The organism is Mesorhizobium sp. W016, from assembly GCF_054719485.1.
In genome coordinates this window covers 4,440,539-4,894,886 of sequence record NZ_JBTTIF010000002.1, presented here as the reverse complement: position 1 = coordinate 4,894,886, position 454,348 = coordinate 4,440,539, and the positions used below count along the sequence as shown (strand labels likewise).

At 63.0% G+C, this 454,348-nt stretch carries 415 protein-coding genes, 5 tRNA genes, 1 other RNA gene, 8 pseudogenes and 2 riboswitches (2 of these 431 cut by a window edge); of the genes and pseudogenes, 240 read left to right on the top strand and 189 right to left on the bottom strand.

The window, feature by feature from the left end; genetic code table 11:
- Positions 1–534, bottom strand: the 5' portion of a protein-coding gene (locus ACYG9V_RS24275) for an SDR family NAD(P)-dependent oxidoreductase (protein ID WP_023688040.1). 225 nt of this gene lie to the left of the window's left edge; only the first 534 of its 759 coding nucleotides appear in the window; the start codon lies at positions 532–534; its stop codon lies off the left edge, out of view.
- Positions 535–649: 115 nt separating this feature from the next.
- Here ACYG9V_RS24275 and ACYG9V_RS24270 point away from each other — a divergent pair, with 115 nt between their 5' ends.
- Together ACYG9V_RS24270 and ACYG9V_RS24265 are read left to right on the top strand one after the other, a co-directional pair.
- The gene (locus tag ACYG9V_RS24270; protein WP_023668289.1) at positions 650–1,378 is read left to right on the top strand and encodes an AzlC family ABC transporter permease; all 729 of its coding nucleotides are present in this window, start codon (positions 650–652) and stop codon (positions 1,376–1,378) included.
- Complete coding sequence (locus ACYG9V_RS24265) at positions 1,375–1,671, top strand: AzlD family protein (RefSeq protein ID WP_352765087.1); 297 nt, start codon at positions 1,375–1,377, stop codon at positions 1,669–1,671. The genes ACYG9V_RS24270 and ACYG9V_RS24265 overlap by 4 nt, the downstream gene beginning before the upstream one ends.
- Positions 1,672–1,826: 155 nt before the next feature.
- On the opposite strand, the gene ACYG9V_RS24260 is transcribed toward ACYG9V_RS24265, so the two are convergent.
- From ACYG9V_RS24260 to ACYG9V_RS24250, 3 genes are all read right to left on the bottom strand, one after another.
- A complete protein-coding gene (locus ACYG9V_RS24260) occupies positions 1,827–3,671 on the bottom strand; it encodes an aminopeptidase P family protein (protein WP_023753103.1) in 1,845 nt (614 codons plus the stop codon).
- 105 nt (positions 3,672–3,776) lie between these two features.
- On the bottom strand, positions 3,777–4,649 hold the full coding sequence (locus ACYG9V_RS24255; RefSeq protein WP_023733063.1) for a 50S ribosomal protein L11 methyltransferase: 873 nt from the start codon (positions 4,647–4,649) through the stop codon (positions 3,777–3,779).
- A gap of 82 nt (positions 4,650–4,731) precedes the next feature.
- Positions 4,732–5,307 carry an SCO family protein gene (locus ACYG9V_RS24250; RefSeq protein WP_352765089.1) on the bottom strand — a complete coding sequence of 192 codons (576 nt, stop codon included), beginning with the start codon at positions 5,305–5,307 and terminating at the stop codon, positions 4,732–4,734.
- 181 nt (positions 5,308–5,488) lie between these two features.
- On the opposite strand from ACYG9V_RS24250, the gene ACYG9V_RS24245 reads away from it, so the two are divergent.
- The 3 genes from ACYG9V_RS24245 to ACYG9V_RS24235 all read left to right on the top strand — a co-directional run bounded on the left by ACYG9V_RS24245 (position 5,489) and on the right by ACYG9V_RS24235 (position 7,521).
- Complete coding sequence (locus ACYG9V_RS24245; RefSeq protein WP_023753104.1) at positions 5,489–6,007, top strand: CreA family protein; 519 nt, start codon at positions 5,489–5,491, stop codon at positions 6,005–6,007.
- Positions 6,008–6,068: 61 nt separating this feature from the next.
- Positions 6,069–6,710 (top strand): DapH/DapD/GlmU-related protein, encoded by a 642-nt coding sequence (locus ACYG9V_RS24240; protein ID WP_352765091.1) that lies wholly within the window; start codon positions 6,069–6,071, stop codon positions 6,708–6,710.
- A 379-nt stretch (positions 6,711–7,089) separates the two neighbouring features.
- On the top strand, positions 7,090–7,521 hold the full coding sequence (locus tag ACYG9V_RS24235) for a low affinity iron permease family protein (RefSeq protein ID WP_023750938.1): 432 nt from the start codon (positions 7,090–7,092) through the stop codon (positions 7,519–7,521).
- Positions 7,522–7,547: 26 nt separating this feature from the next.
- Here the strand turns inward: ACYG9V_RS24235 and ACYG9V_RS24230 are convergent, their stop codons facing one another.
- The gene (locus ACYG9V_RS24230; protein WP_352765093.1) at positions 7,548–8,414 is read right to left on the bottom strand and encodes an SDR family NAD(P)-dependent oxidoreductase; all 867 of its coding nucleotides are present in this window, start codon (positions 8,412–8,414) and stop codon (positions 7,548–7,550) included.
- 132 nt (positions 8,415–8,546) lie between these two features.
- Between ACYG9V_RS24230 and ACYG9V_RS24225 the strand changes: the two genes are divergently transcribed.
- Positions 8,547–8,828 (top strand): hypothetical protein, encoded by a 282-nt coding sequence (locus ACYG9V_RS24225; RefSeq protein WP_023668298.1) that lies wholly within the window; start codon positions 8,547–8,549, stop codon positions 8,826–8,828.
- A gap of 12 nt (positions 8,829–8,840) precedes the next feature.
- Here ACYG9V_RS24225 and ACYG9V_RS24220 read toward each other — a convergent pair whose 3' ends face one another.
- Positions 8,841–9,416: a TMEM175 family protein gene (locus ACYG9V_RS24220; RefSeq protein WP_023729337.1), complete on the bottom strand. Its 576-nt coding sequence runs from the start codon at positions 9,414–9,416 to the stop codon at positions 8,841–8,843.
- A 153-nt stretch (positions 9,417–9,569) separates the two neighbouring features.
- Between ACYG9V_RS24220 and ACYG9V_RS24215 the strand changes: the two genes are divergently transcribed.
- Entirely contained in the window at positions 9,570–10,778 is a 1,209-nt protein-coding gene (locus ACYG9V_RS24215; protein WP_352765094.1) for an MFS transporter, read from the top strand.
- Positions 10,779–10,781: 3 nt separating this feature from the next.
- Here the strand turns inward: ACYG9V_RS24215 and ACYG9V_RS24210 are convergent, their stop codons facing one another.
- Positions 10,782–12,254 carry an MATE family efflux transporter gene (locus ACYG9V_RS24210; RefSeq protein ID WP_352765096.1) on the bottom strand — a complete coding sequence of 491 codons (1,473 nt, stop codon included), beginning with the start codon at positions 12,252–12,254 and terminating at the stop codon, positions 10,782–10,784.
- Between the two features lie 198 nt (positions 12,255–12,452).
- Here ACYG9V_RS24210 and ACYG9V_RS24205 point away from each other — a divergent pair, with 198 nt between their 5' ends.
- On the top strand, positions 12,453–13,241 hold the full coding sequence (locus ACYG9V_RS24205) for a L,D-transpeptidase (protein ID WP_023668302.1): 789 nt from the start codon (positions 12,453–12,455) through the stop codon (positions 13,239–13,241).
- Positions 13,242–13,319: 78 nt separating this feature from the next.
- Here ACYG9V_RS24205 and ACYG9V_RS24200 read toward each other — a convergent pair whose 3' ends face one another.
- On the bottom strand, positions 13,320–14,795 hold the full coding sequence (locus tag ACYG9V_RS24200) for an esterase-like activity of phytase family protein (protein ID WP_352765097.1): 1,476 nt from the start codon (positions 14,793–14,795) through the stop codon (positions 13,320–13,322).
- A 223-nt stretch (positions 14,796–15,018) separates the two neighbouring features.
- On the opposite strand from ACYG9V_RS24200, the gene ACYG9V_RS24195 reads away from it, so the two are divergent.
- Positions 15,019–15,333: a ferritin family protein gene (locus ACYG9V_RS24195; protein WP_023668303.1), complete on the top strand. Its 315-nt coding sequence runs from the start codon at positions 15,019–15,021 to the stop codon at positions 15,331–15,333.
- A 27-nt stretch (positions 15,334–15,360) separates the two neighbouring features.
- On the opposite strand, the gene ACYG9V_RS24190 is transcribed toward ACYG9V_RS24195, so the two are convergent.
- The gene (locus ACYG9V_RS24190; protein ID WP_023668304.1) at positions 15,361–16,386 is read right to left on the bottom strand and encodes a LacI family DNA-binding transcriptional regulator; all 1,026 of its coding nucleotides are present in this window, start codon (positions 16,384–16,386) and stop codon (positions 15,361–15,363) included.
- Positions 16,387–16,580: 194 nt separating this feature from the next.
- Here ACYG9V_RS24190 and ACYG9V_RS24185 point away from each other — a divergent pair, with 194 nt between their 5' ends.
- From ACYG9V_RS24185 to ACYG9V_RS24165, 5 genes are all read left to right on the top strand, one after another.
- On the top strand, positions 16,581–17,615 hold the full coding sequence (locus tag ACYG9V_RS24185) for a Gfo/Idh/MocA family protein (RefSeq protein ID WP_023668305.1): 1,035 nt from the start codon (positions 16,581–16,583) through the stop codon (positions 17,613–17,615).
- Positions 17,612–18,520 (top strand): sugar phosphate isomerase/epimerase family protein, encoded by a 909-nt coding sequence (locus tag ACYG9V_RS24180; protein WP_031214657.1) that lies wholly within the window; start codon positions 17,612–17,614, stop codon positions 18,518–18,520. The genes ACYG9V_RS24185 and ACYG9V_RS24180 overlap by 4 nt, the downstream gene beginning before the upstream one ends.
- 115 nt (positions 18,521–18,635) lie before the next feature.
- Positions 18,636–19,649 (top strand): substrate-binding domain-containing protein, encoded by a 1,014-nt coding sequence (locus ACYG9V_RS24175; RefSeq protein WP_023668307.1) that lies wholly within the window; start codon positions 18,636–18,638, stop codon positions 19,647–19,649.
- An 86-nt stretch (positions 19,650–19,735) separates the two neighbouring features.
- The gene (locus ACYG9V_RS24170; RefSeq protein WP_023668308.1) at positions 19,736–20,533 is read left to right on the top strand and encodes an ATP-binding cassette domain-containing protein; all 798 of its coding nucleotides are present in this window, start codon (positions 19,736–19,738) and stop codon (positions 20,531–20,533) included.
- Positions 20,530–21,570 (top strand): ABC transporter permease, encoded by a 1,041-nt coding sequence (locus ACYG9V_RS24165; RefSeq protein WP_023668309.1) that lies wholly within the window; start codon positions 20,530–20,532, stop codon positions 21,568–21,570. The genes ACYG9V_RS24170 and ACYG9V_RS24165 overlap by 4 nt, the downstream gene beginning before the upstream one ends.
- Before the next feature lie 318 nt (positions 21,571–21,888).
- On the opposite strand, the gene ACYG9V_RS24160 is transcribed toward ACYG9V_RS24165, so the two are convergent.
- The gene (locus ACYG9V_RS24160) at positions 21,889–24,630 is read right to left on the bottom strand and encodes an ATP-dependent helicase (protein ID WP_460222024.1); all 2,742 of its coding nucleotides are present in this window, start codon (positions 24,628–24,630) and stop codon (positions 21,889–21,891) included.
- A gap of 284 nt (positions 24,631–24,914) precedes the next feature.
- Here ACYG9V_RS24160 and ACYG9V_RS24155 point away from each other — a divergent pair, with 284 nt between their 5' ends.
- Positions 24,915–27,227, top strand: a complete 2,313-nt coding sequence (locus ACYG9V_RS24155) for a glucose/quinate/shikimate family membrane-bound PQQ-dependent dehydrogenase (RefSeq protein WP_023746905.1) — start codon at positions 24,915–24,917, stop codon at positions 27,225–27,227.
- Between the two features lie 219 nt (positions 27,228–27,446).
- On the opposite strand, the gene ACYG9V_RS24150 is transcribed toward ACYG9V_RS24155, so the two are convergent.
- Positions 27,447–27,587 carry a hypothetical protein gene (locus ACYG9V_RS24150; protein ID WP_023713551.1) on the bottom strand — a complete coding sequence of 47 codons (141 nt, stop codon included), beginning with the start codon at positions 27,585–27,587 and terminating at the stop codon, positions 27,447–27,449.
- A 295-nt stretch (positions 27,588–27,882) separates the two neighbouring features.
- On the opposite strand from ACYG9V_RS24150, the gene ACYG9V_RS24145 reads away from it, so the two are divergent.
- Positions 27,883–28,788, top strand: coding sequence for a dienelactone hydrolase family protein (locus ACYG9V_RS24145; RefSeq protein ID WP_352765639.1), 906 nt, complete (start codon positions 27,883–27,885; stop codon positions 28,786–28,788).
- 3 nt (positions 28,789–28,791) lie between these two features.
- On the opposite strand, the gene ACYG9V_RS24140 is transcribed toward ACYG9V_RS24145, so the two are convergent.
- From ACYG9V_RS24140 to ACYG9V_RS24125, 4 genes are all read right to left on the bottom strand, one after another.
- A complete protein-coding gene (locus ACYG9V_RS24140) occupies positions 28,792–29,241 on the bottom strand; it encodes a response regulator (protein WP_023668313.1) in 450 nt (149 codons plus the stop codon).
- Positions 29,238–30,386: a histidine kinase dimerization/phosphoacceptor domain -containing protein gene (locus ACYG9V_RS24135; RefSeq protein WP_023668314.1), complete on the bottom strand. Its 1,149-nt coding sequence runs from the start codon at positions 30,384–30,386 to the stop codon at positions 29,238–29,240. The genes ACYG9V_RS24140 and ACYG9V_RS24135 overlap by 4 nt, the downstream gene beginning before the upstream one ends.
- A 258-nt stretch (positions 30,387–30,644) precedes the next feature.
- Positions 30,645–30,842, bottom strand: coding sequence for a hypothetical protein (locus ACYG9V_RS24130; RefSeq protein WP_013531006.1), 198 nt, complete (start codon positions 30,840–30,842; stop codon positions 30,645–30,647).
- A 146-nt stretch (positions 30,843–30,988) separates the two neighbouring features.
- A complete protein-coding gene (locus ACYG9V_RS24125; RefSeq protein ID WP_023712460.1) occupies positions 30,989–31,474 on the bottom strand; it encodes a thioesterase family protein in 486 nt (161 codons plus the stop codon).
- 102 nt (positions 31,475–31,576) lie between these two features.
- Here ACYG9V_RS24125 and ACYG9V_RS24120 point away from each other — a divergent pair, with 102 nt between their 5' ends.
- From ACYG9V_RS24120 to ACYG9V_RS24110, 3 genes are all read left to right on the top strand, one after another.
- Positions 31,577–32,986 carry an FAD-binding oxidoreductase gene (locus tag ACYG9V_RS24120; protein ID WP_023690898.1) on the top strand — a complete coding sequence of 470 codons (1,410 nt, stop codon included), beginning with the start codon at positions 31,577–31,579 and terminating at the stop codon, positions 32,984–32,986.
- A 65-nt stretch (positions 32,987–33,051) separates the two neighbouring features.
- On the top strand, positions 33,052–33,486 hold the full coding sequence (locus ACYG9V_RS24115) for a hypothetical protein (protein WP_155927131.1): 435 nt from the start codon (positions 33,052–33,054) through the stop codon (positions 33,484–33,486).
- Positions 33,487–33,643: 157 nt separating this feature from the next.
- A complete protein-coding gene (locus ACYG9V_RS24110; protein WP_352765637.1) occupies positions 33,644–37,597 on the top strand; it encodes an AsmA family protein in 3,954 nt (1,317 codons plus the stop codon).
- 7 nt (positions 37,598–37,604) lie between these two features.
- Here ACYG9V_RS24110 and ACYG9V_RS24105 read toward each other — a convergent pair whose 3' ends face one another.
- From ACYG9V_RS24105 to ACYG9V_RS24090, 4 genes are all read right to left on the bottom strand, one after another.
- Complete coding sequence (locus ACYG9V_RS24105; RefSeq protein WP_023668319.1) at positions 37,605–37,826, bottom strand: ribbon-helix-helix domain-containing protein; 222 nt, start codon at positions 37,824–37,826, stop codon at positions 37,605–37,607.
- Positions 37,827–37,839: 13 nt separating this feature from the next.
- A complete protein-coding gene (locus tag ACYG9V_RS24100) occupies positions 37,840–38,034 on the bottom strand; it encodes a DUF4169 family protein (RefSeq protein ID WP_023667420.1) in 195 nt (64 codons plus the stop codon).
- An 18-nt stretch (positions 38,035–38,052) separates the two neighbouring features.
- The gene (locus ACYG9V_RS24095; protein WP_023746898.1) at positions 38,053–38,598 is read right to left on the bottom strand and encodes an SspB family protein; all 546 of its coding nucleotides are present in this window, start codon (positions 38,596–38,598) and stop codon (positions 38,053–38,055) included.
- A gap of 130 nt (positions 38,599–38,728) precedes the next feature.
- The gene (locus tag ACYG9V_RS24090) at positions 38,729–39,412 is read right to left on the bottom strand and encodes a TetR/AcrR family transcriptional regulator (protein WP_023688063.1); all 684 of its coding nucleotides are present in this window, start codon (positions 39,410–39,412) and stop codon (positions 38,729–38,731) included.
- Positions 39,413–39,599: 187 nt separating this feature from the next.
- On the opposite strand from ACYG9V_RS24090, the gene ACYG9V_RS24085 reads away from it, so the two are divergent.
- Positions 39,600–40,805 (top strand): multidrug effflux MFS transporter, encoded by a 1,206-nt coding sequence (locus tag ACYG9V_RS24085; protein WP_023682099.1) that lies wholly within the window; start codon positions 39,600–39,602, stop codon positions 40,803–40,805.
- Positions 40,806–41,017: 212 nt separating this feature from the next.
- On the opposite strand, the gene ssrA is transcribed toward ACYG9V_RS24085, so the two are convergent.
- Positions 41,018–41,376, bottom strand: a transfer-messenger RNA (tmRNA) gene (ssrA, locus tag ACYG9V_RS24080).
- A gap of 168 nt (positions 41,377–41,544) precedes the next feature.
- Here ssrA and ACYG9V_RS24075 point away from each other — a divergent pair.
- Both ACYG9V_RS24075 and ACYG9V_RS24070 read left to right on the top strand, forming a co-directional pair.
- Positions 41,545–41,856: a DUF2853 family protein gene (locus ACYG9V_RS24075; protein ID WP_023668323.1), complete on the top strand. Its 312-nt coding sequence runs from the start codon at positions 41,545–41,547 to the stop codon at positions 41,854–41,856.
- Between the two features lie 341 nt (positions 41,857–42,197).
- Complete coding sequence (locus ACYG9V_RS24070; RefSeq protein ID WP_023688064.1) at positions 42,198–42,992, top strand: thymidylate synthase; 795 nt, start codon at positions 42,198–42,200, stop codon at positions 42,990–42,992.
- A gap of 28 nt (positions 42,993–43,020) precedes the next feature.
- Here ACYG9V_RS24070 and ACYG9V_RS24065 read toward each other — a convergent pair.
- A pseudogene (locus ACYG9V_RS24065) lies at positions 43,021–43,218 on the bottom strand (TOBE domain-containing protein).
- 159 nt (positions 43,219–43,377) lie between these two features.
- On the opposite strand from ACYG9V_RS24065, the gene modA reads away from it, so the two are divergent.
- From modA to ACYG9V_RS24045, 4 genes are all read left to right on the top strand, one after another.
- Positions 43,378–44,172, top strand: coding sequence for a molybdate ABC transporter substrate-binding protein (gene modA, locus ACYG9V_RS24060; protein ID WP_352765643.1), 795 nt, complete (start codon positions 43,378–43,380; stop codon positions 44,170–44,172).
- 15 nt (positions 44,173–44,187) lie between these two features.
- Positions 44,188–44,892 (top strand): molybdate ABC transporter permease subunit, encoded by a 705-nt coding sequence (gene modB, locus ACYG9V_RS24055; protein ID WP_023668326.1) that lies wholly within the window; start codon positions 44,188–44,190, stop codon positions 44,890–44,892.
- Entirely contained in the window at positions 44,889–46,001 is a 1,113-nt protein-coding gene (gene modC, locus ACYG9V_RS24050; protein ID WP_352765635.1) for a molybdenum ABC transporter ATP-binding protein, read from the top strand. The genes modB and modC overlap by 4 nt, the downstream gene beginning before the upstream one ends.
- Positions 46,002–46,070: 69 nt before the next feature.
- Positions 46,071–46,412 (top strand): winged helix-turn-helix domain-containing protein, encoded by a 342-nt coding sequence (locus ACYG9V_RS24045; protein WP_023667411.1) that lies wholly within the window; start codon positions 46,071–46,073, stop codon positions 46,410–46,412.
- A gap of 58 nt (positions 46,413–46,470) precedes the next feature.
- Here ACYG9V_RS24045 and cobF read toward each other — a convergent pair whose 3' ends face one another.
- The gene (cobF, locus tag ACYG9V_RS24040) at positions 46,471–47,232 is read right to left on the bottom strand and encodes a precorrin-6A synthase (deacetylating) (RefSeq protein WP_023827573.1); all 762 of its coding nucleotides are present in this window, start codon (positions 47,230–47,232) and stop codon (positions 46,471–46,473) included.
- A gap of 147 nt (positions 47,233–47,379) precedes the next feature.
- Here cobF and ACYG9V_RS24035 point away from each other — a divergent pair, with 147 nt between their 5' ends.
- From ACYG9V_RS24035 to ACYG9V_RS24010, 6 genes are all read left to right on the top strand, one after another.
- Positions 47,380–48,396 carry a DUF4424 domain-containing protein gene (locus ACYG9V_RS24035; protein ID WP_023735947.1) on the top strand — a complete coding sequence of 339 codons (1,017 nt, stop codon included), beginning with the start codon at positions 47,380–47,382 and terminating at the stop codon, positions 48,394–48,396.
- Positions 48,396–48,914 carry a dihydrofolate reductase gene (locus tag ACYG9V_RS24030; RefSeq protein WP_023667408.1) on the top strand — a complete coding sequence of 173 codons (519 nt, stop codon included), beginning with the start codon at positions 48,396–48,398 and terminating at the stop codon, positions 48,912–48,914. The genes ACYG9V_RS24035 and ACYG9V_RS24030 overlap by 1 nt, the downstream gene beginning before the upstream one ends.
- 145 nt (positions 48,915–49,059) lie before the next feature.
- A complete protein-coding gene (gene hflK, locus ACYG9V_RS24025) occupies positions 49,060–50,169 on the top strand; it encodes an FtsH protease activity modulator HflK (protein ID WP_023667407.1) in 1,110 nt (369 codons plus the stop codon).
- The gene (gene hflC, locus ACYG9V_RS24020; protein ID WP_023682089.1) at positions 50,169–51,146 is read left to right on the top strand and encodes a protease modulator HflC; all 978 of its coding nucleotides are present in this window, start codon (positions 50,169–50,171) and stop codon (positions 51,144–51,146) included. The genes hflK and hflC overlap by 1 nt, the downstream gene beginning before the upstream one ends.
- A 4-nt stretch (positions 51,147–51,150) precedes the next feature.
- The gene (locus ACYG9V_RS24015) at positions 51,151–51,336 is read left to right on the top strand and encodes a DUF2065 domain-containing protein (protein WP_023668333.1); all 186 of its coding nucleotides are present in this window, start codon (positions 51,151–51,153) and stop codon (positions 51,334–51,336) included.
- Between the two features lie 238 nt (positions 51,337–51,574).
- Positions 51,575–53,092, top strand: coding sequence for a DegQ family serine endoprotease (locus ACYG9V_RS24010; protein ID WP_460222023.1), 1,518 nt, complete (start codon positions 51,575–51,577; stop codon positions 53,090–53,092).
- A gap of 46 nt (positions 53,093–53,138) precedes the next feature.
- On the opposite strand, the gene ACYG9V_RS24005 is transcribed toward ACYG9V_RS24010, so the two are convergent.
- Both ACYG9V_RS24005 and serB read right to left on the bottom strand, forming a co-directional pair.
- The gene (locus ACYG9V_RS24005; RefSeq protein WP_023699045.1) at positions 53,139–53,711 is read right to left on the bottom strand and encodes a GNAT family N-acetyltransferase; all 573 of its coding nucleotides are present in this window, start codon (positions 53,709–53,711) and stop codon (positions 53,139–53,141) included.
- A complete protein-coding gene (serB, locus tag ACYG9V_RS24000) occupies positions 53,708–54,595 on the bottom strand; it encodes a phosphoserine phosphatase SerB (RefSeq protein ID WP_352765632.1) in 888 nt (295 codons plus the stop codon). The genes ACYG9V_RS24005 and serB overlap by 4 nt, the downstream gene beginning before the upstream one ends.
- On the opposite strand from serB, the gene miaA reads away from it, so the two are divergent.
- Both miaA and ACYG9V_RS23990 read left to right on the top strand, forming a co-directional pair.
- Complete coding sequence (miaA, locus tag ACYG9V_RS23995; protein ID WP_352513022.1) at positions 54,585–55,568, top strand: tRNA (adenosine(37)-N6)-dimethylallyltransferase MiaA; 984 nt, start codon at positions 54,585–54,587, stop codon at positions 55,566–55,568. The genes serB and miaA overlap by 11 nt on opposite strands.
- Positions 55,569–55,698: 130 nt before the next feature.
- Complete coding sequence (locus ACYG9V_RS23990; protein WP_023668337.1) at positions 55,699–56,490, top strand: GGDEF domain-containing protein; 792 nt, start codon at positions 55,699–55,701, stop codon at positions 56,488–56,490.
- A 288-nt stretch (positions 56,491–56,778) separates the two neighbouring features.
- Here ACYG9V_RS23990 and ACYG9V_RS23985 read toward each other — a convergent pair whose 3' ends face one another.
- A complete protein-coding gene (locus tag ACYG9V_RS23985) occupies positions 56,779–58,611 on the bottom strand; it encodes an ATP-binding protein (RefSeq protein WP_023668338.1) in 1,833 nt (610 codons plus the stop codon).
- 152 nt (positions 58,612–58,763) lie between these two features.
- Here ACYG9V_RS23985 and ACYG9V_RS23980 point away from each other — a divergent pair, with 152 nt between their 5' ends.
- The 3 genes from ACYG9V_RS23980 to ACYG9V_RS23970 are packed head-to-tail and all read left to right on the top strand — an operon-like array spanning position 58,764 to position 60,180.
- Positions 58,764–59,330, top strand: a complete 567-nt coding sequence (locus tag ACYG9V_RS23980; RefSeq protein ID WP_023668339.1) for a helix-turn-helix domain-containing protein — start codon at positions 58,764–58,766, stop codon at positions 59,328–59,330.
- Between the two features lie 4 nt (positions 59,331–59,334).
- On the top strand, positions 59,335–59,643 hold the full coding sequence (locus tag ACYG9V_RS23975; RefSeq protein ID WP_023682084.1) for a hypothetical protein: 309 nt from the start codon (positions 59,335–59,337) through the stop codon (positions 59,641–59,643).
- A gap of 15 nt (positions 59,644–59,658) precedes the next feature.
- On the top strand, positions 59,659–60,180 hold the full coding sequence (locus ACYG9V_RS23970) for a GNAT family N-acetyltransferase (RefSeq protein WP_023690909.1): 522 nt from the start codon (positions 59,659–59,661) through the stop codon (positions 60,178–60,180).
- Here ACYG9V_RS23970 and ACYG9V_RS23965 read toward each other — a convergent pair.
- Together ACYG9V_RS23965 and ACYG9V_RS23960 are read right to left on the bottom strand one after the other, a co-directional pair.
- On the bottom strand, positions 60,177–61,979 hold the full coding sequence (locus ACYG9V_RS23965) for an NAD(P)/FAD-dependent oxidoreductase (RefSeq protein ID WP_023703001.1): 1,803 nt from the start codon (positions 61,977–61,979) through the stop codon (positions 60,177–60,179). The two genes, ACYG9V_RS23970 and ACYG9V_RS23965, sit on opposite strands and share 4 nt — an antisense overlap.
- 138 nt (positions 61,980–62,117) lie before the next feature.
- Positions 62,118–63,008: a LysR family transcriptional regulator gene (locus ACYG9V_RS23960; protein ID WP_352513025.1), complete on the bottom strand. Its 891-nt coding sequence runs from the start codon at positions 63,006–63,008 to the stop codon at positions 62,118–62,120.
- A gap of 121 nt (positions 63,009–63,129) precedes the next feature.
- On the opposite strand from ACYG9V_RS23960, the gene tmpA reads away from it, so the two are divergent.
- From tmpA to ACYG9V_RS23945, 3 genes are all read left to right on the top strand, one after another.
- Positions 63,130–64,281 (top strand): 2-trimethylaminoethylphosphonate dioxygenase, encoded by a 1,152-nt coding sequence (gene tmpA / locus ACYG9V_RS23955; protein WP_352513026.1) that lies wholly within the window; start codon positions 63,130–63,132, stop codon positions 64,279–64,281.
- Positions 64,278–64,862: a (R)-1-hydroxy-2-trimethylaminoethylphosphonate oxygenase gene (gene tmpB / locus ACYG9V_RS23950; protein ID WP_352513027.1), complete on the top strand. Its 585-nt coding sequence runs from the start codon at positions 64,278–64,280 to the stop codon at positions 64,860–64,862. Before tmpA ends, tmpB begins: the two co-directional genes overlap by 4 nt.
- Before the next feature lie 394 nt (positions 64,863–65,256).
- Positions 65,257–65,685, top strand: a complete 429-nt coding sequence (locus ACYG9V_RS23945; RefSeq protein WP_023750905.1) for a hypothetical protein — start codon at positions 65,257–65,259, stop codon at positions 65,683–65,685.
- 49 nt (positions 65,686–65,734) lie between these two features.
- On the opposite strand, the gene ACYG9V_RS23940 is transcribed toward ACYG9V_RS23945, so the two are convergent.
- From ACYG9V_RS23940 to ACYG9V_RS23930, 3 genes are all read right to left on the bottom strand, one after another.
- Positions 65,735–66,382: a response regulator transcription factor gene (locus ACYG9V_RS23940; protein ID WP_352765629.1), complete on the bottom strand. Its 648-nt coding sequence runs from the start codon at positions 66,380–66,382 to the stop codon at positions 65,735–65,737.
- Complete coding sequence (locus ACYG9V_RS23935; protein ID WP_352515003.1) at positions 66,379–67,770, bottom strand: sensor histidine kinase; 1,392 nt, start codon at positions 67,768–67,770, stop codon at positions 66,379–66,381. Before ACYG9V_RS23935 ends, ACYG9V_RS23940 begins: the two co-directional genes overlap by 4 nt.
- Before the next feature lie 162 nt (positions 67,771–67,932).
- Positions 67,933–68,235 carry a DUF1236 domain-containing protein gene (locus tag ACYG9V_RS23930; protein ID WP_023731684.1) on the bottom strand — a complete coding sequence of 101 codons (303 nt, stop codon included), beginning with the start codon at positions 68,233–68,235 and terminating at the stop codon, positions 67,933–67,935.
- 582 nt (positions 68,236–68,817) lie between these two features.
- Here ACYG9V_RS23930 and ACYG9V_RS23925 point away from each other — a divergent pair.
- From ACYG9V_RS23925 to ilvN, 3 genes are all read left to right on the top strand, one after another.
- Positions 68,818–69,780, top strand: coding sequence for a DUF1236 domain-containing protein (locus tag ACYG9V_RS23925; protein WP_352765628.1), 963 nt, complete (start codon positions 68,818–68,820; stop codon positions 69,778–69,780).
- Between the two features lie 331 nt (positions 69,781–70,111).
- Positions 70,112–71,908 carry an acetolactate synthase 3 large subunit gene (locus ACYG9V_RS23920; RefSeq protein ID WP_023668351.1) on the top strand — a complete coding sequence of 599 codons (1,797 nt, stop codon included), beginning with the start codon at positions 70,112–70,114 and terminating at the stop codon, positions 71,906–71,908.
- An 81-nt stretch (positions 71,909–71,989) separates the two neighbouring features.
- Positions 71,990–72,562, top strand: a complete 573-nt coding sequence (ilvN, locus tag ACYG9V_RS23915) for an acetolactate synthase small subunit (RefSeq protein WP_023668352.1) — start codon at positions 71,990–71,992, stop codon at positions 72,560–72,562.
- An 11-nt stretch (positions 72,563–72,573) separates the two neighbouring features.
- On the opposite strand, the gene ACYG9V_RS23910 is transcribed toward ilvN, so the two are convergent.
- Entirely contained in the window at positions 72,574–72,954 is a 381-nt protein-coding gene (locus tag ACYG9V_RS23910; protein ID WP_023702997.1) for a metalloregulator ArsR/SmtB family transcription factor, read from the bottom strand.
- Positions 72,955–73,110: 156 nt separating this feature from the next.
- On the opposite strand from ACYG9V_RS23910, the gene ACYG9V_RS23905 reads away from it, so the two are divergent.
- The 7 genes from ACYG9V_RS23905 (at position 73,111) to ACYG9V_RS23875 (ending at position 81,171) form a co-directional block, all read left to right on the top strand.
- Positions 73,111–74,067, top strand: a complete 957-nt coding sequence (locus ACYG9V_RS23905; RefSeq protein ID WP_023714739.1) for an acyl-CoA desaturase — start codon at positions 73,111–73,113, stop codon at positions 74,065–74,067.
- A 123-nt stretch (positions 74,068–74,190) separates the two neighbouring features.
- A complete protein-coding gene (locus ACYG9V_RS23900) occupies positions 74,191–74,787 on the top strand; it encodes a LysE family translocator (RefSeq protein WP_023688075.1) in 597 nt (198 codons plus the stop codon).
- A gap of 225 nt (positions 74,788–75,012) precedes the next feature.
- Positions 75,013–76,308, top strand: a complete 1,296-nt coding sequence (locus ACYG9V_RS23895; RefSeq protein WP_352765626.1) for an efflux RND transporter periplasmic adaptor subunit — start codon at positions 75,013–75,015, stop codon at positions 76,306–76,308.
- Positions 76,305–79,466 (top strand): efflux RND transporter permease subunit, encoded by a 3,162-nt coding sequence (locus ACYG9V_RS23890; protein WP_352765624.1) that lies wholly within the window; start codon positions 76,305–76,307, stop codon positions 79,464–79,466. Before ACYG9V_RS23895 ends, ACYG9V_RS23890 begins: the two co-directional genes overlap by 4 nt.
- A 64-nt stretch (positions 79,467–79,530) precedes the next feature.
- On the top strand, positions 79,531–80,154 hold the full coding sequence (gene nthA, locus ACYG9V_RS23885) for a nitrile hydratase subunit alpha (protein WP_352765622.1): 624 nt from the start codon (positions 79,531–79,533) through the stop codon (positions 80,152–80,154).
- On the top strand, positions 80,151–80,810 hold the full coding sequence (gene nthB / locus ACYG9V_RS23880) for a nitrile hydratase subunit beta (protein WP_352765621.1): 660 nt from the start codon (positions 80,151–80,153) through the stop codon (positions 80,808–80,810). The genes nthA and nthB overlap by 4 nt, the downstream gene beginning before the upstream one ends.
- Positions 80,797–81,171, top strand: a complete 375-nt coding sequence (locus tag ACYG9V_RS23875) for a nitrile hydratase accessory protein (RefSeq protein WP_023725319.1) — start codon at positions 80,797–80,799, stop codon at positions 81,169–81,171. Before nthB ends, ACYG9V_RS23875 begins: the two co-directional genes overlap by 14 nt.
- Before the next feature lie 41 nt (positions 81,172–81,212).
- On the opposite strand, the gene ACYG9V_RS23870 is transcribed toward ACYG9V_RS23875, so the two are convergent.
- Positions 81,213–81,515: a hypothetical protein gene (locus ACYG9V_RS23870; RefSeq protein ID WP_023714736.1), complete on the bottom strand. Its 303-nt coding sequence runs from the start codon at positions 81,513–81,515 to the stop codon at positions 81,213–81,215.
- 242 nt (positions 81,516–81,757) lie between these two features.
- Here ACYG9V_RS23870 and ACYG9V_RS23865 point away from each other — a divergent pair, with 242 nt between their 5' ends.
- Positions 81,758–82,885 carry an ATP-dependent DNA helicase gene (locus ACYG9V_RS23865; RefSeq protein ID WP_023682070.1) on the top strand — a complete coding sequence of 376 codons (1,128 nt, stop codon included), beginning with the start codon at positions 81,758–81,760 and terminating at the stop codon, positions 82,883–82,885.
- A gap of 34 nt (positions 82,886–82,919) precedes the next feature.
- Here the strand turns inward: ACYG9V_RS23865 and ACYG9V_RS23860 are convergent, their stop codons facing one another.
- On the bottom strand, positions 82,920–83,339 hold the full coding sequence (locus tag ACYG9V_RS23860) for a SpoIIAA family protein (protein ID WP_023682069.1): 420 nt from the start codon (positions 83,337–83,339) through the stop codon (positions 82,920–82,922).
- 112 nt (positions 83,340–83,451) lie between these two features.
- On the opposite strand from ACYG9V_RS23860, the gene ACYG9V_RS23855 reads away from it, so the two are divergent.
- From ACYG9V_RS23855 to ACYG9V_RS23840, 4 genes are all read left to right on the top strand, one after another.
- Positions 83,452–84,192, top strand: coding sequence for a pyridoxine 5'-phosphate synthase (locus ACYG9V_RS23855; RefSeq protein WP_023668363.1), 741 nt, complete (start codon positions 83,452–83,454; stop codon positions 84,190–84,192).
- 32 nt (positions 84,193–84,224) lie between these two features.
- The gene (locus tag ACYG9V_RS23850) at positions 84,225–86,183 is read left to right on the top strand and encodes a potassium transporter Kup (RefSeq protein ID WP_460222022.1); all 1,959 of its coding nucleotides are present in this window, start codon (positions 84,225–84,227) and stop codon (positions 86,181–86,183) included.
- A gap of 139 nt (positions 86,184–86,322) precedes the next feature.
- Positions 86,323–88,242 carry a potassium transporter Kup gene (locus ACYG9V_RS23845; RefSeq protein WP_460222021.1) on the top strand — a complete coding sequence of 640 codons (1,920 nt, stop codon included), beginning with the start codon at positions 86,323–86,325 and terminating at the stop codon, positions 88,240–88,242.
- Positions 88,243–88,278: 36 nt separating this feature from the next.
- Positions 88,279–89,319, top strand: coding sequence for an SDR family oxidoreductase (locus tag ACYG9V_RS23840; RefSeq protein ID WP_023668370.1), 1,041 nt, complete (start codon positions 88,279–88,281; stop codon positions 89,317–89,319).
- 50 nt (positions 89,320–89,369) lie between these two features.
- On the opposite strand, the gene ACYG9V_RS23835 is transcribed toward ACYG9V_RS23840, so the two are convergent.
- A complete protein-coding gene (locus tag ACYG9V_RS23835; RefSeq protein WP_023685166.1) occupies positions 89,370–90,260 on the bottom strand; it encodes an SDR family oxidoreductase in 891 nt (296 codons plus the stop codon).
- 138 nt (positions 90,261–90,398) lie between these two features.
- Between ACYG9V_RS23835 and ACYG9V_RS23830 the strand changes: the two genes are divergently transcribed.
- Both ACYG9V_RS23830 and ACYG9V_RS23825 read left to right on the top strand, forming a co-directional pair.
- Entirely contained in the window at positions 90,399–90,806 is a 408-nt protein-coding gene (locus tag ACYG9V_RS23830) for a winged helix-turn-helix transcriptional regulator (RefSeq protein WP_023668372.1), read from the top strand.
- Between the two features lie 75 nt (positions 90,807–90,881).
- Positions 90,882–92,117: pseudogene (locus ACYG9V_RS23825) on the top strand (FAD-dependent oxidoreductase); the annotation flags it as partial.
- Here the strand turns inward: ACYG9V_RS23825 and ACYG9V_RS23820 are convergent.
- Positions 92,080–92,820, bottom strand: coding sequence for a glutathione S-transferase family protein (locus ACYG9V_RS23820; RefSeq protein WP_023746878.1), 741 nt, complete (start codon positions 92,818–92,820; stop codon positions 92,080–92,082). The pseudogene ACYG9V_RS23825 and the gene ACYG9V_RS23820 overlap by 38 nt on opposite strands.
- Position 92,821: 1 nt before the next feature.
- A complete protein-coding gene (locus ACYG9V_RS23815; RefSeq protein ID WP_023668375.1) occupies positions 92,822–93,127 on the bottom strand; it encodes a Rieske (2Fe-2S) protein in 306 nt (101 codons plus the stop codon).
- Between the two features lie 95 nt (positions 93,128–93,222).
- Here ACYG9V_RS23815 and ACYG9V_RS23810 point away from each other — a divergent pair, with 95 nt between their 5' ends.
- From ACYG9V_RS23810 to ilvC, 3 genes are all read left to right on the top strand, one after another.
- Positions 93,223–93,681 carry a MarR family winged helix-turn-helix transcriptional regulator gene (locus tag ACYG9V_RS23810; protein ID WP_023685168.1) on the top strand — a complete coding sequence of 153 codons (459 nt, stop codon included), beginning with the start codon at positions 93,223–93,225 and terminating at the stop codon, positions 93,679–93,681.
- 157 nt (positions 93,682–93,838) lie between these two features.
- Positions 93,839–94,489: a TetR/AcrR family transcriptional regulator gene (locus ACYG9V_RS23805; RefSeq protein WP_460222075.1), complete on the top strand. Its 651-nt coding sequence runs from the start codon at positions 93,839–93,841 to the stop codon at positions 94,487–94,489.
- A 23-nt stretch (positions 94,490–94,512) separates the two neighbouring features.
- Positions 94,513–95,532 (top strand): ketol-acid reductoisomerase, encoded by a 1,020-nt coding sequence (gene ilvC, locus ACYG9V_RS23800; RefSeq protein ID WP_013531065.1) that lies wholly within the window; start codon positions 94,513–94,515, stop codon positions 95,530–95,532.
- A gap of 81 nt (positions 95,533–95,613) precedes the next feature.
- Here ilvC and ACYG9V_RS23795 read toward each other — a convergent pair whose 3' ends face one another.
- Together ACYG9V_RS23795 and ACYG9V_RS23790 are read right to left on the bottom strand one after the other, a co-directional pair.
- Positions 95,614–95,898 (bottom strand): PilZ domain-containing protein, encoded by a 285-nt coding sequence (locus ACYG9V_RS23795; protein ID WP_023685169.1) that lies wholly within the window; start codon positions 95,896–95,898, stop codon positions 95,614–95,616.
- A gap of 169 nt (positions 95,899–96,067) precedes the next feature.
- Positions 96,068–96,646, bottom strand: a complete 579-nt coding sequence (locus ACYG9V_RS23790; RefSeq protein ID WP_023685170.1) for a BA14K family protein — start codon at positions 96,644–96,646, stop codon at positions 96,068–96,070.
- 157 nt (positions 96,647–96,803) lie between these two features.
- On the opposite strand from ACYG9V_RS23790, the gene ACYG9V_RS23785 reads away from it, so the two are divergent.
- The gene (locus ACYG9V_RS23785; protein WP_352765618.1) at positions 96,804–97,916 is read left to right on the top strand and encodes an endonuclease/exonuclease/phosphatase family protein; all 1,113 of its coding nucleotides are present in this window, start codon (positions 96,804–96,806) and stop codon (positions 97,914–97,916) included.
- 5 nt (positions 97,917–97,921) lie between these two features.
- Positions 97,922–98,641: an NUDIX hydrolase gene (locus ACYG9V_RS23780; protein WP_352543145.1), complete on the top strand. Its 720-nt coding sequence runs from the start codon at positions 97,922–97,924 to the stop codon at positions 98,639–98,641.
- Here the strand turns inward: ACYG9V_RS23780 and ACYG9V_RS23775 are convergent.
- The 4 genes from ACYG9V_RS23775 to ACYG9V_RS23760 form a co-directional block, all read right to left on the bottom strand.
- Positions 98,638–98,880: a hypothetical protein gene (locus ACYG9V_RS23775; RefSeq protein ID WP_352765617.1), complete on the bottom strand. Its 243-nt coding sequence runs from the start codon at positions 98,878–98,880 to the stop codon at positions 98,638–98,640. The two genes, ACYG9V_RS23780 and ACYG9V_RS23775, sit on opposite strands and share 4 nt — an antisense overlap.
- Before the next feature lie 129 nt (positions 98,881–99,009).
- The gene (locus ACYG9V_RS23770; protein WP_352765615.1) at positions 99,010–100,227 is read right to left on the bottom strand and encodes an ABC transporter permease; all 1,218 of its coding nucleotides are present in this window, start codon (positions 100,225–100,227) and stop codon (positions 99,010–99,012) included.
- Positions 100,224–100,928 (bottom strand): ABC transporter ATP-binding protein, encoded by a 705-nt coding sequence (locus ACYG9V_RS23765; RefSeq protein ID WP_023685174.1) that lies wholly within the window; start codon positions 100,926–100,928, stop codon positions 100,224–100,226. The genes ACYG9V_RS23770 and ACYG9V_RS23765 overlap by 4 nt, the downstream gene beginning before the upstream one ends.
- A gap of 4 nt (positions 100,929–100,932) precedes the next feature.
- On the bottom strand, positions 100,933–102,219 hold the full coding sequence (locus tag ACYG9V_RS23760) for an efflux RND transporter periplasmic adaptor subunit (protein ID WP_023805503.1): 1,287 nt from the start codon (positions 102,217–102,219) through the stop codon (positions 100,933–100,935).
- A gap of 113 nt (positions 102,220–102,332) precedes the next feature.
- Here ACYG9V_RS23760 and ACYG9V_RS23755 point away from each other — a divergent pair, with 113 nt between their 5' ends.
- Both ACYG9V_RS23755 and ACYG9V_RS23750 read left to right on the top strand, forming a co-directional pair.
- Positions 102,333–103,241 carry a PhzF family phenazine biosynthesis protein gene (locus ACYG9V_RS23755; protein ID WP_023805502.1) on the top strand — a complete coding sequence of 303 codons (909 nt, stop codon included), beginning with the start codon at positions 102,333–102,335 and terminating at the stop codon, positions 103,239–103,241.
- A gap of 479 nt (positions 103,242–103,720) precedes the next feature.
- Entirely contained in the window at positions 103,721–104,917 is a 1,197-nt protein-coding gene (locus ACYG9V_RS23750) for an IS256 family transposase (RefSeq protein ID WP_460221900.1), read from the top strand.
- Positions 104,918–104,923: 6 nt separating this feature from the next.
- Here ACYG9V_RS23750 and ACYG9V_RS23745 read toward each other — a convergent pair whose 3' ends face one another.
- The gene (locus ACYG9V_RS23745) at positions 104,924–106,021 is read right to left on the bottom strand and encodes a transposase (RefSeq protein WP_460222020.1); all 1,098 of its coding nucleotides are present in this window, start codon (positions 106,019–106,021) and stop codon (positions 104,924–104,926) included.
- Positions 106,022–106,264: 243 nt separating this feature from the next.
- Here ACYG9V_RS23745 and ACYG9V_RS23740 point away from each other — a divergent pair.
- Positions 106,265–106,340, top strand: a tRNA-Lys gene (locus ACYG9V_RS23740).
- A 198-nt stretch (positions 106,341–106,538) separates the two neighbouring features.
- On the opposite strand, the gene ACYG9V_RS23735 is transcribed toward ACYG9V_RS23740, so the two are convergent.
- The 8 genes from ACYG9V_RS23735 to cbiE form a co-directional block, all read right to left on the bottom strand.
- A complete protein-coding gene (locus ACYG9V_RS23735) occupies positions 106,539–106,808 on the bottom strand; it encodes a hypothetical protein (protein ID WP_023690936.1) in 270 nt (89 codons plus the stop codon).
- A 74-nt stretch (positions 106,809–106,882) separates the two neighbouring features.
- The gene (gene cobT, locus ACYG9V_RS23730) at positions 106,883–107,893 is read right to left on the bottom strand and encodes a nicotinate-nucleotide--dimethylbenzimidazole phosphoribosyltransferase (protein ID WP_027050237.1); all 1,011 of its coding nucleotides are present in this window, start codon (positions 107,891–107,893) and stop codon (positions 106,883–106,885) included.
- A 24-nt stretch (positions 107,894–107,917) separates the two neighbouring features.
- Entirely contained in the window at positions 107,918–108,685 is a 768-nt protein-coding gene (locus ACYG9V_RS23725) for an adenosylcobinamide-GDP ribazoletransferase (protein ID WP_352668940.1), read from the bottom strand.
- Positions 108,682–109,995 (bottom strand): cobyrinate a,c-diamide synthase, encoded by a 1,314-nt coding sequence (locus ACYG9V_RS23720; RefSeq protein ID WP_352765477.1) that lies wholly within the window; start codon positions 109,993–109,995, stop codon positions 108,682–108,684. The genes ACYG9V_RS23725 and ACYG9V_RS23720 overlap by 4 nt, the downstream gene beginning before the upstream one ends.
- A complete protein-coding gene (cobA, locus tag ACYG9V_RS23715) occupies positions 109,992–110,798 on the bottom strand; it encodes a uroporphyrinogen-III C-methyltransferase (RefSeq protein WP_352765476.1) in 807 nt (268 codons plus the stop codon). Before cobA ends, ACYG9V_RS23720 begins: the two co-directional genes overlap by 4 nt.
- Positions 110,788–111,558, bottom strand: coding sequence for a precorrin-4 C(11)-methyltransferase (gene cobM / locus ACYG9V_RS23710; protein WP_352765474.1), 771 nt, complete (start codon positions 111,556–111,558; stop codon positions 110,788–110,790). The genes cobA and cobM overlap by 11 nt, the downstream gene beginning before the upstream one ends.
- Positions 111,555–111,941, bottom strand: a complete 387-nt coding sequence (locus tag ACYG9V_RS23705) for a cobalamin biosynthesis protein (protein ID WP_023690940.1) — start codon at positions 111,939–111,941, stop codon at positions 111,555–111,557. The genes cobM and ACYG9V_RS23705 overlap by 4 nt, the downstream gene beginning before the upstream one ends.
- Complete coding sequence (gene cbiE, locus ACYG9V_RS23700; protein WP_352765472.1) at positions 111,938–113,164, bottom strand: precorrin-6y C5,15-methyltransferase (decarboxylating) subunit CbiE; 1,227 nt, start codon at positions 113,162–113,164, stop codon at positions 111,938–111,940. The genes ACYG9V_RS23705 and cbiE overlap by 4 nt, the downstream gene beginning before the upstream one ends.
- Positions 113,165–113,318: 154 nt before the next feature.
- Between cbiE and ACYG9V_RS23695 the strand changes: the two genes are divergently transcribed.
- Positions 113,319–114,092, top strand: coding sequence for a cobalt-precorrin-6A reductase (locus ACYG9V_RS23695; protein WP_352765470.1), 774 nt, complete (start codon positions 113,319–113,321; stop codon positions 114,090–114,092).
- On the opposite strand, the gene ACYG9V_RS23690 is transcribed toward ACYG9V_RS23695, so the two are convergent.
- The 8 genes from ACYG9V_RS23690 to ACYG9V_RS23655 form a co-directional block, all read right to left on the bottom strand.
- The gene (locus ACYG9V_RS23690) at positions 114,056–114,820 is read right to left on the bottom strand and encodes a precorrin-3B C(17)-methyltransferase (protein ID WP_352765469.1); all 765 of its coding nucleotides are present in this window, start codon (positions 114,818–114,820) and stop codon (positions 114,056–114,058) included. The genes ACYG9V_RS23695 and ACYG9V_RS23690 overlap by 37 nt on opposite strands.
- A complete protein-coding gene (locus tag ACYG9V_RS23685; RefSeq protein ID WP_031197313.1) occupies positions 114,817–115,590 on the bottom strand; it encodes a precorrin-2 C(20)-methyltransferase in 774 nt (257 codons plus the stop codon). Before ACYG9V_RS23685 ends, ACYG9V_RS23690 begins: the two co-directional genes overlap by 4 nt.
- Positions 115,587–116,219, bottom strand: a complete 633-nt coding sequence (locus tag ACYG9V_RS23680; RefSeq protein ID WP_352741372.1) for a precorrin-8X methylmutase — start codon at positions 116,217–116,219, stop codon at positions 115,587–115,589. Before ACYG9V_RS23680 ends, ACYG9V_RS23685 begins: the two co-directional genes overlap by 4 nt.
- 2 nt (positions 116,220–116,221) lie before the next feature.
- Positions 116,222–117,685: a precorrin-3B synthase gene (cobG, locus tag ACYG9V_RS23675; protein WP_352765467.1), complete on the bottom strand. Its 1,464-nt coding sequence runs from the start codon at positions 117,683–117,685 to the stop codon at positions 116,222–116,224.
- Complete coding sequence (gene cobN, locus ACYG9V_RS23670) at positions 117,682–121,362, bottom strand: cobaltochelatase subunit CobN (protein WP_352765465.1); 3,681 nt, start codon at positions 121,360–121,362, stop codon at positions 117,682–117,684. The genes cobG and cobN overlap by 4 nt, the downstream gene beginning before the upstream one ends.
- A gap of 18 nt (positions 121,363–121,380) precedes the next feature.
- On the bottom strand, positions 121,381–122,433 hold the full coding sequence (cobW, locus tag ACYG9V_RS23665; protein ID WP_352522010.1) for a cobalamin biosynthesis protein CobW: 1,053 nt from the start codon (positions 122,431–122,433) through the stop codon (positions 121,381–121,383).
- A gap of 2 nt (positions 122,434–122,435) precedes the next feature.
- Entirely contained in the window at positions 122,436–122,861 is a 426-nt protein-coding gene (locus ACYG9V_RS23660) for a DUF1636 family protein (RefSeq protein WP_023700378.1), read from the bottom strand.
- 38 nt (positions 122,862–122,899) lie between these two features.
- Positions 122,900–123,104, bottom strand: a riboswitch (cobalamin riboswitch).
- A 58-nt stretch (positions 123,105–123,162) separates the two neighbouring features.
- On the bottom strand, positions 123,163–123,618 hold the full coding sequence (locus ACYG9V_RS23655) for a DUF6348 family protein (protein WP_352765480.1): 456 nt from the start codon (positions 123,616–123,618) through the stop codon (positions 123,163–123,165).
- Between the two features lie 77 nt (positions 123,619–123,695).
- On the opposite strand from ACYG9V_RS23655, the gene ACYG9V_RS23650 reads away from it, so the two are divergent.
- Positions 123,696–124,885 (top strand): IS3 family transposase gene (locus ACYG9V_RS23650; protein ID WP_352765464.1). Its coding sequence is split into 2 segments (ribosomal slippage): positions 123,696–123,954 and positions 123,954–124,885, totalling 1,191 coding nucleotides; the frame shifts between segments, so codons are not numbered across the junction.
- Between the two features lie 15 nt (positions 124,886–124,900).
- Here ACYG9V_RS23650 and ACYG9V_RS23645 read toward each other — a convergent pair.
- Positions 124,901–125,131 (bottom strand): hypothetical protein, encoded by a 231-nt coding sequence (locus ACYG9V_RS23645; protein ID WP_352765462.1) that lies wholly within the window; start codon positions 125,129–125,131, stop codon positions 124,901–124,903.
- Positions 125,132–125,160: 29 nt separating this feature from the next.
- A complete protein-coding gene (locus ACYG9V_RS23640) occupies positions 125,161–126,384 on the bottom strand; it encodes a winged helix-turn-helix domain-containing protein (protein ID WP_352629119.1) in 1,224 nt (407 codons plus the stop codon).
- 328 nt (positions 126,385–126,712) lie between these two features.
- On the opposite strand from ACYG9V_RS23640, the gene ACYG9V_RS23635 reads away from it, so the two are divergent.
- From ACYG9V_RS23635 to ACYG9V_RS23500, 28 genes are all read left to right on the top strand, one after another.
- Positions 126,713–127,078, top strand: coding sequence for an NADH-quinone oxidoreductase subunit A (locus tag ACYG9V_RS23635; protein WP_023670825.1), 366 nt, complete (start codon positions 126,713–126,715; stop codon positions 127,076–127,078).
- The gene (locus tag ACYG9V_RS23630) at positions 127,069–127,650 is read left to right on the top strand and encodes a NuoB/complex I 20 kDa subunit family protein (RefSeq protein WP_023670824.1); all 582 of its coding nucleotides are present in this window, start codon (positions 127,069–127,071) and stop codon (positions 127,648–127,650) included. Before ACYG9V_RS23635 ends, ACYG9V_RS23630 begins: the two co-directional genes overlap by 10 nt.
- Positions 127,651–127,654: 4 nt before the next feature.
- A complete protein-coding gene (locus ACYG9V_RS23625; RefSeq protein WP_023685194.1) occupies positions 127,655–128,257 on the top strand; it encodes an NADH-quinone oxidoreductase subunit C in 603 nt (200 codons plus the stop codon).
- A gap of 33 nt (positions 128,258–128,290) precedes the next feature.
- Positions 128,291–128,668, top strand: a complete 378-nt coding sequence (locus ACYG9V_RS23620; protein ID WP_031196361.1) for a four helix bundle protein — start codon at positions 128,291–128,293, stop codon at positions 128,666–128,668.
- A 66-nt stretch (positions 128,669–128,734) separates the two neighbouring features.
- Positions 128,735–129,925, top strand: a complete 1,191-nt coding sequence (locus ACYG9V_RS23615) for an NADH-quinone oxidoreductase subunit D (RefSeq protein ID WP_023685196.1) — start codon at positions 128,735–128,737, stop codon at positions 129,923–129,925.
- Entirely contained in the window at positions 129,925–130,437 is a 513-nt protein-coding gene (locus ACYG9V_RS23610; protein WP_023700376.1) for a DUF7674 family protein, read from the top strand. The genes ACYG9V_RS23615 and ACYG9V_RS23610 overlap by 1 nt, the downstream gene beginning before the upstream one ends.
- Positions 130,438–131,769, top strand: coding sequence for an NADH-quinone oxidoreductase subunit E (locus ACYG9V_RS23605; RefSeq protein ID WP_023670821.1), 1,332 nt, complete (start codon positions 130,438–130,440; stop codon positions 131,767–131,769).
- Entirely contained in the window at positions 131,766–131,972 is a 207-nt protein-coding gene (locus ACYG9V_RS23600; RefSeq protein WP_156935574.1) for a hypothetical protein, read from the top strand. The genes ACYG9V_RS23605 and ACYG9V_RS23600 overlap by 4 nt, the downstream gene beginning before the upstream one ends.
- A gap of 3 nt (positions 131,973–131,975) precedes the next feature.
- Positions 131,976–133,280, top strand: coding sequence for an NADH-quinone oxidoreductase subunit NuoF (gene nuoF / locus ACYG9V_RS23595; RefSeq protein WP_023670819.1), 1,305 nt, complete (start codon positions 131,976–131,978; stop codon positions 133,278–133,280).
- A gap of 72 nt (positions 133,281–133,352) precedes the next feature.
- Positions 133,353–134,045, top strand: a complete 693-nt coding sequence (locus tag ACYG9V_RS23590; RefSeq protein ID WP_352765460.1) for an NADH-ubiquinone dehydrogenase — start codon at positions 133,353–133,355, stop codon at positions 134,043–134,045.
- Positions 134,046–134,056: 11 nt separating this feature from the next.
- Positions 134,057–134,338, top strand: a complete 282-nt coding sequence (locus ACYG9V_RS23585) for a pentapeptide repeat-containing protein (RefSeq protein ID WP_023685200.1) — start codon at positions 134,057–134,059, stop codon at positions 134,336–134,338.
- Positions 134,338–136,419, top strand: coding sequence for an NADH-quinone oxidoreductase subunit NuoG (nuoG, locus tag ACYG9V_RS23580; RefSeq protein ID WP_352765458.1), 2,082 nt, complete (start codon positions 134,338–134,340; stop codon positions 136,417–136,419). The genes ACYG9V_RS23585 and nuoG overlap by 1 nt, the downstream gene beginning before the upstream one ends.
- A gap of 2 nt (positions 136,420–136,421) precedes the next feature.
- Positions 136,422–137,465 carry an NADH-quinone oxidoreductase subunit NuoH gene (nuoH, locus tag ACYG9V_RS23575; protein WP_023670815.1) on the top strand — a complete coding sequence of 348 codons (1,044 nt, stop codon included), beginning with the start codon at positions 136,422–136,424 and terminating at the stop codon, positions 137,463–137,465.
- Positions 137,465–137,722, top strand: coding sequence for a hypothetical protein (locus ACYG9V_RS23570; protein WP_023670814.1), 258 nt, complete (start codon positions 137,465–137,467; stop codon positions 137,720–137,722). The genes nuoH and ACYG9V_RS23570 overlap by 1 nt, the downstream gene beginning before the upstream one ends.
- A complete protein-coding gene (gene nuoI / locus ACYG9V_RS23565) occupies positions 137,719–138,210 on the top strand; it encodes an NADH-quinone oxidoreductase subunit NuoI (RefSeq protein WP_023805493.1) in 492 nt (163 codons plus the stop codon). Before ACYG9V_RS23570 ends, nuoI begins: the two co-directional genes overlap by 4 nt.
- Before the next feature lie 122 nt (positions 138,211–138,332).
- Positions 138,333–138,953, top strand: a complete 621-nt coding sequence (locus ACYG9V_RS23560; RefSeq protein WP_023690957.1) for an NADH-quinone oxidoreductase subunit J — start codon at positions 138,333–138,335, stop codon at positions 138,951–138,953.
- A gap of 1 nt (position 138,954) precedes the next feature.
- Entirely contained in the window at positions 138,955–139,263 is a 309-nt protein-coding gene (gene nuoK, locus ACYG9V_RS23555; protein ID WP_023670810.1) for an NADH-quinone oxidoreductase subunit NuoK, read from the top strand.
- A 10-nt stretch (positions 139,264–139,273) separates the two neighbouring features.
- Positions 139,274–141,247, top strand: coding sequence for an NADH-quinone oxidoreductase subunit L (gene nuoL / locus ACYG9V_RS23550; protein WP_352762419.1), 1,974 nt, complete (start codon positions 139,274–139,276; stop codon positions 141,245–141,247).
- Complete coding sequence (locus ACYG9V_RS23545; RefSeq protein ID WP_023670808.1) at positions 141,247–142,752, top strand: NADH-quinone oxidoreductase subunit M; 1,506 nt, start codon at positions 141,247–141,249, stop codon at positions 142,750–142,752. The genes nuoL and ACYG9V_RS23545 overlap by 1 nt, the downstream gene beginning before the upstream one ends.
- Before the next feature lie 18 nt (positions 142,753–142,770).
- Positions 142,771–144,207 carry an NADH-quinone oxidoreductase subunit NuoN gene (gene nuoN / locus ACYG9V_RS23540; RefSeq protein WP_023706136.1) on the top strand — a complete coding sequence of 479 codons (1,437 nt, stop codon included), beginning with the start codon at positions 142,771–142,773 and terminating at the stop codon, positions 144,205–144,207.
- Positions 144,208–144,211: 4 nt separating this feature from the next.
- Positions 144,212–145,033 (top strand): biotin--[acetyl-CoA-carboxylase] ligase, encoded by an 822-nt coding sequence (locus ACYG9V_RS23535; RefSeq protein WP_023709242.1) that lies wholly within the window; start codon positions 144,212–144,214, stop codon positions 145,031–145,033.
- A 33-nt stretch (positions 145,034–145,066) separates the two neighbouring features.
- Positions 145,067–146,740 (top strand): ribonuclease J, encoded by a 1,674-nt coding sequence (locus ACYG9V_RS23530; protein WP_023670805.1) that lies wholly within the window; start codon positions 145,067–145,069, stop codon positions 146,738–146,740.
- A 97-nt stretch (positions 146,741–146,837) separates the two neighbouring features.
- Positions 146,838–147,242, top strand: a complete 405-nt coding sequence (gene mce, locus ACYG9V_RS23525; protein WP_023727689.1) for a methylmalonyl-CoA epimerase — start codon at positions 146,838–146,840, stop codon at positions 147,240–147,242.
- Complete coding sequence (locus ACYG9V_RS23520) at positions 147,239–147,523, top strand: DUF1467 family protein (protein ID WP_023698332.1); 285 nt, start codon at positions 147,239–147,241, stop codon at positions 147,521–147,523. The genes mce and ACYG9V_RS23520 overlap by 4 nt, the downstream gene beginning before the upstream one ends.
- 730 nt (positions 147,524–148,253) lie before the next feature.
- Positions 148,254–149,582 carry a proline--tRNA ligase gene (proS, locus tag ACYG9V_RS23515; protein WP_023735912.1) on the top strand — a complete coding sequence of 443 codons (1,329 nt, stop codon included), beginning with the start codon at positions 148,254–148,256 and terminating at the stop codon, positions 149,580–149,582.
- A gap of 104 nt (positions 149,583–149,686) precedes the next feature.
- The gene (locus ACYG9V_RS23510; RefSeq protein WP_460222074.1) at positions 149,687–150,925 is read left to right on the top strand and encodes a lipoprotein-releasing ABC transporter permease subunit; all 1,239 of its coding nucleotides are present in this window, start codon (positions 149,687–149,689) and stop codon (positions 150,923–150,925) included.
- A complete protein-coding gene (locus tag ACYG9V_RS23505; protein WP_023685211.1) occupies positions 150,922–151,605 on the top strand; it encodes an ABC transporter ATP-binding protein in 684 nt (227 codons plus the stop codon). The genes ACYG9V_RS23510 and ACYG9V_RS23505 overlap by 4 nt, the downstream gene beginning before the upstream one ends.
- A gap of 459 nt (positions 151,606–152,064) precedes the next feature.
- Positions 152,065–153,315, top strand: coding sequence for a site-2 protease family protein (locus tag ACYG9V_RS23500; protein ID WP_352765450.1), 1,251 nt, complete (start codon positions 152,065–152,067; stop codon positions 153,313–153,315).
- 19 nt (positions 153,316–153,334) lie between these two features.
- Here the strand turns inward: ACYG9V_RS23500 and lipB are convergent, their stop codons facing one another.
- Complete coding sequence (gene lipB / locus ACYG9V_RS23495) at positions 153,335–154,078, bottom strand: lipoyl(octanoyl) transferase LipB (protein WP_352765448.1); 744 nt, start codon at positions 154,076–154,078, stop codon at positions 153,335–153,337.
- 254 nt (positions 154,079–154,332) lie between these two features.
- On the opposite strand from lipB, the gene ACYG9V_RS23490 reads away from it, so the two are divergent.
- A tRNA-Leu gene (locus tag ACYG9V_RS23490) sits at positions 154,333–154,417 on the top strand.
- A gap of 186 nt (positions 154,418–154,603) precedes the next feature.
- Here the strand turns inward: ACYG9V_RS23490 and ACYG9V_RS23485 are convergent.
- Both ACYG9V_RS23485 and ACYG9V_RS23480 read right to left on the bottom strand, forming a co-directional pair.
- A complete protein-coding gene (locus ACYG9V_RS23485) occupies positions 154,604–154,837 on the bottom strand; it encodes a GcrA family cell cycle regulator (protein ID WP_081726779.1) in 234 nt (77 codons plus the stop codon).
- A gap of 235 nt (positions 154,838–155,072) precedes the next feature.
- On the bottom strand, positions 155,073–156,152 hold the full coding sequence (locus ACYG9V_RS23480; protein ID WP_460222019.1) for a sensor histidine kinase: 1,080 nt from the start codon (positions 156,150–156,152) through the stop codon (positions 155,073–155,075).
- Between the two features lie 400 nt (positions 156,153–156,552).
- Here ACYG9V_RS23480 and ACYG9V_RS23475 point away from each other — a divergent pair, with 400 nt between their 5' ends.
- Complete coding sequence (locus ACYG9V_RS23475; RefSeq protein ID WP_352765444.1) at positions 156,553–157,485, top strand: TauD/TfdA dioxygenase family protein; 933 nt, start codon at positions 156,553–156,555, stop codon at positions 157,483–157,485.
- A 27-nt stretch (positions 157,486–157,512) separates the two neighbouring features.
- On the opposite strand, the gene sucD is transcribed toward ACYG9V_RS23475, so the two are convergent.
- The 5 genes from sucD to ACYG9V_RS23450 form a co-directional block, all read right to left on the bottom strand.
- Positions 157,513–158,412 (bottom strand): succinate--CoA ligase subunit alpha, encoded by a 900-nt coding sequence (gene sucD / locus ACYG9V_RS23470; RefSeq protein ID WP_023827344.1) that lies wholly within the window; start codon positions 158,410–158,412, stop codon positions 157,513–157,515.
- Between the two features lie 128 nt (positions 158,413–158,540).
- Entirely contained in the window at positions 158,541–159,725 is a 1,185-nt protein-coding gene (locus ACYG9V_RS23465; RefSeq protein ID WP_352765442.1) for a malate--CoA ligase subunit beta, read from the bottom strand.
- A gap of 18 nt (positions 159,726–159,743) precedes the next feature.
- Complete coding sequence (locus tag ACYG9V_RS23460; protein WP_352765440.1) at positions 159,744–160,718, bottom strand: HpcH/HpaI aldolase/citrate lyase family protein; 975 nt, start codon at positions 160,716–160,718, stop codon at positions 159,744–159,746.
- Between the two features lie 12 nt (positions 160,719–160,730).
- Positions 160,731–161,921, bottom strand: a complete 1,191-nt coding sequence (locus ACYG9V_RS23455; RefSeq protein WP_352765439.1) for an aminotransferase class V-fold PLP-dependent enzyme — start codon at positions 161,919–161,921, stop codon at positions 160,731–160,733.
- Positions 161,922–162,066: 145 nt separating this feature from the next.
- Positions 162,067–162,732 (bottom strand): response regulator transcription factor, encoded by a 666-nt coding sequence (locus tag ACYG9V_RS23450; RefSeq protein ID WP_023690292.1) that lies wholly within the window; start codon positions 162,730–162,732, stop codon positions 162,067–162,069.
- Between the two features lie 267 nt (positions 162,733–162,999).
- Between ACYG9V_RS23450 and mgtE the strand changes: the two genes are divergently transcribed.
- Positions 163,000–164,418, top strand: a complete 1,419-nt coding sequence (gene mgtE / locus ACYG9V_RS23445) for a magnesium transporter (protein WP_352765437.1) — start codon at positions 163,000–163,002, stop codon at positions 164,416–164,418.
- Between the two features lie 158 nt (positions 164,419–164,576).
- Positions 164,577–164,963: a MerR family transcriptional regulator gene (locus ACYG9V_RS23440; RefSeq protein ID WP_006203215.1), complete on the top strand. Its 387-nt coding sequence runs from the start codon at positions 164,577–164,579 to the stop codon at positions 164,961–164,963.
- Between the two features lie 300 nt (positions 164,964–165,263).
- On the opposite strand, the gene ACYG9V_RS23435 is transcribed toward ACYG9V_RS23440, so the two are convergent.
- Together ACYG9V_RS23435 and ACYG9V_RS23430 are read right to left on the bottom strand one after the other, a co-directional pair.
- On the bottom strand, positions 165,264–165,770 hold the full coding sequence (locus ACYG9V_RS23435) for a methyltransferase family protein (RefSeq protein ID WP_352765436.1): 507 nt from the start codon (positions 165,768–165,770) through the stop codon (positions 165,264–165,266).
- A complete protein-coding gene (locus ACYG9V_RS23430; protein ID WP_023670788.1) occupies positions 165,767–166,777 on the bottom strand; it encodes a DUF1624 domain-containing protein in 1,011 nt (336 codons plus the stop codon). Before ACYG9V_RS23430 ends, ACYG9V_RS23435 begins: the two co-directional genes overlap by 4 nt.
- 233 nt (positions 166,778–167,010) lie before the next feature.
- Here ACYG9V_RS23430 and ACYG9V_RS23425 point away from each other — a divergent pair, with 233 nt between their 5' ends.
- The gene (locus tag ACYG9V_RS23425; protein ID WP_460222018.1) at positions 167,011–168,210 is read left to right on the top strand and encodes an MFS transporter; all 1,200 of its coding nucleotides are present in this window, start codon (positions 167,011–167,013) and stop codon (positions 168,208–168,210) included.
- A 7-nt stretch (positions 168,211–168,217) separates the two neighbouring features.
- Here the strand turns inward: ACYG9V_RS23425 and ACYG9V_RS23420 are convergent, their stop codons facing one another.
- Complete coding sequence (locus ACYG9V_RS23420; protein ID WP_352765435.1) at positions 168,218–169,393, bottom strand: aromatic ring-hydroxylating oxygenase subunit alpha; 1,176 nt, start codon at positions 169,391–169,393, stop codon at positions 168,218–168,220.
- A 134-nt stretch (positions 169,394–169,527) separates the two neighbouring features.
- Between ACYG9V_RS23420 and ACYG9V_RS23415 the strand changes: the two genes are divergently transcribed.
- The 6 genes from ACYG9V_RS23415 (at position 169,528) to ACYG9V_RS23390 (ending at position 172,977) form a co-directional block, all read left to right on the top strand.
- On the top strand, positions 169,528–170,220 hold the full coding sequence (locus ACYG9V_RS23415; RefSeq protein ID WP_031199063.1) for a gamma-glutamylcyclotransferase: 693 nt from the start codon (positions 169,528–169,530) through the stop codon (positions 170,218–170,220).
- 67 nt (positions 170,221–170,287) lie between these two features.
- Positions 170,288–170,482: riboswitch (cobalamin riboswitch) on the top strand.
- 36 nt (positions 170,483–170,518) lie between these two features.
- Positions 170,519–170,698 (top strand): CbtB domain-containing protein, encoded by a 180-nt coding sequence (locus ACYG9V_RS23410; RefSeq protein WP_023670784.1) that lies wholly within the window; start codon positions 170,519–170,521, stop codon positions 170,696–170,698.
- Between the two features lie 15 nt (positions 170,699–170,713).
- Complete coding sequence (locus ACYG9V_RS23405; protein WP_352765434.1) at positions 170,714–171,517, top strand: CbtA family protein; 804 nt, start codon at positions 170,714–170,716, stop codon at positions 171,515–171,517.
- Positions 171,510–172,022: a bifunctional adenosylcobinamide kinase/adenosylcobinamide-phosphate guanylyltransferase gene (gene cobU / locus ACYG9V_RS23400; RefSeq protein WP_023710812.1), complete on the top strand. Its 513-nt coding sequence runs from the start codon at positions 171,510–171,512 to the stop codon at positions 172,020–172,022. Before ACYG9V_RS23405 ends, cobU begins: the two co-directional genes overlap by 8 nt.
- A 1-nt stretch (position 172,023) precedes the next feature.
- Positions 172,024–172,638, top strand: a complete 615-nt coding sequence (cobO, locus tag ACYG9V_RS23395; RefSeq protein ID WP_352765432.1) for a cob(I)yrinic acid a,c-diamide adenosyltransferase — start codon at positions 172,024–172,026, stop codon at positions 172,636–172,638.
- Positions 172,639–172,662: 24 nt separating this feature from the next.
- Positions 172,663–172,977: a hypothetical protein gene (locus tag ACYG9V_RS23390; protein WP_023670780.1), complete on the top strand. Its 315-nt coding sequence runs from the start codon at positions 172,663–172,665 to the stop codon at positions 172,975–172,977.
- 14 nt (positions 172,978–172,991) lie between these two features.
- Here the strand turns inward: ACYG9V_RS23390 and cbiB are convergent, their stop codons facing one another.
- The gene (cbiB, locus tag ACYG9V_RS23385; RefSeq protein WP_352765430.1) at positions 172,992–173,981 is read right to left on the bottom strand and encodes an adenosylcobinamide-phosphate synthase CbiB; all 990 of its coding nucleotides are present in this window, start codon (positions 173,979–173,981) and stop codon (positions 172,992–172,994) included.
- Here cbiB and cobD point away from each other — a divergent pair.
- Both cobD and ACYG9V_RS23375 read left to right on the top strand, forming a co-directional pair.
- Positions 173,980–175,035, top strand: coding sequence for a threonine-phosphate decarboxylase CobD (gene cobD, locus ACYG9V_RS23380; protein ID WP_352765429.1), 1,056 nt, complete (start codon positions 173,980–173,982; stop codon positions 175,033–175,035). The genes cbiB and cobD overlap by 2 nt on opposite strands.
- Complete coding sequence (locus ACYG9V_RS23375; protein ID WP_023690280.1) at positions 175,032–175,541, top strand: tyrosine phosphatase family protein; 510 nt, start codon at positions 175,032–175,034, stop codon at positions 175,539–175,541. Before cobD ends, ACYG9V_RS23375 begins: the two co-directional genes overlap by 4 nt.
- A gap of 9 nt (positions 175,542–175,550) precedes the next feature.
- Here ACYG9V_RS23375 and ACYG9V_RS23370 read toward each other — a convergent pair whose 3' ends face one another.
- Together ACYG9V_RS23370 and ACYG9V_RS23365 are read right to left on the bottom strand one after the other, a co-directional pair.
- Positions 175,551–176,354 carry a creatininase family protein gene (locus ACYG9V_RS23370; RefSeq protein ID WP_023670776.1) on the bottom strand — a complete coding sequence of 268 codons (804 nt, stop codon included), beginning with the start codon at positions 176,352–176,354 and terminating at the stop codon, positions 175,551–175,553.
- A gap of 53 nt (positions 176,355–176,407) precedes the next feature.
- Positions 176,408–176,791, bottom strand: coding sequence for a RidA family protein (locus ACYG9V_RS23365; RefSeq protein ID WP_352765427.1), 384 nt, complete (start codon positions 176,789–176,791; stop codon positions 176,408–176,410).
- 254 nt (positions 176,792–177,045) lie between these two features.
- Between ACYG9V_RS23365 and ACYG9V_RS23360 the strand changes: the two genes are divergently transcribed.
- The 7 genes from ACYG9V_RS23360 to ACYG9V_RS23330 all read left to right on the top strand — a co-directional run bounded on the left by ACYG9V_RS23360 (position 177,046) and on the right by ACYG9V_RS23330 (position 184,064).
- Positions 177,046–178,050: an ABC transporter substrate-binding protein gene (locus tag ACYG9V_RS23360; RefSeq protein ID WP_023735898.1), complete on the top strand. Its 1,005-nt coding sequence runs from the start codon at positions 177,046–177,048 to the stop codon at positions 178,048–178,050.
- Between the two features lie 2 nt (positions 178,051–178,052).
- The gene (locus ACYG9V_RS23355; protein ID WP_352765425.1) at positions 178,053–178,877 is read left to right on the top strand and encodes an ABC transporter ATP-binding protein; all 825 of its coding nucleotides are present in this window, start codon (positions 178,053–178,055) and stop codon (positions 178,875–178,877) included.
- A complete protein-coding gene (locus ACYG9V_RS23350; RefSeq protein WP_023670772.1) occupies positions 178,864–179,715 on the top strand; it encodes an ABC transporter permease in 852 nt (283 codons plus the stop codon). The genes ACYG9V_RS23355 and ACYG9V_RS23350 overlap by 14 nt, the downstream gene beginning before the upstream one ends.
- Positions 179,716–179,913: 198 nt before the next feature.
- On the top strand, positions 179,914–181,215 hold the full coding sequence (locus ACYG9V_RS23345; protein ID WP_352765423.1) for a cytosine deaminase: 1,302 nt from the start codon (positions 179,914–179,916) through the stop codon (positions 181,213–181,215).
- Positions 181,215–182,618, top strand: a complete 1,404-nt coding sequence (locus ACYG9V_RS23340) for an FAD-binding oxidoreductase (protein WP_031249166.1) — start codon at positions 181,215–181,217, stop codon at positions 182,616–182,618. Before ACYG9V_RS23345 ends, ACYG9V_RS23340 begins: the two co-directional genes overlap by 1 nt.
- A 283-nt stretch (positions 182,619–182,901) precedes the next feature.
- Positions 182,902–183,483, top strand: a complete 582-nt coding sequence (locus ACYG9V_RS23335) for an NAD(P)H-dependent oxidoreductase (RefSeq protein ID WP_352765421.1) — start codon at positions 182,902–182,904, stop codon at positions 183,481–183,483.
- Positions 183,483–184,064: an NAD(P)H-dependent oxidoreductase gene (locus ACYG9V_RS23330; protein ID WP_352765419.1), complete on the top strand. Its 582-nt coding sequence runs from the start codon at positions 183,483–183,485 to the stop codon at positions 184,062–184,064. Before ACYG9V_RS23335 ends, ACYG9V_RS23330 begins: the two co-directional genes overlap by 1 nt.
- Before the next feature lie 170 nt (positions 184,065–184,234).
- Here ACYG9V_RS23330 and ACYG9V_RS23325 read toward each other — a convergent pair whose 3' ends face one another.
- Genes ACYG9V_RS23325 through ACYG9V_RS23305 form a run of 5 tightly spaced genes read right to left on the bottom strand, consistent with a single transcriptional unit; the run spans position 184,235 to position 191,768 of the window.
- On the bottom strand, positions 184,235–186,682 hold the full coding sequence (locus tag ACYG9V_RS23325) for a GcvT family protein (protein ID WP_352765418.1): 2,448 nt from the start codon (positions 186,680–186,682) through the stop codon (positions 184,235–184,237).
- Positions 186,679–187,860, bottom strand: a complete 1,182-nt coding sequence (locus ACYG9V_RS23320) for a pyridoxal phosphate-dependent aminotransferase (protein WP_352765416.1) — start codon at positions 187,858–187,860, stop codon at positions 186,679–186,681. The genes ACYG9V_RS23325 and ACYG9V_RS23320 overlap by 4 nt, the downstream gene beginning before the upstream one ends.
- Positions 187,860–188,759 carry a homocysteine S-methyltransferase family protein gene (locus ACYG9V_RS23315; protein WP_352765415.1) on the bottom strand — a complete coding sequence of 300 codons (900 nt, stop codon included), beginning with the start codon at positions 188,757–188,759 and terminating at the stop codon, positions 187,860–187,862. The genes ACYG9V_RS23320 and ACYG9V_RS23315 overlap by 1 nt, the downstream gene beginning before the upstream one ends.
- Positions 188,756–191,209 carry a GcvT family protein gene (locus ACYG9V_RS23310; protein WP_352765413.1) on the bottom strand — a complete coding sequence of 818 codons (2,454 nt, stop codon included), beginning with the start codon at positions 191,207–191,209 and terminating at the stop codon, positions 188,756–188,758. The genes ACYG9V_RS23315 and ACYG9V_RS23310 overlap by 4 nt, the downstream gene beginning before the upstream one ends.
- A 16-nt stretch (positions 191,210–191,225) precedes the next feature.
- Positions 191,226–191,768, bottom strand: a complete 543-nt coding sequence (locus ACYG9V_RS23305; protein ID WP_023815506.1) for a helix-turn-helix domain-containing protein — start codon at positions 191,766–191,768, stop codon at positions 191,226–191,228.
- 282 nt (positions 191,769–192,050) lie between these two features.
- On the opposite strand from ACYG9V_RS23305, the gene ACYG9V_RS23300 reads away from it, so the two are divergent.
- A complete protein-coding gene (locus tag ACYG9V_RS23300; protein ID WP_023700347.1) occupies positions 192,051–192,755 on the top strand; it encodes a nitroreductase in 705 nt (234 codons plus the stop codon).
- Positions 192,756–192,773: 18 nt separating this feature from the next.
- Here the strand turns inward: ACYG9V_RS23300 and ACYG9V_RS23295 are convergent, their stop codons facing one another.
- The 5 genes from ACYG9V_RS23295 to ACYG9V_RS23275 all read right to left on the bottom strand — a co-directional run bounded on the left by ACYG9V_RS23295 (position 192,774) and on the right by ACYG9V_RS23275 (position 199,555).
- Positions 192,774–194,216: an MFS transporter gene (locus ACYG9V_RS23295; protein ID WP_352765409.1), complete on the bottom strand. Its 1,443-nt coding sequence runs from the start codon at positions 194,214–194,216 to the stop codon at positions 192,774–192,776.
- 153 nt (positions 194,217–194,369) lie between these two features.
- The gene (locus ACYG9V_RS23290; RefSeq protein WP_352765407.1) at positions 194,370–194,987 is read right to left on the bottom strand and encodes a sarcosine oxidase subunit gamma; all 618 of its coding nucleotides are present in this window, start codon (positions 194,985–194,987) and stop codon (positions 194,370–194,372) included.
- Positions 194,980–197,991: a sarcosine oxidase subunit alpha gene (locus ACYG9V_RS23285; protein WP_352765406.1), complete on the bottom strand. Its 3,012-nt coding sequence runs from the start codon at positions 197,989–197,991 to the stop codon at positions 194,980–194,982. The genes ACYG9V_RS23290 and ACYG9V_RS23285 overlap by 8 nt, the downstream gene beginning before the upstream one ends.
- Complete coding sequence (locus ACYG9V_RS23280) at positions 197,988–198,284, bottom strand: sarcosine oxidase subunit delta (RefSeq protein ID WP_352765405.1); 297 nt, start codon at positions 198,282–198,284, stop codon at positions 197,988–197,990. Before ACYG9V_RS23280 ends, ACYG9V_RS23285 begins: the two co-directional genes overlap by 4 nt.
- 11 nt (positions 198,285–198,295) lie before the next feature.
- Positions 198,296–199,555 (bottom strand): sarcosine oxidase subunit beta family protein, encoded by a 1,260-nt coding sequence (locus tag ACYG9V_RS23275; protein ID WP_023670368.1) that lies wholly within the window; start codon positions 199,553–199,555, stop codon positions 198,296–198,298.
- Between the two features lie 318 nt (positions 199,556–199,873).
- Between ACYG9V_RS23275 and ACYG9V_RS23270 the strand changes: the two genes are divergently transcribed.
- The 16 genes from ACYG9V_RS23270 to ACYG9V_RS23195 all read left to right on the top strand — a co-directional run bounded on the left by ACYG9V_RS23270 (position 199,874) and on the right by ACYG9V_RS23195 (position 219,533).
- The gene (locus ACYG9V_RS23270; RefSeq protein ID WP_023741598.1) at positions 199,874–202,363 is read left to right on the top strand and encodes a mechanosensitive ion channel family protein; all 2,490 of its coding nucleotides are present in this window, start codon (positions 199,874–199,876) and stop codon (positions 202,361–202,363) included.
- A 145-nt stretch (positions 202,364–202,508) separates the two neighbouring features.
- Positions 202,509–202,772 carry a hypothetical protein gene (locus ACYG9V_RS23265; protein WP_023670370.1) on the top strand — a complete coding sequence of 88 codons (264 nt, stop codon included), beginning with the start codon at positions 202,509–202,511 and terminating at the stop codon, positions 202,770–202,772.
- Between the two features lie 206 nt (positions 202,773–202,978).
- The gene (locus ACYG9V_RS23260) at positions 202,979–204,412 is read left to right on the top strand and encodes a UbiA family prenyltransferase (RefSeq protein WP_352765402.1); all 1,434 of its coding nucleotides are present in this window, start codon (positions 202,979–202,981) and stop codon (positions 204,410–204,412) included.
- A gap of 3 nt (positions 204,413–204,415) precedes the next feature.
- Entirely contained in the window at positions 204,416–205,768 is a 1,353-nt protein-coding gene (locus ACYG9V_RS23255; RefSeq protein ID WP_352765400.1) for an FAD-binding oxidoreductase, read from the top strand.
- Between the two features lie 124 nt (positions 205,769–205,892).
- On the top strand, positions 205,893–206,342 hold the full coding sequence (locus ACYG9V_RS23250; RefSeq protein WP_023670373.1) for an EamA family transporter: 450 nt from the start codon (positions 205,893–205,895) through the stop codon (positions 206,340–206,342).
- Positions 206,339–207,346, top strand: a complete 1,008-nt coding sequence (locus tag ACYG9V_RS23245; protein WP_352765398.1) for an NAD-dependent epimerase/dehydratase family protein — start codon at positions 206,339–206,341, stop codon at positions 207,344–207,346. The genes ACYG9V_RS23250 and ACYG9V_RS23245 overlap by 4 nt, the downstream gene beginning before the upstream one ends.
- A gap of 67 nt (positions 207,347–207,413) precedes the next feature.
- Complete coding sequence (locus ACYG9V_RS23240; protein ID WP_352765479.1) at positions 207,414–208,844, top strand: aspartate aminotransferase family protein; 1,431 nt, start codon at positions 207,414–207,416, stop codon at positions 208,842–208,844.
- A gap of 33 nt (positions 208,845–208,877) precedes the next feature.
- Entirely contained in the window at positions 208,878–210,104 is a 1,227-nt protein-coding gene (locus tag ACYG9V_RS23235) for a hypothetical protein (protein WP_352651984.1), read from the top strand.
- Positions 210,101–210,856, top strand: coding sequence for an FkbM family methyltransferase (locus tag ACYG9V_RS23230; RefSeq protein WP_352765396.1), 756 nt, complete (start codon positions 210,101–210,103; stop codon positions 210,854–210,856). Before ACYG9V_RS23235 ends, ACYG9V_RS23230 begins: the two co-directional genes overlap by 4 nt.
- Before the next feature lie 154 nt (positions 210,857–211,010).
- The gene (locus tag ACYG9V_RS23225) at positions 211,011–213,572 is read left to right on the top strand and encodes a GcvT family protein (protein WP_352765395.1); all 2,562 of its coding nucleotides are present in this window, start codon (positions 211,011–211,013) and stop codon (positions 213,570–213,572) included.
- 138 nt (positions 213,573–213,710) lie between these two features.
- Positions 213,711–214,481 carry a M50 family metallopeptidase gene (locus ACYG9V_RS23220; RefSeq protein ID WP_352765393.1) on the top strand — a complete coding sequence of 257 codons (771 nt, stop codon included), beginning with the start codon at positions 213,711–213,713 and terminating at the stop codon, positions 214,479–214,481.
- Positions 214,482–214,574: 93 nt separating this feature from the next.
- Entirely contained in the window at positions 214,575–215,771 is a 1,197-nt protein-coding gene (locus ACYG9V_RS23215; RefSeq protein ID WP_286456782.1) for an IS256 family transposase, read from the top strand.
- A gap of 207 nt (positions 215,772–215,978) precedes the next feature.
- Positions 215,979–216,824: a DUF1194 domain-containing protein gene (locus ACYG9V_RS23210; RefSeq protein WP_023739097.1), complete on the top strand. Its 846-nt coding sequence runs from the start codon at positions 215,979–215,981 to the stop codon at positions 216,822–216,824.
- Between the two features lie 99 nt (positions 216,825–216,923).
- Positions 216,924–217,874, top strand: coding sequence for an ABC transporter substrate-binding protein (locus tag ACYG9V_RS23205; protein WP_023688106.1), 951 nt, complete (start codon positions 216,924–216,926; stop codon positions 217,872–217,874).
- Between the two features lie 91 nt (positions 217,875–217,965).
- Positions 217,966–218,739 (top strand): ABC transporter permease, encoded by a 774-nt coding sequence (locus ACYG9V_RS23200; RefSeq protein ID WP_023688107.1) that lies wholly within the window; start codon positions 217,966–217,968, stop codon positions 218,737–218,739.
- On the top strand, positions 218,736–219,533 hold the full coding sequence (locus ACYG9V_RS23195; RefSeq protein ID WP_352763507.1) for an ABC transporter ATP-binding protein: 798 nt from the start codon (positions 218,736–218,738) through the stop codon (positions 219,531–219,533). Before ACYG9V_RS23200 ends, ACYG9V_RS23195 begins: the two co-directional genes overlap by 4 nt.
- Positions 219,534–219,546: 13 nt before the next feature.
- On the opposite strand, the gene ACYG9V_RS23190 is transcribed toward ACYG9V_RS23195, so the two are convergent.
- The 3 genes from ACYG9V_RS23190 to ACYG9V_RS23180 all read right to left on the bottom strand — a co-directional run bounded on the left by ACYG9V_RS23190 (position 219,547) and on the right by ACYG9V_RS23180 (position 221,518).
- Positions 219,547–220,485 (bottom strand): GlxA family transcriptional regulator, encoded by a 939-nt coding sequence (locus tag ACYG9V_RS23190; protein ID WP_348524244.1) that lies wholly within the window; start codon positions 220,483–220,485, stop codon positions 219,547–219,549.
- Between the two features lie 349 nt (positions 220,486–220,834).
- Positions 220,835–220,969 (bottom strand): hypothetical protein, encoded by a 135-nt coding sequence (locus ACYG9V_RS23185; RefSeq protein ID WP_023681787.1) that lies wholly within the window; start codon positions 220,967–220,969, stop codon positions 220,835–220,837.
- A 363-nt stretch (positions 220,970–221,332) separates the two neighbouring features.
- Positions 221,333–221,518 carry a hypothetical protein gene (locus ACYG9V_RS23180; protein ID WP_023681786.1) on the bottom strand — a complete coding sequence of 62 codons (186 nt, stop codon included), beginning with the start codon at positions 221,516–221,518 and terminating at the stop codon, positions 221,333–221,335.
- A gap of 202 nt (positions 221,519–221,720) precedes the next feature.
- On the opposite strand from ACYG9V_RS23180, the gene ACYG9V_RS23175 reads away from it, so the two are divergent.
- Entirely contained in the window at positions 221,721–222,620 is a 900-nt protein-coding gene (locus ACYG9V_RS23175; protein ID WP_023670389.1) for a LysR substrate-binding domain-containing protein, read from the top strand.
- A gap of 124 nt (positions 222,621–222,744) precedes the next feature.
- Here ACYG9V_RS23175 and ACYG9V_RS23170 read toward each other — a convergent pair whose 3' ends face one another.
- From ACYG9V_RS23170 to ACYG9V_RS23120, 11 genes are all read right to left on the bottom strand, one after another.
- Entirely contained in the window at positions 222,745–223,710 is a 966-nt protein-coding gene (locus ACYG9V_RS23170; RefSeq protein WP_352763509.1) for an alpha/beta hydrolase, read from the bottom strand.
- A gap of 250 nt (positions 223,711–223,960) precedes the next feature.
- Positions 223,961–224,128, bottom strand: a complete 168-nt coding sequence (locus ACYG9V_RS23165; protein ID WP_196813564.1) for a hypothetical protein — start codon at positions 224,126–224,128, stop codon at positions 223,961–223,963.
- Between the two features lie 186 nt (positions 224,129–224,314).
- Positions 224,315–226,384 (bottom strand): ASKHA domain-containing protein, encoded by a 2,070-nt coding sequence (locus ACYG9V_RS23160; protein WP_023744707.1) that lies wholly within the window; start codon positions 226,382–226,384, stop codon positions 224,315–224,317.
- Between the two features lie 7 nt (positions 226,385–226,391).
- Complete coding sequence (locus ACYG9V_RS23155) at positions 226,392–226,742, bottom strand: hypothetical protein (RefSeq protein ID WP_156929758.1); 351 nt, start codon at positions 226,740–226,742, stop codon at positions 226,392–226,394.
- Between the two features lie 22 nt (positions 226,743–226,764).
- Positions 226,765–227,745: a methyltetrahydrofolate cobalamin methyltransferase gene (locus ACYG9V_RS23150; protein WP_023688111.1), complete on the bottom strand. Its 981-nt coding sequence runs from the start codon at positions 227,743–227,745 to the stop codon at positions 226,765–226,767.
- 80 nt (positions 227,746–227,825) lie between these two features.
- Positions 227,826–228,917 (bottom strand): methylenetetrahydrofolate reductase, encoded by a 1,092-nt coding sequence (locus ACYG9V_RS23145; RefSeq protein ID WP_023681780.1) that lies wholly within the window; start codon positions 228,915–228,917, stop codon positions 227,826–227,828.
- Positions 228,914–229,537: a methylenetetrahydrofolate reductase C-terminal domain-containing protein gene (locus ACYG9V_RS23140; RefSeq protein WP_352763511.1), complete on the bottom strand. Its 624-nt coding sequence runs from the start codon at positions 229,535–229,537 to the stop codon at positions 228,914–228,916. Before ACYG9V_RS23140 ends, ACYG9V_RS23145 begins: the two co-directional genes overlap by 4 nt.
- On the bottom strand, positions 229,530–229,832 hold the full coding sequence (locus ACYG9V_RS23135; RefSeq protein WP_023670397.1) for a virulence factor: 303 nt from the start codon (positions 229,830–229,832) through the stop codon (positions 229,530–229,532). The genes ACYG9V_RS23140 and ACYG9V_RS23135 overlap by 8 nt, the downstream gene beginning before the upstream one ends.
- Before the next feature lie 188 nt (positions 229,833–230,020).
- Complete coding sequence (locus tag ACYG9V_RS23130; RefSeq protein ID WP_023739091.1) at positions 230,021–230,803, bottom strand: formyl transferase; 783 nt, start codon at positions 230,801–230,803, stop codon at positions 230,021–230,023.
- Between the two features lie 110 nt (positions 230,804–230,913).
- Positions 230,914–231,489, bottom strand: coding sequence for a DUF4893 domain-containing protein (locus ACYG9V_RS23125; protein WP_023670399.1), 576 nt, complete (start codon positions 231,487–231,489; stop codon positions 230,914–230,916).
- 114 nt (positions 231,490–231,603) lie between these two features.
- The gene (locus tag ACYG9V_RS23120) at positions 231,604–232,233 is read right to left on the bottom strand and encodes a DUF1638 domain-containing protein (RefSeq protein ID WP_023691015.1); all 630 of its coding nucleotides are present in this window, start codon (positions 232,231–232,233) and stop codon (positions 231,604–231,606) included.
- A 65-nt stretch (positions 232,234–232,298) separates the two neighbouring features.
- Between ACYG9V_RS23120 and ACYG9V_RS23115 the strand changes: the two genes are divergently transcribed.
- Positions 232,299–232,439: an entericidin A/B family lipoprotein gene (locus ACYG9V_RS23115; protein WP_023670401.1), complete on the top strand. Its 141-nt coding sequence runs from the start codon at positions 232,299–232,301 to the stop codon at positions 232,437–232,439.
- Between the two features lie 89 nt (positions 232,440–232,528).
- Here ACYG9V_RS23115 and ACYG9V_RS23110 read toward each other — a convergent pair whose 3' ends face one another.
- Positions 232,529–233,227 carry a corrinoid protein gene (locus tag ACYG9V_RS23110; RefSeq protein WP_023670402.1) on the bottom strand — a complete coding sequence of 233 codons (699 nt, stop codon included), beginning with the start codon at positions 233,225–233,227 and terminating at the stop codon, positions 232,529–232,531.
- 261 nt (positions 233,228–233,488) lie between these two features.
- On the opposite strand from ACYG9V_RS23110, the gene ACYG9V_RS23105 reads away from it, so the two are divergent.
- The 7 genes from ACYG9V_RS23105 (at position 233,489) to ACYG9V_RS23075 (ending at position 241,342) form a co-directional block, all read left to right on the top strand.
- The gene (locus tag ACYG9V_RS23105; RefSeq protein ID WP_023670403.1) at positions 233,489–235,063 is read left to right on the top strand and encodes a trimethylamine methyltransferase family protein; all 1,575 of its coding nucleotides are present in this window, start codon (positions 233,489–233,491) and stop codon (positions 235,061–235,063) included.
- A gap of 89 nt (positions 235,064–235,152) precedes the next feature.
- Entirely contained in the window at positions 235,153–235,839 is a 687-nt protein-coding gene (locus ACYG9V_RS23100) for a hypothetical protein (RefSeq protein ID WP_023744712.1), read from the top strand.
- Between the two features lie 102 nt (positions 235,840–235,941).
- Entirely contained in the window at positions 235,942–236,679 is a 738-nt protein-coding gene (locus ACYG9V_RS23095) for a dienelactone hydrolase family protein (protein ID WP_023670405.1), read from the top strand.
- A gap of 95 nt (positions 236,680–236,774) precedes the next feature.
- Positions 236,775–237,953, top strand: coding sequence for a BaiN/RdsA family NAD(P)/FAD-dependent oxidoreductase (locus ACYG9V_RS23090; protein WP_023670406.1), 1,179 nt, complete (start codon positions 236,775–236,777; stop codon positions 237,951–237,953).
- A gap of 215 nt (positions 237,954–238,168) precedes the next feature.
- Positions 238,169–238,729 carry an RNA polymerase sigma factor gene (locus ACYG9V_RS23085; RefSeq protein ID WP_352763515.1) on the top strand — a complete coding sequence of 187 codons (561 nt, stop codon included), beginning with the start codon at positions 238,169–238,171 and terminating at the stop codon, positions 238,727–238,729.
- A gap of 2 nt (positions 238,730–238,731) precedes the next feature.
- The gene (locus ACYG9V_RS23080) at positions 238,732–240,834 is read left to right on the top strand and encodes a vWA domain-containing protein (RefSeq protein WP_023696455.1); all 2,103 of its coding nucleotides are present in this window, start codon (positions 238,732–238,734) and stop codon (positions 240,832–240,834) included.
- Positions 240,835–241,075: 241 nt separating this feature from the next.
- Positions 241,076–241,342 (top strand): hypothetical protein, encoded by a 267-nt coding sequence (locus tag ACYG9V_RS23075; RefSeq protein ID WP_023753429.1) that lies wholly within the window; start codon positions 241,076–241,078, stop codon positions 241,340–241,342.
- 8 nt (positions 241,343–241,350) lie between these two features.
- On the opposite strand, the gene bmt is transcribed toward ACYG9V_RS23075, so the two are convergent.
- Both bmt and ACYG9V_RS23065 read right to left on the bottom strand, forming a co-directional pair.
- Complete coding sequence (gene bmt / locus ACYG9V_RS23070) at positions 241,351–242,373, bottom strand: betaine--homocysteine S-methyltransferase (protein WP_023696457.1); 1,023 nt, start codon at positions 242,371–242,373, stop codon at positions 241,351–241,353.
- Between the two features lie 114 nt (positions 242,374–242,487).
- Positions 242,488–243,345: a helix-turn-helix domain-containing protein gene (locus ACYG9V_RS23065; RefSeq protein WP_023681768.1), complete on the bottom strand. Its 858-nt coding sequence runs from the start codon at positions 243,343–243,345 to the stop codon at positions 242,488–242,490.
- A 223-nt stretch (positions 243,346–243,568) separates the two neighbouring features.
- Here ACYG9V_RS23065 and ACYG9V_RS23060 point away from each other — a divergent pair, with 223 nt between their 5' ends.
- Together ACYG9V_RS23060 and ACYG9V_RS23055 are read left to right on the top strand one after the other, a co-directional pair.
- Complete coding sequence (locus ACYG9V_RS23060; protein WP_352763517.1) at positions 243,569–244,579, top strand: fatty acid desaturase; 1,011 nt, start codon at positions 243,569–243,571, stop codon at positions 244,577–244,579.
- 91 nt (positions 244,580–244,670) lie between these two features.
- A complete protein-coding gene (locus ACYG9V_RS23055; RefSeq protein WP_352668845.1) occupies positions 244,671–245,498 on the top strand; it encodes a phosphate/phosphite/phosphonate ABC transporter substrate-binding protein in 828 nt (275 codons plus the stop codon).
- Here the strand turns inward: ACYG9V_RS23055 and ACYG9V_RS23050 are convergent.
- From ACYG9V_RS23050 to ACYG9V_RS23030, 5 genes are all read right to left on the bottom strand, one after another.
- Positions 245,463–246,770: a M24 family metallopeptidase gene (locus tag ACYG9V_RS23050; protein WP_352763715.1), complete on the bottom strand. Its 1,308-nt coding sequence runs from the start codon at positions 246,768–246,770 to the stop codon at positions 245,463–245,465. The two genes, ACYG9V_RS23055 and ACYG9V_RS23050, sit on opposite strands and share 36 nt — an antisense overlap.
- A 55-nt stretch (positions 246,771–246,825) precedes the next feature.
- Positions 246,826–248,394 carry an ArnT family glycosyltransferase gene (locus ACYG9V_RS23045; protein ID WP_352763518.1) on the bottom strand — a complete coding sequence of 523 codons (1,569 nt, stop codon included), beginning with the start codon at positions 248,392–248,394 and terminating at the stop codon, positions 246,826–246,828.
- A gap of 44 nt (positions 248,395–248,438) precedes the next feature.
- Positions 248,439–251,009 (bottom strand): GcvT family protein, encoded by a 2,571-nt coding sequence (locus ACYG9V_RS23040; protein ID WP_023688129.1) that lies wholly within the window; start codon positions 251,007–251,009, stop codon positions 248,439–248,441.
- Positions 251,006–251,491, bottom strand: a complete 486-nt coding sequence (locus ACYG9V_RS23035; RefSeq protein ID WP_352763520.1) for an endonuclease domain-containing protein — start codon at positions 251,489–251,491, stop codon at positions 251,006–251,008. The genes ACYG9V_RS23040 and ACYG9V_RS23035 overlap by 4 nt, the downstream gene beginning before the upstream one ends.
- A 161-nt stretch (positions 251,492–251,652) precedes the next feature.
- Positions 251,653–253,230, bottom strand: a complete 1,578-nt coding sequence (locus ACYG9V_RS23030) for a trimethylamine methyltransferase family protein (RefSeq protein ID WP_023741571.1) — start codon at positions 253,228–253,230, stop codon at positions 251,653–251,655.
- A 272-nt stretch (positions 253,231–253,502) separates the two neighbouring features.
- Between ACYG9V_RS23030 and ACYG9V_RS23025 the strand changes: the two genes are divergently transcribed.
- From ACYG9V_RS23025 to ACYG9V_RS23005, 5 genes are all read left to right on the top strand, one after another.
- Entirely contained in the window at positions 253,503–254,678 is a 1,176-nt protein-coding gene (locus ACYG9V_RS23025) for an MFS transporter (protein WP_023825767.1), read from the top strand.
- A gap of 128 nt (positions 254,679–254,806) precedes the next feature.
- On the top strand, positions 254,807–255,964 hold the full coding sequence (locus ACYG9V_RS23020; protein ID WP_352763521.1) for an MFS transporter: 1,158 nt from the start codon (positions 254,807–254,809) through the stop codon (positions 255,962–255,964).
- A 97-nt stretch (positions 255,965–256,061) separates the two neighbouring features.
- Entirely contained in the window at positions 256,062–258,131 is a 2,070-nt protein-coding gene (locus ACYG9V_RS23015) for a prolyl oligopeptidase family serine peptidase (protein ID WP_352763522.1), read from the top strand.
- Positions 258,132–258,163: 32 nt separating this feature from the next.
- Complete coding sequence (locus tag ACYG9V_RS23010) at positions 258,164–258,286, top strand: hypothetical protein (RefSeq protein ID WP_023670422.1); 123 nt, start codon at positions 258,164–258,166, stop codon at positions 258,284–258,286.
- Between the two features lie 52 nt (positions 258,287–258,338).
- Positions 258,339–259,718, top strand: coding sequence for an aspartate aminotransferase family protein (locus ACYG9V_RS23005; protein ID WP_352763524.1), 1,380 nt, complete (start codon positions 258,339–258,341; stop codon positions 259,716–259,718).
- Positions 259,719–260,141: 423 nt separating this feature from the next.
- Here ACYG9V_RS23005 and mmsB read toward each other — a convergent pair whose 3' ends face one another.
- Positions 260,142–261,026: a 3-hydroxyisobutyrate dehydrogenase gene (gene mmsB / locus ACYG9V_RS23000; protein ID WP_023691030.1), complete on the bottom strand. Its 885-nt coding sequence runs from the start codon at positions 261,024–261,026 to the stop codon at positions 260,142–260,144.
- Between the two features lie 24 nt (positions 261,027–261,050).
- Positions 261,051–262,217: an isobutyryl-CoA dehydrogenase gene (locus ACYG9V_RS22995; RefSeq protein WP_027050303.1), complete on the bottom strand. Its 1,167-nt coding sequence runs from the start codon at positions 262,215–262,217 to the stop codon at positions 261,051–261,053.
- A gap of 148 nt (positions 262,218–262,365) precedes the next feature.
- Between ACYG9V_RS22995 and ACYG9V_RS22990 the strand changes: the two genes are divergently transcribed.
- Together ACYG9V_RS22990 and ACYG9V_RS22985 are read left to right on the top strand one after the other, a co-directional pair.
- On the top strand, positions 262,366–262,974 hold the full coding sequence (locus tag ACYG9V_RS22990; protein ID WP_023670427.1) for a dimethylsulfonioproprionate lyase family protein: 609 nt from the start codon (positions 262,366–262,368) through the stop codon (positions 262,972–262,974).
- Between the two features lie 2 nt (positions 262,975–262,976).
- Positions 262,977–264,452 carry a cobyric acid synthase gene (locus ACYG9V_RS22985; protein WP_286488138.1) on the top strand — a complete coding sequence of 492 codons (1,476 nt, stop codon included), beginning with the start codon at positions 262,977–262,979 and terminating at the stop codon, positions 264,450–264,452.
- Between the two features lie 107 nt (positions 264,453–264,559).
- Here the strand turns inward: ACYG9V_RS22985 and ACYG9V_RS22980 are convergent.
- From ACYG9V_RS22980 to ACYG9V_RS22970, 3 genes and pseudogenes are all read right to left on the bottom strand, one after another.
- Positions 264,560–264,778: pseudogene (locus ACYG9V_RS22980) on the bottom strand (AraC family transcriptional regulator); the annotation flags it as partial.
- Positions 264,779–264,877: 99 nt separating this feature from the next.
- Entirely contained in the window at positions 264,878–265,048 is a 171-nt protein-coding gene (locus ACYG9V_RS22975; RefSeq protein WP_023670429.1) for a hypothetical protein, read from the bottom strand.
- A gap of 52 nt (positions 265,049–265,100) precedes the next feature.
- Positions 265,101–265,886 carry a TSUP family transporter gene (locus ACYG9V_RS22970; RefSeq protein ID WP_023823063.1) on the bottom strand — a complete coding sequence of 262 codons (786 nt, stop codon included), beginning with the start codon at positions 265,884–265,886 and terminating at the stop codon, positions 265,101–265,103.
- 195 nt (positions 265,887–266,081) lie between these two features.
- Between ACYG9V_RS22970 and ACYG9V_RS22965 the strand changes: the two genes are divergently transcribed.
- Positions 266,082–266,513, top strand: a complete 432-nt coding sequence (locus ACYG9V_RS22965; protein ID WP_023688142.1) for a TerB family tellurite resistance protein — start codon at positions 266,082–266,084, stop codon at positions 266,511–266,513.
- 115 nt (positions 266,514–266,628) lie between these two features.
- Here the strand turns inward: ACYG9V_RS22965 and ACYG9V_RS22960 are convergent, their stop codons facing one another.
- The 5 genes from ACYG9V_RS22960 to ACYG9V_RS22940 all read right to left on the bottom strand — a co-directional run bounded on the left by ACYG9V_RS22960 (position 266,629) and on the right by ACYG9V_RS22940 (position 273,264).
- Positions 266,629–268,251, bottom strand: coding sequence for an ABC transporter ATP-binding protein (locus ACYG9V_RS22960; RefSeq protein ID WP_023829382.1), 1,623 nt, complete (start codon positions 268,249–268,251; stop codon positions 266,629–266,631).
- Positions 268,248–269,117 (bottom strand): ABC transporter permease, encoded by an 870-nt coding sequence (locus ACYG9V_RS22955; RefSeq protein WP_023706066.1) that lies wholly within the window; start codon positions 269,115–269,117, stop codon positions 268,248–268,250. The genes ACYG9V_RS22960 and ACYG9V_RS22955 overlap by 4 nt, the downstream gene beginning before the upstream one ends.
- On the bottom strand, positions 269,114–270,061 hold the full coding sequence (locus ACYG9V_RS22950) for an ABC transporter permease (RefSeq protein WP_023710755.1): 948 nt from the start codon (positions 270,059–270,061) through the stop codon (positions 269,114–269,116). Before ACYG9V_RS22950 ends, ACYG9V_RS22955 begins: the two co-directional genes overlap by 4 nt.
- A 325-nt stretch (positions 270,062–270,386) precedes the next feature.
- On the bottom strand, positions 270,387–271,862 hold the full coding sequence (locus ACYG9V_RS22945; RefSeq protein WP_352763527.1) for an ABC transporter substrate-binding protein: 1,476 nt from the start codon (positions 271,860–271,862) through the stop codon (positions 270,387–270,389).
- 121 nt (positions 271,863–271,983) lie between these two features.
- On the bottom strand, positions 271,984–273,264 hold the full coding sequence (locus tag ACYG9V_RS22940; protein WP_023706064.1) for an acetylornithine deacetylase/succinyl-diaminopimelate desuccinylase family protein: 1,281 nt from the start codon (positions 273,262–273,264) through the stop codon (positions 271,984–271,986).
- A 222-nt stretch (positions 273,265–273,486) separates the two neighbouring features.
- Here ACYG9V_RS22940 and ACYG9V_RS22935 point away from each other — a divergent pair, with 222 nt between their 5' ends.
- Positions 273,487–273,918, top strand: coding sequence for a L,D-transpeptidase (locus ACYG9V_RS22935; protein ID WP_023681747.1), 432 nt, complete (start codon positions 273,487–273,489; stop codon positions 273,916–273,918).
- Positions 273,919–273,931: 13 nt separating this feature from the next.
- Here ACYG9V_RS22935 and ACYG9V_RS22930 read toward each other — a convergent pair whose 3' ends face one another.
- From ACYG9V_RS22930 to ACYG9V_RS22900, 7 genes are all read right to left on the bottom strand, one after another.
- The gene (locus ACYG9V_RS22930; RefSeq protein ID WP_352763529.1) at positions 273,932–274,939 is read right to left on the bottom strand and encodes a lipid A biosynthesis lauroyl acyltransferase; all 1,008 of its coding nucleotides are present in this window, start codon (positions 274,937–274,939) and stop codon (positions 273,932–273,934) included.
- Between the two features lie 4 nt (positions 274,940–274,943).
- A complete protein-coding gene (locus ACYG9V_RS22925) occupies positions 274,944–275,972 on the bottom strand; it encodes a zinc-binding dehydrogenase (protein WP_023815478.1) in 1,029 nt (342 codons plus the stop codon).
- A gap of 36 nt (positions 275,973–276,008) precedes the next feature.
- Positions 276,009–277,280 (bottom strand): beta-ketoacyl-ACP synthase, encoded by a 1,272-nt coding sequence (locus ACYG9V_RS22920; protein ID WP_023744737.1) that lies wholly within the window; start codon positions 277,278–277,280, stop codon positions 276,009–276,011.
- Positions 277,281–277,322: 42 nt separating this feature from the next.
- Positions 277,323–278,513 carry a beta-ketoacyl-ACP synthase gene (locus ACYG9V_RS22915; protein WP_023744738.1) on the bottom strand — a complete coding sequence of 397 codons (1,191 nt, stop codon included), beginning with the start codon at positions 278,511–278,513 and terminating at the stop codon, positions 277,323–277,325.
- A gap of 55 nt (positions 278,514–278,568) precedes the next feature.
- On the bottom strand, positions 278,569–278,850 hold the full coding sequence (locus ACYG9V_RS22910) for an acyl carrier protein (protein WP_010909964.1): 282 nt from the start codon (positions 278,848–278,850) through the stop codon (positions 278,569–278,571).
- Between the two features lie 209 nt (positions 278,851–279,059).
- Complete coding sequence (locus ACYG9V_RS22905) at positions 279,060–279,608, bottom strand: histidine phosphatase family protein (protein ID WP_023670442.1); 549 nt, start codon at positions 279,606–279,608, stop codon at positions 279,060–279,062.
- A gap of 99 nt (positions 279,609–279,707) precedes the next feature.
- Positions 279,708–282,758 (bottom strand): caspase domain-containing protein, encoded by a 3,051-nt coding sequence (locus ACYG9V_RS22900; RefSeq protein ID WP_352763531.1) that lies wholly within the window; start codon positions 282,756–282,758, stop codon positions 279,708–279,710.
- Between the two features lie 145 nt (positions 282,759–282,903).
- On the opposite strand from ACYG9V_RS22900, the gene ACYG9V_RS22895 reads away from it, so the two are divergent.
- The 3 genes from ACYG9V_RS22895 to ACYG9V_RS22885 all read left to right on the top strand — a co-directional run bounded on the left by ACYG9V_RS22895 (position 282,904) and on the right by ACYG9V_RS22885 (position 286,782).
- A complete protein-coding gene (locus ACYG9V_RS22895) occupies positions 282,904–283,854 on the top strand; it encodes an AEC family transporter (RefSeq protein ID WP_023681741.1) in 951 nt (316 codons plus the stop codon).
- Between the two features lie 251 nt (positions 283,855–284,105).
- Positions 284,106–285,563 (top strand): NAD-dependent succinate-semialdehyde dehydrogenase, encoded by a 1,458-nt coding sequence (locus ACYG9V_RS22890; protein WP_023670445.1) that lies wholly within the window; start codon positions 284,106–284,108, stop codon positions 285,561–285,563.
- Positions 285,564–285,756: 193 nt separating this feature from the next.
- Positions 285,757–286,782 carry an aldose epimerase family protein gene (locus ACYG9V_RS22885; RefSeq protein ID WP_023681740.1) on the top strand — a complete coding sequence of 342 codons (1,026 nt, stop codon included), beginning with the start codon at positions 285,757–285,759 and terminating at the stop codon, positions 286,780–286,782.
- A 4-nt stretch (positions 286,783–286,786) separates the two neighbouring features.
- On the opposite strand, the gene ACYG9V_RS22880 is transcribed toward ACYG9V_RS22885, so the two are convergent.
- Positions 286,787–287,707: a sugar kinase gene (locus tag ACYG9V_RS22880; RefSeq protein WP_023696484.1), complete on the bottom strand. Its 921-nt coding sequence runs from the start codon at positions 287,705–287,707 to the stop codon at positions 286,787–286,789.
- 154 nt (positions 287,708–287,861) lie between these two features.
- Here ACYG9V_RS22880 and ACYG9V_RS22875 point away from each other — a divergent pair, with 154 nt between their 5' ends.
- Positions 287,862–288,305 (top strand): FixH family protein, encoded by a 444-nt coding sequence (locus ACYG9V_RS22875; RefSeq protein WP_352459139.1) that lies wholly within the window; start codon positions 287,862–287,864, stop codon positions 288,303–288,305.
- A gap of 4 nt (positions 288,306–288,309) precedes the next feature.
- Entirely contained in the window at positions 288,310–289,509 is a 1,200-nt protein-coding gene (locus ACYG9V_RS22870) for a cytochrome-c peroxidase (protein WP_023823053.1), read from the top strand.
- A gap of 1 nt (position 289,510) precedes the next feature.
- Here ACYG9V_RS22870 and ACYG9V_RS22865 read toward each other — a convergent pair whose 3' ends face one another.
- Positions 289,511–289,963 carry an Lrp/AsnC family transcriptional regulator gene (locus ACYG9V_RS22865; RefSeq protein ID WP_023681737.1) on the bottom strand — a complete coding sequence of 151 codons (453 nt, stop codon included), beginning with the start codon at positions 289,961–289,963 and terminating at the stop codon, positions 289,511–289,513.
- 164 nt (positions 289,964–290,127) lie between these two features.
- Here ACYG9V_RS22865 and putA point away from each other — a divergent pair, with 164 nt between their 5' ends.
- Both putA and ACYG9V_RS22855 read left to right on the top strand, forming a co-directional pair.
- Positions 290,128–293,736 (top strand): bifunctional proline dehydrogenase/L-glutamate gamma-semialdehyde dehydrogenase PutA, encoded by a 3,609-nt coding sequence (gene putA / locus ACYG9V_RS22860; RefSeq protein WP_352763533.1) that lies wholly within the window; start codon positions 290,128–290,130, stop codon positions 293,734–293,736.
- An 87-nt stretch (positions 293,737–293,823) separates the two neighbouring features.
- Positions 293,824–294,888 carry a glycosyltransferase gene (locus ACYG9V_RS22855; RefSeq protein ID WP_352535306.1) on the top strand — a complete coding sequence of 355 codons (1,065 nt, stop codon included), beginning with the start codon at positions 293,824–293,826 and terminating at the stop codon, positions 294,886–294,888.
- Positions 294,889–294,933: 45 nt separating this feature from the next.
- Here the strand turns inward: ACYG9V_RS22855 and ACYG9V_RS22850 are convergent, their stop codons facing one another.
- The 4 genes from ACYG9V_RS22850 to ACYG9V_RS22835 all read right to left on the bottom strand — a co-directional run bounded on the left by ACYG9V_RS22850 (position 294,934) and on the right by ACYG9V_RS22835 (position 298,955).
- On the bottom strand, positions 294,934–295,248 hold the full coding sequence (locus tag ACYG9V_RS22850) for an antibiotic biosynthesis monooxygenase family protein (RefSeq protein ID WP_023688161.1): 315 nt from the start codon (positions 295,246–295,248) through the stop codon (positions 294,934–294,936).
- 50 nt (positions 295,249–295,298) lie between these two features.
- Positions 295,299–296,258 carry an energy transducer TonB family protein gene (locus ACYG9V_RS22845; protein ID WP_023673857.1) on the bottom strand — a complete coding sequence of 320 codons (960 nt, stop codon included), beginning with the start codon at positions 296,256–296,258 and terminating at the stop codon, positions 295,299–295,301.
- Between the two features lie 127 nt (positions 296,259–296,385).
- Positions 296,386–296,820 carry a hypothetical protein gene (locus tag ACYG9V_RS22840; protein ID WP_023673858.1) on the bottom strand — a complete coding sequence of 145 codons (435 nt, stop codon included), beginning with the start codon at positions 296,818–296,820 and terminating at the stop codon, positions 296,386–296,388.
- Positions 296,821–296,825: 5 nt separating this feature from the next.
- Positions 296,826–298,955 carry a TonB-dependent hemoglobin/transferrin/lactoferrin family receptor gene (locus ACYG9V_RS22835; protein ID WP_352763535.1) on the bottom strand — a complete coding sequence of 710 codons (2,130 nt, stop codon included), beginning with the start codon at positions 298,953–298,955 and terminating at the stop codon, positions 296,826–296,828.
- Between the two features lie 271 nt (positions 298,956–299,226).
- Here ACYG9V_RS22835 and hemP point away from each other — a divergent pair, with 271 nt between their 5' ends.
- From hemP to ACYG9V_RS22810, 5 genes and pseudogenes are all read left to right on the top strand, one after another.
- A complete protein-coding gene (gene hemP / locus ACYG9V_RS22830) occupies positions 299,227–299,433 on the top strand; it encodes a hemin uptake protein HemP (protein ID WP_023673860.1) in 207 nt (68 codons plus the stop codon).
- Between the two features lie 49 nt (positions 299,434–299,482).
- On the top strand, positions 299,483–300,541 hold the full coding sequence (locus ACYG9V_RS22825; protein WP_027050318.1) for a hemin-degrading factor: 1,059 nt from the start codon (positions 299,483–299,485) through the stop codon (positions 300,539–300,541).
- A 10-nt stretch (positions 300,542–300,551) separates the two neighbouring features.
- The gene (locus ACYG9V_RS22820) at positions 300,552–301,433 is read left to right on the top strand and encodes a heme/hemin ABC transporter substrate-binding protein (protein ID WP_027050319.1); all 882 of its coding nucleotides are present in this window, start codon (positions 300,552–300,554) and stop codon (positions 301,431–301,433) included.
- 4 nt (positions 301,434–301,437) lie between these two features.
- Positions 301,438–302,531, top strand: a pseudogene (locus tag ACYG9V_RS22815) (FecCD family ABC transporter permease).
- Between the two features lie 6 nt (positions 302,532–302,537).
- Positions 302,538–303,326 carry a heme ABC transporter ATP-binding protein gene (locus ACYG9V_RS22810; RefSeq protein ID WP_023707864.1) on the top strand — a complete coding sequence of 263 codons (789 nt, stop codon included), beginning with the start codon at positions 302,538–302,540 and terminating at the stop codon, positions 303,324–303,326.
- A gap of 108 nt (positions 303,327–303,434) precedes the next feature.
- On the opposite strand, the gene rirA is transcribed toward ACYG9V_RS22810, so the two are convergent.
- Positions 303,435–303,896: an iron-responsive transcriptional regulator RirA gene (gene rirA / locus ACYG9V_RS22805; protein ID WP_023672640.1), complete on the bottom strand. Its 462-nt coding sequence runs from the start codon at positions 303,894–303,896 to the stop codon at positions 303,435–303,437.
- A gap of 295 nt (positions 303,897–304,191) precedes the next feature.
- Here rirA and ACYG9V_RS22800 point away from each other — a divergent pair, with 295 nt between their 5' ends.
- The 3 genes from ACYG9V_RS22800 (at position 304,192) to ACYG9V_RS22790 (ending at position 306,675) form a co-directional block, all read left to right on the top strand.
- Positions 304,192–305,487 (top strand): DUF445 domain-containing protein, encoded by a 1,296-nt coding sequence (locus tag ACYG9V_RS22800; protein ID WP_023691056.1) that lies wholly within the window; start codon positions 304,192–304,194, stop codon positions 305,485–305,487.
- 107 nt (positions 305,488–305,594) lie between these two features.
- Entirely contained in the window at positions 305,595–306,017 is a 423-nt protein-coding gene (locus tag ACYG9V_RS22795; protein WP_023672638.1) for a phasin family protein, read from the top strand.
- A 160-nt stretch (positions 306,018–306,177) separates the two neighbouring features.
- Positions 306,178–306,675, top strand: coding sequence for a MaoC family dehydratase (locus tag ACYG9V_RS22790; RefSeq protein WP_023681725.1), 498 nt, complete (start codon positions 306,178–306,180; stop codon positions 306,673–306,675).
- 15 nt (positions 306,676–306,690) lie between these two features.
- Here ACYG9V_RS22790 and ACYG9V_RS22785 read toward each other — a convergent pair whose 3' ends face one another.
- Positions 306,691–308,160 (bottom strand): MFS transporter, encoded by a 1,470-nt coding sequence (locus tag ACYG9V_RS22785; RefSeq protein WP_352763537.1) that lies wholly within the window; start codon positions 308,158–308,160, stop codon positions 306,691–306,693.
- A 131-nt stretch (positions 308,161–308,291) separates the two neighbouring features.
- On the opposite strand from ACYG9V_RS22785, the gene ACYG9V_RS22780 reads away from it, so the two are divergent.
- A complete protein-coding gene (locus ACYG9V_RS22780; protein ID WP_352763539.1) occupies positions 308,292–309,185 on the top strand; it encodes a LysR family transcriptional regulator in 894 nt (297 codons plus the stop codon).
- A 4-nt stretch (positions 309,186–309,189) separates the two neighbouring features.
- On the opposite strand, the gene ACYG9V_RS22775 is transcribed toward ACYG9V_RS22780, so the two are convergent.
- Positions 309,190–310,608: an aminotransferase-like domain-containing protein gene (locus ACYG9V_RS22775; protein ID WP_023739060.1), complete on the bottom strand. Its 1,419-nt coding sequence runs from the start codon at positions 310,606–310,608 to the stop codon at positions 309,190–309,192.
- Between the two features lie 106 nt (positions 310,609–310,714).
- Between ACYG9V_RS22775 and ACYG9V_RS22770 the strand changes: the two genes are divergently transcribed.
- The gene (locus ACYG9V_RS22770) at positions 310,715–311,578 is read left to right on the top strand and encodes a DMT family transporter (protein WP_352763542.1); all 864 of its coding nucleotides are present in this window, start codon (positions 310,715–310,717) and stop codon (positions 311,576–311,578) included.
- Between the two features lie 28 nt (positions 311,579–311,606).
- Here ACYG9V_RS22770 and ACYG9V_RS22765 read toward each other — a convergent pair whose 3' ends face one another.
- The 3 genes from ACYG9V_RS22765 to ACYG9V_RS22755 are packed head-to-tail and all read right to left on the bottom strand — an operon-like array spanning position 311,607 to position 314,046.
- Positions 311,607–312,647, bottom strand: a complete 1,041-nt coding sequence (locus ACYG9V_RS22765; protein WP_023688171.1) for a zinc-dependent alcohol dehydrogenase family protein — start codon at positions 312,645–312,647, stop codon at positions 311,607–311,609.
- Positions 312,648–312,683: 36 nt separating this feature from the next.
- Positions 312,684–313,334: a maleylacetoacetate isomerase gene (maiA, locus tag ACYG9V_RS22760; protein ID WP_023688172.1), complete on the bottom strand. Its 651-nt coding sequence runs from the start codon at positions 313,332–313,334 to the stop codon at positions 312,684–312,686.
- Positions 313,335–313,338: 4 nt separating this feature from the next.
- The gene (locus tag ACYG9V_RS22755; RefSeq protein ID WP_023688173.1) at positions 313,339–314,046 is read right to left on the bottom strand and encodes a fumarylacetoacetate hydrolase family protein; all 708 of its coding nucleotides are present in this window, start codon (positions 314,044–314,046) and stop codon (positions 313,339–313,341) included.
- A 178-nt stretch (positions 314,047–314,224) separates the two neighbouring features.
- Between ACYG9V_RS22755 and ACYG9V_RS22750 the strand changes: the two genes are divergently transcribed.
- Positions 314,225–314,908, top strand: a complete 684-nt coding sequence (locus ACYG9V_RS22750) for a response regulator (RefSeq protein WP_023672627.1) — start codon at positions 314,225–314,227, stop codon at positions 314,906–314,908.
- A gap of 123 nt (positions 314,909–315,031) precedes the next feature.
- Here the strand turns inward: ACYG9V_RS22750 and ACYG9V_RS22745 are convergent, their stop codons facing one another.
- Positions 315,032–316,375 (bottom strand): hybrid sensor histidine kinase/response regulator, encoded by a 1,344-nt coding sequence (locus tag ACYG9V_RS22745; protein WP_023672626.1) that lies wholly within the window; start codon positions 316,373–316,375, stop codon positions 315,032–315,034.
- 3 nt (positions 316,376–316,378) lie between these two features.
- Positions 316,379–317,515 carry an FIST signal transduction protein gene (locus ACYG9V_RS22740; protein ID WP_352595532.1) on the bottom strand — a complete coding sequence of 379 codons (1,137 nt, stop codon included), beginning with the start codon at positions 317,513–317,515 and terminating at the stop codon, positions 316,379–316,381.
- Between the two features lie 296 nt (positions 317,516–317,811).
- Between ACYG9V_RS22740 and ACYG9V_RS22735 the strand changes: the two genes are divergently transcribed.
- The 4 genes from ACYG9V_RS22735 (at position 317,812) to ACYG9V_RS22720 (ending at position 322,912) form a co-directional block, all read left to right on the top strand.
- Entirely contained in the window at positions 317,812–318,312 is a 501-nt protein-coding gene (locus ACYG9V_RS22735) for a (2Fe-2S)-binding protein (protein WP_023725653.1), read from the top strand.
- Between the two features lie 123 nt (positions 318,313–318,435).
- The gene (locus ACYG9V_RS22730; RefSeq protein WP_023756366.1) at positions 318,436–320,781 is read left to right on the top strand and encodes a xanthine dehydrogenase family protein molybdopterin-binding subunit; all 2,346 of its coding nucleotides are present in this window, start codon (positions 318,436–318,438) and stop codon (positions 320,779–320,781) included.
- Between the two features lie 105 nt (positions 320,782–320,886).
- Positions 320,887–321,684 carry an FAD binding domain-containing protein gene (locus ACYG9V_RS22725; RefSeq protein ID WP_352763548.1) on the top strand — a complete coding sequence of 266 codons (798 nt, stop codon included), beginning with the start codon at positions 320,887–320,889 and terminating at the stop codon, positions 321,682–321,684.
- A gap of 205 nt (positions 321,685–321,889) precedes the next feature.
- The gene (locus tag ACYG9V_RS22720; protein ID WP_023688179.1) at positions 321,890–322,912 is read left to right on the top strand and encodes an acyltransferase family protein; all 1,023 of its coding nucleotides are present in this window, start codon (positions 321,890–321,892) and stop codon (positions 322,910–322,912) included.
- A 66-nt stretch (positions 322,913–322,978) separates the two neighbouring features.
- Here ACYG9V_RS22720 and ACYG9V_RS22715 read toward each other — a convergent pair whose 3' ends face one another.
- The 5 genes from ACYG9V_RS22715 to ACYG9V_RS22695 all read right to left on the bottom strand — a co-directional run bounded on the left by ACYG9V_RS22715 (position 322,979) and on the right by ACYG9V_RS22695 (position 325,911).
- Positions 322,979–323,485: a GNAT family N-acetyltransferase gene (locus ACYG9V_RS22715; protein WP_023701701.1), complete on the bottom strand. Its 507-nt coding sequence runs from the start codon at positions 323,483–323,485 to the stop codon at positions 322,979–322,981.
- Positions 323,485–324,240, bottom strand: a complete 756-nt coding sequence (locus ACYG9V_RS22710) for a copper homeostasis protein CutC (RefSeq protein WP_023697648.1) — start codon at positions 324,238–324,240, stop codon at positions 323,485–323,487. Before ACYG9V_RS22710 ends, ACYG9V_RS22715 begins: the two co-directional genes overlap by 1 nt.
- A 114-nt stretch (positions 324,241–324,354) precedes the next feature.
- The gene (locus ACYG9V_RS22705) at positions 324,355–324,786 is read right to left on the bottom strand and encodes a cupin domain-containing protein (protein ID WP_023681708.1); all 432 of its coding nucleotides are present in this window, start codon (positions 324,784–324,786) and stop codon (positions 324,355–324,357) included.
- Between the two features lie 77 nt (positions 324,787–324,863).
- Positions 324,864–325,250, bottom strand: a complete 387-nt coding sequence (locus tag ACYG9V_RS22700; protein WP_023697647.1) for a hypothetical protein — start codon at positions 325,248–325,250, stop codon at positions 324,864–324,866.
- A gap of 64 nt (positions 325,251–325,314) precedes the next feature.
- Complete coding sequence (locus ACYG9V_RS22695; RefSeq protein WP_023697646.1) at positions 325,315–325,911, bottom strand: alpha-ketoglutarate-dependent dioxygenase AlkB; 597 nt, start codon at positions 325,909–325,911, stop codon at positions 325,315–325,317.
- Positions 325,912–326,065: 154 nt separating this feature from the next.
- Between ACYG9V_RS22695 and ACYG9V_RS22690 the strand changes: the two genes are divergently transcribed.
- The 9 genes from ACYG9V_RS22690 to apnL all read left to right on the top strand — a co-directional run bounded on the left by ACYG9V_RS22690 (position 326,066) and on the right by apnL (position 335,532).
- On the top strand, positions 326,066–326,293 hold the full coding sequence (locus ACYG9V_RS22690; RefSeq protein ID WP_023744756.1) for a KTSC domain-containing protein: 228 nt from the start codon (positions 326,066–326,068) through the stop codon (positions 326,291–326,293).
- Between the two features lie 136 nt (positions 326,294–326,429).
- Entirely contained in the window at positions 326,430–326,810 is a 381-nt protein-coding gene (locus ACYG9V_RS22685) for a hypothetical protein (RefSeq protein WP_023805419.1), read from the top strand.
- A 417-nt stretch (positions 326,811–327,227) separates the two neighbouring features.
- The gene (locus tag ACYG9V_RS22680; RefSeq protein WP_023706030.1) at positions 327,228–328,055 is read left to right on the top strand and encodes a phosphogluconate dehydrogenase C-terminal domain-containing protein; all 828 of its coding nucleotides are present in this window, start codon (positions 327,228–327,230) and stop codon (positions 328,053–328,055) included.
- 318 nt (positions 328,056–328,373) lie between these two features.
- Positions 328,374–329,315 carry a D-ribose ABC transporter substrate-binding protein gene (locus ACYG9V_RS22675; protein WP_352763552.1) on the top strand — a complete coding sequence of 314 codons (942 nt, stop codon included), beginning with the start codon at positions 328,374–328,376 and terminating at the stop codon, positions 329,313–329,315.
- Between the two features lie 95 nt (positions 329,316–329,410).
- Positions 329,411–330,055, top strand: coding sequence for a DUF2291 family protein (locus tag ACYG9V_RS22670; RefSeq protein WP_352763555.1), 645 nt, complete (start codon positions 329,411–329,413; stop codon positions 330,053–330,055).
- A complete protein-coding gene (locus tag ACYG9V_RS22665; RefSeq protein WP_023825735.1) occupies positions 330,052–331,599 on the top strand; it encodes a sugar ABC transporter ATP-binding protein in 1,548 nt (515 codons plus the stop codon). Before ACYG9V_RS22670 ends, ACYG9V_RS22665 begins: the two co-directional genes overlap by 4 nt.
- Entirely contained in the window at positions 331,596–332,660 is a 1,065-nt protein-coding gene (locus ACYG9V_RS22660; RefSeq protein ID WP_023730743.1) for an ABC transporter permease, read from the top strand. The genes ACYG9V_RS22665 and ACYG9V_RS22660 overlap by 4 nt, the downstream gene beginning before the upstream one ends.
- Before the next feature lie 2 nt (positions 332,661–332,662).
- Positions 332,663–333,697 carry a Gfo/Idh/MocA family protein gene (locus ACYG9V_RS22655; protein ID WP_023830589.1) on the top strand — a complete coding sequence of 345 codons (1,035 nt, stop codon included), beginning with the start codon at positions 332,663–332,665 and terminating at the stop codon, positions 333,695–333,697.
- Positions 333,694–335,532: a D-apionate lactonase gene (gene apnL, locus ACYG9V_RS22650; RefSeq protein WP_352763559.1), complete on the top strand. Its 1,839-nt coding sequence runs from the start codon at positions 333,694–333,696 to the stop codon at positions 335,530–335,532. Before ACYG9V_RS22655 ends, apnL begins: the two co-directional genes overlap by 4 nt.
- Before the next feature lie 2 nt (positions 335,533–335,534).
- Here apnL and ACYG9V_RS22645 read toward each other — a convergent pair whose 3' ends face one another.
- On the bottom strand, positions 335,535–336,248 hold the full coding sequence (locus tag ACYG9V_RS22645; RefSeq protein WP_352763561.1) for a transcriptional regulator NanR: 714 nt from the start codon (positions 336,246–336,248) through the stop codon (positions 335,535–335,537).
- 188 nt (positions 336,249–336,436) lie between these two features.
- Here ACYG9V_RS22645 and oiaX point away from each other — a divergent pair, with 188 nt between their 5' ends.
- The 15 genes from oiaX (at position 336,437) to derI (ending at position 354,369) form a co-directional block, all read left to right on the top strand.
- Positions 336,437–337,687, top strand: a complete 1,251-nt coding sequence (gene oiaX / locus ACYG9V_RS22640) for a 3-oxo-isoapionate-4-phosphate decarboxylase OiaX (protein WP_352763563.1) — start codon at positions 336,437–336,439, stop codon at positions 337,685–337,687.
- Between the two features lie 4 nt (positions 337,688–337,691).
- On the top strand, positions 337,692–339,026 hold the full coding sequence (locus ACYG9V_RS22635; protein ID WP_352535316.1) for a four-carbon acid sugar kinase family protein: 1,335 nt from the start codon (positions 337,692–337,694) through the stop codon (positions 339,024–339,026).
- A 217-nt stretch (positions 339,027–339,243) separates the two neighbouring features.
- Positions 339,244–340,761, top strand: a complete 1,518-nt coding sequence (locus ACYG9V_RS22630; RefSeq protein ID WP_352763717.1) for an FGGY-family carbohydrate kinase — start codon at positions 339,244–339,246, stop codon at positions 340,759–340,761.
- A complete protein-coding gene (locus ACYG9V_RS22625; RefSeq protein WP_460222017.1) occupies positions 340,758–341,534 on the top strand; it encodes a DeoR/GlpR family DNA-binding transcription regulator in 777 nt (258 codons plus the stop codon). The genes ACYG9V_RS22630 and ACYG9V_RS22625 overlap by 4 nt, the downstream gene beginning before the upstream one ends.
- Positions 341,531–343,246, top strand: coding sequence for a glycerol-3-phosphate dehydrogenase/oxidase (locus tag ACYG9V_RS22620; RefSeq protein ID WP_352763569.1), 1,716 nt, complete (start codon positions 341,531–341,533; stop codon positions 343,244–343,246). Before ACYG9V_RS22625 ends, ACYG9V_RS22620 begins: the two co-directional genes overlap by 4 nt.
- 323 nt (positions 343,247–343,569) lie before the next feature.
- Entirely contained in the window at positions 343,570–344,583 is a 1,014-nt protein-coding gene (locus ACYG9V_RS22615) for a sugar-binding transcriptional regulator (protein ID WP_352763572.1), read from the top strand.
- Positions 344,584–344,610: 27 nt separating this feature from the next.
- A complete protein-coding gene (locus tag ACYG9V_RS22610; RefSeq protein WP_023714401.1) occupies positions 344,611–345,261 on the top strand; it encodes a DUF2291 family protein in 651 nt (216 codons plus the stop codon).
- Complete coding sequence (locus ACYG9V_RS22605; RefSeq protein WP_023741518.1) at positions 345,258–346,796, top strand: sugar ABC transporter ATP-binding protein; 1,539 nt, start codon at positions 345,258–345,260, stop codon at positions 346,794–346,796. Before ACYG9V_RS22610 ends, ACYG9V_RS22605 begins: the two co-directional genes overlap by 4 nt.
- Positions 346,797–346,821: 25 nt before the next feature.
- A complete protein-coding gene (locus ACYG9V_RS22600) occupies positions 346,822–347,955 on the top strand; it encodes an ABC transporter permease (protein WP_023688198.1) in 1,134 nt (377 codons plus the stop codon).
- Positions 347,956–347,994: 39 nt separating this feature from the next.
- The gene (locus tag ACYG9V_RS22595; RefSeq protein WP_081726801.1) at positions 347,995–348,936 is read left to right on the top strand and encodes a D-ribose ABC transporter substrate-binding protein; all 942 of its coding nucleotides are present in this window, start codon (positions 347,995–347,997) and stop codon (positions 348,934–348,936) included.
- A 111-nt stretch (positions 348,937–349,047) separates the two neighbouring features.
- Complete coding sequence (locus tag ACYG9V_RS22590; protein ID WP_352763575.1) at positions 349,048–350,607, top strand: FGGY-family carbohydrate kinase; 1,560 nt, start codon at positions 349,048–349,050, stop codon at positions 350,605–350,607.
- Positions 350,604–352,121 (top strand): glycerol-3-phosphate dehydrogenase, encoded by a 1,518-nt coding sequence (locus ACYG9V_RS22585; RefSeq protein WP_352511729.1) that lies wholly within the window; start codon positions 350,604–350,606, stop codon positions 352,119–352,121. The genes ACYG9V_RS22590 and ACYG9V_RS22585 overlap by 4 nt, the downstream gene beginning before the upstream one ends.
- A complete protein-coding gene (locus ACYG9V_RS22580) occupies positions 352,121–353,059 on the top strand; it encodes a sugar phosphate isomerase/epimerase family protein (protein WP_352763578.1) in 939 nt (312 codons plus the stop codon). Before ACYG9V_RS22585 ends, ACYG9V_RS22580 begins: the two co-directional genes overlap by 1 nt.
- Positions 353,060–353,137: 78 nt before the next feature.
- Positions 353,138–353,905, top strand: coding sequence for a triose-phosphate isomerase (locus tag ACYG9V_RS22575; protein ID WP_352763580.1), 768 nt, complete (start codon positions 353,138–353,140; stop codon positions 353,903–353,905).
- A gap of 26 nt (positions 353,906–353,931) precedes the next feature.
- Positions 353,932–354,369 (top strand): D-erythrulose-4-phosphate isomerase, encoded by a 438-nt coding sequence (derI, locus tag ACYG9V_RS22570; protein ID WP_023672592.1) that lies wholly within the window; start codon positions 353,932–353,934, stop codon positions 354,367–354,369.
- A gap of 15 nt (positions 354,370–354,384) precedes the next feature.
- Here derI and dhaL read toward each other — a convergent pair whose 3' ends face one another.
- The 3 genes from dhaL to ACYG9V_RS22555 form a co-directional block, all read right to left on the bottom strand.
- Positions 354,385–355,026 carry a dihydroxyacetone kinase subunit DhaL gene (gene dhaL, locus ACYG9V_RS22565; RefSeq protein WP_352652039.1) on the bottom strand — a complete coding sequence of 214 codons (642 nt, stop codon included), beginning with the start codon at positions 355,024–355,026 and terminating at the stop codon, positions 354,385–354,387.
- A gap of 24 nt (positions 355,027–355,050) precedes the next feature.
- Positions 355,051–356,058, bottom strand: a complete 1,008-nt coding sequence (locus ACYG9V_RS22560) for a dihydroxyacetone kinase subunit DhaK (protein ID WP_352652040.1) — start codon at positions 356,056–356,058, stop codon at positions 355,051–355,053.
- Between the two features lie 207 nt (positions 356,059–356,265).
- A tRNA-Asn gene (locus tag ACYG9V_RS22555) sits at positions 356,266–356,340 on the bottom strand.
- A gap of 231 nt (positions 356,341–356,571) precedes the next feature.
- Between ACYG9V_RS22555 and ACYG9V_RS22550 the strand changes: the two genes are divergently transcribed.
- The 9 genes from ACYG9V_RS22550 to ACYG9V_RS22510 all read left to right on the top strand — a co-directional run bounded on the left by ACYG9V_RS22550 (position 356,572) and on the right by ACYG9V_RS22510 (position 368,320).
- Positions 356,572–356,832: a PGPGW domain-containing protein gene (locus ACYG9V_RS22550; protein WP_027050334.1), complete on the top strand. Its 261-nt coding sequence runs from the start codon at positions 356,572–356,574 to the stop codon at positions 356,830–356,832.
- 333 nt (positions 356,833–357,165) lie between these two features.
- Positions 357,166–357,239: transfer RNA gene (locus ACYG9V_RS22545), tRNA-Cys, on the top strand.
- A 108-nt stretch (positions 357,240–357,347) separates the two neighbouring features.
- Positions 357,348–358,022: a protein-L-isoaspartate O-methyltransferase family protein gene (locus ACYG9V_RS22540; protein WP_023667707.1), complete on the top strand. Its 675-nt coding sequence runs from the start codon at positions 357,348–357,350 to the stop codon at positions 358,020–358,022.
- Positions 358,023–358,207: 185 nt separating this feature from the next.
- Positions 358,208–359,593 (top strand): TolC family outer membrane protein, encoded by a 1,386-nt coding sequence (locus tag ACYG9V_RS22535; RefSeq protein WP_023691095.1) that lies wholly within the window; start codon positions 358,208–358,210, stop codon positions 359,591–359,593.
- Between the two features lie 330 nt (positions 359,594–359,923).
- Positions 359,924–360,820: a PopZ family protein gene (locus tag ACYG9V_RS22530; RefSeq protein ID WP_023691096.1), complete on the top strand. Its 897-nt coding sequence runs from the start codon at positions 359,924–359,926 to the stop codon at positions 360,818–360,820.
- Positions 360,821–361,086: 266 nt separating this feature from the next.
- On the top strand, positions 361,087–363,870 hold the full coding sequence (locus ACYG9V_RS22525; protein ID WP_352763583.1) for a valine--tRNA ligase: 2,784 nt from the start codon (positions 361,087–361,089) through the stop codon (positions 363,868–363,870).
- A gap of 358 nt (positions 363,871–364,228) precedes the next feature.
- The gene (locus ACYG9V_RS22520; protein ID WP_352763586.1) at positions 364,229–365,494 is read left to right on the top strand and encodes an OmpP1/FadL family transporter; all 1,266 of its coding nucleotides are present in this window, start codon (positions 364,229–364,231) and stop codon (positions 365,492–365,494) included.
- A 290-nt stretch (positions 365,495–365,784) separates the two neighbouring features.
- Positions 365,785–367,509 (top strand): dihydroxy-acid dehydratase, encoded by a 1,725-nt coding sequence (gene ilvD / locus ACYG9V_RS22515; RefSeq protein WP_023706010.1) that lies wholly within the window; start codon positions 365,785–365,787, stop codon positions 367,507–367,509.
- Positions 367,496–368,320: a tetratricopeptide repeat protein gene (locus ACYG9V_RS22510; protein WP_023714413.1), complete on the top strand. Its 825-nt coding sequence runs from the start codon at positions 367,496–367,498 to the stop codon at positions 368,318–368,320. The genes ilvD and ACYG9V_RS22510 overlap by 14 nt, the downstream gene beginning before the upstream one ends.
- Before the next feature lie 201 nt (positions 368,321–368,521).
- On the opposite strand, the gene ACYG9V_RS22505 is transcribed toward ACYG9V_RS22510, so the two are convergent.
- The 4 genes from ACYG9V_RS22505 to erpA all read right to left on the bottom strand — a co-directional run bounded on the left by ACYG9V_RS22505 (position 368,522) and on the right by erpA (position 370,440).
- Complete coding sequence (locus tag ACYG9V_RS22505; RefSeq protein ID WP_352763589.1) at positions 368,522–368,776, bottom strand: hypothetical protein; 255 nt, start codon at positions 368,774–368,776, stop codon at positions 368,522–368,524.
- Positions 368,777–368,874: 98 nt separating this feature from the next.
- Positions 368,875–369,687 carry an exodeoxyribonuclease III gene (xth, locus tag ACYG9V_RS22500; protein ID WP_352763592.1) on the bottom strand — a complete coding sequence of 271 codons (813 nt, stop codon included), beginning with the start codon at positions 369,685–369,687 and terminating at the stop codon, positions 368,875–368,877.
- 8 nt (positions 369,688–369,695) lie between these two features.
- Positions 369,696–370,088, bottom strand: a complete 393-nt coding sequence (locus ACYG9V_RS22495) for a VOC family protein (protein WP_352763595.1) — start codon at positions 370,086–370,088, stop codon at positions 369,696–369,698.
- 4 nt (positions 370,089–370,092) lie between these two features.
- The gene (gene erpA, locus ACYG9V_RS22490) at positions 370,093–370,440 is read right to left on the bottom strand and encodes an iron-sulfur cluster insertion protein ErpA (protein WP_027050337.1); all 348 of its coding nucleotides are present in this window, start codon (positions 370,438–370,440) and stop codon (positions 370,093–370,095) included.
- A 76-nt stretch (positions 370,441–370,516) separates the two neighbouring features.
- Here erpA and ACYG9V_RS22485 point away from each other — a divergent pair, with 76 nt between their 5' ends.
- The 13 genes from ACYG9V_RS22485 to ACYG9V_RS22425 all read left to right on the top strand — a co-directional run bounded on the left by ACYG9V_RS22485 (position 370,517) and on the right by ACYG9V_RS22425 (position 386,788).
- Complete coding sequence (locus ACYG9V_RS22485) at positions 370,517–371,731, top strand: deoxyguanosinetriphosphate triphosphohydrolase (RefSeq protein ID WP_023729964.1); 1,215 nt, start codon at positions 370,517–370,519, stop codon at positions 371,729–371,731.
- 62 nt (positions 371,732–371,793) lie between these two features.
- Positions 371,794–373,557 carry an arginine--tRNA ligase gene (gene argS / locus ACYG9V_RS22480; protein ID WP_352763597.1) on the top strand — a complete coding sequence of 588 codons (1,764 nt, stop codon included), beginning with the start codon at positions 371,794–371,796 and terminating at the stop codon, positions 373,555–373,557.
- 103 nt (positions 373,558–373,660) lie between these two features.
- Entirely contained in the window at positions 373,661–377,116 is a 3,456-nt protein-coding gene (locus ACYG9V_RS22475; RefSeq protein ID WP_460222016.1) for an SPOR domain-containing protein, read from the top strand.
- Positions 377,117–377,249: 133 nt separating this feature from the next.
- Positions 377,250–378,269 carry a beta-N-acetylhexosaminidase gene (gene nagZ, locus ACYG9V_RS22470; RefSeq protein WP_023688217.1) on the top strand — a complete coding sequence of 340 codons (1,020 nt, stop codon included), beginning with the start codon at positions 377,250–377,252 and terminating at the stop codon, positions 378,267–378,269.
- Between the two features lie 174 nt (positions 378,270–378,443).
- Positions 378,444–379,244: a segregation and condensation protein A gene (locus ACYG9V_RS22465; protein ID WP_460221792.1), complete on the top strand. Its 801-nt coding sequence runs from the start codon at positions 378,444–378,446 to the stop codon at positions 379,242–379,244.
- Positions 379,241–380,008, top strand: coding sequence for an SMC-Scp complex subunit ScpB (gene scpB / locus ACYG9V_RS22460; RefSeq protein WP_023667689.1), 768 nt, complete (start codon positions 379,241–379,243; stop codon positions 380,006–380,008). The genes ACYG9V_RS22465 and scpB overlap by 4 nt, the downstream gene beginning before the upstream one ends.
- Positions 380,009–380,188: 180 nt before the next feature.
- A complete protein-coding gene (locus ACYG9V_RS22455; RefSeq protein ID WP_023681650.1) occupies positions 380,189–380,410 on the top strand; it encodes a twin-arginine translocase TatA/TatE family subunit in 222 nt (73 codons plus the stop codon).
- Between the two features lie 86 nt (positions 380,411–380,496).
- The gene (gene tatB, locus ACYG9V_RS22450; RefSeq protein WP_352763603.1) at positions 380,497–381,237 is read left to right on the top strand and encodes a Sec-independent protein translocase protein TatB; all 741 of its coding nucleotides are present in this window, start codon (positions 380,497–380,499) and stop codon (positions 381,235–381,237) included.
- Positions 381,234–382,109 (top strand): twin-arginine translocase subunit TatC, encoded by an 876-nt coding sequence (gene tatC, locus ACYG9V_RS22445; RefSeq protein WP_023688219.1) that lies wholly within the window; start codon positions 381,234–381,236, stop codon positions 382,107–382,109. Before tatB ends, tatC begins: the two co-directional genes overlap by 4 nt.
- A gap of 109 nt (positions 382,110–382,218) precedes the next feature.
- Positions 382,219–383,523, top strand: coding sequence for a serine--tRNA ligase (serS, locus tag ACYG9V_RS22440; RefSeq protein ID WP_352763606.1), 1,305 nt, complete (start codon positions 382,219–382,221; stop codon positions 383,521–383,523).
- On the top strand, positions 383,523–384,284 hold the full coding sequence (surE, locus tag ACYG9V_RS22435; protein WP_023710683.1) for a 5'/3'-nucleotidase SurE: 762 nt from the start codon (positions 383,523–383,525) through the stop codon (positions 384,282–384,284). The genes serS and surE overlap by 1 nt, the downstream gene beginning before the upstream one ends.
- Positions 384,285–384,310: 26 nt before the next feature.
- Entirely contained in the window at positions 384,311–384,964 is a 654-nt protein-coding gene (locus ACYG9V_RS22430; protein WP_023667683.1) for a protein-L-isoaspartate(D-aspartate) O-methyltransferase, read from the top strand.
- Positions 384,965–385,288: 324 nt separating this feature from the next.
- Positions 385,289–386,788, top strand: coding sequence for a peptidoglycan DD-metalloendopeptidase family protein (locus ACYG9V_RS22425; RefSeq protein ID WP_023753361.1), 1,500 nt, complete (start codon positions 385,289–385,291; stop codon positions 386,786–386,788).
- A gap of 100 nt (positions 386,789–386,888) precedes the next feature.
- On the opposite strand, the gene ACYG9V_RS22420 is transcribed toward ACYG9V_RS22425, so the two are convergent.
- Entirely contained in the window at positions 386,889–387,764 is an 876-nt protein-coding gene (locus ACYG9V_RS22420) for an ATP-binding protein (RefSeq protein ID WP_023688224.1), read from the bottom strand.
- Between the two features lie 271 nt (positions 387,765–388,035).
- On the opposite strand from ACYG9V_RS22420, the gene yajC reads away from it, so the two are divergent.
- The 5 genes from yajC to ACYG9V_RS22395 all read left to right on the top strand — a co-directional run bounded on the left by yajC (position 388,036) and on the right by ACYG9V_RS22395 (position 393,447).
- On the top strand, positions 388,036–388,383 hold the full coding sequence (gene yajC / locus ACYG9V_RS22415; protein WP_023667680.1) for a preprotein translocase subunit YajC: 348 nt from the start codon (positions 388,036–388,038) through the stop codon (positions 388,381–388,383).
- A 53-nt stretch (positions 388,384–388,436) separates the two neighbouring features.
- Positions 388,437–389,432, top strand: coding sequence for a SecDF P1 head subdomain-containing protein (locus ACYG9V_RS22410; RefSeq protein ID WP_023697614.1), 996 nt, complete (start codon positions 388,437–388,439; stop codon positions 389,430–389,432).
- A gap of 217 nt (positions 389,433–389,649) precedes the next feature.
- The gene (secDF, locus tag ACYG9V_RS22405; protein WP_352763609.1) at positions 389,650–392,202 is read left to right on the top strand and encodes a protein translocase subunit SecDF; all 2,553 of its coding nucleotides are present in this window, start codon (positions 389,650–389,652) and stop codon (positions 392,200–392,202) included.
- An 11-nt stretch (positions 392,203–392,213) separates the two neighbouring features.
- Positions 392,214–392,603: an Mth938-like domain-containing protein gene (locus tag ACYG9V_RS22400; protein ID WP_023688226.1), complete on the top strand. Its 390-nt coding sequence runs from the start codon at positions 392,214–392,216 to the stop codon at positions 392,601–392,603.
- Between the two features lie 25 nt (positions 392,604–392,628).
- Positions 392,629–393,447: a phytoene/squalene synthase family protein gene (locus tag ACYG9V_RS22395; RefSeq protein WP_460222073.1), complete on the top strand. Its 819-nt coding sequence runs from the start codon at positions 392,629–392,631 to the stop codon at positions 393,445–393,447.
- Between the two features lie 36 nt (positions 393,448–393,483).
- Here ACYG9V_RS22395 and trmFO read toward each other — a convergent pair whose 3' ends face one another.
- The 3 genes from trmFO to ACYG9V_RS22380 form a co-directional block, all read right to left on the bottom strand.
- On the bottom strand, positions 393,484–394,896 hold the full coding sequence (gene trmFO, locus ACYG9V_RS22390; RefSeq protein ID WP_352763611.1) for a methylenetetrahydrofolate--tRNA-(uracil(54)-C(5))-methyltransferase (FADH(2)-oxidizing) TrmFO: 1,413 nt from the start codon (positions 394,894–394,896) through the stop codon (positions 393,484–393,486).
- A gap of 491 nt (positions 394,897–395,387) precedes the next feature.
- Positions 395,388–395,531, bottom strand: a complete 144-nt coding sequence (locus ACYG9V_RS22385; RefSeq protein WP_023667673.1) for a DUF1127 domain-containing protein — start codon at positions 395,529–395,531, stop codon at positions 395,388–395,390.
- A 51-nt stretch (positions 395,532–395,582) separates the two neighbouring features.
- Positions 395,583–395,723 carry a DUF1127 domain-containing protein gene (locus tag ACYG9V_RS22380; RefSeq protein WP_006335194.1) on the bottom strand — a complete coding sequence of 47 codons (141 nt, stop codon included), beginning with the start codon at positions 395,721–395,723 and terminating at the stop codon, positions 395,583–395,585.
- A gap of 235 nt (positions 395,724–395,958) precedes the next feature.
- Here ACYG9V_RS22380 and ACYG9V_RS22375 point away from each other — a divergent pair, with 235 nt between their 5' ends.
- The 3 genes from ACYG9V_RS22375 to ACYG9V_RS22365 all read left to right on the top strand — a co-directional run bounded on the left by ACYG9V_RS22375 (position 395,959) and on the right by ACYG9V_RS22365 (position 399,173).
- Positions 395,959–397,071, top strand: a complete 1,113-nt coding sequence (locus tag ACYG9V_RS22375; protein ID WP_023667672.1) for a DUF2157 domain-containing protein — start codon at positions 395,959–395,961, stop codon at positions 397,069–397,071.
- Positions 397,068–397,649: a GDYXXLXY domain-containing protein gene (locus ACYG9V_RS22370; RefSeq protein WP_023667671.1), complete on the top strand. Its 582-nt coding sequence runs from the start codon at positions 397,068–397,070 to the stop codon at positions 397,647–397,649. Before ACYG9V_RS22375 ends, ACYG9V_RS22370 begins: the two co-directional genes overlap by 4 nt.
- A gap of 75 nt (positions 397,650–397,724) precedes the next feature.
- Entirely contained in the window at positions 397,725–399,173 is a 1,449-nt protein-coding gene (locus ACYG9V_RS22365) for an aromatic amino acid lyase (RefSeq protein ID WP_352763614.1), read from the top strand.
- 101 nt (positions 399,174–399,274) lie between these two features.
- On the opposite strand, the gene ACYG9V_RS22360 is transcribed toward ACYG9V_RS22365, so the two are convergent.
- A tRNA-Leu gene (locus tag ACYG9V_RS22360) sits at positions 399,275–399,359 on the bottom strand.
- Between the two features lie 352 nt (positions 399,360–399,711).
- Between ACYG9V_RS22360 and tig the strand changes: the two genes are divergently transcribed.
- The 4 genes from tig to ACYG9V_RS22340 all read left to right on the top strand — a co-directional run bounded on the left by tig (position 399,712) and on the right by ACYG9V_RS22340 (position 403,915).
- Entirely contained in the window at positions 399,712–401,187 is a 1,476-nt protein-coding gene (gene tig, locus ACYG9V_RS22355; RefSeq protein WP_023697608.1) for a trigger factor, read from the top strand.
- Positions 401,188–401,447: 260 nt separating this feature from the next.
- Entirely contained in the window at positions 401,448–401,828 is a 381-nt protein-coding gene (locus ACYG9V_RS22350; protein ID WP_023667668.1) for a c-type cytochrome, read from the top strand.
- A 153-nt stretch (positions 401,829–401,981) separates the two neighbouring features.
- The gene (locus ACYG9V_RS22345) at positions 401,982–402,914 is read left to right on the top strand and encodes a heme o synthase (protein WP_023688232.1); all 933 of its coding nucleotides are present in this window, start codon (positions 401,982–401,984) and stop codon (positions 402,912–402,914) included.
- Between the two features lie 179 nt (positions 402,915–403,093).
- On the top strand, positions 403,094–403,915 hold the full coding sequence (locus tag ACYG9V_RS22340) for a DUF2189 domain-containing protein (RefSeq protein WP_023691119.1): 822 nt from the start codon (positions 403,094–403,096) through the stop codon (positions 403,913–403,915).
- A gap of 63 nt (positions 403,916–403,978) precedes the next feature.
- Here ACYG9V_RS22340 and ACYG9V_RS22335 read toward each other — a convergent pair whose 3' ends face one another.
- The 7 genes from ACYG9V_RS22335 to ACYG9V_RS22305 form a co-directional block, all read right to left on the bottom strand.
- A complete protein-coding gene (locus ACYG9V_RS22335; protein ID WP_023667665.1) occupies positions 403,979–404,377 on the bottom strand; it encodes a cytochrome C oxidase subunit IV family protein in 399 nt (132 codons plus the stop codon).
- Positions 404,378–404,386: 9 nt separating this feature from the next.
- Positions 404,387–405,109 carry a heme-copper oxidase subunit III family protein gene (locus ACYG9V_RS22330; protein WP_023667664.1) on the bottom strand — a complete coding sequence of 241 codons (723 nt, stop codon included), beginning with the start codon at positions 405,107–405,109 and terminating at the stop codon, positions 404,387–404,389.
- A 13-nt stretch (positions 405,110–405,122) separates the two neighbouring features.
- The gene (locus ACYG9V_RS22325) at positions 405,123–405,827 is read right to left on the bottom strand and encodes a cytochrome c oxidase subunit 3 (RefSeq protein ID WP_023688233.1); all 705 of its coding nucleotides are present in this window, start codon (positions 405,825–405,827) and stop codon (positions 405,123–405,125) included.
- Positions 405,824–407,593, bottom strand: coding sequence for a cytochrome c oxidase subunit I (ctaD, locus tag ACYG9V_RS22320; protein WP_023681631.1), 1,770 nt, complete (start codon positions 407,591–407,593; stop codon positions 405,824–405,826). Before ctaD ends, ACYG9V_RS22325 begins: the two co-directional genes overlap by 4 nt.
- Before the next feature lie 22 nt (positions 407,594–407,615).
- Positions 407,616–408,500, bottom strand: a complete 885-nt coding sequence (locus ACYG9V_RS22315) for a cytochrome c oxidase subunit II (RefSeq protein WP_352536912.1) — start codon at positions 408,498–408,500, stop codon at positions 407,616–407,618.
- Between the two features lie 226 nt (positions 408,501–408,726).
- Positions 408,727–409,653 carry a DMT family transporter gene (locus ACYG9V_RS22310; RefSeq protein WP_352763617.1) on the bottom strand — a complete coding sequence of 309 codons (927 nt, stop codon included), beginning with the start codon at positions 409,651–409,653 and terminating at the stop codon, positions 408,727–408,729.
- A gap of 132 nt (positions 409,654–409,785) precedes the next feature.
- Positions 409,786–410,427, bottom strand: coding sequence for a glutathione S-transferase family protein (locus tag ACYG9V_RS22305; RefSeq protein ID WP_031196341.1), 642 nt, complete (start codon positions 410,425–410,427; stop codon positions 409,786–409,788).
- 160 nt (positions 410,428–410,587) lie between these two features.
- Between ACYG9V_RS22305 and ACYG9V_RS22300 the strand changes: the two genes are divergently transcribed.
- The gene (locus ACYG9V_RS22300; RefSeq protein WP_023667658.1) at positions 410,588–411,502 is read left to right on the top strand and encodes a LysR family transcriptional regulator; all 915 of its coding nucleotides are present in this window, start codon (positions 410,588–410,590) and stop codon (positions 411,500–411,502) included.
- Positions 411,503–411,527: 25 nt separating this feature from the next.
- On the opposite strand, the gene ACYG9V_RS22295 is transcribed toward ACYG9V_RS22300, so the two are convergent.
- The gene (locus ACYG9V_RS22295) at positions 411,528–412,061 is read right to left on the bottom strand and encodes an isochorismatase family cysteine hydrolase (protein ID WP_352763620.1); all 534 of its coding nucleotides are present in this window, start codon (positions 412,059–412,061) and stop codon (positions 411,528–411,530) included.
- Here ACYG9V_RS22295 and ACYG9V_RS22290 point away from each other — a divergent pair.
- Positions 412,024–412,230, top strand: a complete 207-nt coding sequence (locus ACYG9V_RS22290) for a hypothetical protein (protein WP_023822998.1) — start codon at positions 412,024–412,026, stop codon at positions 412,228–412,230. The genes ACYG9V_RS22295 and ACYG9V_RS22290 overlap by 38 nt on opposite strands.
- A gap of 88 nt (positions 412,231–412,318) precedes the next feature.
- Here ACYG9V_RS22290 and ACYG9V_RS22285 read toward each other — a convergent pair whose 3' ends face one another.
- From ACYG9V_RS22285 to ACYG9V_RS22265, 5 genes and pseudogenes are all read right to left on the bottom strand, one after another.
- On the bottom strand, positions 412,319–412,717 hold the full coding sequence (locus ACYG9V_RS22285) for a RidA family protein (RefSeq protein WP_023681625.1): 399 nt from the start codon (positions 412,715–412,717) through the stop codon (positions 412,319–412,321).
- A gap of 196 nt (positions 412,718–412,913) precedes the next feature.
- A pseudogene (locus ACYG9V_RS22280) lies at positions 412,914–413,078 on the bottom strand (JAB domain-containing protein); the annotation flags it as partial.
- 103 nt (positions 413,079–413,181) lie between these two features.
- On the bottom strand, positions 413,182–413,412 hold the full coding sequence (locus ACYG9V_RS22275; protein ID WP_352763622.1) for a helix-turn-helix domain-containing protein: 231 nt from the start codon (positions 413,410–413,412) through the stop codon (positions 413,182–413,184).
- Between the two features lie 757 nt (positions 413,413–414,169).
- Positions 414,170–414,973, bottom strand: a complete 804-nt coding sequence (locus ACYG9V_RS22270) for a restriction endonuclease (protein ID WP_352763625.1) — start codon at positions 414,971–414,973, stop codon at positions 414,170–414,172.
- 98 nt (positions 414,974–415,071) lie between these two features.
- Complete coding sequence (locus ACYG9V_RS22265) at positions 415,072–415,863, bottom strand: hypothetical protein (RefSeq protein WP_352763627.1); 792 nt, start codon at positions 415,861–415,863, stop codon at positions 415,072–415,074.
- Between the two features lie 243 nt (positions 415,864–416,106).
- Between ACYG9V_RS22265 and ACYG9V_RS22260 the strand changes: the two genes are divergently transcribed.
- Positions 416,107–416,349, top strand: coding sequence for a hypothetical protein (locus tag ACYG9V_RS22260; protein WP_352763630.1), 243 nt, complete (start codon positions 416,107–416,109; stop codon positions 416,347–416,349).
- 8 nt (positions 416,350–416,357) lie between these two features.
- Positions 416,358–416,630: a hypothetical protein gene (locus tag ACYG9V_RS22255; RefSeq protein ID WP_352763633.1), complete on the top strand. Its 273-nt coding sequence runs from the start codon at positions 416,358–416,360 to the stop codon at positions 416,628–416,630.
- Positions 416,631–416,742: 112 nt separating this feature from the next.
- On the opposite strand, the gene ACYG9V_RS22250 is transcribed toward ACYG9V_RS22255, so the two are convergent.
- From ACYG9V_RS22250 to ACYG9V_RS22235, 4 genes are read right to left on the bottom strand one after another with little or no spacing between them, the layout of a single operon-like run.
- Entirely contained in the window at positions 416,743–419,124 is a 2,382-nt protein-coding gene (locus tag ACYG9V_RS22250; RefSeq protein ID WP_352763635.1) for a coiled-coil domain-containing protein, read from the bottom strand.
- A gap of 17 nt (positions 419,125–419,141) precedes the next feature.
- On the bottom strand, positions 419,142–419,876 hold the full coding sequence (locus tag ACYG9V_RS22245) for an AAA family ATPase (RefSeq protein ID WP_352763638.1): 735 nt from the start codon (positions 419,874–419,876) through the stop codon (positions 419,142–419,144).
- Positions 419,873–420,565 carry an ABC-three component system middle component 1 gene (locus tag ACYG9V_RS22240; protein ID WP_352763640.1) on the bottom strand — a complete coding sequence of 231 codons (693 nt, stop codon included), beginning with the start codon at positions 420,563–420,565 and terminating at the stop codon, positions 419,873–419,875. Before ACYG9V_RS22240 ends, ACYG9V_RS22245 begins: the two co-directional genes overlap by 4 nt.
- Positions 420,562–423,054: an ABC-three component system protein gene (locus ACYG9V_RS22235; protein ID WP_460222015.1), complete on the bottom strand. Its 2,493-nt coding sequence runs from the start codon at positions 423,052–423,054 to the stop codon at positions 420,562–420,564. Before ACYG9V_RS22235 ends, ACYG9V_RS22240 begins: the two co-directional genes overlap by 4 nt.
- 272 nt (positions 423,055–423,326) lie before the next feature.
- Here ACYG9V_RS22235 and ACYG9V_RS22230 point away from each other — a divergent pair.
- Positions 423,327–423,581 (top strand): annotated as a pseudogene (locus ACYG9V_RS22230) (aldo/keto reductase); the annotation flags it as partial.
- Between the two features lie 421 nt (positions 423,582–424,002).
- On the opposite strand, the gene ACYG9V_RS22225 reads toward ACYG9V_RS22230, so the two are convergent.
- The 13 genes and pseudogenes from ACYG9V_RS22225 to ACYG9V_RS22165 all read right to left on the bottom strand — a co-directional run bounded on the left by ACYG9V_RS22225 (position 424,003) and on the right by ACYG9V_RS22165 (position 445,950).
- Positions 424,003–424,563 carry a hypothetical protein gene (locus ACYG9V_RS22225; protein WP_460222014.1) on the bottom strand — a complete coding sequence of 187 codons (561 nt, stop codon included), beginning with the start codon at positions 424,561–424,563 and terminating at the stop codon, positions 424,003–424,005.
- Between the two features lie 56 nt (positions 424,564–424,619).
- On the bottom strand, positions 424,620–430,997 hold the full coding sequence (locus ACYG9V_RS22220; RefSeq protein ID WP_352763647.1) for a hypothetical protein: 6,378 nt from the start codon (positions 430,995–430,997) through the stop codon (positions 424,620–424,622).
- Positions 430,994–438,580, bottom strand: a complete 7,587-nt coding sequence (locus tag ACYG9V_RS22215; protein ID WP_352763649.1) for a hypothetical protein — start codon at positions 438,578–438,580, stop codon at positions 430,994–430,996. The genes ACYG9V_RS22220 and ACYG9V_RS22215 overlap by 4 nt, the downstream gene beginning before the upstream one ends.
- Positions 438,581–439,594: 1,014 nt before the next feature.
- A pseudogene (locus ACYG9V_RS22210) lies at positions 439,595–439,918 on the bottom strand (glutaminase); the annotation flags it as partial.
- Between the two features lie 136 nt (positions 439,919–440,054).
- A pseudogene (locus ACYG9V_RS22205) lies at positions 440,055–440,129 on the bottom strand (ATP-binding protein); the annotation flags it as partial.
- Positions 440,130–440,193: 64 nt separating this feature from the next.
- On the bottom strand, positions 440,194–440,517 hold the full coding sequence (locus tag ACYG9V_RS22200; protein WP_352763652.1) for a DUF3223 domain-containing protein: 324 nt from the start codon (positions 440,515–440,517) through the stop codon (positions 440,194–440,196).
- A gap of 38 nt (positions 440,518–440,555) precedes the next feature.
- Positions 440,556–441,803 (bottom strand): DUF3644 domain-containing protein, encoded by a 1,248-nt coding sequence (locus tag ACYG9V_RS22195; protein WP_352763655.1) that lies wholly within the window; start codon positions 441,801–441,803, stop codon positions 440,556–440,558.
- A gap of 85 nt (positions 441,804–441,888) precedes the next feature.
- Positions 441,889–442,269 carry a serine protease family protein gene (locus tag ACYG9V_RS22190; RefSeq protein ID WP_352763658.1) on the bottom strand — a complete coding sequence of 127 codons (381 nt, stop codon included), beginning with the start codon at positions 442,267–442,269 and terminating at the stop codon, positions 441,889–441,891.
- 358 nt (positions 442,270–442,627) lie between these two features.
- Positions 442,628–442,927 (bottom strand): hypothetical protein, encoded by a 300-nt coding sequence (locus tag ACYG9V_RS22185; protein ID WP_352763660.1) that lies wholly within the window; start codon positions 442,925–442,927, stop codon positions 442,628–442,630.
- A 301-nt stretch (positions 442,928–443,228) separates the two neighbouring features.
- Positions 443,229–443,510 (bottom strand): HU family DNA-binding protein, encoded by a 282-nt coding sequence (locus ACYG9V_RS22180; RefSeq protein WP_095089546.1) that lies wholly within the window; start codon positions 443,508–443,510, stop codon positions 443,229–443,231.
- An 806-nt stretch (positions 443,511–444,316) separates the two neighbouring features.
- The gene (locus ACYG9V_RS22175) at positions 444,317–444,847 is read right to left on the bottom strand and encodes a Ros/MucR family transcriptional regulator (protein ID WP_352763662.1); all 531 of its coding nucleotides are present in this window, start codon (positions 444,845–444,847) and stop codon (positions 444,317–444,319) included.
- 529 nt (positions 444,848–445,376) lie between these two features.
- Positions 445,377–445,622: a conjugal transfer protein TraD gene (locus tag ACYG9V_RS22170; RefSeq protein WP_352763665.1), complete on the bottom strand. Its 246-nt coding sequence runs from the start codon at positions 445,620–445,622 to the stop codon at positions 445,377–445,379.
- 1 nt (position 445,623) lies between these two features.
- Complete coding sequence (locus tag ACYG9V_RS22165; RefSeq protein ID WP_352763668.1) at positions 445,624–445,950, bottom strand: conjugal transfer protein TraD; 327 nt, start codon at positions 445,948–445,950, stop codon at positions 445,624–445,626.
- A 172-nt stretch (positions 445,951–446,122) separates the two neighbouring features.
- Between ACYG9V_RS22165 and traA the strand changes: the two genes are divergently transcribed.
- Positions 446,123–449,170 (top strand): Ti-type conjugative transfer relaxase TraA, encoded by a 3,048-nt coding sequence (gene traA / locus ACYG9V_RS22160; RefSeq protein ID WP_352763671.1) that lies wholly within the window; start codon positions 446,123–446,125, stop codon positions 449,168–449,170.
- A gap of 129 nt (positions 449,171–449,299) precedes the next feature.
- Positions 449,300–449,515: a helix-turn-helix transcriptional regulator gene (locus ACYG9V_RS22155; protein ID WP_352763720.1), complete on the top strand. Its 216-nt coding sequence runs from the start codon at positions 449,300–449,302 to the stop codon at positions 449,513–449,515.
- A 201-nt stretch (positions 449,516–449,716) separates the two neighbouring features.
- Here ACYG9V_RS22155 and ACYG9V_RS22150 read toward each other — a convergent pair whose 3' ends face one another.
- Positions 449,717–451,282, bottom strand: a complete 1,566-nt coding sequence (locus ACYG9V_RS22150; RefSeq protein WP_352763674.1) for a hypothetical protein — start codon at positions 451,280–451,282, stop codon at positions 449,717–449,719.
- Positions 451,283–451,475: 193 nt separating this feature from the next.
- Between ACYG9V_RS22150 and ACYG9V_RS22145 the strand changes: the two genes are divergently transcribed.
- A complete protein-coding gene (locus ACYG9V_RS22145) occupies positions 451,476–453,350 on the top strand; it encodes a DUF7380 domain-containing protein (RefSeq protein WP_352763677.1) in 1,875 nt (624 codons plus the stop codon).
- A gap of 36 nt (positions 453,351–453,386) precedes the next feature.
- On the opposite strand, the gene ACYG9V_RS22140 is transcribed toward ACYG9V_RS22145, so the two are convergent.
- Positions 453,387–454,274 (bottom strand): HEPN domain-containing protein, encoded by an 888-nt coding sequence (locus ACYG9V_RS22140; protein WP_352763679.1) that lies wholly within the window; start codon positions 454,272–454,274, stop codon positions 453,387–453,389.
- A gap of 9 nt (positions 454,275–454,283) precedes the next feature.
- Positions 454,284–454,348: the end of a PIN domain-containing protein gene (locus tag ACYG9V_RS22135; protein ID WP_352763681.1), read on the bottom strand. Its footprint extends 619 nt past the window's final position; the window shows 65 of its 684 coding nt (coding positions 620–684); the start codon falls outside the window, past its right edge — the gene reads right to left on this strand; its stop codon occupies positions 454,284–454,286.

Here is a 454,348-nt window from a genome sequence, read left to right as displayed (position 1 = left end):
ATCGCCCGCCAACTGCATGGCGAGCGACTTCGACAGCGCACAGACGCCGGCCTTCGATGCCTGGTAGGCATCCTGCGGGGTCGGATCGCCGCGATACCACTGGATGGTGGAGAAGTGCACCATGGCGCCGCCGCGTCCGCCGGCCCGCATATGGGGAACCACCGCCCGCGCGGTGTGGACGAAGGATTTCAGATTGATGTTGAAGACCTGGTCCCAGACATCGAGGTCCATCTCGAGGGCCGATTTGTCGCGACCGAACCAGAGCACGCCTGCGACATTGGCGAGATAATCGATGCCGCCGCGCTTGCGGCCCGCGGCATTGATGGTCTGCTCGACAAAGGCGGCGTCGGTAAGGTCGCCCTGGGCAAAGGTGAGCCGGTCGTCATAGGCGGCAAGCGACGCCGGACGCGGCTTGACGTCGATGGCGGTGACCGAGGCGCCGGCCTCGAGCAGCGCCAGCGAGATCGCCTCGCCCATGCCGCCACCGGCGCCGGTGACGACTGCGTGCCTGCCGGTGAAATCATAAGCGATCATCCGAACCCCTTACCTGTTTTTACAACATCAGTTTCGCTGATTTGTTGGCTCAAGCGAATTCGTCTGACTTTTCAAACGCCGGCTCCTACATAGCAGCGCGAGATGGGAATGTGACATGTCGGCAGAGACCTTAAGCGAAAATTCCGTGGCCAGCGACTTCTGGGACGGCGTGCGGCTGTCGATGCCGGTGGTTGTCGCCGCGGCGCCATTTGGGCTGCTGTTCGGCGCCATCGCCGTTGACAACGGCTTTTCCGTTCTCGAAGCTTTCTTGATGAGCGCGCTGATCTTCGGCGGCGCCAGCCAGATGGTCGGCATCGAATTGTTCGGCCAGCATGTCGCGCCATGGCTGATCGTGCTGTCGATCTTCGCGGTAAACTTCCGTCACGTGCTTTACTCCGCCAGCATCGGCCGGCGAATCGCGCACTGGCCGGTTATCAGCCAAGCGCTGGGCTATTTCGTGCTCACCGATCCGCAGTTCGCGGTGGCGGAGCGCAAGGCCGAAGCCGGCGAGACCGTTGGCTTTGCCTGGTATATGGGCCTTGGCCTGCCGGTGTATGTGTTCTGGGGGATCGAAAGCGCGCTGGGCGCGGTTTTCGGCAAGCTGATCCCCGACACGCATGCGCTCGGCATCGATTTCCTGCTGCCGATCTATTTCCTCGGGCTGGTCATGGGCTTTCGCAACCGGCCACTGTGGCTGCCGGTGGTGATCGCCAGCGCCGCGGCGTCGATCATTGCCTACAAAACTGTGGGATCGCCATGGCACGTCTCCATCGGCGCCGTTGCAGGCGTGCTTCTGGCCGTCATCCTGCCGCCGCACCATAGCGGTGTGGAGGCAAAACGATGAGCGCGACTTTGTGGATCATCATTGCCGGCGCGCTCGCCACCTATCTCACCCGCGTCGGCGGCCATCTGGTGATCTCGCGCTTCGACCACATCCATCCACGCGTCGAGGCTGGCTTGAACGCCGTGCCGGCGGCGGTGCTGACGACGCTGGTGGCGCCCGCCGCACTCAGTGCCGGACCGGCGGAATGGGCGGCGCTGGTCGTCGCCGCTGTGGTCTCGCTGCGCGGCGGCCTGATGGCGATGTTTCTGGCCGGGGCGGTGGTGCTGGTCCTCGCGCGGCAGTTTGTGGCATAGGGCGCCTGCGCGCGGAACAGTTTCGAACTGTCGGCGCCGCCGCTCATTGCCCTGCCGGGCGTTCGTCACTCGAAAAGCCAAGCAATTGGCTTTTCGTCCGCTTCGCGGACCGCTCCTCACCTCCCCGTATAGTGACGGGAAGAAAGAAGCTCATTTCAGATCTTGGCGTCGTGCGGCAGCGGCGCTGTTGCCTTCTCCAGCCAGGCCAGCGTCTCGCCGTCGAGCATCGGGCCGATCTCGGCCAGCACCCAGGCATGGTAAGTATCCAGCCAGTGCAACTCCTCGCGCGTCAACAGGTCGGTGCGGATCAGCCTGATATCGATCGGCGCCAGCGTCAGCGTCTCGAAACCGTGCATGGCGATGTCGCCGCCTTCGACCTGTTCGGCAGGCGTCACCAGGATCAGGTTCTCGATGCGGATGCCGTAGGAGCCTTCCTTGTAATAGCCGGGCTCGTTGGACAGCATCATGCCGGCGAGCAGCTTTTCGGTGCCGGTGCGGGCGATGCGCTGCGGGCCTTCATGCACGGCCAGATAGGAGCCGACGCCGTGGCCGGTGCCGTGGGCAAAGTCGCAGCCATGCTTCCACAGCGCCATGCGCGCCACTGCGTCGATTTCCGAGCCGCGCGTGCCGGCGGGAAAGCGCAGCGTGGAAATGCCGATCATACCTTTCAGCACCAGTGTGAAGCGCTCGCGCATCTCCTCGGTCGGCTGGCCGATCGGCACCGTGCGGGTGATATCGGTGGTGCCGTCCTGATACTGGGCGCCGGAATCGAGCAGGAACAGCTCGCCCTTTGCCAGCTCGCGGTTGGTGGCGCGCGACACGCGGTAGTGCATGATGGCGCCGTTCGGACCGCTGCCTGAAATGGTGTCGAAGGAGACGTCGCGCAGCGGCATCTGCGTTTCCTCGCCGGTCTGCCGGCGCACCTCCTCCAACTTGGTGACAACGGTTATTTCGTCGAGCGTGCCCGGCTTTTGCCGTTCCAGCCAGCACAGCAGTTTCGCCACGGCCGCCCCGTCTCGGCGGTGCGCGGCGCGGCTGCCGGCGATTTCCGCCTGGTTCTTGGTGGCGCGCGGAATGCGGGCGGGATCGGCCGCTGAAACAAATGCGCCGCCATTGTCCTCGACCAGCATTCTCAGCTTCTCCGCCGCCAGCACCGGGTCGAGCGCGATCTTGGCGCCGCCCTTGGCAAGGGTAACGACCGCCGCCTCGAATTCGCCGGGCTCGTGCAGATCGGCGAGTTGGGTGAGATAGGCGGCGACCGTGCGCGAAAACTTGCGCTGGTCCATGAACAGCTGGTGCTTGCCGTCGGCGGCAGGGATCGCGAAGCCGAGCGCCAGCGGCGTGTGCGGCACGTCACCGCCACGGATGTTGAAGGCCCAGGCGATCGAGGAGGGGTCGGTGAGCACGGCGTGCGTCGCGCCCTCCTTGCCGATTGCCGCCACCAGCCGCGCCAGCTTGTCCTTGGCGAGTTCCCCGGCAAAGCCGATCGGGTGGATTTCGACCGGCGCCACGGGCGGCGCCGGCTGATCCTTCCAGATGATGTCGATCGGGTTCCTGTCGAGCGGCACCAGCGTCGCGCCGGATTGCTCGGCCGAGGTTTTCAGCGCCTTGACCTCAGCGATCGTGTGCAGCCACGGGTCGAAGCCAAGCCTGGCGCCCTTGCCGAGATTGTCCTTGATCCAGGAGGCCGGCGGGTTGTCGACGAGACTCTCGATCGCAAAAATGTCGAGATCGACCTCGTGGCGCACTTGCAAGGTATAGCGGCCATCGACGAACATGAAGGCGCGGTCACGCTGCACAAGTGCTACGCCCGCCGAGCCGCTGAAGCCGGTCAACCATTTCAGCCGCGCCGAGCGATCGGCGACATACTCGCCCTGGTGCTCGTCGGCGCGCGGCACCAGGAAACCGTCGAGGCCATTATCCGCCAGCCATCGCCGCAGCAACGTCACGCGCGGCTTGCCGACGCTGGGGTCGCCTGCGGAATCGAAGGTCTGGAACATGGTATGCCTCCTGTATCGGGCGCGACCGTAGCGCATGACCCGGAAAACCGGAATCGATTTTCGCCAATCGCAACAGGCTCGGATTGGTCCAAAGCGCGTTGCGTCTCAGTGCTTCAGGTGGATCGTCACCCAGCCTTCGCGATGCAAGGTCCTGACATGCCGGAAATTCTGGCCGACATAGGCCGAGATCACCGCATTGCATTGGCGCTCGAGGATGCCGGACAACACGATCGAGCCGCCGAGGCTGATGTGCCTGGCCATCTCAGGCGCCAGCCGCATCAGCGGCCGCGCCAATATGTTGGCGACGATGAGGTCGAAAGGCGCGCGCTTGCCGAAGATCGGGTGGTGGAAGCCGGGCGCCGTCACCGTTTCAACCAGCGCCTTGACGTGGTTGAGGCGGGCATTGGCGGCGGCGACCCTGACGGCGATCGGATCGATGTCGGTCGCCAGCACCGGAATATGCGCCAGTTTGGCGACGGCGATTGCCAGCACCGCGCTGCCGGTGCCGAGGTCGAGGGCATTCCTGGGACGTTCGCGGCGCACGACCCGTTCCAGCATTTCGAGGCAGCCGGCCGTGGTGCCGTGATGGCCGGTGCCGAAGGCAAGGCCGGCCTCGATCTCGATGGCGAGTTCGCCGCTGTGGCGCTTCCGGCGGTCATGCGCGCCATGGACGAAGAAACGTCCGGCGCGCACCGGCTTCAGTCCCTCCAGCGAGCGCGCCACCCAGTCGATGTCGGGCAAAACCTCGCGCTCGATCGGCTTCGACAGGGACAGTCCCACAAGGCTGTCTTTTAGCCGCGCCTCAACCGCGTCGACATTGCCGTCGGTGTAGAGCGAAACCTCATAGATGTCGCGGTCTTCATCGACTTCGAGCACGGCGATCGGCAGGCCTTCATCCTCGAAAGCCGGCTCGAGCGCGGCAAAGATGCGGTCGGCCTCGATCTTCCCAGCGATGAAGTGGAGCCTGGTCTGACCCATCAGTTGGTCTCTTGCTTGAGCATGATCTCTGGACAACACTTTTCTGTCCGAGAAAACCGGATTCCACATTTAGGGATCATGCCTAGCCTGCTGCCAGCCGCTTCAGCTTGGCAATCGCGGTATCGGCGCTTTCGCCATAGGCGATGGTGCCCGAAAACTCGCCCTTGGCATTGAGCAGCAGCGCCGAGGCGGTGTGGTCCATCGTATAATCGCCGTCGCCGGTGTCGACCTTCTTCCAGTAGATGTTGAAGGACTTCGCCATGGCGTGCACCTTGTCGGGATCGCCCGATATGCCGACGATGCGGTCGGAGAAATTGCTGACGTAAGTGTTCATCACAGGCGGCGTGTCGCGCTCTGGATCGACGGTAACGAAGTAGGCGTTGAGGTTCTTGCCGTCGTCGCCCAGCGTCTTCAGCCAGCCGGCCATTTCGAACAAAGTGGTCGGGCAGACTTCCGGGCAATGGGTGAAGCCGAAGAAGACGATGCTGGGTTTTTCCCGGAAGGCGGCTTCGGTGATTGGCGCGCCTTTCTGGTCGACCAGCGTGAATGGCGCACCATACGGCTCGCCACCATAATGGCCGCGATAGAAGTCAAAGGTGAGCCAGCCGATGCCCGCCGCCATCAGAACCAGAATGCCGACCAGAATTGAACGCATCATCAGGAAGTGTCCGTCGCAGAAATCGAGCGCCGGATCGGCGCTCCTGTTGGCGAGCAGTCTTAGCCGGTCGCAGGGAGCAAGGCAAAGATGCCGCGTTGCCGCAACCGGGCTGGACGCTACCTTGCAAACAGCTGGCCCTTATCCCACCTGAGACCGGCAAACCGAACCTGAGGAGGCTCCCTTGCAAAGACGGACTGGGCAGAGACGGATTGGGCAGAAACTGATCGGCGGCGCGCTGGCCGCATGCATTGCCCTTGGCGCCGGTGCCGCGGCGGCAGAGGAGGTCGGCAAGGTCGGCGTCGATTGGGTCGGCAACGACATCATCGTCGAGGCGATCAAGGACCCCAAGATCGACGGCGTGACCTGCCATGTCTCCTATTTCGACCGCAGCGTCATCGACCGCTTGCACAAGGGCAACTGGTTCGAGGATCCGTCTGATTCCTCGATCTCCTGCCGCCAGACCGGGCCGATCACCATCGGCGACATCGACATGAGCGAAGGCGGCGAAGAGGTGTTCAAGCAAGGCATCAGCCTGATCTGGAAGAAGCAGGTGGTGAACCGCATCTACGACAAGAAGAACGAGACGCTGATCTATCTCTCGCATTCGCGCCAGGTGCAGGACGGCTCGGCGAAAATGTCGGTGACGACCGTGCCGCTGTTCGGCCAGAACGTGGTGTGGACCGGCGGCAAGCCGAAATAGCGGATTCTCCGGGCGCAACGCGACAATTGCTTCCGCAATTGTGCGGGGGTAAATCCGCCAGATGGACCGTACCGAAAACCTCGTCCTGAAAGATCCGGAGCCGCGCATCCATCCGACCGCGGAGCTGAAAGCGTGCAAGCTTGGCCGCTATGCCTGGATCGGCGAACGGGTGGTGCTGCGCGAGGTCAATGTCGGCGATTTCTCCTATTTCGAGCGCCACGCCGAGGCGATCTACACGACGATCGGAAAATTCTGCTCGATCGCCGCCAACAGCCGCATCAATGCGCTAGAGCATCCGATCGAGCGGATCACGCAGCACAAGCTCAGCTACCGGCCGAACGAGTATTTCCGCTGGCTGGGCGTCGACGCGGCGTTCCGCGCGCGGCGGCAGGCCAAGGCGGTCAGCATCGGCAACGATGTCTGGATCGGCCATGGCGCCGTCATCATGCCCGGCATCAGCATCGGCAATGGCGCCATCGTCGGCGCCAATGCGGTGGTGACGCGGAATGTACCGGCCTACACAATCGTCGCCGGCGTACCGGCAAAGCCGTTGCGCATGCGCTTTCCCTCCGAGATCGCGGCGCGGATCGAAAGCCTCGCCTGGTGGGACTGGCCGCCGGAGAAACTCGCCAAAGCGGTTCCCGACATGCAGGCCTTGCCGATTGAGGATTTCCTCCATCGCTGGGAGCAAGAGCATTCCTGAGAGCTCGCCGCGCGTGCGCGGTTTCATCGACTGGCTGGCCGAAATCCTGGCGCCAAAATTCTGAACGGCACGTGTCGGGAAGAGTTCCGCCGGCTGCGGCAACGCAACGAACCCCTTCCGCCATGCGGGGGTGGCGCAGCGGAAGGGGCTTGGAGACAAATCCGCGTGAAGCGGAAGGAACAGGTTTTGGCCTGCATGGCGACTATGGCAACAAACCGATAAGGCGGCTTTTCACGGCGCTGCGCCTTTGGCGTGCATACAATTGCATCAGGGATGCCATCTGCGACAGGGAACCGGAAGCGGCTGCCGGTTGTTTATTGTTGGAGCGATGAATGCGGCCTTGGTCAGCTCATCGCGCTTTGACCCGTTGAGGATGTGAATGATCGAAAAGCTGTTTACCAGAATCGCCAACACCGTTTCGCACTTGGCGGGCCTGCCGCCGACTTTCATCGCCTGCTGCGCCATCGTTATCGTCTGGGCGGTAAGCGGGCCATTCTTCGGCTTTTCCGATACGTGGCAGCTCGTCATCAACACGGGAACGACGATCATCACCTTCCTGATGGTGTTCCTGATCCAGAACACCCAGAACCGCGACGGCGCCGCGGTTCAGGCCAAGCTCGACGAACTGATCCGCGTCAGCGAGGGCCACAATCATTTCATCGGCATCGAGCACCTGACCGAATCCGAGGTCGAGGAGATCAGAGACAAATGCGAGCGGGCGGCAAAACGCCATGACCACGAGCTCGCCGAACTGGCGGGCAAGAAGGCCGTCGCGCAAAAGCGCACCGCGAAAAAACGCGCGCCCGCCTGAGTCTCGGCTTTGGCTGAGTTCGACGATCAGTTTCCCATAAAGGCCGCGAAAGCGTCCTTATGGTCGGGGTGCCAGCGCGAGAGAGCAGGCCGGTTCTCGATGATGTCGCCGATCGCCCAGGCCATGCGCTTTTCATCGGTCGGCCGCATCACCTCATTATCGGGGCACAGGATGTAGAAGTCCCCACGCGCCAGCGAAGCCAGCATGAAGTCGACCACCTGCTCGCCGGTCCAGGCGCCAGCCGGTTTTTCGACCGCTCCTTCGGTGAGGCCGGTGAAGGTGAAGCCGGGAATGAGAAGATGCGCCGCGACCTTCGCGCCCGGCTCGTTGCGCAATGCGTGCGCCAGGCCTTCGGTGAACGTCTTCAATGCCGATTTGGAGACGTTGTAGGCGAGATTGCCGGGTGGCGTGGTGATGCCTTGCTTGGAGCCGGTGTTGATGATCAGGCCAGGCTCTCCGGAGGCCAGCATGGCCGGAGCGAAGGCCTCGACGCCATGTACGACACCCCAGAAATTGATGTCGATCAGCCGCTTCCAGGCGTCGCCGTTCTCCCACGGTTTTCCCGGATTGTTGCCGACGCCGGCATTGTTCATCAGCAGCGATACGGCGCCGAAAGCGGCATGCGTCTTTTCCGCCAGCCGGCCGAGTTCGTCGGCCTTCGACACGTCTGTGGCGACGGCAAGCACGGCATTCTCGCCGGTGATCGCGGCGACTGCCTGGCGGGCCGCATCGAGGCGCGCGCCGCCAATGTCGGCCAGCACCAGTCTCATGCCCATAGCCGCCAGCCTTTTGGCGGCGGCAAGCCCGATGCCGCTGGCGCCCCCGGTGACGACGGCGACGTTGCCTCGGCTGAGGGCGGGCAAAGCGGATTGGATTTCGGCGTCGGAGGTCATGTTCTTTTTCCTAGGGTTCGGGTGGCGCCGAACTTAGCGCGGGACGCGCATCGTGCAAGGCCGTCCCGCGTGTTCGGGTTGACCGCATCAACGGCGGCTGTGCATGCTGCTGCCGAACAGGGAGACTGCCGATTGACCGACTGGGTTGCGATCCTGAAGGAGCAGACCGCCACCGGCGACCAGATGGGCCGCGAGGTGCCGCAGATGCTTGCCAATCCGGACATAAGCGAAGCGCAGGTGAAGACCTTGTTTTCGGCACTCGAAAAACAGGCCGAGTTCGTCGAGAAATTGCGCATGGCGCTGGAAAAATTCGGCCATGATTTTTCGATCATCAAGGCGGCCGAGCGGCTGGAGGAGCGCTATGCCGACCTTGCGGCGTCGGTTGCCGAAAAGCTGAAGGCGATGCGCAAGTAGAGGCGTCCTACGCTACTTTTCCAGCACCCGCGAAAAACGCGTGTCCGGCACGAACCAGACGGCGGCCACCAGCACGAAGATCGCAACGCCGATCCATTGGTTGACGAAGGCAAGCGGGACGGCGGCGGCGTAGAGGGCCACCGAGATCTTGCCCTTGCGGTCATTGCCCAGCGCCTTGGCGAAGGCGGTGTCGTTGCCGTGCAAATGGTGCAGCTTGGTGGCGAGAAAGGTGTAGGCGACCGCGCACAGCACCAGCTCGATGCCATAGACGGCGACGGGGACCGGCGCGAAATGGTTCTCGCCCATGAAGGCCGTCGTTGCCGGCATCAGCGACAACCAGAACAGAAGGTTGAGGTTGGCCCACAGCACGCGGCCGTCGACCCTTTGGACGGTGTGGAACATGTTGTGCAGATTGTTCCAGTAGATACCGACATTGATGAACGACAAGACATAGCTGAAAAAGATCGGCCACAGCGGCAGAAGCGCTGAAAAATCCTCGCCATGCGGCACTTTCAGCTCCAGCACCATGATGGTGATGATGATGGCGACGACGCCATCGGTGAATGCCTCGACTCTGCCTTTTCCCATGGATTCTCCCTCTGGATGGAAAGACGTTAAGCGAGGATTTCGGGCAAGACCATCCTGACAAGGTTGTCAGGATGAAGTTCGGCACGTGGAACGGCCGCCATTACATGGACGTTGGGGCGCAATTGGGCGTTGGGCGATTGGCCGGAGGTTGCCATGACCAGCTATGCCGAGACCATAACGCGCGACAACGGATTCGATGGCCGGCCCGCGATGGCCGCGGTTGCCGCCATGATCGCCGCTCTGTTCGCCGGGAGCACGGTGCTGACGCCGCTTTACGTCATCTACAAGCAGGCCTTCGGTTTCTCGCAGATCACGCTGACGCTGGTCTACGCTGTCTATGTCGTCGGCAATCTCGGCGCATTGCTGATGTTCGGGCGCTTGTCCGACGGCATTGGCCGCCGTCCTGCGGCGCTGGCGTCGATGGCCATAGCGGTGGTCAGCGCGCTGGTGTTCCTGCTGGCCGAGAATGTCGCCTGGCTCGATGTCGCCCGCATATTGAGCGGCCTTGGCATCGGCATCGGCGCGGGAACGGGCACAGCCTGGCTTGCCGAATTGATCGAGGGTAAGGACAAATCGCGCGCGGCAATCATCGCCACCAGCACCAACTTCGTTGGCCTTGGCCTCGGCGCGCTGGCATCGGGCCTGCTCGCCGAATATGCGCCCTGGCCGTTGAGACTAACGTTTGCGGTCTATCTTGCCTTGCTCGTGGTGGTGACGCTGTTGATCTGGCGCACCAGGGAAACCGTTTCGCGGCCGGGAAGGCTGGCCGATGTTTCGCTGCGGCCGCGGCTGTCGGTGCCCGCTGATATCCGCGCCGCTTTCGTGGCGCCGGCGGTCACCGGTTTCGGCGCCATGGCGCTGGTCGGCTTCTATGCAGCCCTGGCGCCGAGCATCCTGGCGCAGCAGCTGCATGTGGCCAACCATGCCGAGGCCGGCGCGCTGTTCTTCGAACTGTCGATCGTTGCGGCCGCGACCATTCTGGCCACGACCCGACTGTCCAGTCGCGCCGGCATGCTGGCCGCGCTGGCGCTGATGATCCCTGCGGTGGGGCTGGTGGTTGCGGCGCAGTTTTTCGCCTCGATGTCGCTGATGATTGCCGCCACCGCTCTGTGCGGCGTGGCGGCTGCGCTCGGCTATCGCGGCGGCCTGCAGGTGGTGAACCAGATCGCACCTGCCGAGCGTCGCGCCGAATTGGTGTCGGCGTTCTTTATCTGCTGCTTCTGCGGCAATGCGCTGCCGGTGATCGGCATTGGGCTGCTGTCGAGTTGGGCCACTCCGACGACGGCAAGCCTGGCCTTTGCCGGCATGATCACGCTGTTCTCTGTCGTAGCGCTGGGGTTCGGCGTCAAATACGCGCGCTGAGCCTCACCCGTTTGGCGTCCCGGGCGCCATGTTTGCCCGTCCGCGCGGGATGCCGAGGCCGGTGTCGGGCGGCTCGCCGGCGGCCGGCCGGTCCTCGATCATGTGCATGGTGCGCCAGCGGCCGAAGCGATAATAGGCGGCGGCCAGCACCAGCGAGGTGATCGATCCCGCCGGAAAACTCCACCACAGCGCTTCCTCGCCGATGTAGGTCCTGAAGAAGTAGGCAAAGCCGGTACGCACGACCAGCACGGAAATCACCAGAATGATCAGCGGCGGCATCACGGCACCGGTGGCGCGCACGGTGGCGAACAGCACGATGGTGACGCCGAACAGGATGAACGACCAGGACGCCACCTTGTTGATGTGGGCTGCAATGTCGATTGCGGTGCTGTCGCCGCTGAGGAACAGGCCGAGCACCGGCCTGTCGAAGAAGAACAGCAGCGCCACCAGGGCGCCGGTGAGCACCAGGTTGAAGCCGACGCCGGACGCCGCGATGCGACCGATGCGGTCCCAGCGCCCGGCGCCGACATTCTGGGCCGCCATCGACGAGACTGCGGCTCCGATCGCCAGTGCAGGCATCTGGATATAGGTCCACAGCTGCGCCGCGATGCCGTAGGCGGCGGCGACCTGCGAGCCGTAGGAGTTGACGATGCCCATCACGGTCAGCGCCGCCGCCGAAATGACGATCATCTGCAGGCCCATCGGCACGCCCTTGAAGACGACGATCCTGAGCAGCGCCGGATCCGGCCGCAGCAGAGCGAGGTTCGCGCCGGCGAGCCGCAACGGATGCTTTTTGGCATAAAGCACGACGAGGATGGCGATCACGCTCACCGTCTGGCCGATCAGCGTCGAGGTGGCGGAGCCGGCGATGCCGAGTTCGGGGAAGGGGCCGATGCCGCGAATGAGCAGCGGATTGAGGATGATGTCGAGCACGACCGCGAGCGCCATGAAGAAGAATGGCGTGCGCGAATCACCCGCACCGCGCAGCACCGTCATGACGAAGGACAGAAGGTTCATCATCGGCACGGCGACGAAGATGATACGCAGATAGGAGCGCGCCAGCGGCAGCGCATCGGGCGGGGTGCCCAGTGTGTTGAGGATGGCGTCGACCCAGATCCAGCCGCAGACGGCGAAGATAGCCGAGACGAGGAAGAAGAAGCTGGCGCTGGTGCCGACGATGCGCCGCGCCTCGGGCAGGTCGCGGGCGCCGACCGATTGCGCCACCAGGATGGTGGCGGCCATGCCGATGCCGAATACGGTGCCGAGAATCAGGAACAGCACCAGATTGGCGTTGGAGGTGGCGGTCAGCGCCGATTCACCGAGGAAGCGGCCGACCCAGACGGCGTTGATCGAACCGTTGAGCGATTGCAGCACGTTGGAGCCGAGCACCGGCAGAGCGAACAAAAGCAGCGTGCGCGGAATCGGGCCGCTGGTCAGGTCGCCGGTGCGCCGGCGCGGTGGTATTTTTTCGTCCATGGGCTGTTCGGCGAAGGTTCATCTCAAAGTCCGCCCGGCAATGATCGCCGATTTGACGGACAAGGTCGATGCGGCATTGGAACATGCCACCTGGCGGCTTCACGCTAATCAGTTCTCAAAACATCCGGAATGGGATATGGGTCGCCGCCGCGTGGGGTCGCATATCCTGTTGGATATGATGAATAGGCTGGGGGGATCATGTCCGACAATCCGCTTTTTTCCGAGCGCCTGAACCGGCGCGCGTTTCTTGGAATATCCGCTTTGGGTGCCGCTTCCATGGCGCTTTCAGCCTGCACCACGACCGATGTCGTGGTGCCGCCAACGCCCGCCCCGGCGCCTGAACCGGCTCTGGGCGATGCCGCCACCATGTATTCGGCGCGCGTCGATGAGGGCTTTTCATTGCCGGCAATCCCCGTCGCCAAGCTCGATCCGAAATTCGTGCGCCAGATCGTGGACGATCCGACCGGCGAAAAACCCGGCACGATCGTCGTCGATACATCCGAGCATTTTCTCTATCTGGTGCGCGACGGCGGCAAGGCAATGCGCTATGGCGTCAGCCTCGGCAAGGCCGGGTTTGGCTGGACCGGCAGCGCCGTGATCCAGGCGCGCAAGAAATGGCCGGTGTGGACGCCGCCGCCCGAAATGATCCAGCGCCGGCCGGAACTGGCGAAATACAAGGACGGCATGCCGCCCGGACCGCAGAGCCCGCTCGGTGCGCGCGCGCTCTATCTGTTCCGCGACGGCAAGGACACGATGTACCGGCTGCACGGCACGCCGGAATGGGATTCCATCGGCAAGAACGCGTCGTCAGGCTGCGTGCGCTTCATGAACCAGGACATCATCGACCTCTACAGCCGCGTCAACGGCGTAGCCCAGGTCTATGTGCGCCCGAACCTGTCGGCCGCGGGCAAGATCATGGCTGTGTCGAGCCGGACCGCCGAGCCGATCGATGCCGGCGTGCCAAGGGATGCGGAGATTTTGAAATAGGTGCCTTCACGGCATCGCTGATCGCCGAAAAACGGTTAGAGGCGGACGCGCCGAGCGCGTCCGCCTTTCCGTATATGGCTACTTCTTGGCGAGGCCCGGAAGCGTGACCTGATAGACCAGGAACATGGTATCGACATCGGCGCCGTCTTCGGCCTTGTAGGGCGCGCCGACCTGAAAACCGTCCTGGGTGAGAAAGTCGTTATCGTTGCCGACGAACAGGAAATAGTCGTCGGGCAGCGCCGGATCGAGCACGCTGACCACCGACATCGCTTCCCACTTCTCCGAGAGATTGTTCTTGTCGTTCGGCTTGCCGTCATGCAGGCCGAAACGGCCGAGTTCCTTGTTGTCGTTGATGTCAATGAACGGCGTCAGCTTGGCCGGGGTCACCGAGGGGTCGAGCACGCCCTTGGGCGCCAGCGGCTTGTCGGCGGCATCGAAGGCGCCGCCGGAAATGTCGGTGGCGCCAGAGACGTCGACGACGAAAATCTGGCGCAGCAGCGAAGTATCGCCCTTCACCCCCTGGCCGTTTCCGCTGTCGCGCGCCAGCATCAGGAAGGTCTTGTCGGACAGCGCCATGATCTCGCTCTGCGCGGCGACCTTGGTCTTGTCCTTGGTGACCTTGAACACCGGCAGCGGCACGACATATTCATGCACCAGCTTGAGATGGGCCGGGTCGGAGGCGTTGTAGACCAGGGCGCGGGTGTTCTGGCGCGTCGCGGGCGAATCGCCGCCATCCTGGCGGGGCGCCGACTGCAGCACAGCGATCAGCGACTTGCCGTCCGGCGTCAGCGCCATGCCTTCGAGGCCCTGGTTGTTCTGGCGGCCGGTTTCGGGATCCTTCGGATCGGGTTCGGCTGCACCGGGGCCTGGATTGTCGGAGGCGAAGTTCGGCCCGCCCTTGCGCATCGGCACCAAAGCGGCCGGCGGCTGCGTTGCCGACAACAGATGGCCGTCGGCCGAGAAGCGGTAGATGTTGGGGCCGTATTCGTCAGAGATGAACATGGTGCCGTCGGGCAGCCGCGCGATCGCCTCGTTGTCGAGCGCCAGCTTGCCGTTGGCCTCGGGCAGGATCGGCAGGTCGCCGCTCGCCGCGCGCACGCCGTTGAGCGGATCGAGGCCGGTGGCGTCTGCGCCCTTGTCGTCGGTGAGCAGCAGCGAATCGGCTAGCGTCGCCTTGACGCCTGTTTGTTCCTGGCCGGCAGCGGGCGTGGCGCCCAGTGCGGTCGGCGTGAACTCGATGCGAATAGTGTTGAGCCGCGGCCGGTAGTCGGTGGTGCCGACGACATTGTAGCCGCGATCCGGCAGCAGCCACAGCGAACCCTTGTAGCCATCCGCGCCATGGGTCCAGCTTGCGGCGTCGATCGACATGCCGGAGCCGGAGCCGAAGGTCTCGCCGAACTTGTCCTTCTGATCGGCCGGAATGCGGCCGACGCCGACCAGGCCCTTGTTGACGAAGCCGCCAACGGTGGCGGTGCTGCCGGCAAGGGCAGGGGTCAGGGCGGTAAACAGCGCCAATGCGGCGCCGAGCGACACGGTTCGGTGCAGATTTTTCATGGAGATCCTTCTTGTGACGGAACGGGCCGGAACGGCCGGATGACGAAGCCGCCGCAATCGACGATGCCGCGCCCACCGATGAGCGGTCTAGGACGCGAAGATGATAGTTGCGTGACAGACCTTGTCGCACTCGCTCCGGAACCATTTTCCAGCCTGATCCGTTGCACGCGAGCCCAAGCGTCGCCTGCGATGGCCGGTCGAGCCCCGGGCCTGGGAGGGATAAATGGGTTTCGATCAGTATCACGAGCCGCCGGAAGAACTGACGCAGGAGGTGCGGACCTTTGCCCGCATGATCACCTCGTTGATCGAAGAGGCCGAGGCGATCAGCTGGTACGAACAGCGCATGTCGGTCGAGAAAGACCCTCAGGCCAAGGCGATCATGAAGAACGCGCAAGGCGAGGAGTTCAAGCATTTCGGCATGGATCTGGAATTCCTGCTGCGCCAGAAGAAAGACTGGCGCGCGGAACTGAAGGAAATCCTGTTCACCACCGGCGACATCGTCAAGGCCGGCGAGCGGGGCGAGAAGAAGGTGGATTGAGGCCCGCCGGCCTTCCTCCGCGGCGGATCAATCGCTGTCGCGGGCGATCAGCTCCAGCGGCCAGACTTCGCGGATGATGCGCGGACCTTCCGGGCCGGCAAAGGCGGGAAGCGAGGCCAGCAGCATTTCGGCCAGTCGCCGGCCCATCGGCTCCAGCGACGGACGGAAGGCGGTCAGCGCCGGTGAAAAATAGCGGCAGAGCGGCGTGTCGACGATGACGATCACCGCGATGTCGTGGCCGGGCCTGATGCCCATCTCGGCCAGTGCCTTGCAGCCGCCGAGCGCCATTGCGTCATTGTTGAAGATGATGGCTGTGGGCCGGTCCCTGGAGAGCATCACGCGCGGCGTCACCTGGTAGCCTCCGGCCTCGTTGATGAAGCCGTCGGCGATCAGGCCGGGGTCGACTTCGATACCATGCCGCTTCAGCGCCTTGCGGTAGCCGTCGAGGAACAGGTAGCCGAAGTTGAGATCAAGCGAAGGGCGGATGGCGGCAATGCGGCGGTGGCCGCGCGCGACCAGCCGGTCGACGGCTTCATCACCCGCCCTCTCGAAATCGATATCGAGCGAAGGATAGGTGTCGCCGCCGGATTGACTTCGGCCAAGCGTGGCGAAGGGAAAGCCGGCCTTGCTGAGATAGTCGATCCGATCGTCTTCCCGCCGTGTATTGGCCAACACGACCGCGTCGGCCCGGCGCGTCTCAACAACGCGGCGCAGCCTCTCCTGCTGATATTGACCGGGCTCACCCATGACGACCATCAAATCCAGGCCATACTCGGCAAGCCGGCCCTGCAGACCGATCAGGAACGGGATGAAGAACGGTTCGCCATATTGCTGGTCGCCCGGATGCGGCTGCAGCATGAAGGCGATCGAATGGGTGGTGCCTTGCCGCAGGCTGCGGCCGGACTGGTTGGGCGAATAGTTCAATTGCTTGGCGGCGGCGAGCACGCGCTGGCGGGTGTCGGCATTGACGTCGGCGCGGCCGTTCAACGCCCGCGACACGGTGCCGATCGAAATGTTCAGGTGACGCGCGAGGTCATGGATGCTGGACGCCAAGGACAGTTCTCCCCCTGTCTTGGCTAGCACCGGCTGCCGCCCAGGCCAAGGCTTCGGGATGATTTTCGCCGGCAGCCGATTGACATTCTAGGCCATCGGGTGTGTTCTCGTAAACGTTTACGGAGAAACGTTTACGGTGATGCCGGAAATGCCGTGACATTCGGTCTGGAGGGACCGGACGGGAGGAATGCCGGATGATGAATGCCGTCCTCGTCGGCTGTGGTGCGATGAGCAAGGCCTGGCTCGATGCCGCGAGGCAGATCGACGGGCTGGCCATTGTCGGCCTTGTCGATCTCGACGCCGAACGGGCGAAGGCGAGGGCGCACGAATACGGGCTCGACGGCGCGGTAATCGGCACCAGCCTCGACGCGGTGCTCGACCAGACCAGGCCCGACGCGGTGTTCGATGTCGTGGTTCCAGCCGCCCGGCGTGATGTCGCCTTTGCCGCCTTTGCCCATAATTGCCATCTGCTGACGGAAAAGCCGCTGGCCGATACTCCGGAAAATGCGCGCGCCATCGTCGATGCGGCGCGTAACGCGGGGCGCGTCCATGCGGTCGTGCAGAACCGCCGCTATGTCGCCAATGTCCGGCGCATAAGGCGCTTTCTCGACTCCGGCGCCATCGGCAAGCCAACCAGCATCCATGCCGACTTCTTCGTCGCGCCGCATTTCGGCGGCTTTCGCGAGGAGATGGCGCATGTGCTCTTGCTCGACATGGCGATCCACACATTCGATGCCGCCCGCTACATGGTCGCAGGCGATCCCGCCGGTGTTTTTTGCCAGGAATGGGAGCCGGCCAATTCCTGGTACCGGCAGGGTTCCTCGGCCAGCGCTATCTTCGATCTCGGTGGCGGCAAGCGGTTCACCTATGCAGGCTCTTGGTGCGCGGCGGGCTTCCGCACCAGTTGGGAGAGCACATGGCGCATCGTCGCCGAGCACGGCAGCCTGGTCTGGGACGGCGAGGACGGGCTGAAGGCCGAAGTTGTGTTGTCGGTCCGCGACGGCCTTTTCGACCTGACCCAGCCCATCATCGTGCCGCCGCTCGATCCCGCCGACCGCATCGGCGGTCATCTCGGCGTCATCAAGGATTTCATCCACGCCATCGAGACCGGTAGCGAGCCGGAAACCCGTGGCAGCGACAACATCAAAAGCCTGGCCATGGTTTTCGGCGCCATCGAAAGCGCCGAGACGGGGCGGCGAGTGGCTATCAGGACACAGGAAACACAATGATGCCGAACCCGCTTCTCGACATCCGCATCGGCACCATGGTGCGGGCCAATCTCGAAGACCCGGCAGCCTACATCAAAGAGATTCTGCCTCTCGGCTTCGAGAGCATCCAGCCCTTCTTCTGGCAGACGCTGGGCGGCAAGGATTTGCCGCGGCTCGCCGGCGAGATTCGCGAGGCGATCGGCGATGCCGATGTCGTCGTGTCGTCGATCGGTGTGTTCGGCAATCCGCTGGAGGATGACGAGGTCGATCGCGGCGTGCTCGCGGCCTGGGAGACCGTCATCGACAATGCGCATCTGTTCGGCGCCTCGACGGTCAGCGGCTTCACCGGCCGCCTGCGCGGCAAGAAGCTGACCGACAGCCTGCCGCGCTTCCGTGAGGTCTGGGGGCCGCTGGCCAGGCGCGCCGCCGACAAGGGCGTGCGCATCGCCTTCGAAAATTGCGCCATGGACGGCAACTGGGCCGCCGGTGACTGGAACATCGCCCACAATCCGGACGCCTGGGAGCTGATGTTCAACGAATTGCCCGACGAGAATCTCGGCCTGGAATGGGAGCCCTGCCATCAGCTTGTCTACCTCATCGACCCGATGCCGCAGATCCGCAAATGGGCGCCGCGCATCTTCCATGTCCACGGCAAGGACGCGACGGTGCGCTGGGATGTGATCCGCGAGCACGGCGTGTTCGGCAAGCTGCCCTTCGTGCAGATGCGCACACCCGGTTTTGGCGACAGCGACTGGACGCGGGTGATCAGCGAATTGCGGCTGGCCGGTTACAAGGGCGCTATCGACATCGAAGGGTGGCACGACCCGGTCTATCGCGGCGACCTCGAAATCACAGGTCAGGTGCGCGGGCTGGAATACCTCAAGCAATGCCGGGGAGGAGCGACCTACCTGCCGAACCCGGCGTGACCGAGGGCCGGTGGGAGGAGCCGGCCTGACAGATTGCCAAGCACTGCCGACAAGCACTGCCGAAAAGCGAACGACGAACCCCTCGGCTCACCGAGGACAAAAGGGAGGAACGTGCATGAGCATCGCAATGAGAACGACACTTCTGCGCTCGACCGTCGTGGCCGCCGCCACGGCGCTATGCGCCGCCATCTCCACTCTGCCGGCGCAGGCGCTCGACGCCCAGTGGTGCAAGGACGTCCACATCCGCTTTTTCGTCGGCGGCGCCGAGGGCGACGCTTTCGGCACCATCGTCTACAATGGCGCCAAGCAGGCGGCGTCCGATCTCGGACCCAAGGTCGACTACATCTTCTCGCAGTGGGACGTCGAGAAGATGGTTCAGCAATTGCGCGAGGCCGTCGCCGTGAAGCCCAACGGCATTGCCATGATGGGCCATCCCGGCGACGCCGCGATCATGCCGCTGGCCGAACAGGCGCACAAGGACGGTATCAAGATGATGTACCAGAACGTGCCGGTGCCGACGGTGGTGGCTGCGTTCGGCGGCGGCTATGTCGGCGCCCAGCAGGAGCAGCAGGGCCGCGCGCTCGGCACTGAGGCGTTCAAGCTCGGGAAGCTCAAGTCCGGCGACAAGGCAATCATGATCGGTCCGTTCGAGAACGAGGCCCGCGGCGCGCGCGAGCGCGGCACGGTGGCAGCACTCAAGGAAGCCGGCGTCGAGGTCATCCAGCTGTCGTCGCCGCCGAGCGGCGAATGGGCGTCCGACCCCAATTTGGCGATCCCGGTGATCACCGCGGCCCTGCTCAACAATCCCGATGTCAAGGCGGTCGGCTATCCCGGCGGCCAGATGCTGGGCAACGTCGCCACCTACATGCAGGCGGCGGGGCGCAAGCCGGGCGACATCTTCAACTTCGGCTTCGATACCAGCCCGCAGATCGTCGAGGCGTTCAAGGGCGGCTGGGTGCAGCTGACGGCCGATCAGCAGCCGTTCCTGCAAGGCTATCTGCCGATCCTCAGCCTTTGCCAGCAGGTGGTGCTGGGCCTGGCGCCGATGAACGTCGACACCGGCGCCGGTTTCGTGACGCCGCAAAATTACGAGATCGTCGCCGAGCTCGCCAAGCAGGCGCTGCGCTGACCTCCCAAGCTGCCGGCTGGGCGCAAGCCCGGCCGGCAGGACCGCCGGCACCAGGCCGGGATGATACCACAGGAGCGAGGATCGCCATGGCCGAACGCATCATCGAACTGCGCGACATCAGCAAATCCTATGGCCAGGTCTATGCGCTGGGCGGGGTCAATCTCTCGGTCGACCGCGGCGAGGTGGTTGGCCTGATCGGCGACAATGGCGCCGGCAAATCGACGCTGATCAAGATCCTGTCCGGCGTCGTCAAGCCGACCAGCGGCGAGATCCTGGTGCGCGGCAAGCCGGTGACCGGCTGGAGTGCGGCACGCTCGCGCGACGCCGGCATCGAGACGGTCTTCCAGGATCGGGCGCTGGCCGTGCAGCAGACCATTGTGCGCAACATCTTCATGGGCCGCGAACTCACCGGCTTCATGGGCTTTCTGAAGGTCAATAAAGAGATAGAGGAGGCGAGCCGGCTGATGCGCGAGATCGGCTTCACCTCGAAGGTGTTCACGCCGCACTCGATCGTCGGCCAGCTCTCGGGCGGCGAGCGCCAGGGCGTGGCGATCGCGCGCGCCATCTACAAGCAGGCCGAGCTGATCATCCTCGACGAGCCGACGACGGCGCTGTCGCTGACCGAGACCGCCAAGGTCTTCCATTTCGTGCGCCAGGTGCGGGCGAGCGGCCGTTCGATCCTGTTCATCGGCCACAACATCCACCATGTCTTCGACATCGCCGACCGCTTCGTGGTGATTGACCGCGGCAAGGTGGCGCTGACCGCCGATCGCACCGAGGTCAAGTCGGCCGAAGAGCTGATCAATTTCATGGAAGACGTTGCGCATCCCGGAGGATTGCCGGGGCTGCACGAGGCCGGCGACGCGGAGAGGGCAGCACGATGAGCAAGACCATGGAACCCGATCTGCAGAGCCCGCTCGGCGGCAAGGCAGCCCGGCCTGAGTGGAAGCACCCGTCCGACCATTGGCTGCGCGGTTTCGTCATCGACAACCGCGCAGCGCTCGGCACGCTCGCCGTGTTCATCATCATGATGGCGGCGTTCCTGATCGCCAACCCGACCGTGTTCACCACCTGGTATCTCTACAGATCCGTGCTGACCACGCTGCCGGTTGCCCTGTTCGTGGTGGTGCCGCTGGTCTTCGTCGTCACCTGCGGCGAGATCGACCTGTCGTTTCCCGCAACCATGGGCTTTGCCTCCTGGGTGTTCGCGCTGGTGGTGCAGGCCGGCTACGATCCGTTTCTCGGCATCGCAGCGGCGATTCTCACCGGCACGCTGCTCGGCTTTCTCGTCGGATCCCTGGTCGTTTATGGCGGGCTGTCGTCGCTGATCGCCACGCTCGGCATGAATTTCCTGCTGCGGGGACTGATCCAGATCATCAACGAGGGCAGATCGACGGCATTGACCGGTCTCAGCGACAGCTGGGCGTACACCATCTTCTCCGGTCAGGTGTGGGGTTTTCCGGTACAGGTCTTCTGGGCACTCGCCTTCGTCATTTTGTCGGCAATGCTCTACAACCGGCACCGCTTCGGCGCGCAGGTGAGGGTGGTCGGCGACAACCCCGACAGCGCCCAGCAAATGGGCATCGACGTCAAGCGTGTGCGGGTGAAAGTGTTCATCTTCACCGGCATCGGGGCCGCGATCGCCGGCACGTTTTCGGTGATGATCAACTTCACCTGGTGGCCGACCGCGGGCGACGGCTATCTCTTGCCGGTGCTGGCTTCGGTGTTCGTCGGCGGCACGCCGACCTGGGGCGGCATCGGTACGGTTGCCGGTGGAGCGATCGGCGCGGTCACCGTGTCGTTCATCCAGACCGGCGTCGTGGCGGCGGGCCTGAGCGGCTTCTACGTCCAGTTCTTCAACGGGCTGATCATCATCCTGTCGCTGCTGGGGCACAAGTGGAACCAGGCGCGGTACAGGTGAGGGGCGGGCTAAATTGACGGGGACGCTCATGTTGCGGACCGCATGCCCCGACGACTGGGCAGACGCCCGTCGCTTCGTCATTCTAGGGCGGAGCAGGAGCGAAGCTCCGTCGCGTAGACCCTGGAATCCATTCCGCGACCTTGGAGTGCAGCTGCGCAGGATTCCGCACCGTGGCAACGCGTTGAAGACGCGGGATGGATCCTCGGGTCTACGCTGCGTCGCTACGCTCCTTGCTCCGCCCGTGGATGACGAGGCGGGGAGGGCTCCGCCAGACTACAACAATGTGGTCGCTTGTAGGACAACAGGACAAGCGGGCGCTCACACCGCCGCCACAAACCCGTCCAGCACGCGTTTCTGGCCGGCTTTGTCGAAGTCGATGGTCAGCTTGTTGCCTTCGATGTTGGAGATGTTGCCGTTGCCGAATTTCTGGTGGAAGACGCGGTCGCCGACGCTGAAGGGCGACGGCGTGTCGGCGACGGATTTGGCGACCAGTTCGCCGTCAATGGTGCGGCCTTTGACGCTGGTTCGGCCGGCGCCGTAGCCGGAGTCGGTCTCGCCATAGCCGATGCGCTCGACCTGGTGGCCGGAGCGCGAGCCCCAGTTGCGGTCGGTCGCCTCGGTGCGGTTGGCCTGCGCGCGCTGCCAGCCGGGCGTCGCATAGGTGTTGGAGAAGGCGCCGGATTTTTCCGCGCCGACATTGTCGAAGCGCGAGGCGCCGTAGGGGTTCTGCCGCCCTGCGCCCTGGCCGCCACGGCCCGACGCGAACGAACCGCCGCCATAGGAATTGCCGTAGCCGCCATAGGAGTTGCCGCTTTCGGCGACCTCGACATGGGCTTCCGGCAGTTCGTCCAGAAAGCGCGACGGGATGGTCGACTGCCACAGGCCGTGGATGCGGCGGTTGGAGACGAACCACAGATGCAGGTTCTTCTTGGCCCGGGTCAGGCCGACATAGGCGAGACGGCGCTCTTCCTCCAGGCCGGAGCGGCCGCCTTCGTCCAGCGCGCGCTGGTGCGGAAACAGGCCTTCCTCCCAGCCGGGGAGGAACACGGTCTCGAATTCGAGGCCCTTGGCCGAATGCAGCGTCATGATGTTGACGGCGTCAAGCTCGGCGTTCTGCTCGGCGTCCATGACCAGCGCGACATGCTCGAGGAAGGAGCGCAGCGATTCATACTCCTCCATCGAGCGGATCAGCTCTTTCAGGTTTTCCAGCCGGCCCGGCGCCTCGACCGAACGGTCGTTCTTCCACATGTCGGTGTAGCCGCTCTCCTCCAGAATGGTCTCGGCGAGCTCGGTGTGTGGCGTGGTTTCCAGCGCCTTCTGCCAGCGCTCGAAATTGGCCGCCACTTCGCGCAAGGCCGCGCGCGGCTTGGGCTTCAGCTCATCGCTTTCCGCGAGCTTGGCCGCGGCCTCCAGCATCGGGATGCGCAAGCTCCGCGCCGTGTCGTGGATCTGCCGGATGGTGGCTTCACCCAGGCCGCGCTTGGGGACATTGACAATGCGCTCGAAGGCGAGGTCGTCGGCGCCTTGGGCGACGACGCGGAAAAAGGCCAGTGCATCGCGGATTTCCATGCGCTCGTAGAAGCGCGGGCCGCCGATGACGCGGTAGTTGAGGCCGAGCGTGACGAAGCGGTCTTCGAATTCGCGCATCTGGAAGGAGGCGCGGACCAGGATCGCCATGTCGTTCAGCTTGTGCTTGGCACGCTGGTAGGTCTCGATGGTTTCGCCGACGGCGCGCGCTTCCTCTTCGGAATCCCACGCGGCGTGGACATGCACCTTCTCGTCGTCCTCGGCGACCTTCTCGGTGAACAGCGTCTTGCCGAAGCGACCCTCATTGTGGGCGATGAGGTGCGAGGCGGTGCCGAGGATGTGCGCGGTCGAGCGATAGTTGCGCTCCAGCCGGATGATGGTGGCGCCGGGAAAATCCTTGTCGAAGCGCAGGATGTTGTCGACCTCGGCGCCACGCCAGCCATAGATCGATTGATCGTCGTCGCCGACGCAGCAGATGTTGACTTTGTTTTCGCTCACGGGCCGTTCCGCGCCTGCCGGCGCGGGCCCTCGCAACGGCTCGGACGCCCGGTCGGGCATGCGGCCTTTGGCCGAGCGCGCTTTACCCTCCCCTGGATGGGGAGGGTCGCCGCGAAGCGGCGGGGAGGGGTGACTGGCGCCGGCGCTGCCACCCCCACCCGCGCCGCTACGCGGCGCGACCTCCCCCATCGAGGGGGAGGTAGGTCTTTGCGCCAGCAGCCGCAGCCACATGTATTGCGCGGTGTTGGTGTCCTGGTACTCGTCGACGAGGATGTATTTGAAGCGCTTGTGGTAGTCCTTCAGCACGTCCGTATTGGCGCGGAAGATGCGGATCGGGTGGCAGAGCAGATCGCCGAAGTCGCAGGCGTTCAGCGTCTTCAGCCGCTCCTGATAGGCCTTGTAGAGTTCCCGGCCCTTGCCGTTGGCGAAGCTGCGCGCGTCGCCCTCGGCAATGTCGGCGGGGCCTTGGCCCTTGTTCTTCCAGCCGTCGATCATCTGCGCGAACTGCTTGGCCGGCCAGCGCTTGTCGTCGAGACCTTCGGCCTGGATCAGCTGCTTGATCAGCCGTACGACGTCGTCGGTGTCGAGGATGGTGAAATCGGATTTGAGCCCGGCCAGTTCGGCGTGCCGCCGCAAGAGCTTGACGCCGATGGAGTGGAAGGTGCCGAGCCACGGCATGCCCTCGACGGCTTCGCCGACGAGATGGCCGATGCGCTGCTTCATCTCGCGCGCGGCCTTGTTGGTGAAGGTCACCGCCAGGATCTGGGAGGGGAAAGCCCTGCCGGTGGCCAGGATATGGGCGATGCGGGTGGTCAGCACGCGTGTCTTGCCGGTGCCGGCGCCGGCCAGCACCAGGACCGGGCCTTCGGTGGTTTCCACCGCCAGCCGCTGCTCGGGGTTCAGGCCGCTGAGATAATCGGGCGCGCTGTTGGGTCCGCTGCGGGCCGCCATGGCGCGCGCCGCTATGCCCGACGGGGCCGCGGGCCGCGCGTTGGGTTCGTCAAAAAAGGGCATGTCTTCCGCAAAGCCGGACATCTCCCCCGAATGTAGTGATTCGGGAGCGAAAGACCAGAAGTGTCTACGTTTTGTTCTGGTTTGGAAGTGAGATTCTGGGGCGCAGTGCGAATTTCATCGTCCCGACGCCGGACAATGTCGTGGAGGTGCTGCAGCGTGGGAGCGGAATGAAGTCGAGCGTTTGCTCTCGCCTTATGCTGGCAGGGCCAGCTTGACACACGCGGCCTGGGGGAGAAAGCTGGCGACAGGGCAGGGGCGGCTGCCCGTGAGGCGCTGCAAAGCGCATCAGTCGAAGGAGTATCGTCTTGGCTGTCGTCATCACCTCCCTCATCCTGTTCCTCATCGGCCTCGCACTTGGCGGCGGCGGCGTCTGGCTCGCGATGCTGGGCGGCAGCTGGTACTATGTCATCACCGGTCTCGCCTTCCTGATCGCCGCATGGCTGCTCTTCCGGCGCAAATCGACGGCGCTCTGGCTCTACGCGGCGATCGTGCTCGGCACGCTGGCCTGGGCGGTGTGGGAAATCGGCTTCGACTGGTGGGAACTCGGACCGCGCGGCGGCATCATCGTGCTTCTGGCGCTGTGGCTGCTGACGCCTTGGGCAAGGCGGGGCCTGACCGGCCCCGACGCGCGCGCGCCGCTCATTCTGGCCGTGCTCGCATCGCTCGCCGTCGCCGGTTATTCGATGACGGCCGATCCCAAGGACATCGCCGGCGACCTCAGCGCCGACAAGGTGACGCCGACTGCCGATCTCGGCGGCAATGTGCCTCCCGGTGAATGGCACTTCTACGGCCGCACGCAATTTGGCCAGCGCTATTCGCCGCTCGACCAGATCACGCCCGACAATGTCGCCAAATTGCAGCCGGCCTGGACCTACCAGACCGGCGACGTGAAAGGGCCGGACGATGTCGGCGAAACCACCTACCAGGTGACGCCGCTGAAGGTGGGCGATGCGCTCTATATCTGCACGCCGCACAATTTCGCCATCGCCATCGATGCCGCCACCGGCAAGGAGAAATGGCGTTTCGATCCCAAGATCAAGCTCGACAAGGACCGCCAGCACCAGACCTGCCGCGGCGTGTCCTACTATGCCGATGCCAAGATCGCCGCCGGCCAGCCTTGCGCGACTCGCGTCTACCTGCCGACATCGGATGCGCGGCTGATCGCGCTCGACGCCGCCAACGGCCAGGTCTGCCCGTCCTTCGCCGAAGCCGGCACGCTCAATCTGTTGACCAACATGCCGTATCCGAAGTCGGGCTATTATTACTCGACCTCGGCGCCGCTGATTGCGGGCGGCAAGATCATCATCGGCGGCGCGGTCAACGACAATTATTCGACGCAAGAGCCGTCCGGCGTCATCCGGGCCTTCGACGTCGACACCGGCGCCCTGGTGTGGAACTGGGATTCCGGCAATCCGGACCAGACAACGCCGCTGGCGGCAGGCCAGACCTACACCCACAACTCGCCCAACATGTGGTCGACGGCAAGCGCCGACGAGAAGCTCGGCCTGCTCTATGTGCCGCTCGGCAACCAGACGCCGGACCAGCTCGGGATGGGCCGCAGCGCCAATGTCGAGAAGTTTTCCTCCTCGATCACCGCGCTCGATCTGGCCACCGGACAAGTGCGCTGGGTGCGGCAGACCGTGCATCACGACCTCTGGGACATGGATGTGCCGGCACAGCCGACCCTGGTCGACATCACCACCGCTGCCGGCGTCGTTCCGGGCCTGGTTGGACCGACCAAGCAGGGCGACCTCTACGTGCTCGACCGGCGCAGCGGCGAGCCGATCATCCCGATCAAGGAAGTGCCGGCGCCGGGCGGCGCTGTCGAGGGCGATCACACGTCGCCGACGCAGCCGGTCTCGGATCTCTCCTTCAATCCGAGGCCGCTGACCGGCGCCGACATGTGGGGCATCACCATGTTCGACCAGCTGGCCTGCCGGATCGAATTCCAGGGCCTGCGCTACGAGGGCCGCTATACCCCGCCATCGGTGCAGGGCTCGCTGGTCTATCCCGGCAATTTCGGCACCTTCAACTGGGGCGGCGTCGCCGTCGACCCGGTGCGGCAGGTGATGTTCGGCATGCCGACCTATCTGGCGTTCAAATCGCAGCTCATTCCGCGCGACCAGGTGCCGCCCCCGGATGAGGGGCGCGGCAGCGAACAGGGGCTGAACCGCAATGAGGGCGCGCCCTATGCGGTGGTGATGGGGCCGTTCCTGTCGCCGCTCGGCGTGCCCTGCCAGGCGCCGCCATGGGGCTATGTGGCGGGAGCGGACCTCAGAACCGGCAAGATCGCCTACAAGCACCGCAACGGCACCGTCTATGACATGACGCCGTTGCCCTTACCGCTGAAGGTCGGTGTTCCCGGCATTGGCGGGCCGATGATCACCGCCGGCGGCGTCGTCTTCCTGGGCGCGGCGGTCGACGACTATCTGCGCGCCTATGACCTGACATCGGGCAAGCAGCTTTGGCAGGCCAGGCTGCCGGCCGGTGGGCAGTCGACGCCGATGACCTACACCGTCGCCGACGGCCGCCAGTTCGTGGTCATCGTCGCCGGCGGCCATGGCTCGGTCGGCACCAAGCCCGGCGACTATGTGATGGCCTATACGCTGCCGAAGTAGCAGCGATGTGACTTAGGTAAGTGATCGGCCCGGCAGATATTCTGGCAATGTCGCGCCGCCCCTCATCTGCCTGCCGGCATCTATACGGGAGAAGGGGCCCGGCAGGGCGATGAGGGGCAGCACCAGCCTTGGTCAGCTTGCGTAAGAGATGGCCTTTGAGGCTGGGCATGGAGCCCAGTACTTCATTGGTTAGCTGCGGCCCTGTTTCGGCCTGCTGGATCAGCGTGGTGCCGGCCGACGCCGGTCGACGCGGACCTTCACCATCCGAGCGGCGGCTGCGGCAGCAGCGGAGCGCATTGCCAGCAAGGCAGCAACAGCAAGCACGAGCGCGCTTGCAAGGATCGGAGTAGACAAGGTCATGGCGTTGTTCCTTCTCGTCGGGCTCGCCGCTACGAGCGAGACCATCATCAGCTTCCTTCCATATTGTGGCGGCACCATCGACATTCTCTGAAATGACCAAAATGTGATGGGCGCGTTCGGCGGGGCGGCCGCATCGTTCGATGGCGCAAGCGTCACCCATCCGAGACTGGACCGTGCGAGCTTGCACCCTATCTTGATCCGCGAGTCATCCCGGAGTGACCGCGAGGTCATCCCGGAGTGACCATGAGGTCATCCCGGAGTGACCGTGAGATCATCTCCTAACGAGGAGCACGCCATGACGAAACCCACCGCCGAAGCCGTCAAACCTGCCAAACCTGCCATCACCCAGGCGATGATCGATGCCTATGACGAATACACGCATCTGACGCTCGACCGCCGCCGCTTCATGGAACAGCTGACCAGGCTTGCCGGATCGGGCGCGGCGGCGGCCGCGATCGCGCCGCTGCTTGCGGCGAATTCGGCGCAGGCGGCAATCGTCGCCGACAACGATCCGCGCGTGAAGGCTGAAGATATCACCTATTCCGGCAGCAGCGGTGAGATGAAGGGCTATCTGGTCAGGCCGGCGGACCAGTCCGGCAAGCTCGGCACCGTCATCGTGGTGCATGAGAACAGGGGGCTCAACCCGCATATCAAGGATGTTGCGCGGCGCGTTGCGCTGGAAGGGTTCGTGGGGCTGGCGCCGGATTTCCTGTCGCCGCTCGGCGGCACGCCCGCTGACGAAGACAAGGCGCGCGACATGTTCACAAAGCTCGACGCCAGCCAGGTCACCGCCGATGGCCTGGCGACCATCGCCTATCTCAAGGGCGAGAAGGACGGCAACGGCAAGGTCGGTGCTGTCGGCTTCTGCTGGGGCGGCGGCACGGTCAACAATCTGGCGGTCAACGCGCCCGATCTCGCCGTCGGCGTCGCCTATTACGGCATGCAGCCGAAGGCCGAGGATGTGGCGAAGATCAAGGCGGCGCTGTTGCTGCACTATGCCGGGCTCGACGAGCGCATCGACGCCGGCATCGATGCCTACAAGAAAGCGCTCGACGCCGCCCATGTCGAATACACGCTCTATGTCTATGACGGCGTCAACCATGCCTTCAACAACGACACCTCGGCCGCGCGCTACGACAAGAAGGCAGCCGATCTCGCCTGGGGACGGACGATCGCTTTCCTCAAGGAGAAGCTGGCGTAGGCTTCAGGCCGCCGACGACGCCCATACGCTTTCATAGGCCGGCGACAGCGTAAAACCGGCCGGCAGCACCGAGACCGGGGGCGGGCGCCGCACGCCCTCCTGCAGATAGCGCAACGCCGACACCAGTCCGTTCATCGTGTAGGGCTTGGCGATGACGCCGATCGCGCCGGCGAAATGGTCGGGGATGCGTTTTGGATTGGCGGTCATGAACACCACCATGGAACGGTTACCCTCGCGGATATGCTCGGCAACCTCGACCCCGGTTGGTCCGTCGGCGAGGTGGATATCGACAAAGGCAATATCGGCATCGGCGGTATCAATCATACCTCTTGCTTCGGCCAACGATGTCGCCCAACCCACAACGCTGTGGCCGGCTTCCTCGACGAGGCTTTCCAGTTCCATCGCCAGCAACGCCTCATCCTCGACGATCAGGACCTTGAGCGGTTCGTTCATGACAGCTTCCCTTTCTGCTGCGGTTCGTTCGGCATCGAGATGACGACCTTTGTGCCCGGGCCGGCGTCGCGCCATTCGATGTCGGCATGCAACTGACGGGCAAGCGACTTGATCAGCCGCATGCCGAAAGAAGCATCGCCACTGGCCTCGGCCATGCCGACGCCGTCATCGGAAACCTCGATGTTGAAGTGGCCGTCGGGCTGGCTCATCTTGATGCCGATGCGCCCCGCGGTGGTGCCGTCCGGCTTTTCCTTGAAGGCATGCTTCAGCGCGTTGGTGACAAGCTCATTGACCATCAAGGCAACAGGCGTGGCTTTTTCGGCCGGAATGACGATGGGTTCGAGGTCCAGCGTCGGCTTGATCTCGGCGCGCCCCGATGCGGTCAGCAGGTCGGTGACCAGATCCCTGGCGAAATCCGAGACATCGAAGCGGCTGACATCCTTTGACTGGTAGAGACGGCGATGCACAGTGCTCAGCGCCTCGATGCGCTCCAGCATGGTGGTCAGGGATCGCTTCGTCGCTTCATCCTTGATTGCCCGGCTTTGCATGATGATCAGCGAGGAGATCATCTGCAGGTTGTTTTTCACCCGATGGTCGACCTCGTGCAGCAGCGTGGTCTGCGCCTCAAGGGCGGCCTCAAGCTCGCGCGTGCGTTCCTTGACAGCCTTTTCAAAACGGTTCTTGTCGGCGGTGATGCGATCCTCCGAGCGCTTGCGATCCGAGACGTCGAGCTGTGAGGCAAAGAAGAACAGGAGTTCGCCTTTGTCGTTGGAAACCGGGCTGATGTAGAGCGCATTCCAGAACGTCGAGCCGTCCTTGCGGTAGTTCAACAGATCGATGGCGATATCGGTTCCCGCTGCTATCGCGTCGCGCACGCTAGCCACAGCTGCCTTGTCTGTCTCTGGCCCCTGCAGGAAGCGGCAGTTCTTGCCCATGACCTCGTCGCGCTCGTAGCCGGTCAGGCGCAGGAACGCGTCATTGGCAAAGACGATCGGATTGTCCGCCTGACGGGGATCGGTGATGACCATCGACATGCGGGTGGCGCGGATGGCGGCCGCGAACGGATCGCCCTTGCCGTGCTCGGCATGCAGATTGTCCGTCATGTGCCATGCGTCGGCCGGTTCCCTGGTCCTTTTCCAGTCCATGCTTTCACTCCAAGCCGTTTTTCAGGGGTCACAACGGCTTAGACGTGGAATTGGTTCAATCTTGATCTTCTTGTCGCAGGCAGCCATTTGCGGAACCGAATCGCCGGTTCCACAACGGATTGAAATAAATGGGTTTGAAGGTTGTCGGATGTAGCCGATTCGCTGAAAGCAGGGCTGGCGCCGACCTATAGAAATGATCAGATCGCAATTGTCCGTGGCGGCGCTCGCCAGTGTCGGCTTCTCAGGGCAGGGGAAACGTCAGGCGTGGCCACGCTTCATGCGCGCCTGCTTCAGGATGGCGCGCCAGCGGATCATGTCGAAGGGGATTGGCTCGTTGTTGTTGGCGATGTGGAAGATCTCGTTGTTGACGTTCTTCAACGAGCGCCAGAAATCATAGTCGGTGATGCGCGGATCGGCAGCCAGCCTGTCCACCTCGACCTTGATGTCGGTTTTCATGCACGTTCCTCGAACCGCCTGTTGCCCGCCGCCCGCATCGCAACTCGCATGGCACCGTTCTCAAACGGTCCGCTGAGTCGTTCAATGGCTCAAATGGCTTGTTCACGTTAAAACCTTGGTAAGGTTAACGCGGGCGCAGCAGCGCTTCAAGCGGTCCTGCGGCGAATACCGATCGAACGGCCGGCGCGTTCGGGCATCGGCAGTGCAGAGTGGGCGGCGCGCATCGCTTCCACCTTGGCCTGCACGTCGGCGGGGAAGGGCGCGACTTTCGGCCCGGACATGTCGACATGCAGCGACAGGGTTTCGGAAGTGGCGGCGAGCCAGCCATCGACATGGCGGATTTCCTGGTAGGCCCGCAGCCGCTTGTCGTCGTGATCGATCAGCTGGAAGGATACGACGACCTTGTGTTCGAGGTGCAGTTCCTGGACATAGCAAACATGGACTTCGGCCGTGTAGATGGTCAGGCGCCGCTCTTTGACATAGTCCAGCCCCATGCCCATCGCCTCGAACGCCTCATCCGAGCAGCGGTCGAACAACACGTTGTAATAGGCCATGTTGAGATGGCCGTTGTAGTCGATCCAGTCCTTCTCGATGTCCATCGGTTTGGAAACGAAGGGGGCAGGGATGGGCATGGAAACTTCCTTGTTCTGGTGCTGGACAGAGCGCGGCAGTCGAGACTACGCATCCATAATCGCATAACAAGCGTGGACGCTGGTCCATTCGCGGAGGAATTCATGGCTCTGAGCGACCTCAATCCGGTCGAACGCAACGAGGAAGGCATCGCCGCCGTGCTCGGCATTCTCAAGCAGCAGCTCGGCGAACGCTTCCAGACAGGCGCGGCGATCCGCTCGCAGCATGCGCATACCACCACCTATATTCCGACGCAGGCGCCTGACGGTGTCGCGTTCCCGGAGACGACAGAAGAGGTGCAGGAGATCGTACGTGCCTGCGCCGCGCACCGCGTGCCGGTCATCGCCTTCGGCGTCGGTTCCTCGCTGGAGGGCCACACCAACGCGCCGGGTGGCGGCATCTCGGTCGACACCTCGCGCATGAACCGCATCCTGTCGGTCAACCCCGAGGATCTCGACTGCACGGTCGAGCCTGGCGTAACGCGCGAGGATTTGAATCGGCACCTGCGCGATACCGGCCTGTTCTTCCCCATCGATCCCGGCGCCAATGCTTCGCTCGGCGGCATGGCGGCAACGCGGGCCTCCGGCACCAATGCGGTGCGCTACGGCACGATGCGTGAAAACGTGCTGTCGCTGACGGCCGTCATGGCCGATGGCGAGACGGTGACGACCGGCAAGCGGGCGAAAAAGAGTTCGGCCGGCTACGATCTGACGCGGCTTCTGGTCGGCTCGGAAGGCACGCTCGGCATCATCACCTCGCTGACCTTGAAGCTGCAAGGCATTCCGCAGGCGATCTCCGGCGGCGTCTGCCCGTTTCCAAACCTCGAGGCGGCCTGCAACGCGGTCATCGCGACCATCCAGATGGGCATTCCGGTGGCGCGCATCGAACTGGTGAATGGACTGCAGATGCGGGCGATGAAGAATTACTCGAAGCTCGATTACCCCGAGAGCCCGTGCCTGTTCGTCGAGTTCCACGGCAGCGATGCCGGTGTCGCCGAACAGGCCGAAACCTTCGGTGCCATTGCTGAAGACAATGGCGGCGGGCCATTCCTGTGGACGAGCGTCGCCGAGGAGCGCACGAAACTCTGGAAGGCCAGGCACGATGCTTATTGGGCGTCGCTGACGCTGCGGCCGGGCACCAAGGGCCTGTCGACCGATGTCTGCGTGCCGATCTCGCGGCTGGCCGAATGCGTTGCCGAAACCGAGGCCGACATTGCCGAGATGGGCCTGGTTGCGCCGATCGTCGGCCATGCCGGCGACGGCAATTTCCATGTGCTGGTGCTGATGGATGTCAACGACCCCAAAGAGATCGCGCTGGCGGAGAAATTCGTCTCGCGGCTGAACATGCGGGCGATCGCCATGGACGGCACCTGCACCGGCGAACACGGCATCGGCCAGGGCAAGATCGGCTTCCTGCGCCATGAGCTCGGCCATGGTGTCGACATCATGCGCTCCATAAAAAAAGCGCTCGACCCGCAAGACATCATGAACCCAGGCAAGATATTACCTGCATAGCCGAAATGTGAGGAGCGGCAATGGATACCCTGATTATAAGGGCATCGCTTGGCAAGACACTGTTATTGCTGTCGGCCAGCCTCTTCTTTGTCCTGGCCTGCGCTTTCCTGATTTATGTCTCCGAGGACGGCGACACCGCCGGCCTTTGGTGGTGCGTGGCCTTTTTCGGGCTGGTCGCGTTGGTGTTTGCCTGGCAGCTTGTGCGGCCGCAGATTCTGGTGCTGAACGGACAAGGTTTCAGTCTCGGCGGAGGCCTTGTTCGATCGCCCAACCTGGTCCCCTGGAAGAATATCGAAAGCTTCTTCGTCGTCCATCGCCGGCGCAGGATAGGCGATATGATCGGGTACAATTTCGCACCGGGGGTCAAGAAAAGCTCCGTCATGGGCAGCGTGACCAAAAGCCTCGGCGCCGAAGCCGCATTACCGCAGGGCTGGACATTGTCGCCCGAGGAGATGGTGGTGCTGCTGAACGAATATCGCCGACGGGCCATGGCAGGATAGTCTCTTGCGCACAGGCCGGACCGCGGTCAAAGGCGTCCAAAAATCTCTGCTCTTCCAGATACATCAGAGATCAAGCAACTCTGGATGAATTGCCTCTTTATCGACACGCTGATGCGGGTAGAGTGCGGCTGACTTTCAATCAACCCGTTCGGAGCTGATGCTCGCACGCCTGTTCGTGATCTTCGGTGGCTTGTTTGTGCTGGTGCTGGTTGCGGCGCTGGTGGTGCCGTATTTTGTCGATTGGACCGGGTACCGCGCCCAATTCGAGCGCGAGGCGAGCGCCATTCTCGGCCGCAAGGTGACGGTGCAAGGCGACGCCACGGCGCGGCTGTTGCCGTTCCCCTCGGTGACCTTCTCAAACGTCACGGTCGCCGGCGGCCCCGGCGGCCAGCCGGCAATGACCGTCGAGACCTTTTCGATGGACGCGGAACTGGCGCCGTTCCTGCGCGGCGAAGTGCTGATTTTCGACATGCGGCTGGTGCATCCGAAGGCGACGATCGACATCGCCGATAACGGCACGGTCGACTGGGCGATACGGCCGTCCTCGCCCTTCGATCTCAACCAGATCTCGATCGAGAAGCTCACGGTGACGGAGGGAGAAATTGCGCTCCGCCATGCCGCAGGCGGGCGCAGCCATCTGATTTCCGAGATCAATTCGACCATCTCTGCCAAGTCGCTGGCCGGGCCGTGGCGCATGGACGGAACGTTGCTGCTCGACGGACTGCGTTCGACGGTTGCGGCTTCGACCGGCAAGGCCGAAGGCAGCGGCCAGATGCGGCTGAGGCTCAAGGTCGATCCCGATGCCTATCCACTGGTCATCGAAACCGACGGCAATGCAGGCATCGTCAATGGGGCTGCCGTCTATTCCGGCCAGTTCAAGATTTCCGGCAACGACAAGAATTCGGCTACGCTGCGCGGCAGCGATGGTGAGGTTGTCGAGATCAATACGGGCAAGGTCAGCGCCGGCAAACCCGATCCGGGGTTCAGGCTGAACGGCAAGTTCTCGCTCGACCACCAGAAGCTTGGCGTCGACGAATTCCGCTTCGAGACCGGGCCGCTCGACAATCCCTACACAGCCGACGGCAAGGCTTCGGTCGATCTCGGCCTTAGGCCGAACTTCGCCATCGAGGCCAATGGCGCGCAGGTGCAACTGGACGAGGCGGTGGGCGCTGAGAAGGGCGTCGGCCTGACGCTGGACCAGCGCATTGCCGGAATCGAGCAGGCGCTGCTCGAACTGCCGAAGCCGAGCATCCCCGGCACTGTCGAGGTCAAGCTGCCGGCGGTGGTGGCCGGCGACACCACGGTGCGCGACGTGCATCTCTCGGCCGAGCCGGTCGAGGGCGGCTGGTCGGTGAAATCGCTGGCCGCGACCTTGCCCGGGCGCACGACGCTGGAAGCCAGCGGCATGCTCAGCGTCGAAGATCATTTCGGTTTCAGCGGCTCCATGCTGCTGGCGGTGGCGCAGCCTTCCGGCTTTGCTGCCTGGTTGTCGAAAGATGTCGACGAGGCGATCCGCCGGCTGCCGGCCGCCGGCTTCAAGGCCAAGGTGGAGCTGTCGGAGAAGCGCCAGGCGTTCAGCGATCTCGAACTGATCCTCGGCAAGTCGAAGTTCACCGGCCGCATCGATTCCAACCAGCCCGACGACGCCAAGTCCTCGGTGCTGATGCGGCTCGAGGGCGGCGAACTCGATGTCGACGGGCTGACGGCCTTCGCCTCGATCTTCGTCAGCCACAAGGGCGCCAACCGCTTTTCCGACCGTGACCTCGATTTTCAGATCAAGGCAGGGCCGGTCAATGCCGGCGGGCTCACCGCCGACACGGTCGATACCGCGCTCCGGCTCCGCGACGGGCTGCTCGAAATCGACCGGCTGTCGATTGGCGGCCTTGCCGGCGCCTCGATCAGCGCCACCGGCCGGATCAAGGATTTTCCCGCAAGCCCGACCGGCAAGCTCGATGCCTCGGTGGTCGCCGTCGATCTGAAGCCGCTGATCGACATTGCCGCGCAACACTATCCCGACAATCTGATGCTGAAGGGACTGGCTGGCCGCACGGCCGCCTATCCTGAACTGTTCCAGGACGCGCGCGTCGATCTGGTGGCGAGCGCCGCCGACAATGGCGACGGCACCACCGGGCTGGCGGTGAGCGGACAAGGCAAGGCCGGCGGTTCGGGCTTTTCGGCGTCGCTGTCGGGCAAGGGGGCCGTAGGCCAGTTGCTTGACGCGCCGGTGACGCTGACCTTCAACGCCAAAAATCCCGACGCCACGGCGCTGCTGGCGCTCTACGGCCTGCCGGCGCTGCCGCTCGGCATGCTCGGCCAGGCAAGCACCGATATTTCGGCGAAAGGCACGCTCGGCGGCGGCCTGGCGACGAGCTTCAATTTCGCCGCCGACGACTTCAAGGCGACGTTCGACGGCACCGTTGCTCAGACGCCGCAAGGCGCCACCGCCAAGGGCAAGATCGGCCTCGACGCCTCCGACATCGAGCCTTGGCTGATGACGACCGGCGCCGGCCTGCCGGGCATGGGAACGGGCACCTCGACCTCGCTCAGCGCGGATGCCGATTTCGGCAGTGGCCTGCTGGTGTTGAGCGGTCTCAGCGGATCCATCAACGAGTCGGAGATTTCGGGCGACGTCAACATCGATGCGAAGCAGGGGCTGCCGCATTTTGCCGGTGCGCTGGCGCTCGACGAACTGGACCTCGACCCGATTGCGGTTGCGCTGTTCGGTGACCAGTCGTTCCTCAGCAGCAACGCGAACTGGCCGACGGCGCCATTCAGCCAGAAATCCAGCCTGCCGTTCAGCGCCGATCTCGATCTGACGACGGCGACGCTTGCCGCCGGACCGCTGGCGACAGCCTATGATGCGTCGCTGTCGTTGAAACTGGACCAGGAAGGCATCCGCGTTTCGGACCTGAAGGCAAAACTGCTCGGCGGCGCGCTCACCGGATTGTTCGAGTTGAAGAACACAGACGGCACGGGGCTGTTCTCCGGCCAGATGAGGCTTGCCGGCGCCGACCTGGCGACTGTGCTGCCGGCTGCCGGATTGAGTGGCAGCGGCGATTTCTCGACAGGGCTGTCGACCAGCGGCAAATCGGTCGACGCGATGATTGCCGCACTCTCCGGCTCGGGCACGGCGGCGCTGAAAGGCCTCACCATTGCCGGCGTCAATCCCGATGCCTTCGGCGCGTTGATTGCCAAGGCCGATGCGATCGGGCGCGACATCGACGTGGCCAAGACCGCGGGCTTTGCACCTGAGATCGCTGGCGACGGCAGCTTTGCTGCCGGCGATGCCGACATCGCCTTCACGGTCGCCGGCGGCACGTTGCGGGCACCACCGATCAAATTCGAAAACCAGGCGGCGACGCTGTCTGCCGACATCACGGCCGACCTCAACACCGGCACCGTCGCCACCAAGGGCGCGGTCACCTACAAGCCTGGCGACGAGGCGCTGGTCGGCTCAGATCCGACGGTCAATTTCAGCGTCGATGGGCCGTTCGGGGCGCTGAAGAAGCAGTTCGACAGCGAGCCGCTGGCGCAATTTTTGACCCAGCGTGCCCTGGAAAAGGAGCAGCAGCGGGTCGAGGCGATGCAGGCAGCACTGCTCGAGAAGCAGCGGCTGCGGCGCGAGGTGCGCTACTACTCCGCCCTGCAGACCGAGCGCGACAACGCCGCCGAGGAATTGCGCAAGCAGGAGGAAGCGGCACGGCTCAAAGCTGAGGCCGACGCCAAGGCGAAGGCACAGGCCGACGCAAAGGCACAGGCCGAAGCGGATGCCAAGGCCAAGGCGGATGCCGAAGCAAAGGCCGATGCCGATGCGAAAGCGCAGGCAGAGGCTGACGCAAAGGCCAAGGCAGATGCGGACGCGAAAGCCCAGGCGGAAGAGCAGGCTGCCGAAGACGCCGCCAAGGCCGAGGACGAACGGAAGAAGGCCGAACAGGCTCGGATCGCTTCGCAGGAAAAAGCCAGGCTGGAGGCCGAGCGCAAGGCTCAGGAGCAGGCGCCGAAGGTCGACCGCTCACTTCCCGGCGTCAATGACGGTTCGGCCCCGGCGCCGCCGAAGCCCAGGACAAATCCGTTCTCGGTCGACAATTTGCTGAAGTCGCTGGGCAATTAAAAACCATTCAGACAGCGCCGCGCTTGGCCCAGTCCAGCACATGCAGCCTGAGCGCCGAGGACAGGTTCGCATCGCGCGGTCTTGTCTCGTCGATCTCCGCGACTAGGGCAGCAAGCGTCAGCTTGCGCGCGGCGGCGATGGCGACGAGATCGTCATAAAAGGGTTTTTCGAGGGAATAGCTGGTGCGATGGCCGCGGATGGTCACGGAGCGTTTTTCGACCGGGCTCACCGCAGGCGGTCCATCAATCGCCCTGGTCTTCCGGGCGTTCGCGGCGGTGGCCGGCGACGAATTTTTCGGCCTTGTCCGATGTCAGACGGTCACGAGTTCTTTCGGCTTTGGAACGGCCGTGCAGAGCGCGGTTCTCGCCGGCGAGCTTTTCCTTTTCGGTGCGCGCCTTCTGCTTGCGGACCTGGCGAAGGTTGACGATTTCGCCCATGTCGCGCCGACCGTCCCGCTACTTCTTGCGGAAGGCGTCGAGCGACACGACGTCGGCGCCCTTGCCGGCGGCGGCATCGGCCACGGCGGGCTTTTTCTCCGCCTCAGTGGCAGCTGCCTTCTTCTCGGCCTTCGGCTTTTTCTCGGAGACGATAGTCAAAGGCTCGGCAGCCGGCTGGGCGGCTGCATCGTCTTCCGCCGGGACGTCGGTCTTGACGTCGAATTCGAGTTCGAAATTGACCGATGGGTCGTAGAAGCCGCGTACGGCCGAGAACGGAATTTCCAGCTTCTCCGGCACGTCGGAGAAGGACAGCCCGACCTCGAAGCCGGTATCGGTCACCTTGAGGTCCCAATACTGGAACTGGATGACGATGGTCATCTGTTCGGGATAGCGCTCGCGCAGCCTGGAGGACACCCGCACGCCCGGCGCGCCGGTCAGGAATGTGATGAAGAAATGATGATTGCCGGGAAGGCCGGTGCGCGCGACTTCGGCCAGGACCTTGCGCATGACGCCGCGCAATGCCTCCTGGGCCAGAATGTCGTAGCGGATGTGGTCGTCGGCCATGTGCTGGTCGGGTTCCGTTGAATCGTCCGCATAGCTGTAATCAAGCTTGAGCGCGGCGTAAACCGGATATAGATCGCTGATGCGCCGAAGCGAAGCCCGTAACGGACGATTTGATCGCCTGCTTTGGCGTTCAGGCGCTGGCCAGCTGTTTTTCCATCGCTGCCGCTGATCTGCGCTTGCCGAAGGCGCGCAGGAATGTGCGCACGCCGTGGGTCGCGGATTGCAGCACTTCATCTTCCGACGGCATGCCGCCTAGCATGAAGGTGGTCTGCAGTTCGGCGTTGGCTAGCGCCAGAAACTGGCGTGCGGCGACATCGGGATCGTCGACCGCGAGATGGCCGGCATGGGCGAGGCGGGCAAAACGGGCGGCAAGTGCCGGCCAGGTCCGGCCCGGCCCCTGGTCGCGCCATTCGGCGAAGAGCTCGGGATAGCGCTCGCCTTCGGTCTGGATCAGCTTGCGCAGGAAGCGTCCGTCGCGGTTGCAGATGCAGTTCTGATTCATGCGCACGGCAAAGCCGATCAGGTCGGCTTCCAGATCCTTCGGCTGGTCTGGGAAAGAGGCGAAGGTGGCGAAGATGCCGGCATTGCAGCGCTCCGTCAGATCGCGCACCACAGCCATGAAGAGCTTTTCCTTGTCGCGGTGGTGATTGTAGATGGTCTGGCGCGACACGCCGGCCTCCACCGCGATCAGGTCGATATTGGCGCCGGCAAAGCCTTCCCGGCAGAAGACCGAAGCCGCCGCATCGATGATCGACATACGCTTGGCCTCGTGGCCGCGTGGCGGGAAAATGTCAGGAGAAACGGCAAGCTTCATAGAAATCTATATAGAGGTGATTGACGAATTAGACAAGGCTGTCTAAATTTGTGGACACAATAAATGGGAATTCGCTCCGTAGAGACGAATAATCTCGCTCTGAGCCGTCGGATTTCAACGGGATGGAACGTCCTAGGGTTAGTCGTCGCGTTGGCGGCGCCAACCAGACTTGAAAGAAGCCTTTATCATGAGTCCCAAATTCCTCCGCATCGCGGTCGTGCTCGGCCTGTTGTCCGCTATCGGCCCCTTCGCCATCGACATGTATCTGCCGGCGTTGCCTTCGATCGGCGAGGATCTGCATGCCGGCACCGCCGCCGTTCAGATGAGCCTTTTGATCTTCTTCCTGTCGATGGGCTTCGGCCAGATCGTCGTCGGACCGATCTCCGACATGGTCGGCCGCAAGCTGCCGCTTTACGGCGGCCTTGCGCTGTTCATGGTCGGCGGTATCGGTTCGGCCATGAGCCCGACCATCGAATGGCTGATCGCCTTCCGCTTCCTGCAGGGGCTGGGCGCCAGCGCCGGCATGGCGGTGCCGCGCGCCATCGTGCGCGACCTGCACACCGGCACCGAAGCCGCCAAGCTGATGTCGCTGCTGATGCTGGTGTTTTCGGTGTCGCCGATCCTGGCGCCGCTGACCGGCAGCCAGATCATCGAGAATTTTGGCTGGCGCGCCGTGTTCTGGACGGTGACGGGCGCGGCCCTTCTGGCCACCATTCTGCTGGCGACCTCGCTGAAGGAGACGCGGCCGGCGGAAGAACGCGTCGGTTCGTCCTTCGGAACCGCACTCGCCGGCTATCGCTTCCTCATGGGTGACCGCAATTTCCTCGGCCTGGTGGCGATCGCCGGCTTCGGCATCGCCAGCTTCTTCGTATACCTCTCGAGTTCGTCCTTCATCCTGATCGACCATTACGGGCTGTCGCCTTCCGTCTACAGCGTGTTCTTCTCGATCAATGCGGTGGCCTTCATCGGCATGTCGCAACTGACGGGGATGCTGTCGGAGCGCTTCGGGCTGAAGCGCGTCGTCTGGGTGGCGGTAACCGGCTATGCCACGACGATGGTTGTGCTGTTCGCAGTCATGGCGACCGGCGTCGACCGGCTCGATGTTATGGCGGCACTGCTGTTCGTCGGCTACGGCTTCCTCGGCCTGGTCATCCCGACGACGTCGGTGCTGGCCATGGAAGAGCATGGCGAGATCGCCGGCACGGCCTCGGCGCTGATGGGCACCCTGCACTTCGCCATCGGTGCGCTGGCGATGGGCGTCGCCGGCATCTTCTTCGACGGCACCCCGCTGCCCATGGTGGCCGGCATCACGCTCTGCGCGGTGATCTCGTTCACGCTGGCCAAACTGACGCTTGGCCGCTCGCGCGAAGCCGTTGAAGCGCCGGCCGAGTAAGCTGACCGCAATCGACCGGAAAGGCCGGGTCATCCCGGCCTTTTTCACGTCTGGGGTAATCCGGCCCCGGCCAGAACCACGGCCTTCGACCGACGCCAGCGGCAAATTGCACCAGCTCATGGCTCAATTTGGTGTAGGCTTCGCGGCCCATCGTCATGCGAAATCCGGCCAGCGGCAGCCGGCATTGAGCGTACGATATCGAGGAGGGGAGAAGTGGAGGTTTCTGTTGCCAGGTACCTCCGAACCCCGCCTAGAAGTGCGAACCTCTAGGGCTTGATTTGAAGCTATCGCACCGCTTACGCGGCGAGACGTGCTTCCGCATAGTTGTCATTTGCAACTACAGGTTTAGCCCGATGACGGTGGTACCATGCCGGGCAAAAGTACGATCTTTACACCTTCGTCGATCCTATTTCGCCCCCAGCAACAGCCGCTCTGATCACAGAACGGTTCTTGGTGGAGGCGCCGGGTACCGCCCCCGGGTCCGAACGGCTTATTACATCGCCCATTTATCGCCATAGTCGGTCAAGCCGACAAAACGAATATAGGGGGCGGGCGCACAAAATGAAAGGCCGCAATGACACTTCTTGGCCGCACCAAACTGCGGCGCCGAGGGTTGACTCGCGGGCGGTCTCAACCGAAGCTTTGCGATGGTGAGGAGTATCGACCGAGCGCACAAGTTGCGGCAGCGCGCCACAGCCCTCATCGATCGGATCCCGTGGCGCCGACATGGGGAAATTTGATGGCCGATTATCTCGCAGACGTGAAGAAATACGACGCCGCCGCAAATGCCGATGTGGTTGCCAAGATTGTGAAACATCTGGGCATCGCGCTGCGCAACCGCGATTCCTCGCTGGTATCCTGCACCGACCCCAAGGAATTGGAGCGCGTCAAGACCAACTGGGTTGCCAAGAAACTTGGCGTGACCGACGGGGCGAAAGCCGACTCAGCGATCGAGAAGACCTGCAAGGCGTTGGCCGCCGACAGCTCCAAGAGCCGCGTGACTTTCTACTATCTGGTCGCCAAGGATCTGGGCAAGCTCGGCTCTTTGTAGAGATTATTGCCGATAGGCAGAGCGCGCGTTTGATTTTGCTCCTCACCGGAGGTCAGCACCGCCCCTCATTGCCCTGCCGGGCATTTCTCCCCGTATAGTGACGGGGAGAAAGGGCTGACCGCAGCCTTGGCTCTCTCTCTCGAACGCTTGTGATTGGCGAAACCGCTGATCACAGCGCCCCTCTCCCCGTCCCTATACGGGGAGAGGATGCCGGCAGGCAGGTGAGGGGCAACGCTAACCCTTGAAGAGTGATGGGGCAAGCCGCGTTCTGGTCCTTTTGCTGTGTTCGGCCGGCGGCCAGTCGGTTATGATGGCGGTAACCCCGAATCGAGGCGAAGCCGATGCGCCAGTATCTCGACCTTTTGCAGCATGTGCTGGACAATGGCGCCGACCGTGGCGACCGCACGGGCACCGGCACGCGTGGGGTGTTCGGGTACCAGATGCGCTTCGACCTGTCGCGCGGCTTTCCCGTCACCACCACCAAGAAGCTGCATCTGAAGTCGATCATCCATGAACTCCTGTGGTTCCTGGCCGGCGACACCAACATCAAATACCTTAGAGATCATGGCGTTTCGATCTGGGACGAATGGGCCGACGAGAATGGCGATCTCGGCCCGGTCTATGGCAAGCAGTGGCGCTCTTGGCCGGATGGCCATGGCGGGTCGATCGACCAGATTGCCAATGTTCTGAAGGAGATACGCAGGAATCCGAATTCACGCCGGCTGATCGTTTCGGCGTGGAACCCGGCCGAAGTGGAGGCGATGGCGCTGCCGCCCTGCCACTGCCTGTTCCAGTTCTACGTCTCGGACGGCAAGCTGTCCTGCCAGCTCTACCAGCGCTCGGCCGACATTTTTCTCGGCGTACCCTTCAACATCGCTTCCTACGCGCTGCTGACCCTGATGGTGGCGCAGGTGACCGGGCTGAAGCCCGGCGAGTTCGTCCATACGCTGGGCGATGCGCATCTCTATTCCAACCATTTCGAGCAGGCGCGCGAGCAATTGCGGCGCACACCCAAGGCGCTGCCGACGCTGTGGATCAATCCGGAGGTGAAGGACCTGTTCGCCTTCCGCTTCGAGGATTTCCGGCTGGAAAACTATTTTGCCGACGCGTCGATCAAGGCGCCGATCGCGGTCTGATCCGTCCACCGTCAATCAATTCCGACCCTCAATCGATGTCGACCATGACGTCGGTTGCCTTGATCATGGCATAGGCTGCTTGCCTTTTTCGAGCTTGAGATCGGCAACGGCCTCGTTGGTGATCGAAGCGTGACGACGGAGCCGGCGACATCACCGCGGACAGGCGAGGTGCTTTGACGATCTCGACGATCGTTCCCTTAAGGATGTTGCGGGCGCTGATCTTCATCGGAGTTCCTTTCCGGGTTTCGGTGCACGTCCAAACCAGAACAATCGATGCCGAACATACGCTTTCGCAGGAGGCGGCCTTCCCTTGTTATATTCATCCAGATATATCGGTCGGCAGGAGTCGAGCCAGCAGATTTCAAGCCCAGGGAGAGTTTTCATGTTGGGGCACAAAGGTTTTGGTTTGAGGGCGATCGCGATTGGCGGCTTTGCCGTAGCTCTGATGGCCGTGATGCCGGCGGCTCACGCGGGAGACAAGGTGATCGTGTTTGCCGCAGCCAGCCTCAAGGACGGGCTCGACGCCGTCACCAAGGCCTGCGAAGCCGATGTCGGTGAAGCGGCGACCGTCTCCTACGCCGCGAGCTCGGCGCTGGCCAAGCAGATCGAAAGCGGGGCGCCCGCCGATGTGTTCATCTCGGCCGACCTCGACTGGATGAAATATCTCTCCGACAAGAAACTGACCAAGCCGGACACCGAGGTGAAACTGCTCGGCAACCAGATCGTGCTGGTGGCGCCGAAGGATTCCAAGGTCGAAACCAGGATCGAGAAAGGCTTCGACCTCGCCAAGCTGATCAGCGACGGCAAGCTCTCCATGGGCGACGTCAAGGCGGTGCCGGCCGGCAAGTATGGCAAGGCGGCACTTGAATCGCTCGGCGTCTGGTCGTCGGTCGAAGGCAAGGTGGCGCAGGCCGAGAATGTGCGCGCCGCGCTGAAGCTGGTTTCAACGGGCGAGGCCGCGCTCGGCATCGTCTATGCCACCGACGCGCATGCCGACAAGGGAGTCAAGGTGGTCGGCACCTTCCCGGAGGATTCGCACCCGCCGATCATCTATCCGGTTGCCCAGACCACCGATTCGAAGGACAAGGATACCCCGGCTTTCCTGAAGTGCCTGCAGTCCGCCAAGGCGGTGGAGCTGTTTAGGGATCAGGGTTTCACCGTGCTCACGCCGAGCAATTAAGGTAGCGGCTGACGCATGAACTGGCTGCTGGACCTCACTCCCGACGAATGGAATGCGGTCCGGCTGTCGATCAAGGTGGCGACGGTGGCGATGCTGTTCAGCCTGCCGCCGGGCATCTTGATGGCGCTTTTGCTGGCCCGCGGAAAATTCTGGGGCAAGACGCTGCTCAACGGTGTGGTTCACCTGCCGTTGATCCTGCCGCCGGTGGTGACAGGTTATCTCTTGCTGCTTACCTTCGGCCGGCGCGGGCCGGCGGGAGCTTTCCTGGCCGAGCATTTCGGCATCGTCTTCTCGTTTCGCTGGACCGGCGCCGCACTGGCCTGCGGTATCATGGGCTTTCCCCTGATGGTGCGGGCGATCCGGCTGTCGATCGAGGCGGTCGACCGCAAAATGGAGGCAGCGGCGGGAACCCTCGGCGCCAACCCGGTTTGGGTCTTCGCCACCATCACGCTGCCGCTGATCCTGCCCGGGCTGATCGCCGGCTCGATCCTGTCCTTCGCCAAGGCGATGGGCGAGTTCGGCGCCACCATCACCTTCGTCTCCAACATTCCCAACGAGACGCAGACGCTGCCTTCGGCGATCTACACCTTCACGCAGGTGCCTGGCGGCGATGACGGGGCGCTCAGGCTGACGCTGATCTCCATCGTCATCTCGATGGCCGCATTGGTCGCCTCGGAAGTGCTGGCGCGGCGCGTCGGCCGGCGGATGGACATCGAATGAGCGTGCTGGTGGACATCAGCCATCGGCTCGGCGGTTTCGCCGTCGACGCGCGTTTCGAAAGCGCCGGGCGGCTGACGGCGCTGTTCGGGCCATCGGGCTCCGGCAAGACGACGCTGATCAACGTGATCGCCGGCCTGATCCGGCCGACCAAGGGCCGTATCGCGGTCGACGGCTGTGTGCTGGTCGACACCGATGCCGGCATTTTCGTGCCGAAGCACAAGCGCCGGATCGGCATGGTGTTCCAGGACGCGCGGCTGTTTCCGCATATGAGCGTGGCCGGCAATCTGCGCTATGGCCGCTGGTTCACGCCACCGGCGGAGCGCTATGCGGATATCGACGCGGTCGTCGAACTGCTCGGCATCGGTCCTCTGCTCGACCGGCGACCGGCAAAGCTCTCGGGCGGCGAGAAGCAGCGCGTGGCGATCGGCCGGGCGCTGCTTGCCAGCCCGAAACTGCTGTTGATGGACGAGCCGCTGGCCGCGCTCGACGATGCGCGCAAAGCCGAGATCCTGCCCTATATCGAGCGGCTGCGCGACGAGACCAAGCTGCCCATCGTATATGTCAGCCACTCCGTCGCCGAGGTGGCGCGGCTGGCCAGCGACGTGGTGGTGATGGCGCAAGGCAAGGTCGCTGCCTCAGGCCCGACCGGCGCGATCATGCAACGGCTCGAATTGCTGCCGGCGGAGGAACGCGGCGAGGGCGGCGCGGTTCTCGACACCAAGGTGCTGCGCCATGATGAGATCTTCGGGATGACCGTGCTCGGCTCGGCGGCGGGCGAAATCCGGGTGCCGCAATTGGCGGTCTCGGTCGGCGCGCCTGTGCGCATCCGAATCCGCGCCCGCGACGTGATGATCGCCACCGAACAGCCGAAAGGTCTCAGTGCGCTCAACATCCTGCCGGGCGCCATCGTCGCAATCGGCTCGGGCGAGGGGCCGACGGTCGAAATCGGCATCGACTGCAATGGCGCAACCGTGCTTGCGCGCATTACCGAACAATCCAGGCAGGTACTGAACCTTCAACTCGGCGGCAAGGTGTTCGCGGTGATCAAGACGGTCAGTTTCGACCGCGCCAACACCGGCGCCGGGCTGCCGGCCGAAGCGGATGGCTGATAGCCGCTATATCGTTTTGGAATAGCGCTATGGGTCGAGAGGGGCTAGTGTGACCGTGGAGGACTAGAGATGCCGTCGCTGAGCCTGCGGATAAATCTCGATCCGGACGGGCGCATAGGTCCGGGCAAGATCGAATTGCTGGAGCAGATCGCCACTTTCGGCTCGATCTCGGCTGCGGCACGCGGCATGGAGATGTCCTACAAGCACGCCTGGGATCTGGTGGAAGATATGAACCGTGTGTTCGGCAAGCCGCTGGTCGCGGCGCAGACCGGCGGCAAAAAGGGCGGCGGCGCGCAGCTGACATCAGTTGGCCTTGCAGTCGTCAGCCGTTTTCGCGCTATCGAGCGCGCTGCGGCGGCAGCGGCGGCCACGCATATGGACGCCTTGCAGGCCGAGATTGATGCTGGGTGAGGGGAGGAAATGAAGAACTGAAGAACTGAAGAACTGAAGAACTGAAGAACCTTACTGCCTACTCCCGCTTTCGCAGCAGATACGTATCCATGATCCAGCCCTTTCTTTTCCGGGCTTCTTCTCTCGTCCTCTCAATCTCTTCGCCAACATCACCCAGGCGACCGGAAACGAGGATCTCATCGGGTGTGCCGAGATAGGCGCCCCAGTGGATGATCAGATCCTTGTCTGCCAGCGTGTTGAAGGCGCATTTGCCGTCGAGCATGACCACGGCGCTGCCGGCATTGTGCGGCATGCCTTGTTCGGCGAGGCGGCGGCCGGTGGTGATCAGCACGGGGTCGCCGATGCGGTTCAGCGCCATCTTGTGGCCGGCGGCTAGCGCCTGGACGGCGGTGATGCCGGGAATGACCTCCAGTTCGAATGCGACATTGCCCCTCAGTCGTACGCGCGCGAGGATGCGCAGCGCGCTGTCATAGAGCGAGGGGTCGCCCCAGATCAGGAAGGCGCCGCAGCCGTCCTCGGCAAGTTCGTCGCGGACCAGGCTCTCATAGATCTGGGCGATGGCCTCGTGCCAGTCATCGACGGTCGAGCGATAGGAAGGCGCCGGCTCGGCGCGCACCGGCACGTCGAACTCGACGCGGCGCGATTTCGGATTGCTGACGAAACGGTCGCAGATCTGGCGGCGCAATTCGGCAAGGTCGTTCTTCTTCGCCCCTTTGTCGGGAATAAACAGGACGTCCGCCCGGTTCAGGCCATCAATCGCCTGCACGGTCATATGATCGGGATTGCCGGCGCCGATGCCGATGACGAGAAGCTTGCGCATGACGCGAACTCCTGCCCGATCGAAACCTGTTAGTCCAGACCGCCGATTGGCGTGTCCAGACACTGTGGCGTCCTGTTGGGAGACGGAAGGCTTTGAAACGCCACACTGAAACGGCTAGGGTCGCGGCATTCTTGGCGAGGGGCTTCGATGTTGCAATATGTTCTGACCGTAGCGCTGGCGCTTTCAGCAGCGCCCGCGCTGGCCAATGATACGACCGCCGAACTCGGCACAGGTGGCCTGATCCTGTCGCGTAGCGACGCGGTGTCGATGCAAAGCGAGGACCTCTATATCTCGCCGGAAAAGGTCACGGTCGACTACGTCTTCCACAACAACACGGACAAGGATGTAAATGCCATCGTCGCTTTTCCGCTGCCGGACATCGAAGGCAATCCGGAGGAAATGCCGGCCATCCCGGAAAACCAGAGCGACAATTTCCTTGGCTTCGAGGTGACGATCGACGGAGCGCCGGCAAAGCCGCAGCTCGAGCAGAAAGTGTTCGCTGTCGGCATCGATATCGGCGCCGATCTGAAGGCGCAGAACGTGCCGTTCAATCCGTTCGGCGATGCGGCCAAGGCGGCCCTGGCGAATCTGCCGAAAACGGTCGCCGAGGATTGGGAAAACCGCGGCATCATCATCGAGGATACGGGCAGCGACGGTACCGAGGCGAAAAAGGTCTATACGCCGTGGTGGCAGTTGCGCTCGACCTATTGGTGGCGCGCGACCTTTCCGGCCAACAAGGATGTCCACGTCTCGCACCGCTACAAACCGAGCGTCGGCGGCACGTCATCGGTGAGTTTCTTCTATGACGGCAAGTTCTCCGAGGGCAGCCAGTATACGACCTACAAGACCCGCTACTGCATGGACGACAGCTTCGAGAATGCGGTGCGGCAGGCCGCCAAGGCCGACGGTTATCCGCATTTTTACGAGAACCGCATAGCCTATATCCTGACCACCGGCGGCAACTGGGCCAATGGCAGCATCGGCAAGTTCAAGCTAACCGTCGACAAGGGCAATCCGAAAGCGCTGATCTCGTTTTGCGGCGACAATGTCAAGAAGGTCGGGCCGACGACCTTCGAGACGGCGGCGCAGGATCTCTATCCCGAGCACAACATCGACATATTGCTTTTGGAGCCGTCGGATGACGGCGCCCGGGGAGCCAACTGATGGACGTCGCGATCTATGTCGCCATTGCGCAGAACGGCGTCATCGGGCGCGACGGCGGCTTACCGTGGCGGCTGTCCACCGATCTCAAGCGCTTCAAGGCCGATACGATGGGCAAGCCCGTCATCATGGGCCGCAAGACTTATGAAGGCATCGGCCGGCCGCTGCCGGGCCGATTGAACATCGTGGTGACCCGCGACAAGGCCTGGCGCGCCGAGGGCATAGAGGTGGCGCACTCGCTGGAGGCAGCGATCCAGCTGGCCACGGTGCGCGGGCGTTGCATGGCCGGCGTCGACGAAATCTGCATCATCGGCGGCGGCGAGATCTATGCGCAGGCGCTGCCGCTGGCAGACCGGCTGCACGTCACCCATGTGCTGGCGGCGGTCGATGGCGACGCGCATTTTCCCGACATCGATCCGGATTTGTGGCGCCTTGTCAGCGCTCAGGACGTTCCGGCCGGTGAAAAGGACAGCCATGCGACGCGCTATTCGGTTTACGAGCGACGCCGCGGCGTGCATTGAGACGATAAAAGGGTCGCGAACGTCCAAAACGGACATGCTCGGCAGCGGATCGCGTTGAAAGCGCATCGCTGCGTCCCTATAGAAGAACAACTGGATTTTGCGCCGCAACGTCGGCGCTGAGGGAATCCCAAGCGAAAGGACATTCATGCCCTGGAACGACAAGAGCGGCGGCGGCGGCCCATGGGGCGGCGGCGGCAACAATCAGGGACCCTGGGGGCAGGGACCGAAGGGGCCTAGCGGCCCGCCGGGGTCACCTCCCGATCTCGAAGACATCATCCGCCGCGGCCAGGACCGGCTGCGGCGCGCGCTGCCCGGTGGCGGCGGCGCCAGCCCGGCCGTCTTTGCGCTGATCGCAGCGGCCCTGATCGTGCTGTGGGCGTTCAAGGCGGTCTACACCGTGCAGCCGGACGAGGTTGCGGTCGAGCTGCGCTTCGGCAAGCCGAAGGCGGAGCTGTCGCAGCCGGGTCTGCATTTCCATTGGTGGCCGGTCGAAACCGTCGAGACGGCCAACATCGCCGAACAACTCGTCGATATCGGTGGTGGCGGCGCGACGAGCGGCAACTCGTCGGGGCTGATGCTTACCGGCGACCAGAACATCGTCAACGTCCAGTTTTCGGTGGCCTATCAGGTCTCCGATCCCCGGGCCTATCTGTTCGACGTCTCCGATCCCGAAGGCATGCTGCAGCAGGTCGCAGAGAGCGCCATGCGCGAAGCGGTTGGCCGGCGACCGGCGCAGGACATCTTCCGCGACGACCGTCAGGGCATCGCCGCGTCGGTGCGTGAAATCATCCAGACGACGCTGGACGGCTACAAGGCCGGCCTGAATGTCAACGCGGTTTCGATCGAGGACGCGGCCCCGCCGCGTGAAGTTGCCGATGCCTTCGACGAAGTGCAGCGCGCCGAGCAGGACGAAGACAAGTTCGTCGAGCAGGCCAACCAGTATTCCAACCAGAAGCTCGGCCAGGCGCGTGGCGCCGCGGCGCAGATCCGCGAGGACGCGGCAGCCTACAAGAACCGTGTCGTCCAGGAAGCCGAAGGTGAGGCGCAGCGCTTCATCTCGGTCTATGACGAATACGCCAAGGCGCCCGACGTGACGCGCCGGCGGCTTTATCTGGAAACGATGGAGAAGGTGCTGAAGGATTCCAACAAGGTCATCGTCGAACAGGGCAATGGGCAAGGGGTCGTTCCCTATCTGCCGCTGCCGGCACTGCAGCCGAAGGCGCTGCCGCCTGCGACCACGGGAGGAGCCCAGTGATGGCCAATCGTCTTCCCATCATCGCGGTCATCGCGGCCGTGCTTCTGTTCCTGCTCTACTCCTCGGTCTTCGTGGTCAACGCGCGCCAGCAGGCGCTCGTGCTGCGGTTCGGCGAGATCGTCGACGTGAAGAATGAACCCGGCATCTATTTCAAGGCGCCTTTCGCCTTCTTCGACGCCGACAGCGTGCAATTGATCGAAAACAGGGTGCTGCGCTTCGATCTCGACAACATCCGCGTCCAGGTTTCGGGCGGCAAGTTCTACGAGGTCGACGCTTTCATCGCGTACCGCATCTCGGATCCGCGCGTGTTCCGCTCAGCCGTGTCCGGTCAGATCACACTGGCCGAAGCACGACTGAGGACGCGTCTCGATGCGGCGCTGCGCCGTGTCTACGGTCTGCGCGACTTCGAGGCGGCGCTTTCGGAAGAGCGGGCCGTGATGATGCGCGAAGTGCGCGATCAGCTTCGGCCCGACGCCACCTCGCTCGGCCTGCAGATCGAGGATGTGCGCATCCGCCGAACCGATCTGACGGCTGAGGTTTCGCAGCAGACCTTCGACCGCATGAAGGCCGAACGTTTGGCCGAGGCCGAACGGCTGAGGGCACGCGGCAAAGAGGCCGCGCAGCGCATCACCGCCCGCGCCGACCGCGAAGTGGTGGAAATCGTCGCCGAAGCGCGCAAGGAATCGGAAATCCTGCGTGGTGAAGGTGAAGCCCAGCGCAGCGCGACCTTTGCCGACGCCTACAAACGCGATCCGGCGTTCTTCGACTTCTACCGGTCGATGAATGCCTATGGCACGGCGCTGGACAACTCCGGGACGACGATGGTGCTGTCGCCGAACTCGGAGTTCTTCCGCTTCTTCCGCAATCCGGACGGGACGGACGCGAAGCCGGCGGCGCCTGCGGCTCCGGCGACGGCACCTGCCGCGCCGGCGACGGCACCTGCCGCGCCGGCTGCACAACCTGCACCCGCCCAGTAGGGCGGTGCAGGATTTCCTTGCGGCCATAGGCCTGGTCCTCGTCGTAGAGGGTCTGGTCTATGGCGGCTTTCCCGGCCTTGCCAAACGTCTTGCCGGCGAAGTGCTGTCGACGCCGGAAATTGCGCTGCGCATCGTCGGGCTGGTGGCGATCGCCATCGGCGTCGGCATCGTCTGGTTGGTGCGTGGCTGAGGACCGCTGATCTGCAATTCCAGGAAAGTGTGAGCGGTTTTCCGTCCGGAATTGCGTAAAAGCAAAGGGATCGAACGGTTCGCCGTTTCCGCGAAACGGCGAACCGTTCTAAGGTGTAACGGAGGATTTATCCTCCTGATGTGGCCATAGCCGCAAACGTGCCGTATTTCTTGCCAACATGACGCGACGCGGCGTTTTGCCGAAGCGCTTTTCTTTTCTGCAATCCGGGAGGCTTTCGATGACATCCAACACCCTTCTGCGCGCGGCGCGGCGGACGTTCATCGCAGGTGCTGCGGCACTTCTGGTCGGCGCGCTTGCCGTTCCAGCTTTCGTGACGCCGACGATGGCCGCGGACGGACCGGCTTCGGTTGCCGACCTCGCCGAAGGCCTGCTCGGTGCGGTGGTCAACATCTCGACCTCGCAGACCGTGAAGGGCACGGAAGGTCCGGGCGCGGTGCCGATGCCGCAGCTGCCCGAGGGTTCGCCGTTCCAGGATTTCTTCGACGACTTCTTCAAGAACCGTGGCGGCGACAAGGATGGCGGCGCGCAAAAGGTACAGTCGCTGGGCTCCGGCTTCGTAGTCGACGCCGAGCAAGGCATTGTCGTCACCAACAACCACGTCATCGCCGATGCAGACGACATCGAGGTGAATTTCTCCGACGGCGTGACGCTGAAGGCGACGCTGGTCGGCACCGACACCAAGACCGACGTGGCGGTGCTCAAGGTCGACCCGAAGGGCCACAAGCTGACGGCGGTGAAATTCGGCGATTCCAACAAGATGCGCGTCGGCGACTGGGTGATGGCGATCGGCAATCCGTTCGGCCTTGGCGGCACGGTGACGGTCGGCATCGTCTCGGCCCGCAACCGCGACATCAATTCCGGCCCCTACGACGACTTCATCCAGACCGACGCCGCCATCAACCGCGGCAATTCCGGCGGGCCGCTGTTCAACAGCCTGGGCGAGGTCATCGGTATCAACACGGCGATCATCTCGCCGTCGGGCGGCTCGATCGGCATCGGTTTCTCCATCCCCTCGCAGCTTGCCTCGGGCGTCGTCGACCAGCTGCGCCAGTTCGGCGAGACCCGTCGCGGCTGGCTCGGCGTGCGCATCCAGCCGGTGACCGACGACATCGCCGAGAGCCTCGGCATGGCGACCGCCAAGGGCGCGCTGGTGGCCGGCGTCATCAAGGGCGGACCGGTCGACAACGGCACAATTCTCGCCGGCGACGTCATCATCAAGTTCGATGGCAAGGACATCCATGAAATGCGCGACCTGCCGCGCGTCGTGGCGGAAAGCCCGGTCGGCAAGGCGGTCGACGTGATCATCGTGCGCAAGGGCGTCGAGCAGACGGTGAAGGTGACGCTCGGCCGGCTTGAGGACGGCGAGAAGGTCGCTGCCGGTGAGGACGGCACTACCGATGAGGACAAGGGCGGCGACAAGGCGCCCGCGGTCTCCACGGCCTCGGTGCTCGGCATGACCGTCGGCGAGCTCAATGACGACACACGGAAAAAATTCGGCATCGCGGCCGACGTCTCCGGCGTCGTCATCACCGACGTCACCAAGGATTCGGCCGCCGCCGAGCGCGGCATCCAGGCCGGCGAGGTGATCACCGAAATCGCCCAGGAATTGGTCGCGACCCCGAAGGACGTGATGGACCGGATCGGCGCGCTGAAGGAGCAGGGCCGCAAGAATGCGCTCTTGATGCTGGCGTCCAAGACAGGCGAGTTGCGCTTCGTGACGATCCGGATGGATTGAGTCCGGTCAGGCCTGCAACGATCTGATTTCGAAATGAAAAGGGCGGCTAGTTAGCCGCCCTTTTTCTTGCCTGCCAGTCCTTGCGCGACAGGGTGTAGAGGACATGCCGCTTGAGGTGCGGGTGGCTGTCAGGGATGGATGGGTGGTCGAAATCGCGAGCCGGGTCAGGGCTCATGCCAAGACGCTCCATGACGGCCGTCGAGCGGCGGTTGGCCGCGACGGCGAAGGAGACGATCTCGTCCCGGTCAAGCGTCTCGAAGCCAAAGGCGAGCCAGGCTTCGGAGGCCTCCGTGACATAGCCCTTTCGCCAGAATTCCGGCGCCAACCGCCAGCCGATCTCGATCGTATCGGAAGGCAGGGACGGCACGTGATCGGTCTTTAAGAGGCCGACGAAGCCGATGCATTCCCCAGTCGCGGCGATCTCGGCGGCGGCAAAACCAAAGCCGTCCTCGGCGATCCAGCCCCGAAACTCGTCCATCTTGGCATCCGTCTCGGCGCGGTCGCGGCGGAACGGAAAAAATTCCATCACCCGCTCGTCGGAGTTGATGCGATGGAAGAGTTCGCGGTCGCGCTCTTCCCAGTTGCGCAGGATGAGGCGCTCGGTGCGCATCGGTTTCATTGGGCGAACTCTTCCTGGCGGTAGCCCTGGAGATAAAGCAGTGCGGTGAGATCGCCATGGTCGATGCGGACCTTGGCTTCGGCAGCAACGGCCGGCTTCGCGTGGAGCGCGACACCGGTGCCGGCCAGGCGGATCATGTCGAGGTCGTTGGCGCCGTCGCCGACCGCAATCGCATCGAATGGCGTCAGGCCCAGGCGGGCCGAGATATCGTTCAGCGCATCGGCCTTGGCGGCGCGGCCGAGGATCGGCTCGGCGACCAGGCCGGCAAAGCGCCCGTTCTCCTCGATCAGTCGGTTGGCACGGTTTTCCTCGAAGCCGAGCATGGCGGCGACACGGCTGGTGAAGACGTCGAAGCCGCCGGAGACAAGCGCCGTCCAGGCGCCATTGGCGCGCATCGTCTGCACCAGAGCGCGGCCGCCCGACGCCAGCGTCAGGCGGTTCGCGATGATGCGGTCGACGACGGCCGTATCGAGGCCTTTCAGCAGCGCCACGCGTTCACGCAGCGCCGGCTCGAAAGCGATCTCGCCGTTCATCGAGCGTGCGGTGATGGCGGCGACGCGGTCCTTGACGCCGATCTCGTCGGCGAGTTCGTCGATGCATTCCTGGTCGATCATGGTTGAATCCATATCGGCAAGCAGGATTGTCTTGCGGCGGCTTTCGGCCTGCTGAACGATCACGTCGACCGGCTCTGAACCAAGTGCTGTGCGCAAGGCCGCACTTGCCTCAGCGGCTTCTGCCCCCTCGGGCAACACCAGATCGCAGGCGACGCCATCGCCCAGCCAGCGAACAGCGCTTGCACCGACCGACCGTGAGGCGATATTCGCAAGCGAGGCCGACATCGCGCGGCGGAGGGGGTGGGACACAAGCGTGGCAATGAGCGGCATCGAGACTTCCAAGCAGCTAGGCGAGGGCGGGCAGGCGGGCGAGGGCCGCGTGAAGAACGCGATCCTGATAGCCGGGCCGACAGCCAGCGGCAAGTCGGCGCTGGCGCTCGATCTCGCCGAGCGCAAGGGCGGCGTCATCGTCAACACCGATTCCATGCAGGGCTATTCGGTGCTCGATGTGCTGACGGCGCGGCCGAGCGCCGCCGAACTCGGCCGCGCGCCGCACTTTCTCTATGGCCATGTGCATCCCTCCACCGCCTATTCCACCGGCGCCTGGCTGCGCGACGTGATGAAGCTGATCGATGACGGCACGCTCGCCCGACAGCCCGACGACGCCGCCTTTGAACGTCCGGTGATTTTCGTCGGCGGCACCGGGCTCTATTTTCGCGCACTTGCCGAGGGCATTTCGGAAATGCCCGACATTCCGCAGCAGGTACGCGACCGCTGGCGCTACGAGTTAAAGGAGCAAGGCGCAGCCAAGCTGCACCGCATCCTGATGCATGACGATTCGGCGGTCGCCATGCAGCTGAAGCCGACCGACGGCCAGCGCATCGTGCGGGCGCTGGAGGTGCTCGACGCATCCGGCCGCTCCATCCTAGAATGGCAGGCAGCGCGCGGCCGGCCGCTGATCGACCGCGACAGCGCTCGGTTCTTCGTTATCGAGCCGGACCGCGCCCCCCTTGTCGAGCGGATCGAAACAAGGTTCGACCGCATGCTCGATCTCGGCGCGCTCGATGAGGTCAAACGGCTTGCGGCGCTTGGCCTCGATCCCGGCCTGCCGGCGATGAAGGCGATCGGCGTTCGCGAACTTTCGGCTGCCATGGCGGGTGACATCAGCTTTCCTCAGGCCATCGAGCGCTGCAAGGCAGCGACGCGGCAATATGCCAAACGGCAAACGACGTGGTTTCGCCATCAGCTGGGACCGGAATGGCTGAGATTGCAGCCCGGCGGCCGCTTGCAAACCGCGATTTGATTTTCGTGCTGCCAATACAATTAAAGAAACAGAAGTAGGAATGAACATTCCCGCTCCGGTTGTCTGGATTAACCGTCCGTAAGGCGCCGGCATGCCATAGATCCGGCGGGTACTTTGCAACGGGAAGCAGATGCGTTTCCACAAGGCGGAATCCGCATTTTTCGTCTTTATTTTCGTGATCCTGGCCGCAGGCCTGGTGACGCTTTATGCCTATGGTCAATTGCAGTTCATCGCGGTCGGTCACGATACGACTTCCCGGGTCGAGAGGATCGCCTATCTCAACACGCTGCTGTTTGTCACCGGGGTGCTGCTGGCGACAGCGCTGTTCTTCGGCGTGTTCTTCATCTACCCGCTGATCCGTAGGCAGGCCACGGAAGAGGGCAAGCTGCGCGCCATGACGGTTTCGCTCAGCGCCCGCTCGGAAACGCTGCAGCATGCGGCATTGACCGACGGCCTTACCGGCATGCAGAACCGGCGCTACTTCGATGATGCGCTGAAGGAATATCTCGAGGAATTCCGCCGCATCGAAAAGCCCGTCGGGCTGATGATCCTCGACCTCGATCATTTCAAGCAGGTCAACGACACGCATGGCCACGATGTCGGCGACGAGGTGCTTAGGGCAGTCGCCAATTGCCTCAAAGGCATGACGCGCTACCACGATGTGGTGGCGCGGCTTGGGGGCGAGGAGTTCGCCGTCGTCACGCCCAACATGGATGCGGAGTTGTTGGGGAAGTTCGCCGAACGCATCCGCAAAGCGATTGCCAACATGTCGGTGCTGTCGGGCAATGTCCGCCTCAAGATCACCACCAGCGTCGGACTAGCCGTCTGGGATCGGAAGGAAACCGCCGAGGAATTCTACCGCCGCGCCGACCGCCAGCTCTACGAGGCGAAGAGGCAAGGCCGCAACCGCGTCTGCGCCTGAAATCCCGGCATTTAAATTCGTGAGGCTGGCCGTTTGATGCCGTCTTCTGCGCTTCCGGCCTTCGCCGGCCGAAGCACTCATGAGGTGGTAGCGGCAGCTATGGCTACGGCCGGCGTAGGCCGGTGCTCACGGACTTAATGTCCGCTCCGCTCCGGTTCTCGAAGTCGACACCGACCGACTCAGCCTGACGAATTTTCTGGCGTGATTTACCCAAGCGGCCAACGAAGCCGAGCCCTGGCGCTCCGGCGGCTTCTCAATTGGCCGGCAAAAAAGTCGCTACGCTGAAGGTCAATCGTTCTGCGGGCGCATGCCGAAGGTTGTGGGCTTGAGGCCGTAGCGCAGGTCGAAATCGTCGTCGGGCTGGACGCGCTGGGCGGTGGCCGGCTTGCGGTAATCGGGATCGCCGGCCTGGCGGCCGGAGTCCACGACCTCGGCGAAGGCCATCTGCTGCTGCGGTTTCGGGACGTTGCGCAGCCGCTCGACGATGGCGGCGAGATCGACGTCGTTGCCGTCCTGCGAGAACTCGTCCTGCTCTCGCTTGGCGGTGCCGGGGATCAGGTTCTCCGCCAGTTTTTCGAACTTCAGCCGCATGGTCGTCGCCACGCCTTCACCGAAGGCGATGGCTTCGCGCTGGCCCATGGAGGACAGAAAGGCCAGCGTCGAGGCGGAGGAATCGGCGATCGCCGAGCGGATGATCGCCTGGTCCTGCTCATTGGCCAGCCGCATGGCGAAGAAGGTCGAGCATTGCGACAGGATGGTCGGATCGAGTTCACCCGGGCGCTGGGTGACGACGCCGAGATAGCAGCCATATTTGCGGCCTTCCTTGGCGATGCGCGACAGTGCATGCCTTGTCGGGGCGAAGCCTAGGCGCGGATCGGCCGGCATATAGCGGTGCGCTTCCTCGCACAGCAACAGCAGCTTCAGCCGGCCCTCGCTCCACAGCGCAAGGTCGAAGGCCAGGCGCGCCAGCACCGAACAGACGGAGTTGACCACTTCGGACGGCATGCCGGCCATCTCGAAACAGGTCACCGGGCGGCCATGATGCGGCACACGGAAAATATTGCCGATCGTCTCGTGGATCGTGTCCTCGATCAGCCGCGAATTGAACATGAAGCGATAGCGCGGGTCGGACGCGGCGGACTCGATGCGCGTCTTCAGCGATTTCAGCGTCGGACGGTCGTTCTTGCTTTCCAAGAGGCCCATGCGCTCGTCGATCTGCTTGATGAGATCGACCATGCGGTAGGGCACCGGCGTGTCGGCGGTCAGCGCATCGCTGCCGCGGCGCACGTAAGAGCCTGAATTGGGATTGCGATAGAGGTTCTTGGCGGCGGGGATCAGGTCGCGCAGGACATCGACTTCTTCCGGCACGACCTCTCGGCCGCGAAACAGCACTTCGGCGAATTCTTCGAGCCTGAACATCCAGAACGGCAGATCAAGCGTCTTGGAATCGACCCGGACGCAGAACTCAGGCAGGGATGCCGCGAATTCATTGTGCGGATCGAGAATGAGGATTCGCAGATCGGGCCGGGCGGCGATCGATTTGCGCAGCAGCAGCGAGATGGCGGTGGATTTGCCGACGCCGGTTGTGCCGACAACGGCAAAATGGCGCGCCAGCGTGTCGTCGATGGCGATGTTGGCGTCGATCGACTCATCCTGCGACAGCGTACCGATGGTGATCGAATGACGCCCGGCGAGATCGTAGACCGCCTGCAGATCACGGGTACGGATGCGGTGCGCTATGGCGCCGATATGAGGATAGGTGGTGATGCCGCGGTCGAACACCGGTTTGGCCCCCGGTTCGGCGCCGTCGCGCACTTCGCCGATCAGCTCGACGCTGACCTCGATGGGATTTTGTCCCTCATTGCTCCAGGCGCGATCCGACTTGCCGATTTCGTAGACCAGACCAACGGTGCGCGATGTCCCGAGATTGATGGAGATCATCTTGCCGACGGTCCACAGGCCGGTGACCGCGCCTTCGATGTCGTCGGCATAGGCGCTGATGGTGGCGCGCGCACCGTCGCACTGCACGACGTTGCCGAGAATGCGCTTGTCGCTCTGCTCTGCGCGGCGGCGCTCCTGCGAGGTCGGTTCGCCGACGGAGGCTTCGCGCTCGACAAACATCCGATCCGATCCCCATTCTCGTGGAGCGTCGATCCTACACAGACGGGGTTAAGGTGGCGTGATGCGGGATGGTGTAGCAGGGGTTAACCCGTCAGCGAAAATTCAACCGGCCGGCCTCTTTTCCGAATCCAAATATTCGATATATTGGACGAATGACTGATATAGCGAATGACATGTCGGCCACGATAGGCAGACGAATCCACGCCGAAAGAGCCTTGCGGGACTGGTCGTTGGCCGACCTGGCGAACCGCTCCGGCGTCTCCAAAGCCATGCTCAGCACTATCGAGCGCGGCATGACCAGCCCGACGGCCGCGCTGCTGGTGCGCATCGCCGCTGCTTTCGGCATGACGCTGTCGACGCTGATAGCACGCGCCGAGCAGCAAGGTGGCGGCCTGCTGCGCGAGAGTGAGCAGCCGGTTTGGCGCGACCCCGGTACGGGCTATGTCCGTCGGCATCTGTCGCCGGTTTCCGACACGCCGCTCGAATTGATCCGGGTGCAACTGCCGGCTGGCGCCAGTGTGAGTTTCCCGGCGGCGTCCTATGCCTTCATCAAGCAGCAGATGTGGCTGATCTCCGGGCGACTTGAGTTCACCGAGGGTGATATGGTGCATAGTCTCGAGCCCGGCGACTGCCTGGCGCTCGGCGCGCCGTCGGACTGCACGTTCCATGCCGTCGGACCGCAGCCGGCCGACTATCTGGTTGCGCTGGTCAGGGGCTGAAATCGTGGCAAGACGTCCCAAGCGCTCCGACAATGGCGGACCGCCGCTCGATGATTACAAGGGCCCGCCATGGGGCAAGGGCGATCCCTACATCTTCCTGGCCTGGCAGGCAGCGCATGCCAAGGCGTGGAAGGCGCCAAGCCGTGACGTGATGCTGATGCGCATGGAAAAGGCCGAGCGGCTTGGCCTGACGTATGAGGAATACACGCTCGAAATCCTCGAACGCGGGCTGCATCTGCAGCCGAAAGACACCGATCGCATCGCCGCGATCAAGGCGAGACGAAAGCGGCGCCGCGTCGCGCGTCTGGATTAGCAAGGCAAAGTGCAGGTGAGTCCCATCGAAATCAGGTCGCTGACTGCGGGAACACGCGACATGCTGGCCGACCTCCTGATCGAGACGGTCGCGGCCGGCGGCTCCGTCAGCTTCATGCATCCCTTATCCAGGCAAGCGGCGGAAACTTTCTGGAGCAACTCGTTGATGGCAGCAGAGAGAGGCGAAAGAGCGGTGCTGGGCGCTTGGTATGGCGACGCGTTGGTCGGCACCGTCACCTTGCTGCTCGACTTTCCGGTCAATCAGCCGCACCGGGCCGAGATCGCCAAGCTCATGACCCGCGTCGAACACCGCGGCAAGGGCATAGCGAGCCGGCTGATGCGGGCGGCCGAAACGCTCGCCGTCGAGAAAGGCCGCACGCTTCTGGTGCTGGACACCGCAACCGAGGAGGGCGCTTCCGGCCTTTACGAAAAACTCGGCTTCACGCTCACTGGCGAAATACCGGACTTTGCCCTGAAACCGCATGGCGGGCTGACCGGCACGCTCATCTACTGGAAGCGCATCGGCGGCGCTGCCTAACCCTTGTGGTGAACCTCTTGCAGCGCGTAGACCGGCGTGGCGATGCCTTCCATGCGCGCCTTCAGCTGCAGCGCCAGGAACTGGGAGTAATGGCGCGACTGGTGCAAATTGCCGCCATGGAACCACAGCGCCTCCTGCTGCGTCGGCTTCCACATGTTGCGCAGCTCGCCTTCCCAGGGGCCTGGGTCCTTGGTGGTGTTGGAGCCGAGGCCCCAGCATTTGCCGACCTTGTCCGCGACCTCCCGTGAGATCAAATCGGCCGCCCAGCCATTCATCGAACCGTAGCCGGTGGCGTAGACGATGAGATCGGCCGGCAGTTCCGATCCGTCGGAGAGCAGAACGGAGTGCTCCTTGATCTCCTTCACGTCGACACCGCTTTTCAGCTTGATCGACCCGTCGATGATCAGGTCGGAGGCGCCGACATCGATGTAATAGCCCGAGCCGCGCCGCAGATATTTCATGAACAGGCCGGAGCCGTCATCGCCCCAGTCAAGCATGAAGCCGGCCTTTTCCAGGCCCTTGTAGAATTTGTCGTCCCGCTTCTTCATCTCGGCATAGGCCGGGATCTGGAATTCGTGCAGGATCTTGTAGGGCAGGGAGGCAAAGACGAGGTCGGCCTTGGCTGTGGTCATACCGCTCGCGACCGCCTTTTCCGAATAGAGCGAGCCCAGGCCGATCTCCATCAGCGTGTCCGACTTGACGATGTGCGTGGTCGAGCGCTGCACCATGGTGACGTCGGCGCCGGCCTCCCAAAGGGCTGCTGCAATGTCGTGGGCGGAGTTGTTCGAGCCGATGACGACAGCTTGTCTGCCGACATAGGCATCGGGTCCCGGATGCTTCGAGGAGTGATGCTGGTCGCCCTTGAATGTGTCCATGCCCTTGAAGTTCGGCATGTTGGCCTTGCCGGATTGCCCCGTGGCCAGCACCAATTGTTTCGGCTTCAGCGTGATGTCCTTGCCGTCGCGGCGCACGACAACGGTCCATTCCTTTTTCTTGTCGTCATAAACGGCGCTCTTGGCCTCGGTCGATGACCAGTAATTCAGCTCCATCACCTTGGCGTACATTTCCAGCCAGTCGCCGATCTTGTCCTTGGGCGCGAAGACCGGCCAGTTCTTGGGGAAGTCGATATAGGGCAGATGGTCGTACCAGACCGGGTCGTGCAGGCAGAGCGATTTGTAGCGCTTGCGCCAGCTGTCGCCGGCACGCTCGTTCTTCTCGACGATGATGGTGGGCACGCCGAGTTGCCGCAGCCGGGCGCCGAGCGCGATGCCGCCCTGGCCGCCGCCAATGATGAGCGTATAGGGCTGCGTCTTGAAGCCGAGTTCGGCGGCTTCCTTCTCGCGCTCCTCCTTCCAGGTCGGGCGGTTCTTGCCATGGCCGTGCTTGGCGCCGAGCGGGCGGTCGAAACCGGCCGGCTCCTCATGGCCCTTGAGCTCGACCATAGTGGTGAGCAGCGTCCAGATCTTGCCGTCCTTCAGCCGGATGTGGCCGAAGCCGCGCGCGACAGACGTTTCGAAACTGATCCAGCCGTCGAGCACGCCGTCGCTTTCCGTGGCATCCTCGCCCTTGGCGATCGCCCAGTTCGACGGTTTGGTCCTGGCCAACTGGCTGACCAGCATGTCGCGCACCTGGTCGCGGCCTTCCATTGTCTTGATGTTCCAGGTGAAGGTGACGAGATCGCGCCAGTAACAATCCTCCTGGAAGCAGGCGACGGCCTTGTCGATGTCGCCGGCGGTGAGTGCCGCGCCGAAGCGATCGAGCAGGTCGGAAAGCTTCTTGTTGGGGGCCTTGTCGAGCATTGAATCTCCTCCGCGATTTTTCCTGGCCGCCTGTAGCGAGCGGAACCCTGCCGAAGCTTGACGTCCGGCCTGGCGCAGTATCGCGGCAAATTATGCGTCGCGTCACGTCGTCCAATAGTTTGCCGCGTATTCAGGGGCTTATCGGGAAATCGGGACGCCGAAGACCGTTGCGAACCAGCGGCGGACCGCTTCTTCGGCCGGGCTCAGATGCGCGCCCGAAGGTGCGGTCAGATAGTGGCCGGCACCGCTCGACAGAGCGAAGCCGGAAAGGGTGACAAGCGATCCTTCGCGCAGTGCCGCGTCGGCCAACGGTCGCGATCCCAGCACCATGCCGGCGCCGTGCTTCGCCGCCTCCAACGCGGTAACGAAACTGTCGAATTTGTGCGTCGGCCCCAGCGCCGGCTCCATTCGTGCGACGGCGAACCATTCGCCCCACATTTCCCGCGCGCCGACCACTGTAAGTCTCGGCAATCCTGTCCAATCCTTGGCCTTGGCGAGATGTGGCGACGCCATCGGCGTCAAGGTTTCGCGGGTGAGGCGGTCGGCCTGCCGTCCGGCAAAGGAGCCGGAGCCAATGCCGAATCGGATGTCGAGACCCACAAAGCGCTCGCCATAATCGGCCGGTGTGTGGATGGTCTCGATCTGCAGCTGGACGAAGGGCAGGTCCTTGGCCATTTGCGGCAGCTTTGGCGCGATCATCAGCACGGCAAAGGAAATCGGCGAGCGGATCGTCACGCTCTGGACGGTCTTGGGTTCAAACAGCTCGCGCGTGCTGTTGGCGATCACGGCGAAGGCCGATTGCAGATGCGGCAGGTACGCGGCACCCTCCGGCGTCAATTCGACGCCGCGCGCCAGGCGGATGAACAGCGGCTGCTTCAACCGCTCTTCGAGAGAACGGATGTGCTGGCTGACCGCAGCCTGGGTCAGGCCAAGCTCGGCCGCGGCGGCGGTGAAATTCGACAGCCGCGCGGCGGCCTCGAAACTGCGCAGCCAGTCGAGCGGGGGCAAGGGCAGGGTTGTCAGAGGCATAAACTGTTTATGGCCTTTGGCTGCAAAATGATAATTTGAGTTATGCCTTCGACATCATCACGATGCAACCGGAAACCCTGCGGAGTTGGCTGCGGGGCGCAGCGGACAGGAACGGATCCCCATGCTTACCCAGGCGCTGATCGGCGACGAAGGAAGGACGATCGACCTCGGGTGGAAGGATGGCGCGCGCACTCGCTTTCACGCAGTGTGGTTGCGCGACAATGCGCTCGACGACAAGACGCGCAGCGCCGGCAACGGCCAGCGGCTGATCACCATTCTCGACATTCCCGCGCAGACATGGATCGGCGCAGCCGCGATCAAGGGCGATGCGCTTGAAGTCAGTTTCGAACCGGAGGGAAAGACGGTGCGCTTTCCTGCGGCATGGCTGAGCGCCAATGCCTATGACCGCGATGCCGCCCGACAGCCCGGCTGGACAGGCGAGGGCACCGTGCGATGGACCAGGGCCTCTATGCAGAATTCGGTGCCCCGAGCCGGCTATGTCGCGGCCAGCCGCGACCGCGCCGTCTTGCGGCAATGGCTGTCGGCGGTGAAGACCTACGGCTTCGCGGTGATGGACGATCTGCCGGCCGAATCCGGGGCGCTGTGCAAAGTGTCCGATCTGTTCGGCTATATCAGGGAGACCAATTACGGCCGCTGGTTCGAGGTGCGCGCCGAGGTCAATCCAACCAATCTGGCCTACACCAATCTTGGCCTGCAGGCGCACACCGACAACCCCTATCGTGATCCGGTGCCGACCTTGCAGATCCTGTCCTGCATCGAAAACACGGTGGAGGGTGGCGAATCCAGCGTCGTCGATGGTTTTGCCGTGGCGGCCGCGCTGCAGGCCGAAAACCCCGAAGGCTTCCGGCTGTTCAGTTCATACCCGGCGCGTTTCGAATATGCGGGGTCGTCGGGCGTGCGATTGCAGGCCAAGCGGCCGATGATCGAGCTCGGGCCGGATGGCGAACTCATCGCCATCCGCTTCAACAACCGCTCGTTGGCGCCGACGGTCGATGTGCCGTTCGCGGAGATGGAGGCCTACTACGCCGCCTATCGCCGGTTTGCCGAACTGATCGAGGATCCGTCCTTCGAAGTCACCTTCAGGCTTGAGGCGGGCGAGGCCTTCATCGTCGACAACACCCGCGTCATGCATGCCCGCAAGGCGTTCTCCGGCACCGGCAAGCGCTGGCTGCAGGGCTGCTACGCCGACAAGGATGGCCTTTTGTCGACGCTGTCGGCGATCGAACACAGCTTCAAGGAAGCAGCGGAATGAGCAGCCAAGATTTGAACGCGAGCAACATCGTCGAATTCATCGCCGATATTTTCGAACGCCGAGGGGCGGAATCCTATCTCGGCGAACCCGTCACCATGTCGGAGCACATGTTGCAGGGCGCCTGGTTCGCCGAAAAGGACGGCGCGCCCGATGTGCTGGTGGCGGCGGCACTGCTGCACGATATCGGCCACTACACCAGCGAGTTCGGCACCTATTCGCCCGACGATGTCGAGGACAAGCATCATGACGAAGCCGGCGGCGAGGTGCTGGTGCCGTTCTTTCCACCGGTGATCGTCGAATGCGTCAGGCTGCATGTCGCGGCCAAGCGCTACCTCTGCTCTACCGACCCGACCTATTTCGGCAGGCTGTCGCAGGCCTCGGTCCACACGCTGTCGCTGCAAGGCGGGCCGATGAATGCCGAAGAGGTGGCAGAGTTCCGCAAGAACCCGTTCCACGAGGAAGCGGTGCGGGTTCGCATCTGGGACGAGGCCGGCAAGATCGCCAACATGAAGACCCGGGCATTTCGCGACTACATGCCGCTGCTGCAACGGGTTGTCCGCGACTTCGCCAATCGCGCCTGATCATAATCCGGGGAAGGAACGGCATGTGCTACCGCTTCGACGGCGAGCATGCGCAAACCGTATGCCGGAGCGCCTGCCGCAAACATCTGCGTGCCGCAGGCGCTCGCGCCTCGCTGCCGATCCCTACCGGTGACGAGCCTTGTCACCGCGGATTTTATTGCGACATCCGTCGGCGCGGCCCAAGATCAGTAGGTCAGACTTCGGTGTATATTTGACTCAGACGAAGGTCTGAGAATCGAGCTGCAAGCACGAAAGGAGAGTTTCCTCAGCGTTTGTGAGCCGCAATTTTGGGCTGTTCATTCTTGAATACCGTGACACATCATGATGTGATGGTGGCATGAATGGAGAAAGGCAGCCCCTGTTTTCATCCGTGCGTCGCCGGGCGTACTTTAGCTTGCGCGTATTCGCGGCGGTTGCGGTGGCGATGCCGGTGCTTGGTCTGCGGTTGAGCCATGTCGACGGCTACAAGATCGAATTCGCCGCTGCCAGCGCCAAGAGCGGAAACAATGGCAATGGTAACGGTGGTGGTAACGGTAGTGGTAATGGTAATGGCTCAGGCGGCAACGCCGGGAATGGCAACGCCAACGGAAAGGGAAAAAATGGTGCCGGCGACAACGCCCCCGGTAGCCAAGCTCCGAGTAGCCAAGTCAATGCCGCTGGCGACACGGTGACGGTACAGGGCGCCAAAATCCAGGTCGTGCATCGCGATGGATTCAGCGAAAGCATCGAGGCCGGCCGCTTCACTATGAAGGATCCGCTTGGAAGGACAATTGTCGAACGCGCCGTAAGGGCCTCCGACATTGCTCGTCTGAAAGGGCTGTGACTGTTGGTTCGCCAACCAGCATCCGACCTTCAGACAAGCCCCGATCTCCCTATACAAGACCCGTTTTGGGCGCGTGCATAAGAATGGCTGCTTCGGTGCGGTTTCGCACCTTTAGCTTTTGAAATATCCGAGTCATGTGGTGTTTTACCGTTTTCTCCTGCAGGTTGAGACGTTTGGCGACTTCTTTATTGCTCAGTCCTTCGCCTACCAAAGAGATTATCCCAAGCTCGCGTCCCGAGAGATTGGCAACGAGATCGGTTGTGCGCTTTTCCGGCCGGATCAGTTCAGTCAAAAGCTGCGCTGACAGGGTCGGCGAAACATATTTTTTTCCTGCGGCTATATAAGTCAGCACCTCGGCCAGCGATGCCGCCCCAATCCCTTTCAGCACATATCCGCGTACGCCCAGCCTGAGCGCCGTTGCCAAATCGGCGTTCGCCTCCGAGACGGTGAGCATGACGATCTTGCAGTCAGGCTGAGTTGCAAGAATATTTTCCGCTGCCGCTAGGCCCCCTCCCGGCAAACTGATGTCGAGCAGCAATATGTCGGGATTTGCCAAGGCCGCAAGCTGTTCGGCATCCGCCGCGGTTTCGCCCGCACCAACGACTTCGAAGCCGCCGATTTCGGCGAGGCTGCGAGCCACACCCTCGCGAAACAGCGGATGATCATCAACAATGGCAATCCTTATGGGAGCGGTCATTTCTGGTCCTCGATGTTGAGCGTTATGGTCAGCCGGGTCCCCCTGGGGCTCGAAAAGGTCTCGAAGTGACCTCCGATACTTTCGATACGTTCCCTCATACCGGCGAGTCCAAGTCCTTCACACGATCCCGACTGGAATCCAGGGCCGTGATCAAGCACTTGAATGAGGAGCTTGCCCTGCGTCACTCTCGCCTTGACAGCCTGCCCCTTGCCCAGACCGTGTCGCCAGGCATTGTTTAGCCCCTCCTGCGCGAAGCGAAAGATGCTTATTTTCTCGGACGTCCCCAGGTCGGGCAGGCGAGGTGGCAGTGAAAGCGATACGGAGGAGGCCGTCCGGCGTTCATGTTCGGCAACCGCAAGCCGCAATATCTCCGCGACTGTCGAAGCTTCGATCTGTGGCAGCACGAGGCCGGTGCAGATGGCGCGGATCTCCCGCATCGCCTCGTCCAACGTATGATGGATATCGGCGATCTCGGTCTTGCGGTGGCTTGGGGATGCGGCGGGATCGAGCAGCAAAGGGCTGTCCATGCGCAGCGCAGCCAGTGCGACGAGCTGAGCTGGACCGTCATGCAAATCAGACCCAATGCGGCGCAAGTAACGCTCGTTGATTGCCGTTGCGCGGCGCGACGCCTGCTGGACGCGCTCCCGCAAAGCGGAATTCTGCTCCAAAAGCAACTGAAGTTCCGCCACTTGTGTCTCAAGCGCTGAACGCTGCGTTTCGATAGTGCTGCTGCCGCGAAGCACGATTCCCGAGAGCATCGCCAAGGCGACCGCGGTCGCGCCAGCCACGAGCAGCCAGCTCGACCATAGTGCCGAGTTTAAAGTGCCCTGAAGATCGTCGGCTATCTCGTAGAACTCGGAAACGGCCACAACATCGCCCGACCACGGCTCTCGAACCGGATTGTAGATCTCGAGCAGCGAGGCGGTGGGGCTCTTCCGTTCCTTCCTTTCATTTTCGTCCAGATCATTGAATTGCGCCACCACGTTTCCGCCGAACGCATGCAGCAAGTTCGCATTTGGCTCGAAGGTCTGGCCAATAAGAGCCGCGTCTTTGGCGTACAGCACCTTGCCATCACGCCGCCAAAGCACGAACGACGCCAGTTTTTTTCCGAGAGCACCCTGGTCCAGGGTTTCATCGAGTGCCCGTTTAACGGTGTCGCTGAGCTGCTGGCTTTTGCGCATATCCGGCAGGATTGGCGCGATGACACTGTCGACGTAAAGCGCGGTCGTGCTTGCAGAGTTGCGGATCACTCCATCTCGTATTTGCGAGGTGACCCATAGGCCGACGACCAGCATCAGCGACAGCAGCCCAATGCTTCCGACTATGATGAACTGCCAAGCCAACGATAGCCTGTTCCAGTTTTGATAGAGACTATCAATGTAGCGCACGTCTCAACCGACCCCGCGACTTTGGCCGTGCCAAAATGCCTAAGCCATCCTACATCTAGAACGGTCGATGGTGCGAGCAAGCGCTAGGTTGAATGCCGGGGAAACCGCAATTTCAGGGCATGATCCCACCGCCACCCGCGGGGAACGGCGGTGGGATCAGCGTTACTGTATGATCTTGACGATCTTCCGCGTGCCGGGGTCGACCAGCACGGTTCGCCCGTCGACCACAACGTAGCGATACTTGACGCTCGGCACTTCATGCAGTTCCACCGTGTCGGGAATGGCGGTCCCCACGTTCAATTCGACACCTGGAATCTTCACCGACGCAAGGGGCTGCTTTTTCACGTATTCGCGCACAACCGTTTCCTGCTCCGGCGCGATGATGACGTCTTGAGCGGCAACTACGCCCGCGCTCGCGAGCAGCAAGAATCCGGCAATTGCGGTCGACTGGTACATGGTCGTCATGATTCTCTCCTTCATGCGAGCAACGCTCATGCATCTTGCGCGAGCTCGATTCCGATACGGGTGGTGTTGATGAGGTTGATGCACACCGGGAGCCGAACGGGCTTTTCGCGGCTGCGTTCCCGCGTGGGGCTTCGGTCCGGGCGTCATCGGGCCAATGGACGATAGGGGGAGGGACCAAAGTCTGGTGCCAGGCTGTAGAGGTCCTAGAGCCTCCTCAGGGCGGAACACAGGGTTCTCGGCATCGTTGAGATCAGCACTTGTGGGAGGCGTTAATGGACAACAGCGTCCATCAGGCACGATGGTTGCTCTTGCCTGTTTTCGGGGTAGCCATCCTGGTCATGACGACGGGAGTACTTCTAAGCTTGTGATGTTGGTGTCATCGCTATGGGATCGCAAGCTCAGGAGAAAATAAAATGTTGCGTTGCATTAATTGTTTGATGCAATTTGTAGGTGATTGTTGCAAAATTACTGCCAACATTCATTGGTCTTCTTAGAAGCCCGATTTTATTCACAAAATGTGGAACAAAGTATTTTTGGCAGAGTTGGCTAGGCTGAGGGACCGACTCTTTAAGGAGAAAGCAGATGAAACATGTGTTGATCACGAGCATGATTGCGCTTGGCGTCGGGTGCGGCGCCGCGATCGCCCAGACCCAGGCCGCGCAGCCGAGCGGTGGCGACAACTGCGCCGCCGGCGCGGCCGATTGCCAGAAGGGCGGCAAGGCCGGAGAACAGGCGCAAGGCAAGATGAAGTCACAGACCGATCAGAATGCACAGGGCCAGGCTGGCGCCACGACCGATCAGCAGGCTCAGGGCAAAGCCAAGCTCAAGACGGATGAACAGGCACAGGGCAAGGCCGGGACCAGTACCGAGCAGAATGCTCAGGGTCAGGCCGGTGCCACGACCGATCAGCAGGCTCAGGGCAAGGCCAAGCTCAAGACGGATGAACAGGCCCAGGGCAAGGCCGGGACCAGCACCGAGCAGAATGCTCAGGGCCAGACCGGCACCAGCACCGAGAAGCAGGCTCAGGGCAAGGCCAAGCTCAAGACGGATGAACAGGCCCAAGGCAAGGCCGGGACCAGCACCGAGCAGAACGCTCAGGGCCAGACCGGCACCAGCACCGAGAAGCAGGCTCAGGGCAAAGCCGGGACCAGCACCGAGCAGAACGCTCAGGGCCAGACCGGCACCAGCACGGACCAGCAGGCCCAGGGCAAGGCCGGGACCACCACCGAGCAGAACGCTCAGGGCAACACAAACGTTCAGACCGACCAGGGCAATACGGCCTCGATCAACAACGTGACCGTCGAGCAGAAGACGCAGGTCACGCAGATCATCCACGAGACCAGGGTTGAGCCGGTGAAGAACGTCGACTTCGACATTTCGGTCGGCATCGAGGTGCCGCGGCACAAAGTGCGCCTGCACCGTCTGCCGGCGCGCATTGTCAAGATCGTCCCGGCCTACGAATCCTATGAGTACTTCGTGCTGGCCGACGGGCGCATCGTCATCGTCGACCCGGATACGTACAAGATCGTGCTGATCCTGACGTGACACGGCAGTGACTCTTGTTCCCGGCGCGGTGCGATTGAGGGGTATCGTATGCGCCGCGGTGGCCCGCCGACCAGAGGCGGCGGGCCACTTGCTTTGTCTTTCGCATCGCGCGTTTTTCCCGTTGACACCCTGCCTTTCACCCTCGTAGTGTCCGCCACGATGAAAAAGGCACTCATTCTCGTAGGAAAGCGCGTGGGCAAGGCGGTGTAACCGCCGGGCGAAAACCTCCCATGCGCAACACACAGGCTCCCATCGGGGGCCTTTTTTATTGCCCGAAACACGACTAAACGACCAGCAATCGCCTCATGGCTAGAAGTACGGGACCAGACCGATGAGCAACGGACAGAACGAACGGCGCGAAATGCCAAACAGGGAAATGACTGGCGCCGAAATGGTGGTGCAGGCGCTGAAGGACAATGGCGTCAAGCATGTCTTCGGTTATCCCGGCGGCGCGGTGCTTCCGATCTATGACGAAATCTTCCAGCAGGACGAGGTCGAGCATATCCTCGTCCGCCACGAGCAAGGCGCAGGGCATGCGGCCGAAGGCTATGCCCGCTCGACCGGCAAGGCCGGCGTCATGCTGGTGACCTCCGGCCCGGGCGCCACCAATGCGGTGACGCCGCTGCAGGATGCGCTGATGGATTCGATCCCGCTGGTCTGCCTGACCGGGCAGGTGCCGACTTCGCTGATCGGCTCCGACGCGTTCCAGGAGTGCGACACGGTCGGCATCACGCGCCCCTGCACCAAGCACAACTGGCTGGTGAAGGACGTCAACGAATTGGCCGCCACCATCCATGAGGCCTTCCATGTCGCGACGACCGGCCGCCCCGGCCCGGTGGTGGTCGACATTCCGAAGGATGTGCAGTTCGCCAAAGGCATCTATGTGCCGCCGCAAGCGGCGCCGCGCACCAGCTATCAGCCGAAGGTCCAGGGCGACCTGGAAAAGATCAAGGCCGCCGTCGAACTGATGGCCAGCGCCAAGAAGCCGATCATTTATTCCGGCGGCGGCGTCATCAACTCCGGTCCGGAGGCCAGCCATTTGCTGCGCGAACTGGTCGACCTCACCGGCTTCCCGATCACCTCGACGCTGATGGGCCTCGGCGCGTATCCTGCATCGGGCAAGAACTGGATGGGCATGCTGGGCATGCACGGCACTTACGAAGCCAATATGGCGATGCATGATTGCGACGTGATGATCTGCATCGGCGCGCGCTTCGACGACCGCATCACCGGACGGCTGACCGCCTTCTCGCCCAATTCGAAGAAGATCCACATCGACATCGATCCATCGTCGATCAACAAGAACGTGCACACGGAAGTGCCCATCATCGGCGATGTCGGCCGGGTGCTGGAGGACATGGTGCGGCTGTGGCGGGCGAGCGCCAAGGCCGACAAGAAGGCGCTCCATCCCTGGTGGGAGCAGATCGCCAAATGGCGCGCGCGTGACTCGCTCGCGTTCAAGATGAACCACGATGTGATCATGCCGCAATATGCCATCCAGCGGCTCTACGAACTGACCAAGGACATGGACACCTACATCACCACCGAGGTCGGCCAGCACCAGATGTGGGCGGCGCAGCACTATCATTTCGAGAAGCCGAACCGCTGGATGACGTCGGGCGGGTTGGGCACGATGGGCTACGGTCTGCCGGCTGCGCTCGGCGTGCAGATCGCGCACCCGGATGCGCTGGTCATCGACATCGCAGGCGATGCCTCGGTGCAGATGACGATGCAGGAGATGAGCGCGGCGGTGCAGCACAATGCGCCGATCAAGATCTTCATCCTCAACAACCAGTATATGGGCATGGTGCGCCAGTGGCAGCAGCTGCTGCACGGCAACCGTCTGTCGCATTCCTACACCGAAGCGATGCCCGACTTCGTCAAGCTGGCCGACGCATATGGCGGCCATGGCATTCGCTGCGAGAAGCCGGACGAGCTGGACGATGCGATCAAGGAGATGATCGCGGTGAAGAAGCCGGTGCTGTTCGATTGCCGGGTGGCGACGCTCGCCAACTGCTTCCCGATGATCCCGTCGGGCAAGGCGCATAATGAAATGCTCCTGCCCGACGAGGCGACCGACGAAGCCGTGGCCAACGCCATCGACGCCAAGGGCAGGGAACTGGTCTAGGTCCAAGCCGGGGCAGGGCTGTCGCGAGAAGCCGTGCGCAAACAGAGAATTAGCTCAAAGTCTGAAATCGAGATTCATGTCATGAACGCACAGCTTCAACCGACCGGCTCCGCCTATTTCATCGCCAAGGAAACGGAAAAGCCGGAGAACCACACGCTCTCCGTGCTGGTCGACAATGAGCCCGGTGTGCTTGCCCGGGTCATCGGCCTCTTTTCCGGCCGCGGTTATAACATCGAGAGCCTCACCGTCTCCGAGACCGAACACGAGAAGCACCTGTCGCGCATCACCATCGTGACGCGCGGCACGCCGCATGTGCTGGAGCAGATCAAGCACCAGCTCGAACGCATCGTACCGGTGCATCGCGTCGTCGATCTCACCGTGCGCTCGCACGAGTTCGGCCAGGAGCGGCCGCTGGAACGCGAGTTGGCGCTGGTCAAGGTCGCCGGCACCGGCGAAGCCCGCGTCGAGGCGCTGCGTCTGGCGGACGCTTTTCGCGCTTCGGTCATCGACGCCAACACCGAGCACTTCATCTTCGAGATTACCGGCAAGGGTTCGAAGCTCGACCAGTTCATCGCCATCATGAAGCCGCTCGGCCTGGTCGAGATCTGCCGCACCGGCGTGGCGGCGATGAACCGCGGCCCGCAAGGGATGTAGTCTCAGTCCAACTATTTTACCGGCTTGGGATCGACCTTGCCGCTCGCCAGATTCTTACTCTCCCTTTTGATCGGGCGCGATACCGGACAGACGTCCTGGACGAAGCCGTTCAGCGTGTTAACCAGATTGTTCTGGACCAGCGAGTAGCGGATGAATTGTCCCTGCCGCTCCCTGGCGATGAGGCCGGCCGTCTCCAGGATGCTCAGATGCTGCGAGATCGACGGCTTCGACATGTCGAAGCGCGCCGCGATCTCGCCCGCGGTCAGCGAGGAGTGGGCGAGATAGGCGAGGATCTTGCGCCTCGGCTGCGATGACAGCGCCTCGAACACGCGCTGTATGGCGCTGCTTGCCCCGATAGCCGTGTCGCCATCCGCTGCATTGTCTTCGATCACCGCCTGCCTCTGTCGTTTCGCTTCCGGTATTTAGTCTATTGCCTAAATACCTAAATCGGAATAGTAGATAGTTAGCTTATTGCCTAAATAAGCGCCGGCGCGCCGGAAGGCAAGGCTCTTTGGTCCGGAAATGTTTCCTGCAGAGGAGGGGTACCGATGAAGACCATATCCACAGGCAGAATGATCTCGCAGCCCTTGAGCGATGCCGAAGATGGCGAGGTCGTCTGGATGCCGGCCAAGTCGATCTGGGTCGGTGCGATGACGCTGATTGCGTTGGTGTTCGGGCCGCTGACCTTCAGCTGGAGCGCTTTCGCCCTGTTCGTAGCGACGACGGCGGTGACGATCTGCGCCGGACACTCGGTCGGCATGCATCGCCTGCTCATCCATCGCTCGTTCAAGGTTCACATCTGGCTCAAACACGCGCTGGTCTATCTCGGCACGCTCGTCGGCATGGCCGGTCCGTTCGGCATGATCTATGCGCATGACATACGAGACTGGGCGCAGCGCCAGACGGCTTGTCACGACCTGCACGCCCACCGCCGGCCTTTCTTCACCGACGCTTTCTGGCAAATGCATTGCGCCGTAGCGTTGCGCAATCCGCCTGACTTCGTCATCGAGCCGTCGATCAGAAACGACCGCTTCTACAAATTCGTCGAGCGGACCTGGATGCTGCAGCAACTGCCGTGGGCGATCCTTTTCTTGCTCCTCGGCGGGTGGAGCTGGGTGGTCTGGGGCATTGCGGTGCGTATCTCCGTGTCGCTGACCGGGCATTGGCTGGTCGGGCATTTCGCACATCGCAGCGGGCAGCAGGGCTGGCGCGTCGATGGCGTTGCCGTGCAGGGCTACAACCTGCCGCGTTTCGGCCTGGTGACCTTTGGCGAGAGTTTCCACGGCAATCACCATGCGTTTCCCGAATCCGCAAAGCTCGGCCTGGAACGCGGGCAGATCGATCTCGGCTGGCTCTTCATCCGCATCCTGGCTGCCCTCGGCCTCGCGCATGGCGTGAAGCTTCCCGGGAACACGCCGAGGCGCAAAGGCCTGCGGCGTGTGGCTGGCCGTCAGGAGGCCGCCGCCGCTCCCAGCCTGTTGTCGGCGCGGGCCCACGGCAGGTAGACTGTGCCGGCCTGGCTGGCTCGGGATAGGCGGATCACGGCGGAGCGCTTTGGACCAATGGAATGAGGTTGCGTCCAGCGCTCTGTCGATTTAAGTCAGCATTGCTGACCTTTGTGAGCCGTCATGACCCTCGACGCTTTCCTTGCCCTTTTGGTCTACGCCTTCGTGACCTCGATCACGCCGGGGCCGAACAACCTCATGCTCTTGGCGTCGGGCGTGAATTTCGGCCTGGTCAGAACCATCCCGCATATGCTGGGCATCAGCATGGGTTTCCTGGTGCTGTTGCTTGCTGTCGGCTTTGGCCTGGGCGCGGTGCTTACGGCGTTTCCGGCCTTGCACACCGGATTGAAGATCGCCGGCGCTGCCTATCTGCTCTATCTCGCCTGGAAGATCGCCATGTCGCGCTCGCTGTCCAGCAAGGGTGAGACGGAGGCACGGCCGATGCGGTTCATCGAGGCAGCCGCATTCCAGTGGGTCAATGCGAAAGCCTGGGTGATGGCGATCACCGCCATGGCCGTCTACTCCAATCCGGACCACCCGTTCCTGTCGGTGGCGCTGATCGCGATCGCCTTCACCGTCGTCAACCTGCCGAGCGTCTCGATGTGGGCCGGTTTCGGCACAGCGCTGCGCGGGTTCCTGTCGGATCCGGTGCGGCTGAAATGGTTCAACATCGCCATGGGCGTGCTCTTGGCGGCGACGCTCTGGCCGATGCTGAAATAGACGCATCCCGCCTGAGATCTCAACCGCATCCTGGCTGGTTTTCCGACTGCTGAGCCGGCTGCATAGTCATTGTGCAGTGCACATTAAATCTTCGTAATGCCGTGTTTTGGCCCTTTTCCGACAAATGTGCGTCCTATCTACTTCGGCGAGATCGCGGCAAGGCGCCGTGATTGCGTAGAATGAGACCACCGGGTTCGGCGTGTCGGATCATAGGGCTTTTAGTCGATGCGCGGTAAAGTCGTTCTGGCGGTGGTGGTGGCAGCGGCCTGTGTCGCCGCGGCATGGGTCTATTTTTCGCCGGCGGCGATGAGCAGTCTGCAGCAGATGCTGCCGGGCGCCAGGCAGACGGCAGCGGCGGACAAGCCGGCTGGATCGGACAAGGCTTCGGCCGACAAGGCAGGGGGCAAATCCGGCGCCGGCGGCAATGCCGCCCGTTCGGCCTCGATCGTCTCGGCCACCGCGACAACGGCCGATTTTCCGATCCGCCGTTACGCCATCGGCTTCGTGTCGTCGCCGGCCGTGGTCAACATCAACGCCCGCGTGTCCAGCCAGATCGTATCGATCGACGTCAGGGACGGCCAGATGGTGAAGGCCGGCGACCTGCTGTTCTCGCTCGACGACAGGGCGCTCAAGGCGCAGCTTGCCAAGGATCAGGCGACGCTCGCCAAGGACCAGGCGCTGCTAACCAGTTCGGGCTCCGACCTTCAGCGCGCCAAGGATCTCGTCGCCAAGCAGGCCGGCACGCAGCAGACTTACGATCAGGCGGTGGCGGCGCAAAAGGCTGCCGCGGCGACGGTCGATGCCGACAAGGCGACGATCGACGCCGACAATGTCCAGCTCGGCTTTGCCAGCATCAAGGCGCCGATTGCCGGCCGGCTGGGCGCGGTCAACGTTTCGGTCGGTGACCTCGTCACCTTGAGCAACGGCAACTCGAGCACGGCCACGCCGCTGGTGACGATCACCGAGATGGATCCGCTGCAAGTCAACTTCAACCTGCCGGAGAGCAACCTGGCGCTGCTGCACAAGGCGCTGGCCAACCCGCAGCAAGGCGCGGTGACGCTGACCAAGGATGGCGATCCGATGCCGATCGGCAAGGGCACGCTCGACTTCGTCGATTCCAGCGTCGACACCGCGTCCGGTACGATCGCGACACGGGCGAGCATTCCCAATGCCGATCTTTCACTGTGGCCCGGCCAATATGTGAATGTCGTGCTCGACGCCGGCATCATGCCGCAGATGACATCCATCCCGACCGTTGCCGTGCAACCCAGCCAGAAGGGGCCATTCGTCTATGTCGTCAAGCCCGACAACACGGTCGAGATGCGGCCTGTGCAGGTGGCGCTGACCGAAGGCGAAAACAGCGCCATCAGCGAGGGCGTCAAGTCAGGCGAGAAGGTTGTCGTCGAGGGCCAAACCAGGCTGAAGGACGGCGCCAGCGTGCATGAAGGCAAGGCGGCCGGCGGTGACCAGGCCGCGCCCAAGGTCGCCGAAGCGGCTAAGGCCGGTGGGGCCGCCCAATGATTTCCGAATTCTGCATAAGAAGGCCTGTCGCGACGCTGCTGATGTCGTTCGCCCTCGTGCTGGGCGGGCTGTTTGCCTACAAGTTCCTGCCGGTGGCGGCGCTGCCGAGCGCCGAATTCCCGGTCGTCAACGTCTCGGCCAACCTGGCCGGCGCGTCACCCGAAACCATGGCGACATCGGTGGCGACGCCGCTGATCAAGCAGTTCGCCACCATTGCCGGCATCGATTCGATCTCAACCAGCAATTCGCTGGGACGCACGTCCATTGCCATCCAGTTCGTGCTCAACCGGGATATCGACGCGGCGGCCGCCGATGTGCAGGCGGCGATCGCGCGCACGCAGCGGCAGTTGCCGCCGGAGATGACGTCGCCGCCGAGTTATCGCAAGGTCAATCCGGCCGACGCGCCGATCCTTCTGATGTCGCTGGTCAGCGACACGGTTCCGCTCACCGACCTCGACGCCTTCGCCGAAAATGTCATCTCGCCGTCTCTGTCGACCATCGACGGCGTGGCGCAGGTGTCGATCTTCGGCCAGCAGAAATATGCGGTGCGCGTGCAGATCGACCCGACGGCGCTGGCGGCGCGCGGCATTTCGATCGACCAGCTGCAGACGGCAATCGCGTCGGCCAACTCCAACACGCCGCTCGGCGTCTTGCAGAACGACAAGCAGCAGCTGACCATCACGGCCAATACGCAGCTCACCGATGCCGCCGGGTTCTCCAACCTCATCATCGCCACCAAGAACGGCCATCCGGTGCGGCTGGGCGAGGTGACGCGCGTCATCGACTCGGTCGAGACCACGACGACTGCAAGCTGGTATGACGGCACGCGCGCCATCATCCTGGCGGTGCAGCGCCAGCCCGACGCCAACACGGTCGACGTCGTCGACAAGGTCAAGGCGATGCTGCCGTCGTTCAGGGATCAGATGCCGGCCGCAGCCGACATAAAGCTGCTCAACGACCGCTCGACCTCGATCCGCCAGGCCGTCGACGACGTCCAGTTCACGCTGCTTCTGACCATCGCTTTGGTGGTGATGGTGATCTTCGTCTTCCTGCGCCGGGTGACTGCAACCATCATTCCGGCCGTGGCGGTGCCGATCTCGTTGATCGCGACGCTCGGCGCCATGTTCCTGTTCGGCTTCTCCATCGACAACATCTCGCTGATGGGCCTGACGCTCGCAGTCGGCCTCGTCGTCGACGACGCCATCGTCATGCTGGAAAACATCTTTCGCCACATGGAGGAGGACGGTCTCTCGGCCTTCGATGCCTCGCTGAAGGGCGCGCGCGAAATCGGCTTCACCATCATCTCGATCTCGATCTCGCTGGTGGCGGTGTTCATCCCCGTGCTTCTAATGGGCGGCGTCATCGGCCGCATCTTCAACGAATTCGCCGTCGTGGTGACGGTCGCCATCCTGGCTTCGATGTTCGTGTCGCTGACACTGACGCCAATGCTGTGTTCGCGCTTGCTGTCGGTGACCAAGGCCGATCGCGACAAGCATGCCCCCGGCCACAAGCAGGATATCGTCACCCGCGGCTATGACCGGCTTTTGACCTTCTGCCTGCGCCACACTTTTCTGGTGTTCCTCGTCTTCGCCGGCACGGCGGCAGGGTCGGTCTGGCTGATCGAGGTCTCGCCGAAAGGCTTTTTCCCGCAAGAGGATATCGGCCAGATCTCGGTTACGACGATCGCCAGGCAGGACATCTCCTACGACGCCATGGTCAAGCTGCAGAACCAGGCGGCAAGTGTCTTCTCGCATTCGCCCTATGTCTCGCATGTCGCCTGGTCAGCCGGCGGCGGCAACAATGCGCTGAACCAGGGCCAGCTCTATGTGCAGCTGAAGGACAAGAGCCAGCGCCCCGACATCGACAAGGTGCTGTCGGATCTGCGGCGGCAACTGGCCACTGTGCCGGGGATCGATGCCTATATGCAGCCGGTGCAGAACCTGCGGCTTGGCGCGCGTTCTTCCGCCAGCGCCTACCAGCTCGTCGTTCAGGGCCTCGATACCGGCTTGACCGACACATGGGCGCAAAAGCTCGACGATGCGATGGCGGCCGATCATGCGAATTTCACCGACGTCACCAGCGATTTGCAGAACAATTCATTGCAGGCGACGCTGGTGGTCGATCGCGACAAGGCGGCCTCGCTCGGCATCGACACCGACACGCTGCGCTCCAGTCTCTATGGCGGCTTCGGCACGGAGCAGGTCTCGACGATCTTCGGCTCGGCCGACAGCTACGAAGTCATCATGGAGCTCGATCCCAACATCGAATGGTCGCCCGAGCGCATGCTGGCCATCCAGGTCAGGACGGCAAGCGGCAGCCTGGTGCCGCTCGGCGCCTTTGCCCGCGTCGACCGCACCGCCGGCGCGCTGACGGTCAACCAGCTCGGCCAGCTGCCGGCGGTGACCATCTCCTACAACCTGCCGCAAGGCGTGGCGCTGGGCGACAGCACGGCCCGCATCGCCGCGCTGAAGGAGCAGATCGGCATGCCGCCGGCGATTTCGACCAGCTTTGCCGGCACCGCCAAGACCTTCCAGGATTCGCTGGCCAATCAGGGCCTGCTGATCGGCGGCGCCGTTCTGACCATCTATATCGTACTCGGCATCCTCTATGAGAGCTTTATCCATCCGCTGACCATTCTGACCGGCCTGCCTTCGGCGGTGCTGGGCGCGGTGGTCGCGCTGCGCTTTGCCGGCATGGACCTGTCGGTGATCGCGGTGATCGGCATCCTGATGCTGATCGGCATCGTCAAGAAGAACGGCATCATGATGGTCGACGTCGCGCTGGAGCTGCGACGAGAAGGCATGTCGGCCAAGGAGTCCATACACAAGGCGTGCCTGATGCGTTTCAGGCCGATCATGATGACGACGTTGGCGGCGCTGATGGGCACGTTCCCGATCGCGCTCGGCACCGGCGCCAGTGCTGAGCTGCGCCAGCCGCTCGGTGTCGCGGTCGTCGGCGGGCTGCTCGCTTCCCAGGCGCTGACGCTGTTCGTCACCCCTGTCATCTATGTCTATTTCGAGAATTTCTCCGGCTGGCTGGTGAGCTTCTTCTCTTCGAAAAAGAACAGGCCGGAGCTGCATGCGGTCGAGAGCGGCGAGCAGGCCTCGCTGTTCGGTCCCGAGGATCGGCTCCAGCCGCAAAGGGCCGCCGCCGAATAGGTGATAGCCCGTGGCCCAAGCTGTCATGCTTGCGGCCGCGTGCCGCCGATCCTAATCTGAGGTCATGTCCCATGATCATGACCACGACAATGAGCTCGACCCGTTTGCGGCGCGCGTGCGCGCGCTGGAGACCATCCTCACCGAAAAAGGCCTGATCGATCCGGCCGCAATCGACGTCATCGTCGACACCTATGAGACCAAGATCGGACCCCGCAACGGCGCCAGGGTGGTGGCGAAAGCCTGGAGCGATCCGGCCTATGCCGAGTGGCTGAAGCGCGATGCGACGGGAGCGATCGCGTCGCTGAGCTATAGCGGCCGCCAGGGCGAGCACATGCAGGCGGTGTTCAACACGGACGAGACGCACAACCTCGTCGTCTGCACGCTGTGCTCCTGCTATCCGTGGTCGGTGCTTGGGCTGCCGCCGGTCTGGTACAAGGCGCCGCCCTATCGCTCGCGGGCGGTGATCGATCCCCGCGGCGTGCTCGAAGAGTTCGGGCTGACCTTGCCGGCGGAGAAAAACATCCGCGTCTGGGATTCGACTGCCGAACTGCGCTATCTCGTGGTGCCGATGCGGCCTGGCGGTACCGAAGGCTGGAGTGAGGACCAACTCGCCGAACTGGTCAGCCGCGATGCGATGATCGGCACGGCGGTGGCCAAGGAACCCGGGACAAAGAAGGTACCGGCATGAACGGGCCGCAGGATCTCGGTGGGCAGATGGGTTTCGGGCCGGTCGCGCCCGAAAAGGACGAACCGTATTTTCATGCGGATTGGGAGAGGCGGGCGCTCGGCGTGACGCTGACTGCCGGCGCCATGGGCGCGTGGAACATCGACGAGAGCCGGCACGCCAGGGAATCGCTGCATCCGGCCGTCTATTATTCCTCAAGCTACTACCAGATATGGATCAAAGCGCTCGAGGTGCTGCTGAAGCGCCATGGCTTCGTCAGCGAGCGCGATCTGACGGAAGGTCGGGCGGTCGATCCGGCGGCGACGCCCAAAAGGGTGTTGAAGGCCGAAAACGTGCCGGCGGTACTGGCCAAGGGCAGTCCCTGCGACCGGCCGGTCGAGACGGCGCCGCGCTTCAAGGCCGGCGACCCGGTGCGGACAAGGAATTTCAATCCCACCGGCCACACAAGGCTGCCGCGTTATGCGCGCGGCAAGCACGGAGTTGTCGAGGCCGTGCGTGACGGTTTTGTGTTCCCCGACAGCAACGCACATGGCAACGGTGAAAACCCGCAATGGGTCTATACCGTGGTCTTCGATGGCTCGGAAATCTGGGGCGAGGGCGCCGACTCGACGCTGACCGTCTCGATCGATGCTTGGGAGAGCTATCTTGAGCCGGCCTGAAGGTGCATTGCCGGCGGGTCTGGACGAACCGGTATTCGCCGAACCCTGGCAGGCCGAAGCCTTCGCCATGACGGTGGCGCTGCATGACAAGGGCCTGTTTTCGTGGAGCGAATGGGCCGATGCGCTGTCGGCGCAAGTGAAGAAGCCGGGCGCCGCAAGCGACGGCCACGATTATTACGAGCATTGGCTGGCTGCGCTGGAGACGCTGCTGGCGGCCAAGGGCGTCGCGGGAAAAAGTGACGTCGACACGCTCGCCGCCGCCTGGGAACGCGCCGCGCATGCAACCCCGCACGGCAAGCCGATTTTGTTGGAGAACGATCCCGGGCCGACCAGAGGTAGCGGCGGCGGCGCGAACATATAGTCCGCCTGTGGTTGGTGTTTGAAATCTGGCGGCCGATGCAACTAATTTTCGACGACCATGCCTTCGTCGTCCCCATAGACAAACGCCTCAACGACGGCGAAGCGGCCACGGTTTTTGGAAATGGCGACGAAGTCGTTGTCAGCCAAGTGGAGGATCACTTGCTCGTCGCTGATGGTAACACGTTCTATGGTTCTGGCATTTTCGTCACTCAGACAGGCCGTGACCTCGGTATATATCGCGAACCCTGCGTCATCCGACAAGGAGACAACGATGCCATAACCAGGTTCGCCGATTTCGATCTTCTTTATCGACTTTCCGATCAGCCTGTCTGCGAACGACCTCATCAATATCCTCGCTTATAGGTGTCTGCGCCGATCTGCATCTCGATCATGTCCGTGATAGTGGCATTGCCCGATCTAGGTTCAAATGCCTGAATTCAAATCGTTCGTTATCCGCTTGCATGTTCACTTTACGTTCGCATTTGCGCCTGCTAGTTTGTCCCGTTGAAGGTGAGGCAATCCCATCGTTTTAAGCGGTGGTTGGCACCAAGCTTGTCTTTCTCTCGCGAATCCGGTCTGTCGAATCGATGGAATTCTCTCCCCAACAGGACGAGGCTCTGAAAGCGGTCGCGCGCTGGCTCAAGGAGGGCCGGCCGCAGGTCTTCCGGCTGTTCGGCTATGCCGGCACCGGCAAGACCACGCTGGCGCGCTATTTTGCCGAGCATGTCGACGGGCAGGTGCAGTTTGCCGCCTTCACCGGCAAGGCGGCGCAGGTGCTGCGTTCCAAGGGCGCGGTCAATGCCCGCACCATCCATTCGCTGATCTACCGGCCGAAGGGCGAGGAATCGGTGTCGGACGAGGTGACCGGCAAGACCTCGATGTCGCCGACCTTCTCGCTCAACCGGCAAAGCCCTATTTCACGGGCGAAGCTGGTGGTCATCGACGAATGCTCGATGGTCGACGAGCAGCTTGGCCGCGACCTTCTGAGTTTTGGCACGCCGATCCTGGTGCTTGGCGATCCGGCGCAGCTGCCGCCGATCTCGGGCGGCGGCTTTTTCACCGAGCATGAGCCGGATGTGCTCTTGACCGAAATCCATCGCCAGGCGCGCGACAATCCGATCATCCAGCTGGCGCTCGACGTGCGCGAGGGCCGCGAGTTCATGCGCGGCGACTACGGCAGCGCGCAGGTCATCGGCAAGGAGGACGTCACCCAGGAGTTGGTGCTGAAGGCGGACCAGGTGTTGGTCGGCACCAACCGAACACGCCGCCGCTACAATCAGCGCCTGCGCGAGCTGAAGGGTTTCAATGCCGATTATCCGCAGGCCGGAGACAAGCTGGTCTGCCTGCGCAACGACCCCGCCAAGGGCCTGCTCAACGGTTCGCTGTGGAAGGTGATGACCTCGTCGCGCGAGACGGTGAAGCCGGGCATCAACCTTCTGGTCTCGCCCGAGGAGGACGATCCCGACCGCGGCGTCGCCAAGATCAAGCTGCTCAAGTCGGCTTTCGAGGATCCGGACGCCGATATCCCCTGGCAGCAGAAGAAGCGCTTTGACGATTTCGACTATGGCTACGCGCTGACCGTGCACAAGGCGCAGGGTTCGCAGTGGAACGACGTCGTGCTGTTCGACGAGAGCTGGGCGTTCAAGGAAACCCGCCAGCGCTGGCTTTATACCGCCATCACGCGGGCGGCAGAGCGGCTGACGATTGTTAGATAACTGGCGTTGGATAGCTGGCGTTAGATAGCCGGCGTCAGGTAGCAGCCGGCGCAGCAGGGCTGAGTGGCGTCGCACCCAGCCATTGCCAGGCATCCGCTTCGTCCTCGGCCGCGAAGTGCCTGAACTCGATGGGTGGCGAAGCCGGAAGGAAGTTCCGCGCATCCGCTATCCAGTCGGGCTCACCGATCGTCGCGCACCGGGCGATATGCTCTAGCGCATGAACCGTACCTTGTTTCAGCGTCTCGTCGTCCATATCGATCCAGTCGACGCCCTCATGGTCGACCAGCCGCACCAAGACGTCGATCCTCGGGTGCAGCGCGTAGGCAGCCTCCAGCAATCCGAACAGATTTTCGCCGTCGGCTGCCGATACATGGCCGACGACGTCAATGGCGAAAAGGTCCTCACGGTCGGTTTCGAGGCGGCGGATCGCGGGCACGGATTGGAGAAAATTCATTGGCTGGGTTCCCCCTTGCGAGCAGATGTCATCACTGGAACACCCGAAAGCCCCTGTCTGTTCCCATCAAAGGCAGTATAGATGCGCTGCACAAACAGCCGGACCTCACACCATGCCCGCGAAACTCTCGGTCAATCTCAACGCCATCGCCATGCTGCGCAACCGCCGCAACCTGCCGTGGCCCAGCGTCACCGGGCTCGGCCGCCTGGCGTTGGCGGCCGGCGCGCACGGGCTGACGGTTCATCCGCGGCCCGACGAGCGCCACACCAGGCATTCCGACCTGCCGGAGATCCGGGCGCTGATCGACGACGAGTTTCCCAAGGCGGAATTCAACATCGAGGGCTACCCGACCGAGGATTTTCTGGCGCTTGTGGAAAGGCATCAGCCGGAGCAGGTGACGCTCGTGCCCGACGATCCGGCGCAGGCGACATCGGACCATGGCTGGAACTTTGCCGCCGAGGCGGCGTTCCTTAACCCGATCGTCAAGCGTCTGAAAAAAGGGGGCTTCCGCGTGTCGCTGTTTTCCGATCCGGATCCCACCGGCGTCAATGCCGCGCGCGACACCGGCGCCGACCGCATCGAGCTCTATACCGGGCCCTACGGCAGCTACCATTCCGATTCCGCCAAGGCGCGGAAGGAGCTGGAAAGATTGGGGAAAACCGCGGATGCCGCACTCGCCGCCGGGCTCCAGGTCAATGCCGGGCACGATCTGGTGGTGAACAACCTTCCGGCATTGGCAAAGCGCATTCCGGCATTGGCCGAAGTGTCTATCGGACACGGGTTGACAGCCGATGCGTTGGAGTATGGCATGGCCGGCACGGTGGGGCGGTTTCTGAAGGCTTGCGGTTGGTAGCGGTGGAAGGCTCGTGTCGAAGGTGATATCGCATGACAGCAAGCAAGGCGCACCGCACGATATCGGGGAGTAGTCGATGGCTCTTTCCAGCATCGGTCAGCGAGGCTGAACCCGTCGAACAACCGAACCACTCCCACACTGAACAGCACAGCACCAAAGTTCTGATGCTGGGCGCGCTTGGCGTCGTCTATGGCGATATCGGCACCAGCCCGATCTATGCCTTCCGCGAGGCGCTTCACGCTTCGCCTGGTACCGACACGCGCATAGATGTCCTGGGCGTGCTGTCGCTGATCGTCTGGGCGCTGACGATTATCGTCACCATAAAATACGTCGCTTTCGTGCTTCGCGCCGACAACAAGGGCGAGGGCGGCACGCTGTCCCTGATGGCGCTGGCGCGCAGCGCCTATCCAAAAGGCGCCAAGCTTATCCTCGGCATCGGACTTTGCGGGGCGTCGCTTTTTTTCGGAGACGCTATCATAACTCCGGCCATTTCCGTGCTGTCGGCAGTTGAGGGCCTGGAAGTGGTGACACCGACGCTGGAGGCCTATGTCGTTCCGATCACCTTGGTCATCCTGGCATTTCTGTTCTCCGTGCAGCGCTTCGGCACGGGGAAGGTGGCGGCAGTATTCGGGCCGGTGACGGCGCTATGGTTCCTGGCCATCGGCGTTTCCGGGCTCTACCACCTGATGGATGATCCTTCGGTGCTGTTGGCGATCAACCCGTACTATGCGATCGCCTACTTAGCCGGCACGCCGACCGCCGCTTTCGTGACCGTTGGTGCAGTGTTCCTGGCGGTAACGGGGGCCGAGGCGCTTTATGTCGACCTTGGACATTTCGGGCGCAAGCCGATCGTGCTCGCGTGGTTTTCCGTGGTGTTTCCTTGCCTGCTGCTCAACTACTTCGGCCAGGGCGCCTTTGTATTGGCGAATGGCGGCAGGCCGACCAATCCATTCTTCGAGATGTTGCCGGATTGGGCGCTGATGCCAATGGTCGGCTTGGCAACGGCCGCCACCGTGATCGCCAGTCAGGCGGTGATCTCGGGTGCTTTTTCGCTGGCACGTCAGGCAGTGCAACTCAACCTGCTGCCCCGCATCGAGGTGCAGCACACGTCCGAAATGCAGAGCGGCCAGATTTATATGCCGCGCGTCAACCTGCTCATCGCCCTGGGAGTGATGCTGCTGGTTGTCGGCTTCGGCAGCTCGAGTTCGCTGGCTTCCGCTTACGGAATTTCGGTAACCGGCGAGATGCTGATGACAACCATTCTGCTGTTCGTTGTCATGCGCAATTTGTGGAAATGGCAGCTTGGGCTCGCCCTGGCATTGGCGCTGCTGTTCGGCACCATCGACATGGGTTTCTTCCTGGCGAATGTCGTCAAGATCGTGGAAGGCGGATGGGTGTCAATATCCGTTGCCTGCCTCATGGGGCTGATCATGACCACCTGGATACGCGGCAGCCGCTATCTGTTCGACAAGACCCGGCGCAACGAAATCCCGCTCGATTTCCTCGCCGGCAATCTGTTGAAGAAGAAGCCGCAGCTGGTGTCCGGCACCGCCGTGTTCCTGACCAGCGATCCGCAAAGCGCGCCGACAGCGCTGATGCACAGCCTGAAGCACTACAAGGTGTTGCACGAGCAGAACGTCATTCTGTCGGTGGTCACCGCACCGCAGCCGCTGGTGCCCGACAGCGAGCGGGTCAAGATGGAGACAGTCAACGAGTTGTTCATGCGGGTGACGCTGACCTTCGGCTATATGGAGCAGCCCAACATTCCGCGCGCGCTGGCGATCTGCCGCAAGCAGGGCTGGAAGTTCGACATCATGACGACTTCGTTCTTCCTGTCGCGGCGCTCGCTCAAGGCATCGCCCAATTCCGGCATGCCGGTGTGGCAGGACAAGCTGTTCATCGGGCTCGCCCGCTCGGCGGCCGATGCGACGGAGTATTTCCAGATCCCGACCGGACGTGTGGTCGAGATCGGCACGCAGGTGGCGATCTAGGTTCCGGCAGCCTTTGACGCCACGCACCGGTCATTGCGGGGCAAGCCCTGCGCTGGGAACATGGTAGCCCTACCGTCACGGCACTTGATATTGCATCGCAGCAAGCGTAGAGCACCGCGCGCTTATCGGAGTGTCGTCCATGGCCCTTACCAATGCTGGTATTGAGGCAGAACCCGTCGAACAATCGAGCCATCCCGAAATCGAACAGCACAGCACCAAAGTTCTGATGCTGGGCGCGCTCGGCGTGGTCTATGGCGACATCGGCACCAGCCCGATCTACGCCTTCCGGGAAGCGCTTGTTGCGTCCTCCGGCGGCGAAATCGCCGAGCGCGGCGATATTCTGGGCGTGCTGTCGCTGATCATCTGGTCGTTGACGATTATCGTCACCATCAAATACATCATGTTTGTGCTCAGAGCCGACAACCGAGGCGAGGGCGGCGTGCTGTCGCTGATGGCGCTGGCGCGCGGCAGTTTCCCGACCCGCTCGGCGATCATCCTGGCCATCGGTATTGTCGGCGCGTCATTGTTCTTCGGTGACGCCGTCATCACGCCGGCAATCTCGGTGCTTTCGGCGGTTGAAGGCATGAATGTCGTTACCCCGACCTTCCAGCCCTACGTCGTGCCGCTGACGCTGGTCATCCTTGCGATCCTGTTTTCGGTGCAGCGCTTCGGGACCGGCGGTGTGGCGCTGATCTTCGGGCCGATCACGGCGGTCTGGTTCCTGGCTATCGGTCTTTCGGGCTTGAACCACATCATCGCCGATCCCGAAATCCTGTGGGCGGTCAGCCCGCACTACATCGTCGCCTTCCTGATCAATTCGCCCGATGTCGCCTTCGTCACCATCGGCGCCATCTTCCTCGCCGTCACCGGCGCCGAAGCGCTTTATGCCGATCTCGGCCATTTCGGCCGCAAGCCCATCGTGCTCGCCTGGCTGGCCATCGTGTTTCCCTGCCTGCTGCTAAACTATGCCGGGCAGGGCGCTTTCGTGCTGGCGAAGAACGGTCACGTCGGCCATCCATTCTTCGAGATGAACGAAGGCTGGACGCTGATCCCGATGGTGGTATTGGCAACCGCGGCGACGGTCATCGCCAGCCAGGCGGTCATATCGGGCGCCTTCTCGCTGACCAGGCAGGCGGTGCAGCTCAATATGCTGCCGCGCCTCGAAATCCTGCACACGTCGGAACGGCAGTCGGGCCAGATCTACATGCCGCGCGTCAATGTTTTGCTGGCGTTGGCGGTGATGTTGCTGGTCGTCGGTTTCGGCGAATTGAGCAAGCTCGCCTCCGCCTATGGCATCTCGGTGACCGGCAACATGTTGGTGACGACGGTGCTGCTGTTCGTCGTCATGACCCGCATCTGGAAATGGCGGCTGTGGGTGGCGGTCGCCATGACGGCGCTGTTCGGCTTCATCGACATCGGCTTCTTCGCCTCCAACATCGTGAAGGTGTTCGAGGGCGGCTGGGCGTCGCTTGCGGTGGCCTTCACCATCGTTCTGGCGATGTGGACCTGGCTGCGCGGCAGCCGCTATCTGTTCGACAAGACCCGGCGCAACGAAATCCCGCTCGATTTCCTCGCCGGCAATCTGCTGAAGAAGAAGCCGCAGCTGGTGTCCGGCACCGCCGTGTTCCTGACCAGCGATCCGCAAAGCGCGCCGACAGCGCTGATGCACAGCCTGAAGCACTACAAGGTGCTGCACGAGCAGAACGTCATTCTGTCGGTGGTCACCGCACCGCAGCCGCTGGTGCCCGACAGCGAGCGGGTCAAGATGGAGACAGTCAACGAGTTGTTCATGCGGGTGACGCTGACCTTCGGCTATATGGAGCAGCCCAACATTCCGCGCGCGCTGGCGATCTGCCGCAAGCAGGGCTGGAAGTTCGACATCATGACGACGTCGTTCTTCCTGTCGCGGCGCTCGCTCAAAGCATCGCCCAATTCCGGCATGCCGGTGTGGCAGGACAAGCTGTTCATCGGGCTCGCCCGCTCGGCGGCCGATGCGACGGAGTATTTCCAGATCCCGACCGGACGTGTGGTCGAGATCGGCACGCAGGTGGCGATCTAAGGGGTCTCGAAGGGATAAATCGTCGAGGAGGCTAATATGAGCGGCGAATTGGTGCTGGTCACCGGCGGGTCCGGCTTCCTCGGCGCTCACTGCATCCTCGAACTGTTGAAGGCCGGCTACCGCGTCCGCACCTCCGTGCGATCGGCCAGGCGCGAAGCCGATGTGCTCGCCATGCTCAAGGCAGGTGGCACGGAGCCCGGTGACGCCCTTTCATTCGCCCATGCCGATCTGATGGCCGACGCAGGCTGGCCGGCGGCGGTGGCCGGCTGCGATTACGTGCTGCATGTCGCATCGCCTTTTCCGCCCGGCGTGCCCACGCATGAGGATGACCTGATCCTTCCGGCGCGCGAGGGCGCGTTGCGCGTGCTGCGGGCGGCGCGGGATGCCGGGGTCAGGCGCGTCGTGCTCACCTCATCCTTCGCGGCCGTCGGCTATGGCAAGATGCGCGCGGATGGGCAGCCTTTCAACGAGGAAAACTGGACCGATCCGGCAGGCAAGGTCAGCGCCTATGTGAAGTCCAAGACGCTCGCCGAGCGCGCGGCCTGGGATTTCATCGCCGAGCAGGGCGGCGCGCTGGAGCTTGCGGTCGTCAATCCCGTTGGCATCTTTGGACCGGTGCTCGGCGCGGACCATTCGACCTCGACCGAATTTGTCCAGCGCATGCTGAACGGCGCCGTGCCTGGGCTGCCGCGCCTGTCCTTCGGCGTCGTCGACGCGCGCGACGTGGCGGATCTGCATGTTCGCGCCATGACCCACCCCGCCGCCAAGGGCGAACGGTTCCTCGCTGTCGCCGGCGATTTCATGACAGTGCGCGAGATCGCGCAGACCCTGAAGACGCGGCTCGGGCCGGCGGCGTCGCGCGTCTCGACGCGGGAGTTTCCCGATTGGCTGGTGCGCATCATCGGGCTGTTCAATCCGGAAGCGGCACAACTCGCAACGGAACTGGGCAAGATCAAGAACGCCACCAACGCCAAGGCGGTGCGCGTGCTCGGCTGGGCGCCACGCTCGCGCGAAGATGCGTTGACTGCCACGGGCGAAAGCCTGATCCGGCTGGGACTGGTCAAGCGACGTAAGTAATTGTGCGGGAGGCCGAACCTTAAGGGCTCGGCGTCCCGCAACGGCAGCTTTCAGCCGGCCAGTGCAGCCTTGTTCGTCTCCAGAAACTGCTTCAGCGGCACCGACTTTCGGCCGGAGAGTTTTTCGACCGCGTCGGTCACCATGCCGAGGTCACCGGCGCGGGCGGCGGCGTCGAATGAAACCAGCACCTTGGCGAAGGGTTCAGGCAGGCCGGCCGACTTCATTCCCTCGGTCAGGGCTTCGTCGGAAAGCTGGATGACCTTGATCGGCTTGCTGGTGACCTCGGTGACCAACGCCGCCACTTCGGCAGCCGTATACGCACTGGGGCCGGTGAGCGTGTAAGTCGCGCTTTCGCTGCTGTCCGAGGCGAGCCCCGCTGCGATCGCCGCCGCGAAATCGTCGCGCGTGCCGTAGGAAATGGCGCCGTCGCCGGCGGAGGTGTACCAATGACCCGACGCCAGAACCTGCGGCAACGCCATGAACAGGTTCTCGTTATACCAGCCGTTGCGGAATATCGTGTAGGGGATCCCGCTCGCCTTGATCGCCTGTTCGGTGTCGTAGTGGTCGGGCGCGAAAACAACCGGCGAACCAGGCTCGGGGTTGGGCATCGAGGTGTACAGCAGGTGGCCGACGCCAGCCTGTTTGGCCGCCGTCACCGCCGCAAGCTGCTGCTCGCGCCGCTTCCCCTGTACCTCAAGTTCGTTGGTCGAGATGACGAGTGCCCGGTCGGCTCCCGCGAAGGCCTCGGCAAGCGATTGCGGGTCGTTGAAGTCAGCGGCTCTGACGACGACGCCGCGCACCGCCAGATCGGCAAGGTTGGCGGGTGTACGGGTGGTGGCGATGATGCGGTTTGCGGGGACCTTTAATGTGTCCAGCAGGTGGTTGATGACGCCGCGGCCAAGCTGGCCGGAAGCGCCGGTGACGAGAAGGGTTGCGGTCATGGGGGATCCTGAAATTGCGCCGGGTGGCGGGTGCTTCTGACAGTCTCAAAAAGAGACCAGCACTAAAATAAGAATTGACCGGCCACCGTAAAGAAGGCAGTTTTTAGGGAGGTAGGCACCGCCAGGGAACCAGCAGCCATGGACGGCAAGGTCGTCAATCTGAGAACCAAGCTCAATATATTCAAAGCCACCAGCGATGGCGCAAACATTGCCGATTGCCCGGTTCGCGACGTGATGCAGGGCGTGAACGGCAAATGGAGTTCGCTGCTGATGGCGGCGCTCGCAGAGCAGCCCTATCGTTTCGGCGAGTTGCGGCGCCTGGTGCCCGACATCTCGCAGCGCATGCTCACTCAGACGCTCCACGATCTGCAGCGCGACGGCTTTGTTCATCGCGAAGTGTTCCCGACCAAGCCGCCAAGCGTCGAATACAGCCTGACCGATCTCGGCCGTTCGATGTTCGGCGCCTTGCATCAATTGATCCTGTGGGCCGAACTCAACCATGGTGCGGTGCGCACGGCGCGCGCTTCCTTCGACGCCGGTGGCTGATATTTTGGTCCATGCAGCAAAGGCTTGATTTGACAATGGCGCTGAAGGATTGTCCGGCCAGTGGTTGGGCGGGCAATGGAAAAATCTCTCGACATCGCGATTGCGGGCGCCGGCCCGGCGGGGCTCGCCACCGCGCTCTATCTCAAGCGCGCGGGCCACAACGTCACCATCTTCGAACGTTTCGAGGAACCCAAGCCCGTCGGTTCCGGACTGATCCTGCAGCCGACCGGGCTGAGCGTGCTCGCCGATCTCGGCCTGCTCGACGACATTCTGGCGCTGGGGAGCCGCATCGAGCGTCTGCATGGCGCCGATGCCTCGACCGGCCGCACCGTGCTCGCCGTGCGCTACGATGCGCAGCCTGGCGGCCGTTTCGGGCTGGCGGTGCACCGGGCGGCATTGTTCAACGTGTTGTTTCGCGCCGCGCAGCGCCAAGGTATCGCCATCGAAACCAGTGTCGAGATCGAGGCGCTGGACGTCGGTGAGCGGGCGATCCTGATCTTCGACAAGAGCCGAACGGTGGGGGGCCGCAGGGCAGGGCCGTTCGACCTCGTGGTCGACGCCAGCGGCTCGCGTTCGAAGCTGCGCCGGTGCCTCAACGATCCGGCCCAGCCGCGGCAGCTCACTTACGGCGCGTTCTGGGCCTCGCTCGGCTGGCGCGAAGGCTTCGACGAAAATGCGCTGCTGCAGCGCTACGACAAGGCCAGCGTGATGATCGGCGTCCTGCCGATCGGCCGACCGGAGCCGGGCGGGGAAAAGATGGCGGCGTTCTTCTGGAGCCTGAAGCCGGCGGATGCCGAAAACGTGCGCGCGGCAGGGCTCGACGCCTGGAAGGCGAGACTGGTCTCGCTGTGGCCACAGTGCGAGGCGTTCACCAGCCAGATCGACAGCTTCGACCAGCTGTCGCTGGCGCGCTACGGCCACCACACGATGAAGCTGCCGGCCGGCCGCAGGCTGGCCGTCATCGGCGATGCCGCGCATTCGACCAGCCCGCAGCTCGGGCAAGGCGCCAACATGGCGCTGCTCGACGCGGCAGCACTCAGCCATGCCTTGGCACAAACGGGCAACGTCGAGGCAGCGCTGGAAAGCTACGCCCGGGCGCGGCGATGGCATGTCCGAATCTTCCAGCTGCTGTCGCTGGCGCTGACGCCGTTCTACCAGTCGGACGGCACGATGCTGCCCTTCTTCCGCGACAGGCTGGTGGCAACCATCGCAAAGGTGCCGCCACTGCCAAGCGTGCTCGCCTCGATGGTGGCCGGCACTTTGATCGATCCGTTCAGGCGGATCGGGCTAGAGGAGGTGCACTGGCCAGATCATCCGGCGAGATCAGGGTCGAGAGAAACGAATTTCTCGCACGCAGGAATAGACGCAGCCGCTGCGGATAGTCCGGCGCCACGGCACCCTTGATCGAGGCGCGTTCGCTCAACGCCTTGCGCCAGGCCTGGACCAATGGCTTGCCGTCCAGAATGCCGAAATTGCCGATCCGGTCGAAGGCGTCGAGATAGCGGAAGACCGGGCCGTAGACGGCATCGACGAGGCAAAAGCGCTGGCCGCTGAACCACGGTCCGGCCTGGTCGGCCAGTTCGTCCTCCAGACGATCGAACATGGCCGAAAGTGCCGTGGACTCTGCCAGGAAGGCGGCCTCCGTCGAAGCCGAGTAGAACCGGCCGATGGTGTTCAATGTCGCCGAGCCGAACTCGATCCAGGCGCGATGCCGGGCACGGGCGTAGGCGTCGGCCGGATGCAGAGGATTGGCTTGCGTCTCCTCGAGGAATTCGAGAATGACGGCGGATTCGAAGATCACCGTCTCCTCGCCATTTGCCTGGACGATCAGCAGCGGCACCTTGCCCAGCGGCGAGATCGCCTTGAACCAGTCCGGCTTGTTGGCGAGGTCGATGGTGACGCGTTCGAACGGCACGCCCTTCTCAGTCAGCGAGATCGCGGCGCGCTGGACATAGGGGCACAGATGATGGCTGACCAGAATGAGCTTGCCAGTCATTTCATTCTTCTCAGGCATGTCACTCTCCCCAGACATAGTTCAACGCGCCGTCCTCTACGCGCGTCGACAGGAACATCAGTCGCGACGCTTTTGGCGCCGGACCTTCAAGCCGATCGCCGCTTTCCATATCGAAGGCGGCACCGTGCCATTGGCAGACCAGCTTGCCGTCCTTGCAGTCGAGCGGCCCGCCGAAATGCAGGCAGACATTGGCGGCGGCACGGACACGCTCGCCGCTGCGCCAGACATGGACCTCGCGGCCGAAGAACGGTGCGATCAGGCTGCCCGTCTGCGGGACGTCGGCGACTTTGCAGATTTCGTGTTTCATGGATTTTTCCCAGATTGATGCAATTGCATGCATATAGATGCATATGCATTGACCGTCAAGCTTGATGCAACTGCATCTACCGCCTAGGATGGGTCATGACCAAAACAACCACGCCTTCGCCCGAAGCCGTCAAGGCCTGGGCCCGCCTGATGCGGGTTTCGCGCCAGCTCATCGAAAAGGCGGAAGAGGCTTTGAAGACTAGCGGCTTGCCGCCGCTCGACTGGTATGACGTGCTGCATGAACTCGCCGAGGCGGGTGAGGGCGGGCTGCGGCCATTCCAGCTGACCGAGCGCACACTGTTTGCGCAGTATAACATCTCGCGGCTTCTGGCGCGCCTCGAGGCAGACGGACTGGTCGAGAAGCTCAGGGCTGCCGATGACGGCCGCGGCCAGACCATCCGCATCTCGGCCAAGGGCCGTCAGACGCGGCGATGGATGTGGGCTGTCTATGGACGGTCGATTGCGGAATTGGTCGGCGCAAAACTCTCCGCTGAGGAGCTGAAGATACTGGCGAGCCTGCTTGGAGAGTTGCGCCATCCGCCCGCCGATGATTGATCCGTCAGAATCTCGTGGTTTGCTCGGCGGCTCTCACGTCGACGATTTTTCTACCTGGCCCCTTGCGTCGAGCATAGGATTGCGCAATATGCCGAACCGTAACGTACGGTACGCCGTTTGAGGCGACCCGGCGACCTCATCGAATGGGCGGAAATTGTTGCAGGCAAGCGCCGACATCGATACCAGCGAAGTGCTGACAGAGCGGCAAAAGGCCGTCCTGGACGCGGCTTTGCGGCTGCTGGTCGAGGAGGGCGACAATCTGACCATGACGGCGGTGGCGCGCCGCGCCAGCTGCTCGAAGGAAACGCTCTACAAATGGTTCGGCGACCGCGACGGACTGCTGACGGCGACCGTGCAGTGGCAGGCATCGAAAGTGCGCGTGGTGCCGGTCGACGGTGAGCGGCTCGATCTTGCCTCGCTGACGGCAAGCCTGGAAGGCTTCGCCTCGGACTGGCTGAAGGTGATTTCGAGCGATACCTCGATCGCGCTGAACCGCGTCGCGGTCGGCCATGCCGGATCCGGAAAGGACGATCTCGGCGCCATCGTGCTGGAGAATGGCCGTTTCGCGCTGGCCAGACGGCTGAAGCCGGTGCTGCTTGCCGGCAAGCAGGCCGGGCTGCTCGACTTTACGGATGCCGAAATGGCGTTCCGGACCTTTTTCGGGCTGGTCGCCCGCGACGTGCAGATCCGTCTCCTGCTCGGCGACAGGCTGGAATTGACTGAAGCGGCGATCGGCGGCGATGCCGTCCGGGCAACGCAGCAGTTTCTCGCTCTTTATGGAGCAAAAACCGGGCCGCAAGGCCTCTAATCTCTACGGGAAGGAAGCAAAAGATGCGTGTCTATTACGATCGCGACGCCGATCTCAATCTGATCAAGGGCAAGAAGGTCGCCATCATCGGCTATGGCAGCCAAGGCCGGGCGCATGCGCTCAACCTCAAGGATTCGGGCGCCAAGGAAATCGCCATCGGCCTCAAGGCGGGATCGGCGACGGCCAAGAAGGTCGAGGCCGACGGGCTCAAGGTGATGAGCGTGGCGGACGCTGCCAAATGGGCCGATTTGATGATGATGGCGACGCCTGACGAATTGCAGGCCGACATCTACAAAAACGAAATCGCGCCAAACATTCGTGACGGCGCCGCGATTGCCTTCGCGCACGGCCTCAACGTGCATTTCGGCCTCATCGAGCCGAAGTCGACCGTCGATGTCGTCATGATCGCGCCGAAAGGCCCCGGCCACACGGTGCGCGGCGAATACCAGAAGGGCGGCGGCGTGCCGTGCCTGGTCGCCGTCAACCAGGATGCTTCCGGCAACGCGCTCGATCTCGCTCTGTCCTACGCCTGCGGCGTCGGCGGCGGCCGTTCGGGCATCATCGAGACCAATTTCCGCGAGGAATGCGAGACCGATCTGTTCGGCGAGCAGGTCGTGCTCTGCGGCGGCCTGGTCGAACTGATCCGCGCCGGTTTTGAGACGCTGGTGGAAGCCGGCTATGCGCCCGAAATGGCCTATTTCGAGTGCCTGCACGAGGTCAAGCTGATCGTCGACCTGATCTATGAAGGGGGCATCGCCAACATGAACTACTCGATCTCGAACACGGCCGAATGGGGCGAATATGTCTCTGGCCCGCGCATTATCACCGCCGAGACCAAGGCCGAGATGAAGCGCGTGCTGAAGGACATCCAGACCGGAAAATTCACCTCGGAGTGGATGCAGGAATACCGCGCCGGCATGTCGCGCTTCAAGGGCATCCGCCGCAACAATGACAGCCACCAGATCGAGGAAGTCGGCGCCAAGCTGCGCGCCATGATGCCCTGGATTTCCAAGAACAAGCTGGTCGACAAGGCCAAGAACTAACCCGCAGTCGTCGGGATTGGGAGCAAAGAGCCGGCGGAGCGATCCGCCGGCTTTTTCATGCCGGTTTATCGATCAGGATACTCAGCCATAGTGCCAATGCGGCTTCGGCTCGGTGCCGGTGAACTCGACGCCGATGCGGTCGTCGCGGCGCCAGCGCACGATGGCCTTGTAGCCGATGCCGTCGACCGGCACATAGAGCAGGAACTCGTCCGGCACGCGCGCGTCTATAGACACTTTCAGCTCGGCGCCGCCGGCGTGCATGTTGCGCACCGTGCACTTGACCTCGGAATTGGTGAGGCCGGTCAGAATCGTCGCGCCTTTCAGCACGCGCTGCCGGTGTTTGTTTCGCAATTCGTTGTCGGCCATGACGGCACGTCCTTCGCGACCGGATCGGCGCGATCGTCAGATGGGGCACGATATCACGGATAGGCTGAGCCGATAAACATATGGTTAGCGGTGACCGAGACCAGCCGTCTTTCCCAAATGAAAACGGCGCCGCGTTGGGGCGGCGCCGTCGTGTATTGTCGTTTATAGTTCAGCTGTAGGGCGACCAGCATTGCTGGCGCGGGCCACCATAGGGCTGGAACGTGTTGTCCCAGGCCCGGTAGGACCGATAGCGGTCGTAGCACCACTGTACATGGGCGCTGGACAGACGCTGCGTGCGGTAATAGCGGCGGGGCGCCGGCTGCACGTAATAGCCGTCATTGTAATAGCCGTTGTTGTAGTAGCCGTTGTTGTAGATGCTGCCGAGGCCGAGACCCAGGCCGAGGCCGAGAACTGCTGCGGCGCCGGTGTCAAAATCACGGCCGCGATGGTGGCGGTGATGGCGCCAGCGCCAGTTGTCGCCGCCGTTCCAGTTGCCGCCATTCCAGTTGCCTGACCGGGCAAAGCGACGGCCGTCGTGGCGGCGCCACTGCCAATCGTTGAAGGAGCGGCGGTCATTGCCGCCCGCCCAGCTGTCGCGAACCGGTGTGATGTCAGACAATGCGGTGCTTGCCGGCACCGACAAGTCCGGCTGCAGGATCGGGCCCGCGGCGGATGGCGCCGTGAGACCCGAGAAAAGACCGAGCGCTAACAGCCCGGATTTGACTGTGGACGAAAAGAGCGAGCTCATTGCACTCTCCAAGTGATACAGGCCCCACGCCCGGATACCCCAGGGAAGTGGCCTATTGATGGACCTTGGCGTCTGAACGGAGGATGAACAGAAAGGTTCCATCAGCCATGACGAGCAGCCCTTGTTTTCATTGGCGCTTGCAGGCAAAGGTCAGTCCATGTCGCTGCGCCTCGCCACTTTCAATGTCGAAAACCTGATGAACAGGTTCGATTTCTCGGGCTTCCGCAACCAGCTCAACGAAGACCGCACGCTGGCGCTTTTCGGCATCCAGAGCGAAGCCGAATACCGGATGCTGGAGCAGGCGCGCGCCATCGCACAGTCCGACGATACGCGCCAGTTGACCGCGCTCGCCATCGCCGCCACCCGCGCCGACATCATCTGCATGCAGGAGGTTGACAACATCGAGGCGCTGAAGGCGTTCGAGTATGGCTATCTCTTCAAGATGGTGGGCGAGGGTTACCGGCAGAAATACACCACCGCCGGCAATGATTCGCGCGGCATCGACGTTGCCCTGATGATGCGCAACGAGACAGCGCAAGGTCAGCCGATCGAATTCGTGCGCATGACCAGCCATGCCTATGTCACGTTCGAGCAGTTCGGATTGCACACGCCTGAACTCGAGGCGCTCGGCAACCTGGCCAATGAACGCATCTTCCGGCGCGACTGCCTGGAGGTCGACATCAAGGTCGGCGGCGTGCCGCTGACGCTTTATCTCGTCCATTTCAAATCGATGGGCTCGCCGCGCAACGGGCTCGACGGACGCGAGGCGACGATGCCGGTGCGCATCGCCGAGGCGCAAGCCGTGCGCCGCATCATCGAGGAGCGCTTCGGCAAAGAGCACGCAGCCGACAAAAACTGGGCGATCTGCGGCGACATGAACGACTACCGCCAGCGGGTGAAGATCGAGGGCGACGCTGTCGACGGCTACCGCTTCCAGGTGATCGACGAGAGCCAGTCCTGTATCGATGTGCTCACCGCCGGCGGCTTTTGCGAAAATGTCGTCGAACGCCGGCCGGAGATGGACCGCTGGAGTTTCTACCACACGCGCGGGCCGAAGGAGCGGCATCTGTGCCAGCTCGACTACATCCTGCTGTCGAAAGGGCTGGCGGCGAAGAATGCGACGGCGGTTCCCGACATCATCCGCAACGGCCAGCCCTGGCGCACCATCTTTCCGGCGGGACAGGCGGTGGAGCGCTTTCCGCGCGCCGGCTGGGACCGGCCGAAGGCGTCGGATCATTGTCCCGTCGCAATTACCCTGGACATGGCTTGAGCACGGTGAGCTTCGACCTGCCGCGCAACGTCATCCTGCCCGTCGACGAAATCGACGTCCGGCTCGACCCCGGCCCGCATCCGTTCGAGCGCGACAACGCGCAGGCGATCACTGACAACTGGCGGCGCGAGGTCACGGCCAATCCGGCGTTGTTCGACGGCACGGTGGTGCTGCTCTCGGCGCTCGCCTGGCGCGACAACCGGATCGTCGGGCGTTGTCACGCGGTGAAGTACTCGACCTTCCTGCTATGGCGAAAGAACCGGCAGGGGACGGGCGCCGAGCATGCCTATGGCCACGCCATGCTGGTCGCCGGCGACAACGCCCTGGTGGCGATCCGCATGGGCGCGCACACGGTCCCGGCCGGCAGTGTCTACTTCGCTGCCGGCTCTTTCGAGCCGATCGATTTTCGCGATGGCCGCGTCGATGTCGATTTCAACATGATCCGCGAAGTGCGCGAGGAGACCGGGCTTGACCTGACAGGCGCTGCGCGCGGCAGGCGCTACCATGCGCTGTCGACTTCGACCGGCACGGTCCTCTTCCGCCGCTACCACGTCGATGCGCCGGCCGACGAGATTGCGCGGCGCATCGGCGCCTTCGTCGCGACCGAGACCGAGCCGGAGATCGAGGGGCCGGTGATCATCCGCCACGCCGCCGACCTGCCGGAAGGGCTGGCACCGCATATGAAGCCGCTGGTCGAGTGGCATTTTGGCGGTGGCGGGGGCTAACGGCGCGGATTGTTCTGCGCCGCCTTGCGGTCGTTGCGGGCGGTGACGAGGAACAGGATGACGCCGATGCCCAGCAATCCACCCATGACCATGCCCATCGTCTGGCCGACGACTGCCTGAAAATCGGCGGTGACACGATCGGGATTGGCCATGCCGTAGCGGGCGAGATACCACCAAAGTCCCGCAAGGGCGCCTTCGATGATCACCATCGTCAGAATCAGCCGCGCCTTCTTGCTCATTGCCACTCCTTGACCAGATGCTTTGCTCTAAAATTAGCATCGCAGACCGGACGACAACAAGTATTGCCGATGTCGACAAGCACCCATCCTTGTGGATAGCGGTTGGTTGCGGTGGAGCTGATCTGGCGCTTATTCGTGGCGCAGCGCGTCGATCGGGTCGAGCCTGGCGCCGCGCAGCGCCGGGAAGAAGCCGAACACCATGCCGATCAGCGCCGAAAAACCGACGGCGAGCAGGATGACCGCCGGGCTCGGCGCAAACGGTATGGCCAGCGTTGCCGAGGCGAGGCCGGCCAGCGCCAGGCCGATCAGGATGCCGATAATGCCGCCGAGCAGCGACAGCACCGTCGCCTCGACCAGGAACTGGATGAGGATGTGCTTTTCATGCGCGCCGATGGCGAGCCTGATGCCGATCTCGCGGGTGCGCTCAGTGACCGAGACCAGCATGATGTTCATGATCCCGATGCCGCCGACCAGCAGGCTGACGCCCGCGACGGCGCCCAGCATGCCGGTCATGGTGGTGGTGGCGCTGGCCATGGCGTCGGCGATCTGGGTCATGTCGCGGATCGAGAAATCGTCTTCGCGGTCCGGCGTGTTGCGGCGGGTGTCGCGCAAAATGTCCTCGACTCGCGGCTGCAATTCGGTGGTCGGGGTGCGGTCGTCGGCGGCGACGTAGATGTTGTCGATGTCGCGGTTGCCGGCGATGCGGCGCTGATAGGCGGCAAGCGGCATCAAGACGACATTGTCCTGGTCCTGGCCGAAGCCGGTATAGCCCTTGGGTTCGAGCAGGCCGATGATCTTGCACGAGGTGCGGTTGACGCGGATGATCTCGCCCTCGGGTTCGCCGGCGCCGAAGAATTGCTGGCGCACCGTTTCGCCGATCAGGCAGACGCCGGTGCCGGAGCGTGTTTCCGAATCCGAGAACGGGCGGCCCGACACCAGCTTCCAGTCGCGGGCGTCGAGATAGGCGCTGTCGGTGCCGGTGACGCCCGAGGTCAGGCTCTCGGTGCCGAAAATGACGCGGACTTGTTTCTGCGACGCCGGCGCAATGGCGCGCGCTCCGGTCAGGTGGGCTACGAGGGCGGCTACATCCTTGTCGGCCAGAGGCCGTACCGCCTGGTCGAGCCCGCCTGGTCCGCCGGTGCCTGCCGGGCGGCCGGAACGGACGACGAGCAGGTTCGAGCCGAGCTTGGCGATGTCCGACTTGACCTTGGCCGTGGTGCCCGAACCGATGGTCAGCATGGCGATGACGGCGGCGACACCGATGACGATGCCGAGCAGCGTCAGGAACGAGCGCAGAACATTGCGGCGGATGGAGCGCAGAGAGAGGCGGACGGTTTCCCAGATCATGACGCCAACTCCGACTTGGCCGTGTCGGACGCGACGTGGCCGTCGAGGAAGCGGATGGTGCGCTCGGCATAATCGGCGACATCGGCCTCGTGGGTGACCATGGCGATGGTCAAGCCGAGCTCCCGGTTCAGCCGCGTCAACAACTCCATGATCTCATGCGTGCGGGCGGTGTCGAGATTGCCGGTCGGCTCGTCGGCGACGAGCAGCGTCGGCCTGGTGACGATGGCGCGCGCGATCGCCACGCGCTGTTGCTGACCACCGGAGAGTTCGGCCGGCGTGTGATGTTCGCGCCCGACCAGGCCGACCTCCGCCAGCGCCTGCATGGCAAGATCGCGGCGCTCGCGGGCCGGCGCGCCGCGATAGATCAGCGGCAGCTCGACATTTTCCGCCGCCGTGGTGCGCGGCAACAGATTGTAACCCTGGAAGACGAAGCCGATATAGAGATTGCGCAGAAGCGCCCGGCGGTTGCGGTCGAGCCGCCCGGCGTCGATGCCCATGAAGGAGTAGGTTCCGGCCGTCGGCGTGTCGAGGCAACCGATGATGTTCATCGCGGTCGATTTGCCCGAACCGGACGGGCCCATGATGGCGACGAATTCGCCACGCTGGATGGCGAGGTCGACGCCGGCCAGCGCATGGACCTTGGCTTCGCCCTGGCCATAGCTCTTCCAGACCGTGTCGAAACCGATGAGGCCCGCGGCCATGGCGTCAGCTCCGCAGCTGCGAGGTCGTGATAACCTCTGCACCTTCATCCAGCCCGGAGGTGATCTCGGTCAGTTCGCCGTCGGTGGAGCCGATCTTCACGTTGACCGGGTGCGGCCGGCCGTTCTCCAGCACATAGAGCGTGCGTGAGCCGTCGGTGGGCGCCTTCACCGGCTGGCGGCGGTTGCCGCCACGACCCATGCGGCCGGTGAACAGATCGCTGAGGCTCCACGCGCGGGCAGCAGGTGCCGATGGCCGATAGCGAAACGCTGTTGAAGGCACGGTGAGCACGCCCTTGGCCTGCCTGGTGACGACCGAAACCGTGGCGGTCATGCCGGGCCGCAGCAAAAGCTCGTTATTGTCGACTTCCAACCGTGCATTGTAGGTGACGACGCCGTCGGTGGTGACCGAGGCGTAGGAGATGTCGCGGATCTCGGCGTCGAACGGCCGCTCGGGAAAGGCATCGACGGTGAAGCGTGCATGCTGGCCTGGTTTGACCGCGCCGATATCGGCCTCGTCGACCGCCGCCACCAATTCCATGTTCCTCAAATCGGCGGCGATGATGAACAGAACCGGCGCCTGCAGCGAGGAGGCGACCGTCTGGCCGGGGTCGACGGAACGCGTCAAGACGATGCCGTCAATCGGCGCATAGATGGTGCTCTTGGCAAGGTCGGTCTGCTGCGCCTTGAGATCGGCCTGGGCGATGGCGAGATTGGCCTGCGCACTATCGAGCGCCGCCTTGGAGCGGTCGCGCGTGGCAGTCGCCGCCTCGAGCGACTGATCGGTCGCCATGCCACGCCTGGTCAGTTCGGCCGCGCGGGTGAGGGCGCTTTCGTTCTCCTTCAGGGTTACCGTGGCGTCCTCGACATTGGCGGCAGCGGCCTTGGCCGAGGCTTCGGCGCGTTCGATCTGGACCTCGAGTTTCACCGTGTCGAGCGTCGCCAGCACGTCGCCCTTCTTGACCTGCTGGTTCTCTTCGGCCGAGACCGAGCGGATGATACCGGACAGCTCGCTTGAAATGTCGACCTGGGTGAGGGGCTGCAGCGTGCCGGTCGCCGAAACCGCGACGGTGAGGTCGGCAATGGTAGCCGGCGTGGTGGTGTAGTCGATCTTGGCCGGGGAGCCGGCAAACCACTGGTAGCCTGCCAACCCGGCGGCAAGTGCGATCAGCGCCAGCAGCGCGTAAAGCCAGCCCCGGCGGCGCGTCTTGCGCACGCCGCTCTGATCAAGCCCGAGCGCCGCCTCGATGGCGGAATCCGATTCCGTCTTTGGCAGATTGACAAGCTGGTCCACGCCGGACCCCTATGAAAGCGTAATGTCCCTAGTTGTGCACAGATCAGGCTTGGTGGTTCGAATATCAAATTAAATTTCGGCCATGTTCGGATTGAGGCGGAAGGTTTTTCAAGATGCAGACCCGCAATTACTTGCTCTACGATGTGTTTACGACGGAGCGGCTGGCCGGCAATCCGCTGGCTGTCGTGCTCGACAGCCAAGGGCTGGATACAGCCGCCATGCAGGCCATTGCGCGCGAGTTCAACCTGTCCGAATCGGTCTTCGTGCTGCCGCCGGACAATCCAAAACATCGCAACCGCATCCGCATTTTCACGCCCGACTATGAGATGCCGTTCGCCGGACATCCGACAGTTGGCGCCGCGATCGCGCTGGCCGAACTCACAGGCGAGGGCGAAGCCGGCATCTTCGTGCTGGAGGAGAATATCGGCCCGGTGCGCTGCGCCGTCAGCCGGCACGATGGCGCCACCTTTGCCGAGTTCGACCTGGCGAAGCTGCCGGAGCCGCTGAAGCTCGATGCCGACCCGGAGGCGATCGGCGCCGCCCTCGGGCTGGCGCCGCACGAGATCGGCTTCGAGAATCACCTGGTGTCGTTCTGGTCGGCAGGCGTGCCTTACGTCACCATCCCGGTCGCCAATCTGGAGGCTGCGGCCCGGGTCAAGCTCGACAACCAGGCCTGGTCGGAACTGGCGCCGCGCAAGAGCGAATGGGCCTTCGCCAGCCCGTACGTCTATTGCCGCCAGACGGTGAACCATGACAGCGCCTTCCATGTCCGCATGATCGTGCCGGGTACTCCCTCCTATGAGGACCCGGCGACCGGGTCGGCGGCGGCGGCCTTTGCCGGCGCCATCATGCAGTTCGATGGCCCGACCGACGGCATTTCGCAGCTGTGGATCGAGCAGGGGCTGGAGATGGGCCGGCCATCGCGTATCCGGCTCGAACTCACTGTCGAGGGCGGAAAACTGGCCTCGGCGCGCATCGGCGGCCATGCGGTAAAAGTGGCGGAAGGCAAGCTGTTCGTTTGAGTGGCCCGTGGCTGAGATCGTCGCTGTCGGCGATCCTTCACGCCCCCCTCTGTCCTGCCGGACATCTCCCCCACGAGGGGGGAGATCGGATGTCGCATTGGCTTTCGCCAATCTCCAACGCCGAAAGACAGGCGAAACGGCAAGGCTGCCAATCTCCCCCCAAGTGGGCATAGGCGCTAAGATAGCTTTGGCATGGACTGAAACTTGCGCTTTCGTGGTGGTTCGCGCCAGCGATCGCAAGGCATGGAGATTTTGGCGCAGGGCCGCCAAGGAAGGTTGAGTAAAGATGGTAGCGATCAGAGAGGCGACGATCTGGCGGGTGGCGCGCCACAGCAGCGGGCGCCCGTCGCTCAAGGGGGAGAGACACCCAACTCCTGCGAGAGGTAGTGTGCTGAGAGTTCTGCAAATTCGCTGAGAGAGGGCGGTCATGGCAGGCTGGTGATGTTCAACGTCACCGATTCCCTGGAAGGAACGCCACCATGACCAAGACAGAAGGTAAATCGACCAGCGCTGCCGTCAAAGACATTCTGCTTTCGAACCCGGAGGGGCTGCACGAAGTGATCCGTGCGGTAATGCAGGAGGTTCTCGAGGCCGAGATGGAGGAGGCGCTGGGTGCTTCGAAGGGCGAACGCACGCCTGAGCGCCTTGGGTATCGCTCGGGTTACTACGGCCGCACCCTGGTCACCCGGGTGGGCAAGCTTGAGCTGCGGGTTCCACAGGACCGGGCGGGTCACTTCTCCACCGAGCTGTTCGAGCGCTACCAGCGTTCGGAGCGGGCCTTGGTTGCGACGCTTGCGGAGATGTATGTGCAGGGCGTGTCGACCCGCAAGGTCAAGGCGATCACGGAAGAGCTGTGCGGTCATGCGTTCTCGGCTTCGTCGATCTCGGCCATCAACAAGCGCTTGGACGAGAGCCTGAAGGCGTTTGCCGAACGACCGCTTCAGGAGCCATTCCCCTACCTCATTCTCGATGCCCGCTACGAGAAAGTGCGCGAAGCCGGCATCGTGATGAGCCAGGCGGTGCTGATCGCGGTCGGCATCGACTGGGACGGGCGCCGGCAGATCCTGGCCGTGGAGATGGCCAATCGCGAGAGCCGCTCGGCCTGGAAGGACTTCCTCGTCGGCTTGAAACGACGCGGTCTCAAGGGCGTCGAACTGGCCGTGTCCGACGACCATGCCGGCCTGGTCGCGGCGATCGGCGAGGTGATCCCGGAAGCAGCATGGCAGCGCTGCTACGTCCACTTCCTCAGGAACGCGCTCGATCACCTGCCCAGGAAGCACGGCGACGATTGCCTGCAGGAATTGCGCTGGCTCTACGACCGGCGCGATCTCGACGAGGCCAAGGCCGATCTCGCCGCGTGGCTGTCCAAATGGTCCGCCCGCTACCCGCGGCTGGCCACCTGGGCGGAAGAAGCCATAGAACAGACGCTGACTTTCTTCCGGCTGCCGCGTCAGCATCACAAGCACCTCAAGTCCACCAACATGCTTGAACGGCTCAACGAGGAAATCCGCCGGCGCACCTATGTCGTGCGCATCTTCCCGAACGCCGAAAGCTGCCTGCGCCTGGTCAGGGCGCTGGCCGTCGAAACCAACGAAAACTGGATGGAGGCCAACCGCTATATCAACATGGATGATCTGCGCGAGCACAAGAAGCTCGCTCTACGCCAAGCCGCATGACCAGTTTCATGATCGCCCATTTTGCAGAACTTGACGCACACAACCCTGCGAGAGGGGTTCGGTCACAAGCGCGATGAGGAAGTGTGCAAGGATCCAAGGCCTTGCGATCCTTGGGTCTTTGGCGGGAGGAGAGCGCAGCCCGATCAGGCTCTTCAGGCGCTTGAAGGCGAGTTCGATGCGCCAGCGCATGCGGTAGAGCTTGAGGATCGTATCGGCGGGAAACTCCTCCCGGTCAAGCGAGGTCACAAGCAGGACGAAGCCGGCCGCAATCAGCGTCTGCGGTTGAACCTTGTTGCCCTTGGCCCTGGCTTCCTTGTTGATTTTGCGCCGCGCTTCTTGTGCCGCGGCCTCGGATTTGCGCAAGGCGATCAGGCGCATCTTCACAGGCTCGCCCTTCTTGAGTGCCAGCCGGGCAGGCGTTTCGCAGACTTCCTCCCGGCAGCTCTCCAGGTAGCCGATGAGATCGAACGCCCTGCCGTTGGCGTCGAGCCATCGCGCGTTTTTCCACGACGCGCGCACAACAACATCGCCGCCTTGCGCCATCACCTTGGCGATCCGCTCGGCCTGCAGATAGGCGCGGTCACCGATGCGGATCTCGCCCGCCACCACCGGCACGCGGTCGATCAGCTCGGCCTCGCTCTGGTCGGTGATCTCGATGAAGTCGAACTGCTCGCGCTCAAGCTCGAAGGCGCAGTGCATGCGCCAAAGACCATTGTTCTTCTTCTCATACGCACCGGCCTTGGCAACCGCTGTCGCATCGAGGATGCGAACCAGCCGGCCTTTGGCCAAACCTGCATCCTCGCGCTTCAAAAGGTGCCCAATCAACTGCTGCAGCCATGGTCCTGCATTGCGCAGCCGGCCAAGCAACGCCACGTCCGAAATGTCGGCAATCCCGCTCGCCGCCGCCCAGGCCACGACGCCCCGCATGCCAACCTTGCCAAGGCAGTAAGCCAGTGTCAGGCGCAACAGGTCGCTCGCCGACCTGACGCCGCGCGGGCGCAGGAACGCCTTCGTCTCGCGGGCGCTCTGCGTGAGCAAATCTTCGCCGCCGAGAAGCTCAATCGTCTCGGCCCAGCCGTCATCAACAAGCGATTCGTGTGTCATCGCAGTGTAGAATCACACCCGATTCCGCAGGGCAATACCTATCTTAGCGCCTATGCCCAAGTGGGGGAGATGCCCGGCAGGGCAGAGGGGGGCGCTGTCCCGCCGACGACTCTGGTTTTTTCTTCGCTGCAACACTCGAAACCGAAGCCCGGAGCGATTTGTCGGGAAATGATTCCGGCAGGGCTGGACAGGACCGGTATCGGCGGCTATATGCCCGCCAACGCCGGTTTTTGCCGGCCGAGTGGGTGCGTAGCTCAGTTGGTAGAGCAGCTGACTCTTAATCAGCGGGTCCACAGTTCAATCCTGTGCGCACCCACCAAATTTCTAGAAAAGTTGGTGGAAGACCTTGGTATCAGAGACGCTTTAACGCGTCTTCGGCATGCGTCGGTGGTGGCGCGAGCCTGCCGAGGGCATTCCGGTGTAGACTTGCTATTCCGGTGATCCTCTGAGCCGCGCGCCCAGAAACGAGGCGACCGGTTCCACGGCGCAATGTCATTTCGGCCTACAATTTGCCGTGTCAAAGGCCGCGATTGCTACGTCGAAAAACCCGACGCAGAAATCTGCCGAACCGAAAAGCGATCCCGCCATCCGTGCTCTGACGTCCATCAGCATCGACGCGGGCTTTTCTTCTTGAGAAGTCGCTGATCAGCCACCAGAAGAATACCAGAAAGACAACGAGGATAGCGGTGTCGAGCGGTCCATAGGTTGTGTATCCGCTACGCCGATACACACCGGCAAGAACCGCGGCGATAGCTATAGCAGCAGCAAGCGGACGGAGCTTCATCATCGTCCAACTCTACTGAAGAGTTTTCAGGAATAAAAGATGCTTCTTACCAAGGCGGTCCCCTAAACCGCTCTGGTTTACTTCTCCGACACGCCGGCCTCGGCAAAACTCGCCATCCTCGCATGACATTCCAGCGCCGAGCGGACGATGTTGACGGCGAGGCAGGCGCCGGAGCCTTCGCCGAGCCGCATGCCGAGGTCGAGCAGCGGCGGCAGGCCGAGCGCTTCGAGCAGGCGGCGGTGGCCGGATTCGGCCGAGACATGGGCGGCGATGGTGTGGGCGAGGCCTGAGGGGTGCAGTCGCGCCAGGGGCGCTGCCGCTGCCGTGCAGACGAAGCCGTCGAGCAGCACCGGGACGTTCTTGCGGCGGGCGGCGAGCGTGGCGCCGAAGATGGCGGCGAGTTCGCGGCCGCCAAGGGCGGCGGCGATCTTCAGCGGGTCGGACAGCGCGTCGGCATGGCGCTTGAGGCCGGATTCAATGGCGGTGACCTTGCGCTTCAGCCCGGCATCGTCGACGCCGGTGCCGCGCCCGGTCCATTTTTCAGCGCCGCCGCCGAACAGGGCGGTCGAGATGGCGGCCGCCGGCGTGGTGTTGCCGATGCCCATCTCGCCGAAACAGACGAGGTCGAGGTCGTTCGTCACCGCGTCATAGCCAGCCGAGACGGCGGCGAGGAAGTTTTTTTCGTCCATTGCCGGCACGTCAGTGAAGTCGCCTGTCGGATGATCGAGATCGAGCGGGATGACGTCGAGTTCCGCGCCGGCGATGCGGGCAAGCTGGTTGATGGCGGCGCCGCCGCCGGCAAAATTCGCCACCATCTGCACGGTCACTTCCGACGGGAAGGCCGACACGCCCTGCGCGGTGACGCCGTGATTGCCGGCGAACACGAAGACTTTGACGCGATCGAGTTTCGGCATGTCGCGGCCCTGCCAGCGTGCCAGCCAGGCGCCGAGGGTTTCCAGCCGGCCCAGGCTGCCTTGCGGCTTCGTCAGCGTGTCCTGGCGGCGGGCGACTGCATTGGCGGCGGTATCGCTGCCGGCAGGCAGATCGAAACAGGCGGCGCGCAGTTCATCGAATGATTTGAAGGGCATGGGGAAGGAATCTCCGGGGAAGAATCAGGACAGGGAAATGGAAGCGACGAGCAGGACAGTGATCTCGCCCAACTGCTGCAGGGCGCCGATCGTGTCACCGGTGTGGCCGCCAATCTGGTTGAGGCAGAGCGCGCGCAAGGCGCTGAACACGAGAGCGAGCAGGATCAGTGCGGCAAAGGCGCCGCCGAGCCCCAGAGTCAGAAGCGGGATGGCCCCGAGCACGGCGCCGAGAACAGCTGTCTGGGTCGAGACGGTCCCGGCGCCGGCAGACAGGCCGTCACTGCGCGCCGCCGGCGCCAAATGCATGAACGCGCCGAGCAGGCCGCGCGATGCGGCGTGGGCGGCGATCAGCGCGAAGAGCACGCCTGTCGGATTGGCCAGTTGCGACAGCGCGCTCCAGCGGATGAGCATCGACAGGCCAAGAGCCGAAGCGCCATAGGCGCCGATGCGGCTGTCGCGCATGATCTCCAGTTTTTTATCGCGTGTCTTGCCGCCGCCAAAGCCATCTGCGACATCGGAAAGCCCGTCCTCATGCAGGCAGCCCGTGGCGAGCAGGGTTGCTGCAAGCGCAAGGGCTGCTGCCGGGCCGGGGGCAAGGCCGAGCTGTACGCCCGCGGCGTAGACGACAGCACCAGCCACAGCGACGGCGAGGCCGGCGACAGGCGCCGCCCAGATCGCATCGGCCAGGCTGCGGCCACGAAGGTCGAAGACCGGCAGCGGCAGCCGGGTGAAGAAGACGAGGCAAAGCGCGACGTCGTCGAACGCTTGCCGGGGCGAGGGCACGGAGGTCATGCACCCCTCGCAATGGCGTGGAAGAAGGTGCCGCTGACATGGCCGCGGCGATAGCCGGAGGCGCCGAGCGGATTGCCCTGACCGTCGGCGAGATCGGCCAACGGCTCGTCATTGCCGGTCGCAATCATCTGCGCATAGTGGAATTCATGGCCACGGATCAGCGCGCCTTGCGGCCCCAGCGGACAGGCGACGCGCAGGCGTGCCTCGCGGTAGCCGAGGTTCATCTTGCGCTTGGCAAAGCTGGTGGAATGGCCGAGCAGGCCAAGCATGGCGTGCGTCTCGCCGGCCGCGTCCTCCAGCGCTTCGCCCAGCACCATGAAGCCGCCGCACTCGCCATGGATCGGCTTGGTCTCGGCAAACCTGGCCATGCCAGCTCGGAAATTGGTCGCCGCCGCGAGGCTGCCGGAGTGGAGCTCGGGATAGCCGCCGGGCAGCCAGCAGACATCGCAATTCTGCACCGGTGCTTCGTCGGCTAGCGGCGAGAACGGCACGATCTCGGCGCCGGCCTGACGCCAGTGGGCGGCGACGTGCGGATAGAGGAAGGTGAAGGCGGCGTCTTCGGCGAGCGCGATTCGTTGGCCGGGCGGCTGCAAGGCATGTTCGAAACTGCCTGATGCCGGCGAAAACGGCGCGGCCAGCGCCATGATGGCGTCAAGGTCGAGGGATTTCTCGACCATGTCGGCGAGGCGGTCGAGATGCGTCATCAGGTCGGCATATTCGCCGGCCTGGACGAGGCCGAGATGGCGCTCCGGCAAATTGAGCGTGGGATCGCGCAGGATGGCGCCGACGACCGGCAGGCGGAGCGTTTCGATCGCCTCGCTGCACAGCTTGCGGTGGCGCTCGCTGCCGAGACGGTTGAGCACGATTCCGGCCATGCGCACATCCGGGTCGTAGGTGGCAAAACCCTTGGCGACGGCGGCCGCCGTCGTCGACTGTCCCGAGACGTCGAGCACCAAAAGCACCGGCAGGTGGTAGAGCCGCGCCAGATCGGCGGCCGAGCCGGTGCGGCCTTGTCCGGCCGGGATGCCGTCGAACAGGCCCATGGCGCTTTCGAGGAAGATAAAATCGGCGTCCTCGGTGGCATTGCCGGCCAACGCGTTGAGCAGGTCAGGCGACATCGCCCAACTGTCCAGGTTGACGCCGGACAGGCCAGTGGCGGCGGTATGAAAACCCGGATCGATATAGTCGGGGCCGGACTTGGCGCCGCGCACCTTGATGCCGCGCCGGGCGAGCGCGCGCAAAATGCCGATGGTGACGCTGGTCTTGCCGGAGCCGGAACGCGGCGCGCCGATGATGATGGCGCGGGTCATGCGTTACCCGCCAGTGCCGCGCGCATGGCGACGATGCCGCCGACGACAATGAGGGCCGGCGAGGCCAATTCCGCCGCGGCGGCCGCTTCGGAAATGGTGGCGAGTGTCGCGACGACGGTCCGCTCCTGCGGTGTCGTCGCCGAAACGATGACAGCCGCCGGCGTCGACGGCGCCAGCCCGCCTTCGAGCAGCGACGCGGCGATAACAGGCAGATTGGCCATGCCCATATAGATGACCACCGGCTGGCCGGTGCGGGCGATCGCGCCCCAGTTGAGATCGTCATCGGTGCCGGCGGCATGACCTGTCGCCAGAATGATCGCCTTGTTGATGCCGCGCATAGTTGCGGGAATGCCGGTGGCGGCCAGCGCGCTCAGCCCCGATGTCAGGCCGGGCATGACGCGGAAAGGGATTTTTTCGCGCGCCAGCGCCAGCGCCTCTTCGCCGCCGCGGCCGAAAATATAGGGATCGCCGCCCTTCAGCCGGACGACGCGGCGGCCCTCGCGTGCCAGCCGCACCAGCAAAGCGGTGATATCGTCCTGCTTCATCGACGGTTTGCCGCCGCGTTTTCCTGCAAAGAACAGCTGGGCATTGTCCGCAACGGCGACAACCTCAGAGGAGACCAGCGCGTCATAGACCACAGCGTCGGCCTCGGCCAATGCCGCCAGCACTTCCAGCGTCAGGCAGCCGGGATCGCCGGGGCCGGCGCCGGCCAGCCAGACATGGCCCGGCTCAAGCCGGCGCGGCTTGAAGTTCAGCCGGGCAAGGGCCTGTTCGAGCGTGGTGTTTTCGCTTTTACCGCTCACAATCCGTCCGTCCCCGGAAACGCCGCTGATAGTGGGCGTCGTACAATGAACTCTCGCCAAAACCTTCCGCTGCCAGCGAGCGGCCGACGAAGATGATCGCCGTGCGCTCCATCGGGTCGGCGGCGAGCAGTGCCTCGATGGTGGCGAGCGTGCCGGTCAGCACGCGCTCGTCCGGCCATGAAGCGCGAAAGACGATCGCCACCGGGCAATCGCCGCCATAATGCGGCGACAATTCGGCGACGACTCGGTCGATGGCGTGGATGGCGAGATGAATGGCCAGTGTGGCGCCGGTGCGGCCGAAGCCGGCCAGCGTTTCGCCCGGCGGCATTTTCGAGGCGCGGCCGGAGACGCGGGTCAGCACCAGACTTTGCGCCACCTCGGGAATGGTCAGTTCGCGGCGAAGGGCTGCGGCTGCGGCGGCGAAAGAGGGAACGCCCGGCGTCAGCGTGTAGGGGATGCCGTGCTTTTCCAGCCGGCGGATCTGCTCGGCAACCGCACTCCACACCGAGAGATCGCCGGAATGCAGGCGGGCGATGTCATGGCCGGCCTGATGGGCTTCCAGATACGCGGCCTCGATCTCGTCGAGCGACATGGGCGCGGTGTCGATCAGTTTTGTGCCAGGCGCGCAGTGCTGCAGCAATTCCGGCGCGACGATCGAGCCGGCATGCAGACAGACCGGGCAGCTTGCCAGCAGCTTGGCGCCGCGCAGTGTCATGAGGTCGGCGGCACCGGGACCGGCGCCGATGAAATGCACGGTCATGGCGCGTCTCCGCTGATGGCGATGGCGCAGGTGACCGGGCCGAGCACGGTGCGTGGACCAAGCAGCTTTGCACCGGGGCCGGCAACGGCAAGGGCGGAGGCTTCTGAGACTGAGGGTGTGCCGGCGAGATCCTGCGAGAGATCGGATTTGCTGAGTGCCTCCGACGAGACGGCCTGAAGTGCTGCGTCATCAACGATGATGACGGGAAGGTTGAGCGTGCGGCCAGCGGCAGAGATCGCTTCTTCGTCTTTCTTGAGCGCGGCGGTGGCCAAGGCCGACAGCGCCGTTATCGCCAGCCCGTGCGCTTCGAGGGCGGTTTCGATCGCCGCGAGCACGTCTTCGACGCTCACGCCCTTCCGGCTGCCGATGCCCGCCACCATCATGGCTTCACCCAGCTCCACTGGGTGACCGGCACGGCCGGGCGCCAGGCCTGCATCGAACCGACAGGAGAAGCGCGGGAAATGGTGATGCGGGTAAGGTCGCCGCCGCGCTTGATGTGCTCCGCGAGAAGCAGCGCCTCCATCTCCAGCGTCACCGCATTAGCAACGAGACGGCCACGGGATGGCAGCAACTTGATGGCGGCGTTCAGTAAGCCGGCGTCGCTGCCACCTCCGCCGATGAAGATCGCATCCGGCGTGTCCAGCCCGGCCAGTGCCTTGGGCGCCGACCCTTCCACCACGACAAGACCGGGCACGCCGCAATGCGCGGCGTTGCGGACGATGCGGGCGGCGCGGTCGCTGTTGGCCTCGATGGCAATGGCGCGCATCGAGGGATGGGCGAGCATCCATTCGATGCCGATGGAGCCGGAACCGGCGCCGATGTCCCACAGCAATTCGCCACGCCTCGGCGCCAGCGCCGCAAGCGTGATGGCGCGGATGTCGTGCTTGGTGATCTGGCCGTCGTGCTCGAACAGATGGTCGGCGCGGCCAACGGTCAGCGGCAGGATGCGGGCCTCTTGTGTCGATTCAAGCTCAAGCGCCAGCACGTTGAGCGGATTGATGTCTCTGAGATCGAAAGCGTCGGCACGTGCCGAGCGAAGCTTCTCGTTCGGTCCGCCCAGCGCTTCCAAAACCGTCAGCCGTGAAGCGCCGAAATCGAGCTCTACGAGCAGGCGCGCGATTGCTGTGGGTGCATCGCCGTCTGATGTCAGCGCCAGGATGCGCGCGCTGGGATGCAGCAGCGGCCGGATCAGGTCGAGCGGCCTTCCATGCAGCGAGATCGTCTCGATGTCCTGCAACGCCCAGCCGAGCCGGGCGGCAGCCAGCGAAATCGCCGATGGCGCGGGGATGACATGCATCTCTTCAGGCTTGACCTTGCGGGCAAGGGTGGCGCCGACGCCGTGGAAGAATGGATCACCGGAGGCGAGCACGCAGACGCGCCGGCCGGCCAGCGCCAGCACGTCAGCAATGCCGGCATCGAAGGGCACCGGCCATGGGCGCTGCTCACCCTTGATGAGCGAAGCTACCAGCGCCAGATGCCGCTTGCCGCCGAAGACGGTCTCGGCGTCAGCGATCTGCCGCTTGGCCTCGTCGCCGAGACTCGCTAAACCGTCCTCGCCGATGCCGACGATTGTAAGCCATTTTGGCGTGGGCTGTTTTTTTGACATGTCGCGCCGCCCCTCATCCGCCTGCCGGCACCTTCTCCCCGTGTAGTGACGGGGAGAAGGGAGACGCTCCGGCGCTGACGCCTCCCTCTCCCCGTTCTTCAGGGGGAGAGGGTAGGGGTGAGGGGCAGCGCCGACGCTGTTCAACATGGTGCTCATGAAGAAGATTCTGATCCTTGGCGGCACGACAGAAGCGCGCCAATTGGCCGGAAAACTGGTGGAAGATTTCCTCGTCACTCTGTCGCTGGCCGGCCGTACCGAAAGCCCGGTCGCGCAAGGCGTGCCGGTGCGCAGCGGCGGCTTTGGCGGCGCCGACGGGCTGGCGGCCTATCTCAAGGAGACGCGAACCGATCTGCTGATCGACGCGACGCATCCCTATGCCGCGCGAATTTCCGCCAATGCGGCGCAAGCCTCGCGCCTGACCGGTGTGCCGATCCTGGCGCTGCGCCGCCCTGGCTGGGAGCCTGTCGATGGCGACCGCTGGACGCAGGCCGATACGACAGGCGATGCGGTGCACGCGCTTGGACCGGCGCCGCGCCGTATCTTCCTGGCGCTTGGTCGCCAAGAGGTCGCGGCTTTCGAGGCGGCGCCGCAGCATCACTACCTTGTTCGCAGCGTCGATCCGGTCGAGCCGAAACTGGCGGTGCCGGATGCGGCCTACCTTCTGGCGCGCGGGCCATTCCGCGAGGCGGATGAACGCGCACTGCTCGAGGAGCACCGCATCGATGTCGTCGTATCCAAGAACAGCGGCGGCGAGGCCACCTACGGCAAGATCGCCGCGGCGCGGGCGCTCGGTATCGAGGTGGTGATGGTGCGCAGGCCCTTCCTGCCGGAGGTGCCTTCGACCGAGACCGTCGATGAACTCGCCGCTCTTGTTGATAAATTTTGGGTCGATCATTTGCTCGACCCCGTCGCGGAGCGCGGCGTGTAGACCAGCGCCGGTTTGTCGCCGCGCTTGATGATCCGTGTTTCCGGCGAACCGATGATGATGCAGGTCGCCATGTCGGCCTTTTGCGCGTCGACATCGGCCAGCAAAAAGACCTCGATGCGCTCGTCCGGGCGGCCGGCGGCGCGGCCGAAGATGACCGGCGTGGTGCCGGGCAGGATGGCGCGCAGGCATTCGAAGGCACGGCCGAGCTGCCAAGGGCGCGCCTTGCTGATCGGATTGTAGAGCGCGATGACGAAGCCGGCGCCGGCGGCAGCGAGCAGGCGCAGTTCGATCAGCTCCCACGGTTTGAGATTGTCGGATAGCGAGATGGCGCAGAAATCATGGCCGAGCGGGGCGCCGATGCGGGCGGCGACAGCCAGCATCGCAGTGATGCCCGGCACGACGGCGACATCGACCGCGCGCCACTCGGCCGGACCGGCCTCGATCGCCTCACAGACCGCGGCGGCCATGGCAAAGACGCCGGGATCGCCGCCGGAAACGACGGCGACGTCATGGCCCTCGGCGGCCTTGACCAGCGCGTCCTTGGAGCGGGCGAGTTCCTCGCGATTATCCGAGGCGACGCGGGTCTGGTCCGGGCGCAGCTCCAGCCGGTCGAGATAAGGCTTGTAGCCATAGAAGAACTTTGCCTCGGCGACGGCGCGGCTGGCTTGCGGCGTCACTTGATCGGCATTGCCGGGCCCAAGGCCGATGACGGTGAGGCGGCCGCTCATGGCTTGGCTCCCATGACGCCAGGCCGGCCGGACCAGCCGGCAACCAGCACGATGGCGAAATAGGGCGCCTTGTCGTCCGGCTTGTCGGCAAGCCTCATCGTGATGCTGCCGGCCATGGTGCCGCGCTCGACATAGACGGCGCGGGCGAGCTTGCCGGTGGCCTCCAGCGCCCGCCTGATCTTGGGCAGGTTGCGGCCGACCTTCATGATGACGGCGGCATCGGTGTCGGCGAGACGGCGTGTCAGTTCGAATTCGCTCATCGTGCCGGGCAAAACCGTCAGCACATCGTCGCCCTGGACAATCGGCACGCCGGTCTGCGACCAGCAGCCCGACATGGCGGTGACGCCGGGGATGACTTCGGTCGGGAAGCGATGGGCGAGGCGGACATGCAGGTGCATGTAGGAGCCGTAGAACAGCGGGTCGCCTTCGGAGAGCACGGCGACCATGCGGCCGGCTTCGAGGTGTTCGGCGACCTTCTCGGCCGACTCCTCGTAGAAATCGGTGATCTGCGAACGGTAGTCGTCGTGATCCTTGTCGATCTCGGTGGTGACGGGATAGAGAAGCGGCAGTTCCAGCATATCCGGCCGGAAACGCGCCTCGACGATGGCGCGCGCGTTGCTGTTGTTGCCGCGCTTGGCGAAATAGGCAACGACATCGGCCTCGGCCAGGACGCGCGCGGCTTTCAGCGTCAAGAGTTCGGGATCGCCGGGACCGGTGCCGACGCCGACGAGGCGGCCTTTTGCCAGATCTTCTTTGACAGCTGCGTTCACAGGCCGGGCCTCGCCAGCGAATTGAGCGCGGCTGCAGTCATGGCGCTGCCGCCAAGCCTGCCGCGCACGATGGCGTAGGGCACGCCATAGGAATTCTGCACCAGCGCATCCTTGGATTCGGCGGCCCCGACGAAGCCGACCGGCATGCCGATGATCGCCGCCGGCTTCGGCGCGCCGTCGCGCAATTTTTCCAGGAGATAGAACAGTGCCGTCGGCGCATTGCCTATGGCGACCACCGAACCGGCCATAAGCTCGCCCCACAGATCGATTGCCGCCGCCGAGCGGGTGTTGCCGATCTCCTTGGCAATGTCCTGCGTGCGCGGGTCGCGCAAGGTGCAGATCACCTCATTGCCGGCCGGCAGCCTGGCGCGGGTGACGCCATGCGAGACCATTTCGGCATCGCAGAAGATCGGCGCGCCGGCCGCCAAGGCGCTGCGGGCGGCGGCGACGAAATCGCTGGAGAAAACAAAATGACTTGATGCTTCGACCTGGCCGCAGGCATGGATCATGCGGATGGCAACGTCGGCCTCGGCCTCGGAAAAGCGGGACAGATCGGCTTCGGCGCGGATGATGGCAAAAGAGCGCTCATAGATGGCGTTGCCGTCATGGATGTAATCGTAGGCGGCCATGCTTATTCCTGTCGGTAGCTTTCGGCGATTGCCGCCGGCCCGAGCCTTGTCAGGCAAGCGGCGGCGGTTTCGCCCTGAAATCGTGCGCTGCGGACCATCGCCGCGACGCGACTGACGCCGCGTGCGGCGTCATAGCCCGGCCTGTAGCCCGCAGGAAGGGCCTTTGCCGTCGCGTTCACGACAAGTCCGGCTCCGTTTTCGCCGCCGACGATTGTTAGCGCGGCAGAGCCGGGGTGAGCGCAGCCCTTGGCGCAGCCGGAAATGTGCAGTGTGAAGTCGAGGATATCAGCGTTTTCGGCGGCGATTGTCTCGGCGATGTCGCGCGTGGCGATTTGGCCGGATGCGCAGGCAGGAGTGCCGGGGCAGGCGGCGATGCGGGTGCGCGGGTCGGCGGCGGCGGTGACGAAGCCGAGCGCGGTGGCGGTGGCTTGCAGGAGGTCGTTTGCGGACGATGGTTGGCCGAGGAACAGCAAGGCGCGGCCGGGGGCGAGGCGGATTTCGGCGACGCCGAGGGACAGGGCGCTTTGGGCGAGGGCGATGAGTTTTTCGGCCGGCATGCTGCCATAGGGGAGGGCTATGCCGAGAGCGGTGGTGTCGTTGGATAAGGGGAAAAGACCGATAGGCCGGCGATCCTGCACACCCCCCTCTGTCCTGCCGGACATCTCCCCCTCAAGGGGGGAGATTGCGTATTCGTGGGCGATTTCGCCAATTTTCAGCGTGGAAAGTGGAGAGCCGCCGGCGACCCTGCTGATCTCCCCCCTTGAGGGGGAGATGTCCGGCAGGACAGAGGGGGGCGCGAAGGAATGCCAGCTTGCGAGAGAGGCCAATTGCCTCTCCGACAAATCCTTTGCATGGGCGTCACGCCCCTTCTCGGCAACCATCCTCAGCACAGCAACCGCAATATCGCGCGCTGCATTCTCATCGGCCGTCGCAAGCGGCCTCGCGCTTTGACCGTCGCCGGCAACAGACAAAGCCCACATAACGTTGCCGCCCACCCGCACCGCCTTCAGCCTGACATCGGCCGTCACCCCATCCATCGTCAGCTGCCCGCCACCATCGACAACCACCGACACCTTCGGTCCGAGCCTTGGCGTCAGCCCAGCTTCCTCGACCGCAGCCCTGATCCGCTCAGCCAAAGCTCGCGGATCGGCAATCTCCCGCGGATCGATGCCGGCCAGCGGCCCGGTCTCGACCGGCACGCCGGTACGCACTGCAATCCCCAGTGCATCGACCTCCGCCGCCAACAGCACGGCACTTTCCGCCGTCAGGCCGCGTATCTGCAGGCTGCCTCGTGCGGTCACTTCCATGATGCCGTTGCCGCGCTTCAAGGCGGATTCGCAGAGTCCGATCAGCGACTTGGGGGAAAGCCCTCCAGCAACCGGGTTGAGCCGCACCAGCAGGCCATCGCCGGTCTGCATCGGCGCCGAGAGAGCCGGACAGGCGCCGCGGCGCGAGAAGGCGTTCATGCCGCGACCCCGAGCGCCTCGGCCTCGGCGATCAACGCCGCGAGATCGTCGTCGATCGCGTTGCGCAAGGGATGCCAGAGACCGCGCCGGCGCGCCGACAGGAAGCGCTCGGCGATGACTTTGGCAGCGGCCGGATTTTCACGCAGGATGAAGGCGCGGACATCGGGATCGCCGACATAGGCGTCATGCACGGCCTCGATCAACGCGCCCGAAATGGCGTGCGTGGTTTCGGCAAAGCCGATGAGGCGGTCGACGGTTTCGGCAAACTCGGAAGCGCCGCGCGGACCATGCCGCATCTGGCCGGCTATAAAGCGTGCATTGACGGCTCGCGCCCGCACAACCCGCGACACAGCCTCGCCGACCGAGCGCGGCTTCGGCTTTTGCGGGTCGGTGGTGTCGAGCACGATGACGTCGGCATTTCGGCCCAATGCCGCAAGGGCGGCCGAAAAGCCGCCGATGAAGGCGACGTCGGCGGAGCCCTCGAGAATGTCGCGGCCGGGATCGTCGCCGGTGTGGACCAGCAGATCGGCCTCGGCGACGCGGGTCTCGAAAGCGCCGGGGGAGGCGATGCCTTCGCCCTCTGCGCCGCCATAAGCATGTGATGTCGCATCGAGATAGGCGCGGCCGATTTCTTCGCGCCCGACCCAGTCGCCGCTGGACAGCAGGTCCTCGACGCCGGCGCCGTAGGTGCCGGGCGAGGTGCCGAAGATGCGCGGGCCGATCTTGCCATCGGCACGGGTTCTGGCGGCGAGCGGGTTTTCCGAATCGTCCTCGTCGCGCGCGGCAACGGCGTTGGCGGCGGCGTCGATCAGCGCGATCTGGGTCGGGAACATGTCGCGGAACAGACCCGAAATCCGCCAGGTGACATCGACGCGCGGGCGACCGAGCGTGGCCGGCGGCAGCACTTCGATGCCGGTGATGCGGCCGGTGGCCGAATCCCATTGCGGCCGGCAGCCCATCAGCGCCAGGCCTTGCGCGATCTCCTCGCCGCCGGTGCGCAGCGAGGCCGAGCCCCAGAGGTCGATGACCAGCGAGCGCGGCCAGTCGCCATGCGACTGCATATAGCCGCGCACGACTTCTTCTGCCGCCGCCTTTCCCAGATCGTAGGCGGTCGGCGTCGGCATGGTGCGCGGGTCGGAGGTGAACAGGTTGCGGCCGGTGGGCAGCACGTCGGAGCGGCCACGCGCCGGTGCGCCCGCCGGACCCGCCTTGATGTGACGGCCGTCGAGCGCCGCCAGCAGCGCGGCCTTCTCGGCTTCGGCGCTTTGCCGGCGCATGGCGTCGGGTTCGTCGTCTGGCGCGCGGCCGTAAATATGCAGGCCGTCCTTGATGGCGAAATCCTTGAGGTCGCAGAGCCAGGCGTCGATGCGGCGCAGCGCCTCGTCGGGCGCATCGGTTCCGGCGACGCCGGCTTCGGAGGCGAAGCCGGTCTTTTGCGCCGTGTCGACGATCAGCTTGGCCAGACGATCGCGGCGGCGGCGGTCGAGGCCGTCGGCCTGGGCATATTCGTCGACGAGGCGTTCGAGCTTGTGCTGCCCTTCGTCGAGGCCGGCACCGGTCAGCCGCGGCGGCAGATGGCCAAGCGTGACGGCGGCGATACGCCGCTTCGCCTGCGCCGCTTCGCCGGGATTGGAGACGATGAAGGGGTAAATGACGGGCAACGAGCCGGTGACGATCTCGGGGAAGCAGTTTTGTGAGAGCGCTACCGTCTTGCCGGGCAGCCATTCCAGCGTGCCATGGGCGCCGACATGGATGAGAGCATGGATGCGGAGCGATTTGCGCAGCCACAGGCCGAAGGCCAGCAGATCGTGGCGCGGCGGCAGCGTCGGGTCGTGGTAGTCGGCGCGGCGGTCGGCCGAGCGGCCACGGTCGGGGGCGAGAGCGACAGTGATGTTGCCGAAGGTGGCGGCGCGGAAAGGGAAGCCGCTCTTGCCCTCCCCCTTGTGGGGAGGGTGGCCCGCAGGGCCGGGTGGGGGTGGTGCACCGCTACCCCCACCCCGTTTCGCGCCATCCGCTTCGCGAATGTCGCGAACCGACCCTCCCCACAAGGGGGAGCGTGAAGGAGCACCCCATGCCGCCTCGACTGCAGCCAGTGCCTCAGCCGGCAAATCCTTCGAGAAGTCCAGATACTCTTCCAGCCCCAGCCCACCATCGCTCCGCTCCAACGCGTCCAGCAGCGCACGCGGCGTTTCTGGAATCCCGTCAACGCGATAGCCCTGCTCCTTCAGGTCATGCAGCATGGCCAGCACGCTGGACGGCACATCCAGGCCCACTGCATAGCCAGTGCGGCCGGGCGCGCTCGGATAGTCCGGAATGAGGATCGCCAACTTACGCGTCGCGCGGGGCGTCTGCTGCAACCGTGTGAACGCCGCTAGCCTGTCCGCCACTTGCGCCACGCGATCCGGTTCCGGGCGGTTGGCGAAGGCGCGGTGGCCGAGCGCCGGGTCGGTCTCGCTCTCGCCCTTGAAGGAAATCGCGCTGGCGAGGATGCGGCCGTCGAGTTCGGGCAGCACGACATGCATGGCGAGGTCGGCGGGCGCCAGGCCGCGCTGGTTGTTGTCCCAGACGTCGCGGCGGGTGGTGGCGACGATGACCTGGAAGACACGCACGCCGGCGCGGTCGAACAAGGTTTCGACGCCCGGTTCGGCGCCGGAAGCGAAGGCGGTCGCGGTGATGATGGCGGCGGGGTTGAGCGCGGCCAGAGCAGTTTCGACGAAGGCCAGGGAGGTCGGGTCTTTGAGGCTGGAGACGAAGATCGGGATCGGTCTCATGCCGCGCTGGCGGAGTGCATCAAAGAGGGCATCGATTGGCGCGACATCGGCGGCCAGCAGCATCGAGCGGTAGAAGAGGATGGGGATGATGGGAGGGTTGATGTTGTCTGCGCCGAGTTCCCGCCCACCCCCCTCTGTCCTGCCGGACATCTCCCCCGCAAGGGGGGAGATTGCGCTGTCATCGACGCTTTCGCCGATCGGGGATGTTGCAGAGGAATCTATTATCGGCTGGGCAGAAAAAGTGCCGAGGTCCGCGCCGGCTGATCTCCCCCCTTGCGGGGGAGATGTCCGGCAGGACAGAGGGGGGTGTGAAGGAACGCCGACATCGGCAAAATCCAACTTGCCTACGACGCCGCAGCCTGGCTCGTAGTAGCCAGCTTTCGGCACGCTGACCGGCTCAGCCGCCGCCGCATCCTGCCCAGCCAACCCCGCCAGCCGCTGCATCAGCGCTGCCATATTCTCCGGCCCGCCCTCGCGGAAATAGCCCAGCAGGCCGTCCTGCTCCTCGCGCGGCAGCGTCGAGGCTTCGATCAGCCTGAGGTCCTCGTCATGGCTTTCACCAGGCAGCAGCGCCAGCTTGATGCCACGTTCGCGAGCAGTCACCGCGAGTTGGTCGCAGCCATAGCGCCACCAGTCATAGCCGCCGAGGATGCGCACCAAGATCACCTTGGCCTGGCGGGCGACGCTGTCGATCCAGAGGTCCACGGACATGGGATGACGCAGGTCGCGCAACGCCGCCAGCCGCATCGACGGCAGGCGGGCGGCATCGGCCTTCCAGGCCGCCGCGAGGCCGGCGAGGTCGCTGTCGGTGAAGGACAGCGCCACGATATCCGCCGGCGTCTGCCGGAGATCAACCGGCTCGGCGAGATCGTCGAGCGAGGCGGAGGTCGTGGTGAGTATGTGCATCGCGGCTCGTGCCTGAGATCAACCGGCGAGTATACGCTCGATCGCCGGACGGTTCAGCCCCTTCAGGCCAATGACGACGAGACGCGAGCGGCGATCGTCCTCGGCCGTCCAGGCGCGGTCATAGTAATGGTTGACGCGTGGGCCGACGGCCTGCAGCAAAAGCCGCATCGGCTTGCCGCCGACCTCGACGAAGCCTTTCACGCGAAGCACGTTTTCCTGTTCGGCGGCGGCAGCGACGCGCTTTGCCAGTTCGTCCGGATTGGTGATCGAGGGGATGTCGACGATGAAGGTGTCGAAATCGTCATGCTCATGATCGAAAGCGCCGTCGTGATGCGACTTGCGGTTCTCGATGTCGTCTTCGACGGCGAGACCGAGGCCAAGCAGCACCGACGGGTCGACCTTGCCATGCGCAGTCGGCACGATTTTTACCGCGCGGGCGGAATGTTCATTGATGATGGCGTTGGCGCGGGCCGAACCGGGGGCGTCCATCAGATCGCTCTTCGACAGGATGATCAAATCGGCGCAGGCGATCTGGTCCTCGAACACTTCTTCGACAGGATCGTCATGGTCGAGCGTCTCGTCCTGAGCGCGCTGTGCCTGCAAAGCGTCCATGTCGTTGGCGACGCGGCCTTCGGCCAGCGCCGGGCCGTCTACCACGGCGATGACACCGTCGACGGTTACCCGGCTCTTCACGCTCGGCCACTGGAACGCCTGGACCAGCGGCTTGGGCAGAGCCAGGCCCGAGGTCTCGATCAGGATGTGGTCAACCTTCGGTGTCAGCGCGAGGATCTTGTCGAGGGCGGGCACGAAATCGTCGGCGACTGTACAGCAGATGCAGCCATTGGCCAGTTCGACGATGTTTTCCTCGGGGCAGGTGTCGATGCCGCAGCCTTTCAGGATTTCCCCGTCGATGCCGATGTCGCCGAACTCGTTGACGATGATGGCGATGCGCTTGCCGCCGGCATTTTCCAGGAGATGGCGGACCAGCGTCGTCTTGCCGGCGCCGAGGAAGCCTGTAACGACAGTGCAGGGAACACGGGAGAGGTTGGCGGCCGGGTTTGAAGCGTTCATCGTCAGTCCTTCAGCATGTCGAGGGGTGGGATGCGGGCAACGAGGCCGCGCTTGAGGCTATCGGGCCGGCCGCGCCACGGGATGAGGCCGTCGGCCGAAGTCGCGAAGAGCTTTGCGCCGGTAACGAGGTCGGCGCCGCTGGTTGCGGTCAGATCGCCGAAGACATAGCTCCAGCAGCCATCGCGCAGGATCGCGGCGCTGAGGCGGCGCTTGCAATTGCCGAGACATTCGGCGGTGCGGACTCGGATATCGCCGGCAGCGGCGCGGCGTGTGTCCTCAGCCAGCAATTCGCCGGCGCGCGGATGGGCGTCGGAACCGGTCTCATCGCGGCAGGAGGCGCAGACGATGACGGTCACGCCGGTCAGGGCGTCGTTGTCCCCGGACGCAATGTCCGCTGTGCCAGCCGAAAAACTGCTGTTCTGGTCCAAAAACCGTGCTCCTTGCCCGGAAACCCGCCAGGCGATCGGATACTTTGTCTCAGACGGCAGGTCTCCTGGCTCGCGGGTCGTCGCCTTGGTTAGCCGCCTTCCCGGTGTTACCCAGTGGCTTTCGGCCTTGGCTCGTCGCTTACAGTTGCGGGGACAGCCGCGGATTTGGGACCGAAATCCCGCACCGCATTCCCTCTTGGCCCTTGCCGTTGCGGGCAGGGGACCGTCTGCAGCGGATTTAGGCTTTTGCGGGCGGCGGTGTCAACGCACGGCTACGACATGGCGATGTCGGCAGGGGCTGTCATGTCCCGGCTTCCGGCAGTGCCAGGATGACCTGTCGGATAGCTTGATAGCCATCGCTATAGTCCCAGTCATGACCGACAGCCAGATTCTGTCCCTCATGCCAAACCGCGTTGTCCAGAAGGACTTCGGCACTAATCAGCGTGCCCTTCAAGCCTGCCAGAAAGGTCCGGACAAAATGGCTTCCGGGGGGTACCGAAGCTGTGAACAGCTTTTCCAGCTTGGCATAGAATGCTGGATAGCCTGGTGTCAGCGAGCATAGCTCGGTTGTGGCCTGGGAAATGACCGGGCCGCTATAGATTTTCCAGCGGGCATCTTTTCGCCAGATCTTCCAACTGGCGCTGCTTCGCTGCCAAAGCTCTATTTCGGCCTGCATGTTCTCGCAGACGTGATCGGCCAGTCCCTCAATGGCCACATGGAAAACACCACGGAGAAACTTTTCAAACGCCTGGTTCAGTTCCTGTTCGCGCTGACGTTGCCCCTTTGGCTTAATCCGGTTTGAAGTTCGCTCTGGCCCAACGCGAGGACCAGAGAATGAAGCGCAGCCGTTTCAGTGAAGAGCAGATCATCGGGATTTTGAAGGAGCACGAGGCCGGAGTTTCGGTGGCCGATCTGTGCCGCAAGCACGGGGTCAGCGACGCCAGCATCTACAAATGGAAGGCCAAGTATGGAGGCATGGACGTGTCGGAAGCGAAGCGGCTGAAGACGCTGGAGGATGAGAACGCTCGTCTGAAGCGACTCCTGGCGGACGCCATGCTCGACAACGCCGCTTTGAAAGATCTTCTCGGAAAAAAATGGTGACGCCCGCTGCCGAGCGAGAGGCCGTCGCGCATCTTCGAACGGCATTCGAGATGAGCGAGCGGCGGGCGTGCAAGACCATCGGCTGCTGCCGGATGACGGTTCGCCACAAGGCGATCCGTGGCGACGATGGTGACCTGCGGGAGCGGATGAAGGCGATCGCGCATGAGCGCCGGCGCTTCGGCTATCGCCGCCTGCATGTGCTGCTGCGGCGGGAAGGTTATGTGGTCAATCACAAGCGTCTGTTCCGGCTCTATCGCGAGGAGAAGCTTGCCGTACGGCGCCGTGGCGGTCGCAAGCGAGCCATTGGAACGCGGGCACCGATGATGGTCCCCGTTGCACCCAACGACCGTTGGTCACTGGACTTCGTGTCGGATCAGCTGACCGATGGCCGTCGCTTCCGGATATTGACCGTCGTCGACGACTGCACGCGCGAGTGCCTGGGGTTGGTCGCGGATACGTCTCTGTCCGGCGTGAGGGTTGCCCGCGAACTCGATCGGCTCATGATCGAACGCGGCAAGCCGAAGATGGTGGTCAGTGACAATGGCAGCGAACTGACCAGCAATGCGATCCTTGCCTGGGCCGATGCAAGCCGCGTGGACTGGCATTATATCGCGCCGGGCAAGCCAATGCAGAACGGCTTCATCGAGAGCTTCAACGGTCGCCTCCGTGAAGAACTGCTGAACGAGATGCTGTTCACCTCATTGGCACAGGCTCGCGCGGTCTTGGCCAGTTGGCGGGCAGACTACAACTTCAATCGCCCACATTCGAGGCTCGGATGGCAGACCCCCTTCGAGTTCGCCCACACCTTCACCCCGCGACGGGACACAGCGCTGCGCACGATGATCAGCTCCGCGCCGGTGCCCGTCGCTCAAACCGCCCAACAGGGCAACATTCATCGCCGGAGCGAACTCAGAATTGGATAAAACTTGGGGGCAACGTCAGCGCGTGTCGCCGAAGCCAGCAAAGGATTCAATGACCGGCTGAACATCAAGCAGCGGAGAAAAAATGTAGATTTCCAGGACCAGCCGGTCAGAACTCGTCTCGAACACCTCAGCCTCAAACCGAAGCTGCTTCGATTGGAGCATGACGTCCCTATCTCTGCGGACTGCATCTATTCCATGCGCAATGAGGGCGCCATGGATCATGTCGAGCACTTTGTCCGATGCCATTGCACAACCTACGAGGCTTATTGAGGCGTCTATGACAGACGCTGCAAGGGTTGGCCATCTCTCTCGCTAGCCAATGCCGGCCCCAGATTGCCGGCCGGCGTCACTTCGATGCGCTCAAGGCCAAGCCAGCCCTGCATCTCCTTTAGTTCCTCGAAAAGCTGTGCGGTGGTCTCAGGCGGTGCGCCTGCTTCGGCATAGGCGGCGTGGACGCGTAAGACACTCGCAGGCCGGTCGGCCTTGAGGTCGACGCGGGCGACGATCTTGTCGCCGAGCAAGAAAGGCAGCACGTAATAGCCATATTGCCGCTTGTCGGCCGGGGTGTAGATCTCGATGCGGTAGCGGAAATCGAAGAGACGCTCGGTGCGCGCGCGCTCGAAGACCACCGGATCGAAGGGGGCCAGCAAGGCGCGGGCCTCGATCTTTCGCGGCAGGCGGGCGTCCCTATAGAGGTAAGCCGGCTTGTCCCAACCTTCGACGTTTACCGGCAGCAACTCGCCCATCTCGACCAGTTCCTCCAACCGGCCCTTCATGTCGGCCGGCGACAAGCGGAAATAATCGCGCAGGTCACCCGACGTCGCGATGCCGTGGGCGCGGGCAGAAATGCGCAGCAATTCGCGGTGCGCGTCCTCGGCGGTCGGCACCGGCAGATCGAGGATCGCCTGCGGCAGCACGCGCTCGGGCAGGTCATAGAAGCGTTCGAAGCCACGGCGGTGCGCCGTGGTGATGCGTCCGGCCCAGAAGAGCCATTCGAAGGCGTGCTTGGCGTGGCTCCAGCCCCACCAGCCGCCCGAACCTTTCTGGCCTTCCAGTGCCGAAGCGGCAATCGGGCCGCGCTCGGCGACCGCGCGGTAGATCTCTTCGATATAGGCGGCGTGCTCGCGGCCCCATTTGGCGAGGCCGAGATACATTTCGTCGCCTTGCTCGGCCCGCTGCATGCGCCAGCGCATCAGCGGGTAGGTCTCGACCGGCAGGAACGAGGCCTCATGCGCCCAGTATTCGAACACCGTGCGTTTGCGGGTGATGGCCGCATTGTCGAGCAAAGCCAGCGGGTAGGGGCCAAGCCGCGAATAGAGCGGCATATAGTGGGCGCGCACCACCGCGCTGACGGAATCGATCTGCAGCAAGCCGGTGCGCGACAGCACGCGGGCGAGGTGGCGGCGATCGGGCGTGCCGACCGGGCGGGGATCGAGAAATCCTTGCGCGGCGAGCGCGATGCGCCTGGCCGCGGGGAGTGAGATTTTGTCCTTCGTCAAAGTGTCTTGCCTCGAACCATTTTCCCGACTTTAGCCGGCGATTCCGGTCATGCTAGCAGGCAAATGGCGGGAGATGTGTCAGGAGACAAAAGTGGAGTGAAAGATGAAGGAAATCAAACAGGAGGAGATCGGACCAGTTTTTCCCGGCCTGCCGTCCAGCACTGTCTTTTGAACAAGGTTTGACTTGCTTCGCTGAAAGCCGTGCGCTAACCAGTCGCCGCGTTGCAGCAAAGGCACCTAAAACGGTTCAGCGGTTAAACTGTCGCGCTTCCGCATTAGGGTTGGTTGCTGTAATCAAAGTGGATTGGCCGCCAACGGAAAGCCGAGCATGAACGTACTCCTCAGTTCATACCTGCCCATCGTCCTCTTCATCGCCGTGGCCGCAGTTGTAGGCCTGGCGCTTATCATCGCGCCGTTCCTGGTGGCTTATCGCAATCCCGATCCGGAGAAGCTTTCCGCCTACGAGTGCGGGTTCAACTCGTTCGACGATGCCCGGATGAAATTCGACATCCGCTTCTACCTGGTGTCGATCCTGTTCATCATCTTCGATCTGGAAGTGGCCTTCCTGTTTCCGTGGGCGGTGTCGTTCTCGAAGATCGGCATGCTCGGTTTCTGGTCGATGATGGTGTTTTTGGCGGTGCTGACCATCGGCTTTGCCTATGAGTGGAAAAAAGGAGCGCTGGAATGGGATTGAACGACAGTTCCGGAACGCTCGTCGCGCCGAAGCCCAAAGGCCTGATCGACCCCAATACCGGACGTCCGGTCGGTTCCGACGATCCGTTCTTCCTCGAGATCAACAATGAACTGGCCGACAAGGGTTTTCTGGTCACCTCGACCGAGGCGCTGATCACCTGGGCACGCAGCGGCTCGCTGATGTTCATGACCTTCGGTCTCGCCTGCTGTGCCGTCGAGATGATCCACACCTCGATGCCGCGCTATGATTCGGAGCGGTTTGGCGTGGCTCCTCGCGCGTCGCCGCGCCAGTCGGACATAATGATCGTGGCGGGAACGCTGACCAACAAGATGGCCCCCGCTTTGCGCAAGGTCTACGACCAGATGCCGGAGCCGCGCTACGTCATCTCGATGGGCTCCTGCGCCAATGGCGGCGGCTATTATCACTATTCCTATTCGGTGGTGCGCGGCTGCGACCGCATCGTGCCGGTCGACATCTATGTGCCCGGCTGCCCGCCGAGCGCCGAAGCGCTGCTCTACGGCATTCTTCTCCTGCAGAAGAAGATCCGCCGCACCGGCACGATCGAACGGTAGACCCATGGCCGCATCCCTGAGCGAACTGTCGACCTATCTCGGCGAAAAGCTGCCGGGCCGCGTCACCGATGCGGTGCTTGCCTATGGCGAACTGACGATCTCGGTTGCTACAGACAATCTGATCGAGGTGACAAGCTTCCTGCGTGACAATTCGGGCTGCCAGTTCATTTCGATCATCGATATCTGCGGCGCCGACTACCCGTCGCGCGTCAAGCGTTTCGATGTCGTCTATCATTTGCTTTCGCCGAAGCAGAATTTGCGCATCCGCATCAAGGTGCAGGCCGACGAAGAGACGCTGGTGCCGTCGCTCACCGCTGTCTATCCCGGCGCCGACTGGTATGAGCGCGAGGCCTACGATCTCTATGGCGTGCTGTTCTCCGGCCATCCGGACCTGCGCCGCATCCTCACGGACTACGGTTTCGAGGGCCATCCCCTGCGCAAGGACTTCCCGCTGACCGGTTTCGTCGAGGTGCGCTACGACGACGAAGCCAAGCGCGTGATCTACGAGCCGGTGGAATTGAAGCAGGAATTCAGGAACTTCGATTTTCTCTCGCCATGGGAAGGGACGGACTACGTCCTGCCGGGCGATGAGAAGGCGAAACAGTGAGTAGGAAGTAGTGAGTAGTCAGTAGCAAAAGATTTGGAGCAACGGATCGAATCTTATCGCGACTTGAAGGTGTGGCAATCGGCGATGACGCTTGCTGAGGATTGCTACCGTTTCACCAAAGAGTTTCCGAGGGATGAGATTTACGGCATGACCTCTCAGATGCGCCGATCGGCGGTTTCGGTCGCAGCGAACGTCGCGGAGGGATACGGTCGGGAGAACAGAGGGTCGTTCGTTCAATTTTTGCGCATGGCGCAAGGCTCGTTGAAGGAACTGGAGACACACATACTGCTGGCATGTCGGGTTGGCCTGCTGCGAAAAGACAATGAGATTGAGCTGCCGCTGCGATGCGAAGAGATTGGAAAAATGATGAGATCTCTTATCCGAACGGTGCAGGCCAAGCAGGCGGAATGAAGCAGGCATTGAGATTGATGATCACTACTCACTACTCACTACTGACTCTTCGCCAGAGGCGCCAGAATGGCTGAAACCTCCGTCCGCAACTTTAACATCAACTTCGGACCGCAGCACCCTGCGGCGCACGGTGTTTTGCGTCTTGTGCTGGAGCTTGACGGCGAGGTGGTCGACCGCGTCGATCCGCATATCGGCTTGCTGCATCGCGGCACCGAAAAGCTGATCGAGCACAAAACCTATCTGCAGGCAGTGCCCTATCTCGACCGGCTCGACTATTGCGCACCGATGAACCAGGAGCATGCCTTCGCGCTCGCCACCGAGCGGTTGCTCGGCATCGAAGTGCCGAAGCGCGGCCAGTTGATCCGCGTGCTCTATTCCGAGCTCAGCCGCATCATGTCGCACATCCTCAATGTGACGACGCAGGCGCTGGATATCGGCGCGCTGACGCCGCCGCTGTGGGGTTTCGTCGAACGCGAAAAGCTGATGGTGTTTTATGAGCGCGCTTCCGGTTCGCGCATGCATGCGGCCTATTTCCGTCCCGGCGGCGTGCACCAGGATCTGCCGGCGAAGCTGGTCGAGGACATCGGCAAGTGGATCGACCCGTTCCTGAAGTCGCTTGACGACCTCGACAGGCTGCTTACCGGCAACCGCATCTTCAAGCAACGCAATGTCGATATCGGTATCGTGTCGCTTGCCGACGCCTGGGCCTGGGGCTTTTCCGGCGTCATGGTGCGCGGCTCGGGTGCGGCCTGGGATTTGCGCAAGTCGCAGCCTTATGAATGCTATTCCGAGATGGATTTCGACATCCCGATCGGCAAGAACGGCGACTGCTACGACCGTTATCTCGTGCGCATGGAAGAGATGCGCCAGTCGGCGAAAATCATGCGCCAGTGCGTCGACCTTCTGCTCGGCAAGGAGAGCACCGGGCCGGTGTCGAACCTCGACGGCAAGGTGGTGCCGCCGAAGCGCCAGGCGATGAAGCGCTCGATGGAAGCGCTGATCCATCATTTCAAGCTCTACACCGAGGGCTATCGCGTGCCGGCCGGCGAGGTCTATGCTGCCGTCGAGGCGCCGAAGGGCGAGTTCGGTGTCTATCTCGTCTCCGACGGCACCAACAAGCCCTATCGCTGCAAGCTGCGCGCGCCCGGCTTCGCGCATCTGCAAGCCATGGATTTCCTCTGCCGCGGCCACATGCTGGCCGACGTCACTGCCGTCCTGGGTTCCCTCGATATCGTCTTCGGGGAGGTTGATCGGTGATGGCGGCAGCCAATCCTACAGTGCGCTCTCAGGTCGGTGTTCGAGGGAATGCCGACGCTGCCCTACCGCGGTGGCGCGAATTGGCAAAAGCCATGCTGCCGGTCGAGTTCGCAGAGGCTTCTTACAACTCGACTCAGCACTGTTCGATCTATGACTTCTTTTTTACCCTGCTACCCAAGACGCGCCTTGCCCACCGCGACAATGACGTCGACAAGCTGGGTAGAATGCACGGGTTCGCCCAATGGGCTGCCGTTCACCCGAACAAACAGATTTGGAATGCGGCTGGTGTCGCTTTTTACGAGCACTTGTTCGACGATGACATCGACGCTGATGCGGTCATGGCATGGATCTCGCCTCAAGTAAGGCAAACTGTTCTGGGGCTGTGGCAATACATGTTGCCCGCAGAGCGATTTGCGAGTGTTGCTCGATCTGCCGAACGCATTCCGTTTTCTCATCAGAAAGAATGTGAAACCGCAATAGCTCTCGTAGCAGAGCAGGGGCCCGATCGCTAAATGTCAGTCCGCCGTCTCGCAGAAGCAAGCGTCCAGCCAGCCTCCTTCGCCTTCAACCGGGCGAATGCGGCGGTTGCGAAGCAATGGATCAAGAAATATCCGAAGGGCCGCGAGCAGTCGGCGATCATTCCCTTGCTGATGATTGCGCAGGAGCAGGAAGGCTGGGTCACCAAGGCGGCGATCGAGACGATTTCGGACATGCTCGGCATGCCGCGCATTCGCGGCCTCGAAGTCGCGACCTTCTACACGCAGTACCAGCTCAATCCGGTCGGCACGCGCGCACATATCCAGGTCTGCGGCACCACGCCCTGCATGCTGCGCGGCTCGGAAGCGCTGATGGATGTGTGCCGCTCGAAAATCCATCACGACCAATTCCACACCAACGACAAGGGCACACTGTCGTGGGAGGAAGTCGAATGCCTCGGCGCCTGCGTCAACGCGCCGATGGTGATGGTCTTCAAGGATACGTTCGAGGATCTCACCCCCGAGCGGCTGGCCGAAATCATCGATCTTTACGATGCGGGCAAGGGCGCCTCGGTTCCCACGGGACCGCAAAACGGCAGAACCGGCTCGGAGCCGGCGCCTGGCCTGACGACGCTGAAGAGCGAAAAGGCGATCCTCAAAGCAACGCGCGACAAGGAAGCCAGGGCGGCGAGCAAGGCTGCCCACGCGGCGCCCGACGCAATCATTGCGGCGCCTGTTCCGGCTCCTGCCGCTCCTGCAGCGGCCGCCCCGGTCGCGCCATCCAACGCCGGCAAACCGAAAACCGATGCGCCGGAAACCAGCTCGGCGTTGAAGTCGCCCTCCAGGGCCAAGGTTGCACCGGCGGCGGAAAAAGCGGCGAGCGTCCCGGCGCCCCTGCATTCGGCCGCCAACGCCAACACCGCGGCGCCTGAAGTCGAGAAGGTCGCCAAGCAGCGTAATGGCCCGAAGACCACCTCCACGCCGGCAGCTGCCTTCATCGCTCCGGAATTCAAGGCGCCAGCGGCCAACGCCCCGGTGGCCCCGACCGTCAAGGCGCCGACAGCCAGACCCGCAAAGCCGTCGCTCGAGGACAAGAACCGTCCGGCCGGAATCGACAGGCCGGCTGCGGTCGACGATCTCAAGCTGATCTCGGGCATTGGCCCGAAGATCGAGGGCATCCTTCATTCGCTTGGCATCTTCACCTTCACACAGGTCGCATCCTGGAATAAGGCCGAGCGCGACTGGGTGGATGGATATCTCGCTTTCCAGGGCCGCATCGAGCGCGACGACTGGGGCAAGCAGGCCAAGGCGCTCGCCAAGGGCGGCGTCGCCGAATACATCCGCGTCTTCGGCAAGGAGCCACGTTGATGGCTGAAGCGCAAAGCACCGGATCTTTGCTGTCGCTGCGCAGCATTGTCATCGGCGTTGTCTGCATCGCTGCTGCCAACATCCTTCTGGAGGGGCTTCGGCGCCTCGTCGAATTGCCGTTTTCGGATACCCTGGAATCGATGGCCGCGACCGGCATGGGCGTGCTGGTGTGGTTCTCGATCGTCTTGCGGGGAAAGAGGTAAGTCATGCTGGCTGACAAAGACCGCATCTTCAACAACATCTACGGCCTGTTCGATAAGTCGCTGGCCGGCGCCATGGCGCGCGGCGCCTGGGACAACACGCCAGGCATCATCGCCAAGGGGCGCGAGTGGATCGTCAACGAGATGAAGGCGTCAGGCCTGCGCGGCCGTGGCGGCGCCGGTTTCCCGACCGGGCTGAAATGGTCGTTCATGCCCAAGCAGAGCGACGGAAGGCCGAGCTATCTCGTTGTCAACGCCGACGAATCCGAGCCCGGCACGTGCAAGGACCGCGATATCCTGCGCAACGATCCGCACACGCTGGTCGAGGGCTCGTTCATCGCCGGCTTCGCCATGGGCGCGGTCGCCGCCTACATCTATGTGCGCGGCGAGTTCATCCGCGAGCGCGAAGCGCTGCAGCGCGCCATCGACGAGGCCTACGAGGCCAGGCTGATCGGCAAGAACAACACGTCCGGATACGATTTCGACATCTACATGCACCACGGCGCCGGCGCCTACATCTGCGGCGAGGAAACAGCGCTGCTCGAAAGCCTCGAAGGCAAGAAGGGCCAGCCCCGGCTGAAGCCGCCATTCCCAGCCAATGTCGGCTTGTACGGTTGTCCGACAACCGTGAACAATGTCGAGTCCATCGCGGTGGCGCCGACCATTTTGCGCCGCGGCGCGGCCTGGTTCTCGTCCTTCGGCCGGCCCAACAATGTCGGCACCAAGCTGTTTTGCATCTCGGGCCACGTCAACAATCCGTGCACCGTCGAAGAGGCGATGTCGATCCCGTTCCGCGAGCTGATCGAAACCCATTGCGGCGGCATTCGCGGCGGCTGGGACAATCTCCTGGCGGTCATTCCGGGCGGCGCTTCGGTGCCGCTGGTGCCGGCCGAGCAGATCATCGATGCGCCGATGGATTTCGATGCTTTGCGCGACCTGAAATCCGGCCTCGGCACGGCGGCTGTCATCGTCATGGACAAATCGACCGATATCGTGAAGGCGATCGCCAGGCTTTCCTATTTCTACAAGCATGAGAGCTGCGGCCAGTGCACGCCATGCCGCGAAGGCACCGGCTGGATGTGGCGGGTGATGGAGCGGCTGGTGCGCGGCGAGGCGCAGAAGCGCGAGATCGACATGCTGCTCGACGTCACCAAACAGGTGGAGGGTCATACGATCTGCGCGCTGGGCGATGCCGCGGCATGGCCGATCCAGGGCCTGATGCGGCATTTCCGCGGCGAGGTGGAGCGGCGCATCGACGAGTTTTCGCGCAACGCGCACCGGGCCGAACCGGTGATGGTGGCTGCTGAGTAGATTGAAATCGGGCGCAAGCCCCGGACGGAAATATAGGGGCGGGGCTGACGAAGAAACGACCAGGAGATGTCTATGGCGCCCTATTCGAACCCTTTGATGCCCAATTTGGACCAGCTTGAGAAGATGAACCAGGATTTGACAAGGATGATGCCGAAGGAGATGGCCAGCGCCGTCAACCTTCTCGCGCATCCTGTCGCTGGTGCCGCCGCGATGTCGGCGCTGGGCTTCGGCCTTGCCAACCATGCATTTGGCGTGTGGCTCGGCGCCTTGTCGGGTGCTGCCGAGGCATCGCAGCGGATTTTCCAGCCGATCATCGACGATTTCGAGCAGCGCACCCAAGAGTTCTCCGAGACCGCGCCGGCCACCAAGGCGCGCGCGGCGACCAGAACCCTGATCGCCGAGGCGCAGACTTTTGCCCAGGATGTGACCGATATTGCCGCTCGCACCGTCGATGCCGAGCCGGAGAAGACCGATGCCGTCGCCGAAGGCGCGACGATCGGATTGATGCCGGAGGATTTCAGACAGCCCAAGGCCATGGCGCGTCCGGCCAAGCCGTCGGATCTCAAGGCGATCACCGGCGTTGGGCCGAAGCTGGAAAAGGTGCTGAACGGCCTCGGCATCTGGACCTTTGCCCAGATCGCGGCGTGGACGCCGGAAGAGATCGCCTGGGTCGAGGACTACCTGTCGCTCACCGGCCGCATCGGCCGCGACGAGTGGACCCGCCAGGCCGCGGCGCTGACGCTGGCTGCCAAGGCGAAGAAGTAGGGGTGGCAGGCATGGAGATCCACGACAGGAGCGATGTTCTCGATGTGCGCAATGCCATCGTCAGCAACTCCAGATTTGACGATGTGAACTTGTCGAACACGCAGTTTCACAACGTCGACCTGTCGGCGGCCGTGGTGGACGACGCGAACCTCTCGAACGCGTTTTTCAGCAATGTGAATATGAGCAATTTGAAGATAGAAAACGCTGAAGTCGCCGGCATGATGATCAATGGCATCAGGCTGAGCGATCTGTTTCAGGCATATGAGACGGCGCAGACCGCCGGGGGCAATTGATGGCAAAGCTCAAGGTCGACGGGAAAGAGATCACTGTACCCGACCACTACACGCTGCTGCAGGCGGCCGAGGACGCCGGCGCGGAAGTGCCGCGCTTCTGCTTCCATGAGCGGCTGTCGATCGCCGGCAATTGCCGCATGTGCCTGATCGAGGTGAAGGGCGGGCCGCCCAAACCGCAGGCCTCCTGCGCCATGAATGTGCGCGACCTGCGTCCGGGTCCGAATGGCGAGGCGCCTGAAATCTTCACCAACACGCCGATGGTCAAGAAGGCCCGCGAAGGCGTGATGGAATTCCTTTTGATCAACCATCCGCTGGATTGCCCGATCTGCGACCAGGGCGGCGAATGCGACCTGCAGGACCAGGCGATGGCCTTCGGCGTCGATTCCTCGCGCTATCACGAGAACAAGCGCGCGGTCGAAGACAAGTATATCGGCCCATTGGTCAAGACGGTTATGAACCGCTGCATCCACTGCACGCGCTGCGTTCGCTTCACCACGGAAGTTGCAGGCATTTCCGAGCTTGGCCTGATCGGCCGCGGCGAGGATGCCGAGATCACCACCTATCTCGAAAGCGCCATGACCTCGGAGCTGCAGGGCAATGTTATCGACCTCTGCCCGGTCGGCGCGCTGACCTCGAAGCCGTTCGCCTTCCAGGCGCGGCCGTGGGAGCTGACCAAGACAGAATCCATCGACGTCATGGACGCCGTCGGCTCGGCAATCCGCGTCGACAGCCGTGGCCGCGAGGTGATGCGCATCCTGCCGCGCGTCAATGAAGCGGTGAACGAGGAGTGGATTTCCGACAAGACCCGCTTCATCTGGGACGGATTGCGCACGCAGCGCCTCGACCGCCCCTATGTCCGCAAGGACGGAAAGTTGGCGCCGGCCAGCTGGGCCGAAGCGTTCGTTGCGATCAGGGATGCGGTGTCGAGTGCTGCGCCCCAGAAAATCGGCGCGATTGCGGGCGATCTTGCCGCCGTCGAGGAAATCTACGCGCTGAAGCAGCTTATGGCTGCGTTGGGCTCGAAGAACACCGATTGCCGCCAGGACGGCGCCGCACTCGATCCCGCGCTCGGCCGCGCCAGCTACATCTTCAACCCCACCATCGAGGGCATCGAGCAGGCCGACGCGGTGCTGATCATTGGCGCCAATCCGCGCTTCGAGGCCTCGGTGCTCAATGCCCGCATCCGCAAGCGCTGGCGGATCGGCAATCTGCCGGTCGGCGTCATCGGCGAGGTCGGCGACACGCGTTACGACTACGAACAGCTCGGCGCCGGCCCGGAGTCGCTGAAAGACCTGGCCGACGGCAACGGGAAGTTCTTCCAGGTGCTGAAGAAGGCGACGCATCCGCTGATCATCGTCGGCCAGGGCGCGCTGTCGCGTGCCGACGGCGCGGCGGTGCTCGGCCAGGCGGCGAAACTCGCCACCGCCGTCAACGCTGCCCGCGCCGACTGGAACGGCTTTGCCGTGCTGCACACTGCGGCCGCGCGCGTCGGCGGCCTCGATGTCGGCTTCGTGCCTGGCAAGGGCGGCAAGAACGTTGCCGGCATGCTGGGTGAGAGCGAGGTTCTGTTCCTGCTCGGCGCCGACGAGGTCGACATGTCCAAGACCGGCGGCGCCTTCGTCGTCTATGTCGGCACGCATGGCGACGCCGGTGCGCACCGCGCCAATGTCATCCTGCCGGGAGCCGCTTACACCGAAAAGTCCGGCACCTATGTCAACACCGAGGGACGCGTGCAGCAGACCAACCGCGCGGGCTTCGCGCCGGGCGACGCGCGCGAAGACTGGGCGATCCTGAGGGCATTGTCCGATGTGCTGGGCAAGAAACTACCCTTCGATTCGCTGCAGCAGTTGCGCGCCAAACTCTATGGCGAATACCCGCATCTCGCCCGCATCGATCATGTCGAAGCCGGCAATGCCGATGACGTCGCCAAGGTGGCGAAGCTCGGCGGGCGGCTGAACAAGGGCACTTTCACCTCGCCGGTCACGGATTTCTATCTGACCAACCCGATCGCGCGGGCCTCCGCTGTCATGGCGGAATGCTCGGCGCTGGCGAAAAACGGCTTCAGGCAGGCGGCAGAGTAGACATGGACACCTTCTTCTCCTTCTACGTGCTGCCGACGCTGATCATCCTTTTGAAGTCGGTCGTGCTGATCGTCGTTTTGCTGATCGGGGTCGCCTATCTGCTTTACGCCGACCGCAAGATCTGGGCGGCGGTGCAATTGCGCCGCGGCCCGAACGTCGTCGGCCCGTGGGGCACGCTGCAGGCTTTCGCCGATCTGCTGAAATTCGTCTTCAAGGAACCGGTCATTCCGTCCGGCGCCAACAAGGGCGTGTTCCTGCTGGCGCCGCTGGTGTCGGCCGTGCTGGCAATCTCAGCCTGGGCGGTCATTCCCGTCAATGCGGGCTGGGGGATCGCCAACGTCAATGTCGGCATCCTCTACGTCTTCGCCATCTCCTCGCTCGAGGTCTATGGCGTGATCATGGGCGGCTGGGCGTCCAACTCGAAATACCCGTTCCTCGGCGCGCTGCGCTCGGCGGCGCAGATGGTCTCCTACGAAGTCTCGATCGGCTTCGTCATCGTCACCGTGCTGCTCTGCGTCGGCTCGCTCAACCTGTCGGACATCGTGCTGTCGCAGCAGGACGGTCTGGGCACCAAGCTTGGCCTGCCCAACAGCTTCCTCGACTGGCACTGGCTGGCGCTGTTCCCGATGTTCGTCATTTTCTTCATCTCGGCGCTGGCCGAGACCAACCGCCCGCCCTTCGACCTGGTGGAAGCCGAGTCGGAACTCGTCGCCGGCCACATGGTCGAATACTCCTCGACGCCGTTCCTGTTGTTCTTCCTCGGCGAATATGTCGCCGTGGTGATGATGTGCGCGCTGGCCACCATCCTGTTCCTCGGCGGCTGGCTGCCGCCCTTCGACTTCGCCCCCTTCACCTGGGTGCCCGGCGTGATCTGGTTCGTGCTCAAGATCTGCCTGATGTTCTTCATGTTCTCCATGGTGAAGGCCTTCGTGCCGCGCTACCGATACGACCAGCTGATGCGGCTCGGCTGGAAAGTATTTTTGCCGATCTCGCTGTTCATGGTCGTTGCCACCGCGGCCTTCCTCAAGATCACGGGGATGGCGTGATGGGCGATTTCACCCTTGGTTTTTTGGGAGCAGTTGCCGGCGTAGTCGTGGCGTTGTTCGGCAATCTGGTCGTGCTTCCTTACGTCTTGCGGCAACAGGAACAAAGGTTGGCAGCAAACTATCGAGCCCCGGTGTTTAGCTGGGACAAGCAGAAATTGGCTGCTCTGACGACACTTGCTTACCGTTTCCTGATGCCTGTTTTGTTTGGGTTTGTCGGCGCCATCGCTGCAATACAGATTTTTGGGGGTGCCGAATGAGTGCGCTTGCTCAAGCCGCAAAATCGCTGCTGCTGCAGGATTTCGTCAGCGCCTTCTTCCTGTCGATGCGCCAGTTCTTCGCGCCGAAGGAAACGATCAACTATCCGCACGAGAAAGGGCCGACCAGCCCGCGCTTCCGTGGCGAGCACGCGCTGCGCCGCTATCCCAATGGCGAGGAACGCTGCATCGCCTGCAAATTGTGCGAAGCGATCTGTCCGGCGCAGGCGATCACCATCGAGGCCGGCCCGCGCCGCAATGACGGCACGCGCCGCACCGTGCGCTACGACATCGACATGGTGAAGTGCATCTATTGCGGCTTCTGCCAGGAAGCCTGCCCGGTCGACGCCATCGTCGAGGGGCCGAATTTCGAGTTCGCGACGGAGACGCGCGAAGAGCTTTACTACGACAAGGACAGGCTGCTGGCGAATGGCGACCGCTGGGAGCGCGAACTGGCGCGCAACATCTCGCTGGACTCGCCTTACCGCTGACATTTGACGCATGGACGGGGCGAGGGCCCTCGTCTAAGGACAACGCAACTTGCCGGCCGGAGGCGGTCGCAGAATCAAACAGGACGGATGTCCTGTTTGGACAGGAACCCGGGGGATCCCCAATGCTGAGTGGACTAGAGGCGGCCTTTTTCTACCTCTTCGCCTTTGTCGCGGTGGCGTCGGCCTTCATGGTCATTTCGTCGCGCAACCCCGTGCATTCCGTGCTGTTCCTGATCCTGACCTTCTTTAACGCCGCCGGCCTGTTCATGCTGACCGGCGCCGAGTTCCTGGCGATGATCCTGCTCGTCGTCTATGTCGGCGCGGTCATGGTGCTGTTCCTGTTCGTCGTCATGATGCTCGATGTCGACTTCGCCGAGATGAAGGAAGGCGCCCTGCAATATGCCCCGATCGGCGCGCTCGTCGGGCTGATCCTGGCGGCCGAGCTGATCGTGGTGCTCGGCGGCTACACCTTCGCGCCGCAACTGGCCTCGACGGTCTCCAAACCCATCCCGGATCTTGCCGCGCGGACAAACACCGCAGCACTCGGCGACATCCTCTATACGGACTACCTCTACTACTTCCAGATTTCGGGCCTCATCCTGCTGGTCGCCATGATTGGCGCCATCGTGCTGACGCTGCGCCACAAGGAAGGGGTCAAGCGGCAGTCGATCGCCGCCCAGGTCGGCCGCACGCCGGCGACAGGCATGGAAATCCGCAAGGTCAAGTCGGGCGAGGGGCTCTGAGATGGTCGTCGGCATCGCACATTACCTGACCGTATCGGCGATCCTGTTCACGCTCGGCGTGTTCGGCATCTTCCTGAACCGCAGGAACATCATCGTCATCCTGATGTCGATCGAGCTGATCCTTTTGGCGGTCAACATCAATTTCGTCGCCTTCTCGGCGGCATTGGGCGATCTCGTCGGCCAGGTGTTTGCCCTGTTCGTGCTGACGGTCGCGGCCGCCGAAGCGGCCATCGGTCTTGCCATTCTCGTCGTCTTCTTCCGCAACCGCGGCTCGATCGCGGTCGAAGACGTGAACCAGATGAAGGGTTGACGGGGCTAACATGTATCAAGCGATCGTCTTCCTTCCGCTGCTCGGCTTCCTGATTGTCGGCCTGTTCGGCAATGCGCTCGGCGCCAAGGCATCGGAATATATCACCTCAGGCTTCCTGGTGATCTCGGCCGTGCTGTCCTGGGTCGCCTTCTTCTCCGTCGGCTTCGGCGAAGGCGAGGTGTTCACCGTGCCGGTACTGCGCTGGATCCAATCCGGCGGCTTGGACGCGTCCTGGGCGCTCAGGATCGATACGCTGACGGTGGTCATGCTGGTGGTGGTCAACACGGTGTCGGCGCTGGTCCACATCTATTCGATCGGCTACATGCACCACGATCCGAACCGGCCGCGCTTCTTCGCCTATCTGTCGTTGTTCACCTTCGCCATGCTGATGCTGGTGACGGCGGACAACCTCGTGCAGATGTTCTTCGGCTGGGAAGGGGTGGGTCTCGCCTCCTATTTGCTGATCGGCTTCTGGTACAAGAGGCCGTCGGCCAATGCTGCTGCCATCAAGGCCTTCGTCGTCAACCGCGTCGGCGATTTTGGCTTCGCGCTCGGCATTTTCGGCGTCTTCGTTTTGTTCGGCTCGGTCAATCTCGGCACCATCTTCGCCAATGCCGCGACGTTCATTCCGGCTGAAGGCGCCCCACAAGGCGCGGCCGTGCTGACCTTCCTCGGCTACGCGCTGGACAAGCAGGCAGCCATGACCATCGTCTGCCTGCTGCTGTTCATGGGCGCCATGGGCAAGTCGGCGCAGGTGCCGCTGCACACCTGGCTGCCGGACGCGATGGAGGGCCCGACCCCGGTTTCCGCGCTGATCCATGCCGCCACCATGGTCACGGCCGGCGTGTTCATGCTGGCGCGGCTGTCGCCGCTGTTCGAACTGTCGCATTCGGCGCTGACCGTGGTGACCTTCATCGGCGCCTTCACCGCCTTCTTCGCGGCGACCGTCGGCCTGGTCCAGAACGACATCAAGCGCGTCATCGCCTATTCGACCTGTTCGCAGCTCGGCTACATGTTCGTCGCGCTCGGCGTCGGCGCCTATGGCGCGGCGATCTTCCATCTGTTCACGCACGCCTTCTTCAAGGCGCTGCTGTTCCTGGGCTCCGGCTCGGTCATCCATGCCGTCTCCGACGAGCAGGACATGCGCAAGATGGGCGGCCTGCGGAAGCTCATTCCGAAGACCTACTGGATGATGGTGATCGGCACGCTGGCGCTGACCGGCGTCGGCATTCCGGTGACCGTCATCGGCACCGCCGGCTTCTTCTCCAAGGATGCCATCATCGAGGCTGCCTTTGCCGGCCACAATTCGGTCGCTGGCCTCGCTTTTGTCCTGCTGGTCATCGCCGCCTGCTTCACCTCCTTCTACTCCTGGCGGCTGATCTTCATGACCTTCCATGGCGAGCCGCGGGCGAGCCACGACGTCATGCACCATGTCCATGAATCGCCGCCGGTGATGCTGGTGCCGCTGTTCATCCTGGCCGCGGGCGCGCTGTTTGCCGGCGTTATCTTCCATGGTGCCTTCATCGGCGAAGGCTATACCGAATTCTGGAAGGCCTCGCTGTTCACGCTGCCGGACAACCACATCCTGCACGATATCCACGAATTGCCGCTGTGGGTCGAGCTGGCACCGTTCGTCGCCATGATCATCGGCTTTGCCGTCGCCTGGAAGTTCTACATCCGCTCGCCGGAACTGCCCCGGAGCGTCGCCGCCAACCATCGGCTGCTGTATGCCTTCCTGCTCAACAAATGGTACTTTGACGAGCTCTACGACGTCCTGTTCGTGCGGCCGGCAAAGGCGCTGGGCAGGTTCTTGTGGAAGACCGGCGACGGCACCATCATCGACGGGCTCGGCCCTGACGGCATTTCGGCGCGTGTCGTCGACGTCACCGACCGCGTCGTCAAGCTACAGACCGGCTATCTCTATCACTATGCCTTCGCCATGCTGATCGGCGTGGCCGCACTCGTCACCTGGATGATGCTCTGATGACCGCCTGGCCAATCCTCTCGCTGGTCACCTTCCTGCCGCTTGTAGGTGTGCTGCTGATCCTGTTCATCAGGGATGACAGCCCGAATGCGCGTCGCAACATCCGCGCCATCGCGTTCACGACGACAGCGGCCACCTTCATCATCTCGCTGTTCATCTGGACCGGCTTCGACAATTCGCAAGCCGGCTTCCAGTTCGTCGAGAAGTTTGCCTGGTTGGATTCCGGCATCTCCTACCATATGGGCGTCGACGGCATTTCGATGCTGTTCGTCATCCTGACGACGTTCCTCATGCCGCTCTGCATCCTGGCGTCGTGGGAAGCGATCGACAAGCGCGTCAAGGCCTACATGATTGCCTTCCTGCTCTTGGAAACGCTGATGATCGGCGTGTTCTGCGCGCTCGACATCGTGCTGTTCTACGTCTTCTTCGAGGCCGGCCTGATTCCGATGTTCATCATCATCGGCGTCTGGGGCGGCAAGCGCCGCGTCTACGCCTCGTTCAAGTTCTTCCTCTATACGCTCGCCGGCTCGGTGCTGATGCTGCTCGCCATCATGGCGATGTTCTTCCAGGCGGGCACCACCGACATCCCGACGCTGCTGACCCACAACTTCCCGGCCCACATGCAGACATGGCTATTTCTAGCCTTCTTCGCCTCCTTCGCGGTGAAGATGCCAATGTGGCCGGTGCACACCTGGCTGCCCGATGCGCATGTCGAAGCGCCGACGGCGGGCTCGGTGATCCTGGCGGGCATACTGTTGAAAATGGGCGGGTACGGCTTCCTGCGCTTCTCCCTGCCGATGTTCCCGCTGGCGTCGGAAATGTTCGCACCGCTGGTGTTCACGCTGTCGGTCGTCGCCATCATCTACACCTCGCTGGTGGCGCTGATGCAGGAGGACATGAAGAAGCTGATCGCCTATTCCTCCGTCGCCCATATGGGCTTCGTCACCATGGGCATCTTCGCCATGAACCAGGAAGGCGTGCAGGGCGCGATCTTCCAGATGCTGAGCCACGGCCTCGTCTCGGGCGCACTGTTCCTGTGCGTCGGCGTCATTTACGACCGCATGCACACGCGAGAGATCGACGCCTATGGCGGCTTGGTCAACAACATGCCGAAATACGCAACCGTGTTCCTGATCTTCACCATGGCCAATGTCGGCTTGCCCGGCACGTCAGGCTTCGTCGGCGAGTTCCTGACCATGCTCGGCGTGTTCCGGGTCAACACCTGGGTGGCTTTCTTCGCCGCCACCGGCGTCATCCTGTCGGCGGCCTACGCGCTCTGGCTCTACCGCCGGGTCATCTTCGGCGCGCTGACCAAGGAAAGCCTGAAGGGCCTGCTCGATCTGTCGACGCGCGAGAAGGCAATCATCTACCCGCTGGTCGTGCTGGTCATCTTCTTCGGCGTTTATCCCGCTCCCGTCTTCGATGCCACGGCCCAGTCGGTCAAGGCGCTCGTCACCAATGTCACCGCATCCATCGGCGCCGCGCAGACCGCGGCGGCGAACTGACCAGAGGTTTTGCGAACCATGACGCCGGACCTTTATTCCAGCCTTTCGCTCTCGACGCCGGAGCTGATCCTCGCCATCGGCGCGCTGGCGCTGTTGATGGTCGGCGCCTATTCGCGCGCCAACACTGCCATTCTGGTGACTGTCCTTGCCGTCGCCGTGCTGGTGATCGCAGGCCTATGGCTGATCTTTCCCACGGGGCAGGGCGCAGCCTATGGCAACGCCTTCATCCAGGATCCGTTCTCCCGCTTCATGAAGGTGCTGTCGCTGATCGGTTCGGCGGTGACGCTGGTGATGTCGATGCGCTTCGCCAGGCAGGAGCATTTCGACAAGTTCGAATACCCGGTGCTGATCCTGTTGTGCACGCTCGGCATGATGCTGATGATCTCGGCCAACGGCATGATCGGGCTCTATCTCGGCCTCGAACTGCAGTCGCTGGCGATTTACGTGCTGGCGGCGATCAATCGCGACAATCTGCGTTCGACCGAGGCCGGTTTGAAGTATTTTGTGCTGGGCGCGCTGTCGTCGGGCATGCTGCTTTACGGCATCAGCCTCATTTACGGCTACACTGGCAATGTCGGCTTCCAGGAAATCGCCTCGGCGCTTGGCAGCGGTGAGCGCCAGCTCGGCCTCGTCGTCGGCCTGGTTTTCGTTTTGGCCGGCCTTGCCTTCAAGATTTCCGCGGTGCCGTTCCACATGTGGACGCCCGATGTCTACGAGGGCGCGCCGACGCCGGTCACCGCCTTCCTGGCGGCTGCCCCCAAAATGGCGGCAATGGCGCTGATCGTGCGCGTCACCATGGGCGCCTTCAAGCCGATCGCTTCCGACTGGCAGCAGATCATCGTCTTCATCTCGATCGCCTCGATGGCGCTCGGCTCCTTCGCCGCGATCGGCCAAACCAACATCAAGCGGCTGATGGCGTACTCCTCGATCGGCCATATGGGCTACGCGCTGGTCGGCCTAGCCGCCAACAGCCAGGCCGGCGTGCGCGGCGTCGCCATCTACATGCTGATCTATCTCGTCATGACGCTCGGCACCTTCGCCTTCATCCTCGCCATGCGGCGCAAGGAAGGCAATGTCGAGCAGATCAGCGATCTCGCCGGTCTGTCGTCGACCAACCCGATCATGGCGACGATCCTGACCATCCTGATGTTCTCGCTGGCCGGCATCCCGCCGCTCGCCGGTTTCTGGGGGAAATGGTACGTGTTCCTCGCCGCCATCAACGCCAATCTCTATGCGCTGGCGATCATCGGCGTGCTGGCCTCTGTGGTGGGCGCTTTCTACTATCTGCGGATCATCAAGATCATGTGGTTCGACGAACCGGCCGGCGGCTTCGTGCCGATGGCGGTTGAGCTGCGCCTCGTGCTTGGTGTCTCCGGCGCTTTCGTGCTGTTCTATGTGCTGATCGGCGGGCCGATCGCGACCTACGCCGAAGCCGCCGCCAAGACATTTTTCTGAACGGATGGCATTTCGGCTGGCTCCGACCTCTGAGACGGAAGGGTTCCGGCTCGAGGCCCATGACAGCGTGGGTTCCACCAACACGCTGGCGCTGGACCATGCAAGGGCAGGCGATCCCGGCAAATTGTGGGTCGTTTCCAAGAAGCAGGAAAGCGGCCGTGGCCGCCGCGGCAGGGCCTGGGTATCGCCCGAGGGCAATCTGGCGGCGACATTGCTGGTCATCACCGGCGGTGAGTTGCGTCTGGCGGCGACGCTGGGCTTCGTCGCCGGCCTGTCGCTGGCCGATGCGCTCGACGCCGTGGTGCCGAAGGGCAGGATCGCTATCGGCCTCGACGGCGCCAGCCAGGGGCAGAATCGCTTCGAGCTGAAATGGCCGAACGATGTGCTGGCCTCCGGCGCCAAGCTGGCCGGCATCCTGCTGGAATCGGCCATTCTCGATGGCGGCCGTTTCGCGGTGGCGGTGGGCATCGGCGTCAATGTGGTGGCGCATCCGCCGGATTTGCCGTATCCGGCGACATCGCTTCAGGCGCTGGGCGCGACATGCGACGCCGAAACGCTGTTCTTGGCGCTGTCTGATGCCTGGACCGACAATGCCCGGCTGTGGGATGACGGACGCGGGCTCGACGCCATCCGGCGTCGCTGGCTATCGCGCGCGGCGGGGCTTGGCGGCGAGGTTGCTGTCAGGATTGACGGGAATGTGGTGCGCGGTACCTTCGAAACCATTGACGCGGACTGCCGTTTCGTGATCCGCGATGATGAGGGGTCGGTCGTGACGGTAGCCGCCGGCGACGTGCATTTCGGCGCCGTCGCGTCGGCAAAGATTTAGGGGCTGGCCGCAAGGGCCGAGAAGGGAAAATTGATGGCGAAAGCGCAAAACGCCGAACTCGTCTTCGTGCCGCTCGGCGGCGTCGGCGAGATCGGCATGAACTTCGCCCTTTACGGCTATGGGCCGCCTAGCGCGCGCGAGTGGATCGTCGTCGATGTCGGCGTGACTTTTCCCGATGCGGCGCATCCTGGCGTCGACCTGATCCTGCCCGATACGCGCTTCATCGAGGAGAACCTCGCCGGCCTGCGCGGCATCATCATCACCCACGCGCATGAAGACCATTACGGGGCGCTGCTCGACATCTGGCCGAAGCTGAAGGCGCCGGTGTGGATGACACCGTTCAGCGCCGGACTGCTGGACGCCAAGCGCCAGGGCGAGCAGGGCGCGCCGAAGAAAATTCCGGTGACGATCTACCGGGCAGGCGAAACATTCACTGTCGGCCCGTTCTCGATCGAGGCCATTCCGGTGGCGCACTCGATCCCCGAGCCGATGTCGCTGGCGATCACCTCGCCGGCCGGCACCGTCATCCATACCGGCGACTGGAAGATCGATCCGGAACCGACGATCGGTCCGAAAACCGACGAGGCGCGGTTTCGCGCCTATGGCGACAAGGGTGTGCTGGCGCTGGTCTGCGATTCGACCAATGCGCTGCGCGAAGGCGAATCGCCGTCGGAAGTGGCGGTGGGCGAAGGCCTCAGGGGCGTCATCCAGAGCGCCGTCGGCCGTGTCGCCGTCACCACCTTCTCCTCCAATGTCGGACGCATCGTTTCGATCGCCAAGGCGGCGCGCGATGCCGGCCGCCAGTGCCTGGTGCTCGGCCGCTCGCTGAGGCGGGTCATCGATGTCGCCGGCGAGCTCGGCTACATGGACGGGCTGCCGGAGTTCATCGCCGAAGAGGATTTCGGCTTCATCCCGCGCGAGAACCTGGTCATCATCTGCACCGGCAGCCAGGGCGAGGCGCTCGCAGCGCTGGCAAAACTGTCGCGCGACGAGATGAAATCGGTGTCGCTGACGGCCGGCGACACGGTGGTGTTTTCCTCACGCACCATTCCCGGCAACGAGAAGGCGATCCTCGAGATCAAGAACCGCCTCATCGACCTCGGCATCAAGATCATCGAGGATGGCGACGCGCTTGTGCATGTCTCCGGCCATCCCCGCCGCAGCGAATTGCGCAGGATGTATGAGTGGGTGCGGCCGCAGATCGGCGTTCCCGTGCATGGCGAAGCCGCGCATCTGGTGGCGCAGGGGTCGCTGATGTCGACCTCCGGCATCGGCCAGGTGGCGCAGGTGCGCGACGGCGACATGCTGCGGCTGGCGCCGGGTCCGGCCACGATCATCGACCAGGTGCCGTTCGGCCGCATCTACAAGGACGGCAGGCTGATCGGCACCGACCAGGCGATGGGCATACGCGACCGGCGCAAGCTATCCTTTGCCGGCCATGTCGCGGTCAATGTCGTGCTCGACGACAAATATGAGCTCGCCGGCGATCCCGACCTGGTCGCCATCGGCGTCGCCGAGGCCGATGCCCGTGGCGAAAACATGGAAGATCTGATGCTCGACGCGGCCGTCGGCGCGGTCGACTCGATCCCTCGCCAGCGCCGCAAGGACCTCGACCTGGTGCAGGAAGCGGTGCGCCGCGCCGTGCGCGGCGCCGCCAACGAGGCCTGGGGCAAGAAGCCGCTGGTGACGGTGTTTGTGACGAGGTGAGGGAATAGGCAGTAGGCGGTAGGCAGTGGAAAAAAATGCAGATGTATCACTACTGCCTACTGCCCATTCCCTACTCTCTTAACTTGTGGAGCACTTCATGCTCGGACGCCTGAACCATGTAGCGCTTGCCGTGCCGGACCTGGCCGCGGCGATTGCGGCCTATCGCGATACGCTTGGCGCGAAGGTCACCGCGCCGCAAGCGCTGCCCGAGCATGGCGTTACCGTGGTGTTCGTCGATGTCGGCAACACCAAGATCGAACTCCTGGAGCCGCTGGGCGAACGGTCGCCGATCGCGGCCTTTCTGGCGAAGAACCCCTCGGGTGGCATGCATCATGTCTGCTACGAGGTCGACGACATCCTTGCCGCGCGCGATCACCTCAAAGCGAGCGGCGCCCGCGTGCTGGGCGACGGCAATCCCAAAACCGGCGCCCACGGCAAGCCGGTGCTGTTCCTGCATCCCAAGGATTTCTTCGGCACGCTGGTCGAACTGGAGCAGGCATGAGCTGGATTTCGTTTGCCGCCCTGTTCTTCATCACCTGGTGGCTGATGCTGTTCATCGTGCTGCCGTTCAGCGTCAAGACGCAGGATGACGACCAGGACGTGACGCTGGGCACGGTTGCGAGCGCGCCGCGCGGACCGCATATGCTGCGCGCCGTGATCCGCACCACCATCGTCACGGCTGTCGTCATGGGGGTTTTCTACAGCCTGACGCACGGGCTGGGCTACAGCCTCGACGAAGTCCCGCACATCATCCCCGAAGCCAGCCGGGCACCGGCTAACTAACCACTTTCCCGCCGACAGATCGGGTGGGGTGTTCGTGCCTGTTTTCGAAGCGCCAAACTCAGGTTTTGTCTCACCAGCCTGCGATGCGCAATAGGCGGCCAGGCATGGCCCACCCGTATTAGAATCACGACTGGGCATCAGGCTGACGCAAGCTCACGTGATTTGGGAACAGGTTGATCTAACCAGATGATCGGGCAAAAAAAATGCAAGGCACAAGGCCTTGCAATTTAAACGCGTTCCGATCTGTTTTCCGGTTTCCGGCGGCAGCGGGTAACCGCGCCTAGATCGCATCCTCCCAAGACTTTGACCGCGTAGGAGAGCAGATTTTTCTCCACCCTCTCGGTTATCGGGGCACACTAGCCTAACCCTGATGAAATTGTCACGCAGAATTTTGCCCGCAATCGGGCAATCTGTGCTGCAGTGCACAATAGTGCGGCAGGCTTTGCTTGCGAAACGAACAACACCGGGGCTGCCGCCTTAATCTGGTCAGGTGTGCCGCGTCGCCCGGACGCGCAAAGCGTGTGTGAGCACTTCGGAGTCAGGTCATCATTTTGTATCAAAAGCATTATCGTTTTCGGTGCGAAGGTCTTTGGAAGAAGAATCGATTTTTGCGATTTCCGGCCGATGCGGCCGGTCGGGTTTCCATTCCGTCACGAAATAGCTATGAAGCCGGGGCAAGCAAGCCAGGCGCGCCGATTCCGGCGCAGCCTCCTCTCTCACGGACCTGTCCATGCGTTTGTCGCAGTTCTTCCTGCCCATCCTGAAAGAAAATCCGCGCGAGGCCGAGATCGTCTCGCACCGGCTGATGCTGCGTGCCGGCATGATCCGCCAGCAGGGGCAGGGCAGCTTTTCCTGGCTGCCGCTGGGCAAGCTGGTGCTGGACAAGGTCTGCCGCATCATCCGCGAGGAGCAGAACCGCGCCGGCGCTCTGGAAATCCTGATGCCGACCATCCAGTCGGCCGATCTGTGGCGCGAAAGCGGCCGCTATGACGATTACGGCAAGGAGATGCTGCGCATCAAGGACCGGCAGGACCGCGACATGCTTTACGGTCCGACCAATGAGGAAGTGGTCACCGAGATCGTGCGCGCCTACGTCAAGTCCTACAAGGACTTGCCGCTAAACCTCTACCACATCCAGTGGAAGTTCCGCGACGAGGTGCGGCCGCGCTTCGGCGTTATGCGCTCGCGCGAATTCCTGATGAAGGATGCCTATTCCTTCGACCTCGATTTCGAGGGCGCGAAGGCCGCCTATAACCGCATGTTCGTATCCTATCTCAGGACGTTCACGCGCATGGGGCTGCAGGCCATTCCGATGCGGGCCGACACCGGGCCGATCGGCGGCGATCTCAGCCATGAATTCATCATCCTGGCCGACACCGGCGAGAGCCAGGTCTATTGCGACCGCGAATATCTGTCGCTCCAGGTGCCCGGCGAGAAAACCGACTTCGGCAATGACGGCGAGATCGCCGACATCGTCAAAACGTGGACGACGCCTTACGCCGCCACCGACGAGATGCATGACGAGGCGGCCTGGGACAAGCTTGGCGAAGCCGACCGGGTCTCGGCACGCGGCATCGAGGTCGGCCACATCTTCCATTTCGGCGACAAATATTCCAAGCCCATGGGCGCCAAGGTGACCGGGCCCGACGGCAAGGATCATTTCGTTTCCGGCGGCTCCTATGGTATCGGTCCGTCGCGGCTGGTGGCGGCGATCATCGAGGCCAGCCATGACGATAACGGCATCATCTGGCCGGAAGCGGTGACGCCGTTCGACATCGGCCTGATCAACATGAAGGCCGGCGACGCCGAGTGCGACCGCGTCTGCGGCGAGCTCTACGCCGCCTTCACCGGCGCCGGCAAGGATGTGCTTTACGACGACACCGACCAGCGGCCGGGCGGCAAGTTCGCCACCGCCGACCTGATCGGCCTGCCCTGGCAGGTGATCGTCGGGCCGCGCGGCGTGGCCGCCGGCGAGATCGAGATCAAGAACCGCCGGACCGGCGAGCGCGAGACGCTGCCGGTCGCGGAGGCCAGGAAACGCTTCGGTGCAACCGCATGAGCGAAGCCGCGGCAGCGAAGTCTTCGGTAGCCCAGTCTCCGGTTGGCAAGTCTCCGGTCGCCAAATCTCCGGTCGCCAAGTCTCCGGTCGCCGGCCCGTTCTCCATGTTCGAACGCATGGTCGCCTGGCGTTATTTGCGGTCGCGCCGCAAGGAGACGGTGATCTCGGTCATCGCCTCGATCTCCTTCCTTGGCATAATGCTGGGCGTCGCCACGCTGATCGTCGTCATGGCTGTCATGAACGGGTTTCGAGCCGAACTTCTGACCCGCATCCTCGGCGTCAACGGCCATCTGATCGTGCAGCCGCTGGATTCGCCGCTTGAGGATTATGCGCAGGTCGCAGCCCGCATCAACGGCGTGGCCGGCGTCAAATACGCGATCCCGCTGATCGACGGCCAGGTGCTGGCGCAGGGCAATGTCGGCGGCGGCATGGGCGCGCTGGTGCGCGGTATCAGGGCCGAAGACCTCGGCAAGATCGCAATCGTCGCCCAAAACGTCAAGCAAGGCACGCTTGAGGGCTTCGACTCCGGCGAGGGCGTCGCCATCGGCAAGCGCATGGCGGAGAATCTCGGCCTTGTGCTCGGCGACACCATTACGCTGATCTCGCCGGACGGCGATGTGACGCCGATGGGCACGACGCCGCGGCTGAAGGGCTACAAGGTGGCGGCGATCTTCGAGGTCGGCATGTCGGAGTATGACAGCTCCATCGTCTACATGCCGTTTTCCGAAGCGCAGCTCTATTTCAACATGGACGGCAGGGCGCAGACGATCGAGATCTATGTCGACAATCCCGATAATGTCGACGCGCTGAAACCGCTGGTCGATGCGGCGGCGCAACGGCCGATCGACATTGTCGACTGGCGCCAGCGCAACGAGACGTTCTTTTCAGCACTGCAGGTCGAGCGCAACGTCATGTTCATGATCCTGACGCTGATCGTGCTGGTGGCGGCGCTCAACATCATCTCCGGCCTGATCATGCTGGTGAAGGACAAGGGCCACGATATCGCCATCCTGCGCACGATGGGCGCCTCGCGCGGCGCCATCCTGCGCATCTTCCTGATGACGGGTGCTGCGATCGGCGTAACCGGCACGCTCGCCGGCGTGCTGCTCGGGGTGCTCATCTGCACCAACATCGAATCCATCCGCCAGTTCTTCTCCTGGATGACCGGCAAGGTGCTGTTCAATCCGGAACTCTATTTCCTCAGCCAGCTGCCGGCAAAGATGGACCCGCGCGAGACCACCTATGTCATCCTGATGGCGCTCGGCCTGTCCTTCCTGGCAACAGTGTTTCCGGCATGGCGCGCCGCACGGCTCGATCCGGTCGAGGCCTTGAGATACGAATGAAGTCCGAGATCATTATCGAGCTGAAGAGCGTCGAGCGGCACTATGTCCAGGGGCCGCGCAAGCTCACCATTTTGAACGGCGCCGACTTTTCGCTGAAACGCGGCGAGATGGTGGCGCTGGTGGCGCCGTCGGGCACCGGCAAGTCGACGCTGCTGCACACGGCGGGCCTGCTCGAGCGCCCCGACGCCGGCGACGTCATTCTGGCCGGCCGCGCCTGCGGACGGCTCTCCGACGACGAACGCACGGCGATCCGCCGCAACGATGTCGGCTTCGTCTATCAGTTCCATCATCTGCTGCCGGAGTTTTCGGCGCTCGAAAACATCATGATGCCGCAGCTGATCAAAGGGCTTTCGCGCAAGGAGGCGTCGGAGCGCGCAGCACAGCTGCTCGACTATATGCAGATCGGCAAGCGCGCGTCGCACCGTCCGTCGGAGCTGTCCGGCGGCGAGCAGCAGCGCGTCGCCATCGCCCGTGCCGTCGCCAATGCGCCCTTGCTGCTGCTCGCCGACGAGCCGACCGGCAATCTCGACCCGGTCACCGCCTCCTATGTCTTCGAGGCGCTTGGCGCGCTGGTCAAGCAGTCCGGCCTTGCCGCGCTGATCGCCACCCACAATCACGAACTCGCCTCGCGCATGGACCGCCGGGTGACGTTGGCGGATGGCAAGGTCGTTCCGTTGTAGGCCCCAACTTCCTCATCCTAGGGTCTGCGCCGCGTCGCTGCGCTCCTTGCTCCGCCCTAGGATCACGAAGTGATTGGTGCGTGTCCCGATCGCAAAGGCATGCGATGCGCCCTGCGTCAGCACTGCCGTCACCCCGTCAACCTTTCCTTAACCCTGCCCAAACCGGCTGTCAGGATTTGTCGGCATGCCGCTTTCCGCTCATTGACTTTCGAACAAAGTCAGAACAAAATACGAACATATCAACAACAGGAGAGAGTTATGAGCGATCTTGTTCAGGACGTCGTTTCGTTGGTGTGCATGAGTGCGTTTCTCGTTTCTATGGCGGTCTGGATCGGCGCCATGTGATAAATCTGCGGTTCGCCGCAGTGTTTAGGCGGACAGGAGGGCGTTGTGCCGTTAAGCCTTTCTTGCCGCCGTGCCGCTAGGGTGCCCTGCCAAATACAGGGAGCAAAACCTTAGGTGTCGCCGATCGTGACGGCCCTTCTCGTGGCCGGTAATCTCGGATTGATTTTCCTTTTGATGACCGCGCCGCTCGGTTTGCGCACGGTGAGGCTCAGCCGCGTGGTCGCAATGGACCGGCAGCGCCTCTGGCAGGCGCTGTGGCCGCTCGGCAGCGATGCCGGCTGGTCCGGCGAGATACTCTCGGCCCAGCCGCTGGACGGGCAGGGCACGGCCCGCATCCTGCTGTCGTGGGAAGGCCGGGACGGCCAGCCGATCGAGCGCAGGTCGCGCTTCGAGGACGTCGTCGAAGGCAGTCGTTTTTCGATGCGGGTCATCGAGGATACCGCGCTCGACGCGTCGTTCTGGAAGGATTTTTACGAGACCACCGAACTCACCTCGGAAGGCGCCGGCACGCGCGTCACGCTCAGCCAGACCGATCGCTATCGCGGCGTCGCCTTCCTGGTGTTCCGCTACTTCGCCATGCGCCGCGAGCTCGGCAAGCTGGAGGTCTGGGCGACGACCGGACAGTATCGCAAGGGCGGCTGGTTCGAGCATCCGCTGAGCCAGGTCGGTTTCGCCGTTCTGTCGGCTTTCATCCTTTGGCCGTTCTTCGGGCTCAATCTCGGCGGCCTGGCGCTGGCCGCGATCCTGACCTCGGTGGTCGCCCTGCATGAGCTCGGCCACATGGCGGCCTTCCGGCTGACCGGTCATCGCAAGGCGCGGATGATCTTTATCCCGCTGCTCGGCGGCATCGCCATTGGCGGCCGGCCTTATGACAGCCGCTTCGAGGTCGCCTTCGTGGCGCTGATGGGCGCTGGTTTTTCCGCGTTCCTGGTACCGCTGCTGATCGTCGCCAGCGGGCTCGCATCCGGCGAGGGACATCGGCTCGCCGCGGCCCTTCTGGCGACGCTTGCCGGCTTTGCCGCGCTGTTCAACATCGCCAATCTGGTGCCGGTGTGGAAATTCGACGGCGGCCAGGTGCTGCGCCAGATCTGCCCGGGGCCGGTCGCCCTGGCGCTCGCCTCGTTTTCCCTGCTCTCGGCCTTGCTGTGGCTTGGCTGGCTGGCCGGCTTTTCCCAAAGCTTTCTGCTGGTGGCGGGCGCCGTCTTTGCCATCCTCAGCCTGATGACAGTGGGTAGCGGGGTAAAACCGCGCCACGAATTGAAGCCGATCCGCATCTTCGATCGTTTCGCCATGGCCGGCGCGCTGCTGGCCGTCTTCGCCATTCACGGTTTCGGGCTGTTGTGGGCCTCGGCGCGGTTGCTTTGAGCGTTGGTCGAGGCGAGACTCAGCCGGCCTTGCGAGCCGGTTCTGCAGAAGTTGACTTCGCTGCCCCGAAAACATCCTCGAAGGCGGATTTCAGCGCCAGGTCGAAATCGCCCATGGTCACGGGCAGGCCGAGGTCGACGAGGCTGGTGACGCCGTGATCCGGCACGCCGCATGGCACGATGCCGCTGAAATGGCTGAGATCCGGCTCGACATTGACGGCAATGCCATGAAAGCTCACCCAGCGCCGCAGCCGGATGCCGATGGCCGCGATCTTGTCTTCAGCCGGCGAGCCGTCGGGCAGGGACGGGCGCTCGGGCCGCACCACCCAGACTCCGACGCGGTCCTCGCGGCGTTCGCCGCGCACATTGAAGGCGGCAAGCGTGCCGATGATCCACTGCTCGAGCGCGGCGACGAAGGCGCGCACATCCTCGCGCCGGCGTTTCAGGTCAAGCATGACATAGGCAACCCGCTGCCCCGGCCCGTGATAGGTGTATTCGCCGCCGCGCCCCGCGGCAAAGACCGGGAAACGGTCGGGGTCGATCAGGTCCTCGATGCGGGCGCTGGTCCCGGCGGTGTAAAGCGGCGGATGCTCGACCAGCCAGACCATCTCGGCGGCTGCACCCGTGCGGATCGCCTCGGCGCGCGCTTCCATCAGGGCCAGCGCATCGGTGTAGCCGGTCAGGCCGGGCTCGATGCGCCATTCGACCGGCGCCGAACCCGGCAAGGGCAGGAACGACGTGGCGATCTGGCTGCGTTCGGTCATGGCTTTTCGTTTTTCGCTTAATGCACGCCGCTTGGCAAAACCGCCTTGCGCTCTGGGGCGGAATGCATTCGCCCTTCATATGGCGGTATCCGGCTGAAACGTCCAGTTCGCCGTCCTTTGCGCGTACCACAGGACGCGCGGCGCTGTAGAGGCCGATATGCCAATTCGCGGCGATTATTGCGCGCGGCGCCCTTGTTTCGCCGGAAACGATTTGCTACACGCCGCGAGCCGGTTCGTTCCGGCTCCTACCACGGGCGGTCGTGGCGGAATTGGTAGACGCGCAGCGTTGAGGTCGCTGTGGGGCAACCCGTGGAAGTTCGAGTCTTCTCGACCGCACCAGTTATTTTTCGGCCATTTAATCGTTGCTACTTCAGGCTGTCGAGGCCGAATCATCGCTTTGGCGATTGAACCGGCCGCTGCAGAGTTGCAACAGGAGTTTGCAGAAACCGCAACGCGAACACGTTAGCTCGCGCCTGCCAGCCTCCTGCACCGGGTGGCGGGGCAGGGGACGGCTTTCTGGGCGACCTAAGCGGCGCGTCGTTGAGGGAAATGGAGACCCGGACGGGCTCGACGAGGGTCAACGGCCGTCACGACGGTGTGGTGGTGATCGCAATAGACGCGATCCGGCGACGTTGGCCCGGCACAAAAACGGTAGCCACCGGGTACCGAGCGGTCTTCGCTCACCGGGAAGCGGCACTGGTTGAGGCCTAGCTGAATGAGGGGGACGTCTCTAGACGCTGGTCTGATATTTTCATGCATGATGGTTTTCAGTTTCCTGGTTCATAGCCATTGCCGGCTGACGGCCGCGGTGCGACCCGCCGGAGCGAGCTTCTCTCGTTTTGGAGGGCTGTGGACCACATATGGTGCTGATCGCACCGTCAAAGAAGCCCGGCGCCCCGCTTCTGCAGCCAAATCGTTTGCGACTTAAGGCCACACCCGCGAGCGCCCGAAGCACCTGTCCGGCCGGGATTTGCCGGCGCGCCGTTGCATAGCCTCAGTCCGTCGCCGCCGATCGCTTGAAGACGATGGTGACCCTGGTTCCCTCGCCGGCACTCGACTTGACGTCGAATTGCGCCTTGGCATTTTCGGTCAGCGACCGCGCGATCAGGGAGCCGAGCTTGCCGGGCCTGGGCCAGGTCTCACCCGTCGGCAGACCGATCCCATCATCGGCGACAGTCACCCGGCAACCATCGCCGCTGACGACGCTGTGCAGCGTGATCGTGCCGCCGTCGCGCCCGACGAATGCATGTTTGAGAGCGTTGGTCAGCAACTCATTGACGACCAGGCCTGTCGGCATGGCAACGTTGATGGATACCGGATAGGTATCCACCTTAAGGTCGAGGCGGATACCTTCGACTGCGTGCGACGCCATGACGGCGGACGCGATCTGGCTAAGATACACACCAAGATCCACCTCATCCTTCTGCTGGTCAGCCGACAAGGTCTGGTAAAGGATTGCCAATGCGTCTACCCGGCCGGCAAGCCTTTCGAAACGCTTCTGGTCCGGTTCGGTGGCGTTGCGGGTTTCCATCCGGATCAAAGCGGTGATCATCTGCAGATTGTTTTTCACCCGATGCTGCAGTTCGCGCAACAGGGTGTCCTTCTCCCGGATTAGCTCTTCCGCGGGTCGCGCGTCCTCGGTCTCACCGTGTGCCGTGACGTCGACAAGCGCCACCAGCCGGAAGCAGAGCTTGCCGTTGTCGTCCTCGATAACGTTGGAATAAACGTCGACGATTGCCGGCTTGTCCTCGCCGCGCTCGAGGCGAAATGTGCCGACGAAATCGGTGTCTTCAACGACAGCCTCGGCGAGCGGCCTGTCCTTCTGCCGATGAAGCCCCCTGCCGGAAAGGGCCGCCCAGTTTTCCCGCGCAAGCTTCGGCGCCTTGAGGTCCGAGAGCTTCTCGAATTCGGGATTGGCGTAGACGACACGTTCCTTCGCGATCAATTCCGAGACGGCGATCGCGATCGGCATCTGGTCGAGAAATTTCTTGAACTGGTCGCTTTCCAGCGCGGTGGCGAGGTCAGGCGTATCGAGCAATTGCTCGACAGCCTCAGCCTTTTCGGAGTTTGTCATCTCGGGGGCCTGCGTGATGCGTGGAAGCCATCAATATCAGGCATGCAATTCACCCGCCATCTCCAATATCGAAGGGGATACGACAGCGTCACTACTGGTGCGGGCCGCGTCGCGCAGCGCTCCACCGCCTGCCGCTCACGAACGAATTGGACAGAAGGCATTTTTCTCAGGGCCGCCGAACTTTGAAAAGAAATGTCTATGGAATTTGTAGAATTACGCTTTGAATGGGATCTCGGTACTGCTCGCAAGCCTTGGCGGCCTTCGCCTCCTGAGCTGAGATCAGTGCTCTCGTTGCCAAGCAAGTCGGCTCCCGATGAGGGAGTTGCTCCGCCGATCGCTATGCGGCCGGCAGACGGCGGAGCATTGCCACCAGCCCGCGGCTTTAGAGGAAGAGGTTCCCATGACCAGACTTACCCCCGTAGAGCAGATCATCCCGGTTTCCGATATTGTCCCGCTTACCGGACGCGTCGGCGCAGAGATCAGGAACATTCGGCTCTCCGGCGACCTGCCACAGCAGACGGTCGCGGCGATCAACCAGATCCTGTTGCGGCACAAGGTGGTGTTCTTCCGCGACCAGGCGCATCTCGACGATGCCGGGCAGGAGCGCTTTGCCCAGCGTCTCGGCGACCTCGTCCCGCATCCGACCCAAGGTCCCGTCAAGGGAACGGCGTCCATTCTCGAACTCGATTCCAGCCGTGGCGGCGGTCGCGCCGACCAATGGCATACCGATGTCACCTTCGTCGACGCCTATCCGAAATTCTCCGTTCTTCGCGGCGTCGTCATACCGCCGGCCGGCGGCGACACCATCTGGTCGAACACCGCGGCCGCCTACCAGGACCTGCCCGAGCCGTTGAAGCTGCTGGCCGACAATCTCTGGGCGGTTCACAGCAACGCCTACGATTACGCCGCGGTGCGGCCGCGTGCGAGCGCCGCGGAAAAGAAGCACTTCGAGGAGGTCTTCACCTCAACGGTCTACGAGACCGAGCATCCGGTCGTCCGCGTCCACCCCGAAACAGGCGAGCGCTCGTTGTTGCTCGGCAATTTCGTGCAACGGCTGATCGGTCTGTCCAAGAGCGATTCAGCGCGGCTCTACGAGGTATTCCAGTCCTATGTCACCGCGCCCGAGAACACCGTACGCTGGCGCTGGAAAGCCGGCGATGTGGTGATCTGGGACAACCGGGCCACGCAACACTATGCCGTCAACGACTATGGCGATCAGCACCGGGTGGTGCGTCGCGCCACGGTCGATGGCGACATTCCAGTCAGCGTCGACGGCCGCCGCAGCGCCACCCGCACCAAGGTCGCGAAGCCGGCAGCCGACAAGGCGGCATGAGGCGCGGTCGAACGCGAAGGCCGCTGTTCAGGCGGCTTTCTTCATACGTGATAGTGTCTCTGCAACCACCTCACCAAACGACGACGGCGTCGGCACGATGATCACCCCGGCGTCCTTTAGAATCTCGACCTTCTCCTGCGCCGACTCGCCGAAGGCCGAGATGATGGCGCCGGCGTGGCCCATGCGGCGGCCTTTGGGGGCGGAGAGGCCGGCGATGTAGGCGATCAGCGGCTTCCTCATATTGTCGCGCGCCCAGATGGCCGCTTCGGCTTCCTGCGGTCCGCCGATCTCGCCGATCATCACCACGGCGTCGGTGTCGTCATCCTGTTCGAACAGTTTCAGCATGTCCTTGAAGGACGAGCCGTTGATCGGGTCGCCGCCGATGCCGACGCTGGTCGAGACGCCGATGCCGAGCGACTTCATCTGTGACGCCGCCTCGTAGCCCAGGGTTCCGGAGCGGCCGACGATGCCGACGCGGCCAGGCAGATAGATGCTGCCGGGCATGATGCCCATCAGCGCCTGTCCGGGCGTGATGACGCCGGCGCAGTTCGGGCCGATCAGCCGCATGCGGTCCTCGTAGCGGTAGCGCAGCATGTAGCGTTTGACCTGCATCATGTCCTGCGACGGGATGCCGTCGGTGATGCAGACGCAGAGTTTTATGCCGGCGTCGGCCGCTTCCATGATGGAATCGGCGGCAAAGGGCGGCGGCACGAAGACGATGCTGGCCTCGGCGCGGGTCTCGCGCACCGCGCCCTTGACCGTGTTGAAGACAGGCAGGCCGAGATGCTTCTGGCCGCCTTTGCCGGGGGTGACGCCGCCGACCAGCTTGGTGCCATAGCGTTTCATGTCGTCGGCATGGAAGCTGCCGATCTTGCCGGTGAACCCCTGGACGATGACGCGGGTGCTGCGGTTGAGCAGGATTGCCATTTTCTCGACCTCCCTAGAGCATGATGCCGAAAAGTGTGAAGCGGTTTTCGGACGACATCATGCTCCATCTGTTTGATTTTAGAGACGGATTCAGATTTCAGGTCGATTCGACCTGAAATCATCCGGCTCTAGGCTGCTTTTTTCTTGGTGGCCGCGCGCCAGGCAGCGACGGCTTTTTCGGCGGCTTCTGCAAGCGTGTCGGCAACGATTACCGCCTCGCCGGAATCGGCCAGGATGCGGCGGCCTTCCTCGGCCCTGGTGCCGGAGAGACGGACCACCAGCGGCACGTTGACGCCGACCTCGCGGATCGCCTTGATGACGCCTTCGGCGACCCAGTCGCAGCGGTTGATGCCGGCGAAGATGTTGACCAGGATGGTCTCGACATTCTTGTCGCCGAGCACGGCGCGGAAGGATTTCGCCACCCGCTCGGGCGAGGCGCCGCCACCGATGTCGAGGAAGTTGGCCGGTTCGCCGCCGGCGATCTTGATCATGTCCATGGTCGCCATGGCGAGCCCTGCGCCATTGATGATGCAGCCGATGTTGCCGTCGAGGCCGACATAGGAGAGGCCACGGTCGCTGGCAAAAGTTTCGCGCGGATCTTCCTGGCTTTTGTCGCGCAGCTCGGAGATTTCCGGCCGTCGGAACAGCGCGTTCTCGTCGAACGACATTTTGGCGTCGAGCGCGATCAGATTGCCGTCGCGGGTCACCACCAGCGGATTGATCTCCAGCATCGAGGCGTCGTAGTCGCGGAACACCCGGTAGCAGCTGAAGATGGTCTCGGTCGCCTTGCCGATCAGATTGTGGTCGAGGCCGAGGCCGAAGGCGATCTCGCGCGCCTGGAAACGCTGCATGCCGACACCGGGATCGACCGATGTGCGCAGGATAGAGTTCGGTGCCTTCTCGACGATGTCCTCGATCTCCATGCCGCCGGCGGCCGAGGCCACGATCATGACGCGCTCTTCCTTGCGGTCGAGAACGAAGCCGACATAGAGCTCCTGCGCGATATCGACGGCTTCCTCGAGATACAGGCGCGAAATCAGCTTGCCGCGCGGGCCGGTCTGCTGGGTCACCAGCTTGCGGCCGAGCATGGCTTCGGCAGCGTCGGAGATCTCCTCGTCATTGGCGCATAGCTTGATGCCGCCGGCCTTGCCGCGGGCGCCGGAATGCACCTGCGCCTTCAAGACCCATTTGGCGCCGCCGATCTCGCGCGCCCTGTAGGTTGCCTGCTCGGGGCTGTAGGCCAGCCCGCCGCGCGGCACATGCACGCCGTGGCGTGCCAGCAGTTCCTTGGCCTGATATTCGTGGATGTCCATTTTGTCCTCCCTGAACGGTCAATGCGCGGCGACACGCGGCTCGCTAGAGAATTGGCTGGCCCGTTCGATTGCCTCGTTGACCACCAAAACATTGCGCGCCATGCGTTCCGACGCTGCGTCGATCATCTTGCCGTCGAGTGCGGCTGCTCCCTTGCCCTGCGCCTCCGCCTCCTTCAGCACTTCGAGGACTCGCCTGGCGCGGGTGACCTCTTTTTCCGGTGGCGAGAAGACGTCGTTGGCTAGCGCGATCTGCGAGGGATGGATTGCCCATTTGCCTTCGATGCCAAGGGCGGCGGCGCGCCTGGCGCCGGCGATGTAGCCCTCCGGATCGGAGAAGTCGCCGAACGGTCCGTCAATGGCGCGCAAGCCATAGGCGCGGCAGGCGACGGTCATCCGCGACAGAGCGAAATGCCACTGATCGCCGGGATAGTCGGGGTTGAGGCCGCCGATGTTGACCGTGCGCGCCTTGCAGCTTGCCGCATAATCGGCGACGCCGAAATGCATGGCTTCCAGCCGGCCGGGTGTCGCGGCAATCGCCTCGACATTGGCCATGCCGAGCGCGGTCTCGATCAGCGCTTCGAGGCCGACGCGGGTCTTGAAACCTTTGGCCATTTCGATCTGGTTGACCATGGCCTCGACCATGTAGAGGTCGGCCGGCACGCCGACTTTCGGCACCAGGATCGTGTCCAGCCTGTCGCCTGCCTGTTCCATGACGTCGACCACGTCGCGATACATGTAATGGGTGTCGAGGCCGTTGATGCGCACCGAGACGGTCTTGCCCTTGGCGCGCCAGTCGATGTCGTTGAGCGCCTGGATGATGTTCTTGCGGGCGCGCTCCTTGTCGGGTGGGGCAACGGCGTCCTCGATGTCGAGGAAGATGAAGTCGGCGGCGCTGTTGGCGGCCTTGTCGATCATCTCCGGGCTGGAGCCCGGAACGGCCAGCTCGCTGCGCTGCAGCCGCAGTTTTTTCAGATGGTTGATGGTGTGGCTCATCGTCGGCTCCCCTCAAGCGGCTTCGGCGACCGGCACGGCGGCCGAGGCGCGGAAGTGCTGGATGGCGGCGCCGACGCCGGAGCCGGGCGCCAGCCGTACGCCGCAGTCGAGCAGCGCCATTTCGGCGGCCGAGAGCGAGGCCAGCACCATCACCTCGTTCAGCCAGCCGAGATGGCCGATGCGGAAGACCTTGCCGATCACCTTGTTGAGGCCGCCGCCGAGCGCGGTCTGGTATTTCTGGTAGGCGCGCTTGACCACATCGCCGCTGTCGACGCCGTCCGGCACCAGGATGGCGCTGACCGTATCGGAGTGCCATTTCGACGCCTTGGCGCAGAGCTTCAGGCCCCAGGCGTCGACCGCCTTGCGCACGCCTTCGGCGAGACGATGGTGGCGGGCGAAGATGTTTTCCAGCCCTTCCTCGGCGATCAGGTCGAGCGAGGCCCGCAGGCCGCGCAGCAGCTGTGTAGCCGGCGTATAAGGGAAGTAGCCGGCATCGTTGGCGCGGATCATGTCCTCGAAGGAGAAGAAGCAGCGGCGGTGCGTGGCGCTCCGCGAGGCCACCAGCGCCTTCTTGCTGACGGAGAGGAAACCGAGGCCGGCGGGCAGCATGAAACCCTTCTGCGAGCCGCTGACGGCGCAATCGACGCCCCATTCCTCCTGGCGGAAGTCGATCGAGCCGATCGACGAGACGCCGTCGACGAAGAGCAAAGCAGGGTGGTTGGCGTCGTCGAGCGCGGCGCGGCAGCCGGCGACGTCGCTGGTCACGCCGGTCGCCGTCTCGTTCTGCGTGCAGAAGATTGCCTTGATGCGATGCGCCTTGTCGTCGCTGAGCCGCTCGGCATAGAGCTCGAGCGGCACGCCGGTCCCCCAGTCGCAATCGATGACATCGACCTCGAAGCCGAGGCGCTCGGCCATGTCGACCCACAGATGCGAGAACTGTCCGAAGCGCGACATCAGCACGCGGTCACCGGGGCTGAGCACATTGGTCATCGCCGCTTCCCAGGCGCCGGTGCCGGAGGAGGGATAGATGAAGACGCGGCCGGTCTCGTTCTTGAACACCGTCTTGATGTCTTCGAACAGCGGTAGCGTGAGATCGGGGAAGGATGCTGCACGCATGTCTTCCATCGGCAGGTTCATCGCCTGCCGGACCTGTTCGGGGATGTTGGTCGGTCCGGGAATGAAAAGATGGGTGAAACCGGCCATGTCGCGAACTCCTCCTGATCCAGCAAAGCGGTGAGGGGAGTTTCGTCTCGACGGCTAAAGGCAACAACACCTCAAGGGGTAACATCTTGCCGCGCGCGGGTGGGGGTTGCCTACCCGGGTGACCTACCCGCGGCCAGTCGCTCGCCTACCCCAACGGCTGCTTCTGGGTACGCCTCTCCCGCGCGTAGAGCGCGACTGCCATCGCCCGGTTGCGGACGTCGAGCTTGTCGTAGAGATTCTTGAGGTGGTATTTCACCGTGTTCTCCGAAATCCCGGTGCGCGTCGCGATCTGCAGATTGGTCCAGCCGTCGGACAGCACCGCCAGCAGCTCGCGCTCGCGCACGGTGAGCAGCGACAAGGGTGTGTCGTTGACCTTGTTGATGTCGATGTAGGGGATGCAGATGCGGCCATGCGCGACGGCCAGGATGGTCTCGAAGATGATCGCCGGATCGTCGAACTGGAAGCAGTAGCCCTGGGCGCCGAGCCGCACGCACTGCTTCAGGATGCCGATGTCGTGGTCGTTGGAAAACACCGCGATGCGCACGCCCAGCTTGCGGCTGTGAACCTCGGCCAGCACATCGGCGCCGTCCATGTCGGAGAGCTTCCAGCCGATGACGGCGACGTCGAATTCCGCTTCGGCTGCCAATTCCAGAAAATGCCTGCCGCTTTGCACGCAGGCCCTGAGATCGAAGCGCCCGTCGCAGTCCAGCATGTCGCGCAGCGCCGATATGACGAGCGGATTGCGTTCGGCCACGACCACGCGCACGCGCCGTTCCTCGATTGCCTTCTGCGTCTGCGACCTGATCTTCAAGGGCTTCCGGCTGTTCTGGTTGTCGCCTGGGCGGGTCCGGCCTTTGCCTGGACCTGCATCATGACAATTCTGCCCCAACCGTGCTGGGGTGCTCTTTCCCCAGCGACATGTGCTGTCGCGCCGCCTGAATCCTGGGCGGCGTCATATCCTGATGAAATCGCTCTCTCCCCATATGCCGGGCGGGGCGCATTTCGTTTGATATTCCCGTGCGTTGCGCGCTAGACCTGACAGGCACCTTTTCCGAAATTCCCATGGCGGGAGCCGCTGGTGGAACGCCAGGACGACCACACGACCGGCGCCAAAGCCGCTGACGACGCCCACGCCGACATCTATGGCGAGGACGGCGCCGTCCTGTCATCATTCCTGGCCCAGATCGGGGCGGCGATCGCCGATCGCGATACGCTGACGCTGAAGCGCGAAGTCGACGACCTGCACCAGTCGGAACTTGGCGATCTGCTGGAGGCCCTGCACCCCGAACAGCGTCGCGCCCTTGTCGAACTGCTCGGCGCCGATTTCGACTTCTCGTCGCTGACCGAGGTCGACGAGGCGATCCGCCGCGATATCGTCGACAATATGCCCAATGAGCAAATTGCCCAGGGCATGCAGGACCTCGATTCCGACGACGCGGTCTACATTCTCGAAGACCTTGAAAAGGAAGACCAGGACGAGATCCTGTCGCAGTTGCCGTTCACCGAGCGGATCAGGCTGCGCCGCTCGCTCGACTACCCGGAAGAGACCGCCGGTCGCCGCATGCAGACCGAGTTTGTCGCCGTGCCGCCGTTCTGGACCATAGGACAGACCATCGACTACATGCGCGAAGACAAGAACCTGCCCGAGCGCTTCAGCCAGATCTTCGTCATCGATCCAAGCTTCAAGTTGCTCGGCGCCATCGACCTCGACCAGATCCTGCGCACCAAGCGCACGACCAAGGTCGGAGACGTGATGCACGAGACGAGGCACGCCATTCCGGCCACCATGGACCAGGAAGAGGCGGCGCGGGACTTCGAGCAATACGATCTTCTGTCCGCCGCCGTCGTCGACGAGAACGAGCGGCTGGTCGGCGTGCTGACCATCGACGACGTCGTCGACGTCATCCAGCAGGAGGCCGAGGAAGATCTGCTGCGCATGGGCGGCGTCGGCGACGAAGAGTTGTCCGACAGCATTCTTTCGACCTCGCGCTCGCGCGTTCCCTGGCTGCTGGTCAACCTGTTGACGGCGTTCCTGGCGGCGTCGGTGATCCGCCTGTTCGACCGCACCATCGAGCACATCGTGGCACTGGCCGTGCTGATGCCGATCGTGGCCGGCATGGGCGGCAATGCCGGTTCGCAGACCATGACCGTCACGGTACGCGCGCTGGCGACCAGGGATCTCGACATCTACAATGCCGGCCGCATCATCCGCCGCGAAATGGGCGTGGGTTCCATCAACGGCATCATCTTCGCCGTGCTGATCGGCATCGTCGCGGCCGTCTGGTTCCGCGATGCCAATCTGGGCGGCATCATAGCGGCGGCGATGATCATCAATATGTTCGTGGCAGCCCTTGCCGGTATCCTGATCCCGCTATTGCTCGACCGGTTCAAGATCGATCCGGCGGTGGCGTCGGCGGTTTTCGTCACCACCGTCACCGACGTCGTTGGCTTCTTTGCCTTCCTGGGGCTGGCCACCTGGTGGTTCGCTATCCCTTGAGAAAGAGGCGTTGCGGGCTCAATTGACTTTTACGTAAATGTGGTGCGAGGCTTGCGCGGGGTTTCATGCCGAGTCCGGCTTGGAACGGGGTTGATCGGAATGCGTTGGAAATCCCGGGCGACCGGGCGTTTTCCGATGTTCCGACATTTGGAGCAAAGATGCGGGAATATTATTCGATCACCGAACTGACCCGCGAATTCGACGTGTCGACGCGGACGCTGCGCTTCTACGAGGATGAGGGGCTGGTGCAACCGGTCCGGCGGGGCCGCACAAGGCTGTTTCGCCCATCTGACCGGCATCTGATCCGCCAGATCATGCGCGGGAAACGGCTCGGCTTCTCGATCAACGAGATCCGCGAAATCATCCAGATGTATAAGGAACCGCCCGGCGAGGTCGGTCAACTCAAGCTGATGATCAAGCGCATCGAGGAAAAGCGCGAGGATCTCAGGCAGAAGCGCCGCGATCTCGAGGAGACGCTGGCGGAGCTCGACCAGGCTGAGGAGTCTTGCGTCGAGCGGCTGGTGGAGCTGGGGGTTAATACCTGAGCGGACCGTCGAGCGTTTGCGCGCCCGTCGCAAACGTTCGCGATTAGCGGAGGCCTTCCACACTTCGTCATTCTAGGGCGAAGCAGGAGCGAAGCTCCGTCGCGGAGACCCTAGAATCCATTCCGTGACATCGGTCGTGGAGTGCAGCGGTAGCGAATTCTGGACCATAGCAACGCTCTGGAGTCGCGGCATGGATCCTCGGGTCTGTGCTGCGTCGCTACGCTCCTTGCTCCGCCCGTGGATGACGAAGAAACGGATGCGCCAGCTAATCGCCAAGGTATACACCCCTGCCACGCCGCCTCAGATCCAGCGCCTGACCCGCTTCGCATAGTCGCGGTACTTCTTGCCGAATTTGGCGAACAGCACCTTCTCCTCGCTCTCGATGGCGACCTTCTGCGTTGCAAATGCCGCGATCAAAGCCAGCGGCAGGAACCATACGATCCCCGAGACGAAGGCGACGCCGATCAAAAGCAGCGTGTTGGCCAGATACATCGGGTTGCGCGTCACGCCGAACGGGCCAGACGTCACCAGATGCTCCGGCAAGCCATTGGGGTTCATCGTCGTTTTGGCCCGGATCATGGCGCGGATAGCGGTGAACCAGAGGGCTGCGACGGCAAACAGCACCACAAAGCCGGCGGCAAACAAAAGGTCGCCCAAGAGGTCGCCGATCCAGGGCAGGGGATAGAACAGGCCGAGCACGATGCTGATGGCGATGGCGGCGATGTAGATCAGTGGCGGCCACGGGATCAGCCGTGGTCTCGATAGATCGGGTTTTGCCAGCCCGGGTTTTGTGAGCTTGTCGGTCATTGTTGCCCTCCCTGCGTCATCGGGCTCTCCTCCGTCCTGGCGGTGCAGATGCCGGCGAGTTCACCGAGATGCGCTTTGAACTCCGGGGTCTGGTCGCCATTGTAGAGCCGGTCGAATGCCGCTTCGCTTTGCAGCGTGTCCAGCATGCACACACAATAGCTGGTGCAGAACTCCGTGTCGCGCTGCTGTTCGCAAGATACCTGGCATTCCTTGAGGAAGATCACTTCCCTTGTTTCGACGGGCGCCGGCGCGATCTGCGAGAACAGCCAGACGCACCCGAACAGCAGCGGCTGGTGGATCAGGTAGAAAGCCAGGCTGTGGCGGCCGATGAAGGTGAGCGGCCTGGTCCAGCTTCCTGATCCCAGCGTGGCCAGCCGCGCCAGCAGGCCGGTGGTGGACGCAAACTTTGCCGCGGCGATGCCGAGAAGTACGGCGCCGAACCAGGGAAACAGCGGCACGTAATCGTTGGAGCGCGGGTTGATCGCCGACAGGCCGACCCACCACAGCGCCGGATGATCGAAGGCTTCGGATCGGAGATAGAGGGGGACTGCGATCACCAAAGCTGCCACGAAAAGCGTCAGCAAGGACGGCAGCCGCAAGAACAAAAGGCCGAGCAGGCTGGCCAGCGCGATCTCGTGCAGGATGCCGAAGAAGATGAAGCTGTCCGGCGTGATGAAGTACGTGACCGCCGATATAGCGGCGGCCGCGACGGCGACCATGGCAAAGCGTTTCCAGAAGCCGGTCCAGCGGATCTGCCTGCCATGCGCGAGAAACAGGCTGACGCCGACCAGGAACAGGAAGGTCGAGGCGATGCAGCGCGCATAGATCTTCCACCAGCCGACGGCGGTGAGGCCGGGATCGGTGTAGTGGAAATTTTCGAGATCCCAGGTGAAGTGGTAGCTCGCCATGGCGATCAGCGCGATGCCGCGTACGACATCGATGGCGACGATGCGCTTCGGTTGATCTCGCTTCAGTTGATCTCCAGGGGGTGCGGTATGGATGCTCATGGTCTCGCGATCTGATTCAGCCCCAAAGACGACTATCACGGTTGCACCGGACAAAAGAAGGCCGCCCTCTACGCTCCGGGTCGCGCCGTGCGGCTGCATCGGGCGGCGCTTTAGGCCAGAGCCGGAAAGCCTTTGGCCGAATTCGCTTTTTGCCGGGAAGGGGTCGGTTTCCTGTTACCGGCGGAGGAAGCGCCAGCGCAGATTTGACGCCGCGAGTCTGATTTGGGGATCAAATGTCCACCCATGTGCGCCATCCGATCTGGCTTCCGGCCCTGCGTCCGGCGGATGCCCGCACCTTTGCCTCGCTCTATGCGGTCGAATCCTTCGCCCGCGCCACGGTATCGAGCGTCATCCCGATCCAGGCTTATGAGATTCTGCACAACGAGCAGATCGTCTCGATCCTGTACACCATCGTGGCGCTGCTCGGCCTGTCGATGACCTTGTTCATGCCGATGTTGATCCGCAGGTTTGCCCGGCGCTGGGTCTATACCGCCGGCGCCTGCCTGCTGGCGATAGGCTCTCTGTTCTTCGTCACCCACACGCTTGCCGGGCAACTGACAGGCATGCTGTGCCGCGTCATGGGGGCGAGCGCCCTGTCGATCACGCTCAACCTCTACATCATGGACCACATCCGCAAGACCGATTTCATGCAGGCCGAATTGCTGCGCATGGCGTGGTCGATGCTGGCCTGGACCGGCGGGCCGACACTCGGCATCTTCCTCTACACACGCTACGGCATCTATGCCGCGCATGGCGCGGTCGCGGTGTTTGCGTTGGCCTTGCTGGCGCTGTTCTGGACCTACAGGCTGGGCGACAACCGGTCGATCCGGCCGGGCAAGACACGGCCGGCCAATCCGCTGGCCAATATCGGCCGCTTCGTAGCACAACCCAGGCTCAGGCTGGCCTGGCTGATCGCCTTCGGCCGCTCCTGCTTCTGGACGACGTTCTTCGTCTACGGGCCGCTGTTCATGGTGATTACCGGCGAGGGCAAGCTTGCCGGCGGCCTGCTGGTTTCGGCCGGCAATGCGCTGTTGTTCATGGCGATCTTCTGGGGCAAAGCGGGAAAACGCTTCGGCGGCCGGCGCACCATGACCTTCGCCTATTTCGCGATGTCGGCGACGCTGCTTGCGGCGGGCGCGGTCGGCACTACCGCGCCGCTGCTTACGGGCTTTTTCCTGCTCTGCGGCGCCTTCTTCACCATCGCGCTCGATGCACTGGGCTCGACCGCCTTCATGCGCTCGGTGCGGTCCTATGAGCGGGCGCAGATGGCCGCGGTCTACCGCACCTATCTCGACTTTTCCGAGCTGACGCCGCCGCTGGTCTATTCGGTGGTGCTGGCGTTTTTCGGCCTCGGCTCGGTGTTCGTGACGCTGGGCATTCTGGCCGCTGTTTGCGGCTTTATCACCTGGCGCTATCTGCCGAAGTCGCTTTAGTCGCCGATCAGGCGGTTGCCTCAAGCGCTGCATGCCGCTCGCGCACCCATTTGTGGAAGCGGTGCAGATCGTACTCCTCCGGCATCAGCACGCCGGCCGCGTGACGCATGGAGCGCAGGCCTTTCTGGTTGATCTCGCAGATCGCGGCATCCTCCTCCAGCACCTGGGTGCCGAAGGCGACGACATTGTCGATGTCCGTCTCAGCCAGCGCCTCGGGCGCGAACAGCCATTCGGCGGTGAGTTCGGTCTGTTCGGGACCGAGCGGCATCAGTCGCACCGTCCTGACATAATCGACATGGCCGACGATGAACATCGAGGGCAGGCTGGTGGCATAGGTCTGTCCGGCCGCACGCTCGGCTGGCGTCAGGCCCGGGAAGACCGGGCCATGGGCATGTCCGTCGCGCGACCAGGTCTCGGCGCCGGCGCGCAGGCCACCCGAAAACTCCGGTGCGTCATTGTCGGCATGGCGGACCCAGTCGGGGTCGTCGTGCCGGCTCATCAGGCCGCGGCCGTATATCGGCACCAGCCGAGACAGGTCCTTGTGGACGCCTGGGCAATGCAGGCACTCGTTGAAGTTCTCCCAGAAGATTTTCCAGTTGCAGTTCATCACCTTGCGCAGGACATGGCCTGATACCAGCGTTTCCAGCGGCCAGTTGGCGAGGTCGCCGGATGCGGGATCGAAGGAGGTCTCGGCGGAGCCGGCCGTCGCCTGCTGAAGGTTCACAAAGACAAAGCCGCGCCACACCGACAGCGCCACCCGGTAGAGCGGATGATCTGCCTTGTCGAAACCATCTGGCAGCGATTTCGAGGGAACGCGCACGAGATCGCCGCGCAGCGAGTAGGACCAGGCATGGTAGGGGCAAGTGATGAGCCGCGCTTTCAGCCGGCCCTCGCTTTCCTGGCAAAGCTGCGAGCCGCGATGCCGGCAGGTGTTGTGGAAGGCGCGCAACTCGCCGGTGTCGTCGCGCAGCACGACGATTTCCTGCGTGCCGACGCGGAATGTCCTGAATGCCAAAGGCTGGGCAAGATCGGCCTCGCGGCAGACGAGCAGCCAGCTTTTGTACCAGATGGCCTCGAGATCGCGCTGGTAAGCCTCGCTATCCCAATAGGCCGATGACGGTAGCGTCGGTTCGGCCCGGCTCAGGCCGTTATAGGGGTCGCGCTCGCTCGGGTTGGGATGCATGGCTGGCTTCCTATGAAGCGTCAGCCGACACCCCGGCAAATCGTTTGTCAATCAGAGTGCCGCATTGCCGGTTGCAGGCGCGGCGCATAATCATGTCGTGGACATGGGACATTCGGAATTGGGGGGATTCGGACGTGGCCGCACGACAGATGTCGCTTACGCCGGAGCTGGTCGCGCGCTGCTGGCGCGAGATCAGGGACCCCGGGCCTGATCCGGACGCGATGCATCTCGATGAAGCCGACTATGACGCGCTTCTGGATGAATTGCAGGTCGAACTCCCGGATAGCGAACCGCTATGGCTGTTCGGCTATGGATCGCTGATCTGGAAACCGGAAATAGATTATGTCGAGGACCGCGTTGCGCTGGCGCGCGGCTGGCATCGGTCCTTTTGCATGAACATGACGCGCTGGCGCGGCACCAAGGTCAGCCCCGGCCTGATGATGGCGCTGGACCGTGGCGGACAATGCAAGGGCGTCGCCTTTCGGCTGACCGACAATAACCGGCGCGAGCAGTTGGGCCGGCTTTTCCGGCGCGAAGTCACGCTGAAGCCGACAAGCTACCGGCCGCGCATGCTGAAGCTTGCAAGCGAGGCCGGACCGCTCAGGGCATTGGCCTTCGTGATCAACCGCAACGGCCTGACCTATTCCGGCCCGCTCGACGAAGGCAAGATCGTCGAAAGGCTGGCCACGTCCTGCGGGCACTGGGGATCGGGCGCCGACTATCTCTACAACACGGTGAAAAACCTTGAAGAGCGCGGCATTCACGATCGCCATCTGTGGCGGCTGCAGCGGCTGGTTGCCGAGCGGATCACCGCGTTGAACCCGTAACGCCGCATGGCGCATTCGCGCTGTTGGCCGGCGGAATTTGGTTTGCCGGATGCGGCCGTTTCAGCCTATAGTCATGCATGTCGTCGGTTCCGTTAGGGACCAAGAGGGAATGCGGTGAGGGCTGACTTGTTGCCCAATGCCGTGGCTGCCCCCGCAACTGTGTGCGGTAGTCCTCTCCAAGCCACTGAGGATTTTTCCTCGGGAAGGTGGGGAAGGGCGCTGATCCGCGAGCCAGGAGACCTGCCGGCGACAGGGAACTGACTTCGATGCCCTCGGGTGGAGGGCGAAAGGACAAGATATGAATACCGCTTCCGTCTCCCTCGGCGCATCCGTCTCCTCGCAGTCGCGCTTCATGCAGCTCGTGCTTAGCGCGTTTCTGGGCATTTTCGTCGTCGGCGTTGTCGGTTTCTCGCATATCGATGCGGTCCACAATGCGGCGCACGACTATCGCCATTCGATGGCGTTTCCCTGCCACTGACGAGGATCTGACATCATGAACCTGTTTCGCAACGTCGTGTTCATCGCGGCGATCGCAGGGCTCGTGGCGGGTGTCGCTCTCGCCTGCATGCAGGCCTACGCCACCGTGCCGCTGATCCTCAAGGCGGAGGTCTACGAAAAGGCTGGTGGCGGCCATGAGCATCAGCATGCCGCGGCGCCCGCCGCCAACGCTGCGGACACCGATGCCATGAGCACCGCCGCGCCGGCGGAAAATGCGGTGAGCAGCGCAGCACCGGCTGAAGCAGCCGCGCCGGCGGAGGACGAAGGCTGGGCGCCGGCCGACGGCTTCGAGCGTTTCGCCTTCAGTGTCGTCGCCAATATCGTCACCGGCATCGGCTTCGCGCTGGTCCTGGTGGCGGTTTCCGAGTTCGCCGGCGGCATCGGCAGCTGGCGCCAGGGCGTGTTCTGGGGCTTGGCCGGCTTTGCCGTGTTCACGCTGGCGCCGGGCCTCGGCCTGCCGCCGGAACTGCCGGCAATGCCGGCGGCCGATCTCATGCAGCGCCAGATCTGGTGGTGGGCAACGGTGATGACAACGGCGATCGGTCTTGCCCTTATCACCTTCCGCACGTCGGCGCCCCTGACCGTGCTCGCCGTCGTCCTGATCGTCGCCCCGCATATTGTCGGCGCGCCGCAGCCTGACAGTTTCGTAACGCCGATCCCGGAGGGCCTGCATCATCAGTTCGTGGTGGCGGTGACGCTGACCAATCTGGTGTTCTGGCTGGTGCTCGGCGCAGTTGTCGGTGTAGTGCGCGCGCGCTTCACCGGCACCGCGACCAGCCTGCGCGACAGCTTTGCCTGATCGCAGTTTGACCTTCATCATCGGCGGTGCGCGCTCCGGCAAGAGCGCGCATGCCGAAACTTTGGCGACGGCGTTGCTGCCGCCATGGGCTTATATCGCCACCGCGCTAGCCTATGACGGCGAAATGCGCGAGCGCATCGCGCAGCACCGCTCGCGCCGTGGCGAGGGGTGGGCGACCATCGACGCCCCGCTTGATCTTGCCGGTGCGCTCGAGGCATTGCCGGACAACCAGCCGGTGCTTGTCGACTGCCTGACGCTGTGGCTGACCAATCATATGCTGGCCGATCATGATCTGGAGGGGGAGTGCCGGCGGCTGGCCGATGTGCTTTCGCGGCCGCGCGGACCGTGGTTCGTGGTCTCCAACGAAGTCGGACAAGGCATCGTGCCCGACAATGCGCTGGCACGCCGGTTCCGCGATGCCGCCGGCCGGCTCAACCAGCAGATCGCGGTCGTAGCTGATATGGTGCTTCTGATGGTGGCGGGGCTGCCGCTCAAGGTGAAATGAGATGACCGATATCGACACAAAAGACGAAGAGCGCCATCGCGCCAAGATGGCCAAGCGCAAGGCGGTGCAGGACGCCGAGGTCGCGGAAAAGACGGTCGAGAAGGGGCTGCTGATCGTCAACACCGGACCCGGCAAGGGCAAGACCACGGCTGCCTTCGGGCTGGCGCTGCGCATGCTCGGCTATGGCAAGCGCGTCGGAATCGTCCAGTTCATCAAGGGCAAATGGCACACCGGCGAGAAGGATGCCTTCGCGGCGTTTGGCGACCGCGTCGTCTGGCACACGATGGGCGAGGGTTTCACCTGGGAGACGCAGGATCTGAAGCGCGACATTAAGGCGGCCGAAGCCGCCTGGGCCAAGGCGCTGGAACTGATCGCCGACCCCTCTGTCAGCCTTGTCGTCCTCGATGAGCTCAACATTGCGCTGCGCTACGACTATCTCGATCTCGACAAGGTGGTCGCGGCGCTGAAGGCGCGGCGCGAAGGCCTGCATGTCGTCGTCACCGGCCGCAATGCCAAGCCGGCGCTGGTCGAGGCGGCCGACCTCGTCACCGAGATGGGCGTGACCAAACACCATTTTTCCGCAGGCGTTAAGGCGCAGCAGGGAATTGAGTTTTGAGGGTCTAACTTCGGGAGATGACCGTTGGAACAAGCGGTAATTGTCTATCTTCTTCTGAGCGGCGGTCAGTTCGGGGCGCCGGAAGAGCGGCAATCGGTCCAAGTTCTGGAGGATCGGTTGGAACAAGCTGTTTCGAATGCGCATGTCGGCGAATTTGATGGCGACGAGTTTGGCGAGGGCAAATGCACCCTCTATCTGTACGGGCCAGACGCCGAGAAGCTTTTCCTTGTGATTGAGCCTGTGCTGAAATCCTCGGCAGTGGCCGCCGGCGGTTACGCGATCAAAAGATTTGGCGCGGCGGTGGATTCAAACGCCAAGGAAGTCCGTGTCTCTTGGTGAGTCAGGCGGCGCATCTACTGCGAGATCAAAACATCCAGGTAGATGACGACCGCGGAGAGCAATCCAAACAGCGCGATCAGCAGATAGTCTGCTATCTGGTAAAGTTTCAGCGCCCGCCGGATGTCGGTGCTGTCGGCCTCGCGGCGGCCGCCTTCGCCCATATAGGCGTCCTCGACGATGACGCCGCCATAGCTGCGCGGGCCGGCGAGCGCCAAGCCGAGCGCGCCAGCCATCGCCGCCTCCGGCCAGCCGGCATTGGGTGAACGGTGCTTTCTGGCGTCGCGACGCATGGCCTGCCACGCATTGCGGGGGTCGGCATCCTTGACGACGAAGGCCGCCAGCACGATCAGCAGGCCGGTCAGCCGCGAGGCCGGCAGGTTGATCCAGTCGTCGAAAAGTGCGGCTGCCCGGCCGAAGGCTTCATGACGCGGGGTGCGGTGACCGATCATCGAATCGGCGGTGTTGGCGGCCTTGTAGGCGACGCCGCCGGCCAGCCCGCAAACGCCGGTCCAGAAGGCGGGCGCGACGATACCGTCGGAAAAATTCTCGGCCAGGCTTTCGATCGCGGCGCGGCTGACGCCGGCATGGTCGAGCTTCTCTGGATCGCGGCCGACGATGCGCGCAACCGCAATGCGGCCGAGCGCCAGCCCGCCGGTATCCAGCGAATCGGCCACCGCCTCGACATGTTCGGTAAGGCTCTTTTGCGACAGCAGCGACGAGGCCAGGATTGCCGTGATGATCATGCCGGCAGGAAAGAGCTGCCAGAGCAGGATTTGCACGATGAAGGCGATTGCCGCCGGTACCAGCACGATCACCAGCAGCGCCTGCACGCCGCGGCGGCGACGCAGCGCGTCGGGATCAGTGTCGCGGTTGAGCCTGAGGTCGAGAAAGGCTATCAGCCTGCCGAACCAGGTGACGGGATGGCCGACGGCACGGAACAGCCAGTCCGGGTAACCCAGGATGCGTTCGATGGCGAGCGACAGGAAAGCGATCAGGATCGACATGAAGCTTTCTGATGGAGCGATTACTGTGGTGGATCACGGTGGATCCCTTGGCCGGGCGAGGGCGCTCTTCCCTCACGCGCCACAACCTTTCGTCGATCTCTCGACAGGTATCAATCCGCACTCCTACCCGCTTTTCGAGCTGCCCGCCACCGCCCTGTCACGATTGCCGGAGGCCGCGCGCCTGCGTGAGCTGGCCAGGGTCGCGGCCGGCGCCTATGGCGCGCCTTCGGCCGAGAATGTGGCGGTCGCCCCGGGCACGCAGATCCTGCTGCCGCGCGTCGCCTCGCTGGTCAGCCCCGGCAAGGCGCTGGTGCTCGGGCCGACCTATGCCGAGCATGCCAGGGCCGCCGCGATTGCCGGCCATGCGGTGGCGGAGGTCGACGATTTCGAGGCGCTTGCCGGAGCCGAAATTGCCATCGTCGTCAATCCCAACAATCCCGACGGGCGAGTCGTGTCGCGGGAAAGGCTGCTTCGGCTTGCCGAGACATTGCGCGCCATAGGCGGTCTGCTGGTCGTCGACGAAGCCTTCATGGATGTCGGCCCGCACGCGGAAAGCCTGGCCGGCGATGTCGGGCCGGGCGGCATCGTCGTGCTGCGCTCGTTTGGCAAGTTCTTCGGGCTCGCCGGCCTGCGGCTCGGCTTCGCACTTTCCGGTGCAGCGACGGTCGAAAGGCTTGAAACGCAATTCGGCCCTTGGGCGGTCGCCGGCCCAGCGCTCGAATACGGCATCCGCGCGCTTGCCGACAGCGGCTGGCAGGCCGGCATGCGGCGGCGGCTGGCGCAGGATGCGGAGCGGCTCGATGCGCTGCTTTCGCGCTTTGGCGTTGCTGTCGCCGGCGGCACGACGCTGTTTCGCTATCTCCGGCTTGCCGATGCACCGGGGCTGTTTTCGACGCTCGGTGAGCGCGGCATATTGCTCAGGCATTTTTCCGAGCGTCCCCAGGTGCTCCGCGCGGGGCTGCCTGGAAGTCAGGAGGAATGGCAGCGGCTCGAATCGGCGCTTGCCGACTGGCACGCACGGCGCGACGATGGGTCGAAGGAGATCGCGCCATGATCCATATCTGTTCGCTGGCAAAGCTTGAGGAGACGGTGGCCAAAAGCGGCGCCGAGCGCGTGCTGTCGCTGCTCGCTGCCGGCACCGAGGTGACGCGGCCGGCCTCAATCGCGAGGGAAAACCACCTGCATCTGGTCATGCACGACATCGCGGTGGCGCAGGACGGCATGACCATGCCCGGCGAAGGCCATGTGCGCAATCTGCTCGATTTCGCCCGGAAATGGGACCGCGCCAAACCCATGGTCGTCCATTGCTATGCCGGCATCAGCCGCTCGACCGCCTCGGCCTATATCATTGCGGCGGCGCTCGCCCCGAAGCGTGACGAAGTCGAACTTGCGCAGACATTGCGGAAGCTTTCGCCCTCGGCGACACCCAATCCACGGTTGATCGCCGTCGCGGATGCTCTTCTCTCACGACAAGGCCGCATGATCGAAGCGATCGAGGCGATCGGACGCGGCGCCGATGCTTTTGAGGGTACGCCTTTCGTGTTGAAGATCGACGGCTAAGGCGGCCCGCTATGCCAGCCAGTCGGCAAGCTTCGCCTTGCGCACATCCTTCAACAGGGTGATGAAGCCGTCGGCCTGATGCTCCGCCGTCAGTCGGCCTTTCTCGGCCGTGGCAATGCTGGCATCGCCGACCACGCCGTTGGGGTTGAGATCCCCAGCGATCCAGGCGAAAGCGTGCGTTCCGGTGTGGCGCAGCAGCGCAAATTCGGTTTCGGCGCGGGCGACCTTGGAGGCGAAATTGTCGGCCTTGGCCATGTCGACTAACTCCGGGCGAAAATGCAGCATCAGCGAGGTCTCGACGTCGCCTCCATGGATGCCATGGCGGTCTTCCAGCTCGGTGTACATGCCGGCGGGGCGGCCGAAGCGCTGCCAGCTGGTCTTCACCGCCAGCATCCTCTCACGCACGCGCAGCTCGCGCGTGACGATGCCCATGATCTCTTCATTGCCGCCATGCGAGTTGACGACGATCAGTTTCCTTACGCCTGCGCGGGCAACGGACAGGCCAAGCTCGGTCCAGGCATCGACCAGGGTGGCCGCCGGCAGGGTGAGCGTGCCCGGCGCCTGCAGATGCTCGTTCGACTTGCCGACCGTTTGGACCGGCAGGATGCGGATGTCGAGATCGCCGGGCAGGCGGGCGATGACCGTCTCCAGCATGCCGTTCATGATCGAGGTATCGGTTGATACAGGCAGATGCGGGCCGTGCTGCTCGATCGCCGCCACCGGCAGCACGGCAATCGTCGCCTCCGGATCGATCGCGGCGTATTCGGTAGTCCGGTAGTCGCCCCACCAAACGCGTCTGTTTGCAACGGTCATGTCATGCCTCTTGACTGTGAGGGAGACCTAGCGCGCCAAACGTCGCCTGTCGATCACCCAGCCGCAATCGCCTCGACCTCGACCTTGAACTCCGGCCGCGCAAAGCCTGACACGATCATCAGCGTCGAGGCGGGCGCGGGGCTGGCAAACAAGCGGTCGCGGACGTCCATATAGGGCCGCAGAAAGGCGCGGTCGGTGACGTAGGCGTTTATGCGCGCGATGTCGCCTAGCCCCAGCCCGGCTTCAGCCAGAATCGCCGCTATGTTTTGAAAGCAGAGCTCGGCCTGCGCGCCGGCATCCTCGGGGATCTGGTCGTCCGCCGTGATGGCGACCTGGCCGGAGCACAGAACCAGCCGCTTGCCTGGCGGCACCTCGACGCCGTGGCTGTAGCGGGCGAAAGGCGGCTTGATCGACTTCGGCGCGAGGTATCTGAACATGGCAATCTCCTGTCTGCGAACCAGCCTAAGACGTGACCGATAGTACGTTCAAGATGTGGTGCATGGCACAAGGGCGATTGTGGACAGGCGTCCAAAAAATAGGCACGATGCCTCCCGCACAGCATGACCCGTCCGGTGTTGGCAGTGACTGCCGCGCAAGCAGGCGGCCCGGGCGGTGGCATGTGTCTTGCTTCTTGGATCAATGGTGTCGAGCCCGGCGCGTGACGCTCCGGAGCCAACAAAGGGTGGTGTCGATGTACGGAAAACAGAAGATTTCAGCGCTTGCGGTCGCGCTGCTTGGAGCCGGCACGTTCGGCGCGGCAGCAAACGAGAAGGTCACCTTCGGCACCAACTGGCTGGCCGAGCCCGAGCATGGCGGCTACTACCAGGCCGTCGCCGACGGCACCTACGCTGCATGTGGCCTCGACGTGACGATTTCGCAGGGAGGTCCGCAGGTCAGCGGGCGGCCGCTGCTGCTGGCCGGCAAGCTCGATTTCTACATGGGCGGCAATCTGCTGTCGGCCTTCGACGCCGTCCAGCAGGGCATCCCGATGCGCGTCGTCGCCGCCGATTTCCAGAAGGACCCTCAAGTCATCATGTCCCACCCGGGGCAGGAGCTGGACAAGTGGGAGGATTTGAAGAACGCCGACCAGTACATTCTCGGCGACGAGGGCGTCCAGACCTTCTTCCAGTGGATGGTCATCGAACTCGGTTTCGATGCCGCCAAGCGCGTGCCCTACACCTACAACACCGCTCCATTCCTGGCCAACAAGAAGTCGATCCAGCAGGGTTACGTCACCTCGGAGCCTTTTGCGGTCAAGAAGGAAGGCGGCTTCGTGCCCAACCAGTTCCTGCTCGCCGACTATGGCTGGGACACCTATTCGACGACGATCGAGGTGATGCAGGACACGATCGACAAGCGGCCGGAGGTGGTCCAGTGCTTCGTCGATGGCTCGGCCAAGGGCTGGTACAACTACCTCTACGGCGACAACAAGGCCGCCAACGAGATGATCAAGAAAGACAATCCCGACATGAGCGACGAGCAGATTGCCTTCTCGATCGAGCAGATGAAGAAGTTCGGCCTGGCCGATTCCGGCGACACCGAAAAGCTCGGCATCGGCGCCATGAACGAAGACCGGATCAAGAGCTTCTATGACAAGATGGTCAAGGCCAAGGTCACGCCCGAGGGCATCGATATCAAGAAGGCCTACACGCTGGCCTTCATCAACAAAGGTGTCGGGATCGAGCTGAAGAAGTAGTCGTGAAGCTGGAAAAGATGGCGCAGGCGCCCATGACGGCATCGGGTGAAGGCCCGATGCTGCTGACGCTGCGCCATGTCGGCAAGGTGTTTTCCAATGGCGTGACTGCATTGAGCGACGTCGATCTCGCCATCCGCGAGGGCGATTTTGTCAGCCTTCTCGGGCCGTCCGGCTGCGGCAAGTCGACGGCGTTGAGGCTGATCGCGGGCCTGTCGACGCCGACATCCGGTCAGCTCGACTGGGGCGGTTCGATCGACCGCGCCAATATCGGCTTCGTCTTCCAAGAACCGACGCTGCTGCCCTGGGCCAATGTATTCGACAATGTCTGGCTGCCGCTCAGGCTGAAAGGCGTGTCGCGCGCCAAGGCGGCGCCGGCGGTGACGGAGATGCTGGAGCGGGTGCACCTGACCGGCTTCGAGAACGCCGTGCCGCGCGAGCTTTCCGGCGGGATGAAGATGCGCGTCTCGATCGCACGCGCGATGGTGACGAAGCCGCGCATTCTGCTGATGGACGAGCCGTTCGCCGCACTCGACGAGATCACCCGCTTCAAGCTCAACAACGACCTTCTGGAGCTGTGGCAGGACGAGCGCTTCACCGTCGTCTTCGTCACCCACAGCGTCTTCGAAAGCGTGTTCCTGTCCAACCGCGTCGTCGTCATGGCGGCGCGGCCGGGCCGCGTCCATGCCGAGCTTGCCATCGACGCCTCCTATCCGCGAGACGAGGTTTTCCGCATTTCGCCCGACTATGCCGCGCTCTGCCGCCAGGCCTCGGACATCCTGGTCAACGCCATCAACACATCAGCCGGACCGCACCATGACGGCCATTGACCAGAATGCCGCAACGCTCGACGCGGAAGAGGCGGGCCGCGTACGCCAGGAGCGGCTGGAGCGGATCGGCCGGTGGGTCTTGCCTTTGGCGATCATGATCCTGGCGATCTGGCTGTGGGACCGCATTTGCGTGTGGAACGCGATCCCGCAATATATCCTGCCGCGCCCCGGCGTGGTGCTGTGGACGCTCTATAGCGATGCGGGGCTCCTGTTCTCCGCGCTGCTGGTCACGTTGCGCATAACCTTTCTCAGCCTGCTGCTCGCGGTCGTCGGCGGCGTCGGACTGGCGGTGCTGTTTGCGCAATCGAAATGGGTGGAGATGTCGTTCTTTCCCTTCGCCATCGTGCTGCAGGTAACACCGATCGTGGCGGTCTTCCCGCTCATCAACATCTATGTGGACAACCAGACGGTAAAGCTTTTGCTTTGCGCCTGGATCGTCGCGTTCTTCCCGATCCTGTCCAACACCACGCTCGGCCTCAATTCGGTCGACCGCAATCTGCGCGACATGTTCAAGCTCAACGGCGCGACGCGCTGGCAGCAATTGCGCTATCTCAGACTGCCGGCGGCCATGCCGTATTTTCTAGGAGGCTTGAAGATAGCCGGCGGCCTGTCGCTGATCGGCGCCGTGGTGGCCGAGTTCGTCGCCGGCGCGCAGGGGCAGTCGTCGGGGCTGGCGTCGCGCATCATCGAGGCCGGCTACCGCCTCAACGCGCCAAGGCTGTTCGCGGCGCTGATCCTGATCTCGCTCACCGGCATATTGATCTTCCTGGTGCTGTCGCTGGTGTCGCATCTCATCCTGCGCCGCTGGCACGAGAGCGCGCTGAAGCAGGAGCGGTAGGGGGTTGGGTGACGTGATTGAGATGCTGGCGCGAAACACCCCCCTCTGGCCTGCCGGCCATCTCCCCCTCAAGGGGGGAGATTGGACGTCATCCGGGATTTCGCCAATTATCGACGTTGGAAGACGGGTGCTGTCGGAAAAGCTGCCAATCTCCCCCCTTGAGGGGGAGATGCCCGGCAGGGCAGAGGGGGGCGGTCCTTGATACCGACCTCTGGCTCGTACCATCTCACCAACGTCCGCCTTCACCGGTCGCTGACATCAGGTCTTGCCCCCACTTACGACACCGACGGTTTCGCGCTGGCCGACATCGCCGTCGCCGACGGTAAGCTCTCCAGCATCGCCGCGCACAAGAAATCAAAAGCGCCAGCCACCGCCATCGACCTTGCCGGCCGCATCATCCTGCCGTGCTTCGTCGACTGCCACACCCATATCGACAAGGGCCAGATCTGGCCGCGCAAACCCAATCCCGACGGCAGTTTCATGGGCGCGCTCAATGCCACCGGCGCCGACCGTGCAGCGCGCTGGAGCGCCGAGGACGTGGCGCGGCGCATGGATTTCTCTTTGCGCTCGGCCTACGCGCACGGCACCAAGGCGCTGCGCACGCATCTCGACAGCGTGCCGCCACAGGAGGAAATCTCCTGGCCGGTGTTCGAGGCGATGCGAGAGAAATGGCGCGGCCGCATCGAATTGCAGGCAGCCTGCCTGCTCGGCATCGAAGGCGTGCGCGACAGAAAGTGGTTCGAAAGGCTGGCCAAGCGTGTGGCTGCGGCCAAGGGCGTGCTCGGCGTCGTCACCTATATGGTGCCGGATCTCGAAGAGCTTCTCGACAAGGTGTTCGCCGAGGCGAACAGGCACGGGCTCGATCTCGATTTCCACGCCGACGAGACCGACGACATCGCGGCGATATCGCTGAAGAAGATCGCCGAGGCGGCACTGTGGAACGGTTTTGAGGGCAACATGCTGGTGGGACATTGCTGCTCGCTGGCGCGCCAGCCGGACCTCGACGTGCTCGATACACTCGACAAGGTGGCCAAGGCGCGGCTGGCGGTGGTGTCGCTGCCAATGTGCAATCTCTATCTGCAGGACCGGCGTGCCGACCAGACCACGCCACGCTGGCGCGGCGTGACGCTGCTGCATGAGATGAAGGCGAGGGGCATCCCGGTCGCGGTCGCCTCCGACAACACCCGCGATCCGTTCTATGCCTATGGCGATCTCGACATGCTGGAGGTCTACCGCATGGCGACGCGCATCCTGCATTTCGACCATCCGGTCGGCGACTGGCCGCAGACGGTGGCGGCGACGCCGGCCAAGGTGATGCGGCTCGACGGTGTCGGGACACTGACAGCCGGTGGCAGCGCCGATTTCATCGTCTTCAAAGGGCGGAGCTGGACGGAATTGCTGTCGCGGCCCGAATCGGATCGCATCGTCGTGCGCGACGGCCGAGCGATCGACAGGCAATTGCCCGATTATGCCGAGCTCGACGAACTGATGGTGGAATGATGGATGTTTCGGCGCTCAAACGCGATCTCGACGGGATAAAGCTCGACGACAATCCGGCCATCGTCCAGCAGAAGAGCCGCGACTTCTACTGGTACAGCCCGGTGCTGAAGCAGCAGCTCGACCACGTCACCGGCGACCTGATCGTGACACCGAAGACCGAGGCCGAACTGATCCGTGTGCTCGCCGCTTGCCACCGTCATGGCGTTCCGGTGACGCCGCGCGGCAGCGGCACCGGCAATTACGGCCAGGCGATGCCGCTATCGGGCGGCGTGGTTTTGAACCTTGCCGAGATGAACGAGATCAAGGCCATAGCGCCGGGCCGCGTCGTCACCGGGCCGGGCGCGATCCTCGCCGACATCGACAGAGCGACGCGCGCGCATTCCGGGCAGGAACTGCGGCTGTCGCCGTCGACCTACAACACCGCCTCGATCGGCGGCTTCATCGCCGGCGGCTCGGGCGGCGTTGGCTCGATCAATTTCGGCGGTCTGCGTGATTTCGGCAATGTGCTGCGGCTGCGCGTCGTCACCATGGAAACCGAACCGAAGGCGCTCGAACTCACCGGCGAGGATTTGCACAAAGTCACCCACGCCTATGGCACCAACGGCATCATCACCGAGGTCGAGATGCCGCTGACTGCAGCCTATGAATGGATCGACGTGATCGTCGGCTTCGACGCTTTCATGCCGGCAGCCCGCTACGGCAATGCGCTGGCACGCCAGGACGGCATCCTGACCAAGCTGATCACGCCGATCGCCGCGCCCGTGCCGCAGCTCTATTTCAAGCGCCACCAGAAGTTCTTCCGGGACGGGCAAAGCATCTGCGTCGTCATGGTTGCCCGGCATGGGCTAGACGCGTTCCTCGCCTTCACCCGCCGCGCCGGCGGCGAAGTCATCTTCAATGCGGCGACGGCAACGGACGAAGAGAAAAAGGGCCTGCCGCCGGGCTTCGAACTGGCGTGGAACCACACCACGCTCAGGGCACTGCGGGTCGATCCCGCGATCACCTATCTGCAATCGCTCTATCCGTTTCCCAACCAGCTGGCGCTGGTGGAGAAGATGGACGCGATGTTTCCGAACGAGGTCTTTTCGCATCTCGAATTCGTGCGCCTCGACGGCAACATCACCTGCTTCGGCCTGCCGCTGGTGAAATTCACCACCGAGGCGCGGCTCAACGAAATCATCCGGCTGCATGAGGAGAATGGCTGCCCGATCTTCAACCCGCACCGCTACACGCTGGAAGAGGGCGGCATGAAGCAGACGGATGAAATCCAGCTCGCCTTCAAGCGCGAGACCGATCCGCAAGGCCTGCTCAATCCCGGCAAGATGATCGCCTGGGAAAATCCGGATTACGACTATCGCTCGGGCCGGACTTTTTTGTTCAAGGGTTTGCAGAAAGCAGAATGAGCAGAGGTTTGAGCTTGAGCACCCCCCTCTGTCCTGCCGGCACAGGCCCTACGCTGCCGCTTCGGGCGTTCGTCGTTTGGAAAGCCAAGCAATTGGCTTCCCATCGGCTTCGCCGACCACTTCTCACCCCCCGCAAGGGGGGAGATTGGCAGCCTGAACGCCGCAGCCAATCTGACACGCTGACAATTAGTGAAAGCGATGCGGCAGTCCGATCTCCCCCCTTGAGGGGGAGATGCCCGGCAGGGCAGAGGGGGGTGCCTCGCGCCGACCCCGGCAATTTCCCATGAAAGTCCTCGTCCTTTACGCACACCCGGTGGAGACCAGCTTCAATGCCAGCCTGCACCGCACGATCGTCGAGCGGCTGACGACCGCCGGCCATGAGGTCGACGATTGCGATCTCTATGCCGAGGATTTCGACCCCAGGCTGACGCGCGGGGAGAGGCTGGATTATCATAACCAACGCAGCCCTGCGGACCCGGCCGCGCCCCATGTCGAGCGTTTGCTGCGGGCTGAGGCGCTGGTGCTGTCATATCCCGTCTGGAACTACGGTTTTCCGGCCATCCTGAAGGGTTATTTCGATCGCGTGTTTCTGCCCGGCGTGTCGTTCAAATTGGCCGACGGCAAGGCGCAGCCGTCGCTCCACAACATCCGCAAGCTGACCGCCGTCACCACCTATGGCGGCAGCCGCTTCCGCGCCATGCTGATGGGCGATCCGCCACGCAGATTGGTCAAGCGGATGCTGCGCGCGACGATCAGGCCCGGCGCCTCGGTGTCCTACCTCGCTCATTATTCGATGAACCTGTCGACCGACGAGACGCGGGCAGCCTTCATGGCCAAGGTCGCGGCCGGGATGGATGAATTCTGATGCGCGTGCTGGTGGTCTATTGCCATCCGGTGCCCGAAAGCTTTTGCGCCGCCATCAGAGATGCCGCCGTCGATGTGCTGAAGGCACGCGGCTGGGAGGTGCGGCTGCTCGACCTCTATGCGGAGGAATTCGATCCGGTGATGGGCTGTGAAGAGCGACGCGCCTACAATGAGCGGGCGCCGGAGGATCCGGCCCTAAAACCGCATTTCGAGCATCTCGCCTGGGCTGAGGCGATCCTGTTCATCTATCCGACCTGGTGGTACGGGCTGCCGGCCATGCTGAAGGGCTGGCTCGACCGGGTCTGGGCGACCGATGTCGCCTTCAAGCTGGGCAAGGGGCGCATCACGTCGCTGATGACACATGTCACCAGGGTCGGCGTCATCACCACCTGCGGCGCGCCGACCTGGTGGAGCGTCGTCGTCGGCCAGCCCGGCCGCAAGACCTTGCTGCGCGGTATGCGCGCGCTGTGCGCCCGCCGCTGCCGGACGTTTTTCCTGGCGCACTACCTGATGGACGCCTCGACGCCAAGGACGAGGGCGGCGTTTCTGGTGAAGGTGCGGGCGAAGCTGGAGCGGTTTTGAGCTTCTTCACCCTCTCCCTTGTGGGGAGGGTCGCGCAGCAAATGCCGCAAGGCGGCTTTTGCGAAGCGGGGTGGGGGGTCTCGTAGGGCGCACCCCCACCCCGTCTAGCAATCGCCGCTTCGCTCCGACTGCGAGCCGACCCTCCCCACAAGGGGGAGGGTAAAAAGGTGCTACATCCTCGTCCGTTCCGCCTTGGGATCGTACATCGGCTTCAGCGATGCTTCCGCCGCAAAACGCTCGCCGGCGATCTCGATCTCGTAGGACGAGGCCAGCACATCCGCCTCGCTCTCGCCCTGGCAGGGCACATAGCCCAGTCCGATCGCGCCGCCGAGATGGTGGCCGTAATTCCCCGATGTGATCGGGCCGACGATCTTGCCGTCGCGCAGGATCGCCTCGTTGTGGAAGAGCAGGGGTTCAGGGTCTTTCAAACGGAACTGCGCCAGCCGGCGCGACAGGCCGGCTTCTTTTCTCTTCAGCACCGCATCGCGGCCGATGAACTCGCCCTTGGCGGTTTTGACCGCAAAGCCGAGGCCGGCCTCCAGCACATTGTCCTCGTCGGTGATGTCATGGCCGAAATGCCGAAACGCCTTTTCGATGCGACAGGAATCCAGCGTATGCAGTCCGCAAAGTTTCAGGCCGACATCCGCCCCCGCTTCATCGATCGCCTCGAAGACATGGGCCGCCTGGTCGGTCGAAACATAAAGTTCCCAGCCGAGTTCGCCGACATAGGTGACGCGGTGGGCACGGGCGAGGCCCATGCCGATCTCGATCTCCTGGAAGGTGCCGAACGGATTCTTGTCGTTGGAAAAATCATTAGGGCTGACCTTCTGCATCAGTTTTCGCGCATCCGGACCCATCAGGCAGAGCACCGCCTCAGCTGCTGTGACATCCGTGATGACGACGAATTCGTCGCCGACATGCCGGCGCAGCCAGGCGAGATCGCGCTGCAGCGTCGCGCCCGGCACGACGAGGAAGTAGGCGGTCTCAGATAGCCGCGACACCGTCAGGTCGCTTTCGATACCGCCGCGCTGGTTGAGCATCTGGGTGTAGACGATCTTGCCCGGCGCCACGTCCATATCGTTGGCGCACAGCCTTTGCAGGAGGGCACAGGCGTCGCGGCCTTCGACACGGATCTTGCCGAACGAGGTCATGTCGAACAGGCCGACCTTGTTGCGGACCGCCAGGTGCTCCTCGCGCTGGTTGTCGAACCAGTTCTGCCGCTTCCAGGAATAGCGGTATTCGCGCTCCTGTCCCTCGCGGGCGAACCAGTTTGCGCGCTCCCAGCCGGCGACTTCGCCGAACACGGCGCCGCGCGCCTTCAGATGCTCGTGCAAAGGCGAGCGCCTGACATTCCTGGACGTTGCCATCTGCCGGTAGGGGAAGTGATCCGCATAGAGCAGGCCGAGTGTTTCGGAGACACGCTCCTTGAGATACCTACGGTTCTTCTGGAATGGCTGGGCGCGGCGGATGTCGACTTCCCAGAGGTCGAAGGGCGCTTCGCCGTCATTGATCCACTGCGCCAGCGCCATGCCGGCGCCGCCGGACGAGACGATGCCGATGGAATTGTAGCCGGTCGCCATCCAGTAGCCACGGAGTTCCGGGGCCTCGCCGAGATAGTAGCGGTCGTCGGGGGTAAAGCTTTCGGGGCCGTTGAAGAAGGTGTGAATGCCGGCGGTTGCCAGCATCGGCATGCGGTTGACGCCCATTTCGAGGATCGGCTCGAAATGCTCCATGTCCTCCGGCAACTGGTCGAAGCAGAAATCCTCGCTTATGCCGTCCATCCCCCAGGGCTTGGCCACCGGCTCGAAGGCGCCGAGCATCATCTTGCCGGCGTCTTCCTTGTAGTAGGCGCATTCATCGGGAACGCGCAGCACCGGTAGACGACCGAGCCCGGGGATCGGCTCGGTGACGAGATAAAAATGTTCGCAGGCATGCAGCGGGATGGTGACGCCGTTCTGGGCCCCGAGCTCGCGCGCCCACATGCCGGCGCAGTTGACGACGATGTCGGCCTCGATCGTTCCCTGATCCTCGCCTTGCGCCCACGACACACCGGTGACGCGACCGGCCTTGGTGTGGACCTTGGTGACCTTCACATTCTCGACGATGGCGGCGCCACGCTGGCGGGCGCCCTTGGCCAGCGCCATGGCGATGTTGGCGGGATCGCACTGGCCGTCGAGCGGCAGATGCACGGCGCCGACCACATCGGACACGTTGAGATGCGGGTACATCTCCTTGACTTCACCAGGCGAAATCTCGCGCACATCGACATCGAAGGCGCGGGCGAGCGAGGCCTGCCGGTAAATCTCGTGCTTGCGCTCCTCAGTCAGCGCCACGGTGATCGAGCCGACCTGGCGCATGCCGGTGCCGACTTCGGTTTCGGCCTCCAGCTTGACGTAGAGGTCGGCCGAATATTTCGCCAGCCGCGTCATGTTCTGCGAGCCGCGCAGCTGGCCGATCAGGCCGGCGGCGTGCCAGGTCGTGCCCGAGGTCAGCTGCTTGCGTTCCAGCAGCACGATGTCGGTCCAGCCGAGCTTGGCCAGGTGGTAGGCGACCGAACAGCCGGAGACACCGCCGCCGATAATAACCGCGCGGGCCTTGGTGGGAATGCTTCTGGTCATGCGGCCTCGCGGCGATAGCCGGATGCGAAGCGGCGCAGGCGTTTTGCGGCTTCCTGAAGCACCGGTTCCGGTTGGCAGAGGCTGATGCGGATGTGGCCGGCAGCGGCCTTGCCGAAGCTGGAACCCGGCATGACGCCGACACTCTCCTGGTCGAGAAAGGCCCAGGCGAATTTCTCGTCGTCGGGCTCGACGGCGGAGATGTCGAGCATGACATACATGCCGCCCTCCGAGCCGTGCACGCTGACATTGTTCATGCCGCGCACGGCGTCGAGCAGGACGGTGCGGCGCGCCGCATAGCGTTCGGCGATCTCTTTCACGCCATAGCGGTTCTCCAGCGCCTCGGCGCAGGCGATCGAGATGAAGGCCGGCAGGCCGTAGGTCGTCACCAGATTGAGATTGGTCAACAGCGTGATCATCTGCGCCGGGCCAGTCAGCCAGCCCATGCGCCAGCCGGTCATGCCATGGCTCTTGGACATCGAATTGATGACCAGCGTGCGCTCCGCCATGCCGGGCAGGCCGCGCGGCGAGATGTGCTCGCCGCCACCTAGCGTCCAGTAGACCTCGTCCGACAGCAGCCAAAGATCGTGCTCGCGGCAGATCTCGGCCAGCTCTTCCAGACGCTCACGCGAATAGACGGCGCCGGTCGGGTTGTTCGGCGTGTTGATCAAAATGGCGCGCGTGTTGGGCTTGAGCGCAGCGCGGATCATCTCGGCGTGCGGCTGGAAACCGTCTTCGGCCGGCGTCTCGACGACGGTGAAGCTGGCGCCGGCGGCGCTGAACGTGTTGGGATAAGTCGCGTAGTAGGGCGCCACCACGATGGCGTGGTCGCCCTGGTCGAGAACGGCCTGCACGGCAGCGTAAAGGGCGGCCTGGCCGCCCGGCGTGGCGATGACTTGGTCAGGCGCCGTCTCGACCCCGGTGCAAGCGGTCGAGGCCGCCGCCATCGCCCTGCGCAGGCGCGGAACGCCGGGAAGCGGGGTGTAGTGATGGTTGCTGCCGCGAACCGCCGTCACGCAGGCTTCGATCGTCTGGCTCGGCGTATCGAAATCATGGTCGCCGACCGACAGCATGATGATGTCCTGGCCGGCCTCCTTGCGGGCCCAGGCCTCGGTGTGGACCTCCCAGCCATCTTTGCCCGAAGGCACGATGCCGGAAATGCGCGATGACGGTCTGGGCATCAGGATACTCCCGAGATTTCGCGGCCGGCCTGTTCGAGCTGGTCGCGCAAGGCAGCGATGTGGGCCGGGCCGACTTCGCAGCATCCGCCGACGATGGTGGCGCCGGCGGCGACCCAGCCGAGCGCCTGGTCGGCATAGGCATCCGGATCAAGGTCGTGGCGGGCGTGCAGCACTTCGACCGTTCCGCCATGCTTGAGCGCTTCGACAGAGGTGAAGCCGTTGGCATAGGCGCCGACCGGGCCGCCGAGAGCAATCAATTCGGGCAGTGCCGCGGCGATCGCTTCTGGCCGGCAGCAATTCACCAGGCGCGCTGCAACCGTCAGGCCGTCGAGGGCGTCCGCCGCTGCCGCTATTGTTTCGCCGCTGCGCAGCCGCGGCGCGCCGTGATCGGCGAGCGTCCAAGACACCCAGACAGGTTTGCCGCTTTCCGACGCAGCGGTAACGGCCGCACGGCCTTCCTCGGCTGAGGCCATGGTCTCGCACAGGAACAGGTCGACGCCATCGGCCTGCTCGGCGACGATGCGGCGATAGATGTCCAGCGTCTCCTCGAACGATATGGTCAGCGCCGGCGCATAGCTGCCGAACAGCGGTGACAGGCAGCCGGCGATCGCTGCATCGCCTGCCTCGTCGCGTGCCTGTCTTGCCAATTCGATGCCGCGCTTCTGCAAGGGCTTGAAGAGGTCTTCTGCTCCTTCCCGCGCGAGCCGCTCCGGCGTTGCCGAATAGGTGTTGATAGTGATGACGCGAGCGCCGGCCCGGATGAATTCGGCATGCAGGTCACGCACCAGATCCGGCTCGTCGATCAGCACCCTGGCCGACCAGAGCGGCGTCGGCTCGGAGCTGCTGCGGCGGACCAGTTCCTGGCCCATGCCGCCATCGGTGAGAATGACTTTCTTCATGCTCTCAGTCTTTCGTTTTTCGGATCCCACAGCGGCTCGTCTTTCTGCACGACCGCCCTGAAACGATCGCCAAAAATTTCAATCTCGATCGCGGTATCGGGTTCAGCCAGGTCGGCGCGCAGCATGCCGAGCGCGATCGATTTGTCGATGCGATGCCCCCATCCGCCGGACGTCGTCTCGCCAACGATCTTGCCGTCATGCCAGAGCGTCGACACGGACGGCGCGTCGCAATCGCCGGGGTTTTCGACCACCAGCGTGACGAAGCGCTTCTTTACGCCTTGCTGCTTTTCGTTCTGCAGGGCTGCCTTGCCGCGGAAGTCGGGCTTGTCCCATTTTACGAAGCGCTCGAGCCCGCCCTGCAGGACCGTATAGTCGGTCGACAGGTCGCCCTTCCAGGTCCGGTAGCCCTTTTCGAGGCGCAGCGAATCCAGCGCATACATGCCGAACGGTTTCAGACCGTGTTTTTGTCCCGCCGCCCAGATGGCGTCGAAGATGGCGGCGGTGTCTCCCACCTTGGTGTGGATTTCCCAGCCGAGTTCGCCGGCGAAGGATACCCGCACCAGCTTCGCCCAGCGGCCGGCGATGGTGGTTTCCTGATGCGTCAGCCAGGGCAGCGAGAGATCCGCGCCACAGACTTCGGCCAGGATCTTGCGCGAATTGGGACCGGCGAGAATTTGCGTCGAATAGTCTTCGGTCCTGTCGGTGAGGGTGAAAGCTGCGTCTTTCGGCAGGCGCGACTTCAGCCATTCGAAATCGTGCCACTGCGCTACCGCCGCGGTGATCAGCGTCATCTGCTCTTCGGCATGGCGCACCACCGACATCTCGGTGACGATGCGGCCCTTGTCGTCGGCGAAATAGGCGAGGCCGATGCGGCCCGGCTTGGGCACCAGGCCGGTGACCTGCAGCGCCAGCCATTCGGCTGCGCCAGGACCTTCGAGGTTGAAGCGCGAGAAGCCGGGCAGGTCGAGAATGCAGGCGGCGTCGCGCACCGCCAAGCATTCTTCGCGCACGCGGTGCTGCCACGGCCCGTCGCGGCGGAAGGTGAGTGTTGCTTCTTCCGACGTGTCGTCACCGGGTTGCGCATACCAGGTGGCACGCTCCCAGCCATTATAGGCGTCGAACTGGGCGCCGAGCGCCTTGATGCGATCGTGGATCGGCGACAGCTTGCGGTCGCGCCCGGCCGGCCAGGCATGGCGCGGGAACTGGATGGCGTATTCGTTGCCGTAGATCTCCATGCCCTTGGCGACGCTATAGTCGGGGGCGGCCGCAAAGCTGGTGAAACGGCGCGGATCGCAAGACCACATGTCCCATTCGGTCTGGCCCTGCGTAACCCATTCGGCCAGCACCTTGCCGGCGCCGCCGCCCTGGGCGATGCCGAAGGTGAAGACACAGGCCTCGAACGCGTTGGGAACGCCGGGCATCGGACCGATCAGCGGATTGCCGTCCGGCGCGTAAGGGATCGGCCCGTTGATCACCTTGGACAGGCCGGCAGTGCCCAGGATCGGCACGCGGGCGACGGCATCGGCAAGGTAGTGCTCGAGACGGTCGAGATCGTCGGGGAATAGCTGGAAGGAAAAATCCTCCGGCATCGGGTCGTTGTGGGTCGCCCAATGCGCGCGGCAATTGCGCTCATAGGGGCCGAGATTCATGCCGTTCTTTTCCTGGCGCAGATAGTAGGAGGTGTCGACGTCGCGCAGCAGCGGCAGTTTCTTGCCCTGCTCCTTCGACCAGGCCACCAGTTCGGGGATTTCCTCGAACAAGATGTACTGATGGCTCATCACCATCATCGGGACGTCGCGGCCGAACATTTTGCCGACTTCCGCGGCTCGGTAGCCGGCGGCGTTGACGACGATCTCGCAGCGGATTTCGCCTTGCGGGGTGACAACCACCCATCCGTCGTTCTCACGGCGCACGCCCGTGGTCGGGCAGAAGCGGATGATCTTTGCCCCCATGTCGCGCGCACCCTTGGCAAGTGCCTGCGTCAGCTGCGCGGGGTCGATGTCGCCGTCGTTTGGATCATAGAGCGCGCCTTTCAATTCATGCGTCTCGATGAAGGGATAGCGGCGCTTGATCTCATCAGGGCCGACAATGTCGATGTCCATGCCCTGGTAGCGGCCCATGCCCTTGGCGCGCTGGAACTCCTGCATGCGCTCCTTGGTGTGGGCGAGCCGCAGCGAGCCGGTAATGTGGTAGTTCATGGGATAGTCGACGGCATCAGCCAAGCCGCGATAGAGCTCGGTCGAATAGCGCTGCATGTTCATCAGCGACCAGGACGACGAGAAGGTCGGCACATTGCCGGCGGCATGCCAGGTCGAGCCCGATGTCAGCTCGTTCTTTTCCAAAAGCACGCAATCGGTCCAGCCCGCCTTGCAAAGGTGGTAGAGCGAGGAGGTGCCGACGACACCGCCTCCGATGATCACCACGCGTGCCGTGGTCGGCAAACCGGCCATATTAGAAACCCCTCGTTCAGTAGACAGGCGGCGAAACCACCCAGATGACCACGGCCGGCTCGCTGCCGGGATTGCGCCAGCGGTATGGCTTGCGCTCGAAGCGGAAGGAATCGCCTTCGACAAGACGGTGCCAGACGCCGGCGATCTCGATCTCGAAAATGCCAGAGGCGATGTAGCCGGCTTCCTCGGTCGGCCGCAGCTGCTCGCTCTTCATCTCGGCGCCCGGCGCGAAGATCGAACGCACCATCTCGAAACTACCGCCGAGATCGGGCGACAGAAGCTCCTCCACCAGGCCAGATTCGCTTGTGCCAAGCGTGCGCCGGCTGCCGGCGCGCACGACAACGCCGCGCTCCTTTTCGATCGGCACGTCGTGGCTGAAGAACAGGCTGAGCGGCACGCCGAACAGGTCTGCGAAGGCCCTGAGGTCGCCAAGTGAAGGGATAGACAGGCCGCGCTCGACCTGGCTGACCCAGCCGACAGAGCGGCCAAGCTTCAGCGCGATCTCAGCCAGCGTCAGCCCGCGCGCCTTGCGCAGCGCACGGATGTCGCTCGCCAGCAGGCGCTCGTCAGGTCCCTGCAATGTTTTGGAAATAGCTGGGGCCAAAACGCTCACTTGATGAAAATCTGGAAATGAATTTCATGAGAGCTCATGTCCGTGAAAAAATCAAGCGGATTTTCATGGGCACACAAGATTTGCTTGCGCCATTTTGGCGGTTCATGCAAAGGCTCTGGCACGAGCGGCGGGTGTGGGAATGCGGGTCGGCGACCAAGGATTGAAATCTGCGCAAGGTCTTCTCCGATAGCCGGTTCGGCTTTCGAAGTGTGCGCAAAGGGACGGCCCATGCTGGAAAAAAACGGCCTGGCAGCGCATAACGCGGCTGTTGTCGACGAGGCGATCATCTCGCGCCGTTCAGTGCGCGCCTTCCTGCCCGACATGGTCGATGACGAGACGATCCGAGCCATTCTTGGCGTCGCCGCGCGCGCGCCTTCGGGCACCAATATGCAGCCCTGGCGGGTCTATGTCGTCAAGGGCGAGGTCAAGCAGCAGATCACCGATGCCATCCTGAATTCCGGTATCCGCGCCGAAAAGGCCGATTGGGACGAGTATCGCTATTACCCCACCCAGTTCTTCGAGCCGTATCTCACCCGCCGCCGCGCCAACGGTTTCGGGCTCTACGGGGCACTCGGCATCGGTCGCCGCGAGGTCGACAAGATGCGCGCCCAGCACGACCGCAACTTCGTCTTCTTCGACGCGCCGGTCGGCATGATCTTCACCATAGACCGGCGGCTGAACCAAGGCTCGTGGATCGACTACGGAATGTTCCTGCAGAACATCATGGTGGCGGCGCGAGGCAGGGGCCTGCACACCTGCCCGCAGGCCGCCTTCGCGCCCTATCACCGGCAGATCCGGCCGGTGCTCAACATTCCCGACGAGGAGATCGTCGTCTGCGGCATGGCGCTAGGCCTCGAGGACACCTCCAAGCCCGAAAACGACTTCCGCACCGACCGCGTGCCGCTGGAAGAGTGGGTGACGTTCAGCGAATAGGGCTCGGCTAACGGCGCCTTATTCCACGTTCATCTGCGCGCCATGGCCGCTGACATGGGCGCCGTCCTGCGGTGTCAGTCTGAGATAGGCGATCAGCGCGCAGAGCGTGATGACGCCCTCGACCACGAACAGGATGCGGAAGTCGTTGGTCACCGCCGGCCCGCCGCCAGCCAGGAACGACAACAGCGCCGCCGCCAGGCCGACGCTGATCGCTACCCCCAACTGCCACAGTATGTAGTAGAGTGCGCTGAAGCGGGCGAGCTGGTCGGGCGCGATGTCGGAATAGGCGAGATTGCCGGTCGAAGCCCACTGCGCCGAGCGCAGAACGCCGAAGGCAAAGATATAGACGAGCACGATCCAGACCGGCGTTGTCGCCTCAATCAAGGCGAAGCCCGCTACCATGGCAGCAACGATCGGCGTGTTGACGACCAGCACGCGGCGAAAGCCGAAACGGTTGAGCAGGCGCGGCATGAAGACACGCATGATCAGCGAGCCGATTGCGGCGACGAAAGTCAGCGATCCCGCCTGCACGGCGCTCATGCCGAAGCCGAGCTGGAACATCAGCGGCAAAAGGAAAACGACCGAGCTCAGGCCGATCGTGTCCAGCCCACCACCGGTGAGGAATGAGATGCGAAAGGTGCGGATGCGCAGGAGTTTCAGGTCAAGCAAGGGGTTGCGGGCGCGCAGGCAGTAGAAGGAGGCAAGCGTCAGGATGACGATCGCCAGCGTCAGCTCGGCCGCGACCATGCTGCCGGCGGCGTCTTTGGCCGCAAGCGAATCCATGCCGAAGACCAGCAGGACCATGCCGCTGCCGACCAGCAGGAAGCCCGGGAAATCGAACGGCGTGCGCACCGGTTTGGTAACGGCCGGAAACAGCGACGCGGCAAGAACGGCCGCGGCCAGCGCGAACGGCACGTTGATGAAGAAGATCCAGCGCCAGGAAATGTAGGTCGTCAGCGCGCCGCCGACCAGCGGGCCGACCAGCGGTCCGGACTGGCCGGCCAGCGAAATATACATGTTGATCTTCAGCGTGCGGCTGCGCGGGAAGGTCGACAGGATGACGACCTGGCCGAGCGTCCCCATCAAGGCGCCGCCGAAGCCTTGCAGCGCGCGGGCGCCGACCAGCGTCCAGATGTCGTTGGACAATCCGCACAGCGCCGATGACGCGGCGAACACCAGCAAGGCGAAGCAGTAAACGTTGCGCGGGCCGAAGCGGTCGGCGGCCCAGCCGCCGAGCGGCATCGAGATGATCAGGCTGGCGACATAGACGGTGATCAACAGGCCGAGCTGGCTCGGCGGCCGGCCGAGGCTGTCGCTGATGCCGGGCAGGGCGGTGACCACGACATTCTGGTCGAGGCTGGTCATGAACACACCGCAGGCGACCGTCAGCGGCAGCAGGAGCAAGGCTCTGGCCGACACATCGGCGCGATCCGTGGCGCCGGCGGATAGTTCTGCGGTCATGGGGATGTTCGAACCAAACGACGATGCCGACTCTGAGACGGGAGCTTTTTGATCCCCTGGGCCGGTTGGGCCACGTTCCCCACCATGGGCTTCCATTGGAGCATTCTCTAGCGGCAGAACCGGCTGGCCTTGAGGCCAGAACGGCTGTCGGCCCTACTGAACCTCGTAGCCGACCTCCTCGCTGGCATGGCAGAGCGCCTTCCAGAACGAGCGGGCGAAGGAGCGGAAGACATAGATGTCGAACTGGTCGGTGCCGGTGCGCTGGATCTGCGCAAAGACGTCGTGATGGGTGGTCGAACGGCCGGAGCCGATCGGGAAGGCGGGCAGCGCAAAGTCGATGGCGAAGAATTTCGCCAGCACCCATTCGGCCTTAGGGCCGGCGATGCGGATAGCGGTGCGGCCATGCGACAGGTCGGTGATCGTGCCGATTGCCGGGGTTACGTCCCCGGCAAAACGCGTCGCCAGGCCCTCGGCATCGTCGACGGCGGTGAATTTTCCAGGCGCGAAACCGAACGCGGCCTTGCCGTCCTTGGCAACGCCGCCGCCGGCGCCATCGGGCAAATCTAGGCCGGTGACCTTGCGGATCGCTTCGATCAGCTGCTTTTCCGCGCCCGGCCATGCGGCCAGCTGCAGAATCGAGCCTGGCCTGATTTCGGTCAGAATGACATCGACGCCATGCTCGAAGTTGCCGTGCGAACCCGGATGGAACACCGGCTCGAGCGGCGAGAGCCGCTCGGGTGGCTGGCGTTCACGTGATTGGCGCTCAGCCATGCATGCGGCTCCCGTCCGGGTCGTAGAAATGGTTGGAGACGATTTCGACCGGCCCGAACCGCTTGCGCAGCGGATCGGAGACGAATGCCCGGGTGCCATGGCGCGCCTTGCCGCCCTCGACCAAAGCCAGCGCGATGTGCTTGCCCAGCGCCGGCGAGTAGCAGCAGGCGGTGATATGGCCGATGGAGTCGTGCGGATTGGCTTCGTCCAGTTCCTCGACGAGGTGGGCTCCGCCATTGAACGGCCGATTGTCGAGCGAGACCAGACCGACCAGCTGCAGCCGCTCGGGCGCGATCAGGCCTTCGCGGTCCATCATCGCCGAGCCGATGAACGGCTTCTTCTTCGACAGCATCCAGTCGAGATGCAGGTCGCGCGCCGTGGTGCGGCCGTCGATCTCCGCGCCGGTGACATGGCCCTTTTCGATGCGCATCGTGCCCAACGCCTCCAGCCCGTAGGTGACCAGGCCGAACGGCTTGCCGGCTTCGATAAGGGCTTCCCAGACATGGGTGCCGTAGCCGGCGCCGCAATAGACCTCGAAGGCCATTTCTCCGGAGAAGGACAGCCGGCAAATCATCACCGGCACGCCTGATATCTCGCCGCGCACGATGCCCATGAAGGGCAGGGCTGTGTTGTCGACCCCAGTGCCGGTGACACAGGCGGCGAGGATGGCCCGCGCCTTCGGCCCGCCGATGGCCGCGCCCGCCCATTCGTCGGTTGCCGAGGTGACATGCACTTTGAGTTCCGGCCAGATGACGTCGAGGAAATATTCCAGATGCTGCATCACCTTGCCGGCGTTGGCCGTGGTGGTCGTCATCAGGAAATCCTGTTCGCCAAGCCGCCATGTGGTGCCGTCGTCGAAGGCCAGCCCATCCTCGCGCAGCATCAGGCCGTAGCGGGCCTTGCCGACGGGGAGGGTAGAAAACATGTTGGTGTAGACGCGGTCGAGGAATTCACCGGCATCCGGTCCCTGCACGGCGATCTTGCCCAGCGTCGAGACGTCGACAATGCCGGCACTTTCGCGCGTCGCCCTGGCTTCACGGACATAGGCCTGCTCGACCGTCTCGCCGGCAAGGCCGTAGATCATTGGTCGATACCAGAGGCCAGCGGAATACATCGTCGCGCCATTGGCGAGGTGCCAGTCATGCATCGGCGTCAGCCGCTCGGGTTTCAGATCGCCGAAGCGCTCGGCCGCGAGCGAGCCGATGGAGACCGCCGAATAGGGCGGGCGGAAGCGGGTCGTGCCGACTTCGGGGATCGGTTTGCCCAGCGCCTCGGCCATGATGGCGAGACCCGGCACGTTGGAATTCTTGCCCTGGTCCGTCGCCATGCCGAGCGTGGTGTAGCGCTTCAGGTGCTCGACCGAGACGAAGCCTTCGCGATGCGCCAGCCGCACGTCCTCGGCGGTGACATCATGCTGGAAGTCGACGAAGCTTTTGCCTTTCGCCTTGATCTCGAACACCGGGGCCGGATCTGGGTTTCCCGGGGCTGCTTCGACATCCGGCAAGGCTGCCGGCCCAGCCGCTCCGCCCGCTGCGGACAGGCCGGCTGCGCGGCCCTCAGTGATCGCTTCGATGGTCGAGAAGCTGCCGTTGAAAGCACCCGCACCAATCCATTGCTGATTTGGCCAGCGCTGTTGCGTTTGCTTTGGCGGCAGGAAGGCCTGGCGGGCAGGATTCCACTCGGCTCTCGCGCCAGCCTGGCTGGCGAGGTGGATGGTCGGCGACCAGCTGCCCGACATCAGCAGGCTATCGGCGTGGATGCTGCGGGCGTCACCGCTGAGCGTGCCCGAGGTCATGTCGAAGCGCTGCACCTTGAGGCCGGAGAGCGCCTTGCCGCCCTCGGTGGCGACTACGGCATGGCCGGAGAGGATTTCGGCTTCGGCCTCGGTGGCGAGACTGCGCATCTCGGCCGACAGTTCGGGGCGCACGTCGATGATGGCGACAATAGCCGCGCCGGCCTTCCTCAGCGCCAGCGCCGAGCGATAGGCGCTGTCATTGTTGGTGAACAGCGCGATCCTGTCGCCGGGCAGCACGCCATAATCACTAACATAGCGCTCGGCGGCATGCGCCAGCATGACGCCCGGCCGGTCGTTGCCGGGGAACACAAGCGGCCGCTCGAATGAGCCGGTGGCCAGCACCACCGTTTTGGCGCGGATCGCCCAGTAGCGATGGCGAGGCTCGCCCTTGCCGGGCGTCTCCTTATGGTCGGTGACGCGCTCGAGTGCAGCCAGCGTGTTGCCGTCGTAATAGCCCCACACTGTGGTGCGCGGCAGCAGGCGGACCGTGTCATGGCCTTCGAGCTGGCTGACGGCGCGCGCCGCCCAGTCGGCGGCCGGCGCGCCGTCGATGGCCTCGCCGGACCAGTTGGCCGAGCCGCCGAAACGCGGCTCGAGTTCGGCCAGGATGACGCGCGCGCCCTGGTCGGCAGCGGCCTTGGCGGCTGACAGGCCGGCCGGGCCGGAGCCGACCACCAGCACGTCGCAAAACGCGTTCATGCGCTCGTAGCGCGAGGTGTCGGCGGCAATACCGGCGCGGCCCAGGCCGGCGGCGCGGCGGATGAAATGCTCGCAGAACATCCAGAAGCGGGTGCCTTTCAAGGGGCCGAAGACAGGGCCCATGAAGGTCTTGTAGTAGAAGCCGGCGGCCAGGATCTTGCCGCCGAACTGGTTGACGGCGTTGATGTCCCAGGCGAGCGAGGGAAAGCGGTTCTGGCTGACGGCCACCAGCCCGTCATAGATCTCGACCATGGTTGCGGCGATGTTGGGCTCGCGCACTTCGCCGCGCAGCACCGTGACCAGCGCGTTCGGCTCCTCGACGCCGGCCGAGAGCAGGCCGCGCGGGCGGTGGTATTTGAATGAGCGGCCGAAAAGCGTCACGCCGTTGGCAAGCAGTGCCGAGGCCAGCGTGTCGCCGGCATGGCCGGTGTAGGGCGTGCCGTCGAAGGTGAAGCGGATGGTGCGCATGCGGTCGACGCGGCCGCCGGTCTCGGTGCGGCGCGGGCTCACGACTTCCCTCCGGCCTTGTGCCAGGCACCGGCATTGTGGTCGCCGCGGGCGAAACCGGTGCTGGAAATCTCATGTGTGACCGTGTTGCGCACCATCCTCAGATGGGTGCGGCAGCCGCCGGAATGCTGCCAGACCTCATTGTGGTCGCCGGCCGGGTTCAGCCGGTCGTAGACATAGGCGTTCCAGGCGTCGAGGTCCTGCGAGGCGGGCTGCGGGCGCTCGCGGTTGCCGTCGCCTTGATAGGTGAACTCGATGACGTCGCGCGGGCCGCAATAGGGACAAGTGATAAGCATTTGTTTGAACCCTAATGCAGCCGGGGCGTCGCGCCCTGGCCCTTGTCGTCGATCACCAGGCCGCGATAAAAACGGTCGAGCGTGAACGGCGCGTTGAACGCGTGCGGCTCGTCCTTGGCGATGGTGTATGCAAAGCACCAGCCCGAGGCCGGCGTCGCCTTGAAGCCGCCATAGCACCAGCCGCAATTGAGATACATGCCCGGCAGCGGGCCGGTGGTGATGATCGGCGAACCGTCCATCGACATGTCGCAGACGCCGCCCCAGGAGCGCAGCATGCGTACACGCGCAAGGCCGGGAAACAGCGCCAGCATCTCGCTCATCACCTCATCGACGATGGGCAGGTTGCCGCGCTGAGCGTAGCTGTTGTAGCCGTCGATGTCACCGCCGTAGACGAGCCCGCCCTTGTCGGACTGCGACATGTAGAAATGACCCATGCCGAAGGTCAGTACCGTGTCGACGAAAGGTTTCAGCGATTCGGTGACGAAGGCCTGCAGCACATGGCTCTCGATCGGCATCCTGTCGATGCCGGCAAGCTGCATCACCCGTCCGGTGCTGCCGGCAACGGCCACGGCGACTTTCTTGCCGCGGATCTCTCCGCGCGTCGTCTGCACGCCGGTGATGCGGTCGCCGTCGCGCAGGAAGCCGGTGACCTCGCAATTCTCGACGATGTCGACGCCGCGTCGGTCGGCGCCGCGGGCATAGCCCCAGGCAACCGCATCGTGACGGGCGGTGCCGGCGCGCGGCTGCATCAGGCCGCCGACGATGGGAAAGCGCGCGGAGGCCGACATGTCCAGCGCCGGGACCAGGCGCGCGATCTCGGCGGTGCTCATCAGCTCGGCATCGACGCCTAGATGGCGCATGGCGTTGCCGCGCCTTGCCAGGTCGTCGAACTGGCCCGGCGTGTGAGCCAGATTCAGGCAGCCGCGCTGCGAGAACATGACGTTGTAGTTGAGGTCGTGCGAAAGGTTCTCCCACATCTTCATCGAATGTTCGTAGAAGCGGGTGTTGGACGGCAAAAGGTAGTTGGAGCGCACCGCCGTGGTGTTACGGCCGACATTGCCGGAACCCAGCCAGCCCTTTTCCAGCACCGCGACATTGGTGATGCCGTGCTCCTTGGCCAGATAGTACGCCGTCGACAGGCCGTGGCCGCCGCCACCGATGATGATGACGTCATAGGAAGCCTTGGGGTCGGGCTTGCGCCAAGCCGGCTTCCAGTCCTTGTTTCCCTTGAGCGCGTTCGTGAGAAGCGAAAGGGCTGAATATTCCGCCATTCTTCATGTCATCCCTAGAGCATGATGCCGAAAAGTGTGAAGCGGTTTTCGGACGACATCATGCTCTATATCTTTGATTTTTAGAGCCGGATGATTTCAGGTCCAACAGACCTGAAGCCATCCGGCTCGGGTGCGATGCGGCAGACTATAGAGCAGGCGGCGGGCGCAAAGCCAAGATTGCGCCATGGCTTTTCGACTGGCCGACTCCCGCAAGGCGCCCAACTGCGATGACTTCGCCACGACTTGCCCCACGGGATGAGCGTCTCTATCAAGGACCGCTTTAGAAGCGGCCTTGCCGCCCTTTGAGTCGCCACCATTATGCTTTTTCGCTTCTTTCGCCTGATCCTGGTCCTCGCGCTCGTTGCCTTGGCGCCGCATTCGTTCGGCGCGATGGCGCAGGGGCTGGGCCAGGCGCCTGCCGGGCTGGTCGCCGACCAGCAGAAAATCCTGCAGGGTTTGACGACGAAAACCGACGCTCTGGAGAAGAAAGTCCAGGAGGACGGCGTCGACGACACCACCCTCGTCGAGATCCGCCTGCAGCTGGAAGAGCTGTCGCGCGCTGCGCTGAACAGCGCGCTGGCGTTCCGGTCCCGGCTGGGGGAGATCAATTCGAGGCTTGAGCAGCTTGGTGCGCCCCCGGCTGCCGGACAGCCGCCTGAACCGGATATCGTGACCGGCGAGCGCCAGGCGCTGGCGTCGGAAAAGGCGGAGATCAACGCCGTCATCGCCGGCGCGCAGAACCTGTCGATCCGCATCAATGCGCTGATCGAGAAGATCGGCAATATGCGCAGCGAGCTGTTTCGCAGCGGCCTAACCAAGCGCTATGTGCTGTCCGATGCACTGAGCCCGCAGGTGTTTTCGGACGCAAGGGACGAATACGCCAACTTCTACAGGGCGGTGTCATCGTGGCTGAGCTTTGCCTTCAAGTTCAAGTTCCAGGCGATGCTCGCGGCGACCCTCATGGCGCTTGCGTTGGCCGTGGTGCTTCTGGTCGGCGGGCGCCGCCTGTTTGGGCGCATCTTCGAGCCCGACGCGTCGGTTGAAGATCCGACATATCTCAGTCGCCTGTCGGTGGCGTTCTGGTCGACTTTGCTGCCGACGCTGGCGGTCAGCGCCTTCCTCGCCTCGACGGTGTTCCTGTACAATTATTACAATGTGCTGCGCGGCGACATAGGCGTGTTCCTCAACGCGCTGGCAGCCGTCATCGCCATAGTGTTCTGTGTCAACCGCCTGACCAATGCGGCGCTGTCGCCTAGCATGCCGAACTGGCGCCTGATCCAGGTCGAGACCGGCCCGGCGCGTTGGCTGGTGCGGCTGACGACGGCCATGGCAGTCGTCATCGGCATCAACAATTTCCTGTCGATCGTCAACGACAAGATGGGCTCGCCCCTGTCGCTGACGGTGGCCAGGAGTTTTGTCGCCACGGTCATCGTGGGCGTCATCCTGATCCTTATGGCGCTGCTGAAGCCTTACAAGGACGCCGACGGGCGCTGGCGCCCCTGGCCGGCCTGGCTGCGCTACACCTGTGTCGCGCTCGGCCTGTTCACGATTGCCGCGGCGCTGTTCGGCTATATCGGTCTTGCCATCTTCGTCTCGTTGCAGGTCGTGGTCACCGGCACCATCCTGCTCACCGCCTATATCGGCTTCCTGTCGGCGCGCGAGATCGGCGAGGAGGGTGGTTTCGCCGGCACGTCCATCGGGCGCTGGCTGAAGACCAATTCCAGCTATGAGGACACCGCGCTCGACCAGCTCGGCCTCGTCGTCAGCGTTGCCATCAACCTGATGATCGTGCTGGTGTTCCTGCCGCTGATCCTGTTGATGTGGGGCTTCCAGCCCGGCGATATCCAGGCCTGGGGCTATAAATTGGCGACAGGCGTCACCGTCGGTTCGGTGACGATTTCGGTCACCGGCATCCTCACCGGCATCGTCGTCTTCATCATCGGCTATTTCCTGACCCGCTGGTTCCAGGGCTGGCTCGACGGCTCGGTAATGGCGCGCGGCAAGGTCGATACCGGCGTGCGCAACTCGATCCGGCTGGCGGTCGGCTATGCCGGCGTCGCGCTCGCCGGCCTCGTCGGCATCTCGGCGGCGGGCATCGATCTCTCCAACCTGGCGCTTGTTGCCGGCGCACTTTCGCTGGGTATCGGCTTTGGCCTGCAGAATGTCGTGTCCAACTTCGTGTCCGGCCTGATCCTTCTCGCCGAGCGGCCGTTCAAGGTCGGCGACTGGATCGTCGCCGGCGACACATCAGGCACGGTCAAGAAGATCAGCGTGCGCGCCACCGAAATCGAGACCTTCCAGCGGCAATCGGTGATCCTGCCCAATTCGAACCTCATCAACAACGCCGTCGGCAACTGGACGCACCGCAACAAGCTCGGACGTGTGGAGATCAAGGTCGGGGTCGCCTATGGCAGCGACGTCAAGCGGGTACACGCGGTCCTGCTTGAGATTGCGCGCGGCCATGCGCTGGTGCTGAAGAACCCGGAACCCTTCGTGCTGTTCACCAATTTCGGGCCGGCAGCACTCGAGTTCGAGATCCGCGTGTTCCTGGCCGATGTGCTGAACGGCGCCATCGTTCAGAACGATATCCGCTTTGCCGTTCTCGATGCTTTTGACGCCGAGCACATAGAAATCCCCTCGACGCCGCGCGCCGAGGTCAAGGTCAAGAAGACCGACGCATGGCCGATCGACGACGACAAGATCGAGGTCGAGTTCGCCGAGAAGGAGCAGGCGGAGGCCAGAGCCGCCGCCGAGGCGAAGCGGCTGGCCAAAACTGGTCGCAAGGCCCGCAAACCCGATCCCAGCTAAGGCCCCAAGCTCCTCCCAAACCAATTGCGGCATGAATGCGGCATTCAGTTGCGGTTCAGCTTGCATCTCATATAAGCTCACATGCAAAGGCGAGAATGCCTTGCGAAATGCAACAGAGGCGGTGTGGAAACACCGATATTGCAAAATGTGGAAGTCGCTCGTCGTCGCCATCGCTCTTACCGCAGCGAGTGGCTCGGCCTTTGCCGCCAGCGCGGTCAACAAGGATGCTGAGACCCGTACGCTGATCGTGACGGAAGGCGGCGGCAAGACGGAGTTGGCGCTGGCCGCTGGCGAAACCGTGGAATTCTGCCCGAACGGCTGTTTTGTCACCTTGCCCAATGGTGACCTCGAGGCCCTGACCGGCTCGGAAACGGTCGAAATCTCGGGTGGCGTTGCCCGCATCAAGTAAGTCGGCAGGCAAATGTAGTAGAGGCCGGGCAATGCCCGGCCTTTTCTCGTCTACGGCAACGGTTGCTTAACGATGACGAGGGAAATACCCCGGCGCATATCCGTTGCAACCAGACGTTTTAACGTTCGTTGCGCCGTTGCTCGCTATGCCGGATACCAAGACGCCGAAACGTGGCGCGACGGGTTTTTGAGCTGGGCAGGAAAGATATGGATGCGCGGTCGGACAAGAACGCAATCCCGCTTGCGGTCGACCTCGACGGCACGCTGATTGCGACCGATCTTCTTTGGGAAGGCTTGTTCATCCTGCTCAAGAAGAATCCGCTCTATGTTTTCCTGGTTCCGTACTGGCTGGCCGCCGGCCCGGCGCGGCTGAAACAAGCCATCGCCGACCGCATCGACATCGATCCGGCCTCGCTGCCCTATCGCGAAGCGCTGCTGCAGCGGCTGCGCGCCGACCATCGCGACGGACGCAAGATCGTGCTGGCGACCGGTACGCCACGCAAGTTCGCCGAGGCGATCGCCGCGCATCTGGGCGTCTTCGACTATGTGCTTGCGACCGACGGTCCCCACAACATGACCTCGGGCCGCAAGCGCGACGCGCTCATCGCCGCCTATGGCGACGGCGGTTTCGACTATGCCGGCAACAGCCGGCACGACCTCAAGGTTTTCGGAGCCGCACGCAACGCCATCGTCGTGGCGCCCGACCGCCATGCGAGGCGCTGGCAGGCCGCGCATAGCGTCGAAAGGATGCCGGCGCCGAAAAGGACATTGAAGACATTCGTCAAGATGCTGCGGGTGCATCAGTGGCTGAAGAATTCGCTGATCGCGGTGCCGATGGTGCTGTCGCATGAATACTTCAACATCAACATGATCTGGCAATGCCTGCTGGCGTTCGTCTCCTTCAGCGCCGTGGCTTCCGCCATCTACATCCTCAACGATTTCTTCGACCTTGCGCTCGACCGCAAGCATCCGACCAAACGCAACCGGCCTTTCGCCAGCGGCGCTTTGTCGATCCCGTTCGGTCTCGGCGCGATGGCGGTGCTGCTGGCGATTGGCATTGCCGCCGGGCTTCTGTTGCCGATCGAGTTCCTGGGCGTGCTCGCCGGCTATCTGGTGGTGACCACAGCCTATTCGCTGTCGTTCAAGCGCATGCTCCTGGCCGACGTACTGACGCTGGCCGGGCTCTACACGGTGCGCGTGCTGGCAGGTGCTGCGGCGACCGGGGTCGAAGTCTCGTTCTGGCTGCTCGCCTTCTCGATTTTCTTCTTCCTGTCGCTGGCGCTGGTGAAGCGCTATGTCGAACTGCGCACCACAGCCATTCCGGTGGGCGAGCGCATTGCCGGTCGCGGCTACCGCATCGAAGATCAGGAGATCGTCGCCCAGGCGGGCATGGCGTCGGCCTTCTCCTCGGCGCTGGTGCTGGCGCTCTACATGGACAGCGTCTCCGTGCGCGAACTCTATCCGCATCCCTGGCTGGTCTGGCCGCTGGCGCCGATCGTGCTGTATTTGACCATGCGGGTCTGGATCCTGGCGCGCCGCAACGAGATGAATGACGATCCGGTCATCTTCATCATTCGCGACTGGCGAAGCCAGATCGTCGTGGTGATCGGCGCCGCCCTTCTGGTCGCGGGAGGCTGGTAGGGCATGGCCGGCGAACGGTACCGGAGTTTTGGCCTCGCCACGCCGGCCGCAAAGCGAGCCATCGCGGCCGAGGATGCTATCGCGCTGATGCGAAGCGGCAAGGCGACAAAGAACGCTCTGCTCGCCTATGGCAATGGCCGCTCCTACGGTGATTCCTGCCAGAACGAGCCAGGTGCGGTCGTGGACATGCGGCCGCTGAACCGCATCGGCGCCTTCAATGCCGAGACCGGCCTGCTCGAGGCGGAGGCCGGCGTGTTCCTCTCCGATATCATTGCGCACACTGCACCTTACGGCTTCTTTCCGACTGTGGTCCCAGGCACCCAGTTCGTCACCCTTGGCGGCGCGATCGCCAATGACGTTCATGGCAAGAACCATCACCGGCGCGGCACTTTCGGCTGCCATGTCGAGTCTCTCACCCTGTTGCGCTCGGACGGGCGGACCTACACCTGCTCGGCAACCGACAATGCAAGGCTGTTCGCGGCGACGATCGGCGGCATGGGGCTGACCGGCCTGATCCTGTCGGCCTCGATCCGGCTGATGCGGGTGCATTCGCTCGACATCGCCGAGAAGGTAACGCGGTTTGCCGATCTCGGCGAATTCTTCGAACTGGCCGAGGCCGCCGACCAGGCCAATGAATATGCCGTCGCCTGGATCGACCAGCTTGCCGGCGGCCATGGCCGCGGGCGCGGCCTGTTGTTGACAGGCAATCATGCCGAGTATGGCTCGCATGCGGCGTCTCGCGCCGGCTCCCGTTTTTCAGTGCCGTTCCAGCCGCCGTTCAATATGCTCAACCGGCCGTTCCTCACCGCCTTTAACGCCGCCTATCGGTGGAAGAAGGGGAGCTCGCCGGGGCCGAGCCAAACCGGCTACCAGGGCTTTTTCTTTCCGCTTGATGGTGTCGGCGACTGGAATCGGCTGTATGGTCCGAAAGGTCTCTACCAGCACCAGAGCGTGGTGCCGGAAAATGTCGCGCGTGAGACCGTGCCGGCGCTGCTCGAGGCGGCGCGACGGGCCGGGCAGGGCTCTTTCCTCACCGTGTTGAAGCGCTTCGGCTCGATCCGCTCGCCGGGGCTGCTGTCCTTTCCGCGGCCAGGCTTCACGTTGACGCTGGATTTCCCCAATCGCGGCGACAGGACGCTGGCCCTGCTCAGCGAACTCGACCGCATCACGGTCGCGGCCGGCGGCGCGGTCAACCCGTACAAGGATGCGCGCATGGGCGCTGATACTTTCGCGGCCTCCTTCCCGAATTGGCAGCGGCTCGAAGCGCTGCGCGACCCGGCGTTCGTGTCCAGTTTCTGGCTGCGGACGGCGAAAAAGCTCAACGTCCGGCCAGGGCGTGTCGAGGCAGCTGAATAGGTACAATCCGAATAAGTCATGGTGAATAGATCGTAAATTCCGTGGTTTACTCAAAGCATTGTCGTGACTTCATGAAATGTTTGCAGGTTCGTAATAGGACCGTTGCGAGTGGCGGGTGCAAAATATGAAATACATCGTCTTCATTCTGTTCACGGTCATGACCAATGCCGCCGCGCAGCTGATGCTGAAGCAAGGCATGATGTCACTCGGGCCGATTTCGTTCGAAGGCACCAATCCGCTGTTGAGGCTGTTGCAGGTCGTTTTCAGCCCATGGGTGTTTCTCGGCCTGTGCACCTTCGTCATCTCGATGGCTTCGCATCTCTATGTGCTGTCCAAGGTCGAGCTCAGCTTTGCGTATCCGTTCCTCAGCCTTGCCTATGTCGCGGTTGCGATCTTCGCCTATTTCATCTTCCGCGAGGACCTCAATGCCTGGCGCATTGCCGGCATCGCCTTCATCTGCGTTGGCACCGTGCTGATCGCGCAAAGCGGTCGAGACTTGGGCGGGCGCGGGCATGACGACCAAACCGCTTCCATCATCCCCGACAAGATCCAGACAAACGAGATCGTTCGATGAGACATGTTATTTTCGGCGGCGACGGCTTCGTCGGCCGTCATCTTGCCCCGAAGCTTGTGGCCGATGGCGAAGAGGTTGTCGTTGCCGACATCGTCAAGAGCGACCTGACGCACTATCGCAACGTTCGCTTCGTCACCTGCGATGTCACGGATACGGCCTCGGTGGCCAACATCGGATTGAAGGCCGACGACATGGTCTACAACCTGTCGGCCAAAATGCTGTCGCCGATCCAGGTGCGGGCCAAGCGTCACGACTTCTTCTTTCCGGTGAATTTCCACGGCACCGAACACATCATGCAGGCGATGGACAAGGCCGGCGCGTCCAAGCTCGTCCACTACACCACCGACATGATCTACGGCCACACGGTCACCCAGCCGATGACCGAGGAGCACCCGGTCGCGCCGCTCGGCGAATATGGATGGTCGAAGCAGAAGACCGAGGAACTCGCCGCGCAATGGCGCAAGCGCGGCATGTCGATCTCGCTGTTTCGCCCGCGCCTGATCATCGGTCCCGGCCGGCTCGGGATCCTGGAAAAGCTGTTCAAACTGATCGACTGGAATTTTCCTGTGCCGATGATCGGCTCGGGCAAGAACCCCTATCAGTTCATCTCGGTGTTCGATTGCGCGGAAGCTGCCCGCTCGGCCTGGAAGGCAGGCGTGCCCAACCAGGCTTATAACCTGGGCTCCCTCAATCCGCCGCCGGTGAAGAAATTGCTGGGCGACCTGATCAAGCATGCCGGCTCGAAATCGCTGCTGATCCCGACGCCGGGCTGGGCGGTCAAGCGCACCCTCGACCTGCTCGATCTCATGAACATGCCGATCATGGATCCCGAACAATATCTGATCGCCGATGAGGAGTGCGTGCTCGACGTATCCAAGGCCGAGCGCCAGCTCGGCTGGGTGCCGCAATATCGCGACGAGGACATGCTGATCGCCGCCTACAGCGAATACCGCGCCAAGAAAGACGGGCTTGCCGTCACCGCCAATCATGTCCCCGCCGAATAAGTGGGACGACCAGGAGAACTCCGAAATGACCGTCATGGCCAAGCCTGAGCAGACGAACGCGCGCACCATGGTCGGCGCGCCGGCGTTGTCGCCTACCGCCATCGCCAAGCCCGACCTGATCAGCGTCGAGCAGGCGAAGGCGATGGATGTCGCGCGCATGACCGACCTGTTCAAGGCGCATCTCAATCCGGGCCAGCTGCATTTCATGAAGCTGCTCGGCTTCCACAAGATCAAGATCGAGCGTGCCGAAGGCATGTTCTACATCGACCAGAACGGCCGCAAGATTCTCGACTTCTTCGGCGGCTTCGGTTCGCTGGCCTTCGGCCACAACCATCCGCGCATCCTGGAGGCCAGGCGCAAATTCCAGGAGGAGAAGCGCCAGGAAATCGCCATCGCCTTCATGTCGCAATATGCATCGGCGCTGGCGCACAACATCGCCAAATGCTCGCCCGGCGATCTCGACATGGTATTTCTGGGCTCGTCGGGTTCGGAAGCGATGGAAGCGGCGGTGAAGCTCGCCGAGCGCGCCGCCGGGCCGAAGCGGCCGAAGGTCGTCTATGCCGAGAATTCCTTCCACGGCAAGACCAAGGGCGTGCTCGGCATCACCGACGGCCAGCTCTACCGCGCGGACTTCAAGATGGCTGAGAACACCGTGCGCATTCCGTTCGCCGATATCGAAGCGGTCGAGCGGCTGTTCCGCTCCGACCCGGAGGTCGGCGTCATCGTACTTGAGACCATCCAGGGCGGCGGCGGCATCATCCAGGCAGAGGCGCAATACTGGCAGAAATTGCGCGCGCTCTGCGACCAGTATGGCGTGCTGTGGGTGGCGGACGAAGTGCAGTGCGGCTATGGCCGTTCGGGACGCTTCTATGCCTTCGAGCATTATGGCGTCGTGCCCGATGTGACGGCGCTGGCGAAATCGCTCGGCGCCGGCAAGGCGGCGGTCGGCGCGATGGTCGCCCGGCGCGAGGTCTATATGAAGGCCTATGGCACGCCGAAGACGGCGATGATCCATGCCATGGCCACCTTTGGCGGCATGGGCGAGGCCTGCGTCACCGCGATCGAGGGCATCAACGTGCTCTATGATGAGGGGCTGATCGACAACGCCGCCACTACCGGCGACTATCTGCTGCAGCGCCTGCAGGCGCTGAAGGAGAAGTACCCGAAGATCATCAAGGATGTGCGCGGCAAAGGCTTTATGGTCGGGCTCGAGTTCCACGACTTCTCGCAGACCTTGCCGATGGTGCTGCGTCCGATCGTCAGCGTCCTCGACGACAAGCTGAAGGGCTCGCTGTCGGGCTTCGTCGGCGCGCTGTTGCTGCGCGACTATGACGTGCTCGTCGCCTTCACCGAATACAACCGCAACGTCATCCGTCTCGAGCCGCCGCTGATCTGCCAGCGCGAGCATGTCGACCATTTCGTCGATGCCTTCGATAGCCTGCTGTCGCGCGGCATCGTGGGGATCGTGAAGGATTTCGTCAAAAGCCAGGTCCGTTAAAGAAGTCCGTTGAGCGAAGTCCCGAGTCCGACAATGCTGAGCAAGTCTCCCGCCCCGCAAAACACACTCGATCGGCTGACCGCGGCCGCTCTGGCGTGGGGCGAGGGGACTTATGCGCGATGGGCCGCGCCAATCGGCGCGATCGCGTTTTCGCTCTATATCCTGCTGACGGCGTTTACCGCCTGGACGATGCCCGATGCCAATTGGGACATGCTGTCTTATCTCGCAATCGCCGAGGAGGGCGCTTATCCCGATGCGCAGGCATTGCATGACTATGCCTACAGGACGGTCCAGGCCGGCGTTTCGGCCGCCGACTACAAGGCGCTGACAGACGATGGCGGCGGCTTCCGCAGCCATATGGCGCAAAATGCCGCCGACTTTCACTCGCTGCTTGGCATGTACCGGATCAAGTTTCTCTATGCCGAGATGCTGTCGACGATGAGTTCGGTGATGTCGCCGGTCGAGGCGATGCGGGTGCTGCAGGTGGTCTCGGTGCTGCTGTTCGGGATGATCACGCTGCTGTGGCTGCGAACCGAAGGCGCGCTTGCGCTGGCGCCTGTGGTCGGCGCGGTGCTGATCATGGCCGATTTCGGCGATGCCGCACGCGCCTCGACCCCGGATCTGTTGTGCTCGGCGCTGTTCCTCGGCGGGCTGCTTGCCTATGTGCGCGGCCGCGAGGCAGCGACCGCTGTCCTGCTTTTCCTGGCCTTCATGGCGCGGCCGGACAACATCGTGTTCCTGGCCATTTTCGCCGTGCTGCTGCTGGTCTTCCGGCAGCGGGCGTGGGGCGCGCTGGCCGGCTTTGCCGCGTCCTTCGTCGCCTATTTCGCGATTTCGCACTGGGCCCAGCATCCCGGCTGGTGGCCGCATCTGTGGTTCTCCAGCATCGAGCAGCACTACAATATGGATGGCTTCGAGCCGCCGTTCTCGGTTGGCGCCTATCTCAAGGCGTTTGCCGCATCCTTCATTCGCGCCATCAGCATCAACAGCTGGGTCGGGGTCTCGGTTCTGGCGCTGGCCGCGTGGTTTGCGCTCGGCCGCGCCGGCTTCCGGCTCGATCGTCGCGCCGGCATCCTGCTTGCAGCGCTGGTGCTTGGCGTGCTGGCGAAATTCACCGTCTTTCCGATCCACGACACCCGCATCTACTTCCCGAACCTTCTGCCGCCCTACCTTTTGCTTGTCGGCCCGATCATGGCGCTGTGGGCGTCGGCAAGCCTGAATGGAAGGCGGCCCATCGCCATACCTGGAGATAAGCCATGAGTTCCATTTCCGGGCTGGCGCGCATCGCCCTTTCACTCGGCCTGCCTGCCGGCCTGCTTGATCGCGGGCCGGCGTTGCGTGGCACGAAATTCCTGGCCAAGGCGGCGCTGAAGGCGCGGTTTGGCGGTGGGCAATCCTTCCAGATGGTCAATGTCGGCGCTTGCGACGGCGCGCTGTTCGACGACGTCACGCCGTGGCTGCACCGCATTCCGCGGGCGCGGGCCGTGCTGGTCGAGCCGATCCCGTACAATCAGAAGCGGTTGCGCGCCAACTATCCCGACACGGAACGCTTCGTCATCGAACCGGTCGCGGTGACGAAGACCAAGGGCACGATCACCGTCCACACTTTCGATGCCGCGGCACTCGAGGCCGGCACGCTGCCGATCGAGTTCATCGGCTGCTCGTCGGTCACCGACACCAATCTGATGTCGGGCAAGAATGCCTGGGGCGAGGACGACGCCAATTTCAACAAGTTCGCGCCGCACGTGAGGGATATCGAGGTGACGTCGGAAACGCTGCAGACGCTGCTCGACCGCAACGGCATCACGCATATCGACGCCTTCCTGGTCGATTGCGAGGGCGCCGACTGGATCGTCTTCGAACAGCTCGACCTCAAGCGCTACCGCCCCGGCATGATCAAGGTCGAGGTCGGCGCGCTGCCGGCGGCTGAAATCGGCGAGGTCGTGGTCAAGCTCAAGACATCAGGCTATCAGGTCGGCTTCCAGGCCGAGGACATCTGGGCCTTCGCCTGAGATAGATCGCCACTGGCGGCACGCCGGCGCGCCGGGTCGCGTCGCATCCGCGACGTGTCGCAAACAGGCGGTAGCTCCATCCACGTCCTCTGCATATTGTGCGCCATTCGAACGGGCGCGGACACGCCCGCTTTATCCCCTTGGAGTCGCGGCAATGGCAGAGTTTCCGAAACAGGCGAAGGTCGTCATCGTCGGCCTGGGTGGCATTGTCGGCGCGTCGATCGCCCATCATCTGATCGAACGCGGCTGGACCGACATTGTCGGCATCGACAAATCGGGCATCCCGACCGACATCGGCTCGACGGCGCATGCCTCGGACTTCTGCTACACCACCAGCCACGACTTCTTGTCCTGCTGGACGACGCTCTACTCGATCGATTTCTACGAAAAGATGGGCCATTATGCCCGCATCGGCGGCCTCGAAGTGGCGCGCGTCGGCGACGACAGCCGCATGGACGAGATCAAGCGCAAGATCGCCTCGGCCAAATCCTTCGGCACCCGCGCCCGGCTGATCGAACCGGCCGAGATCAAGGAAAAATTCCCGCTGATCGAAGAGTCCATGGTGCAGGGCGGCCTGTGGGATCCGGACGCCGGCCTGGTCATCCCGCGCTCGCAGACCGTCGCCGGCAAGCTGGTCGACCAGGCGGAAGCTACGGGGAAACTCAAATCCTTCGCCAACACGCCGGCCAAATCTCTCATCGTCGAGGAAGGCCGCATCAAGGGCGTCGTTACCGACCGCGGCACGATCATGGCCGATTATGTCATCGTCTGCGCCGGCATCTGGGGCCGGCTGATCGCCGAGATGGTCGGCGAGGACCTGCCGGTCATGCCGATCGACCATCCGCTGACCTTCTTCGGTCCCTACAATGAGTTTGCCGGCACGGGCAAGGAGATCGGCTGGCCGCTGCTGCGCGACCAGGGTAATTCGGCCTATATGCGCGACACCGGCGACCCCAGGACCGCCGAGGGTGGGCAGATCGAATGGGGTTATTACGAAGAGACCAATCCGCGCCTCTGCCATCCGCGCGATTTGCTGGAAAAGGATCAGGCGCGGCTGTCACCGTCGCAGCGGGATCTCGACATGGAGCAGATCCTGGCGCCGCTTGAGCGCGCCATGGAACTGACGCCGATTCTGGGCGAACTCGGCTACAATGAAAGCCATTCCTTCAACGGCCTGTTGCAGGTGACCGCCGATGGCGGCCCGTCCATGGGCGAGAGCCAGAAGGTGAGGGGCCTCTGGTACGCCGTCGCCATCTGGGTCAAGGACGGCCCCGGCATGGGCAAGCTGATCGCCGACTGGATGACGGACGGCCGCACGGAAATCGACCATCACGCCATCGACTATGCGCGCTTCTATCCGCACCAGACGAAAGAGCAGTTCATCTGGGATCGCTGCACCGAGACGGCGATGAAGGTCTACAATCCGGCGGTGCATCCGCGCGAGCCGTTCTCCAAAGGCCGCAACATCCGCCGCTCGCCGTTCTGGGAGCGCGAGAAGGAGCTTGGCGGTTACTTCATGGAGCTGGGCGGTTGGGAGCGCGCGCATGGCTATGCCGCCAACGAGCATCTGCTGGAGAAGTATGGCAACCGGGTTCCCATACGTGAGAACGAGTGGGACAATCGCCATTTCTGGCGGGTGTCCAATGCCGAGCACCTGGCGATGAGCGAGGATTGCGGCATCGTCAACCTCTCGCATTTCTCGATGTACGACATCGAAGGGCCGGATCATGTCGCGCTGCTGGAGTGGCTGTGCGCGGCCAAGATCGGTGGCGACAACAATATCGGCAAGGGTATCTACACCCACTTCCTCGACGAGCAAGGCATGGTGCGCGCCGACTTCACCGTCATCCGCATGGCCGACCGCTGCCGGCTGATCGACGGCGCCGACGCCGGCCCGCGCGACTTCCGCTACATGCAGCGCACCGCGCAGGACAAAGGCTTTGACGTCACCATCACCGACGTGACGGAAAAATACGTCACCATCGGCATCTGGGGACCGAACGCGCGGGCGACGCTGCAGAAAGTGGTCGAAAATCCGGATGGTCTCTCGCTCGAGAACTTCCCCTTCGCGGCGATCAAGCCGGTCAGGATCGGCGGCAAGGACGTCACCGCCTTCCGCATCTCTTATGTCGGCGAGCAGGGCTGGGAACTGCATATGCGCTACGAGGACGGCCTGGCCGTTTGGGACGCGCTGCGCTCGACCGGCGTCATGCCGTTCGGCGTCGAGACCTATGCCAACACGCGGCGCATGGAAAAGAGCCTGCGCCTGCAGAACGCCGACCTTCTGACCGAGTACAATCTGCTTGAGGCCGACCTTGCCCGACCGAAGGTCAAGGAGAACGATTTCTGCGGCAAGGCCAAACATGTCGAATACCGCGCCCGCGAACACCAGCCGGCGATCCTGTGCACGCTGGTGATGACGGAAAACGTCGATTCGAAGGGTGTTGCCCGCTATCCCGTCGGCACCATGCCGGTGATGGATCCGAAGACCGGCGAAACCCTTGTCGACGAACTCGGCCGCCGCTCCTTCACCACGTCGATGGCCTATGGCCCGACCATCGGCAAGAACATCGGCCTCGCCTATCTGCCCTGGGCCCACGCCCAGGAGGGCCGCAAGTTTGCCATCGAATATTTCGGCGAGACCTACCCGGTCGAGGTGGCTGCCGTCGGCTACAAGCCGCTCTACGATCCGGAGAATTTGAAACCGCGGAGTTGAGCGCCGTCGATTTCTCGGCAGCACCGCTCATATTGGTGTGACGCAAAACGAACAGATGAAAGCCCGGCTCCTTGCCGGGCTTTTCTCTTTGTAAGCTGGCAATTCTCGCCTACCGTCGCTTCGGGCGGAGTGAAGCACTTGCGGCGATTTGGCTGGGACAGGAAGAGCGATGCGCTGGTGTTCAGCGTGAATGGGAACATCCCCGTTCTCGTCAGCTGGACCTTTGCCATCCCGGTTGTCCTGCCCTTTCTGCACGAGTGGTCGACGCGTCCCAAAACCGCGCTGATCCACACATCGATCTTTGCCGCACTGTTTTTCGTATCGGTGTTCCTGCACGAACTGGCGCACACATGGGTTGCCCACCGGCAAGGGATCGGCACCAACAGGATTGAGCTTTATCTGTTTGGCGGGGTTGCCTACTTCAAGCGCGGCGCCACGTCGTCCTATGGTTGGGCGTGGATTGCGTTTGCCGGACCCCTGACCAACATCCTGTTGGCGGCGTTTTTCGCTGCTTCCTATTATCTGATCGCCAAACCTTTGGCGCCTGTCGAATCGGACAGCTTGTTCAGTGCGCCGCCTCCAATGCCGATGACTTATCTTGCGTGGACGCTATGGATCGGCGCCATGTTGAATGGGGTACTCGCCGTCCTCAACATTCTACCGGCATACCCTCTGGATGGTGGGGTGATCGCGCGGCATCTGCTTGCGCGGCGCTTCGGCGAGGGGCGGGCGGCGCGTATCGTCGGGTTCTGCGGTGTCGTGCTGTCGGTATTGCGTTTCGCCGTGATCCTGCCCGCCGCGATAGCAGGCATCCTGTTGTGGCTGCCGCCATCATTCAAGCCGAACTGGAGGGCGCTTCGTGGCATCGGCAGAAAGAAGTCCCGTCCAAACCCGGAAGCGGCGAGGTAGTGTGCTGAGAGTTCTGCAAATTCGCTGAGAGGGGGCGGTCATGGCAGGCTGGTGATTGTTCACGTCACCTGATTCCCGCGAAGGAACGCCACCATGACCAAGACTGAAGTTAAGACCGCCAGCGCTGCCGTCAAAGACATTTTGCTTTCGAACCCGGATGGATTGCACGAAGTGCTCCGTGCGGTGATGCAGGAGGTGCTTGAGGCCGAGATGGACGAGGCGCTGGGTGCCTCGAAGAGCGAGCGCACGCCCGAACGGCTTGGCTATCGCTCGGGCTATTACGGCCGCACCCTTGTGACGCGGGTCGGCAAGCTCGAGCTGCGGGTTCCGCAGGACCGGGCCGGGCGCTTCTCCACCGAGCTGTTCGAGCGCTACCAGCGTTCCGAGCGGGCCTTGGTGGCGACACTGGCGGAGATGTATGTGCAGGGCGTGTCGACCCGCAAGGTGAAGGCGATCACGGAAGAACTGTGCGGCCATGCCTTCTCGGCCTCGTCGATCTCGGCCATCAACAAGCGGCTGGATGAGAGCCTCGCTGCCTTTGCCAGGCGCCCCCTTCAAGAGCCGTTTCCTTACCTCATCCTCGATGCGCGCTACGAGAAGGTGCGTGAAGCCGGTGTTGTCATGAGCCAGGCGGTGCTGATAGCGGTCGGTATCGACTGGGACGGAAGGCGCCAGATCCTGGCCGTGGAGATGGCCAATCGCGAGAGCCGCTCGGCCTGGAGGGACTTCCTCGTCGGCCTCAAGGCGCGCGGCCTCAAGGGCGTCGAGTTGGTTGTGTCCGACGATCACGCCGGCCTGGTGGCAGCGATCGGCGAGGTGATCCCCGAAGCCGCCTGGCAACGCTGCTACGTGCACTTCCTCAGGAACGCGCTCGATCATCTGCCGAGGAAGCACGGCGACGACTGCCTTCAGGAATTGCGCTGGCTCTACGACCGGCGCGATCTCGCAGAGGCCAGGGCTGATCTTGCCGCATGGCTTGCCAAATGGTCGGCACGCTATCCGCGCCTGACAGGCTGGGCCGAGGATGCCATCGAACAAACCCTGACCTTCTTCAGGCTGCCGAGACAGCACCACAAGCATCTCAAATCCACCAACATGCTGGAGCGGCTCAACGAGGAAATCCGCCGGCGCACCTATGTCGTGCGCATCTTCCCCAACACCGAAAGCTGCCTGCGCCTGGTCAGGGCCTTGGCCGTCGAGACCAACGAAAACTGGATGGAGGCCAACCGATACATCAACATGGACGACCTGCGCGAGCACAAGAAGCTCGCTCTGCGCCAAGCCGCATGACCAGCATCATGGCTGCCCCATTTTGCAGAACTTGACGCACACAACCAGCGGCGAAGGCCGGAGCCGACGACGTGGAATGGCGCGGCAAAGGTGGGCGACCCATCAACAAATGAGGCCGAACCGCGCCGCCGTTTCGGGGTTAGATGTAGAAGCCCTCAGTCCCGGCTTTTTGCTTTGTCAGCAGCCGGTTTTCGCTTACCTTCGGGTATGTCTGCTTTTTCTTGCGCACGACATTTCCTTTCAGGCAGCGCCGCGCTGGCGCTGGGGCTCTGGCTGGTGCCGCCGGTTCAAGCCGCCGAGCCGGTCGACGTCGAGCTGGTGCTGGCCGTCGACGTGTCGCTGTCGATGTCGCCGGGCGAACTCGAAATCCAGCGTCGCGGCTATGCTGCTGCGCTGACGCACGACAATGTTCTGCAGGCCATCGCCGATGGCGCCTACGGCAAGGTCGCCGTCACCTATGTCGAATGGGCGGGTGCGACCACGCAGCAGGTCGTCGTGCCGTGGACGGTGATCGCCAGCCGGGCCGATGCCGAGCGGGTGGCCGCGCAGCTTTCCGCCCATCCGCCGGCCAGCGCCCGGCGCACCTCGATTTCCGGCGCGCTGGAATTCGGCAGCGATCTGTTCGCCGAAAGCGGTTTTCAGGGGACAAAGCGCGTCATCGATATTTCCGGCGACGGGCCCAACAACCAGGGCGCGCCCGTCGACATCACCCGCGACGCGGTGGTCAAGCAAGGCATCATCATCAACGGCCTGCCGCTGATGACGCGCGGCGGGTTCGGCGGCGCCTATGACGTCAACAATCTCGACCGCTACTACAGCGACTGCGTCATCGGCGGTCCCGGATCCTTCATGATCCCGGTCAATGACTGGACGCAGTTTCCCGAAGCCATCCGCCGCAAGCTGGTGCTGGAGCTGGCCGGCGCCGCTTCGCCGCAACGGGCGCGCGAGGAGGCCGGGCATCCGCCGGTGGTGCTGGCGCAGGACCGGCCGACCGACTGCCAGGTCGGCGAAAAGATGTGGCGCGACCGCAGCTGGATGTTCGATGCGCGTTAGCGTTCGCATCATCACGCTGCCGTGAAGGGCCGGTTTCATTGACAAGCCCATGGGCGTCTGTGACACAATTCGGCATCCGAAAAAACAAGGGGAACCGACATGAACAAGACCATCGTCGCTGCCGCGGTATTGGCGCTTGCGGCTGCAATATCCGTGCCGGCCGAGGCTGCCACATCGGTCACCATCGGCATCAGCGGATGGACCGGCTTTGCGCCGCTGACGCTCGCCAAGCAGGCCGGCATCTTCGAGAAGCATGGCCTCGACGTGACCCTGAAGAAGGTGCCGCAGGCCAGCCGGCCGCTCGCCATCGCCAGCGGCGATCTGCAATGCGCCGCCACCACGGTCGAGACCTGGCTGGTGTGGAACGCCAGCGGCGTCACCACCAAGCAGATCTTCCAGCTCGACAAATCCTATGGCGCCGACGGCATTGTCGTGCGCAACGACATCAAGACCGTCGCCGACCTCAAGGGCAAGAATGTCGCGTCCTCGGCGCCGGGCACGTCGCCCTATTTCATGCTGGCCTGGGTGCTGAACAAGAACGGCCTGTCGACCAAGGATGTGACCGTCGTCAACCTGGAACCGGATGCGGCGGCGCAAGCCTTCCTCGCCGGCCAGAACGATGCGGCGGTCACCTATGAGCCGTTCATCTCGGCGGTGCGCGACAAGTCCGATCAGGGCCACATATTGGCGACCACGCTCGACTACCCGATGGTGCTCGACACGGTCGGCTGCACGCCTGAATTCCTCACCGCCAATCCCGACGCCGCCAAGGCGCTGGCCGACAGCTATTTCGAAGCGCTCGACCTGATCAAGAGCGATCCGCAGAGATCCTACGAGATCATGGGCGCCGACGTGAAGCAGTCTGCGAAAGAATTCGAGGATTCGGCGAAATACCTGAAATGGGCCGACAAGGCGGAGAACAAGCAGTTCTTCACCAAGGAATTCCAGGACTTTTCCAAGACCGCCGGCGAGCTTCTGCTGCAGATGGGGTTGATCAAGGAAGCGCCAGACGTTGCCACGCTGGCCGACACCAGCGCGGTGGCGAACTGACAGGCCTCGCCTTTGACCATTGTGCGGCGGCGCCTAGGGCCGTCGCTCTCTCCTGGACAAGTGATGATTTGACGATGCGGACGATCTGAAGATGCGCCCCTTGCATCCGGTGTCGCCGGGCATTCGAACCGTGCTTGGCATTTCCTTCTTCGTGCTGTTCGTCGCCTTCTGGGCGTGGATCACGCTTGGCGGCCACGTCAACCGCATCTTCCTCGCCGACCCGCTGTCGATGCTGCGGGATGGTTGGCGGCTGCTGGTCGAGGACCGCTTCTGGCTCGACATATTGATCACCATCTGGCGGGTCTTCGGCGGGTTCCTGCTGGCGTCGATCGTCGCCGTGCCGATCGGCATCGCCATGGGCGCCTGGAAACCAATAGAGGCGTTTCTGGAGCCGTTCGTCTCCTTCGCCCGCTACCTCCCGGCTTCGGCCTTCATTCCGCTGCTCATCCTGTGGGCCGGCATTGGCGAGCTGGAAAAGCTGCTGGTCATCTTCGTCGGCTCGGTGTTCCAGATCATCCTGATCGTCGCGGTCAAGGTGGGCTCGACGCGGCGCGACCTGGTCGAGGCGGCCTATACGCTGGGCTCGACCAACAGCGGTATCGTCAAACGGGTCATCATGCCGGCCAATGCGCCCGAGATTGCCGAGACGCTGCGGCTGGTGCTCGGCTGGGCCTGGACCTATGTCATCGTCGCCGAGCTGATCGGTTCGTCCTCAGGCATCGGCTACATGATCATCAACAGCCAGTCGCGGCTGGCGACAGGGCAGATCATCTTCGGCATCATCGTCATCGGGCTGATCGGACTGTTGTCCGACTTCGCCTTCAAGGCGTTCAATCGCTGGCTCTTTCCCTGGAGCCTGGCATGAGCAAGTTGCTTATCGAAGGCGTCTCGCGAACCTTCGCCGGCGTGCGCGGCGGGCAGCCGGTCAAGGCGCTGATGCCGGTCGACCTTGCGGTCGCGGCCAACGACTTCATCACCATTCTGGGGCCGTCCGGCTGCGGGAAGTCGACGCTGCTCAGGATCGTTGCCGGCCTGGAAGCGCCGAGCGAAGGCCGTGTGCTGCTTGACGGCAAGGCGGTGACGCGGCCGGGACCGGATCGCGGCATGGTGTTCCAGTCCTACACGCTGTTTCCGTGGCTGACGGTGGCGCAGAATATCGCCTTCGGCCTGCGCGAACGCAGCATGGCCGAAAAGGAGCGAGACGGGATCGTCGCTTCCTATGTCGACCTCGTCGGGCTGAAGGGCTTCGAGAACCATTGGCCAAAGCAGCTGTCCGGCGGCATGCAGCAGCGCACGGCGATCGCCCGGGCGCTCGCCAACGACCCCGAAATCCTGTTGCTGGACGAGCCGTTCGGTGCGCTCGACAACCAGACGCGCGGACTGATGCAGGAACTGCTGCTCGGCATCTGGGAGCGGCGCAAGAAGACGGTGCTGTTCGTCACCCACGACATCGAGGAGGCGATCTTCATGGCTTCGCGGGTAATCGTGATGAGCGCGCGGCCAGGCCGCATCAAATCGGATGTCGCCATCGACCTGCCCCATCCACGCCACTACACGCTGAAGACCAGCCCGGAATTCTCGGCGCTCAAGGCGCAGCTGACCGAGGATATCCGCGTCGAGGCGATGCGCACAGTACAGGCGCAGCCCGCCGAAGCCTGAGTGCGTTTTCGGATCAGGCCGCCAGCAATTGCTTGCGGTCGACGCGCTCCTGCTGCGGCGAGCGGGCATAGAGTTCGCGGTAGCATTTGGAGAAATGCGACGCCGAGACGAAGCCGCAGGCGACCGCTACCTCGACCACCGGCATCGAGGACTGGATCAGCAGGTGCCGGGCGCGGTCGAGGCGGATTTCCAAGTAGTAGCGGGCAGGGGATCTGCCCATCTCGGTGCGGAACAGGCGCTCGATCTGGCGGCGCGACAGGTCGACATGGTCGGCGATCTCGATCAGCGACAGCGGTTCGGAGAGATTGCCTTCCATCAGTTCGATGATGGTCAGCACCTTGGAATTCTGCACGCCGAGGCGGGCGCGCAGCGGCAGGCGCTGGCGGTCGGTGGGGCTGCGCACGCGGTCGGTCAGCACCTGCTCGCACACGCGGTTGACCAGATTGTCGTCGAAATCGTCGCCGATCAGCTTGAGCATCATGTCGAGGGCGGCGGTGCCGCCGGCGCAGGTGTAGATGTTCTGGTCGATCTCGAAGAGGTCGGCAAAGACGTTGGCCTTGGGAAAGGCCTCGGAAAAGCCCGGCAGGTTTTCCCAATGGATGGCGCAGCGCTTGTTGGAGAGCAGGCCGGCGGCGGCAAGGATATGCGCGCCGGTGCACAGGCCGCCGACGGCGACGCCTCTGTTGTATTCCTCGCGCAGCCAGGCGAAGGCCGACCTATTCTGGTAGCGCTCGACATTCATGCCGCTGCAGACGATGGCCATGTTCGGCCGATCCGGCCCGGCCATTTTCTTGCGCTCTTCCTCGAGCGAGGTGTTGACGGCGCATTCGACGCCGTTGGAGGCGCGCACCGGCTTGCCGTCGATGCTGGCGAGGCGCCAGCGATAGGCCTCATAGCCGAGCATGCGGTTGGCCGAGCGCAGCGGGTCGAGCGCCGTCGCAAAGGCGATCATGGTGAAGTCCGGGACAAGGAAGAATACAAACGATCGCTTGATCGGATGCTTTACGGCGTTCAAGGGAACCTCACGCGGCCATGGCGCGAACAGGATGTCGCGAACAGCACAGCGACATCAGGAAAAACCATTCCTGTCAATCGGCTAGGGGGCTAAGCGGAAACTATATTTGCGACATGGGTCGCAAATGAGCAATCGTCCGGGATGACAGGCACGGGCTGCCGACGGATTGGGCATGGTGGCGGCGGCATAGGTGCCAAAAATGAGAAACGCCGCTTCGGTCAAGCCGAAGCGGCGCTGTTATCGACTATCGGCAGCGGCAGGGAAGCGCTGAGCGCTAGCCGTTATCTCAGGCAACGAAACCGAGGCGCACCGCATTCATGGCACCGGTCTGGCCGGGCATGGTATTGGCAAGGCGCTGGCGCTCGAGAGCGGTCGTCAGGTTCATTTCGCGGCGGGCAAAGAGGCGGGCAAAAAGCTTCATCATCATCTCCTATCGGTTGCTCAGACGGGTCGCCTTCGCTTGATGGAGTGGGGCAGCTCGTTTGCTGACGGTGATATAGGCCTGCGTGAGCAGAAACTAAATCGCAAATGCGAAGCGCTTGAATGGAAATGCGACATCGTTTGCGACATTATTGGGCATGGTGCCCAAAATTTACGATTACTTACAGTGTGTTACCGGCGACATTGAGGCGCCATGCAAGTGACGCATATGCGCCATGCAGCGGCGACACGGCTCTGAAAATCATTTGAGTGCAAATAAGTTGGAGAAAGCCTGCAGGGCCAATAGAGAAGGCCTGCCGGGCTGGTCTGCGCGGCAGGCCTTCAGCACAAGGTACACAATGGTTTACTTTGCTCCAGCCCAGGATCCGACGCCGTGGCGTGCACCGGTCTTGGTGTCGGCAGCTTCAGGCCAGCCGATATCCTTCTGCAGTTCGATCGGCAGCGAGCGGATCGCACGTTCGGTTTGGAAGCGGGCGCGGGCCGCGCTCAATTCGGTCGCAAGCCGACCGATGGATGACAGGATAGACATTTCATTCTCCTTTGGTTGTGGCACGTCCCGCATGAACGCGTTCCGTCGCCTGGATATTCCGCATCGAGTGCAATTCCGTGTCAGGAGCGTTGGAGCCATGGCACGTCCTGCCTTCGATGGAGTTGACTATCCTCCCAATCTGATGTTCAATCAAACGAAATGGAATGATGCTTCACATCAGAAAAATTGAAGGTCGATCCCGATGAACGCCCCACTCAATCATCCGCTGCCGCTGCTCGATCTCGACGTTTTGCGCACCTTCGTGGCCATTGCAGAGACCGGCAGTTTCACCACGGCGGCCAATGCGGTGTTCCGCACGCCGTCGGCGGTCTCCATGCAGATCAAGAAGCTCGAGGACATTCTCGGGCGCTCTGTTTTCGCGCGGGATGCGCGCTCGGTGACGCTGACCACGGATGGCGAGATGCTGCTCGGTTATGCCCGCCGGCTGTTGTCGATCAACCGCGAGGTGGTGTCGAAGTTCATCATCCCCGAGATCGTCGGCGTGGTGCGGCTCGGCTCGCCGGACGACTATGGCGAGCGCGTGTTGCCGCATGTGCTGAAGCGTTTCGCGCAGTCGCATCCGTCGATTGCCGTCGACGTCACCATCGACCAGAGCAGCAATCTGCGCCGCCGCATGGACGACCGGGCGCTCGACATCACGCTGCTGACCAATTCCTACAAGACCAGCGCACTCGGCGCCGAGGTGCTGCTCACCGAGCCGATCGTCTGGGCCGGCGCCAAGGGCGGCAGCGCGCATCTGCGCGAGCCTTTGCCGGTGTCGCTGTGGGAAGAGGGCTGCGCCTGGCGGGCCGGCGCGCTCGATGCGCTGAGCCGTGAAGGCCGCAATTACCGCATCGCCTATATGAGCGCCCACACGGCAGGCCAGCGCGCCGCCATCATGTCGGATCTCGCGGTTGCACCGTTGCCGAAGTCGTTCCTGGGCAACGACATGGTCGAGCTTTGCCCGAAGGACGGCATGCCCGATATCGGCACCTACAATCTGGCGATGGTGGTGTCGCCGGACGCCAGCGCGCCGGTCAAGGCCGTCGCCGACCATATCCGTGCGACGTTCGAGCTTTTCCGCGAAACCGGCAAGTTCTAGAGCGGTTCACCGTTTCACGGAAACGGCGAGCCGCTCTAACTCCTTGTTTTGACTCAATTCCCAAGGGAAAGCGCTACACGCTTTCCCGGGAAAACCGTTTTACACTTTTCCTGGAATTGCTCTGCTATTCCGCTGCTTGGGCGGGGCGCGCCGCGAGAGCGGGTCGCGCCGTGCGCCGCGCAGTTGCGCGCCGCTTGGTGGGCTCACCTTCAAGGAAGGCGACGATGCTGTCCCTGGCGCGACGCGCCTCCGGCATCTCGATCAGCGGCCAGACGTGGAACATGCCTTCCTCATAGACGACGTCGATATCGACGCCGGCAGCGCGTGCCTTTTTGGCGAAGATCAGATTGTCGGGGCTGAGCAGGTCGTGCGAGCCGGTCAGAAGCAGGGTCTGCGGCAGCACCGAGAGGTCGCCATAGAGCGGACTGATATGCCAGTCCCTGCGATCGATGCCGGCACTGTACATGCGGATCGCTTCCAGCCCGCCGGAAATGCCGAGCCACGGATCGTTGCGTTCCGCCTCGAACACTTCGGGGTTGGACAGCGACATGTCGAGGCCGGGTGAAATCAGCACGTGGCGCGACGGCAAGGGCAGGCCTTCCTCAGCCGCCATCATGGTCAGCACGACGGCCATGTTGCCGCCCGCGGAATCGCCCATGAAGACGATGTCTTCAGCGTCGGTCTCATCCAGCATCTGCCGGTAGACGTCGCCGACCATGCCGAACATGGCGTGGAAATCATGCTCCGGCGCGATGGGATAGATCGGCACGGTGATTCCGAAACCCAAGCGCTCGGCCATCTCGGCGATCAACCCCCAATGATAGGATGTGATCTGGAAGACATAGGCGCCGCCATGCATGTAGAGGATGCGCCTGCGTTCGCCGGCCTTCGGCGCGATCTCGTAGACAGGGAAGCCATCGACGCTGCGCTCGGTGATATCGAGCCGCTCCCGCAGCAATGCCGGGGGATGATGATCCTCGGTCTTGCGCGCATAGGCGATCCAGCGCTGCAGGTTTTCCGGGCTGGCAAATGCCTTCTTGCGGCTGTGCCGGAGGATGAAGGAAACGAGGTGGCTTTTGAAACTGGGCATTCGCGTACACAAGCTCGGCCGCAGCCGACTAAGAGAATTCCCCCACTGTCTCGAAGATCGTACCTCCAGCCGAAATGTCAAGATTCTGGCCAAGCCAACACGGTTGTTTGATCAGCCACGTCCGCGGTTCTGCGCAGCGCGGCTCAGCGCCGGGGCAGCAGCGCGGCGCGCAGCTTGATGTCGGTCGCAGCCGGGACCATGCGGCGGCCCCGGCGCTTGGTCAGCAATTTGCACTTGTCGGCGAAGGTCATCAGCGGCCCGAGCCCAGGATCAGACGCGACAGGTTGGTCTGGGCGTCGATGCGCGGCGACACGGGCCAGCCGATGTCCTTCTGGATTTCGGGTGGCAGGTTGTTCATGGCGCGCACGGCCTGTGCATTCTTCATGGCCGCACGAAAACGGCCCAGGGTCTCGAACATCTCTATTCTCCTTTGGAGCGTTGTGGCGGCGGAATAGTCCGGTCCGCCATTCGATGTCCGTTAAATGCTTCACGTCTGTATCGGACGGATTGCGCCAAAACAGCGTTTCGGTTTCCAGGTCGGTGCGATCTGGAAACATTTGCATACAAATTAAATTGGGCGAATTGGCGGCCTTCGTAAGGCGGCTTATTCCCGGCTGCGCCTGGCGGCATGGCCTTCGCGCGAACGCCGGCGCGGGGCGGCGTCGCCGGCGACGCCATCCTCGCTGACGGTCTTGCGTGGCGGCAATTTCACCGCCGCCGACAGTTTCGGGAACGGATCGACCTTGTTGGGAAGCGCCATGGCGTAGACGAAATGCTCCTGGAATTTCGGCTCCAGTGCGGTCTCGATCTTCTCGATGTGGCTGACCGTGTCCTCGATCTCGCGGCGATAGCCGCGGTTGAGCAGCGCCATCCGCGCGCCGGCACCGGCGGCGTTGCCGACGGCCGAGACCTTGTCGAGGTCGCAGTCCGGGATCAGCCCAAGCACCATGGCGTATTTCGGATCGATGAACGAGCCGAAGGCGCCGGCGAAATGGATGCGGTCGACGTATTCGGTGTTCTGCTTTTCCATCAGAAGCTTGGTGCCGGCATAGAGCGCCGCCTTGGCAAGCTGGATGGCGCGCACGTCGGTCTGCGTGATGGTGATCTTGGGTTCGCCTTCCTTCAAGACATAAGAGAAGGTGCGGCCGTTGACCGTGACGCGCGGCGACCGCTCGGCCAGCGACCCGTCGATGACGCCATCCTCGGAGATGATGCCGGCGAGGTACATTTCGGCCACGATCTCGATGATGCCGGAGCCGCAAATGCCGGTGACGCCGGTCGCCTGCACGCTATCCAGGAAGCCGGGGTCGTCGGACCAGAGTTCAGAGCCGATGACGCGGTATTTCGGCTCCAGCGTATCGGGGTCGATGCGCACGCGCTCGATTGCGCCGGGGGCAGCGCGCTGGCCGCCGGAGATTTCCGCGCCCTCGAAGGCGGGACCGGTGGGCGAGGAGGCTGCGACCACCCGCTTGCGGTTGCCAAGCACGATCTCGGCATTGGTGCCGACGTCGACGATCAGCATCATCTCGTCCTGGCGGTGCGGGCCTTCCGACAGCGTCACGGCTGCGGCGTCGGCGCCGACATGGCCGGCAATGCAAGGCAGCATATAGAGGCGGGCGCCCTGGTTGAGCTTCAGGCCGATATCGGAGGCTTTGATGCGCACCGCGCCCGAGACGGCGAGTGCGAAGGGCGCGCCGCCGAGTTCGGTCGGATCGATGCCGAGGAACAGATGGTGCATGATCGGATTGCCGACAAAGACGGAATCCAGGATGTCGTTGCGCTGGACATTGCCTTCCGCGCAGACCTTGTCGACCAGGCCCGAGATCGCCTCGCGCACGGCGACCGTCATGCCTTCGCGGCCGTCCGGGTTCATCATCACATAGGAGACGCGGCTCATCAGATCCTCGCCGAAGCGGATCTGCGGGTTGGAGGTGCCCGACGAAGCGGCGACGCGGCCCGACAGCAACGACACCAGATGCATGGCGATGGTGGTCGAGCCGATGTCGCAGGCCAGTCCATAGGCCTCGTTCTTGAGGCCGGGCCAGAGTGCTATGACGCGGGCGATGTCGCTTTCGGCATCCTTGTGGATGGCCGCGGTCGCGGTCCAGTTACCCTTGCGCAGTATGCCTTGCACCTGCGGCATCAGGTAGAAGTCGAATTCGAGGTTTTTAAAGCCCCAATCCTTCATCAAGGCGATCTTGAGGCGGTCGAGATCGCCCAGCGGCTTGTGCATGTCGGGCTCTTCGATCTCGACATAGCACATGCGGATTGCCGCATCGCGGGCGATGACGCGCGTGTCGGCATCCTTGCGGATGGTCTGGGCGTTGATGACCGTGTCCTGCGGCACGTCGATGACGAGGTCGCCGAGGATCTGCGCCGAGCAGGACAGGCGCCGCCGCTCGGGCAGGCCGCGGACGCGCTCATATCGCTCTTCCTTGGCGCCCTTGGGCGAGATGTGGTCGTTGGACGAGACGATCTTGTGCTTGGCGAAATTGCCTTCCTGCACTTCGATCTGGCAGCGACCGCAGGTAGCGCGGCCACCGCAGACGCTCTCGACATAGACGCCGAGCTGACGCGCGGCATCGAGCACCGGCGTGCCGACGGGAAACCGCCCGCGCTTGCCTGACGGCATGAACAGCACGAGCGGATCGGTAATGTTTGCAGGCGAGTTCATATTTTCATTACTCGACTAAGCCGGCACTGGGAAAAGATTTCACATATGCGAGGCTTGCCAGATAGGAAGCGATGAGCGGCAGCGGATACCATCGCAGCCAAAACATGGAGAAATTGTCCAGTCTTTGCCGGTCCAATGTCCTTGCGGGAATTGCCCCGAGCAGAAGTGGAAATGCGATCAGGACAAACATTAGAAAGGCAGTGGCGTAGATACACAGAACAAAATACCGGAGGTATTCATGACTCAGATAGCCGAAGGCATAGGACCCGGCCAAAAGCATAAATACGCTGCAAAAAGCCACTCGCAGAATTACCTGCCAGTTCGGCATTTCAGGCCTTGTGCGGTCTTGATCTGTCAAGAAAACCGTGTCCTGTCTCGCTCTATCCCCTGGCCATGCGGGCTTCACGGCCGCCGCGACGGCGACCGCCATTGCCATTGCCGCCGCCTTCGCCCGGAGCGTTAACCGCGGTGGGCGCTGCGACCGCCTGACCGCCTTCGGCCGGCTTGTAGTCCTTGTAGGTCCTGATCCAGTTGGTGCAGTTCTCGTCGGTGCCGTTGAGCACATTGGCGCCGCGCACGGCTTCCATTTCCTGCGGGCGCACCGGGTTCATGATCGCCGAGGTCATGCCGGCGCCGATCACCATCGGGATGAAGGCGGCGTTGATGCCGTGGCGGTGCGGCAGGCCGAACGAGATGTTGGACAGGCCGCAGGTGGTGTTGACCTTGAGCTCTTCACGCAGGCGGCGCAACAGCGCGAAGACCTGGCGGCCGGCATCGCCCAGCGCGCCGATCGGCATCACCAGTGGGTCGACGACGACGTCATGCGCGGGAATGCCGAAATCGGCGCAGCGCTGCACGATCTTTTTGGCGACGGCAAAGCGCACATCCGGATCCATCGAAATGCCGGTCTCGTCGTTGGAGATGGCGACGACTGGAACGTTGTACTTCTTGACCAGCGGCAGGATGGCTTCGAGCTTTTCCTCTTCGCCGGTCACGGAGTTGACCAGCGGCCGGCCCTTGGCGACCTTGAGCGCTGCCTCGATGGCGGCGGTCACCGACGAGTCGATCGACAGCGGCAGGTCGACCAGGCCCTGGACGATCTCCAGCGTCTGCACCAGCAGGCCGGGTTCGGTTTCGTTCGGATTAACGGAGGTGACGCCGGCATTGACGTCGAGCATTGTGGCGCCGCAGGCGGCCTGTTCCAGCGCATCCTTGATGACGGTCTCGAAATTGCCGGCGATCATCTCGGCGGCCAGCTTCTTGCGGCCGGTCGGGTTGATGCGCTCGCCGATGACGCAGAAAGGCTGGTCGAAGCCGATGATGATCTCTCGTGTCGCCGAGGCGACGATGGTCCGGGTCATGAAGTCTCTCCGCCTGATATAAAGATTTCTTTATATCGTTGTCTGGTTTCATTCAAGCGAATGGCTGGCCGTCCGCGCTGTCAGTGCGCGGTCTTCACCATATCCACCTGCGTTTCGGTAATGTCGTCGTGCAGTATGCTCTCGAGCCGGTCGGCGACCATCTGATCGTCGTGGCGGATCTCACGTTTCCATGGCTGGCGGCCTTTCAGCACACCCGATTCATCGACGATCTCGGCGACATATTCCTCCTGGCGGTAGGCCATCACATGGATGCCGGAGACACCAGGAATTTCCTTCACCTCGTTGATGATGTCGGTGCAGAGCTGCTTGCCTTCCTTCTTCTGGTCCTGCGCACCTTCCAGCCGCTTGATGATGGCATCGGGAATATGGATGCCGGGCACGTTGGAGCGGATCCATTTGGCCGTCTTGGCCGAAGCCAGCGGGCCGACGCCGCACAGGATGAAAACTTTTTCCGTATGCCCCAAGTCCCGCGCCCTCTGCATGAAGGTTCTGAACATCGGCACGTCGAAGCAGTATTGCGTCTGCACGAACTGCGCGCCGGCGGCGATCTTCTTGCCGAGATGGATCGGGCGGAAATCGAAGGGTGGCGCGAAGGGGTTGACGGCGGCGCCGAGGAAAATTTGCGGCGGCGTCGTCAACTTGCGGCCGGACAGGAACTTGCCGTTGTCGCGCATGATGCGGCAGGTTTCCAGCAACGACATGGAATCGAGGTCGAAGACAGGCTTGGCGCCGGGCTGGTCGCCGGCCTGGACGCCGTCGCCGGTGAGGCACAGCATGTTGGCGACGCCCATCGCCGCACCGCCCAGCACGTCGCCCTGGATGGCGATCCGGTTCCTGTCACGGCAGGCAATCTGCATGATCGGGGCATAGCCCATGCGGGTCAAAAGCGCGCAGATGCCGACCGAGGACATGTGGCAGTTGGCGCCGGAGGCATCGACGGCATTGATGGCGTCGACCCAGCCGTCGAAGATTTTCGCGCGGTTATAGACGTCTTCGGGATCGGCGCTGTCGGGCGGGTTGAGCTCGGTGGTAACCGCGAATTCGCCGCGCCGCAGCACACGCTCCAGTCGGCCACGTGAGGAGTGGCCGGGCAGGGGATCGAGCGGCAGATGGATGCCGGCCGGGTTTTCGTCGCGCTGGCGGCCGATCACGCGGCCGCTCCAGTGTTGGCTTTGGCAGCGGCTTCACGGGCCGTTGCCGACTGCGCCGTCACCCGCAGCCAGGCCGAGGTTTCGCGCAGCGACTGGTCTACGGGCTTCTGAACGGTCAGGATCCTGTCGCCATGCTCCATGTTCCGCGAACCTTCCCAGGCCTTGACCCAGACGCAAGGCATGTCGGGCTCGACCTCGCAATTGCCGTTGGCGCGCACGCCGCCACACGGGCCGTTGCGCAGCTGTTTGGGGCAGTTCATCGGGCACGACATGCCGGTCGAGGACAATATGCACTGACCGCACATGCGGCAGTCGAACATGAAGCCTTTTACGCGTTTTTCAACGAACTTGATCGGCGCTTCGACGCGGCCGTAGCCAAGGCCTTTCCACAGCGGATGGAGCAGCAGGAACATGTCTGCGAATCTGGAGTAGAACCATTCGAGCAATCGCGAATGGCGGATCGACCACAGCCTGATCGCAAACGAGCGCTGCACGCGCCGCTGCGGCGATACGTCGGCCGGCTTGTAGTCCGATTTCGGCGCTGCTTTCTTGACCTGAGTGGCCTGGGTAACCGGCTGGGTAACCCTTGGCCCCTCTTTGGCAGGAGTGGTTTCAGACATTTTCTTTCCCGCCTGCCTTGACTAGAGCGACCAGCCGCTCGCGGTCGTATTTCGCGTCGATGTCGCTGAATGCCTTCTCGACCTCGGCTTCGAGGTCGTCGCCGACCGGGATCGGATCGGCCTTGCGCCATTCGGCGAGGTAATCGTCGGTGCCGCCGGCGCCGGTGCGCATGGCGCACATATCGATCGCCTCGGTGAAGCGCAGCGGCAGTTCGCGCTTGGCGTTCTGCCGGCCCTTCTTGACGATGACCTGGGCGGGGATGTCGCGCCAATAGACGACGATCAGATCGGCCATGAATTCTCTCACTCCCTGTAGAGCGCCGTGCGTCCATGAGGGAAACGACGCTCCACCACTTTGTCCAGCAGGTGCGAGCATTGCCGGATGCGCAGTGGGGCTGCTTGTTATGGGACGACGCGCGCGCATTCAAAAGCGACGCTATTGGACGTCGCAAAAAGAAAGGCGAGATTCCGAGGGAAGGCTGGCTACCAAACCCGCTTGGTCAGGCCGGTCCAGAGATAGAACCAGATCGTCGGATGGTACCATTGTTTCGAGGGCAGGTCCGGCTTGATCGTGGCCAACTTTCCGTCCAAGGCGTCGCGGACCGCCTCGACGCAGATGTCGCGCGAGAACGCCGCCTGGCGCAACGCATAGCTCGAAATCGTGTCGCCGGGCTCCGGCTTGCCGCGCGCCTGTTTCAACACGCCGCCGGTGTCGACGCCGGCGTCGACCAGATGCACGGTGGTGCCGAAATTCTGGAGATCGCCGGAGGCCAGCGCCCAGTAGCCGCCATTCATGCCGCGGTATTTCGGCGCGATGCCGGCGTGGTAGTTGAGCACCGGGCAGGGCATTTGCGCCAGCGTCTGCCGGGACAAAATCCGGCAGCCGGCGAGCAGCACCACGCCCGGGCGGATGTCGGCGACCGCCTGCAGGCAATCGGGCCCGTCGGCGGAGGAGACGTGGATGATCTTTTGTCCCGGCCTCGGCTCTGTCTGCAGTTTTTGCGCTGCGATCAGCCGCTCTGCGTGCCCGGCGAAGAAGCGTTTGCCGAGCCTGGTCAGCACCATCGTGCCAAGCTGGCCGATGGCCGAAAACAAGCCTTGGCGGCGCGCCCGGCCGAGCAGCAATTGTTTTTTGGATTCAGGGCTTTCGAGGATGACGCTGACAGGACCGAACTGGTCGGCGATGGCGTTGACGATGGCCCAGATGTGCGGCCCGCCTTCGGTGACGATGACGATCGCAGCACTTTTTTCAACCGCTGATGCCATGGCGCGCTTTCTTGCCGGCGCGCAACCATTTGCCGTGCGCTGCCCGGCTCAATTCTGTGCCGGGCGAGGTTAAATCTTGATGACCGCCCGGCCAGCGAGAGACCAACGGATCAGCGCTTGAACTCGATGATGTCAAGTTTCGATTCGTAGTAGGGCGCCGGGAATTCGATGCGCCATTCATTGGCGCTGGTGCGGAAGGCATAGCCGACCTGGTCGCTTTCCGGGCCGCTGCCATAGGGTTTTGGCTTGTTGTCATTGACATAGCCGGAGCCGAGATAGATCGCGCGTTTTTCGCTATCGTCGAAGAAACGGCCCTTGGTGCGTTGCGAGCCGCTGACCTTTTCCAGCTGCCAGCCGGAGCCATCGTCCGTGACCTTGCACTTGAACCAGCCATAGATGACCAGCGGGCCGGTCAGGCCCACCTTGATGGTTCGGCATTGCCAGTTGCCGCTCAGGTCCTTGTCGGAAAAGGCCACTATCGGCTTTGCCAGCAGCGCGTCGAGTTGGCTGACCTCAGCCGGGTCTCCCGCTTTTGCCTCGGCCAGCGCCGCCTTGCGGGTCTCGCCATATTTGTCGAGGCGAACCTTGTCGGCAGGCGTGATGATCTTCTGCACCTCGCCGTCGGCGCGAGCGGGCAAGACGAGGCAGAGGAGGCCAAGGGCGGCGAGCAGGACGCGAGGGGTCATCGGGACGTTCCGTGTTCGGATGGCTGAATCAGCCTGTTTGCTTTTGGCTCACAACTTAACCATTCGCGGCGGCCTGTCATCTGTTCTCGACAGCGTCCCGGCTCAAGAACCGCTTCAGGCGTGGGCGGCGGCCTGCGCCAGTCCGGCCGTCAGGTCGCCATAGCCCGTCGAGCGGCGCTCATAGGCGAGGCCAAGCATCTTCGCGGCCTTCTCGGCGACTTTGTCGAGTTCCGGATCGTCGGTCTGGGCGATGTAGATCAGCTTCTGGTAGTTGCCGAAATAGTCCTTGATCAGCTCCGGGTGCTTGTCGAGGCCGAGCGGCTTCATGAAGAAGGCGTCGAACTGGCGGCACAGGAAATCGGTCATGTAGAACGACATCATGTCGTCGTCGGCGACCTTCGCATAGGCGTCCATGCCCTGGTAGAAGGCAAAGCAGTGCGGCCCGGCCATGCGCTCGACGCCGTGCTTCTCCAGGACCCGGTCGAGCATGCCGCCGGTACCGCAATCGGCATAGCCGACGAAGATGTTGCTATAGCCTTCCGCCTTGGCCTTTTCGATCGCCTTGTCCATCGCCGGTGCGATGCGGTCGGGGTAGAAATGGAACTCCGCCGGCAGGCAGGTCAGGTCGAGATGGTCGAGCTTGAGCTGCTCCTTGACGGCCAAAACTTCGCGCGCAATCATTCCACAGGCGATGACCAGCAGCCTGTCGTCTTGGTTCGGTTTCGTTTTTTGCATTCTGGCCATGGAACCCGGTCGAAGCGGCCTTCGTTGCTGTGGGGCGAATCTATCGAGAGAGGGATAAACCGTCCATGAAACTGTTACGCGTTGCGCCGATTGCAATCCTTGCCTGCGTCCTGGCGCTTACGGCCTGTGCCAACACCGTCCGTGGTGTCGGCCGGGATATCAAATCGACTGCCAAAGCCGTCGACGACACCGTCACCAAACCCTGACGCAGCCATCCGTTCCAATAGCTGGGAACAAAAAAGCCGCGCTGCAAGGCGCGGCTTTCGATTGTGGGCCAGACGCCTTACGGAAGAGATCAGGCTGAAGCGCGCATATTATGCTTGCGCTTCATGAAGTCCTTCGCGGTCTCGACCGCCACAGCCGCGTCGCGGCAATAGGCATCGGCGCCGACGGCCTTGCCGAATTCCTCGTTGAGCGGCGCGCCGCCGACCAGGACGACATAGTCGTCGCGGATGCCCTTTTCCTTCATCGTGTCGATGACGACCTTCATGTAGGGCATGGTCGTGGTCAAAAGCGCCGACATGCCGATAATGTCGGGCTGGTGCTGCTCGATGGCGTCGAGGTATTTTTCCACCGCATTGTTGATGCCGAGATCGATGACGTCGAAGCCGGCGCCTTCCATCATCATGCCGACGAGGTTCTTGCCGATGTCGTGGATGTCGCCCTTGACGGTGCCGATCACCATCTTGCCCTGCTTCGGCGCGCCGGTGGCGGCCAGCAGCGGGCGCAGGATGAACATGCCGGCCTTCATGGCGTTGGCCGACAGCAGCACCTCGGGAACGAACAGGATGCCGTCGCGAAAGTCCTCGCCGACGATGCGCATGCCTTCGACCAGAGCTTCGGTCAGCACCTTGTAGGGCACCCAGCCGCGCTCGAGCAGGATGTTGGTGCCTTCCTCGATCTCTTCCTTCAGCCCGTCATAGAGATCGTCGTGCATCTGCTGCACCAACTCGTCGTCGGAAAGCTCGGAGAGGATGATCTCGTCGTCGGCCATTTTTCTCGGGCTCCTTGCCGCACGGGATGCGACCACGGCGGCTTAAAATAATCGCGTCAATACCTAACCCGGCGGGGGCAGGTATCCATAGCTGATTTGCGACTTCCCGCAAAAGGAAAGCGACCGCAAATCTATTGGAATTCTTGTCGATTTTGCGACAGGCGTTGGCGCTGGCGGGCCGTTTCGAATAGGGTGCATGGCTACGATCCGGGCGAGAAGCCGCCATACGCGGCCGCAAACGGTTTTTAGGGAAAAACGATCATGAGTGAAAACGCGTCAGTCGACCAGGAAGCGTCCAATGCGCGACGTGGACGTGCTGCCAGCGGCGGCGCGGCTGCAAGGCGGGCGGCGCGCTCGGGCGGCGGACCGGGCACCCAGCTCACCTATATCAAGCGCAAGATCAACATCTATGAGGTCCTCAACGAGGAAGGCCTGGCGATTATCGAAAACAACACCGATACGGTGCTGGAAGAGATCGGCATCATCTTTCGCGACGACGCCGAGGCGCTGCAGCTTTGGAAAGAGGCGGGCGCCGACGTCAAGGGCGAGCGCGTGCATTTTCCCAAGGGCCTCTGCCGCTCGCTGCTGAAGACCGCCCCGCCCATCTACACCCAGCATGCGCGCAACGCCGAACGTTCGGTGCAGATCGGCGGCAACGCCACGGTCTTCGCGCCGGTCTATGGTCCGCCCTTCGTGCGCGATCTCGACGGTGTCAGGCGCTACGCGACGATCGAGGATTTCCGGAATTTCGTGAAGCTCGCCTATATGGCGCCGTCAATTCACCATTCGGGCGGCACGGTTTGCGAGCCGGTCGACGTGCCGGTCAACAAACGCCATCTCGACATGATCTACAGCCACATCAAATATTCGGACAAACCGTTCATGGGTTCGGTGACGGCGCCAGAGCGGGCCGAAGACACTGTCGCCATGGCCAAGATCGTGTTCGGCGACGATTTCGTCGAAAACAACACCGTGCTGACCAGCCTGATCAACGCCAATTCGCCGATGGTGTTCGACGAAACCATGCTGGGCGCGCTGAAAGTCTATTCGCGCCACAACCAGGCTTGCATCGTCACGCCGTTCATCCTAGCCGGCGCGATGAGCCCGGTGACCGTTGCCGGCACGCTGACGCAGGTTCTGGCAGAGGTGCTGGCCGGCGCCTCTTTCACGCAGCTGATCCGTCCCGGCGCGCCGGTGCTGTTCGGCACCTTCGCCTCGTCGATCTCCATGCAGTCTGGTGCGCCGACCTTCGGCACGCCGGAGCCGTCGCTGGTTTCCTACGGCGCCGCACAGCTTGCCCGCCGGCTCGGTCTGCCGTTCCGCACCGGCGGCTCGCTCTGCGCCTCCAAGGTTCCGGACGCGCAGGCCGCCTATGAGAGCGCCAACACGCTCAACTCGACCATTCTTGCCGGCACCAATTTCGTCCTGCATTCGGCCGGCTGGCTCGAGGGCGGACTGGCCTCCTGCTACGAAAAATTCATGATGGACATCGACCAGCTCGGCATGACGCAAAAGTTTTCCGAAGGCGTCGACCTCTCGGAAAACGGCCAGGCGATGGACGCCATTCGCCAGGTCGGCCCGGGCAGCCACTATCTCGGCTGCGACCACACCCAAGCCAATTTCCAGACCGCCTTCTACCGCTCCAGCATCGCCGACAACAATTCCTACGAGCAGTGGCTGGCCGAGGGCGAGAAGACAGCGCCGCAGCGCGCCAACGAACTCGCCCGCCGCTGGCTGGAGACCTACGAGGCGCCTTATCTCGATCCGGGCATCGACGACGGCCTGAAGGACTACATTGCGACGAAGAAGGCGTCGATGGCTGACGCCTTCACCTGAAAGGAGCCCGAGTCAGGCGGGGCTAAAGTCGCCAACATCATCCACAAGGAAGTCTGGCGGAGCGCTTTCTCCGACCCGGACAAGAAGGGATGATTGCGTGGCGCCGGGCTGACGAGATAGCGGCCGCGCTTTCCGCCGACGGCCTCATCCTGCGCGGTGGCTTCAATTTCGCAACAAGCGAAACGCCGCCGCATGGCCCTTCAGTTGCCCCCGCCAAATCCGTGCTGTTGGTGGGGCAGGCGGGAGCGGCACCCTGGCCGCATTTCCTGCGCTGGCGCGACCGGCAACCGCAAACCATTGCTAATCCGCTCGACACATGGTCGCGCGCAGTGATCGGTGCGGTGGCGGAGAAATTCGGCGCGCGCGCCGTTTCGCCTTCGGACAGACCTTATCTGCCGTTCCAGCAATGGGCGATGCGAGCGGAGGGGCTGAGACCGTCGCCGCTGGGCATCCTGATGCATCCGCAGTACGGGCTCTGGCATGCCTATCGCGGCGCGTTGCTGTTCGAGGATGAGATCGCGCTTCCTGAACGTCGCGAAGCGATTCACCTTTGCGACGCCTGTGTCGCAAAACCTTGCCTGAAATCCTGTCCGGTCGATGCCTATTCCGCGGATGGTTTCGCTCATCAGGCTTGCCTGGCGCATGTGCGGGGATCGAAGGGCGAACCATGCCGCGGCGGCGGCTGCCTCGACCGCAACGCCTGTCCGTATGGCACGGCCCATCGCTATCCGCCTGAGGTTCAGGCCTTTCACATGACGGCGTTTGCCGGCCTGTAGCCGGGTCGAAGCCCGCACAAAGTGTTGAACGGGATTGTCAGGGAACGGCTTGCCCTGACAATGCCTGCTTATATGTACACACGACAATCAACGGGGCGCGCCATGGCGAAGCAGGACATTGAGATAGAGACCGGAGACGGCGTGGCGAAGGCGGGATTGTTCCGTTCGGCGACTGTTTCCCCGGTCAAGGCCGGTATCATTCTCTACATGGACGCCTTCGGTCCGCGACCGGCGCTCGACGCAATGGCGGAGCGGCTGGCGGGTGAGGGCTATGCGGTGCTGGTGCCGGATCTTTTCTATCGCAAAGCACCCTACGGGCCGTTCGAGCCCAAGACCGCTTTCGTCGTCGAGGAGACCAAGGTCGCGCTGACGGCGTTGGTCCACGGCACGACACAGCACATGACCATCCGCGACAGCAGGGCGTTCCTCGACACGCTTACCGCTGAAGGTGTCACCGGACCGGTCGGTGTCGTCGGATACTGCATGGGCGGGGCGCGGGCCTTGAATGCGGCTGCAACCTATCCCGATCGCATCGTGGCGGCGGCAAGCTTCCATGGCGGCAATCTGGCCAGCGATGCCGCCGACAGTCCGCACCGCAAGGCTGCAATGATCAAGGCGCGGGTCTATGTCGGAACGTCTGGGGTGGACCGCAGCTTTCCGCCGGAGCAGTCGGCTCGACTGGCCGAGGCGCTGCGCGTGGCGGAAGTCGACCACGTCATCGAAAACTATGCCGGCATGGCGCATGGCTGGTGCGTGTCGGATCACAGCGTCTTCAACGCGGCCGGCGCCGAGCGCCACTGGAAGCGACTGACGACGCTGTTCGCCGAGACGCTGATCTAACGAGGCGTTGCCTGAAGTCGCAACGAACGGGTAGAGACTGCACGATTGGCGCGGCCTGTTAAAACAGCGCCAGTCGAGCGGGAACGAACAGCCTGATGCAGTCCTATGATGTCGTGGTGATCGGCGCCGGTGCGGCCGGAATGATGTGCGCCATCGAGGCGGGCAAGCGCGGCCGCTCGGTCCTGGTGCTCGATCACGCGACAAAGCCCGGCGAGAAGATCCGCATCTCCGGCGGCGGCCGCTGCAACTTCACCAACATCCATGCGAGCCCGAAGAATTTCATCTCGGGCAATCCGCATTTCTGCATTTCGGCGCTCAGCCGCTACACGCAGCGCGATTTCATCGGGCTCGTCGAACGCCACGGCGTCGCCTATCACGAGAAGACGCTGGGACAGCTGTTTTGCGATGGCTCGGCGCGGCTGATCATCGACATGCTGGTCTCCGAAATGCAGGATGGGGGCGTGGAACTTGCGCTGTCGACCGAGGTGAGGAACGTCAGCAAGGCCGCGGACGGTTTTGTGCTGACGCTCTCCACTGGCAGCGTCGCCTGCAATTCTCTGGTCGTGGCTTGCGGGGGCAAGTCGATCCCCAAAATGGGCGCGTCCGGTTTCGGCTACGAGCTTGCTGCGCAATTCGGCCTTGCGGTGGTGGAAACACGGCCGGCGCTGGTGCCGCTTACCTTCGACGCAAGAACGCTGGAGCGGCTGGCGCCTTTGGCCGGCAATGCCGTCGATGCCGAAGTCGCCTGCGGCAAGACGCGGTTTTCAGAAGCGATGCTGTTTACGCATCGCGGCTTGAGCGGGCCTTCCATCCTGCAAATATCGTCCTATTGGCGCGAGGGCGACGAGATCCGCATCGCCATGCTGCCGGGGAGGGATGTGGCGGAACTGCTTCGCGCCGCCCGGCGCGTCAACGGCAGGCAAGCGGTGCAGACGGTGCTTGCAAACCATTTGCCGAAGCGCCTTGCGCAAGCAGTCGCCGAGCGCAGTGGGATCGATGGCAATCTCGCTGATTTGACAGACCTGCAAATGAAAACCGTCGAAGCCGCCGTCAACGACTGGCGCATCAAGCCGGCCGGCTCCGAGGGTTACCGCACGGCGGAAGTGACGCTTGGCGGTGTCGATACCAACGGGCTCGATCAGAAGACGATGCAGGCGAAATCCGTGCCGGGGCTGTTTTTCATCGGCGAAGTCGTCGATGTCACGGGCTGGCTGGGCGGCTATAATTTTCAGTGGGCTTGGTCGTCCGGCTGGGCCTCGGGCCAGGTGTGCTGATATTCAGGTGAGGCCGGCCTGCAAACGACGGCTTTCTGTGCTTCCGGTGCTCGCGTACCAAAAGTACGCTCCGCTCCGGTTCTCGAAATCCATCGTTTTCGGCTCGGCCTGACCTGAATCTCAGCGCACCTGTTGCGCGTGTATCCGTCGCCTGGGAAAAAAATCTTTCCATAACCCCAAGGATTGGCCATTAGCCTTCGTCCAACAGGCAAATGATGGCGATGATGCTGGATGAAAGCGAAGCCTCCGACGCCGAATTGATCGGGCGGGCGAAGGGCGGAGACAGGGGTGCCTTCGGCAAATTGCTGGAGCGGCACTACGACTTCGTCTATCGCGCCGCCTATCGCTGGTGCGGAAAGAAGGCCGATGCCGAAGACATCGCCCAGGAGGTCTGTGTCCGTCTCGGCAAGGCGATCCGCGACTACCGCGGCGGCGGCGCGTTCACGACATGGCTCTATTCCATGACGCTGAACGCGGCGCGCGACATGATGCGCAAGACGACGCGCGAAAACGTCAAGGCCGAGGCTTTCGGCGCCTACAGCATGATTTCGGGAGAGGCCTCGGCCGAGCCCGAAGATCCCTCTGAGGCGCTCTGGGTAGCGGTGCGGCAATTGCCGGACAAGCAGCGCGACGCAGTACTTCTGGTCTATGGCGAAGGGTTGAGCCATGCGGCCGCCGCCGAGGCGATGGCAATCTCGGAGACGACGGTTTCCTGGCACATCCATGAAGCGAAGAAACGGCTGAAGACGTTGATGCGTTCAGCCGGGGAAGTGTGACCATGGTCGACGACAACGAACTCAACAGGCTGCGCGACGCAGCAGTACCGGCGCCAGGCGAAAGCGCGAAGGCACGCGCCTTCGAAGCCGCCATGCGCGCCTATGATCAGGAAAATATTTCTGCCGTCACCCAAGGATCGGTCGGCGGGCTTCGTCTCACAGAGCGAGCACAAAAGCTCTGGAGCGAGATCATGCAAAAGAAACTCATCGCCACGCCAGCCATTGCCGGGCTCGTCGCCCTGCCGATCGCCGGATACGCCACCTTCCACATGCTGAGGGAACAGCCGTTGCCGTTCGGTAGCGACGAGAAGATCACTGAGACGCTGGCCGACAAGCCGGCAACCAATGGGCCGGCGATCAACGCGCCGGTAAAAGACAAGCAGGCGCCTGAAGGCGACAAGAAGGCCGACGCCGATGTGCGAAGCCGCGACACCACCACGCCACCCGCGCCGCCGAAGCCCGAATCGACCGTTGCTGTCGCCCCGGCGCAGCAGGATGCGCTGGGACGCGGCGTGTTGGCCGAGCCTGCGCCAGTTGAGAGCCGCGAGTTTTCGCTTGACGGCACCGCTGCTCCGGCCGGCGGCGCGCGGGTCAACCGCATGGCCGGCGCGACCGAATCCAAGTACCTGGCACAGCCTTCGACGATGCCGGCCGACCAGATTGCGCCGCAGGAGCCAAACCGCGACCGCGTCGAGGATTTCAAGACCAATCCGGTGCATGCAGCCCTTCAGGATCCGGTCTCGACCTTCTCGATCGACGTCGACACGGCTTCCTATTCCTTCGTCCGCGGCTCGCTGAAGCAGGGCTACCTGCCGCAGGCCGATACGGTCCGCGTCGAGGAGATGGTCAATTACTTCCCCTATGACTGGAAGGGTCCGGACTCGGCTTCGACGCCGTTCAACTCGACCGTCAGCGTCATGCCGACGCCGTGGAACGGGCACACCAAGCTGATGCACGTCGCCATCAAGGGCTTCGACATCAAGCCGGTCGAGCAGCCCAAGGCCAATCTGGTGTTCCTGATCGACGTCTCGGGTTCGATGGATGAGCCGGACAAGCTGCCGCTGCTCAAGTCGGCTTTCCGGCTGCTGGTCAGCAAGCTCAAGGCGGACGACACCATCTCGATCGTCACCTATGCCGGTGACGCCGGCACCGTGCTGATGCCGACCAAGGTCACCGAGAAGGACAAGATCCTCAACGCCATCGACAATCTGCAGCCGGGCGGCTCGACGGCCGGCGAGGCGGGTATCAAGGAAGCCTACAAGCTTGCCCAGCAGTCCTTCGTCAAGGACGGCATCAACCGTGTGATGCTGGCCACGGACGGCGACTTCAATGTCGGCCAGACCGATGACGACGATCTGAAGCGACTGATCGAGCAGGAGCGCAAGACCGGCGTCTTCCTGTCGGTGTTCGGCTTTGGACGCGGCAATCTGAACGACCAGATGATGCAGACCATCGCCCAGAACGGCAACGGCACCGCCGCCTATATCGACACGCTGGCCGAGGCTGAGAAGGTTCTGGTCGAGGATGCCTCCTCGACGCTGTTCACCATCGCCAAGGACGTCAAGATCCAGGTCGAGTTCAATCCGGACAAGGTCTCGGAGTACCGGCTGATCGGCTATGAAACCCGCGCCTTGAACCGCGAGGACTTCAACAATGACCGCGTCGATGCCGGCGATATCGGCTCCGGTCATTCGGTGACCGCCATCTACGAGATCACGCCGAAGGGCAGTGGCGGCGAGCAGATGGATCCGCTGCGCTACGGCCAGGCCGCGGTCGACAATGGCGGCGTCGCCAACGCCGACGAATATGCCTTCGTGAAAATCCGCTACAAGCTGCCGAACGAAGACGTCTCGAAGCTGATCACCACGCCGGTGACGTCGGCCAACGAGGTCGCGTCCTTCGACCAGGCCAGCACCGACCAGCGTTTCTCCGTCGCTGTCGCCGCCTTCGGCCAGAAGCTGCGCGACGAGGATGCGACCGCGAAGTTCGGCTACGACAAGATCATGGAGATTGCCACCGCCGCCCGAGGAGCCGACCCGTTTGGGTACAGGTCCGAGTTCCTTTCGCTTGTGCGCCTTGCCTCGGCGCTCGGCGGTAACCGGTAGTGGCAATACAGCCGGTTCCTTTCAGACGGGGGTCGTTCTGATACGGGGAACCGGCTACGGGCGGGTGAGGCAGGCCGGCGGGGGAAACCCTGCCGGCCTTTTTTTCGGATCGATTGATCCGAAGCGCACAGATGATCCGCCTGATCGTTAAATTGCGCAGCTTTTCCGGAACGTCATCGCAATGCCCTGCTATTATTGCATGGGGTCGGGACTGGGCTTGGGGAGCCGGGAATTGCAGATCATGAACATTGGAAACACGACGCCGGCGGTGAGACACACGCAGGCGTCGGGAACGCTGTCGCCAGAATCCAGGCGCATCATGGATGACGTCGACGCAGCCCGGAATACCGCAAAGTCGGCGCTGACCAATGACCGCTTTCGCGTCATGCTGGAGCAGATCGGCAATCCGCAGTCGTCGGGTGACCTGGTGACGATGAATGAAAGCGCCGACAGCACCGCCCTGGATTTCAAGACGGCGCTATCGCGTTACGCTGAAAACAGCGAATAAGTTCGATATCAGGCCCGGGTGCGGCGGCGTTCGCGGCGGGCTTCGCTGGTCTCGGCGGTGTTTTCCGTCGCCACCTTGTTGCGCATCGGACCGATGCGCTCGAGGATCGCCGCGACGGTCGGGCGTTCGGATTTGGTGTGCGCGTCGAGCGCCTTGCGCATGGCGGCAAGGTGCTGGAACGACGTGCCGCAGCAGCCACCGATGATCTTCGCGCCGCCATCCACCGCCAGCCGGACATAGTCGGCCATCAGCTCCGGCGTGCCGGAATAATGGATCTCGGTGCCACGAAATTCGGGAATGCCGCAATTGCCCTTGACGATCACCGTCGCTTCCGGCTTCGCCTCGGTCATGTCGAGCAGCGAGGCCAGGATGTCGGAGGCGCCGACACCGCAATTGGCGCCGACACCGAGCGGTGTCTCTGAAAGTCCGTCGACGACGCCGTGGATATCCCTGGGCAGCAGGCCCATCATGGTGCGGCCGGCAGTGTCGAACGAACCGGTATAGGTGTAGGGCAGGCCGACGCGGATGGCGGCCTCCGCCGCGGCGCGGATTTCGTCCGGCGCAGACATGGTCTCGATCCAGGCGACTTCGGCGCCGCCTTCCTTGAGACCCTCGATCTGCTCGGCAAAAGCCTCGACTGCTTCGTCATAGGTCATGGCGCCGAGCGGCACCAGCAACTCGCCGGTCGGACCGACCGAGCCGGCGACGATGACTTTCCTGTCGGCCTTGTCGGCGACCGCGCGGGCAATCTCGGCGGCGCGCTTGTTCAGCGCATGCACGCGGTCCTGCGCATGATGCAGCTTCAGCCGGTGGCGGGTGCCGCCGAACGAGTTGGTGAGGATGATATCGGCGCCGGCGTCGACGAAATTCTGGTGCAGGCTGGTGATGGTGTCGGGCGCTGTCTCGTTCAGCAACTCGGGCGCTTCGCCGGCCTCCAGACCCATGGCGAACAGATTGGTGCCGGTGGCGCCATCGGCGAGCAGCACGCCCTTTTCGGCCAGCAGAGCATCGATGGGATTGTTCGCGGTCATCGGATCGACTTTCAGATATTTGAATGGAATAAGGATATAAAGAAGTCTTTATGTCCAGTCAATGTGTTTGCGACCGGCAATGCCGCGCGGCGCACCTTTCCGGGGCGTTGGGGATCAGGCAGAACCCGATGGAAATGACGCGCCGGCCAGATTGCGCGCGTAGGCGGCGGCCTCATGCGGGTTGATGTCGGCGGCCCGGATCAGATTGTCGAAATGCTGGGTCAGCGCTTGGACCGGCTGGGTGGCGTTCAGCACGACATACATGTCGCCGACATAGATGGCGGCGCGATAAGGGCCGAAGATGGTCAGCGGGATGGAATAGCGCATGCGGCCGTCATAGAGGAACAGGCGGAAGGTGGGGTAGAGATCGTCAAGCAGCGTCGCCATATGGGCAAGCTGCTGCCGGCGGTCAGCCTCGGGAAAGCGGTCCCAGACGCCCAGGCCGCGGGCAAAGATCTCAAGCGTATGGCGCGGCATGCAGACCTCCATGTCGGTCTCAGGGCGCCGGTTGTACTCGATGCGGTACTGCGTCTCGCTGGCCTGCGCCAGACGGCTGCGGTTGGTGATGTTGGCTTCGTAGTCGACCAGCTGGCGTGTGCGCAGGAGATCGGGAATGCCGGCCGGCACATAGCGGATCTTGGTGCCTGCGGCCTCGGCGAACCATTTGGCGAGCAGCGTGCGGTCGAAGCCGTCGGGCGCCTCTTCGATCTCCAGGCTTTCGCGGATTTCGCCGGTGACGCCTTCATCCTGGGAGAGGCCGAGCAGCCAGTCCAGCGAGATCTTGAATTCGGCGGCGATGTTGAGCAGCGTTTCGGCACGTGGCAGGCGCGTCGAGGCGCCGGACATCAGTTGCGACAGCGCCGACCGGTCGATGCCGACTGCTGACGCGAAAGCTGACTGGTTGAGATCGGACCGTGTCAGGAGCAGCTTCAGGCGCTCCCGGAAGATTGCCGAAAGGTCCCGTTTGTCCACTGTTCGTTCTCCGCACTCTCTTAGGAAAAATTTGCGCCCGAGCCGTCGAATCAGCACTTCCAGCGTAAATGAATCCGTAGGGTTGTTTACAATGCATAACATCTGCGGTCAAAAATGCGCGATCGCAACATTTTGTACACTTTGTCTCGTTGAGCGGAATTGCTTCTCCTGACACTATGCTGTCAGGAACAATTCCGGCGACTGAGGGACAGTGGTCGATAGCATGACAGGCAAGCGCATCAAGCGACGCGACGCAGCGGCCATCGAGTGGCCGACCGTGGTCCTCGCTCTCTTCTGTTACGGAATGTGGCTCGCTGCCGGGCTCCTGCTCTGGCCCTCTTATCCGACCCCGGCACTTCTTCTCCTCGGCTTCATCCTGGCCTTGCAGTCGTCGATCATGCACGAAGTGCTGCATGGCCATCCGACGCGCAGCGCGCTCATCAACGAAGCCTTCGTCTTCCTGCCGATCGGCCTGGTCTGGCCGTTCCGTCGCTTCAAGACGCTCCACTTGCGCCACCACGCCGACGAGCGCCTGACCGATCCGCTCGACGATCCCGAGAGCTATTACCAGGCGCTGTGGATGCATGACGATCTGCCGCCGACGATGAAATTCCTGCTCAAGATCAACAACACCATGGCCGGCCGTTTCTTTCTCGGCCCCTGGCTGTCCTGCATCGGTTTCTTCGTCGACGACGCCAGGCATGTGATTGCCGGCGACAAGGTGATCGGCAAGGCATGGCTGCTGCATGCGATCGGCCTCGCCTTCGTGGTGCCGATCGTGCAGTTCGGCTTCGGCATTCCGGTATGGCTCTACATTCTGGTGCCGGTCTGGCTCGGCCAGTCGCTGATCGCGGTCCGGACTTTCGCCGAACATCAGTGGTCCGAGCACCCTGAAGGACGCACGGTGATCATCGAGCGCTCGCCGCTGTCGTTCCTGTTCCTCAACAACAATCTGCACTTCGTTCACCACAAGACGCCGACGGTTGCCTGGTACAGACTTCCAAAACTGTTTGCCGACCGCCGCGACGAGTGGCTGCGGATGAACAATGGCTACGCCTATCCGAACTATTTCGCACTGATCAAAGCCTACGCCTTCAAGGCCAAGGAGCCGATCGTGCACCCGGTGCTGCGCCGCCAGCCCGAGCCGGGCAGGGCGTTCAAGCCGCGCATCAGGGCGCGCAGCATCAGCGGGCTTGGCAGCGCGCCGGTTCCGGCCGAGCCGCCGAAGGAATAATCCCCGGACTTCCCGAACCCGTGTCGGCCAATTCTGATTGGACGCCGCGTTTTTGCGATCCTTTCCCGAGCCATGATGATTGAGTGTCGGCATGAGTGATTTGGTTGCGGCATTGCCGATGTATGACTGGCCCGAAGTGCGCGGCGAGGTCGACGCGCAATGGGCAGCGTTGCGCGATGCTTTTCGGCACAAGGGCGTCGATGGGCCGCAGACAATCGTGCGCCGCAATGGCGACCTGCCGCCGGTGCCGGGCGGTATCCACGACGCCGAGGGCAGACTGATCGCGCCCGATCCGGCGACACTGCCGCCGGACGAACTCGACCATCACCAGCTTTGGCTGCATCCGGCGCTGCTGTTCGCGCAGACCTGCTGGGGGCCGATGGAACTCGGCCTGAGCAAGCATGTGCAGGTGGTCGGCCAGCCGAGCTACTACGCTTACGAGGGCGGCGAAGGCGAACTCTATTCGAGCGCGCTGGTGATGCGGACGGGCGAGGGACCGGAGGTTCGCTCGCCCGCGGATGGCAAAGCCTCGCTGCCGCTCGATCTGATGCGCGGCAAGCGTTTTACCTACAACAGCCTCGATTCGATGTCGGGCATCATTGCACTGGCGCGCGATCTGCAGGCCGCCGGCGAAAGCCTGGATATCTTTTCCTCGCGCAGCGAAAGCGGTGGCCATCGCGGCTCGATCGTCGCGGTCGCCGAGGGCAAGGCGGATATAGCTGCCATCGACTGTGAGAGCTGGGCGCTGGCGCAGCGTTTCGAGCCTGCGGCAAACGCCGTGAAGGTCGTCGGCTGGACGGCAAGGCGCAAAGGCCTGCCCTACATCACCGCCAGGACGACGCCGGAAAAGACGCTCAAGGCTCTGCGCGAGGCGCTTGCCGGATCAGCCGAGCAGCCTCGCATCCAACGGGTAGGTTGAAAGCTGCTCGTTACCGGTCTCGGTGATCAGGATCTGTTCCTCGATCTTGACGCCCTCATGGTCGCCGAGACGGCCGATATAGCTTTCCACGCACAGCACCATTCCCGGCTCCAGCACGCCATCGGGCGTGTCCGGCGTCCAGTCGCTGGCATGTGGCAGGGTTGGATACTCGTCGGCGAGGCCGACGCCGTGATAGAGCACGCCGTAGCGCGCCGGGAAGCAATCTCCCGGCGGCACCACGGAGCGTTCGACCAGGTCGCGAAAGGACATGCCGGGCTGCATCAATTGCGTGTTGTGGGCGATCTGGTCGGCGGCAATGCGGAACAGGTCGCGCTGCTCGTTCGACGGCCTGGCGTCACCGCAAAGCCAGGTGCGCGAGAGATCGGCGCAGAAGCCGTAGGGGCCGATCAGGTCGGTGTCGAAGGCGACGAGGTCGCCTGCTTCGATCACGCGCGACGAGCATTCCTGGAACCACGGATTGGTGCGCGGCCCTGAGGCAAGCAGCCGGGTTTCGATCCATTCGCCGCCGCGCGCAATGTTGCCGCGGTGGAGTTCGGCCCACAATTCGTTTTCGGAAATGCCCGGCGTCAGCGCCTTCTCCATTTCACCCATCGCCGCTTCGCAAGCGACGATTGCGCGGCGCATGGCGAGGATCTCGTCCGGCGATTTGATCAGCCGCGCATTTTCCATCACCGCTTCGCCATTGCCAATCGAGATGCCGAGCCGGGCGAGTTCCTCGACGCCTTCCGGGTTGATGTGGTCGACCGCAATGCGGCTGTTGCCGCCGCCATGCTCCTTGACCAGATCGGCGATGCCGGCCGCCCAGCGGCGGACTTTGTGCTCGGTCAGCTCACCGCCATAGAGGTACATCCACGACACTGCCGGCCGCACCTCGTCAACGACGCCGGAATGGTCGGACAGATGCTCGCAGGAGAAATAGTCGAACAGCACCACGGGTCCCTCAGTGGCGATGAAGCAGTGGCGGGTCGGATTGTGCGCGACCCACAGCTGCATGTTGGTCGAATCGGTGGCGTAGCGGATGTTGACGGGGTCGTAGAGCAGCGCGCCGGCGTAGTTTCGGCGCTTCAGTTCGGCTCGGATGCGCTCGAGCCGGTATTGGCGCATAGCGGCAAGATCGGGCGCGGCGATGCCTGCCGCTTGCCATTCGGTTTCAGCCAGCGCGCCATAGCCCAGCACATGCTGGTTCAGCGACGCCGCTTTCTGGCGCGAGGCGTCGCGCAAGGCTTCGACGGAGCCCGGCTCGAACGGCATGATCTTGCGGTGACGGCCGAACCCTTGTTTCTCCACCCGACGCCTCCCTGCCGACTTACTGTGGCGCTACGCCCGCGGCCGCTTTCTTCAGCCGCGTGACCGTCAGCGTGCGGGTGGGCGGCTCGCTGTCGAACAGCATCGGGACGACCAACTGCTGCGGCGAGCCGTCAGCGACATAGCCGGCCTCGCTCAAGGCCCGCAGGATGCCCTCAGGAGGTTCCTTGTCATTGGCCATCACGAGCACCGCCGGCTCGATCAGCAAATGGCCGAAGTCCGGCATCTCGTCGTCGAGCACGACCAGATCGGGATCGACAAGACGCAGATTTCCCACCCAGTGCCAGCTCGATATCGCCGTGCGAACCGGACCGTTTGCCGTCAGCTGGCCATAGAGCGACTGGTAGTCGACACGCACGATGCTGCCGCGGCTGTCGCCGCCATTGAGGTGCGTGTACCAGGTCACCGGCAGCACGAGGATGGCAAGCGTTGCGCCGACAAAGACGACGACGTCCTGCACCTTCCTTCCCTTGTCGCCTCTGGCATCCATCCGCAAGGCCAGCGCGACCGGCAGCAACACAAGGATGGGAAGCATCCAGCGATCGCGAAATTGCGTCGTCCCGCTCGCCAGGACGAGCACGATGGTCATCGCCAGGGCAAAAGCGATGGTGCGCCACACCAGTTTCTCGGTCCATGGCGCCGGTTGCAGAGCGGGCGCCGGCTTTTTCCATGCGATGAGCAAAGCCGCGACGAATATGCCGGCCGGCAACACGGCGAAATACAGGATAGCCTTGCCCAGTCCGCGCATTCCGTAGAATGCGGTTTGTATGGCGCTTTCTCCTCTGCCCATGCCGAAGCCGCCGCTGTGCGACAGCAGCTGGTCGGTGTAGGTCAGGTTCCAGTAGAGCGTCGGCAGGCAAAGCAGCACCGCCACGACAAGGCTGATCGAAAACCGGCGGTTGAGGATGACGCCGCGCGTTTCGCGCAGCGACAGGGTGGACAGGATCAGCGCGCCGAGAAAGATCGCGTTGTTGTATTTCGACAGGATGGCGGCGGCCATCGCCACGCCAAACAGCACATAGGTGGCCAGGGAACGCCGCTGCACCAGTTCGACGAGCGCAAGAAACAGCACCACTGAAAAACAGAAAGCGGCGATCGAGTGGGTGAGGGCGTGCTGCATCTCCCACACCATCTGCGGAAACAACAGCAGGCCGAACAATGCGGCGGCGCCAGCGCGGCTGGAATAGCCCAGGCGGCGGACAGCGATGAAAACCGACGCCAGCGCCGCTCCGATCAGTAGGTACTTCACGATCTTGAGCGCGAGGATGTTCGTTCCGACCACGGCGGCGACGAGGCGGGCGAGCCAGGTGTAGAGCGGCGGCTGCGAGCCGCCATAGCCAGCCCAGAGGTAGCGCATGTACATCAGCTGTTCGGAATCGTCGACGCCGACACCGGTTCCCACGACATGGGACAGCAGCGCCATCACCACGATCTGGACGACGCAATAGACCGCGACGCAGACCAGTGCGGCGTTGAAGGGACCGACCTTGCCTTCGCCGAGCCAGTCCGTCCATTTCTCTAGATACTGCAAGGGGATCGTCTTCTCATCGAGGGAAATGCCTGCGGCCAACTGCCGAAGGCCCCTTACACGATCTCACGCTCCCTGTCGCCTTTTCAGGTCCGCATCTTCTCGCCGCTGGGGTCGAAGGGCGCCTCGACATTGATACGCGCCGGACGCCGGTGGCCGAGGATCTCGATCTCGAACAGTCCGGCACTTTCGTCCTCGGCGAGTGCCGCCGGCACATAGCCCTGCGCCATCGATTTCTGCACATAGTGCGCGTAACCGCCCGAGGTGACCCAGCCGACCACGCGCCAGTCGCCGTCGACGATGCCGCGCACGGCGGAAGCGCCTTCGGCAGCCTTCGAGCCACGCACTTCCTTGCCCGCCATGTCGAAGCGCGGCGCGCCATAGCCATGCGGCTTTTCCACCGTGCCATAGTCCTTGCCGACCTTGGCCCAGATCGGCTCGTCGCCCATGACATCGGCGTCGGCCGCATCGATGATGAAGGAGACACGGCGCAGTTTCGGTCCTTCCGCCTGTTCCTTGGCGGCGGCCTCGCGGCCGATGAAGTCGTTCTTCTCCAGCTTGATGAAGCGGTCCATCCCGCCTTCGAACGGGCCGTAGATCGGCCGCAGCTCGCGGTACCAGGTCGGGAAGTTCTTCTCCAGGCGCATGGAGAGCAAAGCGCGCATGCCGAAATCGACGAGGCCGAACTCCTCGCCGGCGTCCTTGATGGCCTTGTAGACCAGACGCTCATAGGCCGGCGCCATCCAGATTTCATAGCCGAGATCACCGGTATAGGTGATGCGGTTGACCATGCAGGGCGCGCCCCCGACCGCCATTTCGCGGAAATCCATGAAGCGAAACGCCTTGGTCGAGATGTCGACATCGACCAGCTTCTGCAAGAGATCGCGCGATTTCGGCCCGGCGATCGACAGGCCGACGAGCGTCTGATCGAAGCGGTGGATGCGCACCGAACCATCCTTCGGCAGGTGCTTTTCGAACCAGCGCATGTGGTACTTCTGCGCGGCGGACGAACCCCAGATCATAAATCTGTCTTCGCCTGCCTTGGCGATGGTGAAGTCGCCGATCAGCTTGCCGAACTCGTTGATCATCGGCGTCAGCACGATGCGGCCGATCTTCGGCATGCGGTTGGTCATCAGCCGGTTGAGGAAATCCTCAGCCGCAGGTCCCGACACTTCGTATTTGGCGAAGTTGGCGATTTCGGTGACGCCGACGCGTTCGCGCGTGGCGCGCACTTCCTCGCCGATAGGACCGAAATCGTTTGAGCGGTGGAAGGAGACGACGTCCTTCGGCTCCTTGCCCTTCGGCGCGAACCACAGCGGGGTCTCCAGGCCCCAGCTATCGCCCATGACGGCGTTGTTGGCGAGCATCGTGTCATAGAGCGGGGTGGTTTGTGCAGGGCGCGCAGCCGGCAGCTCTTCATTGGGGAAGCGGATGGAGAAGCGGCGCGAATAGTTTTCGCGCACCTTTGCGTTGGTGTAGCGCAGGCCGGCCCACTCGCCGAAGCGGGCGACATCCATGCCCCAGACGTCGAAGCCGGGATCGCCATGCACCATCCAGTTGGACAGCGCGAGGCCGACGCCGCCGCCCTGGCTGAAGCCGGCCATGACGGCGCAGGCGCACCAGAAATTGGTCAGGCCCTGCACCGGCCCGACCAGCGGATTTCCGTCGAGCGCGAAGGTGAAGGGGCCGTTGATGATCTGCTTGATGCCGGCTTTCTCGATGCCGGGGAAATGCTTGAAGCCGATCTCCAGCGACGGCGCGATGCGGTCGAGGTCGGGCGGCAGCAGTTCATGGCCGAAATCCCACGGCGTGTTGACCGGCGACCATGGCTTGCAGGCCTTTTCATAGGTGCCGAGCAGGATGCCGTTGCGCTCTTGTCGGGTGTAGATCTCGCCCTTGAAGTCAAGCACGCCGATCATCTCGCGGCCGGTCGATTTGTTGAACTCTTCGACCTCGGGCATCGGCTCGGTGAGCAGGTACATGTGCTCCATGGCCAGCACCGGCAGTTCGACGCCGACCATGCGGCCGATCTCGCGCGCCCACAGGCCGCCGCAGTTGACGACATGCTCGGCGTGGACGGTGCCCTGTTCGGTGACGACGTTCCAGGTGCCGTCAACTTCCTGCGTCAAGTCGACGACGCGGTTGCGCAGCACGATCTCGGCGCCCAGCTTCTTGGCCGCCTTGGAGTAGGCGATCGTCGTGCCGGAGGGATCGAGATGGCCTTCGACCGGATCCCACATGGCGCCGACGAAATTGGTCTCGTCCATCAGCGGGAACATCGCCTTGGCTTCGGAGGGCGTGATCAGCTCGGTGTCCATGCCGAGATAGCGGCCCTTGGCGTGGGCCAGGCGCAGAAAATCCATGCGCTCGGGCGTATCGGCCATCATCACGCCGCCGGTCAGATGCAGCGAGCAGGACTGGCCGGAGATTTCCTCGATCTCCTTGTAGAGCTGCACCGTATAGGCCTGCAGTTTGGCGACGTTGGGATCGCCGTTCAGCGTGTGGAAGCCGCCGGCTGCGTGCCAGGACGAGCCGGAGGTGAGCTCGGACCGCTCGATCAGCATGATGTCGGTCCAGCCGGCCTTGGCCAGATGGTAGAGCACCGAGCAGCCAACGACGCCGCCGCCAATGACAACCGCTTTTACATGAGATTTCATGAGAGATAGGTCCGTTTTTTAAGAGATTGAATCGAATGGGCGGGGGTGAAAACAAAGCGGAGATCGGCCGCAGCGACGTTCTCGGCCAACCTGCCATCAAGCGCGGCAAGGATGGTTTCGCAGACGGAAGTGCGATGGTTCAGGACGTCATGGTTCCAAACACGCAGGATCGAATAGCCTTGCGCGCGCATGAAATCGTCACGGCGACAGTCATAGGAGCTGTCGGCGTGTTGATGGCCGTCGATTTCCACGACAAGCCATTTTTCGCGGCAGGCGAAGTCTGCAAAGTATGGTCGGATAGAGAACTGTCGCGTGAATTTGTAGCCGCCAAGTTTGCGGGCTTTCAACTCAAGCCAAAGCAGAGCTTCGGCCTGATTGTCACCTTGTCTAAGTTTTCTGGCTCGCAGGGTAGTGCCATTCTTGCGGCGACTGCGGGTTTGACCAGCGCCTTCCCCCACTCCGTCGCCGCTTCCCGGCGCCACCTCTCCCCCCTCCGGAGGGAGAGGAAGGGAGCCAGCCCGCATAACTTCGCGCCTTTCCTCTCCCCCGTCGATCGGGGGAGAGGTGTCGAGCGCAGCTCGACGGAGTGGGGGTCGACTGTTCATCAGATCCATACGAATGATCAGTTCATCAACAACATTGATCAAAAATCGGTCGGCGCGCCGCCTTCGGACGTGCGCTTTTCGACGAAGTCGTTGAGCTCTTCGCGGATCGCCGGGTCCATATAAGGTTCCTCGTAGGATGCCAGCCGCTCCTTCCAGACCTTGTTGGCCTTTTCCAGCGCGGTCGGCGATCCGGCTTCGGCCCAGGTCTCGAAATTGCGCCAGTCGGAGAGGATGGGCGAGTAGAAGGCTGTCTTGTAGCGGTCCTGCGTGTGCTGGGTGCCGAAGAAATGGCCGCCGGGGCCGACCGACTGGATGGCGTCGAAGCCGAGCGCTTCGTCGGACAGGTCGAGCGGGGTGAGGAACTCGGCCACCATCTGCAACAGGTCGATGTCCAGCATGGTCTTCTCGTAGGAACAGCGCAGGCCGCCTTCGAGCCAGCCGGCGCCGTGCATCATCAGATTGCCGCCGCCCTGGATGGCGCCCCACAGCGAGAACACACTTTCATAGGCTGCCTGCGCGTCGACGGTGTTGGCGGCGCAGGTATTGGAGGTGCGGTAGGGGATCTTGTAACGGCGGGCAAGCTGGCCGCCGACAAGCTGCGCCTTCATATATTCAGGCGTGCCGAAGGCCGGCGAGCCCGACTTCATGTCGACATTCGAGGTGAAGCCGCCATAGCCAACCGGCGCGCCCTTTCTCACCATCTGGGCAAAGGCGATGCCGGACAGCGCCTCGGCATTTTGCTGCACCAGCGCACCGGCGATGGTCACCGGCGCCATCGCGCCGGACAGGGTGAAGGGCGTGATGACGACGACCTGACCCTTGCTCGACATCTGGATGATGCCTTCCATCATCGGCACATCCAGTTTCAGCGGCGAATTGGTGTTGATGATGGTGAAGACGGACGGCTCTTCGAGCATCTGCTCATGGCTGATGCCGCGGGCGATCCTGGCGATCTCGATGCCGTCGACATTGCGCTCCTTGCCGAGCGAATAGATGTGGAACACCTTGTCGGTCAGCGTGGCGAGGTCGCGGATGCATTCGAGGTGGCGCACGGAAGGATGGATGTCGGTCGGCTCGACCGGATAACCGCCGGTGCAGTTCAGGATGTTGTGCATCTGCGCCAGGCGCAGGAAGTTGCGGTAGTCCTGCTGGTTGCCCGGACGGCGGCCGCGATCGAGATCGGAGCAGTTCGGTGCCGACGCCATCATCGACAGGATCACATTGTTGCCGCCGAAGCGCACATTGTGCGCCGGGTTGCGGGCATGGAGCGTGAATTCCGACGGGCAGTTGGAGATGAGATCGAGGATCATGTCGCTGTCGAAGCGCACGCGCTCGCTGCCCTCGCGGACATCAGCGCCATTTTCCTTCATGATGCGGCGCGCTTCGTCATGCAGCACGTCGACGCCTATTTCCCTCAAGACGCGCAGCGAGGCGAGGTGGATCGATTCCAGCTCGTCGTCCGAGATCAGCTTGGTCGGCGTCAGCGGATTTCTCAGTTGTCGAAAAGCCGGCTGTTCGAAGGCGGCCGAGCCGCCGGCGCGCTTGCCCGCACGGCCACCGCGACGGGCACGGTCGGCTGCCAAAGGCGGTTCGGCTGGATGCAGGGCGGCGGTCATGATGGTCCTCGTACGATGCTGGTAGCGGGCGGCATAATGGACCGGCGGCTGTCCGGCCATTGCGGAGGCGGCGACCACTAGGACGAGGGAAGCGACATGCCCGAACGGCAGTCCGATAGCTGACAACCTTGCCGGGGATTGGCGGACAGGACGCGCCCACTGCGGCTCTTGGCGCAAGGGGATTTCAGGCGCGGCCCTTCCTTTCCCTAAATCGAACCGCTAGCTCAATGGTTTGCCGCTGGATCGGGCCGGCAATTCATGTGGAAGGCATCATGGCTGCGACCGGTTCGAGCGATGGCGAAGCGGGGACGCAATGGGCGGCGCTTGCCGGCGTAACTGCCGCCCTCGCGATGTTCGGTGCGGCGCAAGGGCTGAGCTCGCCGCTGTTTACGCTGCTGATGCAGAAGCAAGGCATGTCGCCGGCGCTGATCGGCTTGTCGGCAGCGATGATGCCGCTTGGCCTGATCCTTTCGGCCTCGTTCGTGCCGGCAGCCGTTCGGCTGGTCGGCGCGCGCAACCTGGCTGTGGGTTGCTCATTGATTGGGGCGCTGTGCTTCCTCGGCATCGGCTACCTGCAGGACTGGGTGGGCTGGTTCGTCATCCGCTTCATCATCGGTATCGTCATCAACCCGCTCTATATACTGGGCGAAGTATGGGCGCTGTCGCTGGCGCCGCCGTCGCGCCGCGGCAGGGTGATGGGGGCATTCAACACCGTGCTGGGCGCTGGCTATGCTGCGGGGCCTTTGGTCCTGACCGCGGTTGGGATATCGGGCTGGGTTCCTTTCCTGGTCGGCATGGCCGGCTTCATCCTGTGCGCCGCGATCCTTCGTGCTGTTTCGTCAAGCCTCGCCGGCTTCGAGGATGACGGCCAATTGCCCGGCGGCTTTTTCGGTTTCGCCAGGCTGGCGCCGGCGCTGTTGTTTGCCGTGCTGGTTTCGGCGGCGGTCCAGCAGGGCACCTACGCTTTGATGCCGGTCTTCGGTGCCGCCTATGGCCTGCCCGAAAGGACGCTGGCGGCCCTGGTGATGGCACTGTCGCTGGGAAACATCTTCCTGCAAATCCCGCTCGGCCTGCTGGCCGAGCGTTTCGGCGGGCGGGCGATGATCATCTTCTGTGCGTTGGCGACAACGACCTGCGCGGTTTTGCTGCCGTTGCTGATCACGACGCCGGCGATCTGGCTCGTCCTTCTCGTCATGGGCGCTGTCGGCTACGGCGTCTACACCATGGCGCTGGTGGAACTCGGCAGCCGCTTCAGGGGAACCGTGCTGGTCGCCGGCAACGCCGCCTTCGCATTGATGTGGGGCGCCGGCGGCATTGTCGGCCCGCCTGGCGCCGGTGCCTTGATGCAGATCATCGGTCCGCTCGGTCTGCCGGTGGTGATCGCCGGACTCGACGCGCTGCTGGTGAGCTTCGCGCTCTATCGATCGTTCAAGCGCCAAAACTCCTGACGGCCCAAAAACTCCTGACAGGCCCAAACTCATGACAGGCCTTGTCTGGAGCAAACGGTTTTTCGCGGGGCGGGGCTTACCCGCGTCGGACAGAAAAGCTAGTCCTGAACCTGGTTTAGGTGCCAATGATGAACCTGGCGGAAGCTGACAACGAGAAGATGCAGTGGGCGGCGATCAGCGGCGTGATCGCGACCGTCTCGGTGTTCGCCATCGCGCAAGGCCTGTCCTATCCGCTGCTGAGCTTCATCCTGCAACGCCAAGGCGTTTCGCCGGCCATCATCGGGCTCTCGGCGGCAATGACGCCGATCGGCTTCATTGTCTCGTCGCCGCTGATCCCGGCACTGGCGCGCCGGTTCGGGGCAGGGCGCACCGCGCTTACCTGCGCGGCGCTTTCGGCTATTGTGCTTGCGCTGATCGGCTGGACGCAGAATGTCTATCTGTGGTTTCCTCTGCGCTTCTTGATCGGGGTGGTGACCAATCCGCTCTTTGTCTTGAGCGAAATCTGGGTCATTGCACTGGCGCCGCCATCGCGCCGCGGTCGCGTCATGGGTGTCTATTCAACCATCATCTCGGCCGGCTTCGCTGCCGGGCCGCTCTGCCTGCTCGCTGTCGGCACCGTGGGATGGCCGCCATTCCTGGTGGGGATCGCCGCCTTCATCTTCTGCGGCGCCTGCCTGGCGCTGGTGCTGCCGCGACTGCCGAAGGTCGACGAAGCCGGGCACAGGGTTTCGGTCATGGGCTTCGTGCCACTGGCATGGCTACTGCTGTCGGCGGTGGTCGTTGCCGCCGGTTTCGAACAGGGCGTGCTGGCGCTGCTGCCGGTCTACGGCACGCACTATGGCATCGCGGAAGCGCGCATGTCGGCGCTGCTGTCGGTGATGATCGCCGGCAACATCGCCATGCAGGTGCCGCTCGGCTTGCTGGCGGAACGGCTGACGGCGCGGCTGGTGCGATTCATCTGCGTCGTGGTGACGGTGCTGGGCTGCGCCCTGTTGCCGCTGCTCATCGAGACGCCGCTGATCTGGCCTTGCGTCTTTATCTGGGGCGCGGTCTCCTATGGCATCTACACCATGTCGATCATCGAGCTCGGCGACCGCTTTACCGGCTCGGCGCTGGTCGCCGGCAATGCCGCCTTCTCCCTGATGTGGGGCGTCGGCGGCATCGTGGTGCCGCCGCTGGCGGGTGGCGTCATGGATGTGATCGGCGCCTCCGGCCTGCCGATCACGCTGGGCACGATTTGTCTGGCACTGGCTGTGGCCACGGTCCTGCGCCGGCGGATGGTTTGAGGCCGCATTCCCCCGATGACCTGACGTACCATCTTGAATAAAACCGCTTGCAACGCGATGTAGGCAGGGCTGCCCGCCACTAGCCTGGAGACCATGCGTGACCCAATCGACGACAAAACGCCAGACGGATGCTACCGTGGAGGACAAGTTCCTCTGGTTGGAGGACCGGACCAGCAAGGAATCGCTCGACTGGGTGCATCGCCAGAACGAGATCACCGTGGCCGAACTACAGGGCGATCCGTCCTACCAGGCGGCCTTCGAGACGGCGCTCGACCTGATGACGGCCGAAGACAACATCGCTGTGGGCGCCGCGCTCAACGGCCAAGTCTATAATTTCTGGCAGGACAAGACCAATGTGCTCGGCCTCTGGCGCCGCACGACGGTCGCCTCCTACAAGACCGAAAAGCCCGTGTGGGAGACGATCATCGACTTCGACGTGCTGTCGGCCAAGGAGGGGGTGAAGTGGGTGTTCAGCGGCGCCAGCCGCCTTTACCCCGATTTCAACCTTTGCCTGGTGGCGATGTCGCCGGATGGCGGCGATGCCAGCGAGATGCGCGAATTCGACATCGAGACCAAATCCTTCATCGAGGGCGGCTTCCGCGCTCCCGCCTCGAAATCCGGCTTTTCCTGGCTGGACAAGGACACGGTCATTGTCTCGGCTGCCTTCAATGAAGACGACAAGACCCAGTCCGGTTATCCGCGCGTCGTCAAGCTGTGGAAGCGCGGCACCCGGTTGGAGGAGGCGACGCCGATCTTCGAGGCCGAGAAGCAGGATCTCGCGGCCGGCGCGGGGGTCGAGCATGATGGCGACAGGCAGTATTTGTTTCTGGCCCGCACGATCGCCTTCTTCTCCTCGCACAGTTTTCTGCGCCTGCCGTCGGGCGAAAACCGGCGCATCCCGCTGCCGGACGATGTCACCGACACCGCGCTGTTCAAGGGCCGGTTCGTGTTCGGGGTGCGCAGCCCATGGACGGCGCCGGGCGGCACTGAGTGCTTGCCGGACGCCCTCTATTCCTTCGATTTCGAACACTGGATCGACACCGGCGACCTGGGCCCTGTTGAAACCATGCTCGCGCCAGCGCACCGTGTTTCGGTCGCCGGCATTGCCCGCACTCAGGACCGGCTGTTCATCAATCTGATGGACAATGTGCGCGGCAAGGTCGTTATCGCCGAGCGCAGCGGCGACCGATGGTCGCTGAAGCCGGTGGCGCTGCCCGAGAACGGCAATGTCGGCATCGCGCATGCCGAGCATTTCGGTTCCAGCGTCTCCTTCTCCTTCACCGATTTCCTGACGCCGAGTTCGATCATCTGGTCGGACGATGACGGGGTGACGCTGGCCACCGTGAAATCGCAGCCGGCGCGGTTCGACGCCGCGCCGCTGGTCTCCGAACAGTTCGAGGCGCGCTCGAAGGACGGCACCATGATCCCGTATTTCGTCGTCAGGCGGCGCGACCAGAAGGGTCCGGTACCGACGCTTCTCTATGGTTATGGCGGCTTCGAAATACCGCTGCTGCCCGGCTATGCCGGCGTGCGCGGCAGGCTGTGGCTGGAGAAGGGCAATGCCTATGTGCAGGCCTGCATCCGCGGTGGCGATGAGTTTGGGCCGGCCTGGCACCAGGCGGCGCTGAAGGGCAATCGCCAGACTGCCTTCGACGATTTCGCCGCGGTGGCGCAGGACGTCGTCAGGCGCGGCATCGCCACGGCTGCTTCCCTCGGCATCCAGGGCGGCTCGAATGGCGGCCTGCTTACCGGCGTTTCCCTGACGCAGCATCCCGAACTGTTCGGCGCCGTCATCATCGAGGTGCCGCTGCTCGACATGCTGCGCTACACCGAACTGCCGCCAGGCGCCTCGTGGATCGGCGAATATGGCGATCCGGCAAAACCGGAAGAAGCCAAGTGGCTCGCCGCCTATTCGCCGTACCATCATGTCTCGGCCGATGCCGTCTATCCCCCGGTGCTGCTCACGACATCAACCGCCGACGACCGCGTCCATCCCGGCCATGCCCGCAAGATGGCGGCGAAGCTGCAGGAAGCAGGTCACGGCAAGACGTTGTTCTTCGAGGAGACGGAAGGCGGCCATGGCGGGCGCGGCGACCGCCGGCCGCAAGCGGCGCAAACCGCCATGAAATACGTGTTCCTGCAAAGGGTATTGAGCGGCACCGCTTGAATTCCGGGCCTCGGGCGGCATAGACTGCCGCCATGGTCTACATGAGCACATCCGGCGCCTTCGGGGTCGCGGTGACACCGTCGCCGCGCACGCTGCGCGCCGAACTGCTCAGGCTGTGCGCCCGCATCGGCTATTCGCCGCCCGCCGTCCTCTGACGAAGTCGCCCCGGCAGCTTGCCGGTTTGATTCCAGAGGAAAGAGCAAACCCATGACTTACCAGAACTATTCGCTGAAGCAGCTTCAGCAGATTGACGCCGCGCATCATCTGCATCCCTTCACCGACCACAGGGAATTGCGCGAGACCGGCTCGCGCATCATCACCCACGCCAACGGCCCGTTCATCTACGATGCCGACGGCACCGAAATACTCGACGGCATGGCCGGGCTGTGGTGCGTCAATGTCGGCTATGGCCGCGACGAGCTGGCCGACGCCGCTTACGCGCAGATGAAGGAATTGCCCTACTATAATTCCTTCTTCAAATGCTCGACGCCGACGCCCGTGCTGCTGTCGAAGAAGCTGGCCGAGCTGGCGCCCAAGGGCATCAGCCAGGTTTTCTACGGCTCCTCCGGCTCGGAGGCCAACGACACGGCGCTGCGGCTCGTGCGCCACTATTGGGTGCTGGAAGGCAAACCGGAGAAGAACCGCATCATCTCGCGCAAGTCGGCCTATCACGGCTCGACCGTCGCCGGCACGTCGCTCGGCGGCATGGATTTGATGCACAAGCAACTCGGCGGGGCGGTTCCCAACATCGTCCATGTGATGATGCCCTATGCCTATGAGTTGGGGCTGCCCGGCGAAAGCGACCATGATTTCGGCCTGCGCGCCGCCAAGGCGGTCGAGGATGCCATTCTGGAGGCCGGCGCCGACAAGGTCGCGGCCTTCATCGGCGAGCCGGTGATGGGGGCGGGCGGGGTGAAGATACCGCCGATGAGCTACTGGCCGGAAGTGCAGCGAATCTGCCGCAAATACGATGTGCTTTTGATGCTGGACGAGGTCATCACCGGCTATGGCCGCACCGGCGAATGGTTTGCGGCGCAGACCTTCGGCGTCGAAGCCGACACCATCACCACGGCTAAGGCACTGACCTCTGGCTATCAGCCGCTGTCGGCGCTGCTGGTCGGCGACCGTATCGCGGCGACGCTGGTCGAAAAGGGCGGCGAATTCTACCACGGCTATACCTATTCGGGTCACCCGGTGGCCTGCGCGGTGGCGCTGAAGAATCTCGAGATCATGGAGCGAGAAGGCCTGGTCGACAGGGTCAGGAACGACACTGGACCTTACTTCGCCCAGGCGCTGCAGGAGCGCATTGCCGGCCACGAACTGGTCGGCGAGGTGCGATCGATCGGGCTGATGGGCGCGGTCGAGATCGTCAAGGACAAGGCGACCAAGGAGCGCTTCCTGCCGGCGAGCAGTGCCGCCGTCACCGTCCGCGACCACGCCATCGCGCAAGGCCTGATGCTGCGCGCCACCGGCGACACGATGATCCTGTCGCCGCCGCTGATCTGGACCCGCGCGACGATCGACATGGCTTGCGATCGCATCGCCAAAGCGCTGGATCTGGCGCAAGCGGATTTGCGCAAGAAGTAGATGGAACGACAGCCGGACGCCTTGCAATCAGGGCGCCCGGACTGTGCGCCTGCTTATCGTCAGGGTCGAAGGGGTCAGCGCACCGATCGTGCTGGTCATGAAGACCATCAGGCAATTCCGAACGCTGCAATCGGAATATAATTCAGATCGAACAGTATAGGACTGCAAAACGCAAAAACCGCGCTCCATCGGAACGCGGCTTTGCCAGATACGCATGGCATTTCGCCAACAATACACTTGCGAAACTTACGGGCTCCGGTACGCGAGACCTGATCCGGAGCGCCGGGCGGATGCGATATGTCCGCCTCGCCATCCGTTATATAGGCACATCGTTACCGCCGGGTTATCGAGAGCTTAAGCAAATCTAAATTTGCAATTTTTCCGCGCAATAAAAATCGAGAAAAGCGCTGCCAAATTCGAAACTTATAGAGAACTGCCGCGAAGGAAATTTATGATGCCGGAAAAATCCGATCCGCCATTTCCCTGGGCGTTGAACAGCGCATAAAGCTGGGCCGCTTCGGCCCCCATTGGCGTCACCGCGCCGGCGCTTTGGGCCGCCTCCTGCGCCAGTTTCAGGTCCTTCAGCATGAGTGCCGCGGCAAAGCCCGGTTTGTAGTCGCGGTTGGCGGGTGAGGCCGGCACGGGACCCGGCACCGGGCAATAGGTGGTCAGCGACCAGCACTGGCCCGACGAAGTCGAGGCAACGTCGAACAGGGCCTGATGCGAGAGGCCGAGCTTTTCGGCCAGCACGAAGGCCTCTGCGACGCCGATCATCGAAATGCCGAGCATCATGTTGTTGCAGATTTTGGCTGCCTGACCGGCGCCGTCGTCACCGCAATGGACGATGCGGCCTGCCATCGGCTTCAGGACCGGTTCGGCCTTGGCGAAGGCATCCTTGGCGCCGCCGGCCATGAAGGTCAGCGTTCCCGCAGCAGCACCGCCGGTGCCGCCGGAGACGGGGGCGTCGATCGAATGCAGCCCGTGCTTCCTTGCTACGGCATGCGCCTTGCGGGCCGACTCGACATCGATGGTCGAGGAATCAATGAACAGGGCGCCTGGTTTGGCCTTGGGTGCGATGTCCTCGTAGACCGAGAGCACGTGCTTGCCGGCGGGAAGCATGGTGATCACGACATCGGCGTCCTTCACCGCCGCCACGGCATTCGCCATGACAATGACGCCATGCTCGCGGGCGACGGTGAGGTTTTCCGGCATCAGGTCAAAGCCGTGCACCGCGTGCCCCGCCTTGACGAGATTGGCAGCCATCGGATTGCCCATATTACCCAAGCCGATGAAGGCGATCGTCGTCATTGTTCTCTCCTGGTCTTGCTGGCTTCAGCGGCCAATCAACGCCCGCGCGATGATGACGCGCATGATCTCGTTGGTGCCTTCGAGGATCTGGTGGACGCGCAGGTCGCGCACCAGTTTTTCGATACCGTAATCATGAAGATAGCCGTAACCGCCATGCAGCTGCAGCGCCTCGTTGGCGACGTTGAAGCCGATGTCGGTGACGAAGCGCTTGGCCATGGCCGACCATTTGCCGGCGTCCGGCGCCTTGCGGTCTAGCTTCGAGGCGGCAGCATAGAGGAAAATGCGCGCTGCCTGCAATTCGGTCTCCATGTCGGCCAACCTGAACTGCAGCGCCTGGAACTGGTTGATCTTCGAGCCGAAAGCCTTGCGCTCGGCGGTATAGGACAGCGCCTTGTCGAGCGCAGATTGCGCGCCGCCGAGCGAACAGGCAGCGATATTGAGGCGGCCGCCGTCAAGGCCGGCCATGGCGATGCCGAAACCTGCGCCTTCCCCCGACAGCAGGTTTGCAGCCGGCACCTTGCAGTCCTCGAAGATCACCTGGCGGGTCGACTGCATGTGCCAGCCCATCTTGTGCTCGTTGGCGCCGAAGGAGAGGCCGGGCGCATCCTTCGGCACGACGAAGGTGGAAATGCCCTTCGGCCCGTCGGCGCCGGTGCGCGCCATGACGACATAGAGGTCGCTGTCGCCGGCCCCGGAGATGAACTGCTTGGCGCCGTTAAGCACATAGTCGTTGCCGTTCTTCACCGCGCGCGTCTTCAGCGCCGCGGCATCCGAGCCTGAACCCGGCTCGGTCAGGCAGTAGCTCGCCAGCCATTCCATCGAGGTCAGCTTCGGCAGGAAGCGTTGGCGCTGCTCGTCGTCGCCGAAGCGGTCGATCATCGACGCCGCCATATTGTGGATCGAGATGAAGGAGGAAAACGCCGGATCGGCGTGCGACAGTGCCTCGAAGATCAGCACGGCGTCGAGCCGGCCGAGCGCCGAGCCGCCGACATCGTCCCTGACATAGATGCCGCCGAGGCCGAGCGGGCCGGTCTCGCGGATTACATCGGCAGGAAAGTGTCTTGCCCGGTCCCATTCGAGCGCATTGGGCGCAACGCGATCGGCGGCGAAGGCCTGTGCCATCTCCTGGATGGCGCGCTGTTCCTCGTTGAGCTCGAACTGGCTGGTGCTCGCATCGACCGCGGCGTCCATGGCGTGCTCCCTGTGTTCCCCAGCTGGGGTTGGCTTGCTGGCCTGTTGTTTTTGGCTTTGCGCGCCGCTCAATCTAGACCAATGATGCCGCCGCGCAACCCGGCTCGCCGCGCAGCCGCTGTGCATGAATGGATCAAGGGAGCATTGCGTGCCGACATATTTCGACGAATTGCTCGACCGCTTCCATGCCTATCTCCGGGGCGTGGACAACGCGCTGGTGCGGGACGCCGTGACCCGGATCGGCTGGAATATGACGGCGCGCGTGCTCGAAGCGCATCCGCTGCCTTGCCTTGGTCTGCTCGACCGCATTGTCGAACTGGCGCCGCCGGACCCGCAGCCTCTGGTGCAACTGCTGGCGGAGCGTCGTGACGATCTGTGCTGGGGGCAGACCTACAACGCGAGCGATTTTGGTGAAGCGTTCTTGCAGAAATACGGCTGGCTGGAGGTGTTTGGCACGCGCGGCCATTTCGCCAATGAAGAGGTCGCGGCCGGATTGCTGATCCTGGGGCCCGGCATCACCTATCCCGACCATCATCACATTGCCGAGGAGATCTACATTCCGCTGACCGGCGGCACCGAGTGGCGCATGGGCGAAGGCGGCTTTCACACCCGCCAGGCGGGCGAAATTATCCATCACGCCTCCAATGTCAGCCATGCCATGCGCACCGGCAGCGAAGCGTTGCTGGCGCTCTACATCTGGCGCGGCGGGCCGCTGGCGCAGAAATCGACCGTTTCCGGCGCGCAGGGCAGGGGCTGAGCATGGCCAAGGCGATCATGCTGCAAGGCACGGGTTCGGATGTCGGCAAGACGGTGCTGGTGGCGGGGCTCTGCCGCGCGGCCAGGAATCGCGGGCTGAAAGTCAGGCCGTTCAAGCCGCAGAACATGTCGAACAATGCCGCCGTCGCCGACATTCCGGGCGACGACCGCCCCGGCGGCGGCGAGATTGGCCGTGGGCAATGGCTGCAAGCGCTGGCGTGTGGTGTTCAGCCGACCGTGCATATGAATCCGGTGCTGCTCAAACCCCAGAGCGACATCGGTTCGCAGGTGATCGTGCAGGGCAAGGTGTTCGGCGAGGCGCGAGCGCGCGACTACCAGACAATGAAAGCGGGGCTGATGGACGCCGTGCTGGAGTCCTGGACGAAGGTCGGTGAGGGCGCCGATCTGGTCGTCGTCGAGGGCGCCGGATCGCCGGCCGAAATCAACCTGCGCAGCCGCGACATCGCCAATATGGGCTTTGCCACGCGCGCCGACGTGCCGGTCATCCTGGTCGGCGACATCGACCGCGGTGGCGTCATCGCTTCGGTCGCCGGCACGCATCTGATCCTGCCGGAGGGAGACAGGCGCATGATCGTCGGCTACCTCATCAATAAGTTCCGCGGCGATGTCTCGCTGTTCGACGACGGCATCCGGTCGATCGAAAGCTTCACCGGCTGGCGCTGCTTTGGCGTCGTGCCGTGGCTGAAGGCGGCGGCGCGATTGCCTTCGGAGGATTCGGTCGTGCTCGAACGCCTGGCATCGGGCGAGAAGCGGGCGTTGAAGGTCGCCGTGCCGATGCTTGGCCGCATCGCCAATTTCGACGACCTCGACCCGCTCAAGGCCGAACCGCAGGTCGAAGTGGTGTTTGTGCCGCCGGGGCAGCGCTTGCCGGAGGATGCCGGCCTGGTGGTCATTCCCGGTTCCAAATCGACGATCGGCGATCTCATGAAGTTCCGCGAGAATGGCTGGGATCGCGATCTCCTCGCGCACCGCAAACGCGGCGGCCATATCGTCGGCATTTGCGGCGGCTTCCAGATGCTCGGCCGCCTGGTGCGCGATCCCGATCGCATCGAGGGCAGCGTCACCGAGGCGGAAGGTCTTGGTCTGCTCGACATCGAGACGGTGATGGAGCCGGAAAAGACGGTGCGCAATGTCAGCGCCCGCTCAGTGCCGTTCGGCCTGGCGCTCGAGGGCTACGAAATCCATCTCGGCCGCACCACCGGGCCGGACATGGCGCGGCCGTCGGCTGTGATCAACGGCATCGACGACGGTGCCATTTCCGCCGATGGCAAGGTTTTTGGCACCTATCTGCACGGCCTGTTTTCCGCCGACGCTTTCCGAGCGAGATTCCTGGAAAGCCTCGGCGTGAAAGGCGGCGGCGTCGACTATCGGGCGGAGGTGGAAAACGCTCTGGACGAGATCGCAACCGAACTGGAGCGCCATCTCGATTGCGATGCGATTTTTGGGTTAGCGAGGTAGGGCCGCCCATCGTTTCGTCATCCTCGGGTCTGCGCTTCCGCTTCGTTTCCACTCCGTGGATGTCGAAGTTCGGGCGCTTTCGCCGACCTTCGACGCGGCGCTGAAGGACCAAGGCCGATGGCGAAGGATTCTGCGAAACTGATCACCAGCGGGACGGTGAGCGAGGCGTATTCGACATTGCGAAAATGGCCGGGCGCCGTTTCGCGATAGCCACAAATGTCGGTGACCGCGTTCTGCAGCCGCAGGCCCGGCGCGCGCCGCACCATCTCGAACCGGTCGGCTACCGGGCGGTGCTGTTGATCGTGGCGCTCCGTCTCGCCGGACATGGTCATCCTTCCGCGCGGAAGAGCCTAACGGACCATGCATCCAAAGCAAAAGCGCCCGGCTTTTGACCGGGCGCTTCGAATTGCAGAAGTCTCGGGTGCCTAGGCGCCGCGCATCAGGCAGGCGGCGGCAAGCACAATGTATGCGATGAGGACAATCCACACCGCAGCCAGAGGAATGAACGCAAGAACGCCAAGCGCGGCGAGCACGCCGATGATGGCGATGACTAGGGATATGATGAAAACAAGCTGAGTGGGTGCACTAAGATTCATGTGTGGTCCCTCCAACATGATTCGTACAACGGCATCCTATCAGGCGTGAGGCTTATACACCAATCAGCTGGCGCAATGGGTTCGCCGGGTCGGCCAGCAGCTTCACCGCCAGCGCCAGGCAGATGATCACCAGCAGCGGCTTGATCAGCCGGGCGCCGATGCGGATGGCAAGGCTGGCGCCGAGCCGGGCGCCGAGGAACTGGGCGACGCCCATCATCAGCCCGATCTTCCAGTAGACGACGCCGGCGATGGCAAAGACGATGAAGCCGCCAATGTTGGAGGCGAAATTGAGCAGCTTGGTGTGTGCCGTCGCCTTGAGCACGCCGAAGCCGGCAAGGCTGACGAAGGCCAGCATATAGAAGGAGCCGGCTCCCGGCCCGAACAGCCCGTCATAGAAGCCGACCAAAGGGGCGATGATCAGCCCGAACAGGAAGGGCGACAGGCGCTCGGCGCGGTCGACATCGTTCATGTTGGGTTTCACGGCGAAGTAGATCGCGATGGCGATCAAAAGCAGCGGCAGCAGCGCCCGCAGGAGATCACCTGGCACGAATGCCGCCAGCAAGGCGCCGACGGCACTGCCGGTAAGGGCCAGAAGCGCCGATGGCAGCTGTCGACGCAGATCGACATGGCCATTCCTGGCATAGTGGATGGTCGCCGAAGCGGTGCCGAAAATGCCCTGCAGCTTGTTGGTTCCAAGTGCTGCGACCGGCGGGAATCCGGCAAGCAGCAGGGCCGGGATGGTGATCAGCCCGCCGCCGCCGGCTATCGAATCGACAAAGCCGGCTGCAAAGGCGGCGAAGGCAAGCATGATGACGGTGTGGGTAGCGAGGTCGAGCATCGGGATTTCTGAACATTCCGGCGGGAAAGGTGATGCCGCGCCTTCTCATGGCCATCTGGTTTGCGCAAGGCCGATTCCGCGCTACGTCCATCCAAGCGCGTTGCGCTTGGATTTCCTGTGGTGCATGTCATTATCCCAATACCGCTGGGCAATTTTGGGTCATGTGCACTGGGCGGACTCGGAAAAGGGATACTGTTGGCGATGGCATTGCTCGACCAGATACGCTCGATCTTCGATGGTGACCCCGGCGTGCGCAAGGTTGCCGACGACCCGGTGCTGTCGGCGGAACTCTTGATGCTGTTTCGCATGATCCTGGCCGACGGCTCGGTTTCGGAGAGCGAGATGGTCGCCTTCCGGCGCATCTGCAAGGACGCCTTCGGCATCCCGGAAACCAGCATCGACGCGGTCATCGAATATCTCAATGATTTCGGCTACGAGACCAACGGTTCGCAAGCCATTGCGCTGTTCCGCGATCTCGATGTCGAACGGCGCAAGTTGCTGGCGCTCCACATGGCGGAGATCGCCAAAGCCGATTCCAAACTGGCAGAGAGCGAAGTGCGGCTGTTGCGCCGCACGCTCGATTTGCTCGACATCAGCCCGGTCGATGTGGTGAAGCCGGAGGAGTGAGGCAGACCAGGGGCAACGGCCGCCCGGCCGGGTCCCCGCTGCTTCGCAGCGTCCCAGCGTTCGTGACCTTTCATCGTGCCACTGGCACGATGAATTCGCTGCGCGAACCGGTCACTCACCCCTGTTCCTGCATACGGTGAGCGATCGCCCGATGCAGATCGGGCGCAGCCGCGACCAGCGCCCTGGCCGCCTCCGACTGCGGATGATCGAGCACGTCGCCGGTCTTGCCGCGCTCGACGATCCTGCCGTCATGCATGACCAGCACCTCATCGGTGATGGCGCGGGCGACGGTCAAATCGTGAGTGATGAAGAGATAGGCGATGCCGAGCTTCTGGTTGAGCTCTGCGAACAGATCGAGGATCTGGGCGCGGATCGAGACGTCGAGCGCCGAGACCGGCTCGTCGGCGACGACCAGCTTCGGCCTGGTGATAATGGCGCGGGCGATCGACAGGCGCTGGCGCTGGCCGCCGGAAAACTCATGCGGATATTTGTCCATGTCGCTGACGCCGAGGCCGACCTCGTGCAGCGCATGCGCCACCATCTCGCGCCGCTCGGCCGGTGTCGGCTTCTTTTCCAGTACATGCAGCGGCTCGGCGACCAGTTTCTCGACCTTCTTGCGCGGGTCGAAAGAGCCGTAGGGATCCTGGAACACCACCTGCATGTCGCGCCGCGCGGCTTTGAGCTCCGCCTCGCTTTTGCCGGTGATGGTCTCGCCGCGAAAGCGGATCGTTCCCGATGTCGATTTGTCGAGCGCCAGGATCATGCGGGCAAGCGTTGACTTGCCGCAGCCGGAGCGGCCGACCAGCGCCACCGATTGGCCCGGCGCCAGCGACAAGGACACGTCGTCGACGGCGCGGATTGGAGCCGCTGACTTGAACAGGGAGGTGCGCCGGCCCGGATAGTCCCGTGTCACGCCTTCGACCTCAAGCAGCGGTTTGCCCTGGCCGGTGGCGTGAACCTTGGCGCGCGCGGGCACGTGCATGGAGGCCAGCGCCAGCTGGCGCGTGTAGGGATGCAGCTGTTCCGATAGCGTGCGTGCGGTGTCGCCGGCTTCCATCACCTCGCCATGACGCAGGATGGTGATGCGGTCGGCCATTTCGGTGACGACGGCGAGATCGTGCGAGATCAGAAGCAGGCCCATGCGGTTTTCGCTGACAAGGCCGCGCAAGAGGTCGAGGATCTGCGCCTGCAGCACCACGTCGAGCGCCGTGGTCGGCTCGTCGGCGATGAGCAGCTTGGGTTTCAATGCGCAGGCAATGGCGATGACGACGCGCTGGCGCTGGCCGCCCGACAATTCGTGCGGATAGCGCGACAGCGGGAATTTGGCCTCGGGCAGGCCGACGCGGTCGAGCATTTTGCGCGCGCGGTCTTCGGCGTCGGCACGGCTTGCCCTAGTGTGCCAGCGTATGCCTTCGGCGACCTGCTCGCCGATGGTCTTGACGGGGTTGAGCGCCGTCATCGGCTCCTGGAACACCATGCCGATGTCGTCGCCGCGCAGCGCGCACATCTGGTCCTCGGTTGCGGCCAGAATATCGATGCCGTCGAAGGTCACGCGGCCGGTGGCGCGCGCAGCATGCGGCAGAAGCTGCATGATGGTCAGCGCCGTCATCGATTTGCCCGAGCCGGATTCGCCGACCAGCCCCATCACCTCGCCGGGCGCGACGGAGAGGTCGACCCCTTTCAGGATCGGCGTGTCGCCGATGGCCAGCGACAGGTTCTCCATCTGCAGCAGGCTCATCGCTGCCGCCGCGATTTCGGGTCGAGTATGTCGGCGATGCCGTCGCCGAGCAGATTGAGCCCAAGCACCGTGACGACGATGGCCATGCCGGGGAAGATGGCCATCCAAGGCGCCACCACCATGCGCGTCTGAGCGTCGAACAGCATGCGGCCCCAGCTCGGCATTGGCGGCTGGGCGCCGAGGCCGACATAGGAGAGGCCGGCTTCGGCCAAAATGCCAAGCGCGAACTGGATGGTGCCTTGCACCAGAAGCAGCGTGGCGATGTTGGGCAGCACGTGCTCGGTTGTAATCTGCGCTTTGCTCTTGCCGGCGGCGCGGGCGGCGAGGATGAATTCGCGCGGCCAGATCGCCAGCGCGCCGGCGCGGGCGACGCGCGCAAACACCGGGATGTTGAAGATGCCGATGGCGATGATGGCGTTGATTGCGCCCGGTCCGAAGATGGCGGTGATCATGATCGCCGACAGCAGCGCCGGGAAGGCGAAGACGAGGTCGGTCAGCCGCATCAGCGCCTCGTCGACCAACCCGCCGCGCGCCGCGGCGAAGGCGCCGAGCGGCACGCCGACGCCCATGCCGATGCCGACCGCGACCAGCGCCACGGCAATCGAGTTGCGGGCGCCGACCATGATCATCGACAGGATGTCGCGGCCGAAATGATCGGTGCCGAACCAGTGCGCCGCAGAGGGCGCCAGCGTCTTGTCCGAGATCACCAGTTTGGTCACGTCGTAGGGCGTCCAGACGTAGGAGATGACCGCTATTGCAGCCACCAGCACCGTGATGGCGAAGCCGATGAGGAAGGAGCGGTTGCGGAAGGCCTTGGCCAGAATGCTGCCCAACGTCTCCTGCGGGATGTCGATGTGCAGCGTCATTGCCGGCCTCGAAGGCGCGGATCGACGATGGCGTAGGAGACGTCGACGACGAGGTTGACCGCAATGACGGCGACGACCAGCAGCATGACGATGCTTTCCACCACGATCAGGTCGCGCTGAGTGATCGCCTGGAACACCAGCCGTCCGAGGCCGGGGAGATAAAAGACGTTCTCGATGATGATGGTGCCGGCGAGCAGGAAGGCGAATTGCAGGCCCAGAATGGTCAGAACCGGGATCATCGCGTTGCGCAGCGCGTGCCGCCATAGCACGGCGCGGTAAGGCAGGCCCTTGGCGCGGGCGGTGCGGATATAGTCCTCGTTCAGCACCTCGATCAGCGCCGAGCGGGCAACGCGCGCCAGGATCGCCGCCTGCGGCAGAGCGAGGGCGATGGCCGGCAGCAGCAGCGATTTCAGCGCCGGCCAGGCGCCGGCGCTCCAGCCGGGAAAGCCGCCGGCCGGCACCAGCCGCAGCCAGACGGCAAAGAGGTAGATCAGCATCAGCGCGAACCAGAAGTTCGGGATGGCAACGCCGAGCTGGGCGGCGCCCATGGCGATCGTATCGCCGGCCCGCCCGCGCCGGCTGGCGGAATAGAGCCCGACCGGGATGGCAATGATGGTGGACAGCGCCAGCGCGATCAGCGCCAGCGGCAGGGAAACCGCCATGCGCTCGCGGACAAGGTCGATGACCGGCACTGAATAAGTGTAGGAGCGGCCGAAATCGAGGCTGAGCAGACCGCCGACCCAGTGGAGGTAGCGCAGGAGAAGCGGCGCGTTGAGGCCCATCTGGTTGCGCAGGAGTTCGACCTGCTCGGCGCTGGCGTTGAGGCCAAGCATCAGCCGCGCCGGATCGCCGGGCAGGATTTCTAGCACGGCGAAGACGACCATCGAGGCCAGGATCAAGGTTGCGATGGCGATGGCGAGGCGTTTGAGGAGGTAGGCGGTCATGGTGGAGGGGCGCCCGGTGCGGCTGCGCCTTGAAAGTCGAGTTCCCCCCCACCCCCCTCTGTCCTGCCGGACCCGGCCCTTCGCTGTCGCTTCGGGCGTTCGTTGTTCGGAAAGCCAAGCAGTTGGCTTTCCGTCCGCTGCGCGGACCACTCCTCACCCCCCGCAAGGGGGGAGATCAGCAGGTTCTGTGTCGTCGACCAGCGTTCAACGTTCGCGATAGGCGAAAGCGGAGATGAGAGCCCGATCTCCCCCCTTGCGGGGGAGATGCCCGGCAGGGCAGAGGGGGGTGTGACGGAGCGCAAACGCCGCCCTTTGGCCCGCCGCCTCAATCCGTCCACTTCACCTTGGTCAGATCATTCGCCTGGATCGGCGCATTCTCCCACAGGCCCTGCAGCTTGGCGTCCCAGACGCCGACCTTCGGCAGTTCATAGAGGAAGCCGACCACGGCGTCGTCGGCCAGGATCTTCTGTGCTTCGCCGAGCAGCGTGTTGCGCTTGGCGTCGTCGGAGGTGAGGTTCAGCTCGGCGATGATCTTGTCGAAGGCGGGGTTGTCGTAGTTGAAGTAGTAGTCCTTGCGCGAGTAGATATCGATGTCGTTGGGCTCGGTGTGGGAGACGATGGTCAGGTCGTAATCCTTCTTGGTGAACACCTGGTCCAGCCACTGCGCCCATTCGACCGGAATGATTTCCAGGTCGATGCCGACATCGCGCAGCTGCGAAGCGATGATCTCGCCGCCAAGCCGCGCATAGGAAGGCGGCGGCAGTTTCAGCATCGCCTTGAAGCCGTTCTCCAGGCCGGCCTGCTTCAGCAGTTCCTTGGCCTTGTCGACATTGTGCGGATAGAGGCCGGTGAGGTCGACATAGGCCTTGCTGGCCGGCGACATGTGCGAGCCGATCGGCACGCCGAGGCCGGCCGAGGCGCCGTCGATGATCGCCTTGCGGTCGAGCGCGAAGGCAATTGCCTGCCGCACCTCGAGCTTGTCGAAAGGCGGCTTCTTGTTGTTGATCGCCAGAATGGTCTCGCCCTCGGTCGAGCCGATCACCACCTTGAAGCGCGGATCGTCCTTGACCTGCGCGACGCTGTCGGGATCGAAGAAAGGGAAAGCCTGGATGTCGCCGGAGAGCAGCGCCGGCACGGCGGCGGCGGCGTCGGGAGCGATGCGGAACTCGGCCTTGTCGAGGAACACCGGGGCGCCCCAGTAAGTGTCCGATTTCACCAGCGTGATCGACGAGCCCTTGGCCCAGCTCTGGAATTTGAACGGGCCGGTGCCGATGGGCTTTTCCTTGTTGGTGTCGGCGCTCTCGGGCGCCACAATCACCGCGTCGCCCCAGCCCAGATTGTAGAGGAACGACCCCTGCGGGTTCTTCAGCGTCACCTTGACCGTCGTCGGATCGACGACTTCGACCGTATCGATGGAGGCGAACAGGGCTTTTTGCGCGTTAACCGAATTGTCGGCGCGGGCGCGGTCGAGCGAGAACTTCACGTCGCCGGCGTCGAAATCGCTGCCGTCATGGAATTTGACGCCGGTGTGCAGCTTGAAGGTGTAGACCTTGCCATCGTCGGAAATGGCCCAGCTCTCGGCAAGGTCGGGCAGCACTTCGCCATTCGGACCGATGCGGGTCAGGCCCTCGAAGACGTTGGCGTAGAGCACTTCGTCGATCGCCGCGGCAGCACCGGCGGTCGGATCGAGATGTGGCGGCTCGAGCGTAATGCCGATCACCAGGTCGGTGCGTGCGGCAAATGCCTGACTGCCGGCCAGTGCCAGCACCGCGGCGGCAAGAATGGTTTTCCACAATTTCATCGTGCAACTCCCAAATGCTCGAACCCTGGTGCGATAGAAGCGTGATTTCGAGGTGGAGTAAATTGCGTTTCGTGCTCCGCAGCGGCGCGGGGAGGAATGTTTTTTCAGCGAAGTCGATGGTTCAGTCCGCGGCCGTGCCCCTAAGCAGCACATTCAGCCCGATCGCCATCACCTTGGCCGACTCCACCATATCAGAGATACCGACCCATTCGTCGGGCCGGTGGGCGAGGTCCAAAATGCCCGGGCCATAGGCGATGCAATCATAGATGTGGCCGATGCGGGCGATGTGCTTCTGGTCGTAAGTGCCTGGTGAAATGACATAATCCGGCTCACGGTCGAAGATCGCCATGATGCCTTGCGCCACCGCCTTGACCACCGGCGCGTCGCGCTCGGTCATCAGCGGCAGCACCTCCATCAGGTCGCGAATCTCGTAGTCGAACTTTTTGCGCTCGCGCTTCAGCCGGTCGAGGATATCGGTCACCTCGCTCTTGACCGTGGCAAGGTCCTCCTCGAGCAGGAAGCGGCGGTCGATGGTCAGCCGGCAGGCGTCGGGCACGTTGGGTGAGGGCAGGCCGGGGCGGAAATCCTCGGTCTGGCCGCCATGGATCGAGTTGATGTTCATGGTCGAGCGCTTTGCGCCTTGGGGCACGACAGGCATGCGCGTCACCTTGCGGTCGAGTGCCGGAAACAGTTCATCCTCGAAGGCCTGCAGCACGGCGCCCATGTGGCGCACCGCATTGTCGCCGAGGAACGGCATCGAGCCATGCGCGATCTCGCCCTTGGTCTCGATCTCCGCCCACCAGACGCCGCGATGGCCAAGACAGATGCGGTCCTTGTTCAGCGGCTCCGGGATGATGACGTGGTCGACCTTGGGTTTCGAGAAATAGCCAAGCTTCGCCAGATGGGCGACGCCGCCGAAGCCGCCGGACTCCTCATCGACCGTGCCCGAAATTTCGATGGCGCCGGGAAAGTCGGGGAATACCTCCATGAAGGCTTCCGCCGCGATGATCGAGGCGGCCATGCCCCCTTTCATGTCGCAGGCGCCGCGGCCGTAGACCTTGCCGTCCTTCACCACCCCGGCAAAGGGATCGACGCTCCAGCCTTCGCCGGCTTCGACCACATCGATGTGCGAGTTGAAATGGACACAGGCTCCAGGCGAGCGGCCGTCGAAGCGGGCGACGACATTGACGCGGGGATAGCGGTCGGTGTCGCCGGGCGTGCCTTCGGCGCGGATGAATTCGGTTTCGAAGCCAAGCCTGCCTAGGCGCGCACCGATATATTCGGCGCAGGGGCGATAGGCTTCGCCAGGCGGGTTGATGGTCGGGAAGCGGATCAGGTCGGCGGTCAGTGCGACCAGGTCATCAACACGGGCGTCTATCGCTTTGAAGAGTCGTTTGTTCATTCCCGGATTTGAGCAGGCAAGGGGGTGGTTTTGCAAGCATCGCGCCACTGGCGCCGAAACTTCGTGTCGCAGCGGCAACTATGGCGGAAAATCGTTCAAATTCGCTGCTTTAGATTGGCGAATTTATCAAGGAGTGTGTGTTAGATCACTCACCTGTCGTTAAAAAGATGAAAAACCGCGTGATGACAGGGCAGGCAAGGGGCATCAAAGGGGTTTGATCTCATGACTAAAATCGTTCTCATGGCAGCTGCTTTTGCGGCGATGCTGTTCGGCACGTCCATCGAAAGCAGGGCTGCCTCGCTGGTGGCCAGCATCGACGTCTCGTCGCAGACCATGACCGTCAGCCAATACGGCCAGGTGCTTTATCGCTGGAGCGTGTCGACCGCCCGCAGTGGCTATTTCACGCCGCGCGGCACCTATCGGCCGCAACGCACGGCGCGGATGTGGTATTCGAAGAAATACCACATGTCGCCAATGCCTTACTCGGTGTTCTTCCATGGCGGCTACGCCATCCACGGCACCGGCGCGGTCAGGCAGCTAGGGCGTCCGGCATCGCATGGCTGCGTGCGGCTGCACACCGCCAATGCCGCGATGTTCTATGCGATGGTGCGCGAAGTCGGCTTCGGCAATACGCGGATCGTTGTGACGAACTGAGGCTTTCGACGACTTAAGATTGACGCTGCCCCTGGCCGGTGGCGTTGGCCTGTCCGCGCCGGCGGCGACGCCGGCCTGAGATTTCCCACCTTTTGTGGAACCACATCCACTGTCCCGGATCTTCGCGCACCCAGCGCTCGACCACGTCGGCGAGCAGTTGGGTGGTGGCCGCGACATCGACGCTGCCGCTTTCATTGCGCGGCAAGGTCAGCTTGTCCTCGATCTCGAGGCGGAAGCGGTTGCCTGGCAGCCGCACACATCGCGCCGGATAGACGTCGCAATCATAGTGACGGGCGAGCATGCCCAGAACCGGATTGCTCTGGCATGGGCGATTAAAGAAGATCGTCTCCAGTCCGCTGGAGAATTTCTGGTCGACCAAAACGCCGATATTGCCGCCTTTCTCCAGAATCGACGCCAACGCGAAGGAGGCGCCGGTCGAAGACGGCAGCAAGGCGCCCATGCTCGAACGCCGCGTCGAATGGATATAATCGGCGAGGTAGGGATTGTTCGGCGGACGAAACAGCGCCGTGATCTTCATGCCGAACGTCGCGGCAGCCACCGGCAGCAATTCAAAATTGCCGAGATGGCCGGTGAACAGGATATGCGGTTTGTCCTCGCCAGCTATCTGATGGAAATGATCGGCGCCACCGACTTCGACGCGGCCGGGCGTCGCTGCGTTCGGATCATAGTCGAAGAGGGCGTCAAGAAAGATGTATTCGGCGGCGAGCCGGGCCATGTTGCCCCACATGTCGGAGGCGATGGCCTCGATCTCGACATCGCTCTTTTCGGGATAGGCAAGGCGCAGATTGTTGATGGCGACACGGTGGCGCCCGACGCGCGGACCGATGCGGCGTGCGGCGCGGTCGGCAAAATTGAGCGCGCTGTCGGCGGGCAAAAGGCGCAGCAGCGAGATGATCGTCATCGCCACGCGCGCCACCAGCCAGTGCTCCATCTGGCGCAGTCTTCGGCCATAGCGGAACATGAAGTCCCGGCGGGCTTTCTTGAACACCGAGCCGGCCATTGTCCTAGGAAACGCGCAGGATGATCTTGCCGAACACGTCGCGGCCTTCCATGCGCTTCAACGCGGCGTCGATGCCGTCGAAGCCGACCTCGGTGTCGATGACAGGTGCGACCTGTCCCGCCGCCATCTTCTGCATGGCGTTAGCCATGTTCTCCATGCGGCAGCCGAAGGACCCGAGCAGCTTCAGCTGCTGCTGGAACAGCTGCATCAGATTGATCTGCGTCGACACGCCCGAGGTCGAGCCGCAGGTGACGAGGCGGCCGCCGCGCTTGAGGCAAAGCATCGAGGCGGCAAAGGTGTCGGCGCCGACATGTTCGAAGACGACGTCGACGCCCTTCTTCCTGGTGAGCTTGCGCACGACGCCTTCGAAACGATCGTCGCGGTAGTTGATGACATGGTCGGCGCCGAGCGCCTTGGCCTTGTCGATCTTGTCGTTGGAACCGACCGTGGTGATGATGGTGCAACCCATGCGCTTGGCCAGCTGGATCGCCGCCGAGCCGATGCCGGAGCCGCCGGCATGGATGAGGATGGTTTCGCCGGGCTGCAGCTTGGCATTGTCGAACAGCATGTGCTCTACGGTGCCGAAGGTGACGGGGGCGACGGCAGCGCCGACATCGGTCACGCCGGGAGGAGCAGGGACCAGCAGGCGCGCCGGCAGGTTGATCTTCTCCTGGGCAAAGCCGTCGAGATGGAAGCCGTGGACGCCCGAGACATGTTCGCAGAGATTGTCGCGGCCTTCGCGGCAGGCGCGGCAAAGGCCGCAGGTGCGCGCGCCGTAGATCGACAGCAATTGTCCGGGCAGCAGGCTGGAGACGCCGGGGCCGACAGCTTCGACCTCGCCGGAGGCTTCGGCGCCGACGACCAGCGGCAGCTTACGCTTGGCAAAGGCCATGCCACGCCAGCCCCAGACGTCGATATGGTTCAGCGCCACCGCCTTGATGCGCAGCGTGACTTCGCCCAATGCGGGGGGCGGCGGGGGCGGCAGGTCCACCGTTTCAAGACGGCGGTCCTCGATAAGTTGCAGTGCGCGCATGGGGCCTGTCAGTTCAGTCTGGCTGAAAAAGGTCGCTTAGACCGGTTCCCGCGCCATGACAAGGCAAGTGTTCTGGCCGCCGAAGCCGAACGAGTTCGAGAGCACGGTGCCGACTTCGGCATTGCGCTTCTTGTTGGGCACCACGTCGAGCACGATTGCCGGGTCGGGATTGTCGTAGTTGATGGTCGGCGGAATGACGCTTTCGCGCATGGTCATCAGCGAAAACGCCGCTTCGACGGCGCCGGCCGCCGACAGCGTGTGGCCGATCATCGACTTGTTGGACGAGACCGGCATCGAGCCGATGCGATCGCCGAACACGGTCGACAGCGACAGATGCTCCATCTTGTCGTTTTCCGGTGTCGAGGTGCCGTGAGCGTTGACGTAGTCGATCTCGTCCTTGCTCAAGCCGGCATCGGCAAGGGCGGCGCGGACTGCTGCGATCGCCGGCGAACCGTCGGGCTTGGAACGGGTGCGATGGAAATCGTCGGCCTTTTCACCGCAGCCGCGCAGGATGCCGAGAACGCTGGCGCCCCGAGCAAGGGCTGCCTCAAGCGATTCCAGCACCAGAGCGCCGGAGCCTTCGGCCAGCACAAAGCCGTCGCGGTCCTTGGAGAAGGGTTTTGACGCCTTTTCAGGGATGTCATTGTGGGTCGACAGCGCCGAGAGCAACGAAAAGCGGATCAGCGCCTCGGCGGTTGCCGAACCGTCGGCGCCGATGGACAGCGCCCGGTCGCATTCGCCGCGGCGGATCGCTTCGACGCCGAGCTGGATGGCGGTGGCGCCCGAAGCGCAGGCCGTCGACAGCGTGATCGGCAGGCCGCGCGTGCCAAAGCGGTCGGCCAGCCGGTCGGCGATCGCGCCGAACTGCGTGCTTGCGAACGTATCTGTTTCCTTCAGCCCGCGCGCCACCCTGAGCAGCCTTTCGGCGCCGGCGCCTTGGCCGTCGGAATTGTAGAGCGCGAAGCGATCCTGCCAGTCGAGCTCGACCGGCGGCGAGGCGAGGAAGAGCGGGCCACCGAAGTCAGAGGAATCGAGGCCGGATTCGGCCACCGCCTCCTTCGCTGCGGTTTCGGCCAGTTCGTAGGTCAGCAGGCTGGCGCCTTTCGAGCTTGAGTCGAGGAAATCGACCATGCCGGAGATGCGGGTGTTGAGGTGGTCGACGGGAAAGCGGGTGATCGGGTGGATGCCCGATTTGCCGGAGGTCAGTGCCGCCCAGTTATCGGCCTTGCCGATGCCGAGCGAGGTTACCACGCCGATGCCGGTGACGGCGACGATCGGCCTGCCCATGTGATCTCTGAGATTGGCCATCCGGAACCTCTTAACTTTGCAGCATGATCGCGCAGCGCTGCTTCAAGCAGCGTTGACCAGCGCCATGCCCTCGAATTGGTGATAGCCGATCGCCGTTGCGAGCACGGTTTCGGGAATGCCTTCGAACGGCTTCTCGGCCGCGGCGTCGAAAACGGGGTAGGCGGCCTTGCGGTCGACGGCCAGGGCGGCGAGGGCGACCGCGAATGGAAACTGCGCTTCCTTCATATGCCCGGTCAGCGTCGCGAAGCCGCGCGCCGATATCGCCGGATTGGCATCCAGCGCTGACTTTTCGGCTGACGTTGCGGTATGCGCCCCGGATGCGCCCGACAGGGCAAGCAGCTTGCCGCTGGGGAGAGTTGCCTGTTTGAGCAGTGTCGCGATCTCGGCGTCAAGCTCGCCGCGCGAGCGCCGGGCGCGGCCTGAGACGACCGGTCCGAGCTCGGCATAGATTTTCCGCCCACGCCTTTGCGCGTGTTCGCGCTGCTCCAGCACCAGGAAGGCGCCACCGGAGCCGGAGACCAGGCCGCCGCCCTCGGCGCCCTGTCTCTGCCAGACCGGCTTCCATGGGCCGCGATGCAGATAACCGGCCAGCTCATAACCGAGCAGCATGTCGGAATGTTCGGTCTGGAAGGCGCCGCCGACCAGTATGTGCGTCGACTGTCCGGAGCGGATGCGCGCGGCGGCGGTCTCGACGGCGGCGACGCCGGCACCTTCCTCGCCCATGAAGGTCCTCGACGATCCCGTCACCTTGTGGACGATGGAGATGTTGCCGGCGAGCAGATTGGAGAGCTGGGCCAGGAAAAGCGTCGGCCGCAATTCGGTGGTCAGTTTCTCGTTGAGCAGCACGTCGCGGTCGTTGCGGCTCTCGGACGCGGCGAGGATGGCGGCATCGACCGCCTCGTCTCGCTCGCCGCCGCCGGCAGCGACAACCATGTCCATGGTCGTGCAGAGCTCGTCATTGCCCTTGATGCCGGCGTCGTCCAGCGCCATGCCGGCCGCATAGGTGCCGAGCCGCTGCCATGTTTCCATCTGCCGCTGGTCGCCTCGCTTGGCGATCTGCAGGTTCCAGTCGATCTCCGGCAGTGGATGCACGGTGTAGGGCGCAAAGCGCGCGGATTCGAGCACCGGCTGCAGGCCGGGCTGCGCCAGCTTCTGCCAGTGGGTATCCGGACCCTCTCCCAGCGAGGAGACAAGGCCGATACCGGTGATGACGACGTCGCGAGGGCTGCTCATGAGCGGCTTTGTGGGTCAGGCGGCGCAGCCCGTCAAGGCCGCGCGCCAGCCGATATCAGGCGGTCTTGGCGGCGACCAGCGCGTCGATCTTGGCGCACAGGTTCTTCATGACGAAGTAATCGTCGGTCGAAGCCTTGCCGTCATTGACTTCCTGGGTCCACTTTTCCAGCGGCACCTTGATGCCGAATTCCTTGTCGATGGCAAAGACGATATCGAGGAAATCGAGACTGTCGATGCCGAGATCGTCGATCGTGTGGCTCTCGGGAGTGATGGTGTCGATATCGATCTCGCTGGTGTCGGCAATGATCTTGGCGACTTTGTCGAACGTGGTGGACAAGGGCTCTTCCTTCGGTTGCGGGCGGAATCTGTCCGCATCTGGTTTGGGCGCTGTCTAATCGGTTTTTCCCGGCAGGAAAAGGCCTGATGCGCGGGGCGCAGATGGGATGGCCCTCCCGTGAAGACAAGAAGGGCCGCCCGACAAGCCGGTGGCCCTTCCAGTTGACGTTACGTCAGCTAAGTTTTCACGGAGCTTGACCACTGGCTCTCTCAGAACGTGACGCGGCCGAGCACGCGCAAGCCATCGCCCTGCGGCTCGACCACCACCGCTTCGCCCTCGCGCGGCGAGACGCCGGTCAGCGCGACGATGTTTTCGAGATGCGTGACCATGACCAGATTGTCGGAACCGGTGTAGGCGCGGATTTCCTTCATCACCGCGTCGAGCTGCGCGGCCTTCTCGGTCGGATCGCTCCTCAGGAGGTCGAGCGGCGCAAAAAGCTCCGGCTCCGCTTCGAAGGCGATGCGGGCAGTGTCGAGGCAGCGGCAATAGCGGCTGGACAGCACCCGCTCGATGGGGGCGGCGCGGGCGCCGAACAGCGCGCCGATCTTGCTCGCCTGCTGCTTGCCGCGCGCCGATAGATTGACCTGGGTGGCACAGTTGTCGATGACGAAATTGGCGGGGTCGGTGGTGCCGGTGACCAGTGCGTGGCGAAGCAGCACGACATGGCCGCCGTCACGCAGCAGCGCCCAGCCGGCGTCGGTCGCGTGGGCGACGGCGGGAACAGCAAGCAGGAACAGCGACAGCACAAATCGAATCATCGAAACCTTTCCGGGAGCCGGATGCCGGCTCCGGTCATTCTGATATAGGGATCGGAAAGCCGGCACAAAGACAAGCGAAAGGCGAACCCTCGGTTCGCTTCACATTTTCGCCATTTGCTTCTTCGCCAGCTCGATCTTCTGATCGGTGAGCGGGATAGGGATCGTGTAGCCGGCTTCGGTGAAGCCCTGCTTGGCGTTCTCGAAGAATTCGATCGCCTTGAGATATTCCGGCTTGCCCGCGCCATAGCTGGCGCGGTTCCAGTGGACGTCGCCGATATTGTTCTGCTCGAAGGCCCACTGCAGCGGCTGACTTTCGCGCGTAAACACCTTCAGCGCCGCCGTGAACGCCGCTTCGGCGTCGTTGAGATATTTGTCGGTCCGCTGGAGATTGCCGAGATTGAGCAGGCTCATACCGATGCCATTTTGAGCGTTGGCCCAGTCGACCGGCGCGGCCTCGATGGTGAGTATTTCGAGCGCTGCCCGCCGCGCCGCAATCGAATCCTGCAGGGTCTTGGCATCGCCATTGCTCATGCTCAACCAGTGCAGCGTCGAGCCCAGGCCGGCCTGGGCCATTGCCCATTGCCGCGGGTTCGTCTCGCGCTTGTACTCGCGCAACGCATTGCCGTAGGCGTCGACCGCCTCGCTGTAATGCTCGGGTTTGTCGGTGACGCCGCCGAGAAGCTGCAGCGTGTTGCCGAGATTGTAGTAGCTCATCGCCCAGTCCTGCGGGAACTTCCGCCTGACATAGACCTGCCGTGCCGCCTGGAAGGCTGCCGCCGACTGTTCCAGCTTGGCCGCATCACGCGTGCGCTGGCCCAGCGTCTGATAGATCGAGCCGAGATTGTTCTGGGCTGACGCCCAGTCCATCGGGAAGCGCTTGCGGGTAAACACCGTCAGAGCGTCGTCATAGGCAGCAGCAGCTTCTTCGAGCGTAGCCGTGCCCATATCGAAGCGGGCGATACCGCTCAGCGCATTGCCCAGGTTGAGGCGGCTGGTCGCCCAGGACACCGGGAAAGTTTCGCGGGTTCGCACTTCCAGCGCGGCGCGAAACGCGTCGGCCGCCTCGTTGATCTTCGCCTTGTCGTTGAGCTGGATGCCAAGCGTTACAAGCGTGTTGCCGAGATTGTTCTCGACCATCGCCCATTCCACGGGTGCTTTCTCGCGTGTGTATTCCTCAAGCGCCAGCCGGTAGGCTGCTTCGGCCTGGGTGAGATGCTCGCCGGCAGGCTCACGCTCGGAGAGTGCATAGAGCGCGAGGCCTAGATTGTTCTGCGAACCGGCCCAGTCCAACGGCAGCTTGTCGCGCGGACGCTTCTCAAGGGTGGCGCGCGTCGCCGCCACCGCTTCATTGAGACGCTTCGGGTCGCTCTCGCGTTCGCCGATCTTCAGAAGCACGTTGGCCAGGTTGTTCTGCGCCGCGGCCCAGTTGCGGTCGTCCTTCTCGCGCTCGAACACCACCAGCGAATCGCGGAAAATCACCGCTGCTTCTTCGAGATGCGCAGTCTCGGTTTCGCGCTCTCCAATGGTCTGCAGCACCACCGCCATGTTGTTGCGGGTGATTGCCCAGTCGCGATTCTGTTCGCCGTTGGGGATGAAGTTCAAGATGGTGCGATAGGCCTCGATGGAGTGCTGCAGCGCATCGAGGTCGCCGGTGGCGTAGCCATGAGCGTTCAACGCCTCGGCCTCCTGGTTCTTGTAGTTCCAGCGCAGCTTTTCGTCCCACTTCTCGACCAGCGAATACGCCTTGGCATAGTCGTTGGCGGCGGATTTGTAGTCGAAGACCAGCGCGGCGGCGTCGGCGCGTTTGGCATAGATGGCGGCGTCGGCGATGCGCTTTTGCCGGAGCAGGTCCTCGGCCTCGTCGACCGCACCGCTGTTTTCCTCGATCCGGCCGACCGCGTCGTCGAGGAATTTGCGCGCCGTCACCATGGCGCCCTGGCCTATGGCCTTGTCGGCGGATGCGACCAGGCGACTGATCTCGGGATCGTCGGTGCGTAATGCGGCGCGCTCGGCCATCATCTTCTTCAGACGCTCGGCCTGGCTGTCCAGCACCTTCTGCAGGTCGTTCGGATCCTCAGGGATCTTTTCCGTGCCGAGCGCCTTGAGCACGCCGTAGAGCGCGTCAAGGGGCACGCCGTCCTGCAGAGAAGCCAACTCCACTTGAGCCCGTTTGGGATCGGGCAGGTCGGAAATGGTCAGCAGCAATTGCCGCCGCTCACCGGTGATCAGCCCGTCGTCGCCGGTCGGTTCCGGCGGCGCGACGCCGAAATAGAGCAGGCGACGCAGGCTCTCGCTGACCCAGGGGCGCTGCTTTGCCTTGGTGTCGAGATAGACTTCCTCGGTAACCATGCGCATGACCGAGCCGAACTCGGTGCCTTTCATCGCCGTGAGGTGGCGCAGCAGGGCGGCGGCGTAGGGGCTGTTTTCGCCGGCGGCGCCATCAAGTGCGGGTCGGCCCGGCTCGGCGGCGAAGCCGACCACGGTTCCCAGGCTGGCATCATCCAATGAGGCATCGGCGAGGGCTTTTGCGCCGCGCACCGGTTCCAGCCCGCCGGCGCCGACAGGCTCGGCGGAAGCCGTCGGCCCGCGGCGCACGACCGCGTCCGGCGGAAACGGGTTGGTGCGGCAGGCGTCAAGCAGCACGATCGTCACCGGCACGGTCCTTTTCAGCTCGTCCATGACGGCTGAAATCGGCACCAGCGCCTCACCGGCATTTTTCAGCGACGAGACGTCGGCGTCGACCGGCACCAGATAGTTCTCGCCGCCCGCCTCGATGCCGTGGCCGGAATAATAGATGAAGGCTACGTCGGCGCCTTCGGCGTCCTCGACAAACCGATCGAGATCGCGCTTCAGCTTGGCGGCATCGCGATCGGTGACGTTGCGGGCGTCGAAGCCGAGATCGGTCAGCATCTTGGCCATGGCGCGGGCGTCGTTGGCCGGATTGACCAGGGCTGCGATGTGTTCGTATTTCGACTGGCCGATGATCAGCGCCACGCCCTTGAGACTTTTGGTCTCGGCGGCCAGGGCCACAGATACGCCAAGGCAAAGCAGTATAGCGACGAAAGCCGCCAGCCACCCCTGTCTGACCAGCCACACTTGTCTGACCAGCCACCCCTGTCTGAAATGACGCTGTTTCGGCGTCGCAACCATTCGCTGTGTGTCCGCCCTGATGATCCCAAGCCTGTATAGCGCTGCCACCCGACCATGATCAAATTCAGGCGCCGGGCGGATCGAGGAGCGGTTTCTGAAGATCATGGCGATTGCACTGGAATCCGGGCTCGCCTATCCCTGAAAAATGTCTCCGCTTACCGAAACCGTTCTTTTCGTCTTCAGCCTCGTCGCGCTCGGCTATGTCACCGGGCTCACCGGCTATCTGAAACCGGCCAGCGGGGACGGCATCTCCGAATTCGCCATCAACGTGGCGATGCCGCTGCTGCTGTTTCGGACGATGGTGAATTCGGATTTCCACGGCGTGGCGCCCTGGTCGCTGTGGGGTGCTTATTTCGCGGCAGTTGCAATGACATGGGCCGCCGGCCATCTGGTGACGACACGGATCTTCGGGCGGGACGCGCGCACCGGCATCGTCGGTGGAGTGTCGTCATCCTTCTCGAATGTGGTGTTGCTGGGCATTCCCTTCGTTCTCGGCGTATTCGGGTCCAGCGGATTCGAAGTGCTGTCGCTGCTCGTTTCCGTGCATCTGCCGACCATGATGATGGCTTCGATCATCATGTTCGAGATATTTGGCCGCGGCGGCAGCGAGCCCGTACACCCGCTGCGCATCATCCAGAGCTTTCTGAGAAGACTGTTCACCAATCCGTTGATCATCGGCATCCTGGCCGGGCTGGCATGGCGCCTCACCGGCGCGCCGCTGCCGAACCTTGCCATGCGACTGGCCGATGCGCTGGCTAACACCGCCGGGCCGGTGGCGCTGTTCGCCATGGGGCTCAGCCTGCGCCGTTTCGGCATTTCCGGTAACATCCGACCGGCGCTGGCGCTGTCGACGCTGAAACTGTTCCTGATGCCGGCGCTGGTGCTCGGCCTGGTCTGGCTGTTTGGCCTGCCGCCCTTGACGGCCAAAGTGGCGGTCGTGGTGGCGGCGCTGCCGTCCGGCATCAATTCCTATCTCATCGCCGTGCAGTTCAACACCGGCCAGGCGCTGGCGTCGAACCAGATGACCATCGCCACAGCAAGCGCGGTTGTTACAACCGCCTTTTGGCTGACGGTGGTGGTGCATGTCTTTGGGTAGGCTTGGTCTTCTGTAAGGCTGGTCTTTGGCAAGGCTGGTCTTTGGCAAGGCTGCGGCCCAAACTAATTTACATGTGAATTTTCTCTGGCGTTGGGCTGGCCCAAAGCCTATATGCCATCTTGCAATTGCTTGCCGGGCTTGCCCTAGGTAAAGAGCAGTGGCTTCAGCGTGTCGGCTCCGCCGCCATTGTGCACGCTCGTTCAAGAGATCCAGGAAACCGGCCCGTCAGTGCGCCGAACGGAGGCTAGACCATGCTGCAGAAAACCAGCCATTTCATGCGCCAGGCCAATCTCATCAATGGCGAATGGGTGCAGGCCGACAGCGGCCAAACGGTCGACGTCAACAACCCGGCCACCGGTCTCAAGATCGGCACCGTGCCGAAGTCGGGCAAGGCGGAAACCCGCCGCGCCATCGAAGCCGCAAGCGAAGCCTTCAAGACCTGGCGCAAGACGACCGCGCTGGAGCGCTCGAAGCTGTTGCGCAAGCTGCATGACGCGATGATGGATAATCAGGATGTGCTGGCCGAACTGCTCACCATCGAGCAGGGCAAGTCGCTCGCCGAATCCAAGGGCGAGATCGGTTCGGCTGCCGCCTACATCATGTGGTTTGCCGAGGAAGGCCGCCGCACCTATGGCGATGTCGTGCCATCGCCATGGGGCGATCGCCGCATCCTGGTGACCAAGGAGCCGGTCGGCGTCATTGCCGCCATCACGCCGTGGAATTTCCCCTCCTCGATGCTTGCCCGCAAGCTTGGCCCCGCGCTTGCCGCCGGCTGCACCGCCGTGGTCAAGCCGGCCTCGCAGACGCCGTATTCCGGCCTTGCATGGGGCGCGCTCGCCGAGGAAGTCGGCTTCCCAAAGGGCGTCATCAACATCCTGACGGGTGCTGCCGGCGAAATCGGCGACGAGATCTGCGCCAATCCGCTGGTGTCGAAGATCACCTTCACCGGCTCGACCGAGATCGGCAAGCTGCTGATTCAGAAGTCGTCCGTCACCGTCAAGAAGGTCTCGATGGAACTCGGCGGCAATGCGCCGTTCCTGGTCTTCGACGATGCCGACCTCGATCGCGCCGTCGCCGGCGCCATCACCGCCAAATACCGCAATTCAGGCCAGACCTGCGTGTGCACCAACCGCTTCCTGGTGCAGGCCGGCATCTACGACAAGTTTGTCGAGAAGCTGGCCGCTGCCAGCAATGCGCTGAAAGTTGGCTCGGGCCTGGAAGAGGGCGTGCAGCAGGGACCGCTGATCGACGTGAAGGCGGTCGAGAAGGTCGAGGAATTCATCGCCGACGCCACGTCGAAGGGTGGCAAGGTCGTTGCCGGCGGCAAGCGCCACGCGCTTGGCGGCTCATTCTTCCAGCCGACCGTCATCGCCGATGCGAAGCCTGACATGCGCTTCATGAAGGAAGAGATTTTTGGCCCGATCGCCCCGGTGTTCAAGTTCGAGACCGAAGAGGAAGCCATTGCGCTTGCCAACGACACCGAGTTCGGCCTGGCCGCCTATTTCTACACCGGCGATCTCGGCCGCGCCTTCCGGGTCATGGAAGGCCTGAAATACGGCATGGTCGGCGTCAATGAAGGCCTGATCACCACGCCGGAAGCGCCGTTCGGCGGCGTCAAGGAATCGGGCCTCGGCAAGGAAGGCGGACATCAGGGCATCGAGGACTATCTCGACACCAAATATGTCTGCATCGGGGGTCTCGGCCTCTAAATCATTGACGGGCAGGGCAGGCCGCGGGCCGGCCCTTGCCAGACGACATTCAGCCGGACTGGAGCGGTTCAGCGTTTCACGGAAACGCCGAACCGCTCCAGTTCTTTGTTTTTTGCAATTCCGGACGGAAAACCGTTTCACACTTTTCCTGGAATTGCTCTAAGTCGATAGATCGACGAATTAGCATTTGGACATAGCGATGAAGGACGGCGAAGTCTTCGGCACGACGCAGGCAGGCGAACCCGTTCGCCGTTTCACCATCCGGGGCGGCGGCGTCAGCGCCAACATCATCGGGCTCGGCGCAATCATCCAGGATCTGCGGCTCGCCGGTCACGACGCGCCGCTGGTGCTGGGCTACGACCGCTTCGAACCTTACGAGACCGACCGGGCCTTCTTCGGCGCGGTCGTCGGCCGCTATGCCAACCGCATCCGCGACGGCCGCTTCACCATTGCCGGCCAGCGCTACCAGACTGAGCGCAATTTCCTCGGCAAGCACACGCTGCATGGCGGCTCGGAGGGCTTCTTCCACCGGCCGTGGACGGTTTCGCTGCACGGCCGGGATTTTGTCACGCTGACCCTGCACGATCCCGAGGGCACGATGGGCTTTCCCGGCGCGCTCGACGTCACCTGCACCTACCGGCTGAAGATCCCCGGCACGCTCTCGATGGAACTGACCGCCACTTGCGAGGAGCCGACGCTGTGCAATCTGGCGCAGCATTCCTATTTCAATCTCGACGATGGCGGCGCTGGCGACATTCTCGACCACCGGCTGATGCTGAACGCCGGCGCCTATACGCCTGTCGATGGCGAGATGATCCCGACCGGCGTCGTCAAACCTGTCGACGGCACGCCCTTCGACTTCCGCCAGGCGCGGCCGCTGCGCATGGAAACGGAAGGCGAGCAGCTTCCCTACGACGTCAATTTCTGCCTGGCGTCAGCCCGGGGCCCGCTTCACCAGGTGGCGTGGGCGCAAGGCGCCAATTCCGGCGTCGAGATGGAAGTCTGGACCACCGAGCCGGGCCTGCAGCTTTACACCGGCCAGTATGTCGCGCCGACCTCGGGCGGCCTGGACGGACGGCGCTACAAGGCGTTTTCCGGCTTTTGCCTGGAAGCGCAGACCTGGCCCGACGCGCCGAACCGGCCCTATTTCCCGCAGGCCACGCTGTGGCCGGGCCAGATCTATCATCAGGTGACGGAATATCGTTTCAGGCTTCCCTAAGGTCTTAGCCCTCGAAAGCGGTTCTTAGAACCTCGAACGGCGCCAGCGCGCCTCGCACCTGCACGACAGCGGCGGCGACGCGATGCGCGCGCTGCACGGCATCCGCCGGGGCATGGCCGGCAAGCCGGGCGGCGAGATAGCCGCCATTGAAGGAATCGCCGGCGCCGGTGGTGTCGACCGGGGTGGCGACATGCTGGGCCGGAACCGGCTGCAGGGCTCCGCCAGTGGCGATCAGCGCGGGTTCCTCGCCATTCTTGACGACGACTTCGCCGACCAGTTTTCCGAACCGCTCGGCGGTCGCTTGCGATGCCGTGTCGCCAAACAGCATCTGCTCGTCGGGAAAGGTCGGCAGCGCGATGTCGGTGACGGCAAGCGCGTCGAGGATCGCGGCTTGCGCCTCCTCGCGGCTCTGCCACAGGCGCGGCCGGTAGTTGGGGTCGAAGGCGACGAGCGAACCGGCAGCCCGCGCCTTGGACACTTCCGCCAGCAACGTCTTGCGCGCGGCGGCATCCAGAATTGCCAAAGTGATTCCGGAAAAATACACAAGAGCCTGGTTTTCAAGGCTTTTTGCCAAGGCGGCCGGGTCCGAGGCGAGCCGCCTGGCCGCCGCGTCGCTGCGCCAGTAGGTGAAGGCGCGTTCGGCGCCGGTCAAGGTGATGGCGTAGAGGCCGGGCCGCGCGCCTGGGATGACCGGGCTGGCGCCGATGCCGATGCCGTTTTCGGCGAAGAACGAAATCTGGCCCTGCGAGAAGGGATCGTCGCCGAAGGCCGAGACATAGGTCGCCGGCCGCTCGCCGCTCAGCGCATGCAGCGCCCACAACGTGTTGAACGTGTCGCCGGCAAAGCCCATGCGCCAGTTCGGCCCGGCCTGGCCGGACAGCTCGAGCATGCATTCACCGATCGAAGCGACGCCGTCTGCTGCCATGTATCTGTCTCCGGATCAGTTCGCTGCTGTAGCTTTTTGCGGCCGGCAGCGCCATGCTTGGCGGCGGCGGTTTTTTGCGCCAGAAGCGTTTTCCCACAGAAGCGGCGGGACGCGAATTGCTTCGCGAGACGTTATGCCCAGAAGAGGAACCGGTTTGGCATCGATATGGCGTTATCTTCTTGCGGGCGTTGGTCTGGCCGCCTTGCTGGCTGGCATATTGGCGATCGTCTATCTGACCGCGCCGCAGTCGGCGCCGAGCCCCGATGTTTCGCGCTCGAAGAAGACAGCGAACGGCTTGTTTGTCGCCACCATTCAGCCGGAACGCGGCGTTATCCGGCAAGGCGAACTGCAATCCTGGTTGCTGACCCTGAAGACGGTCAAGGGCGATTCCGTGGAAGGTGCGGCGATCTCGGTGTCCGGCGGCATGCCGCAGCACAATCACGGCTTGCCGACCAGTCCGCAGGCGACCGACTATCTTGGCGAGGGACGCTACCGGATCGAGGGGCTGAAATTCACCATGAGCGGCGTGTGGCAGTTGCGGTTCGCCATTTCGGCGGCGGCCGGTTCCGACACGGTCGTCTTCAACGTGGTGCTGTGAGCGGATGAACCGCCTGTTGCGCCTTCTGGCCTTGGCTGCGGTTTTGCTCGTTGCCGGCTGCGGCAAGCCGGACTTTTCCGATGCCGAGAAGAAGACCATCGCTTCGCTGGCGCTGAACACCTTGCCGGCGCTCAAACCCGACACCACCAACCGCTTCGCCGACGTGCCGGCCGCCGCCGCCCTGGGCTCCACTCTGTTCTTCGACCAGGGGATGAGCCGTGACGGGAACGTATCCTGCTCGACCTGCCACAAGATCGACCGGCAGTTCCAGGATGACCTGCCGCAATCCGTCGGCGTTGGCCGAACCAACAGGCGCTCGATGCCGCTGGCCGGCATTGCCCGCAATCCGTGGTTCTTCTGGGATGGACGGCGCGACAGCCTGTGGGCGCAGGCGCTGACGCCGCTGGAAAACCGGCTTGAGCAGGCGGGGAACCGCGCGGCCTTCGCGCATTATATCCAGAAGCGGTTCGGCGAGCGCTATGAGCGCATCTTCGGGCCACTGCCGGATCTTTCCGCCGTGCCGGCCAACGCCAGCCCGCTCGGCAATGAGGCCGAGCAGGCGGCATGGAAGGCAATGACCGCGGCCCAAATGGACGACGTCAACCGCGTCTTTTCCAACATCGGCAAGGCGATCGCCGCCTTCGAACGGTCGATCGAACCGGCACAGACGCGCTTTGACCGCTTTGCCATCGATCTTGCGTCAGGCGCCAAGCCGAAAGCCGACGATGCCTTTTCGCAGGAGGAGATGCTCGGGCTGAAACTGTTCATCGGCAAGGCCAATTGCGTCACCTGCCATAACGGCCCGCGCTTCACCGACAACGCTTTCCACAACACCGGCGTGCGGCCGGTCAGGGATTTGCCATTGGATCGCGGCCGTTTCGATGCGGTGGCCCAGGTTCAGGCCGACCCATTCAACTGCTTCGGCGCCTTCCGCGATGGCGACGCCGGCGCCTGCGGAGAACTGCGCTTCATCGTCAAGGCAGCACCCGAACTGATGCGTGCCTACAAGACGCCGTCGCTGCGGGGCGCGGCGACACGGCCGCCCTATATGCATGCCGGACAGTTCTCCACGCTGGAGGAGGTGGTGGCGCACTACGCGAAGGCGGAGGCGGCCGTTGAAGGCACCTCCGAAGTGCACCCGTTGCAACTGTCGGACCGCGAACGCGCGGCGCTGGTGGCGTTTTTGAAGACGCTGTCGGAGTGAGCTAGCGATCCTTCACCGTCTCCATGGCCACGAAGGTCGAGGTCTGCGCAACATGCGGCAGTGCCGAGATGCGCTCGCCGAGCACGCGGCGATAGGCGGCGATGTCGGTGGTACGGACTTTCAGGAGATAATCGAAGCTCGACGCCATCATGTGGCACTGCTCGATCTCCGGCACGGCCTGCACCGCACGGTTGAAAGCATCGAGCGCGGCCGAGCGCGTGTCCGACAGTTTGACCTGGACGAAGGCGACATGGCCTTCGCCCATGCGCTCGCGATCGATGATCGCCTGATAGCCCCTGATATAGCCGTCCTTCTCCAGGCGCTTCACCCGCGCCTGCACCGGCGTCTTCGACAGGCCGACCTTGCCGGCCAGTTCCGACATGGACAGCCGCCCGTCGCGCGCCAGCGCCGACAGGATGTTTCTGTCGATGCGGTCCAATTGGTCTTCTGTCACGGATATCACAGCCCATCTGATAACAATTGAGCCGCAATGATAGATCATCCGGACTGCCATGTCGATTTCTTTGGACCGGCCGAAAATGCGGCTCTGTGCTAGCTTGCGCCATTCGGTCCGGCGACCGCCGGCCCGCTCCCAGATGCTTGCTCCGCAGGACCGCCATGCCGCTCGACACCATCCGCCAGCAGATCCGCGCCAACTACCTGCCCGACGAAGACGCGGCTGTGAAGCGCTTGGCTGCCGCGACAGAACTTTCGGCCGATGACCGCAAAGCCGTCTCGGCCCGTGCCGCGGATCTGGTGCGCGCGGTGCGCGGCTCGTCCGACCCGCGGCTGATGGAGGTTTTTCTCTCGGCCTACGGCCTCTCCACCAAGGAAGGAGTGGCGCTGATGTGCCTGGCCGAGGCACTGCTGCGCGTGCCTGACACCGAGACTATGGACGACCTGATCGCCGACAAGATCGCACCGCATGACTGGTCGGCGCATTCGGGCGGTTCGAGCTCGATCTTCGTCAACGCCTCGACCTGGGCGCTGATGCTGACCGGCCGTGTGCTCGACGAAGGCGAGGGCGGCATTGAAGGCACGCTGCGCTCGATGGTTCGCCGACTGGGCGAACCGGTGATCCGCAAGGCGGTCGCCGCCGCCATGCGCGAAATGGGCGAGCAGTTCGTGCTCGGCCGCACCATTGCGGAAGCCGTCAAGCGCGGCAAGTCGATGATCCAGAAAGGTTATCTCTATTCCTTCGACATGCTGGGCGAGGCGGCCCGCACCGAGGCCGACGCGCTGCGCTACCTCAAGGCCTATGCCGATGCGATCTCCTCGCTCGATTCAGGCTCCAACGGTCCCGATATCCGCCAGAACCACGGCATCTCGGTCAAACTGTCGGCGCTGCATCCGCGCTACGAAGAGGCACAGAAGGAAAAGATGCTGCCGGTGATGGCCGAGCGGCTGCTGTCGCTGGCGCTGGCCGCACGCCATTCGCGCATGGGCCTCAACATCGACGCCGAGGAGGCCGACCGGCTCGACCTGTCGCTCGACATCATCGAGCGTGTGTTGTCCGAGCCGGAGCTTGCCGGCTGGAATGGCTTTGGCGTCGTCGTCCAGGCCTACGGCCCGCGCGCGGCCTTCACCATCGACTGGCTCTATGCGCTGGCGGAAAAGTACGACCGCAACATCATGGTGCGGCTGGTCAAGGGCGCCTATTGGGACACCGAGATCAAGCGGGCACAGACGCTCGGGCTTTCCGGCTACCCCGTCTTCACCCGCAAGGCCAACACCGATGTTTCCTACATGGCCTGCGCCAGGAAGTTGCTGTCGATGACCGACCGCATCTATCCGCAATTCGCCACGCACAATGCCCATACCGTCGCCGCCATCCTGTCGATGGCTGACAACCGTGACGCTTTCGAATTCCAGCGCCTGCACGGCATGGGCGAAGCGCTGCATGAGACGGTGCGCCGGGCCGAAGGCACGCGCTGCCGCATCTATGCGCCGGTCGGCGCGCACTCCGACCTCTTGGCTTATCTGGTGCGACGTCTGCTGGAAAACGGCGCCAACTCTTCCTTCGTCCATCAGCTCACCGATGAGGATGTCGAGCCGGAGGATATTGCGCGCGATCCGCTCGAGACGGTCGAGAGCCAGGGCACCGCCGCCAATCCGGCAATCGCTCGCCCCGCGGCGATATTCGGCACTGGGCGGCGCAATTCGAAGGGGTTCGACATTACCGATCCGGTGACGCTGGCGGCGATCGACAATGCCAAGGCGGCCTTTGCCGGACCCGAGCGCTGGCATGCCAAGCCGATCACGCGCGCCGCCGGCTACGGCAAGCAGCGCCCGGTGGTCAATCCGGCAAAGCCTGCCGAGATCGTCGGCACGGTCGCCGAAGCCGCTGCCAAGCAGGTCGCGACCGCGGTGCGCTTTGCTGTGGAAGCGCAGCCGGCCTGGGCGAAGCGTCCCGTCGCCGAGCGCGCCGCCATCCTCAACCGCGCCGCCGACCTCTATGAGGCCAATGCGGTCGAGTTTTTCGCGCTGGCTACAAGGGAAGCCGGCAAGTCGCTGGCCGACGGCGTGGCTGAAGTGCGCGAAGCCGTCGACTTCCTGCGTTACTACGCTGCCGAAGCGGCCAACAACGAAGCGGGCACCGAGGCGCGCGGCGCGATCGTGTGCATTTCGCCGTGGAATTTCCCGCTCGCCATCTTCACCGGCCAGATCGCGGCAGCGCTCGTCACCGGCAATTCGGTCATCGCCAAGCCAGCCGAACAGACGCCGCTGATCGCCTTCCGCGCCGTCGAGCTGCTGCGCGAGGCCGGCGTGCCGGAAGATGTGATCCAGCTTCTGCCGGGCGACGGCCCGTCGGTCGGCGGACCGCTGACCGCGGATCCGCGCATTGCCGGCGTCTGCTTCACCGGCTCGACCGAGGTTGCAAAGCTGATCGAGAAGCAACTGGCCGAGACAGCTGCGCCCGACGCCATGCTGATCGCCGAGACCGGCGGTCTCAATGCCATGATTGTCGATTCCACAGCACTGCCCGAACAGGCGGTGCGCGACATCCTGGCGTCCGCCTTCCAGAGTGCGGGCCAGCGCTGCTCGGCGCTGCGCGTGCTTTACGTGCAGAAGGATGTCGAGAAGAAGATGCTGGAGATGCTGAAGGGCGCCATGGAAGCGCTCACCATCGGCGATCCCTGGCAGATTTCGACCGATGTTGGGCCGGTCATCGATGACGAGGCGCAGAACTCGATCCGCGAGTATTGCACCAAAATGGGGCTGCAGGGCCGGCTGATCGCCAAGCTCGAAGCACCCAAAGATGGCCGCTTCGTTGCGCCGCATGTGTTCCGGGTCAAAGGCATCGAGGAGATGGAGCGCGAAGTGTTCGGTCCGGTGCTGCATGTCGCCAGCTTCGACGCCGACGGGATCGACGCCGTCATCGCCGCCATCAACCGCAAAGGCTATGGCCTGACCTTCGGCCTGCACACCCGCATCGAAGGCCGCGTCCAGCATTTCGTCGACGGCATCCATGCCGGCAACATCTATGTCAACCGCAACCAGATCGGCGCCGTCGTCGGCTCGCAGCCCTTTGGCGGCGAGGGGCTTTCGGGCACCGGGCCGAAGGCCGGCGGGCCGCATTATCTCCGGCGGTTCCGCAAGGGGCCGGAGGCGGGCACGGAGATTGCCGAGGGCCACAAGGTGACGGCGACCGAACTGGCCGACAATCTGCCCGATCCGACGCTTGGCGGCTGGTCGACGAGGCCGGACCGCATCGCCATTTTGAGAAAACATCTGCGCGGCAAGGGCGCTGCAGCCATCGGCGCTGCAGCCGCCATCGATTTCGGCCAGGTCGACCTGCCCGGACCGACCGGCGAGGCCAACACGCTGTCGCTGTCGCCGCGTGGCCGGGTGCTGTGCCTCGGTCCGGACGCCGACACGCTGCTTGCCCAGACGATCCAGGCGCTGGCCGCCGGCAATGCGGTGCTGGCCGTGGCGCCGGGCGCGCCGGCAGCACTGTCGGCGCTGACCGGCAAGGGGTTGCCGCTGGCGGCCATAGACGGTCGGCCAGACCCAGTCGAAGCGCGTTCGCTGCGCGTCGATGTCGTCGCCTTCTCGGGCAGGCCCGAGGCGGCGCGGATCGTGCGCAAGGTCATTGCCGACCGCAGCGGGCCGATCGTGCCGCTGGTCAGCGAGGTGCTCAACCCGGCGGCCTATGCGCATGAACGCGCTGTCTGCGTCGACACCACGGCTGCCGGCGGCAATGCCAGCCTGCTCGCGGCGGCCTAGGGGGCTTTTCGCGGCTCGCTTGCCTGCGTCGGGTTGCAAGGGTATGCGCAAGGGATAGAGAGCAACTCGAGCGGGGCAGCCGAACAGATGGAAGACACGTCCCGACCGATTGAGCTGCCGCGGGTGGCGGTGGTCATCACCTGCTTCAACTATCGGCCGTACGTCGAACAGGCGATCCGCTCGGTGCTTGCGCAGACCTACCGGAATTGGGAATGCGTCATCGTCGACGATGCCTCGACGGACGGCTCGGCCGACCAAGTCCGCCAGCTCCTAAGGGATATAGACGACCCGCGCCTGCGCCTGATGGCGCGCACGGAGAATGGTGGGCAGATCGCGGGATTCCGCGACGGCTTTGCCGCAACCGCCGCGCCTTTCGTCGCGTTTCTGGATTCCGATGACGTGTGGCTGCCGGATTTTCTCCTGGCGCATCTGTCCGCCCACCTCAACACGACGCATTCGGCCGCACTGTCGAGTTCCGATGTGTTCCTTGTCGATGGCGACGGCACCTTGCTGGGCGGTACCTTCCTTGCCTTGCGCAAACCGCGGTCCGGAGCGGATCGCAGTGGCGTCGCCATCGCGCCCGGTGGCAGGCTTGCCGGCATGGCGCCCGGGATCGCCTACGCATCGGAGCATCCGGTAACCTATTTCGCACCTGCGGTGACGGGCTGGCTGTGGTCGCCATGCTCGGCGATCATGTACCGGCGTGGCGCGCTGGAACCGGTATTGTCCTTCCCGTTCAAGGCCAAGGTCGGGACGGATTATCTGACGGCGACACTCGCGCACCAGGCCGGCGGCAGCCTCATCCTGTCAGAAGGTCTCGGCCTCTATCGCCTGCATGGCTCCAACCTGTCCACCGGAACTGCCTTTGCCGGCGGCAATGTGCGGCAAACGCCTGCATACAGGAGCTACAGGAGCGTGTTGGCGGCGGATGCCGCAGACTATTTGCTGGCGAATTCTGCCTGGCTCAGCGATCTCAACGGGCGCAATTTCATACCTGCATTCCTGATGCAGCATGTGCGCCAGTTCCCGGAGCTGGCCGGTGATCCGCGGTTGGCGCGCTACCTGACACGCGGACAGCCCTGGCGGCGGCTGCGCCTGCACATTGCCCAGTGGCTTCGGCGACTGGGCGGCCGGAATTCAACCGGAACATGACGGCATCTGCAGGTCGTCAGATCTCGTCGACGGGTGAAATCTCAATCAGGCGCCTTCGACAACCGAAAAGCCTTCGAACTGCGGATGGCCGAGATAATGCACCTTCGAGGTGCCGGTGTTGCGATGGGCGGCGCGAAAATTCTCGGATTTGGTCCAGGCGACGAAATCCTCATGGCTTGCCCACACCGTGTGCGAGGCAAACAGCGTGTAACCCTCGGCCTCGTTGACCGGGCCGCGCAGCAAGTGGAATTCCCTGAAGCCTTCCATCTTCGAAAGGCTGGAATCGCGGTTCTTCCAGACATCCTCGAAAGCGGTCTCCGAGCCGTTCTGGACCTTGAAGCGGTTCATGGCGATGTACATTGGGCTTCCTCTTGAATTGATGGACGATTTGGCGAAGGTCTGCGAGCTGGTTAAAACGGACCGATCCGCGCCCTGAACACCCAACTTGATAATCCGGTCTCGGGTGGAATGGGCGGGAACGGGGCTTGCTGGCGCACCAGTTTCAAAGCGAATTGGTCTAGTTCGGCAGACCCTGAACTTTCGACAAGTTGCAAGTCGCTGACGCTGCCGTCAGCCATGACGACGAAATAGACCCTGGCATTGTTGCGAGCCTTGGCTTGAATTTCCTTCGAAACGCGCCGGTTAGCGCGGGCAAGCTTCTTTTGAATTTCACCGCCGTAACGAGATTCCATCGCATTGCCAGCCGCGTCCTGGTTTTTACCCTTGCTGGCAACCGCCGGTGCGTCGCGTTCTTCGCCATCTGCCGCACCGCGGGTATCTCCAGATCCGGCTGGAGGGGTCGGCCGCGGGCTCGGGACTGGTGGTTTGGCAGCAGGCAAATCAACGGCGGGCTCGTCGGCGGGCGGTGCCTCTGAACTTTGCGTTTGAACCCCTGGTGGAGTCGACGTCTCAGCGCTTGGGGCGACAGTTTGATCATTCGGGATGGCGGCCGTCAGTGTATCTGGCGCGGCGGTCGCCTGTTCGGCGGCTTCCGGCGCAGGCTTGGGCGCCGCCGGCTCCTTTACCGGTTGAGGCGCCTCGGTCGGCGGCACGGGTCGAACGGCCTCGGGCTTGGCCGGCTGCGGATCGGTTACCAGGGTAACATCGACCGCGTCGGGAGCCTGGCTGTCCAAGGCGCTGCCGACCACCTCGGCGCCCGATTGGTCGGTGCCTTCGGATTGTATCGCGTTACTGGAATCGAATGTCCCTGCGGGTCCGATGAAGAACGCCGCTGCGGCAGCGGCATGGAGCAGGCAGGACGCGACGATCGCCACAGTCCATTTGCGGTCCGCGGCTGCCGGCTGTGCGAGCTCGTCCATCGTAATCGCCGGTTCGTTGCCGGCGTCGGGGAGGGGGGTGATGTCCTGCATGGTTCGCGGCGAGACCTGCCGCGAGCGGGGTGGGATTGTCAAATCAAGATCGGTTGCCGGCCATGACGGCGGAGCTGCGACGGGTCGTGTCGCATTGTCGTGCAGGAAGGCGGGATGCAGGCCCACCTCAGACGCCGAATGCGATACCGGTCTTGGTCTGCGTCTTCAGGCCGCGCATGCAGGCGCCCGGTTCGACGCCGGCGCATTCGGTGGCGCTGTTGATCAGCACGCGGCTGAGTTTGGTGCAGTCGGTGCCGGCGAGGTCGAAGCGGGTCACCTTGGTCTTGCCGGCCGGCAGGTCCTTGAAGTCGAGCACGCTCAGGCGGTCGACAATGCCGGCCTCGTTGAACAGCGCGATTTCGAATGCCGCCTTGGAAAGATCGGCGCCGAGCGCATTGTTGACGACGAAGGTCAGCCGGCAACCCTTTTCGGAGGGCTGCGCGGCATTGAGCTCGAGGCTGAGTTGCGGAGCCGACGCGGACTGAGCCCACGCCGGCATCAAGCCAAGCGACATCGCCAGCGTCGAGGTCAGGAGGCGAAGCGATGCCGTCAAACTTGTCATGGGTGTCAGCCTCCAAAGCGCATGGTTGCGGCCAGCTTCAGCGTGATGCCGGGTTCATAGATGACGGCGGTGGTACCGCCGTTCAGCGGGTTGGTGTATTTGACGTCGAACAAATTGTCGGCGCGGAAGTCCACCTTCAGATTGTCGGTGGCCTGGTAACTGGCGAAGGCGTTGACCAGAGTATAATCCTTGGCCACGGGGTTGCCCTTCGGCTTGCCGTTGTACTGCACCTCGCCGCCGACGGTCAGCTTGTCCTGAAGGAAGCGGAAGCCGAGCTGCCCGGTGACCTGCGAGGACGGGATGGTGGCAAGGTCGGCCCGCTCGCCTTCATCGGAGATGGTGTGGCCGTTGATGATCGAGGCTGAGAGGCCAGCATAGCCCCAGCCGGCATCGTAGACGCTTTCCAGTTCGAAGCCGTTGATCTTGGCCTGGGCGACATTCTGGTACTGGAAGCAGATCGGGATGCCGGGGCCGAACGGGCAACCGCTGGTCGGGTCGAATGCCGACAACGTGACGCCTTCGATGTAGTCGTCGACATCGTTGTGGAAGTAGCCGGCCTTGAGCCGGAACGCGTCGCCGGCCTCGATAAGGTCGTCCAGCTTGTAGTTGACGCCGAACTCGGTGGTCTTGCCGGTTTCAGGCCGCAGGTTTGGGTTGGGCAGGAACGGGAAGGTGACGCCTGCCGGATGGTTGCCGCTGATCAGCGTTTCGGTCAGCGACGGCGAGCGGTAGCCTTCCGCGTAGGTGCCATAGAACTGCAGGCCCGCCAGGCTGGCGCTTTCGAAGGGCGTGACACCAACGGTGATGCGCGGCGACAGCCTGGCGCCTGAGGTTTCGTTGTCCGAATCCTTCAGGCTGTAATTGTCGTAACGCAGACCGGTGATGACCTCGAGCCAGTCCCAGCTCAGCCTGTCCTGGATATAGGCGCCCGAAACGTTGCGCTTGCCCGACGGCGTATAAAAACTGTCGCCGCCCGACGTGCCGCCGGTCTCGACATCGTCGCCGACCCAGTCGCCGCCATAAGTCAGCTCATGCGAGATGCCGGCGGTCTCGAAGCGCGACGTGTTCCAGATGTCGATGCCGGTCGTGCCGACACCGAAGGTCGACGTTGAGCCTGCCGGAAGCACGACGGGAAGACCGGTTACCGGATCGAAGCGGTTTTGCGAAACAAGCGTGGTGAGGTCGAGATTGGTCTTGTTGTAGGAGGCGTTGATGTGGAGATCGAGCCAGCTCCTGGCGTCGTCAGTGATGTTGTAGCGGGCGGTGAAGGTGTTCGACTTCAGGTCGACGTCGTTGGCCGGCACGCCGCCGCTGGTTTCCGTCCAGCCGTCGCTCGAGCCGACCCAGCCGAGCTTCAATTCGCTGTTCTCGCTCGGGCGGATTGTGGTCTTGAGCAGGCCGCTCAGCAGGTCGAAGCCGGTGCCGTCGACGGTGTCGCCGCTGCCATTCTTGTAGTCGCCGTAGTCGCGGTAGACGATGTTGCCCAGCACATCCAAATCGTCGTTGAATTTGTAGGCGCCGCTGGCACTGGCGGTCCAGCCCTTGCCGTTGCTTTCATAGCGCCCGGTGACGGAGCCGGCCCAGGTTTCGCCCGGTCTGAGGAAATCCACCGCATCCTTGGTGTCGAAGAAGACGACGCCGCCAATGGCGCCGGAGCCGTAGGTGTTGGCGGTCGGTCCGCGAATGACGTCAACGGATTTGATGAGCTCGGGATCGACATAGAAGGTCGACTGCGTGCCGTGGTCTGAGCGCTGGAAATTCTGCCTGGCACCGTCGATGATGACGGCGACGCGACCGAAATCCTGCAGGCCGCGGATGTTGATGCTGGAGCTGACGCGTCGCGCATCGGCCTGCACGGCGACACCAGGCACACCGAGCAGCATTTCGTTCGGCGTCGTCGCCATGCGGCGGTCGAGCTGTTCCTGGTCGACATGGCTGGCTGAGGCCAGCGATTCGATTGCCGTCTTGCCGGTGCGGCTGATGACGAGGATCTTGTCCAGCAGGGTCGCGCCGGCGGGCGCCGGCTTGGTGTCCTCGGTTTTCCTGGTCTGGTCGGCCTGGTCAGCGGCCGGCTGAGCGCTGGCCGGCGATGTCAGCAGCGCGATCGTCGCTGCCCCCGCAAGCAAGGCTGCCATTGCCTTTGCCATAGGCCGATGCACCGGATCGGCGTTCGCCAGACCCAGTCGTCCACAATTTCCCAAGCCCATGCCCCAACTCCAAAATTCCAGGTTCGATGCTGGCTGGCTTGGTGCTCGCTGGCATTTTTCATTCTGTCCGGCGTCTTAAATGTTGACACATTTGGTCCGGTATTGCACTGACTAATAAACATGATGATTAAAGTCAAGAAATGAATCGGCATTTGCAACGCCTAGCCAGTTGCCCGGCACAGGAAAGGGATCGAAAGAGATGAACACCCACAATCCCAACGACTTCCGTTACCGCGTCCGCCGTTCCGAGGAGACGCCGACCCGCTTCGACCGGGTGCCGCTGGCGGTGCGGACGCTGTCCTCCAACACGCTGTTCCAGGGCGAGCACGAGATTGGCATCGAGCACCATGGCGCGCTCTATCGGCTGAAGATCACCCGCCAGGGCAAGCTCATCCTCAACAAGTGATGAAACAGCCAGGCAGGCCAAAACGCCAGGCAGGACAGGTAAGCAGGACATGGACCAGCGCGTAAAACCCGCACCGCATGAAATCCGGCGAGCGCGGGCAGACAATCCGAAAGCGCGCGAGCGCGATCTTGCCGCCGAGCTCGGTATTTCCGAAGCCGAACTGGTCGCCGCGCATTGCGGCGACGGTGTCGTGCGCGTCGAGCCCAGGGTCAACGATCTGCTGACCGGCCTCGATGCCGTTGGCGAAGTGATGGCACTGACCCGCAACGAAAGCGCGGTGCACGAGAAGATCGGGGTCTACGACAAGGTTGTCACAGGTGCGCACAATGCCATGGTACTGGGCGAAAACATCGACCTGCGTATCTTTCCAAAGGTCTGGGCGCATGGCTTTGCCGTCGAGAAGCGCGACGGCGGCGACATCCGCCGCAGCCTGCAATTCTTCGACGCGGCCGGCGATGCGGTGCACAAGGTGCATCTGCGGCCGGCGTCCAATCTCTATGCCTACCAGAAGCTCGTGGCCGCACTCGAATCGCCGAACCAGGAGGCGACTGTGTCTATCGCAGGCCTGGCCGACGACGACGCGGAGACGTCGGGCGTTGCCGCAGACACCGACGATCTGCGTGACCGCTGGAGCCGGCTGACCGACGTCCACCAGTTCTTTGGCATGTTGAAAACGCTGAAGCTCACCCGCCACCAGGCCGTGCGCATGGTCGGCCAGGACTATGCCTGGCTGCTCGACAATAACGCCATCGGCGCCATGTTCCACCATGCCGCCGCCGACGGCATGCCGATCATGTGTTTTGTCGGAAACCGAGGCTGCATCCAGATCCATTCCGGTCCCGTCAAGTCGATCAAGCCGATGGGGCCGTGGATCAACGTCATGGACGAGACGTTCCACCTGCATCTGCGCACCGACCACATCCAGGAGGTGTGGGCGGTGCGCAAACCGACCAAGGACGGTCATGTTACCTCGCTCGAAGCCTATGGCGCCGACGGCAAGATGATCATCCAGTTCTTCGGCAAGCGCCATGAAGGCGAGGGCGAGCGCGACGACTGGCGGTTCCTTGCCGAGAACCTGCCGCGCATTCCAAGCCCGACCGCAGCCTGAGGAAACGACGATGATTTCACTGTTCAGGACGCTTGCCGCGGCCATGGGCCTGTCGCTGTTTATTGCCGCCCCAGTGCCGGCCAGCGAGAACGTGGCCGTGTTTGCCGACACGTCGCGGATCGTGGCGATCGGCGGTTCGATCACCGAGATCGTCTACGCGCTTGGCGAGGAAGGTCATCTCGTCGCCCGCGATTCGACCAGCCGCTACCCCGCCGCCGCGGTCGCGCTGCCCGACGTCGGCTATATGCGCCAGCTGTCGCCGGAAGGCGTGTTGTCGGTCAATCCTTCGGGCATTCTGGCGCTGCATGGCAGTGGGCCGAAGGAAGCGGTCGATGTGCTGAAAAAGTCGAGCGTTCCGTTCATCGACGTGCCCGAGCATTACAGCCATGACGGCATCCTGGAAAAGATCCGCATCGTCGGCAAGGCGCTTGGCGTCGACGCCAAGGCCGAGACGCTGGTGGCTGAGACCGACGCCAAGCTGAAGGCGGCCGAGAAGCAGACGGCGTCGATCAAGCAGCGCAAGCGCATCCTGTTCGTGCTGTCGATCCAGGGCGGCAAGATCCTGGCCGCCGGCACCGACACCGCCGGTGATGGCATCATCAAGCTCGCCGGTGCGGTCAACGCCGTCGAAGGTTTTTCCGGCTACAAGCAGATGTCCGACGAGGCCATCGTAACCGCCAGGCCGGACGTGATCCTGGCGATGAAAAATGCCGGACCGCCGATTGCGGAGGCCGAGCTTTTCGCCATCCCGTCGATCACCTCGACGCCGGCGGGTGAAGGCCGCAAACTGATCCTGATGGATGGCAGCTATCTGCTCGGCTTCGGGCCGCGCACGGCCGATGCCATCCACCATCTCGCAGTCTCGCTCTATTGCAGCCAGGTCACGGACTGAGCCGATGGTGGATCAGTCGGTCGCCGGCGCGGCGCGCAAGATGGCCGAGGGCGATCGTTCCGGGCGCGCGCGCCTGGTTATTTTGCTCCTGTGCGTGGCCCTTGCCCTTTCGCTGTTCCTGTCTCTGAGGTCGGGCGCTTCCGATGCATCGGCCGTCGGTGTCATTCGTGACTGGCTAACCGGCGCCGTGCCGGCCGACGCCGCGCTTGGCGCCCGCGACCGGCTGATCGTCTACGACATCCGCATGCCGCGCGTGCTGCTCGGCGTGGTGATCGGTGCGGCGCTGGCCGTATCGGGCGCGGTCATGCAGGGCCTGTTTCGCAATCCGCTCGCCGATCCCGGCCTGATCGGCGTTTCAGCCGGTTCCAGCCTCGGCGCCGTCGCCGTCATCGTGCTCGGCACAACATGGCTGGCGCCGCTCACTTTGGCGCTCGGCGGCATGGCCTTGCCGCTCGCCGCTTTCTGCGGCGGCCTTGCGGTCACGCTGGTGCTCTACCGCGTCGCCACGCGGCAGGGGCGCACCTCGGTCGCCACCATGCTGCTTGCCGGCATTGCGCTCGCAGCCCTTGCCATGGCGCTGACCGGTATCCTGATTTTCATGGCCGACGACCGGCAGTTGCGCGACCTGACCTTCTGGCAGCTGGGCTCGCTTGGCGGCGCGACCTGGCCGAAGATCGCTTCCGTCGGGCCGATCATCGTGCTGGCGCTTGCGGCAATGCCGTTCCTGGCCAAAGGCCTCAACGCCCTGGCGCTCGGCGAGGCGACGGCCGGACATCTCGGCATCCCGGTACAGCGGCTGAAATACACCGCGATCGTCGGCGTCTCGGCAGCGGTCGGCGCCTCTGTCGCAGTCGCGGAGGCATCGGTTTTGTCGGCATCGTCGTGCCGCATCTCTTGCGGCTGCTGATCGGTCCGGACAATCGCTATCTCTTGCCGGCATCGGCGCTGCTCGGCGCCTCGATGCTGCTTCTTGCCGACGCAGTTGCCCGCGTCATCGTGGCGCCGGCCGAATTGCCAATCGGCATCGTCACGGCGATCGCCGGCGCGCCGTTCTTCCTCTGGATCCTGCTGCGCAAGCGCGGCGTAATCGACTTGTGAGGCGGCATGATCGAAGCACGCGATGTCTCGGTAGCGATCGGCGGCAAGCGCATTGTTGCCAATGTCGATTTCGTCGCGCGGCCGGGCGAAATTGCGGCAGTCGTCGGACCCAACGGCTCGGGCAAGACGACGTTTTTGAAGGCGTTGTCGGGCGATCTGGCGTTTGTGGGGACAGTGGCCGTCAACGGGCGCGATCTCACGGCGATGAGGCCGGTGGAGGCCGCCACTGTGCGTGCCGTGCTGCCGCAGGCCGCGACGCTGTCCTTTCCCTTCACGGTGCACGAAGTGGTCAGGCTCGGCCTTATCGGCGGCCGTTCCGGCGTTCTGCCGGGCGAAGATGATCGTCTGCCCGAGCGGGCGCTGGCGCGGGTCGACCTCGACGGCTTTGCCGGCCGCTTCTATCAGGAGCTTTCGGGCGGCGAACAACAGCGTGTGCAGCTGGCGCGCGTGCTGTGCCAGGTCTGGGCGCCGGTGCTGGACGGCAAGCCGCGCTATCTCTATCTCGACGAGCCGGTCTCCAGCCTTGATATCAAGCACCAGCTGATCATCATGAACATCGCCCGCGATTTCGCCCGGCGCGGCGGCGGTGTGATCGCCATCCTGCACGACCTCAATCTGACGGCCATGTATGCCGACCGGATTTTCGTGATGCATCGCGGCCGGCTCGCCGCCGACGGTTCACCGCAGGAGGTGCTGAGCGACGATCTGATCGAAAAGGTGTTCGATTGTCGGCTAAGGGTCGGTGTGTTGCCGGCGGCGAACATGCCGTTTGTCTTGCCGCAGTCAGCCGCCTAAAGCGCGTCGCGTTTGAACGAACTCAGGCGACGCGCTTTAGGTCTTTGTCTTTATGCATGTCGTTGTCTCAAAACCGGGGCCACTTTTGAGCGACATGCACTAGAAAACTCAGGCGGCCGGTGCTCGCTGGACCAGCATGTCGATGCCGAGCAAATGACGCACATTCGGGCGCGCCGCCACCATATCGGCGATGGTGTAGCGGGAGAGTACGGCAAAGAAGGCGTTGAGCGCCTCGCGCAGCGCCGAATTCAGCTGGCAGCTGTCGACCAGCGGGCATTCGGCGGCGTCGTTTTCGAAGCACTCGGCCATGGCGAAGCTCTCTTCGGTCACCCGTACGACGTCGAACAGGCTGATCTGCTCGGCGGGGCGGCCGATCCTCACGCCGCCATTCCTGCCGCGCACCGTCTCGACCAGGCCATGCTCGACCAGCGGCTGCAGGATCTTGAACAGGAAAAGCTCCGACACCGAATAGGCGGCCGCAATCTCGGGGATGCGGCTCAGGCGATCGTTGTTGGCGGCGCAATACATCAGGATGCGCATGGCGTAGTTGGTCTGGCGCGTCAGCCGCATTTAATTCCTCACCCGAGTGCTGGCGCGCTGGAACTGCACCAGATTTTAGATTGTGCTGGTGCGGCTTTCTCACCCGGAGTTTCGGATTCGCCCACACTGGCCTGATCGGAATATGGCCTATACCTTGGAACAATTCCAGACTGGGATTGCATGATAGATGAACATTCTTGTCAACTTTGCGTGCGAAACCGGCAATCCCCGGACGAAATCGGCCCATCCGATCATGCTACGGGCCCAAACACCCCCTAAATAGCCCATGCCAGATAGCCAAGAGATCGATGAGGAGCGGCGTATCATGTCCCAATCGGCCTCGTCCCTGGCGCCTGGCGGTTTTGATGCCGAGACGGGCGCCAAGCTTTTCGCGTTGCGGCGGACAAAGTTCCTCGCCACGGCTGCGCTGGTGCTTTGCGTCGTGGTTTTTGCCGTGGCCAAATCGTCCGAGGCCAAGTATCCGTGGCTGGGCTTCGTGGCGGCCTTCGCCGAGGCGGCGACCATTGGCGGCCTGGCCGACTGGTACGCGGTTGTGGCGCTGTTCAAGCGGCCGCTGGGCCTGCCGATCCCGCACACCGCCATCATCCCAGCGAACCAGAACCGCATCGCCGATAATCTGGGCCGCTTCATCGAGGTCAATTTTCTGGCGCCGGAGCCGGTGCGGGAAAAGCTGGCCGAGGTCGATTTTGCAGCACTCGTCGCCGACTGGCTGACTGACGCCGAACGCTCTGCCGGCCTGTCACGCTTCGTCGTACGGCTGGTCCCGCAGACGCTTGCGGCGATCGAGCAATCCGGCCTGCGCGGCTTCGTCACCAGCCGCATGCTGGAGCAGATCGACAAGGTGCCGCTGGCGCCGCTCGCGGCCGAATTGCTGTCGGCACTGACCGACGACCGCCGCCACCAGAAACTCTTCGACGAATTCACCAGGGTGATCGGCCGGTTCCTGAACGATGAAGAGGCGCTGGCGACCATGCGCGAGAAAATCCGCGAGGAATTGCCGTCGCTGTTCAACCTGTTCAGAGCCGACGCCTATCTGCTGAAGAAGATAGTCGCTTCCGCCGGTTCGCTGCTTGACGAGGTGCGGGCCGACCCCGACCATCCGATGCGCGCCGAATTCGACCGTTTCGCGCACAGCTTCATCGAGCGGCTCAGAACCTCGAAGCAATACGCCAAACGGGCCGAGAAGCTGAAACGCGATTTCCTGGCGCGGCCGGAAGTGAAGTCGCTCGCCGGCGACATGTGGCAGAGCCTCAGCCTGTTCATCGAACAGGACGCCAAGGCGGAGAATTCGATTGTTCGCGCGCATCTCGCCAACATGTTCGTCGAGGTCGGCCGCCATCTCTCAGGCGATCCACAGATCAGGGCCGACATGAACCAGGGCTTTGTCGTGGCGCTGTCGTCGTTCGTCGAGAGCCAGAAGAGCGGTGTGTCGACATTCATCGCCGACCAGGTCAAGCGCTGGGACCTTGCCCAACTGACGAGGCTGATCGAGATGAACATCGGCAAGGACCTGCAATATATCCGCTTCAACGGCATGATTATCGGCGGATTGGCGGGTATCGTGCTCTACACGGCGGAGAGGCTGTTTCTCGCTGGCTGATGCTGCATTTGCCGCTGAATTGCTTGGGCGTCCGAATGGACACACGGCGCGCGAGTGCTATTGTCCAGAACAGGGTTCAGCATTTGCGACACTGGGGAGCACGAGCAATGGCCAAACAACCCGACTCCGATTCGTTCCTTGACATGTTCAGCCGGTTCGGCCGTGACCTGAAGGTGCCGAATGTCGAGGCGATCCTCGCGCATCATCGCAAGAACCTCGAGGCCCTGGAAAGATCGGCGCGGGCGGGAGCTGCCGGCGCGACCTCATTGTTGTCCAGACAGCGCGAGATGCTGCAGGACACGCTGCGTGAAGTCAGCGACATGGCGCAGAGCTACAAGGCGCCGGGCAATCCCCAGGAACTGATGACAAAACAGGCGGAGTTCGCCAGGAAATCCTTCGAAGCCGCCCTGAAAAATGCCGGCGAAGTGGCCGAGCTGGTCAAGAAATCCGGCACCGAATCGATCGAAATCCTGCGCAGCCGCATCAAGGAAGCGATGGAGGAAATCCGCTCGGGCTATGACAAGAAGTGACTCTCAACGCAACCATGAGAGGAGCGGGCCGGTTGCGGCGCATGAGCATGGACGAGGGACGCTGTTTGGCGGAAAATGGCGGAACGGAATCGCAACGGGCGAATTGACAGGAGCCGTCCGTTCGTGGTCCGAGGCACTGGGAGCCACCGGGAAAGCAGGAATGACGGAACTACGGCCGAAAACGCCGCCGACCTTCGAGCAGTTAAGGGCGATGGCCGGGCAGGAGCTCGGCGTGTCGGAATGGACGACCGTCGACCAGAACCGCATCAACCAGTTTGCCGAATGCACAGGCGACCATCAGTGGATCCACGTCGATCCGGAGCGGGCGAAGCGGCAGAGCCCATTTCGCACCACGATCGCGCATGGCTATCTGACGCTGTCGATCATCGGCGCGCTGGCGCTGGGCATGGGCATCGTCCCCGAAAACACGCAAGCCGCCTTCAATTACGGCTTCGACAAGGTGCGGTTCCTGGCGCCCGTCAGGGTCGGCGCACGCATCCGGCTGCGCACGACGCTGTTGTCGGTGGAGGACAAGGGGCCGGGCCAGTATCTGATGAAGGCCGCCAATACGGTCGAGATCGAGGGCGAACAGAGGCCGGCGCTGACCGCCGAAACGCTGGTCATGCTTTATGAGCGGCGCAAGCGGGCGGGAGCGTAAGCTCCCTATCTTCGGTCATGATGGCTGTTGCCGCACCGACAGCCTGCCGCCGGCGCGGGTCGAGAGCAGTGCCAGCAACAGCGCAGCCACCGCCAGGACCGTTGCCGTCTGAAAGGTAACCTGCATGCCGTGCGCGGCTGCCGCTGAGGTCAGCATGTCCTGGCTTTGCCGTTCTCCCGTCGAGGCAGCCGCAAAAATGGCGCCCATAAGCGATGCGCCGGTGATCAGGCCGAGATTGCGCGACAGATTGAGCAGGCCGGACACCACGCCGCGCTCGCCGGCAGCGACACCGCTCATGACGGCGGCATTGTTGGATGTCTGGAACAGGGCGTACCCGAAGCAGGTGACGGCGATCGGCACGATATAGCTGGCAATGCCGAGTTTTGTTGCGGCGAGCGACAACAATGAGGTTCCGACGGCAAGACTGAACAGTCCGACGACCATCATCCTGTGCGCGCCGAAGCGATCGGTGAGGCGGCCGGCGATAAGTGCCGAGAGCGCGGAGACCAGCGGACCTGTCGACAGGACCACGCCGACCATCGCAGCATTGAGCCCCAGCCCTCGCGACAAATAGAACGGAGCGACCACCAGGGTCGCCATCATCACTGTGGCGACAACGAGGTTCGTGGCGAGGCTGGCGCTGAGCCGGATGTCGTACAACCGGGCAAGCCGGATCAAGGGATTCTTCGCCCTCTTCTGCGCGACGCCGAACAGAACGACGCCGATGCCGGCGGCAACCAGCAGGCCGGTGTTGAGGGCGCCGAAATGGCCGTGGCCGAGCGTCATGGCCAATGCATAGGCAGTGAGCGTCAAGGCGAGCAAGACCGTCCCGATCGCCTCGAACCCGCCTTGAACGCCCGCAGCCTTGCCGCGGGCGGGCAGGGCCAGCCAGGCGATAGCGAAGGCCGCGACGCCGAGCGGCACATTGACGAGGAAGATCGCCCGCCAGCCAAAGCCGGCAATCAGAAAGCCGCCGAGCGAGGGGCCGAGCGTCGTGCCGATCGCCGACATGGCGCCGAGCAGACCCATGGCGCTGCCGGTTCTCTCCTTGGCTACGGTCTCCGCGACAAAGGCCAGCGTCAGCGCCATCATCAGCGCGGCACCCAGCCCTTGCACGGCGCGCGCCGCGATCAGCAGCCAGAGCGTCGGCGCCAGGCCGCAGAGCACCGAGGCCAGTGTGAACAGCGCGATGCCGCCGAGCAGCAACGGCCGGCGGCCGACCATATCGGCCAGCCGACCGGCGCTGACGATCAGGGCCGTGATGGCGAGCAGATAGGCGAGAACCACCCATTGCACGGACTGGAACGGCGCACCGAACGCCTGCATGAGGGAAGGCAGTCCGACGCTGGCAATGCTGGTTCCAAGCGACGACAGCAGCGTGGCGAGCGACAGGCTGGCCAATGCCAAGACAGGAGAGTGGGCCAGGCCTGCGGACCGGGTTTTCTGCGGCGCCGATGTGCACTCGTTCTGCTCAGCAATTGCCATGGCGATTTCCTCCTTGTCAGTCCCGCAACCGGACCTGTCGGAGATCTAGTCGTCAGGGTGGAGTGGCGGAAGGCGCAGCATTTGCATCTTATTCGTGCACCAAACGCCATGGCATGTGCTACAATCCGCCAATGACATCGCCCGACCTCAATCTGCTGTTCGCTCTCGACGTCCTGCTGACCGAAGGTAGCGTGGCTCGCGCGGCAACCCGGCTGCGGCTCAGCCCTTCGGCGATGAGTCGCACCCTGGCGCGACTGCGCGAAGCGACCGGCGACCCGCTGCTGGTTCGGGCCGGTCGAGGCCTTGTGCCGACGCCGCGCGCGGAGGCATTGCGGCAGCAGACCGGCCGTGTCGTCCAGGAAGCAGAAACGTTGCTGCGCCCTGCCAGGCCTCTCGATCTCGCGAAGCTGAACCAGATCTTCACGCTGCGCACCAATGAAGGGTTCGTCGAGGAGTTCGGGCCGCGTCTTGTCGCTCGCATACAGGCCGAGGCGCCGGGCGTGCGGCTGCGATTTGCGCCGAAAGCCGACAAGGATGTCGCCTCGTTGCGCGACGCCGACATCGACCTCGAAATCGGCGTTGCCGGCGAGGCCGGACCTGAAGTGCTGATACAGGCGCTGTTTCGCGACCGGTTCGTCGGCGCCGTAGGAGCCGGCCATCCCTTGAGCGAAGGCGCGGTGACGCCTGAACGCTACGCGGCCGGCCGCCACATCAGCGTTTCACGGCGGGGTCGGGAAAGAGGGCCGATCGATCAGACTTTGGCGCTGCTCGGCCTGCAGCGAACCGTGGCGTGCATGGTCTCCGGCTTTTCGGCTGCACTCGCCATGGCGCGCGCTTCGGACCTTATTGCCAGCGTGCCCGAACGGCACACGCAAGGCGCACGCGCCGGCATGGTCAGCTTTCCGCTGCCGGTCGCCACGGTGGAGGTCACCATCTCGATGCTCTGGCATCCACGGCTCGATGCCGATCCGGCGCAACGCTGGCTGCGAGATTGCGTTCGGAAGGTCTGCGCGGCCTCCCGCTGAGCGCTCAGCGCGCCATTGCCGCCTTGAGCACCCTGAAAATCCGCTCGTCCTGGCACTGGGCAACGTTGAAGCGCAGGAACCGGCTGGCGGTTCCCGACAGGCTGAATGCATTGCCGGGCGCCAGCACGATGTTGTCGGCCAATGCACGGCGAGCAATTTCAGCCGCATCCACGCCATCCGGCAGGCTGCACCACAGGAACAAGCCGGCCGGTTGGTCGATCCAGGGCGTGATGCCGATCGCCTTCAGGCGCGCGCCCGTCTCACCCATGGCGCGGGAAAGCCGCGCGCGCAGCAATTCCATGTGCTTGCGGTAGCTGCCGTCCCTAAGCAGCGTCAGCACCAGTTCGGCCGCCAGCCGGCCGCCGCCGAAGGTGGTGGCAATCTTGAGGTCGGTGAGTTGCTCGATCCAGTCGCGCGGTGCCGCGATGAAGCCGCAGCGAACCGACGCCGATAGCGTCTTGGAGAAGCTGCCGATATGGACGACGCGGTTGAGGCCGTCGAACGCCGCCAGCCGAGGCGCTGGGCTGTGCTCGAAATCGGCGAAGATGTCGTCCTCGACGATGGTCAGGTCCGACTGGTCGGCGAGCTTCAGCAGCCGGTGCGCGGTGACCGGCGACAGGATCGCGCCGGTCGGGTTGTGGATGGCGGAATTGGTGATGTAGAGGCGCGGCCTGTGCTCGGCGAGCGCCTGCGCGAACAGCTCGATATCAGGCCCCGATGGCGTGTAGGGCACGCTGACGACCTTGGCGCGGTGGGCGCGCAGCAGCGCGTGAAAATTGAAATAGCAGGGGTCGTCGACTAGCACGGTATCGCCCGGTTCGATCAGGAAGCGGCACAGAAGATCGATGGCCTGCGTGCCCGATTCGGTCAGCATGATCTGTTCGGGCGAGACCTCGATGCCATGGCCAGCCATGCGCCGCGCGAGCAATTGCCTGAGCGGCGGCAGGCCGAGCGGCGTGCCGTAATCGGCTAGGTCGACATCGTCGGCGCGCGCCACGGTGCGCAGCGCCCGGCGCAAGGCCCCCTGCGGCATCCATGAGGCCGGCATCCAGCCGCAGCCGGGTTTCAGCATCTCGTCGCCGGCTTCCAGCGACTGGCGCGAGACCCACAGCGGATCGACAGCGCGGTCGAGCCGCGGGCCTATCTCGGCCAGCGACAGTGGCGCCAGCGATCCGGCGGCATAGAAACCCGAGCCCGGCCGTGAGCGTATCGCGCCTTCGGCAGCGAGCCGCTCATAGGCTTCGACCACGGTCGACTTGGACACCTGCATGGCCTTGGCAAAGGCGCGGATCGAAGGTAGCCGCGCGCCTGGCGTCAGGCTGCGCGCCGATATCCGCTGGCGGATGGTCGCCATGACAGTTTCCACAAGCGTGGTCGCGACAGGAGGGTGCGCATTGCCGGTTTCCAAAATGAGTTCGGTCATCTGTATTGCTCTGATAGCCATTACAGTTTTGCGGAATTGTACTGCATTGTCTCTGGCTGCACCATAGGCACTTGCCCGATAGAGGGCGAAAGCAATGGAGCCTGGAATGGACAAAACCGCGAGCGGCTGGATGAACGGATTCATCGGCGTGCTGATCTTCTCAGGCTCGCTGCCGGCAACGCGCGTGGCCGTGGCCGATTTCGATCCGATATTCCTGACTTCGGCCCGCGCCGCGATTGCCGGACTTCTCGGTCTCGCCATGCTGATGCTGTTTCGGCAGAAACGCCCGGAGCGCGGCGATTTTCTGTCGCTGGTGATCGTCGCCCTTGGCGTGGTTGTCGGCTTTCCCTTGCTCACCGCGCTGGCGCTGAAGCACGTCACCTCCGCCCATTCCATCATCTTCGTCGGCCTGCTGCCGCTGGCCACCGCGATCTTCGGCGTGCTGCGCGGTGGCGAGCGTCCGCGCCCGGCCTTCTGGCTGTTTTCCTGCATCGGCAGCGCGCTGGTCGCCGGTTTTGCCCTGATGCAAGGCGTAACGGCCTCACCTGTCGGCGACGGCCTGATGCTGGCCGCCATCATCGTCTGCGGCCTGGGCTATGCCGAGGGGGCGGCATTGTCGCGCAGGCTGGGCGGCTGGCAGGTGATCTGCTGGGCGCTGGCGATCTCGCTGCCGATCATGCTGGTTCTGACCTTTGCGACGCTGCCGTCGTCCTTCGCCGGCGTCGGCTCCGGCGCCTGGGCGGGTCTCGCCTACGTCTCGCTGTTCAGCATGCTGATCGGCTTCGTCTTCTGGTATCGCGGCCTCGCGCAGGGCGGCATCGCGGCGGTCGGGCAGTTGCAGCTGCTGCAGCCTTTTTTCGGCCTGGCGCTGGCAGCGTCGCTGCTGCACGAGCAGGTCAGTCCGCTGATGATTGTTGTCACGCTCGGCGTGGTGGCCTGCGTGTTCGGGGCGAAGAAATTTGCACGCTAGGAGTTTGGTGGTGGAGGGCGACTCCGCCCTAGAACTTCGTCACCACCCCAATGCCAATCCCCTCGAACCCGCCCATCGCCATCAGCGCCGCAGGCGCCTCATCAAGGCTGATCTTCTTGCCGACCAGCAGTTCGGGCTTGAGCTTGCCGGTGCGGATCATCTCCATCATGGCGGGGTAGCGGTAGGCCTGCATGCCGTGGCTGCCGAGGATTTCGAGCTCGAAGGCGATCACCTTGTCCATCGGCACTTGCGGGCGGGCATGTTCGCCCAGCATCAGGCCGACCTGCACGTGGCGGCCGCGCCGGCGCAGATTGGCAATCGAGTTGAACGATGTCGTGGGGTGGCCGAGCGCGTCCATCGACATATGCGCGCCGCCATTGGTGATCTGCTTGACCGCCTTGACCACGTTCGGCGTGGTCGCGGCGTTGATGGTCGCCACGGCGCCGATCTTTTTGGCGAAGTCCAGTTTCTCGTCGGTGAGGTCAATGGCGATGACATTGGCGCCCATGGAACTGGCGATCATGATCGCCGACAGGCCGACGCCGCCGCAGCCATGCACCGCCACCCATTCCCCCGGCGTCACCCGGCCCTGGTCGACAATGGCGCGAAACGAGGTGACGAAGCGGCAGCCGAGGCTGGCGGCGGTGGCGAACTCCATCTCCTCGGGCAGGCGTACGAGATTGGTGTCGGCATGCTCGATAGCGACATATTCGGCAAACGATCCCCAGGCGGTGAATCCCGGCTGCGTCTGGTGTTCGCAGACCTGATGATTGCCCGAATTGCATTCGAAGCAGCGGCCGCAGCCGACGCAGAACGGCACGGTGACGCGCTCGCCGGCCTTCCAGCGGGTGACCTGCTTGCCGACGGCGACGACGATGCCGGCCAGTTCATGGCCCGGCACATGCGGCAGTGTGATGCCATCGTCATGGCCCATCCAGCCATGCCAGTCGCTGCGGCAGAGCCCGGTCGCCTCGACCTTGATGACGACGCCGTCGGCGGCCGGTTTAGGATCCGGCACGGTCTGGATTCTCGGCGCTTCGCCGAATTTTTCGAAGACGACGGCTTTCATCGGCAACTCTCCGTGCTCTGCTCCGGCATTGTGAGCCTATTCGGCATCTATCTGATTCTCCGGCGCTGCCTTCTGAAAGGCCGGCAGCGCCATGCAGGCGGCGTGGATGCGCGAGATCTCGGGGTAGGGTGTCAGGTCGACTCCGAAGCGGGCGTTGCTGGCGATCTGGGCGACCAGGCAGATGTCGGCGAGGCCCGGTGCGTCGCCATGGCAAAATGTGCCGGTCTCATCCGATGAAGCCAGAATCTTTTCAAGCGGCTGGAACCCTTCGTTCACCCAGTGGCGAAACCAGTGGATGACATCCTGGTCGCCGGCGCCGAACAAAGTGCGCAGCGAGGTCAGCACGCGCAGATTGTTCACCGGGTGGATGTCGCAGGCGATCATCTGCGCCAGCATTCGCACGCGCGCCCGGCCGAGCGCGTCCTTCGGCAACAGCGGCGGTTCGGGATGGGTCTCGTCGAGATATTCGATGATCGCCAGCGACTGCGTCAAAAGCGTGCCGTCGCCCAGGATCAGCGCCGGCACCAGCCCCTGCGGATTGACCGCTAGGTAAGCCGGCTCCAGATGGTCGCCATGACGCAGATGATGCGGCACGTAATCGTAGGTCAGGCCCTTCATCTCGAGCGCAATGCGTGCGCGATAGGAGGTGGAGGAGCGGTAGTAGTTATGGAGGACCAGATCGCTCATCGGATCACGGCTTGCCCATCGAATCTTGGCCGATGGTGATCTCGATGGTGCCGATGCCGTCGACACCGCCGGTCATCGTCTGACCCGGCGCTACCGCGCCGACGCCGGCCGGCGTGCCGGTGAAGATCAGGTCGCCCGGTTGTAGTGCAACCGCACTGCTGCAGATCGAAACGATATCGGCAATCGGCCAGATCAGTTCGGCGAGGTCCCCATCCTGCTTCACCGCGCCGTCGACGGCGAGCCAGATGCGGCCCTTTTGCAGGTGGCCGGATTTGGCGGCTGATACCAACGGGCCGCAGGGCGCCGAGCGGTCGAAGGCCTTCGACCAGTCCCACGGCCGGGCTGCTTTCTTGGCCTCGTCCTGCAGGTCGCGGCGGGTGAGGTCGATACCGACGCCGTAGCCCCAGACATGGTCGAGCGCCTGCGCGCGAGGAATGCGGAAGCCGGCCTTGCCGATCGCAGCGACCAGCTCGATCTCATGGTGCAGGTTTTTGGTCAAAGGCGGGTAGGGGACCGTGGTGCCGGAATCGACCACCGCATCGGCCGGCTTGGTGAAGAAGAAGGGCGGGTCGCGCTCGTCATTGCCGAGTTCGCGGGCATGCGCGGCGTAGTTGCGGCCGACGCAGAAGATGCGGCGCACCGGAAAACGCTCGGCAGAGCCGGCGACGGCCACCGACGGGGTTGCGGGCAGGGGAAGGACGAAGTCTGTCATGCGCGGGTCTCTGCTTCAACTGAGGGCACATTTGACCGATTTGGACCGCCGGGCAAGGCATCAGCGCTGGCAAAAGCGTCGGCTGCGCTCCGTGGACCAAGATGGCGATAGACTATTTGCCAATAAGCTGGCCATACCAGCGGGAGTATCGTGCCCACGGAGAACTGAAACGAACACCATGACCGCAATCAACGATCGCGCCCGGTTTCTGATCATCGACGACCACCCGCTGTTTCGCGAGGCGCTGCACAGCGCCGTGCAGATGGCGTACCCGGAGGTCGACACGGTGGAGGCGCGCTCGATCGCCGAGGCGCTCGATCTTCTGGGTGGGATAAAACCGTTCGATCTGGCGCTGCTCGATCTCAACATGCCTGATGTCCATGGCTTCGATGGACTGCTGCAACTCAGGACCCGCCATCCGCGGCTGCCGGTGGTCGTCGTCTCGGGCTATGAGGAGCCGAAGATCATCTCCGAGGCGTTGTCCTATGGCGCTGCCGGCTTCATCCCGAAATCGGCGCGCAAGAGCGATCTTGCCGCCGCCATCCGCTCAGTGATGGAGGGCGCGATCTATGTGCCGGAGACCTATGAGGGACAGCCACCCGACGCCGACAGCGCCGACCGCGCCGATATGGTGCAGCGGCTGGCCAAACTGACGCCGCAGCAGCTGCGCGTGCTGCAGATGCTGCGCCAGGGCCTGCTGAACAAGCAGATCGCCTACGAGCTGCAGGTCGGCGAGACCACGGTCAAGGCGCATGTCTCGGAGATCCTGCGCAAGCTCAACGTCTACAGCCGCACGCAAGCGGTGATTGAGGTGTCGAAGCTGGACAATGCGGAGCTGTTTCGCGATCAGGCCGGGTTTTGATCTTTACCCTCCCCCTTGTGGGGAGGGTCGATCCGCGAAGCGGAGCGGGGTGGGGGAGCTTGGCGCTGCACCCCGCCCCGGCGCTGCGCGCAGACCCTCCCCATCGAGGGGAGGGTATGGGGCTCAAGCCAGCAGATGCGCCAGCAGCGCCCTTAGCTGCGCCGGCTTTAGCGGCTTGCGCATCAGCTCGATGCCGGCGGCGCGGGCTGCTTTGGCGACGGCCTCCGATCCGTCGGCGGTGACGATCAGCGCCGGCACGGCGCGGCCGAGATAATCGCGCACTTCGGCTATTGTTGCGGTGCCGAGGTCGCCGTCGTCGAGATGCTGGTCGGCAATGACGATGTCGGGCACCCAGTCGGTGTCGCCGAGCAGGCTGAGCGCATCCTCGGTCGAGGTCGCGGCACGCACCAGGCACTGCCAGCGCTCGAGCAGGAAGGTCATCGCCTGCAACACATCGGCGTCGTTTTCGACCAGCAGCACCTTGGTGCCGAACAGGCCGTAGCCGCGCGGCCGCTCCATCTCGGCAAGGCTGGCGATGGCGTCGGCGCTGGCGCCGATGCCGACCGGCACATCGATGTGGAAGATGGTGCCGCGCCCGACTTTCGACGAAAACGTCACGGGGTGGCCGAGCGCGGCGGCCATGCGCCGCACGATGGCAAGGCCCAGCCCCAGCCCGCCGCCGGAAATTCCGGTATCGGCCGGAATGGCGGAGCCGCGATGGAATTCCTCGAACACCGCCTCGCGCTGGTCGTCGGGAATGCCGCAGCCGGTGTCGGCGACATCGATGCGGATGGTGTCGCCGCGATGCCTGGTGCCGACCAGCACGCCGCCCGAGCGGGTATAGCGCAGCGCATTGGACAGGATGTTCTGCAGGATGCGGCGCAAAAGCGTGCGGTCCGAACGCACCACGGCGCTGACCGGGCGGAATTTCAGTGTCAGCCCCTTCAGCTTGGCAACCGGCTTGAAATCCGAGCGCAGCGACGAAAACAGCGTCTCCAGATTGACGTCGCCAATGTCGGGCTGGACCACGCCGGCGTCGAGCTTGGAAATGTCGAGCAGCGTGCGCAACAGGTCTTCCATCGTCTCCAGCGAGCGCTCGACCTGACGGACGAGTTTCTTGCCCTCGTCGCTGGTCTGCACTTCGGCCAATGCCGAGACCGAGAGGTGGGCGGCGTTCAGCGGCTGCAGCACGTCATGGCTGGCGGCGGCCAGGAACCTGGTCTTGGACAGGTTTGCCAGCTCGGCGTTTTCCTTGGCGGCGCTGAGGTCGATGTTCGACTGTTCCAGCCGGCGCAAGGTCGAGTGCAGTTCCTCGGTGCGCATACGCACGCGGTTTTCCAGTGAAATTGCGGTCTGGAACAGCGAGAAGGCGTTGCCCTGCTGGTCCATCGAGCGCTCGACGCGGCTGACCAGAGCGGCGTTGATCTTCTTCAGCCTGTCGACGTCGTCGATGTCCCTGAGCGGCATGGGCTATTCCGCCGCCTGGCGTTCGCCGAAGGCGATGCCGGTGAAGGTTTGGTTCAGATGCATCGAACGGTACTGTTCGCCATAGGTGCCGAAGCCGATGACATTGTTGACCCGGTAGAGCTCCGAAATGTCGCGGAACACCTGGCGGTTGCGCGCGTCGAGCCGGCGCAGCACGCAATCGAAGCCGAGGATCATGTCGATGCCGCCGAGCCGCTCCTCGACGTCGCGCAGTGCGGCGCGCGTCGATTCCACCATGTCCTTGGGCTGGGCGATGGAGAGCACGACGCCGTCGTCTATGGCGCAGAAGAAAGACAGTGAGCCGTCGGCATGCATCTTCTGGATCGAGCGGCAGTAATATTCGCCGCCCACCTTCACCACCACCGGGTGCGAGGCGAAGCTCATCGGCGTCAGGTTCTGCGCAACGATGCCGACCGAGGCTGCATATTCCTCAGCCGCATTGGTGGCGTTGAATTCGCGCACGGTGCGGTGGTCCGGATCGGATGCCGTCACCACCAGCTTCTCGTCGGTGGGGACGAAATTGTCGGTCTTGAAGACATGGAACGGAATCTCGGTGGCGATCAGCACAATGATGGCGCTGTCTGACGCTACCTTGCCGTTCGAAATCAGCCTGGTGGTTTCGAATTTCAGATCGTCGCCCGCCGAACCGCCGAGCAGCGGGATGTCATCCAGCCCCCAATGGATGGCCGAGGTCACCGCTTCCTCTGCAAAGGACAGGCCGTCGATGAAGCAGAGCGCGAAAGTGCTTTTGGCATGGCAACTGCCGGTGCGTCCGCGCAGCAGGCGCCGCAAGCCCTCGACTTCATCAGTGATCCTGTCCATGCCCGACGAGGAGAGATTGTCGACCATGGTGCTGACCGCCGAAAACGACGCGGAGGGAAAGAGCAGCGCCAGCACATGGCCTTCCTCCAGGCCCTGGGGGGTAATCTCGCCGGCGGTCGAGCAGGCGGCGTAGGCCAGCGTCGGCGCGTGGGTCTTCAGCCCTTGCGAAAGGACGCTCGCGTCAAACAAGCTCTGGGAGAAGAACAGCAGGGCAAAGCCGGCATCGATGGCTGCGGCCTCGACGGCGACCGCCAGGGCGAATGCATCGGCGTCGGGCTCGTCGGTGGTGAGCGCCGACAAACCGGATGCATAGCTCGTCCGTGAACTGGCCAGAGGCTTCCTCCCGATATCCTCCGACGCTTCCTGCGCGCGCCCGTTTTATGTCTCTCGGCGCGCTGGCGTCGAGGGCATTGTTGCCTCCTATTCGCTCTTTGGCAATGGGGCGGACAGGCCCGTGATTTTCGTTTTCTCCATGACCGAAAGTACAATGAGCGCCGTGTGTTTTTTGCGCTTTGTGCAGTGTACCAATAGCGCATGGCCGAGCGCCAAAGCCGCATCGGCAGCATGACTACCAAGGTCATACCCAGGGAGGATGCATGTCGGACGTTTCGTTTGTCGTGAACGGAAAACGGATCAGCGGCGCTGCCGAGGACCGAACGCTTCTGGTTCATTTCCTGCGCGAAAATCTTGGTCTCACCGGAACGCATGTCGGTTGTGACACCTCTCAATGCGGCGCCTGCGTCGTGCATGTCGACGGCAGGGCAGTGAAGTCCTGTTCGATGCTGGCCGTGCAGGCTTCCGGGTCGACCGTGGTGACGATCGAAGGGCTTGCCAATGGCGGCGACCTGCATCCGATGCAGGCCGCGTTCAAGGAACATCATGGGCTGCAATGCGGCTTCTGCACGCCGGGCATGATCATGACGGCGACCGACATGATCGCGCGCCATCCCGAAGGCCTTGACGAGGCGACGGTGCGCGCCGAGCTCGAAGGCAACATCTGCCGCTGCACCGGCTACCACAACATCGTCAAGGCGATCCTCGCCGCATCGCAGACGATGGCGAAGGTGCCGAAGGGCAGGGCGAAACAGGCAGCGTAAGAAAGAAGCGAGTAGTGAATAGTGAATAGCGAGTAGTCGGTTTAGCCGAACCGCTCCGAGCACAGTTCCCTACTCACTGTTCACTATTCGCTACTCACTATTCGCTATTCCGGAGGAATTCCTATGGGCATTGAAGGCATCGGCGCTCGGGTCGTGCGCAAGGAAGACAAACGGTTCATCACCGGCGCCGGCCGCTATGTCGACGACATGGTGGTTCCCGGCATGAAGCATGCCGCTTTCGTGCGCAGCCCGCACGCGCATGCTCAGATCAAGAAGATCGACGTCAGACGAGCGCAGGCGATGCCCGGCGTCATCGGCGTCTTGACCGGCAAGGAGCTCAAGGCCGACGGCATCGGCAACCTGATCTGCGGCTGGATGATCCATTCCAAGGACGGCTCGCCGATGAAGATGGGCGCGTGGTCGCCGCTGGCGGTCGACAAGGTGCGCTATGTCGGCGATGCGGTCGTCATCGTGGTGGCGGAAACCAAGGGCCAGGCCCGCGACGCGGCCGAAGCGGTCGAGATCACCTACAAGGAATTGAAGGCGGTGGTCGATGCCACCAAGGCGCTGCAAAAAGGTGCGCCGCAGGTCCATGCCGAGGCCGAGGACAATCTGATCTTCGACTGGGAGATCGGCGATGCCAAGGCGACCGACGCGGCGATCCAGGCGGCGGCCCATGTCACCCGCATGAAGATCGTCAACAACCGGCTGGTTCCCAACGCCATGGAGCCGCGCGCGGCCCTTGGCCATTACGACAAAGCCGAGGACCATTTCACCTGCTGGACGACGTCGCAGAACCCGCATGTCGCGCGGCTGGTGATGAGCGCCTTCTACAATGTCGCGCCGGAAAACAAGCTGCGCGTCATTGCGCCCGATGTCGGCGGCGGCTTCGGCTCGAAGATCTACATCTATCCCGAAGAGATCGTCTGCCTGTGGGCGTCGAAGAAGACCGGCGTGCCGGTCAAATGGGTTGCCGACCGTACCGAAAGCTTTCTCACCGACGCACATGGCCGCGACCATGTCTCGACGGTCGAAATGGCGTTCGACAAGAACAACAAGATCACCGGCTTCAAAGTCGACACCATCGCCAATCTCGGCGCCTACATGTCGCTGTTCTCGTCTTGCGTGCCGACCTATCTCTACGCGACGCTGCTGTCGGGCCAGTACAACATCCCGACGATCCACGCCAATGTGCGCACCGTCTACACCAACACGGCACCCGTCGATGCCTATCGTGGGGCAGGGCGGCCGGAAGCGACCTATTTGCTCGAACGCACAATGGAGACCGCCGCACGCGAACTCGGCGTGTCTCCGGCGGAGCTTCGGCGCGCCAATTTCATCACCGAGTTTCCGCATCAGACGCCGGTCATCATGAACTATGACGCCGGCGACTATGGAGCTTCACTCGATGCGGCGACACAGGCGTCCGACTATGCCGGCTTTGCCAAGCGCAAAGCGGCGGCCGCCAGCCAGGGCAGGCTGCGCGGCATCGGCATGAGCTGCTATATCGAGGCCTGCGGCATCGCGCCGTCGGCGGCGGTCGGTTCGCTCGGCGCCGGCGTCGGTCTGTGGGAATCGGCCGAGGTGCGGGTCAATGCCGTCGGCACGATCGAGGTGCTGACCGGCTCGCACAGCCACGGCCAGGGCCATGAGACGACCTTCGCGCAACTGGTCACCCAGCGCTTCGGCGTGCCGCTCGACTCGGTGTCGATCGTCCATGGCGACACCGACAAGGTGCAGATGGGCATGGGCACCTACGGCTCGCGCTCGGGCGCGGTCGGCATGTCGGCAATTGCCAAGGCGCTCGACAAGGTCGAGGCCAAGGCCAAGAAAATCGCCGCCCATCTGCTCGAGGCCGACGAGGGCGACATCGTCATCGAGAATGGCGAGGTCAAGGTTGCCGGCACCGACAAGAGCCTGCCCTGGTTCCAGGTGGCGCTTGCCGCCTACACCGCTCACAATCTGCCGGCAGGCATGGAGCCGGGACTGAAGGAAACAGCCTTCTACGATCCGGCGAACTTCACTTTCCCGGCGGGCTGCTACATCTGCGAGGTCGAGATCGATCCGGAAACCGGCACGACCGAGATCGTCCAGTTCGTCGCGGCGGACGATTTCGGCAACATCATCAACCCGATGATCGTCGAGGGTCAGGTGCATGGCGGCATCGCCCAGGGCATCGGCCAGGCGCTGCTGGAAGGCGCGCACTATGACGATAGCGGGCAGCTGCTAACGGCGAGCTACATGGACTACACCATGCCGCGCGCGGACGACCTGCCGTCATTCAAGGTGTCGACCTCGAACACGCCGTGTCCGAGCAATCCGCTCGGCATCAAGGGCTGTGGCGAGGCCGGCGCCATCGGCTCGCCGCCGGCGGTCATCAACGCCATCACCGACGCTTTGGGGATTGTGGACATCGCCATGCCAGCCTCGCCGTCAACGGTGTGGGCGGCGATTAGGGCGAAGAAATGAGTGAGTAGGGAGTAGTGAGTAGGGAATGGGCATTACCGGAGATGACAGCGTCCCTATTCCCTACTCACTACTCACTACTGCCTAACCACTTCAGGGGAGGATCCCATGTACGCAGTCAACTACCACCGCGCCGCCTCGGTCGCCGACGCCGCCAAGCTGGTGAAGAGCGGCGACGCCAGGCTTTTGTCAGGCGGCATGACGCTGATCCCGGCGATGAAGACGCGGCTCGCCGCACCGTCCGACCTGATCGACCTGTCGCGGATCAAGGAGCTGCAAGGCGTCAAGGTGTCGGGCAAGACCGTCACCATCGGCGCCGCCACAACCCATTACGACGTCGCCAATGACGAGAAGCTGCGGAAGGCCTGTCCGGCGCTTGCCCACCTTGCGTGGCTGATTGGCGATCCGGCGGTGCGCCACAAGGGCACGATCGGCGGCTCGGTCGCCAACAACGACCCAGCCGCCGATTATCCGGCGGCGCTCTTGGCGCTGGGCGCCACCATCGTCACCAACAAGCGCGAGATTTCAGCCGCGAAATTCTTCACCGGCCTGTTCGAAACGGCGCTGAAAGAAGGCGAGATCATCACCGCGGTGAGTTTTACCGCGCCGGCCAAGGCTGCTTACGAAAAATTCCGCAACCCGGCCTCGCGCTATGCGATCGTCGGCGTGTTCGTGGCAAAGGGCAAGGACGGGGTCAGCGTTGCCGTTACCGGCGCCGGCGATGACGGTGTGTTCCGCTCGAAGGAGATCGAAGCAGCACTGGCGAAGAATTTTGCCGCATCGGCGCTCGACGGCGTGAAAGTGCCGGCGAAGAATTTGATGACCGACCTCCACGCTTCGGCCGAATACCGTGCCAATTTGATCGCCGTGATGGCCAAGCGCGCGGTGAACGCCGCCAACGGTTGAACAGTGCCAATTCGAGACGGGAAGGGGCCATTGCGGCCCCTTTCTTTTTTGCGATCACAAACGTTGGCGCCAACACGCGCCAATCTCAAAGCTTCGCACTTGCACAAAGTTATCCCGCACTGCAATATAAACCGGGCGGGAATACGAGGCGAATCCGTGGCGCAGCGATGCGCGCTGCATCGGTTCTTGAGTGCGAAGGACGGGCATGGCCGACATCTCCGCAGCGTCTGTTGCCCTGCCGCGGGCCACAGCCGACAAAGCAGCTAGAGCAAGACTGGCCTATCTCGATGGCTGGCGCGGGCTTTCGATCGCACTGGTGCTGATCGGCCATTTCTTCCCCGTTCCCGGGATCAATCTCGGCGTGCTCGGCGTCGAGTTCTTCTTCGTGCTCTCAGGCCGGCTGATGGGCGAGATACTGTTCATCGAACGCTTCCCGCTGAAAAAATTCTTCAAGCGCCGCTTTTCGCGCATCTATCCCGCGCTTTTGGTGTTCGTGATATCAGCCATGATCGGGCTCTCCGGCACCTTTATCGCCTTCAAATGGAAGGCGGCGCTGACCGCGCTGACATTCACCTACAACTATGCCGGAATTCTCATCACCCGCGCCGGCGCGCTCGACCACATCTGGTCGCTATGCGTGGAAGAGCATGCCTACATCATCCTGGCGCTGATCAGCGTGGTGGTGACCGGGCGGGGTAATGTCGTTCGGCTGCTGGTGACGCTGTCGCTGCTGGCGATGGCCAATGGCGCCATTTCGTACTGGGTACTCGGCATGGATTACGAGCACAGCTATTGGCGCACCGATGTGCATATCGCCTCGATCCTGCTGTCGGCATCGATCTGCCTGCTCAAGCACGATGATCGGCTGCCGGCATTCCTGAAGAGCCCCTATGTCAGCCTCGTGTCGGCGGCGGCGGCTATATTGCTGTTCCTCGATCCGGTGCCGACGCCGATCCATTACCTACTGGCGGTGCCGTTGCTGGCGCTTGCCGTGAATACGCTGGACACCAGCAACTGGCATCTTACCGGCCTGCTTTCATCCAGGCCGATGGTGATGATCGGGCTATGGTCGTACTCGCTCTATCTCTGGCAACAGCCCTTCTACAAATTCGTCGCCGAGCAGGGCAGTGCGCCGATCCCGATGCTGGCGGCTGTCTTCGCCTGTGCACTATGCAGCTACTATCTGGTCGAGAAGCCCGCGCGGGCCTGGCTGAACCGGAATTGGTGAGGGCTACGGACTCCTAATCTTATGCTGCCGCGACGATCTGCTTGCCGATCATCAGCCAGCGACCCATCAGCCGGCGATCTCCTTGAGGTAGTAGCGCACCGCCTTCTTGCCGCCATGGATCACCGCGTCGCCGACCTCGGCGAAGCCAAGCGCGGCATGGAAGGCGTCCGAAGCCGGATTGGGAGGTTCGGCATTCACCTCGCAGGTGACGATGCTGTGGCCCGCGCGGGCGACTTCCCCGAACAGATCCTCGTAGAGCCGGCGGGCATGGCCGCGGCCGCGCGCTTGCGCCGCGACGACGACGCGGTCGACATAGACGAAGCGTGGATAGCGCTCGCGGAACCAGAGGAAATTCGGGCTGTCGTAGGCCGCATTCTGGTCGAAGGTCATGATGAAGGCTTCGAGCGTGCCGATGCGCCTGACGTAAAACGCTTCGCCAAGCAGGAAGGACAGCCGTTCGGGCTCGAGCCATGACAGTTCGGCGGCGTGCTCATTGTTGAGTGCGAGGATGGCCGCTTCGTCCTGAGGCGAGACACGGCTTATCGGCGACGGCCCAGTCACGGCTTCGCTCATCATGCTCTGGCCGCCGCAATCGTCGCGGCAACCAGCGCCCCATCGGTGACTGTGGTGCGGTATTCGCGGTCGAGATCGCCGCCGCCCATGCCGACTTGCGGGTTGCGGTAGGCCATGGCGCTCGGTACATCCTTGAGCGCGGCGAAGTGCATTTCCGTCAGCCCGGTTGATGCCAGCACCCCGGCGATGTTTTCGGGGTCCAGCGCGCCGCAGCCGAGGATGATGATGCGGCCGTCGGCCTGGCGGACGAGATCCGCCAACAGGCCGGCGCCTTCCACCGCGGTGTCCCTCTGGCCGCTGGTCAGCACGCGGCCGACCTTGCAGCGGATCAGCGCTTCCAGCGCCTCGGCCGGGTCGCGGGTCATGTCGAAGGCGCGGTGGCAGGTGACGGCGAGCGGACCGGCGGCATGGACCAGCGCGCCCATGCGGGTTTCATCGATGGTGCCGTCGGCATCGAGGCAACCGACAACGACGCCGGCGACGCCGAGGTCACGAAGCGCTGCGACATCGGCGAGCATCGAGCTGTATTCGGCCTCGCTGTAGAGGAAATCGCCGCCGCGCGGCCGCACGATGACATGGAAGGGAATTGTCGCGCTCTCGAGTGCGGCGCGCACCGTGCCGAGGCTGGGCGTGATGCCGCCTTCGACCAGGCTGGCGCAGAGCTCGACCCGGTCGGCGCCGGCGGCCTGCGCAGCCAGCAGTCCATCGATGCCTTCGACGCAGATTTCGATCAGGGGGCGAGCATTTCCGACCAAGGGGCGATCCTTTATGATTGCATGACGGCCAGCCCTAGCATCGGCTCGGTTGGTGGGGAAGCCGGAACAGCCAGTCGCTGCTTGGGCCAGCCCGGCAACCCGGCCGATCCGCAATTACTGGCGCAGCACCGTGTTCTTGGCGCCTTGTTCGACCTGGTCGATGACCAGCAGCTTGACCGGGCCGTCGCCGATGTTGGTGGCCTGGTGCCACTGGCCGATCATCTCGATGATGAAATCGCCCGTCTTGTAGGTGTTGCTGTTGCCGGTCTCGACATTCGTCACTTTGAGTGTCCCGGCCTCGACATAGGCGTAGCGGGCAAACGGGTGCTTGTGCACCGGCAGAGTGGCACCGACCGCAATGTCATAGGTTGAAACCAGGACCTGGACATTTTTCTGCGGCAGCACGATCGGCTGGCCGGACGCCGTCTGGCTGCGATCGGCAAGCGGTGTGACGACAACCGGCGGGATGGTACTGTCCAGCGCCCGAGCGGGGTTTGCAGATAGCGCTGCCGCGAACAGCAGCATCGATGCCAGGATCTTTCGCATGGTTCCTCCAGGTTTTACCGCCACCGCGCGGCGCGACGCCAAAGTTCTAACTCTCGTCAGTTACTGGAGACACAACGTCATCCGCCGGTGCCGTCGTCCATCATCGTATTCGTGAGCGCTTCATAGATGTTGCTGCATACCTGAGACCGCGGACAGTGTTTTACGATGAATGCCGGCACGACAGTCAGTGCGGCGGCGATCAGGATTTGCAGGAAGAGAGGAGCAGGCTCGAAGCGTTTGCCAAACAAGGCTCGGCAAGCGAAGTAGAGACTTTGAGCCAGGCACGCCCAGACAAGGACATGCAACAGCGTGCTCGTTGCTCTTGCATAGGGCGTTATGTATCCGTCGGGAAAGCCGACCATGCCAAGGTCGACGAGCCACTGCAGAGCCAGCAGGCAGGACAGGCATGCCCACAGAAAGGGCGCTACGCGGGTAACTAAAATTCTGCTGCGGTCAACGCTCATGTGCAATCGAAGCACAACAGCGCTCGGCCTTCCAGAGCGGCTGCTGCGTGGCTTGGAGTATCGCCTATTTAAGAGTGCGCAGCGTGATGGAGTAGCGGTGACCGGCGACCGGCGGAATGCTGTGCTCCCACTCGTGGCGCGCCGGACCGTCCATGAGATAGAGGGACCTCGGTTCGACCTCGATCGTCTCGTGATCCCATTTGGAGCCGTTTTTGCGGCGCAGCCGAAAGCTGCAGGGCGCCAGCAGCGAGACGCCGGCGACGAGATCGAAATGCGGCTTGTCGCGATGCCAACCTATGCCCGCGCCCGGCGGATACTCGTTGATGAGCACTTGGGCGAATTCCGTGGCCTGCCTGCCGGCAAAATCCGCGACCTTGTCGCGAAGCGGCAGCAGGAATTTCGGGATGGGCGGCGCTTCGACGACCTGGCGCCGGTCGTAGTCATAGCGCCAGCCGAAGCCGGCGACCTGCCGGTTGGCAATATGGCCATGGAAATCGAACGGCTTGAAGGACAGTTCATTGAGGTGACGGACCAGTTCCGCCTCTTCGTCCGTTGTGATCAGGCCCGGCCGGTAGGAAAATCCTTCCGGCAGCGTGTCGGCCGCGCCGAAGAGATCGCCCTGGCTGGCATACGCTGTTGTGCTGGATTTCGTCTGTGCCATCTGACGGAGAGATAGGAAGCCTCGCCGCCTGGGCAAGATTTTCGGCGTTGTGATGCGCCTCCCTGACGGAACCTCCGCATCGTTGCGGCATTACGCATTTTCGAAGCAGGATCTGGGGCGAAGCAAGATTTTGGGACGAAGCAGGATTTTCGACATGCCGTCCACTGCCATCCGCAACACCCATTACGACCCGTCGACGAAAATCCTCTCGGTCTGGTTCGTTCCAAGCGGAGCCCGCTACGACTATGAAGAGGTCGAGCCTGAGACCTATGCGGCGTTCCGGGCCGCCTTCTCGAAAGGGCAATTTTTCAACGAGTTCATACGCGATCGCTACCGGTTTCACTTGGTTGAAGAAGGGCGTCCGCGAGCAACCGGGTTCTGAAGGTGCGGTGATCCGTATAAGGTCGCGAACCCCAATTGCTTTTCGAATTGACTTGTTTCAACCTGCTTTGTGGGGACGGACAATGCCGTGGTCGAGATGGCCATAACATTGGGGGAGGCAGCTTTTGAAATGCATATTGATTATACTCGGCGTGGTAGGTGTCCTGTCTTCCGCTGCGTCTGCAAAAGATAATCGACAACACATCGACCCTGCCTATCAAAAAAACATCAACTATCTGGCCGGGCTGTCCGACGCCCAGTTGAAATTGGTCGTAACATGGTCAGCTAACGTCATCGCCGTTACGACGCGATGCCCGGCGCTGCAGCTGACTCCAGACGGAAAATCCAAAATAACGGCGATATATATCTTGTACGATGTGCAAGATAAACACCTGATGCCCAATCCCCCCAAATTCAAGAGAGCCATCAGGTTTTATGAAGGCGCTTTCCGCACGGCGGCGCAACGCACGGACAGCTGTCGGGCGGAGAAAGCCAAGGACCCGGGAAGCTACCGGTAAATAATTGTCGGCATGATCGCCTAGAAGTGATTTGGCTCGCCGGAACCCCGGCAAAGCGCTCTCTATAGCCCTTCGCCAAATCGCCGCGAGAACTCACGGCCCGAAAACGCGACCGGACCCCGCGGACGCGCTTCGCCTTGCTGGTGGCCCCCCACCGTCACCTCGCGACCGAGCCCCCGCAAAAATGGACCTGGAGGCTTCTAACGCGGGCATCGAACGTCTGGAAAGGCAACGGCGCTCTGGCTTGGTTGAATTCTCGGCCGCCACCGCGGAAATCGTGCGGACGGAAGCCAAAAGGCGACTGCATAGCCGCTCATCAAAGCCCTGTTCAACTCCTCAATTCGTGGTAAGGTGATCATACCAGTTAATAACATGACGATCGGCGCGGCCGTCGTTTGAATCGGGAGTAGGGATTACATGACGACGATTGCGCTGCTCGGTGCCGGCGGCAAAATGGGTTACCGCCTGTCGACCAATTTTCGCGGATCGCTCTACACGGTACGCCATGTCGAGGTGAGCGAGGCCGGCCGCGAGCGGCTGAAGACCGGACTGGGCTTTGACGCGGTCAGTGCCGATGCGGCGCTGGACGGGGCGGACATCGTCATCCTGGCCGTTCCCGACACGCATATCGGCAAGGTGGCGGCTGATATCGAGAGCAAACTGGCGCCTGGCACGATGGTGATAGTGCTCGACGCGGCTGCACCCTTCGCCGGCCATCTGCCCAACCGGCCGGACCTGACCTATTTCGTCACTCATCCCTGTCATCCGCCGATCTTCAACGACGAGACCGACATGGCGGCCAAGAAGGACTATTTTGGCGGCGTCAAGGCCAAGCAGCATATGGTCAGCGCGCTGATGCAGGGACCGGAAGCGGATTACGCCAAGGGCGAGGCGGTCGCGAAAATCATCTGGGCGCCGGTCATGCGCTCGCACCGTGTCACTGTCGAACAGATGGCGCTGCTGGAGCCCGGTCTATCGGAGACGGTGTGCGCGTCACTGCTTGTCGTCATGAAGGAAGCCGTCGACGAGGTCGTCGCGCGAGGCGTCGACCAACAGGCGGCGCTCGACTTCCTGCTCGGCCACATGAACGTGCTCGGCGCCGTGATTTTCGGCGAGACCAAGGGCGTATTCTCGGATGCTTGCAACAAGGCGATCGAATTCGGCAAGCCGGTGCTGATGCGCGACGACTGGAAGCGGGTGTTCGAGCCCGAAGAGATCGCCGCCAGCATTCGGCGCATTACTTGAGACAGAGCGAGTCGGGCGCTTGCCGGAGCGCCTCGATGGCTCGACACACCCGCCATGCCCAGATGCTTTCGCTCAGTGGGCACATGTCACCTCAATTAGTGATTGACTCATCATACCAGTTGGCTTAGCTCTTGATGGCTTGGGCAGGGATTCGCGAGAAGTAAGCCTGGGCGAGTGGAGGGACGGCGGGGGAGCAGCGATCGTTTGGGAAGCCGGCACCGGCATTCAGCCTGAACCGATCGGCGGCCCGCGTTGCGCGACGAATTCGAGTGCAGAGGCCTTGATTGATCAAGGCAATTTTTCAAACGGGAGGACATCATGAAACTCACACGCAGAATGACACTTGCGGCTTTTGCCGGCGTGCTGGCGCTTGGCACGGCGGCGCCCGCCTATGCGGCCGACCTCATTGCCATCATCACGCCCTCGCACGACAATCCGTTCTTCAAGGCGGAAGCCGTCGGCGCCGAAGCCAAGGCCAAGGAACTCGGCTACGAAGCGCTTGTGCTCGTCCATGATGACGACGCCAACAAGCAGTCCGAATTGATCGACACGGCGATCGGTCGCGGCGCCAAGGCGATCATCCTCGACAATGCCGGCGCCGACGCCACCGTCGCTGCCGTGCAGAAGGCCAAGGACGCCGGTGTTCCGTCGTTCCTGATCGATCGCGAGATCAATGCCACCGGCGTCGCCGTGGCGCAGATCGTCTCCAACAACTACCAGGGCGCCCAGCTCGGCGCGCAGGAGTTCGTCAAGCTGATGGGCGAGAAGGGCAATTTCGTCGAACTGGTCGGCAAGGAATCCGACACCAATGCCGGCATTCGCTCGAAGGGCTATCATGACGTCATCGACGATTATCCGGATCTGAAGATGGTCGCCCAGCAATCGGCAAACTGGAGCCAGACGGAAGCCTATTCCAAGATGGAATCGATCCTGCAGGCCAACCCGGATATCAAGGGCGTCATCTCCGGCAATGACACGATGGCGATGGGCGCGTATGCGGCGCTGGTTGCGGCGAACCGCAAGGAAGTCATCGTCGTCGGTTTCGACGGATCCAACGACGTGCGCGACTCCATCACCGCGGGCGGCATCAAGGCAACCGTCCTGCAGCCGGCCTATGCGCAGGCGCAGATGGCGGTCGAGCAGGCCAACGACTTCATCAAGAACAAGAAGTCGCCGGCCAAGGAAAAGCAGCTGATGGACTGCGTCCTGGTCAATGGTGACAATGCTGCCAAGCTGGAAACGTTTGCGCTGACCAACTGAGCCGGCGTGACATGAATAGCGAGGGGCGACCCAAGGGTCGTCCCTCGTCGCCATTTTCCGTGGGTGCCGACCACCATGCTGAACAACAAACCATCATGCTGAACAACAAGCCGAACTGGCCGATCCTTGTCGTTGCAGTCGGCATCAGCCTGACCGCCTGCAAGATCCTGCCGACGCCCTCGGGGGACAGCGGCAGCGCCGCCGCCTTCAATCCGGACAAGATGGTCGAGGAGATATGGGCGGCGAAGGTCGTGCCTTACCTCCAGCAGAAAGCCGGGCCGTTTGCCGAAGTCCACGCTCTGGCGAAAACCGATCCTGCTTCCGCCGGCGCCAAATATGGCAATCCGAAGAAGCAGGCGAATTCGCCATGGACCTTCGTGGTTCGCGTCGAGGGCAAGATCATCGCCGCCAACACGCAGTCGCGGGCAGCGACCATGGATATCGATGTCGACGGCGACGGCAAGGCCGATGCGCGGGTACAGATCGGACCGGCGATGCGCGGAACCGCGCTGCGCGACAGTCTCGATTTCATCCAGTTCAACGATTTTACCAACCAGATCGACTTCGCCCAGTTCGGCAAGGCGTTCAACGCCTATGCCGTCAAGGCCGTGCTTGCCAAACTGCCACGTGACGCGCTGGAAGGCCGGACCGCCAAGGTCCTCGGCGCCTATACGCTCGAAAACGGCCAGGACCTGCCGCTGGTGACGCCGGCGGAGGCAGAAATCGGGCCGAAGCCATGAGCGCTGCGGTTGCTCACGATGTCGTCTTGAAGCTGGAGGACGTCTCCAAGGTCTATTCCGGCACCGTCGCGGTCAAGCGCGCGAATTTCGAGGTGCGCAAGGGCGCCGTCAATGTGCTGGTCGGCGAAAACGGCGCCGGCAAATCGACGCTGATGAAGATTATCGCCGGCGTCGAACAGCCGACGCTCGGCCGGATCCTCCTGGAAGGGGAGGAGGTCTCCTTCTCGTCATCGGGCGACGCGGTGAACCGCGGCATCGGCATGGTGTTCCAAGAGCTGAACCTGTTTGGCAATATGACCGTCGCCGAGAACATCTTCGCCACGCGCGAGATCACCAACCGGTTTCGCAAGATCGACCGCAAGGAGCAGGAGCGCCGTGCGGCCCAATTTCTCGAACGCCTGCAGGCCGGGATAAGGCCCGACATGCTGGTCGAGGATCTGCGCATCGGCCAGCAGCAGCTGGTCGAGATCGCCAAGGCGGTTTCGCTCGATGCACGCATCCTGATCATGGACGAGCCGACCTCGGCGCTGAGTGCGGCGGAAGTCGAGATCCTGTTCAAGGTGATCGCCGACCTCAAGGCGCGCGGCGTGGCGATCGTCTACATCTCGCACCGGCTGGAAGAGCTGATCCGCATTGGCGACTACATCACGGTGCTGCGCGATGGACAGATCACCGGCCAGGAAGAGATGAAAAACGTCGACACGCGGTGGATCGTGCGGCAGATGATCGGCTCCGACGCCAAGGATTTCGCCAAGGCCGACGGCCATGTACCCGGCGAAGAAATATTCCGCGCCGAGGACATCTGCCTGCCGCGCGCGACCGGCGGGCTGGCAGTCGATCACGTCTCCCTGTCGCTGCGCGCCGGCGAGATCCTCGGCATCTATGGCCTGATGGGCGCCGGGCGCAGCGAACTGTTCGACTGCATCATGGGCCGCCATGGCCAGGCGACCGGCGCGATCTTCATCGCCGGCAAGAAGGTCAAGGAGCGGGACACGACGCGGCGCATCCGGCGCGGGCTGGCGCTGATCCCCGAAGACCGCCAACGCGAAGGGCTGGTGTCGATCCTCTCCGTCGCCAGCAATCTGACACTGGCCAGCCTGTCGCGCTTTGTCCGCCTGTTCCACATCAGTGGCGGCCAGGAGAAGCAGGCGGTCACGCAGATGGTGCGGGAACTGGCGATCAAAGTCGCCGACCCGGCGCAGGAGGTCTCGTCGCTGTCGGGCGGCAACCAGCAAAAGGTGGTGATCGGCAAGGCGCTGCTCACCGGGCCGAAGGTGCTGCTGATGGACGAGCCGAGCCGTGGCATCGATGTCGGCGCCAAGGCCGACGTCTTCCGCACCATGCGCAAACTGTCGCGCGATGGGCTCGGTATTCTGTTCGCCACCTCGGATCTCGATGAGGTGATGGCGCTGTCCGACCGCATCGCGGTGATGAGCAACGGAAAACTGACCGGCATGTTCGATCGCGCCGAGGCGACGGAGGCAGCCCTTGTCGCCGCCTCGGCACTTGGCCACGGACCGGCCCCGCACACGGAGAACCCATGACTGACATCCCGGCCAAGGCGGCTGCCCCCTCCGTCTCGAGCGGCTCGCTGCTGCTGACGCTGATGAAGGCGAGGACCTTCATCGCGCTGATCGCCGTCTTGGTCTTCTTCTCGATCGCGGCGCCGAATTTCCTGTCGACCGCCAACCTGATCCTGATGTCGAAACATGTGGCGCTGAACGCCTTCCTCGCCATGGGCATGACCTTCGTCATCATCACCGGCGGCATCGATCTCTCAGTCGGCTCGATCGTCGGCCTGTGCGGCATGGTCGCCGGCTATCTCGTGCTCAACGGCATCGACCTGCAATTCGGCTACACCATCTATTTCAACGTCGTCGAGATCGCGCTGATCACGCTGGCGGTTGGCATATTGATCGGCGCCGTCAACGGATTGCTGATCACCAGGCTGAACGTCGCGCCGTTCATCGCCACACTCGGCGTGCTCTATGTCGCGCGCGGCCTGGCGTTGCTGTCGTCGGACGGCCGCACCTTCCCCAACCTCGTCGGCAAGCCGGAGCTTGGCACCACCGGGTTTGGTTTCCTCGGCGCCGGGCGGCTGCTCGGCCTGCCGGTGGCGATCTGGATCCTGATCGTTGTTGCGCTGGTTGCGGCATATCTCGCCAAATACACGCCGCTCGGCCGCCACATCTTCGCCGTCGGCGGCAATGAACGGGCGTCGCGAATTTCGGGCGTTCGTGTCAACATGGTGAAAATGTTCGTCTACATGTTCTCCGGCTTCTGCGCGGCGATCGTCGGCCTGATCATCTCGTCCGAACTGATGGCCTCGCACCCGGCAACGGGCGAAAGTTTCGAGCTCAACGCCATCGCGGCGGCAGTGCTCGGCGGCACCTCGATGTCGGGTGGGCGCGGCACGATCGGCGGCACCATTGTCGGCGCCTTCGTCATCGGCATTCTTTCGGACGGGTTGGTGATGATGGGCGTGAGTTCCTTCTGGCAGATGGTGATCAAGGGCCTTGTCATCATCGTCGCCGTCGTCGTCGACCAAGCGCAGCGCCGGCTGCAGAGCCGGGTGACGCTGATGCAGATGGCAAAGGCAGGCTGAGCATGGCGGAGTTGCGGGGAGGGCTCATCGGCTGCGGCTTCTTTGCCATCAACCAGATGCATGCCTGGCGCGACATTGAAGGCGCCGCGATGGTCGCCATTTGCGACCGCGACCCGGAGCGGCTGCGCATCATCGGCGACCAGTTCGGCATTGCGAAGCGCTACACCGACGCGGCAGAGATGTTTGCAAGCGAAAGCCTCGACTTCGTCGATATCGCCACTACCGTTCCCAGCCATCGTCCGCTGGTCGAGATGGCGGCGCTGCACCGTGTGCCGGTGATTTGCCAAAAGCCGTTCGCGCCGACGCTTGCCGACGCCAAGGCGATGGTGAGGGCCTGCGTGGAAGCCGGCGTACCGCTGATGGTGCATGAGAATTTTCGCTGGCAGTCGGCGATCCAGGCGGTGCGTGCCGTGCTCGACAGCGGCGAGATCGGCACGCCGTTCTTCGGGCGCATCTCCTTCCGCTCTGCCTATGACGTGTTTTCCGGCCAGCCCTATCTCGCCAAGGGAAAGCGCTTCATCATCGAGGACCTCGGTATCCACAGTCTCGACATCGCCCGTTTTCTACTGGGCAACGTGTCGACGATCACGACGCGAACCGCGCGCATCAACCCTGGCATCGCGGGCGAAGATGTCGCGACGATGCTGATGGACCACAAGAGCGGGGCGACGTCAGTGGTCGACTGTAGCTACGCGACGAAGCTCGCCACCGAACCGTTTCCCGAAACGCTGATCGAGATCGACGGCAGCGACGGCACGATCCGCTTGGCGCAGGGATATCGGCTCACCGTCACCGGCAGGAGCGGCACGAAGATCACCGACGTTTCGCCGCCCGTACTCGCCTGGGCATCGCGCCCATGGCACAACATCCAGGAGAGCGTCGTCGCCATCCAGCAGCACTGGGTCGACTGCCTGGCAAAGGGAACCGAGCCGGCGACCTCGGGCGCCGACAATCTCAAGACATTCGCGCTGGTCGAGGCGGCCTATCTGGGCGCCGCGAGCCACGAACCTGTCCACCTGGATGGCTTGCTGACATGACAGCCGACGCCTTCCTCCTATACGGCACACGCGTGGTCGAGGTCGAGCCGGTTAGGCTGAGTGCGGGCTTGCTCAGCGCCGACTTTGTCAACGGCAGCCTGCGCACCATCCGTTACGGCGGCATCGAAGTGCTGCGCGCCATCGCCTACATCGTGCGCGACCGCGACTGGGGCACCTATGAACCGGCGCTGACGGACCTTGCCGTCGATCAGGACGCCGACAGCTTCTCCGTCAGCTACTCCGCAACTTGCTTAGCGCCGGGCGGAAGCCGGCTAGACTTTCGCGCTACGATCAAGGGCTCCGCCAACGGTAACCTGGTGTTCGACGTCTGCGCGGTCCCTGAAAGCGATTTCGAGACCAACCGTTGCGGTTTCTGCATCCTGCATCCGATCGCCGGCCTCGCCGGCAGTGCGGTGACGGTCGAGCATACCGACGGCAGCGTGGTGGCGACGAAACTGCCGCTGTTGATCGATCCCTGGCAACCTTTCAAGGATTTGCGCGCGATCACCCATGAGGTCCGGCCGGGCATCACTGCCGAATGCCGGATGGAGGGCGACACTTTCGAGATGGAGGACCAGCGTAACTGGTCGGACGCGTCCTACAAGACCTATGTGCGGCCACTGGCGCTGCCTTGGCCCTATGTGCTGCCGGCCGGCCAAACTGTAAGCCAGACGGTCAGGCTTCGCATCACCGGCGAGGGGGGAATGCCGGCCGCAGCATCTGCCGCCGAACCGGTCAGCGTCGAACTCGGCGAGACCGGGCAGAGGCTGCCGGATCTCGGCGTGATCATCTACCCGGATGAGGTCGAAGCAGCGCTCGCAAATCTTTCGACATTGACCGAGCTCGGCCCGCAGCAACTTGTCTTCCACTACGATCCGACGCGCGGCCACGGTCTCGAAGCATTGCAGTCTTATGCAAGGCTCACCGCCGCCTATCCGGTGCAGACGACGCTGGAATGCGTCGTTGCCTGCGCGGGCGACCTCGATGCCGAGCTGTCAGGCGTTGCCGACATTGTGCGTCAAGCCGGGTTGAAGCTTTCGGCCATTGCCGTCTCGCCTTCGGTTGACCGGCAGTCGACACCGCCGGGCAGTGCGTGGCCGGACTGTCCGCCGCTCGAAGACGTCTATGACGCGGCGCGGCGCGCCTTTCCCGATATCCGGCTTGGTGGCGGCATGTTCAGCTATTTCACCGAGCTCAACCGCAAGCGCGTGCCGGGGGGCCTGCTCGATTTCGTCACCCACTGCACGTGCCCGATCGTGCACGCTGCCGACGATCTCAGCGTCATGCAGTCGCTGGAGGCGCTGCCCTTCATCACCGCGTCGACGCGGGCGATCTTCGGGGCAAAGCCCTACCGCATCGGTCCGTCGACGCTCGCCATGCGCCAGAACCCCTATGGCGGCGCGACCAAGGGCAATCCCGGGGGACAGCGCATCGCCATGGCCGATCGCGACCCTCGTCATGCCGGCCTGTTCGCTGCCGCATGGACGATCGGCTATGCCGCGCGTGTCGCGCCGGCCGGGCTGGAACTGCTCACGCTGTCCGGCTTCGCCGGGCCCTTCGGCGTGCTCGCAGCATCCGGCGAACCCGTCGCGGAAGGATCGCCTCGGCCGATCTTCGATGCCATCAAGGGGCTTTGCGAACTGGCCGGCCTTACGTATGTGGCGACGAAAACGAGCGACGAGACCAAGGTGCTGGCGCTGGCCGGCCGCTCCGCTTCGGGCAAGACCGTGGCGTGGCTGGCGAACCTGACGGCGGACGACGTGACGGTCGACATCTCAGCGCTTGGCCGAGGCCAACTGGTGATGACCCCTTACGCGATCACGCGGATCAGCTGAAATCAGTTGCCGGAGTTCATCACATAAAGCGCGCGCGAGCGCTCGAGGTGCTTGATCATCGCCTTCTCGGCGCCGTCGGCATCCTTCTTCTCGATGCGGCCGATGATCTCTTCATGCTCGGTCAGCGTGAACTGTTCCTTGCCGGTCCAGATCAGCATTTCGGTGTGATATTCCTTCAGCCAACCGAGCATCGCCTCGCTGACGGCGATATAGATCGGGTTGCCTGAAATGGCCGCGATCTGGGTGTGAAACTTCATGTCGGCTGAAATGAAACCCTCGGAATCGCCGCGAAAGCCACGCTGTTCGGCAATTGTGGCCCGCAGCTGCTCAACGTCCTCGGCAGTGGCGTTTTCGGCGGCTTCCCTGACCATACCGCGCTCGAAGAAGATGCGCGCCGTTTTCAGGTGTTCCAACGTGTCCTTCGACGACGACAGGATGATCTTGGCTGCGCCATCGACCTGCTTGATGATCGACTTGGCGGTCAGCTGCAGCACCTTGGCGCGTTCCCCATGCGAGATCGCGACGAGGCCCATATTGCTCAGCGCCTGCATCGCCTCGCGGATCGCGGGACGGCCGACCTCGAAGCGCTCCATCAACTCGCGCTCCGACGGCATGTCGTCGCCCGGCGTCAATTCTCCGCTGGTGATCAGGCGCTTCAGCCGCAAAAACACTTCGTCGGAAAGTTTGCGCCGGACGATCGGCTCCGAACGGTTCATCGTCGCGAATCACTCCCTTGACCTGTGTCTATCTAGCATTGCCACCGCGATTTTCGGAACGCCTGTCTGACCGCTCGACCGTACCCCGCCAGACAGGATATCACTTGCAAAGCTTATGTACTCATTATACCAGGTTTCGACGATCAAGGAACTCTTTTCGAACCCCCTGCGGCCTCAGACAACGAACCATGATCACGCTCACCTACCGCATCGAGACATCAGGCAGCATCGAGAGGCTGGCAGCCAAGATCGCCAGCGACCAGTCGACTGGAACCTTCGTCGCGCTGCCCGGCGAGACCGAGGAACTGAAAGCCCGGGTGGCCGCGCGTGTCCTGGCCATTCGGCACCTGCCGGACGCACTTCGCCCCTCCATTCCCGAGGCCGGTAACGGGCCGTTCAAGCGCGCGGATGTCGACATCGCCTTTCCATTCGATGCCATCGGCCACGACCTGTCGGCTCTGATGACCATTGCCATCGGCGGCGCCTATTCGATCAAGGGCCTAACCGGCATTCGCGTTGTCGACATGAAGCTGCCGGAGCAATTCCGCGGCGCGCATCCAGGTCCGCAATTCGGCGTCGCCGGCAGCCGCAGGCTGACAGGTGTCACGGATCGGCCGATCATCGGCACCATCGTCAAGCCGGCGCTGGGGCTGCGGCCCCCCGAGACCGCCGCGATGGTGAGCGAGCTGATCGCCGCCGGTGTCGATTTCATCAAGGACGATGAGAAGCTGATGAGCCCAGCCTATTCGCCGCTGGCGGAGCGGGTAAAGGCAATCATGCCGCTGATCCTCGACCACGAGCAGAGGACCGGCAAGAAGGTGATGTATGCCTTCGGCATCTCGCATGCCGACCCGGACGAGATGATGCGCAATCACGATCTGGTGGCCAAGGCCGGCGGAAATTGCGCGGTGGTCAACATCAACTCCGTCGGTTTCGGTGGCCTGGCCTTCTTGAGAAAACGCTCCAGCCTGGTGCTTCACGCTCATCGCAACGGCTGGGACATCCTCACCCGCCATCCCGGCCTCGGTATGAACTTCAAGGTCTGGCAACAGTTCTGGCGGCTGCTCGGCGTCGACCAGTTCCAGATCAACGGCATCCAATCGAAATACTGGGAGCCGGACGCGTCTTTCGTCGAGTCCTTCAAGGCGGTGACGACGCCGATTTTTGCCCCTGAGGATTGCGCCTTGCCTGTGGCGGGCTCCGGCCAATGGGGCGGGCAGGCGCCCGAGACCTATGAACGGACCGGCCGGACGGTCGATCTGCTCTATCTGTGCGGCGGCGGCATCGTCAGCCATCCGGATGGACCGGGCGCCGGGGTGCGTGCCGTGCAGCAAGCCTGGCAGGCGGCGGTCGACGGCATTCCGCTGGCGGATTTCGCCTTGGGCCATCCGGAGCTGGCGCGGTCGATCGAAAAGTTCGGCGACGGCAAAGCGGCCTGAAGCGATGCAAGATCTGCTTCTCAGCTATTATGGCGATGACCTCACCGGTTCGACCGACGTCATGGAAGCGCTCGAACTCGGCGGCGTGCCGACCGTGCTGTTCATGCGCCAGCCGGACGCGGCCATGGTTGAGCAGTTCAGCCATTGCCGCGCCATTGGCCTGGCCGGCACCAGCCGCAGCGAGACGCCGCAATGGATGAACACGCATCTGAGCGATGCCTTCGCTTGGCTGAAGACGCTGAATGCCGCGATCTGTCACTACAAGGTGTGCTCCACCTTCGATTCCAGCCCGACCATCGGCAGCATCGGTCGCGCCATCGAGATCGGCCGCTCGGTCTTCGCGCAGGACAGCGTGCCGCTGCTGGTCGGGGCGCCGCAGCTCAAGCGTTACACGGCCTTCGGTCATTTGTTCGCGGCCTATCGTGAAAAGTATTTCCGCATCGACCGCCATCCGGTGATGAGCCGCCACCCGACGACGCCGATGGATGAATCCGACCTGCTGATCCATCTGTCGCGGCAGACGGAGCTCACATCGGGGCTGGTCGACCTCGCGACGTTGCAGTCGGTGGCGCGCTCGGAGGCCTTCGACCGCTTGCTCGCAGAGGGCACCGACATCGTACTTGTCGATGTCGACAGCCGCGAGACGCAGGCGCTTGCCGGCAAGGAGATATGGCGCGCCCGCAAGCCGGGCGGTTCGTTCGTCGTCGGCTCGTCGGGGATCGAATATGCGCTGCTGGCCGAATGGGTGTCGAACGGGACAGTCAGAGCTGAACCAGAATTTTCGCCGCCAGGTGCCGCCGACCGGATCGCGGTCGTCTCGGGCAGTTGTTCGCCGACGACCGAACGACAGATCCGTCACGCTTTGACTGACGGCTTCGACGGCATCGAGGTCGATCCCGTCGAACTGGTCTCCGAAGCTTCCGGAGATGCGATTGCACGCGCGGCGGCAGCCGGTCGCACCAGCCTGGAAGCCGGGCGCAGCGTCGTTCTCTACACGGCCCTTGGACCCAACGCCGACAGGGGGGGCGAAATCGACCGCCAGGAAGGCGCCCGCCACAAGCTTGGTCGCGGCCTCGGCGAACTGCTTCGCGCGCTGACGATCGAGCAGAAGTTGCAGCGCGTGGTCATAGCCGGAGGCGACACGTCGAGCCACGCTCTCGGCCAGATGGGCGTCGGTGCGCTGACGGTGCGGATGCCGCTGCCGGCGTCGCCGGGCTCGCCGCTTTGCGTCGCTCACTCGCGTATTGAGGCGATCGATGGGCTGGAGGTGGCGCTCAAGGGCGGGCAGGTCGGAACCGACCGCTATTTCAGCGCCATCCGCGACGGCCTTAGCAGCTGACAACGCGTCGCTCCGGCAACCGCGAGATCCATCCGAAGCCTTTTTGTCGCGTATGTTGACGTTAAATTCACATAAAGATATGAGTTCTTTGTTGCGGCGAGGTGCTTTTGCCGTTTGTCCCCCTTGCTCAATCGGGGTTGTCGCCATGTGTTTCGCCCTTGCATCAGACTGCAGGATCGCCCTGTAGCAATCGCCAATGCTGAAAGAGGCGGTGATCATGCCCAGCCTGCTCGGAATCGATAACGGCCTCACGGTCACCAAGGCGGTCATCTTCGATGCCGACGGCACGCAATTGTCCGTGGCGCGTCGCCGGGTGCCGCAATCGATGCCCCACGCGCGCTGGGTGGAGCGCGACATGTCAGGCCTGTGGCAAGCAACCGCCGACGCCATCAAGGAGGCGATCGCGCTCTCCGGCAGGCCGGCGGAAGACATCAAGGCGGTGGCGGCGACCGCGCATGGCGATGGTCTCTATCTGCTCGATCATGATCATCAGCCTTTGGGACCAGGCATCCTGTCGCTCGACAGCCGCGCCGGCGACATTGTCGACAGGTGGTCCGCCGGTACCGTTTTCACCGATGCGCTGGCGACGACAGGCCAGACGCCGCATGTTTCGGCGCCGTCGGCGCTGCTGGCATGGCTCAAGCAGAACGATCCTGATCGCTATGGCCGCATTGGCCATGTGCTGGCCTGCAAGGACTGGCTGCGCTTTTGCCTGAGCGGCACGATCGGTACCGACCGCACGGAGGCCAGCACCTCATTCACGGATTTTCGCACGCAAGCCTATGCGCCTGAAGCGCTGCGCATCTTCGGGTTGGAGGATCTGTTCGACGCGCTGCCGCCGGTGGCGCATTCGGCTGACATCGCCGGTCAAGTCACCGCCGATGCCGCCGAAAAGACCGGCCTTCGCAAGGGAACACCGGTCGCCTGCGGCCTGCACGACGTGGCCGCCTCGGCGCTTGGCATGGGCGGTCATGAGGACGGCGTGCTCGCCATCGTCGCCGGCACCTATTCCATCAACGAAGTCGTCTCTTCGCAACCGCGCGTCGACCGACGCTGGTTCTGCCGCAACGCCATCGATGCGGGCCGTTGGAACAACATGTCGATCTCGCCGGCCTCGACCGCGAACTACGACTGGTTTCTCGACACGTTTTGCCGCGCGGAGCAGGACAGGACGGATGGCGGTTCCATCCACGAACTGCTGGCGAGCGAGATCGACGCGGCGCTGAAGAAGCCTTCCACCGTCCTGTTTCATCCCTATCTGTTCGGCTCTCCCTATGGCGATTTGGCCAGCGGCAGCTTTGTCGGCCTGCATGGCTGGCACAATCGCGGCGACATGCTGAAGGCGGTTCTGGAAGGCATCGCCTTCAATCACCGAACCCATGTCGAAGCCTTGCGCGACGGCTTTGCTATCAGCGAGATCCGCCTGACCGGCGGCGGCTCGCGTAATCCTGCCTTCGTCCAGATGTTTGCCGACGTGCTGAACGCCCCGGTCACCGTCACCTCGACGGATGAGACCGCGGCTTTGGGTGCCGCGCTTTGCGCAGGTGCCGCGGTCGGCTTGTTCAAGACGCCGCAAGAGGGCGCCAGGCAGGTCGGCATGACGGCGCGGACGTATCAACCCGTGCCCGCTTCCAGTGCTGTGTTCAATGAGCGGTTTTCGCTCTACTGCCGCATAGCCGAGCAGCTGAAGTCGCTTTGGCCTGATATCGAAAGGCTGGCGGGGGTAAACGCATGATCAAGGCCGACGAACGACGCGAAGAGATCGCCGATTATGTGATCAAGCTCGGCCAGGTGCGCATCGATGATCTGGTCGAGCATTTCGGCGTGTCGCGCATGACCATCCACCGGCATATCGACCGGCTGGCGCAGCAGGGCGTGCTGCGCAAGCTGCACGGTGCGGTGACGGTCCAGCCTTCCGGCCTGTACGAGAGCGCTTTCCGCTACCGGGTGACCGTCAATCGAGCCGAGAAGGATGCACTGGCGCGGGCGGCACTGGATTATATCGAGGCCGGCCAGGTGGTGATGCTGGACAATTCATCGACGGCAAACGCGGTCGCGACGCTGCTGCTCGACGTCAAGCCGCTGACCGTCATTTCCAACAGCGTCTCGACGGCGGGCCAATTGATCAATGTGGACGATATCGATTTCATCTGCCTCGGCGGCCAGTATCACGGCACCTACAATGCCTATATCGGCATTGTCTGCGAGAACGCCGTGGCGCAGTTGCGCGCCAATGTGCTGATCTGTTCGGCTTCGGCCGTCACCGGAACCACTGCTTTCATCCAGGATCCGAATGTCGTGCGGGTCAAGCAGGCGATGATAACCGCCTCCGTGAAGCGCATCCTTTTGGTCGACCACGCAAAATTCGACCGGATCGCGCTGCATGTCTTCGACGATCTGACCAGTTTCGACGCCGTGCTGGTGACCGAGGGCCTCGGCGATGCGCAGGCGCAGAGCCTCGAGCGGGCCGGCGTGAAACTGCGCATCGTCAAGACGAAAGCGCCATGAACCCAACAGATGGAGCAGGGGCGGACAATCCCGCAGGGCGTCTCGCCGCGGTGGCGGGGACCGGCGAGGTCGACGTCGTCATTCTTGGCGCCGGCATCAACGGGGCAGGGCTGTTTCGCGATCTGTGCGCGCAAGGTGTCAGCTGCCTGATCGTCGAAAAGGCGGATTTCGGCTCGGGCACCAGTGCCGCGCCGTCGAGGCTCATCCACGGCGGCTTGAAATATCTCGAGACCGGCGAGTTCGGGCTGGTGGCGCAGTCGACGCTCGAACGCAATCTGCTTCTTCAAAACGCGCCGCACTATGTCAGCCCGCTGCCGACCGTCATCCCGATCTTCTCGTGGAGCAAGGGCATGCTCGCGGCGTTGCGAACGCTGTTCGGCTCGACCAGCGCGCCGCGCAGCCGCGGCGCCATACTGATCAAGATCGGCTTGATGATCTACGATTTCTACGGTTCACGAAACCAGGTCATGCCGCGCCACCGCATGGTCGGGCGGCGGCAGGCGCTTGTTGAGATGCCGGCGCTCAATCCGGCGATCGTCGCCACCGGCACCTACTACGACGCCAAGATAAGTCACCCGGAAAGGCTGGTGCTGGAACTGATCCTCGACGGCTTGCAGGCTCACGCAACGTCTGCCGGTGCCAACTACACGACACTGGCGGCTTCAGCCAATGGCGTGCTCACATTCCAGCCGGAAAACGGCGCGGCCTTTTCGGTGCGGCCGAAGCTGGTGGTGAACGCCGCCGGTCCGTGGATCGACGACGTCAACGCGCTGCTTGGTGCTCCATCGAAGATGATCGGCGGCACCAAGGGCTCGCATATCCTGTTAAGGCATGACGAACTGGTCAAAAGCCTCGCCGGGCGCATGCTCTATTTCGAGGCCGATGACGGCCGCATCTGCCTGGTCTACGACTATCTCGGCCTGGCGCTGGTCGGCTCGACCGACATCAAGGCCGACAATCCGGACGCGGTCCGCTGCGAACCCGAAGAAGTCGACTATCTGCTCGACAGCGTGCGAACGCTGCTGCCGGGCATGGCGTTCGAGCGCGACCAGATCGTCTACGCCTATAGCGGCATCCGGCCTCTGCCGACGTCCGAGGCGTCGACACCAGGGCTGATCAGCCGCGATCATTCAGCGCCGGTCGCCGAGCCGGACGGCAACAGGCCCTTTGCAGTCATTTCGCTGGTCGGCGGCAAATGGACGACGTTCCGCGGCTTTGCCGAGGAAGTCGCTGACACGGTACTCAAGCGCCTGCAGCGCAGCCGCAAGGTGACGACGCGAGCCATGCCGATCGGCGGCGGGAGGAATTTTCCGGCCAATGCCGCCGCGCGCGCGGACTGGCTGGCTAAGGCACAGCAGGCAACAGGCGCCGGGGAAAGGCGCCTTGACCAATTGCTGTCGCGCTACGGGACCAGAGCCGTTGAGATCGCCAGGCACGGGTCGGATGATGAGGGTCGTCGTCTGCCGGACTCGGACGGCTACGGCAAGGCGGAAATCGACTACATCGTGCGCAACGAATTCGTCGAACATCTGGCCGATGTCGTCATGCGCCGCAGCACGTTGGCGATAGGCGGCTCGCTGACGAGCCGCGAACTGCAGGAGATTGCCGCGATCGCGGGGCGGGCGTTGGGGTGGAGCACCGAGCGCCTCACGCGGGAGGTCGAATCCGCTGTTGTCGAGCTCGAGGGCAGGAACCTGATGCGGCTGGACTGATCGCTTGATCGCCGACGCCTAGCTTTTCCTGAGGCAATCCGATCGATTTGCCCTGTTGCGCCGTGTGCATCACCTTCCCATTTTGCACCCGGATTGGGATTTGCCGGCGCCTACGGGCTCATGCTGTCACTGGATACGGTAACACAAATTGACGTTAAATTAACACTACCGTATGGTCATATTATATGCTTACCTTCTAATAGGCTCGCGTTGGCTGCGGAACGTCGGCTGAGGCAACCATCTGCGGAGGGATTGACAGCGGTGCAAAGGTATGAAAATTTTTGCACACAAAGATAATATTATCACCCTGGGGAGGGGATGGCTTGAATTCCGGCGGAAGCGCAAACCGCGACCATGAATCCAGCCTCGCCACGCGCGCGGCCTGGCTGCACTATGCCGGTGGTCTGACCCAGGCCCAGGTGGCCAAGCGGCTTGGCCTGACCAGCCTCAAGGCGCATAGGCTGATCACCAAGGCCAACCAGGAAGGTCTGGTCAGGGTCTTCATCGACGGCGAGGTCGCCGAATGCGTCGACCTGGAACAGCGCCTGATCGCCGCCTTTGGGCTCCACTATTGCGAGGTGGTTCCCGATCTCGATCAGGACGAACTGCCGCTGAAGGGGCTGGGCATTGCAGGCGCCCAGTTCCTGAAGCGCGAAATCGATCGCGGCGAAGACATGCTGATCGGCGTCGGCCATGGCCGCACGCTTGCCGCCAGCGTCGAATATCTGACGCGCGCAACTGCTGCTCACATCCGTTTCGTCTCGCTGCTTGGCGGCGTGACGCGCAAATTCGCCGCCAACCCGCACGACGTCATGCATCGCCTGGCAGAGCGGACAGGCGCGCAGGCCTTTGTGATGCCGGTGCCTTTTGTCGCCAATACCGCCGAGGACCGTGAAGTGCTGCTTGGCCAACGCGGCATCAGCGATGTGTTCGCTCTCGCCAGCCGGTCCGACCTGATGTTCGTCGGAATAGGCACGGCCGAGCGGGAGGCGTCGCTGGTCGCCACCGGCATGATCGAGCCTTCCGAAATCGATGAGGTCAAGCGGGACGGCGGCGTTGGTGAATTGCTGGCGCATTTCTTCGACGACAAGGGTGGTCCGGTCGAAACGGCGCTGTCGGAAAGAATACTGGCGCTTCCGCGGGATCAGTTGAAGGGCCGCAGGATCGTTGCCGTCGCCGGCGGCAAGGTGAAGGTGCGCGCCATCAAGGCAGTACTCGAAAGCCGTTATCTCAGCGGCCTGATCACCGACGAATGCACGGCCCGCGCGCTGGTCGAGCTCGACGATGCAGCCGGGACCGCGAAGCGCCGCGTGAACGGAGGAACTTCGAATGCGTGACAACGGAAAATCGCTGGTGGTTGCATCATGAGCGCGAAGGCTGCCACCGCCCGGCAAGCTTCGCCCCGCTTGCGCCGGGTGCTTGCCGGCGCCGCGGTTGTGGTTCTGCTCGGCGCCATGGCGCTCGACACCAAGGTGATCAAGATCGGCTCTGCCGGCGATGTTCGCAACGCCGTGTTTTCGGCGGCCGACTACGGGAAATCTGAATTCCCCAAGGTGCAAGCCGATGTCGAAGCGCGTGCCGCCGACGCCGCGACGGTGGCGACGGCGATCGCCAAGGACAGGGCGACGGCCGAAAAGGAATATGGCGTGCCGGCGGGAGTCGGACCGGTCATCTCGGTCAAGTTCACCGGCGTCGTCGGCGAGGGAAAATCGGGCATCTACAAGGTCGCCGTCGACGGTTTGCCGGACACGTTGACCGTCCGCGTACAGACTGGGCCGGCGATCAACGGAACCGAGCTTCGCGACGCCACCGGCAAGATCACCTTTGGTCAGTTCACCAACCAGATCGAGTATCAGGACGCCGGCTCGGCGCTGAACAACGAGATGAAGAAGGAGGTGCTGGCGAAAGTCGATACCAGTGCCTTGACCGGCAAGACAATAGCGGTGGTCGGCGTCTTCAAGCTGGTCAATCCGAAGAGCTGGCTGGTCACACCGGTGAGGCTGGACGTCAAATGACAATGACTGCCGGCACAGAACCCGCGACTGGCGATGCCGTGCTTTCGGCGCGCAATGTCGTCATGTCGTATGGCGGCGTCCACGCGCTCAAGGGCGTCAACTTCGACATCCATCGCGGCAAGGTCACCACCCTGTTCGGAGAGAATGGCGCCGGCAAGTCGACGCTGATGAAGATCCTGTCCGGCGTTGTGACGCCGACATCCGGCGACATCGTGCTCGACGGCAATCTCGTCAGCTTTGCCTCGTCTTCGGACGCGCGCGATCGCGGCATTTCGATCATCCACCAGGAGCTCAGCCTGGCGCCGAATCTGAGCGTTCGCGACAACATCTTCATGGGCCGCGAACTGCGCACCAGAACCGGCCTCGACTTCGCCGAGGAGGCGCGCCAGGCGCGGGCGCTGATGGCCGACCTCGAAGAAGACATCGATCCGATGACCCTGGTCGAGGACCTGCGCCTGGGGCAGCAACAGATCGTCGAGATCGCACGCGCGCTGTCGGTCGATTCCCGCATCCTGATCATGGACGAGCCGACCTCCGCACTCAGTGCGACCGAGGTGGAGGTGCTGTTCAAGGTGATCCGCGATCTGACCAGCCGCGGTGTCTCCATCGTCTACATCTCGCATCACCTCGAAGAGGCGCTGCAGATCACCGACTACGCCGTCGTGCTGCGTGACGGGGCGATCACGGCAACGGCCGAGGCCAAGGACATCGACCTCGAATGGATCGTCCGCAACATGGTGGGCGAGAATTTCGATCTCGGCTCGCCGCCGACCGGCCACGAGTTCGGCGCGGTGGCGCTTTCGATCGAGGATGTCAGCGTCACCGACGCTTCGGGTTCAGGCTACGTCGTCGATCATCTGTCGCTGGATGTCAAAGCGGGCGAGATCGTCTGCATCTATGGGCTGATGGGCGCGGGCCGCACGGAATTGCTGGAGGCCGTCGCCGGCCGTGTGCCCATGGCGGGCGGGCGGGCGCTGCTGGAGGGTGAGGACGTTTCGGGGCTGACCATTGCCCAGCGCATCGCCCGAGGTCTGGTTCTGGTCCCCGAGGATCGCCAGCGCGATGGCCTGGTTCAGACCATGACCGTCGGCCGCAATCTGTCGCTTGCCAGCATCGAGGCGTTCGCGAAAGGCCTGTTCCTCTCCCGGCCGAGGGAACGCGCACTGATCGACGATTCGATCCGCAAGGTGACCATCAAGACCGCGGGCGGCAACGCCATGATCGGATCGCTGTCGGGCGGCAACCAGCAGAAGGTCGTCATCGGCAAGATGCTGACGACAGATCCCAAGGTCATCCTTCTCGACGAGCCGAGCCGCGGCATCGATGTCGGCGCCAAGGCCGAAGTCTTTCGCTTGCTCAGCGAGCGCGCCGCGCAAGGCTTGGCGGTCGTCTTCTCGACTTCGGAGGTCAATGAGTGCCTCAGCATCGCCCATCGCATCGTCGTGATGCGGCGCGGCAAGATTTCAGCCGAATTCGGCGCCAACGCCACCAAAGAGCAGATCATGGCCGCCTCCGGCGAAGCCGTGGTCGCCTGACCATAGAATTTCGGAGCCCCGACCCATGAGCGATGTCAGCCAGGCCAGCAAACAGTCCAGCCCCAATGCGGGCGGCGAGGGCTTCGACGTGGCCAAGCTGCTGCTCGAAGGCCGGGCCTTCTTTGCCCTGATCGTCATCATTGTCGTCTTCTCGATCCTGTCGCCCTATTACCTCTCGGTGGCGAATTTCCTGACCATGGCCTCGCATGTCGCCATCTTCGGGATTCTCGCCGTCGGCATGCTGCTGGTCATCCTCAATGGCGGCATCGACCTGTCGGTGGGGTCGACGCTCGGGCTTGCCGGCGTCGTCGCTGGGTTTCTGATGCAGGGCGTGACGCTGACCTGGCTGGGCGTCGTTCTCTACCCGCCGGTCTGGGTGGTCGCGGTGCTGGCCTGCATGCTGGGTGCGGCCGTCGGGCTTATCAACGGCGTGCTGATCGCGCGGTTCAAGGTTCCGGCCTTCGTCGCCACGCTCGGCGTCATGTACATGGCGCGCGGCCTGGCACTGCTGATGACCAGCGGCCTGACCTACAACAATCTCGGCGGCAAGCCGGAGTTGGGCAACACCGGTTTCGATGCTCTCGGCTTCAACCGCCTGTTCGGCGTGCCGACCGGCGTGGTGGTGCTGGCGGTTATCGCGCTGATCGGCAGCATCGTCCTGAACCGCACCGCGTTCGGGCGCTGGCTCTACGCCTCGGGCGGCAATGAGCGCGCCGCCGAACTGTCCGGCGTTCCGGTCAAGACTGTGCAGATTTCGGTCTATGTGCTTTCAGGCATCTGTGCCGCCATTGCCGGCCTGATCCTGTCCTCGCAGTTGACCTCGGCCGGACCGACCGCTGGCACCACTTACGAACTGACGGCCATCGCCGCCGTCGTCATCGGCGGCGCCGCACTCACCGGCGGGCGCGGCAACATTCGCGGCACCCTGCTCGGAGCCTTCGTCATCGGCTTCCTGTCCGACGGTCTGGTGATCATCGGCATCTCATCCTACTGGCAGACAGTGTTCACCGGCGCCGTCATCGTGCTCGCCGTGCTCCTCAATGCCGTTCAGTATCGCCGCCGTAGCAAGCTTCCAGCTTCGACGGGCGGCCAACCGACTTCTCAGAAACGGGGGAAGGCCGAACCGGCCAATCCTGCCCAAGGGAAGACTGCCAGCTGACTGGCAGCAAGACCGCGTAAAATCATTGGAGGAATGTACATGAAAATCGTGCTTAGAAGTTTGCTTGCCGCCGCGATGGTGGTCGGGTTTAGCGCAGCCGCATCGGCCGCGGGCCTGATCTCGATCATCGTCAACGATCCGGCCAACCCCTACTGGCTGACCGAAGGCAACGTTGCCAAGGCCGAAGCCGAAAAGCTTGGCTATACGGCCAATGTCGCCGCCCACAAGGGCGACACCAATACCGAAAGCAATCTGATCGACACCGCCATCACCAACAAGTCGGTGGCGATCATCCTCGACCCGGCCAATGCCGATGGTTCGGTCGGCGCGGTGAAGAAGGCGATTGCCGCCAACATCCCGGTTTTCCTCGTCAATGCCGAGATCAACCAGGAAGGTCTTGCCAAGGGACAGCTCGTCTCCAACAACGCCCAGGGTGCGGCTCTCGGCGCCCAGCAGTGGGTGCAGGCGGTCGGTGAAAAGGGCAAGTATGTCGAACTGCTCGGCGCCCCCTCGGACAACAACGCCGCCACGCGCTCGAACGGCTACGCGACTGTGCTGAGCCAGTATCCGGATCTCGAAAAGGCCGCTTCGCAGGTCGCCAACTGGGATCGTACCCAGGGACACGACAAGATGCAGAGCATGCTGCAGGCCAATCCCGACATCATCGCGGTGATCAGCGGCAACGACGAAATGGCGCTTGGCGCGGTTGCGGCGCTGAAGGAAGCCGGCAAGCTCGCCGGCATCAAGGTCGGCGGCTTTGACGGCTCCCCGGATGCGGTTGCGGCCATCAAGTCCGGCGAACTGCAGTACACCGTGCTTCAGCCGGTGGCCATCTTCTCGGCCAAGGCCGTGCAGCAGGCCGACTCGTTCATCAAGACGGGCGCTACCGGCGCCACCAGCGAGAAGCAGCTGTTCGATTGCCTGCTCATCACCAAGGACAATGTGGACAAGTACACCGCACCCTTCGTGCTGTCGGAATAAAAACCTGCTCAGGGGGTGTCCTTCGCGGACACTCCCTGGCTCTTCCATGGCTTCGAGACAACAAAGACTGCTCCTTGTGACTTGCCTTCATAACCATCCGGAACTTGCGGCATGAAAGACCTGCTGATCGGGATCGACGCGGGAACGTCCGTGATCAAATCGGTCGCTTTCGATCTGTCGGGGCGGCAGCTCGCCATGGCATCGGTGACCAACAGCTTCGTCACGCTGGAAGGCGGCGGCGCCGAACAGGACCTTAATCAGACCTGGCGCGACATGGTGCTGACCGTTCTCGATCTGGCGACGAAAATTCCAGACCTCGCGCGGCGAACCGCGGCCGTCGCGGTCACCGGGCAGGGCGACGGCACCTGGCTGATCGATGGCGACGGCATGCCGGTCGGGCGCGCGTGGCTCTGGCTCGATGCGCGCGCCGGACATCTGGTGGACGAGATGCGCGGCGATCCCCGGGATCGCACGCGGTTCGAGATCACCGGCACCGGGCTCAACGCCTGCCAGCAGGGCGCTCAGCTCAGCTGGCTGAAGAAAAACAGCCCGGAAATCCTGGAGCGCGCCGCCACTGCCTTTCACTGCAAGGACTGGCTCTATTTCAAGATGACCGGCGAGCGCGCCACCGATCCTTCGGAGGGAACATTCACCTTCGGCGATTTCCGCGCGCGCAGCTATTCCGACGAGGTGCTCGACATTCTGGATCTGACGTCGCACCGCCGCCTGCTGCCCCCCATGCTCGAAGGCACGACCGACCATCATCCGCTTTCTGCGTCGGCAGCAGGCGAGACCGGCCTGCTTGCGGGCACGCCGGTGGTGCTGGGCTACGTCGACATGGTCAGCACCGCGCTCGGCGCCGGCCTCTATGATCCAAGCGGCAATGTCGGCTGCACGGTCATCGGCTCGACCGGCATCCACACACGCCTAGCGCGCACTCCTGATGATGTCGTCCTCAACGACAACGCGTCCGGCTACACGATCGCCATGCCGGTTCCCGGCGCCTATGCGCAACTGCAATCCAACATGGCGGCGACGCTCAACATCGACTGGCTGCTCGGCCTGGCGCGCGACGTGCTGACCGCCAGCGGCGCCAAGCCTTCGCGCGACGAATTGCTGAAAGCGCTCGATGTCTGGGTCGAAGGATCGGAACCGGGGTCGCTGGTCTATCAGCCCTACATCTCGCTTGCCGGCGAACGCGGACCGTTCGTCGATCCAGACGCGCGCGCGGGCTTCATCGGGCTTTCCGTCAAGCACGGTTTTGGCGATCTGGCGCGCGCAGTTCTCGAAGGATTGGCCTTCGCGGCCCGCGATTGCTACCAGGCAATGGGCAGCGTGCCCGGCGAAATCCGCCTGTCTGGCGGCGCCGCGCGCAGCCCGTCGCTGCGCCGTATCATCGCTGCGGCGACCCGCGCGCAAGTCAGGACCAGCAGCCGCCAGGAAGCCGGCGCCGCGGGTGCGGCGATGATGGCCGCGGTCGGGCTCGGCGTCTATCGCTCCATGGATGATTGCTGCGCCGAATGGGTGACGCCGCTTCTGGGCGAATGCGACGCCTATGACGAGGCACTTTCCCAAACCTACGATGCGCTGTTTCCATCCTTCGTCGCGGCGCGCCAGGCGCTGCGGCCGGTGTGGAAGGGCATGGCGCACCGCACAGGAGCAAAGTCTTGAGTGATACGTCAGATATTGTCGATCTCTTCGTGATCGGCGGCGGCGTCAACGGCGCCGGCATAGCGCGTGATGCTGCCGGTCGCGGGCTGTCGGTCATCCTGTGCGAGAAGGACGATCTTGCACAAGGCACCAGCTCGCGCTCCGGCAAGCTGGTGCATGGCGGTCTGCGCTATCTCGAATATTACGAGTTCCGGCTGGTGCGCGAAGCGCTGATCGAACGCGAGGTGCTGCTTGAGGCGGCGCCGCACATCATCTGGCCGATGCGCTTCGTGCTGCCGCACAGCCCCGAAGACAGGCCGGCATGGCTGGTTCGGCTCGGGCTGTTTCTCTACGACCATCTTGGCGGCCGCAAGCGGTTGCCGGGAACGAGGACGCTGAACCTGAGGACCGCGCCGGAAGGGGAGCCGATCAAGGACGAATTCAAGCGCGGCTTCGAATATTCCGACTGCTGGGTCGATGACGCCAGGCTGGTGCTGCTCAATGCGCTCGACGCCAGTCAGCGCGGCGCAAAAGTCTTCACCCGCACCGCCTGTATTGCTGCCCGGCGCGAAGGCGGCATGTGGTCCATCGACATGCAGGATGGCCGCACCGGTGCGGTGACGAAGGTCCGCGCACGCGGGCTGGTCAATGCGGCTGGGCCGTGGGTGAATGACATCGTCAGCCGCGTCGCCGGGCAGAATTCCACCCGCAACGTTCGCCTGGTGAAGGGCAGCCATATCGTCGTGCCGAAATTCTGGGAGGGGCGGCAGGCCTATCTGATCCAGAACAACGACAAGCGGGTGATCTTCGTCAACCCGTATGAGAACGATCTGGCGCTGATCGGCACGACGGACATTCCCTACGAGGGCCGGCCCGAAGAAGTGGCGGCCGAGGCCAGCGAAATCGATTATCTGATCAAGGTGGTCAATCGCTATTTCAAGCGACAGCTGACCGCGAAAGACGTGGTTTACAGTTTCTCGGGCGTGCGTCCGCTCTATGACGACAATGCCGACAACCCGAGCGCGGTGACGCGCGACTACATCTTCGAACTCGACGCCCCGAACGGTGGCGCGCCGCTGCTTTCTGTGTTCGGCGGCAAGATCACCACCTTCCGCAAACTGTCCGAACATGCGCTGGAAAAGATCCAGCCCTTCTTTCCGACCATGAAGAAGGCCTGGACGGCCAAAATTCCCCTGCCGGGAGGCGACCTGCCCAACGCGGATTTCGAGCAGTTCCTGGGCGATCTGCATGCCGAGTTCTCGTGGCTTAGCCCGTCGCTGGTGAAGCACTATGCTCGAAGCTACGGCACGCGCACGCGCGCTCTGCTGAAAGGGGTAAAAGGCGAAGCCGATCTCGGCCGGCGTTTCGGCCCGGATTTCTATGAGCGGGAAGTTGTCTTCCTGTTCGAGACCGAATGGGCGATGACCGCCGCCGACGTTCTCGAACGCCGGACCAAACACGGGCTGCATATCAATGCGGCCGAGCGGAAGACATTCGAAGACTGGTGCACAAAGACCATGGCGGCGGTGAACTGATGGCCTTCACGCTTTCGCTGAACACCAACCCGCTGGTCAATCGCTTCGCCGATCCCGACGATCTGATCGACGCCATTGCCTATGGCATCGGCATCCGCGACGTGCAGCTGACGCATGAATTCGTCAATCCGGGTTGGCCGGCGGCAACGATCGTCAAGTTCGTTCGCCTGTTCAACAGCGCGCTGGCGCGGACTGGCGTGCGGATCACCTCCGGCATGACCGGTCCCTATGGCCGGCTCAACCATTTCGGCCATCCGGACGCGGATGTGCGCCGCTATTATGTCGACTGGTTCAAGACCTTTGCCGACATTTCCGCCGAGCTTGGCGCGTCGGGCATGGGCACGCAGTTCGCCATATTCACCTACAAGGATTTTGACGATCCGCAGCGGCGCGCGGCGCTTCTCGACATCGCGCTCGAATGCTGGCGCGAAGTGGCCGAGCACGCCAAGGCGGCGGGCCTGACCTATTTGTTCTGGGAACCGATGTCGGTGGGGCGGGAGTTCGGCCACACGATCGAAAGCTGCGTCGAATTGCAGGGCGCCATCGATACGGCCAAGCTGCCGATCCCGATGCAGATGATGGTCGACATCGACCATGGCGACGTGACCTCGCCCAATCCTGACGACACCGATCCCTATGCCTGGGCGAAAGCGTTCCCGTTGCAATCGCCGATCATCCACATCAAGCAATCTTCGATGAACAAGGGCGGGCACTGGCCGTTCACGGCCGCATACAACAAGGATGGCCGCATCATCCCGCAGAAGCTGCTCGATGCAGTGCGGGCGGGTGGCGGAACCGACAATGAGATTTGCCTCGAACTTTCCTTCCGGGAGAGGGAGCCGGTCGATCATCAGGTTATTGCAATGATCCGCGAGTCGGTGGATTTCTGGGCGCCTTACATCGACAGCGGCCGCGAAAGTCTCACGCCTCGCGCTTGAGGGAAAGCGTCGGCCCGAAGGCCGGCGCGTAGACCCGGAAACACGCATCATCCGAATTTCGGATCGAAGGAGAGAAGAATGGCCCCGTATTGGGTCGGCACGAGCTGGAAGATGAACAAGACGCTGGCGGAGGCGCTGCAGTTCGCCGAGGCATTGGCGGCGTTCGTGCCGGGCTTCGATCCGGCGATACAGCCTTTCGTCATTCCGCCCTTCACCGCGGTGCGGCAGGTCAAGGCGGCGCTCGCCAACACCCGCGTCAAGGTTGGCGCCCAGAACATGCATTGGGCCGATGCCGGTGCCTGGACGGGCGAGATTTCGCCGGTGATGCTGAGGGATTGCGGGCTCGACCTGATCGAACTCGGCCATAGCGAGCGTCGTGAGCATTTTGGCGAAACGGACAAGACCGTGGGACTGAAAACCGCAGCGGCAGTCAAGCACGGCTTCGTACCCTTGATTTGTGTCGGCGAGACGCTGGCCGAGCGCGAGGGCGGCCGCGCCGACACAATTCTGACCGCGCAGGTTTTGGGCGCGCTGCAGGGTCTCGCAAACAATGAGTTGTCGGCAGAGATACTCTTTGCCTATGAACCGGTGTGGGCGATCGGCGAGAAAGGCATTCCGGCCAGCGCCGACTATGCCGACAAGCAGCAGGCGCTGATCAAGCAGGTCGCAGCAACCCGGTTGCCGACCGCCCCGCTTGTGCTCTACGGCGGCAGCGTCAATCCCGGCAACGCGGCCGAACTGATCGGCCAGCCGCATATCGATGGGCTGTTCATCGGCCGCTCGGCATGGCAAGCGGAAGGCTATATCGACATTCTCAAAAAGGCGTCGGCCGCCATCGCGCGCTGACCACGAAAACGAAGGAGTTAATTGCCATGAAGATCGCACTCGGAGCCGACAGCGCCGGCAAGCCGCTGCTCGATGTCATCGCCAAGCATCTCGCCACCAAGCCAGAACTGCAGGTCGTCGATCTCAGCCAGGCCGGGTTCTACGCCGATATTGCCGCGGCGGTCGGCCACGAAATTGTCGACGGCAATTACGACCGCGCCATCCTGTTTTGCGGCACCGGCATCGGCGTCAGCATCTCGGCCAACAAGGTGCCCGGAATCCGCGCCGCGTTGACCCACGACACCTATTCGGCGGAGCGCGCTGCGAAATCCAACAACGCCCAGATCATCACGATGGGTGCGCGCGTCATCGGCCCCGAACTGGCGAAATCGATCGCTGACGCCTGGCTGGCTTCCGAATTCGATCCGAACGGACCTTCTGCCGCCAATGTGCAGGCTGTCGACAAGCTCGACGCGAAGCGCTGAGGATCCGCTCCCGACCTAGCCGGTCAAGGCGATCCGCATCGCCTCGATCACAGTTACGGCGGACGCCGCGCCTGGATCCATATGGCCAAGCGAGCGTTCACCGAGGCGGGAGGCCCGGCCCTTGGTGGCGATCATCGTCTTGGTCGCCTCCGCGCCGGCCTTTGCCGCCTCGGCTGCGGCCGCAAGGCTTCCGGCCAGCCCCTTGCCGGCGGCCAGTGCCTCGCCCGCAGCCGTTGCGGCCGGCGCCCACGCATCGATCATCGTCTTTTCGCCAGGCTCGGCCTTGCCGCGATCCTGAATGCCTCTGGCCATCGCTTGGAACATAGCGACCGCGTCGGCGTCGTCGAGCGTCGCCTTGCCCTTGACGGCGGCCGCGCCGCGCATGAATGCCGTGGCATAGAGCGGGCCCGAGGAGGCGCCGACTGCGTTCAGGAACGACTTCGCCGCGGTGTTCAGCAAGATGGTCGGATCGGTGGCGCCGGTATCCAATGCCGCGACGGCATCGCGTGCCGCGGCAAATCCAAGCTCCATCGCAATGCCGTGGTCGGCATCGCCGATCACCCCGTCAAGCGCGCACAACCGGTCCCGGTCGGCCGACATGGCGTCGGCGATTGCCGCGAACATCGCGGCAAGCCGCGTGGTGTCGATTGTCGTCATCTCTTGCTCCTTGCCGTCCCCAGTTTACCCGGCGCGAAACATGGCGCAGTCGCAAGGGTGGTCGAGCATCGTCTGCAACTCGTCGTCGAGGTGGTGCAGCGTGATCGAAGCGCCGGCCATTTCGAGCGAGGTGCAGTAATTGCCGACCCAGCTTGCGTGAATGGATACACCGATATCGTCAAGCCTCTGCTTCACCCGCCGGTTCATGATGTAGAGTTCCATCAGCGGTGTCGAACCCAGCGAATTGACCAGCACGGCGACTTTCTCGCCGCGTGCCGGCGCCATCTCGGAGAGAATCCTGTCCAGCATTTCGTCGGTGATCTCGTCGGCTGTTTTGAGTTTTCCGCGTGCGATGCCGGGTTCGCCATGGATGCCCATGCCGATCTCCATCTCGTCGGGTCCGATCTCGAAATTCGGCCGGCGGGTTTGCGGCAACGAACAGGGCGCCAATGCGACGCCCATGGTAAAGGTGTGGTCGTTGGCTTTCCCGGCAATGCGTTCGCATTCATCGAAGGACAACATGCGGTCGCAGGCGGCGCCTGTCGCCTTGAAGATGAAGAAGTTCCCTGCGACACCGCGCCGCTTGTGCCTGTCGCCAACGGGCGCGGAAGCGACGTCGTCGGTGCTCAGCACCGTGCGCACCTCGATGTCGTCCATCGCGGCCATCTCGGCCGCCATGTCGAAATTCATGACGTCGCCGGCATAGTTGCCGTACATGAACAGCACACCGGCGCCGCCGCTCGCCGCCTTGGCGCATTCGAGGATCGGGTCGGGCGGCGGAGAGGCGAAGACATTGCCGATCGCCGCCGCGTCGGCCAGCCCCTTGCCGACGAAGCCGAGAAAACTCGGCTCGTGGCCCGAGCCGCCACCAATGACGAGGCCTACCTTGCCTTGGCGCGGTCCATCGCGGGCGATGATCGAGCGCGGGCTTCCGTCAACGGCTTTGAGATGGCGGGGATGCGCAGCCAGGATGCCTTCCAGCATCTCGTCGACGGCGCGATTGCCGTCATTGATGATCTTCTTGGTTTGCACCAACGTCCTCCCGATTTGGTATTTTCATAGATGATACCGGGCGTTATCAGGCTGCCTTCGGGCGAGGGCAGGGGCGCGATGCCCGCCAAACTGCCTCGATCGGCTTCGTAGCTGTTACCAGCCGTTCTGGCAGAAGCTAAGCGGACCGAAGTGCGCGGACAATGGCGCTGTAGTGTACAAGATCGCACCACGGCTTAGAAAAGGCGGTGGCTCCCCGGGCCGGATTCGAACCAGCGACCAACCGGTTAACAGCCGGTTGCTCTACCACTGAGCTACCGGGGAATAGAGGCTCTCATGTGAGTGGCGCAGCCTATAGCAAACCCTTTTCGGCTTTGCAAAGAAGCATTTCGCATTTTTTAGCGCATTTTCACCCAATGGTTTCTGGCAATCGCCGGATGACACCACATATGAGCCGTCTTGGGCGCCGTCGGACCTTGGTCGGCGGAACCTGAAAGGCGATTGCAGCCTTTAGCGCATATGGCTTTATCGAAGGCAACCGGATCGACTTTCGACATGACTGCAGCAGACGAAAACCAGGCACCGGCGCGGAAAATCTCGGTGTTCGGGCGCGAGTTCACCATGCCGCGCTCGCGCGGGCTGAGGATCGCCATCGGTATCGTGCTGGTGTTTTTCGGCCTTCTCGGTTTCCTGCCGATTCTCGGCTTCTGGATGATTCCGCTCGGCCTTTTGGTGCTTTCCTACGAATTTGCCGCGGTGCGCCGCCTGCGGCGCCGGTTCGTCGTCTGGTGGGAACGGCGTCGCCGGCCAAATTGAAAGCGATGGCGCGCGGTCCCGGTTCAGCGGACGCTTCGCTTCCAGCCCCTCGCAGACCTTCCCTCGAATATCTCCTTGAGAACGGCAGCCCTGGTGTCAGCCGCGCGTTTACGGTGGAAGCCAGTTTGCACCCGCTGCATAAAGCCGCGGGTTCGATTTTCGCCGGTCGCGCAGCCATGCTTGAGGAGCGGCCAATATGCCGGTGCGCCAAGCGCTGAAACCGCTCGGGAACCACGTTGCGGCGGCTGATGAGGAAAGCGCGCCGGAATGCCGCGCGGACGCTTGACGACCTTTCGCTGCCACCATATTGAGTTCGCTCGCCGGGAGCGATGAGGCCTCGTGGCGGAGTGGTTACGCAGAGGACTGCAAATCCTTGCACCCCGGTTCGATTCCGGGCGAGGCCTCCAATCGCTTCAACTCCCGCATGCCGGGGGCTTGAGTTCCGGTCGAATGCGCCGCAGTGTCGGCGCGACAAGCGCATTTCAGCGCATTGGCTTTGACGGATTGGTTGGGACATGAGCGCTGATTTCTCCGAACTTCGCGTCAAGATGGTCGACGGCCAGGTCCGCACCACCGATGTGACCGACGCAGCATTGCTCGATGCCATGCTTGCCGTGCCGCGCGAGGCCTTTGTCGGGGCCGGCCAACAGGCTCTCGCCTATATCGACGAGGATATCCGCATCTCCGACGGCGCCGATGGCAGCGGTGCGCGCTACCTCATGGAGCCGTCGCCACTGGCCAAGCTTTTGCAGTTGGCCGAGATCGACGCCGGCGATTCGGTGCTCGATGTCGGCTGCGGCACCGGTTATTCCGCGGCGCTGCTGTCCAGGCTGGCCAAATCCGTCGTGGCGCTGGAAAGCGATACCACACTGGCGGAAGCAGCCAAAGCGGCGCTTTCGGCGCAGGGCTGCGATAACGTCACCGTGGTCACCGGCCCACTGCCGCAAGGTCATGCCGCCAAGGCGCCCTACAATGTGATTCTCATTGGCGGCAGCGTCGAGAAAGTGCCTGCGGCGCTGCTTGACCAGCTTGCCGAAGGCGGCCGTCTGGTGGCTGTGGAAGGGCAGGGCAATGCGGGCGTAGCCCGGCTCTTTTTCAATGCAGGGGGGGTTGTAACCGGAAGACGGGCATTTAATGCGGCAATTAAGCCACTACCCGGATTTGAACGCATTCATGCCTTCGAGTTCTAAGTGATTTTGCCTTGCAGCAAAGACTCTGTCATGTTGGCTTGCGATTGAACAATCGTTGCTGATTGGTTAACCGGGGTTTCGGGAGGCTGTCAGCGGGGGAACGATACATCGACGCGGCGCTGGCCGATCCCTAGGGATGGGCTGGCGTGGCGTGGTTCCCGTGCAAAACGAATGAGGGATATAAAGTGCCGTCCTTAGCCAAGAGTCTGTTTGTTACTGTCCTCATTTCCGCGACAGCGCTTTCGCCGATAGCCGCCTCGGCGGAAACCATTCTCGGCGCGCTTTCCAAGGCCTACCAGAACAATTCCTCGCTGAATTCGGCCCGTGCCGGCGTGCGCGTCACCGATGAGGGCGTGGCGATCGCCAAGTCGGGCTATCGCCCGGTGATCACTGGTTCGGCTGATATCGATTACACCTCCAGGCACCTGAACGGCAGGAACGCGAGCCTGGCATTGACCACCGGCAGCTTCGGCGTTCGGATTGATCAGACGCTGTTCGACGGCTTCCAGACCAAGAACAGGGTCGCGTCGGCCGCTGCACAGGTGAGGGCCTCGGTCGAGGGCCTGCGCAACACCGAAGAGAACACGCTGTTCAACGCGGCGAGCGCCTATATGGACGTGATTCGCGACCGCCAGGTGGCGGTGCTGACCGAACAGAACCTGCAGTTTCTGACCGAGCAAGCGCGCGCGGCGCGCTCGCGCTTCGAGGTCGGCGAGGGCACGCGCACCGATGTGGCGCAGGCCGACGCGTCGCGTTCGGCCGCGGTGGCGCAGTTGAGTGCCGCCCGTGCGCAGGCTCTGGCCAGTGCGGCAACCTATCATCAGATCGTCGGCGACGAGCCGGGCAAGCTCAAGGCCGCGTCGCCGTTGGCGAAGCTGTTGCCGAGGAGTCTCGAGGCGGCGATCGGCATTGCATCGAACGAGCATCCGGCCATCCTGGCCGCCCTACATTCCGTCGATGCAGCCGGATTTGATGTAAAGACGCAGGAGGGTGCGTTGCTGCCGCAGTTGACTGCCAGTGCCGGCCTTTCCCATGTCTATCAAAATACCGTACCTGGCGCGGGGGATTCGGACGGCGATTCCAATGCCGCCACCGTCGGCGCGACGCTGACCGTTCCGATCTATTCGGGCGGCCGTACCTCCGCACTCGTTCGTCAGTCGAAGGAATCGCTCAGCCAGGCTCGCATCGAGGTGGATGTCAGCCGTGACTCGGTGCGCCAGGCCGTGACCTCGGCATGGACGCAATACATCGCAGCGCGTGAAAGCGTCGACGCTAATCGGCAGGTGATCGCGGCCGCACAGTTGGCGCTCAACGGCGTCATCGAGGAGCGCAATGTCGGACAGCGCACCACGCTCGACGTGTTGAATGCCCAGAACGCCGTCATCTCGGCAAAGATCGACCTCGCCAGCTCCGAGCGCGATGTGGTTGTAGCGAGCTACGCCATCCTGTCGGCCATGGGCCGCCTGTCGGCCGATCGCCTGGCGTTGAATGTGGTGAAGTACAAGCCTGAAGAGCACTACAGAGCCGTCAAGGACAAATGGATCGGGCTGCGTACGCCGGACGGTCGTTGATCGCGACTGAGCGGTTCAAATCCCGCCAAGATTGAAAGTATCGTAGCGCCGCGCTTCCCAAGGATGCGCGGCGTTTGTCTTTTGTAGCCTAAATTGTTGAAATCCGGCGTCTTCCGAGATTGGGGATTCTCGGATGGCGATCCGTCGGCTACGCTGTCGCCATGATTCGTATCCGGCTTTGCCGGACAGGAATCCAGGAACGGGTCACTGCAGCGCCACGCGTCCGATGGATGCGCAAAGGAGGCTGTAGAACTTTGATTTTGCGCCTGATCCTCTTCGAAAATCGAAGATCGATTTTCGGGATCATGCGCGGGGGCGGCGGATGTGACGATGGCGACGGCAAGCAGCGCACAGCGCGAACCTTCCATGGAAGAAATACTGGCTTCCATCAGGAGGATCATCGAAGACAGCGACACAGGCCGCAAGCTGCCGGGCGACGCGGATGAGTTGCGCCAGGACGTTGTGCCGGCCGCCGGACCTGTTTCGGATGTCGAGGCCTTCCGCAGCGAATTGCACAGCTCGACCGAAAGCAAGAAGCCGGTGACGCTGGCCGAGGTGCAGGCCCAACTGGCCGAGCCGGTGGTTGCGCGGCTGGAGCCGCGCTCCGAGCCGTCGCCAGTGAAGCCGGCCATTGCGGCAAATGCCACGACCGCCGCGCCACCCGCGCATGCTCCGATGACATTGGCGGAAGTAAGCGCCAGGATAGCCAGTGAGCCAGCTCCCGCCGTCAGGGCAGAAGTTGCAGTGCGGGCAAAGGCGGAAACCACCGACTCGATCGTCACGGATTGGCGCCGCGAAATCGCGGCCGTTGGCAATCAGGCAAAACCGGCTGACACAGTACGGCGGCCCGAGATCAGGCAGCCGGAGATCAGGCAGCCAGAGACTGAAAATCGGCAGGCAGCAATCGCGGAGGTCGAGGCTTTCGAAGACGATCTCGCTGCCGAGCCGGCTTTCGAGCCTCATCCTTCGCGCAGCGAGCACGCGCGCCCGGCCGATACAACTCCGGTTCGGCCGGCGATCGTTTCGGAACATACGGGACGGCAGGTCGCTGCGGCCTTCGGCGAGCTCTCCGACGCCTTTGCCAGCCGCAGCAAGAAGACCTTCGACGAGATGGCCGAGGAGATGCTGCGGCCGATGCTGCAGGACTGGCTGGACAACAACCTTCCGACGCTGGTCGAGCGCCTGGTACGCGAAGAAATCGAGCGCGTCGCGCGCGGCGCGCAGTAGGCATTACCACAGCCCGTTCCGGATTAAAGCGCCGCCTTCGGGCGGAGCTTTCGCTGCAGGCCAGCTTCCGGCCGATGTCGCGAACACGATCAGGTTACCGTCGGGATCGCTGACGATGAAGGTGCAGGCATGGCCTTCCCGTTGAAATGACCAGGGCCCCGCCTATTTGCGTTGAAGGACTGAGGCAGCCCTCGCGGTTGACTTGGCCAAAACCTTCCGATTTACACCGGGTCAGCAAAACTCCCGACCGCGCGGACCACTTTCCCATGCTTGAAAAGACCTACGACGCCAAGACCGTCGAGCCCAAGATCGCCAAAATCTGGGAAGAGGCGGACGCATTTCGCGCCGGCGCCGGCGCCGAGGAGGGGGCGGAGGCCTTCACCATCGTCATCCCGCCGCCCAACGTCACCGGCTCGCTGCATATGGGCCACGCACTCAACAACACGCTACAGGACATACTCGTGCGCTTCGAGCGCATGCGCGGCAAGAACGTGCTGTGGCAGCCCGGCATGGACCATGCCGGCATCGCCACGCAGATGGTGGTCGAACGCCAGCTGATGGAAAAGCAGATACATCGCCGCGATCTTACCCGCGAACAGTTCATCGACAAGGTCTGGGAGTGGAAGGCCGAGTCCGGCGGCGCCATTTTCAACCAGCTGAAGCGGCTCGGCGCCTCGGCGGACTGGTCGCGCGAACGTTTTACCATGGATGAAGGCCTGTCCAAGGCCGTGCTCGAAGTATTCGTCAGCCTCTACAAGGAAGGGCTGATCTACAAGGACAAGCGCCTTGTGAACTGGGACCCGAAGCTGTTGACGGCGATCTCCGACCTGGAGGTCGAGCCCCAGGAGATCAACGGCAATCTCTGGCACTTCCGCTATCCGATCGAAGGCGAGACTTTCGATCCGGAAAATTCGGCGACCTTCATTACCGTGGCGACGACACGGCCCGAGACGATGCTTGGCGATACGGCGGTCGCCGTGCACCCGGACGACGAGCGCTACCGGCATCTGGTCGGGAAAAATGTCGTGCTGCCGATCGTCGGCCGGAAAATCCCGGTTGTGGCTGACGAGTATTCCGACCCGGAAAAGGGTTCCGGCGCGGTCAAGATCACGCCGGCGCACGACTTCAACGATTTCGAGGTCGGCAAGCGCCACAAGCTGCCGGCGATCAACATCCTGACCATCGAGGCGGCAATAACGCTCAGGGATAATGAGGATTTTCTCGCCGGGCTCGACGTGACGCCGGAGCGTCAGGCTGTCTGGGACGAGCTCGACGGTCTCGACCGTTTCGTCGCGCGCAAGAAAATCGTCGAGCTGATGGAGACCGGCGGCTTCCTCGACAAGATCGAGCCGCACCGCCACGCCGTGCCGCATGGCGACCGCGGCGGCGTGCCGATCGAGCCGTTTCTGACCGAGCAGTGGTATGCAAACGCCGCCGAGCTCGCCAAGCCGGCGATCGCATCGGTGCGTGAAGGCCGTACCAACTTCGTGCCGAAGAACTGGGAAAAGACCTATTTTGACTGGATGGAGAACATTCAGCCCTGGTGTATTTCACGCCAGCTGTGGTGGGGTCATCAGATCCCGGCCTGGTACGGGCCGGACGGCCGCGTCTTCGTCGAGAAGACCGAGGAAGAGGCGCTGGGCGCCGCGATTGAATATTATCTGGCGCTGGAAGGCCCGTGGAAGGCCTGGGTCGAGGACAAGCTCGAGACCTTCAAGCCGGGCGAAATCCTGAGCCGCGACGAGGATGTGCTCGACACCTGGTTCTCGTCCGCACTGTGGCCGTTCTCGACACTGGGCTGGCCGGATCACACGCCGGAGCTGAAGACCTATTACCAGACCGACGTGCTGGTGACCGGTTTCGACATCATCTTCTTCTGGGTCGCCCGGATGATGATGATGGGCCTGCATTTCATGCACGAGGAGCCGTTCCACACCGTTTATGTGCATGCGCTGGTGCGCGACAAGAACGGGCAGAAGATGTCGAAGTCGAAAGGCAACGTCATCGATCCGCTCGACCTCATCGACGAGTTTGGCGCCGATGCACTGCGCTTCACGCTGACGGTGATGGCGGCGCAGGGGCGCGACGTGAAACTCGATCCGGCGCGCATCGCCGGCTACCGCAATTTCGGCACCAAGCTGTGGAACGCGACACGCTTTGCCGAGATGAACGAGGTCGCGCGCAATGACGATTTTTGGCTGAACGACGCCAAGTTGCCGGTCAACCGCTGGATCCTGACCGAATTGACCCGGGCGTCGCACGCGATCACCGAGGGCATCACCTCATACCGCTTCAACGAGGCGGCAGGGGCTGCCTACCGCTTCGTCTGGAACCTGTTTTGCGACTGGTATCTCGAACTGCTCAAGCCGGTGTTCATGGGCACTGACGAGGCGGCCAAAGCCGAAAGCCGCGCCTGCGTCGCCTTCGTGCTCGACGAGATCTACAAGCTGCTTCACCCCATGATGCCGTTCATGACGGAGGAGCTGTGGGCGCAGACGGCAGGTGAGGGCAGGACGCGCGCAACGCTGCTGTGCCACGCCGCCTGGCCGTCGCCCGACTTCGAGGACGCCGATGCAGCCGCCGACATCAACTGGCTGGTCGATCTGGTCTCCGGTATTCGCTCCGTGCGCTCTGAAATGAACGTGCCCCCGGCGGCGATCGCGCCGCTGGTGGTGGTCGGCGCCAGCGCCGAGACTCACCAGAGGCTGGAACGCCATGCGTCCGCCATCAAGCGGCTGGCGCGGGTCGGCGACATCTCGCAGCAGGACGCCGCACCCAAGGGCTCGGCCCAGATCGTGCTCAACGAGGCGACGATCTGCCTGCCGCTCGGCAGCCTGATCGATCTGTCCGCCGAGGCGGCGCGGCTGCAGAAGGAACTGGCCAAGGTGACCGAGGAAATCGCGCGGCTGCACAAGAAGCTGTCGAACGAACGGTTCGTCGCCAGCGCGCCGGAAGAGATCGTCGCGGCCGAGCGCGAAAAACTCGCAGAATACCGTGATCAGCAGGAGAAGCTTTCGGTGGCGTTGACCCGGGTGCGCGACGCCGGCTGAGCGCCGGATTCGCGATGCCTGGGAACGGCGTCAAGGCAGTCTTGTGCCCGAAAAACAGGCATTCCGTAACGTTAATGTTGACGTAAACGGAAAGTTTGCGCCCCATTGTTGCCTTAATGTAACAATGGGGCCTAATGCCGGTAAAACATCCGCGTTTTATACTGTTTAGAGCGGTTTTTCATGATTTTTTGCGCCGATTGCCGCTCAAATGGCCATTTTCCGGCATGCTTGCGCGGCGCGCCACTTTGTCCGAAATGCGTTCCGCAAGTGCGTACATGTACGCTGTTTCAATTCATTGTTGCACCGTTAACCCGAATTGGTTCTAGCTTGACGCACTGGAATTTCGGGGAGGACATCCATGAACAATTTGCGTTTGAAAACACTGCTGGGGGCGGGGTGTTTTTCGCTGGGTTTGATTGGTTCCGTACATGCCGGCGGTCTGGAGCGCGGCGGCTATGACATCGATCTGCTGTTCGATCCGGCGCAGGTCACAGGCGAGGTAACCGGTACCTATGTGATGCCGCAACGCGACCTGAAGAACGTGGTGGACGCGGATACAAGACTCATTGAGGGTGGCGGTGATCTTAACGCTCCGGGATACTCGACCAGTGCCCGCGATACCGAAAGCTATTGGGTACCGAGCGTCGGCTTCAAGGCTGGTGTAGGCCCCGTCGATTGCCTTATCGACTACGGCCAACCGATCGGTGCGTACAGCAATCCCGGCGCCAATTGGGCCGGCGCGAACGGCAATATCGTCACCAAAGTCAAGAGTGAAGCCGTAGGCGGAACCTGCTCGTACAAGATGGATCTCGGCAAAGGACAGTTTCGTTTCATCGGGGGCGTGTTCCACGAGGAGGTTTCAGGCTTCAAGGAGCAGTTGGTGTCGACAATTCCAGGGTTGCTTGGGGTTGGTACCGGCATAGGCCGTCTCGATCTCGAAGGTGATGGTTGGGGATGGCGCGCCGGCGTTGCCTATGAAATCCCTGATATCGCGCTGCGCGCCAGCTTGGTCTACAATTCGGCGGTCAAGCTCAACAATTTGGACGGAACACTTGATCTGACCGAGGTTCCCCTTCCCGGCAACCCGCTTTTGGGCAAGGTAACGGACGTCTCCGGATCTTCTCAGGTGCCCGACTCTTTGGAACTGAAACTGCAGTCCGGCATCGCGCCAGGATGGCTGGCTTTTGGATCCGTCAAGTGGGTCAACTGGAGCGTCCTGCAGAGCATTCCGTTTTGCCCGGTGGGCTCTCCAGAGTGCTCGACTACCAGCGATTACCGGGCCACGTCGCTTGATCTGCTCTATCGTGATGGCTGGACGGTTTCCGGCGGCATTGGCCACAAGTTCAATGACCAGTGGAGCGGCGCCGCGGGTCTGACCTGGGATCGTGGAACCAGCACGGGCCTCAGCGCCCAGACCGATACATGGACGGTCAGCGGTGGTGTATCCTACACCCCGACCGCGAACGTCGAGCTTCGTCTTGGCGGCGCGTTGGGTGTGCTCACAAGCGGATCGATCCATCCCGTCGTAGGCAAGGATGGCGTCACATATGGTACGGACTACACCGCTGATTTCGGCAACGATCTGGTTTCAGCCGTTTCGACTTCGTTCAAGGTGAAGTGGTAAGCTTTTCAAATTAAAAGAGAAAAGGCCGGGCAGTGCCCGGCCTTTTTCAGTTTGCGGCACAGCGTCGAGCCGTGCCGTCAAGCGCCGGCGTTCAAAATCCGCCGCACCTATGTCGCCTCCGTAATTGTGACGTTTTGGCAACAGTTCCGGACCAACCCCCGCGCTACGGTCCCGCTCGACCAAATTGCCCATTTCCCGCCATAAACCCGGCGCACCTCGAATTTGTCTCGGGACACGCGCCAGAAGGCTCGGCGATGGGGCAGGCCGCACCGCCCGCGGCAAGGAAGAGAATGGACGCCAAAGTCATCTCCAAGGCCAAGCTCCCTAGCCGCCATGTGACCGTCGGTCCGGCGCGTGCGCCGCACCGTTCGTATCTCTATGCCATGGGCCTGTCTGCGGCCGAGATCGCGCAGCCGCTGGTCGGCGTTGCCTCCTGCTGGAACGAGGCGGCGCCTTGCAACATCTCGCTGATGCGCCAGGCGCAGGTGGTCAAGAAAGGTGTGGCGGCCGCAAACGGCACGCCGCGCGAATTCTGCACCATCACCGTCACCGACGGCATCGCCATGGGGCACCAGGGCATGAAGTCGTCGCTGGTGTCGCGCGATGTCATTGCCGATTCGGTTGAACTCACCATGCGGGGCCATTGCTACGACGCGCTGGTCGGCCTTGCCGGCTGCGACAAGTCGCTGCCCGGCATGATGATGGCCATGGTGCGGCTCAACGTGCCGTCGATCTTCATCTATGGCGGCTCGATCCTGCCGGGCTCCTATCGCGGCCGCCAGATCACTGTGCAGGACGTGTTCGAAGCAGTCGGCCAGCATTCGGTCGGCACGGTCAGCGATGCCGAACTGCTCGAGATCGAGCAGGCGGCGTGTCCGTCCGCCGGCTCCTGCGGGGCCCAGTTCACAGCCAACACTATGGCCACCGTCGCCGAGGCGATCGGCCTGGCGCTGCCGTACTCCTGCGGCGCGCCGGCGCCTTACGAGATGCGCGACCGCTTCAATTTCGCCTCCGGCGAAAAGATCATGGAGCTGATCGCCAAGAACATCCGGCCGCGCGACGTCGTCACGCTGAAGGCGCTGGAGAATGCGGCGACCGTGGTTTCGGCCACCGGCGGCTCGACCAATGCGGCTTTGCACCTGCCGGCGATCGCGCATGAGGCAGGCATCAAGTTCGACCTGTTCGACGTTGCCGCGATTTTCGAGAAGACGCCCTACATCGCCGACCTCAAGCCGGGCGGCAAATATGTCGCCAAGGACATGTTCGAGGCCGGCGGCATTCCGCTGTTGATGAAGACGCTGCTCGACCACGGCTATCTCCATGGCGACTGCATGACCGTGACTGGCCGTACTTTGGCCGAAAACATGGAGCATGTTGCCTGGAATGATAGCCAGGATGTGGTCCGTCCCGCCAACCGACCAATCACCCAAACCGGCGGTGTCGTGGGCTTGAAGGGCAACCTTGCCCCCGAAGGCGCGATCGTGAAGGTCGCGGGCATGACGGAGCTGAAATTCTCAGGTCCGGCACGGTGTTTCGATTCGGAAGAGGAATGTTTCGAGGCGGTCACGCACCGCAACTACCGGGAAGGCGAGGTTCTCGTCATCCGTTACGAAGGTCCGCGCGGCGGCCCGGGCATGCGCGAGATGCTGTCGACGACGGCGGCGCTCTACGGCCAGGGCATGGGCGGCAAGGTCGCTCTCATCACCGACGGTCGTTTCTCGGGCGCAACGCGCGGTTTCTGCATCGGCCATGTCGGGCCCGAAGCTGCCGTGGGCGGCCCGATCGGGCTCTTGAAAGACGGCGATGTGATTTCGATCGATGCAACCAAAGGCACGATCGAGGTCGATTTGTCCGAGGCCGAACTGGCAACGCGGGCGAAGGCCTGGAAGGCGCGCACGACCGACTATCAGTCGGGCGCGATCTGGAAATACGCACAGACGGTAGGGCCTGCCCGCGACGGCGCGGTCACCCATCCGGGCGGTGCCAAAGAAACACATTGCTATGCGGATATCTGAGTTGTTGAGGTCGTCTGTCCTTCCGGCACTGGTCGCTGTTGCGATCTTTGGCGCCGTGGGCCAGGCCATGGCCTTCGACGACAAGGTGTTCGACGACAAGACCGGCGTGAAGCCGCAATCGAGCCCGTGGGCCGTGTTCCAGTTCGGCTTCTCCGCTTACAAGAGCGGCCACAAGGAACAGGCGGTCGAGGCCTATAAATACGCCGCCGAAAACGGCCAGATCGGCGCCACCTGGAAGCTCGCCCGCATGTATGCCGAAGGCGACGGCGTGACGCGCGACGACTATGCGGCCTTCAAATTCTTCTCCGAGATCGTCGATCAGGATGTCGAGCCTGGATCGCCGGAGGAAAGCTATGTCTCCGACGCGCTGGTGGCGCTGGGCGACTATCTCCGGACAGGTATCCCCGGCAGCCCGGTCGAGGAAAACGAGGTCGCGGCGCAGGAATATTACATGCGCGCGGCCGCCAATTACCGCAACCCGAACGCCCAGTTCGAGATGGGCCAGATGTTTTTGAAGGGCGAGGGCGGCGTCAAGGCCAGCGTCAAGCAGGCCGGCCGCTGGTTCCAACTCGCCGCCGAAAAAGGCCATGCCGGCGCCCAGGCGACGCTTGGCAATCTTCTGTTCCAGAGCGGCAAGATCGTGCGCGGTCTGGCCATGATGACCGCCGCGCTCGAACGCGCCTCGCCGAGCGACCAGCCGTGGATCCGCGGCATGCAGGAAGAGGCATTTGCCGCCGCCGGCGAAGCCGACCGCCGCACGGCGATTTCGCTTGCCGACGATCTTCTCACCAAGGGTGGTGACGACCAGTGAAATTGCCAATCTCCCCCCTTGTGGGGGAGATGCCCGGCAGGGCAGAGGGGGGCGCTGTCCCGCTGGCATTTCAGTTGACTAAAGTTTGCCCGGGTTGGACTGAGAGGGTGAGCTTGTTTGACCGAAAGGTCGCCTTTCTTCGCGCCCCCCTCTGGCCTGCCGGCCATCTCCCCCTCAAGGGGGGAGATTAGCTCACATCCATCAGTTCTCGGTGAGTTCCGCCGGCACCGCTCTGTACACCGGCATCGAGATCGGCGTGACGTGCAGATGCGGCTTCATCGTGCTGTCGGGGCAACTGTCGCCGATCTTGGTCCATGAGGTGTTGTTGAGCACCAGGTCGCAGCGGGCCATATGGCTCTTGTCTGAAACCGTCAGGCAGGTGACCTGGCCGACCTGGTAGGACTTGCCATTGGCCAGGCACTGCTGGTCGGCAAGTGCCGCTGCAGGGGAGGCCATGGCAAATGCCAGGCCGATCGGACAAAGGAGGAATCGTAGTGCCATGGAACCCCAGCCGCCATGCTGATCTCTGACTGAATGGCGCGATTGTGGCGACATCAGGGTTTCGGCTGATATGAAGCCGGCAGCAGCGCCAGATCGATCGCCACCGGCACGTGGTCGGAAGGCTTTTCCCAGGCGCGCACATGCTTTTCGATCGAGGCCGAGGAAAAGCGGTTGGCCGCTTCGGGCGACAACAGCAGATGGTCGATGCGGATGCCGTTGTTCTTCTGCCAGGCGCCGGCCTGGTAATCCCAGAAGGTGTAGACGTCGGCCGCATCGGTGACGGCGCGCACCGCCTCGGTAAAGCCGAGATTCTTCAGTCGCCGGAAGGCCTGCCGGGTCTGCGGCTGGAACAGCGCATCGCCAAGCCAGTTCTCGGGGAAGCGCGCATCGACCGGCTCGGGGATGACATTGTAGTCGCCGGCCAGCACCAGCGCCTCCTCCAGAAGCAGCCGCTGCTCCGCCCAGCGATGCAGCCGCTCCATCCAGGCCAGCTTGTAAGGAAATTTCTTCTCGTCATCGATGGGATTGCCGTTGGGCAGATAGAGCGAGGCGACGCGCAGCGCGCCCTGGTCGGTCGAGAACACGCCCTCGATGAAGCGCGCCTGCTCGTCGGCGTCATCACCGGGCAGGCCTCTGATAACCTCGTCGAACGGAAGTTTCGACAGTAGGGCGACGCCGTTAAAGCCCTTCTGGCCATGGGTTTCCACGTTGTAGCCAAGCGCCTCGATCTCGGCGCGCGGGAACTGCTCGTCGACCGACTTGATCTCCTGCAGGCAGACGATGTCGGGCTGGCTTTCGCTCAGCCAGTGGGTGAGGTTGCCGATGCGGGCGCGAATGCCGTTTATGTTCCAGGTAACGATTTTCATGGGCGGCCTCAGGGATGTTCGGGCGAAAGACGTTCGACAAGCCCGATCGTATTGCCTGCCGGGTCCTTTAGAAAGGCCATCCACTCGCTTTCCCCCGCCGTTCCGAACGTGCCTTCGCTATCGTTGTGGACGAGCGCCGGCGGTGCGGTGAAGGGGATGCCGGACGCTTTCGCCTCGGCGTGGAAGGCTTCGAGCCCGGCTATATCGAGATAGACGGTGCCGGCCGGAACGCCATCGGTGAACAGCAACCTGATATCACCGGCCATGATGAAGGCGATGCCCGGCGGATCGTAGCGGGCGTGAACGTTGAGGCCGAGCACATCGCGCCAGAAGGCCAGCGTCACGTCGAGATCGCGCCCGGCCGACAGTGCGACCTGACGGACCGGGCCGACGCCGGACATCTGCCTAGATGGAGAAACTGGTGCCGCAGCCGCAGGAGGCGACAGCATTGGGGTTGCGGATCTGGAACGATTGGCCCATCAGATCGTCGACGAAGTCGATCACCGAGCCGCCCATATAGACCAGCGACAAATCGTCGATCAGCACGGTGGCGCCGTCCTTTTCGATGGCGACGTCGTCGTCGTTGCGCGTATCGACCAGGTCGAACTTGTAGGAAAAGCCGGAGCAGCCGCCGCCCTCTACGGAGACGCGCAGCGCCGTCTTGCCGGCCTCGCCAGAGACGATTTTCGCGATCCGCCTGGCGGCGGACTCGGTCATCTCGACTTTCATGGCAGTCTTGGCATCAGCGCCCATGGGCGTCACCTTGCTTTCGGTTTCACATGATAGGTATGAAGCGGGAAGGGGCAAGTCAACTGCGGCGGCATCAGCCATGACAAATGAGCTTGGCGACATTGGGTTCGGCTATCGGCCGCGCGCGGCCTATGCCAGCGACCCAGCCAGGTCGCGCGGGCGGCTCTATGACGAGGTCGAGAGCCCGACTCGCACGCCATTCCAGCGCGACCGCGACCGTATCATTCATTCGACTGCCTTCCGCCGCCTGAAGCACAAGACGCAGGTGTTCGTCGCCCATGAAGGCGACCACTATCGCACCCGGCTGACGCATTCGATCGAGGTCGCGCAGATTGCGCGGGCTCTGGCGCGAGCGCTGCGCGGCGACGAGGATCTGGCCGAGGCGGTCGCCTTGGTGCACGATTTCGGTCACACGCCGTTCGGCCATACCGGCGAGGACGCGCTGAACGAGCGGATGGCCCAATGGGGCGGCTTCGACCACAATGCGCAGTCGCTGCGCGTGGTGACGCGGCTGGAGCGGCGCTATGCCGAGTTCGACGGGCTGAACCTGACCTGGGAAACGCTGGAAGGCCTGGTGAAGCACAATGGCCCGCTGACCGACGCCAAGGGAAAAGGGCTCAAAGGCCCGGTGCCGCAGGCGATCCGCGACTATTCCGAGTTGCACGACCTCGAACTCGACCATTTCGCCGGCATCGAGGCGCAATGTGCTGCGATCGCCGACGATATCGCCTACAACACCCATGACATCGACGACGGCCTGCGCTCCGGCTTCCTGACCTTGGACATGCTGGAAACGGTGGCGCTGCCGGGATCGATCCTGGCAAGCGTGCGCGCGCGCTATCCGGGCCTGGACGATGTGCGCACCGGCCATGAGCTGATGCGCCGGCAGATCACGATGATGGTCGAGGACGTCATTGTTTCCACCACCGCCAATCTGGAGCGCATCAAGCCTGACAGCGCCGAAGCGGTGCGGGCGGCGGGCGAGACGATGGTGACCTTTTCCGCAGACATGGCGGCGACCGAGAAGGATTTGAAGACCTTTCTTTACAAGCATCTCTACCGGCATGACGAGGTGATGCGCGTTCGCATTGAGGCCGAGCAGATCGTGCGCGACCTGTTCGATGTCTATTTCGCCGATCCGCGCGCCATGCCGGACGGCTGGCGGGAGGGGCTCGACCGGGCGGAGGACCGCATCAAGGCGCGCAGCGTCGCCGATTTCCTGGCGGGGATGACGGATACCTACGCCTTGAAGGAACACCGCCGTCTGTTTGACCATACGCCCGATTTAAGCTAGGGCGGGCGCGATTTGCCGGCCAATGAGCCGGTTCCCCTGCACAGTCCGCCAGAGCAAGACCCATGAACATCTTCGCCGATTTCAGCGCGCGAATCACAAAAGCCGTCGAAGCGCTTGATTTGAAAGACAGTAATGGCGTTTCGCCCGACCTGTCGCGCATCGCCGTCGAGCCGCCGCGCGACGCCAGCCATGGCGATCTCGCCACCAATGCGGCGATGGTACTGGCCAAGCCGACAGGGCACAACCCGCGGGCGCTGGCCGAGCGGCTGGTGGAAGTGCTGCGCAGCGACGCCGATGTTGCCGAAGCCGACGTCGCCGGTCCCGGCTTCGTCAATCTCCGGCTCAAGGACGGTTTCTGGCAGGCGCATCTGACTGCGCTGCTGGGCGAGGGCCAAAACTATGGTCGCTCGACCGTCGGAAGCGGCAAGAAGACCAATGTCGAATATGTCTCGGCCAATCCGACCGGGCCGATGCATGTCGGCCATTGCCGGGGCGCGGTTGTCGGCGACACGCTCGCCAATCTGATGGCCTTCGCCGGCTATGACGTCACCAAGGAATACATCATCAACGACGCCGGCGCGCAGATCGACGTGCTCGGGCGTTCGGCCTTCCTGCGCTACCGCGAAGCGCTGGGCGACGACATTGGCGAGATACCGGCCGGTCTCTATCCCGGCGACTATCTTATGCCGGTCGGTCAGGCGCTGGCTGCCGAATTTGGCCGCAAGCTCTTGCAGATGCCCGACGATCAGTCGCTGGCAATCGTCAAGGACCGCACGATCGACGCCATGATGGTGATGATCCGCGAGGATCTGGCGTTGCTCAATGTGCATCACGACGTTTTCTTCTCCGAGCGCACGCTGCATGCCGACAATGCCAAAAAAATCCGCTCGGCGATCAACGATCTGACGCTGAAGGGCCATATCTACAAGGGCAAGCTGCCGCCGCCCAAGGGCGAGAAGCCGGACGACTGGGAAGACCGCGAGCAGACGCTGTTCCGCTCGACGGCGGTCGGCGACGACATGGACAGGGCGCTGGTCAAGTCCGACGGCTCGTTCACCTATTTCGCCGCCGACGTCGCCTATCTCAAGGACAAGGTCGACCGCGGTTTCGTCGGCCTGATCTATGTGCTGGGCGCCGACCATGGCGGCTACGTCAAGCGGCTGGAAGCGCTGGCGCGGGCGATTGCAGGCGATGATCTGAAGCTGCAACTCACGGTGCTCCTGTGCAATCTGGTGAAGCTGTTTCGCGATGGCGAACCGGTTCGGATGTCGAAGCGGTCGGGCGACTTCGTGACCTTGCGCGAAGCGGTGGAGGAGGTGGGCCGCGATGCGATCCGCTTCATGATGCTCTACCGCAAGAGCGACGCGCCGCTCGACTTCGATTTCGCCAAGGTCACCGAACAGTCCAAGGACAATCCCGTGTTCTACGTGCAGTACGCTTCGGCGCGCTGTCATTCGGTGTTCCGGCAGGCGAGCGAGCAACTGGGCGAGGCCAATTTCGACCGCAACAGCCTGGCCGCGGCCTCGGCGTCGCTCACCGATGAGGGCGAGATCGGCCTGATCCGGAAGCTGGCTGAATATCCCCGGCTGGTCGAATCTGCGGCCCTTGCGCTGGAGCCGCACCGGCTGGCATTCTACCTCTACGATCTGGCTTCCAGCTTCCATGGACACTGGAATCGGGGCACCGAGAATGCCGACTTACGTTTTGTTAAGGTTAACGACCGACAATTGACTCATGCCAGACTAGGGCTGGTGCAGGCTGTTTCGGATGTTTTGACCTCCGGCCTGACGCTGATTGGGGCTGATGCGCCCACTGAGATGCGTTAGGTTTAACTAAAACACCTGTCACCATTTGCCCACATTGCGCTGGTAAGGGCCAACCCTACGCGACGTCCATGGCGTCCGAATGAGTGCGAGTTCGGGAACAATAATGGCAGACAGAACCCAGCTGAGAGTAGCCGACAACAACGACATCGCCGAAGATGATCCGTTCGCTGAACTGACCAGGATCATGGGTTTCGATCCGCGCCAGCCGGTCAAGCCGCAGGCGCCAGCCGTCGAGACGGCTGCGGACGAGGGCGATTTCGACATCGACCTCGAGAAGGAGTTGATGGGCGAATTCGGCGATGAAGTCGGTTCCATGGAGGCCAGCCAGCCAGCTCCCGAGGTTCACCAGCCTGCCGCTGAGCCCTACGAACCTGCTGCCGAGATTCGCGAGCCGGCTTTCGAAACCACCGATGCCGCGATGGACGATGCGCTGGCTGCTTCGCTGGAATATGATTTCGTCTTCGACGATGCCGCCGATCTGGATTTCGGCGCTGCCCCGCAGGCTGCGGCTGCTCGCGTTGAACCCTCGGTTGCCGAACCTTGGTTTGCCGAGCCCGCATTCGACGAAGCTGCATTCGATGACGATTTCGACAATGCCGTGGCCAGTTCACTGGAAAACGTATCGCCGCTCGAAGACGACCTGCCGATGGATGACGAGCTTGCCGCTTCGCTCGAGCAGGGGTTGCTGCTCGATGACGATGCGACCGTCGCCCATGCCGCAGATGTCGCGCAGGTTGCTGCTGCGCCTGCCGACGATCTCGCGTTCGACGATGATTTCGACAATGCCGTCTCGATGTCGCTGGAAGACGAGCTGACGCTGGACGGTCCTGCGCCGGCGCAGGACCAGTATGCCGCGCCAGTAGCCGAGGCGCCGATCCATACCTTCGACGCCGTCGGCTCCGCCGACCACGCTGTTGCCGACGAGGATTTTGCGGGTCATTTCGATGACGCGATGGCCGATGTCGACATGGACTTTGCGGCCCAGGATTTTGCAGCCCAGGATTTTGCAGCCCAGGATTTTGCGGCCGAGCATTTCGAGCCTCAGGCTTTCGAGGCTCAGCCTGTTGAGGCCGAGGATCCGGAAGAGCGCGATCTGGATGTCAGCGATCTGCAGGCCAGCGCGCCGGTTGAGATGGATGCGCCGGAAGTGGACGAGACGCCGGCCTGGACCGTGGAGGCCAGCCCCTCTCATGAGACTGCGCACGAAGCATTCGACGATTTCGATCTGAGCATCGATGATGCGCTTGCCGATCACGAGCCGGTGGCCGAGACCGCACCCGCTCCGGTTCAGCCAACTCCGGTCGCACCAACCTATGTGGCGCCTACCAATATGGCGACCCCGGCCGCTCCGGTCGCTGACGAACGGACGTTGGAAGATGAACTCAACGCGCTGCTTGGCGCCATGACCACACCACGCCCGGCGCCAGTCGCCCCGATTCCGGTGGTCACCGAGCCCACCAGGGCTGCCGCCATCGAGCCCACCAGGACTTATGAGCCGGTTGCCCCGGTGCAGCGGTCCGTCGCGACGCCGGTCGCTCCGGTCGATAATCTCGACTGGGACCTGGACGAACACGCGCCGGCTCCTCAGGAGGCCCAGGCGGACGATGCCGATTTCGACGATCTGCTTGCCGGCGAACTTGAAGGCCATGTGCCCGAGATCGAGTTCGATGATCACGCCTTCGACGCGGCGCTGGCCAAGGGCATCGATCTCGGTCATGACGATACGGCAGCACCGGTCGCTGGCGATTGGCGCTCGACGCCGCCGGAGCCGGCGCGTTCGTGGAGCCGCGTGACTCCCACCCCGGCCCAGCCTTCCTTTGCAGCGCAGCCGCAACCTTCTTTTGCAGCGCAGCCGCAAGCTTCTTTTGCAGAAAAGCCGTCCATGCCGCCGGCGGCAGCGCCAAGCTATCGCGACCAGCCGGTTGCCGCTGCTGCCTATGTGGCGCCGACGCCATCGCGCCAGGCGCCGCCTCAGGCCTATGACGAGATGCCGGATGTCGAGACGGTCGATGTGCCGGAGCGTGTGGTGGCGATTGCCGACGACCTCGACATTCCAGAACTCAGCTTCGAGCAAGACGAGCCGGCCGCCTATGACGACATCGACGCCGAATTCGCCGGCATGCTCAACGACATGAACGCGGTGGAAGTGGCGCCGCCCACTGCCGCACGCAGTGCCGGCTATGATGACAATTCCTACAGTTCCAGCTTCAGTTCGGGCCACGAGCTCGACCAGCGCGCCTATGCGGCGCGGCCAGCCGAAGTGCTTGCAGCCACGCAAGCTCACCACGCCGATGCCGCCGGCGGCTTCGACATGGACGATCTGCCCGGCAGCCAGCCGGTTTCGCAGGCCGACGATTTCGCGGTCGACGAACTCGACTACGATCCGGATCTGGACGAGGCAATGGCGGTGCCGGGCCTCGCCAAGCAGGAAGCCGCACGGCCGCGCAGGAGCGGGCTGCTGGTCGCGGGGGTCGTTGCTGCGGTTGCGATTGCCGGCGGCCTTGGCGCCTTCGCCTTGTCGTTCGGCGGCAAGGGCGGCAGCGATGCGCCGGTCATTGTCAAAGCCGACAACAGGCCGATCAAGGTCAAGCCCGAAAATCCGGGCGGCGCCGTGGTGCCGAACCAGGACAACAAGGTTTATGATGCGGTCGCCAAGGGCACCAAGCCGGCCGAGCCGGTTCAGGAGAAGCTGGTCACCAACACCGAAGAGCCGGTCGATGTGAAGGCGCAGGAGCCTGAAAGCCGCGTCGTCGATCTGTCGCCCGACGACACTGCCCCAGGCCCCGACGCTGCCGGCAACCCCGAAGCTGCCGTCAACCCCGACGCTGCCGGCAACCCCGACGCGGCTGTCGCGCCGGCGCCAAAATCCGAGGACCGCATTGCGCAGGTGCTGCAGGAAGCCGAGAAGAACCCCGATACGGTCGCCGTTGCCCCGCGCAAGGTGCGGACCATGGTGGTCAAGCCCGACGGCTCGTTGGTGGCACGCGAGGACTCGACGCCGGCCGCGCCGCAGGTTGCGGCGACTGAGCCGCTTGACCCGGCGCCGCAGCACGTCGCCCCTTCGGCCGATGCCGAGCAGACCGGCACCGTGGCGCCTGCCGATCAGGCAAATAGCGACCAGGCAAGTGCCGAGACCGCCAAGCCGGTCAAGCCGGTGAAGCCGGCGGCTGCGCCGAAGGCTGAGACCCAGTCCGCCAACACGCCGCAGACGGTTGCCGTGGCGCCGCAGCGCCCGTCCGACCAGCCGGTCGACGTGGTCGGCGAGGTCAAGCCCGACCAGGTTGCCTCCATCCCGGCGACGGCTTCGACATCGGGCGGTTCGTGGTCGATGCAGATCGCTTCGCAGCCGACGGTCGAAAGCGCCCAGGCCAACTACGCCGACCTGCAGCGCCGCTATGGAAATGTGCTCGCCGGTCGCACCGCCAACATCGTCAAGGCGGAGATCGCCGGCAAGGGCACCTTCTACCGTGTCCGGGTGCCTGCGCAATCGCGCAACGATGCGATCAATCTGTGCACCAGCTACAAGGCTGCCGGCGGCAACTGCTTCGTGTCGCGGTAAGGCCGGATCCAACTATCAGAGCCGGCGCGTTCCCAAGGATCGCGCCGGCTTTTTCATGTGGATGGGCGAGAGGTTGAGGCGCTTGCCGTCCGGGGAGATTCCCTTTGGCGGCGCGAAGCCCTAAACTGGTGGAATGACCGAATCAAAATCCATGATCCTCGGCTGTGCCGGGAAATCGCTGACCCGCGAAGAAATCCGTTTCTATCGCAATGAATGCCCGTGGGGCTTCATCCTGTTTGCGCGCAATATCGGCGAAACGGAGCAGATCCGCGATCTGGTCGCCGAAATGCGCGACTGTATCGGGCGCCCCGATGCGCTGGTGTTCATCGATCAGGAAGGTGGCCGGGTGCAGCGCCTGCGGCCGCCGCTGGCGCCGAACTATCCCGCCGGCGGTGCGCTCGGCGCATTGTGGCGCAAGGACCATGATGCCGGCACCCGGGCTGCCTGGCTGATGGCACGGCTGCACGCCTTCGACCTGTTGCGCTACGGTATCTCTGCCGATTGCCTGCCGGTGCTGGACGTGCCGATCGAGGGCGCCAGCGACGTCATCGGCGCGCGCGCCTATGGCAAGGAACCGCGCCCGGTCATCGAACTTGGCCGCGCCGCCGCGGAAGGGCTGATGTCGGGCGGCGTGTTGCCGGTCATGAAGCATATTCCGGGCCATGGACGCGCCTTCGCCGACACGCATTTCGAGCTGCCTGTGGTCGACGCCTCGCTGAGCGACCTGCAGCGGCATGATTTCGCCCCTTTCCGCGAGCTTAGCCATCTGCCGATGGCGATGACGGCGCATGTCGTCTACAGCGCCATCGATCCGAACAACCCAGCGACCACCTCAGGCAAGGTCATCGACGAGATCATCCGCCGCGAGATCGGCTTCGACGGGCTGTTGATGAGCGACGACACCTCGATGAAGGCACTTTCTGGGGATTTCCCGACAAAGGCGGCCTCGATCCTTGCGGCGGGCTGCGATCTGGTCCTTCACTGCAATGGCGTTTTCGAGGAGATGGCAGGCATCGCATCGCGAACCACGGGACTTGAAGGGACGTCGCTGGAGCGCGCCAACCGGGCGCTGACCTATATAAGGGATCGCGACCGGGCCGACGAAACCGAGATACGCGCCGAGTTTGCCACCTATTTCGATGCGGTGGCCTAGAGACGGATGATTTCAGGTCTGTTCGACCTGAAATCTGAATCCGTCTCTAAATTAGATAGAGAGAGCATGATGTCGTCCGAAAACCGCTTCACACTTTTCGGCATCATGCTCTAACCAGAGGTAAAGGAACAAGTGGCGGAGACATTGGACAGCAAGGCTGCGAAGGCCGCACCGATGGACCGTCTGTGGGCCGAGAACGACAATTCACGGGTCACCGGCGACCCGTCGCTTGTCGTCGACGTCGCCGGGTTCGAAGGTCCGCTCGATCTCTTGCTGCATCTCGCCCGCAACCAAAAGGTCGATCTGTCGCGGATTTCCATCTTGGCGCTGGTCGAGCAGTATCTGACCTTCGTCGAGACGGCGAGGGCGCTAAGGCTTGAGCTTGCCGCCGACTACCTGGTGATGGCGGCGTGGCTGGCCTTCCTCAAGTCGAAGCTCCTCATCCCCAAGCAGCCCGGCGAGGAAGGCGAAAGCGGCGAGGAACTGGCCGCGGTGCTGCAGTTCCGGCTGAAGCGTCTGGAGGCCATGCGCGACGCCTCGGCAAGGCTGGTCAACCGCAACCGGCTCGGCCGCGACGTGTTTGCACGCGGCATGCCTGAAATGGTCATCGTCGAGAAGCGTAACGCCTATTCGGCCTCGCTCTACGATTTGCTCACCGCCTATGCGCAGCAGCGCCAGAAACAGGCGATCACCAATGTGACGATTGCCCGGCGTGGCGTGTGGTCGCTCAAGGATGCGCGCGATATCCTGACCCGGCTCATCGGCTCGCTGCGCGACTGGACGGCGCTGGACAGCTATCTGATCAATTACCTGACCAGCCCGGACGAACGGCGTACCGCGATTGCCAGCTCGTTTGCGGCGTCGCTGGAACTGGTGCGCGAAGGCAGCATCGAGATGCGGCAGGACCAGGTATTCGCGCCGCTCTATCTGCGCGGCCGCGCGCAGCCAATCAAGGCAGTCGAGGTGGCATCATGAGCGAACGCGCCAACGCTTCGGTCATTCCGTTCAAGGTCGAAGAAGAGACCGAGGAGGGCATTATCGCCCAGGACCCGACTGATACCCTGCTTCTGAATCCTGGCGAACGGCTGCATATGGCCGAAGCCATACGCATGGCCGAGGCGATCGTGTTCGCCAGCGCCGAGCCGGTCAGCGAAAAGCAGCTCGCAGCCAGATTGCCCGATGGCATCAGCATTGCCGCTGCCATGGCTGAGCTGCAGCAGATCTATGCGCGGCGCGGCGTCAATCTGGTTCGGGTCGGCGATGCCTGGGCGTTCCGTACCGCCGGCGATCTCGCCTTCCTGATGAGCCGCGACACGGTGCAGCAGCGCAAGCTGTCGCGCGCGGCGCTCGAAGTGCTGGCGATCATCGCCTACCACCAGCCGGTGACGCGCGCCGAGATCGAGGACATCAGAGGCGTCGAGACCTCGAAGGGCACGCTGGATACGCTGCTCGAGACGGAATGGGTGCGCATGCGCGGCCGCCGCCGTACGCCCGGCCGTCCCGTCACCTACGGCACGACAGACACTTTCCTCGACCATTTCGCGTTGGAGGAGATCCGCGATCTTCCCGGCATGGACGAACTGAAGGGGGCAGGGCTGCTCTCCGGCCGCATGCCGTCGAATTTCGCCATCCCGTTGCCGCCGGCCGATCCGGACGCGCTGACCGAGGACGAGGATGCGTTGACCGACATCGATCTCGAGGAACTCGGCCTGCTGACGCCGCGCGTCACGGAAGATTGACCGCAAGCCGCTATCAAAAAGCTGCATTGCTGCGGTAGATGCGCCGATTGGTAGCGGGCAGCTTTGCCGAAAATGCGTGACATAAGCCGCGCCTTCATAAACTTTGTCGCTGTTGTGTTTGAATCCCAACGCGAAAACGCATAGATCATCGCCAGGGAAAACATTCGAGAGAGAGTTACAATGGGTTCATTTTCGATTTGGCACTGGATGATCGTGCTGGTGATCGTGCTGCTGGTGTTCGGCCGCGGCAAGATACCCGAGCTGATGGGCGACATGGCCAAGGGCATCAAGAGCTTCAAGAAGGGCATGGCCGACGACGATACCGCCGAAGACAAGCGCACCGTCGAGCACCGCCCGGACGAGACCGTTTCGGCAGTGAAGGAAAAGGCCAGCAAGAGCTGAGCCGAAGGTTGTTGCTTTTGTGCAAGTCGTTGTCCCAAAACCGCTTCGCACTTTTGGGCGACAAGCACTAGTCGGAACTGATTGCCATGTTTGAAGTCGGCTGGACCGAAATGCTGGTGATCGCGATCGTCATGATCGTGGTCGTCGGACCCAAGGATTTGCCCAATATGCTGCGCACCTTCGGCCGCACGACGGCGAAGCTGCGTGCCATGGCCTCCGACTTCCAGAAGCAGTTCAACGAGGCGTTGAAGGAAGCCGAGCTCGACGACGTCAAGAAGTCTGTCGATACGCTGCGCGGCCTCAATCCGGCGGCCGAAATCCGCAAGCAGCTCAATCCGTTCGAACAGGCGGCAGCCGAGGTTCGCTCCGGCGTCGATGCGGTGATGAAGCCGAAGCCCGCCGTCGACCCCTCAACGCCCGCGGCAGAAACACCACAGCCGGCCGAGCCGCTCAAGAACGGCGCGACGGTGATGCCGGGTCTCAACGGACCGGAAACAGCGCCGGCGGCGCCGATCCTTCCGGCGATGACCGATCAGGCGGTGGTGACACCGGCTGCAGCAACAGCAGCGCCACGAAACGCGCGCGCCAAGAAGGCCGCGGCATCAAAGGCCCCGGCAACCAAAACAGCGGCAGCCAAGGCAGCACCGGCAAAGCCGGCGCCTGCGGCGAAGGTTGCGGCCAAGCCGTCGGCGGCGCCCGCCAAGGCTGCACCTGGACAAGCCGCCACCAAGCCCGCTGCTGCACCGAAGGCAGTCACAAAGGCTGAGCCGAAGCCTGCGCCGGCCAAGAATCCCGCGCCCAAGAAGACGGCGGGGGCCGCCAAGTGAGCATTACGGACAGCGAAAAGGACGAGATCGAGAAGTCGTCGGCTCCGCTGATGGAGCATCTGATCGAACTGCGCCGCCGGCTGATCTGGTCGATCGGCGGTTTCTTCGTCGCCTTCCTCGTCTGCTTCTTCTTTGCCAAGAAGCTGTTCAATCTTTTGGTCGTTCCGTTCAAATGGGCCACGCAATGGGCCGGGCTCGATCCGCACAAGGTCGAGCTGATCTATACGGCGCCGCAGGAATTCTTCTTCACCCAGGTCAAGCTCGCCATGTTCGGCGGCATGGTCATCGCCTTTCCGCTGATCGCCACGCAGATCTACAAATTCATTGCGCCTGGCCTCTACAAGAACGAGCGCAACGCCTTCCTGCCGTTCCTGATCGCATCGCCGATCCTGTTCCTGATGGGCGCGTCGCTGGTCTATTTCTTCTTCACGCCGATGGTGATGTGGTTCTTCCTCGCCATGCAGCAGGCCGGCACCGACGACCAGGTGCAGATTTCGCTGCTGCCGAAAGTGTCGGAATATCTCAGCCTGATCATGACGCTGATCTTCTCCTTCGGCCTGGTGTTCCAGCTGCCGGTGGTGACCAGCCTGATGACGCGCGTCGGCATGCTGTCGTCGAAGGCGCTGGCCGAGAAGCGCAAATGGGCGATCGTCATCGCCTTCGTCGTCGCGGCGGTCCTGACGCCGCCTGATCCGATGAGCCAGATCGGTTTGGCCATCCCGACCATCCTGCTCTACGAGGTGTCGATCTGGGCGGCCCGGCTGATCGAGCGCGACCAGGTCAAGCAGAAGCTGGCGCGCGAGAAGCAGGAAGCCGCCGAAGCCGTGGCCGAAAAGGCGGCGGACGCGTCCTCAAAGCAGGCTCCTTCATAGGCCGTCGCGTTCGGGTATCCGCGTTAGCGGAAAAACGCGACAGCCGCCATCTTGCATCGATGAAGGATGCGGTTTACGCCCTCAGGCCTTAGCTCGAGGACGACCAACCATGCTTGATATCAAATGGATTCGCGACAACCCGAAGGCCCTTGTCGAAGCGCTGGCCAAGCGCTCGTGGTCGGCTGACGAGGCGCAGTCCACGGTCGATGAGGTGATCAAGAAGGACGAAGCGCGGCGCGAGCACGTCACCGAGCTGCAGACCAAGCAGGAACGCCGCAACGCCGCCTCGAAGGAGATCGGCAACGCCATGCGTTCGGGCGACACGGCACTTGCCGAAAAGCTCAAGGCCGAAGTCGGCGATATCAAGACCTTCATCCAGAATGGCGAGGCGCGCGAGCGCGAGCTCGACAAGACGCTGAACGATGCGCTGGCGGTGCTGCCGAATGTGCCGCTCGACGACGTGCCGGTCGGCAAGGACGAGCACGACAATGTCGTCAAGCATATCGTCGGCGAGGTGCCGACCCGGCCGAACTGGGTGAAGGAGCATTTCGAGATCGGCGAAGCGCTCGGCATGATGGATTTCGAGCGGGCGGCAAAGCTGTCGGGATCACGCTTCACCGTGCTGAAGAGCGGGCTGGCGCGGATGGAGCGCGCCATCGGCCAGTTCATGCTCGATCTGCACACGACCGAGCATGGCTATGAAGAAGTCATCCCGCCACTGATGGTGCGCGACGAAGTGCTTTTCGGGACCAACCAGCTGCCGAAATTCGAGGACGACCTGTTCTTCGTGCAGCATGGCGATGGCCGGCTCGGGTTGATTCCAACCGCCGAGGTCCCGCTCACCAACCTGGTGCGCGAAGAAATCACGGCCCATGAAAAGCTGCCGCTGCGCTATACGGCGCTGACGCCGTGCTTCCGCTCGGAAGCGGGCTCCGCCGGCCGCGACACGCGCGGCATGTTGCGCCAGCACCAGTTCTACAAGGTCGAGCTGGTCTCGGTCACCGACCAGGAGTCTTCGCTCGCCGAGCACGAGCGGATGACGCAGTGCGCCGAAGAGGTGCTGAAGCGACTGGAGCTGCCGTTCCGCACCATGGTCCTGTGCACGGGCGACATGGGGTTTGGCGCGCGCAAGACCTACGACATCGAGGTCTGGCTGCCTGGACAGAACGCCTATCGCGAGATCTCGTCCTGTTCAGTGTGCGGCGACTTCCAGGCCAGGCGCATGGATGCCCGCTACAAGGACAGGGACGGCAACGGCAACCGCTTTGTGCACACGCTGAACGGTTCGGGCACCGCTGTCGGCCGTGCGCTGATTGCCGTCATCGAAAACTACCAGAATGAGGATGGCAGCGTAACCATTCCTGAAGTGCTGCGGCCTTATATGGGCGGTCTGGCGAAGATCGAATCGAAGTAATGCGCATCCTTCTGACCAATGATGACGGCATTCATGCCGAGGGCCTGGCGTCGCTCGAACGCATCGCCCGCACGCTGTCGGACGATGTCTGGGTCGTGGCGCCGGAGCAGGACCAGTCCGGCTACGCGCACTCGCTGTCGATCTCGGAGCCGCTCCGGCTGCGCAAGATCGGCGAGAAACACTACGCCGTGCGCGGCACGCCGACCGACTGCGTCATCATGGGCGTCAAGAAGATCCTGCCTGGCGCGCCGGACCTGATCCTGTCCGGTGTCAATTCCGGCGCCAACATCGCTGACGACGTCACCTATTCCGGCACCGTCGCCGGCGCCATGGAAGGCGCGCTGCTCGGCATCCGCTCGATCGCACTCAGCCAGGGTTATTCCTATGTCGGCGAGGACCGCGTCGTTCCCTATGAGACCACCGAGGCGCTGGCGCCGGCGTTGCTGAAAAAGCTCGTCGCCATGCCGCTGCCGGACGGCGTGCTGCTCAACGTCAACTTTCCCAACTGCCTCCCTGACGAGGTTGCCGGCACCGTCGTGACGTCGCAGGGCAAGCTGGTGCACAGCCTTTGGGTCGACGAGCGCCGCGACGGGCGCGGCCTGCCTTATTACTGGCTGCGCTTCGGCCGCGAGCCGGTCGAGGGCAAGCAGGGCACCGATCTCCATGCTCTGCGCAACCGGCTCGTGTCTGTGACGCCGCTGCAGCTTGACCTCACCGCGCATGAAATCCGTGACCAACTGACCAAGGCGCTGTCTGAATAAGGTGTTCGCATGAAGAAGGTTCTGGCATGAACTTGCCGCTCGACGATCGCGAGGGTTTTGCCGCTTTCCTGCTGCGCCTGCGCGGCCAAGGCGCGGTGCCGAAGGCGCTGATCGCAGCCTTCGAGGCGACGCCGCGGCGCGGCTTCCTCAACGGCCAGTTCCATTCCATCGCCTGGTCGGACGGCATGCTGCCGATCGAATGCGGCGAGGCGATCGAGGGCGCCGATCTGCAGGCGGCGGTGATTGCGGCCCTGGCAATAGAGCCCGGCAACCGGGTGCTGGAGATCGGCACCGGCTCGGGCTACACGGCAGCGGTGATGTCGCGGCTCGCGGCGCGCATCGTCAGCGTCGACCGCTACAAAACGCTGGCCGAGCAGGCCAGGCAACGCTTCGAGGCGCTCGGCATCGGCAATGTCATCGTGCGCCAGGCCGACGGTTCCAACGGGCTTGCCAACGAAGCGCCGTTCGACCGCATCGTAGCCTGGGCGGCTTTCGACAGCCTGCCGCGCTTCCTGCTCGACCAATTGTCGAGCGGCGGCATCGTCATTGCCCCGATCGGGCCGGAGGAGGGCGAGCAGGTGCTGGCCAAGCTGACCAAGGTCGGCAGCCGCTTCGAGCGCGAGGATATCGGCACCGTGCGCCTGCAGCCGATCCTGCGCAGCGTCGCGGCGGTTATTTAGGTGCGCTGACATTCAGGTGAGGCCGGCCTGCAAATGGCAGGTTCCTGCGCTTCCGGTGCTCACATGTTTGAGTACGCTCCGCTCCGGCCTTCGCCGGTCGAAGCCGTCATAAATGCCTCCGCTCTATGAAGGCTACGGCCGGCGTAGGCCGGTTCTCAGAACCTGTCATTTTCGACTCGGCCTGACCTGAATCTCAACGCACCTTCGGCGCGTTCGAAAATGTTTTAAGAAAATTTGCGTCTGATTCTATGGGGTTAACCCGCCAGTAACATTAACGCGCTTTAATCATGACCAGTGTGTACCGGGTCTGTGCGGGTTAGTGCGATGCAATTCAGTGTTTTGAAGGCAAACGGGCGTACTCTGTCGCGGGGCTGCGCTGTCCTCATGCTAGCCGGAGTGGCGGCGGGGTGTAGCTCCCAAGTCTCGCGGTTCAACGGTGTCGACGACGTCTTCACCTCCTCGACCAACAATCAGCGCGCCATCATCGACAAGCAGAGCACCGCTCAGCCCTATCCGGGCGATGTGGCGGCCGAGCCGATCGCTGCGGCACCTGTCGATGGCAGCCATAACCAGTCGGTCAGCCGCTCCAGCCTGGAGCCGGTCACCGTCCAGCAGCTGCCGCCGCCGAGCGCGCCCAAAGCTGCTCCGATGCGTACCGCTTCCGCGCCGGCGCTTGCACCGGCACCGCATGTCGACAGAACGACTACCGGCACCGTCCAGCCGGCGAGGCCGTTCAAGAATGCCGGTGACTCCGATCCGAAACCAGTTGCGGCTGGTACGCCGCATGCGACCGAGATCGTGGTCAGCGACGGCGAGACCATTTCCGGCATCGCTCATCGCTATCATGTGCCCGCCGACGTGATCATGAAGGTCAACGGCTTGAGCGCCACCAAGGGGCTGAAGACCGGTCAGAAACTGGTCATCCCGGCCTATGCCTATTCAAGCAAGGGGGCAGAGCCGAAACTTGCCGACGGCAAGCCGGCAAACAGCCCCAAGGCGCCAGCGCCGGAAAAGGTCGCCGTGCTGCCGCAGCAGCCGAAACTCAAGGACGGCAAGTCCGCCGCGCAGGTTGACGCTTCGGCAGCGAACAAGCCGAAGACCGACAAGCCGGCGCAGACGGCCTCGGCCGCGCCAAAGGCCGGCGCGGGCACCTACACGGTCCAGTCGGGCGACACCATGTCCTCCATCGCCAGGAAGACCGGCGTTGGCGTCGTGGCGCTGAAGCAGGCGAACGGCATGCAGGACGGCCTGCTCAAGATCGGCCAGACGCTGAAGGTTCCGGCAGGTGGCACCGCAACGGTCGCCAGCGCCAAGCCGGCCAAAGTTGATCCGGTGACGACCGCGACCACCCAACCGGCGGCAAAGCCGACGGAGACACTCGCCACCTACACGCCGCCGAAGAAGGACGCCAAGGTTATCCAGCAGGCCGAGGACGACGATGCTGTTGCGCCCGATGCCACCGGCATCGGCAAGATGCGTTGGCCGGTGCGTGGCCGCGTCATCTCCAATTTTGGTGGCGGCAAGGATGGTGTCGACATCGCCGTGCCTGAGGGGACGCCGGTCAAGGCGGCCGAAAACGGCGTGGTCATCTATGCCGGCGACGGCCTCAAGGAATTCGGCAATACGGTTCTGGTGCGCCACGAAAACGGGCTGGTCACCGTCTATGGTCACGCCAGGTCGATCGAGGTGCAGCGCGGCCAGAAGGTCAAGCGCGGCCAGGAAATCGCGCTGTCGGGCATGAGCGGGACCACCGACTCGCCGAAACTGCACTTCGAAGTGCGCAAGAACTCGGCCCCGGTCGACCCCTCTGGCTATCTCGAATAGAACAATAAACGTTTTGCAGGCCGTCTGACCTCCAGTCCGGCCCGCCGGCTCAGCCCGCTCCGCAAGGGGCGGGCTTTTTCAGTGACCTGACGGAAATCAATCAGTCGTTCAGCGGCTTGCCGAGCCGGCCGGCCAGATCCTGGGTGAACTGCCAGGCGACGCGGCCCGAGCGGCTGCCGCGCGTCGTTGCCCATTCCAGCGCCTCGGCGCGCAGCTGCTCCGGGTCGATAGTGAGCCCGTGATGGCTGGCATAGCTGTTGACCATGTCGAGATATTCGTCCTGCGAACATTTGTGGAAGCCGAGCCACAGGCCGAAACGGTCGGACAGCGAAACCTTTTCCTCGACCGCCTCGGACGGGTTGATGGCGGTCGAGCGCTCATTGTCGATCATGTCGCGCGGCAACAGGTGCCGGCGGTTCGACGTGGCGTAGAAGATGACATTGGCCGGGCGGCCCTCGACGCCGCCTTCAAGGGCTGCCTTCAGCGACTTGTAGGAGGTGTCGTCATGGTCGAAGGAGAGGTCGTCGCAAAACAGGATGAAGCGAAACGGCGCCGCCTTCAGCAGGCCCATCAGCCTGGGCAGCGTGTCGATATCCTCGCGATGGATCTCGATCAGCTTGAGCGGCAGGTCGGATTTGGCCTGGGCGTTGATCTGCGCATGCACGGCCTTGACCAGCGAGGATTTGCCCATGCCGCGCGCACCCCACAACAACACATTGTTGGCGGCATGGCCGGCGGCGAAGCGTTCCGTGTTTTCGACCAGAATGTCGCGCACGCGGTCGACGCCGCGGATCAGGCCGATGTCGACGCGGTTGACCTTGCGCACCGGCTCGAGATAGCCGGGGTCGGCCTGCCAGACGAAGCAATCGGCAACCGCAAGATCGGTTTGCGGCACCGGCGGCGGGGCGAGGCGGGTGACCGCCTCGATCAGGCGGTCGAGCTTTTGGTTCAGGGCCTCGATGGTGCTGTCGGTCATGTCTCGTCTTTTATGTTTCCGCACGAACGTGCGTAGGGGCCGAAATCGTCTTGATCCGGGCGAGATAGAAACTGGTTCCAAGCTTTTGTTTGGGCATGATCTTTTGCGAAAACCACGCCCGTATTCCGGGAGCATGCTCTAACACGGGTCAACCGGCCGGAAAAGCAGCTGAAAGCCCGGCCGCGCAGTTGCATTGGTAACTTTACCCACTATATTCCGGCCAAATTTGGCGAGGCCGCCCTACGGCCTTCTTCGTAACCAGGAGTTCTTGATGTTCGTCACACCGGCATACGCCCAAGCTACCGGAACTCCGCTTGGTCCGTTCGGGGATATCGGCATGATACTCCCGTTCGTTCTGATCTTCGTGATCATGTATTTCCTCATCATCCGGCCGCAGCGCGCCCAGTTGAAGAAGCGCCAGGAGATGATCTCGGCCGTGCGCCGTGGCGACACGGTCATCACCGGCGGCGGCTTCGTCGGCAAGGTGACCAAGGTGATCGACGACAATGAGCTTGAGATCGACCTTGGCGGCGGCACCAAGGTGACGGCGCTGCGCTCGACGATCGCCGATGTTCGGGTCAAGGGCGAGCCGGTGGCCAACCAGAACGCCAAGAAGTAAGCCAGTTTCCCAAGCGGAGCGATCCGCGGGCAGAGCTCTGACAAAGACGGCGTATGGTCCATTTTTCGCGCCTGAAAATGATCCTGATCTGGCTTGCTATGGCCACAATGCTCGTCGACGCGCCCAGTCTTCACGCTGCCGGCGCGGACGTGCTGCTTCGATTGGACGCGACCGATGTGATCGATCGCCGGTTGGAGGCGACGCGTGACGAAATCAGGACGCTGCTGCGCGATGCAAGGATCGGCTATACTGGTCTTGCTAAGTCGGGTCGGGCCGTTCAGGTGCATATCACCGACGCCGCTCAGGTCGGCGCGGCCAAGATGGCATTGGAGGCGGTGACTGATCCTGTCCTTGGCAGCGCTGGTCCGGTCCAGGAAGTGATCCTGGATGATACCGGAGCAGCGTTGCTCAAGTTCACGGTAACAGACACAGGTATCAAGTATCGGATGTCGATCGCGCTTGCGCAGTCGATCGTGGTCATTAAGAATCGCCTGCGTGATCTTGGTGTAGCCGACCCAGTAGTGCGGCCAGAGGGCGAAGACGGTATGCTGGTCCGGACCTCGGGCGTTGCGGATTTGCAAAGGCTGAGGAGAATTCTCACCCGAACCGGAATGCTGACTTTTCAGTGGGTTGATGAGTCGATGCCGGTCGCTGATGCGATCAATGGCCGGACGCCCGCTGGCTCGGTGGTGGTTTATTCGAAGGACGATCCACCGGTTCCCTATCTGGTTGAGAGCCGAACGATCGTTTCCAGTGACGACATTGTCAATGCTCAGGCGACTTCCAACTCCGTCACAAATGAGCCGGCGGTTTCGTTCACCTTCGATTCCAGGGCAACGGCACGCGTTGCGCAGGCGACCTCGCAGAATGTCGGCAAGCTATTTGCGATGATCCTCGACAACCAAGTGCTTTCGGTGCCAGTCGTCCGCGAGCCAATTCTTAACGGCCGCGGCCAGATATCGGGCAACCTTACAAAGGAGAACGCCGATGATCTGGCCTTGCTTTTGCGTTCCGGACCGATGCCTGCACAATTGAAAATAGTCGAGTAGCGCACGATAGCGCCCGGCGGTGATCAGAATTAGAATGGGACCGACAGAGGCGATTGACGCCGAAACCGCTGCCGGCGGCAGCGCCAAATTGACCTCAGCGCGCTCGACAATCGGCGAAGTGCGGGTTAAGGGCGAGCCGGTGGCAAATAAGAACGCCAAGAAATAACCGAATTGTCGGCGGAACGATCCGCCAGTACGCCCTGACGGACAACGCCATATGCTGTATTTTTCGCGCCTGAAGATGATCCTGATCTGGATCGCCGTGGCCGTCACATTCATCCTTGCCGCGCCAAATCTCTTTCCGGCCAGCACATTGGCGCAATTGCCCAACTGGGTTCCGAAGCGGCAGATGACGCTTGGTCTCGATCTGCAGGGCGGTTCGCACATCCTCTTGCAGATGGACCAGAATGATCTCGTCAAGGCGCAGCTGGAAACGACGCGCGACGAGATCCGCACGCTGCTGCGCGATGCCAAGGTGGGCTATACCGGCCTTGGCGGCACCGGCAGGACCGTACAAGTGCGCATCACCGATCCAACCCAGACCGATGCCGCCAAGACGGCGCTTAAGCCGCTGACCGATCCGGTCGCCGCCGGCCTGTTCACCGGTGGCTCCATCCAGGAGATGTCCCTGGATGATTCCGAAGCCGGGCTGCTCAAATTCACCGTCACCGACGCCGGCATCAAATACCGCACCTCGGCCGCATTGGCGCAGTCGATCGAAGTCGTCGAGCGTCGCGTCAACGAACTCGGCACCACCGAGCCGATCGTGCAGCGGCAGGGCGACGACCGTGTACTCGTCCAGGTGCCGGGCCTGCAGGATCCGCAAAGGCTGAAGGAGATCATCGGCCAGACCGCCAAGATGACCTTCCAGATGGTCGATACCTCGATGTCGGTGCAGGATGCGCTGAACGGCCGCCCGCCAGCAGGCTCCTCGGTGCTTTATTCGCAGGACGATCCGCCGGTTCCGTATCTGGTGGAAAATCGCGTCATCGTGTCCGGCGAGGATCTTGCCAAGGCGACGGCAACCTATGATTCCCGAAACAACGAGCCGGTGGTTTCGTTCGTCTTCAACTCGCGCGGTGCGACACGGTTCGGCCAGGCGACGCAGCAGAATGTCGGCAAGCCGTTCGCCATCATCCTCGACAATCAGGTGATTTCGGCGCCGGTGATCCGCGAACCGATCCTCGGCGGCAGCGGCCAGATTTCAGGCAATTTCACCGCCGAAAGCGCCAACGACCTCGCCGTGCTGCTGCGCGCCGGTGCGTTGCCGGCGAAGCTGACCGTGATCGAAGAACGCACGGTGGGCCCGGGCCTCGGCCAGGATTCGATCCATGCCGGCAAGGTCGCCGGCATCATCGGCTCCATTCTCGTCGTCGCCTTCATGTTCGTCGCGTACGGACTTCTCGGCTTCCTCGCCAACATTGCGCTCGCCGTGCACGTGGCGATGATCGTCGGGGTCTTGTCGCTGCTTGGCGCGACGCTGACCTTGCCCGGCATTGCCGGTATCGTGCTGACCATCGGCATGGCGGTCGATTCCAACGTGCTGATCTATGAGCGCATCCGCGAGGAGCGACGGGCCGGCCGTTCGGTCATCCAGTCGATCGACACCGGCTTTACCAAGGCGTTGGCGACCATCGTGGATTCCAACGTGACGTCGCTGATTGCCACGGTCGTGCTGTTCTATCTCGGCACCGGACCGGTCAAGGGCTTCGCCATCACCTATGCCATCGGCATCCTGACCACGGTGTTCACCGCCTTCACCTTCACCCGTCTGCTGGTGTCGATCTGGCTGCGCCGCGCGCGTCCGAAGGAATTGCCGCGTGCGCCGGTGACCTTCGTTCCGGCCGGCACGAAAATCCCGTTCATGGGCATCCGCCGCTGGACCTTCGCACTGTCCAGCCTGCTGTCGATCGCGTCGGTTATCGGATTCCTGACCATCGACATCAACTACGGCATCGACTTCAAGGGCGGCTCGATCATCGAGGTGCAGTCCAAGCAAGGCGACGCCGATATTGGCGATATCAGAAGCCGGCTGTCGGAGCTAAACATCGGTGAAGTGCAGGTCCAGCAATTCGGCGCGCCGAACGACGTGCTGATCCGCGTCGGCACCCAGGATGGCGGCGAGAACGCCGAGCAGACCGTCATCGACAAGGTGCGCGGCGAGCTCCAGGACAATTACGATTTCCGCCGCGTCGAGGTGGTGGGCCCGACGGTTTCGGGCGAGCTGGCCAAGCAAGGCACGATTGCCATGATCATCGCGCTGATCGGCATCCTGGTCTATGTCTGGTTCCGCTTCGAATGGCAGTTCGCGGTCGGCGCGATCGTGGCGACGGTGCACGATGTGGTGATGACGCTGGGCTTCTTCGTCATCACCGGGCTCGAATTCAATCAGTCTTCGCTAGCGGCGATCCTGACCATTATCGGCTATTCGCTCAACGATACGATCGTCGTCTATGACCGTGTTCGGGAAGATTTGCGAAAATACAAACGAATGCCGCTGCCGCAATTGTTGAACAACGCCATCAACGAGACGCTGTCGAGAACGACGCTGACTTCGGTGACGACCATCCTGGCGCTGCTGGCGCTGGTGTTGTTCGGCGGCGAGGTGATCCGCTCGTTCACCATGGCGATGCTGTTCGGCGTCGTCTTCGGCACCTATTCGTCGATCTTCATCGCAGCACCCTTGCTGATCCTGTTCAGGCTCAGGCCGCAGGGAGCGAGCGCCGATGAGGAGAAGCCGGTTGGTGGCGGCAAGGCCGTGGCGACCTGACGGCTGCGCTGGTGGCAAAAGGCATCGTCATCCGCGAGGCGCATTTCCCCGGACGGGCGCCGATCGAAGCCTACGGCAATGGCGGCTTCCGCTTCGCCGACATGTCGCATCGCGGCTCGCTTCTTTGCCTGCCCTCCGGCATCCATGGCTGGGAGCCGGCCGATCCGCTGGCCCTGACGGCGGCGGATTTCGACCTGCTGCTGGCTGAGGCCGGCAAGGTCGAGATCCTGCTGGTCGGTACAGGCAAGGATTTGCGGCCCTTGCCGACAGCACTTCGGGCGGCGCTGAAAGCGGCTGGCATTGGCTCCGACCCGATGTCGACGGGGGCAGCGGTGCGGACCTACAATGTTCTGCTTGCCGAAGATCGCGCCGTGGCCGCGGCGCTCATCGCCGTCGACTGACGTGACCGATACAGCTGATATCGTCATGGAGACGGTGCGCGCCGGCGACCATGACCGCTATGTCAGCGCACTCTATGCACCGGCCAACAAGCGCGCGGCGCTGTTTTCGCTTTACGCCTTCAATGCCGAGATTGCGTCTGTCCGAGACCGCATCCACGAGGCATTGCCGGGCGAAGTGAGGCTGCAATGGTGGCGCGATGTCATCGCTGCTGAAGCCGCAGCCACAGGCAACCCGCTCGCCGATGCGCTGAAGGCGACGATTTCTGCCCATGGCCTGCCCAAAACTGCCTTCGACAACATGCTCGAGGCCCGCATCTTCGACCTCTATGACGATCCGATGCCGTCGCGCACCGATCTCGAGGGATATTGCGGCGAGACGGCGGCCGCGCTGATCCAGCTGGCGGCGATGGTGCTCGATCCCAATCAGGCGCCGCGCTTTGCCGAACTGGCGGGCAGGGCCGGCTGCGCCCAGGCGATGACCGGCCTGTTGCTGCTGTTGCCGCTGCATCGCCGACGCGGGCAATGCTTCGTGCCGGCGGATATCCTTGCAGCGGCCGGCTCGTCGCCGGAGGAGTTCGTCAGCGGCGACGGCGGCCCCGGCGCTCAGCGCGCGGTGGCTGCGATGATTGCATTGGCGCAGGAGCATCTCCGCGCTTTCGAGCAAGGGGCGTCCGCACTTCCGGAAACGCTGCGTCCGGCGTTCCTGCCGCTGGCGCTGACCAGCGCCTATCTCGGCAAGATGGCCAATGGCCGCTCGCCGCTTGGTGGCGCAGACCGGCTTTCGGCTCTGCGCCGGCATTGGCTGTTGCTCAGGCGCGCAACGCGGGGTTGGCCAGCGAGTTAACGTAAACGTCAATCGCGTTAGGACTCTGAGACTTGGCTATTCAGCAGCTTCCGCTGTTTGCGCCGGCAGCCCTAGCCACTCCCGACAATCTGCCCGCGCGCGTGAGGTGATCGCGTGGCGCTTGGCCACCGTCTTGTCCTTGCCGCGCAGGCGTTTGCCTTCGGTCTTCGGTGCTTCCACCGGCGGGAACAGGCCGAAATTGACGTTCATCGGCTGGAACGAGCGTTTGCCCGGCTCGTCGTCGGAAACGATGTGGCCGCCGGTGATGTGGTTGAGCAAGGCGCCGAAGGCGGTGGTGAGCGGTGGCAGCGATGGCGCGTGGCCGAGCCGCTCGGCGGCGGCGAAGCGGCCGGCGAGCAGGCCGATCGCCGCGCTCTCGACATAGCCCTCGCAGCCGGTGATCTGGCCGGCAAAGCGCAGGCCCGGCCGCGACTTCAGCTGCAGCGAGGCGTCGAGCAAGGTCGGCGAGTTGATGTAGGTGTTGCGGTGCAGGCCGCCGAGACGGGCGAACTCGGCGTTTTCCAGACCCGGAATGGTGCGGAACACGCGCACCTGCTCGGCATGCTTCAGCTTGGTCTGGAAACCGACCATGTTGTAGAGCGTGCCCAGCGCATTGTCCTGACGCAGCTGCACCACGGCATAGGCTTTTACCGTCGGATTGTGGGCATTGGTCAGCCCCATCGGCTTCATCGGCCCGTAGCGCAGCGTCTCGACGCCGCGCTCGGCCATGATCTCGATCGGCAAGCAGCCGTCGAAATAGGGCGTGCCTTCCCACTGCTTGAATTCGGTCTTTTGGCCGTCGACCAGCGCCTGTACGAAGGCGAGATACTGGTCCTTGTCCATCGGGCAGTTGATGTAGTCCTTGCCGGTGCCGCCGGGCCCAACCTTGTCGTAGCGCGACTGGAACCAGCAAATGTCCATGTCGATCGTGTCGAAATGGATGATCGGGGCAATCGCGTCGAAGAAGGCCAGCGCATCGGCGCCGGTTGCCTCGGCGATCGACTGGGCGAGCGACGGCGCGGTCAGCGGTCCCGTGGCGATGATCGCCTGGTCCCACTCCGCCGGCGGCAGGCCCGGCACTTCCTCCCGCTCGATGGTGATCAGCGGGTGCGCTTCGAGCCTTTTCGTCACCGCGTCGGAGAAGCCGTCGCGATCGACGGCCAGCGCGCCGCCGGCCGGCACCTGGTTGGCGTCGCCGGCGCTCATGATCAGCGAGCCGGCCAGCCGCATTTCGGCATGCAGCAGGCCGACGGCATTGTTCTCGGCATCGTCGGAGCGGAAGGAATTGGAACAGACGAGTTCGGCCAGCCCATCGGTCTTGTGCGCATCGGTGCCGCGCACCGGGCGCATCTCATGCAAAATGACGGGAACACCGGCTTGTGCTGCCTGCCAGGCGGCTTCGGAGCCGGCGAGGCCGCCGCCGACGATGTGGATAGGATTTTTGCTCATGAGCGCCGGAATAATCGCTTGGCGCGCCGTTTGCAATTGGCCGGTGCGAGCGTGGGGCATTGTCGTGCAACGACGGAGCTCGAGTTTCTTATGTCCGCGGCGACGCTTGGATGGCGGCGCAAAGCGCCTCGATCGACCGCAAGCACAGCCGAAAACCTGCCCCAAAAACAACAACACCCGCCGCGGGAGGAGGTGCGGCGGGTGTCGTTTTTGGGGCCGATCCTCGGGAGGAGGTGGGGATCGGCCGTATTCGTCATCGCCGGGGAGGAGGTCGGCTTTGACGAAATTCTTTTCGCCGGATCGAGGGAGGCGAAATCCCTGGAAGACGAACTGCGTTCACTTTGGAGACGAACTGCGTTCGGTTTGGAAACAGCGCCCGCCGCGGGAGGAGGTGCGGCGGGCGCCGTTTTGGTGGTCAACCCTCGGGAGGAGGTGAAGGCTGACCGTATCCGTCAGGGTCGGGGAGGAGGTCGACCCTGGCGAAATTCTTGTTAGATCGTCGCCCTGCGGGCGATGATCTTGATCTCGTCACGGACGATGCCGAGATCATGGAGCTGACGGTTCGAAAGGCGACCCAGTTCGGTAACGGTGTCGCGGTAAACGCGCCAGTTACGATAGTTGCGGATCAGGTTCATTGTCGTTCTCTTTTTCAAAACTGGTTCGGACCATTTGCGATCCGAAGAGGATTAGACCGCCTTGCGGGCGACGTAGTGGATGTCGCTGCGGCTGATGCCGAGGTCGGTCAGTTCACGGTTCGACAGGCGGCTCAGCTCGGAGACGGTGTCCCGGTAGCGGCGCCAGTTGCGGTAGTTGCGGATCAGGTTCATGGTAGTGCTCGTTTCGTCTTTCTTCGGATCATTCCGTTTGTGTACGAACAGTAAATAGGCTGGGTTATATCGATTTAAAAGTGCTGTTGGCGCATGGCAGCAATGCAAATTGTGCAATGCAACATTAACGCGCGTTCACGGCTTCGTCATGAAGAAACCCGAATCGGAAAATGACGTTGCGTCAACGATTTGAGCGGATCGGCTGTCAGAAAGACCAAGCTGGGGGAGAAGCGGCATGGCGAGTTATTCGTCACGGGCGAGGGCCGATATCGGGCGGTGGCTGCAGGCTGGCCTGATCGACGCGAAGACGGCCGATGCGCTTAAGCGCGACATCGACGCAAACGAGCGCAAATCGCTGAGCTTCGGCACTATATTGGCCATGATGGCAGCGCTGCTGTTCGGCGCCGCGATCCTGCTCTTCGTCGCCGCCAACTGGGACGCGATCCCGCGGCTGGTGCGGGTCGCGGCGCTGTTTGCCGTCATTCTCGCCGGCTATGTCGGCGGCGCGGTGTTGAAGATGCGCGACCATGCGGCGATCGGCGAGGCGCTGTGGATCGTGGCCGCCGCGGCCTTCGGCGGATCGATCGCGCTGATCGGCCAGATGTACCATCTCACGGGTGACGAAGCCTCGGCCATCGTCACCTGGGGCATCGGCACGGCATTAGCCGCGGTGGCGTTGCGCTCGAACCCGCTGACGGTCGCTGCCGTCGGCATATCCGTTGCCTGGCTGTTCGTGCGCGCGTTCGACTTTTATGACCGCCCCGTATTTCCGGATTTCTTCGTTATCATGGCGCCGGTGCTTTTTGTCGTCTCGTTGTGGACGCGCAGCCAGCCGGCACGCCACCTGATCATTCTCTCGGTCATTTTCTATATCGCGGTGCGCGGCCTGGACCAGAACACGCTCGCCCTGGCTATTCCTCTCGTCGTGGTGTCGGCGCTGCTGTTTGCGGTTTCGATCTTCGCCGCTGGGCCGGCCGACCGGATCTTGCAACTCGGCGGGCGGTTGCCTTTGCACGCCTTGATCGGCTTTCTCACCGGGCTGGCGATGATGCAGATCGAACTGGGCGATGACAACGCCTTCAGCAACGGCTTTGCCATTGCGTCGGTCATCGCACTGGCCGGCATTGCCGCGGCGATCATGCTGGGCGGGCGCGAGAGCAGGGGGCTGCGCTGGGTTGCCTATGCCGGCTTTGCCTTCGAGCTCGCCATTATCTATGTCGTGACCTTGCAGACGATGCTCGGCACGGCCGGCTTCTTCCTGGCTGCCGCAGTGCTGTTCGGCATCCTGGCTCTCGTCATCATCCGTGTGGAAAAACGCATGAAGGCCCCGGAAGGAGCGGCAGCATGATGTCGGGAAAGAAACTTGTCATCTCGGCGCTGGTCCTGGCGCTCGTCCAGATCGGCTTCCTGAGCTGGATCATCGCCGGCCGCGCGGCGATCCTGCGCAACGGCAAGGAGGTCTTGCTGAAAGTCGAGCCGGTCGATCCGCGCGATCTGCTGCGCGGCGACTATATTATCCTCGGCTATGAAATATCGCGCTTTCCGGTGAAGCTGATCGCCAACATCCCGGCCGGCCAGCTCGTGAGCGAGAACACGCCGATCGTGGTCCGGCTGAAGCCGGGTGCCGACGGCTATTGGCATGCGACCACGGCCTGGTTCGGCAAGGCTCCGACGCCGGCGACCGCCGACGAAGCCGATATTGTCGGCCAGGTCGCGCCGGGCTGGACGCTTGATCCTGAATCCACGATCGCACCGCAATACGGCATCGACCGCTTCTACCTACCTGAGGGCCAGGGCATGGCGATCCAGAACGACATGCGGGTGCGGCCATTCGGCGTGCGGATCGCGCTCGCCGCCAGTGGCCAGGCACAGATCAAGGCGCTGATGGACGGCGACAAGACATTGTTTGAGGAACCGCTCTACTAGAAGACATTACCCAGGGCATGGATTTCGGCAACGATCGATCGCTTCGCCTTCATGCAAACCAGACGGGCGAAGACAATGCCGATTACGGTGACGACGCGCGAAGATATCAATCTCGATGCCGTTTTGCGCGTCGCCTGGAGAAACGACACGGTCGAAATCGGCGACAAGGCCTTGCAACGCATTGCCGAATGCCGCGCCTCGTTCCTGAAACTCATTGAGTCCGATCCGCCGCCGGTCATCTACGGCGTCACCACCGCCATGGGCGAGCTGGCAAGCCGCAAGCTCGAACTTGACGAGCGCGACCGCCATGCGCGCATCAAGGCGTATGCCGCCGCCACATCGTTCGGTGAGCCATTGCCTGAGCGCGTCGTCAGGGCGATCGTGCTGGCACGGCTGACCAATTTCATCGAAGGCAATGCCGCCACCACGCCGCGCATCGCGCTAGCCGTTGCGGCGATGCTCGACGGTGGACCGATGCCGGTGGTGTCGTCGCAGGGGCAGGGCGGCGCCGGCGAGATCCTGGCGCTCTATCCGCTGTTTGCCGCGCTTACCGCTGGCCTGGAGCTCGAAGTGAAGGAGCGGGGCTCGCTGATCAACGGCTCGCCCTGCGCTGCCGCCCTTGTGGCGGACGCAGCACTTGCCGCACGCCGTCGCGTCGCGATGGCGCACAAGGTGTTTGCGCTGTCGATCGAAGCCTTTCGTGCGCCGCTCGAGCATTATGATGCAGCGCTCGACGGGCTCTGGGGCGACGAACACGAAGCGGCCGCCTTGCAAGGGTTGCGGCAGTTTCTGGTCGGCGCAGGGGATGGACGGCGCAATTATCAGGCGCCGGTCAGCTACCGGATCGTGCCGCGTGTGCTCGGCCATGCGCATCGGGCGCTGGCCGGCGCCGAGCAGGCGGCGACCGTATCGCTGGCCTCGATCTCGGACAATCCAGTCTATATCCCGCCCGACGCGGCGCACCCGCTGGGGCGCTGCATCTCGACCGGCGGCTATCACAATGCCATGGCGACGCCGGCGCTCGACGATCTGGCGGCGATCTGGGCCGATCTCTGCCTGCTCTGCGACCGCCACGCCTCAAAGCTGCTGAACGGCAAGGTGTCGCTGCTGCCCGACCTGTTGATGACCGGGCGGCATTGGGCCGACAGCGACGGGCACGGCAATGTCGGCTATGTGCCGATGGCGATCACCGGCTATCTCGAACAGGCCAAACTCGCGGCGCAGCGCACCTTCATTCCGGGCACCGAATCGGCCGGCGCCGGCCAGGACGACGTCGCCACCACCGCATTCTTCGCCTGGACCAAGGAAGCGACGGCCGGCCGCTGCCTCGATGCGGCAATGGCGATGCTGGCGATGATCGCCTCGCAGGCCCTGTACGTGACTGAACGCGCCGCGCCGCCGGCATTGCAGGATTTTGTCGCGGATATCAGGAAGATCGTGCCGCCGGTCGACGCCGACCGGGTGCTGGGGCCGGAGCTGGCGAAATTGGCGGAGTGGTTTACCGGTCAAGTGTTTGAAGTGTAGGCCGTCGCCGCCAGTCCTCCTACGCCACGGCTTCGGAGGACACCCTTCGCTTTATCAAGCTCCTGGGTGGCCTGCCACCCGAAGCTCGATAGAGCGAAGGGTGGTGCGGATGAAGGGACTCGAACCCCCACGCCTTTCGGCACTGGAACCTAAATCCAGGGCGTCTACCAGTTCCGCCACATCCGCATTTGTCGGCAATCCCATGTAGCCATCATTCTGTCAATGTCGGGGCGAAAATGTCTGCCGTTGGGGCGGTCATTCGCTGCAACGCGAAGATGGTTGAAAATTGGCCTCGCCTGTGACAAAAGGCGTGTCAAATGTGACGGGACGCGCCGATCCGCTTCTGCAGAATGTGATAAGAAGTAGGAAAAACAAGAACTTATTCACATCTTGGAACGCAGTTTGGAACAATTTGAGCCGTAATTTCGGTCAAATCGCCAGGTTCCGTACCAAAAGCCATTCCCGGCAAGATTGTACCGGCAGGCTGTGAACGGCAAGACGCCGTGGCAGCCTCTTTGGTGAAGATAAAGGTTTTACGATGCAGGTCACCGAAACGCTCAACTCCGGTCTCAAGCGCGAGATCAAGATCACCGTGCCGGCCGGTGATATGGAAGCCAAGCTGATGGCGCGGCTGTCCGACGCCAGGAACAAGGTCCGCATCAACGGCTTCCGTCCCGGCAAGGTGCCTGTGCAGCATTTGCGCAAGGTCTACGGCAAGTCGTTCATGGCCGAAGTGGTCAATGAGATCCTCAACGATTCGACCCGTTCGATCATCACGGGGCGCGGCGAAAAGGCCGCCATGCAACCTGAAGTGATCATGACGGAAGATGAGAAAGAGGCCGAGAAGATCCTGGCCGGCGGCGCCGACTTCGAATTCCGCCTCAACTACGAGGTCATCCCGGCGATCGAGATCAAGGATTTCTCCGACATCAAGGTGACGCGCCAGGTATTCGAAGTGCCGGACAGCGAGATCGACGAGCAGGTCCAGCGCGTTGCCGAATCGGCGCGCAGCTTCGAGCCGAAGACCGGCAAGGCCGCCGAAGGCGACCGCGTTTTGATCGACTATCTCGGCAAGATCGACGGCGAGGCCTTTTCCGGCGGCGCCGGCACCGACCAGCCGCTGGTTCTGGGTTCCAAGGAATTCATCCCGGGCTTCGAGGACCAGCTGATCGGCGCCAAGGCCGGCGACGAGAAGCAGGTCACGGTCACTTTCCCGGAAAACTACCAGGCAGCGCATCTGGCCGGCAAGGAAGCCACCTTCGACGTCACCGTCAAGGAAGTGTCCAAGCCCGGCGCGCTGGAAATCAACGACGAGATGGCCAAGAACCTCGGCCTGGAATCGCTGGAGCGCCTGCGCGACGTGGTGCGCGGCCAGATCGAGAACCAGTTCGGTTCGATGACCCGCCAGAAGGTCAAGCGCCAGCTGCTCGACCAGCTTGACGCGGCCTATTCGTTCGAGGCGCCGTCGAAGCTCGTCGATGCCGAGTTCAACAACATCTGGACCCAGGTCAACCGCGATCTCGAAGCCGCCGGCCGTACCTTCGCCGACGAGGAGACGACGGAAGAAGAGGCACGCGCCGAATATCTGCGGCTTGCCGAGCGCCGCGTGCGTCTCGGCCTGGTTTTGGCCGAGATCGGCGAGAAGGCCGGCGTCACCGTTTCCGACGAGGAACTGCAGCGCGGCCTGTTCGAGCAGGTGCGCCGCTACCCGGCCAACCAGCAGCAGGAAGCCTTCGAGTTCTATCGCAGCAATCCGGAAGCCCTGAACACGCTGCGCGCGCCGATGTTCGAGGAGAAGGTCGTCGACCATCTGCTCAGCCAGATCTCGGTCACCGACGTCAAGGTCAGCAAGGAAGAGCTGATGGCTGACGACGAAGAGGGCGATACCGCCAAGGCCAAGCCGGCGAAGAAGGCCGCTGCCAAGAAGGCCGACAAGGCTGAAAAGGCCGACGACGCGGAAGAGCCGAAGAAGAAGGCAGCCCCGAAGAAGAAGGCCGCCAAGGACGCCGAATAAGCGCCTGACGACAAGATCAGAAAAGGCCGCCCTCGAGGCGGCCTTTTTCGTTGTGGCGGATGTGCCTTGAGCCACCGCAGCCCACCTGAACCTTTGTACGGTCGTCCTGTTCTACCTACCGGCCAGATTCTGTGGTACACAAGTGCCGCAATTCCATCTGGGGAGGAGCGGAGAATCTATTCTGCCGTGCAGGGCGCATGCTGGTGCTACCGGCATGTGCAGACCGTCTCAGGCAAATTTGACGATCAGGGAGGAATGCCATGCGCTTGGTTGCGTTTTTCGCCGTCGTTTCCGTTGCAACTTTCATCGCCAATCCATCGCGGGCACAGGACGCCGCGGCGGGCGAGAAGGTCTTCACCAAATGCAAGGTCTGCCACGTCGCAGACCAAGATACCAACAAGATAGGCCCTTCGTTGCATGGCGTTATCGGCCGGACGGCCGGCACGCATCCGGATTTCAAATATTCCGAAGCCATGATCGCGGCCGGCACATCCGGCGTCAAATGGGATGAACCGACACTGACGACGTATCTTCACGACCCCAAGGCAATGGTCAAAGGGACGAAGATGGCGTTTCCCGGTCTCAAGAAGGACGAGGACGTCGCCAACGTCATCGCCTATCTGAAGCAATTTTCCCCGTAACCTGGCTCGTCGGCCGGCCAGAGCGTTTCACCGTCTCACGGAAACGGCGATCCGCTCGATCTCTTTGTTCTTACGCAATTCCGGACGGAAAACCGCATACGCTCTTTCTGGAATTGCTCTAGGCTGCCCGGTTTCCATCGATGGTCGTCTCAAATGTCGGTCAAGGAAAGCCTCAAGGATACCGGCGTCCGCCTCTCGGAAGCGACGGCCAGTGATTTCTTTGCGCTCTTGAAGCCTCGGGTCATGGCCCTTGCCGTGTTTACCGCCTTCGTCGGTCTGATGGTGGCGCCCGGCGCGATGAACCCGGTCATCGCCGTGATCGCCATAGGTGCGATTGCGGTTGGAGCGGGAGCGGCCGGCGCGCTCAACATGTGGTACGACGCCGACATCGACGCGCTGATGTCGCGCACGTCAAAGCGGCCGGTTCCGTCGGGCCGCGTCACGGCCGGCGAAGCGCTCGGCTTCGGCTTGGTGCTTTCCGCACTTTCGGTCATGACGCTCGGCGTGCTGGTGGGCTGGCTTGCCGCGTCACTGCTGGCCTTCACCATCTTTTTCTACGTCGTCATCTATACGATGTGGCTGAAGCGCTCGACACCGCAGAACATCGTCATCGGCGGCGCGGCGGGTGCCCTTCCTCCGATGATCGGCTGGGCGGCGGCCACCGGCGCCATCGGCATTGAAAGCCTCATCCTGTTCCTGATCATTTTCCTGTGGACGCCGCCGCATTTCTGGGCGCTCGCACTGTTCAAGGCCGGCGACTATGCCGCTGCCGGCATCCCGATGATGCCGAACGTGGCCGGCCAGGCCTCGACCAGAAGGCAGATCTTCGCCTATTCACTGCTCCTGGCACCGATCGGAGTGCTGCCCTGGGCGTTCGGATTTACGAGCGGGGTCTATGGGATTGTTTCGGCTGCATTGGGCGCGGGTTTCATCTGGCATGCCTGGAACGCCCTGGTCATCCTCGACAAGGAGATGAAGCCGGCCAAGGCGCTGTTTGCCTATTCGATCTTCTATCTTTTCGCGATCTTTGCCGTGCTGCTTGCCGATACCATCGCGATACGCGCGTTCATGTCAGCCGGAGGATGACGGCATGACGCTGTGTTCGGAAACCTCGCCTTCCGGGAGCCTTTTGTAAGAACGGGCGACAAGCTCCAGTCAATGGAGTATATTGATTGCGGTGCAGGTCGCGGTTCGCGTGGCCAGTCATGCAGAACGGCAGCACCGTGAAACCGCGACCTTGCCGGACCTGGTCTGGAGGAACGGGCATGACAAGTTTTCACGTGATTGCAGGCGCCAGCGAAACGCTGGAACACACCAAAATCCGAAAAATCAGTGTTTCCGATCTATTCGATGCGCTCAAGCGCGGTGTTGACGATTTTATGGTCAAACCGTCGCACATCGTCTTTCTCTGCCTGATCTATCCGCTTGTCGGCGTGGTGCTCGCTGCCTGGACTTCGGGCGCCAATGCGTTGCCGATGTTGTTTCCGCTGGTGTCCGGCTTTGCGCTGATAGGTCCATTCGCGGCGATCGGCCTCTATGAGATCAGCCGCAGACGAGAAGCCGGGCTCGACACCTCCTGGACGCACGCTTTCGAGGTCAGGAATTCTCCGGCCCTGCCAGCCATCGCCGCAGTCGGGATCATGCTGGTTGCAATCTTCATCGCCTGGCTTTTGGCGGCGCAGGTGTTCTACGAATATCTCTTCGGCCCGGCTCCGCCTGCATCGATTTCGGGCTTCATCAATGAAATATTTGCCACCGGACGCGGCTGGTCTCTGATTGTCCTGGGGCACGCCATCGGCTTCGTCTTCGCCGCGGTGGTGTTGTGCACGACGGTTGTCGCCTTCCCATTGCTGCTCGACCGCGACGTCGGCGCCTACGAAGCCATCCACACGTCGGTGCGAGCGGTGCTGGCGAACCCGATCCCCATGGCTGTCTGGGGACTGATTGTCGCCGTCGCCCTGATCATAGGCTCGCTGCCGGTGTTTGCCGGGCTGGCGGTCGTGCTGCCGATCCTGGGTCACGCCACCTGGCATGTCTACCGCAAGGTTGTGGAGCCGCCATCGTCCCCGACGCGGGTCGGCCTCTGACCCCGCAGATCAGCTGATGGGAAGCTTCATCTCCGGTCTTTGACCGGAGATGAAGACTGTGCGTCAGGGCCCCGGTCCGAAGAAGGACAACCGGGTGAGAAGCGTGTAGTCCGCTTCGAAGAGCATCATCGCCACGAACACCAATATCAGAAGCGGCGGCAGGATGATCGCATAGGTCAGCGCCAGCCGCTCCCAGGCCATGTGCATGAACACGGCGACGATCAGCCCGGCCTTGAGGATCATGAAGATCAGGATCAGAGACCATCTGAGATAGCCGTGGATGCCGAGATAATCGACCATATAGGAGCAGGCGCTGAGGATGAACAGCCATGCCCAGACCACCAGATAGAGCTTGATCGGATGTTCCTGATGAACCTCCGCGACGCCGGTCGATGGCCCTTCATGCGCATGATCAGAGTGCAGCGCGTGTTGCCCGAGGCCGTTTGCGGTTGCTTCAGCCATGTCAGCCTCTCACCAAAGATAGAAGAATGCGAAAATGAACACCCAGACCAGGTCGACGAAATGCCAGTAGAGCCCCATGATTTCGACGTTCTCGTAGCGACCCCTGCGGCTGGTGAAGAAGCCGGGACGACCGACGTCGTAGTCTCCACGCCAGACCTTTCGCGCCACGATGATGAGGAAGATCACCCCGATCGTCACATGCGTGCCGTGGAAGCCGGTGATCATGAAGAAAGTCGAGCCGAATTGTGCCGCGCCCCAGGGATTGCCCCACGGCCGTACCCCTTCGGTGATCAACTTGGTCCATTCGAAGGCTTGCATGCCGACGAAGGTGGCTCCTAGCGCTGCCGTCAGAAGCATGAGGATTGCGGTTTTGCGGCGGTCGCGGCGATAGCCAAAATTGACCGCCATGGCCATCGTTCCGCTGCTCGATATCAGCACGAAGGTCATGATGGCAATCAGGATCAGTGGAATGTCCGAACCGCCGATGCGAAGCGCAAAGACCTCGCTCGGATTGGGCCACGGCACACGTGTGGAGACGCGCGCGGTCATGTAGGAGAGCAGGAAGCAGCCGAAGATGAAGGTGTCGCTGAGCAGGAAGATCCACATCATGGCCTTGCCCCAGGACACGTTCTTGAACGCGCGCTGATCCGAGGACCAATCGGCGGCGATGCCTTGCCAGCCTGCGGGCCGCGTCTCCGTTTGGCCGGTATGCGTCAGTGTCGTTTCTGCCATGCTCCTCGACCTCCTAGGTCAGCAACTGCCGGCAAATATCGATGAACGTCGCGGCCCAGCCGGCTAAAAGAGCGAAGATGGCGAGCCAGACGAAAAGCAGGAAATGCCAGTACATGGCGCATAATTCGACGCTGAGGCGAAGCCGTTCCGGCCGTGCCCCGTTCCAGGCGCCGGCGGTTGTCCTGCCCAGGCCCACCAGCCCTCCCACTATATGCAGGCCGTGCATCCCGGTTATCAGGTAGAAAAAACTGTTGGCCGGATTGGAGGCCAGAAAATAGCCATCGGCGGTCAGGTCCCGCCATGCCATGAGCTGCCCGATGAGGAAGGCGATCGCGGTGAGCCCAGCCGCAGCAAGGCCGAGCCTGACCGTGTCCATCTGGCGCTTGCGCGCCGCGATCGAGGCGCATTGCAGCGCAACGCTGCTCAGCACCAGCATGCCGGTGTTGAGCCAGAGCAGGCGTGGGATGGGCAGCGGCTGCCAGTCCGACAGCGCCATACGCATGAAGTAGGCGCTGGTGAACAGCGCAAACAGGCAGCCGACCACGGCGAGGAAGACACCGAGGCCAATCTTGGCGGTCGGCAGGCTCGATCGGTCGAAGGCGACAAAATCTCCTGCCACACCTTGCTCGAGCCATGGTTTCGCCATCAGCCGCTGATGCGAGAGCCACCAGCCGGCAAAGCCGGCGATCACGAGAAGGAAGACCAGGATGACGCTCATGCCGGCTCCCTGGAGGGGCCGAACGTGCCCGGCATGTTTTGCGGAATGAAGTCCTCCTTGGCGCCCGGCACGCTGTAGTCATAGGCCCAGCGATAGACGATCGGCAGATCCTTGCCGAAATTGCCATGCGCCGGTGGCGTCTGCGGCGTTTGCCATTCGAGTGTCGTGGCTCGCCATGGATTGCCACCGGCCTCGCGCCCATGGCGGATGCTCCAGATAAGATTGAACAGGAAAACGATCTGGGCGAAGCCGACGATAAACGCCATGATGCTGATGAACGAGTTCAGGTGATGCGCCGACTCCGTCATGACCGTCACGTCGGTCAGTTCGGCATAGCGCCGCGGCACGCCCATCAGGCCGATGTAATGCATGGGAAAGAAGATCAGGTAGGCGCCGAGAAATGTGACCCAGAAATGGAACCGGCCGAGCGTCTCGTTCAGCATCCGGCCGGTGACCTTCGGGTACCAGTGGTAGATCGCGCCGAAGATGACGACGATCGGAGCAACACCCATGACCATATGGAAGTGAGCGACGACGAACATCGTGTCCGACAGCGGGACGTCGACGACGACGTTGCCGAGAAACAGCCCGGTCAACCCGCCATTGACGAAGGTGACGATGAAAGCCATGGCAAACAGCATCGGTATGGTGAGATGGATGTCGCCCCGCCACAGCGTCAGCACCCAATTGTAGACCTTGATCGCCGTCGGGATGGCGATGATCAGTGTCGTGGTGGCGAAGAAGAAGCCGAAATAGGGGTGCATGCCGCTGACATACATGTGGTGCGCCCAGACCACGAAGCTCAGCGCGCCGATGCCAACGATGGCCCAGACCATCATCCGGTAGCCAAAAATGTTCTTGCGCGCATGCGTGCTGATCAGATCGGAGACGATGCCGAAGGCCGGCAGCGCCACGATGTAGACTTCCGGGTGGCCGAAGAACCAGAACAGATGCTGGAACAGGATCGGGCTGCCGCCATTGTGCTGTAGCTGTTCCCCCATCTCGACGACCGCGGGCATGAAAAAGGAGGTTCCAAGCGCGCGGTCAAGCAGCATCATCACGCAGGCGACGAACAGCGCCGGAAAGGCGAGCAGCGCCATGACGGTGGCGGTGAAGATGCCCCAGACGGTCAGCGGCAGGCGCATCATCGTCATGCCGCGCGTGCGGGCCTGCAGCACCGTCACGACATAGTTCAGACCGCCCATGGTGAAGCCGATGATGAACAGGATCAGCGAGACGAGCATCAGGATGATGCCCCATTCCTGGCCGCCAGGTGTGCCGGTCATGATGGCTTGCGGCGGATAGAGCGTCCACCCGGCGCCGGTCGGTCCGCCGGGCGCAAAGAAGCTCGACACCAGCACCAGCACGGCAAGGAGGTAGATCCAGTAGCTCAGCATGTTGACATAGGGAAAGACCATGTCGCGGGCGCCGACCATCAGCGGGATCAGGTAGTTGCCGAAGCCGCCGAGGAAGAGTGCCGTGAGCAGGTAGATCACCATGATCATGCCGTGCATGGTGATGAACTGGTAGTAGGCCTCGGGGGTGATGAAATCGAACGTGCCGGGGAAGCCGAGCTGCAGCCGCATCAGCCAGGACAGCACCAGCGCGACCAGGCCGATGGCCGTTGCGGTCGCCGAATACTGGATGGCGATGACCTTGGCGTCCTGCGAGAAGACATACTTCGTCCACCAGCTGTGCGGATGGTAAAGCTCCATTTCCGCGACTTCGGCGGGCGGGACGGCATCTGCAGGCGTGATATCGACCATAGGCGGAGCACCTCCGTGCCCTTCAGCGGGACCCGACAGTTTCGAGTTTTGCCGCAACTTCTAGAGCTGACGCCGTCGCGTTGCCCGGCGCCTGTTCCACCGAGCCCGTCTGCTGCGGCGCCGACAATTGCGCGAACGTCTGCTGCTGGTCGAGCCAGGCCACATAGTCCTGCTCGGTATCGACCATGACGATGCCATGCATCATCGGGTGCCCCTGGCCGCACAGTTCGGCGCACAGAACCTGGAAGGTCCCGGTCTTGGTGGGGGTGAACCAGAAATAGGTGACCGAGCCCGGTATCATGTCCATCTTGGCGCGGAATTCCGGAACGTAGAAATCGTGCAACACATCGATCGAGCGCAGCAGCATCTTGACCGGCTTGCCGACCGGCAGATGCAGGTCGGCCGCTTCCACCACGACGTCGTCCTGGCCGTTGGGGTCCTTGGCGATCACGCCCAGCGGATTTTCAGCGGTGACGTCGCGGGTGTCGGATGTGCCGAGTTTGCCGTCCTTGCCGGGCAAGCGGAAGCTCCACTGCCATTGCTGGCCGACGACTTCGACCACGGTTGCGTCGCTTGGAACGTTGACGAACCGGCTCCAGACAAACAGGCCGGGAACCAGCATGGCGGTAACACCCACTCCGGTGACGATCGTCAGCCACCATTCGAGCCGCTTGTTCTCCGGTTCGTAGGCCGCCTGGTTGCCTTCGCGGTGACGGAAGCGGAAAACGCAATAGGCCATGAATAGGACGACTGCGGCGAAGACGACGCCGGTAATCCAAAAGGTGATGATGATGGTGTTGTCGATATAGTCCCAATTCGAGGCAATCGGAGTCCACCACCATGGGCTCAGGAAGTGGAACAACACCGAGCCCACGACGATCAAAACGAGTACAACCACTATGGGCATGTCCCGTTCCTCCCGGTATTTCAGGGGGCGCGAAGCCGTCCCGGGAAAATACCAAGTGCATCATGCGTGATTTGCGATCGAAATTCTAGAGCCGGTTGTGGAAGGAGCGAAAAATTGCTTCTGCGGCGCCCGGACCTTGCTTCGTTGGTGACGCCGGAGCGACACCTGACCCCAAATCAGGGAGGGCAGGGGCTGGTTTGATTCGGCTTGCCTTGTTCCAGCGGGATCAAAGCGCCTTGATGATGATGCAGCCGGCCAAAACCAGCACGACGCCGGCGAGCCGCATGCCGGAGACAAGCCGCTGCGGCAGGCGGAACCAGCCGAAGGTGTCGACGAAGATGCCGGCGACCTGCTGGCCGGCCACCGTCAGACTGACGGCAGCTGCCGCTCCGATGACGGGGATGGCGGTGAACACGGTCGTGACATAGGTGGCGCCGGCAAAACCTCCGAGCCAGCCCCACCAGGGCATCGACGACAGGCCGGCGAGGCGAGGGCGGGGCGTCTTCGTCAGGGCAAGCGCGATCAGAAGCACCGCGGCCATGGCCAGCATCGCCACCAGGAACGAGATGGTGCCGACCGCAAACGGCGCGCCGCCAAGGTCGTGCCGAAGCAAGGCGTTTACAGCGCCTTGCACCGGAAGCACGGCGCCTGCCAGCAGCGCCAGTCCGATCCACCCTGGTCTTGAGGATGCGGTATTGTCGGCCGCGCCCTTCTGTCCCAGAACGATGAGGGCAGCCCCGGCAAGCAAGACGAGCATGCCGAAGGCAGGCCCGGCTCGCAGTCCGGCTTCGGGGATCCCGAGCCAGCCGAACGTGTCGAGGGCGAAGGATGCAAGCATCTGCCCAGCGATGAAGAGCCCGACGGACACGACGGCGCCAAGGCGAGGGAACAGAAGAATGGTCGAAACGACGTAGAAGGCCGAAGCCATGCCGCCGATCGCATGCCACCATTCGGCTTGCCGAACGGCAAGCAGAGCCGGTGTCGTTCCGGTGAGGGCCGTGATCGACAACAGCACGATGGCGCCGACCGCGAGCTGAAGCGTGGTCGCGGCAAAGGGTGAGCCGACCGCCTTTGAAAGTTGGGCGTTGGCGCCAGCCTGCACTGCGAGCAGGCCACCGGCGACAAGCGCCAGAGGGATGAAGAGGATTTCCACGATCGTATTCCTTGAATGCGGGGTGCGGCGGCTAGGGCATGATCCCAAAAAGTGGGTGCCGGTTTTTGGAAAAGATCATGCTCCAACAAAGGGTTAGGTCATGATGAGATTTCAACCAAATCTCATCATGATCTAAGCGGCCGCTGACGCTTCCGGCAGGGCGGGAACAGCGATCCCTCTGACAACTGCGGAGCGGCGGCCGATGGCCGCATACCAGCGCGCCAGGTTTGGTGTGTCATCGAGGCTGAGGCCGAGCTTGCTGACGGCCGCGTTGATCCATGGCCATGTCATCACATCGGCGATGCCGTAGCTTTTGCCGACAATGTGCTCATGGTGCTTTAGCCGGCTATCGAGAACGCGGAAGACACGTCCGGTTTCGCGCTCAAAACACTCGATCACGTAAGGGATTTTTGCCGGCGCGAAGATTTTGTAATTCCACAATTGGCCAAGCGTCGGGCCGACATGGGCCGCCTGGAACAAGGTCCAGGTCAGCGTATCGTCCGCCTCCTGCGCGCCCACCGGCTGAAGCTTGCCCGACCGTCGCGCCAGGTAGTGTAGGATGGCGCCGGATTCGAAGACCGTGCGGCCGGCGTCCCGGTCGACGATCACCGGGATCTTGTTGTTGGGATTGAGCGCCAGGAAATCAGGCTTGGTCTGGTCGCCCCTTTCGATGTCGACCAAGCGGACCGAGTAGGGCAGGCAGACCTCTTCCAGCATGATCGAGGCCTTGTGCCCGTTGGGTGTCTGGCAGGTGTAGAGTTCTATCGGCGTCATGGCTCTTCTCCGCGACTGTTTCTTTTGTCGTCGGACTCCATATGGCGTGCGTGCATGCGCAGATCGACATGCCGATTCGCCCGCTTGCTCTGCGTTTTTGCACAGCGAAGCGTCATTTTGGCTCGCAGAGCGCAGCGCTTTCTTTTATCTTTCTGCAAGAATGCACAGCTCACGCGATATCGACTGGGAAGATCTGCGCATGGTGCTGGCCGTCGCCGATGGCGCTTCGCTGGCGGCGGCGGCTCGGATCCTGGGCGTGAACCACACGACTGTGCTGCGGCGCGTCAACGCCTTCGAGGCGCGGCTGGGTATCCGCCTTTTCGATCGGCTGCCGACTGGCTATGCCCTCACCGCGGGCGGCGAGGAACTGCTGGGCGCGGCACGCACAATGGCCGAGACGGTCAATGAACTGGCGCGCAAACTGTCGGGGCAGGATCTCAGGTTCGAAGGCAGGTTGCGGGTCACCACCACCGACACGCTGATGGCGTCGGTGCTGCCGCCGATCCTGGCGGCGTTTCATAAGCTCCATCCCGGCATACGGGTCGAGGCGATGACGCAGAATTCCATCGCCAACCTGACGCAAAGGGATGCAGACGTGGCGATCAGGCCGGTGTCGCAACCGCAGGAAATCCTGGTCGGCCGGCGCATTTCGGGCGTCGCCTTCGCCGCCTACGCGACACGTTCCTATGCCGAAACGCTACCCCCGGAGCCGAGATTGGGTGCGCTGCGCTGGATCGCGCCCGACGACAGCCTAGCCAACACCGGCGTCGCCCGCTGGATGCGGTCGTCGCTGCCCGATGTCGAGATCGCCATGCGCGCCGATTCCCTGGTGACGATGTCGCATGCGGCGGGCGCCGGTATCGGGGTTGCGGCGCTGCCCTGTTATCTCGGCGACAGCCTGCCCGGGCTTGTAAGGGTCGGAGGGCTGATCGAGGAGATTGGCTCGGCGCTGTGGGTGCTGGTGCACGACGATTTGCGCCGCACGGCGCGCGTCCACGCCTTCACCAAATTCGTCTCCGGCGAATTGCAGCAGCGGCGCGACCTTCTTGAGGGCAGGCTCGGCGCCGGAGCTTGAGACGCACGCCAGCTGACGCGCGGGCTCAGCTCCGCAACAAGCTCCCAAGCTCTGCGACGGTCATCACGCGCCCGAACACCTTGCCTATGATGTCGAGGGTTGCATTGTGCGATGGCTCGTCCAGTCCGCCGTTGGCGTCGCTGATGAAAGCCACCTTGTAGTCGCGCATGAAGGCGCTCCGCGCGGTGGATTCGCAGCAGATGCTGGTCACGGTGCCGATGATGATCACCGTGTCGACCCGGCCTGCGCCACGGATGTTGCGCAACACCGTCTCGATCTGCGTGTTGTGGAAGGCATCGTAGCGGTGCTTCTTGATGACGACATCGCCCGGCAGGGGCGCAAGCGCGGCGACGATTTCGGCGCCGGCGCTGCCTTCCCGCATTCCTTTGGTTTTCAGCTTCGGCTGATAGCCGGTTTCCAGCGGCGAGATATCGAAATGGTCGCTAAGCACATGCTGGGTGTAGATCACCGGGACGCCTTGCGCGCGGAAGCTCGACCACCTGCCGCATCGCCGGAATGCGATGGCGGGCCATGGCCACTTCCATGACGGCGCCCTCATCGACGAAGTCGCTTTGCATGTCGATGACCAGGAGGGCTGCGCGTTGCTTGTCGAACGGCCATGGTTCGTCGCCGGGCTGGGGCATTGCGCGTTTCCTGTTTCCGACGTTGATCAGGTGAGCAGCAGGCTCTTCATCGAGACATCGCAATTCCTGCCGATGACGATGTGATCGTGGATGGATGGAGAGATCAAAGTCGTGGCAATCTCGCAGCGAGTTCCGGGATTTGTTTGGGCGACTTGACGCGTCCTCGCTTGGCCTACGGGTCGATGACCGCGATCGCATCGATCTCTATCAGGTAGCCGGGAGACATCACTGCTATCCCGACCACCACGTTTGCTGGCTTGTGATCGCCGAACAGCTCGATCTGGGCGGCTTCGATGATCGGCACGTGTTCGTCGCGTTTGTAATCGACGATGTAGATCGTGATCTTGCAAACTTGCTCGGGCCGAGCGCCGGCGGCAGCAAGCGCACGGCCAAGATTCCCGAACGCCAGGCGCGCCTGGACTGCGAAATCACCATGGCCAACGAGCTTGCCGTGTATGTCTTCCGGCTGCTGGCCCGAGACGAACACCAGCTTGCTTCCTGTCGCAACGACGACCTGGGAGTACATTTCCGGAATCGGCAGATCATTTGGATTTATGCATTCGAGCGTCATTGAATAGATCTCCTGCAATGGCTGTCGGGAACTGGCTGCTTCGTATTCGCGGGTCTACCACATTGTCGCCGAAGCGGGCGATTCCGTCGCAATATCACTTCTACACCGCAACCGTGGGCATTTGAGCCAAAGCGGAATGTTGCTGATTGGCTCGCGAGCGGTGCGTTTGGGTTGACGGCGCCGGCGAGCGTCGGGCTCAGATCAGCAGCAGGCCCTTCATCGAGGCATTGCCTTTCTTGCCGATGATGATGTGGTCGTGGACGGCGATGCCGAGCGGCTTGGCGCTGTCGATGATCTGCTTGGTCATTTCGATGTCCGCACGCGATGGTGTCGGATCGCCGGAAGGATGATTATGCATCATCCGTCTCAACTCGGTATCTAATTGATATTGCATGATAAAATCTCGACGGCGGCGTAGCTGAGGGCGGTTTCTGGGGTGCGTACGCGCCTCTATTCGACCATGTTCACGATTGCTCATGTTCTTTCCTGTTGAGTCGATTTGTCGCATGGCACCTAACTGTTTGCTGACTCGCCCATTCGTTGAGGTCGCCCACAGGATAGACGATGGACTTTCCGATCTTCACGAAAGCTGGCCCGACGCGCATTGCTCGCCAGTTGGCCAATGTCCCGGTCGAGATCGCGCCGCGAAAACGTTCGGTCACTTCCTCTGGGGTGAGATACAGCGGTTCCGTCATCTTGCACCTCAAACAAGTCTGGTTCCGGATGATCGGGTCCGCAAATGGTGAAGACGGAGACGACCTCCTACACTCGGCTGGACGAGGCGATCTTCATTGAGAACATCTGTCGATACCGGCGCGTCACGCACCTTTACGGGGACTTCGCTCAATACTGAAAGCGGATTTTGATGGGGTAGGACCGTCTCGGGCTGCCGGCTAGAAAAGGGCTGGAGAGAACGCGCGATCAACAGTCTGACGGCCTGGGCAGGGATGCGACCCAACTGTGCCATGACCGGTGGGCGGACGATTGATGCGCATTCAACGTGACTTCCGTCCTGTAAACGCTAGGTCAGGTGCGTCGGGTATCTGGATTGCCGCGCGCTACGCCCGGATGGTGCGCAACAATCTGTTCCATGGCGGAAGGCATGGAGTGGCGAGCCCGGAACAACCCTGCGCGGCTCGAAACCCGTCTGATCTTGACCATCCCGGTTCTGGACGAATTCCGGCGTCTCGCGGGCACTGAAAGCGAACATCGCCGTTTGCCCTAGCGAGCCAGCGCTTGAGGCAGTTGGAGGGATGGCGGCGTGGGAGGCAATTTCCGCTAGATGAGAATCTCACGCTTGGTACACGACGTAAGATTAATTGCGCCCCGCTCGGACCTTCCCGCCACGAGGTGGTACGCCCGGCCCTGACCGAAGGACAGTTGGTCCTTATTGAAACTAGTCCTCGATTGGAGGTTGTGTACATTGAGGGTCGATCAACGCGTCCGTGGAATTCACTTTTTGGCGAGAAGCTCGATTAACCAGAGCCGAAGCCTCTCGCCGTTCATCAGTTCAATTTTGTCAGGGATCACCTGGGCCAGATTTTTGTCCCTAAGCATCTGCGGCGCAAAGTCAGAGGTAGTGGTGAGAATGCCCTTTGTGGCCGCCGGGTCGAGGCTGACGACACCCACCAAAGCGTGAACCTGCTCTTTTGAGACAAGCAGCCCGGGGTTGTAAGCTTTAACCGAGCCGAGGATCTTGATCGCCCCAATTCCTTTCTTGACCGCAATCAGGTCCCGTCCGTGGTCACCAGACCGAGGTGTAAGCGTAACCTCATCATAGCCAGCGCGTTTGTATGCACCGGCAACAACTTCCTCCCACACTTGGGGTGACATCTCGTAGGCTTTTGACCAGTCGCCCTTAAGCATTTCGACGATCTCGACCCAGACGAAGGAAACGGAGGTGATAAGGACGCCCTCATATACCTTCTTCTCCGGAATGATTACGCCTGAGAGCGTGACCTGCGGCTTCGTACTATCGAATGTCAGCAAATCGGCGAAACGCTGAATGGCGGCCCGCTCACTGAACGCGATTTGACTACCCTCTCGTAGGTTCACCATGACTCGACGATTGCGCTGATCGGCGGTTCCGCCTTTTGCAATCCAGCCGGCTTGAATCAGGTTACCTTTGTCGTCAAGTACGCGATAGTTGCCGTCATCGTCATGCAGGATTTCGACGCGGATGGGGTTTTTCATCCGAGCATAAAGATACTCGGTAAGCCCGATCTGTTCTTCCGGCGGAGGCACGTACGGGATCATAGGGGTCTTGGACTTTCGGTTCTCGAACTCGACGGCATGCGAAGGAAGCACATTTCAAGAACACCAGAAAGGGGGCGGCCTTCGGCCGCCTAAGCCCCTTAGGCGGTCTGCGCCCGCACCCATTCCGTGAGTAGCGGGGCAAACACCGGCAGCGGACAGGCGAACGTCGTTCTCGTTCGTTCCAGCCAGGCGCTCTGGAGCGCAACAATCCAGTAGCGCAGCTCTTTCTCGTTGCCGGCAAAACCGAGGATCGGGCCACCGCTCATGCCGACAACGCTGGTCAATGGAATGGGATCCATGATGCGCGCTGTGAGCCGCGGCGAAGCTAGCTTGTGTCCTTCTGGCTCTTCCTCCAGGCGGCGCACCGTGATCATCGTCGGAGAGACAGTGGCAAGCCCGTCGTCGGGGAGCTGTGGCGAAGTGAATTCCTCCGGCAGGCCGAGCATCATGTAGCCTTCGAAGGTGACATTGTGCTGCCGGATCCAATTTGCTTCCTCGAGGATGGCAACGCCGTTGGCTATGAGCAGCCGGACATGGTGGGGATGCAGGAGAATTGCCCCGAAATCCAGGCCGTTGTCATCGTCGCGATAGAAGCGCGGGCTTGAGCGAAGGTCGATTGGCACCGGCTTTTTGGAAACGAAACTTTCGCCAAATGCGTCTGCAAGCACGCTTTCGTCGATAGTAATCTCGCTAGACGAAAGCGCGTCTTCGATCTGCCGGATGATGTGTCCTGCTGTCAGCCAGAGCACTGTTTCATCGACGCGAAGCAGGGTGCCCGAATAGGCCGTGAAGCGGCTGGGGGCCTCTCCTTGACGGCTGGTCACGCACAAAGCCACCAGGTGGCGGCCGAAGTATCGCAAAATGCCTTGCTCTTCCGTGGTGAGGGACATGGGGCTCCTTCCGGACATGCATTGAGTCGTCATTCATTCTACAATGAGTCGGTGAGGGCGCCTCCCGGAATGAGTTCCGTGGGTGTGCGAGCCGCTGCCGCGCGCACCGCCGTAGACTGAGACATTAGGACCTGAAAGCCTGCGTCGATGGAGCTTGGGCAGGACGAAAGAGCCCGGGAACTTGCACTAAGAGCGTGGAAGTTCCCTGCCTGCCTTCTGGTCCCAATCGCGGCAGTGAACAAGGTGGCCATAGCCAGCTATATCGGTGAGATCGAAATCGAGCGGAGGAACAAGGCAGGACTGAATGCGCTCCTCGTTCGCATTCCCTCACCACCGCCCCGCGACGAGCGACTTCGTATCTGGGTTTTACCTGGCGCGGCGGAATTCTTTAGTCCCTTGCAGCTGTGGGTCGATATCGAGCACGACGGCTACCGCGCGGCGTACCGGAACTGCTGCCCGATCGCGATATCGCCGGCCGGATACTAAGCCACGCCATGAACCGACGGACGGCTCTCTCAAAGGGCCATCAGTTTGTCCGTCTGACACCGGTTTCGCGCGGGAACAACACGAGCAGCGGGTTCTCGGAAGGATGGGCCGTTGCCCGCCATAAGGCTGATGCGAGGGGGCAGGAAGCCAAACGGCAAGGCGCCTTCATCCAGTATGCCGATCTTGCCGACCTGATGCTGATGGCGGACCAGCGGCTCGGCTTTGGTCTCATGGAATTGGTCAATGAGGGCCAGCGGCTGATCGACCCGGACAGGCCCTGAACCAGCACGTGGCGCAACCGGCGGGACGTCGGAATACAGAGCTTGCCCTGTAGCAATGTAGCATCGCTGCAGCATGAGTTAATGCCAAGGCGAGGAGCCAACCGTTCGCTAGCTAAGCCGAACTCGCGGTTGTCTCATATGGATTCCCGAGCAAGCTTCGGGCAACGGAGTTATAGGTTGGCGGATCGTATATCACGCCAGTTTCTGAGGGCGCGGTAAGCAGGACCGTGGTACAGGCAAGTCCGGCTGCATCGAATTTACGCGCAATGAAGTCGCTTTCGGCGCGGTCGTGGCTCGACATGACGAGTTGGTAGCCTTCAAGTTCCACGAGATTGCGCATCACATCGACAAAGGCCGCAGTGTGGATGATGTCGTTGTGCTGTAGCGGATCGTCGAGCAGCAGTGCGCGCCAACGCGACCACCGATAAGCGGTGCTGGCGGCGCACAGGATGCTGAAGCCGTTGGCCGCAAGCTGCCCTTCACTCAGCACCACCTGCGGTGGGACTTTGCGGCCGCTGAGCAGGGAATTTTCGATCTGGTCGCCATATTCGAGTTGCATCTCGAAGTCGGTCCGGTCGACGCGCTTGTTGGCTCTGAACTGAACTGAAGCTCCCGGCGTGCTGAGCATGGCCGCATTGAACTCGAGAATGCGGTCGTTGAGCGGCTGCAGCACTTCCCGATTATAGGCTTCGGCTCGCTGGCCGAGCTGGACCGTATATTTGCTGACCACCTCTTCAGCGTCCTGTGACAGCTTGAGTGCCGCCCGAGCGGGTGCAAGCCGGGCATGGAGCGTCCTGAGGTGCGTCACCGGATCCTTGAGCGCATCATCACCTCCGGCCGCACGCATCTGTTCGGTGACGAGGGCGAGTTCCTCCTCAAGCAATAGGTCCTGGTTGATGTTGGAGAGCTCCCTCAGGCGCTCGCCAAGCAGCGTGAGTTCGGTCGACGCGCTGCCAGATGCGCTCTGGGCCGCTTCCAATGTCGCGCGATCGGGGATTCCAGTGAGCCCCAAAGTTGTCCATTGCTTCACCAACTCTTCCGCAGCGAGCACCGCGTTCTTCTGTGCCAGTTCCATTGCGGCAAGGTCTGCCTCGTGCGTGCCAAGCTGCTCCAGAAGTGGCTTCGCCGCGGCGACGGCCGCGGCGGATGCTCCTTCGAGCTCAGCCAGTCGCCTGCGGGCGGATTCGAGCTCGTTCCGCCTCGTGGCGAGAAGCGTTCCGATCTCGTCGATGGTCGGCGTCGGCACGCCGCGCGCCGCAATCCGCTCCGCACAATCGCGATCGTCAGCAAGAAAGCCATTGAGCCGGGACGTGGCGGCATCAAGACGCGCTGTCAGTTGTTCGATTTCGGTCGTCGAGGCGGAGCGTCGCTCCTCAGCTGCAAGCGCTGCGGGCTGTCGTTCGGCAAGGCTCGCCTGGGCGAGCCGAAGTTCAGATTGGGCGGCAGCTTCACGCGATGCGGCAAGGATGCCAAGGTCATCGTTCTCGTTGGCTTTGAGCGCCTGCCGCAAACTTTCAGCTAAGTCCACGGCTAGCTGCCGCGCTTGCTGAGCGCCCGGTTCGATCGCTGCCTGACGAGTAAGCGTCGGCGTGAGTTCCCCGATACGCTGTGTCAGAGTCGCGATTTCGACCATGAGCTGCTCGGCCCGCTCGGAAATTGCCGCGACGCGGGCGTTGCCCGAGCGTGCCGCCTCGTTAGCGAGGAGCTTCAGTTCACCAGCGGGGTAGTGCGCTTGGCATACCGGACAGGTCTCCTCGTCGTCGTGGATATGGCTCGCGATCGAGGCCACAGCGGAGGCGATGGCGCTTGCATGGCGCTCGGCCTCGGCGAGCTCGCTCCGGGTTGCCTCGATCGTCGTCGTGAGTTCGTCACGCCGACGCAGCGCTACGTCATGCTCACCTCTGACCCCAGCGGCCGCTGTGGCGGCAGCCGCGAGGGTCGCCTCTCGTTCATCGGCATCGGCGATTAGGAAGGAGAGCCGCCTCGCGGTGTCGAGATCCGTCCGCGCCTGGGTGGCGATCGCCTGCAGCCGAACCGCTTCAGCGGCGGCGGCACCATGGGCCGCGACGACCGCGTCTTCGTCGCCCAGCAGCCGGCGCCTCTCAGCGAGAGCAGCATTCTTTGAGTCGATTTCGGAGCGCGCCTCGCCGATAAATGACGCCAGCTCCTCGCGGCGAAGCAGGTCGGCTCGCACAGCTTCGAGCCGGGAGATCTCGGCATCGGTGTTGGTGACCGTCCCCGACTGGGCGGTCAAGGCATCGGTCGCTGTCGTCAGCTGCTGCTCCGCGTCGGCACTCGAGCTGCGCGCATCCGTGAGTTGCTGGCGCGCGCGAACTAGGCTCGCACTGTCCTCCATTGCGCGCGCCGCCTGCGCCTCGTAGCGCCCTATCAGGGTCTCTGCGCCCGCGAGCTTGGCGACGCGATCGGCAACCGCGTTGCGGGCGATGTCAAGCAGTCCAGATAACCGCGCCAGGAGTTGGCCGCCGGTTTCCACCGATAGCCCTGCGGGCTTCAGCCGGCAACTCTCTGGATCTCGGTTTCGATCACTGGTGCGCGGATGCGGATGTCCTCTTCGGTCAGGCCGCCACCTGCGCGAACCGCCGAGCGCAGGCGCTCGAGACGGGCCTGCCACCCCTGCCAGTCGGCAATATCCTTTTCGATCGCGGAGATCGTCGCCTGTTCGGCCTTGATGCGGCGAGCGAAGGCGAGCGTGGTTGGCCTGCCGCGCAGCCGAGTGCGGATCAGTTCAAGCCGATCGACACCGCTCGGGCCTTTGAGCGCTGCCCATTGATCGTCGGCGTCGCGGCTGGTGAAGCGCTGCCTCTCGGCCTGACCAAGAAAGTGCGTCATGGCGAGGTGCGTGCCCAAATCAGTGATCTCTCCGCGTCCGGGATTGGCAAGCAGCGCGGAAACCGCCGCCAGCGATGGCAGCATACTAGCGCTACGCCGAACCGACTCGCCTTCGGAGAATTGAAGCGTTACGGCGTGGCTGTCGCGGTCGGCACCATTGCGAGTAAGATAGTCGGCGTCCGGAATGACGGTCTTGCCCGAGCGCGACACGTAGGGCGTGAAGCGTCGGATCTTGCCGGTGAGCGCCCATTCGATGGCATCGAAGAAGCTGCTCTTGCCCAGGCCGTTAGTGCCTGTCAGCAACAACACCCCCGGGGTCGCCGGCACGGCCACGCTGAACTCACCGAAAGTTCGAAAGTCCTCTATGTCGATGCTTGAGAGGTAGACTTCGCTCATGATGTTTCCCTCCGCTCCCAGGCACCCACCAGCGCTTGTACGATATCGTCGGCCGGACGCTCGTCATCGCCTTCGAGCGCAATGCTGTCGAATTCTTCTGCCGTGCTGCGGGGCAACCCTACCGGCGTTAGCTCTTCGAGGTCGAGCGACCGGTCCTCGTGCAGTTCTTTCTCGTCCTCTTCCCAGGGCCGCGCGAGGAATGTACGACGCACGAAGTCATCGAAGCTGTCGCCGTCACGAGCCGCATCGCGGGGTCGCAGCCAGGCGAGCTTGCGCGCCACGCGATCGTCGCGTTCAAGGAAGAGGCCGAGCGATTTCCATTTGCGCTCCCACTCGCTGCCACGCGGGCCGACTAGGAACAGCTGCAGATCCAGGCTCTCATTAGTGCTAAGGAAGGAGCGGGCGACGACGCATTGATTGCGATAGCGGCGCAGCGTCTCCCGTACGCCTGGTAGCGTCGGCACGTCGGGAAGCGTGCCAAGTATAACCGCATACCGCCCGATCTTGAGTGCTCTGGCTTCGGCAGGCAGTTCACCGGCCTCGAGCGTCGTGGCGGCGCTGCTGCCGCCATTGAAGCTGCGGCCAGCGAACTGCGGCTGTTCGCTGATCGGCAGCTTCCGGCGGTCAGCGGCGCCGCGCACACGCTGGACGAATTCTTCGAGTGGTCCCAAGGCGAACGTTTCGTTCACGCTGTATGCTCCTGTCGCTCGATGGCTTTCAGCAGACGCGCGGCATGCTGGCTTTCTACTTCCTCGAGTAGCGCTGCTAGTGCTGCCGTACCCCCGGCAAGTGCCTCGATCAGTTCTTGGCTGATCCACATCATCATCGGACCGGATCCGGTGGTCTCGGCTAGGGAAGGTTGGTCGGCCTCGACGCTGGCGAAAGGCTCCTCGGCTTTCTTGGCGAGGTCTAGTCGCCCCTCGAGCGCGAGCAATACAAAACTGGTCTGCCAATCATGCGTGTCCGCACAAATGCTTGGCCTTTTGCCCATAATGCGGTCCGGGGCACAGCCATGGCCGGTCCTCTCGTGGCCGGCAATCTGGCGCAGCAGATTGCCAGGCCGCATGCCTCGCGGTGTGGTCTCGCCCCAGACCGCCGCGATCGCCAGTGAGAGTGCTATGCCGCTGATGATCGACGACAACTTGCGTGGTCCTACAAGCACCTGCACGGCATCGCCGTCCTCGTCGGTGGCGCTGACAACCAGGCGAAGAAAGCGGGCTAGCAGCGGTGGTTCGTCGCTGAGAACCTCCCGCCAGGTCGTCCAGGTCTTCCGCATCAGTGCCCTCAGGTCCTGGGCGATCTCGAGTCCAACGTAACCCCCCGGATCGTCTTCGCTAATAAGGAAATTGCTTAGGTGCGTGTCGACCTTCCCCAGAAGCCATTTGTCGAGCTCGTGATGGACCATCCCGGCAAGCCTGGTTGCATTGGTTGCCTCCCGGATCTGCCAGGCGCCGCCCGGATTGCCTCCGACAAGCTTGGGCATCAGTATGCCGCCGCCGTGCGGCGATTTCGCAGTCAAATTCCTCCAAGACTCGGACCAGTCAAGTGGCACCGCGTGGACCGTCACTTGGTACGCATGCGCAGCAACCCGCAGCATGGCGCCACCGATAGGCCCGAATACGGCAGGACCCTGTGCGAGTGTCACGTCGAGCGCATTGCCATCGTCCCAGGCCTCGCCGATCCGGCCGGGACCGCGGTCGCCCGACCACCTGACCTCGGTGCCCTCGAAGCTAAGGTGGACGGTCATCGGCATGGCCGCCGCTGCCAGTGCGATGCGTCGCCGTGACCCCACGACGTGTGCGTCGCGCGCCCGGGAACGGAAGAAATCCTGGGCGTCGTTGGAGAGTGCCGGAATAAGCGTCGCCTCGCCGAGGCGATCGAGCCATTCCTCATGCTGCTGATCATAATCGCCGAGCAGGTCAAGGAAGGGCTGGCGAACACTTTTGCGGTCAGTGCCACGACGGATAATGACGTCATCGGCCATCACCAGTTCGCCGTCGCAATCGAGTTGATAAGCGGGCTCGCCCGGCGCAGCCACATAGGCGTCGACCCTCGCCACAGTCTTGCAGGCGAGATGCCGGAAAGCATGTCCCTCCGTCATCTGACAGGCTCTAATGGTGGCGAAGGCCGCAAGGCGGTTAAGAATTGCCGAGCCGAGCGTGAATACCGTCTCGTCCTTGGTCTGCAGTGTCATGTACACCCCAGGCCGGAGCTGGCGGCCAATTTGGGCGACGAGGCCGTTGGCGTGGATGAGTGGCGAAATGCGATCCCTATAGGCTTCAAACAGGTTGTACGGATTGGCGTCCGCTTGGGCTCGACGCGCCTCCTTCTCGATAGCTAGCAGTTCTTTTTCGACCTCTTTGCGGTTGGGATTGTTAGTGATGGTGTGGATCATCGCACCATGGTCGAAATCGGCGGATGCGGCGGCGACGAAGTCGATGAGACCTCCGTCGCCGCTCCCGCTAACGAAATAATGCGGGTGGGCGCGTCCACGGAATTCAGCGCCTGGGATGCCGGCATTGTCCCAGTAGCTTTTGTCACCAATGCCGCGAACGGTTTCGGTGGCTTCGAGCCCGAAGCCGAACGCCAGAATGACGATCTGGAAGGGTTCGGTCCGCTCCTGGTTCTCATTGATGTCGAGCACTGTCAGTTCGTACCCGCCACCGGCAATTTCTCGAGCGGCGGTGACCCGATGGCGCTTGAGCTGAAGCAAGTTGCCGGTCTGACCTGCGATGTCCTCGAACTGCCGCACTACGTCCTCACGGACGTCTCGTGAAGGACCGGCCTCCCAGCCCAAGATCGGCAGGTCGGCGATGGGGTCGTCAGCATTGCTGCGGGGCCAGTTGTAAATGTGTGGGTCGAGTTTGCGTTTATCGGTGCCCATCTGCAGCTTGAGCAGATCGTCGGCCGCCTCGAACAGCACCACTTCTCCTGCGGAAGCGAGTGCGGCGGCGGCGGCGGCGGTGATCCCAGCGGCGCCGCCGCCGATAACCGCTATGCGCGGGCGATCGCGAAGGTAGTCTTGATCTGCGAGGGCATGCACCAGCGCCAGGGCTCGCACCTGCTGCGAATAGAGCGTGATCCGCTGGTCATAACAGCCAAGGACGTAAACACCCTTACGTCCCCCGATTGACGCGCCCTCGACGACATCTAGAGGACTGAGAATTGGATCAGCCAATGGCTACCCCATCGGGCACGACGACGTTGGCTGTCGGGACGGTCATCGATCCAGTATCCTCCAGGTCGCAGTCGGGCGCCAAGTTCATCGGCCCAAGAAACCTGCTTTGGCGCCTGCACTGTACGCTAGCATTTGGCTTTCTCAAGTTTTCGACACCCCGATACTGCGAAGGCCGGACAAGCCCGGAGGTTGATCGCGGATGGGCGAGGCACAAATCAGGTTTTGAGTCATGAGCCAACCTCAGTAACGAAGATGAAGTATCCTTTTGTTTCGGCGTTTCGGCCGCGCAGGTGGCGCTTGCCTGGCTGATCGGCCGCAAGCCCGTCACCTCAGTCGTCATCGGCGGACGTACGGAAGCGCAGTTCAAGGATAATCTGGCCGCAGCCGACATGAAACTGACGGTGGAAGAGCGCAATCGTCTGGACGACGTCAGTCGACCGCCGGTCACATACCGCTATTGGCATCAGTTGAATGAGGTAAGCGACAGGCTGAGCGAGGCGGACATGGCATTGTTCTGCTCGCATGTGAATAATCGACTTCAATCTGAGCAGCCCAGAAGCTGCTTCCCTTCGAAGCCAAATTGCCCGGACGCCCTATTAGCGCATCCAAGCCTTCGTAGGAAGACCTGTGGACGTTGCCGCGCGCGCCTCGGTGGATCGTCATTTCGCTATCCTGGCCGCGCGGCGGCCGCCAGGACGCCAGTGGGTATCAAACCTCCCTGATTGCCCACTGGCACCCTCTTCACGACAACACATACCGGAGGACCGACCGACTGGACGCGTACCACCACAGCACATCCAGGTAGGCATAACAATCGATGCCGAGCTCAAGGACCGCCCCGGGCACGCGGACCGAGTTACTCTTAGCGCACCCAGCGGAAAAGAGACCGCCCTCCGTTCAATCAGGAGCCGTGCGACCTGGATCGTAGCCGACAGGGCCCCAACTCCGCTACTCGAAGTCGGCGTGCCAAATTGTCAGGCCGCCCTCGCTCTCAAGAAACTTGCGTAGACGTGGTAACGCTTTGATTGCGGTCTTGATATCGTCGCCATTGGCGACAGGCTGGACGTCGAAGGCTTGGCCGCTGAAGTGTCTTGATAGACTGGCCTTCTGACTGTCCGACCAGCCGCTCATGATGCCATAGAGACCGGCTGAGATCGCAGATGCGGTCACGGCTTCAGGATGGGCATCGACCCATCCCTGGAGGGCAGTGCGCTCGGCGCTCGCTGCGTAGGTCTGCTCGATCCACTTCCGGTTGGCGACGATGTTGGGCGCCATCGCATCCGCCTGGGCTTGCGAGTCCCGACGGCCACTGGTGAAGACGACGCTTGGATAGGCGTCCAGCAAAGTCTGCGCGGCATCTCTCGCGTAGTCGACCAGATCGAGGTCGCCGATCGACCGGCTGGCCGATCGGACGAGCGGCTTGGCGACTGCCGGAAACAGGTGGCAGTCACAGATGTAGGGACGAATCCGCGCGTGCGCTGCGCTTGCTCGATGTTTCGACTTTTTCACGCTTTCCTCCTTGTGAGTTTCCATGTTTGCGAATCGTGTCGGCGCCGCCCATGTTCCTAGTTGGCCACGATCGGTATTGGCGGAGAGACGCTGACGATCCTGGCCTGCGCTTCGACCATTTCCGTTAGCGCGCGCGGCAGGACGAGCGATGCGGGTTCGCCAGCCGCCTCAGGCGAAAACAGCCAATTGAAATCGAAGCCGATTGCGGTGCCGGCATTATCGGCTGACGTCGCAATTGCTCCGTGCAGAAGTGAGACGTCCGCCCAGAACTCTGGCGACTCGTCTGGAGTGACAACATCCAGAAAGAACCCTGGGACACTCAGATCTAGGCGAAGGGTGCTGAGAACGGGCTTCGCAGCGACGCTCTCTCCGGTGTCGTAGACGATCCATGATTGGACCTGACCACCCCGTACCAGGGCATACAGCGAAACAGGAGACCGGCGCGTGTCGATCGTGTGCGAGATGGTCGTTTCGTCGAGGCCTGGTTGAGAAAGTCGCAGCCCCAGCCCGGCGAAGCTACTGAGATGATCGGTCGACCCGACAAACCGTAGCGAGAGAAGCAACGCCTCGTCCTTCGCATAGCCCGACGAGATCAGGTCGAAATACGCGGATTTGTACATCGGCGGCGCAGCTACATTCTTGGCGCAAACGATAGCGGCGGGCGTTTCAAACTCGATGACGCGCAGGGCGTTTTCCGACGTTTTCAGCATTTCGGTGAAGCGGGCCATCGGTCCTACCGAGAGGGCGGCCCTGCGGAATTTCTCAACCGGCCGCCCCAATTCCTTGAAAAAGGACGAAGAGATCATCGCCAGATGGCGGTGCACGTGGACAGGGTAGGGATTGCCGGTCGTGGACGCACACAAGCGTGCCGACTTTTCGTTTCCGCTCGTCGAGAACTCGACGGATTCATTGGCGGATATTTTCGCCTTGAGCAGATCGGCGCGCAGAGGAGTTGCTCCCGGCCGCGTGTCGTCGGTGTCTCTGCCCAAGACATTCAGATAGTCGAAGTTGCGGTTGATCTGGGTCCAGCGCACAGGGGTGGGGCCACTCGCCATAGTCTCCCAGACGGTAATCTTGTGGCCAAACGCTTCTAGCTCGAGCTGTACCGGCGCGCGATCGGCCACGTCGGACGGCGCATGGTTTGTCTCTCGCGGCAACGACCACTCGAAACTGCACAGCGTCACTGGCACGTTCGTTTCGCCGCCATCTGTCCGGCTTGATTCAGGTTGCACCAGCAACGAGACGAGGAAGTTGCCGGCAGTGATCTGCTGATGGAGAATCGTCGGTTTGCTGCCCTTGGAAACGTGGAAGCGGCCGATCTCGACTGGATCGTCACCTGCACCCACGCCGCTGTCGATCGGTCCTTTCCAGACTTTGACGCTCAGCAGCTCGCCAGCGGGGACAATCTGGAGGATGTCGGTCAGCCTCCCGTCGCCGCCTTTGGAATAGGACAGCTTGCCTCCTAGATCGTCGAATTCGATCCACCAGCAGCGCGTGATGTCGGGGAGGCTCCTTGCGCGGGCGGAACTGTCGCTGAACTCGGGAACACCCGCAAGCCACTCGGGATCGATGTAGCGGCGCATTGCAACGCCAAGCAGCGCTTCCTGCAGCGGCGGTTCGTCGCCATCGAACGAAAATGGGCGCAGCATCATCATCGAGTTCGGCAAGGCAGGAGCCGAACTGTCGATGGAATCGAAGGTAAGGCCAAGCGGGCCTTCCCCGCGCAGCCCAAGGCTTCGCGCACTGTCGGCGTCGAGGGGGCGATAGTCGAGTTGCGGATTGGGACCGATCTCCTTGCGCGAATCCTGGATCTTGACTGTCTTGAAGCCATGGTCGTCCTGGTGCTGGTCCTGGTCAAAACCATAGCCGAAGCCCGTATGGATTTCGGAGGCGACACGATCCGCCAACCCACCGCGGGAAAAGGGCGGCTCCTGCAGCACCGCCGCAATGGGCGGGGCGATCTGGCCGCGTTCGTCGCCGGATGGGGCGACAGTCAAGGGAATCAGGCCACGCAGTTGCGGGCGCGTCAGGGTCAGTCGCGATTTGTCTGCCAGCATCGCGACACGCATGGGCCAGACATGCGATCGGGTCGGCAAATCCTTAGCTTCATTCCGCCAGGCTGTAGCAACGAGGTTGTCCCGAAGGGCGCCGGCATAACGCGTCCGCAGTGTCAAGCGGTGACGACAATAGGTCGCACCGACCGGATCCCACGGGAATTCCTGCAACACTGTCGAGGTCGGCAGAGGCTCGAGGCGCTGCGTGATGGTATGCGCATCCGAGTCCGGCCGATCGAAGAAGGCCTCTCGTTCGAACCGCTCGATTTCAACGAACGACGTCTGGTCGGTGTCCGCGATGGGGAGGAGCGGCAACGCTGGGTGCGGGCTCTCCCTGTATCGCTTCGCTGCGTGCTGCCGTGGCGCAATGTGATGATAGATCGGCCGTCCCGACGGCCGCCAGCGCTGGGTAGTGACATCGACTTCGGCGATGAGCCGCCAATAATCGCGGAGTTCGGGGACGATGGTCTCGGCGGAAACGAGGTCGTATCGGCGCGTATCGGGCACCGGACGCGCCGCGATCATCGTTGATGCGAGATCGATTGCGATCTGGTTGTCGTCGTGGGTCAGTTCGGTCACGCCATCGTACATCGCCTCAATCTGGCGGGCGCCGGCGTCGAAGCCCATGTAGCCTCCCATCCGGCGGACGGCGTATTGCTGCAACCCTTCATGTATGACGGCTGGATGCTTGCCTTGAGGTTTGAAATGGCCTTCGGCGACCAGGGCAAACATTCCGTACCGGGCAACGTGGCCTGCGGGCACGGAGGCCACGTAGGCGCCTGGCTGTGACTCTTCCAACGACAGATCTCGACCAGGTCCGAACGCTATGCTGTACGAAAAGTCGTCGCTGAGCGGCTTCAGGAGTTGCTCGATCAGGACTTCGGGAGTGGCCAATTTGGACGGAAGAGCGTTCTTGACCAGCCACTTGGCGAGCCATGTGCCGACGCTCGGAACGTCATGGGTCAGTGTGGCCGGTGTTCCTTGCATCTTGGTCAGGCTGTCGGTAGCCTGCAATTCGAGCACGATCTTTTGGACGGCCGGATCCGGAAGCGTATCGAGATACGGCCCCAGCTTTGGCTCGAGATGGCGCAAACGGTTGGCAAGGGTCAGCAGGAACAGGAAATCGCCGAAGCTCTCATCCGTGACGCCGGCACCGGCCACTTTGGCGAGATCGATGTTTGCCATCCACCGCGCGAAATCGGCGAAGCCCACCCGCGGTGTCTGCACGCGTTCCTCGACTTGGTTGCTCAGACCGGGCGTCCAGATGTCGGTGGTGTCGGGAGCAAGGAGCAGAAGCGGAGTCGCCTTGCCGGCGGGACGATGTCCGTCGGGATCGACAAATGAGGTCGATACCGCGTCGGAAGGTCCATTCTCGAGGACGAGGCGCAACCAGCACCAGCGTTCGCCGAAGGGAATGATCTTACTCCCGAACTCAACACCATCGACAACCAGGCGCAGGTGCCGAACCGGCTCGGTGCCAATCGCGGCACCTACGGGGACCGGTTCGTCGGCGAGGCTTAGCTCGAGGCAGGAATAGGCCTGGGAGATTTCGGGTAACTTGAACTCGGTGTTGCCGGTGTCATCAGGTCCGTCTGCGGGGCGATCGAAGATGCGCAGGTGGAGGGTGCCGGTTTTGCCGGAAGCGATTAATCCATCCAAGACCCATCTCGGTCCTGTGGTGGCGTCCTTCGGGAACTCCATGCGTCCGACGCCGTCGCTGTCGCGAAACAGATCGATCGCGCCGTTTCCACGTGTCGAGGCGACCAGACCGATCCGCGGATAGTCTTTGCAGAGCGGATAGACCGCCGTGATGGCCTGTCCGAACCGGGCCGGCGATTGGGGCGATCGGACTTCCTGGATCGCCGTCTGGGCGATGGCGGTTCGCCGGCTGCACTCATATTCGAGGATGGTTGGTGGTTCCCACGGCTTTCCGTTTTGGTCCGTACCCGTGCCATCTGCCAGCGGCGCGATATCCTCGCGCGGCATCCACGGTGTTTTAGGATCCAACTGCAGGCCAAGCGGAGCGGTGCCGGCGTTGGTCACGGCGAAACTGAAGCTCTGGAAGTTCCGCCCATAGGCGAGCGTGGGAAGGAGCTCAAAGGCCCCCCCATGGTCGAAATCGTGGAGCGAGACGGCGTAGAACGGTACGGCGACGTCATGCTGCATGCCCTCGCCGAGGGCCCCGGGATCCGGCTGGTCGGCGAAGGGCACCCCCTCGTAGGAAAGGAACATCGTTCCACGACCATCCGTAACCGCCGGCAACACGGGGTGTAGTGCGCCGGGAATAAGCCTTGCATTGGCCGTGGGACGCCAGATCAAGTCGGCAAGATTTGCGTAGGCCCAGCTGGCTTCATCCGCATCGAGGCGGCGGATCGCCACGCAGATTCCGTTGAACGTGTGAGCGAACTGATCGAGCCCATCGGCGTCGATGCCGGATGCGGTCTGGATGGGCAGCGGCCGAGGAAAGGTGTCGGGGATAAATCGGCCGTTAGCGGACAGATCAATCGAGGCCGCTGCAAATCCATAGGTTGCCTCAAGTTCTGACGTGAAGTCGGGCGGCGCGGGGCGGCCTGCGGGAACAACCAGGCACTTCGCGATGAAATCGAGGTAGCGCGAACCGTCCTCGCCCTCAAAGCGCCGACGATGATAGTCGGCTTCCCCGACCAGCTTCTCAAGGTCCCCGACCTTGAGCGGTTTGCTCGCGACGGCGAGCAACTCGCGCGTCGCCGCGGCGGCAGCGGCCCGGCGCACAGCCTCAGCGCCGTTATAGGGACCGTCAAGCAGATCCCGATAGGCACGCCAGCCCTCGGTGATCGCGGGGGCAAGGACGGGTGCGGCGACTCCTCCGGTGGATAGCGCCGCCAGGGCCTCTGCGAGTTCCGAGGCAAAGGTCCCAGGTGAGTCGGGAGGGGCGGATGACGCAAACTCGCAGGCCTCGAAAATCCGAACGAGCGCGCGTTCTGCCCCGGCTTCGTCGTGCAACTGCTGTTCAAGATCGGTCAGCGCCACGCTGAGGATCTCGGCGGCTGGCTGCTTCAAAGCGCCTAGGAAGGCATAGGAGCGCGAATCGGCGACACCGGTTCCGGGGTTGCTGTGATAGGCGTCCAGCAACAAGGAGACGAGTGCGCCGGCGGGCTGGTCGGCGACGGCCGTCTTGTTGGCGTCGGCGTTGGTCAGTGCTGGGGAAATGCCGAAGACGTGACGAAGGGCATGCGAGAGCGCTTCGGGGTCGTTGACGAGCCTGCCGCGTACCAGCGCACTTCTGGCCGCCAGAACTGCCCGGATGGCCGCGTGGATGTGCCTGGGCTCGTAGTCGGGGATCGGCGTGTTGGGCGTGCGCATGCCGTCGAGGGCATCGAGAATAGTCACAGCGAGCGGCGCGAGGACATCGCCGCCCACGTCGTTTGGCACCTTGCCCGGCTGCATCAGGGAGATGATCCAGGGGTCGAGGGCACCCACGAGACGGGCCATTGTATACCAGACCGCTCCGCCCCAGTCGTAGATTGGGACCGTGTTCGTGCCCGTGTTGCGGATGCCGATCCGTGCTTCCAACGCATCCAGATTGCTGTCGGGAGAGATCAGGCCAGTCGTTGCTGCCAGCAGCGACGCGGCCTTCGCTTCGAAATTGGCAAGATAGCGGCTGAGGGCATCTGCGTCGGTGTCGAGTCTCAGGAAGCCGTTGAGGTCGATATCAGGATCGACGATCGGAGTCGGCCCATTCGGATCTAGCGGATCGCGAGTCTTCCAGGGCTCGAAAATGGTTGTCCGCGCGAAGGAGGGAAACTGCGCATCGGGTCGATAATAAAAGTCAGCCTGGGCTCCGACGAGCCTGTCGAATTGAGGTGGCTCGGTTGGGTCGGCGAAATAGGGAAGGACGATAAGGTTTCCATCTTTGCCGGTTGGAAACCGCACCAGGTGCGTGACGCCGATCCTGTGCCCGATGGGCGCATTCCATGACGAGACCGCATGTGAATTGAAGAATGCGGTTGTCCTACTGGCATCGACAGCTGCATCGGGATCGTTGTCCTCGGCCGTCGTCCAGAAGCGGTCACCCTCAGCAAACGCCTTACGCTCCACTAGCCAGCCGTGAAAAGCGTTCGGATCGACAGGCGCGTCGGAGACCTGGTCCAGCAACTCGGGATTATTCAGCCCCGTTAGAGGATTGTAGTGCCAAGACCAGAATCTCACGCTGGGCAGTTGTGAGAAGAAGCTTTGGAATAAATCCTCGGCCTCTTTTTCGTCGTCCACAAGCTCGCCGTGTGCCTGCACTTCGAGCGAGAGATTGACTGAGAAGGTGAGCGTTTTACCGTCGACGTCACCGGCATGAAAACTCCTGGGCTCGCGCTCGACCAGGCAATGGATAATTGGCCTGACGCTCATTTCGTCGCCCCCTCGAGTTTTCTGGCCGCGTCAGCCAGCTTCTGCACCTGCGCGACCCTGGCCGCCCCGCTGACGCCCGCGCTTGTGTTGGAAGACGATTCCGATTTTCCGCCGCGAAGCTTGTAATTGACCTGGGCTCGGGCGTGCAGTTTGAAGAAGCGGGTAATGCGGATCGTCACGGTCAGCGTCCCGTCGGCGTCGACCTGGCCGTTGTCGCGGTAGGACATCCGAAGCATCAGGGTGATGCCGACGGTGACGATGCCGCACACATCGACCTGCCCGGTGATGACCAACACCATCGAGATGGATAACCCGCCGCCTGGTCCATTCAGCAGCTTGCGATAGGAGAGCACGCCGGAAACGGTAATGAAGACTTGCCCGATGAACGGCCCGACTGCGAAAGCGAGTTGCGCGGAGCCGCCCGCGCCCGCCTCTACCAGCACCATCAGTCGATCGCGGATCGGATTGTATTCGGTCTCGATCTGAAGATAGCCGGTGCCGCCGATGATGAAGATCGAGAAGATGAACGGCCGATCGATGCTCGACAGGTTGAAGCGGTCGGCGATCAGGAAGTCGGGGAAGGCGATCAGCTTGAAGTGGTTTTCGATGGAGATGTTGGAGATGCCGCTTGTGCCGAAGGTCAGCGACAGAGGCGGGATCGCAAAATCGTGCTGGATGCCGATTGGAATACCGTTTTCGCGTATCCATTCAAGTCCGCCGCCCAGGTCAGGGAACAGGCTCGAGAGGAAATCCTGGACCCATTTAAATTGCGGATTGAGCTTCGCGTTCTTGGGGTCGAATTGAACGTCGAGTCCCTTCTCCTTGGTGAACTCGAGACCGAACTTCTCGAATTTGACCATGGACTGTCCGCCGACCACGGCGTCGAGCGTCGTCGCGATGTGACCGAAGCCGGTGACCGCAACCTTGTCCTGATCGCTCGATGCCTCAAGCCGAACCCGACCTGTGAGAAGCATGTCGACAAAGTCGGCCTTGAAGATGCCCAGTGAGAACAAGCTTCGCCTGCCGGGGAAGGGCGCTGCTATATCGACCTGCACCCAGGCGCGCGACTGCTTCTTGTCGAAATCGTGCGTGATCTTGACGGCGTCGCGAACGCCGGCCGGTATTTTGTAGCCTTTGAACAGTTGATCGAGCTTGGCGCCACCGAAATTGCGGAAGACGCTTCCGATATCGAGCCTGGACAGGTCGGCAGGCAGCAGCCGGTCGCCGATCTGGTCGAACGGGATAGAGAGGCCGAGCGCCTTGAGTTCGTCGCCAAGGCGATTGAACATCGCGTTGGTCTCGGTGACCTTGATGATGTCGCCCAACTCGTCAAAGGTCGAGCGGATGCGGTCGATGTCGGACTTGAGGGCAGCGAGCTCGGGGGCAGAGGTGACGGCCGAATAGAGCTTGAGCAAGTTTGAAGGGGCAGCGGAGAGACCGCCATGGGTCAGGTTCGACACTGCATCGAAGACGCGGTGCTGATACGCATTCGCCGTCTCGAATACGCGCGACACATCGTTATGCAGGCCGCGGATGTCATGGTCGAAGAGCTTGAGTGCTTCGACCAACTGCTGAGCGTCTTCGAAGTTGTCATTGTACGCCTTCTCGAGGGCCCCATAGGCGTCCAGGACGGAGTCAGGCAGGAAATTCTGCTGAACGATCTGCTTGAGGTAGTCCTCGGCGTCGGAAACCCCTTCCGATATGGCAGCACAGGCGTCGGTGAGGGTATCGAGGTCGTCCCCAAGCGAGCCGGCAAAATTGTGCATGCGCTGGGCGATGTCGTCTGCAAGCAGCTGCAGCTGGAGCCGAAGCGCACGTATGGTGTCGGGAGCGACAACGAGTTGCTCAGGGAAGGCCTCCAGTAGCGAATGGAGGACGTCCCAGATCATTGGGTGGATGACCGACTCGAGCAGGCCATTTGGCGAAAGAGCCTTCTGGGCCTCGTCGAGGATGTCATCGACATCGTCGGCAATGGCGGTGATCACGCCGGGGATGATGGACAGCTTTTCGTGAGCGACGTCGAGCTCATGACCGAGTTGGTCGAGCATGGGCAGGACGACGGCGTCTGTCGCCGTGCTGAATCTGCCCAGTTGCCGGTCGACGCTGGTTGCCAGTTTTGTGAGGACGTCGGAGATCTCGCCGGCAAGGTCACCGAACGCCCCTTTCAGATCGTCGGCGCCGACCTGAGCGAGATCTGCGGCGTCGGTCAGAAGGCTCTGGGCGGCCGTCTCGACGTCCGCAGCAACGTTCTTGAGAGTGTGGCCGAGGCCGGTGAGCAGTTGGTCGAAGTCGGCTGCCGCCTCGTCAATCGCGATGTCCATGTTCGCAGCGGCGGCCTTGGCCTTGGCGAGGTTCTGCCCCCCGACATCCGCAGTTGTTCTGATGGCAGAGAGGCCGTCGAGCAGCTTCTTCTGGATGTCTGCGTTCTTCGGCGGGGGATTGAAGCTGGGATGAGCGGTCACCTTGTCGATGAGATCGCTCAGCTTGCCCTTGGTACCGTTTGCGCTGTCGAGCAGTCCGGACAACTCGGCTTCGACCCTACCCAGCAGTGCCCGCGCAACCCCCTCGAGCCTTGACGCCTGGCCAACGACACTGTCCTCCGTGACCTGCAGTTGACGCAGTGCCTTGGCGATATGTCCGGCAATCTGCTGGCCGACATTTCCCAGCTCGACCGCCAGCCGGCTTGCCGCCTCGTCGATGGCGGCATCCACGTCGGCGACTATTCCGGCGACGGCCGCATTGGCGCCTGCGCGAAATGCCTTCCGCCTTGCCGGCGACCACGGCTTGGACTCGTCGTAGCCGGCGCGGAACTGTTCGAGCCGGCTGCGCGCGCGCGCAAAGACCGCATCGATCTCGTCGCCGGCGTCGAGGACGATCGCGCGGGCCTTTTCGACTCCCTCGTCGATCTTTGCGATGTCCTGGCTCGCCTCGCTGAAGAGCGGGCGCACCTGGCGGACGATGTCGTCCGTCCACCCATCAATCAGGTCTGACTTCGTCTGCGGAGTGGTTGTCTGGCCGCTGGCGAGGCTAGCATCGATCCCTGCTACCCAGTCGGCAACGGCGGTACGCACCAGCAGTTCCTTGCGCTTGATGGTGCTCGTCGCATCGTCCTTGAGCTTCTGACAAAGCGCGCCGGATTTGAGGCCTGAGGCCAGGTTGGCCACGTTGCCCGGATCAATGTTCGGCTGCAGCAGTGCGAACTGAGCTGCTAGGTTCTTCTTGTCGATCCCCTGCAGGACCGCGTCAACAGCCTTTTGGATCTTAGCAAGGTCGGCGGCGCTGCTAGGGTCGAGCCCCTTTACCGCCTTTACCTGATCCGCGATTGTTGATGCGGCGCCGCCGAGGCCGCCGGCGCCGGTGCCATCGACTGCCCAATAGGTAAGGCCATCATTCGACTGGCCGAGGGTGAACCCCAGGGCGCTTTGCAGCGTGGCATTCAACCCCTTTTTCGCCTCGTCTCGGTGTGTGGCGCGCATCAGGCTCACACTTTCGAGCCCGACATAGAGCGGCTTCCCAGCGCGCCCGGCATTGATTGCCGATTTCTGTGCCGCCGGTGCAAGCCGCCAGGTGAAGCGCCGAAGGCCCGGCAGAATTCGCGTGACGGGGGGGCGCCGCGGTTCGGGTGCGCCTGGTTTGGACGAACCGGGCGCGTTCGCTGGCTTGCGATCGGTCTCGTCGGCGATCGCCTGCGCTGCCGGCATGTTAGGGTAATCGATGCCCAGACGAGGCGCCCAGCGATCCGTGTCGCTCGTGTCGACCTTGAAGTCGGCAAAGAAGTAGAGCTGATCCGGATCGAGGCATTCCTGAGCCGTCACCGGATTATCGCCGTCACCCTCCGCCACCGTGACGAAGGCAATGTCCGGCATTGGGTAGACCTGCGGCCGCTCGCGCGCGGCGAGCTTGTTCCAGAGCGGGACCTGCCAGCTGTCTTGATCAACGTCGCTCGACCAGGCGCTGTCAACGTTGATGATGCGCGAATTGAACCGTACCCGGTCAACGAACCCGGCAGTGCGCGCGGTGGCGGCGGCGAAGTCGGGATACATGCGCTCAGGCTGGAGCAGTTCTACATATTCGCGGACCTTGCGCAGGATGGGACGGCGTGATCGCGTCCCCTCGGGATCGTCTTTCGGTGCAAATTGGGCGGATGGGTTTACCGTGCGCTCGAAAACGACGACGTGCTTGGCGCGATGCCAGAGCGCGCCGATGCGCCCGATAACCTCGACCTTCTGGCGCTGAACGCGTCCATTGTAGGTCTCGCTGATGACCGCGAACTTGCCGCCAAGGAATTCGGCCTTCTGGGTTGAGTCCCCGCCCAGCGGCGAGAGGGCAATGCGCTCGATCGCTCCGCCGCTGGAGTCAGGCGAGAGCAGCAGCGTGTTGAACAAGTTGAGGGACTCGACCGGCCACAGCGCTCCGCCGCTCAGTCCTTTCGGATGATGGCGCAGCAGGGTGGGGTCACGCGCCGGCGGGGGAACCCCATCATCGAGGACCGGGGGCCAGACGTTCTCTCCAACGAGGGGCCATCTGCCATGGGCGTCTGCGCCCTCCGGGGGCACCTCGGCGCCGCTGTCGATGAGGGGTGCGCGATGAAGAGCAGTGCCGCGGAGCGCGAAACGAACGCCGTCAGCAAAACGCGCCGGTGTGAAGTCGAGGTCGGAGTCGAGATCGCGCGCCCAGATTTCGAGACGCTCGGGTCGCTGCGCGATCGCCTCGCGCAGGGCATCCCATCGCTGTGCAAGGAGCGGATCGGCACCGGTGTCATGCGCCTTACCCAGCAGGCGGCCCACTAGGGCCTCGATCTCGGCGACCCGCGCTCCGCGCGCGACGGAGCTTTCCTTGGAGACATCGATGCCGACGGGAAGCCCGTAGAGGAATTCGGCGCGCAGAAACGCGAGTGCGGCGCCGATGCCGTACGCGCCGAATTGAGTAAAGATGTCGTGGGCCGCTGCCTCCGGCATGAAGTAGCCGCGCGCGACATCGCTTGGCGCGATCCAGAGCTCGGCGGAGGGCGTCAATTTGTATTCGACGGCGCGCCGCTGCAGCCCACTGGCGGCTTCGTCCATCACCCCGTCCTTGCCGTTCCAGACAAACGGCCGGGGGACAGGCGCCTGCGAGCCGTCCGTCTGGACGTCGCCGTGCTCCGGCAGGTCGTGAATCTCCAGCCGACGAGGCTTGTCGGCGCTCTCGCCGATCACCTGCAAGGGCAGGCTGTAGCGATAATGGCGCGACACGAGCTTGTACTGCCAACCGCGATCGTCGCCGTCGTAGACGGCAACTGAGGTTGTTTCCTCGTTGCCGCGCGACGCAATTGGCTGATCGGTAAACCGGAATACCGAAAATGGCTGCGCAGACAGCACGGCGTAGGAGCGGCTCGGCGCGTCCTTGGCCTGATCGAAGATTTCGGCTTGGAGCCGGCGGTCCTCGCGAGGGAGGAGCGTTTCGGTCGCCTGCAACCAGTATTGGACCGGAATTTCAACGCCGGCAGCGATAGACTTCTGGGGGTCGAGATCGATCAGAAGAGGTGCAGGCCTGCCGCTTCGATCGAAGCGCTGCACATCGACGGTGACCGGTGTGATCTCGCTGACCGGGAGCGGCAGGCTGAGTTCGGCGGCAATGCGGCCCTCCGGATAGATCAGCAGCGGACCGCCAGGGCCGTAGGTATTGCGGCTTCCACCGCCGCCAATGCGCAGGTAGCCGCCCCTGCCATCCTTGCCACCGTTTACAAAACTTCCAGAGGATTCGAACGCGAGCGAGCCTAAACGACCGCTCCATTTGCGCGGCGAGGTTGTTTGAATGGCAAACGACGCAAAAAAGCTCTGCGACGCGTTCGGCGCCGTCGGCGGCCAGCTCGGATCATGCGATAGCTCGAGGCCAAGGGAGGCGCCTGGTGGCCGAAAGAATGTCACCGCACTCGCGGTAAGCGCGATTTTGGGATCGGGTCCACCGTCTCCGTCGCTGGTATAACGGATCAGGTCCTTTTCACTGGCAAGGCTGAGCCGCATCGGCGGCCGGCGCCAAGGATTTGTGGGACGTTCGCGAGGATCGAACTGCTGGCCCCAGGAAACTGTGCCGTCCGGGGACGCTTCCGCCGCGATGGGTGTGCCGTAGAGACAGAAGCGGACCCTTGGAGGCTTGCCCGAGATATCGAGGTCGGGCAGAAATGAAGCCGGCAGCCCGGCCTCTCCGGCAGGCAGTGCCTTGCGCACTTGTGCAAAGCTGTAAGACACCGGCCCCAGTAGCCCGGCTTCGAAGATCACGTCTTTCGCGACATCCGTTGCGGAGAAGTCCGGCAATGTCTCGGCCCAATGGAGACGGAGCGTGACGGTCGGCCGCCAGTCGTTTGTCGGGGATTGGCTCCAGAACTGCTTTTGGATGTCCCAGGCGAGGCAGCAATCGGCGGAAAGCTTCGTCCCGGTCCGTAGCCAGCCTTCGACTTCGGGCCTGTCCTTGTCAGCGCTGAAGTACATCGAACCCGCTGTCCGGCCTTCGAGCTCCTGCGCCAGCTTGATCCGCAAGACGCTGCTGTCGTCGGGGTGGAGACGAATGTCGCTCGTCGTATCTCCCTTGCCGCTGCGGGGGTCGTGATCGACGCGGACCCGATAGACCAACCCGGTGAAAGGCTCGTTGTCGTCGCGGCTCCAGAACCGCAGACTTAGATCGGCAGGGTCGTTCTCGGAATAGCCTAGCCAGTCCTCAGGCCTGACGACGAACCCGTAGGTGTTGACGACGTCGGCCACAAAGCAGGCGGCGTTGGATGGCCAGTAGTCCCCGAGCCGGACGGTACTATCTTGATAGATCGCAAATGTGCCGCCGTAGTCGTCATGGCCGTCGCCGCGCTCGCAGAAACTGAAATTGCCAAGCCAAAGGTCTGTCGGATCGATGCGATGCTTGAGTTCGATGCCAGTGCCGCCGGTACCGTCGTCCTCGACCCAGCCGCCGAACATCCGATCGATCCGCGGTGGCGTGTCGAGGGGAGCCGTGCCGTTGGCCGGATAGTGTAGCATCAAAGGGAAGGCGCGTGCGCGAGAGCGCTTCGCCTGTCTCACAGGCAGGGGAAGGCTGAGGTGCAGGGCGAAGAGGGCGTTCTGCTTTGCATCGGCAAAAACGCGGAAACCGGAGTAGGTTGCACTCGTTCCACCTGCTTCAACGGATGCGTCAAGCTCGACGGCCGAAGATTCGTCGCTGCCGGTGGGTAAATTGCCGTAGATGACATCATTGGCGAGCGGCAGTTGGAGCACCAGACGATCCTCCGCGCCGAACTCTTCGATGACCTGAGCGCCCCGGAACGTCAGCCCGCCCTTGCTGGCGGCCTCGTCGATCCAGACGGCTATGGTTTTGGCGTCTCCGAGAGCAAAATGATCGACCGCCGACGCTTCGGAAATTGCCCCGACATGGTCCGTTGTCAGCGGCTCCTGTGACGAGGGGCTCGAGCCTGGCACCCACCTGAGCGCCCGCCGCCAGCCCGCTTCGTTCGGCAGGGACCAAATTTCTACTGACCCGGGCGCTGGGTCATCCCGCGCCTCTGAGGCAACGGGCGAAGGCGGCCATTGGAATACGCCGTGAAGCTTGAAAGCCTGAACCATATTGCCCCCCGGGGCTCGGACTGGCGAAGCGTCGTTGCGCTCAGTTGGAGCTGGCGTGACGCGCAATAAAAATGATTCAACCAAATACGCAGACAAAAACGTACGGGTGCGGGGACAATGCCCCGCGCACTAATGACAGTCGTTTCTATTGACAGACGACCAATGTACACTCCGAAAACGGGCTTTACGCAAGTACATTGGACCAGAAATACAACGGGAGAACGAAAAATCCTGGGGAAAAGGTGCTCCCGCAAGAAAACAAAAAAACTGGACGGCGGTGCGCCGGTGACCGTCCGCTCACCAGCCGCCTCCGCCCATGCGGATTTTGAGCCCTTCGCTCGTATTGCTGCGTCACCGATGGAGACCGTCCTGCGCAACCCCGGTCGCAATGTGCTTATGACGCTCGTTCCTGCGAATTGCCGAGGTGTTGGCAAGCTCATCGCCCAGCGCTCCGCGCAGGTGGATGCCGTGAAACTTGACCTTGGGGGGAGGGTAATGCGGAAGCCGAAGCTGGGGTGGGTGCCGAGGCAGGAACTGAGGAGGCGGCAGATGCCGAGGGACCGGCCCGCTGGCTCGATACCTCCGTCTCGAGACTGCTCAGCGAAGTCTGGTCCGCGCTCATCTCGCTTTGAAGCGTCGTCACCGTCTACTCGAGGAGCTAGGACAAAACGGCCAGTGGTGCGTCCGGGACTCCGCGTCTTGCGCGCTTCCTCCTGGCATTGATCTTCGCCGTGTCGGCGCCGGAACGGCCGAAACCGACAGGTACTCCGCGATTGACGACGCGAACCAACGCTGTCGGGGCCGAGCGCCCCAGTTTCACCGATCGCTGCCGCTGACCTCGCGCTGCGCCTGTCGACCTCGGGCATGTCCCGTTCAAGAGAAAGCCATAGCCCCGTTTGTTACGGTACGCTACGCTGGTTCAGTCCAGGCTGGTTGCTCGAAAAGCGCGCTCCAACTCTGGAGCAAAAGTCGTTGACGACTGTGTGTGTGTATTACGATCCCGAAGGTCACGACCTAGCAGAACACCGACCAGCCCATCCGGTCAGCCAGCATTTCGGCGGCCATGGTGCCAAGCTTCGAATTGCCTTGCGCCTTCAGCCCGGGCGACCAGACGGCGATGGAGGCGCGGCGAGGGGCAATTGCCAATATACCACCGCCTACGCCACTCTTGGCTGGCAAGCCGACACGATAGGCGAAATCCCCCGAGCCGTCGTAATGGCCGCAAGTCATCATTAGCGCATTGATCCGCCGCACGTTGTCCGCCGAGATAAGGCCGGTTTTGCCGGCGCCAATCAGGAAGCGCCCGGCTTGAGCCAACTGCACGCAACTCATTTCTATGTCAATCGGCCTGGAATGGGGACCCCGGATCGGCGCGCAAAAGGGACCCCTCGTAGGGCACAACGGTCAGCGCTCGCCGGGCGGAACTGGTCGGGGTTGTGCAGCCCGGCGAGTGCGGATCAGCGTTATGGGGTGATCAGGCGCGGTTCTTGAAGCGCCAGGATTCGTTTCCGGTCTCGATGATCTCGCAGTGGTGGGTGAGACGGTCCAGCGGCGAGGGTAGGGCGGGTTCGGTGGTGATTTCGGCGAGCGGTTAGCGCCGTCGCGATGACGCCCTAGCGCTTCCAGTTCGCGACTGCACGCACTGCTTTGATGTAGCTGAAGTCGTCAACCTTACCGTTGGCGTATTCGACGTAGAAGCCTTTTGTACTTCTCCCTTCGGCGCGAACCCAGTCCCGAAAATAGCTAACTGGCTCGTCCGGCATTGGCCATTCAGTAGCTGCGCAGTAATCCCGAAACAGCGCATCCAAAGCCGTATGCTCGGCACCTGATAGGCGAGTTTGCATTTCGCCGTCGTTGAGGATGGCTTGGAAGTGCGTTTGAGCATCCCCCGCCTTATCGAACTTCATGCCATTGCTGAACAGAGTTGGCTTAGCCATGGTTGTTATCCCTCCTATGTTCCCGCGCGATTGTCGTGTCAAAAAAGGTTGCCCATATCACCCGGATGCATAGGCATCTTAGGCTTTCGATATCGATCGGGCCGTTGCTCGCACTCTTCTCGGACGCGTTTAAGCCAGGTTTCATACCAACACCACGTCTTCCCAACGGCGACAGCGCCATAGCCCTTTGCCGGGTTCTTGGCGTCTAGTTTCTTCCACAGCTGCGTATGGCTATCCTGCGTGAAACCGTTCCAGCCTTCGGCCTGCATAGCCCGCACGACCTCACTTGGGAGGTACTTTTTCTTGTCCACCTCCTTGAGGACGACATTGAGCTTCGCATCCAATTCCGACCCTGGCGGGACAAGCTCCACCGCAAGATCGGCACCCGGAGCACGGTTAGCTGTCTTGTGGATCATGAACACCCGGAAGGCAAAGCGTGGGTCGGCTCTCTGTTCGGCTGTCAAATGCCGCTCGAACTCATCCATGGCAGTCTCGATGTGGCGCGGGAGGTCACCGGCCTTCTTTAAAATGGCCCGCTGATCGGGGCTGAAAGTTACGAACTGCAACGCGATGGGAAGGCGGCGTTCCAGCGCGAATTGATCACCGAAAAATTCCTTGATCGCATCGTTGAAGTTGATGCAGCACGCTTGGAGTTTCGCACTTACGGTATCGTCAATCCGGCTTGTGGACCGATGTTCGATCTCGTTGCGAAGCTCGATTAGGAACTCCAAGTTATCCTTTGCGCCCATTTTAACAGGGCAAAGAGTATGCTTTAGGCAGTTCCCGAGTTCCCAGTATTTTTCAGCGCCGCTCGGGGTCGTGTCAAAGACAACTTCTCCGTTCACCAGCCGCTTGTATCGATAGTCGATTCCTTCACGCTTAAACCATGAGTGCAGGAGATAGGTCCACGCGATTATCGCGGTCACAATAAATAGTTCCGCGCGAAAGGTGAGGCCAGCGCTGTTGAAGGTGTGAACCGCAGCGATCATCGATTCACGCGCCTTAATCAGCAGTTCGTCGCCCTTGAGGCTCAGCCCAGTTTCCGGATCGATCCCAGGCCATGAGTTTAGAAACGCGGCTAGCTCGTCATCAGTCGCGGCCTCTATGTCCGGCCCTCTCTTCCGCCCTCTAACTTCGCCGATGGCGCGATGATTTATGGACCGGGTCGGGCGGGTGAAATAGGCAAGAATGTCTTGTTCGTTCGGCCATCGCCCGTCAGCGATCATCCGCCGAACTAGCGCGATCTCCCAATTTTCGAGTTTGTTGCCGCGCCTTCGCACCGGCATAGCCGCTGCCCCCTTTTCGCTATACCCGTAGAACACTGCTTTCCAGCGCGCAAGGCGGCCAAGTCAGAAGTATCTAAAACGTTATTCAGAAATCTTCATAGGCCCGCTGCTTTGATAAGTTCCAACGCGATTTCAATGGATATGAATGAATAATTCCTGTGTTAACGGTTGTAGAGAATTCCGTTACGATCTCGCCAATTTTTATCACCTCAGTCGCCGTCCTGTAGCCGCTTATAATACCGGCGATTCTAAAATCGTTTTGATTGGGAGGGTGGAAAACTACAGGCCCCCCGGAAAAACCGGGGTTGTTATGTCCGTCTAAATAAAGCAGTACCGGGTCGAAAAGGGAAGCTGTGGCACGCTTCACAAAAGGCAACGGATAGCCGTCGTGAGTGTGAAAGTGCCCTGTCCACCCAAAGGGAAATCCGAGAAAATATACCTCTTGCCCGTAAATCAGCCCTGTCAACTGGTAGATCTTTTGGTGTAAGTTTTGCCCCAATCTTCAACACTGCCACGTCCAAGCCATCTGCTGCCATTGCAACCCATAAAACAGGATGCTCGACCCAATCCAATTCGCGGCGTATATATATCGGCATGCCATTTTCTATTTTAGGGAGTACGTGCGCTGCAGTCACGAGGTATTCATTTCCATTGAAGTCTATTGTGAAAGCAGTGCCAGTTCCTTGGCCATATCCTATCTGAAAAACCCTGTGAATTATATTTGTGGTTATCATCTGGAGTTCTCCATCTATAGGCCATGGGGGGCGTTTTAAGGCAGGACTTTCAGCTTGGGAAGCTAACCCTATCGTTGAGATTCTAGCGTCTTAGGTGTGATTCATACGAATCAACGACTTAGCAAACGATTGTAAAACGCAATGCCAACCATTCTTGCTGTCTTGATGCTTGCGGGATGGCTGGTCGTGCTCGATGGCGACATCATCGTCCTGGACGGCACGCATATTCGGATCGCCAACATAGACGCTCCCGAAGTCCATCAATTCCATTGCGATGCCGAGCGACGACTTGGTCTGGTCGCAAAACGGTGAATGGTCGAGCTGTTGAACAGCGGCCCGGTAGCTGTTCACGTTGGTGACCCCAAGGATGGTCGCAAGAAGGATCGCCATGGCCGCACTGAACTGGAGCCGGAAGCTCCGGAGCCGGACACGACGAACGCTGCGCGCGCCGACCGCAGCGCCTAGCCGAGGGGGGCGAACCCTTCAAATTGCCGTCGAGTAAGCGCGACGGCCGGAGCCGCCGCGCGGTTCCGGCCATTTCTGTTGGAGAATTTCCGGCCGCGCCATTGGTGCGGTCGGGGACCTCGACCTAAGAACGGCAGCAATGAGAAGCTGATGATCTTGGCATGAAACACCATCGCCCAACAGGACAGCGCGTTACCATCAGACGAGATATATCGTCATTAAATGATCAGCCGTTCACCGAGTCCTTGAGAGCCTTTGCCGGCTGGAAAACGATCTTCTTCGATGCGGCGATCTTGATCGTGGCGCCAGTCGACGGATTGCGGCCATCACGTGCTGGCTTGTTCTGTACCTTGAACTTGCCGAAGCCATTGAGGCTGATTTCCTCGCCCTTGGCAGCGGCTTCCGCAATGCCCTTCAACACATCCTCGACCACGGATTTCGCTTGGGTTTTCGACAGGCCGTGCGCGTCTGCAAGGCGTTCGGCAATATCGATAGTGTTTACAGCCATCGTTTCCATCCCTTCTGAGTTGGTTCAACGATTGGCCTTATGGCACAGGCAATTCCACACTGTCATCGCTTCAAGGAACGGAATCCAGTGCAAACCAATGCTCGAACCGGGAGTTTCCAACACTCTTATCGCGAGAGTCACGCAGCGCATCACCTCGGCATCAGACGCCCCCTTTCGCAGCGATGCCTCACGTTCGTGAGACGCGCGAGAACTTTCGGCCATGCGGTGGAGGAACAGGTGTGACGCGGCTGTCCTCGCCTTCGATCTCAAATCAGACTTGCATCAAATCGGCGTGAGACAGGAAATCGTCACGGCTGACACCGACACATTACGCTGCCCGGCGGGCCGCACGCTGGTCCGCAAGCAATTGCGTCGCAAGAAGCGCAACGTGACCTATGTGTCGCTCGACTGGTCGAGCGGCGCTCTCAAGTCCGCAATGCACCACGGCCGAGCGCCGTTTCGTCAAGCGCCATCTGGACGAGGATGCGCTCAGCCGAACGAACGCCAGAGCCTCCCGATCTCATGGCCAGGCGACGCTGCGCCGCCTAACGTCCCTTCGAAACCATCAAGCGGATGATGGCAGGAGGACGTTTCCTCACCAGAACCCTCAAAGGAAGCAGAACCGAAATGGCGCTATCCGTGCTTGCCTGCAACATGCTGCGCGCCATCAACATCAATGCCGCCGAGGCCTGAAACCAAAAGAGGAGAGGCTCCGGTCAAACCGGAGCCTCCAATCGTTTCCACACAGCCTGGCAAGGCGGGGCTTTGCCATGGTCATGCCTGGCACGTCCGCCAAGTGCCGCGCGCTAGGCTTTGGCCGGTGCCTTGCGCGCCTTCTTCACTGGTGACTTGATGGCTGTCGCAGCTGTTCTCGCTGCCGCCGCACGCGCGGCCGGTTTGCGTTTTTCTGCCGCGGCAGACGTGGGCGTCGCCGCCTTGCGCCCGAGCCCTATTGATTTCGCCAGAGCCGACCGGGTGGCCGCGTAGTTCGGCGCCACCATCGGATAGTCGGAGGGCAGGTTCCATTTCTGCCGGTATTCGTCGGGGCTCAGGTTGAATTGCTGAAGGTGCCGCTTGAGCGATTTGAATTTCTTTCCGTCTTCCAGACAGATGATGAAGTCAGGTGTCACCGATTTCTTGATCGAAACTGCCGGATCCTGTTTTACCACAGGTTCTACCGCCGGCGTGCCGATGCCATTCAGGGCGGCATGGATGTCGCCGATTAGTTTCGGCAACTCGCCAACCGGTACTGGATTGTTCGATACATAGGCGGCGACAATGTCAGCCGTTATCGACACGGTATCCAGTTTGTTGCCTTGCTCGAGAGCAGCGGTCATATGATTTCCCTTTTTTGTATCGGATGAATTGAGCGACGTTTGATGTTTTGGCCTGCCCATGACGCAAATAGTACATTTCTTCGTAAAATCCACGCCTCTTGCGCAACATGACAAGAGTAGTTTCGCTTCTGTCATCCCGTCGGCTGGAATGCCCTTGCCGATCGCATCTAAAGCGAGGCGCTTTTCCGCTTGTTCCAGCTGTCCAAAGCAGTGCTGGCCCGCACCCTGGCTATAAAGGTTGTATCAACGCGCAGTGTGCATGATCGCAACTGTGGGGCGTGGGAAGTTTCGAGGGAACACGATCTGGCTTTTGAAGTTGCTCATAGTGCAGCGCCTGCCTTGACGAGCTTCGCCTACTCCAGCCTTGCACCCTTCATCATCTGGCTCAAAGCTCGCGAGAGAAGATTGTCGCCGGTAGCGACGACGATCGCGAAAGCTTCCTGCGCAAGCGCGTGACTGCGGCGTTGGCGCATCGCGAAGTCTGCTGTTCGGGCTTCGCACCGGCCGTCACTCGCGCCGACCAATGCGACTATCGCTTCCCCCTTTGCTCTCCGCGCCATTCCCCATCGAACGCCTGCCTACCCTTCGCAGTCCATAATCCTCGTGCTTGCTCGCCTTCATGGCTTTGCAGCTTAGCGGCGATCCAAAGCATCGCTCCATAGATGGCTGCGCGATCGTCGTTGGTCAGATCAACGATGCCTGCCTTGACGACGAGGCCGCCGAGTTCGATGAGCTGCCGGGTACGTTTGCGACGCTCGACCTGCCACGTCCTCATGTCATTGCGAGCCTGTGTCGCTTGCCGGCGATTGCGCGCTGCCCGGTTGCGCTGGAGCGCCGCGTGGGTTGCGCTGAGATTCCGAACCAGTTCGCCGGGGCCTGCTCTCGAAAAACATCACTCCACGCTTGGCCCATGCCTCGCGCTTTGCGGTGTCTTTCGTCTCAGCGATTGCGACCAGCGCGCCGGCCAGTTCGTCGGTGGTAAGCTGATCGGCGCCGGTGGCGATCACCAGTTCACCAAGTTGCTGCATCTTTCGCGTCTTGAGCTCGCGCGCCTTTTCTTCCAGCGCCTTCAGTTCGGCGTCAAAGTCCCGTGGTTTGCGCATGGTTGTCTCCATTGATTGTCGATGCGGCGATGATAGGCGAGCGCGCTCCGGAAGGCTTCAGGGTTGCCGACACCGCCCGGGACGGGCTGGTCCATCCCGAGATTTTTTCGAGGGAGGGCGCGCTTATACGTCGTGCCGACGTGCGCTTTGCCGTGCAAATGATCCGGTCGCGATGGCGATCTATCATCTTCACGTCAAGGTCATTGGCCGCAAGGCAGGCTCAAGCGCAGTCGCGTCCGCCGCCTACCGCTCAGCGTCGCGATTGCGTGATGAGCGCATCGATCGTGTGCAGGACTTTTCTAGCAAACGCGGTGTCGTCCATTCCGAGGTGATGCTGCCGGAGGATGCGCCGGAGGCCTGGCGCGACCGCGAACGGCTGTGGAACGATGTCGAGGCGTTCGAGGTCCGCAAGGATGCGCAGCTTGCCCGCGAGGTCGAGTTTTCGCTGCCGCGTGAACTCAGCCAGGCGCGAGGCATCGAACTGGCGCGGGACTTCGTGCAAGTCGAGTTTGTCAGCAAGGGCATGGTGGCCGATCTCAATGTGCACTGGGACAGGGCGGAGGATGGCAGCCCCAAGCCGCATGCTCATGTCATGCTCACCATGCGCTCCGTCGATGAGAACGGTTTTGGGGCGAAGGTGCGCGACTGGAATGCTACCCAGCTGGTCGAGCGCTGGCGCGAGCGATGGGCGGAGCTGGCCAATGAACGCCTGGCCGAACTCGACATCGACGCCCGCATCGATCATCGCAGTCTGGAAGCGCAGGGCATTGCGCTGGAGCCGCAGACGCAGATTGGTGCGTCAGCGCAACGCATTGAGGCTAGTAATCTTGACGCTGGCGGCATTGAAGCAGATCGCGCCGAACTGCATCGCGAGATCGCGCGCAACAATGGCGCGCGCATCATTGCCGATCCATCCGTGGCGCTGGATGCCATCACGCATCAGCAATCGACTTTCACCCGAAAAGACATGGCGAAGTTTGCGCATCGGCACAGCGATGGAATGGAGCAGTTCAACGCGGTCGTGGCAGCCATCAGCAACGCACCCGATCTGGTCGAACTCGGCAAGGACAGGCGCGGCGAAGACCGTTTCACCACAAGGCAGATGATCGAAATCGAACAGCGCCTTCACCGCGCGGCAGAGCGTATGGATGTGGACGCGCGCCACGCGGTGAGTGACGCGCATCGGGAGTCAGCCTTAGCGAACGCCAACCAGCACGGGCTTGCCCTGTCACGCGAGCAGACCGATGCGCTTGCGCACATCACCGATGGTCGCGGTCTTGGTGTCGTTGTCGGTTTTGCCGGAACGGGAAAAAGCGCAATGCTGGGCGTTGCACGCCAGGCATGGGCAGCGGCGGGCTACGAGGTTCGGGGCGCCGCACTCTCAGGCATTGCAGCCGAGAATCTGGAGAGCGGTTCAGGCATCCCGTCACGCACCATCGCCAGTATGGAGCATAGCTGGGGACAAGGCAGGGATCTGCTCACCACGCGCGATGTCCTGGTGATCGACGAGGCCGGCATGGTCGGCACGCGCCAGTTGGAGCGCGTGCTCTCCCATGCGGCGGACGTTGGCGCAAAGGTCGTGCTGGTCGGCGATCCGCAGCAGTTGCAGGCGATCGAAGCCGGCGCTGCATTCCGCTCGATTCACGAGCGACACGGCGGCGTCGAAATCGGCCAGGTGCGCCGTCAGCGCGAGGACTGGCAGCGTGACGCCACGCGCGATCTGGCAACCGGCAGGATCGGCGCCGCGATCAGCGCCTACGACGCGCAAGGCTTGGTGCATCAGGCAGCAACGCGCGACGAAGCGCGGAATGAACTCGTCGAGCGCTGGGATCGCGATAGGCAGGCGCATCCAGAGGCGAGCCGGATCATCCTCACCCATACAAACGACGAGGTACGTGCACTCAACAACGCAGCGCGCGAGCGCATGCGCATTGCCGGCGATCTCGGCGACGATGTTCACGTGGATGTGGAACGCGGTGCAAGGGCCTTCGCAAGCGGCGACCGGGTCATGTTCCTGCGCAACGAGCGCGGGCTCGGCGTCAAGAACGGTACGCTCGGTATTGTGGAGGAAGTCAGCACACGGAGCATGACCGTGCGCACCGATGATGACAGATCGGTTCGTTTCGACCTGAAGGACTACGCGCACATCGACCACGGTTATGCCGCGACCATTCACAAAGCTCAGGGCATGACGGTTGACCGCACCCATGTCCTGGCAACGCCGGGCATGGATGCGCATGGCAGCTACGTTGCGCTTTCGCGGCATGGAGACAGGATGGACCTGCATTATGGCGGCGACGACTTCAGTACGCGGGACCGGCTGGACCGCACGCTGTCACGGGACCGCGCCAAGGACATGGCGTCCGATTACGAACAGGTTGACCCGGCGCGGAGCTATGCCGAGCGGCGCGGCATCACGTTCCGCGAGCGCGTGGTCGAGATCGTGCGCCGGATCGTTCCGGAGAAGTTGCGCGACAGGTATGGCGGATTGCTGGACGGGTTGCGCTCTCCCGGTGACGGCGACCCCAGCCAGGAACGTGGGCTTGTGCCGGGAAGGGAAGATGTTGGGGTGCGGATCGGAGATGCAGTCCGGACGCCGGAAAGAGATCCTTCTGCCACTGGAGTGCCGCGCGACACGAATGTGCCGGTGGACGCGGAAGCGGCGTTACGCAGTGCTCGTACGAAGGCGCTTGTGCGACACGCGCGCGCGCTCGACGCGATCCTCAGCACTGGAAATGCGGACGGGCAGGGCAGTCCCGAGCAGATGCGCGAATTGAGGGATGCCCGTAACGCTTTCGAGAAGGTGCGGCCGTATGGCTGGCGCGATGCCGAAGCGGCTTATGTGAAAAATCCCGAACTTGTCCGCGAGGCGGGGGCCGGCCGGGTCAATCGCATCGTTCTCGCGCTTCAGCTTGAAACCGAAATCCGCACCGGGATGGACCTCGATCCCGGCCGCCGCGCCGACCGTTTCGTGGAACGCTGGCAAAAGCTCGACCGTACCGGACGGGAGCAATATCAGTCCGGCGACATGTCCGGCTACAAGTCAACGCGTTCGGCCATGTCCGATATGGCCAAGAGCCTCGAACGCGATCCGCAGCTGGAATCCGTCCTTGCTAATCATAAGACAGCGCTTGGCATCCAGGTCGAATCCGGTCGGCGGCTGGGTGTAGAACTCGCGTTCAATCACGGTATTGGCAGCGGCCGTGGTATAGGAATCTAAACCCTCCGATTTGCCGCCGTTCCCACTCCCTAGATCAATAAGATGACAAATCTGCTTGCGCGCGAGCCTTGGTTTGTCCTGTCTGGTTCCAGTGGGTGCCAAATGCTCTCAGCGAAAGGCAAGGCGGCCATGCCTGAACCAGATCGTATCATTCGCCTTAGGACGGTTCTCGCGCGGACTGGCTTGTCCCGCTCGACAATGTACCGAAAAATCGGCGAAGGCACGTTCCCGGCCCAAATCAAGATCAGCTTAAACGGTGCGGGATGGAGGGAGTCCGACATCAATCGGTGGGTCGCTGATCCTGTCTCATGGCACACCTGCGCATCACGAAAAAACAGCGACTAGTGGCGGTGGAGTGGCACCTTGCTGCGGGCGTTGAACACTCCTCTGTGAGGCAAGTTCAACGGCTGGGAATGGGCCGGGAGTGGACTGGCGGCTTACGCAATCGTGATGCTCAGGCGCGGCCGTTCCGCTGTTGCCCTATAAGCTGACATCAAAATTCCATCTCCTTCAGTGTGAATCGATTTCAGACTCGCGCACCAACCGCTAGTCGCGCTGGCGTCGCTCGCCTCCGACCTCATCCCAAAGCGGGAGCACCTCGGCAACATGGAAGGGATAGGCCTTCCTTTCCAGCGGTTCTTCCCAAGCTGGGCGCCTGATGTTTGCCAATTCCCAACCCTCGTATTGGGGCAGCAGCGCTTTGCGAAGAACCTCCAGCGTCTGATCCTCGTCCGACACTGCCAGCAAGTCGTCCAGGTCATCGATGGAGCAGAATACGATATCTCTCATGTCCTCGGGGAGCATATCCGGCTCGTCGGCGCAAAGTTCCACGGCTTTGGCGCGGATGGCGGGCAGATGCTGTCTGGTCAGCGCGAACCATGAATCCAGGGTGAGGACCACGCCAACCGCGTCCGGCGCCACCGGTATGTGGGTGTAAGTGCCATTGCGGGCTCGTGCGAAAAACCTCCACAGCTGCGACATGCCTTTGGCGATCTGGTTGTAAGCGCCCGACGCAGCTTCGTACTGGTTCTCGGCATACTGAGCCTGGAACGTGAGCTTGGTGGCCTTGCATTCAAAGACGACGCTGATTTTGTCGCCATCCTGCACAAGGAGGTCTGGCGTCTTCAAGGGTCGCTTCCTGGTGCCGAACAGCTGTTCCCGCGAGACCTTGAACCTCGGGCACCGCGCCTCGATCAGCATCTTGCCGTATTGCTCGAACCGTTCCCGCGCTTCGTCCATCATCGTCTTAGGACCGTCGCACAGGTCGAAATAGAGGCCCGACGTGGCGCGGAATATGATGAGCTGCGGGAAGGGGGAAATGAACTTCTTCCCCACCGCGACCGAAGAGACGATTGGGAATTGCCTCAAAGTGCTAGGCAGGTAAGCAAGATTGGACTTGTTGGCGGCTGTTAGGGTATCGATGCGCTCGCGGGTCAATTCCCGCAGAGTGAAAAGCTCCTTGGAAATCAGGTCAATGGTCAGGTCCATGCTGTCCCACCGCAGGCCAATGTCCTCCTCGGGTAACCTGGGCTTCAGGTGCCATCCGGTCGTCTGCGCGTGGGAGTAGAGCCCGACGCAGTTCAATGCGAATTGGTCGATGGGAAGCCCGTATTTCTGCTCGAAATAGGCAGCGCAGGAGCCTTGGCCATAGATGAAGTAATACAGGTGCATGCGCTGGCTGTGGAAGAACTCCCGCTGCCAGATAAACTGCTCAAGCGCCATGCGAGGCATTTCCTCCAGCACGGTCCTGTCGCTAATGAGGATGCGCTCCTCGGCAATCTTGGCCGTCTTGTATTGATTGAGTATTTTGCAGACGGTGTCGAATTTTCGAAACTCCGATGGATGAGCGGACTTTAGCCCGCTGGTTGGGTTCGCCAGCATGAGCAGGATAACGTTCTCGATCTCCCATTTCAGCGCGTGGTTGGGGGAGCCCATAGGTGCTCCGGCCGCTGAGGCAGGGAAGGTCAGATATCTGGCAATGTCGGCCGGTGGATTCTCAGACTGCAGCATGTTAACTGCCCAGAACATCTGCAATGCCTGTGGCACGTTGAGGTAGGAAAGCGACTGAATGAGCTTGGTTCGCTCTGCCTCACGGGCTCTGATCTTCTCCATTAGAGTTGCCACGGCGTCCAACCATCGAATCGTTCAAACGGCCGGAGACCTTAGCACTGCCGGAGGGTAATCGGCGATATTTGGCGCACCGCGCCGGTGAATACGAGAACTATGTCTATGCTATCACGGCGGCCATCGCGTGGCAGGCCTTTACTGTGCAAGGATCACTGAAGCCTCTACCGAGTTTCCATCCATGTCCGACACTCAGCAGACTGAACAGAAATCCGAACCTTCTCTGATCGTGCTCGCGGATATTCTAGCGGCCGACCTAGAGATGCCGATCTCTGGCGAGCGTTCGGTCGATTGCTCGGTACTGTGGCGACACTATTCCACGGCGCGCGACGCGGCCGAGTCGGCCGGCGACGGAGAGAAGGCAACCGTCTATAATTTCCTGGGCGGTGTCTGCTCGATGGGCCTACAGGCAAACGAGCCGTTGAAACCGTTTACCCCCCTCATGGCTTGGGCGACGGGATCTACTCCAACGCCCCAGAGCTATCGAGGTAAGCAATCGCTGGTCCTCGGCGAGCTGGCGGCCCAAGTCGATCACCCGGCTCTCAAAGCGAGGCTGGCCGATCTCGCATGGGTAAACACCAAGCACCACGAAGCCGCGCGATTGGCGATCGACGGCTATATCGAATGTGTCGGCCGCCTCTTGGCTGGTAGGGCCGAGATGCGAAGCCGCCGCAACGAGGCGAGCGACCCCCGCGCGCTCGATCTGCTGCGCCGTGCTTGCGTCCTGCAACGGCAGATTGGCTGGGGCGGCGGGCGAACCGATGATCTCGTTTCACTCGCCAAGAAGGTCCGGCAGCGGGCGCTGAAGCGCGAAGACGTGTTCGGTTTCGTGCGGGCGAGCGATCTGGAACTGGACTTCAACACGACACGGGCCGCTAGTCTTGCCAAAGCGACGGAAGCGTTTGCCGTCTCCAGGGCCGCTACGGGCGACACAAGCGGACCTGAACAGCTTTGGCGTCTGACCGCTCGCCCTTATGCGCGTGCGGACCGAAAACTCGATGCCGATCGGGCGCTGGTTAAGGTCGCGGAGCGTCTCATCGAAACAGCCGATCGTATGACCAAGAGTCCCATGCATGAGACTCATTGGCTTGAGCAGGCGATTGCGATGTTGCGACGAGTTCGAGGCACGAACGCCAGGCGCGCTGATCTGCAAGCGCGTTTGGTGCGCACGCAGGGCGACATCGCCGACTTCATGGTGCCGATCGCATCCTCGACCGACATCTCCGAGATTGTGGAGGGGACAAAAGCGCAATTGGGCGGGAAGGAATTGGCGGACGCACTTCTCATCTACGCCGTCCAAAGCCGCTCACCCGCCGTCGCAGACCTGCGTCGTGAGGCAGAGGAATCCATTGGACGATCTCCCTTTGGCAGCCTGTTCGCCTCGGTGATCTATGATGAGACCTTCAAGCCCGCCTCGCGAACGCCACCTGTCGGCGGCTTCGCGAATCCTCCCAACGAGGCGAACATTCGGGTGCAGATCATCCAGCACGAGCAGATAAGGCGTGGACTGGTCGTGGCAGGGCAGATCGAGCCGGGCCGCTATCAGATCGTTTTCGACCATGCCCCAGATGAGCGCGTTCTGACGACGCTTGCGGCAATGAGCCCATTCGTGCCGCCGCACCACGAAGCGTTCTTCGGCCGCGGCTTCTCACACTTTTTCAACGGCGATTTTATCGAGGCGGCACATCTTCTCGTGCCGCAACTCGAAAACTCCCTGCGCTATGTGCTGAAGGCGGCGGATGTGGACACGACGCGTCTGAAATCCGATCTGACGCAATCGAGCGCAACGCTTTCCACGCTGCTCGATCCGTCGGGTGAATGGCGCAAACCGCTGGAAGACCTCATCGGCGACGCCGTTGTGTTCGAGATCGAAAACATGTTCGACCACCAGGCTGGGCCGACGCTTCGCCACAGAATGGCGCACGGGTTGCTGCATCAGTGGGTATTTGGCGGACGGGATGCGATATACGCCTGCTGGTTTATCTACCGGCTTTGCATTGAGCAGCTTGCGCCTCATGCGGACGAGGTGCGGCACCGTTTGCGCTCGCTCACTTGAGCATGACCAGCAAATACCATGTCAGGTAATACCATGTCAGGTAATTCCATGTTTCGCCCGCGCCGCCTCTATGGCGGCCGCAATCTGTTCTGTGACGCCGGGATCGTCCGGCTTACCCTTAGGCACCTGCACGTTGGCGAGGAACCAGCGTGCGATCTCGACGCCTTCCGCAGCCCACCGGGGGTCTTCACTCTCCAAAGGATCGAGGATGCGGCGTATGATGACTGGACTGCGTGACGAACTGCCGGATCGGAGCGGTTCGTGTTGATAGTCACCCGGCGCGAAAGCCATGTTGAGATTCAACGCCGCTGCGCGTCTCGGCGATTCCTCGCGAGCGCCGATCAGATCGTCCAGCGGCATGAAAAGACGCCCAAAGTATTCTGGCTGACGGACGAGCAGTTCGCGATTCGTAAACGTCGGTGCTTCCGGCTCTCGGCTCGCCAGCCACCGCTCGTCCAACCTGCAAATAAGACGCCGAACGGCAAACACCATCGCGTCCAGCATGTGCAAATCCTGACTGCGGGTGACGTAACCGTAGATCAGGTAGCGATTGTCGGCATTCCCATTTCGGAGCAGATGTTCCGTGAACTGCTCGGGCGTTCGGTCGGTCCAGTGATGGATGTCGAGGTCAGTTGGCTTTCCGAGATTGTTTGGTAGCAACGCACCAGCCAGAGTTTTCACATCCGCGTAAAGCCGAACGATGTCGTGGCTGTATGGCTTCCGATCGGAGGCGCTGCGTTGGGACGAGCCGCCATTAAGCAGAAGCACAGCCTTGAGATATTTCTCAAGCGCATGAACCGACAGCCAAAGAAAATCTGTGTTGAGCTGATTGACCGCGCACCACCGCGCGGTGATGTAGTTTTCGTCAGCCGTGCGGACGAAGAGTTCGAGAACCAGATTGTGTTTCGATGCCGAGACGCTCACGCTGCTTCCTTACAGGCCAAGCGCGTATTTGGCCGCACCCATATTGGGGGCATAGCCAAGGTTGATCGCACCGA

Bases quoted from the DNA above. Each gene is read 5' to 3' on its own strand.
- ACYG9V_RS24270 (WP_023668289.1), top strand. From the start codon at position 650: ATGTCGGCAGAGACCTTAAGCGAAAATTCCGTGGCCAGCGACTTCTGG.
- ACYG9V_RS24265 (WP_352765087.1), top strand. From the start codon at position 1,375: ATGAGCGCGACTTTGTGGATCATCATTGCCGGCGCGCTCGCCACCTAT.
- ACYG9V_RS24260 (WP_023753103.1), bottom strand. From the start codon at position 3,671: ATGTTCCAGACCTTCGATTCCGCAGGCGACCCCAGCGTCGGCAAGCCG.
- ACYG9V_RS24255 (WP_023733063.1), bottom strand. From the start codon at position 4,649: ATGGGTCAGACCAGGCTCCACTTCATCGCTGGGAAGATCGAGGCCGAC.
- ACYG9V_RS24250 (WP_352765089.1), bottom strand. From the start codon at position 5,307: ATGATGCGTTCAATTCTGGTCGGCATTCTGGTTCTGATGGCGGCGGGC.
- ACYG9V_RS24240 (WP_352765091.1), top strand. From the start codon at position 6,069: ATGGACCGTACCGAAAACCTCGTCCTGAAAGATCCGGAGCCGCGCATC.
- ACYG9V_RS24235 (WP_023750938.1), top strand. From the start codon at position 7,090: ATGATCGAAAAGCTGTTTACCAGAATCGCCAACACCGTTTCGCACTTG.
- ACYG9V_RS24230 (WP_352765093.1), bottom strand. From the start codon at position 8,414: ATGACCTCCGACGCCGAAATCCAATCCGCTTTGCCCGCCCTCAGCCGA.
- ACYG9V_RS24220 (WP_023729337.1), bottom strand. From the start codon at position 9,416: ATGGGAAAAGGCAGAGTCGAGGCATTCACCGATGGCGTCGTCGCCATC.
- ACYG9V_RS24215 (WP_352765094.1), top strand. From the start codon at position 9,570: ATGACCAGCTATGCCGAGACCATAACGCGCGACAACGGATTCGATGGC.
- ACYG9V_RS24210 (WP_352765096.1), bottom strand. From the start codon at position 12,254: ATGGACGAAAAAATACCACCGCGCCGGCGCACCGGCGACCTGACCAGC.
- ACYG9V_RS24205 (WP_023668302.1), top strand. From the start codon at position 12,453: ATGTCCGACAATCCGCTTTTTTCCGAGCGCCTGAACCGGCGCGCGTTT.
- ACYG9V_RS24200 (WP_352765097.1), bottom strand. From the start codon at position 14,795: ATGAAAAATCTGCACCGAACCGTGTCGCTCGGCGCCGCATTGGCGCTG.
- ACYG9V_RS24195 (WP_023668303.1), top strand. From the start codon at position 15,019: ATGGGTTTCGATCAGTATCACGAGCCGCCGGAAGAACTGACGCAGGAG.
- ACYG9V_RS24185 (WP_023668305.1), top strand. From the start codon at position 16,581: ATGATGAATGCCGTCCTCGTCGGCTGTGGTGCGATGAGCAAGGCCTGG.
- ACYG9V_RS24180 (WP_031214657.1), top strand. From the start codon at position 17,612: ATGATGCCGAACCCGCTTCTCGACATCCGCATCGGCACCATGGTGCGG.
- ACYG9V_RS24175 (WP_023668307.1), top strand. From the start codon at position 18,636: ATGAGCATCGCAATGAGAACGACACTTCTGCGCTCGACCGTCGTGGCC.
- ACYG9V_RS24170 (WP_023668308.1), top strand. From the start codon at position 19,736: ATGGCCGAACGCATCATCGAACTGCGCGACATCAGCAAATCCTATGGC.
- ACYG9V_RS24165 (WP_023668309.1), top strand. From the start codon at position 20,530: ATGAGCAAGACCATGGAACCCGATCTGCAGAGCCCGCTCGGCGGCAAG.
- ACYG9V_RS24160 (WP_460222024.1), bottom strand. From the start codon at position 24,630: ATGTCCGGCTTTGCGGAAGACATGCCCTTTTTTGACGAACCCAACGCG.
- ACYG9V_RS24150 (WP_023713551.1), bottom strand. From the start codon at position 27,587: ATGACCTTGTCTACTCCGATCCTTGCAAGCGCGCTCGTGCTTGCTGTT.
- ACYG9V_RS24145 (WP_352765639.1), top strand. From the start codon at position 27,883: ATGACGAAACCCACCGCCGAAGCCGTCAAACCTGCCAAACCTGCCATC.
- ACYG9V_RS24140 (WP_023668313.1), bottom strand. From the start codon at position 29,241: ATGAACGAACCGCTCAAGGTCCTGATCGTCGAGGATGAGGCGTTGCTG.
- ACYG9V_RS24135 (WP_023668314.1), bottom strand. From the start codon at position 30,386: ATGGACTGGAAAAGGACCAGGGAACCGGCCGACGCATGGCACATGACG.
- ACYG9V_RS24130 (WP_013531006.1), bottom strand. From the start codon at position 30,842: ATGAAAACCGACATCAAGGTCGAGGTGGACAGGCTGGCTGCCGATCCG.
- ACYG9V_RS24125 (WP_023712460.1), bottom strand. From the start codon at position 31,474: ATGCCCATCCCTGCCCCCTTCGTTTCCAAACCGATGGACATCGAGAAG.
- ACYG9V_RS24120 (WP_023690898.1), top strand. From the start codon at position 31,577: ATGGCTCTGAGCGACCTCAATCCGGTCGAACGCAACGAGGAAGGCATC.
- ACYG9V_RS24110 (WP_352765637.1), top strand. From the start codon at position 33,644: ATGCTCGCACGCCTGTTCGTGATCTTCGGTGGCTTGTTTGTGCTGGTG.
- ACYG9V_RS24100 (WP_023667420.1), bottom strand. From the start codon at position 38,034: ATGGGCGAAATCGTCAACCTTCGCCAGGTCCGCAAGCAGAAGGCGCGC.
- ACYG9V_RS24095 (WP_023746898.1), bottom strand. From the start codon at position 38,598: ATGGCCGACGACCACATCCGCTACGACATTCTGGCCCAGGAGGCATTG.
- ACYG9V_RS24090 (WP_023688063.1), bottom strand. From the start codon at position 39,412: ATGAAGCTTGCCGTTTCTCCTGACATTTTCCCGCCACGCGGCCACGAG.
- ACYG9V_RS24085 (WP_023682099.1), top strand. From the start codon at position 39,600: ATGAGTCCCAAATTCCTCCGCATCGCGGTCGTGCTCGGCCTGTTGTCC.
- ACYG9V_RS24075 (WP_023668323.1), top strand. From the start codon at position 41,545: ATGGCCGATTATCTCGCAGACGTGAAGAAATACGACGCCGCCGCAAAT.
- ACYG9V_RS24070 (WP_023688064.1), top strand. From the start codon at position 42,198: ATGCGCCAGTATCTCGACCTTTTGCAGCATGTGCTGGACAATGGCGCC.
- modB (WP_023668326.1), top strand. From the start codon at position 44,188: ATGAACTGGCTGCTGGACCTCACTCCCGACGAATGGAATGCGGTCCGG.
- modC (WP_352765635.1), top strand. From the start codon at position 44,889: ATGAGCGTGCTGGTGGACATCAGCCATCGGCTCGGCGGTTTCGCCGTC.
- ACYG9V_RS24045 (WP_023667411.1), top strand. From the start codon at position 46,071: ATGCCGTCGCTGAGCCTGCGGATAAATCTCGATCCGGACGGGCGCATA.
- cobF (WP_023827573.1), bottom strand. From the start codon at position 47,232: ATGCGCAAGCTTCTCGTCATCGGCATCGGCGCCGGCAATCCCGATCAT.
- ACYG9V_RS24035 (WP_023735947.1), top strand. From the start codon at position 47,380: ATGTTGCAATATGTTCTGACCGTAGCGCTGGCGCTTTCAGCAGCGCCC.
- ACYG9V_RS24030 (WP_023667408.1), top strand. From the start codon at position 48,396: ATGGACGTCGCGATCTATGTCGCCATTGCGCAGAACGGCGTCATCGGG.
- hflK (WP_023667407.1), top strand. From the start codon at position 49,060: ATGCCCTGGAACGACAAGAGCGGCGGCGGCGGCCCATGGGGCGGCGGC.
- hflC (WP_023682089.1), top strand. From the start codon at position 50,169: ATGGCCAATCGTCTTCCCATCATCGCGGTCATCGCGGCCGTGCTTCTG.
- ACYG9V_RS24010 (WP_460222023.1), top strand. From the start codon at position 51,575: ATGACATCCAACACCCTTCTGCGCGCGGCGCGGCGGACGTTCATCGCA.
- ACYG9V_RS24005 (WP_023699045.1), bottom strand. From the start codon at position 53,711: ATGAAACCGATGCGCACCGAGCGCCTCATCCTGCGCAACTGGGAAGAG.
- miaA (WP_352513022.1), top strand. From the start codon at position 54,585: ATGAGCGGCATCGAGACTTCCAAGCAGCTAGGCGAGGGCGGGCAGGCG.
- serB (WP_352765632.1), bottom strand. From the start codon at position 54,595: ATGCCGCTCATTGCCACGCTTGTGTCCCACCCCCTCCGCCGCGCGATG.
- ACYG9V_RS23990 (WP_023668337.1), top strand. From the start codon at position 55,699: ATGCGTTTCCACAAGGCGGAATCCGCATTTTTCGTCTTTATTTTCGTG.
- ACYG9V_RS23985 (WP_023668338.1), bottom strand. From the start codon at position 58,611: ATGTTTGTCGAGCGCGAAGCCTCCGTCGGCGAACCGACCTCGCAGGAG.
- ACYG9V_RS23980 (WP_023668339.1), top strand. From the start codon at position 58,764: ATGACTGATATAGCGAATGACATGTCGGCCACGATAGGCAGACGAATC.
- ACYG9V_RS23965 (WP_023703001.1), bottom strand. From the start codon at position 61,979: ATGCTCGACAAGGCCCCCAACAAGAAGCTTTCCGACCTGCTCGATCGC.
- ACYG9V_RS23960 (WP_352513025.1), bottom strand. From the start codon at position 63,008: ATGCCTCTGACAACCCTGCCCTTGCCCCCGCTCGACTGGCTGCGCAGT.
- tmpA (WP_352513026.1), top strand. From the start codon at position 63,130: ATGCTTACCCAGGCGCTGATCGGCGACGAAGGAAGGACGATCGACCTC.
- tmpB (WP_352513027.1), top strand. From the start codon at position 64,278: ATGAGCAGCCAAGATTTGAACGCGAGCAACATCGTCGAATTCATCGCC.
- ACYG9V_RS23940 (WP_352765629.1), bottom strand. From the start codon at position 66,382: ATGACCGCTCCCATAAGGATTGCCATTGTTGATGATCATCCGCTGTTT.
- ACYG9V_RS23930 (WP_023731684.1), bottom strand. From the start codon at position 68,235: ATGACGACCATGTACCAGTCGACCGCAATTGCCGGATTCTTGCTGCTC.
- ACYG9V_RS23925 (WP_352765628.1), top strand. From the start codon at position 68,818: ATGAAACATGTGTTGATCACGAGCATGATTGCGCTTGGCGTCGGGTGC.
- ACYG9V_RS23920 (WP_023668351.1), top strand. From the start codon at position 70,112: ATGAGCAACGGACAGAACGAACGGCGCGAAATGCCAAACAGGGAAATG.
- ilvN (WP_023668352.1), top strand. From the start codon at position 71,990: ATGAACGCACAGCTTCAACCGACCGGCTCCGCCTATTTCATCGCCAAG.
- ACYG9V_RS23905 (WP_023714739.1), top strand. From the start codon at position 73,111: ATGAAGACCATATCCACAGGCAGAATGATCTCGCAGCCCTTGAGCGAT.
- ACYG9V_RS23900 (WP_023688075.1), top strand. From the start codon at position 74,191: ATGACCCTCGACGCTTTCCTTGCCCTTTTGGTCTACGCCTTCGTGACC.
- ACYG9V_RS23895 (WP_352765626.1), top strand. From the start codon at position 75,013: ATGCGCGGTAAAGTCGTTCTGGCGGTGGTGGTGGCAGCGGCCTGTGTC.
- ACYG9V_RS23890 (WP_352765624.1), top strand. From the start codon at position 76,305: ATGATTTCCGAATTCTGCATAAGAAGGCCTGTCGCGACGCTGCTGATG.
- nthA (WP_352765622.1), top strand. From the start codon at position 79,531: ATGTCCCATGATCATGACCACGACAATGAGCTCGACCCGTTTGCGGCG.
- nthB (WP_352765621.1), top strand. From the start codon at position 80,151: ATGAACGGGCCGCAGGATCTCGGTGGGCAGATGGGTTTCGGGCCGGTC.
- ACYG9V_RS23870 (WP_023714736.1), bottom strand. From the start codon at position 81,515: ATGAGGTCGTTCGCAGACAGGCTGATCGGAAAGTCGATAAAGAAGATC.
- ACYG9V_RS23865 (WP_023682070.1), top strand. From the start codon at position 81,758: ATGGAATTCTCTCCCCAACAGGACGAGGCTCTGAAAGCGGTCGCGCGC.
- ACYG9V_RS23860 (WP_023682069.1), bottom strand. From the start codon at position 83,339: ATGAATTTTCTCCAATCCGTGCCCGCGATCCGCCGCCTCGAAACCGAC.
- ACYG9V_RS23855 (WP_023668363.1), top strand. From the start codon at position 83,452: ATGCCCGCGAAACTCTCGGTCAATCTCAACGCCATCGCCATGCTGCGC.
- ACYG9V_RS23850 (WP_460222022.1), top strand. From the start codon at position 84,225: ATGACAGCAAGCAAGGCGCACCGCACGATATCGGGGAGTAGTCGATGG.
- ACYG9V_RS23845 (WP_460222021.1), top strand. From the start codon at position 86,323: ATGGCCCTTACCAATGCTGGTATTGAGGCAGAACCCGTCGAACAATCG.
- ACYG9V_RS23840 (WP_023668370.1), top strand. From the start codon at position 88,279: ATGAGCGGCGAATTGGTGCTGGTCACCGGCGGGTCCGGCTTCCTCGGC.
- ACYG9V_RS23835 (WP_023685166.1), bottom strand. From the start codon at position 90,260: ATGACCGCAACCCTTCTCGTCACCGGCGCTTCCGGCCAGCTTGGCCGC.
- ACYG9V_RS23830 (WP_023668372.1), top strand. From the start codon at position 90,399: ATGGACGGCAAGGTCGTCAATCTGAGAACCAAGCTCAATATATTCAAA.
- ACYG9V_RS23820 (WP_023746878.1), bottom strand. From the start codon at position 92,820: ATGCCTGAGAAGAATGAAATGACTGGCAAGCTCATTCTGGTCAGCCAT.
- ACYG9V_RS23815 (WP_023668375.1), bottom strand. From the start codon at position 93,127: ATGAAACACGAAATCTGCAAAGTCGCCGACGTCCCGCAGACGGGCAGC.
- ACYG9V_RS23810 (WP_023685168.1), top strand. From the start codon at position 93,223: ATGACCAAAACAACCACGCCTTCGCCCGAAGCCGTCAAGGCCTGGGCC.
- ilvC (WP_013531065.1), top strand. From the start codon at position 94,513: ATGCGTGTCTATTACGATCGCGACGCCGATCTCAATCTGATCAAGGGC.
- ACYG9V_RS23795 (WP_023685169.1), bottom strand. From the start codon at position 95,898: ATGGCCGACAACGAATTGCGAAACAAACACCGGCAGCGCGTGCTGAAA.
- ACYG9V_RS23790 (WP_023685170.1), bottom strand. From the start codon at position 96,646: ATGAGCTCGCTCTTTTCGTCCACAGTCAAATCCGGGCTGTTAGCGCTC.
- ACYG9V_RS23785 (WP_352765618.1), top strand. From the start codon at position 96,804: ATGTCGCTGCGCCTCGCCACTTTCAATGTCGAAAACCTGATGAACAGG.
- ACYG9V_RS23775 (WP_352765617.1), bottom strand. From the start codon at position 98,880: ATGAGCAAGAAGGCGCGGCTGATTCTGACGATGGTGATCATCGAAGGC.
- ACYG9V_RS23770 (WP_352765615.1), bottom strand. From the start codon at position 100,227: ATGATCTGGGAAACCGTCCGCCTCTCTCTGCGCTCCATCCGCCGCAAT.
- ACYG9V_RS23765 (WP_023685174.1), bottom strand. From the start codon at position 100,928: ATGGCCGCGGGCCTCATCGGTTTCGACACGGTCTGGAAGAGCTATGGC.
- ACYG9V_RS23755 (WP_023805502.1), top strand. From the start codon at position 102,333: ATGCAGACCCGCAATTACTTGCTCTACGATGTGTTTACGACGGAGCGG.
- ACYG9V_RS23750 (WP_460221900.1), top strand. From the start codon at position 103,721: ATGACCAAGACAGAAGGTAAATCGACCAGCGCTGCCGTCAAAGACATT.
- ACYG9V_RS23745 (WP_460222020.1), bottom strand. From the start codon at position 106,021: ATGACACACGAATCGCTTGTTGATGACGGCTGGGCCGAGACGATTGAG.
- ACYG9V_RS23735 (WP_023690936.1), bottom strand. From the start codon at position 106,808: ATGATGAAGCTCCGTCCGCTTGCTGCTGCTATAGCTATCGCCGCGGTT.
- cobT (WP_027050237.1), bottom strand. From the start codon at position 107,893: ATGCCCTTCAAATCATTCGATGAACTGCGCGCCGCCTGTTTCGATCTG.
- ACYG9V_RS23725 (WP_352668940.1), bottom strand. From the start codon at position 108,685: ATGACCTCCGTGCCCTCGCCCCGGCAAGCGTTCGACGACGTCGCGCTT.
- ACYG9V_RS23720 (WP_352765477.1), bottom strand. From the start codon at position 109,995: ATGACCCGCGCCATCATCATCGGCGCGCCGCGTTCCGGCTCCGGCAAG.
- cobM (WP_352765474.1), bottom strand. From the start codon at position 111,558: ATGACCGTGCATTTCATCGGCGCCGGTCCCGGTGCCGCCGACCTCATG.
- ACYG9V_RS23705 (WP_023690940.1), bottom strand. From the start codon at position 111,941: ATGATGGTGGCGGGCATCGGCAGCCGGAAGGGCGTGAGCGTCGAAGAC.
- cbiE (WP_352765472.1), bottom strand. From the start codon at position 113,164: ATGTCAAAAAAACAGCCCACGCCAAAATGGCTTACAATCGTCGGCATC.
- ACYG9V_RS23695 (WP_352765470.1), top strand. From the start codon at position 113,319: ATGAAGAAGATTCTGATCCTTGGCGGCACGACAGAAGCGCGCCAATTG.
- ACYG9V_RS23690 (WP_352765469.1), bottom strand. From the start codon at position 114,820: ATGAGCGGCCGCCTCACCGTCATCGGCCTTGGGCCCGGCAATGCCGAT.
- ACYG9V_RS23680 (WP_352741372.1), bottom strand. From the start codon at position 116,219: ATGGCCGCCTACGATTACATCCATGACGGCAACGCCATCTATGAGCGC.
- cobG (WP_352765467.1), bottom strand. From the start codon at position 117,685: ATGAACGCCTTCTCGCGCCGCGGCGCCTGTCCGGCTCTCTCGGCGCCG.
- cobN (WP_352765465.1), bottom strand. From the start codon at position 121,362: ATGCACATACTCACCACGACCTCCGCCTCGCTCGACGATCTCGCCGAG.
- cobW (WP_352522010.1), bottom strand. From the start codon at position 122,433: ATGAACGCTTCAAACCCGGCCGCCAACCTCTCCCGTGTTCCCTGCACT.
- ACYG9V_RS23645 (WP_352765462.1), bottom strand. From the start codon at position 125,131: ATGGCATCGGACAAAGTGCTCGACATGATCCATGGCGCCCTCATTGCG.
- ACYG9V_RS23635 (WP_023670825.1), top strand. From the start codon at position 126,713: ATGAACGTACTCCTCAGTTCATACCTGCCCATCGTCCTCTTCATCGCC.
- ACYG9V_RS23630 (WP_023670824.1), top strand. From the start codon at position 127,069: ATGGGATTGAACGACAGTTCCGGAACGCTCGTCGCGCCGAAGCCCAAA.
- ACYG9V_RS23625 (WP_023685194.1), top strand. From the start codon at position 127,655: ATGGCCGCATCCCTGAGCGAACTGTCGACCTATCTCGGCGAAAAGCTG.
- ACYG9V_RS23615 (WP_023685196.1), top strand. From the start codon at position 128,735: ATGGCTGAAACCTCCGTCCGCAACTTTAACATCAACTTCGGACCGCAG.
- ACYG9V_RS23610 (WP_023700376.1), top strand. From the start codon at position 129,925: ATGGCGGCAGCCAATCCTACAGTGCGCTCTCAGGTCGGTGTTCGAGGG.
- ACYG9V_RS23605 (WP_023670821.1), top strand. From the start codon at position 130,438: ATGTCAGTCCGCCGTCTCGCAGAAGCAAGCGTCCAGCCAGCCTCCTTC.
- nuoF (WP_023670819.1), top strand. From the start codon at position 131,976: ATGCTGGCTGACAAAGACCGCATCTTCAACAACATCTACGGCCTGTTC.
- ACYG9V_RS23590 (WP_352765460.1), top strand. From the start codon at position 133,353: ATGGCGCCCTATTCGAACCCTTTGATGCCCAATTTGGACCAGCTTGAG.
- ACYG9V_RS23585 (WP_023685200.1), top strand. From the start codon at position 134,057: ATGGAGATCCACGACAGGAGCGATGTTCTCGATGTGCGCAATGCCATC.
- nuoG (WP_352765458.1), top strand. From the start codon at position 134,338: ATGGCAAAGCTCAAGGTCGACGGGAAAGAGATCACTGTACCCGACCAC.
- nuoH (WP_023670815.1), top strand. From the start codon at position 136,422: ATGGACACCTTCTTCTCCTTCTACGTGCTGCCGACGCTGATCATCCTT.
- ACYG9V_RS23570 (WP_023670814.1), top strand. From the start codon at position 137,465: ATGGGCGATTTCACCCTTGGTTTTTTGGGAGCAGTTGCCGGCGTAGTC.
- nuoI (WP_023805493.1), top strand. From the start codon at position 137,719: ATGAGTGCGCTTGCTCAAGCCGCAAAATCGCTGCTGCTGCAGGATTTC.
- ACYG9V_RS23560 (WP_023690957.1), top strand. From the start codon at position 138,333: ATGCTGAGTGGACTAGAGGCGGCCTTTTTCTACCTCTTCGCCTTTGTC.
- nuoK (WP_023670810.1), top strand. From the start codon at position 138,955: ATGGTCGTCGGCATCGCACATTACCTGACCGTATCGGCGATCCTGTTC.
- nuoL (WP_352762419.1), top strand. From the start codon at position 139,274: ATGTATCAAGCGATCGTCTTCCTTCCGCTGCTCGGCTTCCTGATTGTC.
- ACYG9V_RS23545 (WP_023670808.1), top strand. From the start codon at position 141,247: ATGACCGCCTGGCCAATCCTCTCGCTGGTCACCTTCCTGCCGCTTGTA.
- nuoN (WP_023706136.1), top strand. From the start codon at position 142,771: ATGACGCCGGACCTTTATTCCAGCCTTTCGCTCTCGACGCCGGAGCTG.
- ACYG9V_RS23535 (WP_023709242.1), top strand. From the start codon at position 144,212: ATGGCATTTCGGCTGGCTCCGACCTCTGAGACGGAAGGGTTCCGGCTC.
- ACYG9V_RS23530 (WP_023670805.1), top strand. From the start codon at position 145,067: ATGGCGAAAGCGCAAAACGCCGAACTCGTCTTCGTGCCGCTCGGCGGC.
- mce (WP_023727689.1), top strand. From the start codon at position 146,838: ATGCTCGGACGCCTGAACCATGTAGCGCTTGCCGTGCCGGACCTGGCC.
- ACYG9V_RS23520 (WP_023698332.1), top strand. From the start codon at position 147,239: ATGAGCTGGATTTCGTTTGCCGCCCTGTTCTTCATCACCTGGTGGCTG.
- proS (WP_023735912.1), top strand. From the start codon at position 148,254: ATGCGTTTGTCGCAGTTCTTCCTGCCCATCCTGAAAGAAAATCCGCGC.
- ACYG9V_RS23510 (WP_460222074.1), top strand. From the start codon at position 149,687: ATGTTCGAACGCATGGTCGCCTGGCGTTATTTGCGGTCGCGCCGCAAG.
- ACYG9V_RS23505 (WP_023685211.1), top strand. From the start codon at position 150,922: ATGAAGTCCGAGATCATTATCGAGCTGAAGAGCGTCGAGCGGCACTAT.
- lipB (WP_352765448.1), bottom strand. From the start codon at position 154,078: ATGACCGAACGCAGCCAGATCGCCACGTCGTTCCTGCCCTTGCCGGGT.
- ACYG9V_RS23485 (WP_081726779.1), bottom strand. From the start codon at position 154,837: ATGCATGAAAATATCAGACCAGCGTCTAGAGACGTCCCCCTCATTCAG.
- ACYG9V_RS23480 (WP_460222019.1), bottom strand. From the start codon at position 156,152: ATGACAAACTCCGAAAAGGCTGAGGCTGTCGAGCAATTGCTCGATACG.
- ACYG9V_RS23475 (WP_352765444.1), top strand. From the start codon at position 156,553: ATGACCAGACTTACCCCCGTAGAGCAGATCATCCCGGTTTCCGATATT.
- sucD (WP_023827344.1), bottom strand. From the start codon at position 158,412: ATGGCAATCCTGCTCAACCGCAGCACCCGCGTCATCGTCCAGGGGTTC.
- ACYG9V_RS23465 (WP_352765442.1), bottom strand. From the start codon at position 159,725: ATGGACATCCACGAATATCAGGCCAAGGAACTGCTGGCACGCCACGGC.
- ACYG9V_RS23460 (WP_352765440.1), bottom strand. From the start codon at position 160,718: ATGAGCCACACCATCAACCATCTGAAAAAACTGCGGCTGCAGCGCAGC.
- ACYG9V_RS23455 (WP_352765439.1), bottom strand. From the start codon at position 161,921: ATGGCCGGTTTCACCCATCTTTTCATTCCCGGACCGACCAACATCCCC.
- ACYG9V_RS23440 (WP_006203215.1), top strand. From the start codon at position 164,577: ATGCGGGAATATTATTCGATCACCGAACTGACCCGCGAATTCGACGTG.
- ACYG9V_RS23435 (WP_352765436.1), bottom strand. From the start codon at position 165,770: ATGACCGACAAGCTCACAAAACCCGGGCTGGCAAAACCCGATCTATCG.
- ACYG9V_RS23430 (WP_023670788.1), bottom strand. From the start codon at position 166,777: ATGAGCATCCATACCGCACCCCCTGGAGATCAACTGAAGCGAGATCAA.
- ACYG9V_RS23425 (WP_460222018.1), top strand. From the start codon at position 167,011: ATGTCCACCCATGTGCGCCATCCGATCTGGCTTCCGGCCCTGCGTCCG.
- ACYG9V_RS23420 (WP_352765435.1), bottom strand. From the start codon at position 169,393: ATGCATCCCAACCCGAGCGAGCGCGACCCCTATAACGGCCTGAGCCGG.
- ACYG9V_RS23410 (WP_023670784.1), top strand. From the start codon at position 170,519: ATGAATACCGCTTCCGTCTCCCTCGGCGCATCCGTCTCCTCGCAGTCG.
- ACYG9V_RS23405 (WP_352765434.1), top strand. From the start codon at position 170,714: ATGAACCTGTTTCGCAACGTCGTGTTCATCGCGGCGATCGCAGGGCTC.
- cobO (WP_352765432.1), top strand. From the start codon at position 172,024: ATGACCGATATCGACACAAAAGACGAAGAGCGCCATCGCGCCAAGATG.
- cobD (WP_352765429.1), top strand. From the start codon at position 173,980: ATGAAGCTTTCTGATGGAGCGATTACTGTGGTGGATCACGGTGGATCC.
- cbiB (WP_352765430.1), bottom strand. From the start codon at position 173,981: ATGTCGATCCTGATCGCTTTCCTGTCGCTCGCCATCGAACGCATCCTG.
- ACYG9V_RS23375 (WP_023690280.1), top strand. From the start codon at position 175,032: ATGATCCATATCTGTTCGCTGGCAAAGCTTGAGGAGACGGTGGCCAAA.
- ACYG9V_RS23370 (WP_023670776.1), bottom strand. From the start codon at position 176,354: ATGACCGTTGCAAACAGACGCGTTTGGTGGGGCGACTACCGGACTACC.
- ACYG9V_RS23365 (WP_352765427.1), bottom strand. From the start codon at position 176,791: ATGTTCAGATACCTCGCGCCGAAGTCGATCAAGCCGCCTTTCGCCCGC.
- ACYG9V_RS23360 (WP_023735898.1), top strand. From the start codon at position 177,046: ATGTACGGAAAACAGAAGATTTCAGCGCTTGCGGTCGCGCTGCTTGGA.
- ACYG9V_RS23350 (WP_023670772.1), top strand. From the start codon at position 178,864: ATGACGGCCATTGACCAGAATGCCGCAACGCTCGACGCGGAAGAGGCG.
- ACYG9V_RS23340 (WP_031249166.1), top strand. From the start codon at position 181,215: ATGGATGTTTCGGCGCTCAAACGCGATCTCGACGGGATAAAGCTCGAC.
- ACYG9V_RS23335 (WP_352765421.1), top strand. From the start codon at position 182,902: ATGAAAGTCCTCGTCCTTTACGCACACCCGGTGGAGACCAGCTTCAAT.
- ACYG9V_RS23330 (WP_352765419.1), top strand. From the start codon at position 183,483: ATGCGCGTGCTGGTGGTCTATTGCCATCCGGTGCCCGAAAGCTTTTGC.
- ACYG9V_RS23325 (WP_352765418.1), bottom strand. From the start codon at position 186,682: ATGACCAGAAGCATTCCCACCAAGGCCCGCGCGGTTATTATCGGCGGC.
- ACYG9V_RS23320 (WP_352765416.1), bottom strand. From the start codon at position 187,860: ATGCCCAGACCGTCATCGCGCATTTCCGGCATCGTGCCTTCGGGCAAA.
- ACYG9V_RS23315 (WP_352765415.1), bottom strand. From the start codon at position 188,759: ATGAAGAAAGTCATTCTCACCGATGGCGGCATGGGCCAGGAACTGGTC.
- ACYG9V_RS23310 (WP_352765413.1), bottom strand. From the start codon at position 191,209: ATGGCCGGTTTGCCGACCACGGCACGCGTGGTGATCATCGGAGGCGGT.
- ACYG9V_RS23300 (WP_023700347.1), top strand. From the start codon at position 192,051: ATGCTGGAAAAAAACGGCCTGGCAGCGCATAACGCGGCTGTTGTCGAC.
- ACYG9V_RS23295 (WP_352765409.1), bottom strand. From the start codon at position 194,216: ATGACCGCAGAACTATCCGCCGGCGCCACGGATCGCGCCGATGTGTCG.
- ACYG9V_RS23290 (WP_352765407.1), bottom strand. From the start codon at position 194,987: ATGGCTGAGCGCCAATCACGTGAACGCCAGCCACCCGAGCGGCTCTCG.
- ACYG9V_RS23280 (WP_352765405.1), bottom strand. From the start codon at position 198,284: ATGCTTATCACTTGTCCCTATTGCGGCCCGCGCGACGTCATCGAGTTC.
- ACYG9V_RS23275 (WP_023670368.1), bottom strand. From the start codon at position 199,555: ATGGCGGAATATTCAGCCCTTTCGCTTCTCACGAACGCGCTCAAGGGA.
- ACYG9V_RS23270 (WP_023741598.1), top strand. From the start codon at position 199,874: ATGCTTTTTCGCTTCTTTCGCCTGATCCTGGTCCTCGCGCTCGTTGCC.
- ACYG9V_RS23265 (WP_023670370.1), top strand. From the start codon at position 202,509: ATGTGGAAGTCGCTCGTCGTCGCCATCGCTCTTACCGCAGCGAGTGGC.
- ACYG9V_RS23260 (WP_352765402.1), top strand. From the start codon at position 202,979: ATGGATGCGCGGTCGGACAAGAACGCAATCCCGCTTGCGGTCGACCTC.
- ACYG9V_RS23255 (WP_352765400.1), top strand. From the start codon at position 204,416: ATGGCCGGCGAACGGTACCGGAGTTTTGGCCTCGCCACGCCGGCCGCA.
- ACYG9V_RS23250 (WP_023670373.1), top strand. From the start codon at position 205,893: ATGAAATACATCGTCTTCATTCTGTTCACGGTCATGACCAATGCCGCC.
- ACYG9V_RS23245 (WP_352765398.1), top strand. From the start codon at position 206,339: ATGAGACATGTTATTTTCGGCGGCGACGGCTTCGTCGGCCGTCATCTT.
- ACYG9V_RS23240 (WP_352765479.1), top strand. From the start codon at position 207,414: ATGGTCGGCGCGCCGGCGTTGTCGCCTACCGCCATCGCCAAGCCCGAC.
- ACYG9V_RS23235 (WP_352651984.1), top strand. From the start codon at position 208,878: ATGCTGAGCAAGTCTCCCGCCCCGCAAAACACACTCGATCGGCTGACC.
- ACYG9V_RS23230 (WP_352765396.1), top strand. From the start codon at position 210,101: ATGAGTTCCATTTCCGGGCTGGCGCGCATCGCCCTTTCACTCGGCCTG.
- ACYG9V_RS23225 (WP_352765395.1), top strand. From the start codon at position 211,011: ATGGCAGAGTTTCCGAAACAGGCGAAGGTCGTCATCGTCGGCCTGGGT.
- ACYG9V_RS23215 (WP_286456782.1), top strand. From the start codon at position 214,575: ATGACCAAGACTGAAGTTAAGACCGCCAGCGCTGCCGTCAAAGACATT.
- ACYG9V_RS23210 (WP_023739097.1), top strand. From the start codon at position 215,979: ATGTCTGCTTTTTCTTGCGCACGACATTTCCTTTCAGGCAGCGCCGCG.
- ACYG9V_RS23205 (WP_023688106.1), top strand. From the start codon at position 216,924: ATGAACAAGACCATCGTCGCTGCCGCGGTATTGGCGCTTGCGGCTGCA.
- ACYG9V_RS23200 (WP_023688107.1), top strand. From the start codon at position 217,966: ATGCGCCCCTTGCATCCGGTGTCGCCGGGCATTCGAACCGTGCTTGGC.
- ACYG9V_RS23195 (WP_352763507.1), top strand. From the start codon at position 218,736: ATGAGCAAGTTGCTTATCGAAGGCGTCTCGCGAACCTTCGCCGGCGTG.
- ACYG9V_RS23190 (WP_348524244.1), bottom strand. From the start codon at position 220,485: ATGATCGCCTTTGCGACGGCGCTCGACCCGCTGCGCTCGGCCAACCGC.
- ACYG9V_RS23185 (WP_023681787.1), bottom strand. From the start codon at position 220,969: ATGAAGCTTTTTGCCCGCCTCTTTGCCCGCCGCGAAATGAACCTGACG.
- ACYG9V_RS23180 (WP_023681786.1), bottom strand. From the start codon at position 221,518: ATGTCTATCCTGTCATCCATCGGTCGGCTTGCGACCGAATTGAGCGCG.
- ACYG9V_RS23175 (WP_023670389.1), top strand. From the start codon at position 221,721: ATGAACGCCCCACTCAATCATCCGCTGCCGCTGCTCGATCTCGACGTT.
- ACYG9V_RS23170 (WP_352763509.1), bottom strand. From the start codon at position 223,710: ATGCCCAGTTTCAAAAGCCACCTCGTTTCCTTCATCCTCCGGCACAGC.
- ACYG9V_RS23165 (WP_196813564.1), bottom strand. From the start codon at position 224,128: ATGTTCGAGACCCTGGGCCGTTTTCGTGCGGCCATGAAGAATGCACAG.
- ACYG9V_RS23160 (WP_023744707.1), bottom strand. From the start codon at position 226,384: ATGAACTCGCCTGCAAACATTACCGATCCGCTCGTGCTGTTCATGCCG.
- ACYG9V_RS23150 (WP_023688111.1), bottom strand. From the start codon at position 227,745: ATGACCCGGACCATCGTCGCCTCGGCGACACGAGAGATCATCATCGGC.
- ACYG9V_RS23140 (WP_352763511.1), bottom strand. From the start codon at position 229,537: ATGTCTGAAACCACTCCTGCCAAAGAGGGGCCAAGGGTTACCCAGCCG.
- ACYG9V_RS23135 (WP_023670397.1), bottom strand. From the start codon at position 229,832: ATGGCCGATCTGATCGTCGTCTATTGGCGCGACATCCCCGCCCAGGTC.
- ACYG9V_RS23130 (WP_023739091.1), bottom strand. From the start codon at position 230,803: ATGGCATCAGCGGTTGAAAAAAGTGCTGCGATCGTCATCGTCACCGAA.
- ACYG9V_RS23125 (WP_023670399.1), bottom strand. From the start codon at position 231,489: ATGACCCCTCGCGTCCTGCTCGCCGCCCTTGGCCTCCTCTGCCTCGTC.
- ACYG9V_RS23120 (WP_023691015.1), bottom strand. From the start codon at position 232,233: ATGGCCAGAATGCAAAAAACGAAACCGAACCAAGACGACAGGCTGCTG.
- ACYG9V_RS23115 (WP_023670401.1), top strand. From the start codon at position 232,299: ATGAAACTGTTACGCGTTGCGCCGATTGCAATCCTTGCCTGCGTCCTG.
- ACYG9V_RS23110 (WP_023670402.1), bottom strand. From the start codon at position 233,227: ATGGCCGACGACGAGATCATCCTCTCCGAGCTTTCCGACGACGAGTTG.
- ACYG9V_RS23105 (WP_023670403.1), top strand. From the start codon at position 233,489: ATGAGTGAAAACGCGTCAGTCGACCAGGAAGCGTCCAATGCGCGACGT.
- ACYG9V_RS23100 (WP_023744712.1), top strand. From the start codon at position 235,153: ATGATTGCGTGGCGCCGGGCTGACGAGATAGCGGCCGCGCTTTCCGCC.
- ACYG9V_RS23095 (WP_023670405.1), top strand. From the start codon at position 235,942: ATGGCGAAGCAGGACATTGAGATAGAGACCGGAGACGGCGTGGCGAAG.
- ACYG9V_RS23090 (WP_023670406.1), top strand. From the start codon at position 236,775: ATGCAGTCCTATGATGTCGTGGTGATCGGCGCCGGTGCGGCCGGAATG.
- ACYG9V_RS23085 (WP_352763515.1), top strand. From the start codon at position 238,169: ATGGCGATGATGCTGGATGAAAGCGAAGCCTCCGACGCCGAATTGATC.
- ACYG9V_RS23080 (WP_023696455.1), top strand. From the start codon at position 238,732: ATGGTCGACGACAACGAACTCAACAGGCTGCGCGACGCAGCAGTACCG.
- ACYG9V_RS23075 (WP_023753429.1), top strand. From the start codon at position 241,076: ATGAACATTGGAAACACGACGCCGGCGGTGAGACACACGCAGGCGTCG.
- bmt (WP_023696457.1), bottom strand. From the start codon at position 242,373: ATGACCGCGAACAATCCCATCGATGCTCTGCTGGCCGAAAAGGGCGTG.
- ACYG9V_RS23060 (WP_352763517.1), top strand. From the start codon at position 243,569: ATGACAGGCAAGCGCATCAAGCGACGCGACGCAGCGGCCATCGAGTGG.
- ACYG9V_RS23055 (WP_352668845.1), top strand. From the start codon at position 244,671: ATGAGTGATTTGGTTGCGGCATTGCCGATGTATGACTGGCCCGAAGTG.
- ACYG9V_RS23050 (WP_352763715.1), bottom strand. From the start codon at position 246,770: ATGCCGTTCGAGCCGGGCTCCGTCGAAGCCTTGCGCGACGCCTCGCGC.
- ACYG9V_RS23040 (WP_023688129.1), bottom strand. From the start codon at position 251,009: ATGAAATCTCATGTAAAAGCGGTTGTCATTGGCGGCGGCGTCGTTGGC.
- ACYG9V_RS23030 (WP_023741571.1), bottom strand. From the start codon at position 253,230: ATGACCGCCGCCCTGCATCCAGCCGAACCGCCTTTGGCAGCCGACCGT.
- ACYG9V_RS23025 (WP_023825767.1), top strand. From the start codon at position 253,503: ATGGCTGCGACCGGTTCGAGCGATGGCGAAGCGGGGACGCAATGGGCG.
- ACYG9V_RS23020 (WP_352763521.1), top strand. From the start codon at position 254,807: ATGAACCTGGCGGAAGCTGACAACGAGAAGATGCAGTGGGCGGCGATC.
- ACYG9V_RS23010 (WP_023670422.1), top strand. From the start codon at position 258,164: ATGGTCTACATGAGCACATCCGGCGCCTTCGGGGTCGCGGTGACACCG.
- ACYG9V_RS23005 (WP_352763524.1), top strand. From the start codon at position 258,339: ATGACTTACCAGAACTATTCGCTGAAGCAGCTTCAGCAGATTGACGCC.
- mmsB (WP_023691030.1), bottom strand. From the start codon at position 261,026: ATGACGACGATCGCCTTCATCGGCTTGGGTAATATGGGCAATCCGATG.
- ACYG9V_RS22995 (WP_027050303.1), bottom strand. From the start codon at position 262,217: ATGGACGCCGCGGTCGATGCGAGCACCAGCCAGTTCGAGCTCAACGAG.
- ACYG9V_RS22985 (WP_286488138.1), top strand. From the start codon at position 262,977: ATGGCCAAGGCGATCATGCTGCAAGGCACGGGTTCGGATGTCGGCAAG.
- ACYG9V_RS22975 (WP_023670429.1), bottom strand. From the start codon at position 265,048: ATGAATCTTAGTGCACCCACTCAGCTTGTTTTCATCATATCCCTAGTC.
- ACYG9V_RS22970 (WP_023823063.1), bottom strand. From the start codon at position 265,886: ATGCTCGACCTCGCTACCCACACCGTCATCATGCTTGCCTTCGCCGCC.
- ACYG9V_RS22960 (WP_023829382.1), bottom strand. From the start codon at position 268,251: ATGAGCCTGCTGCAGATGGAGAACCTGTCGCTGGCCATCGGCGACACG.
- ACYG9V_RS22955 (WP_023706066.1), bottom strand. From the start codon at position 269,117: ATGACGCTGCACATCGACATCCCGCAGGAGACGTTGGGCAGCATTCTG.
- ACYG9V_RS22950 (WP_023710755.1), bottom strand. From the start codon at position 270,061: ATGACCGCCTACCTCCTCAAACGCCTCGCCATCGCCATCGCAACCTTG.
- ACYG9V_RS22945 (WP_352763527.1), bottom strand. From the start codon at position 271,862: ATGAAATTGTGGAAAACCATTCTTGCCGCCGCGGTGCTGGCACTGGCC.
- ACYG9V_RS22940 (WP_023706064.1), bottom strand. From the start codon at position 273,264: ATGAACAAACGACTCTTCAAAGCGATAGACGCCCGTGTTGATGACCTG.
- ACYG9V_RS22935 (WP_023681747.1), top strand. From the start codon at position 273,487: ATGACTAAAATCGTTCTCATGGCAGCTGCTTTTGCGGCGATGCTGTTC.
- ACYG9V_RS22930 (WP_352763529.1), bottom strand. From the start codon at position 274,939: ATGGCCGGCTCGGTGTTCAAGAAAGCCCGCCGGGACTTCATGTTCCGC.
- ACYG9V_RS22925 (WP_023815478.1), bottom strand. From the start codon at position 275,972: ATGCGCGCACTGCAACTTATCGAGGACCGCCGTCTTGAAACGGTGGAC.
- ACYG9V_RS22920 (WP_023744737.1), bottom strand. From the start codon at position 277,280: ATGGCCAATCTCAGAGATCACATGGGCAGGCCGATCGTCGCCGTCACC.
- ACYG9V_RS22915 (WP_023744738.1), bottom strand. From the start codon at position 278,513: ATGAGCAGCCCTCGCGACGTCGTCATCACCGGTATCGGCCTTGTCTCC.
- ACYG9V_RS22905 (WP_023670442.1), bottom strand. From the start codon at position 279,608: ATGATTCGATTTGTGCTGTCGCTGTTCCTGCTTGCTGTTCCCGCCGTC.
- ACYG9V_RS22900 (WP_352763531.1), bottom strand. From the start codon at position 282,758: ATGGTTGCGACGCCGAAACAGCGTCATTTCAGACAGGGGTGGCTGGTC.
- ACYG9V_RS22895 (WP_023681741.1), top strand. From the start codon at position 282,904: ATGTCTCCGCTTACCGAAACCGTTCTTTTCGTCTTCAGCCTCGTCGCG.
- ACYG9V_RS22890 (WP_023670445.1), top strand. From the start codon at position 284,106: ATGCTGCAGAAAACCAGCCATTTCATGCGCCAGGCCAATCTCATCAAT.
- ACYG9V_RS22880 (WP_023696484.1), bottom strand. From the start codon at position 287,707: ATGGCAGCAGACGGCGTCGCTTCGATCGGTGAATGCATGCTCGAGCTG.
- ACYG9V_RS22870 (WP_023823053.1), top strand. From the start codon at position 288,310: ATGAACCGCCTGTTGCGCCTTCTGGCCTTGGCTGCGGTTTTGCTCGTT.
- putA (WP_352763533.1), top strand. From the start codon at position 290,128: ATGCCGCTCGACACCATCCGCCAGCAGATCCGCGCCAACTACCTGCCC.
- ACYG9V_RS22855 (WP_352535306.1), top strand. From the start codon at position 293,824: ATGGAAGACACGTCCCGACCGATTGAGCTGCCGCGGGTGGCGGTGGTC.
- ACYG9V_RS22850 (WP_023688161.1), bottom strand. From the start codon at position 295,248: ATGTACATCGCCATGAACCGCTTCAAGGTCCAGAACGGCTCGGAGACC.
- ACYG9V_RS22845 (WP_023673857.1), bottom strand. From the start codon at position 296,258: ATGCAGGACATCACCCCCCTCCCCGACGCCGGCAACGAACCGGCGATT.
- ACYG9V_RS22840 (WP_023673858.1), bottom strand. From the start codon at position 296,820: ATGACAAGTTTGACGGCATCGCTTCGCCTCCTGACCTCGACGCTGGCG.
- ACYG9V_RS22835 (WP_352763535.1), bottom strand. From the start codon at position 298,955: ATGGCAGCCTTGCTTGCGGGGGCAGCGACGATCGCGCTGCTGACATCG.
- hemP (WP_023673860.1), top strand. From the start codon at position 299,227: ATGAACACCCACAATCCCAACGACTTCCGTTACCGCGTCCGCCGTTCC.
- ACYG9V_RS22825 (WP_027050318.1), top strand. From the start codon at position 299,483: ATGGACCAGCGCGTAAAACCCGCACCGCATGAAATCCGGCGAGCGCGG.
- ACYG9V_RS22820 (WP_027050319.1), top strand. From the start codon at position 300,552: ATGATTTCACTGTTCAGGACGCTTGCCGCGGCCATGGGCCTGTCGCTG.
- ACYG9V_RS22810 (WP_023707864.1), top strand. From the start codon at position 302,538: ATGATCGAAGCACGCGATGTCTCGGTAGCGATCGGCGGCAAGCGCATT.
- rirA (WP_023672640.1), bottom strand. From the start codon at position 303,896: ATGCGGCTGACGCGCCAGACCAACTACGCCATGCGCATCCTGATGTAT.
- ACYG9V_RS22800 (WP_023691056.1), top strand. From the start codon at position 304,192: ATGTCCCAATCGGCCTCGTCCCTGGCGCCTGGCGGTTTTGATGCCGAG.
- ACYG9V_RS22795 (WP_023672638.1), top strand. From the start codon at position 305,595: ATGGCCAAACAACCCGACTCCGATTCGTTCCTTGACATGTTCAGCCGG.
- ACYG9V_RS22790 (WP_023681725.1), top strand. From the start codon at position 306,178: ATGACGGAACTACGGCCGAAAACGCCGCCGACCTTCGAGCAGTTAAGG.
- ACYG9V_RS22785 (WP_352763537.1), bottom strand. From the start codon at position 308,160: ATGGCAATTGCTGAGCAGAACGAGTGCACATCGGCGCCGCAGAAAACC.
- ACYG9V_RS22780 (WP_352763539.1), top strand. From the start codon at position 308,292: ATGACATCGCCCGACCTCAATCTGCTGTTCGCTCTCGACGTCCTGCTG.
- ACYG9V_RS22775 (WP_023739060.1), bottom strand. From the start codon at position 310,608: ATGACCGAACTCATTTTGGAAACCGGCAATGCGCACCCTCCTGTCGCG.
- ACYG9V_RS22770 (WP_352763542.1), top strand. From the start codon at position 310,715: ATGGACAAAACCGCGAGCGGCTGGATGAACGGATTCATCGGCGTGCTG.
- ACYG9V_RS22765 (WP_023688171.1), bottom strand. From the start codon at position 312,647: ATGAAAGCCGTCGTCTTCGAAAAATTCGGCGAAGCGCCGAGAATCCAG.
- maiA (WP_023688172.1), bottom strand. From the start codon at position 313,334: ATGAGCGATCTGGTCCTCCATAACTACTACCGCTCCTCCACCTCCTAT.
- ACYG9V_RS22755 (WP_023688173.1), bottom strand. From the start codon at position 314,046: ATGACAGACTTCGTCCTTCCCCTGCCCGCAACCCCGTCGGTGGCCGTC.
- ACYG9V_RS22750 (WP_023672627.1), top strand. From the start codon at position 314,225: ATGACCGCAATCAACGATCGCGCCCGGTTTCTGATCATCGACGACCAC.
- ACYG9V_RS22745 (WP_023672626.1), bottom strand. From the start codon at position 316,375: ATGCCGCTCAGGGACATCGACGACGTCGACAGGCTGAAGAAGATCAAC.
- ACYG9V_RS22735 (WP_023725653.1), top strand. From the start codon at position 317,812: ATGTCGGACGTTTCGTTTGTCGTGAACGGAAAACGGATCAGCGGCGCT.
- ACYG9V_RS22730 (WP_023756366.1), top strand. From the start codon at position 318,436: ATGGGCATTGAAGGCATCGGCGCTCGGGTCGTGCGCAAGGAAGACAAA.
- ACYG9V_RS22725 (WP_352763548.1), top strand. From the start codon at position 320,887: ATGTACGCAGTCAACTACCACCGCGCCGCCTCGGTCGCCGACGCCGCC.
- ACYG9V_RS22720 (WP_023688179.1), top strand. From the start codon at position 321,890: ATGGCCGACATCTCCGCAGCGTCTGTTGCCCTGCCGCGGGCCACAGCC.
- ACYG9V_RS22715 (WP_023701701.1), bottom strand. From the start codon at position 323,485: ATGAGCGAAGCCGTGACTGGGCCGTCGCCGATAAGCCGTGTCTCGCCT.
- ACYG9V_RS22705 (WP_023681708.1), bottom strand. From the start codon at position 324,786: ATGCGAAAGATCCTGGCATCGATGCTGCTGTTCGCGGCAGCGCTATCT.
- ACYG9V_RS22700 (WP_023697647.1), bottom strand. From the start codon at position 325,250: ATGAGCGTTGACCGCAGCAGAATTTTAGTTACCCGCGTAGCGCCCTTT.
- ACYG9V_RS22695 (WP_023697646.1), bottom strand. From the start codon at position 325,911: ATGGCACAGACGAAATCCAGCACAACAGCGTATGCCAGCCAGGGCGAT.
- ACYG9V_RS22690 (WP_023744756.1), top strand. From the start codon at position 326,066: ATGCCGTCCACTGCCATCCGCAACACCCATTACGACCCGTCGACGAAA.
- ACYG9V_RS22680 (WP_023706030.1), top strand. From the start codon at position 327,228: ATGACGACGATTGCGCTGCTCGGTGCCGGCGGCAAAATGGGTTACCGC.
- ACYG9V_RS22675 (WP_352763552.1), top strand. From the start codon at position 328,374: ATGAAACTCACACGCAGAATGACACTTGCGGCTTTTGCCGGCGTGCTG.
- ACYG9V_RS22670 (WP_352763555.1), top strand. From the start codon at position 329,411: ATGCTGAACAACAAGCCGAACTGGCCGATCCTTGTCGTTGCAGTCGGC.
- ACYG9V_RS22665 (WP_023825735.1), top strand. From the start codon at position 330,052: ATGAGCGCTGCGGTTGCTCACGATGTCGTCTTGAAGCTGGAGGACGTC.
- ACYG9V_RS22660 (WP_023730743.1), top strand. From the start codon at position 331,596: ATGACTGACATCCCGGCCAAGGCGGCTGCCCCCTCCGTCTCGAGCGGC.
- ACYG9V_RS22655 (WP_023830589.1), top strand. From the start codon at position 332,663: ATGGCGGAGTTGCGGGGAGGGCTCATCGGCTGCGGCTTCTTTGCCATC.
- apnL (WP_352763559.1), top strand. From the start codon at position 333,694: ATGACAGCCGACGCCTTCCTCCTATACGGCACACGCGTGGTCGAGGTC.
- ACYG9V_RS22645 (WP_352763561.1), bottom strand. From the start codon at position 336,248: ATGAACCGTTCGGAGCCGATCGTCCGGCGCAAACTTTCCGACGAAGTG.
- oiaX (WP_352763563.1), top strand. From the start codon at position 336,437: ATGATCACGCTCACCTACCGCATCGAGACATCAGGCAGCATCGAGAGG.
- ACYG9V_RS22635 (WP_352535316.1), top strand. From the start codon at position 337,692: ATGCAAGATCTGCTTCTCAGCTATTATGGCGATGACCTCACCGGTTCG.
- ACYG9V_RS22630 (WP_352763717.1), top strand. From the start codon at position 339,244: ATGCCCAGCCTGCTCGGAATCGATAACGGCCTCACGGTCACCAAGGCG.
- ACYG9V_RS22625 (WP_460222017.1), top strand. From the start codon at position 340,758: ATGATCAAGGCCGACGAACGACGCGAAGAGATCGCCGATTATGTGATC.
- ACYG9V_RS22620 (WP_352763569.1), top strand. From the start codon at position 341,531: ATGAACCCAACAGATGGAGCAGGGGCGGACAATCCCGCAGGGCGTCTC.
- ACYG9V_RS22610 (WP_023714401.1), top strand. From the start codon at position 344,611: ATGAGCGCGAAGGCTGCCACCGCCCGGCAAGCTTCGCCCCGCTTGCGC.
- ACYG9V_RS22605 (WP_023741518.1), top strand. From the start codon at position 345,258: ATGACAATGACTGCCGGCACAGAACCCGCGACTGGCGATGCCGTGCTT.
- ACYG9V_RS22600 (WP_023688198.1), top strand. From the start codon at position 346,822: ATGAGCGATGTCAGCCAGGCCAGCAAACAGTCCAGCCCCAATGCGGGC.
- ACYG9V_RS22595 (WP_081726801.1), top strand. From the start codon at position 347,995: ATGAAAATCGTGCTTAGAAGTTTGCTTGCCGCCGCGATGGTGGTCGGG.
- ACYG9V_RS22590 (WP_352763575.1), top strand. From the start codon at position 349,048: ATGAAAGACCTGCTGATCGGGATCGACGCGGGAACGTCCGTGATCAAA.
- ACYG9V_RS22580 (WP_352763578.1), top strand. From the start codon at position 352,121: ATGGCCTTCACGCTTTCGCTGAACACCAACCCGCTGGTCAATCGCTTC.
- ACYG9V_RS22575 (WP_352763580.1), top strand. From the start codon at position 353,138: ATGGCCCCGTATTGGGTCGGCACGAGCTGGAAGATGAACAAGACGCTG.
- derI (WP_023672592.1), top strand. From the start codon at position 353,932: ATGAAGATCGCACTCGGAGCCGACAGCGCCGGCAAGCCGCTGCTCGAT.
- dhaL (WP_352652039.1), bottom strand. From the start codon at position 355,026: ATGACGACAATCGACACCACGCGGCTTGCCGCGATGTTCGCGGCAATC.
- ACYG9V_RS22550 (WP_027050334.1), top strand. From the start codon at position 356,572: ATGACTGCAGCAGACGAAAACCAGGCACCGGCGCGGAAAATCTCGGTG.
- ACYG9V_RS22540 (WP_023667707.1), top strand. From the start codon at position 357,348: ATGAGCGCTGATTTCTCCGAACTTCGCGTCAAGATGGTCGACGGCCAG.
- ACYG9V_RS22530 (WP_023691096.1), top strand. From the start codon at position 359,924: ATGGCGACGGCAAGCAGCGCACAGCGCGAACCTTCCATGGAAGAAATA.
- ACYG9V_RS22525 (WP_352763583.1), top strand. From the start codon at position 361,087: ATGCTTGAAAAGACCTACGACGCCAAGACCGTCGAGCCCAAGATCGCC.
- ACYG9V_RS22520 (WP_352763586.1), top strand. From the start codon at position 364,229: ATGAACAATTTGCGTTTGAAAACACTGCTGGGGGCGGGGTGTTTTTCG.
- ilvD (WP_023706010.1), top strand. From the start codon at position 365,785: ATGGACGCCAAAGTCATCTCCAAGGCCAAGCTCCCTAGCCGCCATGTG.
- ACYG9V_RS22510 (WP_023714413.1), top strand. From the start codon at position 367,496: ATGCGGATATCTGAGTTGTTGAGGTCGTCTGTCCTTCCGGCACTGGTC.
- ACYG9V_RS22505 (WP_352763589.1), bottom strand. From the start codon at position 368,776: ATGGCCTCCCCTGCAGCGGCACTTGCCGACCAGCAGTGCCTGGCCAAT.
- xth (WP_352763592.1), bottom strand. From the start codon at position 369,687: ATGAAAATCGTTACCTGGAACATAAACGGCATTCGCGCCCGCATCGGC.
- ACYG9V_RS22495 (WP_352763595.1), bottom strand. From the start codon at position 370,088: ATGTCCGGCGTCGGCCCGGTCCGTCAGGTCGCACTGTCGGCCGGGCGC.
- erpA (WP_027050337.1), bottom strand. From the start codon at position 370,440: ATGGGCGCTGATGCCAAGACTGCCATGAAAGTCGAGATGACCGAGTCC.
- ACYG9V_RS22485 (WP_023729964.1), top strand. From the start codon at position 370,517: ATGACAAATGAGCTTGGCGACATTGGGTTCGGCTATCGGCCGCGCGCG.
- argS (WP_352763597.1), top strand. From the start codon at position 371,794: ATGAACATCTTCGCCGATTTCAGCGCGCGAATCACAAAAGCCGTCGAA.
- ACYG9V_RS22475 (WP_460222016.1), top strand. From the start codon at position 373,661: ATGGCAGACAGAACCCAGCTGAGAGTAGCCGACAACAACGACATCGCC.
- nagZ (WP_023688217.1), top strand. From the start codon at position 377,250: ATGACCGAATCAAAATCCATGATCCTCGGCTGTGCCGGGAAATCGCTG.
- ACYG9V_RS22465 (WP_460221792.1), top strand. From the start codon at position 378,444: ATGGACCGTCTGTGGGCCGAGAACGACAATTCACGGGTCACCGGCGAC.
- scpB (WP_023667689.1), top strand. From the start codon at position 379,241: ATGAGCGAACGCGCCAACGCTTCGGTCATTCCGTTCAAGGTCGAAGAA.
- ACYG9V_RS22455 (WP_023681650.1), top strand. From the start codon at position 380,189: ATGGGTTCATTTTCGATTTGGCACTGGATGATCGTGCTGGTGATCGTG.
- tatB (WP_352763603.1), top strand. From the start codon at position 380,497: ATGTTTGAAGTCGGCTGGACCGAAATGCTGGTGATCGCGATCGTCATG.
- serS (WP_352763606.1), top strand. From the start codon at position 382,219: ATGCTTGATATCAAATGGATTCGCGACAACCCGAAGGCCCTTGTCGAA.
- surE (WP_023710683.1), top strand. From the start codon at position 383,523: ATGCGCATCCTTCTGACCAATGATGACGGCATTCATGCCGAGGGCCTG.
- ACYG9V_RS22430 (WP_023667683.1), top strand. From the start codon at position 384,311: ATGAACTTGCCGCTCGACGATCGCGAGGGTTTTGCCGCTTTCCTGCTG.
- ACYG9V_RS22425 (WP_023753361.1), top strand. From the start codon at position 385,289: ATGCAATTCAGTGTTTTGAAGGCAAACGGGCGTACTCTGTCGCGGGGC.
- ACYG9V_RS22420 (WP_023688224.1), bottom strand. From the start codon at position 387,764: ATGACCGACAGCACCATCGAGGCCCTGAACCAAAAGCTCGACCGCCTG.
- yajC (WP_023667680.1), top strand. From the start codon at position 388,036: ATGTTCGTCACACCGGCATACGCCCAAGCTACCGGAACTCCGCTTGGT.
- ACYG9V_RS22410 (WP_023697614.1), top strand. From the start codon at position 388,437: ATGGTCCATTTTTCGCGCCTGAAAATGATCCTGATCTGGCTTGCTATG.
- secDF (WP_352763609.1), top strand. From the start codon at position 389,650: ATGCTGTATTTTTCGCGCCTGAAGATGATCCTGATCTGGATCGCCGTG.
- ACYG9V_RS22395 (WP_460222073.1), top strand. From the start codon at position 392,629: ATGGAGACGGTGCGCGCCGGCGACCATGACCGCTATGTCAGCGCACTC.
- trmFO (WP_352763611.1), bottom strand. From the start codon at position 394,896: ATGAGCAAAAATCCTATCCACATCGTCGGCGGCGGCCTCGCCGGCTCC.
- ACYG9V_RS22385 (WP_023667673.1), bottom strand. From the start codon at position 395,531: ATGAACCTGATCCGCAACTATCGTAACTGGCGCGTTTACCGCGACACC.
- ACYG9V_RS22380 (WP_006335194.1), bottom strand. From the start codon at position 395,723: ATGAACCTGATCCGCAACTACCGCAACTGGCGCCGCTACCGGGACACC.
- ACYG9V_RS22375 (WP_023667672.1), top strand. From the start codon at position 395,959: ATGGCGAGTTATTCGTCACGGGCGAGGGCCGATATCGGGCGGTGGCTG.
- ACYG9V_RS22370 (WP_023667671.1), top strand. From the start codon at position 397,068: ATGATGTCGGGAAAGAAACTTGTCATCTCGGCGCTGGTCCTGGCGCTC.
- ACYG9V_RS22365 (WP_352763614.1), top strand. From the start codon at position 397,725: ATGCCGATTACGGTGACGACGCGCGAAGATATCAATCTCGATGCCGTT.
- tig (WP_023697608.1), top strand. From the start codon at position 399,712: ATGCAGGTCACCGAAACGCTCAACTCCGGTCTCAAGCGCGAGATCAAG.
- ACYG9V_RS22350 (WP_023667668.1), top strand. From the start codon at position 401,448: ATGCGCTTGGTTGCGTTTTTCGCCGTCGTTTCCGTTGCAACTTTCATC.
- ACYG9V_RS22345 (WP_023688232.1), top strand. From the start codon at position 401,982: ATGTCGGTCAAGGAAAGCCTCAAGGATACCGGCGTCCGCCTCTCGGAA.
- ACYG9V_RS22340 (WP_023691119.1), top strand. From the start codon at position 403,094: ATGACAAGTTTTCACGTGATTGCAGGCGCCAGCGAAACGCTGGAACAC.
- ACYG9V_RS22335 (WP_023667665.1), bottom strand. From the start codon at position 404,377: ATGGCTGAAGCAACCGCAAACGGCCTCGGGCAACACGCGCTGCACTCT.
- ACYG9V_RS22330 (WP_023667664.1), bottom strand. From the start codon at position 405,109: ATGGCAGAAACGACACTGACGCATACCGGCCAAACGGAGACGCGGCCC.
- ACYG9V_RS22325 (WP_023688233.1), bottom strand. From the start codon at position 405,827: ATGAGCGTCATCCTGGTCTTCCTTCTCGTGATCGCCGGCTTTGCCGGC.
- ctaD (WP_023681631.1), bottom strand. From the start codon at position 407,593: ATGGTCGATATCACGCCTGCAGATGCCGTCCCGCCCGCCGAAGTCGCG.
- ACYG9V_RS22315 (WP_352536912.1), bottom strand. From the start codon at position 408,500: ATGCCCATAGTGGTTGTACTCGTTTTGATCGTCGTGGGCTCGGTGTTG.
- ACYG9V_RS22305 (WP_031196341.1), bottom strand. From the start codon at position 410,427: ATGACGCCGATAGAACTCTACACCTGCCAGACACCCAACGGGCACAAG.
- ACYG9V_RS22300 (WP_023667658.1), top strand. From the start codon at position 410,588: ATGCACAGCTCACGCGATATCGACTGGGAAGATCTGCGCATGGTGCTG.
- ACYG9V_RS22290 (WP_023822998.1), top strand. From the start codon at position 412,024: ATGGCGGGCCATGGCCACTTCCATGACGGCGCCCTCATCGACGAAGTC.
- ACYG9V_RS22295 (WP_352763620.1), bottom strand. From the start codon at position 412,061: ATGAGGGCGCCGTCATGGAAGTGGCCATGGCCCGCCATCGCATTCCGG.
- ACYG9V_RS22285 (WP_023681625.1), bottom strand. From the start codon at position 412,717: ATGACGCTCGAATGCATAAATCCAAATGATCTGCCGATTCCGGAAATG.
- ACYG9V_RS22275 (WP_352763622.1), bottom strand. From the start codon at position 413,412: ATGACGGAACCGCTGTATCTCACCCCAGAGGAAGTGACCGAACGTTTT.
- ACYG9V_RS22270 (WP_352763625.1), bottom strand. From the start codon at position 414,973: ATGATCCCGTACGTGCCTCCGCCGGAAGAACAGATCGGGCTTACCGAG.
- ACYG9V_RS22265 (WP_352763627.1), bottom strand. From the start codon at position 415,863: ATGTCCCTCACCACGGAAGAGCAAGGCATTTTGCGATACTTCGGCCGC.
- ACYG9V_RS22255 (WP_352763633.1), top strand. From the start codon at position 416,358: ATGAACCGACGGACGGCTCTCTCAAAGGGCCATCAGTTTGTCCGTCTG.
- ACYG9V_RS22245 (WP_352763638.1), bottom strand. From the start codon at position 419,876: ATGAGCGAAGTCTACCTCTCAAGCATCGACATAGAGGACTTTCGAACT.
- ACYG9V_RS22220 (WP_352763647.1), bottom strand. From the start codon at position 430,997: ATGAGCGTCAGGCCAATTATCCATTGCCTGGTCGAGCGCGAGCCCAGG.
- ACYG9V_RS22215 (WP_352763649.1), bottom strand. From the start codon at position 438,580: ATGGTTCAGGCTTTCAAGCTTCACGGCGTATTCCAATGGCCGCCTTCG.
- ACYG9V_RS22200 (WP_352763652.1), bottom strand. From the start codon at position 440,517: ATGGCTAAGCCAACTCTGTTCAGCAATGGCATGAAGTTCGATAAGGCG.
- ACYG9V_RS22195 (WP_352763655.1), bottom strand. From the start codon at position 441,803: ATGCCGGTGCGAAGGCGCGGCAACAAACTCGAAAATTGGGAGATCGCG.
- ACYG9V_RS22185 (WP_352763660.1), bottom strand. From the start codon at position 442,927: ATGGCGATCCTTCTTGCGACCATCCTTGGGGTCACCAACGTGAACAGC.
- ACYG9V_RS22180 (WP_095089546.1), bottom strand. From the start codon at position 443,510: ATGGCTGTAAACACTATCGATATTGCCGAACGCCTTGCAGACGCGCAC.
- ACYG9V_RS22175 (WP_352763662.1), bottom strand. From the start codon at position 444,847: ATGACCGCTGCTCTCGAGCAAGGCAACAAACTGGATACCGTGTCGATA.
- ACYG9V_RS22170 (WP_352763665.1), bottom strand. From the start codon at position 445,622: ATGAGGACGTGGCAGGTCGAGCGTCGCAAACGTACCCGGCAGCTCATC.
- ACYG9V_RS22165 (WP_352763668.1), bottom strand. From the start codon at position 445,950: ATGCGCAAACCACGGGACTTTGACGCCGAACTGAAGGCGCTGGAAGAA.
- traA (WP_352763671.1), top strand. From the start codon at position 446,123: ATGGCGATCTATCATCTTCACGTCAAGGTCATTGGCCGCAAGGCAGGC.
- ACYG9V_RS22155 (WP_352763720.1), top strand. From the start codon at position 449,300: ATGCCTGAACCAGATCGTATCATTCGCCTTAGGACGGTTCTCGCGCGG.
- ACYG9V_RS22150 (WP_352763674.1), bottom strand. From the start codon at position 451,282: ATGGAGAAGATCAGAGCCCGTGAGGCAGAGCGAACCAAGCTCATTCAG.
- ACYG9V_RS22145 (WP_352763677.1), top strand. From the start codon at position 451,476: ATGTCCGACACTCAGCAGACTGAACAGAAATCCGAACCTTCTCTGATC.